Consider the following 458,367-nt stretch of genomic DNA (forward strand, 5'->3'; position numbering starts at 1 on the left):
GCCCGAAGGGCTAGCGGGGGCGTCCATGCGCCCTGTGGGCCGACCGGGCCCCCGCAGGCCTCCAGTACCCTTCCTAGGCCCCGACGGCCGCCTTCAGCGCCGCCGCCAGCGCCTGCGGCTCCCGCGTCGACAGATAGACGTACGGAGTCGGGTCCTGCGGGTCCGTGATCTCCACCCGCACGGCCGTCGGGATATAGCTGCGCAGCAGCATGAAGGCCCGGGTGTCCGCCTTGTACGAGCGCCAGGCGCGCGCCTCCTCGGCGTCCAGCACCTCGGCCTCGCCGAGCGCCGAGACCGGGATCCGCGCGTCACCCGCCACCAGGGCGTCGCCCACCACCCGGATCCGGGCGGAGCCGTACGAGCTCACCACCACCGCCGCCGCGGCCGTGCCGCCCACCAGGCCGGCGAGCAGCGGCAGGGTGCCCAGCGGCAGCAGCATCAGCGCGCACGCGATGCCGAGGAGGAACGAGATCAGCCACCACGAACGGGGTGCGGTGAGGCGTTCGTCGAATGGCGGGGTGGAAGGCTGCATGAGCCCAAGCTTGGCACGGCGCGACCTGCGGGTACCCGCGCGGGTAAGGTCTGCGGCTGTGAGTGGAACATCTGCGGCTCTGAAGCCCCCGGCCGACGCGGTGAAACCGGTCCGGCATCCCGACGCGCCGGCCCCCGGTGAGCTCCTCGGCGCGCATTACGAACACTGTTTCGGCTGCGGTGGGGGACAGCCGCACGGGCTGCACCTCCAGGCGCGGGCCGGCGAGGGTGTCGGGGTCACCGCCGAGTTCACCGTGCAGGCCGCCCACCAGGGCGCCCCGGGGCTGGCGCACGGCGGGGTACTGGCCACCGCACTCGACGAGACGCTCGGCTCGCTGAACTGGCTGCTGCGGGTGATCGCGGTGACCGGACGGCTGGAGACCGACTTCGTCCGCCCCGTGCCGGTCGACACGGTGCTGTTCCTCGACGCCGAGATCACCGCCGTGCACGGCCGGAAGATCTACTCCAGGGCCACCGGCCGGATCGGCGGCCCGGACGGGCCGGTGGCGGTCCGGGCCGAGGCCCTCTTCATCGAGGTCAAGGTCGACCACTTCATCGAGAACGGCCGCCCGGCCGAGATCCGGGCGGCGATGGCCGACCCGGACCAGGCCAAGCGCGTCCGTGCCTTCGAGGTGAACCCCTGATGCGCCATCCCGTGGACGTGCTGATCCGCAGGACCGACCCGGACGTGCCGATTCCGGCGTACGGGCACCCGGGGGACGCCGGAGCCGATCTGGTGACTACCGAGGCTGTCGAGCTGGCACCGGGCGAGCGGGCCGTGCTGCCCACGGGGGTTTCGATCGCCCTGCCCGACGGGTACGCCGCGTTCGTGCACCCCCGATCCGGCATCGCCGCGCGCTGCGGAGTCGCGCTGGTGAATGCCCCGGGGACGGTTGATGCCGGGTACCGTGGAGAGATCAAGGTGATCGTCATCAATCTCGATCCGCGCGAGTCCGTGCGGTTCGAGCGGTTCGACCGTATTGCTCAACTGGTCGTGCAGCAGGTCGAGAAGGTGCGCTTCCACGAAGTGTCGGAGCTTCCCGGTTCGGCGCGGGCCGAAGGGGGCTTCGGGTCCACCGGCGGTCATGCCGCCGTTGATGTTGATGGCGTCCGGGGCGGGGTTCCCCGGGACGGGAACAGCTACGCTTCGGTCGAATCCGACCGGGAAGGACAGTGACGTGTTCGGACGTCGCAAGAACAGTGGTTCCGCCGATGACACGGCGGACGAAGCGCGCGAGGCCGAGCAGGTCGCCGACGGGCTCGATGACGCCGATGCCGCCGAGGGCGGATCGCGTCGGATGAACCTTCCGCCGGCACCGCGGCCGGACGGGCCGTGGGACATCGACGAGGTCTCCCAGCCCGGCGAGGGCCGGGTCGACCTGGGCGGCATCTTCGTGCCCGGTGTCGAGGGCATGGAGCTGCGTGTCGAGGTCGCCGGTGACGCGATCGTCGCCGCCACCGTCGTGCTGCGCGACAGCGCGATCCAGCTGCAGGCCTTCGCCGCCCCCAAGAAGGAGGGCATCTGGGGCGAGGTCCGCGACGAGATCGCCTCCGGCATCACCCAGCAGGGCGGGATCATCGACGAGCTCGAGGGCCCGCTGGGCTGGGAGCTGCGCGCGCAGGTCCCCGTACAGCTTCCCGACGGGGCGAACGGCGTGCAGCTGGTCCGCTTCGTCGGCATCGACGGCCCGCGCTGGTTCCTGCGCGGTGTGATCTCCGGCCAGGGCGCCGTGCAGCCGGAGGCCGCCGGTCTGCTGGAGACGGTCTTCCGGGACACCGTGGTGGTCCGCGGCGACGGCCCGATGGCCCCGCGCGACCCGATCGTCCTCAAGCTCCCCAACGACGCCCAGATGGTGCCCGAGGGTGTTCAGCAGGAGGAGCAGGAGGGCTCGAAGTTCTCCGGCGGCATGGGCCAGCTCCAGCGCGGCCCCGAGATCACCGAGGTGCGCTGACCCCGCATCCGTAAGCAACGGCCGGTGGGCCGTATCCCCTCACGGGGGTACGGCCCACCGGCTTCTGCGTTTCTGCGGCTACGGCCCCGACCGCCACCGAGGGCGGGCGGGGCCGTAGCCGTATGGAGCGCGTATCGGGCACGTACAGGCGCCGTCAAGGGCCGGCCCTTCCTCGTATGGAAGCCATCAACGCTGGTCAAAGCGGTGGCAGCGGCGGGTTTGCTCATGGAGTCCGAGAAATCCGCACCTCATCCAGGAGCACTCGATGGCCGACATGGCCTTCGTCGTCACCACGATCGCGGTCTTCGCGCTGGTGGCACTCATCGCCAAGGGGGTGACGAAGCTGTGACCGCCGAAAATGTGGTCGGCCTCGTCGTGGCCGTCGCCCTGCTGGGCTATCTCGTCCTCGCCCTTCTGTACCCGGAGAGGTTCTGAGCCCGATATGAGCCCCGTCCTCGCAGGTGTGTTCCAGGTACTCGCGCTCGTCGTGGCGCTGGGCCTGGCGTACCGCCCGCTCGGTGACCACATGGCCCGTGTGTACACCTCGCCCCGGCATCTGCGGGCCGAGAAGTGGATATACAAGGCCATCGGCGCCGATCCGAACACGCAGATGCGCTGGCCCGCCTATCTCCGTGGTGTCCTGGCCTTCTCCGCCGTGAGCGTCCTGTTCCTGTATCTGCTGCAGCGGCTCCAGGGCTCGCTGCCCGGCTCCCTCGGCTTCGCCTCGATCGACCCCGACCAGGCGTTCAACACCGCGGCGTCGTTCGTCGCCAACACCAACTGGCAGTCGTACTCCGGCGAACAGGCCATGGGCCATGTCGTGCAGACCGGCGGCCTCGCGGTGCAGAACTTCGTCTCGGCCGCCGTCGGCATCGCCGTCGCGGTGGCGCTGGTACGGGGCCTCGCCGCCACCCGCACCGGTGAACTCGGCAACTTCTGGTCCGACCTGGTGCGCGGCACCGTACGGATCCTCCTTCCGATCTCGGTGATCGGCGCGCTCGTGCTGGTCGCCTGCGGGGCGATACAGAACTTCTCCGGCATCCACTCCGTGGGCCAGTTCCTGGGCGGCTCGCAGCAGTGGAACGGCGGCGCGGTCGCCTCCCAGGAAGTGATCAAGGTGCTGGGCACCAATGGCGGCGGATACTTCAACGCCAACTCGGCCCACCCCTTCGAGAACCCCAACGGACTCTCCAACCTCTTCGAGATCTTCCTGATCCTCGTCATCCCGTTCGCGCTGACCCGCACCTTCGGCCGGATGGTCGGCTCGCTCAAGCAGGGCTACGCGATCCTCGCCGCCATGGGCGTCATCTGGCTCGGCTTCACCGCGCTGATGATGTGGACCGAATTCGCCCACCACGGGCCCGCGTTCGACATCGCGGGCGGGGCCATGGAGGGCAAGGAGAATCGTTTCGGGGTCGGCGGCTCGTCCATCTTCGCGGTGGCCACCACGCTCACCTCGACCGGCGCGGTGAACTCCTTCCACTCCTCGTTCACCGGCTTCGGCGGCGGCATCACGATGCTCGGCATGCAACTCGGCGAGATCGCGCCCGGCGGCACCGGATCCGGTCTCTACGGGATGCTGATGATGGCGATCATCGCGGTGTTCATCGCCGGCCTGATGGTCGGCCGTACGCCCGAGTACCTCGGCAAGAAGATCGGCACCCGGCAGATCAAGCTCGCGGCCTGCTACATCCTGATCACCCCGGCGCTGGTGCTCTGCTTCACCGGCGTCGCGATGGCCCTGCCCACCCCCGGCGACTCGATGACCAACTCCGGGGCGCACGGCTTCTCCGAGATCCTCTACGCCTACACCTCGGGCGCCAACAACAACGGTTCGGCCTTCGCCGGACTGGCCGCGGACACCCAGTGGTTCAACACCACGATCGGCCTGGCGATGCTGCTGGGCCGGTTCCTGCCCATGGTGTTCGTCCTCGCCCTGGCCGGCTCGTTCGCCGAGCAGCGGCCCGTACCGGCGACCGTCGGCACGCTCGGCACGCACAAACCGCTCTTCAGCGGACTGCTGGTCGCCACCGTCATGATCGTCGCCGGTCTGACCTACTTCCCGGCCCTGGCTCTGGGGCCGCTGGCCGAGGGGCTGGCGTCATGACCATCCGTACGAAGCAAGAGGACGCGATGTCCACAGTCACACCGGTCCGCGCACCGCACCAGGACACCCCGTCCGGGCACGGCCCCGAACGGCGCGTCGGCGCGGGTCTGTTCGACCCCAGGATGCTGGTCGCCTCGCTCCCCGACGCGATACGCAAACTCGACCCCCGGGTGATGATCAAGTCGCCGGTGATGTTCGTCGTGCTGACCGGGTCGGTGCTCACCACCGTGCTGGCGGCGCTGGACCCGGGGGACTGGTTCGGCTGGGCGATCACGGCCTGGCTCTGGCTGACGACGGTCTTCGCCAACCTGGCGGAGGCGGTCGCCGAGGGCCGCGGCAAGGCCCAGGCCGACACCTTGCGCCGGGCCAAGACGGACACCGTCGCCCGTCGGCTGACCGGCCGGAACGAGGAACGGATACCGGGCACCGAACTGCGCATCGGCGACCTGGTGGTCTGCGAGGCCGGCGACATCATCCCGGGCGACGGAGACGTCGTCGAGGGTGTGGCGAGCGTCGACGAATCCGCCATCACCGGCGAATCGGCACCGGTCATCCGGGAGTCCGGCGGCGACCGCAGCGCCGTGACCGGCGGTACGAAGGTGCTCTCCGACCGCATCGTCGTCAAGATCACCACCAAGCCCGGTGAGACCTTCATCGACCGGATGATCGCCCTCGTCGAGGGCGCGGCCCGGCAGAAGACGCCCAACGAGATCGCGCTGAACATCCTGCTCGCCTCGCTGACCATCGTGTTCCTGCTGGCCGTGGTCTCCCTCCAGCCGTTCGCCGTCCACGCGGGCAGCGAGCCGTCCATGATCGTGCTGGCCGCGCTGCTGGTCTGCCTGATCCCGACCACCATCGGCGCACTGCTCTCCGCGATCGGCATCGCCGGCATGGACCGGCTGGTGCAGCGCAACGTGCTCGCCATGTCCGGGCGCGCCGTCGAGGCGGCGGGCGATGTGTCGACCCTGCTGCTCGACAAGACCGGCACGATCACCCTCGGCAACCGGCAGGCCGCGGAGCTGCTCCCGGTCGCGGGTGTGACGGAGGCCGAACTGGCGGACGCCGCCCAGCTCTCCTCGCTGGCCGACGAGACGCCCGAGGGCCGTTCCGTCGTCGTCCTGGCGAAGGAGGCGTACGGGCTCCGCGAGCGGCACCGGGACGAGGCGGCCACCGCGGAGTGGGTGGGCTTCACCGCACAGACCCGGATGTCCGGGGTGGACATCGACGGACGCCGGATCCGCAAGGGGGCCACCGGTTCGGTCGTCGCCTGGGTCCGGGAGCGCGGCGGCACGGTCCACCCCGACGTGGCCACGCTCACCGACCGGATCTCCCGCGAGGGCGGTACGCCGCTGCCGGTCGCGGTCGACGACGGGGACGGCGCCCGCGTCCTCGGTGTCATCCACCTCAAGGACGTCGTCAAGGAGGGCATGCGCGAACGCTTCGACGAGCTGCGCCGGATGGGCATCCGCACGGTCATGATCACCGGCGACAACCCGCTGACGGCGAAGGCCATCGCCGAGGAGGCGGGCGTCGACGACTTCCTCGCCGAGGCCACCCCCGAGGACAAGATGGCCCTCATCAAGCGGGAGCAGGCCGGCGGCAAACTCGTCGCGATGACCGGCGACGGCACGAACGACGCCCCGGCGCTCGCCCAGGCCGATGTCGGCGTGGCCATGAACACCGGCACCTCGGCCGCCAAGGAGGCCGGGAACATGGTGGACCTGGACTCCGACCCCACCAAGCTGATCGAGATCGTCGAGATCGGAAAACAGCTGCTGATCACCCGTGGCGCACTGACGACGTTCTCCATCGCCAACGACGTCGCGAAGTACTTCGCGATCATCCCCGCGATGTTCGCCGTGGTCTATCCGGGGCTGGACCGGCTCAACATCATGGACCTGTCCTCGCCCCGCTCCGCGATCCTGTCCGCCGTGATCTTCAACGCGCTGATCATCGTCGCGCTGGTGCCGCTCGCGCTGAAGGGCGTGCGCTACCGGCCCACGGGTGCCGACTCGATGCTCCGGCGCAACCTCGGGATCTACGGGCTCGGCGGCCTGGTCGCCCCGTTCATCGGCATCAAGATCATCGACCTGATCATCTCCCTCATCCCCGGAATCGGCTGACCTGCCATGAACAACTCCGTAGGAAACACCGCCCGGCTGCTCTGGGCCGGACTGCGCGCCCTGCTCGTCCTCACCGTGGTCTGCGGCGTCATCTACCCGCTCGCCGTCACCGGGGTCGCCCAGGGCCTCATGCCCGGCCGGGCCAACGGCTCCGAGATCACGGCGAACGGCAGGGCCGTCGGCTCCGAACTCATCGGCCAGCGCTACGACCTGCCGCTGAGGAAGGGCCAGGAGACCCCCGACCCCGACCTCAAGTGGTTCCAGCCGCGGCCGTCGAACGGCCTCGGCACCAACAGCGTCAACACCCAGTACTCACTTCTCGTCTCCGGCGCGACCAACCGCTCCGGCGACAACAAGGAGCTGATCGACTGGGTGACCGCCGCCAAGGCCGCCGTGGTCAAGGACAACTCCGTCCCCGGCCACCGCGTCACCCCCTCGCAGGTGCCGGCCGACGCCGTCACCTCCTCCGGCTCCGGTCTCGACCCGGACATCTCACCGGCGTACGCACAGCTCCAGGTCCACCGGGTCGCCGACCGCAACCACCTGGACGCGGGGCAGGTCGCGAAGCTGGTGGAGCAGCACACCGACGGCCGGATCCTCGGATTCGCGGGTGAGCCGCGGGTCAACGTCCTCCGGCTGAACATCGCGCTGCGGCAGCTCGTGAGCGACGCCGCGGGACGCTGACCGCACACCATGCCCGGGACCGGCCGCCGCGGCCGGTCCCGGGCATTGCCCGTCCCCGGACCTCACGCACATACTTGCGACCGACAGGACCAAGGACGTACGGGGAGCGACATGACCGAGAACACGGACGCCACCGGCAGCGGCGGGGGCAGCGGCACGACTGTCGCCGAGAGACCCATGGTCCGGATCGAGGACCTGCACCGCTCCTACGGCTCCGGCGCCGCGGCCGTGCACGCGCTGCGCGGGGTGTCCTTCGAGGTGCCGCGCGGTGAGCTCGTCGCGCTCAAGGGGCGCTCCGGCTCCGGCAAGACCACCTTGCTCAACCTCGTCGGGGGACTCGACAGCCCCGACAGCGGCCGGATCACCGTGGACGGCACCGACCTCTCCGCACTCGGCGAGAAGGGGCTGCTGGAACTGCGCCGCGACCGGATCGGCTTCATCTTCCAGTCGTTCGGCCTGATCCCGATCCTGACCGCGGCGGAGAACGTCGGCGTGCCGATGCGACTGCGCAAGGCCGACCCGCGCGAGCGCGAGGACCGGGTGTCGCTGCTGCTCTCCCTGGTCGGCCTCGCCGACCACGCCGCCCAGCGCCCCGGCGAGCTCTCCGGCGGCCAGCAGCAGCGGGTCGCGATCGCCCGCGCGCTCGCCAACCGGCCCGCGCTGCTGATAGCCGACGAGCCGACCGGGCAGCTCGACGCGGAGACCGGCCTCGCGGTGATGGAACTGATGCGCGCGGTCGTGCACAGCGAGGGCGTCACCGCGATCGTCGCCACCCACGACGCCCAACTGCTCGGCCTCGCCGACCGGGTCCTGGAACTCAGCGACGGGCACATCATCGAGCACGCGTAGGGGAGCCGTCGCGGCGCACGGAGAGCACGAACGGGGCGCGCACGGAGAGCACGAACGGGTGCGTACGAAGAGCGCGAACGGGCGCGCCGGCGCGGCTCCCGGGGTGCGCCGCCGCCCGGCCCGGGAACGGCCGGCCGGGGCAGCAGCCGGGGCATCAGAATTACGTCAATACGGCCCGCTCCAGCACCCCCCGCCCGATATGCCGGAAATTCACGAGGTAGCTTCGACCATGGCTGCCGCATCGGCCGCAGCCGGTTTCAGGAAGACAATGGGGCCATGGCGCGCGGCAAACTTCGGATCTACCTCGGTGCGGCACCCGGCGTCGGCAAGACGTACGCCATGCTCTCCGAGGCCCATCGCCGAGTGGAGCGGGGCACCGACTGCGTCGTCGGCTTCGTCGAGCACCACGACCGGCCGCGCACCGAGGTCATGCTGCACGGTCTCGAACAGACCCGGCGCCGCGAGATCGAGTACCGCTCCGCCGTGTTCACCGAGATGGACGTCGACGCCGTCCTGGAGCGCGCCCCGGCCGTGGCCCTGGTGGACGAACTGGCGCACACCAATGTGCCCGGCTCCCGCAACGCCAAGCGCTGGCAGGACGTCGAGGAACTCCTCCAGGCCGGAATCGACGTGGTCTCCACCGTCAACATCCAGCACCTGGAGTCCCTCGGAGACGTCGTCGAGTCGATAACCGGCGTACGCCAGCGCGAGACCGTCCCCGACGAGGTGGTACGCCGCGCCGACCAGCTCGAACTGGTCGACATGTCGCCCCAGGCGCTGCGCCGGCGGATGGCCCACGGCAACATCTACAAACCCGACCGGATCGACGCCTCGCTCTCCAACTACTTCCGCCCCGGCAACCTCACCGCCCTGCGCGAACTGGCCCTCCTCTGGGTCGCCGACCGGGTCGACGAATACCTCCAGCAGTACCGCGGCGAGCACAACATCCGCACCACCTGGCAGGCCCGCGAACGCATAGTCGTCGGACTCACCGGCGGTCCCGAGGGCCGCACCCTCATCCGGCGCGCCTCCCGGATGGCGGCCAAGGGCTCCGGCAGCGAGATCCTCGCCGTCTACATCGCCCGCAGCGACGGGCTGACCTCGGCCTCGCCCAAGGAGCTCACCGTCCAGCGGACGCTCGTCGAGGACCTCGGCGGCACCTTCCACCACGTCATCGGCGACGACATCCCCTCGGCACTCCTCGAGTTCGCCCGGGGCGTCAACGCCACCCAGATCGTCCTCGGCTCCAGCCGCCGCAAGGCCTGGCAGTACATCTACGGCCCCGGCGTCGGCGTCACCGTCGCCCGTGAGTCCGGCACCGACCTCGACGTCCACATCGTCACCCACGACGAGGTCGCCAAGGGCCGCGGCCTGCCCATCGCCCGCGGCGCCAGGCTCGGCCGGGCCCGCATCATCTGGGGCTGGATCGTCGGGGTGGGCGGCCCGGTCCTGCTCTCGCTGCTCCTCAAGGGCCTGGAGAACGGTCCGGGGCTCGCCAACGACGTCCTGCTGTTCCTCTTCATGACCGTCGCCGCCGCCCTGCTCGGCGGGCTGCGGCCCGCGCTCGCCTCGGCCGCCTCGGGCTCGCTGCTGCTGAACTACTGGTTCACCCCGCCCACCCACACCCTGACCGTCCAGGACCCCGAGAACTTCGTCGCCATCGTGATCTTCTTCGCGGTGGCGGTCGCGGTGGCCTCCGTCGTCGACCTGGCGGCCCGCCGCACCCATCAGGCCGCCAGGCTGCGCGCCGAGTCCGAGATCCTTTCCTTCCTGGCCGGCAGCGTGCTGCGCGGCGAGACCACGCTGGCCGCGCTGCTCGACCGGGTCCGCGAGACCTTCGGCATGGGGTCCGTCGCGCTGCTGGAGCGGGCGAGCGACGTCGACCCGTGGACATGCGCCGGGAGCGTCGGGCCCGCGCCGGTCACCCGGCCCGAGGACGCCGATGTGGACATGCCCGTCGGCGATCACATGGCGCTCGCGCTCTCCGGCCGGGTGCTGCCCGCCGAGGACCGCCGGGTGCTCGGCGCCTTCGCCGCCCAGGCCGCCGTCGTGCTGGACCGCCAGCGCCTCGTCGGCGAGGCCGAGGAGGCCCGCCGGCTCGCCGAGGGCAACCGGATCAGGACCGCGCTGCTGGCCGCCGTCAGCCACGACCTGCGGACCCCGCTCGCCGCCATCAAGGCCGCGGTCAGTTCCCTGCGATCCGACGACGTCGCCTGGTCCGACGATGATGAGGCCGAACTCCTCGAAGGCATCGAGAACGGCGCCGACCGCCTCGACCACCTGGTCGGCAACCTCCTCGACATGTCCCGCCTGCAGACCGGCACCGTCACCCCGCTGATCCGCGAGATCGACCTCGACGAGGTCGTGCCCATGGCCCTGGGCGGCGTGCCGGAGGACAGCGTCGACCTGGACATCCCCGAGACGCTGCCGATGGTCGCCGTCGACCCCGGGCTGCTGGAGCGGGCCGTCGCCAACATCGTCGAGAACGCCGTCAAGTACAGCCCCGACGGCGACCGCGTCACGGTGGCCGCCAGCGCACTGGGCGCCCGGGTCGAGCTACGGGTGGCCGACCGCGGCCGCGGCGTCCCCGACGACGGCAAGGAACGCATCTTCGAACCCTTCCAGCGCTACGGCGACGCCCCGCGCGGTGCCGGGGTCGGCCTGGGCCTCGCCGTGGCCCGCGGCTTCGTGGAGTCCATGGGTGGCACGCTGGACGCCGAGGACACCCCCGGCGGCGGCCTCACCATGGTCCTCACCCTCAAGGCGGCCTCGGGATACGTCCCGGCCGGCCAAGACCTGCCCGCGCGGGTCACCTCATGATCCGCGGAGAGCTCCGCGGACCCGATGTACAGCAGAAAGGCAGGACCGCGATGACCCGGGTGCTTGTGGTCGACGACGAGCCGCAGATCGTACGCGCCCTCGTGATCAATCTGAAGGCGCGCAAGTACGAGGTGGACGCCGCGCCCGACGGGGCGACCGCCCTCCAGCTCGCCGCTGCCCGCCACCCCGACGTCGTCGTCCTGGACCTCGGGCTGCCCGACATGGACGGCGTCGAGGTGATCAGGGGGCTGCGCGGCTGGACCCGGGTGCCGATCCTGGTGCTCTCGGCACGCCACACCTCCGACGAGAAGGTCGAGGCGCTGGACGCCGGGGCCGACGACTACGTCACCAAGCCGTTCGGCATGGACGAGCTGCTGGCCCGGCTGCGCGCCTCGGTGCGCCGCGCCGAGCCCGTCGGCCAGGACGGCGGCGACCAGGCCGTGATCGTCGAGACCACGGGCTTCACCGTCGACCTGGCCGCCAAGAAGGTCCAGCGCGAAGGACGGGACGTACGGCTCACCCCCACCGAGTGGCACCTGCTGGAGGTCCTGGTCCGCAACAGCGGCCGGCTGGTCAGCCAGAAGCAGCTGCTCCAGGAGGTCTGGGGGCCGTCGTACGGCACCGAGACCAACTATCTGCGGGTCTACATGGCCCAGCTGCGGCGCAAGCTGGAGGCCGACCCCTCACACCCCCGGCACTTCGTCACCGAACCGGGGATGGGATACCGCTTCGAGCGGGCCTGAAGGGCGCCGTCCGGCTTCCCCGTACCTCGTTCGAGTGAGACAACGGCCACCCGCCAGGACCCCGGGGGACCGGTACCCTTCGGTTATGAGTGCTGTTCCTCGATTCGAGAAGGCCGGGAAGGCCGAGCGGTCGTCCGGGCGCTTCAGGCGGATGCTCGACCGGCTCTCCAGCTCCCAGCAGGACCTGGAGTGCGAGGAGCTGGCGGAGGACTCGTACGCCTCTGGGTGCACCCGGATCTCCGAGTGCACCGACCGCCAGATCGTGAAGGTCACTGGTACCTTGCGGACGGTCACCCTGCGACCGCGCGCCGGAGTGCCCGCCCTTGAGGCGGAGCTCTTCGACGGCACCGCCCCGCTGGACGTGGTCTGGCTCGGCCGCCGCTCCATCGTGGGCATCGAACCGGGCCGCAAGCTCATCGCCTCGGGCCGGATCTCCATGAGCCACGGCCGCCGGGTGCTGTTCAACCCCAAATACGAACTCCGACCGCTCGGCAAGGAGTAGCCGGTGACGTCTCTTGACAAGCCGACGTCCGACACGGACCCCATCACCCGCACCGACCAGCAGGAGGCCGACGCGAAGGCGGTGACCGAGGCCGCGCTCTTCGAGGCCTTCGGTGGCATCCGGGGCATGGTGGAGACAGTCCTGCCGGGACTGCTCTTCGTCACGATCTTCACCATCGACAAGAACCTCACGAACTCGGCCATCGCGGCCGTGGTCGTGTCGCTGGTGCTCGTGGCCGTCCGGCTGATCCGCAGGGACACCGTCAAGCACGCCTTCAGCGGTGTCTTCGGCGTGGCCTTCGGTGTCGTCTTCGCGAAGATGACGGGCAACGCCAAGGACTTCTACCTGCCGGGCATGATCTACACGCTCGGACTGGCCCTCGCCTACCTGGTGAGCACGGTGGCGGGGGTGCCGCTGATCGGTCTGATACTGGGACCGGTCTTCAAGGAGAACCTCTCCTGGCGCACCAGGAACCCCGGCCGCAAGAAGGCCTACGCCAAGGCCAGTTACGCCTGGGGGCTGATCCTGCTCGCCAAGTGCGCGATCCTCTTCCCGCTGTACTGGTGGGGCGACACCACCCAGTTCGGCTGGGTCCTGGTGGCACTGAAGATCCCGCCGTTCCTGCTGGCGGTGTATCTGACCTGGGTCTTCCTCGCCAAGGCGCCGCCGCCCATCGACGTCTTCGCCGAGATGGAGGCCCAGGAGCAGGCCGAGAAGGCGGAGAAGGCCGAGAGGGCCCGCAGGGAAGCAGCGTCCGATGCGGCCGGCAGCCAGGAGTTCTGAGGCACGCGGCAGACGCCTCCCGAGGCAGGCGGCGAAAGCCCCGCGCCTTCCCGAGGCACACGGCGAAGGCCCTGCGTCTCCCCGAGGCACACGGCGAAGGCCCTGCGTCTCCCCGAGGCACGCGGCAAGGAACACGAAAGGGGGCCGGGACCGCCAGTGGCGGTCCCGGCCCCCCTTTCGCTTCGCTCAGTGCCCCGGATCGCCCCGGCGCACCGACAACAGGTCCTCCAACTGCTCCTCACGCGCCTGGGCCGCCACGAACAGCAGTTCGTCACCGGCCTCCAGCGTCTCCTCCGTGCTCGGCGTCAGAACCCGCTGTCCGCGGATGATCGTGACCAGTGAGGTGTCCTCGGGCCACGCCACCTCGCCGACCTGGGTGCCGGCCAGCGCCGACTCCGGGGGCAGCGTCAGCTCGACCAGGTTCGCGTCGCCGTGGCTGAAGCGCAGCAGCCGGACCAGATCGCCGACACTCACCGCCTCCTCGACCAGGGCCGACATCAGCCGCGGCGTGGAAACCGCCACATCGACGCCCCAGGACTCGTTGAACAGCCACTCGTTCTTCGGGTTGTTCACCCGGGCGACGACCCGCGGCACGCCGTACTCCGTCTTGGCGAGCAGCGAGACGACCAGGTTCACCTTGTCGTCGCCGGTCGCGGCGATCGCGACGTTGCAGCGCTGAAGCGCCGCCTCGTCCAGCGAGGTGATCTCACAGGCGTCCGCCAGCAGCCACTCGGCCATCGGCACCCGCTCCACCGAGATGGCGGTCGGCGCCTTGTCGACGAGCAGTACCTCGTGGCCGTTCTCCAGCAGCTCGGCCGCGATGGAACGGCCCACCGCACCGGCTCCGGCAATCGCGACACGCATCAGTGACCGCCCTCCTCAGGGCCCTCGGCGAAGGCCGCCTCGACCTTCGCGATCTCGTCCGTACGCATCATCACGTGGACCAGGTCGCCCTCCTGCAGCACCGTCTGCGACGACGGCAGTATGGCTTCGCCCAACCGGGTGAGGAAGGCCACGCGGACGCCCGTCTCCTCCTGCAGAGTGCTGATCTTGTGGCCGATCCAGGACGGCGTGGTGTGCACCTCGGCGAGCTGCACACCGCCACTCGGATCCCGCCACAGCGGCTCGGCGCCCGAGGGCAGCAGCCGGCGCAGCATCTGGTCCGCGGTCCAGCGCACGGTGGCGACCGTGGGGATGCCGAGGCGCTGGTAGACCTCGGCACGCCGGGGGTCGTAGATCCTGGCCGCGACGTTCTCGATGCCGAACATCTCGCGCGCCACCCGGGCCGCGATGATGTTCGAGTTGTCGCCGCTGCTCACCGCGGCGAACGCACCGGCCTCCTCGATCCCCGCCTCACGGAGGGTGTCCTGGTCGAAACCGACGCCGCTGACGCGACGACCGCCGAATCCGGAGCCGAGGCGCCGGAACGCGGTGGGGTCCTGGTCGATCACGGCGACCGTGTGCCCCTGCTGCTCCAGGGTCTGCGCGAGAGCGGCTCCCACTCGCCCGCAGCCCATGATGACGATGTGCACCTTGCGCCTACCTCGCAGTCTTGGTCGTCCGGCTGACCTGCGAAAACACCCTGCTCACACTCTTTTCTCGGCTGGCCGGGCAAACAATGGGGCAACGGTTCGTCCCGTTGCCCCGGGATGAGCTTATGCGTCGCCGGGCGCGTTGCCTCATTCGAGTGTCCCTTCGCCGTGGCCACCATGGCGAAGGGCCGGCTTCCCGAACCGTCCCGGTGCGTTTCAGGGCCCGCGGTGCAAGGATTCCGTTAAGGATTTCGTGGCTTTCCGGTCCGAGTGCAGGACATTCAAGTGCCACGGCTGTGGTGCGTGGGCGGGACCCATACGAAACCCTTACGATCCTCAGCGTGTCCAAACTGACCGACGTGCCCAAACGGATCCTGATCGGACGGGCCCTGCGCAGCGACAAGCTGGGGGAGACGCTCCTCCCCAAGCGCATCGCCCTTCCTGTCTTCGCGTCCGACCCGCTGTCCTCGGTGGCGTACGCACCCGGAGAAGTGCTTCTGGTGCTGTCCATCGCGGGCGCGTCGGCCTACCACTTCAGCCCGTGGATCGCCGTCGCCGTCGTGGTCCTGATGTTCACCGTCGTCGCCTCGTACCGGCAGAACGTGCACGCGTACCCGAGCGGTGGCGGCGACTACGAGGTCGCGACCACCAACCTCGGCCCGAGGGCCGGGCTGACCGTCGCCAGCGCCCTGCTGGTCGACTACGTCCTCACCGTCGCCGTGTCGATCGCCTCAGGGGTGGAGAACCTCGGGTCCGCGATCCCGTTCGTCGTCGAGCACAAGACGGCCAGCGCCGTCGTGGCCATCGTGCTGCTGACGCTGATGAACCTGCGCGGGGTGAAGGAGTCCGGGAAGCTCTTCGCCATTCCCACGTACCTCTTCGTGGCCGGCGTCTTCATCATGATCATTTGGGGTGCCTTCCGCGGACTGGTCCTCGGCGACACCATGCACGCCCCGACCTCGCACTTCACGATCAAGGCCGAGCACGAGGGACTGGCGGGCTTCGCCCTGGTCTTCCTGCTGCTGCGGGCGTTCTCCTCCGGCTGCGCGGCCCTCACCGGTGTCGAGGCGATCAGCAACGGCGTCCCCGCCTTCCGCAAGCCGAAGAGCAAGAACGCCGCGACCACTCTCGCGGCGATGGGCCTGCTGGCCGTCACCATGTTCTGCGGCATCATCGCGCTGGCCATGGCCACCGATGTGAAGATGGCCGAGAACCCGGCGACGGACCTGATCGACAACGGCTCCCCGGTCGGTTCGAGCTTTGTCCAGGACCCGGTGATCTCCCAGGTCGCGGCGGCGGTCTTCGGTGACGGAACGTTCTTCTTCATCATCCTCGCCGGGGCCACCGCGCTCGTCCTGTTCCTGGCCGCGAACACCGCGTACAACGGCTTCCCGCTGCTCGGATCGATCCTGGCCCAGGACAGCTACCTGCCCCGCCAGCTGCACACCCGCGGCGACCGGCTCGCCTTCTCCAACGGCATCGTGCTGCTGGCCGGTGCCGCGATCCTGCTGGTCGTCATCTACGGGGCCGACTCGACCCGGCTGATCCAGCTCTACATCGTCGGCGTGTTCGTCTCCTTCACCCTCAGCCAGACCGGCATGGTCCGGCACTGGAACCGCCATCTGCGGGCCGAGAAGGACCCGCTCAAGCGCCGCCACATGATCCGCTCCCGCGCGATCAACACCTTCGGCGCCTTCTTCACCGGCCTGGTGCTCGTCGTCGTCCTCGCCACCAAGTTCACCCACGGCGCCTGGGTCGCGCTGCTCGGCATGGTGATCTTCTACGGCACGATGACGGCGATCCGTAGGCACTACGACCGGGTCGCCGCGGAGATCGCCGCCGACGAGACCCCGTCCGACGAGAGCGTCCGGCCCTCCCGGGTCCACTCGATCGTCCTGGTCTCCAAACTCCACCGCCCCACCCTGCGCGCGCTCGCGTACGCGAAGCTGATGCGTACGGACCACCTGGAGGCGCTCTCCATCAGCGTCGACCCGGCCGAGACGAAGGCGCTCAGGGAGGACTGGGAGCGGCGCGGCATCAACGTACCGCTGAAGATCCTCGACTCGCCGTACCGCGAGGTGACCCGCCCGGTGATCGAGTACGTCAAGGGCCTGCGCCGGGAGAGCCCGCGCGACGTCGTGAGCGTCTACATCCCCGAGTACGTCGTCGGCCACTGGTACGAGCACCTGCTGCACAACCAGAGCGCCCTGCGGCTCAAGGGCCGGCTGCTCTTCACACCAGGCGTGATGGTCACCTCGGTCCCGTACCAGCTGGAGTCCTCCGAGGCGGCCAAGAAGCGCGCCAGGAAGCACGCGGACTGGACCGCCCCGGGCTCGGTGCGGCGCGGCCCGGTGGAGCGCAAGCCGAAGGAGCCCACGCCCAGGAGCTGAGGGGACTGAGGGAGCTGAGGGGACTGGGGGAGCGGGCGGAGTGGACGCGCAGTAGCTTTCCGGATCCGTTCCGCATTCGTGTTGCTCAGCCGTGCAGCTCAGCGGTGCTGCTCAGCCGTGTTCCGCTCGTGGTAAGCGGCCGGACGACACCCACGTAGACTCGTAGGTTGTTGTCCGGCCGCTTTCTCGCTGCGCTCGTTCCCCCTGTTTCCCTTGATCTCTGGAGCCATCCCCTCATGCAGAACGAATCCACTTCGCCGCAGACCGGGGAAACGCAGGCCGGAGAACCGCAGGCGGAAGAATCACAGGCAGGAACCCCGCAGACCGTGGAATCACAGACGGTGGAGTCACGGCCCGTGGAATCGCTCGTGGGGCACGAGTACGAGGTCGAGGTCGGCCCGGTCGCCCACGGCGGCCACTGCATCGCCCGGACCTCGGAGGGCCGGGTCCTGTTCGTACGCCACACGCTCCCCGGCGAGAAGATCGTCGCCCGGGTCACGGACGGCGCAGCCGACTCCCGCTTCCTGCGCGCCGACGCGGTACAGATCATCGAGGCGTCCAAGGACCGGGTGAAGGCCCCCTGCCCGTTCGCGGGCCCCGGCAAGTGCGGCGGCTGCGACTGGCAGCACGCGAAGCCCGGCGCCCAGCGACGGCTCAAGGGCGAAGTGATCGCCGAACAGCTCCAGCACCTCGCGGGTCTCACCCCCGAGGAGGCCGGCTGGGACGGCACCGTCGTGCCCGCCGAGGGTGACAAGCTCCCGCCGGGCGAGGTGCCCGCCTGGCGCACCCGGGTCCAGTACGCCATCGACGAGGACGGCCGGGTCGGCCTGCGCAAGCACCGCTCGCACGACATCGAGATCATCGACCACTGCCTGATCGCCGCCCCCGGCGTCACCGAACTCGGCATCGAGAAGCAGGACTGGCCCCAGATGGCCACGGTGGAGGCCATCGCCGCCACCGGTTCCAACGACCGCCAGGTCATCCTCACTCCCCGCTCCGGCGGCCGCCTCCCGCTGGTCGAGCTCGACAAGCCCGTCTCGGTCCTGCGCGTCGACGAGCACGACGGCGGAGTGCACCGCGTCCACGGCCGCGGCTTCGTCCGCGAACGCGCCGACGACCGCACCTACCGCGTGGGCTCCGGCGGCTTCTGGCAGGTCCACCCGCAGGCCGCCTACACCCTGGTCAAGGCCGTCATGCAGGGCCTGATGCCGCGCAAGGGCGAAATGGCCCTCGACCTGTACTGCGGCGTCGGCCTGTTCGCCGGCTCCCTCGCCGAACGCCTCGGCGAGAAGGGCGCGGTGCTCGGCATCGAATCCGGCAAGCGTGCCGTCGAGGACGCCCGGCACAACCTCAAGGACCTGGAGCGGGTCCGCATCGAGCACGGCAAGGTCGACCAGGTCCTGCCCCGCAGCGGCATCACCGAAGCCGACCTGATCGTCCTCGACCCGCCCCGCGCCGGAGCCGGCAAGCAGACGGTCAAGCGACTCGCCGCCCTCGGCGCCCGCCGCATCGCGTACGTGGCCTGCGACCCGGCGGCACTGGCCCGGGACCTGGCGTACTTCCGCGAGGGCGGCTACAAGGTGCGGACGCTGCGGGCGTTCGATCTGTTCCCGATGACGCACCACGTGGAGTGCGTGGCGATCCTTGAACCCGTCGCAAAGGGTGCCTGACCTGCAGGTTTAGGCGATGTGCGTTATGTGCACTGTGGGCGTTACGGGCGATATCTTGACGCTGAAATGACGCTCTACGAGGCATCTTGACGCTCATTTGACGCTCGTTCTGATGAGGTGTCAGAAGTCGGTTCTTGCAGGTGACGGTTGGTTGGGCGCCACTTGCGGGAAGTCCCTCTTTGCCGTCTCTTGACGGGAAACGGCTCAGCAGGAGTGAGGACCGTGCAGGCTTCAGCCGTGGAGTTACGGCTCCAGGGCGACGTGTCTGGGCGTGGGCAGGCTGGAGAGTCGTTGCCTGTCTGCGGCGTTTTCTGGTCTACGCGGCGTTTGCGTTCTATAGCTTCGCCGCGTAGGACGACTTTTTGCGTGATTTCCGAGAACTGTTCCTCGAGAAGACGGCTGGGAGTGTTGGCCGATTCGATGGCGCGGTGAGAGGAGATCGAACAGGACATCGCCCGACTGTTGGACGCGAAACCAACTCACCGCGCCTGACCCGCTGACGGTCCCCTGTCCGACGATCCCGAGACCGACCTGATCGCCTGGTGGAAGGCGGCAGATCCCCGGCGGCAGCGCTCTGCGACGCTCTGCTGCTGGCTCCCGATCTGCTGGATCAGGTCCCTTTGATGCGGCCGCCGAGCAAGCGGAACGCGGCCCCGGTGACCAACCGGCTTGAGTGCTTGAGTGGGAGACGGCTGGACCCGCACGTTCACTTGAGTCCTTGTCGACCGGCAGAGGCTCCGTGCTGTCTACCGCTTGAGCTGTGCCAGGAAGTCCTCCACGAACTTCTCCACCTCGGCCCGGCTCTTCACTTCCTCCACGTTCAGCCGGTCGACCACCTTCACGCCGGAGTGCAGGAACAGGCGGGTACGGCTGTGGTCGCGCCCGGCGTGGCCCTTGTGGTGAGGCTGAGGTTCCCCCGTTGCTCGGGAGGTGCTGATCAGCTGGTCAGGGCGGGTTGGCGGGGTTTCAGGTTCGCTCGTTCGGCCGTTGCCTGCTCGGCGTAGTGCTTCTCCTCGAACTCGATCGGGCTGAGGTAGCCGAGCCGCTTCTGGATGCGCCGGCTGTTGTAGAAACCATCGAAGACCCTGTTGCCCAATTGATCTCAGGCCGCGAGTTCGAGGGCTGCCAGCCGGGAGGTCCGGGTGTCTGCGAGAGGGGTCCCGTTCCACCAGGCGTCAAGGCGGATCAGGTTGATGGCGGCCGCGGTCAGGACGTGCGCGAGGTGTGTTTTGGCCAGGCCGATGTAACGGGTCCGTCGTACTCCAGCGGCCGCGACGGCCTGGTGGATGGTGCCTTCCACTCCGGCGCGGGCCGCATAGCGGTCCTTCCACTCGTCCGTGGACTGCTCGGCGCGGACACGTTCGAGGAGCGCGTCCTGTTCTTGTGGGCGTACGGTCAATTGCCGTCCGTACTGGGTGGAGCGGGTGCACTGGTCCCGGACGGGGCATGGTGCGCAGGTGGAGGTCGCGAATCGGATACGGATCGCGTCCCGGCCGTTGTTGTCCACGCCGGCCGTCCAGTACCTGCTCGTGGCGCCGGAAGGGCAAATGGCGTGCTCAGCCTGCCAGTTGATGGTGAAAGCGGTCTTGCCGAAGCCGTTCTTCTGAGCCGCTTGCCGGGTGTTGTTCGACCGGACTGGGCCGATGACGCTGACGCCGCGGGCGATCGGCGCGGTCAGAAGCAACTCGGCCGAGGTATACCCGGCGTCGAGGAGATGTTCCGCGGGCAGGAGGCCCCGGCTGGTGAGACGGTCGTGGACTGTTTCGACGACCATCGCGTCGTTGACTGTGGCGTCGGTCGTCTCAACATGAGTGATCAAGTGTGGGCGGTGGACCTCCCCCGGGTCATCGCAGCTCTCGCTGAGGTGGATCTTGTAACCGACCCAAGCCGATCCGCGCTTCTTCGAGTAACGGGCCTCGGGGTCGTAGGGAGAGGTGATCAGCATTCTGCCTGGCGGGAGATCGTCCTTCCCCCGCCAGGCCACCTCCTCGACTCCGTCGGTGACGGTGCGGGAGAACTGCTGCAGCCAAACCGTGCGCAGGACGGTGACCGCGGGGATCTCCCGTAGCCAAGCTGGCGCCGCCGGTGCGACGACTGCTTCGAGCAGGCGATAGCCGTCAGCCGCGATCTGCCGGGCGAGACCACGTCGCTCCTGCTCGTCCGTAGGCAGTCGATAGGCGTCAACCCGCGTGCCGTAGCGTTCCTGCCACACCGGATCCATCGCCGTGCGCATCCAGTCCGGCGCGGCTACGGCGAGCGCCTCCATCGCCGCGCGCAGGGCCTCGCCGATGAACTCCAGGCGGTTGAGGCTACGGACCGCGGCCAGGACGTGCGTGGCATCTGTACGCTGCCGACCACCAGGGGCGACCAGCCCCTCGCTGGCCAGCCGTCCCAGCAGCAGATCCAGGATCTTCTCCTCCAGGCCATGGGCCAGCAGCCGGTCCCGGAACCCGGTCAACACGGTGTGATCGAAGCCGGGGTCGGTCAACTCCAGGCCGAGGAGGTACTTCACGTCGATCCTGGCTCGCACCGCGTGCGCGGCCTGCCGATCCGTCAGGTTCTCCGTGAACTGCAGGATACTGACCAGGGCCAGCCGACCAGGTGCGACACCGGGACGACCACGGACCCCGAAGGCTTCTGCGAACTCCTCATCCGAGAACAGCGGACCGAGGCTGTCCCGGAGCCTCATCGCCAGACAGCCCTTGGGGAACGCCGCGCGAGCCACCTCCCGTGTTCCGGCAGGAATTCCCTCTCCCGAATCCGCCCGCATGGACACCGCACCACCCCTAACTCGACGGCCGGATAACCGGGTTCGTATCTCCGATGCCTGCGCACCAGACTCACCGCTCCCGGCACCGCGCAGGGCGTGATCGCGATGTGTTCACCCAATTGGGCAACAGGGTCCGGGGGTTAGCCCTTGATCGTGGACACCCTGATCATTGGATCGTGAGGATCCGAAGAACAGGAGTTCCCGTTGGGGACGTCGAAGTACTCGCCTGAGTTCCGGGCTGATGCCGTCGCGCTGTACCACGCCAGCCCGGGTGGGACGTACGCGTCGGTGGCCAAGGACCTGGGCGTCAACCACGAGACGCTCCGCACCTGGGTGCGGGATGCCGAGCAGGCCGCCCGGCCCGGCGCCGGCCAGGCCAGCGCGATGGAGAAGGAGAACCGGCAGCTGCGGGCGCGAGTGAAGGAACTCGAGCTCGAGCGGGAGATCCTGCGGAGGGCCGCGAAGTATTTTGCGGCGGAGACCAGCTGGTGAGCAGCCGCTTCCAGTTCGTTGACGATCATCGTGGCGCCTTCGGCGTCAAGCGGCTGTGCCGGATCCTGGCCGTCTCGCGGTCCGGGTTCTACCGTTGGATCGCCGGCGCGGACGCGCGGGCCGGGCGGGTCAGGGCGGATGCCGACCTCGCCGAGCGGATCACCGCCATCCACGCCGAGTCCGACGGGACTTACGGCGCCCCGCGGGTCACCGCCGAGCTTCGCGACGCCGGAGTACGCGTCAATCACAAACGCGTCGCACGGGTCATGCGTGCGCGAGGCATCGTCGGCTTCCACCTGCGCAAGAAGGTCCGCACCACCATCCCCGAGCCGTCGGCGACACCGGTTCCCGACCTGCTACGGCGCGACTTCACCGCGAAGACGCCGAACACGAAGTACGTGGGTGACGTAACGTATCTCCCCGTCGGGAACGGCCAATTCCTTTATCTGGCAACGGTGTTGGACCTGTGCTCGAAGCGCCTGGCGGGCTGGTCGATCGCCGACCACATGCGCACCGGGCTGGTCACCGACGCGCTCAAGGCTGCGGCGGCGGTCCGGGGCGCCGACGGCCTGCGCGGAGCGATCTTCCACAGCGACAACGGGGCGCAATACGCCTCGAAGGAGTTCGCCCAGGTCTGCACCGACCTCGGCGTAGTTAGATCGCGCGGCGCGGTGGGCACGAGCGCGGACAACGCCGCCGCCGAGTCGTTCAACGCGACCATGAAACGCGAGACGCTTCAGGGAAAGAAACGCTGGTCAGATGCCCGATCGGCCCGCCTCGCGGTCTTCCGATGGGCCACCCGCTACAACACCAGAAGGAGGCACTCCAGCATCGGCCAGATCAGCCCGAACGCCTTCGAACAACGATCAGTTACGCTGACCACCGCCGCATGACAACCGGTGTCCACGATCCCGGGTCAAGCCCCCACCCCTCCGTCGGCTGCGGTTCGGGTTCCGGCAGACCGAGCCCCACCGGGGGTGTATGCCTGGGGTTCAGTCCCCCGATTCGGCATCTGGAGAGTGGACTTGGAAGCCTGATACGGCCATGGTCTGCGGCGGATTTCCCGATTGCCACGGATTTTGCACGCCCGCTGCGCGTACCTCTGCCGGACTTTCCAGGGACAACAGGCACAGTGGGCAGTGCAGGGCGTCCATTAGTAGCCGGAGGCCGAGCTTGATGTCTCGCGACGGCAGCACCTTCAGCATTGCTGTGCCTGAGCAACAGGGGCACCCGACTGTGGCAAGAATGTAGTAATGAGACTCCGTTGGTGCTCTGAAGGGGCTGATGTCGAACGGGTAGGGAGCAGAGGAGGGCTCGGCAAGCGCTCGTTCCCGGGCGCTTTCAGGGAGACCTGCGAAGCGGTCATCGAAGCGATGCCAAGCTTGTCTGATCCGGATCTCGACGTCCCGTTCGACCTGGCTCCGCTGCTGATCCACAGCTATGATTACTGCGCCTGACCAGCGTTCCCAGAAGTCACCTATGTCGATGCCGACCTTCTTGAGCAGGGCCCATGAGTTCTCGACAAGGGCTGGAAGGAGGGCCTTTGCTCTGTCTCCAGTCGAGGTGTGCGCAGTTCCGTTGCGAAGTTCGATGAGCATATCGAGCTGAGGGTCAGGAGGGAGTATGTCTAGCGTGCGGAGCCGTTTGATGGCGTCCTTGGCGCCGACCGTACGGACCTTCTCCTCGCCCAACTCAAGGTGACCGCCGAGGTACAGGAGCATGTCTGGGTTCCCGTTGCGCATCTCCAGCAGATAGACGGGATTCATCGAGACCAAAACCGCCTTGGCGAGCTTCTCGATGGCCACACCGCCTTGAAGGGCGAAGTTGTCGTACTCGCTTCGTCCGTGCTCGTCCATGGCTCTGTGAGCCGCCTTCTTTGCGCCCTCAAGGAAGCTCGCGAAGGAGAGGAAGTCGTCCATGGCAGGACGGTAACCGCTGCTGTAGTGAGGGGCGATCGAATTGGTGAACCCGACTCCTGGGCGAACCGCACTCGGAAGCCTACAGGGGTAGGGATCCGGTTCTGAGGAGTCGGCCCGTTCCTCGTCCGAGGGCATCAACTGGCCTCTCAGCGCGCCGAGCTAAAGGAGAGGGTTCCCGCAGCTGCGTGGACGTCGGTCGAGCATCAGTGTGATCACGTGACGCTCGCCAGACTTGTAGATCTTCAAGGCCGCCGTCTTGGCCAGCGTCTGCCACTTGAAGCTGGCTCAACGCAAAAAGTTGGCCAGTCTGCCGGGTGGTGCGCTCGTCCGCGCCTGCGTACGGCTGAGCGAGCGAGGCAGAGACGTAACCGACGGTGCGGGTGCGAGAGATGCACCCCGAGGCGCACCGCAGACCCCTTCGGCTAGCAACATGCGGATGCCGCAGCCGGGAGTCTGAGACGTCGATGTGACGCTGGCCGCGAGCTCACCCGAAGCCACCGTCCCGGCCGGCACCCGCAACGACTGCCACGCACGGAGTGATGGAGCAGGCGCTTAGAAGGCACCTGCTCTATCCACTGAGCTACGGGGGCTGACCTGCGAAAACGCAGTCTTCCAGGCGCTCGTCCCGCGAAGCTGTGGGACGAATGTGGGATCTTGCGATCCCCGGGAACCGTGGGACACGGGTGCCTCACGGCGGCCCGGACGTAGCTTCTCACACCATCTTCACACCCTCGAAGCCCCTCGCGGAAACAATCCTGCCCCGGCTCGGCGTTGAAGATCTCCGAGCCGAGGAGGAGAAGGTGTCGAGCCTGAAGCTGTTCCGCACGGACACGACGAATAGCGGCGTGGCCGAGGTCATGCCGCGTCTGGCTGAGGTCGAGGCGGATGTGCAGGGCCTTGTCGAGGCGCACATGGAGACGCTGCTGGCGGTCCGCTTCCGTCCGTTATCTTGAGCTTGCTCGATAAGGAAGGCCCGGACCTGGGCCGATGTGATGTGGACAGTGTCCTCGACGCCGCGAAACGAAAGGCTATTCCGGAGACGGAGAATGTCTCATTCCGTCCGTCGTCCGTCGTGTCGATCAGCTGGGTGACGACCCAACGGTCACTGCTACTGAGCGGTGCCGAAGTTGGGCTGCAATGAGCTCCATCTCGACGAGAGTGCCCACCAACCCGGCCGTTCTCAGCTCCTCTGCCATGGCTCGAGCTTGTGCCAGAGACAGCTCGTGTACTTCTCGCAGAACGCGGAGGACGGTCACGCGGCTCGCTTCGGGTTCAGCCAGCCGGAGCCGGGCAGGCCCGTGTTCCGTCAAGAGTGCCTGGCGGATCGCCTCGGGAGTCGCGCCGCCACTGTCCTCCTCGCACCAGGCAATGGGGCAGGTCTGGCAGGCCCCCTCCGTTCCCCACCACAGCCTTCCGCGGACGATGAACTGGCCAGTGTCACGTATCAGCATGCCGCCGCAGGCTTCGCATACTGTCGTGATCTTCACGCCCTGGGTGATCACCGTGCTCCTCGTCATCGGACCTGTCCGGATCGTGCCGTACCGGCTCACCTTCTGCGACTGCATTTCCTCGCCAGTGCCTCGGCTCTGGAAGGAAGTGATGTCACGGCTCCGAATCACCAGGCTCTCAGCACGGGCCGATCGCTCTGGGAACTGGTGGCCCCGTCGCGGCGCGCACGCCTCGGACGTCGGCAGTGCGGCGTTCTCCGAGCGCGAGTGCGAGAGCTTCCCGAAGCTGCCGGTTTTCTGCTTCCAGCTGCCGGTTGCGCGTGGTGGCGACCTCCAGGCGCCGAAGCAGGGAGAGGTCGGAGGCTCGTTGGCGGTCGGCAACTAGCCGGGTCGCGGGGGCGCGGTGCCGGGCTCGCAGACGTTCGATCTCGGCTCTGAGATCCGGCTGGTTGTAGAGCCAGGACCGGGAGACGCCCGCTTCGCGGGCGACGGTCTCGAAAGTGATAGTGGTGCCTGTGTCGTCCATTCGCCGCAGGGCGGTGACCGCGCGTCGTCGGGTTGCCGCGGCACGACGGTGGGCCGCGGCGACGATGAGGTGAGAGTTATCAGCCGGCATTGGTGGTCTCCTCGCGCTCGTGCTGACCGTCCTCCAGCTCACCGATCATGCGGTCGAGGTTGGCGGCGACCTGCTGGTTCATCTCCGCGACGCGGGTGTGACCGCAGTTGGCGACAAGTTCCGCTTCATCGCCGAGGTGATCGAGTTCAACACGGTCCAGTGCCTATTCCGCCTCGCTCCGGTCTCGACGGAGACCCGGTAGCCGAAGTGGGCAGCCTCCCATCATGGAGGGAGCTGCCCGATGGAACGGCCCCCTGCTCCATCCATTCGAGAGTTTTGGACTTTCCCACCAGCTTGCCAGACGGCAGCGCCATCCTTGACCCATGCTCGCATCCAGCCCTGCCCAGCGGCTAGCCGACCACGTTCGACACCTCCTTGGCAGCGGACCGTTTCTCCAGCCCGGCGGATGGACCCACATGGGTGCTGTCATCTGCGACGTCAGCTTCCAGCCACGGTGCAACTACGAGAGGACTCTCCGACCGCGGCTCCTCCATCTGCAATTGAGCTGGGCTGATGCAAGAACAGTCCGCGGCTTCCAGCGCCGGCTCGTCACGGAAGACCTTGCCGTGGCCATGAAGTTCAACCACGCACAGAAGGTCGCGACGGCTCACGCCATCACCGACCTCCTCGCTGCCGACGGGGTCGATACCCGCGAGGACCTTCACACCTGGCTCGATCATCAGTCCAATCGCGCCGCTCTGCGCACGGTGAAGGGAGTGGGGCCGAAGAGCATCGACTACATAGGCAATCTCGTCGGCCGTTCGCACGTCGCCGTTGACGTACATCTGCGCGCCTTCGCCGTGGATGCTGGTGTTCCGGATCTCCCATACGACCAGTTGCGCGCAGTGTATGAGGGAGCCGCCGCGCTTCTCGGGCACGACAAAGGCGGACTGGAGCATGCCGTTTGGCGGCATAGGTCGAAGGCCACGTAGCCACCCAGCGGGCCTGGCCGTTGTAGGTGCGGGTTGCGGCAGGCCGTCTGCTCGTAGATGATGCGCGGCCGGGTTCGGGGACCTTGTCTCCGGTCTTCTCCTCCCACCAGCTAAGCGAAGAGTAATTGTCAAGAGTTGTGGATCAGCAGGGTTGTTCAGGCTGCGGTGACTTCGGGGCGTTCGACGAGGTGACCGTCCTTGAACCGGGCGCCGTTGCGGACAAGGGCGACGAGGTGGGGTGCAGTGATCGCACGCCAGCGGGCCTGGGCGGACTCGACGAGCTTGAACACCATGGCCAGGGCCGCGGCCGGGCTGCCGGCCCCGCGGGTGACCTTGGTCCGGAGCTTCACGGTGCTGAAGGTGCTCTCGATGGGATTTGTCGTGCGTAGGTGCACCCAGTGCTCGGCGGGGAAGTCCTAGAACGCGAGGAGCTCGTCGGTCTCGTCGGTGACCTTCTTGGCGGCTTTCGGTCACTTCGCGCTGTAGGTATGCTCGAAGTCCTTGATCGCCTTCTCGGCGTGGTCGCGGTCCTCGGCGTTGTAGATCTCCTGCAGGGCCTTCTTCGCGCCGGGCTGAGCCGATTTCGGTAGCGCGTTCATGACATTGCGGACCTTGTGAACCCAGCACCTCTGGTGCCTGGCCTGCGGAAACACCTCTGCGAGGGCCCTCCGCAGGCCCATCGCGCCGTCGCCGACGACGAGTTCGGGATCGCGCATGCCGCGCCGGCGGCAGTCGTTCCTACTTCCCGGTCTTAGCGTCAACGGAATACAAGGTACCTTCCGAGCCGAAGATCACCTGATCTCTCCACAGGGTAGGAATCCCGACACTTTCGTTGCCTGCATGCGACCATTTCTCCGTACCGGACTGAAAGTCGATGGATCTCAAGAAGCCGTCATCTCCCCCCACGTACAGAGAGTCTTCCGAGAAAGCCAGCAAAGGCCCGATGCCGCCACCCCCTACCTGGCGCACCCATTTCGGCCTGTGAGTTTCCCTGTTAACAGCCTCCAATCGGCCAGTCTCGGTCTGAAGATAGACAAGATCTCCCATGACTACAGGAGGGGAAATAATCGCGCCCGTGGCGTATGACCATTTAATCTCGCCTTCGAAAGGTTCGAAGGCGTAAAGCTTCCCGCTCCCCTGAGGAGTTTCAGTTCCGATATAGATCTCGCCGTTCGCGATCACCGCTTGCCCTGGAGTGCCACCATCGACTTTCTTCTTCCAAACAACCGAACCGTCCTCTACGTCAAGTCGGTAGATGTCTCCATATCCGCCACCGACATAGACGGAACCGCCATTATCTCCTACCGGTGAAGCGTTATTTCCGCCCCCAATAGGGCGTTTCCATGCGACTTCGCCAGTCGCAGGGTTGAGCGCGTAAGCGTCTGCTGCATCCGAGACGAAGACCTTGTCGTCAGAAAAAGTAGCAGTGGCTGACACGTCATACTTTCCGAGTTCTCGAAACCAGCGCTTACTCCCAGACTTGGCGTTAATTGCCAAGAGGCCGCCACCTGTATCCGAATCATATACTGGGATATAGACTGTTCCGTTCACGATCAGGGGGACAGCATATATGGCGGCTCGCCTGTGGAGGTCGTACCCCCAGAGTTCCTTCCCGGTTTTTGCGCCGAACGCGTATACTTTGTCGCTGCTCAGGTCGATACAGTAGACTTCATTTCCCCTCGTGGCGCACGCGCCGACGCTGGTTCCAGTATTTTGCACCCATGACTTCTCGTTTCTCGGAGAAGCCGACGGGCTTCCATTTCCTTCATCCCCGCCAGGTTGGCCGCCTGAAGGAAAATCTGCGAGAAAAAAGACAGACCCTGAAGTGGCCACGATTGCCGAACAAGCGAGGATCGCTCGACGGGCCACGGAGTTCTTCTTTTTTGCCGGCGTGAAGCTGTGGGGGTTCGGTGATCGAGCCGGGCGCGGAAAATTTGAAATTATCACATCGCCGACAGTTTCAACCTGGGTGAGTGTCGGCATTTGCTTCTTCTTCTTTGTCTTCCTGACCTCCTTTCGGGTCCACGCCCGCGCAAAGTCATACAGGTCCTTGACCGAGACCCTTCCGTCTTGATCCCTGTCCGCCTGCCCCGTGCGAATCCCTTCGATGATACCTTTGGTGAAATGGGAAACGTGAAGACCCGTTTCGCTGTCCCGATATTCGTAAGCTTCTTCAACGCCGGTTCCGGCTGAGAGAACCCAGGTCCCTTCTCCGAAGTGCTCTCTACTTACATCATGCTCGACTGTACCCGATTTCGACAGCATCCCGCGGGCAAATTTCCCAGAACTGCAACAATCCAGAATTACAACTCGGGCTCGCGCGAGACATTGCTCTAGCTGATGGCGTACAAAGGAGGCCGATACGCCAGTCCCATTCATCAACTTCTGCCACGTGTCCCGCGCCGCAAGGTATGCCTGATCGGCTCGTTGTGGAAATTTTCCGTGGCCCGAGAAGTAGAGCAGAACCGTGTCGTCCAGCTCGGCTGATTCCAAAAAGTTCGCTATTTCGAAAGATAGCTCGCGCTGGCTGGGATTCATCAAGACAGAGACAGAATGGAAGGCCCCGAGCTCTGGATCTTCGAGCACTTCGCGAAGCAGGTGAACATCGTTCAGAGGCGCTTTAAGTGGCGAAAAACCGGAATCGTTTTCATAATCGGCGACACCGATTAGTAGAGCTCGCTTCGTCGGCCTTCGATGCACGGCGATTATTCCTCTTCGTCTTCTTCCGGAATCGAGTGCTCTTCGATCCATTTCTCGGCCAAACGCAGCTTGTCCTCGCTCCAAGGCCCTCTAATCTCTAGGCGGTTGCCATTGAGCTCAATAATCACAGCCCGCATCATTCGACGCTTGAGGCAGTAGACAGAAGCGTTGATAACGCTCGACAGGACGCTGGCCCACGGCGAAACATCGAGGAGAAGAGTCAATAGATCATGGGTTCCGGACTTGGAGTCGCTCGGTGCCTCCTGCTCTGGGCGAACGGCCCTCAGTCCCAGTTGCGCCAGCTCCTCGTGCGTCTCGCGTACGGCGCGCTCAGCAATAGCCCTTTCTTCGTCGAGCGGCTCAAAGTGGATCTTCAGCTCGTTTGTATGACGCATCATCAAACTCCCTACTGTCAAGCGATGTTGTGAGGCCGCCGCAACTATAGCTACATCCCTGATGCGCCTCACGCTGGAGAGTGAAGTGCTGGACGCCTCGTGCGACCAGGCGATGTCTCAACGCATGGACTGCTTCCACCACTGCCGGCATACAGTGAACGTGCAGGTGGTCACCGACACCTGACGGCCAGTTGTCCCTCCCACGCGTACCGTCGCGCATGCTCACGATCTCAGCTTCGCACTAACGAGATCGTCCAGGTCTGGTCTGTGGCCGCCAAGGTGTCCCCAACCTGGCCAGGGGCTCGGGAGTTACCGCAGGCATCGACTGAGGCCCCTACAGGTCTTCGCTCAGGGGTTGATCGAGTTCTCCGAGTGCTCTGACGGGCAGGGCTTGATCAAGTTCCTCAGCGTGCGGGGCCTTCGGCTTCCCGGGGCGGGTGCTCACGCGCAGGCCACGTGCGCTTGGCGAGCTTGAGGGCGGCAGGGCTGTCGGGAATGGAGGAGGGGCGGGCGGCGATGTTCGTGAGGCTGTCGTTGATGCGAACGGGCTGCATGCCGTTGACGCAACGAGCGAAGCACCTGCTGCGATATCTACGGCGGCCGGCCGTAGCGGGCCGCGGCGCGGGCAGGACCACCGGCGTCTGGACTCGTCGGCCGGTCGCGAGTCCACGGCTTGGAAGGCGACACGGCGCCTGGTGCGTGATCGTAGGTGGTAGTGATCTCAGACGGTCTGGTGAAGGGCTCCGCGTGGGCGGTGTCAGGGGCGTCGAATGAGGCGTGAACCGTGACGCTCGTTTGACGCTCGGATCTTGAAAGTGGTCGCCTGACGCTCGCGAAAGGGCATCTGACCTGCGCTTTCTCTATCAACGGGAAGTTCCGACGTGTTCCCGATGACGTCGCACGTGGAGTGCGTGGCTACCCTTGAGCCCGCTGTGAAGGGCGTCTGACCTGCTGCTTTGCTGGGGCGCGGGGAGGTCTTGACCTGTTCGGGGTATTCAACAGGTCAAGGCTGGTGCATCCGTCTCACCTGCGGTTCTGTGCTGCAGTGACGGGTGGGACGGGCGGTTTTCGGGACTCTTGACGCTCGTATGACGCTCGTGATCTGTCGATGGGGTCGGGCGCGTCGGCGGGGCCTGACGAAGCTCGCGCGGTCTTGGTTCGAGCCGCTGACCGTGGCTTTACTGTGATTACGCAGAGTGCTGTCGGCTGGCGCCTGCCTCTGTCGGTTCAACTTGAGCTGTCCTGAATCTGTCGAAGTGCACTTGGATAGAATCGCGTGGTCGAACAGGGTGCCTCTGGTTCCGGTGGCCGAGAGTCCTGCCAAGCCTGAGAACGTGGTCGACCGCGATCGTGAGTGGAATCTGCTGCTCACGGAGTTCGTCACGGATCCTCCCGTACCCGCTTCGCCAGCGCGCCGGGGCCGAGTAAGTAGTGCATGCAGCGGGCGGCGGTCCACGGCGACGACGGCGCAGCGCGCGCTGCAGCAGCGGCTCGCGGTGGGGCTGATCGGCGAGCGGATAGGTCCCTGGGTAGTGCGACGGCCCGGCGGGTGTCTCTGGGCATGCTCCCCGGGTGGCGAAGCGGCCGTTGCCCCTCCACCTGCCCCCGGCCGGAGCGCAGCCGATCCGTGGCATAGGGACGGACGCCCGTCGGCGAAGGCACGCTCGGCCGGCGCGTTCAGGGACCGTTTCACGGCGTCGTACCGGATGGGCGGACCGCCGCTCTCCGTCCGGACACCGTGCCGCCCCACCATGTTCGCGACCTGCAGATTCGGCCGCACCCGCACCGACCGCACCGCACCGCGCCGAGCCCGAGGTCGTTCTCCGCCCGCTCCCGGTGCCGGCGGCGGTACTCGCGCTCCGGTTCCGGCCGACGACGCGAGATCAACACCTTCTCCATGCTGGTCGCCCAGCGCACCAGGGAACTCGAGTCTCCCCGCGTCACCAGGACCCCCTGCCTCGCACCGGGCCAGGGGTCCCTTCCCGTACCGGCGACGCGCACGACCGGGCGGGGCCGGGCCTCTCCACCGGGTGAGGCTCCCCCTCTCAGACCGACTTGGCCTCCCCGCCGTCGACGCGGAGGTTCTGCCCAGTCATGTAGGCCGACTCCTCGCCGGCCAGGAAGCGTACGATCCGGGCGGCCTCCGCGGTGCTCTGCGCCCGGCGCAGCGGGATGCCTTTGGTCCACTCGGCCGGGACCGCACCGGGGTCGTCCTTCGTCAGCCCGGTGAGTACGTTGTTCATCCGGATGCCCTGCGGGCCGTATTCGTTGGCGTACAGCTTGGCGAAGGAAGCCAGCGCCGCTCGCATCGTCACCGAGACGGGGAACATCGGGCCCGGCTCGAAGACGCCCGCGGTGGAGATGTTCACGATCGCGCCGCCGCCGGAGTCGATCAGACGGGGCGTCACGAGGCGGGCCATGCGTACCACGTTCAGCAGGTAGAGGTCGACGCCCTCGGACCACTGTTCGTCGGTGATCTCGAGCACCGGGCCGCGTGCCGCGTGACCGCTGCTGTTGACGACCGCGTCGACCCGACCGTACCGCGACACCGCGAGGTCGACACACGCCCGCAGGTCCTCGACGCTGATGTTCGAGCCGTCCAGACCGGCACCGCCGAGCGACTCGGCCAGGGCCCGGGCCCGGCCCGACGGCGACATCGCGACCACCCGGTAGCCGTTCGCGGCGAACTCCCGCACGCACGCGGCGCCGATTCCGGATCCGCCGCCGACGACGATCGCGACCTTCTCGGACGCGGACGGGAGGGTCTCAGACATGCGCGTACTCCTTCAGGCGAGTGGTGACCAGGGACTCGAGCGCGTCGGCGGCCAACTCGGCGTAACGGGCGAAGTCGGTGTCGTCGCCGGCGGCCGCGGCCACGCGGAAGCCGTCGGTGAGCGCGCGCCCCATGACAGCCATGTCGTGCGCCAGCTCTGCCGCGACATCCTCCGGCACCTTCGGGTACGAGGCCCGCAGCCGGGAGGTGACGAACCCGAACATCTCCTCGCGGATGGCGAGGTACCGCTGCCGGGCGAGGTTGTCCTCCAGGCGTCGCTCGAACGCGAAGACGAGGCCGATGCTCCAGAACGCGGCGGCCGGCTCGGCCACGCTCGCGGAGGCCGCCGCCGAAACGTTGATGCTGCGTCGCAGCAGGTCGCGCATGTCGCCGACGGAGGCGTTGGCCTGCTTCCAGAGCTCGAAGCAGTGGTCGAGCAGCTCGACGAAGAGCTGCTCCTTGTTCCGGAAGTGCCAGTACACGGATCCGATCGGCAGGCCGGACACACGTGCGACGTCGGCCATGGTCGTTCCCTCGTACCCGGCCTCGACCGCACGCGAGAGCACGGCCTCGAGAATCGCCCGCTTCGACACCTCGGACGCCTGGTGGGTCTTCCGCCTCGTGGCCATGGGTCCCCCTCCGCTGTTCGGACTGCCGTTCTATCAAATCCACTCCACCCCTTGACACCAGCAAGGGACACTAGCGAAGGTAATGCCGATTCTAGAACGTTTCTTCTAGGAAATCTTCACGGAACGCGAACCTGGTGCGCGGACCACCTCATCCCGGCGGACCACTGCGATGGCACGGGTCCGCTCCATCCCGGAACAGGGAGACCTTCATGAGGATCACCGACCACATCGCTCGAGAGAAAATGAGCGGTCTGCAGATCCGCGCCGTCATCGTCGCGATCGGCCTGGTCGTGCTCGACGGCTACGACGTCTCGCTCACGTCGTTCGCCGCCCCCTACATCGAGAAGGGCTTCGGGGTCTCCAAGGCCCAGCTCGGACTCGTCATGTCCGGCGCCCTGATCGGCATGCTCGTGGGCTCGATCGTCGTCGCGCCGCTCGCCGACCGCATCGGCAGGCGCAAGCTGGGCGTCATCTCCACCGTGACGATCGCCATAGGCATGTTCATCGGCCCGTTCGCGACGCCGGAGACCGGGACCTGGCCCCTCGTCGTGAGCCGCATCGTCACCGGCATCGGCGTCGGCTCCCTGGTGGCCGTGGTCGGCGTCATCCTCGCCGAGTACACGGGCAAGCGCGTGTACGCCCTGGTGATGGCCGTCTACGCCGCCGCGATCAACATCGGCGGGCTGCTCGGCTCCGTGATCGTGGGCCCGATGCTCGGCGCACGCGGCTGGCAGTTCGGCTGGTGGGTCGGCTTCGCCCTGAGCGCCCTCGCCGCGGTCGCCACGTGGGCCTTGCTCCCCGAATCGCTCGCCTGGCTCTCCGAGGGCCGTCGCGCGGACTCCCTGCAGCGGCTCAACGCGCTCCTGACGAAGATGCGCCGCCCCGTGCTCGAAGCGCTCCCGGAGTCCGACTCGACGGGCGTCAAGGCGAAGGGCTCGCTGCGCACCGTGTTCACCGGCCGGACGGGCCTCTACACGCTGCTGATGATCGTCGGGTACGTCGCGTACATGCTCAGCTTCTACTTCATGACGAACTGGGCGCCGATCTCCGTCGCGTCCGCCAACCACAACCCGGCGCTCGCCCCGCAGCTCGTCTCCGCCTTCAGCATCGGCGGCATCCTCGGCAACGTGCTCTTCGGCTTCCTCGGCAACAAGCTCAACGTCCGCCTCCTCGCCCCGGTCTTCCTGATCCTGGCCACCGCTGCCCTGGCGCTGTTCGGCATCGCCGGCCCGGGGATGCCGACCGCCTGGTGGAGCCTGTTCCTCGCCTCGTTCTTCGTCTGCTCGGGCACCGCCGCCTTCTACACGATCGTCCCCGGGCTGTACCCGACGCTGGCCCGCTCGACCGGTTTCGGTGTGGTCATCGGCGTCGGCCGGTTCGGCGGCATCGCGGCGCCGATCGTCGGCGGCGCGGCCTTCGATGCGGGCATGGGGATGGGGACGGCCTTCACCGTCTTCGCGCTGCCCATGCTCGTCGCCGGCCTCTGCATCCTCGCCCTGCACCTGGTCCAGCGCCGCTCCGACGCCCCCAGCCCTCAGCCCGCGCTCGCCGGCGCGTCCGCGTAAGCACCGTCCACCACCTTCGAGACCACTCTGTGAGAAAGGGGAACCACGCCATGCCACTGGCCGTCGCAGCACTCTCCCACGCGCCGTCCTTCGGCAACGTCGACCCGGGCGGGGAGACGTTCGCCGAGATCAATACCGCCATCGACGAGGTCAGGGCGTTCGTCGCCGAGTACGACCCCGACCTGGTCGTGGTGTTCGGGCCCGACCACTTCAACGGCCAGCTCTACTCCCTGATCACCCCGTGGTTGATCGGCGCCGTCGCCGAGGGCGTCGGCGACTACGGCACCACCGCGGGGCCGCTCCCCGTCGACGGCGACGCCGCCCGGGCCTTCCACGCAGCAGTGCTGGGCGAGGGCGTCGACATCGGCCGCAGCGAGCGGATGAAGGTCGACCACGGCGTGGTCCAGCCGCTCGACTTCGTGTTCGGGAAGAACTTCACGCAGCCGATCGTGCCGGTATTCGTGAACGCGATCGGCCTGCCGCTCTCGCCGATGCGGCGGGTGCGCCTGATGGGCGAGGCGTTCGGCCGGGCCGCCCGGGCGATGGACAAGAAGGTGCTGTTCCTCGCCTCGGGCGGCATCTCCCACAGCCCGCCGATCCCGCGCTGGGACGGCGCCCCCGGCACCGTGCACGAGCGCCTGGTCGCGTACGCGCCCTCGCCCGAGGAGCGGCAGGAACGCGAGCAGATGATCGTCAAGGGCATCCAGGCGATCGCCGACGGCAAGGCGCCGAGCGACCCGCTGAACGAGGAGTGGGACACGCTCGTCCTCGACGTGCTCCGCTCCGGCGACCTGAGCCCGGTCGACGGCTGGGAGAACGGCTGGTTCATGGCCGAGGGCGGCTCGGCCGCGCACGAGATGCGCAGCTGGATCGCCGCCTACGCGGCGCTGTCCACCGCCGGCCCGTACCGCCTTGCCGTCGACCACTACTGGGCGGTCGAGAAGTGGGGCGCCGGCTTCGCGATCCAGGCGGCGGTGACCGCATGAGCCGGGTGGGAAGCACGCACTTCGCGACCCTGTGGGAAGAGATCGCGGACCTGGAGCACACACTGCGGTACGTGGACGCGGGCGGCTACCGCACCCGCATGCTCGACTTCACCGGAGCGGGCCCCGAGGCGCAGACGGTGGTGCTCGCCAGCGGCACCAGCGGCCACATCGAGGCGTGGACACAGAACATCCGCGCGTTCGTGGAGGCCGGTTTCCGGGTGGTCGGCTACGACTACCCGGGCCACGGGTACACCTCGCTCGCCGACCATCCGCTGGAGATCAGCGACTACGAGGAGCACCTGCTCGCGCTGCTCGACGCACTGGCACTGGAGCGCGTGCACCTCGCCGGCGAGTCGCTCGGCGGCTGGCTGGCGCTGAAGTTCGCGCCCAAGCACCCCGACCGGCTGCACACGGTGATCCTTTCCGCGCCGGGCGGGCGGATGGTCGCGGAGCCGCAGCTGGACAGGACGCAGTCGGTGAGCGCCCAGGCGGTGAGCGAGCCGACCTTCGAGAACGTGAAGAAGCGCCTGCAGGTCGTCATCCACGATCCGGAGAAGATCACCGACGAGCTTGTACGCGTCCGCCAGGCGATCTACGCCCGCGACGGGTTCAGCATGGCGTACGTGTCCGCCCTGCGGGAGCCGGAGCGGCGATGGCGGAACCGGGTGACGGACGACGACTTCGCGGCGGTCCCGGTCCCGGCCCTGATGGTGTGGACCGACAACGAGCCGACCGGCGACCAGGCCGAGGGCGAGCGCCTGTGCGGGCTGATCCCGGACGGTGAGTACCTGCTGGTCCGCGGCGCCTCGCACTGGCCGCAGTGGGAAGGCGCCGCGGAGTTCAACGCCGCGGCGGTCGCCTTCCTGAAGCAGCACGCCGGACGGGAGGACCACCGGTGAGCGTCCCCCAGGAGACCGTCAACCGGATCGCGCGCGAGCTGTTCGAGGCGAAGCGCGACGTGCACACCGTGCCGTACGTGAGCCCCCAGCTTCCCGAGCGCGATCTCGACGCGGCCTACGCGATCTCCGCCGAGTTCGCCGCCCTGCGCGAGCGCGAGCTGGGCGTGAAGCGGGTGGGCCGCAAGGTCGGCCTGACCAACCCCCTCGTCCAGCAGCGGGTGGGCATCGACGAGCCCGACTACGGCGTCATCCACGACGACATGGTGCACGCCTCAGGAACGCACCTCCCGCTGTCCAGGTACAACCGACTGCTCATCGAGGCCGAGGTCGCGTTCGTGCTGAAGAGCGACATCCTCGAGGCCACCCGCGAGGCCGTCGAGGCCGCGATCGACCACGTGACCCCCGCGTTCGAGGTCGTCGACTTCCGCTACGACGGATCGGTCGGGCAGATCGTCGACACCATCGCCGACAACGCCGGCTGCAGCGGCGTCGTCCTCGGCGAGGAACAGCACCCGTACGGCGAGGTCGACCTCACCAAGGTGGAGATGGTCATCACGGGCGGCGGCACGGAGATCACCCGGGGCGTCGGCAGCAACGTGCTGGAGGACCCGGTCAACGCGGTGATCTGGCTGGCCGGGACCGCCATCCGCACCGGCGAGCCGCTGCGCGCCGGCGAGGTGCTGCTGTCCGGATCCATCGGTTACATCGAGCCGTGGCCCGCCGACGTCGAGTGCGTCGCCACCATCACCGGACTCGGTCGCGTCGTCGCGACCGCGAATTCGAAAGGCTGAGCATGAGCGACTACTGCCCCGTCGACGCCATCACCCGCGTCGAGATCGAGCAGCTCATCGCGGAGATGCTGTACCGCCTCGACCACAACCACGCGGACACCACCTGGGAGCTGTACACCGAGGACGGCGTCTCGGTCGGCCCGATGGGTGACATGGACCGCGAGGCCATGAAGGCCTGGGGCGCCAGGCGCGCCCGGCAGACCGACATCGTCGGCCGTCACTTCATCGGCGGGATCCGCCTCGTGCGGGACGGCGAGGAGGTCGAGGGAACGGTGCAGTACCTGACGTTCCGCGACAGCAACGAGCCGCAGACGCAGCCCGCCTCCGTCGGCGAGTTCCGCGAGCGGTACCGGAAGGTCGACGGGCAGTGGCGGTTCGCCCGCCGCGAGATCGTGCCGGTTTTCGGCGGCAAGGCGGCCGCGGCGCACGCCGCTCGGCTGGCCGGACGAGAGGGATCGGCGCGGTGAAGCAGGCAGCTCTCGGCGGTAGGAACCCCGTCCTGTACCACCAGTCGCTCTCCTCGTTCTCGATGCCGGAGTGGGCGGCGGCCGCCGGCTACGACGGGGTGATCCTGGACCTCCAGCACGGCGAGCTGGGGCTCGAGGCGGCCTGCGGGATCCTGCGCTCGCTCCCGCGCGAGAACGCGTACGCCTACGCCCGCGTGGGCTCGCTGGATCCCGCCCCGATCCTGCGGCTGCTCGACAGCGGGGCCCGCGGCGTCGTCGCGCCCACCGTCGAGTCGCGGTCCCAGACCGAGGCCCTGGTCGCCGCCGTCAAGTACCCGCCGGCCGGGAACCGCAGCCTGGGCCCGTCCAGGCCGGCGCTGTACCCGGGTGACTCGTACACCGAGGCCGGCAACCGCGCGGTGTCCGCCATCGCCCAGATCGAGACGAAGGCCGGCGTCGACCGTGCCGAAGAGATCGTCTCGACCCCGGGCCTGGACTCGGTCTACATCGGGCCGGCCGACCTGGCTGTCTCCTACGGTCTGCCCGGACGCGGCGACTGGGAGGACGGCCCTGTGCGCGAGGCGATCGCGCACCTGCGCGAGGTGACGACCGCGCACGGCGTCACCCTCGGCATCTACTCCGGCCGGCCGCAGTACGCGGTCGGCCTGTTCGCCGACGGCCTCGTCGACTACGTGGGCCTCGGCATCGATCTCGTCCTGCTGAACCGTGCGTTCGGCGACACCATCGCCGCGCTCGACTCGGCACGATCCACTGGGAGCAACTCATGACCACCGCTTGCGAGGTCCTCGTCGTCGGTGCGGGCCCCGTCGGCCTGACCCTGGCGAATCTGCTCGGGCAGCAGGGAATCGACGTCCTGGTCGTCGAGCGGGAGCACGAGCTCATCGACTACCCGCGGGCCGTGGGCATCGATGATGAGGCACTGCGCGCGATGCAGACCGCGGGCCTGGTCGACGAGGTCCTTCCCCACACCATCCCCGACCAGAAGATCTACATGGTCAACGGGGACCGGATGATCCTCTCCGAGGTGAACCCGACGACGCGCGAGTTCGGCTGGCCGCGGCGCAACGGCTTCGTGCAGCCGTTGGTCGACCAGGTGCTGCTCGCCGGCCTGGACCGCTTCCCGAACGCCACCGCACGCTTCGGTGCCGAGGTCGTGGACTTGGCCGAGGTCGGGGACGGCGTGGTCGCCACCCTCGCGAACGGCGAGACGGTGCGCGCGCTGTACGTGGTCGCTGCCGAGGGCGGATCCTCACCCACCCGCAAGAGCCTGGGCATCTCGTTCGAGGGCGAGACACGGCCGACCGACGGCATCGTGATCGACGTCGCCAACGACCCGATCGGTACGCCCCATGCCGTATTCGGCGGGGATCCCGCCCGCAGCTACGCCTCCATCGCACTACCGCACGGCATCCGGCGCTGGGAGTTCACGCTCTTGAAGGGCGAGACCGAGGCCGACGTCGACAACGACGAGTTCGTCTTCGGCCTGCTGGCACCGCACGTGCCGGATCCGTCCAAGCTCGACATCATCCGGCGGCGCGTCTACCGGCACCACGCCCGCGTCGCGGGGCGGTTCCGGCACGGGCGGATCCTCCTCGCCGGCGACGCCGCCCATGTCATGCCGGTCGTCGGCGGCCAGGGCTGGAACTCCGGGATCCGCGACGCCTTCAACCTCGGCTGGAAGCTGGCCGCCGTCGTCAAGGGCCTGGCGACCGACGGTCTGCTGGACACGTACGAGACCGAACGGCTGGGCCACGTCACGCAGATGGTGGCCGTCTCCCTCGGGATGGCGAAGGAGATGACCGACCACGATCCGGTCAAGGCCGCCGAGCGTGACCGGATCGCCGCTAACCGCACCCCCGAGGAGCGGGAGGCGCAGAGGCGGCAGGCGTTCAAGCCGCAGCCGAAGTTCGATCAGGGCGTCGTGGTGCACACGCCGCTGCCGGAGTTCAAGACGCTGCCGGCCCGCGACGTGCCGCGTCTCGCCGGCTCGATCTTCCCGCAGCCGCAGGCCACCGACACGGACGGCGTGGAGATGCTGCTCGACGAGGCCACCGGGCAGGGCTGGCGTGTGATCACCTGGAACAACGACCCTATGGCCTTTCTGTCGGCGGAGCGGCTCGCCGTGCTCGACCGCCTCGGCGCCCGCCTCGTGCAGGTGGTGCCGAAGGCACAGCTGCCGTGGGCGCGCAAACAGGCCGCGCCCGGAGTCACCGTCGTCGGCGACCTCGGCGGGGAGCCAAGCCTGCAGGCCTGGTTCGACGCACGCCCGGTCGGCGCCGTCATCCTCCGCCCCGACCATGTGATCGCCGCCGAGTGCCTCGCCCAGGAACTCGACGACGTACTCGGCAAGGTCTTCGAGGCCGCCTGCATCGCGTGATCCCGGCATTCCCCCGAGAGAACCCCGAACACGATGGAGGGCTGATGACCGACCCGAGCGAGGTCACCCGGATCGACGATGTGTACTGGCGCGACGAGTACCCACCCATCACGGAGGACGACGCCTTCCTGACACGCATCGTCGCGGAGGCCGACCTGCCGTCGCTGCTCACGGCGCTGGCGGCTCTGACCGGAGATCACACGCTGATACCGGCGGAGCTGTACCCCCCTCTTCCTCCCGTCGACACGGCCCCGCCCGCGCACGGCGGCATGAGCGGGGACGCGCAGGCGCGTGCGCGTGAGCTCGCACTGTCCGCGCTCAAGCGCGTCCGCGACGAGGGGCTCACCCGGCCCCGTCTGCTGGAGCCCGAGGAAGCACGCGCCGTCGTCGACTTCATCACGGGTGGGGCGAGTGCCGAGGACGCGGCACTGATGATGCACGAGCTCGACCTGGTCACACAGCGTCCGGGAGCACCGATTTGGCACGCCGACGAGGTGGCGCCCGACCGTGACTTCGACGTCGCGGTCATCGGCACCGGGATGAGCGGCATCGCGGCGATGTACCGGCTCAAGCAGGCGGGCGTACGGTTCGTCGTGTTCGAGAAGTCCCCCGAGGTCGGCGGCACCTGGTGGGCCAACACCTACCCCGGCGTACGTCTCGACACCCCGACCTTCGGCTACAGCTTCTCCTTCGCGCAGCGTGCGGACTGGGCCAGCGCGTACGCCGAAGGCGCGGAGATCGAGGCGTACTCCGTCGAAATCGTCGACCGCGCCAAGCTGCGCGAGCACATCGAGTTCGAGACCGAGGTCGTCTCGATGACCTGGGACGAGGCGTCGGCCATCTGGGAGGTCGTCGTACGACGCGACGGCGTCGAGCAGCACCGGCGGTTCCACGCCGTCGTCGCCGCGACCGGGCAACTGGAGAAGCCGAACATCCCTCAGATCCCCGGACAGGACGACTTCGGCGGCGTGCGGATGCACTCCGCGCGGTGGAACCACGACGTGGACCTGACGGGGAAGCGCGTCGCGGTGGTCGGCACCGGCGCCAGCGCCTACCAGATCGTCCCGAGCATCATCGACCGCGTCGCCCACCTCGACGTCTTCCAGCGGTCCGGACCGTGGACGGTTCCCGCCCCGAACTACCACGACCCGACCCCGCCGGCCCTGGCCTGGCTCAGTGAGCACGTCCCGCACTACGGGCAGTGGTTCCGCTTCCAGGCGTTCTGGGGTGCGCGTACCGGGCGGCTGCACACCGTCGAGGTCGATCCTGAGTGGGACCGCACCGACTCGGTGTCGGCAGCCAACCTGCGGGTGCGCGAGGCCCTCACCGCGATCATGCGCGAGCAGTGGGCGGACCGTCCCGACATGCTCGACGTCGTCATACCCGCGTATCCCCCCGGCGGCAAGCGCATGCTCCGCGACAACGGCGTGTGGGCGCGCGCACTGCACCAGGAGCACGCCGAGCTCGTCACCTCCCCGATCGAGCGGTTCACGTCCGACGGCATCGTCACCGCCGACGGCGAGCAGCACCCGGTCGATGTCGTGATCTACGCGACCGGGTTCAAGGCGTCCGACTACCTCGACCCGATCGTGGTCACCGGGCCGTCCGGGCAGACCCTCAAGGAGCACTGGAACGGTGATGCGACGGCCTGGGCCGGCATCTGCGTGCCCGGCTTCCCGAATCTCTTCCTCATCCAGGGGCCCAACACCAACTACGTGGTGCACGGCCAGTTCCACTTCATGATCGAGTGCGGGGTGGAGTTCACCGTCGAGGCGATCCACCAGCTGCTGCGCCGCGACGCCGGCGCGCTCGAGGTCGGGCAGGAGACCCTGGAGCGCTTCCTCGCCTGGGTCGATCAGGGCAACGCCGCCCGTGCGTGGGGACAGCCGCAGGTCCACACCTGGTACAAGAACGCCCGCGGCCGGGTCTCGCAGGTGTGGCCGTACAGCCATTTGGAGTACTGGCAGCTGACCCGGGGCGCCGACTTCGACGCCGGCTTCACCCTCCGCCCGCGGCCCGGGGTGGCCTCGTGACCGGGCGGCGCGAGGTCATCGTGGTGGGCGCCGGTCCGATCGGGCTGACCGCCGCGCTGCTGCTCGCCGACGCGGGGGTGCGCACCACGCTGGTGGAGAAGGCGACCGAGCCGGGCGACCTGCCCCGCGCGATCAGCTTCCAGGACGAGTCGTTCCGCACCCTCGAGCAGCTCGGTGTGGCCGACGCGCTCAAGGCCGAGTCCTTGCTCGACACCGGCAGCCGCTACTTCGGGCTCGGGGACCGCCTGCTGCTCGAGGCGAGGCCGGTGGCGTCGCGGCTGGGGCACCCCGCCAAGACCCAGTTCGACCAGCCGATCCTGGAACGGCTGCTGTGGGAGCGCGCCGTCGCGCACCAGGGGCTCGAGTTCCTGCGGGGCGCCGAGGTGACAGCGATCACCCAGGACGGCGACGGGGCCGGCGTGACCGTGACGACCGTGGAGCCGGCCGGGGACGGGACACGAACCCTGACGGCCGACTGGCTGATCGGCGCCGACGGCGGACGCAGCTTCGTCCGCCGGGCAGCCGGGATCGACCTGGTCGGCACCACCCAGCCGCAGCGGTGGATCGTCGTCGACCTCCTCAACGAGCCGCGCCCCCGGGAGCCGTTCGCCGAGTTCCACGGAGACGGGAAGCGGCCGTACGTGCTCGTGCCCGGCGTCAAGGGACGCCTGCGGATCGAGTTCATGCTCTTCGATCACGAGGACCCCGACGAGATGACGACCCCGGAGCGGATCCGCGAGCTGGTCGTGCCGCGCTTCCGGGCCGAGCTCGCGCCGGACGACGTGCGCCGCGCGGTCGTGTACGTTGCGCACCAGCGGGTCGCGCGGACGTACCGTGCGGGGCGCGTCTTCCTCGTCGGCGACGCCGCGCACCTGATGCCGCCGTTCGCCGGCCAGGGCCTGAACGCCGGCATCCGTGACGCGGCCAACCTCGCCTGGAAGCTCGTCGAGGCGGTTGACGGCGGCGCGACCGAGCGGCTGCTGGACTCGTACGAGGCGGAGCGCCGCACCCACGGGGCCGCGATGGTGACGGTCTCGCGCCGTATCGGCGCGGTCGTCATGGCGACCCACCCGGTGCTCACGCGGGTACGCGACACCGCCGTCCGCGCGCTCGGCCTGATCCCCCGCGTACGCGACTTCCTCGCCAACATGCGCTTCATCACGCTGCCCGACCACGCCGCCGGAGTCGTCGTCGCCCCCGTCGGTCACGGTGTCGCCCTCGACGCCGTGACCGTGGGCCGCGCCCTCAGCCAGCCGGTCGTCCGCGACGCCACCGGCGCCGCGCGCGGACTCGACGCCCACCTGGGGCGCGGGTGGACGCTCCTGCAGATCGGAGGTCCGCCCGGCCCGGCAGTCGACACGGCGGTCGACGCGTACTGGGAGGCGATCTGCGCGAAACGGTTGTGCGTGCGCGCACCGGGGGGCGAGACGGCCGACGGCACGGTCGTCGAGGCCACCGCGGTGCTCACCCCCGGCGTCGGCGCTCATCCCGTGTTCGTCGCGGTACGCCCCGACCGCTATGTCGCGGCGGTCTTCGACTCGGCCGGCGAGCGACGCGTCGTCGAGGGCCTGCGCGCCTTCGTCGACGACCGCTCCCGGCGCGCCCATCCGCGCCCCCGGACCCGCACTTCAGGATCCCCCACCCCCGCCCACCACTGAACAGGACCACCCGATGAGCAAGTTCGTCAGCTACTACCGCGCCGACCGGAGCATCGCCTGGGGGCGTCTCGACGGCGACACCGTCTACGACGCGACCGCCACGGCGCCCTCGCTCGCCGAGGCCGTCGCGGCCGGCGCCCTCGACTCCCTGGCGCACCACACCGACCACCCGGAGGCGCTCGGCGACGTGCGGCTCGCTCCGGTCATCCCGAACCCCGGCAAGATCATCTGCATCGGCGTCAACTACCGCAGCCACCAGGACGAGATCGGCAAGGCGGGGCCTGCGGCTCCGGTCGTCTTCGCCCGCTATGCCGACAGCCAGATGGGACACGGCGAGAGCGCCCTCAAGCCGGCGAGCTCCGCGCAGTTCGACTACGAGGGCGAGGTGGCCCTGGTCATCTCCCGGCCCGCGCACAAGGTTTCCAAGGAGGAGGCCTACGACCACGTCGCCGGCTACGCCGTGTACAACGACTTCTCGGTGCGCGACTGGCAGCGTGCCGCCAGCCAGTGGCTGCCCGGCAAGACCTGGCCCGGCACAGGCGGTTTCGGCCCCTGCCTGGTGACCCCCGACGAGGTCGGCGACGTCACCGAGCTCGAGCTCACCACCCGGGTCAACGGCGAGGTGCGCCAGCACGGCAAGGTCGCCGACCTGATCAACGACATCCCGTCGATCATCGAGTACGTCACCGCGTTCACACCGCTCTCTCCCGGCGACGTCATCGTCACCGGCACGCCGGGCGGCGTCGGGCTCTTCATGGAGCCGCCGGGATTCATCGTCGACGGTGACGTCGTCGAGGTCGAGGTCAGCAAGCTCGGAACGCTGCGCAACACCGTCCGCGAGCTCTCCTGACCTGCGCGCAGGACCCGACGGAAGGGCGCCCGGCCCGCATTCGCGCGGACCGGGCGCCCTTCTCGCTTCGGCACGACCGCGTACGCATCAGTACCTGTAGATCATCTTGTACGCCACCTCGGGAAGGAACTGCCCGGCCGAGGAACCGGCGCCGACGCCGCGGTTGCCGTCGGACTCGCCTGGCGTCTTCATCCACAGCAGCATCTCGGCGCCCCCGCCCAGCCGGGTTGGCGTCCCGATGTGGCGGCCCGAGGGTTTGCACCACTGGCCGTTGGAGCCGTTGCCGTTGCGGCTGGTGTCCACGACGAACGGCAGCGGCAGCGGCAGTTCCCCCACCCCGTCGACCTCGATGCGCAGCGCGCGGGCCGACATCTCAATACGGGTGCTGAAGTCCCCGCGCCGCTGTGCGTCGCCGAGCAGCTCCGCCAGCTGCTTCCGCGCTCCGTGTCCCATACTGTTTCGTCCCCAGGGGTGCAGCGTGCCGTATGGCCTGTCCCGGAAACCCTAACGCCGCGGGCAGTCCTTGTTCCCGGGCTGTTGGTCATGCGGCGAGGGTGAGTATGTGGCGGTAGCGGATGGTGTGGACGCGTAGGTGTTCGCGTTGCTGGTGGTAGCGCCAGTGAGCGTGTCCCAATTTCATTCTCGCAGGTGAGTGAACCTTGACGGGGTGGGAGTTGATGCTCCGTCCGAGGCTGAAGTCGTGATCGACTTCTCCCGAAGGGGACGATCTTCAGGTCGACTGATGGTGACGGTTCGCTTGCGATGTTCCGTACCACCGGGCACGACGGAAGCCCGCGATGAACGAGTTCGATCATGGATACCGCCGCGGAGGCTTCCGCACCCCTCGTCTATGGCCTGGCGCTCAAGACACCGGCCGGTACTGTCGACCGCATCGTTGGTGCGCTGGTCCGTTACCACCGTCGCATCGGGTCGCGCTGGCAACTACACGGCTTCCCTCTCCAGGCGGTGTTGACCTGCGCGTTCCTGGAAGGCGGCCATACCTACCGGTCACTGGCCGAGGGCAACGGCGTCCCGAAGAGCACCTGCTGCAACCTGATCCAGGAAGGGATCAAGGTGCTGGCGCGACGCGCGCTGCCCCTGACCGAGGTGGTGCGCCTGGCCGTGAAGGCGGGCTGGGACCACCTGATCGTGGACGGGGTGAACATCCCGACCGAGCGAGTCAACGGGCGTATCGGCGGAAAGCAGCCCTGGTACTCGGGCAAGCACAAGCGCCACGGCGGCTCGGGCACCACCATCGCCGCACCCGACGGGTAACTCCTGTGGGTCTCCGGCCTCCTGCCGGGACGCACCGTCGACATCCGCGCCGCCCGACGCTTTCGCATCGCCGACAAGGTTCTCGCCCACCTGGTCAGGCCCAAGCCGCCCTGCGCTGCATCGGCGAACGAGCGAACGCCCAGCTCAAGTGCTGGAAAGCCCTGGCCTGCGACTTCCGCGGCAACCCCCGACAGATCACGGTGGTCGTCAAGGCCGTCCTGACCTTGCAGTACCTGATCCGCGATCCCTTCGGGACAAACAAGAACGAGATCACATCGTGACACTCCGCCCGGCCGGTGACCGTCTCCTTCAGGAGAAGTCGATCACCACCTTCAACCTCGGACGGAGCATCAACTACCACCCTGTCAAGGCCCGCTCACCTGCGAGAACGAAGTTGGGACACGCTCATTCGTGGTCGTGGTGCCCGGCAGCACCGTGACCATCTCGGGGGCTCGTGCTGCTCCATGGCTCGCGGTCCTCGCCGCTTCGTCACCGTGGTGCCGGACTCGTTCCGGCACGCATGCTTGGGGCGCGGCTCTTGCCGTCGGGAGATCTTCTGACGGCGGTCTCCGTAAGCTCCCCGTAGGCGGCCACTTGCCGCGCAATTCATGGCCACGGGTTTCCCCGGGTACGGCCAGTTTTCTCCCCGCTCGCCCCGAGCAGTCCCGCTCGGCGAAGCTGGAGCGGGTGAAGAACAGCAGGGAGATCATGGAAATCCTTGAGGCATTCTCGGCGACGGGTGAATCGTGACCCTCTGACGGCGGATCACAACTGACCCACTCCGTGGTATTTCGACCAACCTGATCTTGATCGAAGGTCAGGAGAAGAGGGTGATTTCCGTGGAGGACTGGGCAGAGATCCGCAGGCTGCACCGGGCCGAGCAGATGCCGATCAGGGCGATCGCCCGGCATCTGGGCATCTCGAAGAACACCGTGAAGCGGGCGCTGGCCACCGACCGGCCGCCGGTGTACTCCCGGCCGGTCAGGGGATCGGCGGTCGACGCGGTCGAGCCACAGATCCGGGAACTGCTGAAGCAGACTCCGAGCATGCCGGCGACTGTAATCGCCGAGCGGATCGGCTGGGAGAAGGGCATGACGGTCCTCAAGGACCGGGCCCGGGAGTTGCGTCCGGCGTATCTGCCCGTCGATCCCGTCTCGCGCACGACGTATCAGCCCGGCGAGCTGGCCCAGTGCGATCTGTGGTTCCCACCGGTCGATATCCCGCTGGGCTACGGGCAGAGCGGACGCAGCGGCCCCCGAGGACCGTGGGGCCCTTGTGGCAGCTCGACCGGCGGGAGAGGGAGCTGGACGCCAATCTGGTGCGGCTGCCGCCGGGGGGCGAGGTGGGGGAGCACCAGGAGAGGATGCGCTCGATGTTTTCCTGGTGGCCCTCGCGGGCGGCGGGCGGCTCGTCCCCGGTGACGGTTCCGAGCCCCTGACGCTGACCCCGAGCACCGTCACCTGACTGCCCCGCACCTCACGCCGTTCGCTCGCCGCGGGTGCGGACGGGCTGGCCTATCTGACCGTGCACCGCCGCCGCCCCGGTTTTACGGTCGGCCGCGCCCCGGCCCCGGTGGCGTACGAGGGCGGCGAGGCGCCGTGTGCGCTGGACCGGGTCCGTCCCGAGCGCGGCCGGATGGCGATCGAGTCGGCTCCGGTGTTCTGCAGCGCCTGCGGCGAACGCTTCCCGGCCCGCTGACCCCGGGAACTGCCCGCGCCGCCCGTCCGTCCTAAAGGGCGAGGCCACAGATCATGCGGGAACGGACGGACGGCACGGTGGACGCGGAGGCGACGACGGGATCGGCCGCGGATTCGGCTGCGCGTCCCGGGCCGGAGGCGGGCGCGGGTGGGGGCGCGGGTCCTGTCTCGGATTCCGCTGTGGCGGGTGGCGCCGGAGCGGGTGGCGGGGCGGCGCGCTCGGGGCGGTGGCGGCGCGGGCGGGTGACGGCCGGGTTCGCCGCCTTGACGGCGGTGCTGCTGGTGTTCCCCCGGGTGGTGCCGAACACCCCGGGCCGGCTGGGCAGTCTGCTGGAAGCGTTCCTTCCGTGGCTGGGGCTGTGCGTCGTTCCGCTGCTGGCGGTGGCGCTGCTGCGGCGTTCGGCCACCGCGCTGGTCGCGTCGGTGCTGGCGGTGGCGTCGTGGGCGTACGCGTTCGGCGGGCTGTTCCTTCCGGCGCCCGCGCCCAGCGCACGCGACCTGGTCGTGGTGCAGCACAACGTCAGCGATGTGAACAAGGACCCGGCGGGGACCGCCCGCGCGCTGGCCGCCGCCCGCCCCGACCTCATCGCGCTGGAGGAACTGGTCCCGGACGCGCTTCCGGCGTACGAGAAGGCGCTCGCGCCGCAGTACCGGTTCCACGAGGTGCGCGGCACCGTCGGCATCTGGTCGAAGCTCCCGCTGTCCGGTACTCGTGTCGTGGACATCAGGCCGAAGGGCGTCGAGGAGGGCTGGAGCCGGGGCCTGCGGACCGTCGTCCACACCGCGCAGGGCGAGGTCGCGGCGTACGTCGCCCATCTGCCGTCCATCCGGTTCGGCGCGGGCGGCTTCGGGTCGGCGCGCAGGGACGAGAGCGCGCATCTGCTGGGCCGCGCGATCGCCGCCGAGACGGTCTCCAAGGTCATCGTGCTCGGCGATCTCAACAGCACGGTGGATGACCGGGGGTTGACTCCGTTGACATCTCAACTCCACGTGCCAGAAAGCGGGTTCGCCTTCAGCTTCCCGGCATCCTTCCCCGTGGCCCGTATCGATCAGGTCCTCGTCCGCTCGGCCGCGGTCGGCGCGATCCAGGCGCTGCCCGCGACGGGGAGCGACCATCTGCCGGTGCTGGCACGGGTGTTGCTGGACTGAGGCTCGGGAAGCCCAGTCCCGTGGCGGGCGGGCAGGGGCCTTGGCGGCGGGGCGGAGCCCTTCTCGTGCTGCACGTAAACGGGGCAACTCTGCAATGTGAGCAGTTACTCCGACAGGCCGATCTGCGCCGTGTTCTTCAACGACACCGGGGCCGCCCACTCGATGCGCCTCAAGCTGTCGACCAACTACACGAGCATTCCGGACGTCGAGGACTCGGGGACGTTCAGCAGCTACGCCGGTCCGCTCTACCAGAACCGCGGGTACTGCGGGCAGACGTACTCGTACATGAAGGCCGGCACGAAGGTCGTCGTCGACAACTACATGACCGTCGGCGCATGCAACTGACGCGATTCCGTCGGCCTGTGCCGCGCTCCATCACCTGGAGCGCTGCACTGCTGGGCGCCGTGCTGGTCACGGGATGCTCAAGCTCTTCTCCGTCCGATACCCCGCCGCAGGCCCCCGCCGTGATTCCCTCGGTCTCCCCTCCTGCCGCGTCGAGCGGTGCGCCGAGCGCTCCGGAGACGGATGCGGATGCGGGCGCGGACTCGGATACGGACGTGGAGGCCAGTGCGGAACCGTCGCCGGTCGTCAGCCATATGGGGAAGACCAAGGTCGTCACGCTCGGGGATGTGGAGGTCCGGGCCACTCGCGGCGCGATCGGCTTCACTGTGGCCTGTAATTACCTCAACAGCAGAAGCCAGACCCTCAATATCAAGGTCACCGTCAGCATTGGCGACGGCAAGGAATGGGTGCGGAGGACCAATTTCGACTTTCCGCACCTGGCGGCTGGCCAGACGGGCAGAGGTTCCACCACCGTTATGGGGGATTTCCCCGAAGGTGAATCCCCGGACGATCCGAAGATCTATATCGACTCGGTCATCGAGTACTGAGATCTCGCTCTATTTCCCGCGCTCCATATCCCATACCCCATACACATACCCCGCACGCCGTGCGGGGTATGTGTAGTTTTCGACAGTGCGAACTGTGCGAGGCGAAGATCGCGCTGTTCAGTCGCTGCCTGGGCGCCGACGCCACACTCATTGCGATGCGGCGGCCCCGCGGGAGTTCGCGGAAGTCCGCTGCCTGGGCGCGTGCCGGCCGAGGGTCGCCGCGCGCGCTCCTGGCAAACGCTGAACGGGGGTCTGTACAACGCACTCAGGTCACCAGGCCCTGGCGGTAGGCGTAGACGACTGCCTGGACGCGGTCGCGGAGCTGGAGTTTGGTGAGGATGCGGGAGACGAAGGTCTTGACGGTCTCCTGGCTGATGACGAGGGCCACGGCGATCTCGCTGTTGGAGAGGCCGTCCGCGATGAGGCGCAGGACCTGTAGTTCGCGGGGGGTCAGCGGGACTTCGTGCGGCGTGCCCTCGGCGGGTCGGATCCGGGCGGCGTACCTGCCGACGAGCTGGCGTGTCACCTCGGGGTCCAGCAGTGCGGCGCCCGAGGCCACGGTCCGGATGCCGTGCAGCAGCCTGTCCGGGGGTGCGTCCTTGAGCAGGAACCCGCTCGCCCCGGCGCGCAGCGCCTCGTAGACGTACTCGTCCAGGTTGAACGTGGTCACCACGAGTACCTTGACGGGGTGCGGCACCCCGCTGCCGGCCAGCAGGCGGGTGGCCTCGATGCCGTCGAGGACCGGCATGCGGATGTCCATCACCACGACGTCCGGGCGCAGTTGACCGGCGAGGTCGACGGCGGTCTGCCCGTCCCCGCACTCGCCCGCGACCTCGAGGTCGGGCTGGGCGTCGATGATCGTGACCAGGCCGGTGCGGATCAGTATCTGATCGTCACAGACCAAAATCCGGACGGGTGCGCTCACGATGGGCTGCCAACGGGTATGCGCGCCCGTACGAGGAAGCCGCCGCCCGTGGTGCTGCCGGCGCTGAAGTCGCCGCCCACGATGACGACCCGCTCGCGCAGACCGGCCAGGCCCCGCCCGCCCCCGCCGACGGCCGCGATCCGCGAGCCGGAGCCGTCCGTGCTGACCTCCACGGTGATCTCCCTGTCGCTGTGCCGTACCTGGACCGAGGTCCGGCTTCCGCGAGCGTACTTGAGGGCGTTGGTCAGCGCTTCCTGCACCACTCGGTAGGCCACCAGGTCGGCGCTGCCGGGCGACGCCGGCGGTGTGCCCTCCTCGGTGAACTCCACCGGCTGCCCGGTCCGGCGTGTCTGTTCCACAAGGCTGAGGACTTTGCCGACGGCCGGCGTCCTGGACTCCCTGGCCTCCGCCGTCCAGGTGCTGGTGCCGTGGTCGGGGTTGAGCAGGTCGAGCAGGTGCCGCAGATCGGTGATGGCCCGTCGGCCGGTGTCGCTGATGGCGGTCAGGGACTCCTCGAGCCGGTCGGGTACGGCGGTCAGATAGCGGGCTGCCTCGGCCTGTACGACCATCGCCGTCACGTGGTGGGTCACCACGTCGTGCAACTCGTTGGCGATACGGGCCCGTTCGGCGGCGCGGGTCTCTGCGGCGACGCGCTTGCGGCGTTCGCCCTCGGCGATCCTCGTGGTGCGCAGCCAGCCGCCGGCGCCCCACGCGAGGGCCAGGGCCAGGAAGAACGTCACAAACTCTTCCGGTGACTCGCCCCTGCCGAGCCGGGAAAGCGCCACCGCCAGCGGCACGTAGGCCACGGAGAGCGCCAGCACGCAAGCCCGCCGGCGCCGGTCCAGATGGGACCCGGCGCTCAGCAGCGCGATGGGCAGTGCAGCCCCCGAGAACGTGTGGTAGCCGCGCAGTTGGTCGACGGCGAAGCCGCACGACACCAGAACGAGAGTGACCAGCGGCCACCGTCGGCGCACCGTGAGTGGGAGACTTGTGAGGAGGACCGCTACGAGTGTCAGTACGTCGTAAGGGCGGATCGGCACGCCGCCGAGCACCGTTCCGTTGCTGCGGAGCACCGGCAGGAACGAACCGACCAGGAACAGCACTCCTAGTGGAAGATCCCGGATGGTGACATCGAGTCGGTGCCACCTCCCGCCCAGTCGGCGCCCCGCCTCCTCCAGACGGCCCCAGTCCTGGCCGGCCCGCTGAAGGATGATCACCGGGCAAGGGTAGCGAGGGTGCTGACGCGCTCGGCACGCTGTCGCGGCACCATGGTGCCGCGCCGGTGGGCCAGCCACAGGAAGGCGATCGTCAGCAGGGTGCCGAACAGCATGGAGTACACGCTGGCTTCCGGGCCGAACTCACCGCCCGTGATCAGCGTCGCGCCCGACGTCGAGGCGTCCAGTAGTCCGTGCGTGGCGCCGTTGCCCGAGACCTGGGTGCCGAAGATGCCGGACTCGGCGAAGTTCCAGCCGAAGTGCAGGCCGATCGGCAGCCAGAGGGTGCGGGTGGCGGCGTACGCGGCGGCCAGCATGCCGCCGGCCTCGATCGCGATGGCGAGGGCACCCAGCAGGGTGGCGTCCTTGTTGAGCAGGTGGGCCGCGCCGAACAGCACACCGGACAGCGTCAACGCGATGTACGTGCCCAGACCTCGCTCCACGAGGCGGAAGAGCAGGCCGCGGAATATCAGCTCCTCGGTCACGGAGGCGCCGGCCATGAAGCCGACCAGCCCGATCATGCCGGTCACCGAGCCGAAGCCGTGGACCTCGTAGTCACCAAGAAAGTAGATGTTCGCGATGACGGCCCCGAACATCGCAACGCCGATGACCAGGCCCCGGAAGAGCGACCCTCGCGCACCCTCCCGGGCCAGCTCCACGACCGGGCGCCGCTCGGTGTGTCCCACGGCCCACCGGTAGACGAACACCGAGAGCGCGACCGTCAGCCCGCCCAAAAGGAGCGAAAGCCATGGGTTGTCCTGCACCGCGGTGACGCTCTGACCACCGACCGCGCCGACCGCTACCACGGCCAGGATCTGCCACACCAGTTTCATGACGACTCCTTCGTCCCCCGCAGCCGAAGCGCCGCGGCTGAACGGAACGCTACGGATCCGGTGATCAATAGTCGTCACCTCACAGAGGACACCTGCACGTAGCTCTCACGGGGGACGAACCCATTCGCAGCCGCTGCGTGAGAACCAGGGTGTTCCCTACTGGAAGACGTCTGCGGACGTGTCTTGCGATCAGACATCTCGCACGGAAGATTTCAAGTGCAGCGGAAGATTTCAAGTCCAGTGAGACGGTCGTGACGCTATGAGGTTTGTGGTGCTGACTCCCTGCGCTTGGCTGGATCGTTGATCCATGCCTTTGGGGGTATCTCGGGTGGTCGGGGGCGGCGGCCGAAGCGTTCGGGGTGGCGGGCGTATGCCTCGGCGAGGGTGACCGCGCGCTGGTCGCGGACCTCCTCGGCGGTTCCGAAGTGGACGGAGGCGGGGGTGTGCCGGCCGATGCCCGAATGCCGGTGCTCGTGGTTGTAGTACGCGGTGAACGCGTCGAACCACTCGCGGGCGTGGGCCAGCGAATCGAACCGCTCGGGGTGGTCCGCCATGTTCTTCGTAGGCGGGCTCGGGCGCCAGCCGTCAGAATACCTATATTGACATAGGTATATGGGTGTACTTATAGTCGCCGTGTGCTCGCCTCCAGCGCCTCCGGCCCGCAGAACGACCACGTGGCCTCCGTGCTCGTGGCGGTTCTGCCTACGTTGAACAGGGTGCTCGAGCGGCGGATGGCCCAGGACTTCCCGCATCCGACGTTGCCGGAGGGGCAGCTCACCCTGCTGCGGCTTGTCGAGGAGCGCGCGGGCATCACGGTCCGTGACGCGGCGGACGCCCTGCTGATGAAGTCGAACAACGTCAGCGCCCTCGTCTCCCAGCTCACCGATCTGGGGCTGCTGGAGCGCAGGCGGGATGCCGTCGACAAGCGGGTCGCTCATCTGCACCCCACGGCTCTGGCCGCGGAGCGGCTCGCCGAAGCGCGGGGGCTGAAGGAAGCCCACATGGCGCGGCTGCTGGAGACCCTCACCGACGGGGAGCAGGACGCCCTCGGTGCGGCCTGTGGCGCGCTGCTGGCGTTGACCCGGCACTTCTACCCCGCCGACTGACCTTCCGGCACCTGTTCTCCGGCGCGAGCGACCGGTCCCGTGCGCTGCCCGCACGTCGACCGCGCCGTCGCCCCGCCGCGCTGTCCCCCCGGTGGCCGCACGCCGCCGTATCTCCGCCTGTGCCGAAGGCCTTGATCCATCTCTCGACTTCTCGACGTTCTCACCACAGACAAGGCACCCGCATGCCCTCCACACCCGTGGACCACGCCACTCTGCACGCTCCGTCGCCACTGGGCACCGAGCGGGGCAGGCGCTCCAACCCGTGGCTGACGCTGATCGCTGTCGCGATCGGCCTCTTCATGGTCAACCTCGATGGATCCGTGGTCTCGATCGCGAACCCGGAGATCGGCCGGGACCTGCACGCGTCCACCGCCGACCTCCAGTGGGTCACCAACTCCTACCTGGTCGCCATGGCCGCCGCCCTGATCCTGGGCGGCAAGCTGGGTGACCGGTTCGGGCGGCGCACGTACTACATGGCCGGAGTCGCGGGCTTCGTCGTGGCCTCCGTCATGATCGGCCTGATCGGCTCCATCGAAGGCGTGGTCGCCTTCCGCGCGCTGCAGGGACTCTGCGCCGCGCTGTTGATCCCCAACACGCTCGGCTTGCTGCGTGCGGTTTTCCCGCCGCAGAAGTTCGGCATGGCGGTGGGCCTGTGGGCCATGGTGGCCTCCTGCTCGACCGCGCTCGGACCGATCGTCGGCGGCCTGCTGATCGAGCACGTCAACTGGGAGTCGGTGTTCTACATCAACGCGCCCATCGGTGTAGCGACCCTGGTCTTCAGCGCGTTCGTCCTGCCGGAGAGCAAGGACTCCACCGGCCGCCACCGCTTCGACATGCCCGGTGTGATCCTGCTGGCGCTCGGCCTGGTGGCGGTGGTCTTCGGCGTGATCAAGGGTGAGACCTGGGGCTGGGCCTCGGGAGGAACGCTGGGCTCCCTCGCCGCCGGACTGGTCCTGCTGGTGCTCTTCGGGTGGTACGAGACCCGTGTCCGGCACCCGCTGCTGCCCATGCGGCTGTTCCGCAGCCCGGCGCTGACCATCGGCACCCTCGTCACCGCGATCAACTTCTTCGTGCTGCTCGGTGTCATCTTCTTCCTGATGCTGTACCTGCAGAACGTCCGGGGCCTGACCCCGGTCGAGGTGGGCGTGCGCACCCTGCCGCTGAGTCTGGCCTCTGTGGTCGCGGCACCGCTGGGCGCGGCGCTGACCGAGCGGTTCGGTGCGCGTCTGTCCATGCCGCTGGGCATGCTGCTGGAGGCGGTGGCGTCCCTGTGGATGCTGACGTGGGACGTGCACTCCTCGTACGCGGCCATGTGGCCGCCGTTCGTGCTGCTCGGTCTGGGTGTGGGCATGGTCATGTCGGCGTCCTCGGATGCGATCGTCGGCAACGCACCCGTCAGGGACGGCGGTGTGGCGAGCGGCCTGCAGTCCACCGCACTGCAGATCGGCGGCGCCCTCGGCACGTCCGTACTGGTCTCGCTGATCAGCAGCCGCGTGGGCTCGACGCTTGTCGGCGAGCTGACCGGCGCCGGAGTGCCGGCCTCCGCGGCGCATGGCTTCGAGGAGGCGAAGGACGCCGTGGCGATGGGCGTGGCGCCCGTCGCGGACGGCATGCCCGCGCAGCTGAGGGCCGCCGTCGTCGAGGGCAGCGGCCACGCCTTCATGAACGGTGTGCACGCCGCTGTTCTCGTCACCGCCGTCCTGTGCGTCGTGGGTGCCCTGCTGGCCGCCGTCGGCCTGCGCCGCGGCGCCAACTCGCCCGCCCTCGACGGCTGAAGGCGGGTCGGGCGGAGAGGTGGGCCCAGGCCGGGCGCACGGCCCGTCTGCCGTGCTTCGGTGTGCGGCAGGCGGGCCGTGCACGTCGACCGTCCCGGTGACGTCCAGAAGTGGCGGAGGTCAGGGATGGAGGACGGTGGGGGCCGATGCCGTACTGCCGTCGCTTTCGGGAGCCGGCGGTACCGGCGCCTCGTCCTCGGCGGAACGGCGGGCGTGGATCCCGATCATGCCGAAGGCGGCCAGGGCCGCGGCGACGGCGGCTGCCACACCGCACACCAGGAACGCGGTGCTGAAACCACTGCCCAGGGCATCCAGGGCCAGGCCGTGCGCCGCGGACCCCGGGGCACCGGGTGGCACGCTGTTCACAGCGATGGGTCCTCCGGCCGCGGCGATCTCGTGTGCCGCGGCGAGCTGGCCGGCCGGCAGGTTCGCGCCGGACAGGTTCTGCGTGAACGCCGACCCCGCGTTGCTGAGGGCGACCGCGCCGACGACGACGGGGCCGAGGGCGAAGCCGAGGTCGCGGAGCATGTTGGTGGTGGCGCTGGCCATGCCCGCCAGGTTCAGGGGCACGCTGTTCAGTGCCACGGCCGTCACCGAGCTGACGGCGAGGGCGAAACCGATGCCGATCAGCAGGGCGGGCGCGACGAACGGGCCGAGTCCGGGGTCGGTCACATCCAGGCGGGCGAACAACAGGCAGCCGATCGCCATCAGGACGAATCCAGAGGTCAGCAGCCAGGACGCAGCGACCCGGTGGAGCAGCCGCGAGACGACCGGGATGAGCACGAAGGCGGGGCCCTGGAGGAACAGGAACAGGATCGCGACGCGGATCGGGTCCTGGTGCTGCACCGGGCCCATCCACATGCTCATCGCGAAGCAGGCGCCGAGGAAGGCGAGCATGCCGATGACGGCGACGACGGACGACACGGTGAAGGCCCGGTTGCGGAACAGCTTCAGGTCGAAGATCGGGGATTCGGCCCCCAGTTCCACCACGACGAAACCGGCGAGGAAGCAGGTGCCGAGGGCGAGGGCGAGCATGACGGGGAGGGTGGTCCAGCCCGACTCGGGCCCCTCGACGGCGCCGTACAGCACCAGGATGAGACCCAGGGCGAAGGTGATCTGACCGGCTACGTCGAACTTGCGGCCCTCGGGCGCCGTCGACTCCGTGACCAGCACCAGGGTGAGCACCATGCTCACGAGGGCGAGTCCGACGAGCACCCAGAAGGAACCGCGCCACGACCCGACCTTGGCGAACATGCCGCCGAGCAGAGGTGAGACGGCGGCGCCGGCAGACAGGAAGCCGCTCCAGAGTGCCACTGCGTGTACCCGTTCCCGCATGCTGCGGGTGACGGCGGTGATCGCGGTGAGCGAGCCGGGGAACATGGCGCCGGCGCCCAGTCCGTTCAGGGCGGCGCCGATCCACAGCACCTGGACGGTGGGCGCGAGCGCGGCCACGGTGCTGCCCGCGGCGACCAGGGCCGTGCCGGCCGCGACGAGTCTTCGCCGTCCGAAGAGGTCACCGAGGACACCGAAGGTGAACTCGAAGCAGACGACAGCGAGCATGAACGCGGCGGTGATCCACGTGAGCTGGGATCCGCGCGTGTGCAGGTCCTCCTGGAAGAGTCCGAGGAGCGAGGCCGGCAGCGCGTTCGCGACCTGGGCCACGAAGACGGCACCGCAGGCGGCAGCCAGTGTTCCCGCGTAGCCCGGCGTCCGGGCGGCCCCCGCGGTTGGGCCCTGGGACACGGCCGTCCCGTTGTTGAGCGTCATTGCTGTTCTCCCTGGCTGGGAAAGAAGGGCATCCCGGAAACGGGAGCCACGAAGAGCGTTGAAGGGCTCGGCTCTGCGTACGCGGTGGGGGGAGAGGGAGCACGACGCGAGTCGGGCGCGATGTCGTGGAGAATGACACTTGCTTTACGTCGCGTCAATGATTTGTTCGCAAACTAAGATGAGTAGTGCTGCCGTAAGGTGAGTGTTCGCTTTGTTGTGCGATCGGGGTTCAGTGCTGCTCGGCCAGGTCCTTCTCCAGCGCGTGCGCCGTGGCGTCCAGGGCGGCGACCAGGGACTGAAGTCGGTGCGGGTCATAGCGCACGCTGGGCATCGACACCGACAGGCCGGCCAGCGCGGTGCCGTCCCGGTCGCGCACCGGTACGCCGACGGCGATCAGACCGCGCTCGGACCGTTCCCTGTTGACGGCGAACCCGTTGCGCCGCAGCCGTTTCAGTTCCGTGCGCAGGCGGGCGAGGTCCGGGCGGTCGGCCGGACGGTCGCGGTAGCGCTCGGGGGCGTACACCTCGTCCAGTTCCTCGTCGGAGAGGTCAGCGAGCAGGAGCAGTCCCGCCGTGGTGCGGTGCACCGGGAACACCATGCCCTCCCGGGAGCCGACCCGCAGGGCCTGCCGGCACTCGACGCTGGCGATGAACCGGGCCGTGTCCCCGGTGCGCACCGTCAGGTTCGCGGTCTCGTCGAGCAGGTCGACGACCCGGTGCAGGTGGGGCAGGGCCGCCGCGCGCAGCCGTGAGACCAGGGACTGGGGGTGCGCGGCGAGTTCCAGCACCGGTCCCGCGCGGTAGAGGCGGTCCTCGTCCTGCACGGCGAAGTCCCGGTAGACCAGCATCGCCAGGATCCGGTGGGCGGTGGACCGGGCGACGCCCAGGCGCTCGGCGATCTGCGAGACGGTCGCGCCGCCCTCCATCTGCAGGATGGTCGCCGCCCGCAGCGCATGGTCCACGCTGGCGATCGGGTAGGGCGGCGGTGTCTTCAGCGGCTTGTCCATGGCGCTCCCTGATTCTGCTCTCCAGAATCTTCATGTTCTCTCACCAGACGCGGCGCAGGCTGATGCCGTGACTGAGACCTTCATAGCCCAAGACGCCGCCACGGGTTCCCCGGTCCGGCTCCAGGCTGCCGCCGCTGAGGGGCAGCCCGAGGTCACCCCGGCGCTCGAAGAGCTTTACCGGGGCTTCGAACAGGAACTGCTCGTCCCGCTGTGGACCGAGATCGGCGACCTGATGCCGACCCACCCGCGCTCACGCGCCGTGCCGCACCTGTGGCGCTGGGAGCGGCTGCGGGAACTGGCGGCCCAGGCCGGCGACCTGGTCCCCGTCGGTCGCGGCGGTGAGCGCCGGGCCATCGCGCTGGCCAACCCCTCCCTCGGCGGCAGGCCCTTCGCCACCCCGACGCTGTGGGCGGCCATCCAGTACCTCATGCCCGGCGAGGACGCCCCCGAGCACCGGCACACCCAGCACGCCTTCCGCTTCGTCGTCGAGGGCTCGGGCGTGTGGACGGTCGTCGGCGGCGATCCGGTGCCCATGAACCGTGGTGACTTCCTCCCGCAGGCCGGCTGGAACTGGCACGCCCACCACAACGCCACCTCCGAACCGATGGCGTGGATCGACGGCCTGGACATCCCCTTCCAGTACGTCACCGAGGCGCAGTTCTTCGAGTTCGGCCGCGACGAGATCAGCGACGCCGACCGCATCACCCCCGAGCGTTCACGCTCCGAGCGTCTGTGGGGCCACCCCGGCCTGCGCCCGCTGTCGGCCGCCCCGGCCACGCCGGGCAGTCCGCTGCTGTCCTACAAGTGGGAATACACCAACGCCGCTCTCCGCGATCAGCTCCTGTTGGAGAAGGAGGGCTTCGGCGGCACCGTCGAGCCCGGCCACGCCGCGGTGCGCTTCTCCAACCCGCACGACGGCTCCGACGTGCTGCCGACCGTCCGCGCCGAGTTCCACCGCATCGCCCGGGGCGCCGAGACCGCGCCGGTGCGCGAGACCGGTTCGTCGGTGTACCAGGTCTTCGACGGCTCCGGTGTGGTGACCGTCGGCGACACGTCCTGGACGGTGACCCGCGGCGACCTGTTCGTCGTCCCGTCATGGGAGCCGTTCGCCGCCCGGTCCGAGGCCGGCACGACCGACTCCGACGAGGGAGCCCTCGACCTCTTCCGCTTCTCCGACGCGCCCGTCTTCGAGGCGCTCCGGCTCAACCGCACCCAGAAGGACGCCTGACCATGAAGCTCGCCACCATCCGCACCGCCGACGGGACCCGGGCGGTCCGCCTCGACGGCGAGACCCTCGTTGACCTCGGGTACACCGACCTGGGCGAGCTGTTCGCCGAGGACGGCTGGCAGGCCAGGGCCGCCGCCGCGTCCGGCACCACCTACCCGGCCGAGTCAGCGGACTTCGCGCCGGTCGTCCCGAACCCCTCCAAGGTCGTCTGCGTCGGCCACAACTACACCAACCACATCAAGGAGATGGGCCGGGACCTGCCGAGTTACCCGACGCTCTTCCCGAAGTTCGCCGACACCCTGCTGGGCGCGCACGACGACATCGTCAAGCCGGCCGAGACCGAGGCGTTCGACTGGGAGGTCGAGCTGGCCGTCGTGATCGGCAAGCAGGTGCGCCGCGCCGACGAGCAGCAGGCCGCGGACTCCATCGCGGGCTTCACCGTCATGAACGACATTTCGGTGCGTGACTGGCAGTTCCGCACCATCGAGTGGACCCAGGGCAAGATCTGGGAAGCCTCCACCCCGGTCGGCCCCTACGTCGTCACCCCCGACGAGGTCGGCGGCGTCCGCCCCTCGCTCGAGGTGAAGACGGTCGTCGACGGGCAGGTCATGCAGCAGGACGACACCGGCACGCTGCTGTTCGACCCGGTGTTCCTGGTGCAGTACATCTCCACCGTCATCACCCTGCGCCCCGGCGACATCATCGCCACCGGCACCCCGGCCGGCGTGGGCAACGCCCGCGCCCCGAAGGTCTTCCTGCTCCCCGGCCAGACCGTGGTCACCGAGATCGCCGGCCTGGGCGCGTGCACCAACAAGGTGGTCGCGCAGTGACCGACGGCCTGCGGACGTTCGCCGAGGCGCGTGAGTGGGCCCGTACCGGCACCGAGCTGGTACTGGCCGCCGTCGCGGACCTCGACGAGGCCGGCTTCGCCGCCGCCAGTGTGCTGCCGGGCTGGACCCGGAAGCACCTCGCCGCGCACGTCGCCGCCAACGCCGACGCCCTGTGCAACCTCGCGCACTGGGCGGCCACCGGCGAGGAGACGCCGATGTACGCCTCCCCCGGGGAGCGCGCCGTCGGTATCGCCAAGGGCCCGGCCCTCTCCCCCGGCGAACTGCGCGCCTGGCTGGCCGACTCGGCCCGCCGGCTCGGCGCGGACCTGGACGAACTGACCGACGAGCAGTGGCAGAACAAGGTCGTCACCGCCCAGGGCCGTACCGTCCCCGCCACCGAGCTGCCGTGGATGCGGTCCCGGGAGACCTGCGTCCACGCGGTCGACTTCGGCACCGGCGTCACCTTCGCCGACCTCCCGGCGGGCTTCCTGTCCGCCCTGGTCGACGAGATCAGCACCAATCGCGGACTGACCGAGCTGCCCGAAGGCCCTCTCCCCGAGGTCGCCGCCTGGCTGGCCGGTCGGCCCCACACGCTCGCCGACGCTCCCGAGCTCGGCCCGTGGCTCTGAGAGTTGAGGAGGTTCCATGACCAACCCTGACGTGATCGTCGTCGGCGGCGGCATCGGGGGGCTGGGCGCGGCGTTCTCGCTGACCCGCCAGGGCCTGAGCGTGCGCCTGCTGGAGAGCGCCCCCGCCTTCGGCGAGGTCGGCGCGGGCATCCAGCTCGCCCCCAACTGCACCCGTATCCTGGACGACTACGGCCTGCTGGAGGAGGCCAAGAGCCTCGGTGTCGTTCCCGACTCCATGGTGATGCGCGACGCGGTGGAGGGCGACGAGCTGACCCGCCTCGACCTGCGGGACCTGGAGAGGCGGTACGGCTACCCGTACATGGTGATCCACCGCAGCGACCTGCACGGCCTGCTGCTGCGCGCCTGCGAGCGGGCCGGCGTCGAGCTGATCACAGACTCCCGCGTGACCTCGTACGAGAACACCGACAGCGGCGCCCGCGTCACCATCGCCTCGGGCGAGGTCCACGAGGCCGGCGTGGTCATCGCCGCCGACGGTCTGCACTCCGTCGCTCGCAAGCTGTTCGTCGACGACCAGCCCGTCTCCTCCGCGTACGTCGCCTACCGCGGCACCGTGCCCGCCGAGTCGCCCCGTGTCCAGGGCACCGACCTCAGCGAGGTCGTGGTCTACGTCGGCCCGCGCTGCCACTTCGTCCACTACGGCCTGCGCGGCGGCGAACTCCTCAACCAGGTCGCCGTCTTCGAGTCCCCCAAGGCCCTCGCCGGCCAGGAGGACTGGGGCACCCCGGACGAGCTCGACGCCGCCTTCGCCGGGACCTGCGACTTCGTGCGGGAGGGCCTGCCGTTCATGTGGCGGGACAAGTGGTGGCGGATGTTCGACCGCGACCCGGTCATGAACTGGGTGCACGGCCGGATCGCACTGCTCGGCGACTCCGCACACCCGCCGCTGCAGTACATCGCACAGGGCGCGATCATGGCCATCGAGGACGGCTGGGTGCTGGGTGAGCACGTCGCCCGCAACCGTGCCGAGGACGGCACCGTCGACTGGGACACCACCCTCGCCGCCTACGAGGCCGTCCGCCCCGAGCACTGCCGCCGCGTCCTGACCACCTCCCGCAAGTGGGGCGAGCTCTGGCACCTCGACGGTGTCGCCCGCGATCAGCGCAACGTCCTGCTCCGCGCCCGCGGCACCTACGACTACTCCTTCGTGGACTGGCTGTACGGTCCGACCGCGCTGACACCGGAGCAGGAGCCGCCCATGTTCTCGCCGGTCCCGCTGTCCTCGGCGGCCGTCGAGGAGCCGCTGGCCGTGACGGGGAGCGGCGCATCGTGAGCGACGCTCACCTCTACGCGGCGACCCGCACCCCGTTCGGCCGGTTCAACGACGCTCTCGCCGGGGTCCGGCCCGACGATCTGGCCGCCACTGCGCTGTCCGGACTGCTGGACCAGGCACCGGGCCTGGGCCGCGCCGCGATCGGCGACGTGGTGTGGGGCAACGCGAACGGCGCCGGCGAGGACAACCGCAACGTCGGCCGGATGGCGTTGCTGCCGGCCGGGCCGCCGGTGAGCGTGCCCGCCACCACCGTGAACCGGCTGTGCGGGTCTATCACCGACGAGGTGAGCGACTGATGGGCGTGACCATCGCCGCGACGGCCGATGAGGCCGTGGCGGGCATCGAGGACGGCTCGACGGTCCTGGTGGGCGGATTCGGTCTGGCGGGCATGCCGTTCGACCTCATCGACGCGCTGATCCGGCAGGGCGCGGGCGACCTGACGGTGGTGTCCAACAACGCGGGGAACGGGGACGTCGGCCTGGCCGCGCTGCTCAAGGCGGGCCGGGTGCGGAAGGTGATCTGCTCCTTCCCCCGGCAGAGCGACTCCTACGTGTTCGACGACCTGTACCGGGCCGGCCGCGTCGACCTTGAGGTCGTGCCGCAGGGCACGCTCGCCGAGCGGATGCGCGCCGCCGGAGCCGGCATCGGCGCCTTCTACAGTCCCGTGGGTGCCGGCACCCCGCTGGCCGAGGGCAAGGAGGCGCGGGAGATCGACGGGCGTACCCACGTGCTGGAGTATCCGATCAAAGGGGACGTGGCCCTGATCTCGGCGCACCGGGGGGACACCATGGGCAACCTCGTATACCGCAAGACGGCCCGGAACTTCGGGCCCGTCATGGCCACCGCCGCCACCACGGTCGTCGCCCAGGTCACCGGCATCGTGCCCGCCGGGGAGATCGATCCGGAGACCGTGGTCACTCCGGGCATCTTCGTCGACCGCCTCGTACGGGCCGAGGCCCGTCGGCTCACCGTGCAAGGAGCCCGCTGATGACGATCACACCCGCCGCGGTCCCGGTGGAGCACACCGACCGGGGCCCGCTCACCACCGAGGAACTCGCGGCCCGCATCGCCCGCGACATCCCGGCCGGTTCCTACGTCAACCTCGGCATCGGGCAGCCGACCCGGATCGCCGAGCACCTGTCACCGGACGCGGGCATCGTGCTGCACACCGAGAATGGCATGCTCGGCATGGGGTCGGCCGCCGTGGGCGACGAGGTGGACCCCGACCTCACCAACGCCGGGAAGGTACCGGTCACCGAGCTGCCGGGCGCGGCTTACTTCCACCATGCCGACTCCTTCGGGATGATGCGCGGCGGCCACCTGGACGTGTGTGTCCTCGGGGCGTTCGAGGTCTCCGTCCACGGGGACCTGGCCAACTGGCACACCGGGGACCCCGAAGCCATCCCCGCCGTGGGCGGCGCGATGGACCTCGCCGTCGGAGCGCGACGGGTCCTGGTGATGATGAGGCTGTTCACCCGGGACGGCGCCGCCAAGCTCGTCCCCGCCTGCACCTACCCGCTCACCGGGGCCGCCTGCGTGAGCATGGTCTACACCGACCACGGTGTCTTCGTTCCCGGCCCGGACGGGGTCCGGGTCCTGGAGACGTACGGCATCACGGTCGCGGAACTGCGGGAACGGCTCTCCGTGGACCTGCTCCCGTGAGCCCGTCGCTTTACGGTCAGTAAAGGTGGCACGTTAGGATCCGGGCATGGCGAACCTTCGTGAGGCGCAGAAGCAGATGACGCGCCGTCTGCTGCTGGAGTCGGGACTCGAGCTGTTCAAGACGAAGGGGTACGCCGCCACCACGGTCGACGACATCGCCACCGCGGCGGGCACCACACGCGTCACGTTCTACGCGTACTTCCCCTCCCGCGGCGACCTGATGAAGGCGCTCATCGACGAGCGGCTCAACGAGGCGCTGCAGCGCGTCCGTTCCTTCGAGCACGGCTCGACGGCCCAGGACCTCGTCGCCACCATCGTCGACGGGACGCCGCAGGCGATCAGGGCGTGGCTGCGGCGGACCGCCGACAACTGGCCGGCCATCCGGCCGATCATCCGCGTGGGCCGTGATGCCGCGGTGATCGAGCCGGACCTCGCCGACCTGGTGGAGCGGTGGCTGGAGGAAGCCATCAGCGACATCGAGGACGGGCTGACGGCGGCGGGGCGCTTCGAGCCCCATCAGCGTCACTTCCGGGGCGTTCTCGCGATGGCCCAGCTCGACTTCGTCGCCCAGAACTGGCACCGCGCCGACTGGAAGCTCACCTACGAGCAGATGCTCGACGACCTCAGCGCGAGCTGGGTGGCACTCCTGACCTGACCGTCGCGGACGGGGCGGCCGGCTTCAGTCCTGTTGGGTCGCGGCGTCGAAGAGCAGCGCCCGGAGCCACTCGATGAAGTACTGGTCGGCCAGCCGCGGGTTCCAGACCATGTCGATCCCGAGCCCGGGAAGCGCGAACGGGAACTCCTCGATCCGCAGGTCGGCGAGTGTCCTCATGGCGGCGGCGACCCGGTGGCGCAGGAGGGCGACCCCGTTCGCGCGCGCAACCAGGAACGGCACCAGCAGAAAGTCGGAGATCCACAGGCCGACGCGGTAGGGGATGCCCTTCTCTTCCAGCACCGGATAGGGAAAGACGCGCCGGTCGGTGTCGACGACGATGTGCGGCTGCGTGGTCAGGAGATCCAGCGCGCTCGCCACCGGCGGCGTGTCCGGTGACGCCACCACCACGCAGCGGTCGTTGTACAGGCGCTCACGCGGGTAGGGCGAGAAGTGCCCCTCGGAGATCAGCGTGACGTCGACGCCCTGGTCGGTGAAGGTGGCCTCGGTCGGGACCGTGATCGTACGCACCCGCAGCGTGATGTGAGGGGCGCGCTCGGCGACGAGCCGCATGAGCCGTGGGCCGACGACGAAGGCCGTGCTGTTCGTCATGGCGACCGTCACGACGCGGTGGTCCTTGGCGGGGTCGAAGACGGGGAAGTTCACGATCTGCGCGGTCTGCTGCAGGGCGCTGCGCAGCGGCGCGAGCAGCTCCAGTGCCCGCGGGGTCAGCGTGACGCCCGAGCCCTGGCGGACGACGAGGTCGTCGCCCAGCAGCCGCCGCATTCTGGTGAGGGCGTGGCTCATCGCCGGCTGGGACAGGCCGATCCGTTCCGCCGCCCTGGTCACCGAACGTTCCTCGAGGAGGGCGAGGAGGGGCACCAGCAGGTTGAGGTTGACCGACGCCAGTCGGTCGAGCCCCGATCCCGTGGTGCCGTTTCCGTCGTCGTCCATGGGGCAACCCTACGGGGCGGCCCGGGTCATGCGGCGCAGCCTGGGGATCGGGATGCGGTAACCGAGGGCCGCGGCCACACCGGTGCCGTCGGCGTGCGACCAGCGCATCAGCGCCGGCCCGCCACCGGGCCCACCGTCCACGTATGCCGGTTCCCCGTCCTGCGGCAGATCGCCCACCACCTTGAGGCTCAGCCCGAACTGCTCGGTCCAGAAGTACGTCTGGAAGCGCAGCGGCGGTACCTCGTCACCGCGTACGAGTGCCCTCGCGGCGACCTTCGCCTGCTCGATCGCGCTGCTCCACAGGGGGACGCGGCGCAGCCCGCGCGGAGTCGGGAAGGCCGCGAGGTCACCCACGGCCGCGATGTCGGGGCGGACCAGCCCTCGTGAGTCGACCGGGACGACGCCCTTGGCCGTGAGTCCCGTGTCCGCGAGCCACTCGGTGTTGGGCACGTCGCCGACGGCGCTCAGGAGGATGTCCGCCTCGAGGACGGCACCGTCGTCGAGCACCACCCGGGCCTCTCCCGCAAGCCGTTCGATCCGTGCCGAACCAGTCTCGACGAGGGTGAGCCCCCGGTCCAGCGCGGCCCTGACGAACACGTCGGCGAGGTACGGCCCGAGCTGGGCGATCAGGGGGACACCTTGGGAAGCCAGGGTGACCCGGCAGCCGGCGGCCAGGCACCCGGAGGCGATCTCCATGCCTAGCGCGCCACCGCCCACCACGACGACCGACGGCCGGTCCGCCAGCCGGTCCCACAGCCGGAGGGCGTCGTCGAGCCCGCGCAGGGTGAACTCCTCGGGCAGCTCGGACAGCCGCCGGGCCCGGGAGCCGGTGGCGAGGACGAGGCGGTCGTACGGCAGGGCCGAGCCGTCGTCGAGGGTGACGAGCCGGCGATCGGGGTCGAGCCCGGTCGCGCGCACGCCCAGCAGCTCCGCCGCCCCATGGCCGGCCGGCGGAAGCTCGTGCGAGGACATGTCGTCGCCGTCCAGCAGGAGCGCCTTCGACAGGGCCGGGCGGCTGTAGGCCGGGTGCGGTTCGTCGCCGACGATGGTCAGCTCGCCCTCGAAACCGGCCTCCCGGAGCGTGTCGGCCGCGGTGAGCCCGGCGATCCCGTTGCCCACGACGACGACGCGGGCCGGTGTGCCGCCGCTCATACGACCCTCAGCGCCGCGACCGGGCACACCCGGGCGGCCGCCTTCGCCAGGGCGGCGTCGGCCTCGCCGACCTCCTCGCGGTCGAGCACCAGCTCGCCCTCGTCGTCGAGATGCATGAGCTGCGGGGCCGCTTCCTCGCACAGGCCGTGGCCCTCGCAGCGGGGGCGGTCGAGAACTATCTTCATGCGGGGGTCACCTCCAGGACGGGGAGCTCCTCGATGCTCCGGGTGATGTTGCTGGGCACACGGACCTCGGGTCCGACGACGAGACGTCCGACGCGCCGGGACAGTGCCTCGATCACGGCGTGGGCCTCCAGGCGGGCGAGTCCCTGGCCGGCGCAGCCGTGGGGGCCGTAGCCGAACGAGAGGTGGTCGACCGGATTGCGCTCGACGAGGAAGGCGTCCGGGTTCTCGTAGTGCCGGGGATCGCGGTTCCCGGCGCCGAACAGGATTGCGATCTGCGAGCCCGCCGGGACGACGGCTCCGTCGATGTCGACGTCCTTGGTGGTCAGACGACCCCAGGCGTGGACGGGAGGCCAGAAGCGCAGCACCTCGTTGAACGCCGCCGGCACCAGCGAGGGGTCCTGGCGGACCAGGTCGAGCTGGTCGGGGTGCGCGGCGAAGAGGGAGACGATGTTGCCGATCGCCGCCACGGTGGTGTCGACGCCGGCGCCGAGGTATTGGTGGATGATGTGGCCGGCCGTGCCCGGCGGGACGGCGCCGCGCGCCTCGGCCTCGAAGATGCCACGGCCGACGGACCCTTCCGCCAGGTCCTCGGCCCGGACCTGGGAGCACCATTCGTAGAGTTCGCCGGCGATCGGGAAGTTGTCGGTCGTGCGCTGGTTCATCGGGCCGAGGACCTGCATGGCGGCCTGTCCCCAGCGCAGCATGTTGTCGCGGACGTGGCCGGTGAAGCCGATCAGGTCCGCGACGACCTCCAGCGGGAAGACGCGGGCCAGGGCGTCGATGGCCTCGAAGGAGCCCTTCTCCACGAGCTCGGCGACGAGGGCGTCGGCCTTCGCCTCGATCCGGCCCTTGAGGCCGCGGAGCGCGCGCGGTGAGAGGTTCTCGGTGAGGGTGGCGCGCAACTGGGTATGCACGGGCGGGTCGGACGCGAGCGAGGTGCCGGTGAGCGCCTCGTTGGCCATCGGGTTGAATGCGATCGAGGTCGAGGAGAACGACTCCCAGTCCGCGAGCGCGTCACGGATGACGTCGTACCGGGTCAGGACGTGGACGTCGTTCCCCGGCAGGTGGACGACGGATCCCAGCTCCCGCAGTTCGGCGTAGACGGGGTAGGGGTCCAGCACGACCTCGTCGGCGAAGAGGTCGACGTCTGAAGTGGGCGGTGTGGTCATGCCCTCAGTGAAGTGTTTCACCCTCCATTCATCAAGTGAATGATTTGCATGCCACGACATGCATGGGATTCATGAGGCGACGGGAAGTGCATCGATTCGCCCGAATCCACCTTACGTAAATTATTTTTTCTAGGTGTCCATTTCATTGACGGCATGTAAAGCGAATGGCTAACGTGACTGCCACCCCCAGGGTGCTGGGCACTCCACCGCGGACACGTGAGGCAGCGCATGAGCGTCAAGAGCAAGACCGTGAACACCGTCCTGGGCCCGGTGCCGGCCGATGAGCTGGGCGTCGTCCTGGTTCACGAGGCGCTGCTGTCCGTGACTCCGGGCGCCGAGCACGCCTTCGACATCACCATCGACCGCGCCGAGATCTTCGAGACCCTCGCCGCGAAGCTGACGGACTTCCGCGCCCACGGCGGCGTCACGATCGTGGACAGCACCGGCATGTTCCACGGCCGGGACGTGCGGCTGTACGAGACCCTCGCCCGCACGACCGGCGTGAACATCGTCGCCTCGACGGGTCAGGGCCCGGAGGAACTGCTCGGCGGCTACTTCCTGACCCCGCAGACCAACCCTCCGACGCCGTGGCCGGCCGAGAAGTTCGCCGACCTGTTCACCAAGGAGATCAACGAAGGCATGGTGGTCCCCCGGGTGGAGCGGCGCGGTGCTGCCGGCCTGGTCGCCACCACCGCGACCGCCGGGGGCATGACCGCGACCGACGAGAGCCTGTTCCGCGGTGCGGCCCGCACCGCGCTGAGCACCGGCGTCCCGGCCTCCGTCCGTTACGGCGCCGACGCCGTCCGGGAACTCGACGTCGTCCTGGACGAGAATCTGCCGGCCGACCGCGTCGTCGTCGGCGGACTCGACCGCAAGGACGCCGTCGCCTCCGGCGCGCCCCTGGAGGTCGCCCGCCGCGGCGCCTACGTCGCCATCGACCACGTCGGTACGGAGGACGCGGCGCACGTCACCGACGCCGAGCGCGCGGTGCTGGTCACCGACCTCGTGCGGGCGGGCTTCGGCGACCGGATCCTGCTCTCGGGCAGCGCGACCGGCGTGGCGAAGGGCCACCCCGGCAACGACCTCCCGTACAGCTACGTCCTGACCACCTTCGTCCCGCTCCTGAAGGCACAGGGTCTCAGCGACGAGGACACACGGCGGATTCTTGTGGAGAACCCGCGCGACCTGCTGTCGGCGCGCTGAGCGCGCCGGCCCGAACGCCCGTCAAGTTTCCTTCCTCAAAGGTGAGTTCTGTGTCGAGAGTGAACACCGTCCTGGGGCCGGTCCCGGCCGAGGAGCTGGGTCTCGTGGCCATCCACGAGCACATCGGATACGGCATGCCCGGCTCCGAGCTGGACACGAAGTGGTGGAAGTCCCCCGAGCAGCGGTACGAGGAGACCGTCCCGAAGCTCCGCAAGTTCCACGAGCACGGCGGCGGCACCTTCGTCGACGCGACCGGCATCTGCAACGGCCGTGACGTCGACTACTACAAGTCGCTGTCGGCGAAGACCGGCGTCCACATCGTCGCCTGCACCGGCTTCGTCGGCGGTGACACCGCCCTGCCGCACTTCGCCCGGGCGACCGTCGAGTACCTGACCCGGCAGTTCGTCCACGAGATCACCGTGGGCGTCGGGAACACCGGCAGCCTCGCCGGGGTCATCAAGGTCGGCGTGAGCCGCGGCGGCCGTATGACGGACCTGGACAAGCGCATCTACCGCGCCGCGGCCCGCGCCTCGCTCAGCACGGGCGTGCCGATCCTGACTCACCTCGCGATCGACGCCGAGAACGCGATCGCGATCTTCGCGGAGGAGAGCCTGCCCCTGCACCGCGTCCTGTTCGGACACGTCGACGACGGCGTGAACGCCGACAAGACGCGCGACGTCTGGATCGCGGAGCAGGGCGGCCGCATCGGCTTCGACACCTTCGGCTACGAGACCGAGCTGCCCGACCCGCCGTTCTGGGCCCGCCCCCGCAAGGAGCGCCTCGACCACTTCCTCCGCTTCATCGGCGACGGCCGGCTGAAGCAGGTCCTCGCCTCCGCCGACGCCAACTGCTCCCCGCTGGGCTGGCCGGGCGTGAAGGGCCACACCGTCAACTACATCTTCGAGGACCTCATCCCGGACCTCCGCGCCGCCGGCCTCGACGAGGCCGCGATCAAGACGATCTTCGTCGACAACCCGGCCGATTTCCTCACCATCCAGAAGTAGAGAGAACCACCATGCAGCTCTCAGACCTGAAGAACCTCCGCATCGCCGTCGTCGGCGCGGGTTACGGCGGCGCGGCAGCGGCCAAGGCCCTGAGCCTGCTCGGAGCCACCGTCGACGTCTACGAGCAGGCGAACCGGATCCGGGAGGTAGGCGCCGGCATCGGTCTGCGTCCCGCCACCATGAACCGCTTCCGCGAGTGGGGCATCTTCGACGCCATCGCGAAGGTGAGTTCGCCGAGCGAGTACTTCGAGATCCTCACGGCCACCGCCGAACCGATCATGCAGGAGGCATGGCCGGTCGCCGGCGATCAGACCCACACCCACCTGATCCACCGCGGGGACTTCATCGACGCCCTCCTGGGTGTGCTCCCCGAGGGCATGGTGCACCTCGGTCACAAGCTGGAGTCCGTCCAGGACAAGGGCGACAGCGCCGTTCTCACCTTCGCGGACGGCAAGACCGTCGAGGCCGACCTGGTCGTCGGCGCCGACGGCATCAAATCGGTGGTGCGCCGGGAGCTGTTCAGCGACAAGGGCCCCGTGTTCTCAGGCGAGCACGCCTACCGCGCCGTCATCTCCGTCGACGACGCCCACGGGATGGCCGCCGACGACAACCTGCGGATGTACATCGGCAAGGGCACCAAGGTCTACCTGCTCCCGCTGCGCCACCGCGGCCAGGTGTCGTTCGACATCACCGCCCTGTGCCCGGACGGCACCTGGGCGCCGCAGGTCACCAAGGAAGACCTCCTGGCGACGGTGGACGGCTTCGACGAGCGCCTGGTGAACATCACCCGCGACCTCGACATGGACACCATGAACATCCGCGCGGTCTACGACATCGACCCGGTCGACACGTGGCACTCGGACTCCGTCGTCCTGGTCGGTGACGCGGCCCACTCGATGCTGCACCACCAGGGCCAGGGCGCCAACTCGGCCATCGAGGACGCCGGAGCGCTCGCCGACGCCCTGCGGCAGGCGGGCTCCCTGAAGGAGGCGCTGGCCCTGTTCCAGGCCACCCGCAAGCCGGTCACCGACGAGCTGCAGCGCATCTCGCGCCAGGGCTGGTCGGAGGACGAGATCGACGACGTCTTCCCCGGCCAGAAGCCCGCGACTCAGCAGCCCGCGACCGCCGCCCCGAAGGAGTGACCCATGCCGCTGCATCCTGAGATCGCCAAGTTTCTCGCCGGTCTGCCGGGCCCGGACGGGGGCCCGCTCGACCCGGTCGCCATGCGCGCCGATGAGGAGGCGCACGTCCCGCCTCTCGAGGAGCGCCTGCCGCTGCACGCGGTCGAGGACGTGACCGCGCGGACGGCGTCGGGCGAGGTGCCGGTGCGGATCTACACGCCGGACGAGGCCGACAGCCACGGCCTGCTGGTGTACTTCCACGGCGGCGCGTTCTTCCTCGGCAGCCTGGAGACGCACGACCACGTCGCGCGCTCGCTGGCGAGGGAGACGGCTCTCAAGGTCGTCTCCGTCGGCTACCGCCTGGCGCCCGAGCACGCCTTCCCGGCCGGTCTCGACGACGCCTACGCGGTCGTGCGCTGGGCCGCCGAGGAGGGGTCGGGCCTGGGCTGGGACGGCGAGATGCTCGCCGTCGCCGGCGACAGCTCCGGTGGCACCTTCGCCGCCGCGGTCGCCGCCAAGGCACACGATGACGGCTTCCACCGGATCACGCACCAGGTCCTCTACTACCCCTCGCTCGACCTGGACTTCGACGTCGACCGCTACGCCTCGCTGCGGGAGAACGCCGTGGGCTACGGCCTGGAGACGGCCGGGCTGAAGCCCTTCAACGCCTTCTACCTCGACAGCGGCGCCGATCCCGCGGACCCGCTCGTGTCGCCGGTCAAGCGGGCGGACCTCACCGGGCTGCCCCCGGCCCTCGTCGTCACCGGGGAGTTCGACCCGATGCGCGACGAGGGCGAGCTGTACGGACAGCGGCTGCGGGAGGCCGGCGTGGCGGCGACGGTGAGCAGGTACGACGGCGCCGGCCACGGCTTCGTCCAGCACTTCTCCTGGATCCCCGAGTACCACCGGGTGTTTACCGAGACGCGCGATTTCCTCGGCCGGCGCTGATCCGGCCCGCCCGCGTACGAGTTCGGAAAGAAGGCCATGACGCACGCAGTCAAAGTCCATCCATTGTTCTCGCCATGGGGCCGGTTCGGTCTCTACAGCTTCTTCATCGACGCACCCGAACCGGCGATCGTGGACACCGGGATCGCCTCCTCGCCCGCCGAGGGGATGGCTCCCGCGCTCGAGAAGATCGGGCGCCGCCTCGAGGACGTGCGCTGGATCCTGCTGACCCACGGTCACATCGACCACGTCGGCGGCGCGCACGCCCTGTGGGAACTCACCGGGCGGCGCGCCCAGGTGGTGATCCACGAGGCCGACGCGCCGATGCTCCGCTCGCGGCGGGCCCATGTGGAGGAGTACCTCGCGGGGCGTGGCCGGTACCTGGGCGACCCCGAGGGCGAGGCGAAGGTGACGGCCGCCGCGAACGCCGTCATCTCCGGCGAGATGGAGCCGACCATGCTCGTCAAGGGCGGCGAGACCCTCTCCCTGGGCGGCGGCGTCACCGTCTCGGTGCACCCGGTCCCGGGCCACACGCCCGGATCGGTCGCCTACGTCGTCGACGGGCAGCGTTCGGTGTTCACCGGTGACGCCGTGCAGGTCCACGGGGCCGCCAACGGCTTCCCCGGCTACACGGACCCGGCCGCCTACCGGGCCGGCCTGGAGTACCTGCGTGACGAGATCCGTCCCCGGCACCTCTACCTGGGGCACCCGTATCGCCGCGCCGACGGCACGCCGTACGGCGTCGAACTCGACGCCGCGCAGGCCCAGGAGGCCATCGACCAGAGCCTCGCCGCCGAGGGCCGCGTCGCCGCGGCCGCCTGCGGCTGCCTGGACGCCGGCCTGCGCAAGACGGACTCGCCGTACTCCCCCTTCGCTCCCGTCGCCGAGGAACTCGGCTACACCCGCGATCCGACACTCGAGCCGTCGCCGTTCTTCACCTCGATGCACGCCTACCGCGCGCAGCACCACCCGACTGTGTAGTACAGGAGCTTCCAGACCATGACCGACCTTCATACGATCCGGGCGGGCGCGCAGACCCTCGCCGTCCGCAAGGACCTGCGGGTGCCGATGCGGGACGGTGTCACGCTGGCCGCCGACACCTACGGCGGCGTGGACGACACGCCGAGGCCCGCGCTGGTGGCCCTGAGCCCGTACGGCAAGGAGCTGCAGGCCCTCGCGCTCACCACGCCGCCGCAGCGCCGGCCCAGTCCGATGTGGGACGGCTGCATCGAGGCGGGCGACATCGCGCGCGTCGTCGAGGAGGGCTACGTCCACGTCATCGGCGACCTGCGCGGCTCCGGCGCCTCCGAGGGCGAGCACATCGGCAACTACAACGCCGGCGGCGTCTCGCTCGGCCAGGACGCGTACGACTTCATCGAGTGGGTCGCCGCGCAGCCGTGGTGCGACGGCAACGTCGGCATGATCGGCATCTCCTACTTCGGCTCGATGCAGGTGCTGGCGGCGGCCGAGCGTCCGCCGAGCCTCAAGGCGATCTTCGTCAGCGGCGGCCACTACGACTTCTACGAGACCACCTACCACGGCGGCGTCATGTGGTTCATGCCGCGCGCCGCCCGTGAGGGGCGCGGCGGCGACTCCGGCTGGGCCTTCACCGACGGCGTCAAATCCCGCATGCTCGAGACCTACTCGCCCGAAGAGATCAAGAAGCGGGTCGCCGAGCGCCTGCAGGACCCGGACGTGGCCGCCTGGCCCAACCTGGTCCACGTGCTGAACTACCCGAAGAACCACGAGGCCTGGTTCGACATCGTGATGAACGAGGTCGACGGCGAGTGGTACGAGGAGCGCAACCCCGTCACCCTGGCGCCGAAGATCGACATCCCGGTCTGGCTCCAGATCGACCAGGGCCGCGGCTGGACGACGGACGGCACCATCGAGGTCTTCAACCGCCTCAAGGGCCCCAAGAAGCTGGACATCGGTCCGTACCCGCCCATGCAGTCGCGCCCCTTCATCGAAGAGCACGACAAGATGTTCCGCTGGTACGACTACTGGATCAAGGGCATCGACAACGGGATCATGGACGAGCCCGCCGTCACCGTGCACGTCGAGGGCTCACGCCAGTACGTCACCGGGGCCCAGTGGCCGCCGAAGGAGGTGGAGCACAAGCCGCTCTACCTCCGCCCGCGCCACAAGCTCTCCTTCGAGCCCGAGCCCATGGGCGCCGAGTACGCCGTCCCCGACGGCTTCTACCAGGCGCCGCTCACGGTCACCGACAAGGTGGAGATGCTCAGCTGGAGCACCGAGCCGTTCACCGAGCCCACCGAGATGATCGGCCAGGGCGCGGCGCACCTCTTCGCGGAGATCGACCAGCCCGACACCAACTTCATCCTGCGCATGTGGGACGAGGCCCCGACCGGTAAGCGCCAGCTCATCACCACCGCCTACCTCAAGGCCTCGCACCGCGAGCTCGACGAGGAGCGCACCACCGAGGGCGACCCCTACCACCCGCACACCCGCGCGGTGCCGATCGAGCCGGGGAAGATCGAGGAGTACGTGCTGCGCGTCTACCCGTTCGCGGCGACGTTCCTGTCGGGCCACAAGCTGGTCGTGGAGCTGTCGAACGACGAGCCCCTGGCCGACGCGCACAACGCGCTGCTGCCGCCGGACGCCTTCCACCTGCCGGTGGGCCGCCCGGTCACCCACAAGATCTACCGCGACGCCGCTCACCCCTCCCGGCTGGTGCTGCCCTTCACGACGGTCACGGCGCCGTGACGCGATCGGGCTCTGCGCGCAACGAAGACGGAGACCGGCGCAGCGGCTCCTGACGAGGCCGACGCCGACCGGGGGACCGCCGTACCCCCGGCGGCCGGTCTCGCCCCGGGCCGCGTGCGCCCCAGGCATCCGATCCCGCACCCACCCGTGTCTTCTGCGCCCACGCGGCCGTGACCGCAGGCGACCCGACCTGCCAGCCGCGTATCGTCGCGGAGCGTCACTGTCCGTGGCGGTCTGCGTGCCGCGGAGACGCCGAGTCACCAGGCTCGTCATCGTGTCCCCCCCTGTGTGTGATGTCGGCTTCCCTGATCCCCGCCGGAATCGCGGTCGCGACGCGCTATCTCGACCTCGCCGGTGTCTTCTCGTGCGCGCTGCTGGGGGGCGCCGTGGCCCGCACGGCCGGCTTGGACCTGTTCGGGTTCCTGGTGGTGGGCATCATCTCCGGTCTGGCGGAGACATGATCAGGGACGTGTTGCTGCTGCACGGCACACCGGTCGCGCTGACCGACTACGCCTACCCGCCGACCGCCATCGCTGGTCCGTGGTGGTCTTTCTCATCAAGATCAGCGAGGCGTCCTGGACCCGGCTTTTCACCGCCCTCGACGTCGCCGTCCTCGGGTTCTGGGCGGTCACCGGGGTCAACAAGACGCTCGCCGTGGGGCTGGGATGGCTTCCGGGGGCCCTCCTGGGCACCGTGACCGCCGTCGGCGGCGGCGCCCTGCGCGATGTCGTCCTCGGCCGGGTGCCGGCTGTCTTCGGGGGCAACGGTCTGTACGCCGCCGCCGTCGCGGTCGCCGGAGTCACGGTGATCTGCGTGTACCTCGGCGTGCCGGCGATCGGCGCCGACCTGGGCATCACCCTGGCCCGGGGCTTCCGGCTCACTGCTGTGCGGCTCGGCTGGAACCTCCCCAACAGCCTGGAATGGCAGCCCCGTTCCAGGAAGGCCGCAAGGCCGCGGCACTGCACCGGCACTGCCGCCCGGGACGGGAAAGAAGAGCAGTCCCACCCGCGCAAGCAGACGTCGTGACCGACCGAAACCGTGCGGTGCTGTCCGGCCTCGCCGGTATCCGCTCCGATCTCGAGGACCGTTACCGGGATCTGCACAGGTATCCCGAACTCGGCCTGCGGGAGCACCGCACGGCGAAGAAGGCGTCCGACGCTCTGCGGGATCTCGGCTACGAGGTCACCGACGGCATCGGCGGCACGGGCGTGATCGGCGTACTGGCCAACGGCGAGGGAGCTGCCCTCGTCTCTGATCGCCGAAGCCTGCCCACCCGGTGCTTCCGCCCCGCCCCGGGGCGGTCAAGCCGGGTGGAGCCCGCCGTGCGGCCTTCCCGACGGGGGGCGATTACCTCTCCACTGGACACGTAAAAATCTGCACTGGCCGCAGTAGACATTGGCCGTTGTTCTGGTTATGGTTTCTCTCGTAGCCAGAGAGACCGAAGGGCCCGGCAGAGACGAACTGCCAGGCAGCAGTACAGGTAGTCGCAGTACGCAGGACGGTGCGGTGGCGGAGTTTCGAAGCCAGAGCGGTTGCAGGACGGCGACGGGACTGGCGACCGGACCGGGTGGCCCGCAGTCATCAGGGGCCACCGACAGCAGTTGGCGCAGTGGCAGTACCCGGCAGTGAAGTGAGCAGCACCTCGGTGAAGGCGTCGGCTGCGGGCGCGCGCACCGGGAGGTTCGGCAGTGGGGTTCCAAGCCAGAGCAGACGCAGGACGGGCGACGGGGCTGGCTGCCGAAGAGTGGCGCTCGTACAGGTCACCGGTAGGTCGCATCACCGGCAGTACAAGCAGTTCGCGGTATCAGCGGTACGCAGTGCCCCGTTTGGTAAGGCAGTTCATTCAGAGGGAAGAACGGAGGAACCAGGCGCCATCAGGATCGCCCGGACGGATTGTCGAGTCTGGGTACCGCAGGACATCGATAGTGAGGTGGTCTCCGGTCAAGCAACCGCGATCCCCGCACCCCCGACAGCATCACGGTCGGGCAGGCGGAAACAGAAGGCCGGCGCAGTACCAGGGCCGGCAGATGGTGTAGCAGTTCCTTCGGGGCCCGGGCGCACGTAAGCGCCCGGGCCCCTCCACGCGTTCCACAGAGAGGTGACATGACAGCAGACGACTCCTTCGGACGTCTCGATGACGACGACTACCCCGCCTACACCATGGGCCGGGCCGCCGAGATGCTCGGCACCACCCAGGGCTTCCTGCGCGCCATCGGCGAAGCCCGCCTCATCACCCCGCTGCGCTCGGCCGGCGGCCACCGCCGCTACTCCCGCTACCAGCTGCGCATCGCCGCCCGCGCCCGCGAGCTCGTCGACCAGGGCACCCCGATCGAGGCCGCCTGCCGCATCGTCATCCTCGAAGACCAGCTCGAAGAAGCCCAGCGCATCAACGCCGAACACCGCAACGCTGCCGGATCCTCGAACCCGACGACCGCCGTCTGAAACGGACGGAGACCCGAAACTCCTTCGGGAACGCACGGTCGCCGCATACATCACGCATGCCGCCACTCTCGTACAGCCAATTCGCGGCAGTACGAGAGCCACTCGGCTCCTGGGGAGGACGCCAAGACCTTCTACTCTTCGTCGCCCTCGTCGAGCCCGGCAGCGTCCGGGGCGCGCGGGGGCCGCAGGGCCCCCGGCCGGGGGGTGGAGGCGATGGGGCCGCGCTTGCCGTGGCAGACGTCGCGGGCGAGCTTGTGGCGGGACTCCTGGACGGTGAGCTGGCGGTTCATCTGCCGGCGGTAGGTGTCGTCGACCGGGTCGACCATCCGCATCAGGTGCTCGGTCTTGGCGATCCGCCCGACGTACTCCGCGGCACTGCTGCCCAAGTGCCCTGCGGTCGATCCGGCCCACCCGCTGGGTTGCCACCGCCGCCGTATCAGCGACCGGACCGTGTTCGACAAGCGGCTCCAGCTCCTGCGGTTCGGCTGCTCCTGCCAGGCGGTCTCCGACACGACCTGCTCGGCGACCACGCTCCGCAACCGCCGCAATGAGTGGATCCGGCTCGGCGTCTTCGCCCGACTCAAAGAGATCGCGCTTGAGTCCTACGACCGGATCGTCGGGCTCGTGCTCGACCAGATCGCCGTCGACGGCTCCATCACCAAGGCCCCCGGCGGCTCAGAAGCGGCCGGGCGCTCGCCGGTCGACCGCGGCAAACAGGGCCTGAAACGCTCCGGCATGACGGGCCCGATGCGGCGAACGCCGTGTCGCGGTCATCGACGCGTTCTTCGACCTCGCAGATACGATCATCACCGTCCGTAGCCTGCTCCGCAGGACGTGGACGACCCACCGCTGGGACAACCGTCCGAACCGCCGCCCATGAGCGAGTGCCGATCTGCGCAGCGTCCGAGTGCGGCAGTTTGGGCATCTTGATGCCGACATGATCGGTACGTATGTCTGCCGAGTACGGCCGCCACCGCCCCGGTGGACGTGTGCAGCACGTCATCACGGCAGTAGAGAATATTTACCCTATATGGGTGATGATCGGTATATGGGTGACGATCGGTGTGGGTGGTGCGGAGCTCCACTGCCGGAGTCGGCAGGCCCGGGTCGGCGGTATTGCCATCAGGCGCATCGGCAGGCGGCCTGGCGAGCCAGGCGTCGCTGGCAGGCGGCGGCGAAGGCGCGGCAGGCGCTGGTGTTCGCGGAAGCGGATCTCCTGACGCAGGTGCAGGCCGCAACCCAGCAGGCGAGCGACTCGCGCCCGCGGCGAGGAGCGGAGGGCTGCCATGTTGCCGCCGTGGCGGAGGTGCCCGGGCTGGCCGGGCAGCTGGTGCGCTGTGCGGTGTTGGCGGACCGGCGAGCCGGGGCGAGCTGGGCGCAGATCGGTGCCGGCCTGGGCATCAGCGCGGAGGCGGCCAGATGCCGCTTCGGTCGCCTGGAGGGATCTCTGCCCGGTGCCGCTCGGGAGGGTGAGAGCATGAGGGACCTTGCCGGCTTCGGCACGAGCACAGGCTCGGGCACGCATCCACTCGACGCCGCTTTGGACCAGTTCATGCGGGAGACAGATGCTTCCGGGGGCATGGTATACCTGCTGCCGCCGGGCGAGCGGGTGCTGCGGCTGGCGGTGCTGAGGGGGGTCCCCCGGCAGATCGCCGCGCACTGGACGCAGGTGCCGCTGGCGGCCCGCACCCCGGCGACCGACGCCGTGCGCGAGCGGCGTCTGGTGTGGATAGGCGGCCAGGAGGAGATGGCGCGGCACTACCCGCAGATGGCATTCGCGCTGCCCTACCCCTTCTCGGCGGCCGCTGCCCCGATCACCACCGGCACCACCGCCTGGGGGGCCCTGGTGGCGCGGTGGCCGAGCTCGCATCCATCGCCACTGACCCGACACGAACGCAACGCGGTCCGTACCTCCTGCCGCCGCCTGGGCCTTCTCCTGCGGCAGGCCGCCGACAGCGGCCACCCGCTGCTGCCCGGGTCCGAGCCGCAGGCCATGGCCCCCCTGCGCGCCCGCGCTCGCGGGCCGACCCAGGAGGCGGCAGCGGCGGACTTCGCCGAGCGCCTGCCCGGAGGATGCTGCACCTTGGACCTTGACGGCCGGATCACCTTCATCACAACCGCCGCCGCCGACCTCCTCGGCGCCAGCGCCGCCGACCTGGTGGGCGTCCTGCCCCGGCAGGTCCTGCCGTGGCTGGACGAGCCAGTCGTCGAAGACCGCTACCGGGCCGCGGTGCTCAGCCAGGAGGCCACCTCCTTCACCGCCCTGCGCCCACCGGACCGGTGGCTTTCCTTCCACCTGTACCCGAACGTCTCCGGCATCAGCGTCCGCATCGCCCCGGCCTCTCCGGCTCCTGCCTCGGAGACGTCAGAGGTTCTGCACCCCGCACCGTCGGCCGCACCGGGTCGGTCGACCGCCCACCACCTCCTGATGCACCTCGCCGCCACGCTGACCGAGGCCGTCGGGGTCATGGACGTGATCGCCCGGATCGATGACCTGGTCCCGACCGCCTTCGAGTCCCAAGCCCTCGCCCTGATGATCGCCGAGGAGGGCCGGCTGCGGATCATCGGTTGCCGCGGCTACCCCGCCGAACTCATGGACCGCTTCGACGGCGCCCCCCTGGCCTCGGACACCCCTGCTGTGCGTGTCCTGACCAGCGGCGTCCCCAGTTTCTACGCCACCTTCGCGGACCTCAAGCGCGCTTATCCCCCCGCCGTCCTGCAGGATGGCAAGGCCGCCTGGGCCTTCCTGCCCCTGATCACCTCCGGCCGCGCCGTCGGCTCGCTGGTCCTCGCGTACGACCGGCCGCACTCCTTCACGCCCGAGGAACGAGCTGTCCTCACCGCGACCGCCGGGCTGATCGCCCAGGCCCTGGACCGCGCCCGCCTCTACGACGCCAGTCAGGCTCTCGCCCACAGCTTGCAAGCCAGCCTGCTGCCCCAAGCACTGCCCCGCGTCCCCGGCCTGGACGTGGCCACCCGCTACCTCCCCACCGCTCACGGCATCGACGTCGGCGGGGACTTCTACGACCTCATTCATCTCGACACCGACATCGCCGCCGCAGCAATCGGCGACGTCCAAGGCCACAACGTGAACGCCGCCGCCCTCATGGGGCAGGTCCGCACCGCCGTCCACGCCACCGCCGGCGCATCGCCCGGCCAAGTCCTCGCCCGCACCAACCGCCTGCTCACCGACCTTGACCCCGGCCTGTTCACCAGTTGCCTCTACGTCCAGCTCGACCTGGCACGCCACCGCGCCTGCCTGGCCACCGCCGGCCACCCGCCCCCACTCCTGCGCCACCCCGACCTACACACTGAGATCCTTCCGCTGACGCCCGGACTCCTGCTCGGCATTGACCCCGCGGCCGACTACCCGGAGACCGACATCCCCCTACCGCCCGGGGCCGTGCTTGCCCTGTACACCGATGGACTCGTCGAATCCCCCGGCATCGACATCGAGGACGCCACCGCCGACCTCGCCGCCCAGCTCGCACAGGCCCAGGGCCAAAACTTGGACGCCCTCGCTGACACCCTCGTCCACCACGCCCAACGGTCCGCCCCCCACAACGACGACATCGCCCTGCTCCTCATCCGGCCTCAACAACACGGCCGCTGACACCAAAGGCCCGCCCGGCTCGGCGGGGCTCCAGTCTCCGCCCCGCCGACGCCGCCGGGCTCGTCACGGCCGCTGCTCGCCGCGGCGGCCCACTGGCTCCGGGACCAGGAGGCGTGGCCTCGGCATGGCCCCGGCCTTCGAGCGGTGGCGGATCGATCTGTCGCCAGGGTGCTTCGGCCGCCCGGAAGCGGGCTCGTTCGCCCTTGATGCGCCGCCGGACGTACAGCGCGGGCTCGCCACCGAGGGTGCAGCTCACGCCTTCGCGGACGAGGGGGCCCGCCGGCATCCCGAGCAGGTCGGCGTCGGCGATGTCGGCACCGATGGCGCTGAACGCCCACCAGTCGTACTCCAGGACGACCCCCGTGCTCGCCGTCAGCGTGCGCACGAGGTTGTCCAGTTGCCCGCGTCGGTCAGTTCTTTCGGCAGCAGTGTGGATTCGAGGCAGTAGGTGCTCACCGCCCACGGCTCGCCCCCCACGACGACGCTCTCCAGGCGCAAGAACTCGGCCGGTTCACGCCCCAGGTGCGCCGCAGCCTCCAGGTCGGCGGGCGTCCTGCTCGCGGGCGTGACGGCGGCGACTCGTTCGCCGTCACCGGCGTTGCCCGCAGCGTTCGCCGTCACCGGCGTTGCCCGCAGCGTCGCCCGCCGGTATCGAAGAGCCGCCTCGCGCGCCGGTGCTACGGCCCGGCACAGGAGGCGGCTCACTTCGGCGGTCCCCGACGAGCTCCAGATGACGCTCGAAACGGAAGCCTCGACCGCCCGAACCTCTCGGGCTGGGGCTGTGAGGGCCGGACCATCGGCACGGCGGTGAATGCTCCGGTGCGGGCGCCCCGCCGCACCCCCCACAGCGGCCGCGTGGGCTGCCGTCCCGGCCGCAGAACGTGGAGCTGTGAGCCGAGGTCTTGAGTGGCTGGTATCACCTCGCCACCTTGATACCAGTCCGGTATCATCCCTGTATGGCGATGACACTCCGACTCCCCGACGACCTTGACGCGAAGCTCACCGAGCGTGCCCGTCGCGAGCACCGCAGCAAACAGGAACTCGCCATCGAGGCCATCCGCGAAGCCCAGAACCGGGCCGAGCTCAAGGTCGATGACGTCCTGGCCGAGCTCATGGACAGTGATGCGGAGATCCTGGACTACCTGAAGTGAGCGAAGTGCGCTATATCCAGATCGACGAGATCCTGGCCATCGCTCGGAAGGTCAACGGCACCGAGCACAGCGTGCGTGACATGGGGCTTTTGGTATCAGCGATCGAGCGACCCCGAACCAACGTGTTCGGAGCCGAGCAGTATCCCACGCTGCACGAGAAGGCGGCGGCACTGCTGCACTCCGTCGCCCGCAATCACGCGCTGATCGACGGCGACAAGCGCACCGCCTGGCTCGCCATGCGCGTCTTCCTGCGGCTCAACGGCGTCAGCGCCGGCATCGCTCCGCCGCCGGTCTCCATTGCCGGCCCGTTCGTCGAGGATGTCGCGCAGGACAACATCGATGTACCGGTCATCGCCAAGCGCCTGTCGGCCTGGTTCCCCGTTTCCTGACGCGCGGACGAGGTGAGGGCCGGGCATGCGCGTGCCTGGCCCTCACACGTCACCATGCCTGCTCGGATCAGGCGGGAGCCGGGTCCTGGACGCAGACCGGGCTCAGATCTTGCTTCGTTCCTTCGGCGGCGCGGCCGTGCTGTTCCGGATCGTGAGCGTCGTGGCGATCTCGACGCCGAGCTGTGCCGGCTTCTCGCCGCGGCCGAGGGCGAGCGCGAGCTCGGTGGCTGCTGCGGCCATTTCCGTAAGGGGTTGGTGGACGGTGGTGAGCGGTGGCTCGACCCAGGCGACGACCGGCAGATCGTCGAAGCCCACGACGCTCAGGTCGTCGGGGATGGTGAGACCCAGTTCTCGTGCCGCCTGGTAGACGCCCAGGGCCTGCACGTCGTTGGCGCTGAAGATCGCCGTGGGACGGTCGGACTTCTTCAGCAGTGTGCGCGCCGCTTCACAGCCGTCTTCCCTGGTGAGCTGTGTGTTGACCACCAGTCCGGCATCAACGGGCAGACCTGCCGCCTCGATGGCAGAGGTGTATCCGGCTTGTCGCGCGCGGATGCAGGAGACGTCCCGTGGGCCGCTGATCATCGCGATGCGGCGGTGCCCGAGCTCGGTCTCGGCCGGTCCTCGCCGCTGCGCCGTGGGCTCCGGTCGGGGCCGGGCGGATGGTCGGCAGGGCCGGGAAGCGCGCCGGACTCGGGGGCGTAAGACTCCATGGCGTGAAGGAAGGACGGCGCCACGGCGGCTGCCGTGGCAGGGCGCCTCCACGCGGCAGAACCGGCCGGCGGTGCTCACCGCGCTGGTCAACGGGCTGACCTCGAACCGGTGTTACGCGGTGGAGTGCTGAACATCCTGCCGACGAATGCGGCCGATCCTATCCGCGGAGCTGAACGGTCGTCGATTCCGCATCTGGTCCCAGTGATCAATGTCATCAAAGGAATGACTCATGTCAGCCGGGCTCTCGACACCGTTGCCCGATCGCCGGGCGGCGACGCAAGATCGGCGACGGCTCGCCCCGACCGCTCCGATCACGGCAGGTGACACGGTTTGAAGCTGGATCCCGAACCCGCTGCAGTTCCGGCCCGTGCCCCAGGCATCACCACCGGAGTCCGACTCTTCACCCGAGGGGGCGTCCATCCCGCGTGGCTGGAGAGCGCCGTCCTTCCGGCCGTCCGGGCGCTCGACGAGGAACTGAACGCGCCGGTTCTCTATCTGCGGCGGGGCTGGCTGCACGGCCCTCATGTGGACCTGGTGGCCCGGCCGGCCGGGGGTGAGAGCGGCGCCGTGCTGCCCTGGGACGACCTCGCGGCGAAGCTGGACGCGGGCCCGCTCGCCCCGGAGGAGCAGCAGAGCGAGGAGGACTACCTCGCCCGCGCCCGGGAGTTCGGCAGACTGGAACGGGTCGGACCGCCCTATCTGCCGATGCGCCCGCACGGCCATCTCGAATGGCTGGACGCCACGCAGACCGCCACCTGGCCCGAGCCGCTGAACGCCCTGTGCGACCTGGCGCTGACCCGGATCAACCGGCCGCTGACGGCGGCGGTCGCGGAGGCCGCCGCAGGCGCGGGCACCCTCCCCACCCGGGTCGCCGAGGCCATGGTCGCGCTGGCCGCGGCCCACCACTCCGGCATCCCGTTCGGAGTGTTCTCGCTGCGCAGTCACGCCGAGGCCTTCTTCTCCTGGGCGGCGCCCCGCAAGGACGTCCGCCCGGCCTTCGCCCGCCGCCTCGCGGGCGACGCACCGCTGCTGCGGGCCCTGGTCCAGCAGACCCTGGAGGACACCGGCGGCCCCTCGGCGGTCCGCTGGCGGCAGGCGTTCCACTACTGCATGGGGGCCTTCGACTCGGCCGTCGCGCAGCAGACGCTGACCCTGCGGACGCTGGAGGAACGGGAGGGCGGCTTCGACAGGCGCACCATGGGACCGCCCGGCCAGGAGGATGTCACCGGCCACCGGGGCAGCGACTTCCACGCTGCCGTGAACGCCTCCGGTGCCACGGCGGGCACCACCGACTGGTTCGCCTCCTACCGCCTGCTGATCAACCTGTTCTACCAGCAGCTCCTGCTGCTGGACGTGGCCCCGTTGCACCGCTACTACCTGTGCTACGCCATCGCGGAGACCGTGGACGAGGTGCTGGGGGAGTCCTGGAGCGACCGTCTGGCCCGGACAGCGGGCCGGACCGCCGGGACCGCCGCGTGAGGCCCGGGGGGATGGTCGGGCAGCGCCCCGCCGTGGCAGGCGAGGGCGCCCCGGCCGCGCACACCGGTGAACCCCTGTGGATGCTGCGCGTCAACCCGCTTCCCCGGGTGCGGCTGGCGGACGCCGTACTCGCCGCGCTGCTGGGCGAGGTGTGCGCTGCGGAGAACGAGGTCGAGGCCGCCGCGGAGCTCTGCTCCGCGGAACTGCACCAGCTGATCGGCGCCACCGACGACCCCGGCGAGCGAGGCCCGCTGATCGCGCTGCGCCGGGACATCCACAACGACCGCGTGCCGCGCGGCGGGGACGATCCGGTGCCCGCGGTGGCCCGCTGGCGGGCTGCCCGCACCCTGCGGGACACCCTGCGGGAGACGCTGAACCGGGAGTACCCGCAGGCCGCGGACCGGGAACGGAACCGGTTGGCGGGACTCCTCGCCGATGACGACCTCAGGTGTTCGCTCGCCCTGGTCGCACCGGAGGTGGCCGCGGCTGCCGACCGCTACCGGGCCGCCCTGGACGATGAGGGGAAGCTGTCTGCCCGGCTGCGGAAGTCCGAACGCGGCCTGGTCCAGTACGTCACCCGCGCCATGATCCGCACCAGTCCGCTCTCCCGGTTCACCGCGGTCGGACTGGTCCCTCCCGGCCCGCGGGGCGTCGCGCTCGGTGAAGTGACCGCCGTAGGCGCGGTCCCGGTCATCGGACTCGACCGGATCATGCTGCACTACGTTCTCGGCGGACTCCGGTACGAGGCCACGCCGGAAGGGCCGGTGCGCTTCGACGACTGGGTGCAGCTCCCGCCGACCTCGGAATTCGGCCCGAACCGCGAAAAGCTGATGTTCCTTCAGCCCGCCGGAGGCCAGATCCGCAGGCTCTCCACCTCGGTCGCCGGCCCGGTGCGTCCGATGCTGAACGCCGTCGCCCTGGGTGCCAGGCAGGTGTCCGCCGTCGCGGCCGAGGTGGTGGGGGAGTTCGGCTGCTCCGCCGAGGACGCACTGACCGCGGTGCGTGGGGCGGTCCGCGCGGGAATACTCTGCCTCAGCGACGGACCGGAGGACGGCGAACTGTCCTTCCGCACGGCGCTCGACCGCCCCGGCCTGCCCAGCGCCCCGCTGCTGGGAGAGGTGAACCGGCTGCTCCCGGAGGTCGCGGCGGCCCCGGCCGGGCAGCGGGCCACCGTGCTCACCCGGCTGCGCGGCACGCTCGCCGACCTCAGCCACCGCGCCGGCCGGCCCGCACAGGTCCTGGTGGAGGAGGACTATGTCCTCCCGTCCATGACGGTGGACACCGCCCCCTGGGGCGCCGCGCTGGACGATCTGGCGGCGGTCGTGGAACTCCTGTCGGTCTTCGACCGGTTGCACGACATCCGCGCGGTGCTCTCCTCGATCTTCGTCGAGTGGTACGGGGCGGGAGCCGAGATACCGCTCGCCGGGCACGCCGAACGGATCGCCGCCGAGGTGTACCGGCGGGGCGGTTCGCTGGACGGCGACATCCCCCAGGACGGCGGGCCGGCCGACGGCTCCCTCGGCCGGCTGCACAGGCTGCGGCTGGACGTCCTGGCCCGGATGCGGAGAACACTCACGGCCGCCGGTCCCGACGCCCGGGACGTGGTGCTGACCGCGCAGGAGGCCCGCAGCCTGGTCGCCGCGCTGCCGGACCGCTTCCGCCAGGACCCGCTGGCCTACGGCGTCCTGGTGCAACCCTGGCAGGACCGGCTGCTCTTCAACGACGCCTACGCCGGACACGGCATGCTCTACGGCCGGTTCCTCGGTGCCGACAGGGAGCTGGGCGGCCGGGCCCTGCCGTATCTGGCGGAGCGGCTGAAGCTGCAGTACGGGTCGGACGGCCGGCGGGTCGCCGAAGACCTCGGGCTGCACCGGCTGAACGTCAACGCGCATGCCCGGGTCCTGCCGGACGGCATCGACGCGGAGGGCTGGGCCACGCTGCGCCTCGCCCACGATCCGGCCACCGACGCGCTGTGCGTCCGCGACGCCGAGGGCCGCGACCTGCGGGTGCTGACCCTGGGCAGCGGCCACCCCGAGTTCCTGCCCGCCCCGGTGCGCATCGCGGCGTGGCTGGTCAGCGGCGGCCGGCTGATGGAGGACTTCGTGGGCGACTGGCATGCCTCGGCGGGCGGTTCGGGCGGCGCCACCCAGGTCTGTCCGCGGGTCTCGGTGGGGCGCGCGGTGCTGGCCCGGCGGCGCTGGTACGGCGGGGCCGAACTGGCCGAGGCGGTCACGGCCGGCCGGGAGGAGACCGACCGGCTCCGGGCACTCGCCCGCTGGCGCGCCCGGCACGGCGCACCCGCCGAAGTGGTCCTCAAGACACCACTGGAGGACACCTACGGAACCGAAGCGCTCCAGGCCGCCGCCGCGCTCGGCTTCGGCGCCGAGGAACACCGGCAGCGGCAGAAGCCCCAGTACGCCGATCTGGAGAGCGCCGTGAGCGTACGCGTGCTGCCCCGGCTGATGGAACGGCGGAGCCCCGGATACCTGGAAGAAGCCCTGCCCGCCGTGGCGGACTCCCGGCACGCGGCGGAATGGGTGGTCGAGATCGCCCGGACCGCCGGTGCTCCCTTCAGCTACGGAGGAAAGACCGCATGACGATGAGATCGCGGCCCTATCTGCACTATGCACCGGTTCCGGGAGGCGTCTACTTCAGCGGGCCGCACACCCAGTTCGTCATTCTCGGACCCAAGGTGCTGCTCACCGTCGCGGATGTCTGTGTCCCGCTGCTGGAGACGGGCACCACGCAGGACGAGCTGGTGGCGGCCCTCGGCTCGGAGCGGGCCCGCCCCGCCGTGCGGCGGCTCACCGACGAGCTGCGTGCCCGCGGCCTGCTGCTCGACCCCGAACGGTTCACCGTCGCCGCACCGGACGCGGAGGCCCGGGAGCGCTTCGGCGAAGCGCTCTCCCATCTGGAGGCGTTCAGCGACGACCCGTACGCCGCCTTCGCCGCGCTGCGCGCCGCCCGGGTCCTGCTGTACGGCCCCTGCGCGGCCGTGCTGCCCGCGGCCCGCGGGCTGGCGCGGGCCGGCGCGGGCAAGCTGCTGCTTGCCCCCACCGACCCGCGGGACGCGGTGGCCACCGCCCGGCGGCTGGGCGCAACACTGCTCACGGACGGCGTGGACGGCCCTGACGCTGTGAACGGCGGAGCCGGTGTGCACGGAGCGGACGGTGTGGACGCGGTGGTCTGGTGCGCCGAGGCCACCGGTGTCGCGGAGGCCGCCACCCGGCTCCTCGGGCTCCCTGACGACGTACCGCTGGTGCCGGTACGGCTCGGCACCACCGTCCTGGTCGGCCCGGTGGTCACCGGCCGGTCCGGCCCGGACACCGCCGATGCGCTGGCGGCCCGTGCCGAGGACTGGGCCGCGGCCCAGGAGACCGGTCCCGCGCCCCGGCCCGGCGCCGACGCGCTGGCAGGGGCCCTGGCCGGACAACTGGTGTTCGAGGCGCTGACCGGGGTCGGTATGGCGGGCGGCGCGCACATCGTCCACGGAGAGGACCTGTCCGCCGACGTGCTGCGCACCGCGGCACCGGAGCCCACCGCCGTACCGGAGCCGGCCACGGCTCCGGCGGCGGGCGGGAACGTCCCGGCCGCGGACCCGGTGCTGCAGAGTGTCGTCGCCCCGCTGTCCACGCCATGGACCGGACTGTTCGACCTGACCGAGGGCGGCGACCTGCCGCAGCTGCCGCTGGCACTGCGCGAGGCCAGGCTGCCCGGTCGGGCGGGGACCGGCGTCATCGGCTGGGCCGGGGACCAGCAGGGCGCCACCGTCGCGGTTGCCCTCGAGGCTCTGCGCCGGCTGTCCGATCCGGACGGCACACCGGCGGTGGGCGCCGCCGGGACCACCGAGGAGCAGTGGCTGCTGGACGGCGCCCTGCGGCTGCTGACGGAGCACGCCGTACCGAGTGAGCGGCCGGCCCCCGACCCTCTGCCGCCCGGAACCCAGGTGGTGCAGCGCGCCCTGGCCGAGGAGCACGGCCTCCCGGTTACCGTGCGGCTGCTGGAGGTACCGGGAGTCAGCTGGCCGCTGGCGCAGGCGGTGCACGCCGACACCGGGGAGCCGTACGGACACGGCTGGGGCCCGACCGTGGACGAGGCGGTGCACGGTTGCCTCGGTACGGTGCTCGCCCGCGGCATCGCCGCCCGGCTGCGGCCCGGCGCCGACGTCACGGCCGTGCACACCGGGGCCCTGCGGACCACCGGCCCGGACGCGTCGGCACGGCTGCGCGCGGAGATCGCCGCCTGCGCCGCGGCGGGCGTCCTTCCCGGTGAACCGGCCGGAACGCCGCTCCGCTCCGACCCGGTGCTCGGCACCCTGCCGGTCTTCTTCGGCCCGGTCTCGCTGAGCCCCGCCCAGGGACCCGTCGCCCCGGGCCCCGTTCACCCGGCTTCCCCCGAAGCCGTGGCGCACGCCGAGGAGCCCGCACATGCCCGGTGAGATCATGTCGGCCCCCGCCCGTCCGCGGCCCGCGCCCGGCCCGGACACGGAGGTGCTGTCCGGTCCGGACCTCGCCGGGCCCGCCGCCCGGCAGTGGACGCAGGCGCTGCGCCCGCTGGCCGCCGCCCGGCCCGGCTCCCTCTCTCTGAACCGCGGCTGGAACCCGGACTGGGAGCAGGAGCGGGTGCACGCCGCATCCGCCGCGGGACGGCCGCATCTGTCGGTCCGGCTGTTCGGCGGCGAGGTCCTGATCGGACCGTACTGGGTCCCCGGCGCGGAAGGCGGCTGCGCGGGCTGCGCGGAGCTGCGCTCCCGGGTGGTGGCCGGCCATCCGCTGGCGGCCGATCCCCTGCGGCCGGTCTCCCGCCCGGCGATGCGCCGCCCGTTCCTCCTGGAGATGCTGACTCCCGTCCTCCGGAACCTGGATGAATTCCCCCTGGAAGCAGGGGAGTTGTACGCGCTCGGCGGACCTTCCTCCCGCCGCCACCTGGTACGGCGCAGCGCGCGCTGCCGGGTCTGCGCCACCGACCCCGCCGAGCTCGACCCGGCCCCGCCCGCCCCGCTGCCGCTCCGCCGGATACCCGCCGCCCCGGACGGGCCGACGCGCGGCGTGGACGGTGCCGCGCTGCTCGAACCCGGACGGCTCCGCACGCGGACGGTGGACCCCCGGTTCGGACCGGTCGACCGGGTCGTGCGGGAGGCGCTGCCGCCGTACGCCATGAGCGTGGCCTCCCTGCCGGACTCCCTGGCCATGGGCTTCGCCCGCGCGGGGACGTTCGCCGACGCCGAGCCCGTCGCCATCCTGGAGGCGTACGAACGGCTGGGGGGTTTCCCCCATGAGGCGGCCGTCGTCGGCGCGGTCGGCTACCGGGAGGTCGCCGACCACGCGGTGGACCCCGACACCCTCGGCCAGTACACCGCGGAACAGCTGGCCCACCCCGGCAGCCGGGTCACGCCGTACACCCCGGAGACCCCGATGGACTGGGTGTGGGCTCGGGACCTGCACGGCGGCCCGTCCTTGCTCGTCCCGGCGGAGATCGGCTTCTACCAGTACGACCACCGGTTCCGGCGCGCCTACGACACGGTGCGCCGCACCGACTCGCGCCAGCGGACCTTCCACTTCCATGACTCCTCCAGCGGCTGCGCCCTGGGATCGACGCCCGAGGAGGCGGTGCTGCACTCGCTGTTCGAACTGGCGGAGCGGGACGCCTTCCTCAACGCCTGGCACCGGGCCACCCCGCTGCCGACGATCGAGCTCTCCTCCGTCAAGGACCCGGCCGCGCGGCGGCTCCTGGACCTGATCGACGCACGCGGCTTCGACGTCCATCTGCTGGTGGCCACCGACGACATCGACCTCCCGGTCATCTGGTCGCTCGCGGTGAACAGGGAACGCCCCTTCCCCGCCAGCTTCTCCGCCGCCGGGTCCGGCCCCGACCCGGTGACCGTGGCCCGCACCTCCCTGTGGGAACTGGCGCAGCTGGTCACCGACCCGGTGACCTGGACCCGCGAGGACATCGAGCCGATGTTCGCCGACCCGTGGCTGGTGGACCAGCTGCACGACCATCTGAAGCTGTACTCGCTGCCCGAGGCGTTGCCCCGCGTCACCTCGGTGCTCGGCGGGCCCCCGGTCGCCCTGCACCACGCCTTCCCCACCTGGCCGCACCGGCTGCGGGACGCGGCGCGCGGCGATGTGCGCCGGGCGCTGGACTTCACCGCGGGACTCTTCGCGGACGCCGGGCTGGAACGTGTTCTGACGGTGGACCAGTCCACCCGCGAACACCGGGATCTGGGGCTCGCGGTGGCCAAGGCGGTAGTACCTGGCATCACCCCGATGTGCTTCGGTCAGCCCCAGCAGCGGCTGACCGGACTGCCCCGACTGGCGGCCGCACTCGCGGGCACCCCCGCGGAGAACCGCACGGCGCCCTACGACCCCCATCCGTTCCCGTGACCGCGGAGGCAGCTGTGAACGCACCGCACGCCCCCGTACCGGACGCCCCCGCGGCGGACCGGGCGGGCCCGGTACCCGAGGACGCGGACACCATGGCCCGCGACCGGATGTGGTACCTGTTCGCCGCCGGGGCCGACCGGCCCGCCGTGCCGCCGATGCCTCCGGGCGCGGAACCGCCGCCCGGCGTGCCGGTCTCCGCGCTGCCGGTGGCCCCCCGGCTGCCCGACACCGCCCGGCACGACGACCTCACCGTGCTGCCCCCGGGAACGGTCGACCTCCTGGAGGACACCCCGTTCCCCGCAGGCCGGATCACCGGGGTACCGGAGGACCAGGCGCTGGCACACGCTCTGGTCGCGGCATTCGGGGTGCAGCGCCGCGAGCCGGAGAACCCGTTCAACGACCACCGCGGCTACGCCTCGGTGCGCAGCAAGTTCCCGGTGCAGATCCTCGTCAACGACCGAGGAAGACGGCGGGTGTTCGACCCCTACCGGCGGGCGCTGGCCGGGTTGGCCGGCGCCTCCTCGGAACCCTCCGCGGCCCGGGAGGTGCTGCTCACCGGGCGATTCACCCGGCTCCCCGCCACCTACCGGTGGTACCGGGGATCACTGGTGCAACTGGAGCTCGGCATCGCGCTGCGCGCGGTGTGCGTCGCCCTTCAGCTGCTGGGAATCCCGGCGCGGGTGCGGCTCCCCGGCCCCGGCGCCCGGGAACGGCTGGCGGAGTTCGGCCTCAGCCCCAGCTGGGAGTGGACCCTGCCCGTGGTGATCGAACTGGCCGGGGAAGTCCCGCCCGTCACGGCCGGACCGGACCACGGCCCGGCCGAGGCGGTACCGGACCCGGTGATGGCCGATGTGGTGGAGATGAACCGCGCTCAGCGGTTCACCACCGCTGCGGCCGCGGTGGGCACGGCCATCCCGCCCGGCGCGCCGGACACCGGGCTGTCCTGGGCGGAGGTGCTGTGGCGCCGCACCTCGGGACGGATGCCGCGCGGCCTGTTCGGGAACAACGCCCGGCCGCGCACCGTACCCGGCGGGGTGCTGGACACCGCGCGCGACTGGCTGCTGACGCCTCCGCCAGGTGCCGAACTGCGGGCGGCGGCCGGGGCGCTGCGCGTCACCGCCGTCACCCAGTCGGTGACGGGCCACCCCGACGGGGTGTACGAGGTGACCTCCGCGGCATACAGTCCGCGCGCCACCGGCCCCGGTGTGCCGGCCCGGCTGGAGGAGATCTACGGCTACCCCCTGGCGCCGGGCAACGGATGCGATGTGCGGCACGCGTCGGTGCTGTGGTTCCTGTCGTTCCGGCCCCGGGAACTGGCCGGGCACCTCGGTACCAGTGCCTGGACGGCGGCGCAGTACACCTGCGGCTGGGCCGTGCACGGACTGACGCTGGCAGCCGCCACGGCGGGCCTCTACGCCCGCCCGGTCCGGGCGTTCCGTGAGGCGCCCGCGCGCCGCATCCTCGGACTGCCGTCCGACGAGATGGTCGTACTCGCGGTGATCAGCGGGACGTCGCGGTTCAGCGGCCCGCTGCTTGACCTCCGGCAGTGACGAGAGAACGGAGACAACAACGGTGCAGTCCACACCCACCGGGAACAAGGCGTCCCGGACAGCGCACTGGCCGACACCCGAGGCGGCGGCCTCCCGGGAACCGGGCCCCACGGTCCAGTGGCGTTCCTGGCACCTCCACATCGGGTCCATGGCGCGGTCCGCGCACGACAGGGTGGTCACCGAGGTGATCGGCCCCGCGGCGGACCTGTTTCCCGACCACCCCTGGTTCTTCATCCGGTACTGGCAGAACGGGCCGCATCTACGGCTGCGGCTCGGCGGGTTGACCACCTCCGAGACGGCGCGCACCGAACGGCTGCTCCAGGACCGGCTCGGCCGCGCCGTCCGTCTCCAGGACGGGGAGGAACCGGTCGACCGGGACACGTATCTGGGGCACGCCCGGCGGCTGTCCGCGCTGGAGGAACCGCACCGCAGCGTCCGGCTGGCCGGCCCCAGGGACCCCGGCGTGTACCAGGACACCTACGTCCCGGAGACGGAACGGTACGGCGGGCCCGCTCTGATGCCCGCCACCGAGCGGCTGTTCCAGCTCTCCAGCGAACTGGTACGGGCCTTCCTGCCCCGGCTGCCCGACTCGCGGTCACGTTCGGCGATGGCACTGCGGGCGGCCATGTCCGCCGGTACCGCGCTGGGCGGCCCGGCCGACCAGGCACTGTTCTACGCGCGCGGGCTGGACGCGTGGCGGCAGATGGTGGGGGCCGGGTTCCGGCTCTCCACCGAGCAGTTGGACCGGCTGTGCGGGACCGGCCGGGCCGCACCGCCCGCCGTGGACCCGGCCCAGCACGGCCTGTTCGGGCCCTGGCACACCCTGCTGTACGACCTGGCCGGCCAGGTCCGTACGGAAGGCACCGCCGAACACCCCGGGGAGGTCTTCTTCTCCCACGTCCACATGTTGCACAACCGGCTCGGACTGACCATGGCCGAGGAACTGCAGACCTACGCCCGGCTGGTCCACCTCTTTCCGCAGCCCGGCACGGCCGACGCCGTTCCGCAGCCGGTACCCAAGGAGCACTGATGGCACGATCCATGCCGACCACGGCGGCCCCTTTGGCAACGCCGTCCGCCGCCGCACCGCCGGTGGCCGTCCGGACCGTGGGGATGTCCCGGTCCTACGGCGACAAAACCGCGCTGCACCCGACCGACCTGGAGATCCGCAGCGGCGAGCTGGTCGGACTGCTGGGCCCCAACGGCGCGGGCAAGTCCACGCTGCTCAGCCTGCTTGTCGGGCTGCGCCGGCCGACCTCGGGCCACTGCGAACTGTTCGGCGGCGACCCGCGGAAGCCGGTGCACCGCAGGCTGGTCGGGGTGACCCCGCAGGAGACCGGGCTGCCACCCACGCTCCGGGTCGGCGAGGTAGCCGACTTCGCCGCCGCCCACTACGAGAACCCGGTCCCGCGGGGCGAACTGCTGGACCGCTTCGGCCTGCTGGACAAGGAGCGCCGCCAGACCGGTGGACTGTCCGGCGGTGAGAAACGCCGCCTGGCGGTGGCCCTGGCCTTTGTCGGGCGACCCCACATGGTGTTCCTCGACGAGCCCACCACCGGACTGGACGTGGAGACCCGCCGCACCTTGTGGGAGGTGATCCGCGCCTTCCACACCGAGGGCGGCACCGTGCTGTTGACCAGTCACTATCTGGAGGAGATCGAGCACCTGGCCGACCGCGTGGTGATACTCGCCCGCGGCCGGGTCGTGGCCGACGACACCGTTGACGCGCTGCGCGGGCTGGTGCGCGCCCAGCGGGTCAGTCTGCTGGCCGACGAAGTGCCCCCGCTGCCCGGCATCCTCACCTCCGAGCGCGTGGGCGGCCGTGTCCATCTGCTGACCCCTGACGCCGACGCGCTGGTGCGCGATCTGGTCAACAGCCGGGCGCCGTTCTCCGGACTCGAAGTCCGCTCGGCGACGCTGGAAGAGGCGTTCCTCACGCTCGCGGACGAGGCCGGGGCGGACGACGCCCCGGCCGGTACACACGCGGCGACGACACAGTTGGGAGACAGCCCATGGCGATAAGCACGCCTGAGACTGCGAGCGGGTCCGAGACGGCGTCCGCCGGCCTTCTCCCCGGCGCGCCGGCATCCGACCGGGGGAGAGGCGCGGCCTTGCGCACCCAGGTCAGGATGACCCTGATGCACGCGCGCTACCAGGTGCTGCGCACCACGCGCGTCCCGATCGCGCTGCTGGGCACGGCGTTCTTCCCGGGCGCGTCGATGCTGTTCTTCGTCGTCCCGGCCACCGGTAGCGACCCCGTGGGCGCGACCTACGCGACCGCGGCCATGGTGGTCTTCTCGACCATGATCAGCAACCTCTTCGGGCACGGCGTCGGAGTGGCGGAGGAGCGCCAGCACCCGTGGGACTTCTACACCCGCACCCTGCCCAGCGGGCCGGGCCCGAAGTTCGTGGGGCGGCTGCTGTCCGGGCTGCTCACGATGCTGCTGTCCCTGCTCCCGCTGCTGGCCATCGCCGTGCTGGCGACCGACGCCACCACCACCCCGCTGGGCTTCCTCACTGCCGTGGGCGTGGTGATCCTGGTCTCGATCCCGTTCACCCTCATGGGGCTGACCATCGGATATCTGCTGCCGATCCGGGCGGCGTTGGCCGTGGTCCAGCTGACGTTCTTTCCGCTCGCCTTCGCCGGAGGACTGTTCTCCGGGGCGGGCCAGGCCCCGGGCTTCATCGAGACGATCGCACCCTTCACCCCCACCCGCGGCGCCGCCGAGATGATGTGGGCGGCCGTGGGTGACTACAGCATGAACCCGGTCGCGGCCATCGCCTTCGCGGGGTGGACGGTGCTCCTGGCCGTGCTGGCGGTGTACGCCTACCGGCGAGACGAGGGCCAGCGTTTCCACTGAGCCGGCCTACGGCCCCCGGCCGCGGAGCAGCGCGGCGGTGGGGGTGACGGTCCGGGGGGACTGTCACCCCCACCGCCGCGCCGTCGCGGGCGCACGCCTCACCCGCGGCGGCCGGGAAGACACCCCCTACGCGGTCGGCTCCAAGGAGGGCGCGTAGCGGTCGGCCAGCTCCCGCAGCAGGGCTTCGGTCTCCGCCGGACGCCGGGCGAGGCCGTAGACACGGCAGTCCGGGCGGATGACGGCCGCCGTCGCGCCGAGCGACCCCAGCCAGGACCGCAGCAGCTCATCGGCGGCGTCGCCGGAGCGCAGTTGACGCAACCGCAGCCGCCAGCGCGCCGCGCGCTCCAGCAGGCCGGAGCCGAGCAACGCGGCGGGATCGTCCACGGTGAGCAGCACCGGGTCAGGGCCGAGGTGCCCGGCGGCGCCGAGCACCGACGGCGGAACCTGCAGCCCCGCGCCGGGGCAGGCCGTGCCGTCGTCCCTCCGGTGGTACAGGCCCCCGTCCGGGGTGCGGATGCCGGGCTGTGCCGGGCGGGCGGCATCCGCGTCCGGCCGTGCCGCCATCGCGGTGTCGCGGTGTGCCGCCGCGACCGGATCGGTCATGCAGATCAACTGACCGAGCGCCACCGACCGGTCGATGCTCTCCTGGGCGTGCGGGCGGCGCTCGGCCTGGTAACTGTCCAGCAGCTCCGCGCGCGCGGCGCGGTCCAGCACCCGGTCCAGCTTCCAGGCCAGGTCGCCGGCGTCGCGGATACCGGAACACATGCCCTGCCCGGCGAACGGCGGCATCTGGTGGGCGGCGTCCCCGGCGAGCAGCACCCGGCCGGACCGCCAGCGGTCCGAGTTACGGGCGGTGAAGGTGTAGACGGCATGCCGTTCCAGAGTGGCGTTGCCCGGGTCGACACCGAACAGCCCCAGCAGCCGCCAGGCGTTCTCGGCGGTGCCGAACGCCTCGGAGGACTCGCCGGGCAGCCGCATGAACTCCCAGCGGCGGTGACCCGGCCCGGCCGAGACCGCCACCCGGGGGCGCGCGGGGTCGGCGATCTGCACATTGCACGGCGGGAAGTCCGCCGCGCGGTGCGGGGTCACATCGCAGGCCATCCAGTCCAGCGCGAAGCCCCGATCGCTCAGCGTGGCCCCCATCGCCTCCCGCACCATGCTGTTGGCGCCGTCGCACCCGACGACCCAGCGGGCGCGCAGCACTCGCTCCGGGCCTCCGCCCGTGCTGCGCACGGTGAGATCCGCACCGGTGTCCCGGGCGGTCAGCCGGACCGCCTCATGACCCCGCAGCAGCCGCAGGTTCGGTATCCGCGCGGCGCGTTCCGCCAACGCCTCTTCCAGGCCCGGCTGGTACATGGAGGTGGACACGGGCCAGCGGTGGGCGGGGTCGTGGCCCAGCCCGATACGAAGCAGGGTGCGGCCCGCGGCGTCGGCGACCACGTAGTCCTCGGAGGGCTCCCCGAAAGTGCTCAGGTAGGGGCCGACGCCTGCGGCGTCGAGGATGCGGGCGGCGTCGGCGTCGAAGGCGACGGCACGCGGCATCGGATACGGCCGGGGCCATCGTTCGACGACCGTCACCTGCCGGCCGCGCTGGGCGAGCAGGATCGACAACACCTGGCCGACCGGTCCGAACCCGACGACGAGAACATCGGCGAGGGCCTCTTCCGAAGCCTGGGGCGGCGCAGCGCTCAACTTTCTCTCCCCTCACGAAGAGCGAGTGAACTCCCCGGGTATGACACCGCGCCGGGAAATCCGGTAGGCGGTCACGCTAGTCCTCGTTTCACGCCGGACAGCCCTGCGGAACCCCCTCCGGGAAAGAACGTGATGAATGTCAGCGCGGCTCGGGCGGCCGTTGTCCCGGCCGACGCCCGACTGCCAGCATCAGCGCGTCAGCAAGCCTTCTGCATAAGGCCATGGAAGGGATTTATCATGACTATTCTCGCCAGCGAGACCCCGGCCGGCGGCGACCTCTTCGCCTCCTTCGACATCGACGAGCTGGAGGTGCTGGAGGTCTCCGACAGCGTGGGCCTGCCGGAGATGGGCGCCAGCTCCTCGAGCCTGAGCGTCGCTTCCGAGGCGGTTGGCGACATCAGCCTCTGCTGCTCGTCCTCCTCCTCCACCTGCTGTTGCTGCTGATCGCAGCTGCCCGCGTACCGGCCCGCGCTCTGGGCCGGTACGCGGTGCCGGCCCCGTGCACGTCCCGGAGAGGAGTCCTGTGAGCAGCGGTCCCCCCGTGCGAATACCCCTGTCCTGGGCGCGGCACGAGCACTACGCCTTCCGGCTGCTGCACATCTGGGCGGAGCAGCCGGACGCGCCCGCGGTGTACTGGTCGGGGCACTGCCTCACCGCGCGGGAAAGCCTGTCGCTGGTCTTCGACACGGCTGCCGCGCTGCGGAACTCCGGTATCACCCCGGGCGATACCGTCGCCCTTCTCACAGCGGCCAACCACCCCACGGCGCTCTTCGCGCGCTACGCCGCGCACCTGCTGGGCGCGGCTGTGGTGTCGGTCCGCGCGGCCAACCCCCGCAGCGAAGCCGAGATGCTTCCGCCCGAGGTCCAGGCCGAGGTGCTGCGGGACACCGGCAGCCGTCTCCTGGTCGCCGACGAGACCACGGCCGGACGGGCGGCCGCGCTGGTCTCGCCCGGTCTGCGCGGCCTGCTGCTGCCCGCCCCGGGTGACGCGGCCACCCAGGCGTACGGCACGGTCGGCGCCCTGGCCCGGGTGCCCGCGGACGCGGGCTTCGGGCCGGACGAGGTGGCGCCCTACGTCCCCGGAGCCCGTGCCCGGATCACCTTCACCAGCGGGACGACCGGGCTGCCCAAGGGGATCGTCCAGAGCTATCGGACCTGGAACGCGACCGTCAGCATCTACCCGGCCGCCCCCGGCCCTCGCGGGCCCTCCCGCATCCTGGCCGTCACCCCGGTCAGCCACACGGTGGGCTCCATGGTGGACGCGGTGCTCGCCGCGGGCGGTGCCGCGGTGCTGCACCCGCGCTTCGACGCGGATGAGGTGCTGGACGCCTTCGTCCGCCTCGGCGTGACGGACACCTATCTGGCGGTGCCGCACCTCTACCGGCTCACCGAACGGCTGTCCGCGGCCGGTCGCCGACCGGATCTGTCGTCGCTGCGCCAGGTGGTGTACAGCGGGACGCCGGCCGCGCCCCACCGGATCGCCGAGGCGCTGCGCTGGTTCGGGGAGTCGCTGTCACAGCTGTACGGCTCCTCCGAGGCGGGCGGCATCTGCGGCCTGGACCGGCTGGACCATCAGGAACCGGAGCTGCTGCCGACCGTGGGCCTGCCGTTCCCCTGGGTCGGGCTGTGCCTGCGCGACCCGGAGACCGGCCACGATGTCCCCCGGGGCACGATCGGCGAGGTGTGTGTGCGGTCCGCGACGGCCATGGACGGCTACCTTGGCCGCGCCCCGGCGGAGGGCCGCACCCCGGACGGCTGGCTGCGTACCGGTGATCTCGGCCGTCTTGATGTGTACGGCAGGCTCCGGCTGACCGGCCGCTTGGGACAGGTCATCAAGAGCGGCGGACAGAAGGTGTATCCGGTCGCCGTGGAACGGGTCCTGGCCGAGTATCCGGCGGTGCGGCAGGCGGCGGTGTTCGGGGTGCGGGACCACGACCGGGTGGAGCGGGTGTACGCGGCGGTGTCCTTGTACCCGGGGAGCGACGGCGACGACGTCCGGCTGCGGGCCCATGTCGGGGCGCGGCTGGACTCGGCCCATGTGCCGGTGCGCATCAGCCGGTGGCCGGAGCTGCCGTTGAACGACAGCGGCAAGCCCGATGTGCGGTACCTCCGTGGCCTCGCGGAGGCGGCGGACAGCGAACCCGGCGTGCGGGAAGCCACCGGGGAGAGGGGAGCGATATGACGTCATATCTGCATTTCGCGCGTGAGATGCGGCTCGGCAGGCTGTTCCGTCATGGGGACGATCGACTCCTGATCACCCCGCTCGACCACTCCGTCACCGATGGTCCGGTGGTGCCCCGCGGCAGCAGTGTCGACCGCCTCACCGGCCAGCTGGCCGCGGGCGGCGTCGACGGCGTGGTCGTCCACAAGGGCGTGCTGCGGCACATCGCGCCGTCCCGCTTCGCGGGGATGTCGCTCATCGTGCATCTGAGCGCGAGCACCCGGCACGCGCCGGACTCGGAGGCCAAGTACCTGGTGACAGCGGTGGAGGACGCGCTGCGGCTCGGGGCGGACGCGGTGAGCGTCCACATCAACATGGGCTCGGCGGACGAGCGGCAGCAGATCGGGGACCTGGGCCGGGTGGCGGACCTGTGCGACCGCTGGAACCTGCCCCTGCTGGCGATGGTCTACCCGCGCGGCCCCGGTATCCGCCATCCGCAGGCCCCGGAGCTGGTGGTGCACGCGGCGACGCTCGCCGCCGACCTCGGCGCGGATCTGGTGAAGGTCCCCTACGTGGGGAACGTGGCCGAGATGCGTGACGTGGTTGCCGCCTGCCCCATCCCGCTGCTGTGCGCGGGCGGCCCGCGCCGTGGTTCGGGCACCGATGTGCTGGCGTTCGTCAGGGACGTCCTGCTCGGCGGCGCCGCCGGTGTCGCGATGGGGCGCAACATCTTCCAGGCCGCCGATCCCCGCCGGATGGCCGCACGGGTGGCCGGCGTGGTGCACGGCGAGCCCCAACCGCACAAGGCCGACGAGACAGAAGGGCAGCGTGATGAACGGACAGAAGCTGTGCTGGCTTGATATCCGCAGGGCCGGTGCGGCCGGACCCGCGATCATCGAGGAGGCCCTGCACCAGCGTATCGACGGCATCGTCGCCGGTGACCTGCAGACCCTGGCCGACCTCCCACCCACCGTCCGCAAGGTGCTGCTGCCCAGCGGCGACAACTGGTGGCGGGACGAGTGCTTCCCCGGCGCGGCCGACATCGTGGTGCTGCCGCCCGGCTTCACCAACCGCGCCGAGCTGGAACAGGCCCACCCCGAGGTGGAGTTCGGACGCCTGGTGGAGATCACCGACGCCACGAGTCTGGAGGAGGCGTGCCACGCGGCGCGGACCGAGCGATGGAGCGTCCTCGACTTCCGCGACCCGACCAAGATCCCGCTGGAAATCGTCATCGCCGCCGCCGCGGGCTCCAAGGGCGCGATCGTGACCACCGCCGCCAACCCCGAAGAGGCGGCGATCACCTTCGGTGTGCTGGAACTCGGCTCGGACGGGGTGATGATCCCCGGCCACTCCGTGGGGGACGCCACCGCGCTCGTCCAGGCGGCCCGGTCCTCGGCCGGTGAACTGACGCTGACCGAACTGACCGTCACCGCGACGACGCACATCGGCATGGGCGAGCGGGCCTGCGTCGACACCTGTAGCCAGCTGCGGGAGAACGAAGGGCTGCTCGTCGGCTCCTACTCCAAGGGGATGGTGCTGTGCGTCAGCGAGACGCACCCACTGCCGTACATGCCGACCCGCCCCTTCCGGGTGAACGCCGGTGCGGTGCACTCCTATGTGGTCGCGCCGCACGGCCGTACCAACTACCTCAGCGAACTGCACGCGGGATCCCCGGCTCTGGCGGTGGACGCCACCGGACGGACCCGCGTGGTATCGGTGGGCCGGATCAAGGTCGAGACCAGACCGCTGATTTCCGTTGACGCGGTGTCACCGGACGGACAGCAGGTCAACCTCATCCTCCAGGACGACTGGCATGTGCGGGTGCTGGGGCCGGGCGGTGTGGTGCTGAACTGCACCGAGCTCACCCCGGGTGACACGCTGCTGGGCTATGTGCCCACCGCCGACCGGCATGTGGGCTACCCCATCGACGAGTTCTGCCGCGAGCAGTGACCATGCTGCACGGAGCACAGCCACCGGCCACCGCCACCTCGGACCATCAGTCCGCCGTGGCGGTGATCGGCGGCGGCATCGCGGGGCTGACCCTGGCGCTCGCCCTCCGGCGGGAAGGGATCGACTGCACCGTCTTCGAGCGGAGCCCGGAACCGGCCGAGGTGGGTGCCGGGCTGCAGCTCGCGCCCAACGCCACCAGGCTGCTGCACCGGCTGGGCGTGGCCGAGGCGCTCCGCGCGGTCGCGGTCCTGCCCCGTGCGCTGCGGATGCGCGGCTGGGACGACGACCGGCCGCTCGCCACCACCGCGCTGGGCGCCGCCTGCCGACGCGGTTACGGCGCGCCCTACTACACGGTCAACCGGGCCCAGTTGCACCGTGTGCTGTGGGAAGCGGTCGGCGGCGGACAGGTTCGGACGGGGCACCGGCTGATGGGCCTGACCGAGGGCCCCGAAGGGGTCGACCTCAACTTCGCCTCCGGCGCCCGGCACCGGGCGGGCGTGGTGATCGGCGCGGACGGGGTGCACTCCGTGGTCCGGGCCTGGCTGGCCGGTGACGCTCCGGTGTTCTCCGGCAGCAGCGTCTACCGGGGGCTGGTCCCGGCCGGGCGGCTGCCGTGGGCGGCCGACGAACCGGAGGTCCGTATCTGGCCCGGGCCCGGGCGGCATCTGGTGTGCTACCCGGTCTCCGCGGGGCGGGAGATCAGCTTTACCGCCACCGTGCCCGCGGACGCGGCGGGGGAGGAGTCCTGGACCGCCGAGGGGGATCCGGCCGAGCTCGCCGCCGCCTACCGCGGCTGGAACCCGGCGGTCACCCGGCTCATCGGCTCCGCCGACGTGGTACGCCGCTGGCCGCTGTACGACCGGGAGAGCCTGGCCGGCTGGGTGACCTCCCGGGTGGCGCTCCTCGGCGACGCCGCCCATCCCATGCTGCCCTTCCTGGCCCAGGGGGCGAACCAGGCGATCGAGGACGCGGTGACCCTGGCCGTATGCCTGGGCCGGGCTGCTGAGGGCGGCGCGCCGGAGGCGTTTCGGCGCTACCAGGAACTGCGTCTGCCGCGCACCACATTGATTCAGCGCGGTGCGCGGCAGAGCACGCGGTTTCTGCACCTGCGGGACCAGCTGAAGCCGGGCGAACCCCGCCGGACCCGCGGCACCGCGGATCCGCACGGTCTGGCGGGGCTGCGGGCCATGGGATGGCTCTACGGACATGACGCGGAGGCCATCGCGGCGGCGGCATGACGGGCACCGCCGGGACCGCGGGATCGACCGACAGTGCCTGCGTGGTCAATGGAGAAGGGAAAGCCATGGGAGAAACGCCCACCGGAGAAGGAAGGAGAGGAAAGAGAGCGATGAAGCCGAGGAATCCTCGGCTGAGCAGACGGCACTGTTGCCTGCCCGGGTTCAAAGCCAGCGCTGTTCAGTGGCGATGCGGGCCGCGTCGAAGCGGTTGCGAGCCTGGAGTTTCCGGATAGCGGTCGACGCCAGGTTCCGTACCGTGCCGACCGCCAGGTACAGATCCCGGGCGATTTCCTTGAGCGAGGCACCCGAGGCGGTCAGCCGGAGCACATCGGTCTCCCGGGCACTCAGCGGACAGTGGTGTGACGCCGGGTGGAAGTTGAAGAGGCCGGGGTCCATGGTCAGACAGCCCACCGCGGCCCCGCGAATCGCCCCGATCAGGTACGGCAGTTCGGCCTGCAGGGACACCACGCTCAGCACCCCGGCCCGGATCGCCTGGTCGGTGAAGGCCGGAGAGGACTGACTCTCGATCAGGGCCACTCCGCACTGCGGCTGCGCCGTACGCAGCTGGGCCAGGACGCCGAGCACGTCATCGTCCATGGTGCCTGTCTCCACAACCACGACGGCCGGTTCCACGAGCGCCACTACCGACAGAAGATCATCGTGCTGTTTTACGGACCCGACCACGGAGAAGTCGGGCACGGTGTCCAGGTACCTCGCCAGTATCTCAACCGGTAATGCATACTTTCCAGCCACAACGATGCGGATGCTCATGCCAGTTCCTCCCTCCATACACGCTGAAGCAACACACTGAATGGGCCACATGTGCCACTTCGGTGGCGCATTGTGACTGCTGGTTGAACGGACTCATGAAGGTAATGGGTGAACACGTGAAGTGTTCGAGGAATTACGGAAAATCTGGGTGTGTAGCAGGGGGAAAACATGCAAGCAGGGCGCGTGTATGACCCAAGCGGTTCGAGTCGACGCGGACAGTGATGGGGCTCGTGCGGAATCAAGGTGTCGATCCGCGTGGTGCGGCTCGTGGTGAGGAGGCCGTTCTTGCAGGTGGCGGGTGGTTGGGTGCCTCCTGCGGGAAGTCCGTCCGTGCCGTGCCCCGATGGGAAAAGGGTCAGCGGGAGTGGGGACCGTGCAGGGTCCGGCCCGGGGGCTCCTGCTCCTGGCCGGCGGGGCCGGGCGTTGGTGGCGCGGGGTGTAATGCGGCCCCGGTGACCGACCGGTTCAAGACGGCCCGGCAAAGGCGTCGGAAGCCGTGTCCCAGGGTCGGATCTCAGCCGATGGCACGTTGGCGACCAACCACGCCGCCGCCTCCTGGTCTACCCTCACCGGTCCGCCCGACCCGCCCGGCACGCGCTACTCGCTGAAGCCTCGGCCCGAGCTCCCCGAGATCCGGCCCGAACTCCCCGACGGGACGGGGAGACCCGTCCAGGTGCAGGGGGAGGCGGCCAGGTTCATGCCGCCGCCGAAGGCGACGAACGGGACCCGGTCGCCCGGAGCGAGGAGGCCCTCGCGGTGAACCGCGTCGAGGGTGACCGGTATGGAGGCGGAGCCCGTGTTGGTATGGAGGCGGCGCCCGTGTTGCCGTACCGTCCGAGGGTTGTCCGCAGGGTGGCGGCGGGCAGACCGAAAGCGGGCGCGAGATCGAGCAGCATGACGCCTGGAGCGGGGCGAAGTGCCTGCCACTGGAGCAGTGCGAGCAGTGGGTGATCTTGTTCGTCTGCTCCGCCGGTCCGCGGTTCGCCCGGTCGCCGATGAAGTTGGTTACCCCGGTCGGGACCGGAGAGGGCTCGGGGCGCGGCCCCTGGCCTCCTGGCCGCTCTCCAGAGAGATCCGCGCCGCGGATCCGGCCGTCTCGGTCAGCCACAGGATGAATAATGGACTCCGTAGTCCATTTCGAGGAGGCTGGCCGTGCCAGGGAAGCTGACGGCGAAGGGGAGGGCGACGCGGAGCCGGATCGTCGAGGGGGCGGCGGCGGTGCTGCGGGAGAGGGGTCTCGCCTCGGCGACGCTGGACGACATCATGGCGCGGACCGGCACCAGCAAGAGCCAGCTGTTCCATTACTTCCCGGCGGGCAAGGACGAACTGCTCGTCGCGGTGGCCCGGTTCGAGGCGGATCAGGTCCTGGAGGACCAGCAGCCCTATCTGGGCCGCCTTGACTCCTGGGAGGCTTGGGAGCAGTGGCGGGATGTGGTGATCAGGCGCTACGAGGCGCAGGGGGACCAGTGTCCGCTGGGGTCGTTGTTCCTTCAGATCGGGCGTTCGACTCCCGGGGCGCGGGCGATCGTGGTCGAGCTGCTGCGTCGCTGGCAGGAGAGCCTCGCGGCGGGCATCCGGGCGCTGCAGGCCGCCGACGCGCTCCCCGCCGAGCTCGATGTCGACGTGAGGGCCGCGGCGTTGCTGGCCGGGATTCAGGGAGGCGTGTCGATCCTGCTGTCGACGGGCCGGTCCACGCACTTGCGCGCCGCCCTCGATCAGGGGATCGCGGACCTGCGCCGCGCAGGCGGCGCCGTGGTGTGACCTGGCCGTGGCCGATTCACGGGTTGGGTCAGGGCGGGGCGGGTCAGGTCGGGTCGGGGCGGCTGCGCCGAAACCACTCGCCCCCGGGCGCTCCCGGGGGCGGTGTCATGCGTCAGCGGGCGATGACGGCGACGCCGGTGCGGCCGCCGTCGACGTCGAGCACGATGCCGTGCACGAACGAGGACTCGTCGCCGGCCAGGTACACGGCGGCGTTCGCGATGGCGTCGGGGGTGCCCATCTGCCCCGCGGGCGTGCCCTTCATCATGATCTCTCCGGGGTGGACCTCTCCGGGGGCGGACGTCTGCACCACGCCCGGCGAAATCGCGTTCACCCGGACACCCTGCGGCCCGAACTCCGCCGCCCAGGACCGGGTCAGGGTCTCCATGGCTCCCTTGGTGGAGCTGTAGAGGGCGCTGGGAATGCCCAATCGCGCGATCCAGGATCCCAGGTTGATGATCGCTCCGCCGCCGGCCTCCACCATGGCGGGTGCGACGGCGGCGGTCAGGAAGAACGGGGCCTTCACATTGACCGCATAGACCTGGTCGAAGGTCTTCTCGTCGGTGGTCGCCGTGGTGTTGGCGGGGTAGATGCCGGCGTTGTTGACCAGGATGTCGATGCGGCCGTCGAGGATCCGCGCCGCTTCCTGGGCCAGCGCCTGCGAGGCTGCGGCGCTTCCGTCCAGGTCGGCCCGCACGAAGTCGGCGCGGCCGCCGCGGGCGTGGATCCCGTCGACGACCTCCTTGCCGCGCTCGGCGCTGCGGCCCGAGACGGCGACGTGCGCCCCCTCGGCGGCGAAGGCCTCGGCGATCGCCCGCCCGATGTTGCTGGTCGCTCCGGTCACCAGGGCGGTCCGGCCCTCGAGTCGCATGGGCATGGTCCACTCCGTCGCTCGGTTCTGCGCCGTGAACCCGAACGGCTGGACCGCATGCGGCGGTCGACCGAACGGGGCGGCCCTGGAAGGCCGGGGCGCAGTGCCACTATGTGACGACAAAAATGGACCCGCAAGTCCAAAACCTGGGTGGTGTCGCCCTGTCGGCCGACGCGGGTTCGATCCACCCATGACCTGTTCATGGCCGGAGCGTGTGCTTGCCGGCGTCGAAGAGGAGACCGGGCGACGGCATGGACCTCACCTGATCGGTCCGGCTCCGACGTCGGACCGTCTCGGCGGAGCCGGGAGAGTCGCGCTGGACGGGCCGACCTGCGGGCGATCAGGTGGTCTTGATCTGGCCGCCGTCGATGACGAACTCCGCGCCGGTGATGTTGGCGGCGAGCGGAGAGGCCAGGAAGGCGCAGAGTTCGGCCACTTCCCGGGGTTCGGTGATTCGTCCGGTGGAGATGCCCATCTGCTGGGGCACCACCTCGTCGAGGGTCTCCGCGGCGCTTTTGCCGGTGCCGTTCGCCGCGGCGTCGGCGAAGCCGCCGGGGGCGGTCCAGAACGGGGTGCGGACCGGCCCGGGGGCGATGGCGTTGGTGCGTACGCCCCGTGGGGCGAACTCCTCCGACAAGGCTTTGGTGAGGCTGCTGAGCGCAGCCTTGGCCGCCGAGTAGTCGACCACCATGGGGAAGGGCAGGCGTGCGTTGACGGAGCTGATGTTGACGATCGCTCCGCCGTCGTCGGCGAGCAGACGGGGGAGTGCGGCGCGGCTGGTGCGGACCGCGCTGAAGAAGGTCAGGTCGAACACGTGCTGCCACTCGGCGTCCTCGATGTCCAGGAAGCCGGTGCGGGGGCGGGCGACCCCGAGGTTGTTGACCAGTACGTCGATCCGGCCGTGACGCTCGGCGGCGGCATTGATCAGCAGGTCGGGGCCGTCGGCTTCACCCAGATCGACGGGAACGAAAGTGGCGCCGTACCTCTCGCACAGTGCGGCGAGTTCAGGGGTTCGGGTACGGCTGCCGGCGACGACGCGGACGCCCTCGCGGCCGAGGGTTTCGGCGATGGCCAGGCCGATGCCCTTGCTGGCACCGGTGACGACAGCGACCTTGTCGGTGAGACCCAGGTTCATTCGGTATGCACTCCTGTATCGCGAGTCGAGACCGGGAAATCCCCCCAAATCAGTCAGATCGCATTCAGTATCACGCGCGGGGGCTCACCCCGGCCCGTCGCCACGGAATGAGCCCCCGTTGCGCGGGCCGGCAGCTGTTGCGCTGCCGGCCCGCGCAACGGGGGCTCGGTCTCCATCGCTCAGGACGGCGGCCGGGCCCGATGCCGATCAGTCAAGCGCGCGGCGGCTTGCCGTCGCCAGGCTCGGGTCCCAGCCGCGACGCGGTACGGAGTCGAGGAGCAGGCGCGTGTACGGATGCTCCGCGTTGTCCAGTACGCGTGAGACCGGGCCCGCTTCGACGACTCGGCCCGACCTCAGCACCATGACGTCGTCGGCGATGTGCCGGACCACGGAGAGGTCGTGTGTGACGAAGAGGTAGCCGATGCCCGACTCACGCCGGATCGTGGCGAGCAGGTCGAGGATCTGTGCCTGGATGGACACGTCCAGCGCCGCGACCGCCTCGTCGAGGATGAGGACGCGGGGTTCGACGGCCAGGGCGCGGGCGATGGCGACGCGCTGGCGCTGTCCGCCGGAGAGCCGCCGGGGCAGCGCTCCGGCCTCTCGCTCGCCGAGGCCCACCTGGTCCAGGAGTCCGGCGACCCGCGAACGTCGGGCGGCCGCGTCAAGCGGGGTGTGAAGGCGCAGTACCTCATCGACGCAGTCCGAGACCGTCACCCGTGGGTCCAGCGAGAGGTACGGATCCTGGAAGACCATCTGGATCTCGCGGGCGCGCGCGAGCCGTTCGGCCCGGCTCCGGGCCCGGGCGGACCGGTCCCGGCCGTCCAGACGGACGGTCCCGCCGTCCGGCCTCGCCAGGCCCACCAGCATCCGTACGGTCGTGGTCTTTCCGCTGCCGGACTCGCCGACGATGGCCAGCGAGGCCCCCGGTGCCAGGGTGAAGGACACGTCGTCGACCGCCAGGTGGTCCCCGTACCGCTTGCACAGCCCCTCGACCACGAGGCCCTTCGTCGTGCTGGTCACAGCGTGATCCCTTCTTCGGCGCGGTGGCACGCGGCGAGTCCGTCGCCGTGCCGCGCCAGTACGGGGGGTTCCTCGGAGCAGCGCGGTTGCGCGTGGGCGCAGCGGGCCGCGAAGGCACATCCCGAGGGTGCCTCCGCGAGCGAGACGGGGCGGCCCGGGATGGGGCGGGGGGCCGGTGCGCCCGGTTCGATGCGGGGGGTGCAGGCGAGGAGCCCCGCCGTGTACGGATGGCGGGGCCGGTCGAACAGTTCGTCGGTGGCCCGGGTCTCGACGATCCGGCCCGCGTACATCACGTACACGCGGTCGCAGATGGCCGAGGCCAGTTCGAGGTCATGGGTGACGAAGAGGAGTCCGGTGCCCTGCTCGGACCGCAGCCGGGTGAGTATCGCGATGATCTCCGCCTGGGTCGTGACGTCGAGGGCGGTGGTCGGCTCGTCGGCAACCAGCAGGGCGGGCTCGGCGGCCAGGGCGGCGGCGATGACCACCCGCTGGAGCATCCCGCCGGAGAACTGGTGCGGATAGCGGCGCAGCGCGCCCCGCGGATCGCGGATACCCACGGCGTCGAGGAGTTCCTCGGCCCGGACGAGGGCCGCGGCGGCGGAGCTGCCTGCCGCGCGCAGCCCTTCGGTGAGGAAGTCGCCGACGCGGCGCAGCGGGTTGAGGGAGGCGCGGGGGTCCTGGAAGATCATGGCGACCTGCCGGGTCCGCAGCGTGGCCAGTTCCGTACGGTTCATGGTCAGCACGTCACGGTCGGCGACGCGTACCTCGCCGCTGATCCGCGCGCCGTCGGGCAGCAGCCCGAGAGCGCTGCGGCAGGCCACCGACTTGCCCGAGCCGGACTCTCCGACCAGGCCGACCGTCTCCCCCGGGAGGACCCGGAGACTGACCTCGTCCAGGATCGGCCGGGCGGCCTGCCCGTCCGGCAGGCGTATGCCGAGGCGGTGTATCTCGAGCACGGGGGAGTCGTCCCCGGTGCCGTGCACCGGGGTGCTCGTTTCGGTCATGGTGCTCACCGTTCCCGCTTCGCGATCCGGTCGGCGAGCCCCTCGCCGACGATGCCGAACGCCACCACGGCGAGCACGATGCACGCGGACGGCGCGAGGGCGGGCAGCATGGCCCCCTGCTGGAGGGCCGACTGCCCCTCGTTGATCATCGAGCCCCAGTCCGCGGTGGGCGGCTGCACACCGAAGCCGAGGAAGGACAGCGCCGCCAGGTCCATCAGTACGTACCCGAAGTTCATCGCGGACTGGGCGAGGACCGTCGGAAGGATGTTGGGCAACAGGTGCCGCAGGCAGATCGTCCAGCCCGACCAGCCCTGCACCCGGTACGACTCGATGTACGGACGGGCCTTCTCCTGGCGCGCGATGCTGCGCACCAGCCTTCCCACGTACGGGGTGTAGGCCACGGCCATGGCGATCACCGGAGCGGTCATGCCGGGGCCGACCACGGACACGAGGAGGATCGCGAGGAGCAGCCCGGGGATGGCGAACGCCATGTCCATCGACCGGGACAGGATCGCGTCCGTCCAACCGCCCCGCCAGGCGGCGACCACGCCGAGCAGGATGCCGAGGACGGTGGAGACCCCGACGACGAGCAGCGGTCCGAGCAGACCGGTCCGCGCGCCGTGGATCAGCCGGGACAGGATGTCCCGCCCGGACTGGTCCGTTCCCAGCAGGTGGTCCCCGGTGGTCCCGACCAGGCTCGACGAGAGGTCGAGGAACTCGGGGTCGTGCGGGGCGAGGACGGGAGCCAGGACGGCGACCAGGACGAGTACGGACAGGACCGCGACGGCCGCCGCGAAGAGCGGTCCCTGGCCGAGGATCCTGAGGCCGCCCAGACCGGGGCGCCGGCGTAGCGCACCGGGCGCGGCGGCCCGGGGAGGTGCGGTGATGGTCATGAGGTGCCTTCCCCGTGGAGGGACAACCGGGGGTCGATGAGCGGGGCGAGCAGGTCGACGGCGAGGTTCACCACGACGAACGCCGCCACGCTGAGCAGTGTGATCGCCTGGACGACGGCGAAGTCCTTGGCCGTGACCGACTGCACGAGCAGGGAACCGATGCCGGACACGTCGAAGGCCGTCTCGACGATCGCGGTGCTGATGAGCAGACCGGCGAGCATGGTGCCGCCGACGGTGACGACGGGGCCCAGCGCGTTGCGCAGCACGTGTCGGCGGATCAGGGTCCCCCGCGCGACACCGCGGGCGCGGGCCACCTCGACGTGGTCCCGGCCGAGTTGGTCGAGCATCGCCGACCGGGTCACCCGGGCGAGCAGCCCCGCGAAGGTCATCGCCAGGGCGAAGGCCGGAAGCGTCAGGTGGTACAGCCGGTCCGTGAAGCCTTCCGGGGTGCCGCCCGGGCCCGGGAACCAGCCGAGCTGGACGGAGAACAGTGAGACGAGGGCCATGGCGCTCACGAAGGAGGGCATCGCCGTGGTCACCCCCGTGCCGAGGAGGACCACGCGGTCCGCCGCGCCGGGGCGCAGTGCGGCCAGGAGCCCGGCGCCCACACCGAGGACGGCGACCAGCAGGGCCGAGTACCCCACCAGCATCGCGGTGCCCGGAAGCCGGGAGCCGATGAGGCCCCCGACATCCTGATGGAACTGGGCGGACCGGCCGAAGTCGCCGTGCAGCACGCCGCCGAGCCACTTCCCGTACTGCACGGGCAGCGGGTCGTTCAGGTGGTACTGGGCGCGCAACGCCTCCAGCGTCTCCGGCGTCGCCGGGCGGCCGTGGAGCAGGAACGTCACCGGGTCGCCGGGGGCCAGGTGGACCGTGCCGAAGACCACGAGCGAGGTCACGAACAGCACGGTCACCAGGCCGAGGAACCGACCGACGAAGTAGCGCGTCATGGCTTCGCGGCCCCGATCGTCGCGGCCCACGGGTAGTAGAGCTGCGCGATGCCGGTGGGGGCACCGGTCACCCTGTTGCCGAGGAAGACCGAGAACGGCGCCTCGTACAGCGGGATGATGGGGAGCTGCTCCACCGCGATCCGCTGGAGCTCGGCGGTCAGGTCCGACCGGACGGCCGGGTCGGGCTCAGCGTTCGCCCGGTCGAACGCGGCGTCGTACTCGGCGTTGGACCAGTTGCCGTAGTTCCCGAAGTCACCGGTGCGCAGGTACTGGTAGAACTCCAGCGGGTCGGGCGTGTTGTCGTACCCATTGGTGATGACGAGGTCGAGGCCCTTGCGGGCGCTCGGGTCGACGAAGATGTTGCTGTACGCCTCCGGAGCGACGGACTTCAGCTGTACGTCGAGGCCGATCTGCCGGCCCGCCGCCTGGACGGCGTTGGCGGCGACACTGATCTCCGGGGCGAGCGAGCTCGTGGCGACGGTGACCTTCTTGCCCTTGGCGCCGGCTTCGGTGACGAGCTTCTCCGCGCCCGCCAGGTCGTACTTCGGCTCGGGGAGTGCGTCGAAGTACGTGTCGGTCTTCTCCGGTACCAGCGACCAGGCGCCGCGCGCCGCGGGGGCCTTGGCGGGGATACCGATGCCGCCGGCGGCCGCCTTGATGATGTTCTTGCGATCGAGCGCCATGGACAGCGCCTTGCGGATCTTGAGGTCGCCGAGGGTGCCCTTGAAGTCGAGGACGGCGAGGTCGGCCGCGGCGTTGTTCGGGCCGAACAGCAGGGAGCCCTTCTTGCTGGAACGCAGTTGGGCGAACGAGGAGGAGGGCACCAGGTACCCGCCGTCGGCCGTGCCCGAGAGGAAGGCGCTCGACCGGGCGGCCGGGTCCTCGATGAAGGTGAACTTCACCTTGTCCGTCTTCGGGGTCAGCGACCGGTCCCAGTACGCGTCGTTCTTCTTCAGCGTGATGGAGTCACCCTGGGCCCACTTGGTGAGGGCGTACGGGCCGGTGCAGTTGACCCCGCCCTTGGGGCCGCCGTAGTCCTTTCCGGCCTTGGCCAGGAACGCGGCGCTCTCGATGGTGCCCGGGGAGGCGGCCAGCAGTTCGTTGAACAGGACGTCGGGCTTGCCGAGCCGGATCGTCACCTCCAGCGGGCCGGACTTCTTGATGGAGTCGACGTTCCTGAACGCCGACGCCCAGGGCGAGCCGACGGCCGGGTCCGTGTGGCGTTTGAGCGAGGTGACCACGTCGTCCGCGGTCATGGTCGTTCCGTCGTGGAACTTCACGCCCGGACGCAGTGTGTACACGAGGGTCTTGGGGTCCGGCTGGGCGTACTTGACCGCGAGGGCGGGCTCGACCTTCATGTCGGGGGTGACCCGGAACAACTGCTCGCAGACGTTCGCGAGCACCGTGTTCGGCGGGTAGTCGTACGCCAGGGAGTAGTCGAGCGTGTAGGGCTCGGCGTAGAGCGACCACGTGAACGAGTCCAGGTCGCCCTTGGCCGGCGGGGAGGTCGGGGTGACCTTGTACGACGGCCCGGTGCCGTTCCCGGAGGACCGGGAGGCGGTGGCGCCCGAACAGGCGGTGGCGGTGGTCGCGACGGCGACCGTGCAGACGAGCAGCGCGATGGCTCTGGGCATGCGCATGGAGGCACCCCTTTACGGGTGGAGTGACGGGCGCTGGGGGATGGGGCGAGTATTGATGCAGGAACGTTCCCGCACAAGACTTTGCGGGAACGGTTTTGCTGAGGTCATGGGGGTGGCAGCATCAGCCCCATGACGAACCCTTCCCCTGGGCGTGGCAGCCCTGCCTCGCCGACCGCCCGGCCGCGCGTCCTGCTCGTGGACGTGGCCCGTGAGGCAGGGCTGTCCAAGACCACCGTCTCGGCAGCCCTCAACGGCACGGGGCGGCTCTCCCCGGCCGTACGGGAGCGGGCCAGGGAGACGGCGCGGAGGATGGGCTACCGCCCCAACCCCACCGCGCGCCAACTGCGCGCCGGGCGGGCCAGGCTGATCGGATTCATGGTGGGTGAGCTCGCCGGTGCCCCCTGGACGTTGCTGGATTCGCCGTACTACGCCCAGCTGACGAGCGCCACGGCGGCGGCCGCGCTCAAGCGCGGCTACGCGCTGGTGCTGCTGCCCGCGGGTTCGTTGCACGGCGAGTGGGCCGAGTTGCCGCTCGACGCGGTGATCGTCGCCGATCCGGTCGGGGACGACCGGATCATCGACGACCTGATCGCCGCCCGGATCCCGGTGATCACCGACCGCTCCGTCGAGGGGCGGCCGGGCGCCTACTGGGTGGACGTCGACGTCGTGGCGGCCATGCGGGAGACGCTGGACCACTTCGAGGCGCAGGGCGCCCGGCGGCCCGCGCTCGTGCTCCCCGACAGTCCGACACAGTTCTACGCGGGAGCGCTCGCCGCCTATGGCGACTGGTGCGCCGAGCACGGACGGCCTGAGCATGTCGTGTTCGCCCCCGAGGCCGGCAACGGCCCCGTCGTGGCAGCGGTCGAGGAGGCCCTGGGCGGGACCCGCCGGCCCGACGCGCTGTGTGTCGTCCCCGAGGCGAGCCCGCCCCTCGTCCTGGAGGCGGCGCGCCGCCACGGCTTCGACGTGCCCGGCGACCTGCTCGTGGTCTGCGTCAGCGAGGATCTGACGGCCACCCACACCCGGCCCGCGCTGACGACACTGAGCCTGGTACCACGGGAGGTCGCGGAGGCCGGGATCGACCTGCTCGTCGCGGCACTGGAGCAGGGGAGTGCCCCGTCGGCCGGCGTGCTGGTTCCGACCCGGCTGGAAGTACGGGCGTCCTCACTGCGTACGGGCCGGCGCTGAAGGCGTGCGGGCGCCGGCCCGGTCGGCAGCCCCTCAGCCGGAGTGCACGAGTGAGCCCCCGACATAGGTCCGCAGGACCCGCGCCTCGGCGATCTCCTCCGGCGGCGCGGTGAAGATGTCGCGGTCCAGGACCACCAGGTCGGCCAGGTTGCCGGGGAGCAGGCTCCCGGCGTCGTCCAGGCCGTTCACATGGGCGCTGCCCGCGGTGTACGCGGCGACGGCCGTCGCCGGGTCCAGGCGCTGCTCGGGGAGGAAGACCGGGCTGTCGGTGGCGCCGGGCTCCCTCCGGTTGACCGCGACGTGGATGCCCTGGATCGGGTCCGCGCTGCTGACCGGCCAGTCGCTGCCCGCGGCGAGGGTGGCGCCCGCGCGCAGCAGCTCCCCGAAGGGGTACTGCCAGGCGGCGCGTTCGGGCCCGAGGAACGGGATGGTCAGCTCGTCCATCTGGGGTTCGTGGGCGGCCCACAGCGGCTGGATGTTGGCGATGGCGCCGAGGCGGGCGAAGCGCCCGATGTCGTCGGGGTGGACGACCTGGAGGTGGGCCAGGTGGTGGCGGTTTCCGCGCCGGCCGTTGGCCTCGACGGCGGCTTCTATCGCGTCGAGCGCCTCACGGACGGCCCGGTCGCCGAGCGCGTGGAAGTGGACCTGGAAGTCGAGGGCGTCGAGCCGGGTGACATGGCCGCGCAGGGCGTCCGGGTCGACGAAGCTCAGACCGCTGTTGGAGGTGGCACAGCCGCAGCCGTCGAGGTACGGGGAGGTCATCGCGGCGGTGAAGTTCTCGGCGATGCCGTCCTGCATGATCTTCACCGAGCCGGCCCGGAACCGTCCGTGGCTCAACGTCTCGCGCATCGCGACAAGTTCGTCGATCTGCTCGGCCCCGCGCTCACGGTCCCACCACAACGCGCCGGCGACCCGGGCGGTGAGTGAGCCGTCGCGGGCGGCGGCCACATAGGCGTGCGACGGGTCGGCGTTGCCGCTGAACGCGCCGAGCAGGGCGTCCTGCCAGCCGGTGATGCCGAGGGAGTGCAGCAGTTCCTGGGAGCGCAGCAGGCCCGCGAGCCGGTCCGCCGGGGTGGTCACCGGCACCAGTCGGGAGACCAGCGCCTGGGCGCCTTCCTGGAGCATCCCGCTGGGCGAGCCTCCCGGCTCGCGCTCGATGCGCCCGTCGGCGGGATCGGGGGTGTCCGCGGTGACTCCGGCCAGTTCGAGTGCCCGGGTGTTGGCCCAGGCGCCGTGGTGGTCGCGGTTCGCCAGCAGGACCGGGCGGTCGGGGACCACGGAGTCGAGCAACTGCCGGGTGGGCAGTCCGCCGTCGAAACTCTCCATCGACCACCCGCCGCCGGTGATCCACGCACGGTCGGGATGGGCGTCCGCGTAGCTCCGGATCAGGGTCAGGTACTCCTCGGTACCGACGGTTCCGCTCAGATCGCACGCGGCCAGCTCCATCCCGGCGGACACCGGGTGGATGTGGGCGTCCTGGAAGCCGGGGAGCAGCAACTTCCCCGTGAGGTCGACGACTTCGGTGCGGGGGCCGATGAGCTCGCGGACCTCGTCGTGCCCGACCGCGGCGATCCGGTCGCCGACAACGGCGAGTGAGGTGGCACGGGTGCGGGCCGGATCGGCGGTGAAGACGGGGCCGCGTGTGAAGACCAGATCGGCCGTGGTCATACGGTGCTCCAGAACGTGAGAGAACGTGGCGGGGTGCCATGGAAGCGGCTCGGGCATTTATGCGTCAATGGTGTTGTCGTAAGGGTCGGTGCGGTCGGCCGCCTGGACTTCGCGAGCGGGTGGCGGGCGCCGCGGAGTGGGCTCGGCGCCCGGAAAAGGGTGCGATGTCGGAGTTCTTACGTCAACCCCATTGACGTTTTGCCCTCCGGGGCGTTCTCATGACGGCACTTCGGAGGCCCGTACCTCCGAGATCCGAAGGAGCCCCACCCCATGAACCACCGCGGGCCGCGGGCACGGAGCCGGGCACTGCGAGCCCGCCGTCGGCACGGAGGGGACGGATGCCGGCGGGCGCGCGGGGGACACATGGGCGGAGCCGCGCTTCGAGGGCGCGCCGCCGGAGGGGACGCTGTGCTGCGGTCCGTGCCGCGCGTCGGTGGGGCGCGTCGGCGGGGCGCTGGTCAGCCGGTGCCGGTGGGTTCGTTGGTGTCGGGGGTGTCGGGGGTGTCGGGGGTGTCGGGGGTGCGGGTACGGATGAAGTAGGGCGACCGGCGGTGCCAGCGGGCCCACGCGGCGGCCAGCAGGCCGGAACCGATCATCAGTACCGGGACGAGCAGCGCGAACCAGCCGTTGTCCGCGGAGACTTCGAAGTGGTCGGCGGAGGTGTAGAAGGTCCAGACGAGGTAGCCGCCCGTGGCGAGCAGGACGAGCGCGCCCAGCGACGGTCCGACGACCGCGCGCAACGCCTCGAGCGGTGACGTGCGCAGCAGGTGGCGGAAGCGCACCGCGGCGGCTGCGGCGGTGAGCGCGTAGTACAGGGCGACGACGACGCCGATCGCGTTGACGGCGGCGAAGATCAAGTCGTTGACGGTGGGGATGACCAGTGCCATCGCGGCGAGGACCAGGGCGATCGCGGTGATCAGCAGGGTGCCGACGGCGGGGGTCCCGTGCTTGGGATGCAGGCGCGTCCAGACGGAGCCGAGGACACCGTCGCGGCCCATCGCGTACATCCCGCGGGCGGTGGGGATGACCGAGGCCTGGAGCGACGCCACCGCGGAGAACATGAGAGCGATCAGCGGCAGTGCGGCCAGCGGCTGCTCGGCGAGCTTCATGCCGAAATAGGCGAGCCCCTGCGCGCCGTTGTCGGCCAGTTCGTCCAGCGGCAGGACCCGCTGGAAAGCGGTGCCGGCCAGCAGGAAGAGGAGCAGCATGACGGCCAGGGCGATGAACCCGCCGCGGGAGGCGTCGCGCGGGTCACTGACTTCTTCACCGACACTGAAGACCGACTCGAAGCCCCAGTAACAGAAGACCGCGAGCATCATGCCCTGGGCGAGGGCCTCGGCCGAGGGGATGTCGAAGGGGTTGTACCACGTGAGCGAGAACGGCTGATCCCCGGCGAACAGGCCGTATGTGCAGAACGCGATGAGCACGCCGTACTCGAAGATCAGCAGGTACTTCTGGAGACGCGCGGCGAGGTCGAGTCCGCGCACGGCGACCAGCGAGGCGGCGACCAGCACGGCCATGCCGAGGAGCGTGGACTGCAGGGTCGAGTCCGGATCGAGGGAGAGGCCGGCGATGTCGTGGACGGTGGCCTGGCCGAGGAGCTGGATGATCGCCGAGCCGGTCACCGTGGTGGTGTAGGCCATGAACACGACGGTGCCGACGACGTTGACCCATCCGGTCAGGAAGCCCAGCCAGGGGCTGAGGATTCCGCCGACCCACTTGTAGCTGCTGCCGGCATTGGGCTCGATGCGGTTGAGCCGCCCGTATCCGCCGGCTATGCCGAGCACGGGCAGGAAGGCCAACAGCATGATCGCCGGCAGGTGCAGTCCGACGATGCCCGCCATCAGACCGAGCCCGATGCCGATACTGCTGGTGGCCGCGGTGCTCGAAGCGGCGAGGACCATGCCGTCGACGACACCTATGGACTTCCGCATCGAGGTCCGGGGCGCCTCGGTGCCTGTGCCGGGTCCGGCGCTTGCGTTCTTCACTGGTACTGCCAACGGATCGTCGCCTTGCTTGGGGGAGGTAGCTGGAGAGTCTGGATGGCAGGTCATAAAACCCTCGCCTCCTTCACAGGTCAATGGCGTTGTCGTAAGCTCCGGTCATGAGCGAGCGTGTGGTTCCGGAGCCGCAACGACAGCGCAGGCGGCCGACGAAGCAGGGCACCGTGCTGTCCGAACAAGTCATCGTGGAGACGGCGCTGCGCCTGGTCGGCCAGCACGGTGCGGACGCGTTGACGGTCCGGCGGCTGGGCGGGGCGCTTGGTGCCGACCCCAGTGCGCTTTACCGGTACTTCCGCAACACCGACGACCTGTTGCTGGCGGTCGCCGACGAGCTCATCGGCCGTGCCCAGCTCGGCTGGAGGCCCACCGGCAAGTGGCGTTTCGACCTGTGCGAGCTGGGTCTGCGCGTCCACGCCTCGTACCAGGCGCACCCGCAGGCCGCTCTGCTCGCCGCGCACCGGACGACCGGTCGGGACAACGAGCTGAGGGCCGTGGAGATGATCCTCGGCGTGCTGCGGTCGGCGGGCTTCGGTGACCGGGAAGCGGTCCGGATCTATCACGCCTTCGTGGACCAGGCGCTGGCCTTCGCGGCCCTGGACGCGGCTGCCCTCGCACTGCCGCATTCCGCCCAGTCGGCCGATCTCCAGGTGTGGCAGGACCGCTACGGACGGCTGGATGCGAGCGCCTACCCACACATCGCCGCCACCGTGCGCCTGCTGGCCCACGAGATGAAGTTCAGCGGCTATCCGTTCGCGCTGGAGCTGCTGCTCGACGCCGTCGAGGCGAGGCTGCCGGTGGCGGGCGGGGAGCCCGGCTGAGTCGGGAGCTGAACGGCTCGCGCATCGGCTTCCCGGCCGTGATCCGCCGGGCCGCCACCCGGACCGTTCGCGTCGTCGCGCACGGTTTCGCCCCGGAGTGCCGGCCGGCAGCCCCGTTCCGCGAGGCTGATGAGATATCCGGCGGCCGCTTCGGTGTGGGGGTGCTCGCGTGCATCGTCCCGCTCGGGTCCACCGTCTTCGCACCCGCCCGTCAGGCCGTCGCCGTTGTCCGACGGGCCTGACGGGCCTGACGGAGAGATCTCGGCTCGGTCGTGATTGAGCGTCAAACTCGTTGTCAGTGGCTCCCCATAGAGTTCAGGTATCACTCGGGGAGCCTCGGAGAAGGAGCAGAATCGTGTCCGCCAATAAGATCCAGCACAAGGTGAACCACGTCGCGCTGGTAGTGGACTGTTCAGGTTCCATGCGCCCGCACCAGGGTCAGCTCATTCGTGTCGTGGACGAGTTCGTGGCGGGCCTGAAGGCCGAGTCGGACAGCCTCGGACATGAGACCCGGATCAGTCTCTATTCCTTCGACCACAGGGTGGAGAACCTGGTCTGGGACATGGACGTGAAGCATCTGCCGTCCATGCGGGGGCTGTACAAGGTCAACAATGGTGCTACGGCGCTCATCGAGGCTTCCTTGAAGTCCCTGGACGACCTGGGCCACATATGGGAGCAGTACGGCGAACACAGCTTTCTCCAGATCGTGGTGACGGACGGCGAGGAGAACGCCTCCGGCGGCGACCGGCGGCACGACGGCGACATGGCCATCCTCGGTCCCTGGCTCGACAAGATCGCGGCGAAGATGGGCGGACTCCCGGGCCACTGGACCTCCGCGATCCTCGTTCCGAACTCCCTGGCGAAGCGCACCGCCCAGAACTACGGCTTCCCGGCCGGGAACATCGCCATCTGGGACGCGGACTCCCAGGAGGGGGTCGAGGAGGCGATCGGCACCGTGCGCGCTGCCGCCACCAGCTTCCTCCGGGGCCGCGAGCAGGGCGTGCGCGGCACAAAGAACCTGTTCGCCGTCGGCCAGGACATATCGGTCGACGAGGTGCGGGCGAACCTCGAACCGATTCCGGCCGACAAGTATCGGCTCCTGAAGGTCGACACAGAGGTCGAGATTCGCCCCTTCGTCAATTCACATCCGGGCGTGACCTACGAACGCGGCGCGTGTTACTACCAATTGGGCGCCCGGGCTCAGGTTCAGCCGAACAAGGAAGTCATCGTGGTCGAGAAGGACACCGATCGCGCTTATACGGGCGACGCGGCACGCAGTCTTCTGTTCGGTACGGGTATCCAGGGGACCGTCTCCGTGAAGGCGGGGAACAATCCCAAGCTGGAGGTGTACGTGCAGAGCCGTTCGGTGAACAGGAAGCTCAAGCCGAAGACGCGTCTGCTCATCATGCTCTGAAATTCAAGGGGTCCCATCAACGAGGTTCCTTCGGCCTGATGGCGGTGTCGTCGGGCCGGATACCTGAATGACGTGGCGAAGCTCCTGGTGGACGGGTTCTCTATCGAGACCACCCGTGTTCGCCAGGGGCTTCTCGTGTTTACCGGTCGCCGGTCGCCGGTCGCCGGTCGCCGGTCGCCGGTCGCCGGTCGCCGGTCGATCGGTCTGTCCAGCAGCACCCCGCGGCGCCCGACCGGGCCGGTACCCGTGGGAAAGCCGTACGAACAGGGCTCTGACCTGCGCTTTCATCGTCTCAGCAATACCCTGGGGGGTATTGCTGTTACAGTGGAAAGAAGATACCCCCCGGGGTAAATGGCGATGGAAGGAGCCGACCGTGTTCTTTGTGGACGTCCTGGAGACCGAGGGACTGGGCAACCGCAGCTATCTCGCAGGCGGAGCCGTGACGGCGGTGGTCGTCGACCCGCCGCGCGACGTGGAGCGGGTCATGGCGGCCGCGGCCGGCCGCGGGGTGTGGATCGGGTACGTGGTGGAGACGCACGTGCACAACGACTACGTCACCGGTGGTCTGGAGCTGGCCCGGCTGACCGGCGCGCAGTATCTGGTGCCCGCGGCGGCCCGGGTCTCCTTCGACCGGGTCCCGGTCGCCGACGGCGACAGCATCGCCGTCGATACCGGCCTGAGCCTGCGGGCGCTGGCCACTCCCGGTCACACCCCGCACCACACGTCATACGTGCTGGTCGAGGACGGGCGGGAGGTGGCCGCGTTCACCGGCGGGTCGCTGCTGATCGGCACGGTGGGGCGTCCCGACCTGGTCGAGCCGCGGCTGACCGCACAGCTGGCCCGCGCCCAGCACGCCTCCGCCCACCGGCTGGCCGATGAACTCCACGACGATGTGCGGGTGCTGCCCACCCATGGGTTCGGGAGCTTCTGCTCCTCCTCCCAGGCCGAAGGCGATGCCACCACGATCGGCAAGGAGCGGACCGGCAACAGCGCCCTGACCCAGGACCTCGACACCTTCGTGGCGCAGATGCTCGCCGGGCTGGAGGATGTGCCCGCCTACTACGCGCACATGGGCCCGATCAACGCCGACGGCCCCGCCCCGGTGGACCTGACCCCGCCCAGGACGGCCGACGGCGAGGAGATCGCCCAGCGACTGGCCGCCGGGGAATGGGTCGTCGACCTGCGCAGCCGCACCGCGTTCTCGCAGGGGCATGTGGCCGGGACGTTCAACTTCGAGGCCGAGGGCAAGCTCGCCACCTATCTGGCCTGGCTCATCCCGTGGGGCAAGCCCGTCACCCTGCTCGCCGCATCCGCTGAACAACTCGCCGAAGCACAAAGGGAATTGGTGCGGGTCGGCATCGAGCGTCCTGCTGCCGCCGCCACCGGAGAGCCGTCCTCCTGGCTGCGGACGGGCGAGGACCTGCGTTCCTTCCCGCGCGCCGACTTCGCCGCCCTGAAGCAGGCGATCGAGCGCGGCGAAGACCTGGTGGTGCTGGATGTGCGCCGCGACTCCGAACGCGCCGACGAGTACGTGCGGGGCTCGGTACACATCCCCGTCCACGAACTGCGCGCGCGCACCGGCGAGGTTCCGGCCGGATTGGTGTGGGTGCACTGTGCCGGCGGAATGCGCGCCGCGATCGCCGCGTCCCTGCTCGATGCCGAAGGCCGTGACGTGGTCGCCGTCGACGACGGCTTCGACGCCGCCCGCAGCGCCGGCCTGACCGTCACCGCCTCCGGCGGCAGGGGCGGTTCGATAGCGTGAGTGCCCTGATCCTGGCCCTGGTAGCCGGGGCAGTGGTCGGTCTGGCGCTCGGGGCGCTCGGGGGAGGCGGCGGCGTTCTGGCCGTCCCGGCGCTGATCTATCTGCTCGGCTTCACTCCGGCCGCGGCCACCACCGCGAGCCTGCTCATCGTCACCGCTACCTCCGTGACTGCTCTGTACGCCCGAGCCCGGGCCGGACACGTCCGCTGGAAAGTCGGAGCCGCCTTCGCCGCCGCCGGCGTCATCCCCGCCGCACTGGCCGGACTGCTGGCTGCCCGACTCCCGCAGCCGGTGCTCACCGCCGCCTTCGCCGCGATCGCGGCCCTCGCGGCCCTGAAGATGCTGCGCCCCACCCCTGCGCGGGCCGACGGGCCCGCGCAGGCCGTGCGGCCGCTCAGGGCCGGGGGAGCCGGGGCGGGTCTGGGCGCGGTGACCGGACTGCTCGGAGTGGGCGGCGGGTTCCTCGCGGTTCCCGCGCTGGTCACTGTCCTGGCCTTCGAGATGCAGGCCGCCGTCGGGACCAGCCTGCTGGTTATCACGGTCAACTCGCTGGCGTCCCTGGTCACCCGCTCCGGCAGTGCGGCGGGACTGGACTGGGCGGTGATAGCACCGTTCACGGGCGCCGCGATCCTGGGCGCCTGGGACGGCAAACGGCTGGCGGAGAAGGTGTCCGGGCGCGGGCTGCAGAGGCTGTTCGCCGTCATGCTCCTCGCGGTCGCCGGATTCATGCTCGCCGACGCGCTGACATGACCGCCGCCGCCGGGCCAGAGAGAGGGCCACCGCTGCCGTGCGCGGCAACGGACCGCCTCCGTCAGGCCAGGGAGAGGAACAACTTCTCCAGACGGGACCGCATCTGGTCCCGGTCCCCGGTCGCCTGTCCGCCATCGGCCATGCAGTGCTGCAGGCCCGTCGCAATGATCGCGAACCCGGCCCGGTCGAGGGCGCGGGAGGCCGCGGCCAGCTGCGTGATCACGTCCTCGCAGTCCCGGCCCTCCTCGATCATCTTGATGATCCCGGCGATCTGCCCCTGAGCACGCTTCAGTCGGTTGAGCACCGACTTCAGCTCATCGGCCGCCATGTCCAGCTCCATGCTTCCTCCTCCATTGATACCCCTAGGGGTATTATACCGTGTATGGGGCCCGCGCCCCGGCCCGCACAGAAATGGAACACAGAACATGACCACCTTCACCTCCAACCCCGGCTCCGTCCTCCCCGCCGAGGCGGCGGCCCGGCTCGACGACTACACCGTCATCGACGTGCGCACCCCCGGCGAATACGCCTCCGGCCACGTTCCCGGCGCCCACAACGTCCCCCTGGACCACCTGTCCACCGCACTGCCCGCACTGAAGGCCGCCGCTGCCCGCGGCGACCTGTTGATCGTCTGCGCCGCAGGCAACCGCTCCGCCACCGCATGCGATCAACTCGCCGACGCCGACGTTCCCGCGGCCACCCTCACCGGCGGCACCACCGCATGGGTGGAACAGGGCCACGCCCTCCGCCGCCCCGCAAGCGCCTCCCGCGTCTGGGGCATGGAACGCCAGGTCCGCTTCGCCGCCGGATCCCTCGTCGTCCTCGGGCTCGCCGCGGGCACTCGCTACCGCCCCGCCCGCTGGCTCTCCGCCGGCGTCGGAAGCGGCCTGGTCTTCTCCGCCCTCACCAACACCTGCGGCATGGGCGCCGCCCTCGCCAAACTGCCTCACAACCGTCCCCGCCCCGCCGACCTCGACGCCACGCTCACCGCGCTGCACCAGCGGTAGCCGCGGAATCACGTTCGGGCTGGGCGACCCCGGCGGCCGGGCCCCAGGCGCGGTGCACGCGCCGGTTCTATGGCTCTCCGGCCGGGAGGCGCCCGGCGTCAATCGTGGATGACGTCGTCGGACCGATTCAGCCTTCGTCCGCGCTGGACAGGGCTTCGGTGACCATGCGGGTGGCGAAGTCCGGGTCGTCGGTGATTCGGTTGATGTGTTCCGCGAGCAGGAAGGCGGTGGCCTCAAGGGGAGTCAACTCCTCCTCGGTCCAGTATCCGTACTGTTTGCGCCACAGGTTGGGGCTCAGATCGGTGGCCGCGGCGATGACGAGTCCGGCCATGGTGGGAATGACCTCCGGGGGCACGCTCTTCGGCATCATGCGCATCGTGGCCACGAGGCTGGGCACCACGTACTCGATGACGTCCTTGTCGTGTTGCTCGTGGGTCATCCGCAGCCACTTCACGAACATGAAGATGAGCGTGCACGCGCCGTCCAGCAGGTCCTCGGCCCCCTTGGGCCCCAGGGACGCGGTGAACTGGTCCACCAGTGCCTGCTGTTCGGGGTCGGACCCGGTCCTGCCGTCGTGGACGCTTCTGAGCCGGGAGTCGATCATCATGATCGCCGCGCCCACGTCGCCGGCGGGAGCGCGCTGGGGGCCGTAGGGCGATGACACAGAGTTCCTCCTCAAGTGCCCACAGTGGGCAGCGCGGCGTGTCCGACAGTAGACCGCCGACGAGACGGGGGTCCGGCGAATACGGGTGAAGGGCCCATTGGTGGCTGTACTCAAGTCGTGCGCAGGTGTGCTCGCTTCCGTTCAGGAGCGCCCGCAGGTGTCATCGGCCGCCGTTGAACCGGCGGCCCGGAACCGGGCGCCGGTTGGCTGGACGGCTGGGCGAAGTCGAGGCAAGGCGAGTTCCGAGGTCCGGTGGTCGCATGCGGCGCCCGGATGGCTGATCCGGCGTTCGTACCGGTCGAGGACGTCGGTGGCGGAGGAGGCATCGGAGCCCAACGCTCCGAAGGAGCGGCTGCGCAGTGGCTGGAAAGGGATCGTGGCCGGCTTGCGACGCGGGCGGGGTATACGGGGGCCATGGCGCATCTCCTCTTGTCGCCGTCACTCCATGGGCGGCCCGGGGCCTGCGGGATCGCGCCGGGGAATCCGGCACTATCCGCATACCGGCGCTAATCGGCCAAGTGTTTTGGTCCCCGTCCGGAAGCGTTGCCGGTACGGCAAAATGGCTGGGGATGACCGTCAGCGCCACCGCTCCGACCCCCGGGCCGGACGGGTTCAGTCCGTTTGCTCACCTCACCGTGCAGAACACCGCCCTCTACCGCCAGGTGATGCGGGCGTTCGTCATGGCCAAGGAGCACTTCGCCGTGCATCTGCGCCCCGAGGACGTGTACGCCGCGCTGCCCGGGGAGGTGCGGCCGGCTGAGCTCGACGGGGTCGTCAAGGCACTGGACAAGCTGGTCGGGTGGGGGAATCTTCGGGCCGACCCCGACACGGGGCGGGTCAGCGCCGTCGAGGATTTCTATCGCAAGCGCTTCATCTATCAGCTGACCCGGGCCGGGGAAGCGGCAGAGGAGGCCCTTGCCGCCTACGACGAGGCGCTCGGGCGGCGTGGCGCCCTCCAGGCCATCGCACTGCACGACATCGTCACGCAACTGCGGGCCCTCCTCGTGCTCACCGCCGACGAGCAGCCGGATCCCGGCAAGACGTACCTCGCGTTCGACGCGCTCGCGAGCCGGTTCGCCGCCCTCGCCGACAACGCCCGCGCGTTCATGGGCTCGTTGCAGCGCACCATTGATCTGCATGAGGTGGAGGAAGCGGTCTTCCTCGCGTACAAGGATCGCCTCATCCAGTATCTGGAGCGCTTCATCCAGGACTTGATCACCTTGGGCGGGCGCATTGCCCAGCTCATTCTGGAGCTGGAGGAGTCGGGCAGGATCGAGGTCCTGCTCAGGGCTGCCGCCGGACGGGAAGCGGCTGACGCCGCGCCCGAGGAGGCGGAGTCCGCCGCGCAGGAGGCGTACGCGCACTGGGCCGGTCGCTGGGACGGACTCGCGGCGTGGTTCCTCACCCGGAACGGACGCGAGTCGCAGGCCAGGCTGCTGCGTGGCCGAGCCCTGGGGGCGATCCCGCAGATGCTGGCCGTCGTCCGGGTGCTGGGGGAGCGCCGGGCCGGGCGGTCTGACCGTTCCGCCGATTTCCGCACGCTCGCCCGCTGGTTCGCCGAGGCCGCCGACGATGCGTCGCGGCACCGGTTGTGGCGGGCGGCTTTCGGGCTCCATCCCGCCCGTCACCTCACGATCGACGCGGACACCCTGGCCGCCCGCGTGACTGCACCGGTGCCCGCATCCACCCCCTGGGCCGCCGCGGCGCCGCTGCGGATCAGCCCCCAGTTGCGCCGCACCGGAAGTTACGAGCGGCGGGGCAAACCCCGCAAGGTCGAGGATCGTCAGGAGCGGCGCCGCCACCTCGCCGAGGTGGCGGCCAAACAGGTGGCCGAGATCGCTGCGGCCCGGGCCCGGCTCGTCACGGACGGCGCGGTCAGGCTGTCCGAACTCGGCGAGTTCGACCCGGTGTCCTTCGGACTCTTCCTCCAACTGCTCGGCGACGCACTGGCCACATGGCGACCCGGAATGCGGCACACCGTGGCCACCAGCAACGACGGCTCCATGGAGATCAGACTCAGCGCGCTGGCCGAAGGGACGACGGCACAGATCCGCACGCCATCGGGGACGTTTCACGGCCCCGATCACCTCATCGAGATCGTCGACCTGACCGACGGCGACGTACTCACGCACGGAGAAGGCGAACGATGACCACGCCACTGGCCGAAGTGCTCGACGGTCAGCACGCCGCTGAGCTCCGCAAGGCCGCCCGCGCCCTGCTGAAGCAGCCTCTTCTCCTCTCCCACGGCAAGCACGCGCAGGAGTTCCGGCTCGTGCGACGGCACGCCTCCGAACTCCGCGAGTGGTTCGACCGCAACACCGGCTGGCCGCTCCATGTGGACGCCGAGACCGCCCGGTTGCGCAAGATCCCCGGGGTGCTCCACGACTCCACACACCCCGCATGTGATGCGACCCGCGCCGCCGCCCCCTTCACCCGCCGCCGCTACGTCCTGCTCTGCCTGGCCCTCGCCGCCCTGGAGCGCGGCGAGGCGCAGATCGCTCTCGGCCGTCTCGCCGACCAGGTCGTCCTCGACGCCACCGATCCCGGGCTCGTCGCGTCGGGCATCCAGTTCACGCTCGACCGCCGGGACGAGCGCCTCGACCTCGCGGCCGTCGTGCGGCTCCTGCTCGGTCTCGGCGTGCTGCGCCGGGTCGCCGGAGACGAGGACGCATATGTGAACGGCGCGGGTGACGTGCTCTACGACGTGGAACGCCGGGCGCTGGCAGGACTGCTCGCGACGCGCCGCGGGCCCTCCACCGTGCAGGCCGAAGCCACCGCTGACCGGCTGGCGCAGCTCGTCGCCGAAACCGCCCTGGACAGCGACGACCTCCGCTTCCGCGCGATGCGGCAGACACTCACCCGCAGGCTGCTCGACGACCCGGTGCTCTACTACGACGAGCTGAGCGACGCCGAACTCAGCTACCTCACCAGGCAGCGGGGGTTCCTCACCGCCCGGGTGGCCGAGCTGACCGGTCTGGTGCCCGAGATCCGGGCCGAAGGCATCGCCATGGTCGATCCCGAGGACGACCTCACCGACGTACGGATGCCCGAGCAGGGCACCCACGGCCACATCACCCTGCTGCTCGCCGAGTACCTGGCCGGAGCGGGCAGACCGGTCACCACCGACCAGCTCGCCCGGCGGGTGCGGGAACTCGCCGCCGTGCACGGCACGTTCTGGGCCAAGGCCGCGCGGGAGCCGGGCACGGAGGCCGAGCTCGTCGAGCAGGCCGTCGCCCGGCTCGCCGCCCTCGGCCTGGTCTCCCGGACCGCCGACGGGGCCGAGCCCCGCCCCGCGCTGGCCCGTTACGCGGTCGGCGAACCGCTCGTACTCGAAGCCGGCAAAGTACGCCTGCCGGCACAGCGAAAGGCCCGCCAGGCGTGACCAACGCACTTCCCGAACCGCTCCGCACCCGCTGGCAGCCTCTGCGGATCGGGCTCGTCGACCTCTTCCACTACGACGTGGAGGAGTTCCACTTCCGTGACGGGCGTCTGCTGCTGCGAGGCAACAACGGCACCGGCAAATCCAAGGTGCTCGCGCTCACGCTGCCCTTCCTCCTCGACGGCGACCTGAGCCCGCGACGGGTGGAACCGGACGGTGATCCGGGGAAGCGGATGGAGTGGAACCTCCTGCTCGGCGGCGAGCACCCGCACACCGAACGCCTCGGCTACACCTGGATCGAGTTCGGCAGACTCGACGCGACCAGTGGGGAGAGCCACTTCCGTACGCTGCTGTGCGGACTGAAGGCGGTGAGCGGACGCGGGATCGCCCGGCACTGGTACGCGGTCACCGGGCAGCGCGTCCAGCACGGACCCGATACACCCGCGGAAGGGTTCCTCAGCCTGGTCGACGCCACCGGCACGGCCCTCTCGAGGGACCGTCTCGTCGAAGCCGTCACCGGCCACGGCATGGTGTACGACCAGGCCAGGACGTACCGCAGAGCCGTCGACGAGGCACTGTTCGGGCTCGGCGAGCAGCGCTACGGCGCCCTGGTCGACCTGCTCGTCCAGCTGCGTCAGCCCCAGCTGTCCAAGCGCCCCAACGAGGCAGCCCTGTCCCGCGCGCTCACCGAGGCCCTGCCACCGGTGGACCAGGCCGTCATCGCCGACGTGGCCGAGGCGTTCCGCTCGCTCGACGAGGAGAAGGCCGAACTGACGGCCGCCTCCGCGGCGGAGCGTGCCGCCGCCGACTTCCTGGAGCACTACCGGCGCTACGCCCGCATCGCCACCCGCCGCCGCGCCCGGCTGCCCCGCGCCGAGCACTCCCGCTACGAGCAACGCCAACGCGACCTCACCGAGGCGCAGGGACAACAGGCCAGGGCCGAGGAGGAGCGGCAGGCGGCAGCGGAGCTCACCGCCGTGCTGGAGGAACAGCACAACCGGCTCCGCGCCCAGGACGCCGCCCTGCGGGAGAGCCCCGAGATGCGCAGCGCCAGGAATCTCGACCAGGCACACCACGAGGTGGATCGCACGGCGCGCGCGGCAGAGCGTGCGCGGAGCGACCGGGAACAGGCGGTACGGCTGCACCACAAGGGCCTGGAGCGGCTCGGGGCAGCCGAGAACCGGCTGCGGGCGGCCGACCAGCACGCCAGGGAAACCTATCGGCAGGCGGGCGACGCGGCCGCCGCCGCCCGGGTCGTCCTGCCGGGCAACGACGGGCTGCACGGCGGACTGCCCAGCGGGCTGCCCAGCTGCCTGAACGACAGCCTGCACGACGGGCGCACCGTGAGTGAACTGCGCAGCTCCGTCGAGCAGTCCGTGGAGCGGGGCCGACGTGCGCTCACCCATGTGGTGGGCCTCGCCCGGATCGCCGCCCAGGCCTCGGAGGAACGGCGCAACCAGGCCGTCCGGCTGGACGAGGCCGATGCTGACCTGGCCGAGGCCGCGGCGGAGCTCGGCCTGGCCGAGCAGGACGTGGCGCACGCCGGACGGGCACTGCTGGACGCAGTTCGCACCCGCGCCCGTGGCTGGACCGAACTCGCCTATCCGGATGAGCCCGGTCTGCTGGACGAACTCCAGGAATGGGTGGACCGCCTCAACGGTCCCTACCCGGCGCGGGCCGAGGCCGCGCGCGCCCATAGCGCGGCCTCCGCGCGCCTGGCCGAGCAGACGGCCGGGGCCGCCCTGCGCCGGACCGAACTCACCGGACGGGCCGGCGGGCTGCGGCAGGAACTGGCCGCGCTGGAGGCCGGCGGGCGGCGTCCGCCGCAGCCGCCGCCCACCCGTACCGCCGGTCTGCGTGAACGGCTGACGGGCGCCCCCCTGTGGCGGCTGGTGGACTTCGAGGACGAGCTCTCCGAGAAGGAACGCGCCGGTCTTGAGGCCGCCTTGGAGGCGTCCGGGATGCTGGATGCCTGGGTGCTCCCCGACGGCGCGGTACTCACCGCCGACAGCCACGAGGTGCTGCTCGCCCCGGCCGCGGGCCCGGTCCGGGGCACGTCGCTCGCGCGGCTGCTGTGCCCGGCCGTGGACCACGGGGACGCCGGGGCCGCGGCGGTGGGCGAGGACACGGTGGCCCGGCTGCTCACCGCGATCGGCACCGGGCCGGAAGCCGATGAGCCGAGAGGTGAACGGAGTGGCGAACGGGGTGCTGAGCCGAGCGGTGAACGGAGTGGTGACCAGCGTGCTGAGCCGGCCGATGAGCTGGGTGGCGAAGCCGGAACCTGGGCGGCGGTCGACGGCCGTTTCCGGGTCGGCGCGCTGACGGGCCGCTGGACCAAGGCCTCCGCCGAGTACATCGGCGAGGGCGCGAGGGAGGCCGCACGGCGATCCCGTGTCGCAGCCATCCGTGCCGAACTCGGCCTGCTTCAGGGAGAACTGGCCACCATCGCGGAACTGGCCGCCACGGTGGCCGCCCGCCGGCGGGTCCTGGAGACCGAGGTGGCGGACGTACCGGACGAAGGTGCCCTTACTCGCGCGCACGCGCGAGTGGCGGTCGCCGCCGAGTCCCTGCACCGGACCGGTGAACGGCGTGAGGAGCGGGCCGCCGCACTGGTGGAGGCGGCTGAGCGGAGCGAGTCGGCCGCGGCCGATCTCACCCGGACCGCCGAGGACCTGCGCATGCCGGCCGACGAGGAAGGGCTGACCGCGGTGCGTGACGCGCTCGGCTCCCTCGCCGCCGTGCTGGCCGCCCTCTGGCCCGCCCTGCGTGAACGCGGCGAGGCCGGCGGACAGGCGGCGGACGAGCGTGCCGAGGCCGGGCAGGCCGCAGAGCGGGCCGCGGAGCTCACAGCACGCACCAAGGAGGCGGAGAGCGAGGCAGCAGCCGCCGACGAGCGCTTCAGCGCTCTGCGCTCCACGGTCGGCGCCGCCGTCGACGAACTCCAGCGCATGCTGGCACAGACCGCGGAAGCGCTGCGCACGTGCGAGAGCGAGCAGCGGGCCGGCCACCGGCGCCACGCCGAGGCGGACAGGGCGGCGGGCAAGGCCGAAGGCCGTATCGAGCAGTTGCACGAAGGGCTGAGAGAGGCGGCAGAGGCGCGTACGGAGGCCGTTGCCGCGCTCCAGCGGTTCACCGATACCGGGTTGATGGCCGTGGCGCTGCCCGGCATCGCGGTGCCCGCCGTGGACGGCGGCACGTGGGCCGCCACCCCTGCCATCACGCTGGCCCGCGCCGTCGACGCGGGACTGTCTGCCACCGACGACTCCGACAGCGCCTGGGAACGGGTACAGCGCCGGCTCAGTGAGGAGTTCAAGACCCTCCAGGACACGCTGTCCCGGCACGGGCACAGCGCTTCTGCCCGGATGGTGGAGGACGGCATGGTCGTCGACATCGTCTATCAGGGCCGCGAACGAGCCGTACCGGAACTGGCCGGGGCGCTGGCCGCCGAGGTCGGCGAACTGGCCCGCATCCTGTCCGCGCGGGAACGGGAGATCCTGGAGACCCATCTGGTCACCGAGGTCGCGGGGACGCTCCAGGAGCTGATCGGTGCGGCCGAGCGGCAGGTGCGGGACATGAACGTCGAGCTGGAGGAGCGGCCGACCTCCACCGGCATGCGGCTGAGGCTGGTGTGGCGGGCATCCCGCAAGGCTCCCGCCGGGCTCGCCCAGGCCAGGGACCGGCTGCGCCGGTCGGCCGACATCTGGACCGCCGAGGACCGCGCGGCCGTGGGCGAGTTCCTTCAGGAGCAGATCGCGCGTCAGCACACCGACGACGCCTCGGGCAGCTGGCTGGATCACCTCACCGCCGCACTCGACTACCGGACCTGGCACGAGTTCGGGGTCGAGCGGCACCAGCACGGCCGCTGGGTACCGGCCACGGGACCGGCGTCGGGCGGCGAGAGGGTGCTGGCCGTCTCGGTGCCGCTGTTCGCCGCCGCGTCCTCCCACTACGCGAGCGCGGGCAGCCCGTACGCACCGCGCCTGGTCACCCTCGACGAGGCGTTCGCCGGAGTGGACGACGACTCGCGCGCCAAGTGCCTCGGACTGCTGCACGCCTTCGACCTCGACGTCGTGATGACCAGCGAACGCGAGTGGGCCTGCTACCCCCAGGTGCCCGGCATCGCCATCGCCCAACTGTCCCGGATCGACGAGGTCGCGGCGGTGCTCGTCACCCGGTGGGAGTGGGATGGCACACGAAGGCGGCGCGGTCCGGACCCGGCGAGGCCCGAGCACTCGATTCCCGTACCCCGGGCCGAAGCGGCCGGTGGCGGACCGGACCCGCTGTGGAACTGACTCCCGAAGCGGCCGGCGGCGGACCGGACCCGCTGGAACCGACGCCCGTCACGGCCGTGACCGTCGATGACGTACGGCTGCGTAGACTCCTCGGCGACCCGGGACTCGGCTGGCTGGTCGACCGTGCGCGCCGACGCCTGGAGCGCGGGCAGCCGCTCACCGGACCGGTCTCGCTGAGTGCGGCCACCGCAGACCAACGAGCAGTCGCGGAAAGACTGTTGGGGCGTGCTCCGGGCGGTGGGCGGTCCTTGTCCGTGCGCCTCGACGCTGTGGACGACCTGTTGCGTCGCTCCGGAATCAGCCCAGCGGGGCTCGCCGCGGCAGTGGTCGCGCTCACCGGGCCGGTCACGCTCCTCGACCAGGCCCGGGCCGAGGAACAGCGGGCCTGGCGGGAGGCGTACGCTCCGCTCGACGCCCTGGCCGACGAGGTCCCCGCCCTCCAGGGCTGGGCCGAGCGGCTCCGGAGCGGCGGGCAGGTGCGGCGCCTCACAGGTGTGCCAACCGAGGCGGCCGATCTGCTCGGCCGCACCGCCACCGTCCTGCGCGCCCTCCCGGTCGAGCCACCGGTTTCGCTTCCCGCGTTCTCCTCCCGACTCCTCGGCAGCGCACACGCGTTGGACGAAGGAACCCCGCTCTGCACCCTCACTCTCTCCGGCGTCCGGGCACTGACGGGCTCTCCGGACGGAAGCGGCGCGCAGTGGCGACGCGAGGTATGGGCATCGGCGGGACTCCTGCGTGACGAGCTGTCCTCGACCGTGCTCGCCCTGAACCTGCGGGGCACACCTGCCCTGGACTGGATGGCCGACGCGGGCGAGCCCGCCGTACTGACCCTGCGGCAGCTGACCCGATGCCCGCCCCTCTCCGCGCCACCGACGGTCCGGATCTGCGAGAACCCGGCCGTACTCGCCGCGGCCGCCGACACGTACGGCGCTCACTGCGCACCCCTGGTCTGTCTCCAGGGGCAGCCGTCCGCCGCCGCCCTCGCCCTCCTGCGCCACCTCCACACGCACGGCGCCCGCTTCCGCTACCACGGGGACTTCGACTGGGGCGGCCTGCGTATCGCCGCCGCACTGCTGCGCCGGGTGCCCTGGAGCCCTTGGCGCTACACCGCGGCCGACTACCGCGCCGCGGTGCGCACGCTGCCCGCCGGCCCACCCCTCGCGGGGGCCCGGTGCGATGCTCCGTGGGACCCGGAACTTCCGGAGGCGCTGGAGCAGTCAGGTGTGCGGCTGGAGGAGGAGGCGGTGCTGAACGACCTGCTGTCCGATCTCGGACGAGGGAGGCCGACTTTGTCCATGTCTACGCCATGACGACGACCGTTGTCCGAGGTACCTGATTTCGTCATCGGTCATCAACGGTCATCCCGGCCGGTCAACCTCGGAGAGGGAGCCTCCATGCAGGCCAAAGAGACGGTCTTCGCCGACCTGATGCAGGGCCGGACCCAGCAGTTCCAGGTACCGCTCTACCAGCGCACGTACTCATGGTTGAGGCTCGAGTACCGCTGCATGATCATCGCTGGTGTCTCGGAGGGCCTGGTTCCCCGCTCGGCCGTGAATACCTGCGAGCGGACCGACCGGCTGCACCACCGGCGCGAACTGCGGTGTGCGCGCTCCTTGCTGTTCGTCGCGGCCACCAGAGCAAGGGACGCTCTCACCACTTCCTGACTTCCTGGCACGGTGAGCCCAGCCGGTCCCTTGATCCTCCGGGAGCATGGGCCCACTGATTCTGCCCCTGTGCGTCCGAATCCTCCAACCTGTCACGAAACGGCCTGCTCTGCCGGGAACCTCCGGCCCTCTCCGCCCCCGACGCCACCGCGCCCCCCACGCACCGCACGAATGCGGTTCGTAAGGGGCGCGGCGGCATGTGGTGGGGGAGGGGCGGCGGCGGGCCGGCCCGTTCCAGGAGGGAGCTTGCCCTCCTGCCCTCTTGCGCGCGTATGCGTACTCGTAGTTGCACGGCTGCCCGTCACGCGGGTGCGTGGCTCACCGGGTGGCGGTCGGGTCCGGGCCTCGTTGCTGGTTGATGTGGGCGGTGAGCAGGTGGGAGTCGAGCAGGGAGACGTCCGCCGTTCGGTCGGCCCGTGCGTAGCCGGCCAGCATGCGCTTGGTGAGGACCAGGGCCTCGGGCGAGCGGCGGACGAGCGGCCGAGTCCAGGCGCCGATGACCTCGTCCAGCCGGTCGAGCGGGGCGGTTTTGTGGAGGAGGCCGAGGCGGTGGGCGGTGTCCGCGTCGAAGACGTCGCAGGTGAGCATGAGTTCGCGGATTCTGGCGGCGCCGGCTTCGGAGACCAGGCGGCCCATCGCTCCTCCCCAGGCGGGTGGGAGCCCGATGCCGACCTCCGGCATCCGGAAGCGGCAGGTGTCCGCCCCCGCCCGCAGGTCGCAGAACGAGGCGAGTGCGAGCCCGGCACCGACGACCCGGCCGTGGAGCCGGGCGATCGTGACCGCCTGGGTGTTCTCCAGCGCCTGGCACAGGCGGTGGGCCTTGTCCGCGATGCGTCGCAGCCCGACGCCGGTCGGATCGGCGGCGAGCGCCTCCTGGTACTCGTTGCGGTCGGCGCCCAGGCAGAAGTCCGTGCCCAGTGACGACAGCGTCAGGATGCGGATGTCCGGGCGTTCGTGGAGGTCGTCGAGCAGGAGGAGGAGATCGTCGAGTACGGCGATGCCCAGTACGTCGTCCTGCTCCCAGGGATTGAGCCGGACATGGAGTACGGGGCCGTCCTGTTCGATGCCTATCGCCTTGCGGGAGGGCCTGGGGAGGGTACCGGTCGTTTCGGTCATGCGAAGGCGACATCCAAGTTCAGTGTGCGCCGGAATGCCACCCGGGGCGCCATCGAGGGGCGGCGCACGAGGGTGAGGCGGGGAAGGCGCCGAATGAGTTGACGGAGAAGGGTCTGGGCCTCCAGTCGCGCCAGCGGCGCGCCGAGGCAGTAGTGGATGCCTCCGCTGAAGGCGAGGTGGGCGGGCTTGCGCAGGGGGTCGAACCGGTCGGGGTCGCTGTGCCTGGCCGGGTCGCGGTGGGCCGCTCCCACCATGAGGTGGACCATCTCGTCCTTGCGGATCTCCAGTCCGCCGAGGACGCTGTCCTCGGCGGCGACCCGGCTGATGACATGGGTCGGAGGGTCGTGGCGCAGGGTCTCCTCGACGAACGCGGGCACCAGGTCCGGGCGGTCGGCGACCAGGGCCCAGCGCTCCGGGCGCTCGACGAGCAGGAGCGTCATGGTCGTCAGGAGCTGCGAGGTGGTCTCCAGGGCGGCCAGCAGGACGAACAGGACCAGGAAGTAGACCCCCTCGTCCGCCTTGTCGCGGTCGGGTTCCATCGCGTCCCACGACTGGATCCAGCCGGACACGGGGTCCTCACCGGGATGGGCGCGCCGGTCGCTCACCAGAGCCATGAAATAGGTGCGGAGTTCGGCCGTGGCCGCGTCGGATGCGGCCAGCTGGCTTGCCGAGGGCAGCAGTTCCTGGGTGAAGACCTGGTCGTGGGTCAGCTGCCGCAGACGAGGCCAGTCGGCGGCCGGCAGGCCGAGCCAGCCGCCGATGGTGGCGACCGGCAACTCCTCGGCGACCAGGGCCGCGAAGTCCGCCTCCCCGTCCTGCAACCGCTCCGACAGGGTGTCCAGGAGCCGGTCCGTCGTCCTGCTGACCGTCCGGCTTATTCGCTCCACGGTGGACCGGTCGAACGTGCCGGCCGCCCGGCGCGCCCGTGTGTGGTCCGGGGCGTTGAGCGCTGCCAGGGTGTTGCTCATCTCCTGCGAGGAGGAGGCGTTCCAGCGCGTGCCCGGACCCTGCCTGTCACGCCAACGTTTGTCGGGTTCCAGCCAGTCACGGCTGCGCAGTACCTGATCACAGACGGCGAAGCTCGATATGACCGAGCCGCCCCAGGGGGCGGGGATGACCTCGCCCCTCGACAGCAGCTCCTCGTATATGGGGAAGGGATCGGCCTGCCCTCCTGCCGTCCGCAGACGGGAGAAAAGGGAGGCAGACGCCCGGCGGTCGTGCGCCGGAGTGGTGGCAACGCTCATGATGGAGGCTCCTTTCTGAGAACCAGCCGCCATGCATACCCACAAGATCGTTGAACCATCCGGTAGCGCAGAGGACTCAGGAGGTTACTTAAATCACTCCCCTTACTCCGCGTATTGAGGTCACTCCCCTCTCGTCCATGCGACGAATCGGCTGAAAAGCCCCCCTTTGTGCTGCGATGCCGTGGCGCTCTTCGGTCCCGAGGTCCGGGCGGCGGACCGCTGTTCGGCGGCTGCCGACTGCTGGGACGTCTGGGCCGACTGCGCGTGTGCGGGCTCGGCGGCCGACGGCACCGTCCTCGGGGTGAAGCGGACCGGGAGGGTCACCAGCGAGCGGCTCCACGGCGTCGGAGCCCAGGCGAGCGTCTTGAACGGCACGCGCAACTCGACATCGGGCAGCCGGTTGAGGAGGCTTTCGACGGCGGTGACCGCGATCATGAACGCCGGGTCCTTGGCGGGGCACGCGTGCGGGCCCGCCCCGAAGGCCAAGTGCGCCTTGGCACTGAGCTGCTGACGGTGTTCGGTCAGCTTGGGGTCGGTGTTGGCCGCGGCGAAGGAGACCAGGACCGGGTCGTTGGCCCTGAGCACCCTGCCGCCCAGGTCGACGTCGTGGGTCGGGTAGTGACCTGCGTAGTTGGCGATCGGCGCGTAGTTCCACAGGGTCTGGGAGACGGCGTCCTCGACCGGCAGTCCGGTCTGCCATTCCTCGCCGAGATACAGCGCACCGCTGGTGGCGATGGCGGCGGTCAGTGGTGCGGTGCCGCCGGAGAGCAGCGTCACGAGCTGGTGCAGCACCTCTTCGTCACTCAGCTGGGCCGAGTGCTCCATCAGGCGCGTCGTCAGGTCGGTGCCCGGCCGGCGTCGCTTGATGGCGATCAGCTCGGCGAGTGCCCCGCCCAGTACCTCGTCGGCGCCGGGGGTGCCCTCGAAGATGCCGCTGATCCCGGCGATCACGCGGTCACCGATCTCGGGCGGGCAGCCGAACAGGTCGCTGAAGACCAGCAGCGGCAGCGGCTGGGCGTACTCGGCCATCAGCTCCGCCTGGCCACGGGGTTCGGCGCTGAAGCGGCTGATCAGGTAGTCGGCGGACTGCTGCGTCTGCCGGACCAGCTGGAGCTCGTTGACCGTGGCGAGGCTGTCGGTGACCGCCTGGCGCAGACGGGCATGCGCGGCGCCGTCGCTGAACAGCGCGTTGGGGCGGTAGCTCATCATCGGCAGCGCCGGGCTGTCCGCCGGGACGCGCCCCTCGTTCAGCGCGTTCCAGCGGCGGGAGTCGCGGACGAAGGTCGCGGGGTTCTGCAGGACGTACAGGGCCGCGTCGTAGCTGGTGACCAGCTCGACCTGGACATCCGGGGCGATGTCCACGGGTGCGCTCAGGCCGAACGTACGCAGATGCGCGTAGTGGCCGTCGGGGTCGGCCCCGAACGAGGGGCCGTACAGCTGGACGTTCCCGTGTGCGGGGCATCCGGGAGGGGGTATCTCCTGTGCGTCAAGAGGCTGTTGCATTTCTGCACTCCTAGCCAAGTAGGGACATGAGGTGTCTGACGAGGGTGATGAGTGCCTGGGCCGATGAGTTCTCGTCACGAACGTCGCAGTTCACGACGGGGGTGTCGGAAGTCAGGTTCAGCGCCTCGCGGACCTCGTCGAGCGGGTAGTCCGTGTTGCCCTCGAAGTGATTGACCCCGATGGCGTACGTCAGGCCGAAGCTCTCGACCAGGTCCAGGACGGGGAAGGACTCGTTCAGCCGCTCGGGGTCGACGAGGACCAGCGCACCCAGTGCGCCCCGGGACAGCTCCTCCCACATCTCCTTGAAACGTTCCTGTCCGGGCGTTCCGAAGAGATAGAGGACCAGCGTGTCACTGAGGGTGAGGCGGCCGAAGTCCATGGCCACGGTGGTGGTCGTCTTGTGAGGTGTGCCCGACAGGTCGTCGAACCCCTCGCTGGCCTCGGTGATCTCCTCCTCGGTCCGCAGCGGCTCGATCTCGGAGAGACTTCCGATGCAGGTGGTCTTCCCGACCCCGAAGTGCCCCACTACTAGGATCTTCACCGCATTGGAGACATCTGGATCCAGGTGCACGCGTTACGCTCCGAATCGATTCTTCAGGCCTTCGAGCACGGCGCTGACCAGTTCTCTGTCGACACGTTCGGCGCGCGGTATCGGTCTCCTCACGAGGATGAGGCTGTCCTCCTCCAGCTGCGCCAGCAGAATGCGCACTATGCCCAGCGGCAAGTGCGTGTGCCCGGCCACTTCGGCCACGGACAGATAGCCGTCGGCGACCAGGTCCATGACCTGACCCGCCTCCGGGGAAAGCGTGCGCGCCGCGGTCGAGGCGTCCTGTGCCGCCATGACCAGGGTGGTGTGTTCGTACTCGTGGTCCGGCGGCAGAGCCCTGCCGTTCGTGATCACGAAGAGGGGGACTAACGGGGACGTCAGCTCCAGATCCAGCTCCTGGTCGTCAGGCATGGCCTGCCCCCTCCCCCCGCGCTGTCGGCTTGGTCAGTCCGGGCACCACCTCGTGCAGGCGCGTGGTGAACTCCTCGATGTCGCAGTCGTGCTCGGCGGCGGCAGCCAGGAAGGCCCCGGCACCGGCCGCCATCAGGAAGATCCAGCCGTGCTGGAACTCGATGACCGTCTGACGCCACTCGGCGCCCTCCAGGACACCCGCGAACTGCGAGGTGACCCGGCTGTAGGCGTGAATGCCCGTCATCGCGGCGGAGATCGTGTCCGCCAGGTCCCTGTTCATTCCGCTGGTCGCCCCGCGGGGCAGACCATCGGCCCCCAGCAGTACGGCGTGACGGGCACCCCGCACATCGGCGATCACCCGGTCGAGGTCGGCGAGCACGAACCCCGAATCGCCGGTGCTCTCGCGACGGGCCGCGCCGGTGTTCCGCGTACCGGCATCGTCCTCCGTGCTCACTCTCGGCGGTGAGGTGAGGTTGTTGCCCAGGCGGGCGACGAGACGGTGCATACGGAAGGAGATCTGCTGCATGTCCACATCGGGCGCCGCGGCGGCGGCCAGATAGGCGCCCTGCCCCGCTCCGATCAGGAAGCTCCACCCATGGGAGAACTCAATGATCGTCTGGTTCCACTGCCGGTCCTCCTCGGGTCCGGCGAAGTGAGCCGTGGCCCGGCTGAGCGACTGCATCCCGGCCATTGCGGCGGAGATGGTACGCACATCCTTCTCGGCCAGGCCCTCCGTGGCCCCACGAGGAAGGCCGTCCGCGGACAGCAGGACGGCATGCCGTGCCCGGGGCACGTTGTGCACGATGTCCTCAAGCATCCACGACAGGTCTGCGCTCATGCGTCTTCGGACCCTTCGGACGACGTGGCATCAAAGTTGCGGCCCGAAAGCGTGCCGCGCTGGAAAGCGCCCAGGCCACGTCCGGAGGGGCGGACGTTCTCCTCAGGAGTACGTACCGCCGACGGCCGGACGACGTCGGGGTCGGGCACGCTCGCGATGGGCGCCTGGCGCGCTCCGCGCTTCGGCAGACCGTGCGTCGTACGCGTCGCCCCGCCCTGCGGCCGCCCCTCGTTGCGCAGGATGCTGCTGACGGGGGCCTCCTGGGCCGGCGGCGTCTCCTCCATGGTCCACAGCTCCTCGGGCAACAGGACGACGGCCCGGACGCCGCCGTACCGGGAGACTCCGGTGACATCCACCTTGAACCCGTACTGACGCGCGATCAGACCGATCACCGGGAAACCGAACTTCGGCTGGTTCCCGAGCTGCGACAGACGGGGGACGACATCGCCGGACAGCAGCTCGGTCGCCCGCTGCCGGTCCTCGTCGTTCATGCTGACACCGGCGTCGTCGATGATGATGCACAGGTTGTTCTGGACCCGCTGGAACGTCACCTCGATCGGTGCGTCCTGCTGGGAGAAGCTGGCAGCGTTGTCAAGCAGCTCGGCCACGGCGAGGGCCACGGGAGCGACCGCGGACGCCTTCAGCGCGAGACCTCCCTGCTGCATGATCGCGACCCGGTGGAAGTTGCGGATCTGCCCCTGGGCGCTGCGCACCACGTCGTAGACGCTGGCGGGCCTGTTGCGGCGGCCGAGCGGTGCACCGCACATCACGGCGATGCCCTGCGCCTTACGAGCCATCTGCGCGTTGGCGTGGTTGACTTCCAGCAGGTCACTGAGTACCGCGTGACCGCCGTACTTCCGCTGCACGCCGTCCAGCAGCGTGGTCTGCTCCGCCGCGAGGCTCTGCAGGAAGCTGGCGGCGCCCTTGAGGACCGCCTTGGTGTTCTCCTCGGCCGCCTCCTTGGCCTCCCGGAGGATGCCGTCCTGCTCGCTCCTGAACCGGTGCAACTCGGCTCGGGAGACGTGGAGGTGGTTGTCGGACGTGTGGAGCTGGCGCCTCAGCTCGGCCTCGTTCTGCTTCTTCTTCGCCCCAAGGGCTCTATTGCGGGCGGCGAGTGCCACGGCCGCGACAACGGCTATCGCCGCCACCGCAACCAAGCACCACACAAGTGCGTCTTGAATCATGGAAACCTTTCCCGGCGCATGGCATGCGGACGGCGACGGACACACCTCGCGAGGACCCGCGACGCAGCCGCTCGGCACGGCCCGGCCGCTGTTGCGTGGAGAGACGGGCCACCGATCGCAGATCAGCATCTGAACCTATTGGATCAAGATCACAGATGCCGGGATGCTATCACCGGATCCTCTTCTCGACGGACGTCCGTCATAGCGCCAAGAATTCATCAACACGCCTTTTGCGCAGGTACGTTGAAGCACCCGCGCGCCATCTTTAGCGGCCGGATGTTGTATCTCTCACCATCGGCCCCCATTGGTCGAGGGGTCTTCACAAAAGGACTGACAATCTCTCACATATGGTTGCGGCGTGAGCAGCCGGTGTCCCGGTCGTCGGCTGAGCGGGCGTCAGGCGCCGTGCGTTCGGAGCCCGGCCTCCGCCCACGTGGCCCGCGTGGACAGCCCGCCGAGCGCCTTCGCCGACTCCTCGCGGATGGTGCGCAGCGGGAGCCCGGCGTGCGCCGTCGTCGCACGCGCGAGTTCCGCGTCACCCGACCCACCGCGGCGGGCGTCAGCTCCAGCAGTGGCCGGTCCGGCCGGACCGGGGCGGGTGCGCAGGGGTTCCGGAACGCGGCCGGTCATCCGCCCGAACCCTGACGGGCTCCGGGCGGAACCTCCGGCGCAGGTGGCTGCTGTGCGGTGACAGGCCGCGCCCCCGGCCCGGCCATGCGGCTCAGGACCGGGTGGCGGTCCCGCACTCCGCTTCGCCGGTCTCCCGTATCCGCGCGTCCAGCGAGGTGCTCCGGTCGTACAGGTCGACCTCGGGGCCGCCCCCCGAGCCCTTGACCGCGCGTTCGGCGCTGAACTCCGGCGCGAAGTAGCCGGTGAGGTTGTCGCAGCCGCCGTTGGTGGTGTCTGACTTGTGAGAGTTGAGCGAGAACGTCCCCTGCTCGGTGATCACCTTGACGGGATCGTCCCAGCTCATCACGGTCTCGCGGCGCACGATGGTGCGCGCGACCTCGTCGCTTCCCGCCGCGGTGCGCACGACCGGATAGACGTACGTGACATCGGCGGTCACCCCCGGACCCTCCCCAGGGCCGGTCGGCATCCGCGTATCATCACACGGCCCACCCGCACGGTCCGGACGCCGCGGCTGCGCGACGAAGGCGTGGCCCGGTTACGGCTTGCGGCCTACCGCGACGTATCCCGCGCTGATGATGTCCTCCTGGCCGGGGACCGGTTCGCCGAGCTCGGGGTGCCACGCCTCGGCGGCCACGATGCCGGGCTCGACGATCTCCAGTCCGTCGAAGAACGCGGCGAACTGGTCGCGGTTGCGCGGCGCCAGGGTGAGGGTGTTGGCCTTGTACATCTCGTCGACCTTCTGGGCCTTCTCCGGGTGGAAGTCGGCGGTGAGGTGCGAGATCACCACATGACTGCCCGGCGCCAGCATGTCGGTCAGCTTGCTCACCAGCTCGTAGGCGCCGTCCTCGTCGCTCAAGAAGTGCAGCAGCGCGATCATCGAGAGCGCGACCGGCTGCTTGAAGTCCAGTGTCTTGCCTGCCTGTTCGAGGATGGCGTCCACGTCCCGTGCGTCGGCCTGCACGTAGTCGATCGCCCCTTCCTGGGTGCCCTTCAGCAGGGCTTCGGCATGGGCCAGCACGATCGGGTCGTTGTCGCAGTAGACGACTCGCGTGGTGGGTGAGGCCAGTTGGGCGACCTGGTGGAGGTTGGGCGCGGTGGGTATCCCGGTGCCGATGTCGAGGAACTGCCGAATGCCCTGGTCGGACAGCCAGCGGGTGGCGCGGTGCATGAACGCCCGGTTCACCTTCGTCATCACCGGAATGCTTGGTTCGAGCGCGAGCATCTGCCGGCCCATCGCCTCGTCCACCGGGTAGTTGTCCTTGCCGCCGAGGAACCAGTCGTACATCCGCGCGGGATGCGGCTTGCTGGTGTCGATGTGCAGGGACATGGCGTCGTTCGCCGGTCGGGACATGGTGAACTCCAAGGTGCGTGAGGCAGTTGACGATCAGCTCGCCCCAAGAATAGAGAACTTGCTCGCCCAGGAAGCCGAGTTCGCGTGCGTAACCGGTCGATACCTCCAGGCGGCCGAGTTCCGTGTACCACCGGTCCGTGCCTCCGGACTCCCGCCTTCACCGGCCGGCGGTCCCCGTAGCCGCCGCCGACGTCCTGTCTCCTGCTGCCTCCGGTGAACTGTTTCCTGCGAACTTCTTCTGCGCACCCTCTTCTGCGAAAGCGCGTTGTTCCGTCGCGCGCCCTCGATGGCGCTTCAGTCGGAATCTCGCTCCGCGGCCTCGGCGACGCGCTTGATGTTCGCCAGCCGCCGGTCCCAGTCGGCAGCCAGTCCGGCCATCCACCGGGCCGTCGCGTTCAGCGCGTCGGGCCGCACCGAATACCGCACCTCGCGACCGACCCGGCCCCCGGAGACCAGCCCGGCCGCGTCCAGCACGATGAGGTGTTTGACCACCGCCTGCCGTGAGACGGGGAGCTGTCCGGCGAGCGACGTCGCGGTGGCCTCGCCCTGGGCGGCGAGCAGATCGAGCAGCGTGCGCCGCGTCGGGTCGGCCAGCGCGCCGAGGACGCTGTCGACGGCCTCCGCGGCGCCGGGGAGTTCTTCCGTCACGCCGAAGGCTGTTCGGCGCGCTTCTTGAGCGCGTCGAGCTCCATGGGCCAACCCTCGGTGTGGTCCTTGAGGTTCTGGCTGCGCAGTTCCTCGGACCCGGCCAGTGCCGAGAACCCGCTCTCGACGACGCGCAGACGTGTCCGCTCGCCCTCCGGGATCAGCGTGAACTCCACCAGGGTGCTGTTGTTCTCGCGCAGCTCCTCCCCGGGGAACGCGCTGGTCCAGCGGTATGCCAGGTACGTCGGCGGCTCGACCTTCTCCACCCGTACGGGGAAGTCGCCGTGCTCGGAGTTCTTCGCCACCAGCGACTCACCTTCCTTGGCCACGGTGCAGGGCAGGCTCGCCTTGTCGGCCACCCAGAACCCGGGTTGCGCCACCAGTGACCAGACTCGGTCGAGGGGCGCCTCGATCAGGGTTTCGCGTTCGATCCGGTCCTCGCTCATGAGATGACTCCTTGAGTGCGGCCAATGAATGCTGTCATTGGGTGCGGTGATGGGGTACTGCGATTGGGTGCAACTCCAGGGTTGCACGTCGCTGACTCGGGAGCAACCCGAGGGTTGCGCTTCGGATCGGTGACGTCATCGCCGAACAGGTCATGCCCGCCCGGAACCGCCACCGTCCGGAACCGCTCCTGCCCGCCACCGCTCCTGCCCGTCCCGCCCTGAACGTAAGGAATCGCGCTATGCCAGTGCCGGCCGACCCGACCGTGCTCCACCCGATGCCCGGCCAGCCGCGGGTGGTGCAGCTCAGACCACTGGTGAAGTCCCCGCTGATCGACGTGGGGGAGTACTCCTACTACGATGACCCGGACGACCCCACCGCGTTCGAGACGCGCAATGTGCTGTACCACTACGGCCCGGAGAAGCTGGTCATCGGCAGGTTCTGCGCGCTGGGCACAGGGGTTCGGTTCATCATGAACGGCGCCAACCACCGCATGGACGGCCCCTCCACCTTCCCGTTCCCGACCATGGGCGGCTCGTGGGCGGACCACTTCGACCTGCTCACCGGACTGCCGGGCCGGGGGGACACGGTCGTCGGCCACGACGTCTGGTTCGGCCACAGCGCCACCGTGCTGCCCGGGGTGCGGATCGGACACGGCGCGATCATCGGCAGCGGCTCCGTGGTCACCAAGGACGTGCCCGACTACGGGATCGTCGGGGGCAACCCCGCGCGTCTTCTGCGTACCCGCTACAGCGGCCCGGACATCGCGCGGCTGCTCGCGGTGGCCTGGTGGGACTGGCCGGCGGAGCACATCACCGAACGCGTGCGGACCCTCATGTCGGGCAGCATCGACGAACTCGAAGCCGCGGCCCCGTCCGTGTGACACCGCCGCCGGGCGGCGTCCGGTGCCCCGCCGGAATTCCACGTGCGCCGGGCCCGGACGGGGGATAGCGTCTTCGGCATGAACCTCCACCAGCTCTACGGCTGACACGGACGGGGCAGCAGCCTCGGCCCGTATCCGGCAATGTCCGTGTGCGCGCCCACGACCCGGCACCTCCGCCGGGGTGGCCGACGCACCGGTCCGTCGTGTCCTTTCCGCCGTAGACCTGAAATGAGTGATCTTCCATGTCCCGTCGCCGTGCGCACATCGCGATGGTCGGCATCCCCGCCGTCAGCCATGTCCTGCCGAGCCTTGAGGTCATCCGTGAACTGGTGGCCCGCGGTCACCGGGTGACCTACGCCAACGATCCGGTGGTGGCCGAGCGGATCGAGGCCACCGGTGCCGAGTTCGTCCCCTGCGGCTCCGTGCTGCCGGTCGCCGACAACAACTGGCCCGACGACCCCATCGAGGCGATGGGCCTCTTCCTCGGCGAGGCCGTCCAGGCTCTCCCGCAGCTGCGGGCCGTCTACGACGACGACCCCGCGGACCTCTACCTGTACGACATCGGCGCGTACGCCGCGCGTGCGCTGGCCGAGTCGCAGCAGCGCCCCCTCATGCAGTTGTCCCCGACCTTCGTCGCCTGGAAGGGCTACGAACAGGACGTGGCGGCGCACCTGTGGGATCGGCCGGGCGCCGACGCGTACCGGGCGAGGTTCACCCAGTGGCTCGCCGGGTGCGGGGCGTCCACCACCGCGATGGACTCCTTCTGCGGCCGCCCCGCGAACACCCTGGCCCTGATCCCCAGGGCGATGCAGCCGCACGGCGAGGACGTCGACACGGACACGGTGACGTACGTCGGCCCCTGCGTCGACGGTCCCGGCATCGGCGGCCCCGGCTTCGGCGGGCGTGCGGGCGAGCGGACCTGGACCCGCCCCGCGGACGCGGAGCGCGTCCTGCTGGTCTCGCTGGGGTCGGCGTACACCAACCGCCCCGAGTTCTACCGTCAGTGCCTGGCCGCGTACGGCGATCTGCCCGGCTGGCACGTGGTGCTCCAGATCGGCAGGCACACCGACCGGACGGAGCTCGGTGTCATCCCGTCCAACGTCGAAGTGCACTCCTGGGTGCCGCAGTTGGCGATCCTTGAGCAGGCCGATGCCTTCGTGACCCATGCGGGCATGGGCGGCAGCTCCGAAGGGCTTCTCGCGGGGGTCCCGATGATCGCCGTCCCGCAGGGCGCGGATCAGTTCATGAACGCCGACCGGCTCGTGGAACTCGGCGTGGCCCGCCGCATCGACACCGAGGACGCCACGGCCGAGACACTGCGGACCGCCCTCGCCGAACTCGTCGCCGACCCGGCGGTCGCGCGCCGCTCGGCGCGACTCCGCACGGAAGCAAGGGCGGAGGGCGGCACCTTGCGCGCCGCCGATCTCGTCGAGGAGCTGCTGGGCTGACCCAGGCATGACGGGGCGCGGCGCGACGGGGGAAGCGCTGCGGGGCCGCGCGGTGGGTTCACCGTGCGGCCCCGGACTGCGGGTCGTGCCTGTGTGCCGTGTGCTGTCCGGCGGGTCAGTTCTTGCGGGCGGTGACCTCGTCGGTGAGCTGGGGGACGACGTTGAAGAGGTCACCGACGACGCCGTAGTCGACGAGGTCGAAGATCGGGGCCTCGGCGTCCTTGTTGATCGCGACGATCGTCTTGGACGTCTGCATACCGGCCCGGTGCTGGATCGCCCCCGAAATACCGGAAGCGATGTACAACTGCGGCGAGACCGACTTCCCGGTCTGCCCGACCTGGTTGGTGTGCGGGTACCAGCCCGCGTCCACCGCCGCACGCGAGGCACCCACCGCAGCACCCAGCGAGTCCGCGAGCGCCTCGATGACACGGAAGTTCTCCGCACCATTGACACCCCGGCCACCCGACACCACGATCGCCGCCTCCGTCAGCTCCGGACGCCCCGTCGACTCACGCGGCGTCCGCGACAGCACCTTCGTCCCCCGCGCCAGCGCCGAGAACACCACCACCAACTCCTCCACCACACCCGCCGCCGGAGCAGCCTCGACCGGAGCCGAGTTCGGCTTCACCGTGACAACCGCAGCACCCCGCGACACCCGGGACTTCGTGGTGAACGAAGCGGCGAACGCCGACTGCGTCGCAACCACACCCTCCTCACCGGCCTCCAGATCCGTCGCGTCCGTGATGATCCCCGAACCGATCCGGACCGCGAGCCTCGCCGCGATCTCCTTGTTCTCCGCCGACGACGGCAGCAACACCGCCACCGGCGACACCACCTCGACCGCGGCCTGCAGCGCATCCACCTTCGGCACCACAAGGAACTCCGCGAACTCCGGCGCATCCGCGGCCAGAACCCTCACCGCACCATGCTCCGCCAGCACACCGGCAGCCACCCCCGCACCACCACCCAGCACCACCGCGACCGGATCACCGATCCGACGCGCCAGCGTCAAAAGCTCCAGCGTGGGCTTGCGGACCGCACCATCCACATGATCGACAAAGACGAGAACCTCAGCCATGAAACTTCAATCTCCCGCAGATCGAGACGAAACAACCAGGACAGACAACGACAACGGACAACGAGAAACGGACAACCGGCTCAGATGAACTTCTGACCCGCCAGGAACTCGGCCAGCCGCTTGCCGCCCTCACCCTCGTCCTTCACGATCGTGCCCGCCGTCCGCGCCGGACGCTGCACCGCCGAATCCACCACCGTCCACGCACCACCCAGACCCACCTCACCCGCATCCAGACCCAGATCACCCAGATCCAGCGACACCACCGGCTTCTTCTTCGCCGCCATGATCCCCTTGAACGACGGATACCGGGCCTCACCCGACTGATCCGTCACCGACACCACCGCCGGCAACGACGCCTCAACCCGCTCGGACGCGGTATCACCATCACGACGCCCGGTCACCACACCACCCTCAACCGCCACCTCCGACAACAACGTCACCTGCGCCACCCCCAACCGCTCCGCGAGCAGCGCCGGAACCACACCCATCGCGCCGTCCGTCGACGCCATCCCCGAGATCACCAGGTCATAACCCGTCTTCTCGACCGCCCTCGCCAGCACCAACGACGTACCCACCGCATCCGTACCGTGAAGATCGTCGTCCTCGACGTGAACAGCCTTGTCCGCACCCATCGACAACGCCTTGCGCAACGCGTCCTTGGCATCCTCCGGACCCACCGTCAACACAGTGACCTCCGCATCATCAGCCTCGTCCGCGATCTGCAACGCCTGCTCGACCGCGTACTCATCCAGCTCCGACAACAGACCGTCGACATCCTCACGATCCAACGTCAGGTCATCGGCGAAATGCCGGTCACCGGTCGCGTCGGGCACGTACTTCACACAGACAACGATCCTCAAGCTCACGCCGGCTCTCCTCACTGATGCGGTTCGTGGTTCGACCCTATGGCACTCAGTACCCTGAGTAAAGGTACCAAGTGCCGGATATCTGCTTCTGGTGCTACGTTTCCGCCATGACTGAGGACCGCGGACCAGCCAAGAAGCCGCCGATGCGTGACGTGCTTGCCGAGGCGGCCTTCGGGCTCTTCATGGAGCGCGGGTTCGAGCGGACCACGGTGGACGACATCGTCGCCAGGGCGGGGGTGGGGCGGCGTTCGTTCTTCCGCTACTTCCCGTCGAAGGAGGACGCGGTCTTCCCCGACCACGAGCGGTGCCTCGCGGACATGACCGCGTTCCTGGAGGCCGCCGGAGACGACGACCCCGTGGAAACGGTGTGCGACGCGGCCCGGCTGGTGCTGCGGATGTACGCCGTGAATCCGGAGTTCTCCGTACAGCGCTACCGGCTCACCCGTGAGGTGCCCGGCCTGCGCACCTATGAACTCTCCGTCGTGCGCCGCTACGAGCGGACCCTCGCCGGGTATCTGGAACGGCGCGCCGCCGATGCCCCCGACGCCGCGCTGCGCGCCGAGGTGATCGCCGCCTCGGTGGTCGCGGCGCACAACAACGGCCTGCGGTCCTGGCTCCGTTCGGGCGGCGAGGGTGATGCCGGGGCCGAGGTGGACCGGGCGCTGGAACTCGTCCGCACGGTGTGGGGCAGGGCTGCCGAGCGGCCCGCCGCGGCCGCCTCCGAGGACGAGGTGATCGTGATGGTCGCGCCGAAGGGTGCCCCGATGTGGCGCGTGGTGCAGCGCATCGAATCGGCTTTCGGCGGGGAGTGAACGGCCGGCGAGAGGCGCGTCGCCAACTTTCGGCACTCAGTACCTTTACTTCATGGAACTAAGTGCCATACGGTGCCGGATGTGCCGTCGCCGCAGGTGCGGCGCACCGAGTCGAGCGCGGGAGGCCGAGACGTGTTCAGTACCGGAACCGACGTGACCGGAATCGACGTGGGGCCGACGGCTCGCGACGCCGCGGAGCCGCACGGCACGGAAGGTCTGGTCTACCAGGTGTGCCGATGGTGCGGCACCGCGTCCTTCCGAAAACTCCTGTGCCCCGTCTGCGCATCGAGCGATCTGGAATCGGAACACAGCGACGGACACGGCGTCGTCGTGCGGTCCAACGTCGTGAACCGGTATTCGAGAGTGATGCGCAACGAGTCCCTGGTCCGCTTCCCCGAAGGCTTCGTGTACCGGTGCCGGATCGTGGGCGCCGCCCCGCACCTCGTGACCGCCGGCGACCGGGTCCGGCCCGTCGGCGGCATGACCTCCGAGGCGGGCGAAGTGGTACTCGAACTGTGTGACCCGCCGCGTATCTCTGACTGGTATTAGGCGGCGTACGAAGGCGGTTGTGCGTCAACCGCGAGAAACGGCGTCCGGGATGAGCGAGTTCACTCGGGTCGGCGTGGTCGGCTGCGGCCTCATGGGATCAGGGATGGCCGGGGTCTGGCGCTCGCGCCGGGCTCAACGTTCTCGTGTGCACTTCTTCAACCCGGTCCCGGTCCAGCGGTTGGTCGAGGCCATCTCGACCCAGCTCGCCTCGGAGAGCGTGACGCGGCAGATGACGTCCTTCGTCGAGGGCGTGCTCGGCAAGACCGTCGTCCGCGCCAGGGACCGGGCGGGCTTCGTCGTCAACGCACTCCTCGTCCCGTACCCGGTCTCCGCCGTCAGGACGCTGGAATCGGGCGTGGCGTCCGCGGAGGGCATCGACAGCACAGCGGCAGCGGTATGGTGCGCGGCTGCGCCCACCCGATGCGGCCCCTGCGCCTCCTCGACCTGATCGGGCTCGACACCACGCAGGCGATCGCGGAGTCGATGTGCGAGGGGTCTCTCCAACTCGCTTACCTTGCACCTGTGTTGGGTGACGGTCCTTCGAATCCGTCTCCCCGGCAGCCCTGTTGTGGGCGAATTGCCTGACGCTGCCGCAATGGTCACTCCTGAGTCGCTCAAGTCATCCGATGAACGCTGCGCTCCACCTTCTCCCGGCGGGTTCGCGCCGCTACCATCAGGACGCGAATGGGAGCGCTCCCACATCCGTACCCGCCCCGTACCGCCGTGTTGGCGGTCTTGCTCGGAGAGGACGTTTCCGTGCACTCAAGCGCCAGACCCCTTGCCGCCCTGTTGGCGGCACTCACGCTCACCGCCGGCCTGTTCGCCGCCGGTGCGCCGGCATCAGCGACAGCCAACGACGCCGCCCCCACCACCAAAGCATCGGATGTGTCCCTAGCCGCGGACACCTACGACTGGAAGAACGTACGCATCGACGGCGGCGGCTTCGTCCCCGGCATCGTTTTCAACCGGTCGGAGAAGAACCTCGCCTACGCGCGCACCGACATCGGCGGCGCCTACCGCTGGGACCAGTCGGGCAAGCGGTGGACCCCGCTGCTCGACTGGGTGGACTGGGACCACTGGGGCTGGTCCGGAGTCGTGAGCCTCGCCTCGGACTCGGCCCGCCCGGACAACGTGTACGCGGCCGTGGGTACGTACACCAACAGCTGGGACCCGACCAACGGCGCGGTCCTGCGTTCCTCGGACCGGGGCGCCAGTTGGAAGGCGAGCACGCTTCCGTTCAAGCTCGGCGGCAATATGCCGGGGCGCGGCATGGGCGAGCGCCTCGCGGTCGACCCGAACAAGAACTCCGTGCTGTATCTGGGCGCGCCCAGCGGCAAGGGCCTGTGGCGGTCCACCGACTCGGGGGTGAACTGGTCGAAGGTGACGGCCTTCCCGAACCCCGGCAACTACTCCCAGGACCCGTCCGACACCAGCGGATACGGCAACGACAACCAGGGCATCGTCTGGGTGACGTTCGACGAGCGCACCGGCAGCGCCGGCAGCGCGACCCGGGTCATCTACGTCGGGGTCGCCGACAAGGCGAACACCGTCTACCGATCGACGGACGGCGGAGCCACCTGGTCGCGGATCGCCGGACAGCCGACCGGATACCTGGCCCACAAGGGCGTGCTCGACTCGTCGAGCGGCTATCTGTATCTGACGCTGAGCGACACCGGTGGTCCCTACGACGGCGGCAAGGGCCGGATCTGGCGGTACGCCACGGCGACCGGTGAGTGGAAGGACGTCAGCCCGGTCGCCGAGGCCGACACCTACTACGGATTCAGCGGGCTGTCCGTGGACCGGCAGCAGCCCGGCACCCTGATGGCCACCGCGTACAGCTCCTGGTGGCCGGACACCCAGATCTTCCGCTCCACGAACAGCGGGGCGACCTGGACGCAGGCCTGGGACTACAGCAGTTACCCGAACCGCACCAACCGCTTCACCCAGGACGTCTCCTCCGTGCCCTGGCTGACCTGGGGTGCCAATCCGTCGCCGCCGGAGACCACGCCCAAGTTGGGCTGGATGACGGAGGCGCTGGAGATCGACCCGTTCGACTCCAACCGGATGATGTATGGGACGGGCGCGACGGTCTACGGCACCGAGAACCTCAAGAACTGGGACTCCGGCAGCCAGTTCAAGATCACCCCGATGGTGAAGGGGCTGGAGGAGACGGCCGTCAACGACCTGGCGAGCCCGCCCTCGGGCGCTCCGTTGCTCAGCGCGCTCGGTGATATCGGGGGCTTCCGGCACACCGCTCTCGACACGGTGCCCGGCATGATGTTCACCTCGCCGAACCTCACCTCGGCCACGAGCCTGGACTTCGCGGAGGCGAGCCCCAACACCGTCGTACGGGTCGGCGACGCGGACGCCGCCCCGCACATCGGCTTCTCCACGGACAACGGGGCCAACTGGTTCCAGGGCTCGGAGCCCTCCGGGGTGACCGGTGGCGGCACGGTCGCGGCGGCGGCCGACGGCAGCGGCTTCGTGTGGAGCCCGGTGGGTGCGGGGGTGCAGCACACCACCGGGTACGGGAGTTCATGGTCGGCGTCCACCGGCATACCGGCGGGTGCGACGGTCGAGTCCGACCGGAAGAACCCGAAGAAGTTCTACGGGTACCGGGGCGGCATCTTCTACGTCTCGACGGATGGCGGCGCCACGTTCACCACGAAGGCGTCCAGCGGGCTGCCCGCCGAGGGCAACGTCCGATTCAAGGCGGTGCCGGGCACCGAGGGCGATGTGTGGCTCGCGGGAGGCAGCGCGACCGGGGTCTACGGGCTGTGGCACTCCACCGACTCGGGGGCGACGTTCACCAAGCTGCCCGGGGTCGAGCAGGCGGACTCGGTCGGCTTCGGCAAGGCGGCCGCGGGCGCCTCGTACCAGACGCTCTTCGTCACGGCGAAGATCGGCGGGGTACGCGGCATCTTCCGGTCCACGAACGCGGGCGCCAGCTGGACCCGGATCAACGACGACGCGCACCAGTGGGGTTGGATCGGGGCGGCCATCACCGGGGATCCGCGGGTCTACGGGCGGGTGTACGTCTCGACCAACGGGCGCGGAATCATGTACGGGGACTCCTCGGGCAGCGGCGGCACGGACCCCGGCACCGACCCGGGGAATCCGCCGGCGGGCGCGGCCTGCTCGGTGACGTACGTGGTGACCAATCAGTGGAACGACGGCTTCCAGGCCGATGTGACCGTCACCAACACCGGGACCAAGGCCCTGGACGGCTGGCAGCTCGGCTGGACCTTCCCGGACGGTCAGCGGATCACCCAGATGTGGAACGCGGTCTCCGGGCAGGTCGGGGCGAAGGCGACGGCCGCCAACGTCTCGTGGAACGGCAAGGTGGCGGTCGGTGCGTCGGCGGGCTTCGGCTTCACCGGCACACTGTCGGGCAGCAACGGCCGACCGGCCGCCTTCACACTGGGGGGCGCGGCCTGCACAGTCGGCTGACGGCTGACGGCTGACGGCCGATGGCTGACGAATGGTGGACGGGGCGGGGCGGACCGTTTCAGCGGGTCCGCCCCGCCCCCCTGTCCATCCGCTCCGGCGGGCACGAGCGGGAGCGGGTGAACACGGGCTCACTGGCCCCGTACAGGTTCGTCGGCCATACTGCCCGCCGTGGAGCAGCGCATAGATCCGAACACTCAGCCCGCGTACGCCGCAGGGACAGACCCGGCGTACATCCCTGGTCTCACGGCCCCCCGAGCCACCGGAAAGGCGGACGAGGAGCCGGAGCGGACCGAGGAGCCCGCACCCGAGGACGTCGCGTCCGGCGATGCCGCAGCGGAGGTCATGTCCGAGGACACGGAGCCCGACGGCGAGGCCGTCCCCGAGGCGGCGGACGAGGAGGACGAGAAGGAGAACAAGGGCGAGGACGGTCCCGCGTTCGAGGTGAGCGACCGCCGCGGCTCGATCGCCGCGGACCGTGAGGGCATCCGTTTCACGCTGGACGACCAGGAGGCGGACTTCCGCTGGGACGAGATCGGCGCGGTGGAGTTGAAGCCGGCCCGGTTCGGCCGCCGGTTCACGATCACGGTCCACATGTCGACCAGCCGTTGGTTCAACGCCGAGGTGGAGGCCGCGGCCAGGAGCAGCCTGAAGGAGTGGACGGAAGGCTTCGACGCGGTCCTGGACGCCTACTTCGAGGAGTCCTGACCGGCGGCCGGCGTGGCCGCACCCGCGCCGAGCAGTGCGTTGAGCGCGTGCGGCCGGGCGGCCGCTCCGAGTGCCGCGTCGGCCCCGGGTGAACCACCGTGCCGAATGGCGCCGGACACGGGCGCGGGGCCCTCGCCGGGCAGCCGCGGCCGGTGTCCCGCGTCGGCGCGGGTGACCAGCCGGACGGGGAGGCCGGCCGCCCTTCGACGGGCGGCCGGCTCCTCGGCGTACCGCGGCGAGGGCCACATCAGATCGTCCCGGCCCGCCACCAGCACGAGTTCGGCGGCGGACCTCTCCACCGCGATGGCCGCGGCCGGCACCCGGTCGGCGAAGGCCCGCAGGCTCTGTTCGTACCAGCCGAGGATCGAGACCGGGGTGCCCTCGGGCTCGGACGCAGTCCAGGCGGAGTCGTAGGGGACGAACGGCAACGGCTGCCCCTGCCACGTCCGGGAGGACCGGTGAGGCACCGTCAGCCCGTCCCGGCCGGGGCCGACGTTCGCCCAGGTCACCGAGGTGGGCGAGAGCGCCACCACGGCGTCGATGCCGGGGTGGCGGACGGACAGGTGCAGCGCTTCCTCGGCACCCCTGGAGACCCCCAGCACACCGATGCGGCGGGCCCCCTCGGCGCGGAGCCGGTCGAGCGCGGACACGAAGGTCTCCAGCGGGACTTCGCAGATGCCCGGTGGCTGCTCAGGGGCGCCGAACCAGCGGATCGAGAGGGCGGTCATGCCCTCCCGGGCCGGCAGCCGGCACCGCTCCTCCTCGAATCCGCCCGCTGGACCCGGAGAGCACGAGCACCCCGACGCCGCTGCCGCCCGCGGGCGCGGCGCGGAAGCCTGTCCACGGATCGGCGCCGTCGTCCGGTCGTCCGGAGTGCACGCTGCTCTCAACGATGTCCGGCACGTGCTCAGGCGTCGGCCAGCACCACCGAACGGGTCAGGTGGCGCGGGCTGTCCGGGTCCAGGCCACCGGCGACGGCGCGGGCGACGGCCAGGCGCTGGACGCGGACCAGCTCGGCCAGCGGGTCCAGGCCGCTCTCCACCCAGCGGGCGCCGGTCGCCAGGACCTGCTCGCGCAGGCCCTCGGGGGCAGTGCCGAACATCCAGGTCGCGGTGCCCGCGGTGGCGATGCTGATGGGGCCGTGGCGGTACTCCATCGCGGCGTACGCCTCCGTCCAGGACAGCGAGGCCTCCTTCATCTTCAGCGCGGCCTCGTTGGCGAGACCCGCCGTCCAGCCGCGGCCCAGGAAGGTGAACTGGGTGCAGTCCAGGAGCCCTTCGGGCAGCGGCTCGGCCAGCGCGGTCTCCGCGTCGCGGACCACGGCGTCGGTGTGCAGACCGAGGTGGGCACGCAGCAGCGTCAGCAGAGTGGTGGCGAACCGGGTCTGCACGACGGACTGCTCGTCGGCGAAGTCGAGGACCACGACCGCGTCCGCGGACGTCATCACCTGGGTCTGCGGGTCGGCGGTGATCGCCACCGTCGGGACGACGCCACGCAGCCGGTCGAGGAGTTCGAGCACCTCGGTCGTGGTGCCGGAGCGGGTGAGGGCGACGACCCGGTCGTAGCTGCGGCCGAACGGGAACTCCGAGGCGGCGAAGGCATCGGACTCGCCCTGCCCGGAGCCCTCACGGAGCGAGGCGTATGCCTGAGCCATGTAGAACGAGGTGCCGCAGCCGACCACGGCGATGCGCTCGCCGGTCGCGGGCAGGACGGCCGCCTGGCTCTGTGCCAGATCCGCGGCACGGCGCCAGCAGTCCGGCTGACTGGCTGTCTCGATCTCGACAAATGACACTTTTGCGCTCCGTACTCGTGGCGGGATGCTCTTTAACGCACGTTATACGGGATGTGCAAGCATTATCAAGCATTCTTCTTGCAGTGGACTTGACTCGCCGAGGCCTTGTGCGACGCTTGCGCGAGTCCGGGATCGCACCCAAGGGGATGGGTGCCCGCAGGCCGGATCTGTGAGGAGAGTTCACTTGTCCAGGGATTCCCGGTGGAGCGCACTGCTGGAACTCGTCGGTAAGCACGGCCGGGTGGACGTCGAGGACGCCGCCAGGACGCTTGCTGTCTCGGCCGCGACCATCCGCCGCGATCTGGACCAGCTCGCCGAGCAGCAACTGCTCACCCGCACGCGGGGCGGCGCGGTGGCGCACGGTGTCAGTTACGAGCTGGCGCTGCGTTACAAGACGGGGCGCAACGCCCCGGAGAAGCAAGCCATCGGCCGCGCCGTCGCCGAACTGGTCGCGGCCGGCGAAGTGGTGGGGCTGACCGGCGGAACCACCATCACCGAGGTGGCCCGCTCGCTCGCCCTGCGCCCGGACCTGGTGGGGGACGGCGCGGCCGGGGCGGCCGGCCAGCCGACGCTGACGGTGGTCACCAATGCCCTCAACATCGCCAACGAACTGGTGATCCGGCCGCAGATCAAGATCGTGGTGACCGGCGGGGTGGCCAGGCCGCAGTCATACGAGCTGACGGGCCCGCTGGCCAGCGGCGTGCTGGGCGAGATCACGCTGGATGTCGCCGTGCTGGGTGTCAATGCCATCGACACCGAAGGCGGTGCGTACGTCCACCACGAGGGCGAGGCCAGCATCAACCGGCTGCTCGCCCAGCAGGCTCAGCGGGTGGTGGTGGCGGCCGACTCCTCGAAGATCGGCAAGCGGGCGTTCGCCCGGGTCTGCGACCTCGACCTGGTCGACTTCCTGGTCACCGACGAGGGGATCACGCCGGAGGCGACCGCCCGCTTCACCGAGGCCGGTATCACGGTCATCGCTGTCTGAACGGTTTGAACCGTCCAGGCCGCCTGAACCGTTCGAGCCGTCCGCGATGGTCCTAACGGCGGGCCGTCCCACCCGAAGGGTGTGGCGGCCCGCCGTTCTGTGTGCCCCCGACCGTGTTCCGGCATGCTGGAACGTGCGCCGATATGTGCATGATCAAACGGGACCGGGCATCCGGTGGCCGGGTGCGCGATCGTGCGGGCGCGGCGGTGGGGCGTGCCCGCGACCTGCTGGGACGCCGTGGACACCGCCCGTCACGGGCGGTGCGCCTGAGCCTTCGGTAGGTCGCTCTCAGTGGTTCCTCCTAGGACCTTTCCGCGTCTGTTTTCAGCCATGCTCGGTGGGTAATCGGCCTGTTCTGGTTTGACGGTCGCCCACTGTGCAACGGCGACGTGGCAGCGGTCGTCCGGGTGATATCCGCCGGATCATCCGGATGGTTCCGCGAGGGAGGCGGCCGCGGAGTTCTCGTACGGTCACCGGCCGACGGCCCCGAGCGCGATGGAGCGGCGATTTCAAGCCAATGAGAGGCTGTTGTGGCCGGGTTCGAACGCACGACCGGAATGCGATCGGCATAATCGCGTCCATGTCGATCACGGGTGGGGATGTCGTTGACCTGGGCAGGGGCCTGTACGCGTGGCTCCCGCCGAAGCGTGGCTGGGGTCTGGCCAACTGCGGGCTTCTCGTCTCACCCCGCAGCGCGCTCTGGATCGACACCCCGTACGACGCGGTGCTGGCGGGCCAGTTCCTGGCCGAGAGCACGAAGCGGCTGCCCGACGGCGTATCCATCGACCGGGTGATCGTCACGCACGCCAACGGCGACCACTTCTGGGGCGCGGGCGTGCTCCCGGACGTGGAGATCATCGTGACCCGCGAGGCCCGGGAGCACATTCACTACGAGCCCACTCCGAAGCAGCAGCACGCACTGGTCAACGGCAGTGATCCGGCCGGCCCGCTCGGCGCCTACCTCGGGCGTCACTTCGGCCCGTTCGACTGGTCGCAGACCGAACCGGTCCAGCCGACCACCTACTTCACCGGGGAGCTGGAACTGACCCTGGGGGAGTACCCCGTCCAGCTCACGGCCCTGCCGTCCGCGCACACCACGGGTGACCTGATGGTCCACCTGCCCGCCCAGAGCACCGTGTTCAGCGGCGACATCATCTTCTCCTCGACACCCCGGCAGCCGGGGGACCACCCGATCCACTGGGCGGGCCCGCTGAGCAATGTGATCGCGGCCTGCGAACAGGTTCTGGCCACCGGAGCCGAGACCGTCGTGCCGGGTCACGGGCCGGTCCTGGACCGGGCCGGGGTACGCGACCACATCGTCTATCTGGAGTACGTACGGGAGCGCGCCCACGCCTTCCACGCCGCCGGGGTACCCGCCCCGGAGGCGGCCCGCCGGGTGATCGGCGAGGGCCGGCACCCCGAACTCGGGCTCCCCGAGCGGCTGGTGGTGACGATCGGCAGCGAGTACCGGCAGCTCGACGGCTCCGAACTGCCCGGGGTGCTCCAGGTGATGACCGAGGTGGCCGTGCTGGCGCAAGAAGTGGAGCAGGCCGGTGAGCCGGCAGGCGCGGCGGAGTGACCGCCCGGCCCGCCGCCGCGCAGGACCCGACATCCGCCTGATCCTCCACCGCCGCCTCGGCCGGGGGACCGACCCGACGACAGAAATGCGGTAACGGCATGGGATGGATCGTGGCGGTGATCGCCGTCATAGCCGCCGTGGTGGCGCAGGCACGCTCGTACGGGTCAGCCCGCTCGGAACAGGTCGCCGTGGCCCACTACGAGGTGGCCGAACGGCAGATGAGGGCCGCCGAGGCCCGTACCGCCGCCCTCGTCGACGAGATCCGGCAACTGGCCCACAAGCGGATTCCGGCCGTCGCGGTCGCCCTCTCCCACCCCAGTGCCCAGGTTCCCGGACTGCGGGAGGCGGCCGAGGTGGACGGCGACTCCGCCCGGCTGCTCACCGAAGCCGTACAGGCCGCCCGGGACGCCGTCCTCGAGGAACGGCAGCGCGTCGACGCGGCCGCCCGCGCGGCGATGCGCGGCACCTCGGCCAAGATCCAGTCGCTGCTCAACCAGTCCCAGCAGCTGCTGCACGAGCTCCAGCACGAGTACGACGACCCACGCATCCTGCAACTGGACTTCCGCAACGAACTGGCCCTGCGCCGAACCCAGTCCACCGCCGTGCTGTGCGACGCCTGGCCCGGCCTCGCCCGGCAGAACTCACCGCTCGTCGAGATCGTGCTCGGTGCCCAGTCCCGCGTCGCGGGCTACGAGCGGATCAAGGTGGCCAACCATCTGCGCGAGGAGCGGATCGCGCTCGCCGCCAGGGCCGCCGAACCTCTCGCGATCGCGCTCGCCGAGCTGCTGGCCAACGCCACCGCGTACTCGCACCCCGACACCGATGTGACGGTGACGCTCCAGCAGAGCGGCGGCCGGGGCGCGTTCGTGGTCGTCGACGACGCGGGCATCGGCATGGACGAGGACGCGCTCGACCGGGCCCGCGCACTCCTGGCGGGCCCCGCCGAGGTGCTGCTGACCGAGCTGGGTGACCCGCCGCAGACCGGCTTCGCGGTCGTCGGCCGCCTCGTGGTGCAGTACGGCTTCCACTGCCACATCGAGGCGTCGCCGTTCGGCGGCATGCGGACGATCCTGCGCGTCCCCGCCCATCTGCTCACCGTGCTGAAGGAAGACCGGACCCTGTCCGCCCTGGCACCGACGCCCGTATCCGCACACCCCACCGCGGCGGACCAGGCCGCGCCCACGGCCCCCGCAGCATCGGCGGCTCCCAAAACCCCAGCGGCCACGGCAGACTTCGCGGCCCCGGCGGCTCCCGCGCAGGACCCGCCGGAGAGCGACGCCGCGGAGCCGACGGGCCTGCCCAGCAGGCGCCGGCGCACGCCCCGCCCGGCGGCGGTCGCCTCCAGGGCAGCCGCCGCCGTACCAGCCACCGGACAGGTGCCCCGTACACCGGAGCAGGCCGAGTCTTCCTGGGCAGCCCTCCAACAGGGCACTCTCAACGGCAGGAGCGTCGCCGGGCGGGCCCCCGCACCGGATTCGGACGGCCACGACCACCTGGGTGACCAGGACGACCAAGGAGACGACGAGACGTGAGCGCCCCCAGCCCCACCACCGGCGACCTCGCATGGGTGCTGACCCCGCTGCTGGAACTGCCCGGAGTCCAGCATGCCGTGGTCGCCACCGGTGACGGCCTCATCGAGGGCGCCTCACCCGGCCTCGACCGGGCGTCCGGCGAACGGGTCGCCGCCATGACGGCCACGCTGCACGCCGCGGCACGCGCCTTCACCACGGCGTTCACCGACGTCGAGAACCCGCAACTGGCCCAGACGGTCGTCGAGTCCGACCTGGGCTTCGCCGTCGTCGTACCGGCGGGGAACAACACCACACTCGCCCTGTTCGCCGAACCCGGCGCCAAACTCGGCGACATCGCGTACCAGATGCAGGTTCAGGTCACCGCGCTGACCCGGGCGATGCACGCGCCCGCACGTCAACCGGACACCGCCGCCCGACCATGAGCGCCGGACCGGGACGCCGTCTGATCCCCGCCTATCTGGTCACCGGCGGCCGGTCCCGGCCCGCCGGCCCCGCGCTCGACCGCCTCGCCGTACTCGTACGCACCGACACGGCCCTGCCCCCGGACACCGGCTCGGAACAGCGCCGGCTGTGCGAACTGCTGGAACCGGGCGCGCTCACCGTCGTCGAGTGCGCGGCCCACCTGGACCTGCCGGTCAGCGCCACCGTATTCCTGGCCACGGACCTCGCGGCCGCCGCACTTCTGCTCACCCGACCGCCGATACCCAGTGCCGGGGAGATCGACCGGTCGCTCGTCGAGAGGCTGCTCGTTGGACTCCGCTCCCTCCACTGACCGGACCGGCATCGGATATCTGCCCGCTGCCGCCCGGACCCTGATGAAGCTCGTCGTCACGGGTCCCTTCGGCGTGGGCAAGACGACCCTGATCCGTACGCTCTCGGAAATACCCACGCTCCACACCGAGGAGGCGATGACCCAGTCCAGCACCCTGCTCGACAACACCGCCGGACTCCCCGACAAGACCACCACCACGGTCGCCATCGACTTCGGACGTCTCACCGTCCCGGACGACCTGGTGCTCTACATGTTCGGTACGCCCGGCCAGGAGCGGTTCCTGCCGCTGTGGGAGGACATCGCGCGCGGGGCGCTGGGCGCGCTCGTCCTGGTGGACACCCGGCGGCTCGGCGACTCCTTCGCGGTCATGGACATGGTGGAGGAACAGGGACTGCCGTACGCCGTCGCGGTCAACTGCTTCCCCGACGCGCCGGGCCACAGCGACGAGGTCCTGCGCAAACACCTCGACCTTGCCCCCGGGACTCCGCTGATCCAGTGCGATGCCCGGGAACGCCGCGGCAGCATCGACGCCCTGATCGCACTGGCCGAGCACGCGCTGACCCGACTGCCGCAACCCGAGGACCCGTCATGACATCGTTCGTACAGCCACCGCAGCCCCTTGCGCTGTACGGCCCCGACTTCGCGGCCGACCCGCACGTCCACTACCGCAGGCTGCGCGAACACGGCCCCCTGGCGCCGGTCCGGATCGCCCCCGGCGTCGATGCGATGCTGGTCATCGACTACCAGGCGGCCGTCGACCTGCTGCGCGACACCCACACCTTCAGCAAGGACCCCCGCGCCTGGCAGGCCACGATCCCGCCGGACTCGCCGGTGCTGCCCATGCTCGGCCACCGCCCCACCGCGCTGTTCAGCGACGGCGACGAGCACGCCCGCTACCGCGACGCCATCAACGACACCCTCGCGCTGATCGAACCGCACATCCTGCGCGCGGATGTGGCCAGGGTCGCCAAGCAGCTCATCGGCGAGTTCGCCGCCACCGGCACCGGTGACCTCATCGCCCAGTACGCCCGGCAGCTCCCGCTGCACGTCTTCGTCAAGTGGTTCGGCGTCGCCCCCGACGACGGCGAACGGATCGTCGACGGCATCGGCGGCATGATGGACTCGGCGCAGGGCGCCGCCACCGCGTACGCCGACCTCGTCGATGTCGTCACCCGCCTCGTCGCCGACCGGCGCGCCCGGCCGCGCCGCGATCTGACCTCGTACCTCCTGGCTCACCCGGCCCGTCTCGACAACGACGAGACCGTCCGCCAGATCACCCTGGTGATGAGTGCCGGCCACGCCCCCACGACCAACCTGATCGGCATCGCCACCCTGCACATGCTCACCGACGAGCGGTACGCGGGCTCGCTGCACGGGGGAGCGATGACCGCGCACGAGGCGATCAACGAGGTCCTGTGGCAGGACCCGCCGATTGCCAACCTGGCCGCGCACTACCCGCGCCACGACACCGAGTTCCACGGCGTCCGGCTGCACGCCGGACAGCTGGTCCTGGTCTCCTTCGGGGCCGCCAACACCCAGTCCGAACAGGCCATCCCGGACGCGGGGGTCCGCTCCGGAGCCAGCGCCCACCTCGCCTGGTCCGCGGGCCCGCACCGGTGCCCCGCGAAGCAGCCCGCGCTGCTCATCGCGACGACCGCGATCGAGCAGCTCACCAGCCAGCTGTGCGATGCGGAACTGGTCGTTCCGGTGAGTGATCTGTTGTGGCGACCCGGCCCGTTCCACCGTGCCCTGGTGCATCTCCCGGTACGTTTCACACCGCTCGACACAACGGTGACCACTGACCCGGACGAGCGCCCCGCGGCCGCGTCCGGCAGCACTTCGGCGGTGTCGATCAGCACCTGAGCCGTGTCGCTGGTACGCCGAACGGGTGAGGGGCGAGAGAATTGCCCGATGAACAGTGAGCGCAGCCGGCGCAACGCCAACCGATGCACAGACGGGGTGGTCCGGTGAGCAGGTACGACAGGTATGACGTCACCGACGAGCAGTGGGAGGGACTGGCCCAGGTCGTGCCGCTGCGCAGTCGCAACGAGTGGCCCTCCCGGGTGGACCACCGCACGGTCCCGGACGAACAGGAGAGCGCCGAGCAGCGGCGCATGGTGGTGCTGCGGGTCCAGATCTTCGCGGACGCACGCGAGGTCGCCGAGTACCTGGTCGCACAGATTCCGGTGCTGCTCGATCTGACCAGCGCCGAATCCGATGTGGCCAAGCGGATCCTGGACTTCACGAGCGGCGTCGTCTTCGGGCTGGGCAGCGGAATGCACCGGGTGGACCGGAACGTCTTCCTGCTGTCGCCCATCGGCATGGAGGTCGAGGGCGTGACGGCGGCGGGCGTGCCAGGGGTATAGCGGGCGGCGCGAGCGGCGTTACGTGGCCGCAGCGGGCCGTTGTGGGCTTGGTGCGGGCTACGGGTGGGCTTGGGGCGGGAGCGGTTGCGGCATCTGGCTACCCCGATCGACAGCGCGGTATGCGGGCGGGTGGCGGCTTACTCCGATCGAAGGACGGCCGATCCGGCGGAACGGTTCGCCGGGGGGTCCCGTGCGTACGGTCCGGGGCATGAACGCACCCCGCGCAGGCGCCTTTGCGCCCGATCCCGTTCGAGCTGGGCCGTCGGACCGGGCCGAATCCGACACCGGCGCTGGTTCCGACTTCGGTTCCGCCACCGACCTCGGCTCCAGCTCCCACTTCGGTTCCGACACCGGCCGTTGGTCCGGGCGTTCGGCCGGTCCGTTCGTGACCGAGCTTCGGCTCTCCGCCTTCGCCGCGCACCGGGGCACGGTCGTGCCGCTGGGCCCGCTCACCCTGCTCGCCGGCCCGTCCGGCAGCGGCGGATCGAGTGTGCTGCGGGCTTACGAGGCGCTGTCCCGGCTGGCAGCAGGGGCGTCGCTCAGCGAGGTGTTCCCCGACCCGGCGGGGTGCGTACCCGAACGGGCCGCGGCCGACCGGCAGGGCCGGCGCGGGTTCCGGATCGGGTGCACGGCCGACGGCCCGGGCGGACCGGTCCGGCTCGAACTCGCGATCCAGGCCGAGCCCGCCCTCCGGATCGTCGGCGAGCGGCTGACCCTGGCCGGGGAGACCCTCCTCAGCACCGCGCTCCGCGATCCGGGACGGCCGATGCTCCAGGCGGCCTGGCACACCGGGGGCGAGCTCCCGGTGACGCGGGAACAGCTGCCGGACGACCGGCTGGGCACGGCACTGCTGCCGCTGCGGGTCGCGGGCCGGACACCGGGCCAGCTACAAGTGCTGGCCGCCGCCGAACAACTGGTGGTGGCGCTGCGCCCGGCCTTCGTCTGCGAACCGAGGCCGCATCGGATGCGGGCACCGGTGCCCGCCGGCGAGGGCCGGCTGCGCCGCGACTGCGGCAACCTCGCGGCGGTACTGCATTTCGCGCACAACCGGTACGGGCGACGGCATGCCCGGCTGGTCGCGCTCGCCAACGCCGGATGCGCGCGACCGGTGACCGGGATCGGCGTCGAGCGGCTCGCGGACGGGCTGGTCCACGCGGTCGTGGACCGGTGTGACGGAGGCACCACCCCGCTGGCGAGGCTCGGCGACGGCGAACTGCGGTACCTGGCACTCGCCGTGGCCCTGCTCATGGGCCCGGGCGTGGGCCCGGCGGATACCGAGTCCGAGGTGCCGTCGGCCTTGCAGACCCTCACGGTGCTGGCCGACGGGTTCGACCGGGACCTGGACGGACGGCAGTCGCGGGAGCTGCTGACGGCGGCGGCCTCGGTGGCGGCCGGCGGTCGGGTCCGGCTGCTCGGCACGGTGACGGAATCGGGCGCGGCACAGGCCCGCAGGACGGCCGGAGCGGCAGTGGTAGACCTGGGGCCGTGACAGAACTGGACGTACCCGCCCTGCAACGACGGCTCTCCGCATTCGCGGCCGCACGCGACTGGGAGCAGTACCACACCCCGAAGAATCTGGCGTCGGCGCTGAGCGTCGAGGCGTCCGAACTCATGGAGATTTTCCAGTGGCTGACGCCGGAACAGTCGGCCCGGGTGATGGACGATCCCCGGTCCGCGCACCGGGTGTCGGACGAGGTCGCCGACGTCCTCGCGTATCTGCTGCAGTTCTGCGAAGTGCTGGGCATCGATGTGCTGGCGGCACTGGCGGCCAAGATCGAGCGGAACGAGGTGCGCTTCCCGGCCAAGAAGGGTACTGATTACGGAAATCGTCACTCTTCGGAGTGATCAACTTATTCACAGTCGACAGGCTGTCCACAGATTTCCGAAATCCCCTGGCCTTTCGGTACCGCCGCCCTCACTGTGGGTAATGGAAGAGGTGAGCGGGTTTCGCACCGAACGGGGGCAACACATGGAAGCGGAGCGGCTGGTAGCAGTCATCAGGCGGGCTCTGGCCCAGAGCAGGGGCACACCGGACATCATCGCCGAGGCCTGGCAGGCGCAGGCCCTGGCACAGGCGGTCGGAAGCCGCCTGGCGGCGAGCGGCCCCAAGGAATTAAGGGGCGAGGCAGGAGGCCTCAGCGAGATCGGCGGAAGAAGCAACGGGGCACTCGACCACCCGGCGGCACGGGCCGGGGTGGCCAGGGCGACGCAGCTCTCCGAGGTCGCTGATCCGCGCGCTGCGCTGACCGGTCTGGGCGCGCTGCTCGGGGAGGTGGGGATAGCACTGGTCGGGGTGGCGTGCGAGACCGATGAGCAGAGCCTGTACTGGCAGTGCATGGAGGCGATCGACGCCGCCGACGAGTCGACGGACCGGGTGCACGGAATGCTCCGGCTGCTCGACGAGCGGGATCGCGAGCGTCAGCAGGATCTGGAGCGCAGCCTGGAGCGGGACGGCCCCCACGGTGTGCTCCACGGACCGGCGGGCCCGGCTTCCGGCCGGCGCTGACAGTTCGGCGTCCCGGCTGCCGGGGATGCCCCGGACACTGCGGGGGTGAAAGGGGGCAGGAGAGGGGTGAGCGGTGTCCGGGGGTGCAGGATGGATGCATGGATCTTCGAATCTTCACCGAGCCCCAGCAAGGGGCGAGCTACGACACTCTGCTCACCGTCGCCAAAGCGACCGAGGACCTCGGCTTCGATGCCTTCTATCGTTCCGATCACTACCTGCACATGGGAGGAGGAGACGGTCTCCCCGGCCCCACGGACGCGTGGATCACGCTGGCCGGGCTGGCGCGCGAGACCAAGCGGATCCGCCTCGGCACGCTGATGACGGCGGGGACGTTCCGACTCCCCGGTGTGCTCGCCATCCAGGTGGCACAGGTCGACCAGATGTCCGGAGGCCGCGTCGAACTGGGCCTGGGAGCTGGCTGGTTCGAGGACGAGCACAAGGCGTACGGCATCCCGTTCCCGCAGGAGAAGTTCGGCCGGCTGGAGGAACAGCTGGAGATCATCACCGGGCTGTGGTCGACCGAGGTCGGTAAGACGTTCAGCTACGACGGCACGTACTACCAGCTCACCGACTCGCCTGCGCTGCCCAAGCCCGCACAGGCCAAGGTGCCGGTGCTGATCGGCGGGCACGGCGCGAAGCGCACACCGCGGCTGGCGGCCAAGTACGCCGACGAGTTCAACATCCCGTTCGCCTCGCTGGAGGACAGTGAGCGGCAGTTCGGCCGGGTCAGGGAAGCGGCCGAGGCGGCGGGCCGGGGACCGGACGAGCTGGTGTACTCCAACGCCCTGGTCGTCTGCGTCGGCAAGGACGACGCCGAGGTGGCGCGTCGTGCCGCCGTCATCGGGCGGGACGTTGCGGAGCTCAAGGCGAACGGCCTGGCGGGCTCGCCCGCCGAAGTGGTCGACAAGATCGGTCGGTTCGAGGCCATCGGGGCTTCGCGGATCTACCTCCAGGTACTGGATCTCGATGACCTGGCGCACCTGGAGCTGATCTCGTCGCAGGTCCAGTCCCAGCTCAGCTGACAGGGAGGGGAACGGCAGTGCAGCCCGCCCGCGATTCCGGCCGCGATCCGGGCCGCGAATTTGACCGTGGTTCGGCTCGCGATTCGGCCGGCGATTCGGCCCATGGCTCCGCTCGCGATTACGGGCGGCCCTTCGCCGGGACGCCGTCCCGGCCGCTTGCCGCCGCCCTGGCGGCGGGTACGGTCCTGCTCGACGGTGGCCTCTCCAACCAACTGGAGGCGCAGGGCTGTGATCTGTCCGACGCGTTGTGGTCCGCCCGGCTGCTCGCCGACGGGCCCGGCCAGATCGAGGCGGCGCACACGGCGTATGTGGGTGCGGGTGCGCAGGTGCTCATCACCGCCAGTTATCAGGCGAGTTTCGAAGGGTTCGGGCGGCGCGGTACCGGGCGGGCGGAGGCGGCCGCGCTGTTCGCCCGCAGTGTGGAGCTGGCCCGGCGGGCGGCCGGTTCGGTACAGCGGGATGTGTGGGTGGCCGCCTCGGTCGGCCCGTACGGGGCGGTGACGGCGGACGGTGCGGAGTACCGGGGCCGCTACGGGCTCTCGGTCCGGGAACTGGAACGCTTCCACCGGCCCCGGATCGAGGCGCTGGCCGCCGCCGGCCCCGATGTGCTGGCCCTGGAGACGGTGCCGGACACCGATGAGGCGGAGGCGCTGCTGCGGGTCGCGGGGGAGTGCGGGCTGCCGGTCTGGCTCTCCTTCACCGTGGCGGACGGGGAGACCCGGGCGGGACAGCCGCTGGAGGAGGCGTTCCGTCTTGCCGTCGGGCTCGACGGGGTGGTGGCGGTCGGGGTGAACTGCTGCGATCCGGCCGACGCGGACGGGGCGGTCCGGACCGCGGCGGAGGTGACCGGCAAGCCGGTCGTCGTCTATCCGAACAGCGGCGAGCGCTGGGATGCCGGGACACGGGGGTGGACCGGAGGCGCCACGTTCGATCCCGGCCGGGTCCGGGCCTGGCAGACCGCCGGTGCGAGGCTGGTCGGAGGCTGCTGCCGGGTCGGTCCGGACACCATCGCGGAACTGGCCGCACTGCTCGGAGTAACGGCGGCGAACCACACGGAAGGAGAGGCGGAAGATCCGGAGGCGGACTGAAAATGCCTGGTGAGAGGGAGCGAGCCGGACCATAATCGGATGTGTGTTCCTGACGATCAGCACAACCGGCACCCCGGAGCGTCCCGCCACCGATCTCGGATTCCTGCTGCACAAGCATCCGGAGAAGGCGCAGACGTTTCCCACTTCCCACGGCACCGCGCACGTCTTCTATCCCGAGGCGTCCACGGAGCGCTGTACGGCAGCGTTGCTGCTGGAGGTGGATCCCGTGGCGCTGGTGCGACGGGGAAAGGGCAAGGGCCGGGGCGGTGCCCCCGACGCGGCACTCGCCCAGTACGTCAACGACCGCCCGTACGCTGCCTCTTCGCTGCTGTCCGTCGCGATGAGCACTGTCTTCAAGTCCGCGCTGGGCGGAACCTGCCGGGCGATGCCCGAACGGGCGGAGGAGACGCTGCCGTTGCGGATCGAGGTGCCCGTCCTGCCGGCCCGTGGTGGTGCCGAACTGGTACGCAAGCTCTTCGGTCCGCTCGGCTGGTCGCGGGTGGACGCGGTGGCCGTACCGCTGGACGAGCAGTTCCCCGAGTGGGGGGACTCGCGGTACGTACGGCTCGTGCTGGAAGGCGAGTTGCGGCTGGCGGACGCGCTGCGGCAGCTGTATGTCCTGCTGCCGGTGCTCGACGACGCCAAGCACTACTGGGTGTCGCCGGACGAGGTGGACAAGCTGCTGCGCGCCGGTGAGGGCTGGCTGGCCGATCACCCCGAGCAGAAGCTGATCACCAGCCGGTACCTGGCCCGCCGCTGGGGGCTGACCAGGCAGGCGATGGAGCGGCTGGAACTGGTGCGGCTCGCCGAGTCGGACGACCTCGACGTCGAGAGCATCGACAACGCGGTCGACGAGTCGACCGACACCGAGGAGCGGCCGGTGCCGCTGGCAGAGCAGAGGCGGACCGCGATCCTGGCCGCGCTGAGCGGCGCCGGGGCGAGCCGGGTGCTCGACCTGGGCTGCGGACAGGGCCAGTTGGTGCAGGCACTGCTGAAGGAGGAGCGTTTCACGGAGATCGTCGGCGTGGATGTCTCGATGCGCGCCCTCACCATCGCCTCGCGCCGGCTGAAGCTGGACCGCATGGGGGAGCGGCAGGCCGCCCGCGTGACGCTTCAGCAGGGCGCGCTCACGTACACCGACAAGCGGCTCAAAGGGTACGACGCGGCGGTGCTGAGCGAGGTCATCGAGCATGTCGACCTGCCGCGGCTGCCCGCGCTGGAGTACGCGGTGTTCGGGTCGGCCCGGCCCCGCACCGTGCTGGTGACCACGCCGAACGTCGAGTACAACGTCCGCTGGGAGACGCTCCCGGCCGGGCACGTCCGGCACGGAGACCACCGATTCGAATGGACCCGGGCCGAGTTCCGGAACTGGGCGGGCAAAGTGGCAGGCCGGCACGGGTACGCCGTGGAGTTCGTGCCCGTGGGCCCCGACGACCCCGAGGTCGGGCCGCCCACCCAGATGGCCGTGTTCACCATGACTACGACCGACGAGACCGAGAAGGAGGCGAAAGCCGCATGAGCGGTACCAGCGAAAACCCCGGTGGAAGTACCGGCGACAGCATCAGTGACAGCACCAGCGGAGGCACCAGAACCCGCACCACGCGCATCCTGCCGGTGACCGACCTCTCCCTCGTGGTCCTCATCGGGGCGAGCGGCTCGGGCAAGTCCACCTTCGCCCACCGGCACTTCAAGCCGACCGAGATCATCTCCTCGGACTTCTGCCGGGGCCTCGTCGCCGACGACGAGAACGACCAGAGCGTCAGCCGGGACGCCTTCGACGTCCTGCACTACATCGCGGGCAAGCGCCTGGCCGCCGGACGGCTGACCGTCGTCGACGCCACCAGCGTCCAGCCCGAGAGCCGCCGACAGCTGGTGCGACTGGCTCGGGAGCACGATGTGCTGCCCATCGCGATCGTGCTCGACCTGCCCGAAGCGGTCTGCCTCGCACGCAACGCGGGCCGACCGGACCGCGCCGGCATGCCCCGCCATGTCGTCCAGCGCCACCGCCGCGAGCTGCACCGCTCACTGCGCGGCCTGGAGCGCGAGGGCTTCCGCAAGGTCCACGTCCTGCACACCGAGGAGGAGACCGAGCACGCCGAAGTGGTGCGCGAGCGCCGCTACAACGACCTCCGTCATCTCACCGGCCCCTTCGACATCATCGGCGACATCCACGGCTGCAGTTCCGAACTGGAGACCCTGCTCGGCAAACTCGGCTACGTGGACGGGGCCCACCCCGAAGGGCGCACGGCCGTCTTCGTCGGCGACCTCGTCGACCGCGGCCCCGACAGCCCCGGTGTGCTGCGCCGCGTGATGTCGATGGTGTCGGCCGGCAACGCCCTGTGCGTGCCCGGCAACCACGAGAACAAGCTCGGCCGCTACCTCAAGGGCCGCAAGGTCCAGCAGACCCATGGACTCGCGGAGACCATCGAGCAGCTGGAGCGGGAGGACGCCAAGGGCCCGGAATTCCGGGAGCAGGTCAAGGAGTTCATCGACGGGCTCGTCAGCCACTACGTCCTGGACGACGGCAGACTGGTCGTCTGCCATGCCGGTCTGCCCGAGAAGTACCACGGGCGCAACTCCGGGCGGGTCCGCTCGCACGCGTTGTACGGCGACACCACCGGCGAGACCGACGAGTTCGGCCTGCCGGTGCGTTACCCGTGGGCACAGGACTACCGGGGCCGTGCCGCCGTCGTCTACGGCCACACCCCCGTACCCACCACCTCCTGGGTCAACAACACCATCTGCCTGGACACCGGAGCCGTCTTCGGCGGGAAGATGACCGCGCTGCGCTGGCCGGAGCGCGAGCTCGTCGACGTACCGGCCGAGCAGGTCTGGTACGAGCCGGCGAAGCCGCTGACCACCGAGGCGCCGGGTGGCCGGGAGGGCCGACCGCTGGACCTCGCCGATGTACAGGGCCGCCGGGTCGTGGAGACCCGGCACATGGGCCGCATCGCGGTGCGCGAGGAGAACGCGGCGGCCGCGCTGGAGGTCATGAGCCGGTTCGCCGTCGACCCGCGGCTGCTCGGCTACCTCCCGCCGACCATGGCACCGACGGCCACCTCGAAGGAGGACGGCTACCTGGAGCATCCGGCCGAGGCGTTCGCGCAGTACAGGGCGGACGGCGTGACCAAGGTGGTGTGCGAGGAGAAGCACATGGGCTCGCGGGCGGTGGTCCTGGTCTGCCGGGACGCGGACGTGGCACGGGAACGCTTCGGGACAGGGGACACCGCCCCGGCTTCCGGCAGCGGGGGCGGCCCGACGGGCGCCCTGTACACCCGCACCGGACGCCCGTTCCTGGATGACGCCGCGCTGACCGAGGTCGTCCTCGGCCGGCTGCGCGCGGCGGTCACCGCCGCCGGACTGTGGGAGGAGTGGGACACCGACTGGGTGCTGCTCGACGCCGAGCTGATGCCCTGGTCCCTCAAGGCGGCCGGACTGCTCCGCTCGCAGTACGCGGCGGTCGGCGCCGCCTCGGGCGCCGTCTTCCCCGCGGCCGAAGCGGCCCTCGCGGCAGCGGCGGAGCGCGGCATCGACGTCGGCGCGCTCGCCGACCGGCAGCGGGGCCGGGCCGAGGACGCGGCCGCGTTCACCGAGGCCTACCGCCGCTACTGCTGGAGCACCGAGGGTCTGGACGGGGTGCGGCTGGCGCCGTTCCAGATCCTCGCCGTGCAGGGCCGCTCGCTCGCCGCCGTACCCCATGACGAGCAGCTGGTCTGGCTGGACCGGCTGGTGGAGCACGACCCCACGGGGCTGCTCCAGGTCACCCGGCGGCTCGTCGTCGACACCGCCGACGAGGCATCGGTCCGCTCCGGCATCGACTGGTGGCGGGAGATGACCGGCCGCGGCGGCGAGGGCATGGTGGTCAAGCCGCTCGGGGCGTTCGCCAGGGACGGCAAGGGCCGGCTGGTCCAGCCGGGCATCAAGGTGCGCGGCCGGGAGTACCTGCGGATCATCTACGGACCCGAGTACACCCGCCCGGAGAACCTGGACCGGCTGCGCGGCCGGTTCCTCGGTCACAAGCGGTCGCTTGCCCTGCGTGAGTACGCCCTGGGTCTCGAAGCCCTGGACCGGCTGGCCGAGGGCGAGCCGCTGTGGCGGGTGCACGAAGCGGTCTTCGCGGTGCTGGCGCTGGAGTCGGAGCCGGTGGACCCCCGGCTGTAGGGCCCGTCCGGCGGATCATGAACGGGGCCACGCCCCCGGGTCCGCCGGACGGTGCCGGTGCGACAACCGGGGAAACCGGCTGGTGATTCGCCGGGTGAACGGCGCTCCGCGCGGTGAGGATGTGGGCATGGGATTCCATGTCGACTCCGAGGCCGGGCGGCTGCGCCGCGTCATCCTGCACCGCCCCGATCTGGAACTGAAACGGCTCACTCCGAGCAACAAGGACGCGCTGCTCTTCGACGACGTCCTCTGGGTGCGCCGGGCCCGCCAGGAGCACGACGGCTTCGCGGACGTACTGCGCGACCGCGGCGTCGAGGTGCACCTCTTCGGGGATCTGCTCCGTGAGTCGCTGGAGATCCCGGTGGCCCGGCGGCTCGTGCTGGACCGGGTCTTCGAGGAGAAGGAGTACGGGCCGCTCGCCACCGAGCATCTGCGGGCCGCCTTCGAGGAGCTGTCCGCCGCCGAACTCTGCGAGGCACTGGTCGGAGGGATGACCAAACGAGAGTTCCTGGAGCGGCACCGCGAGCCGACCTCCGTCCGTTTCCACGTCATGGACCTGGACGACTTCCTGCTCGGGCCGCTGCCGAACCACCTCTTCACCCGCGACACCTCCGCCTGGATATACGACGGGGTCTCCATCAACGCCATGCGGTGGCCGGCCCGGCAGCGCGAGACCGTCCACTTCGAGGCGATCTACCGCCACCATCCGCTTTTCACCGGCCCCGAAGCGGGCGCCTTCCACCACTGGTCGGAGGGCCAGGACGACTACCCGTCCACCATCGAGGGCGGCGATGTCCTGGTCATCGGCAGGGGCGCCGTCCTCATCGGGATGAGTGAGCGCACCACCCCGCAGGCGGTGGAGATGCTGGCCCGCGGACTCTTCGACGCCGGGTCCGCCCGGACGATCGTGGCGCTCGACATGCCCAAGAGCCGGGCGTTCATGCACCTCGACACGGTGATGACGATGGTCGACGGGGACACCTTCACCAAGTACGCGGGCCTGGGCATGCTGCGCTCGTACACCATCGAACCGGGGGACGGCCCGCGTGATCTCAAGGTCACCGACCATCCGCCCGAGCACATGCACCGCGCCATCGCCGAGGCACTGGGGCTGGATTCGATCCGGGTCCTCACCGCCACCCAGGACGTGCACGCCGCCGAGCGCGAGCAGTGGGACGACGGCTGCAACGTGCTGGCGGTCGAACCGGGCGTCGTCGTCGCCTACGAACGCAATGCCACCACCAACACCCACCTGCGCAAGGAAGGCATCGAGGTCATCGAGATCCGCGGCAGCGAACTGGGCCGGGGCCGGGGCGGACCCCGCTGCATGAGCTGTCCGGTGGTCCGCGATCCGGTGTAGCCGGGGTGCGGGTGGCGGGGCATGGAGAGTGTTCTGTATAGCGATGCAATGCATCGTATAGACTTCCAGCGATACCGTATGCGTCCCCCCGCCCGACCCAGGAGCAGTCACCATGGCCATAGACCTCGTAGGCCGCCACTTCATCAAGGAGCTGGACTTCACGGCCGAGGAGTTCCGCGGCCTGATCGAGCTGGCCGCTGAGCTGAAGGCCGCGAAGAAGACGGGGGCCGAGGTGCAGCGGCTGCGCGGCCGGAACATCGCGCTGATCTTCGAGAAGACCTCGACCCGTACCCGGTGCGCGTTCGAGGTGGCCGCCGCCGACCAGGGCGCGTCCACCACGTACCTCGACCCGTCCGGCTCCCAGATGGGTCACAAGGAGTCGGTGAAGGACACCGCGCGTGTTCTTGGCCGGATGTTCGACGGGATCGAGTACCGGGGTGACAGCCAGGCGGCCATCGAGGAGCTGGCGGCGTACGGGGGTGTGCCCGTGTTCAACGGACTCTCCGACGAATGGCACCCCACCCAGATGCTCGCCGACGTGCTCACCATGACCGAGCACAGCGCGAAGCCGCTGGAGCGGATCGCCTTCGCCTACCTCGGTGACGCCCGGTTCAACATGGGCAACTCCTACCTGGTCACCGGCGCCCTGCTGGGCATGGACGTGCGGATCGTCGCGCCGAAGGCCTACTGGCCCGCCGACGGGATCGTCGCGGAGGCCCGCAGGCTCGCCGAGGGCAGCGGAGCGACCGTCACGCTCACCGAGGACATCGCCGAGGGCGTGGCCGGCGCCGACTTCGTCGCCACCGACGTCTGGGTCTCGATGGGAGAGCCCAAGGAGGTCTGGGACGAGCGCATCGCCGCCCTCGCGCCGTATGCCGTCACGATGGACGTCCTGCGGGCCAGCGGGAACGCCGATGTGAAGTTCCTGCACTGCCTCCCGGCCTACCACGACCTCGGCACCAAGGTGGGGCGGGAGATCCATGCCCGGCACGGCCTGACCGAGCTGGAGGTCAGCGACGAGGTCTTCGAGTCGGCCCACTCGGTCGTCTTCGACGAGGCGGAGAACCGGATGCACACGATCAAGGCAGTGCTGGTGGCGACGCTGGCCGGGCACTGACCCGGACAAACCGCATGCTCATGCGTTCAATAGGGTGAACATGCGCACGGGTGCCTATTATGGTCCCCGTTGGTGGGGTTCGAGCTCGCACGCTCGAACCCCATTTTTCGTGTCCCCCACCGCCCCACCGACTCGCCGCCCCACCGGCCCCCACGCCTCCGGACGCACCGCCCCCACGTGTCGTCGGAGACGCACCCCCCCACGTGCCATCAGAGATGAGAACAACCCGTGAGCCCCCTGCGCCTGCCCGGACCGCCGCACCGCGTCAAGGACCCCCACCAGCTGATCGCCGAGTCGGGAGCCGACCTTGAGGGGCACGGCCTCAAGCGGACCATGGGTCTCTTCCAGCTGGTGTGCTTCGGGGTCGGCGCCGTTGTCGGCACGGGCATCTTCGTCGGCCTCTCCGACAGCGTCGCCAAGGCCGGCCCCGCCGTCGTGCTGTCCTTCGTGCTCGCCGCGATCACCTGCATCTTCACCGCGCTCTCCTTCGCCGAGCTGGGCAGCGCGATCCCGGTCTCCGGCAGCTCGTACTCCTTCGCCTACGCCACCCTCGGCGAACGTGTCGCCTTCCTCGTCGGCTGGTGCCTGCTCCTGGAGTACGGCGTGTCCGTCTCCGCCGTGGCGGTGGGCTGGAGCCAGTACGTGAACGAGCTGCTCAGCAGCCTCTTCGGGTGGCAGCTGCCCGCCGCGCTCTCCGCGGGACCCGGCGACGGCGGCGTGATCAACCTGCCCGCCGTCATCGTGGTCATGATGGCCGCCACCCTGCTGGTGCGGGGCATCCGCGAGAGCGCCGGGGCCACGGCCGCGATGGCAGTCCTCAAGATCACCGTCCTGGTCATGTTCTGCGCCATCGCCTTCACCGCCTTCGAGCACGGCAACCTCACGCCGTTCGCGGCCCATGGCGCGGGCGGCATCACCGCGGGGGCGTCGCTGGCGTTCTTCTCGTACATCGGGTTCGACGCCATCACCACCGCCGGCGAGGAGGTCAAGAACCCCCGGCGGAACATCCCGGTGGCGATCATGATCTGCATCGGCCTGGTCACGGTCCTCTACTGCGCGGTCGCCCTCGCGGCCATCGGCGCCATCGGCCCGGAGGCCGTCTCCGACAAGCCGGCCGCGCTCTCGCTGATCGTCAACCAGGTCACCGACTCGACGGTCGGCGGCGGGATCATCGCCTTCGGGGCGATCGTCGCCATCGCCTCCGTCGTCCTCGCGGTGATGTACGGGCAGACCCGCATCCTCATGTCGATGTCGCGCGACGGCCTGATTCCGCAGGTCTTCGAACGGGTCTCGCCGCGCACCTCGACACCGGTCGCCAACACCTGGATCGTGGCCACCGTCTTCGCCGTACCGGCGGCGTTCTCGTCCCTCGACGTGGTGGTGCACCTGACGACCATCGGGACGCTCGCCACCATGGTCGCGGTCAATATCGCGGTGATCGTGCTGCGCCGCCGCAACCCCGAGGTGACGGGCTTCTTCCGGATCCCGCTCCACCCCGTCGGCCCGGTCCTCGGCGTCGGTTTCTGCGTCTACCTCATGTACGGGACCGGCTGGAGGACCTGGACGCAGTTCGCGGTGTTCCTCGCGGTCGGTGCGGTGGTGTACGCCGGCTACGGCCGGAGCCGTTCGCGGCTGGCCGGCCGGAGCGCGGACTGACGACCCGCCGCCCCGCCGGGCGCCCGCCCGTCAGTCCACGGGCAGGGAGGGTGCCGGCACGGCGGCGGACGGCAGGGTGAACCACACCGCCTTGCCCTGTTCCGTCGTGCGGTGACCACAGGAGGAGCTGAGGGTACGGATCAGCAGCAGCCCCCGGCCGTGCTCCTGCCAGGGGTCCGGCTCGCTGCCCGGACCGGGACGGGAGAGATCGCCCGGCGGGGCGGGATCGCGGTCGTGCACCTCCACCTGGCAGCCGGTCGGCAGCAGCTCCACCACCAGCTCGATGGGCTCGTTGCCGAGGGTGTGCTCCACCGCGTTGGCGACCAGTTCGGCGGTGAGGAGTTCGGCGGTGTCGCGGTCGGCCGGGGCATCGATGTCCGCCAGCGACGTACGGATCAGGGCGCGCGCGATCGGCACGGCCGCGGCTGAGTGCGGCAGCGCGACCCGCCAGGAGGCGGGAGCGGGGACATCGGACGGCACAGCGGTGTTTCCGTTCGGAGATCGAGACGCTCACGGCATCGGACCGCCCGGCAAATGGGGGCGGCCCTACTTCTGGGTTCAACCATACGAAGCCCTGCGGCCGGGACAAGAGGCTGTCGACCGGTACGAAGGGGACGTTCGTCACTACGGTCTCATGCACCGCCTATAGCGTCCTCGTGACGGAAGTCACGTACGGGTGATAAATTCGGTGCAGGTAGCAGCCCGACGGCTGAAGGGGATCACCCTCCATGAGTCCGTTTCCCAGCTCCGCACCGCACACGGAGAACTGGCGCCATCTCCGGGTCACGACGCGCGACGGTGTCGCCACCGTCACCCTCGCCCGCCCCGAGAAACTCAATGCGCTGACCTTCGGCGCCTACGCCGATCTGCGCGATCTGCTGGCCGAACTGTCCAGGGAGCGCTCCGTGCGGGCCCTGGTGCTGGCCGGTGAGGGGCGCGGCTTCTGCTCCGGCGGCGACGTGGACGAGATCATCGGCGCCACCCTCGCGATGGACACCGCTCAACTGCTGGACTTCAACCGGATGACCGGTCAGGTCGTACGGGCCCTGCGCGAATGCCCGTTCCCCGTCGTCGCGGCCGTGCACGGGGTCGCCGCGGGAGCGGGAGCCGTCCTCGCACTGGCCGCCGACTTCCGGGTCGCCGACCCCACGGCCCGGTTCGCCTTCCTTTTCACCCGGGTCGGGCTCTCCGGCGGCGACATGGGCGCCGCCTATCTGCTGCCCCGGGTGGTCGGCCTCGGCCATGCCACCAGGCTGCTGATGCTCGGCGAACCCGTCCGCGCACCCGAGGCCGAACGCATCGGACTGATCAGCGTGCCGGCCGAGGAGGGCCGCGCCGACGAACGGGCCGCGGAGCTGGCCCGCCGTCTCGCGGACGGCCCCGCGCTCGCCCTCGCCCAGACCAAGGCGCTGCTCACCGCCGAACTCGACATGCCGCTGGCCGCGGCCGTGGAGATGGACGCCGCGACCCAGGCCCTCCTGATGCACGGCGAGGACTACGCCGAGTTCCACGCCGCTTTCACCGAGAAGCGGCCGCCGAAGTGGCAAGGCCGGTAGCGCGATGGCAGCGCCCGCGGCCCCGCGCCCCGACCTCCCGTCCACCGGCCCGCACCGCATCGCCGTCATCGGCGGCGGCCCCGGCGGGCTCTACGCCGCGGCCCTGCTCAAGAGGCTGGGCCCGGAACGCGAGATCACCCTCTGGGAGCGCAACGCCCCCGACGACACCTTCGGCTTCGGCGTCGTCCTTTCCGACGAGACCCTCGGCGGCATCGAGCACGCCGACCCCACCGTCCACCGCGCGCTCCAGAAGGAGTTCGTCCGGTGGGACGACATAGACATCGTCCACCGGGGCCACACCCAGACCTCCGGCGGTCACGGCTTCGCCGCGCTGGGCCGCCGCCGCCTCCTGGAGATCCTCCACGAGCGCTGCGCGTCACTCGGGGTCCGGCTCCGCTTCCGCACCGAGGCCCCGCCCGCCGCAGAACTCGCCGCCTCGTACGACCTGGTGATCGCCGCGGACGGTGTGCACAGCCTCACCCGCACCGCCCACGCCGACAGCTTCGGCCCCCGCCTCACCACCCACCGCTGCCGCTACATCTGGCTCGCCGCCGACTTCGCCCTGGACGCCTTCCGCTTCGAGACCGCCGAGACCCCGTACGGCGTGATGCAGCTGCACGGCTATCCGTTCTCCCGCCCGTCACCCGGCCACCACCCCTCGACGGGGCAGGCCGGACCGCCGAACGAACTCGGCGCCTCGACCGTCATCGTGGAGATGCGCGAAGAGGTCTGGCATGCGGCCGGATTCGACACCTGCGACCCGGCGGAGTCGACCCGGCACTGCGCCAGGATCTTCGCCGCCGCACTCGGCGGCCGGCCGCTGCGCTCCAACAACTCCTCCTGGCTCACCTTCAGCACCGTCGTCAACGCCCACTGGTCGCACGGCAACACGGTCCTCATCGGCGACGCCGCCCACACCGCGCACTTCTCCATCGGCTCCGGCACCAAACTCGCCGTCGAGGACGCCCTCGCGCTCGCCGCCTGCATCGAGGAGCAGCCCTCCCTGCCCGAGGCCCTCGCCGCGTACGAGAGCGAGCGCCGCCCCGTCGTCGAATCGACCCAGCGCGCCGCGGCGGCCAGCCTGCGCTGGTTCGAGGAGCTGGGCACGTACGTCGACCAGCCGCCCCGCCAGTTCGCGTTCAACCTCCTCACCCGCAGCCGCCGCGTCACCCACGACAATCTGCGGCTGCGCGACGCCGGGTTCGCCGCGGCCGTCGAGGAGGAGTTCGGCTGCCCGCCCGGCACCCCGCCGATGTTCACCCCGCTGCGGCTGCGCGGCCTGGAGCTGCGCAACCGTGTCGTCGTGTCGCCCATGGACATGTACTCGGCCACCGACGGTGTCCCCGGCGACTTCCACCTCGTCCACCTGGGGGCCAGGGCGCTCGGCGGCGCCGGGCTCGTCATGACGGAAATGGTCTGCGTGAGTCCCGAGGGCCGCATCACCCCCGGCTGCACCGGCCTCTACACCTCCGCACAGGCCACCGCCTGGACCCGGATCACCGACTTCGTGCACACCGGATCGCCCGGCACCGCCATCGGCGTCCAGCTCGGCCACTCCGGCCGCAAGGGCTCCACCAAGCTCATGTGGGACGGCATCGACCAGCCGCTCGACGAGGGCAACTGGCCACTCGTCGCAGCCTCCCCGATCCCATATGCGCAAGGCGTCAACCAGGTCCCGCATACCCTGGACCGGGCCGGGCTCGACGCCGTGCGCGAGCAGTTCGCGGATGCCGCCCACCGCGCCGACACCTGTGGATTCGACCTTCTCGAACTTCACTGCGCCCACGGTTATCTGCTCTCCGGCTTCCTCTCCCCGCTCACCAACCACCGCACCGACAGGTACGGCGGATCGCTGGAGAACCGGCTCCGCTTCCCCCTCGAAGTCTTCGACGCGGTCCGCGAACGGTGGCCCGACGACCGGCCGATGACCGTCCGGATCTCCGCCACCGACTGGGCGCGGGGCGGCACGACGGCCGAGGAAGCCGTCGAGATCGCCCGCGCGTTCGTCGCGCACGGCGCCGACGCCATCGATGTCTCCACCGGGCAGGTCGTCCCCGTTGAGCGGCCCGAGTACGGGCGCTCCTACCAGACCCCGTACGCGGACAGGATCCGCAACACCCTGTGCGTGCCCGTCATCGCGGTGGGCGCCATCTCCTCCTGGGACGACGTCAACTCCCTGCTGCTGGCAGGCCGCGCCGACCTCTGCGCACTGGCCCGCCCGCACCTGTACGACCCGCACTGGACGCTGCACGCGGCGGCCGAGCAGGGCTACCCGGGTCAGGGCGCGCCCTGGCCGCTCCCGTACCGCGCGGGCAGCCGCACCCCGCCGGCCGGCCGCACCGACGCACCGAAACCACGGCTCACCCTGGGCTGAGCGGTCGCGGGCGTGCCGCCCCCTCCGCGCTGATCAGCAGTCTGTCGGAGACCGCCCGATAGCCGATGCGCACGTACACGCCGTTACTGGTCGGGTTCGCCAGGTCGGCGAAGAGCAGCACCTCGTCCGCCCCCGCCTCCCGGGCCGCGCGGCTCAGCTCCGCGGTCACCGCCGCCGCGTACCCCCGGCCGCGGTGTTCCGGTGGCGTGTAGACCGGTGCGACCCGCACCGTGCCGGCGATCCGTGGTGAGACGCCCGCCATCGACACGGGGACGCCGCCGTCCTCCCAGAGCGTCAACCGGCCCTCGGCCGTCCGCTCCTCCACCGCCCGCTCGGGGTGCCCGGCCGGCTGACCGATGTCGGCCGCGAACGCGTGGAACCAGCGCAGCAGCAGCTCCCGGCCCCGCATACTCTCGGGCGCGGCACCCAGGACGCACGGGCTTTACGTTCGCGCACGGCGCGCAGGCTCTCCGCATGCACGGCGCGCAGACCCTACGCGCGCACGGCGCACGGGTTTTACGCGCGCACGAACTCCGCCCCCGCGTCCCGCAGCCGCTCGTGCAGCTGACCGAACACCTCCGCCGACCTGCCGCCGGGCCATTGGGCGGGCAGCAGCTCGTGCGGCAGCCCCGGGTCCGCGTACGGTACCTGGCGCCAGGAGTCCAGTGCCGTCAGGTAGTCCCGGTAGGCGCGTTCCGGATCGGCTGCCGCGTCCCCCCGCGATTCCCAGGCCCGCAGCACCGGTTCGTGGCGCTCCAGGAAATCGTGGTGCAGCCGGGCGACGGCGTCCAGGTCCCACCAGCGCGCCACCGACTCCTCGGTGGCGGCGAAACCCAGATGGTCACCGCGGAACAGGTCCACGTACGGTGCGAGTTCGAGGCGCTCCAGGGTGTGCCGGGTCTCGTCGTACAGTCCGGCGGGCGCGATCCAGACGCCGGGGGCGGCCGTGCCGAAGCCCAGCCGGGCCAGCCGCGAGCGCAGCAGGTGCCGCTTGTGGCGCTCGGCCTCCGGTACGGAGAACACCGCGAGCACCCAGCCGTCGTCGAGCCGGGGCGCCGGATGCCGGTAGATTCGCCGGTCGCCGTCGTCGAGCAGCTGGCGGGCGTCGGCGGAGAGCGCGTACCCGGCGGCCCCGCCCGCCGTTCGGGCCGCGACGAGCAGCCCGCGCCGCTTCAGCCGGGAGACGGAGGACCGTACGGCCGGGGCCTCCACGCCGACGGCACCGAGCAGCCGGACGAGTTCGGCGACCGGGAGCGGGGCGTTGCCGGGGGTCCGGCCGTAGGCACCGTAGAGGGTGACGATCAGCGAGCGGGGCGCGTGCGTTTCGGCCATGTGATCATTCTCGGGCCGGCGGGCCCTGGTCGGCACCAGGTGTGTCTCCACGAAGCCGGAAGCGTTGCAGTTTGCCCGTCGCGGTACGGGGGAGTGCGGGCAGGAACGTGATGAGGCGCGGGCACTTGTGCGGGGCCAGTTCCCTCTTCATGAAGGCGCGCAGCGCGTCGGCCGGGAGCGTGGAGCCCTCCCGCAGGACCACGTACGCCGCGACGATCCGGCCGCGCAGCTCGTCCTCGCGGCCCACCACCGCGGCCTCCGCCACCTCCGGGTGGCGCAACAGGGCCTCCTCGACCTCCGGGCCCGCGATGTTGTACCCGGAGGAGATGATCATGTCGTCGGCACGGGCCACATAGCGGAAGTAGCCGTCCGCGTCGCGCACGTACGTGTCGCCGGTGAGGTTCCAGCCGTGCCGTACGTACTGCCGCTGCCGTTCGTCGGCCAGGTAGCGGCAGCCGACCGGTCCGCGTACGGCCAGCAGCCCCGGCTCTCCGTCCGGCACCGCCGTACCGTCCCGGTCCACCACCCGGGCCTGCCAGCCGGGCACCGGGACGCCGGTGGTGCCGGGGCGGATCGCGTCGTCGGCCGCGGAGACGAAGATGTGCAGCAGTTCGGTGGCGCCGATGCCGTTGATGATGCGCAGACCGGTCCGCTCGTACCAGGACCGCCAGGTGGCGGCGGGCAGGTTCTCACCCGCCGATACGCAGCGGCGCAGCGTGGAGAGGTCGTACGTGTCGAGCTGGTCGAGCATCACCCGGTAGGCCGTGGGCGCAGTGAACAGCACCGAGACGTGGTGGGCGGCGAGGGCCGGCAGCAGCTGTCGGGGGCCGGCCTGTTCCAGCAGCAGCGCCGAGGCGCCGGCCCGCAGCGGGAAGATCACCAGTCCGCCGAGCCCGAAAGTGAAGCCGAGCGGCGGGCTGCCGGCGAACACGTCGTCGGGGACCGGCCGCAGGACGTGCCGCGAGAAGGTGTCGGCTATGGCCAGGACATCGCGGTGCAGGTGCATGCAGCCCTTGGGGCGGCCGGTGGTCCCCGAGGTGAACGCGATCAGCGCGACATCGTCCGACGCGGTGTCCACGGCCGGGTAGGGGCCCGGTCTGGCGGCGGCCAGCCGGAGCAGGTCGTCCGGGGCGTCGCCACCGTACGCGGTGATCCGCAGCCCCGGCACCTGAGCCTTCGCCAGGTCGTCGACCGAGCGGACGTCGCACAACGCGTGGCTGACCCGGGCGATCGAGCAGATCGTGGCGAGTTCGGCGGCCCGCTGCTGCGCCAGTACGGTGACGGCGATCGCACCGGCCTTCAGCACCGCCAGCCAGCAGGCGGCGAGATGGGGCGTGGTGGGGCCGCGCAGCAGCACGCGGTTGCCGGGAACGACCCCCAGGTCCGAGGTGAGGACATGCGCGATCCGGTCGACCCGGTCCCGCAGCTCCCCGTAGCCGATCACCTTGCCGTCCGGTGTGCGGAAGGCGGGGCGGTCGGGCCCCAAGCGGTCCGCCGTACGGTCCAGGAGCTCGACGGCGCAGTTCAGCCGGTCCGGATAGTGCAGCTCCGGCAGGTCGAAGACCAGTTCCGGCCACTGGTCGGCGGGTGGCAGATGCTCCCGGGCAAAGCTGTCGATGTGCGCTGAGGTCTTCGGGTCCATGACGGATCGCCCCCTTGTCGCCTCTGGAGCGTATCGTTTGGGTGACGGTAGTCAACGGTCCGCGATAAAACGGAATGCCGAGGCAAGGCGCGACAGTCCGAGGCAAGGCGCGACAGAGGGCATGCACAGAGCTCTCGCCAGAAGGCCTGCACAGGGCTCGTGACAGAACGGCATGCGTAGTGCTTCCGACGGGACCCCGACAAGAGAGGCGCCGGTATGACGGCATTCGCGCTCGATCCGTCCCAGACCGCCTGGTGCGAGGAGCTGCGCACCCTGGCCGAGCAGCGCCTGCGCCCGCTCGCGGAGAAGGGTGAGCCCGGTCACGTCAACCGGCCGCTGGTCGCCGCCCTCGGTGAACTCGGCCTGCTGGAACGGCTGCTGGACTCCGGCGCCCTCGATCTCTGCCTGCTGCGCGAATCCCTCGCCCGGGGCTGCACGGAGGCCGAGACCGCCCTGGCGCTCCAGGGGCTCGGTACTTACCCCGTGATCCAGGCGGGTACTCCCGCCCACCGCGAGCGCTGGCTTCCCGAGGTCCGCGCGGGCCGTGCCGTCGCCGCCTTCGCGCTCAGCGAGCCGGGGGCGGGGTCGGACGCGGCGGCCCTCGCGCTCGACGCCGCGCACACCCCGGACGGCTGGCGGCTGACCGGCGAGAAGTGCTGGATCTCGAACGCCCCAGAGGCCGACTTCTACACCGTCTTCGCCCGCACGACGCACGGCGCCGGGGCCCGCGGCGTCACCGCGTTCCTGGTCCCCGCCGACCGGCCCGGGCTGACCGGCAGCTCCCTCGACATGCTCTCGCCGCACCCCATCGGCGCCCTCGCCTTCGACGGTGTGCCGGTCACCCACGACGACGTGCTCGGCGAACCGGACCGGGGCTTCCGGGTCGCCATGAACACCCTCAACCTGTTCCGGCCCAGCGTCGGCGCCTTCGCCGTCGGCATGGCCCGCGCCGCGCTCGACGCCACCGTCGTACACACCGAGGAGCGCACCGCGTTCGGCGGCCCGCTCAGGGAACTGCAGGCCGTCGCCCATCAGGTCGCCGAGATGGCCACCCGCACCGAGGCCGCCCGGCTGCTGGTGTACGCGGCCGCCGCCGCGTACGACGCGGGAGAGCCGGGCGTGCCGCGCCGGGCCGCCATGGCGAAACTGTTCGCGACCGAGACCGCGCAGTACGTCGTGGACACGGCCGTCCAACTGCACGGGGCCCGCGCCCTGCGCCGCGGCCATCTGCTCGAACACCTCTACCGGGAGGTCCGCGCCCCGCGGATCTACGAGGGCGCCAGCGAGGTGCAGCGCACCATCATCGCCAAGGAGCTGTACGCGAACCGGGAGCCGTCCGCATGAGCCCGATCCACCGGATCAACCCCGCCGAACTCTCGCCGCCCGCGGGTTTCTCGCACGCGGTCACCGCCACCGGGAGCCAACTGGTCTTCCTGGCCGGGCAGACCGCCCTCGACCAGCGGGGCGACATCATCGGGAGCACCCTGCCCGAGCAGTTCGCCACCGCCCTCACCAACCTGCTCACCGCCCTGCGCGCGGCGGGCGGCGCCCCGGCGGACCTGGCCCGGGTCACGGTCTACGCCACCGATGTGGCCGACTACCGGGCGAACGCCGCCGAACTGGGCCGGATCTGGCGGCGGTTGGCGGGCCGCGACTACCCCGCGATGGCAGTGATCGGCGCCGCGCGGCTCTGGGACGAGCAGGCACTCGTCGAGATCGACGGGGTGGCGGTGCTGCCCTGAACGAGCCGGACACCACGAACGCCCCGCGCGGACCGGACACCACGAACGCCCCGCGCGGACCGGACACCACGAACGCCCCGCGCGGACCGGACACCACGAACGCCTCGGACCGACCCGGGAATCAGGGCCCGTCCGAGGCGTTCAGGACATTCTGGGTGTTCGTCGTGTCGGATCAATGCGGTGCGGCCGCAACTGTGTTGGAGGTGGGACCGGCGGCCGCCCGTCGGGTCAGTACGGCTGCACCAGCACGTGCGCCGCGCCCGGAATGCCGACCTTGAGCAGCTCGTCCTCCTCGGGCGTGGTCTCCCCACCCGTCTCCTGCTTGAGCACGGCACGCGACATGGCCTGCACCCACATGGCGCGAGGACGGCGGCGGTTCTCCCAGACGTCGAGCGCGGTCGCGACGTCCGGCTCGGCGTCCAGCGACTCGGCGAGCACCAGCGCGTCCTCCACGGCCATCGCCGCACCTTGAGCGATGTGCGGGGTGCTCGCGTGCGCGGCGTCACCGGCCAGGACGACCCGGCCGACGTGCCACGGCTCCTCGACGGTCACCTGGGAGATCCGCGAATACACGATGTCCTCGGGTCCGGTGACCGTGGCGAGTGCCTCGGCGACCGGACCGGAGAACATCGGCAGCCGCTCCTTGAGCTGCTCATGGGCCTTCTCCGGATCGGGCCGGAAGTCTTCGGCCTCGGCGAACACCGAGCCCAGGTACATCAGTTCGTCGGTGATCGGGGTGAGCAGCGCCTTGGCGTCCTGGCCCGCGGTGCTCATCACGACACCCCGCACCTGCTCCTGACGGGGCATGCTGACGCGCCAGTTGGCGAAGCCGGTGTACTGGGGGGCGTAGCGATCGCCGTACAGCCGGGTGCGCAGCGGGGAGCCGATGCCGTCGAAACCGACGACCAGGTCCCAGCGGCCGGCGGAGCCGTCGGACAGGGTGACGTCCACGCCCTCGCCGTCGTCCGCGAGTTCGGCGATGGTGGCGCCGAAGCGGATCGTGGCCCCGGCCGCCGTGGCGGCGGCGCCGAGCACCTGGGCCAGTGCAGGGCGGGGTATGCCGTTGTTGGAGGGCGCGTCGCCCATCCGGGGCTGCGGAATCGCTGCCAGGGTGTTCCCTGCCGGGTCCGCGATGGTCAGGACCTCCCACTCGAAGCCCGCCTTGAGGCAGTCGTCGAGCACCCCGATCTCCCGCATGACGTGGAGAGCGTTGGACGGCTGGATGATGCCGACGCCGAGGGCGTCGAGCTCGTCACGGAGCTCGGCGACCTCGACGGTGTGGCCGCGCCGGGCCAGGGCGGTGGCGAGCGTCAGCCCGCCGATGCCGCCGCCGTGGATCAGGACGCGCAGGGGTGTTGCCATATCGGATCTCTCCAGAGAGGGAACAGCGGGAAGGCTTAAGGGAATTCGTACGGGGAGGATGCGTCAGCCGGCCGCGACGGGCAGGCTCATCAGGTGCTCCACCAGGGCCAGCAGCACGTCCCGGCCGAACGGCCGGTCGCGCACATCACCGACCAGCAGGGGGACATGGGGGTCGAGGTCGAGCGCCGCCCTGACCTCGTCCGCCGTACGGGTGTTGTGGCCGTGGAAGCAGTTGATCGCCACCACGAACGGGATGTCCCGGCTCTCGAAGAAGTCGATCGAGGCGAAACTGGTCTCCAGCCGCCGGGTGTCGGCGATCACGACGCCACCGAGTGCGCCGTTGACCAGGTCGTTCCACATGAACCAGAAACGCTCCTGGCCCGGTGTGCCGAAGAGGTAGACGACCAGCTCGGGACTGACCGTGATCCGGCCGAAGTCCAGCGCCACGGTGGTCGTGTCCTTGTGGCCGACACCGGCCAGGTCGTCGACGCCGATGCTGGCCTTGGTCAGGAACTCCTCGGTGCGCAGGGGCGCGACCTCGCTGACGGCGCCCACCAGGGTGGTCTTGCCGACGCCGAAGCCACCGGCGATAAGGATCTTGACGGCGGCGGGGGCCGCCTGACTGCTTGTCATTTTTACTCAGAGTCTCCGGAGTCCGTCGCGAACAGCGGCCAGCACGCCCATGTCCGCACCGCCGGCCACCCGTGCCACCGAGAGCGGTGCGCGGGCGAGCAGCAGGCCATGGGACACCAGGTCCGCCAGCAGGATCTTGGTCACCGAGACCGGGAGGTTGAGGTCCGCGGAGACCTCGGCGACCGCCGCGGGACGCAGGCAGCGCTCCAGGATCATCCGGTGCTCCGGCTGGAGCCGGCCGGGCCGGGCCGCTGCGCCGTGTTCGTCACGCGGGTCGTGTGCGGTCGTCAGCACGGTGATGAGGGTGAAGTCGTCCCGCTCGGGGGCGGTCCGGCCACGGGTGATGGTGTACGGGCGCACCATGGTGCCCGCACCGTCCTCCTCCGTCTCCTCGTCCTCCCAGTGTGGGGTCACGCGTGCGGCCCGTCCCCGCCGCCGAAGGCGTTGAAGTCACTGCGCACCGGGGTGCTGAGCTTCTGGCCGACCTGCTGGACGAGGTTGTGCATGGCCAGCGACATGATCTCGGCGTCCACCTCCTGGGAGGCGACGACGGCCAGGTGCGTGCCCTGGGCGGCCGAGATGATGAAGAGCCACAGGTCCGACAGCTCGACGATCACCTGGTGCACGGCGCCGCCGTTGAAGAGCTGGCCGACACCACGGGCCAGGCTCTGCTGGCCGGTGCAGATGGCGGCCAGCCGCTCCGCGTCGGCGCGTTCCACGGTGCGTGAATGGCTCACGACCAGGCCGTCGTCGGAGAGCAGCACGGCGTTCAGGGTCTCGGCCACCGAGTCCACCAGGCCGTCGAGCAGCCAGTCGAGATCCTGGTGGGTGGCGGTTGTGCGTGTCATGGCCGTTCTTCTCTCGTGGGGAGGTGGGTGGGCGGGTCCGGCTCCGTCGGCGACTCATCGGTCGCACGGGCGGCGCGGGACCGGCGCTGGAAGGCTCCGATCGCGGCTCCGGCCCTGCGGGGGGCCGGACGGAGCAGAGGGTTCTCGTCCCAGCTCGGTGGCTTCGGTGCGGCGGGCCTGGCCGCGGGGTCGAGCCGGAGCTCGTCCGCGAGGCTGGCCTGTCGTACCCGGCGCGGCAGCGGTGGTTCCGCGGCCGGTGAGGCGGGCAGCGCCGGCCGGCCCGACCCTCCGCCGGGAAGGATGGCCTCCGGCGCGGGCGGAGCCGCATGGTCGGGCTCGGCCACCGGCAGTTGCGCGGGGTGCCCGGCGGCCGGTTGCGGCTGCCGGGCACCGGGGACCGGGAATCCGTTCGGGTCCGTGGCGACGCCCGCCGGATACGGTCCCGTGTGAGGCGGTTGCGGAGTCATGTACGGCTTCTCCGGCGTCGGATACGGCTGGTGCGGAACGGGGTACTGGCCCTCGGCCTTCATGTACGGCTGTTCGGCCGGGGTGTACGGATCCTCGTGGGAGCTGCCGTACGGGGACACCGGCCCTGTCGAGGTGTAGGGAGACACCGGACCGGTGGAACCGTACGGAGACGTTCCGGGGGCGGTGTCGGCGGAAGCGTACGGGGACGTTCCGGGTGTGGTGCCGGTGTACGGCGTGTACGGGTGCTCGTGGTCGCCGAAGGGGTTGTCGGCGGGCGCGGGCTGCGGCTGCTGCCCCTCCCGGTCGGGGAAGGGTTCGGCCGCCACGGTGTAGGGGGCCGCGGTGGCGTCGAAGGGTGCGCCGGACGCGTGCAGTGCGGTGACCCCGGCCAGCGCCTGGCCGCGGCCGCGGCTGGGCAGCGCCTCGCCGTCGCCGGTCGTGGCCGGCATCGGGGGCGCGACGGGCGCGGGGGCCTCGACGGCCTCGGGGGACGGCACACCCACCGGACCGGTGGGCGGCTCGGGGACCGTGAGCGCGTCGGGGACGAGCACGACGACCCGGGTGCCGCCGAAGGCCGAGGAGCGGAACTCCACCCGCAGGCCGTGCTGGTCGGCGAGGCGTGCGATCACGTACAGGCCCAGACGGATGTCGTCGGAGTGGGCCAGCACGTCCATCCTGGGCGGACGGCTCATCAGCTCGTTGGCCTCGGCCAGCTGTTGCTCGTCCATGCCGAGCCCGCGGTCCTCGACCTCGATGGCCAGACCCCGGCTCACCCGGGCCGCCCTGACCTCGACGGGGCTCGGCGGCTTGGAGAAGCTGAGGGCGTTCTCGATCAGCTCGGCGAGCACATGGGAGACCGGCCCGACGGCCCGCTCCGTGAGCCACGGGGCGCCGTCCAGATCCAGCACCACGCGCCGGTAGTCCTGCACCTCGCCCTGGGCGGAACGCATGACGTCCAGCAGCGGAACGGGCTTGCGCCAGCGCCGGTGCGGGGAGCCGCCGGCGAGGATCACCAGGTTCTCCTCGTAGCGCCGGAGCCGGGCGGTGAGGTGGTCGAGGTCGAAGAGGCCGTCCAGCACCTCGGGGTCCTCGTGCTTGCGCTCCAGCTCGTCCAGTTTCTTCAGCTGCTGGCCGATCAACTGCTGGGTGCGGCGTGCGATGCGCTGCAGCAGCCGCTCGAAGCCGCGGTGCTGGTCGGCCTGTTTGACGGCCGCCTGCACGGCACTGGTGCGGGCCAGGTTGAGGGCGTTGCCGAGCTGCGTCAGCTCGTCGGACTTGCTGTCCTTGCCGTCGGGCGCGATGGCACGGGCCTCGGCCTCGACATCGATGCGTTCGCCCTTGGCGAGCCGGTCGACCACATCGGGCAGCGTCTTCTCCAGCTCCTCGGCCCGCTCCTGCAGCCTGCCGATCCGGCGGCGCAGATTACGGGTGAGGCGCCAGGTGATCCAGATGACCGCGATGACCGCGACGAGGCCGACCACCGTGGTCAGGACGACCCTGGTCAGCAGGGAGATGACGCTGTCCTTGCCGTTCTCGACCACCATGGCGGTGCGATGCTCCATCAGCTCCACCAGCTGGGGGGTGAGCTGGTCCATCGCGCCGCGCCAGGTCTTCTCCTGGGCGCCGAGGCTGATGAATCCGGCACTGTCCGGATCGGTGGGCCGCAGTACCTGGGTCTCGACCTCGGTCTTGGTCTTCCAGGCGGGACTGCTGGAGATCTCGTCCCACATCGCCTTCTCGTCCGGCGGAAGGTAGGGGGCGACCATGGTGGAGTACTGGAACGACTGGCCGGCGACAGCCTGCCGGACCTGCTGGAGGTCTTCCGTTCTCAACTTGCCCTTCGGCCAGCCACGTGCGAGCAAGGCGTCCGAGCGGGAGATCATCTCCTTCGCCCAGAACAGGTCGACCAGCGGCTGCGAGAGCGTGGTGATCTTGCCGTTGTCCACATGGCTGAGTGCGGTGAACAGCTTCAGGTCGACCGCGATCAGGTCCGTGTAGTAGCCGTACACGGCCTTCTGCTGATCATTGTCACCCTCGTCCACGAGGGACCGCTGCGACGGCAGTTGGTTGATCGCCTGGCGGGCCTGGGCGACCGCGTCGAGGACCTCGCCCGGGGCGTCGTCGGCGGTCACACCCGAGAGTGTCTGGAAGCTGCTGATCGCTTCGTCGGTCAGCTCGCGCTGCTTGCGCAGCGCGTCCGTGGCGCCTCCGTGGCGGGCCAGGGCCTCGGCGCTCAGCCGACGCTCCTCCTGCAGGTTGTAATACACGATATTGGACGGCTGGCCGGCCTTCTGGGCCAACTGCCCCTGGGCCGCCTGGCTCTGGAAGTCGAGCAGAGTCTGACCACTGGTGACGGCCCAGAGGGCGGCCAGTGCGACACCGGGGACGATGGCCAGTACGAGCAGGGCCGTCCGCAGCGACATGGTGGTCGAGTCGCTCCGCCGAGACGCGCGCGTGCGCAGGGCATGCTCCTTGACGATGATGCCAGCCTCACGACTGGTCAAATCCGTTTAGAACTTTGACACATAGATATTAGTCACACTGCAAAAATGAAAAGAAAGCGGGCTCACATGCGCAACACCGATCACCCACAACTTCACCATCTACGCGCGGAGCTTTCGTAGCCGATCTGAGTGGGCCCAGGCGGGCGCGGCGCGCCGTACGGGTGAAGCCGGGTCGGGGATATATCTGTACTTAGTGCTCTTTGTTCGTGCTGCAACACCCCGCGCCGCATTGCGCCGCGCCGCATCTCCCCGCGGCTGCGCCGGATTGTTCCATGCCTGTGCCGGATTGCTCCGCGGCCGTTCCAGTTCACCCCGTGCACGTTCCGATTCGGCTTGCGTGCGTCTTGGGTCGTGCCGTGTTCATTCCGGTTCGCCCTGTGCCACATTGGACCGCGCAGTTTCGGCCAAGTTCCGGATGCCCTCCCGAGGCGGGCGCGGGACGCCCCGCGGAGCCGTATGACCGCGCTCATCGTCTGCCACTTCGTCCTGGCCGCATGCGCCCACCCGCTGGTCCGGCGGCTGGGCACGCGCGCCTTCGTCGTACTCGCCCTGCCCCCGGCCGCCACCACCTGCTGGGCCTTCGCCCAATGGGACACCGCGGCCTCCGGCGCCTCGGTCACCTGGTCGTGGAAGTGGATCCCGGCCTACGACGTCTCCCTCGGTCTGCGCCTCGACGCGCTCGCCGAACTGATGGTGCTGCTCGCGGCCGGCATCGGCACGCTCGTCCTGCTCTACTGCGCCTCGTACTTCACCGACGACACCCAGCAACTGGCCGGATTTGGCGGGAACTTGCTCGCCTTCGCCGGGGCGATGCTCGCCCTCGTGCTCACCGACGACCTGATCTCGCTCTATGTGTTCTGGGAGCTGACCACGGTCTTCTCCTACCTGCTGATCGGATACAACAGCGAGCAACGGCACAGCCGCCGCTCCGCCCTCCAGGCGCTCACCGTCACCACGCTCGGCGGCCTCGCCATGCTGGTCGGCTTCCTGATCATCGGCCAGGCGTCCGGCACGTACAGCATCTCCGCGATCCTCGCCGATCCGCCCCGCACGAGCGTCGCCGTCTCGGTGGCCGTGGTGCTGATCCTGTGCGGGGCGCTGTCCAAGTCGGCGATCTGGCCGTTCAGCGTCTGGCTCCCGAACGCCATGGCCGCGCCCACACCCGTCAGCGCCTATCTGCACGCCGCCGCCATGGTCAAGGCCGGCGTCTACCTGGTCGCCCGCCTCGCACCCGGATTCGCCGACGTTCCGGTATGGCGGCCCGTCGTGATGGTCCTCGGCGCCGCGACCATGCTGCTCGGCGGCTGGCGGGCGCTGCGGCTCAACGACCTCAAGCTCGTACTCGCCTACGGCACCGTCAGCCAGCTCGGCTTCCTCACACTGCTCGCCGGTGTCGGCAACCGTGACGGGGCGCTGGCCGCCGCCGTGATGATTCTCGGCCACGCCCTGTTCAAGGCACCGCTGTTCCTGGTCACCGGCATCGTCGACCACGCGGCCGGCACCCGGGACCTGCGCGGACTCTCCGGCGTCGGACGGGCGTTGCCGCATGTCTGCGCCGTCGCCGTGACCGCCGCCGCGTCCATGGCCGCGCTGCCCCCGCTGCTGGGCTTCGCCGCGAAGGAGGCCGCCTTCGACGCGCTGCTGCACGGCGACACCGCGGACCGCTGGGCGCTGGGCATCACGGTCGCGGGGTCGATGCTGACCGTCGCGTACACCGTCCGGTTCGTCTGGGGTGCCTTCCTGCGCAAGCCCGGCGTCGCCGACACCCCGGTCCACCGGGTCGGCTGGGCCTTCCTGACCCCGCCCGCACTGCTCGCCGGCTGCGGGCTGGTCCTCGGTCCCGGCGTCGGGTGGACCGACCGGCTGCTGAGCGCGTACGCGGACGCCTTCCCCGCGCCCGCGCATCCGTACCATCTCGCTCTCTGGCACGGATTCGGCACCGCGCTGCTGCTCTCGGCCGTCGCTTTGGCGGGCGGCGCCGCGCTCTTCGTATGGCGCGGCGAGATCACCCGGTTCTCCCGGCGGATCGCCTGGCCGACCGCCGACAATGTCTTCGGCCATCTGCTGCTCGGCCTCGAACGGCTCTCCCTCCAGGTCACCGGCTTCGTCCAGCGCGGCTCGCTCTCCGTCTACCTCGCCACCACGCTGCTCGTGATGCTCGGCGGGCAACTGGCCGTACTCGGCATGGACCGCCCCTGGGAGGGCGCCGTCGCGCCCCGGCTCTGGGACGTACCGCTGCAGGGCGCCTTCGCCGTGCTGACCTGTGCGGCGGCGCTGTGCTGCCTCACCGTCAGACGGCGCATGAAGGCCGTGGTGCTGGCCGGACTCACCGGATACGGGACCGCGTTGCTCTTCGTCGTCCAGGGCGGTCCGGACCTGGCGCTCACGCAGTTCTGCGTGGAGACCGTGTCGATGGTCGTGTTCGTGCTGGTGCTGCGACGGATGCCGGTGCACTTCCAGGAGTCGGTCAGCAGTTGGCGCCGTGCCGTGCGCATCCCGGTGGCGCTGGCCGCGGCGGCCACGCTGAGCGTGGTGGTGTGGGTCGCGGCGGCCGCGCGCACGGCAAAACCGGCTGGCGCCGCGATGGTCGAGGAGACCGCGCACCACGGGCTCAAGGACGTGGTGGCCACCATCCTGGTCGACCTGCGGGCCTGGGACACGATGGGGGAGTCCGCCGTGCTGGCCGCCGCGGCGATCGGTGTGACGAGCCTGATCTATCTGCACCGCCGCACCGAGGAGGCCGCATCGCCCCCGGAGAGACGGCGGCAGACCGCCTGGTCGGTGAGCACGACCCGGCTGGCGGGGCTGCCGCAGGGCGACGAAGGGGCGCCCGAGCGCAGTTGGCTGGCGGCCGGTGACACACTCGCGCCCGAGCACCGCTCGGTCGTCTTCGAGGTGGTGGCGCGGCTGCTGTTCCACCCGATCCTGGTGCTCTCGGTGTACCTGCTGTTCTGCGCCGAGAACATGCCGGGGGGCGGCTTCGTCGGTGGGCTGGTCGCCGGAGTCGCCCTGATCACCCGCTACCTGGCGGGCGGCCGCTTCGAACTCGCCCAGGCCGCACCCCTGCAACCCGGGCTCTTCGCCGGTGTCGGTCTCTTCCTCTCCACCGGGGTCGCGCTGCTGGGCCTCACCGACGGCACGGTCCTGCACGCCTGGACCCACGACGGACGGCTGCCGCTGATCGGTGAGTACCACTTCGGTACGCCGGTGGTCTTCGACTTCGGTGTCTATCTGCTGGTGCTGGGCGTGGTGCTGGACATCGTGCGGGCCCTCGGCGCCAAGATCGACCGGCAGATCGAGCGGGCCGCCGCCGAACAGGCGGCCGGAGCCCGCCCCGGTCCGGCCCCCGGTCCGCCCCCCGGACCCGCTTCCGGTCCGGCACCCGGACCTGCTTCCGGACCGGCCCCCGGCACGGGAGGCGCCGGATGACCGTCAGCGCCTCGCTCCTCGCCACCGCAGCGGTGCTGTGCGCGGTCGGCGGCATCCTCATGCTCACCCGGCCCCTCACCCGGATCCTGCTGGGCGCGGTGATCGCGGGCAACGGCATCAACCTGCTCGTCCTGGCAGCCACCGGAACGGCCGGCCGCGAACCCCTGCTCTACGGCGTCGCGCTGGGCGAGGTCACCGATCCGCTGCCCCAGGCCATCGCCCTCACCGCCATCGTCATCACGCTCGCCACCACCGCGTTCCTCCTGGCCATGGCCTACCGCAGCCACCAGCTGACCGGCACGGACGAGGTCCACGACGACCTGGAGGACCGGCGCATCGTGCTGCGCGCCGAGGTGTTGGGCGAGCGCGACGAACTGCGCGAGTGGTACCGGGCCGAGTCCGACCGTACGGACGCGGAACGCCGCCGGTACCGGCAGGAGCGCCGCCGGCTGAGAGCCAGACTGCGTGCCGACCGTGCGCTCCAGGCCCGTGGCCGGGACGCGTCCGGGGACCTGTGGCACGACGTCCTGGGCGCGGACCCGGAGCACTACGCGGCGGCGGGGGACGACGAGAGCCCCGGCCCGGCACCCGGCTCCGGCCCCACCCCGGCCCCAGGCCCCGGCACGGGCCCCGACACCGCCCCAGACGACGCGAACCGAGGAGACACCGGGTGAACGCACTCGTCCCGCTGCCGGTGCTGCTGCCACTCTGCGCCACCGGCCTGAGCCTCGCCTTCGGCACCCGGCTCAAACAGTTCCAGCGCTTCATCAGCGTCGCCGTGCTCACCGCCGTACTGGGGCTCTCGGTCACCCTGATGATCGCCGCCGACATGGACGGCCCGCTCACCGTGCACCTCGGCGACTTCGCCCCACCGCTCGGCATCACCCTGGTCGCCGACCGGCTCTCCGGGCTGATGCTGACGGTCTCCTCGGCCGTCACCCTCTGCGTCCTCGTCTACTCCCTCGGCCAGGGCATGGCCGACCGGGACGAGGAGACACCCGTGGCGGTCTTCCACCCCGCCTACCTGGTCCTGGTCGCCGGCGTCTCCTGCACCTTCCTCGCCGGTGACCTGGTCAACCTCTACGTCGGCTTCGAGATCATGCTGGTCGCCAGCTTCGTCCTGCTCACCCTCGGCGGCACCGGCCCCCGGGTCCGCGCGGGCTCCACCTACGTGATCATCTCCCTGTTCTCCTCGATGCTCTTCCTCACCGCCATCGCGATGACGTACGCGGCCACCGGCACCGCCAACTTCGCCCAGCTGGCCGTGCGCCTGGCCGCACTTCCGCTGGGCGTCCAGACCCTGATCCAGGCGATGCTGCTGACCGTCTTCGCCATCAAGGCCGCCGTCTTCCCGCTCGCCGCATGGCTCCCCGACTCCTACCCGACCGCGCCCGCCCCGGTCACCGCGGTCTTCGCCGGACTGCTCACCAAGGTCGGCGTCTACTGCATGCTGCGCACCGAGACCCTGCTCTTCCCCGGCAACCGGCTCGGCGATCTGCTGATGGCGGCCGCCCTTGCCTCCATGGTCGTCGGCATCCTGGGAGCCGTCGCCCAGACCGACCTGAAGCGGCTGCTCTCCTTCACCCTCATCAGCCACATCGGCTACATGGTCTTCGGGATCGGGCTCGCCACCCGGGAGGCGTACGGCGGTGCGATCGTCTACGTCGTCCACCACATCACCGTGCAGACGACGCTCTTCCTGGTGGCCGGGCTGATCGAACGGCGCGGCGGCACCACCGAACTCACCAGGCTCGGCGGAATCGCCAAGTCCGCCCCGCTCCTGGCCGTCCTCTTCTTCGTACCCGCGATGAACCTGGCCGGGATCCCGCCGCTGTCCGGATTCATCGGCAAGCTCGGACTCATGCGCGCCGGTGTCGCCGACGGCAGTGTCTGGGCATGGATCCTCGTCATCGGATCGACGGCGACCAGCCTCCTCACGCTGTATGTGATGGCCAAGGTGTGGAACCTGGCGTTCTGGCGGGCCGCACCCCCCGGGCAGGCGCTGGACGGCACGGTCCTGGAGTCCGACGAGGAGGACGACAGCGACTCCGACGAAGGCCCGGACCGGATGCCCGGCACCGGCGACGAAGGGATCCGCCCCCGCCACCAGCCGGCCGGACGCGCGGTCGCGGCCACCCTGCACGGCCACGCCGTCACCACCACGACGAAGCTGCCGCGGCCGATGACCTGGGCCACCGCCGCGACGGTCGCGCTCGGACTCGCCTTCACCGTGTTCGCCGGGCCGCTGACGTCGTACACCGACCGCTCGGCCGCCGAACTCCTCGCACGCTCCCCCTATATCGAGGCGGTGCTCGGACGGTGAGACGACGACTGATCACGCTCTCCTACCGGAACAAGAAGCTGCCACCCTTCAGCTGCGAGTTCGGCGGCCGCCGCCGGCGCGTGCTCGACCTCCCGCTGATCGCCTGGCTCACCGTCATCTGGGTGCTGCTCTGGTCCAGCCTGAACTGGGCCAACGCGCTCACCGGCGCGGTGGTCGCGGTCGCCGTCTGCCTGGCGTTCCCACTGCCAGGGGTCGACCTCGGCCTTCGCCTGCACCCCGGGGGCATCCTCCGGCTGGCCTGCTTTCTGCTCTACGACATGTACACCTCCGGCGTGCGGGTCACCCGGCAGATCTTCGGAGACCATCCGCACCGGGCCGCCGTGGTCGCCGTACCACTGCGCTGCCGCTCGGACCTGATGCTCACGGCGACCGCCGTCGCGGTGTCCAACGTGCCCGGCGGATCGGTCGTCGAGGTGCGCCGCGCCACGGCCACCCTCTTCCTGCACGTCCTCGACGCGGACCGGCCCGCCGAACTGGACGCGGCCCGGCGTTCCGCATGGCGCCTGGAGGAGCTGACGGTCCGGGCCTTCGGCACCCCCGACGAGATCGCCCGCGTCGCCGTACCACCACAGACGGCACCACACACCGGCGAGCGGCCGGGAGAACAGGGGGAGGACGCATGAGTGCCACGGAGACCGTCGACCGGGTGCTGCTCATCGCAGCCGTCGTCTTGATCATCATCGCCGGGGCGGGCCTGCTGACCCGCATCTGGCTGGGCCCCTCCATGCTGGACCGGGCGATCTCGCTGGACGTCTGCGCGGCCCTGATCATCGCCGGGCTCGGCGCCAAGTCGGCCTTCGCGCGCGACCCGTTCTACTTCCCGATCATGCTGGTGCTGGCCTTCCTCGGCTTCACCGGTTCGGTCGGCATCGCACGTTTCATCGCCGTACGCGACCGGCCGCCGGCCCGCCCGCGCGCCGACAGCGCCAAGAGGACGGGCAGGGACGCACCATGAGTGTCTGGCTCCGGATCACCGACACGGCAGGCGCGGTCCTGGTCCTGCTCGGCGCGGCCATCTGCCTGCTGGGAGTGATCGGCATGCTGAAGCTGCCGGACGTGCTGTCCCGCAGCCACGCGGCCACCAAGCCGCAGTCCCTCGGCATCCTGATCGTGCTGGCCGGGGTCGCGCTGCGGCTGCGCAGCGGCATGGACATGGCGACCCTGGCCCTGATCGGCTTCTTCCAGCTGATGACCGGTCCGGTCGCCGCGCACCTGGTCGCGCGTTCCGCGTACCGGACCGGGCAGATCGACCACAGCGAACTCCTCTTCGACGAGTTGGACGAGCAACTGACCGAGGAGAACTGACTGCGGAGAACTGACCGTCCGACCCGCCCCCCCGGGCCGCCGGGCCGGTCCCGTATCCTCTGCGCGCATGGCTGACGACGGCATGAGGGATGAAGCGGTGACCGAGAACCGTATGAGGGCACGCGAGCTGGGCATACCGCTGACCGGCGAGCCGGGTCCGTGGAACGCGATCACGGACGTTCCCGGTGTCGAGGTCGGTTATGTGACCCTGTGCGAGGGCGACGACGTACGCACCGGAGTGACCGCGCTCCTGCCCCGCGGCCGGGACCGTGTGGGTCTGCCCTGCGCGGCCGGCTGGCACTCGTTCAACGGCAACGGCGAGATGACCGGCACCGCCTGGATCGAGGAGAGCGGCTCACTCGCGGTGCCGGTGCTCATCACCAACACGTACGCGGTCGGCCCGGTGCACCGCGGGGTGGTCGACTGGGTGCGCGCCAACTGCCGTGACATGGCACCGGAGTGGCTGCTGCCGGTGGTCACCGAGACCTGGGACGGCCACCTCAACGACATCCACGGCACGGCCGTGGAGTCACGCCACGCCGCGGCCGCCATCGAGGCGGCGTCGACCGGCCCGGTCGAGGAAGGCTGCGTCGGCGGCGGTACGGGGATGCGCTGCTACGGCTTCAAGGGCGGCTCGGGGACCGCGTCGCGGGTGGTGGAGTACGGCGATGACCGCTACACCGTGGGCGCGTTCGTCCAGGCCAACTTCGGTGCGCGGCGCGAACTGGTGGTGGCCGGTGTGCCGGTGGGCCCCGAACTGCCCGACCGCCCCGGGCCGGTACCGGACGGTGAGCGCCAGGTGCCGCCCGGTGCGGGCTCGGTGATCGTGGTGGTGGCGACGGACGCACCGCTGCTCCCGGGACAGTGCAAGGCGCTGGCCCGCCGCGTCACCCTGGGCCTCGCCCGCACCGGCACCACCGGCAGCCATTTCTCCGGGGACATCTTCCTGGCCTTCTCCACGGCCAACGAGTCCGCGCTGACCAGTACGTTCCCCGCCGATGACGGCAGCGCCCCGTACGAGTCGATGCGCTTCGTGCCGTGGGGCCGGATGGACCCCTTCTACGGTGCGGTCGTCGAGTCGGTGGAGGAGGCGGTGCTCAACGTGCTGACCGGGGCCCACTCGATGACCGGCCGCGACGGCCACCACGTCCGGGCACTGCCGCTGGACAGGCTGTCCGAACTGCTGGCGGCACGCGGGGCGGTGGCCGAATAGTCCCGGCAGGAGCAGGGCGCGGTGGCGCCCTGTCCTCACCGGCCGACCGGTCCCGCGGTCAGGACTTCCGCGGCCGGCCCGGTGCGGCCGAATCGGTCCGCCGGCCGGACGCGAGAGCAACGGCGCCCAGGACGGAGAGCAGCATCCACCCGGCGGCGTAGAGGAAGCCGGCGGTCGGGGAGACGGCGGTGTACAGGATCCCGACCACAACGGTGGCCGCGACATCACCGCAAGCCTGTACGGCGCCGAGGATGCCGAATCCGCTGCCGCGCAGCCGGTCCGGCAGGAGTTGGGCGACGAGGGCGGATTCCGCGGTCTCCGCGCATCCGATACCGGCCCCGGCCAGGCTGAAGAAGAGCAGCAGCACCCACCAGGACTGCGACCCGACCGCGAACCCCGCGTAGGCCAGGACGTAGAGAGCCGATCCGGCGGCGAACACGACACGCGGTCCCGCCCGGTCGATCCAGTGGCCGCCGGCATAGGCGACGACCGCGCCGACGGCGTTGTGCGCGGCGTAGATCAAAATGGCCAGGGACGCTGCGGCGGTGGCCGAGTGGCCATTGGCCTGCAGGAGTTGGGTGGCCCGCAGGATCAGCAGCGTGACGGCGACGTTGCCGAACTCGAAGAGCAGGATCGGCAGCATGGGTCTCAGTAGCCCCGCGTCCCACAGCCCGGCGAACCGCAGCCGGATCGGGACCCGGTTGCCGTCCGCGTGGCGGCGACGTGCCTCACGGGCCGCGACGGTGATCGTGACCGCGGCCAGGACGCCGGGGACGAATGACAGCCAGATCGCCGGCCGGATACCCAGCCAGGCCACCAGACCGGCGGCGGCCAGAGGTCCGACCACCGCCCCGAGGTTGTCACCGGCGCGCTCCAGACCGTACGCACGGCCGAAGGCGTGGCGCGGTACCAGGGACGCGAGGAGCGTGTCCTTGGCCGGCGAGCGCAAGCCCCGGGACGACCAGGCGAGTGCGCGCAGGACACCGACCTGCCACACCGCCGTGGCCAGACCGATGGCAGCGGTCGCGATCGCGGTACCGAGATAGCCGCCGGTGACCATGCGGCGCCGTCGGCGCGGGTCGTTGGCCAACGGGCCGCCGACCAGCTTCATGACCCCGGTGAGCGCATCACTGACACCCTCGATCAGCCCCAGCGAAGCGGCGGAACCGTGCAGAACGCTCGTCACGAAGCTGGGAAGTACCGCCGTCGCGATCTCATGGCCGGAATCGGAGAGGAAACTCGTCACCGAGACGCTGCCCACCCCGGTGGTCAGCCATTTCCCGCCCTCCTCCGGGCCGGGGCGTCGGCCCGGGCCCGGAGTGGCGGTGACATCGGATGGGTCATGATCTTCAGACACTCGTGCGTCCCCTTTTCGAGCCAGCGTTTCACCTGGTCAGGTGGGGGCGGTTGGCGTCGATCAGATGCCGCGGAAGAGACCAGTCACTCGGCTGATCTGCAGGAACGATTGACCGCCAGCCGCTGACCTGCGGAAATGTCCTTTCGGCTGTTTCACGCTCGTGCCCCTTGACGCAGCTGAAAGTCCCAGAAAAGTCCCAGAGGACTCCCAAGGAGACCAGGCGTTCCTTTCAGGTCATGCGGGCTGTGCAGGCGTGCTGGAGCTCAGCGGTTAGGGGCCTCTCGCGGATGACGGGGGCAGGGACAGGTCCAGGAGACTGTCGATGGTGTAGTTGTCGAGATGCAGTGAGCGCCGGATGAGGCGGTCCCCTGCGGACGCGGGGACGTGGCGGAAGCGGTTGTGGAGAGAGCGACCTGGGTGGAGCAATCCTCGCGGGTGCGGGGACGACCTGCAGATCGCGCGGTTTGCCAGAAGGCTGGCGGGTGTCGGCTGGGTGCTGCGCGACCACACAGCGTTCCGTCGTGCTGGAGGCACTGTCCGGATCGCCGTTGGCCGTCAAGGTCGGAGAGTCGCCTACTGTAACGCCAGAATCCCGACGTCTGCATAGATTGAGTTCGACGCCATCGTGCGCGTCGTCGCAAAAGACGCCTGGAGAGTCAGGAGCGTCGTGACGAACGGCTTCTGCGTGGAAGCACAGATTGAAGCCAACGGGAGAGGAACGTGGAGTGCGTCCTTCGCATTTGATCCCGAGACCGGCGACTACCACTACTCCGCCCCTTACCCGGGCGCGAAGGCTCCTGCGTTCTTCGGTGACGAGGTCCGTACCGGATGAGGGAAGCAACGGCTGGCTGACCAGCGGGCCCCAACCGACACCCCGCCGCACGTGATCCCTCCTTGCCGTTTGCGGCTGGTGGCGATCCTGCTGGCTTATTCCGTACCCAGCAGGATCGTCACCAGCCGCAAACGGCGGCACGACGGGCCCGGCGGTACGTGTTCCCTCCGTTCAACGGACACGGACGGTTACCATGGAGATGTCGGTGTGCCGTCCGGGTCCAGACCACACGGCCACAGCCTGTTGAAAGGGCGCCGGTGTTGCCGTGGTCGGCGGCGCGTTGGGGGAAAGGTGGCTCATGGGCATCATCAGACGGGGATCCATGGGTTCCGTCATTGCATTGACTGTGCTTGCCGGAATCGCGACGGCGCCCGCGTACGCGCAGCCGACGAGGGCTGTTTCAGCCGATGACCCGGAGCCCGTGAACACGGCTCCACCGGCGGAGCCGGAAGAGACCGAATTGGTCGACGCCACGGACCCTGCGCCCGAGCCGGAAGAGACCGTCCGGCCGAGCAAACCGGGAGACACCACGAACGGCGAGTACTGCGGCCCGACGCAGCACATCTACACGCCCACAACCAAGGGATCCAAATACCACAAGGGCGTAGGGCCGACCAACTCCAACTACAACGGAACATCGCGCACCGCACGGTCGACTTTCACCTCCGAGGTCACCGGTGAGGTCGGAGTGAGCGTCTCCGGAGAGCTGTCGACCAGCGTGGACGTGATGGTCGCGAAGATCGAGGCCAAGTACGCCGTCAACCTCAGTGTCAAGCTGACAGCCAAGGTGGGTAACTCGATCGCGGTGGACACGCCGCCGAAGAAGACAACGAACGCGAAGTACGGCGTCTACCGGCTCAAGAACACCGGTAGCAGCTACACGATCTACAGCAACTGCAAGACAACGACGAAGAAGACCGTCACCAGCTACACGCCCATGAAGGTTGGCTGGTACCTGTGGGAGAGCTGATCGCCCCGGCTGCTGCTCGTCCTTCCTTCAGCCTCGCCGCGATTGCCATGGCCGCTGCCTTGGTACTGACTGGATGCAGCGGCGAGGAGAAGCCCGGATCAGCCAAAACATCCGCCTCTCCATCCGGGCGTGTCAGCCCGCCGCAGACCAGCGACCGGGCTGAGTACGTGAAGGGCGAGACGGTTTCCCAGGCCCCCAAGGCGGTTAATGACGGACAGGTGCTGCTGTCCGTCGCGTCCAGGAAAGGAAATGCCGAGCTTCCTTTGACCAAGGAGATCGGCATCGGGAGTCTGGCCATCCAGGTCAACTGCCAGGGCAAGGGAACGCTCCACGTAACCATCAAACCGGTGGAGCTCTCGTTCCCGCTCGAATGCGTCAAAAAGGAAGTCAGCAGCACCTACAACGAGATCCAACTGAAGAGAGCGCGCAGAGAGGGAAGTGTGCAGGTAACGGCCCCCTCAACTGTTCGCTGGGCCCTTACTGTCGAACAGTGAGCCTTTTCCAACCTCACGTTGATGCGTGATGAAGGACGAGGACGGCCTTCACGATGTCGGTGATCCGGGTGGTGTTGCAGCGGAGCTTCCGCAGGAGGCGCCAGCCCTTGAGAGTGGCCATGGCCTGCTCGCCGAGGCAGCGGATCCTGGCGTGGCTGCTGTTGTGGCGGCGCTTCCGTCTCTTCAGGCGGCGGCCCCGGAACGGGACCCGGACGGGTCCGCCCGCGCCTTGGTACGCCTTGTCCGCCCAGCACTTGAGCCGTGCACCGGTGAGTGCCTCGACGATGCCGTGAGCACGGGCGGCGGTCAGGTCGTGCGTGGAACCTGGAAGGGCCGGCGAAGCCCACCGCAGCCGTCCGGACGGGTCGGTCAGGACCTGAATGTTCATTCCATGGCGTTTATGTTTGCCGGAGCAGTCCGGGGTGTCGGCGGCCATCCGGTCGATCGGCAGGAGCGTTCCGTCGAGGATCACGAAGGCCGGCCGGCTCGCGGTCCGCATGACCTCGGAGAGGCTCGGCGCGAGCGCGGCCAGGACCTCTATCGCCTCACGGATGCAGCGGAAGACTGTAGCGATCCCGATGCCGAACCCGGCGGCGAGCTGGGCGTAGGTGTCGCCACAGCGCGGGTGGGCCAGGGCCAACAGGGCCTGGCGGCCCGGCGTCAGCCGCCGCCACGGGTGCGGGTCTGTACAGCGAACGGCTCTGGCCCGTAATCGGTGGTGACGACGTGTGGCTGCCTTCGTTGGCATGGCATGCGTGACGCCAACGAGGTTGTGGGTGCGCTGTTTTCGGGGCTTTCGGCCCTCGTCGTCGAGGGCGTGACGGACGAGGGCGGAGGTCATCCGGGTGTCTGCGCGGACCCGGGACGATCCGGTGCTGTGCCCGGCGTGCGGGCAGCTGACGAGGCGGGTGCACGGGTTTTATGGGCGGGTGGTCGCTGACGTGACGGTGGACGGACGGCGGGTTGTCGTGTCGGTGCGGGTCCGGCGCCTGGCCCGTCCGGTTCTCGGCTGCCCGCGACAGACGTTTCGCCGGAGCTGCCTTCGATCTGGCAGCCGCCCTCGTTCCCGACACCACGGGGACGAGCGGGCTGCGGCTGATCACCGCCGCCGACGGCTCCGAACACCTCGACATCCGTCTCGACCCCGCGGCCGGACACCTCACCGTCGACCGCAGCCACGCGTCGCTCGACACACGAGCCCGGGGAGGCTCGTACACCCTGCCCTTCCCAGCCAAGCAGCGCCCCGGCAGTCCCGTCGAACTGCGCGTGATCGTGGACCGCTCGATAGCCGAGATCTACCTTGGCGACGAACAGGTCCTCACCCTGCGGTTCTATCCACTGGGTGAAGGGCCGTGGCGGCTCCAAGCCCGTACGACGGGCACCCTGCGCAGTGAATTCGCGGTCGAAGCCTGGGACCTGACCCAGGCAGACGCCCTGAGAGAGCCGACCCTTACAGGCCGGGGATGGGCGCCGACCGACTGATTCCCTGCCTGACCGGGCACGCCTGACCGGACCTGTTCACCGCGGTGCCCGCCGTTCCTGAGTGCTACGACGCTACGACCGTCACGACGAGGAGCGTCGACGAACGAGGTATCCGGGCAGACAGGCGTGCCGTCCCGCACCGTCTCCGTCCTCCTGCGCCTACGAAGCAGTGAGTTCTCCCGATCCTCGGACGATCAGCCGGGTGGGGACGGTGATGGTGCGGGCGCGGGAACGGTCGCCGTCCAGGCGTGCCAGGGCGGTCTCCGCTGCCTTCCGGCCGATCTCTTCGGGGTCCTGGGCCACGACGGTCAGGGCGGGTTCGAGGGCTTCGGCGAGTGGCACGTCATCGAAGGCGACCACGGCGACGTCCTTCCGCTTGATGCGGGCCAGTTCGGCGACCACTCCCAGCGCGACGATGTTGTTGCCGGCGAACAGAGCGGTGGGGGGACTCGCCAACTCCAGCAGGCTGGAGGTACAGGCCGAGGCGCTTTGCTGGTCGTGGGCGTTGATGACCAGGGAGCGATCGTGGGGGAGGCCGGCCTCGGCCAGGGCCGAGCGGTATCCGGCCAGGCGTTCACGGCGGGTGTAGAGGTTGGTGGGGAGGTCGCCGACAAAGCCGATGCGGCGGTGGCCGTGGGCGATCAGGTGGGCGACACCCTCGTGTGCCCCCGCGAGGTTGGAACTGACGACGCTGTCCGTGGTCAGCCCCGCTCCCGGCCGGTCGACGAAGACGACGGGCAGCCCCGTGCTCCGATGGCTCCGCAGGTGGGAGTGGTCGGAGCCGACGGATGGGATGACCATCAGGATGCTGATGCGACGGGCGAGGAACTTGTCGGTCAGTTCCCGTTCGCGTGCGGGTTCGTCCGCGGAGGACCCCATGAGCAGGGTGAGGCCGCGGTCCCGCACGATGTCCTCGATGCCGCCGGCCACCGCTCCGAAGAAGGGGTTTCCGAGGTCGGGCACGACGAGCCCGATGGTCGTGTCGGGTCCGCCGACACGGATGTTGCGGGCCATGAGGTTCGGCTGGAAGCCGAGTTTGGCCACGGCGGCGAGAACCTGTTCCCTGGTCCGGGCCGAGGCGGGTCCGTCCTCGTTGAGCACCCGGGAAACCGTCTTGGCGCTGACGCCCACTTCTCGGGCGACGTCGGCCAGGGTGGGGCGGCGGTTCGCTGCCATGGAGCGGGGGTCTCCCTGTGCTCGTCGGTTCCGGCCGCGGCCTCGGCCGGAACCTGTGAGTGTTTCGTCGGGTGTCAGGTGGCCTGGACTCCCGCTGCCTTGGCGGCCTCGGAATCCGCTACGACAGTACCTCCGGCCTCATCGAGGGTCAGCGCGCCGGTCATGATGGCGACGACTTCGGCCATGCTGTGGTCGGAGGGCCTGATCACGGCGGCGCGACGGCCCAGCCGGTGGACGTGGATCCGGTCGGCGATCTCGAAGACATGTGGCATGTTGTGGCTGATCAGGACCACGGGCATGCCCTTGTCGCGGACCCGGCGGATCAGGTCGAGGACCTGCCCCGATTCCTTGACGCCGAGGGCGGCGGTGGGTTCGTCCATGACGACGACGCTGCGCGCCCAGGCGACGGAACGTGCGACGGCCACGGCTTGCCGCTGCCCGCCGGAGAGGGTTTCGACCGCCTGCGTGAGGGACCGCAGCCCGATCTTGAGGTCGGCCATGTGCTCCGCGGCCTCCTGGCGCATGCGCTTCTTGTCCAGCATGCGGAAGGCGCTGCCGAGGACGCCGGGCCGGCGCAGTTCACGCCCCAGGAACATGTTCGAGGCGATGTCCATCGAGGCGGCCACCGCCAGGTCCTGATAGACGGTCTCGATGCCGTGGGCGCGCGCGCTCTGCGGCCCTGTGAACTGGATGAGTTCGCCGTTGAGGCGGATTTCGCCCGCGTCCGGTGCCACCGCGCCGGTGAGGGCCTTGATCAGGCTGGTCTTGCCGGCTCCGTTGTCGCCGATGACCGCGAGGACCTCGCCGGGCATCAGGTCGAAGTCGGCGCCGTCGATGGCGGTGACCTGCCCGTAGCGCTTGACCAGACCGCGGGCCTGGAGAACAGGGGTGGGAGTGGTGGTCATCGGGCCTTCCTCCGGGACATCTGGTCGACGGTCACCGCGAGGATCACGAGGATCCCGGTGATCAGGGTCTGGTAGATGGAGGCCACACCCATCAGTTGGAGGCCGTTGCGGAAGACACCGACGATGAGGACACCGATGAAGGTGCCCAGGACCGAACCGCGTCCGCCGAAGAGGCTGGTGCCGCCGAGGACCACGGCGGTGATGCTGTCGAGGTTCTCGGTCTGTCCTGCCTGCGGGTCGCCCACCCCGGTGCGGGAGATGAGCAGCAGGGCGGCGAGGCCGTACAGCACGCCGGCCACGGTGTAGATGCCGATGGTCAGGCGGGAGGTGCGGATGCCGTTGAGGCGTGCGGCTTCCTGGCTGTTGCCCAGGGCGTAGACATGCCGGCCCCACCCGGTGCTGCTGAGGGCGTAGGCCAGGAGCAGGAAGAGGCCGATGGTGACCAGCGAGCCGTAGGTGATGTCCGTGCGGCCGAGCGGGAAGGTCTCTCCGAGGGCGGTCAGCGGGCCCGGCAGGCTGGTGACGGTCTGCTCTTCGGAGTAGATGTGCGTCAGGGCGAACGCCACGTTGAGCATGCCGAGCGTCACGATGAACGGCGGCAGCGGGATCTTCTGGACCAGAAGCCCGTTGAGAAGTCCGAAGCCGCCGCAGACGACCAGGCCCAGGGTGATGGCGAGGAGCGGGGGCAGGGTGCCCTCGGCCGCCATCTTGGCGATCACGATGCTGCCGAACGCCATCACGGCACCGCACGACAGGTCGATGCCGGCCGTGAGGATGATCAGGGTCTGGCCGATGGCGAGGGTGCCGACGACCATGACCTGCTGCACGATCAGCGAGAAGTTCCCGCCCGTGAGGAACTGGTCCGTCGACAGGGAGAAGAACACACAGGCGAGGAGGAGAGCGGCCAGAGGGCCGGTGGTCGGCGCGGTGAGGAGTCTGCGGGCCGTGGTCGGCGTCTTTAGCTCGGCGTACGGCGCGGTGGTGGCTGTCATGCGAAGTCCTTGTCGGAAAAGCAGAGGTCCTTGGGGGAGGACAATTGGGGGCGGCCGTCCCCGATCGGGGCAGGGCCGGCCACCCCGCCAACGGGTTTCGGACGGCGGCTGCTCGGGCGGAGGGCGACTCAGCCCCAGCAGTTGTCCAGGCCGTAGGCGGTGTCCTTCGACGCGACCCCTGCCTGTGCCTTGTCGGTGATCAGGCTGACGCCGGTGTCGGTGTAACCGGTCGCTTGCTTGTCGTCCTTGGCGTACTTCACGACGGCCCCGACGCCTTCGGCGGCCATCTTCAGCGGGTACTGCTGGGAGGTGGCGGCGATCTTGCCGTCCTTGACCGCCTGCGTCCCGGTGCAGCCGCCGTCGACGGAGACGATCAGGACGTCCCTCTCCCTGCCCTTGGCCTTCAGTGCGGTGTACGCGCCGAGCGCGGCCGGCTCGTTGATGGTGTAGACGACGTTGATGTCGGGTGCCTTCTGCAGGCAGTTCTCCATGGCGGTCTGGCCCTTTGCCTGGTCGCCGCCGGTGTCCTGGGAGCAGACGATCGCCGGGTCCTTCTCGCCGATGCCGAAGCCCTTGAGGAAGCCGTTGTGCCGCTGGACCCCGACGGCGACGCCCGGCGCCAGGTCGAGGGTGGCGATCTTGGCCGTCTTGCCCTTCATCGAGGCTTTGGCGTAGGCGCCGATCATCTCCCCGGCCCGGAGGTTGTCGGTGGCGAAGAGGGCGTCGACCGCGCTCTCGGGGTCGGTCGGGGAGTCCAGGGCGATGACCAGGATCCCCTTGGCGCGGGCCTTCTCAAGGGCGGGCACGATCGCCTTGGAGTCGCTGGGGGTGATCAGGATTCCCTTCACACCTGCGGCGATCATGTTCTCGATCGCGGTGACCTGCCCGGCGTTGTCCCCGTCGAACTTGCCGGCTGAGGTGATCAGTTGTGCACCGCTGTCCTTGGCGGCCTTCTCCGCACCCTCCTTCATCTTCACGAAGAACGGGTTGGTGTCGGTCTTGGTGATCAGACCGACCTTGACGCTGCCCGAGCCGTCGCCCGCGGAATCCGATCCGGAGCCGGATCCGCAGGCCGTCAGTGTGAGAGCCGCGATCCCCAGGCATGCGGCGGCTCTGATCAGGGAGGGGGTCGGACGAATGGTGCGAGGCATGAACGGCTCCTGCGGGATCGCGTGCGGCTCGGCCGGCATCGAAGCATGCCGTCCCAGGGGTGTCATCGTTGACTTATGTCATCGTTGACACTGCTTGCCGAGGATGATGGACTCCGTCTCCCGGGCACGTCAATGCCTTGCCGTTGTTACAAATCGGCAACGTCCCCGGCCGTCGCTCACCCGCAGCCGCAACGCCCGTGTCGCGACGTACTCGGTTTGCCCGTCCGTTCGTCAGAGAAGAGCAGTCCATGAGTCCGCGTCAGATCACCGTCCTGGGCGAATGCGTCGCAGACGCGTTCGCCCGGCCCGCAAGCGCTCCGAATGAGCTCGACCTGCATGTACTGCCGGGCGGTGGGCCGGCGAACACGGCCGTGGCCCTGGCTCGCCTGGGCACTCCGTCCCGCTTCCTCGCACGGCTGTCCGGGGATGTGTTCGGCCGGCTGTTCCGGGACCATCTGGAGGCTTCAGGAGTGGACCTGTCGCACGCCGTCGCGGCATCGGAGCCGAGCACGTTGGCGGTGGCGGAGCTGGACGCCCATGGCCAGGCCGCGTATGCGTTCCACGCACAGGGCACGGCCGACTGGCAGTGGTCGAGCGCCGAACTGGCCGGTGTGGACCTGTCGTCCACCGCTTGCCTGCACACGGGTTCGCTCGCCCTGGTCCGGGAGCCGGGGGCGGCAGCGGTGGAGGAGTTCCTGGCAACGGCCTCGTCAAGGGCCACCATCAGTATCGATCCCAACGTCCGGCCGCTGCTGGTGCATCCCGAGACCTACCGCGCGAAACTGCGGCGCTGGTGCGACCTCGCGGACATACTGCGGCTGAGCGAGGAAGACCTCAGGCTCCTTCTGCCGGCAACGTCTCTGGAGCAGGCATGTGACGTCTGGCACGCTGCCGGCGCACGGCTCGTCGTGGTCACGCGGGGCGCCGATGGTGCTCTCGTCTCGCTGGACGGCGAGCGGATGCACGTGCCGGCCGTGACGACGCGGGTCGTTGACACGGTCGGGGCGGGCGACTCCTTCACCGCGGGTCTGCTGCACCACCTGGGTGCGCGTGGACTCCTCGGGGGGCGGCTCACCGCTCTCCGCCTGGGCGAGGTGGCGGAATCCTGTCTGTTCGCCGCCCATGTCGCGGCCCTGACCTGCTCGGTCGCCGGTCCGAACCCTCCGTGGCAGAGCCAACTGCCGCAGTACGCCTCACAGATTATCGCGTGACGGGCGGCCCGGCCGAGCCGGGGGAAACGTGTCCCAGTCGTTGACGCGTCGGCCGGAATGCGTCCATCATCGGCCCCACCCGGTGTCATCGCTGACATAAGTCAACGATGACACTCATGGCCGACGCGGTGCCGCAGCGTCGGCAGGGCCTCCCCTTTTCGCTCAGTCCGCGCGCCGGGAAGCACCCGGCTGCGGAAACGGCCGCAGCCCAGGAGACACCATGACCTCAAGACGCTTATCCCGGCATGCCCGCACGCGGATGATCGCCGCGACGGCGACCGTATGCGCCCTGTCCGCCGTCCTGTTGACGCCTCAGGCAGTCGCCTCCGGGACCCGGCCGTACGCCGAGACCTACCGGCCCCAGTTCGCGGGAGGAGACCGGGTAGCGGACCCAGGACGCGGCGGTCGAAAGGCTGACGGAGTTGTACGCCGGCCGGAAGAAGACGGCTCCCTCGGTGGCGGAGGCGCGACGCGAACTGGGGCAGCAGGCGATGGAGGAGTACGCCCGGACGTGGTTGCCCCGGCAGCGCAAGACAACCGAGTACTCGACCGCGAAAACCCTGGCGAGCCACTTCAGGGCCGCCATCAACCTCATAGCCCGCCGCCTCACCCATGAGGCAACCCCCAACTGGCGGGACAACCAAACCGAACGAAACGAATACCGAAGAACCAAACGCTCATTTTGAACTGTGGACGCACTGTTCGATGACCGAGGCGACTTGCTGTGTGGCCGGTGAGTTGCGCTCCGCCCTGCGGGCCAGGACGAGGTCGATGGTTTCCGTCTCGGTGAGCGGTAGGTAGGTCACGCCGTCGAGGCGCAGGCTCTGCACCGACTGCGGCACGAGTGCCACGCCGTGTCCGGCGGCCACGAGGACGACGAGGGTGGCGGTCTCGCCGACCTCGATGAGGGACGCCGGCTGGAAGCCTGCCCGGTTGCAGGCGGACAGGACGCGGTCGTACATGGCGGACCTGGGCTGTGAGGGATGGATGACGAAGGGCTCGTCGGCCAGCGATCCCAGCGGGATCTGCTCGCAGGCGGCCAGGGGATGGTGGGCCGGCAGTACGGCGATGAGGGGTTCGGTGCGCAGTGGCGTGAGGCTCACTCCCTCGGTGCCGGCGGTGCCGGAGCGGAGGACCGCCAGGTCGTAGGTGCCGGCGAGCAGGCCGTCCGCGAGCTGGGGGGTGAGCAGCTCGCCGTGCAGCTCCAGGGTGATGTGGGGCAGCTGGGCCCGTACGGTGCGGGCGACGCGGGGCAGGACGTCGTAGGTGGCGGTGCCGATGAAGCCGACGGAGACCCGGCCCGCGCGGCCGGTGGCCAGCTCCGTCATGTGGACGCGTGCGCGTTCGGCCTCGGCGAGCAGCGTGCGGGCGTACCCGGTCAGGTGCCGGCCCGCCTCGGTGAGTTCGACGTGCCGGGTGGAGCGGTGGAACAGGGCGATGCCCAGCTCGCGCTCCAGCTGCTTGATCTGCTGGGACAGAGCGGGCTGGGCGACGTGCAGGCGGGCCGCCGCACGCCCGAAGTGGCACTCCTCGGCGAGCGCGAGGAAGTAGCGGACCTGGCGGAGCTCCATGAATCCGATCCTATAAGAGTTCCTTATTAATAGGGCAAAATTAGGTATTGGACGTGATGAAGCAGGCGGTCATACGGTGAAGACGTGACCGACAGTTACCTCTACGCAGCGGCAAGAACACCCTTCGGACGGTTCTCCGGCGCCCTCGCCGGCATACGGCCCGACGACCTCGCGGCACTCGCCATCAGCGGGGTCCTGGCCAAGGTGCCGGCGCTCGATGCGGGCGAGATCGGCGACGTCGTCTGGGGAAACGCCAACGGCGCCGGCGAGGACAACCGCAACGTCGGCCGGATGGCCGTCCTGCTGGCCGGACTGCCCACCTCCGTTCCCGCCACCACCGTCAACCGGCTGTGCGGGTCCTCCCTGGACGCGGCGATCATCGCCTCCCGCGCGATCGAGACCGGCGATGCCGACATCGTGCTCACCGGCGGGGTGGAATCCATGTCCCGGGCTCCGTGGGGGCTGCCCAAGCCTGAGCGGGCCTATCCCGCCGGGGATGTGGCCGCGGTCTCCACCACGCTGGGGTGGCGGCTGGTCAACGAGCGGATGCCGAAGGAGTGGACGGTTTCCCTGGGCGAGGCCAACGAGCAGCTGGCCGACCGGTTCGCCATCCCGCGCGAGCGGCAGGACGAGTTCGCCGCCCGGTCCCACCACCTGGCCGACGCCGCCTGGACGGCCGGCTTCTACGACGACCTGGTGGTGCCGGTCGCGGTGGACGGCAGGGGCGACACCCTCACCTGGGACGAGGGCATCCGGCCCGCATCCACGGCCGACAGGCTCGCCGGGCTCAAGCCGGCGTTCCGCCCCGACGGCGTGATCACGGCGGGCAACGCCTCACCGCTGAGCGACGGCGCCTCGGCCGTGCTGCTCGGCTCGCGGGCCGCCGCGGCGCGCATCGGCGCCGATCCGCTGGCCCGCATCGCCGGGCGCGGGGTGTTCGCGCTGGATCCGCAGATGTTCATCTTCGCGCCGGTGGAGGCGGCGAACCGGGCCCTGAAGGCCGCCGGCATCTCCTGGTCCGACGTCGGTGCGGTCGAACTCAACGAGGCGTTCGCCGTGCAGGCACTGGCCTGCGTGGACGCCTGGAAGATCGACCCCGGCATCGTCAACGCCAGGGGCGGCGCCATCGCGCTCGGCCACCCGCTGGGCGCCTCCGGCGGCAGACTCCTGGGCACGCTGGCCCACCGGCTCAAGGAGTCCAGCGAGCGGTGGGGCGTGGCGGCCATCTGCATCGGAGTGGGCCAGGCGCTCGCCGTGGTCCTGGAGAACGTCACGGAGAAGAACCGATGACCACTCGGCTGTGTGCCCACGCCGACGAGGCGGTCGCCGGAATCGAGGACGGCTCGACCGTGCTCGTCGGCGGCTTCGGGATGGCCGGCATGCCGGTCGACCTGATCGACGCCCTCATCCGCCAGGGCGCCACGGACCTGACCGTGGTGTCCAACAACGCCGGCAACGGCGACACCGGGCTCGCCGCGCTGCTGGCCAAGGGACGGGTCCGCAAAGTGATCTGCTCCTTCCCCCGCCAGGCCGACTCGTGGGTCTTCGACAGCCTGTACCGGGCCGGCAGGATCGAACTGGAGGTGGTGCCGCAGGGCAACCTTGCCGAGCGGATCCGGGCGGCCGGGGCCGGTATCGGCGCCTTCTTCTGCCCCACCGCAGTCGGCACCCCGCTGGCCGAGGGCAAGGAGACCCGCGTCATCGACGGACGCACCTACGTGCTGGAGTACCCGATCAAGGGCGATGTGGCGCTGATCGGTGCCCACCGGGCCGACCGGATGGGCAACCTCGTCTACCGCAAGACCGCCCGCAACTTCGGACCTGTCATGGCAACCGCCGCGACCACCGTGATCGCACAGGTCCGCGAGATCGTCGAGACCGGCATGATCGATCCCGAAACCGTGGTCACACCGAGTATCTATGTCGACCGCGTGGTGCAGGAGGCGACCGCATGAACCCCACCCGACCCTCCGCGGACGGCGAACGCGGTCCGCTGGGCAAGCACGACATCGCCGCCCTCGTGGCCCGTGACATCCCCCACGGCGCCTTCGTCAACCTCGGCATCGGCCAACCGACACTCGTCGCCGACCACCTGCCGGCCGACTCCGGCGTGGTCCTCCACACCGAGAACGGCATGCTCAACATGGGCCCCGCCGCCCAGGGCGACGAGATCGACCCCGACCTCACCAACGCCGGCAAGATCCCCGTGACCGAGCTCCCCGGGGCCGCCTACTTCCACCACGCCGACTCCTTCGCCATGATGCGCGGCGGCCACCTGGACATCTGCGTCATGGGAGCCTTCCAGGTCTCCGCAGCCGGCGACCTCGCCAACTGGCACACCGGCGCACCCGACGCCATCCCCGCCGTCGGCGGAGCCATGGATCTGGCGATCGGAGCCAAGAAGGTCTTCGTCATGATGACGCTGTTCACCAAGACCGGCGCACCCAAGCTGGTACCTGAGTGCAGCTACCCGCTCACGGGGCTGGGCTGCGTCGACCGCGTCTACACCGACCTCGCCGTGTTCGACATCACCCCGCAGGGCGTCACGGTGCGGGAGACCTTCGGCACCACCGTCGACGACCTCGCGGGCCGCCTGGACCTGCCGCTCCTGCCCGCCCGGGCCTGACACCCCGCGCACAGGGCCGCGACTGGACTGTGTATTGGTTACTCGGCCCGGAGGCTTCTGCCGCATCCACCGGCACGGCTGCACCAGGGTTGGTCGGGGACCATTTACTGATGCGATGCAATGAGCGGGGCCTCCCGCTCCTGCCGGGTTCGCAGGATGCTCGGCTCAGGCAAGTCCGAACTCGGTGTGGCCCTTGAAGAGTCCACCGTACGACGGTGTGCAGTGGGTGGGAATGGATCTGCACCAGCGCCGTGACCTCGGAGGCGACTGCTTCATCCAGCGAACCGGCCGGGCCGGCAGATCCGCTACCTGGTCAGCCAGCTCAACATGCTTGGCCATCAAGTGTCCCTCCCATCAGCGGAAGTGGTCTGACCTGCATGGACGGTTGATTTTCGAATCAGACTCCTTCGTGAACGTTCCTAGCGGTGCTGATCGGGGCGGGCAGTGCCCCCTGCCCGGGGCAGCACGTTGGCCGGCCTGCCTCACGGCCGACCGGCCAACGTGCCCCTCGGTAGCCCGGCTAGGGGGTCCCCGGAAACGGACTCAGGCCGACAGGTACTTGTCGCTCGCGTAGACGGACTTGTACTCCAGGTAGGCATTGAGGCCTTCGGGCCCGAGCTCGCGGCCGATGCCGGAGTCCTTCATGCCCCCGAACGGCGAACCGAGGTCGAGGGTGTAGTAGTTCAGGCCGATCGTCCCGGTGCGCACCCGGCGGGCGACGGCCAGGGCCCGGTCCTCGTCGGCGCTCCAGAGGGAGCCGCCGAGCCCGTAGTTGCTGTCGTTGGCGATTCTGATGGCGTCCTCGTCGTCGTTGAACGGGATCACGGCCATGACCGGACCGAAGACCTCCTCGCGTGCAAGGCGGTCGTTGTTGTCGACGTCGGCGAAGACGGTGGGCTGCACGAACCAGCCCTGCTCCAGCCCCTCGGGCCGGCCACCGCCGGAGACGAGACGCGCATCGGAGTTCCGTGCCATGTCGATGTAGCCCAGCACACGGTCCAGTTGGTTGCGACTGGCCATTGGCCCGCAGGTCACGGACGGGTCGAGAGGATTGCCCAGGACCATGTCCGAGGTGTACTGCGCGAGGGCGTCGACGACTTCGTCGTAACGGGAACGTGCGACGAGGATACGGGCCTGAGTGGTGCACGTCTGGCTGTTGTTGAGGAAGCACGCGCCGTCCAGCCCGGCCAGGAACGTGTCCAGAACCCCGTCGTCGAGGAACACCGCAGCGGACTTCCCGCCCAGCTCGAGGGTGCTGCGGCGGATCAGGCGCCCGCACTCGGCGCCGATCGCGCGGCCGGCCTCGGTGGATCCGGTAAAGGCGATCTTGTCGACCAGCGGATGCGACACCAGCGCCGCTCCCGCGTCGCGGTCGCCGAGCACGATGTTGAGCACGCCGTCCGGCAGCCCCGCCTCCAGCGCGGCATCGGCGAACACGTACGAGTCCAGCGCCGTCTCCGGCGAGGGCTTCAGCACCACCGTGCAACCGGCCGCCAGCGCAGGGGCGATCTTGAATATGGCCAGGGCCTGCGGGAAGTTCCACGGAGTGATCGCGCCGACCACTCCGACCGGCTCCCGGCGCACGATGGTCGACCCTGCCTGGCTCGGCCGTACCTCTTCCAGTTCGAGGTTCTCCACCAGGTCCGCGTACATGCGGAGCAGGCCGGCCGGAGCACCACCGTTGAGCATGTGGGACAGCCCGATGGGCATGCCGTTCTCCCGGCTGACCAGCACGGCGGTCGACTCGGCCCGCTTCTCCAGGGCGTCGGCCATGCGCCGCATGACCGCGGCGCGCTCGGGGGCGGTGGTGCGTCCCCAGACGCCGTGGTCCAGGGCGTTGCGGGCGGCGAGCACGGCCGCGTCGACGTCCTGTTCGTCCGCCAGGGCGGCGCGGGCGAGAACATCACCCGTGGCGGCCTCCAGGGCCTGGTGAGAGCGGGCACCGTGTGGGGTGGCCCACCGCCCGTCGATGAAGAACCGCATACGGTCCTCGGGTGCTTCGAGTGAGGCGACAGAAGGCACAAGTCCTCCAACACGGACGATGATGGGAAGAGTGAAGCGGGGGAAGGCGGCGGAGGCCGGCAGTGGCCCCCCGCGTTCGCCAGCATGCGGAGGGTCTCCGCCCGAGGTAAAGACTCAAAAACTTGCACCCGGCCATGCGTGAGGTGGATGACGATCCAGCCAGCGGGAACTCCCGTACGTCCGGCAGCTGTTCATGACCGCGGGCAGGGGGCGGCAGCCGTGCCCGGGGACGGGCCGCACGCCGGTTCCTTCAGTTTGTGAGGGCACCATCCCCCACCGGGTGCTCCCGACAGGGCGCGGACGGCCACGCCGCGGACGTGGTGGCGTGACCCGCTGAGAAGCACGTAAGCACCGGGGCCGCCGCACAGGGGGTCGCTGCCGGCCGGGTCCGCCGACCGGCCGTGGCCGCACCGTCGACACCGCGTCCGGGACCGGGCGCGAGGGGGGCTGTCCCGGGGCCCATGCGGCAGGCGCATGAGCAGCCCCAACATCGTGTGTGTATACAGTCCATGGCTCCCCGGCCACCATGAGCCCACAACACACCAGCCGACCGCACGAGGACGTGGCCGTACTCCGGGCAGCCTCGCGCGGAGGCTGCGGAAGAGTTCGTGGCTGCGAGCGCCCTTGCGACCCAAGGGGCTCGAACCGTGTCCGGCCACCGGCCACGCCCCCCGGGCAGCAAGCCGTGACACGGGACGCGTCGCCGCCCCGGACGCCGTCCGTCCGACCGTCCGCCTTCCACGGGCGCCCCTGGACGCCTCCGGCCCAGGTCGGCACCCGTCACCGCGCCTGCGTAAGCCGGCCGTGGCTTCCGCCGCCCGTCGGCACGAGTCCGCCGCCCGGCCGCCGACCTGCCCGATGACGCCACCACCGGCCGGACCGCCCGGCAGCCAGGGGTGGCCCGTCGGACGGAAGCACCGTCACCCCAACCACTCCGCGACAGGGATACCCCTATGTCTGTTTCCCCGACTGCAACCGCCCACGACCGTGAGAGATCCGGTGAGGGCCCACGTACCCGGAGTTTCCTCGGCACACTGATCGCCGGCTGTCTGGCGGTCTTCGTGGCCCAGCTCGCCACGACGATACCCGCCACCCTCAACGGCCTGTTCCAGGCCGACCTGCAGCCTCTGGGATCCCAGCTCACGTGGATCACCGCGGCGTTCCTGCTGCCGATCGTCGTCCTGGAACTCACCTTCGGCGTGCTCGGTGACCTCTTCGGACGCCGCAGACTGCTGGTCGGCGGCGCCCTGCTGATGGTCGCCGGTGAGGTCGTCGCCGCGTCCGCACCCGACGTCATCCTCCTGTGCGTCGGCCAGGTCCTGTCCGGCATCGGCGCCGCGGCAGTCATCCCGACCTCGCTGACGGTGATCGCGGTCCGCACCGACGACGGCCCCCGGCGGGCACGTGTCATCGCCATCTGGGTCACCAGCCTGGCGGTCGGCAACACCCTCGCGCCCCTGCTCGGCGGCATCACCGCCAACTTCGGCAGCTGGCGCTGGTCGTTCGTCGTCCTTGCCGCCCTCGCCGCGCTCAGTGCTCTCGTCAGCGCCCTGTTCGCCGAGGAGTCCAGCGCCCCGGAGGGCCGGAAGCTGGACGTCCGGGGCCAGATCACGATCGCCGTCGCGCTGATCGCCCTGCTCTACGCCGTGGTCCAGGGACCTGCCGACGGCTGGGGCTCGCCGCTCATCGTCGTCGCGTTCGTCGTCGCGGCCGTGTTCCTGGCGCTGTTCGTCCGGATCGAGAACTCGGCCAAGGCGCCGCTGCTGCCGCTCGACATCTTCCGCAACCGCTCCTTCAGCATCGCCGCGGTCGTCGCCGTCGTCGGCATGTTCGCGTTCCTCGGCGCCGGTTATGCGACCAGCATGCGCATGGGCCCCCTCCAGCACCAGAGCCCGATGCGCATCGCGGTCGCATTCCTCGTGTCGAACTGCTGGGTCGCCGTTCTGACTCCGGTGACCGGACGCATGCTGACGCGACTGGCACCGCGCTGGGTCCTCGGTTTCGGCCTGGCCCTCATCTCGGCCGGCGGATTCTGGGCGGCCACCCTGCCCATCACCGACACCTCACTCCTGTCGATCACGCTGCCGCTCGGGCTGATCGGTATCGGGTTCGGCTTCACGGTCTCCTCCATCACCGCCACGGCCGTGAACACGGTGCCCGCGCACCTGGCGGGCATGGCCAGCGCCACCACCAGCCTGCTGCGCGACCTCGGCTTCGCCCTCGGTCCCGCCGTCGTCGGCGCCATCGCGCTCAGCCGCGCCGACTCCCTCTTCAGCACCGGCCTCGCGCAGGCCACGGACCTGAGCCCCGCCGCGCAGGCCGCCGCCGGACAGCTCGCCGAGGCGGCGGGCCCGCTGGCCGTCAACTCCGCTCCGGCCGGCTCGCCGCCTGCCGAGGCGGCGGGCCTGGCGCTCGAGTCGCTCAGCAACGGCTTCTCCACAGGCTACCTGGTGTGCGGTATCGCCGCTCTCCTGTGCTGCGTGCTCGTCGTCGGTGCCCTGCGCGACAAGACCGGGGGCGACGGAGCGGCAAGCACCCCGGACAGCGGGGAGACCAGTACTCCGGACAGTGGGGCGGCAGACGCTCCGGCCGAAGGGGCCGCCGTCTGACCGGCGGTTCCAGCGCGCCCGAACCGCTGCGGGGGTCTTGAAACGGACCCTGGGTCCTTCCGTTTCTCAGCTCCCCTATATCGATCCGACAAGGAGGAACCAGCATGCCGAAAAGCGATGTCCGCCAGACGCGACGCGTCGCCCTCTCCAGCTTCCTGGGCAGCACCGTGGAGTTCTACGACTTCCTGCTGTATGGGGCCGCTGCCTCACTGGTGTTCAACCAACTGTTCTTCACCCGCCTGACCCCCTTGGCAGGGACTCTGGCCTCCTTCGCCACGCTGGCGGTCGGATATCTCGCCCGGCCGCTGGGCGGCATCGTCTTCGGTCACTTCGGGGACCGGCTGGGCCGGAAATCGATGTTGGTGATCACGATGTCGCTGATGGGTGTGGCCAGCTTCTGCATCGGCCTGCTGCCCACCTACGACACCATCGGCGTCTGGGCACCCACACTGCTCGTCGTGCTGCGGCTGATACAGGGTGTGGCGGTCGGCGGGGAGTGGGGTGGCGCCGCGCTGATGGCGTTCGAGCACGCTCCCGCGCGCTGGCGCGGGCTCGCGGCGAGCTTTGCGAACATGGGCGGGCCGGCGGGTGCCGTGCTCGCTACCACGATGCTCGCGGCGTTCTCCGCGCTGCCGGAAGACGCGTTCCTCTCGTGGGGCTGGCGGGTGCCGTTCCTGTTCAGTGTGGTGCTGCTGGCGATCGGCCTGTTCGTACGGCTCCGCGTGGACGAGAGCCCAGCCTTCCAGGAGGCCGCACGCAGGGCCACCACGGCTCCCGAGAAGGAAGAGGTACCACTGCTGGCGGTGCTGCGGAGACACCCGAAGAACATCGTGCTGGCGGCCCTGGGCGGTTCCGCTCCGATTCTGATGCAGTCGCTGCTGGCGACGTTCATGCTGACCTACGCCATGGGCGTCGGATACGACCTCTCCACGGTGCTCGCCGCGCAGACCGCGTCGGCCGCCCTCCACATCCTGACCATCCCGGCCTACGCGGCCCTGTCCGACCGGGTCGGCCGCAAGACCGTGATGATCGGTGGCGCCGTCGGCTCGGCGATCGCCGCGTACCCGTTGTTCGCACTCGTCGACAGCGGCTCGGTAACCGCGCTCTATGTCGCGTACGTGATCGGGAATCCGCTGCTCCAGGCAGCCATGTACGGGCCGATGGCCGCGTTCGTGAGCGAGATGTTCGGTACCCGTGCCCGATACACGGGCGCGTCCCTGGGGTACCAGCTCGCCACCACTCTGGGTGGCGGCCTGGCGCCCCTGGCGGCGACCGCGCTCCTGGCAGGCGCGGGTAACGGCACGGACCCCACTCCCGTCGTCCTCTTCCTCGTGGGTGTATGCCTCCTCAGCGCCGTCGCTATCGCGCTGACCCGGGAGACGAACCGGTCCGACCTTGAGGACGCCGCGTTCCCGGACCCAGTCGCGATTGCCGAAGCCCCGTGAAGGGAATCGACGAGCACCTGCTTCCGGCTACTGGCCGGAAGCAGGTGTCGATCCCGCCTGCCACCCGCGAAACGGGCCTCGGGAGGTAACTCCGCTTCCGAAAGTTGATCACTGGTCGACCACTGTCGGCGGTCTCCGAAAAGATTTCGAAGACCGCCGACACGAGGAGGCCGGTGCGCTCCTGGTGGTTGACGCGTCGACCGTGTGCAGCTGCGCTGTGATGTAGCGGGTCGGCTAGGCGAGGACCGTGGCTCCTGCAGGTGCTGGCGTTGCCGTAGCTGCGGGCGCCGTGGAGGTCTCGCGTTTGAGGGTGTCCTTGTAGAGAACCTCATCCGCCCAGGTGGGAGGCGGTGGACCGTTTCCGTGGGGCCTCGCGGGCGGCGCTCACGCCAAGACGCTCGTGCTGACGCCGATCAGCACGGCAACGTGATCACTCGTGCTGGTGCGACTGAGCCACCGGGACAAAGGCATCAGATCACGGTGCTGGAGAAGCAACTGAGTAAGTACAGGCCGCGGTCGATGCGGTCGACCGAGCGTTCCCGGCGGCGCTGCTGCACCAGCTCCCGATGGACATACTGCGTCGGGTGTCGCTGCTGGTACGTCGGAGACGGTGATGCGCTGGCACCGAGCACCAACATGCCGCTTTACCAGGACGGACGAGGTTTCTGGCAAGACAGGCCTGCGCTGAGCGCTGGCCCTCGGCTGGCGATTCCGGAGGTGGCGGGCGAGGCATTTGGTGTGGGCGAGACCTCCGTTTTTCTCCTTGTCGTCCGGCAGGGAGAGACACGTGTCCTTCAGGACAGGCGGCCGAGTGTTCCCAGATTCCGACGATCGGGTCCGTCGCCGTCAGCATGCGTATGCGGCTTAGTGGGAGTAAAGGCCCAGGAACTTCGCACCGACGATGCACCATTTGCATAACGAGCCGCCGGGTCCGTGGAAAATGGACAGGATCCGCGGCCCTGGACTTGGGTTTTGCGGGAATTTCCGACCAAGTGCGATACGCCTATTGAGCAAACTATGCACTGGAAGTATGGTTTCGGCCAGTGAGCCGCAAGACTTGGAGAGCCATGGAGCTGCGCGAACTGGAGTGGTTCAATACCCTCGCCGAAACCGAGAACATGACGGCTGCCTCCGCGCGGTTGAACATCAGCCAGCCGACCCTGTCACGGGCCCTGGGCCGACTCGAGCGCAAACTCGGCGTGAAACTCTTCGACCGGCGCCAGAACAGGCTGCGGCTCAATCGATACGGTGCGGTCTTCCAGGCGCACGCCATGCGGGCCATGAACGAACTCGCCAAGGGAGAAGAACGGATCGCCACGATGGTCGATCCGGACCAGGGCCAGGTGTCCCTCGGCTTTCTGAACTCCTTCGGGGAGTGGCTGGTCCCGGACCTGGTGAACCGCTACCGGGAACTGACCCCGCGTGCGGTTTTCGAGCTGCGCGGCGGCGCGTCCGACGCGGTGGCGGACGACGTACGGCAGGGCCGCATCGACATCGGCTTCGTGGCTCCGGAGCCGGCCGCGGAGGACCTGGACTGGATTCCACTCGGCAGCCAGAGACTGTGCGTAGGGGTTCCCGAGGGCCACCGGTTCGCCGAACGCGAGTCCGTCACGCTCGCCGACCTGGAGGACGAGCCGATGGTCTCGCTCAAGGTCGGTTACGGCCTGCGGCACATCACCGAACGCCTTTGCCGACAGGCTGGGTTCACCCCGCGGTTCGTCATCGAGGTCACGGAGCTGTACACCCTGCCCCCGTTCGTCGCGGCCGGATGGGGCGTCGCCGTCGTTCCCGAACCGCAGCCGGGACAGCAGACACTGACTCCTGTCATCCTCATCGACGACCCTTCCGCGGTCCGGCCCTACGGAATGCTGACGCGCCAGGGCGGGCCTGCCGGGCAGGCCGCGCGTCGCTTCCTGGCATTCGCGGCGGCGCAGTCGAAACGCACGGGACTCGCTCAGGAGGCCGTCCCGCAGGCCGCCGGTGCCGCGGAGCGGCCCGGCTGACGAGCGGGCAACGGGAACGAAGTGGTGAAGGCACACAGCCGGGGACGGCTGTGTGCCTTTGCCGTGTCAGGGGCCGCATGGCCCGGATGGTCCGCATCTACCCTCCGTCCGGAAAGGCCGGCCACGACGGTGAGTCCGGCGGCACCACCGGGAGGCGGGAACCCCGCGAGGGACTGCCGCCCGATCGGGCGGCAGTCCCTCGCGGGGCGGAACATGTTTCAGGAGGCGCTGCGGTCGGCCATGTCCACGAATCCGCCCTGCAGGAAGATCAGCGGGGGGTTGGGAGCGCGCAGCTCCATCGCCTCGACACGGCCGACGACCTGATAGTGATCACCAATCAGATCGATCTTGGCCCGGGTGCATTCCAGGGTCACGATGGCATCCGACAGCAGCGGGACGCCGAGGCCGGACATGTGCCAGTCCACCCCTTCGAAACGGTCCTGGGAGCGGCGGGAGAAGGCCCGGCACAGCTCGCTCTGGGCATGCCCCAGGATGCTCACGCCGAAGTGGTCGGCCGCGTACAGGTGGGGCCAGGTCGACGATGCCTGATCGACGAAGAAGGCGATCAGCGGTGGGTCGAGGGAGACCGAGGTGAACGATCCGACGGTCATGCCCACCGGTCGTCCCGAGCGGCCGGTGGCGGTCACCACGGCCACGCTGGTGGGGACGTGCCCGAGGACACGCCGGTAGGCTGCCGCGTCGTCGATCGCCACGCGGCCGCTCGCGATGGGGGAAGTCTCAGTCATGGCAGGCATGTCACAGCTCGATCAGGTGGTCGTTGTTGCCCAGGAGTATGCGGCCGTAAGCCTCGCGGCCGATGCCCGAGGTGACGTGCGCGTGCCGGTTCGCGATCTCCGAGTCGCGCCAGATCCGGCTGATGACGTTGCTCTCCGCGAACGAGCCGGAGCCGTTGGCCGTCAGCAGGAAGCCGATGGCTTCCTTGCACAGGTCTGCGATGACGCCCGTGTCGTTGCGGATCCGGGCGCGGGTCTCCACGTCCGGACGCCGGCCCTCGGCGCTCGCCGTGTCGATGTCGTGTGCGACACGCTGCATGGCCAGTTCGGCGAGGTGGAGCTTGGTCGCGGCGCCGGCCACGTTGAGCTGGTGGGTGGGGGACAGGCGGGCCTGGCGGTAGGCCGTGTTCGTCACCGGCTTGTCACCCAGCTTGGCGCGGGTGATCTCGAGCGCGTGGCGGGCCATCCCGAGCTGAGGGGCGGCGAGGATGATCGACGCCACCGAGCCGAAGGGCCAGGTGGCAACCCTGTCCTCACGGTGTGAGGACAGCAGTTCGCCGTTGAACATGTTGTGCATGGGCTGGATCCGGTGGTCCGGGACGAACTGGTTGTCCACGACCACGGTGTCGCTGCCCGTGCCCTTGAGGCCGGTCACGAACCAGGAGGGCTCGATCCGGCAGGCGTCACGGGCGAAGAGCGCCATGGAGACCGGGTTCTCGTCGGGATTTTCACGCGGGATCAGGAGTCCCAGGGTGACCCAGTCCGCGGCGAAGGAACCTGAGGAGTACGGCCAGCGGCCGCTCACCACGTAGCCGCCCTCCACACGCTCGACCTGCGCGGTGGGGGCGAACGTGCCCGAGACGCGGGCGCGCGGGTTCGCACCGAAGACGTCCTGCTGGGCCTGGTCGGGGAAGGTGGACGCATAGCCGGCGGCCGACGAGAGCAGCGTGGTCACCCAGCCGGTGGAGCCGTCTCCGCGCGAGACCTCGGCCAGTGTCTCGAAGATCGTCGCTGCCGAAGCCTCCAGGCCGCCCAGGCGGGCGGGCACGAACAGTCGGAAGAGGTCGGCCCTGTCCAGCTCTTTGATCACCTCGGGCGCGATTCTTCTGCCCTCGGCGCCCTGATCGGCGTATTCGCGGATCACTGGCACCAGAGCCGTGGCGCGGGAGACGATCTCCGGATCCGGCCCAATGGTCGTGCGTGATCCGAGAATTGATTGTGTCACGGCTTCCTCCACAATGTGCGACGAGGCTGATGTCCGGGTAACGCCGGTCACCCAGCAGCATGCGGACTGATGGCGGCCCAGGGAAAGACCAGGAAGTTGGTGATGGCCATGTAATAGGCACATGGCATGGTGCGCCGCCCGTAAATCCAGGGGCACGGGCGTTATACGGGAAACGCATTACCGGGCGAATCTTTGCGTCATTGATGTGTGCGTTTCCCTGGGACACGCTGTGCGCAGCAGGTCACACCGACCTGTGCGGCTGCCGATGGTTCAGCCGGCGGAACGTCCTGGAGGAGTCCGGTGCTTTCAACGCAAGGGACGGAGACGAAGGTCGCCGTGGTGACCGGCGGAGCCGAAGGGCTCGGCGCCGAGATCGCGCACCGTCTCGCAAGCGAGGGGTTCGAGATCGCGCTGTTCGACCTCAACGGCGAGGGCCTCGAGTCCACAGCCGCCGCTATCCGCTCCGCGTTCCCCGGGCTTCGGGTACTGACCGTCGAGGCGGACCTCACGGACGCCGCACTCGTCTCGGACGCCTTCGCCGAGGTGGAACGTCACTTCGGCCGGGTCGATGTGCTGGTCAACTCGGCCGGAGGTAGCGGCACCAAGTCCGTCCACGACATCGAAGACCTCACGCCGGACATGTGGTCGAGGGTCCTGGACGCCAATGTGACCAGCGCGTTCCTGTGCAGCAGGATGGCGGTGCCGCTGATGCGCCGAAACGGCTTCGGACGCATCGTCAACTTCTCCTCGGCGGTGGCCGACGGCCTTGCCGGGCCTTCGGGCACGGTCGGAGCGCGCCTGCCGTACGCGGCGTCGAAGGCTGCGATCAACGGGTTCACGAAGCAGCTCGCGAAGGATCTGGGCAGCAGCGGCATCACGGTCAACGCGGTCTCGCCGGGACTGATTTTGCCGGAGTACGGCCGCGTGCGGCGCGTGTTCGAGGCGCTGCCGGAGGAGGCCCGGGCGGCCACCCGCACGGCGATCCCGGCGGGACGTACCGGCACCGGTGCAGAGATCGCCGGCACCGTCGCCTACCTCGTTTCCGCAGAGGCGGGGTTCACCTCCGGCTGCATTCTCAATGTCGACGGCGCTGCGTGAGCCGGGAGGAATGAAGATGCAGAACTACCCGCTGGTGCTGGTCCCCGCGCTCGGCGCGGACGAGCGCCTCTGGCAACCCGTCGTCGAGCGACTGTCCGGACACGTCGAATGCCAGGTGATCCGGGGCGAAGGCGCCTCGATCAAGGCGATGGCCGACAGTGTGCTGGAGAAGGCTCCGGAGGAGTTCCACCTCGCCGGTATTTCGATGGGCGGATACGTCTCGCTCGATGTCGTACTGCGCAACACCGGCCGGGTCCAGGGCCTCGCGCTGCTCAATTCCTCCGCAATCGCCGCGGAGCCGAAGCGCCGGGAGAACTCGCTGAAGGCCATCGCACTGGCGGAGTCCGGCGAGTTCGAGAAGGCGGCCGACCTGATCGCGGGCGCTGTGGCGCCCAACCGGCCCGACATCACCGCATTGGCAGGTCGGATGGTCCGCTCCCTGGGCGTGGAGGTCTTCAAGGACCAACAGCTGGCGGTCGCCGAGCGACTCGACCGGCGTCAGGAGCTGTCCACGATCGCTGTGCCGACGATGGTCCTGGTGGGAGACAGCGACGCGATCACCCCGCCGCACCTGGGTCAGGAGGTCGCCTCCGGGATTCCCGGCGCGCAACTGGTGACGCTCGAGGGCGTGGGGCACTTCTCCGCCCTCGAGGATCCCGACGGGGTCGTCTCCGCACTGCTCGGGTGGCTGCCGCGGAACGAAGGAGAGTGAGTCGCAGATGAAGTTCATCCATGAGACGCTCCCGCAGCGCGTCGTCTTCGCCCCCGGCGAAGCCCCGTCGGCCGTGGCGGCCGAGGTCGGGGCGCTCGGTGGCACGAAGGTGATGCTGATCGCCTCGGAGCAGGAGGCGGTCCTGGCCGCCCCGATCGCCGCGGCGGTTCCGGTCGCGTTGCGCCACGAAGACGTCGTGATGCATGTGCCGGTCGAGGTGGCCGCCCGCGCCCGTCAGGCCGCTGCCTCCTGCGGGGCGGATGTGATCGTCACGGTGGGGGGCGGCTCGACCACCGGACTGGGCAAGGCGGTGGCACTGACCACGGGACTGCCCGTCGTCGCGGTGCCGACGACGTACGCCGGCAGCGAGGCGACCGACGTGTGGGGTCTGACCGAGGGCGAGACCAAGCGCACCGGGGCCGACCCGAAGGTACTGCCGCGCTCCATCGTCTACGACGCCCACCTCCTCACGACCCTGCCCGGCGAGCTGACCGTGTCCAGCGGTCTGAACGCGCTGGCCCACTGCGTGGACTCGATGTGGGGGCCCCGCGCGGACCCCATCGACCGGGTGCTGGCACAGGAGGGCATCCACGGCCTCGCCGCGGGGTTGCCGCAGGTGGCGGGCGACTCGGCGTCGATCGAAGGGATCGAGAAGACGCTGTACGGCGCCTACCTGGCAGCGGTCGCGTTCGCCTCCGCCGGCTCGGGCCTGCACCACAAGATCTGCCATGTGCTCGGCGGCATGTTCAACCTGCCGCACGCACAGACCCACGCGGTCGTACTTCCGTACGTGCTGGCCTTCAACGCTCCTTACGCGCCTGAGGCCGAATCCCGGATAGCCCACGCGTTCGGCTCGGCGACGGCACGGGAGGGGCTGGCTGCACTGCGCGACGCCCTGGGCGCGCCACGGGCGTTGAGGGACTACGGCATGCCCGCCGACGGCATCGCCAAGGCCGTCGGCCCCATTCTGAAGGCCGTCCCGGCCAACAACCCCGCGCCGGTGACTCCGGCGGACATCACCGCCCTGCTGCAGGCAGCATGGTCCGGAGAGGAGCCGGCATGACCGGCACCGGCGAGTCCTCGGCCACCGAGGGCGTCGGCGTGGAGCAGAGCCGGCGCGAGGAAGAGCTGATCGAGCGCGTGGTGCGCTCCTTCGACACCTGTGCCGATCCGCGGCTCAAGGAGCTCATGACCGCGCTCGTCCAGCACGTCCACGCCTTCATCCGGGAAACGCGCCTGACCGGGGCCGAATGGAACAAGGCGATCGAGTTCCTCACGGCCACCGGCCACATCACCGATGACAAACGGCAGGAGTTCATCCTGCTCTCCGACGTGCTCGGCGCTTCGATGCAGACCATCGCGGTCAACAACGAGATCTACCGGAATGCCACCGAGGCGACCGTGTGGGGCCCGTTCTTCGTCGAGGGCTCCCCGGAGATCCCGCTGGGCGGCGACATGTCGTTCGGCGCGGTCGGGCAGCCGTGCTGGGTCGAGGGCACCGTCACCGACACCGACGGCACCCCGGTTCCCGGCGCGCTGGTGGAGGTGTGGGAGGCCGACGAGGACGGCCTGTACGACGTGCAGTACACGGACGACCGCACTGCCGCACGCGCCCACTTCTACACCGACGATCAGGGCAGCTACCGCTTCTGGGGCATCACGCCGACCCCGTACCCGATTCCGCACGACGGCCCGGTCGGACGGCTGCTGCAGGCCGTCGGCCGGTCCCCGATGCGCACTTCCCACCTGCATTTCCTCGTTCGCGTACCCGGCTACCGGGAGCTGGTCACGCACATCTTCGTGCGCGGTGACGAACTCCTCGACAAGGACAGCGTTTTCGGCGTGAAGGAGTCGCTGGTCAAGGACTTCGAGGAACAGCCGGCCGGAACACCCACGCCGGACGGCAGGGTCGTCGACGGCACCTGGTCGAAGGTCCGCTTCGACATCGTGCTCGCGCCGGCCGAGGCCTGAGCAAGCGATCCGCCCGGGGCCGGCACCCCGGGCACGAACGAAATGACAAAGGAGTCTCTCGCCATGATCAAAGTGACAGTCGATTTCGACCGGTGCGATGCCAACGGCACGTGTGCCGCACTGATGCCGGACGTGTTCCGCATCGGTGACGAAGGCCTGCTCGAGCAGCTGACGACCGAGGTGGACCCCGGGCGTGAGGCCGAGCTCGAAGAGGTCATCATGTGCTGCCCCGTCGGTGCGATCGCCCGCGGATGACTGCCGTGACTCCCATGAACGCGACAGCGACTTTTGATCCGTTCTCGCCCGACGCCGGCACGCACCAGGGCGGTGCGCTCGACGGCCATGCCCTCGTACAGGGCGACTACGGCACCGCCGTCCTTGGCTACGACCTGGCCTCCAAGGTGTTGCGCGACAAGCGGTTCCAGAACTCCGCGCTGCGGCTGATGGAGGAGTTCGGCATCACCGCCGGCCCCGTCCACGACTTCCGGGCCCGCAGCATCATCATGCTGGAGGGCGACCCGCACCTTCGCCTGCGTGTGCCGCTCGCCCGCTTCATGAGCCCGGTGACGGTCAGGAACACACGCGACGTGCTTCGCTGGATCGTGGAGTCGATCAACGCCGATCTCGACGACTCGGCGCCCGTCGACTTCTACCGGGGCGTCGCCCAGCGCATCCCGTCGCTGGTCTACTGTCACCTCGCGGGCGCGCCCGCGAGCGACGCGCCCCAGGTGCAGAGCCTGTCCGAGCGCACGCTGTCACTGCTCACCAGAGACCGCAGCCTGACCCCGGTGATCGTGGAGGCCTACGACGAGCTCTTCGCCTACCTCGCCGGCCTCATCGCCAGGAAGCGAGCCGAGGGGCTGGGCGACGACATGCTGTCGTACCTCATCTCCCTCGGCGACGAAGGCAAGCTGACCGAGCAGGAGGTTCTGACCGAGGCGACCTCGATGCTCGAGGCGAGCTCCGTCAACACCGCGCACCAGGTCGGCCTGGTCGTCTGGACCCTGCTGCGTGACCGCGAGGCCTGGCAGCGGATCGTCGCCGATCCGGAGCTGATACCCGCAGCGGTCGTCGAGAGCCTGCGGCTCTTCCCGCGCACCGGCGTGGTGAGCAAGATTGCCGTCGAGGACGTCGAACTGGAAGGCACCGTCATCCCCGAGGGTAGCGACGTGCACGTGGCGGTCTGGTCCGCCAACCGTGACCCGGAGAGGTTCGAGCGCCCCGAGGAGTTCGACCTCGACCGGGAGCGCAACCAGCCGCTCACCTTCAGCACCGGTTCCCATAACTGCCTGGGGCAGGGGCTGGCCAAGGCCGAGATGGAAGAGGTGGTGCGCCACCTGGCCGAGCACTACCCGGACGCCCGGGTCGTCGAGGACGCCACACGTATCGGCCAGGCGGGCGGCCGGTGGCTCGTCGACAGACTCACCATCCACCTGAAGCCGTGAGGGGCCGGACAAATGACCAGGAGCACATCCTCGTTGACGGAGACGTTCGCCGCTCACTGGGCGGACATCGCCTTCCAGGACCTGCCCGACGACGTGGTCGTGGGAGTCAAGGACCACATCCTCGACACGCTCGCCGTCGCGATGCTCGGTGCGACCACCGCCGAGGCGACCAGTGTGATCGACGCGCTGGCGGGGATCCAGGACACCGCGTCGGGCTCTCTCGTGTGGGGCACCGGCATCAGGCTCACGCCTGCCCAGGCAGCCCTCGCCAACGGCACGTCGGCGCACGCTCGCGACTTCGACGACGGAGGCGGGCCCGGACACGCCGGCTCGACCGTGCTGCCGGCCGCGATCGCCACGGCCGAGGCGGCGGGTGCCTCCGGACGTGACCTCATCACGGCCACCGTCGCCGGGTACGACATCGGCTACCGCGCCCTGGGGGCCCTGGGCGGTTTCGCCGCGCACACCGACCGCGGCTGGCATTCCAGCGGCACGATGGGCAGTATCGCCGCGGCTGCCGCGGCTGCGAAGTCCCTCGGGCTGGACGCGCAGCAGTTCGCCGATGCGCTCGGCATCGCCGGCTCCTTCACGGGCGGCGTGTGGGCCTTCAAGGACGACGGGGCGATGACCAAGCGACTCCACCCCGGGAAGGCCGGCGAGACGGGCGTGGACGCGGCCGTCCTCGCTCGTGGGGGAATCACCGGTCCCCGTCGGCTCTTCGAGGCGAAGTGGGGCGGACTGTTCGCCGCCTACAACGGCGGGGAGGGGTTCCCCGATGCGGCGCTGAAGGACCTGGGCACCGACTTCAATGTCGCGAGTTCCTACCTCAAGCCGTACGCGTGCTGCCGAGGTTGCCACTCGGCCATCGACACGGTGATGGACCTGCTGGCCTCGCGGCCGATCCAGGCGGAGGACGTGCGGAGCGTGCGCATCACCGCGGGCGAGACGGCGATCAACATGCTGTCGGTCGACCCGGTGGAGACCGTGTTCGACGCCCAGTTCAGCCTTCCGTACTCGGTCGCCCTGGCGCTGTGCGGTGGCCGGCTCGGCCTGGACGAGTACGAGCCGCCCCGGGTCGACGAGCCGCGCATCAAGGAGACGATGGACAAGATCTCCCTGCACGTCGACGCGCGTATCCAACTCGAGGACGGCCCTCGCTTCGACATCGAGTTTATGGACGGTGAAGTGCTCACCCGCGAGGCGGGCAACCCGACCACGGCCAAGGGTTCGGCGCAGAACCCGATGTCCCACGAGGAAGTCGTCGCCAAGGCAAGGGCCCTGATCGAGCCGCTCGGCGCCGGTACGGCCGCGCAACTCATCGACGCGGTGGAGCACCTCGAGGACGCGCCCGATCTCTCGGAACTCCTGCACGCCCTGCGTGCACGGGCATGAACGGACACGCATGGGCATGAACGGAACGGATGGCATGACGAATCAGGAAACGGTCGAGCGCACCGAGGTGATCGCCGCCGAGCCGGCCGAGGCGCTGGCAGCGATGCTCGATCTCGACATCCCCCACAAGGCCGGGGACCGCGTGCTGCCCTTGTGGCACTGGATCTACCTGCTCGAGCGCAGCCGGGAGAGCGAACTGGGTGAGGACGGGCACCCGGTCGTGGGCATCCCGGCGCCCCCGGGCCCGGGTTGTCGGCGCATGTTCGGCGGCGGGCGGGTCACGGCCCACGGGCTCCTCGAGATCGGCAAGCCGGCGACCAAGGTGACCTCCGTCGCCCGGTCCGTCGACAAGCAGGGACGTACCGGTCTGCTGACCTTCACGACGGTCGCTCAGGAGATCTTCCAAAACGGGCAGTTGGTGATCCGCGAGGAGCAGGACATCGCCTACCGTGCCCCGGGCTCGAACGCCCTGCCGACGCCCCCGGCGCCGCCCGAGCCCCCGGCCGGCCCGCAACTGCGGCTCTCCGTCGACGAGCGGATGCTGTTCCGGTTCTCGGCGCTGACGTACAACGCCCACCGGATCCACTACGACCTGGACTGGTGCCGTCAGGAAGGCTACGACGGGCTGGTGATCCACGGCCCGCTCCTCGCCTTTATGATGGGCGAGCACATGCGCCGCGAGGGCATCGACCTGGTCGGCCGGACCTTCGGCTACCGCCTGGTCTCGCCGATGACCAAGGCGCAGACCTTCTCGGTCGTGCCGGGCCCGGACGGCCTCGTCCAGGGCGCCGAGGCACGCAGCGCCGCCGGGACGGTGTGCGCCGTGAGCACCGTGACGGAGGCGTGAGGCCATGACCGTGCGCGTATCCGACATCGTGGTCGTCGGCGGCTCCGTCGCCGCTCTCCGCGCCGCGGAGACCGTCGCCCGCCAGGCACCGCACCTCAGCCTCACGGTGGTCAGCGACGAGGCCCATGTGCCGCACGAGCGTCCACCGCTGTCCAAGGTGGGGCTCGAGGAACCCTTCGACCGCGAGGCGCTGACCTACCCGGCGGTGGCACGCCTGCGTGAGCAGGGCGTCACCTTCGTGCTCAACACCCGGGCCGAGGGCCTTGACGTGGCGAACCGCCAACTGCTGACCACGGCCGGCTCCCTGGAATACGGTGCCCTGGTGGCGGCCACCGGATGCGAGCCATTCGTGCCGCCGGTGTTCGCCGGTCAGCCCGACGTGTTCACGCTGCGCCGCTATGAGGACGCGGTCGGGCTGCGCGCGGCGGTGTTGCGGCCGGGCGTACACGTCGCCGTCGTCGGCGCGGGATTCATCGGCGGGGAGTTCGCGGCCACCCTGGCCAAGGCCGGCCGCCGGGTCACCGTGATCGACCTGGCGAAGCAGCCGCTGGGCCGGTTCGGCGAGGCTGTCGCGCAGGAGTACCAGGCCCTGCACCGGGCCGCCGGCGTCCAACTGCGGTTCGGCGCGGCCGTGACCGGTCTCGGCGAGGACGGGGGCCGGCGGTTCCTACTGCTCGACGACGATTCGCGGGTGCCGGCGGACGTCATCCTGGTCGGGGTCGGCGTACGGCCGTCGACGGCCTGGCTGGAGGAGTCCGGGGTCCTGCTCGACAACGGCATCATCTGCGATGCGACGCTCAAGGCGGCCGAGCGGGTCTTCGCCGCCGGTGACGCCGTGCGCTGGCCCAATCCGCGTTGGGGCGCCACGATGCGGATCGAGCACTGGACCAACGCCGCCGAGCAGGGGCGCGTGGCCGGCATCAACGCCGTCAACACCATCTCGGGCGAGGGCTTGGTCGCCTGCGGCAGCGTGCCCTACTTCTGGTCCGACCAGCACGGTGTCCGCATCCAGTTCGCCGGCTACCGCACCGGAACAGAGGAGATCGTCGAAGACCGGAACACCGACGGGCTTCTCGTCGTCTACCGCACGGGCGATCTCGTCACGGGTGTGCTGGCCTTCGAACGCCGGGCCCAGTTCGTGAAGCTCCGCGCCATGCTCCGCAACGAACTGCCTTGGCAGCAGGCCCGGGCGGTCCTCACTCCCGGACCGGCTCCGGTCGGCTGAGGAGACCTCAGCCGGACGCCTCCGCCCCATGATCCTGGCCGTCAGGTGCAGGCAGGGGCGTCCTCGGCGTAGGCCTCGAACGTCCGGCGGGCTTCACGGTCTCGGCAATCCTCCGGCATTCGCAACGGCGCGGAAAAGCCGACAATCCCGATTCCATGCGCGAAGTGAATCGCCCGGGCACATAGGTGGCATTGGCGTTCGGTCCCATTCTCGTTCATCGTGAAGCGCGGGATTCCGAAGCCGAAATCCCCGAAAAAAATAAGGAATTGTGGAGGCTGACGGTGAGCGAAGAGCAACAGGTCGTGGTGGTCGGCGCGGGACCGACAGGGCTCCTGACCGCACTCGGCCTCGCCCAGCAGGGAGGCGAGGTCACTGTCGTCGAACGTGCCCCCGGTCTTCAGGACGCGCCCCGGGCGATCGTCTACCACTGGTCGACCCTGGACGGCCTCGACCGGCTCGGCCTCTTCGAGGCGGCCCGGACGGCAGGCTTCCTCAAGCAGGATTACGCCTACCGAGTGCGCAGGACCGGCGAGATCGTCGAGTACGGACTCCAGCCCCTCGCGGGCCGGGTCAAGCACCCGTACAACCTTCACCTCGGCCAAGGGGCACTCGCCCGCATCATTCTCGACGAGGTGGAGAAGTTCCCCAACGTCCGTGTCCTGTGGGGCCATGAGCTGGTAGGCGTCTCCCAGGACGAGTCGGGCGCCGACCTGCGCCTGAGCTCGGACGCCGGCGAGACCACGCTCCGCGCTCCCTGGGTGGTCGGCGCGGACGGCGCACGCTCGGCGGTCCGCGGCGCGCTGGAACTCGGGTTCGACGGTATGACCTGGCCGGAGCGGTTCGTGGCCGCCAACATCCGCTTCCCCGACGACCGGGAGGGCTGGGCCCAGTCGACGTTCTGCGTCGACGAGAAGTATGGCGCCATCATCGCCAAGATCGACGAATCCGGTGAGCACGGCCTGTGGCGCTACACCTACATGGAGGACGCCGCGCTCCCCGCCGAGACGGTGACCGAGCGCCTGCCGGGGTTCCTGGCGAAGGTCTTCGGCGAGGACGTCGCGGAAAACGTCGAGCTGGACGCCATCTCGCCCTACCGGATGCACCAGCGCAGCGCGTCGACCTACCGCGCCGGCCGGGTGCTGCTGGCCGGTGACGCGGCGCACGCCACGAACCCGTGCGGCGGACTGGGCCTGACCATGGGCCTCTTCGACGCGTACGCGCTGATCGAGACGCTCGGCGCGGTCGTCGTGAAGGGCGTCGACGACACCGTCCTTACCAGTTACGCCGATGCCCGCCGCGCGGCCTTCGTCGACAAGGCGAGCCCGCGCGCCACCGCCAACAAGCAACTCATCTTCCACTCCGGCGACCCCGCGAAGCTCGACCAGGACCTGGAGGTCTTCCGCCGGATGACTCGCGAGCCCGAACTCGCCGCCGATGTCATGTACTTCACCAAGACGCTGGAAAGCCCCTCCCTCCTCGCCCGCTGAGCCCCCGGCCCCTTCTCCAGGAGCACGCACATGCATCCCCTCCAAGACCTGACCGTCGTCGCGCTCGAACAGGCGGTGGCCGCCCCGTTCGCCACCCGGCAGCTCGCCGATCTGGGCGCCCGGGTCATCAAGATCGAGCGGCCGGGAGTCGGTGACTTCGCCCGCGGCTACGACGAGACCGTGCGCGGTCTCGCCAGCCACTTCGTCTGGCTCAACCGCTCCAAGGAATCGGTCTGCCTCGACCTCAAGAGCGAGGACGGCCAGGCGGCCGTCCGCGAACTGATCCGGCACGCCGACGTCTTCGTCCAGAACCTCGCGCCCGGCGCAGCCGAGCGGCTGGGCCTGGGCGCGGACGAACTGCGAGCCGTGAACCCGGGACTCATCCACGTGTCGATCTCCGGATACGGCGCAGGGGGCCCGTACTCCGGCAAGAAGGCCTACGACCTCCTCGTGCAGTGCGAGGCGGGACTGGTCTCGATCACGGGCACCGAGGAGGAACCTTCCAAGGTCGGCATCTCCATCGCCGACATCGCGTCAGGCATGTACGCCTACACGGGGATCCTGACCGCGGTCATCCGACGCCAGCAGAGCGGGGAGGGCGCGACCATCGAGATCTCCATGCTCGAGGCGCTCGCCGAGTGGATGGGCTACCCGCTCAACTACGCCGCCTACGGCGGCACCGCGCCCGCCCGTACCGGCGCCCGCCACGCCGCCATCTACCCGTACGGCCCGTTCCGCTGCGGAGACGGCAGTCTGATCTTCCTCGGCCTCCAGAACGAACGCGAATGGCGCGTGTTCTGCGAGGAGATCCTCGGCAAGCCGGAGCTGGCCGAGGACCCGCGGTACCTGCGCAACTCCTTGCGTGTGGAGAACGCGGGCGACCTGCGCGATGAGATCGAGCGGGCCTTCCTCGGCAGCACGGCGCCCGATGTCGCGGCGAAGCTGGAGCAGGCGGGCATAGCCAACGCCCTCCTGCGGGACATGCACGGGCTCGCCGCCCACCCGCAGCTGAAGGCGCGAGGCCGGTGGAAGACGTACGAGTCGCCCAAGGGAACACTGCGGGCGCTGGTGCCGCCCGTCACGATGGACGGTCTCGACCCGGTCATGGGGCCCGTTCCCGACGTCGGTGAGCACACCACCGCCGTGCTCGCCGAATTCGGCATCGTGGCCGCAGCCGAGCAGGCCCGGGCGTGAGGAGCAGCGACATGGCCGGACTGACGGCGCCGGAAGCGAGCGATGTGCTGCGATCGGCCGTCTCCTTCCTCTTCGTGCCGGGTGATCGCCCCGAGCGGTTCGCCAAGGCGGCCGCGACCGGGGCGGACGTCGTCGTCATCGACCTGGAGGACGCCGTAGCCGAGGAACGCAGGGACAGCGCCCGCGAAGCCGTCGCGGCGTACCTTGCGTCCGGCGGCCGCGCCTGCGTCCGGGTCAACGCGGTCACCAGCCCGCACCACCATCGCGACCTGGCTGCGCTCGCGGACCTGCCGGGCCTGCTCGCGGTGATGCTCGCCAAGGCCGACACCCGCTCCTCGGCGGCGTCGGTCGCGAGCCTCATGGACGTCCCCGTGATCCCGCTCATCGAGTCGGCGGAGGGAGTGGCGCATGCGTACGAGCTGGCGGCCACCCCCGGCGTCGTCCGGCTGGCCTTCGGGCACCTCGACTATGCGCTCGACATCGGAGCGGAGCCGACCTGGCCGGCGATGCTCCACGCCCGGTCGAGGCTGGTGCATGCCTCACGGCTGGCGGGTCTCCCGGGGCCGGTCGACGGCGTGACCACCGCCTTGGACGACGAGCAGGCCCTGGCCGACGACCTGAAGCGAGCGCAGGAAGTGGGCCTCGCGGGCAAGCTCCTGATCCACCCCCGGCAGGTGGCGCAGACCCAAGCCGCGTTCCGGCCGAGCACGGAGGCCGTCGGCTGGGCCCGGAGTGTGCTGGCGGCCGCCGGCGGGGGCGAGGCGGTCCGCGTCGACGGGCACATGGTCGACGCGCCGGTCCTCGCCCGGGCCGAGGCGATCCTGCGCAGGGCCGAAGACGTCAGCGGGCCATGAGCAGGATCTGCTCGCGGTCGTACGTCAAATGAGGGTGGACCGCGCGCAGGTGGGCCTGGACCGCGGCCACCAGGGTGTCGTCGTCCGTCCCCTCGAGCAGTTCGCCGCAGGGGCATTCAAGGTATTTCTTCCGCTGCTTTTCCATGGCATTCAACATTAGCGGTGGAAGGACGTGCGCGGATGGTTCCGGCCACTTCTTTTCATGCGAGTTCTGCATCGGTGCACGCAACTTCCCGGCATTGTGCGGGCCGCCGCCGGACAGCACCCTGGAGGCAGTGGTGCGGTTTTCTGCAGCTCCCGCATTCAGGAATATCCCTGTCGTCGCCACCAGGTCTCGGGGAAAAGGATACCCGCCTCGCGGGCAGCGCCGCCAAGCCCCGGCGGAGTACCTCACGGCCTGACCCGGCGACCGTTGATCCGAGTACGGAGACAAGACCATGACCCATGCATCAGCCGTCGTCGACGCCTATTTCGCCGCCGTCGTTGCGGGCGACCCGGAGGCCGTCGTGGACCTGTTCGCTCCTGACGCGGTCCTCCAGAACGCCGCCGGCACCCTCAACGGGAGGGAGGCCATCGCGGCGATGTACCGCGCCGGCGTCGCTCCGGGGGCGATGAAGCCGAGCCCCCGTCCGTACGTCGTCAACGGAGACACCATGGCAGTGGAGATCGACCTCTCCGCCAACGGCAAGGCCGTCGCCCTGGCCGACTTCTTCACCGTCCGCGAGGGCAAGATCCAGCGCTTGGCCATCTACAGCCTCACACCGGCCGACGCGCGCTTCTTCGACGACAAGACCGGCGAGCAGTCCTGACCGACATCACCCGCGACCACCCACTCAACGACAAGGCGCAGACATGAAGGTTGCAGTTTTCGGATCGGCCCACCGGGTCGGTGTAGTGCAAGACGACCGCGTGATCGACATCAGTGCCGCGTACGCCAAGTACCTGGCCGAGGCCTCCGACGCACCCCGGCCGCAGGCCAGGGCCGCGGCCGAGGTGCCGTCCGAGCTGGGTGCGTTCATCGAGGAAGGCGACGGGGCCCTCGCGGGAGCCCGGGCCGCGCTCGACCACCTCCGTGACAACACCGCGGACCAGCGTGGCGTGGACGGCGAGCAGATCGTCTTCCCCCTGGAGGACGTGCAGCTGCATGCCCCCGTCACCGACCGCGCGCGTATCTTCTGCGCGCTGGCGAACTTCGCCGCCCACATGCAGAGCGCGGCCGAGAACACCCAGGACCCCGAACGCGAAGCCACGATCCAGCGCCTCGTTGCCGGCGGGCCGAAGTACTTCCTCAAGGACTCGCGCGCCGTCTCCGCGCACGGCGAGCAGGTGCGCTACCCGGCTCGCACCGAACGCCTCGACTACGAGGCCGAGATCGCCGCCGTCGTCGGCAGGCGCGGCCGTGACATCGACGCCGACGATTTCGAGCCGTACATCTGGGGCTACACCCTCTTCAACGACTGGTCGGTGCGCGACAACGTCTCCTTCGGGCCGGACTTCGCCTACTCCAAGAACTTCGACACCTCCGCGACCGTCGGTCCGTGGATCGTCGTGGACGAGGGCCTGGAACCGCAGGACATCCCGGTGGAGTGCCGCGTCAACGGAGAGGTGCGCCAGAGCGGCAACACCGGCTCGATGATCCACACCTTCGCGGCCCTCGGGGAGTACCTCTCCCGCGACACCACCCTGTGGCCCGGTGACCTGATCGCCAGCGGCACGCCCAAGGGCACCGCGGTCGACTCCACGAAGGAGCAGGCCGACGGCTCGCACCCCGACGCGCTGTTCATCAAGCCGGGTGACGTCGTCGAGGTCTCATCCAGCGCGATCGGTGTGATCCGCAACGAAGTCGTCAAGCCGGACAACTGAGCATAACGGGGCCATGACCATGAAGAAATTCAATGTCGGCGGCATCCTCTACGACCGCCCGTTCAAGATCCGGCGGCTCAACCACTTCGGCATCAGCGTCCAGGACACCGGCGCCGCCCTGACCTTCTACCGTGATCTGCTCGGCTTCAAGGTTTCGGACGTCGTCGACCTCCAGGAGGCCGATCCCGGACCGTGGCTCGACGGTCTTCCCGACACACGGCTGTATTTCCTGCGGCACAACAGCGACCACCACACCTTCGTCCTGATGCCCAGACCCTGGGTCGACAAGAACGACGACCCGGACCGTGACGACATCACGATCAATCAGATCACCTGGCAGGTCGGCACGTTGCGCGAGGTCGTCGAGGCGCGTCTGTGGCTCGAGGAGCAGGGCACGAAGATCGACCGCTACGGCCGCGACCCGGGATCGAACTGGCACACCTACTTCCCGGACCCGACCGGCCACACCAACGAGCTGGAGTACGGGATCGAGCAGGTCGGCTGGGACGGCCTGAGCAAGCCGGCCGCGCTGTGGCCCTGGGTCCAGGAGCACCCGGAGCTCCCGACCAAGGCGGAGGCCGACGAGCTTGCCGAGGCGGTCGCACAGGGCATCGACCTGAACTCCGGCCATCGCTGGATCGACGACGCGGAGAAGACGTACGACCTGGGCGGCGTGCGCATGGCCCGGCCGTTCGCGCCGGTGCGCCTGGGCCCCGTCAGCCTCTTCGTCGAGGACGTGGCGATCGCGGAGGCCTTCTACACCGGGACGCTCGGCCTGGTGAAGAGCGAGGAGACCGTGGTCGCGGGACATCGGGCGGTGTTCCTGCGGGCCAACACCGAACACCACAGCATCGGCCTCTTCCCGCTGGAGCTGCGCGAGACGCTCGGTCTCGGCGACCACAGCACGCTCCTCTCCTTCGGCATCCAGCTGGGCTCCTACGAACAGCTGCGCGCGGCGAAGACCTACCTGGAGGGGCGCGGCGTCACGCTCATCGACCTGCCCCAGGAGATCCACCCGGGCATCGACTACGTCGTGCATGCAGTGGACCCCGAGGGCCATGTGATGCAGCTGTACTACTACATGGAACAGGTCGGCTGGGACGGCTCCGTCCGGCCCGCAGCCGAGCGGCGCCGCGTCGAGCCGGGCGTGTGGCCCGAGCCGCTCGAGCCGCTCCCCGACACCTACCACGGAGAGACGTTCTGGGGGCCGATCGGCTGACCGGAGCGAAGCCGCGACCGAAGCCGGGGCCCATCGACGCAGAACCGCCGATGGGCCCGGGCTTCTTCCTGTTCGGGCGCGCCGCCCACAGCGGGACGCCGTCCGGTGCGACTCCTACGGGGACGCTTCTCACCTGACGTGGTGTCAGGAAGGTCGGCAATGGGTCAGCGTGGGCCTGTCGATGAATTAGTGGGTTTCTTACGGTAGTTGGGCTCGTTGATGCGGTATGGGTCGCTTCGATGAGTTGATCGGTTCGTTGGAGGAGAAGTTCGGGGCGGTGACGCCGTACCTGGACGAGCGGCAGCGCCGAGTGCTGTACGCGGCTGAGGCTCGGCAGCTCGGGCACGGCGGGATCGCTGCGGTGGCGCGGGCCGCGGGCGTCTCGAAGGGCTGCGTCAGCCGCGGCCTGGCCGAACTCGATGCGGGCCGGGTGCCGGACGGGCGGGTGCGGCGGCCGGGGGCCGGCCGCCCGGCACTGTCGGAGAAGGACCCGGGCCTGGTTCCGGCCCTGCTGGCGCTGGTCGAGGACACCACGCAGGGCGACCCGATAGGACCGCTGACGTGGACGACGAAGTCGCTGCGCCGGCTGGCGGACGAACTCGCCGCCCAGGGCCGGAAGGTGGGCCGCGACACCGTCGCCGCGTTACTGAAGGCGGCCGGGTTCAGCCTGCGCGGCAACGCCCGGGTGCTGGCCGGCAGCCACCACCCGGACCGGGACGCCCAGTTCCGGCACATCAACGACACGGTGAAAACGTTCCTGGACGGAGGCGACCCGGTGATCAGCGTGGACACGAAGAAGGAGCAGATCGGCCTGTTCGGCCAGGCGGGACGGGAGTGGAGGCCGCCCGGGGCGCCGGTGAAGGTCCTCGACCACGACTTCCCCACCCATGCGACCGGCACCGCGATCCCCTACGGGATCTACGACGTCGCCCGTAACACCGGCTACGTCGTCATCGGCACCGATCACGACACCGCCTCATTCGCCGTGGCCTGCCTTCGCCGCTGGTGGAGGGAAGAGGGCCGCAGCGCCTACCCCTCTGCCACCCGCCTGCTGATCACCGCGGACGGCGGCGGCTCCAACAGCTCCCGCGCCAAGACGTGGAAGGCCAACCTCGCCCTCCTGGCCTCCGAGACCGGCCTTGAGATCACGGTGTGTCACCTGCCGCCGGGAACATCGAAGTGGAACCGGGTCGAGCACCGCCTGTTCTCCTTCATCTCGATGAACTGGCGCGCCCGCCCGCTGACCAGCTACGACGTCGCCCTCAACCTGATCTCCTCCACCACCACCCGCACCGGACTGACCGTCACCGCCCGCCTGGACACCAGCAGCTACCCCACGGGGATCGAGATCAGCCAGCAGCACGCGGCCGCCCTGACCATCCACCCCGACGCGTTCCACGGCGAGTGGAACTACACCATCCCGCCCCAGCCCGGCATCCCCGACGTCCCGCTCCACCCACCCGGCCCCCGGTCCCATCCCCGCCACGCGCACACCTTCGGCGCGACGCTGGCCACCCACCCCCTCCTGACGGGCCTGGACCGCCACGACCTCGACCGCCTCACCGCCGACATCCGCGACCGACTCGACGCCCTCCCGCCCAAGCATGACAGCCACCATGCGCGCGGCGGTGGCGGAATGACGAGTATCGGGCTGATCGGGGCCGGTGCAGTCGGCCAGGCCGTGGGAACCCTCCTCACCGCCTCACACTGGTGCAGCACGGTCATGGTCGCGTCCGGGACCGGCCGCACGGCGAGCGGGCTCGTCACCGATCTGGATGACATGCGCCAGGTCACCGGATCACTCGTGCGGGTTCGGCACGCCACCCTCACGGAGATGACCGCCTGCGACGCCGTAGTCGTCTGTCCCCGGGCCATGTTCACGAATACCGCCCGCACCGACATACGAATGGCCGGGCTCGCGGCAAACGCGCCCCTGATCACCCGCCTGGCGCGGAAGTTCACCGGATACCGAGGGATGGTGATCATGGTGACGAACCCCGTCGACGTGATGTCCCGCCTCTTCGCCACAGTCTCCGGCTGCGACACCGTGCTGGGCGTCGGCTCGAACACCGACTCCGCCCGATACCGCCTCACCCTGGCCCGCCACCTCGGAACCCCGGCATCGTCGGTCCAGGGCCACGTCATTGGCGAACACGGCGAACACGCCGTGATCTGCGCCTCGTCCACCACCGTGAACGGCCAGAGCGTGCAGGTACCCATCGAGGAGGTCCGGGCCGAACTCTCCCAGCGTCCGGCCCGGATCAGCACCGGCATTGGACGCACCCGCTCCGGCCCCGCCGGGGCCACCATGTCCGCGCTCACCCACGTACTCGGCATCACCGACGGCGTGAGCGAGCTGTCCGCCCCATGGCGCGGGGTGTGGCTCGGAATCCCGTTGCACTTCACCGCCGGTCACCCGACCGTGTCCATGCCCTCCCTGAACCCCTCCGAGGCAGCCCGGCTGCAGGCCGCCGAAACCAAAGTCCGAACCGCGTTCGACCACATCACCCAGGAGACCCGAATCCGATGAGCGACGTGCACGCCACCCGCATCGCAACCGCCGACGGCCAGGCCGTCACCGTGACCAGCCACACCAAGTTCATCACCGACTGGGCGGACCGCTACTTCGGAGCCTGGTGGACTGCCACCCCCGCCACCGTCCCGGCCACCGGCCCGTCCGTCACCGGCGAAGTCGACCGCGCAGCCACCGAGGAACTGTCCGCCTACATCGCCCGCCACAACCCGCAGACCTGCGAGTACGCGGGCGCACCCATGCGCTACACCAGTGACAGCGACGGCACGGTGACCGCAGCCCAGCCCGGCGAGCAGCTGGCCTACCGGTGGGAGCCCGGCCCCCGCCGTCTGCTGATCGTCGGCGCCGACGAAACAGCCGTCGCCACTGCCGTGTCCCGTCTGGCCCGCGAAGTCGTACGCGGGCAGCTACTGGCCGTCGGCTGGGAGATCATGCACGCCTCCGCCGTCACCAACCAGGACGGAGCAACGCTCCTGACCTTCGGCGGCAAGGGAGCGGGTAAGACCAGCAGTGCGTTCCTCCTGGCCCGCGCAGGATGGCACCTCCTGGCCAACGACCGCATCTTCGTGAGGGCCAACCCCGAGACCGGGACCATCCGGATCCTGCCCTGGCCCTCCGCCGCAGCCGCCGGGTTCGGACTCCTCTCCGCACTGGGTCTGTTCGAGCCCGTACGCCAGCGCCTGCTCGCCGGTGAACGCATGCACCCCACCCAGAAACAAGCCGTCACCGACGCCCTGATCAACGGCGACACAACACCCCTGTGGAAGGACGCCGGACACCGCCGGGAACTCAAGCCCCAGTTCTTCCCCGACCAGCTCACCTCCATGCTCGGCATGACCCTTGCGACCGAAGGCCATGCCGCCGGCCTCCTCTTCCCCCAGATCACCCCCGGCGCCCAACCCGCACAGCTCGATGACTCCCGGACCCTGGGCGAGGACGACTTCTTCACCGCGTCCACCGAGGACCGCTACCCCGACGTGTTCGGACTCCTCCCGATCACCGGAGCCGGGTCCCCGGACCTAACGACCCGCTTCGCTGAACTCCCGCACCAGGCCCTCACCCTTGGTCACGACGTCGCGGCCAATACCGCCGCGCTCGAGAAGGCCGCCTCGTTGCTGATCGCCTGACTCCAGCACGTGCAATACGACGTGGAGCCGGCGGCCGAGTCGTACGACCTGCGCCGCCGGCCTCATGCCACAGCACACCTCGACTCAGGCCCCGCCGCTATACCTGGAAGGCGAGCATCCTCCGTGAACAGCCCTGTACCCCGCAACGCGCGCTGCGACGGCGAACTGAGACGGTACAAGCTCCTGTGCTCGCGAATGCCCGTATGGGCGGTGCGCCGCCAGCGAGCCGGCTCATCCCCGGTCGCTCTTCTGTGCGGCCATCACATCCACCAGGGACTGGCCGACCTGGTCCGCGACACCGGCCCCGGCCCATACGTGGTGGCCCCGCTTGACTCGCCGTAGCCCTCGGCCACATCTCCTATGACATGGTCGCCCCTTCCATGGCACAGAATGCGGGGCTGCGAGTTCACAGGGCGACACGTCTGTAGAACCTAGGGGTTGGCAGATCGGGGGTCTGTACAGCGAACGGCTCCGTCCCGTATTCGGTGGTAACGAAGGGTGACGGTCGTCGTTGTTCTGGTGTGCGTGATGTCAACGAGCTTGTGAGTGTGGGGTTTTCGGGGCTGTCAGCCCTCGTCGTCGAGGGTGTACAGGACGAGGGCGAGGTCATCCGGGTGTCTGCGCGGACCCGGGACGATTCGGTGCCGTGCCCGGCATGCGGGGCGCCGACGGCCAAGGTGCACGGCCTGCACGGCCGGACGCTCGTGGACGTGCCGGTGGACGGGCGGCGGGTCGTGGTGTCGGTGCGGGTTCGGCGTCTGGTCTGCCCGGTGCTGGGATGTCCGCGGCAGACCTTCCGCGAACAGGTGCCGGGCCTGGTGGAGCGCTACCAGCGCCGGACGAACCGGCTCGCCGACCAACTCGGCAGCGTAGTCAAGGAGTTAGTGGGCCGGGCGGGTGCCCGCCTGTCCCGTGCCTGGGGTTGCGGCATCTCTCGTTCGACGGCTCTGCGCCTGCTCACGCGCCTGCGGACACCACCGCCACGTGTGCCGCGGGTGATCGGCGTCGACGACTTCGCCCTCACCGGCTGCGCGAACGACTCTGCACCGAACAGGAACTGGTGACCGACGCCGAATCCCGCGGCTGGGACCGCGAGGTTCAGCGCCACCAGCGCATCGCCGAACGCATCACCGGGCTCCTGGATGACCTCGGCGAACCCCACGCCGAGCTGCCTGAATAGTCCCGATCTTGTGGGAGTACGAACGGCTACCCTGTCGCGCATGGCTATACGACAGCGGACGTGGCGGAACGTGGACGGCGAGCGTATTGAGGGCACCTGGCGGCATGCCTTTATCCGCAACGGCGGGAACTACTTCCTCACCGACCTGTTGATCTACGCCGACGGAATGGTCGACTGCTGGGGTCTGGAAACCCTGGAGGGCTTCGCCGGCAAACTCGCCTCTGGATGGGTCGCCACCGACCTGCCCGAGGGCGCCAAGGCATCGGCCCACCACCTCGCCTCGTGGAAGTTCGCCGAGCCCAAGAGCTGGCTGACGCCCGAGATGCTGCTCGGCGAGGTCCGCGACGACATCGACAACCTCAACGGCCGTCCGGACTCCACCCGCCGCTGTCTCGCCGCCGTCGACGCCTTCCGACAGCAGCCGACCGAGGTCAACCGGACCGCGGTTCGAGAAGCCTACGAAGCCATCCCGGGACACCTGCGGAGATACGCCCTGGGCGACATGGACCGCAAGGACTTCCCCCTCCGGGTGATCGTGAACGGCCCGGGGAACCAGATCGAGCTGTGGAACGGAAAGACCGTCGACGTCACTGAGGAGATGCACGCCTCCGCCTTGGAGTACTTCGCGGAGCGCGAGCAACTGCGCAAGCAGCACGAGACGAAATCACCCGCCGACGGCCCGACCGAACCGGTTGAGAGCAGCATCCACCTCAACCAGGTGGTCTTCCCCCGCGGCTGGCCCGAGAACCCGGGCACCCACGTGCTGCGCAATGAGTTTCCCGCACCGATCGTCATGGGCAGCCGGACCTACCCCACAGTTGCGCACGCCCACTGGGCACTCGCGGTCGCCGACGAACATCGGCAGGCCGAGGTCCTCAGTGCAGAAAGGCCATATGACGCGCAGAAGCTCGCCGAGAATTCCACTCTGCGCGACGACTGGCCCCAGGTTCGCGTCGCCGTCATGGCCCGCCTGCTCCGCGCGAAGTTCCAGCAGCACCCCGAGTTCGCCGAGACGCTGATGGCCACAGGCGCCACCCGATTGATCTACACCGAGGTTGGATCGAGCTTCTGGGGGCAACGCGGGCTCGAAGGACGGAACTGGATGGGCCGACTGCTGGAACTGACCCGCTCCGAACTCGTCGCCGCCGAGCTGGACATCCTGCAATGACCGACCGGAGCGGTTCGTCGCCGATCGCCGCGATCGAGTGACACACGACCGTGTGAATCCACGCCCGCAGACCATCAAACTGTCCAGATAAGCGAGGAAGGTCCGCTCGCGGCGGTGATGGGCCCCGATATCGGAGGCGCGAAGCACGAGCCATTTCGCGTTGTACCGGAGGTCGGCCAGGGATCCGAGTACGGCACCAAGTGCCCGCAGAGCAGGCTGACCTGCGGTGTCTCCCAGACACCACGGGCAGAATTCCACGTTGCCAGGGGAACCGGCGGGGGAGGTGAGGAGGCCGCGCACATTTTCGATGACCACCAGGCAGGGGCGGAGGGCCTCGACCGCACGGGCGACGTGCAGCCACAGCCCGGAGCGGGTCTGGGAGTTGAGTCCGGCCCGTCGGCCGGCAACGGAGACGTCTTTGACAGGGGAAGCCGGCCGTCAGGACGCACACCGGCGGGACGTTGGACCAGTCGACGGCCGTGATGTCGCCCAAGTTGGGCACCCCGGGCCAGTGCCGGGCCAGGATCCGCGAGGCGCCCGGATCGACCTCCGCATGCCAGGCCAGGCTGCCGCCGAGCACGGACTGCACCCCGAGGTCCAGCCCTCCGTACCCGGAGCAGAGCGAGCCGATCAACGGCGGGTGCACGCTGCTGGTCCCCATGTCACCGCCCCCGCACGATCCGGCCCGGTGCGGCCGCTGTCGGCGTGGCAGCGGGAGGCGCGGGTCGGGGAGCGGGAGCTGTGGTCGTGGACCGGCTACGGGCGGCTCGGAGCCGTACGGACGGAGGTGAAACCGTCGCCGATGCGGCGTGGAGGGAGTCGGCGGCTTCGCGCAGGGCCGTGTCCGCCGCACCGAGAGCGTCTTCCATCACCCGCACTGCTGCCTCCCGGGCCTTTTGGGCGTCGGGCCGGTTACGGAGATGCTCGGTCTGGTTCAGGAAGGCGAGCTGGTGAGCCGTCTCCCCGAGGGCGGATGCCGCCTCGCCGGCAGGTCGCGCAGCGGCGGCGAAGCCCGCGATGACCCGGGCCGTGTGGACTTCGTGGTCCTGGGCCGCGGCACGGAGGAAGACCTCATGGCCCAGGTCGGTGATCAGCTCGCCGAGTTCGGACATCTGCCTGGCGACGGCGACGATGCCGGGCAAGCGACGGTAGTTACCGGGGACCGGGAGCTTGCCGCGCTGGGCCTCGAAGGCCGAGGCCATGCCACGCAGGGCTGAGATGTCAGAACTGGGGGTGTTGTTCACGGTGAATCCCAAGGGAGAGGACGAACAGAGGACGGGGGCTTTCAGCTGTGGCCGCGCGAGGGAGACCGCACGGCAGCAGAGCCGGACGCAGAGCGGGCTCGGGCCGAGGACGGCGAGATCGGGTGTGGCGTGCTGCGAGCGAGAGCGGCGTGCACCCGCGCAGGAGAAGGCCCGTTCGACGAAGAAGCAGGGGCCGGCGACGGCGGAGAGTGGTCGTTCGCCGTCCGCCAGCGGGTACGCACGTCATCGAGTGGACCGAGCGCGTGCAAGGCGTGATTGATGAGCTGCCCAGGGGACAGCGACTCGTTCTCCGCCAAGCCCCCAATGGTGCGAGCAGAGGTGACGGCAGTGCGGGTGACCGAGGAACGGATCACCTGCTCACCGAGCCACTCGGCGCTGCCAGGACCCACACCGTCACAGATGGCGGCGACCTGCCCGCCGGACAGCGTGCCGTCGGCCAGCAGACCGCGCCGCTGCGCCTCCCAGAAGAGGCCATTTCCGAGTACGAGCCCATCGTGGACTGCAGCGGTAGTGGTGGTGACGATGACCATCAGCTCAGTTGGAAAAAGTTGGCCATCGGCGGGGCCGTAGTAGGCGCTATTCTCATCGCTCCTCATGTCAAGCCCTTCTGGGACAACAAGGTGAAACCTGCTGCGAAGAAGCTGCGGGACAGATTGGTGAAACAGGAGGCCGTCGAACCCACCGAATCCTGACGCTCATTCGTGGTGGGGTGCCGAGGGTGGCGACGACCCATTTCGCACTCTGTGGCCGTGCGCGGGCAGGATGGTGGCCCGAGTGCCGGTTGGTCAACGCGAGTATCGGTATCCAGGCTCAGGAGGTTGCGTGTGATCTGCGCGATCTCGAGCCGGACACGGTTGTTCGCGGTGCGCTTCAGGGGCAGCTTCCGTAGGCCGGTGGAGCGGGCGGGCCGGCTGCGGGCCCGGGTCCGCAGCCGGTCACGGAGGACGGGTTCGGCGATCGGCCGGCCGAAGGGGGCAGGTCAGCCGCATGCCCTTCGGTCAACCGGCCAGGGATGCTACCGGTGAGTCCGGCGCACCGGGCCGTGCGCCGGACTCACCGCAAGCCTGCCCACCAGTGATCCCGACGCTCCTCGCGCGGCTGTGGATCGACCCTTTCCCTCGACATGGCTCCAACTCGACCTTGACACCTCGGCCGTTCGGCTGTCGAGCCTCCCTTGGCTGGAGGAGACGGTGCCTGTCGACGCATGTGTGGCGCGGCGGAGCCGGACGCCGCCCCGTCCGGGAGGGGGCTGACGAATCGCGTGACTCACCATGCGAGGATCGTCTCTGACGATGTGCGGTCGAGTGACCTTCCGGATGATGAAGCTGCGTGACTGCAACCACGTCGAGGTGCGAGGGCGTGTTGCGTGGGTGGCGGGGGACGTCTGTCGAACTTCAGCGTCGATACGTAAAACGGAATTTATTGGACACGAACATCTCCAATCACAACCGTCAGGTGCGGTTGTCGTTTCTTGGGCAGCTCCGAGGCAGTCACGACTGTAGGGGCGATTTCCGGCGGTACCCCGTCCGTCTCGCATCGGTCTCGCCACTGGTTGCGGGGTTGACGCTAGTCCCTGAATCGGCCGAGAGGACCTCAATGACAGGCACTCGGCTCGTGTGACCAGCCCCTATTGGAGGACAGTGTGGAAGCGAAATCGATGACCTTGCGCGATCTGTTCGGGCCGGACCGGCGACTCGTCGTGCCGGTCTTCCAGAGGCCGTACGTCTGGACGGAGGACCGGAACTGGCGCCCGCTGTGGGAGGACGTCACCGCTCTGGTCCACCAAAGAATGGCGGATGAGGAAGTTCATCCGCACTTTCTTGGTGCGGTCGTGCTGGATCAGTTGCTGACACTCACGGGGTCGATGCCCGCCAGACAGGTCATCGACGGACAGCAGAGGCTGACAACACTTCAGGTTCTCCTTGCCGCGGTCCGCGATGTCGCACGGGAGCTCAATGTCCAGGACAGGTACGTACGTGCGCTCGTCAAACTGACCGCCAACGACGACGACATGACCGACGACCCGCATGCTGCCTACAAGGTGTGGCCTACCAACATTGACCGTGACTCGTTCCGCATGGTCATGGACGGTCGGCTCCGGCGGCCCGTCGACGTCGCATTCCCCGTCACTCCGGGCGCCTCGGCGATCGTCCAGGCGTACTGGTTCTTTCGCAACCGCACGGTCGAGTGGGCACAAGAGCTGAACTACGAAAGCAGGCTGGACAAGGGCTTTGATGCCTTGGTGCGCGTGCTTCGTGACAAGTTCGAGTTGGTCGTTATCGATCTCAAGCCCGAGGACAACGCCCAGGTCATCTTCGAGGCTCTGAACGACCGAGGCACCCCGTTGCAGGCCTCCGACCTGGTCAAGAACCTGGTCTTCCAGCAGGCGGAGGAGCAAGGGCTCCCGGTGGAGGAGCTGTACAGGGACCTGTGGGCGCAGCTGGAGACGCCTGACTGGCGCAAGGAGGTGCGGCAGGGAAGGCTGAAGCGGCCTCGCCTGGACGTCTTCCTCATGCAGTACCTGACGGGTGAACTCGCCGAGGAGGTGATGGCTCCCGAGCTCTTCCTGACCTTTCGCAGGTACGTCAAGGCCGCTGATATGGGCCTGGTCAATCTGATGAGGCGCCTGGTGGAGCGGGCAGGTGCCTACCGACGGCTGGCGGCCGAGGAACAGCCGCTGACACCGGAAGGCCGCTTTCTGCGCACTGTTGGTGTTCTGGACGCCAACACCGTGATGCCCGTGCTCCTGTGGCTGGTGAGCCGTTTCGACGAGGACGACCGGGCCGGCGCGGTGGCCACCCTGGACTCCTACCTGGTGCGACGCACCGTCTGCCGCCTGACGACGAAGAACTACAACCGGCTCTTCCTGGAACTGCTCAAGGAGCTGAAGGCGAAGGACGACCCGTCGGTCGTGGCGGACTTTCTGCTCCGACAGGAAACCGACTCCGGGTTCTGGCCCCGCGATCGCGATATCCGAGAAGTCTTTCGGTCCCAGCCGTTGTACAAGCAACTCACGCGGACCCGGATGCGGCTGCTGCTGGCCGAGTTGGAGGACTCGCTGTATTCGGGCAAGACCGAGCGACAGGTTCACAACGGGGAGTTGACGATCGAGCACCTACTGCCCCAGGCCTGGGAGGAACACTGGCCGCTCCCCGAAGGCGGAGGCCGCGGAAGCGTCGAGGCTCATGAGCGCAGGCAGTCCCTCCTCCACACCGTGGGAAACCTGACTCTGCTCACCGGCAGACTGAACACATCGGTTTCCAATGGTCCCTGGGAGCGCAAGAGATCCGACATCCTCGTGCACAGTGCACTTTCGTTGAACCGTTCCCTGCCTGCTCAGTGGGACGAGGAGACCATCCTGGCCCGGGCTGACCATCTGTCCGAGGCGTTCTCCCGGCGCTGGCAACGCCCGGATGGAGGCGCACCCGCCTTCTCATTTGCAGGCTTCCCGGCACCCCGGCTGGGGGCGCGGGAGGCTACTCCCGTCGGTAGGCCGGCGACGGTTCAGATGCCCCGGTCCCGGCGCGATGTCGCCCGCCACATGCGAGAGGCCTTCGCCGGTCTCCCGGTCGGGAGCGTCCTGGCGGTTTCGCAGATAGTGGCGATCCCCACGAGCCAGTACGAGGCCGGTGAGATCAGTCCCGGCGCTGTGGCCGCCAGACTGCGCGCCGACAACGTTCCCGGTATCCGGGCCGTACCTGGTTCCAGCCCACTTTCCGCCCGCAAGACCAGCTGAACCGTCCCGCACCCGTGCGGGAATGCACATCCTCGGGACAGAATCCGTCACGAACCGGTGACGCCTGCTGTCGAGGCAAACTGGCGGAACCACAGGAGAGGGTTCGGATGGGATGGCGAGAGGGCGCCGGGGATCTGGACGCGCGGATGCTCGAGCGTCCGCTTCCTCCGGATGCAGTGGGAAAGCTGGGAGCCTGGCTGGCCGGAGACGGGGCGCCGTACGCGGACGGGACCGGCGAGCACGCCGTTCGCTACAACCCGGCGTCCTGGGCCGGCATCCGGCCGTGGCCCTCGGCGCTGGCTGATCCGGCAGCCGAGTGGGTGCGAAGGAGCCGGAGTTGAAGACTCTGCCGCCCGCCTGAGGACGTGGAGGAGGAGAGTCCGAGCCGGACTCGTAGAATTTGACGGGATCAGCCCTATGGGGTTGGTCCCGTCGGCATGATGCACAACATGGATGGATCGGTGTGGGCGGGGCTCGCGGGCACCTTGGTGGGCACCACGATCGGTGGCGGACTGTCGATCTGGGCCTCGGTGGTGACCCAGAACCGTCAGACGAAGACGACGCGAGACCTCCGGATAGAGGAGAAGGCCGAAGCCTCTGCGAACGAAGCGATCACCCAGTTGTACGTGATCAAGCAGCGGGCACATGACTTCCCGCAGGAGCGCGGAGGGTGGGAGGCATGGCAAAAAGAGCTGGGTCGGCTCGCGGCGGAAATGGAGCCCGCCGTCCTTCGTCTCCGCGATGATGCGCTGCGTGAGCGGATCGAAGAGGTGCTCGGCTACATGGACATGATCTACGAGCTGACCGACTACACGGCGCACGGGGGATCATTGATGTTGCCGTCAGAGGTCTGTCGATACGGCCTTGACTGCCTGGGGGCGGCGGTTCGCAACCGGCCACTGCCAGCGCCCTCCCAGGCCCTACTCAAGGCCCGGGAGATCGATGCCTTCGAACAGGAGCGGATGGCGATAGTGCGGGAGGAGGCCGACCGTTATGCATCGCTCGAACCCGGAGAGTCAAGTCCGTGAAGCGGGCATCCGTGAGCGACAGCCGGCCCGGCTGGATGGCGCCGTGGCGGGGTGCCGCATGACGGCCTACAGTCCCGAGAAGCTGTCGCAAAGGGGGGCACATGGCACAGAGGAAGTACGACAACGCCACACTCGCCGGGCTGATGACCCTGTGCAGGGGCTACTGCTACTGGCCTGGATGTACGAGCCGTGTGATCACGATGGTCAACGGGGTACCCAGACTGAACGCGGAGATCGCGCATATTCGAGCCATCAACCCCGGCGGAAAGCGGTTCGACGCTACATGGTCCGTGCCTGAGCGCAACAGCTTCAAGAACCTGCTGTTGTTGTGCGTCCCCCACCACACCACCATCGACGGCGCCAGCAGCGCCGACTACCCGAAGGAGCTCCTCGAAAAGTGGAAGGCCGACCGCGAAGGCGGAAGCGTCGAAGCGCTGGAGGGCCTGACCGGGCTGACCGAAGCCCGTCTGGGCGAGATGCTCGCCGAGGCCCAAGGGGAGTTCCTCGATCAGGTCCGCCCTGCGCTGGCCGAGTTCTCCAAGACCGCCCCGGAACTGGCCAGCCTCCTCAACGCCCTGCTCGATGAACTTGCCGATCCTCGCATCCACGGCTTCGGCATAAGTTCCGACTCCATCGAGCTGTTCAGCAGCGCAGCGCGGTCATTGGGTAGCTTCGAGGACAGCGTCGGCCTCTTCGCTTCGGCCGCGGACACTCTGGGGAACCTAGAAGACAGGGCCGCACTGCTGATGAGGGCAGCGCAGCGAATGGAGAACGCCGCTAACGCGATCCACAGCGCCATAGCCGACATGCCACGAGGCCGCTGATAGCTCAATCGACGAGGAACAGACGGGCGCGTCACGCCCTCCGCCTGACGGCCGTCATGACGGAAGCCCGGGAACCGTTGGAGGATCGCCTCCTGGCCCCGGGCTCCGTTACATGTGATGGGTCAGATGCAGGACCCCTCGTTCTCCACGCTGTCAGGCCGAATGCAGGACGTGCCAGCGGCGTGCTCGCCACTGCGGTCGTAGACCTGGAAGACCGCCGTCTCGTCGATCTCCCACCAGGCCGCGAGTGCCTCAGCTATGTGGTGGCTCTGCTCCTCCAGGTCCAGCATCTTTTCCAATTCCACCGCGTCGCCACCGTCTATGGCCTCGTAGTCGACGGTGGGGTAGTCGGAGCTGGCCTCCAGGGCCGGGTAGGCCAACTTGCGCTCATAGCCCCGCCACCCCTTGAGGTGCTGGACAGCCTTCTTCTGCTGGGTGGTCCCGTGCTTGGAGACGAACTCTTTGAACTGTTCGAAGGTGCCGGGGGTGTCGGCGATCTCCGCGAGCGACAGGGTGACCTTCTTCGGCTCGGGGGTGACCGTCTCCTCCGGCTCCTGCGTGACGGGCTTCTCCGGCGAAGGGCTGACGGGCTTCGGCGAGCCGGCCGAGGCACTCGCGGTAGCGCTGGGCTTGGTCGTTGACTCGGCGTCCGAGGAGGGGTCGTTGTCGCCGCACCCCGACAGCGTCGCGATGAGTGCACTCACCACGACGACGCCACACGCCAAAGTCGACCCACCCTCCCTCCCACTGATGCCCACGTACACGACCTCCGTTGAGTGCTGGAGGGGTTACCGGCAGGCGTCACCGCACCCCATCACCTAGTGACGCGTGATCGTACATGTGGAAGAGCCGTAAAGGGATCGCACCCCAGGCGTGAAGGAAGGTTCGAAGGACCCTGACGGAATCAGCCCCATCAACTCCCCTGACCCGGCAGGATGATCGTCATGCAACCGGAAGTTCTCTCAGGCCTGATCGGCTTCGGCGGTGCCCTCGTGGGTGGTGCCGCGTCCTTTGGCGGTGTGTGGCTCACGCTGTCCCATCAGAGGAAGCAGGCCCGGGAGGCGCGTCTCCTAGAGATCGGCCAGGTAGCGGCGGACAAGGCTCTGAACGAGCTGATCACGTTGGGCGAGTGCCTGGGGTCCATCAGAGGCGACGCCGTCACGGCCGACACGAACGAGAGACTGCCGTACCTGGATACGGTGCTCGGGCACCTGAAAAACACCGAGCTGGCCGTCACCCGAATCCCGGATCGAGATCTTCGCGGGCCTGGCTGGGGCGTACGGCACCCCGGAGCGTGTGGCGGTCCTCGACCGGCTTGATGCGCTCGTGGAGGGTCGCCGCGTCGCCCACGAGACCGACCGGGGCCGGTCAGCCGGTACCCGTCCATGCTCATCACGCTTCCTGGCCAGCTCGTCAGCAGCGAACGCGACGCCCTCCACCCGTGGCTGAGCCGGCACCGCGAGAGCGCCGAGAAGGCCGCCGACTACGTCTCTCGGCTGGCGCGGCGGGCGGCGGTGTCGAAACCCGCGGCGCAGGGAGTGGCCAGTCCACTGCCCCTCGAAGTCGGCGAGCATGGCAGCGCGGGTGACGATGGCGGCCGCGACGGTAGGGGTGATGCGGCCGGACGGGGCCCCGACGCTCCGGGCGTGATGGGTCATTGGAGGGGTGATGTGGTCGTGGCCATCGATAGGGACGAACAGCGGCCCATTGGTGCGCCCCTTGGCGTTCAGCGCGGCGAGCAGCGGCCCACACAGGGCAGGTGGCGGGGATGGGGCCATAGGGCACGGCCACTTTGTCGTGCCGCTTGAGCGGGCGCCGGTAGAGGGTTACCAGGAGCCCTGCGTTGGTCTCCACGGCGTCGGCCTGGTCGAGCGAGACCAGCTCGGAGACGTGGGCGGTGCAGGCGTAGCCAAGCAGCAGCAGCGCGGCGTCCCGCTTCCCAATGAGCGTGTCCTGATCGAGGGTGGCGAGCATCTCGCGCAAGGCATCCGGGGTGGAGGGCCCGGCCCTACGGGGGCGGGCGGCTCGGGCCTCGGCCCGGCCATTGGCGGCGGCCAGGCGTTTACGGTAGCCGGACAGTACCTTGCGAGCGCCCTCGGTCTCAGGGGCGGGCGCAGCGTCCGCTCTGTGCGCAGCGCGGACGGCGGTCAGGACACGATTGATGGACCCGGGGGCGAGCGGGCGGCCGGTCTGCGGCGACGGGGTTACGGTCAAGTGCGCCACGTACTCAGTGACAGTCTCCGGGGTAGCAGGCAGCGGCCGCCGACCGACGCTCGCGCACCAGGCAGTGAAGGCGGCCATGTCGGCGGAATACATCAGTCGGGTGGAGTCGGTCAGCTGTAGGTTGGTCTCGGCGCTCCCCACGGCTATGTGCTGAGGGCCGGAGCCTGGGGCGCGGAGGCTTGTCACGCTGCTCATCGTAGGGCGGCCCGACACCCCGCTGGCCCTGACGTCACGGCGGGTGCTCCCACGAGGTGGGCGCAGGCTCAGCCCGTGACACGGCGCCCGTCTACGACATAGGACCCGCGCCCGCGTGGTGCGGGTCCTCTTCTGCGTGGCGAGGTGGTCAGCCGGAGGACTCGGATGCGCGGCCGGACCCCAGGCTGCGTCGCGAGGCCGGAGACGTCGGGCAGATGGCGGTTCACCTCGTCGACCAGACGCGGTCGGCGTGACACGACCGACATCGGACGGTGCGAGGCCACCTCGGCGACAACCCTCCGTGAGGGCCGACGGATACTCAGACTTTCCTGACGTACCGTCAACTATTCAAGATCATATTGCACGTGCGTTGCACAAGGTGCTGAAAAACAACAGTGATCAGTGGAGGGCGGTGAAGGTGCGTATCCGCAGGTCAGCTGGCACATTGAGGTGGCGTGCCCCTTGCCTCCAAGGGGCACGCCACCCCGCCGGTCAAATGTCCCGGAAGATCTCGATCTGCGCCCCCACGGAGTTCAGCCGCTCCGCGAGTTCCTCGTAACCGCGGTTGATCACATACACGTTGCGCAGTACTGAGGTGCCCTCGGCCGCCATCATCGCGAGCAGCACCACCACGGCCGGCCGCAGCGCGGGCGGGCACATCATCTCGGCCGCGCGCCACCGGGTCGGGCCCTCGACCAGAACCCGGTGCGGGTCCAGGAGTTGGAGCCGGCCGCCGAGCCGGTTGAGGTCGGTGAGGTAGATGGCGCGGTTGTCGTAGACCCAGTCGTGGATGAGGGTCTGGCCGTGGGCCGAGGCGGCGATGGCCGCGAAGAACGGGACGTTGTCGATGTTCAGGCCGGGGAACGGCATCGGGTGGATCTTGTCGATCGGCGCCTCCAGCTTGGAGGGCCTGACCTTCAGGTCGACCAGCCTGGTGCGTCCGTTGTCGGCCGCGTACTCCGGCGTACGGCCGCAGTCGACGCCCATCTCCTCCAGCACCGCGAGCTCGATCTCCAGGAACTCGATCGGCACCCGGCGGATCGTCAGCTCGGACTCCGTCACGACGGCGGCGGCGAGCAGGCTCATCGCCTCGACCGGGTCCTCGGAGGGGGAGTAGTCGACATCCACGTCGATGTTCGGCACGCCGTGCACGGTCAGCGTTGTCGTGCCCACGCCGTCCACCCGTATGCCCAGCGCTTCCAGGAAGAAGCAGAGGTCCTGGACCATGTAGTTGGAGGACGCGTTGCGGATGACGGTGATTCCGTCGTGCCGGGCGGCGGCCAGCAGCGCGTTCTCGGTCACGGTGTCGCCGCGCTCGGTCAGCACTATCGGGCGTTCGGGGGATATGGAGTGGTCGACCTGGGCGTGGTAGATCCCCTCGGTCGCGGCGATCTCCAGACCGAACCGGCGCAGCGCGATCATGTGCGGCTCGATGGTCCGGGTGCCGAGGTCGCAGCCGCCCGCGTACGGCAGCTTGAACTGGTCCATCCGGTGCAGCAGCGGTCCGAGGAACATGATGATCGACCGGGTCCGGCGGGCGGCGTCCGCGTCGATGGCGTCCATGTCGAGCCGGGCGGGCGGGACGATCTCCAGATCGGTGCCGTCGTTGATCCACCGGGTGCGCACCCCGATGGAGTTCAGCACCTCCAGGAGGCGGTATACCTCCTCGATGCGGGCCACCCGGCGCAGCACTGTGCGGCCCTTGTTGAGCAGCGAGGCGCAGAGCAGCGCCACGCAGGCGTTCTTGCTGGTCTTGACGTCGATGGCACCGGACAGCCGACGGCCGCCGACCACCCGTAGGTGCATGGGGCCGGCGTAGCCGAGCGACACGATCTCGCTGTCGAGGGCTTCGCCGATGCGGGCAATCATCTCAAGGCTGATGTTTTGATTGCCGCGCTCGATGCGGTTCACGGCGCTCTGGCTGGTGGCGAGCGCCTCGGCGAGCTGGCTCTGCGTCCAGCCCCTGTGCTGACGGGCGTCACGGATAAGCTTGCCGATGCGTACGAGGTAGTCGTCTGACATGCTGAAAGGCTATCTCAAATATGAGATGAGCCTGCTGTCGGGGTAGGGCATTCGGGTGACGGGCGGGCGCAGAGCCGTGGCGCAGGGGGCGCGGCTGCCCGTGGGCACGCTGCCCGCCTCCATGCTCCTCCCGCCGTACGTGCTCGGCATGTGGAGCGCGTCCATCGGTGCCGGGCGCCGGCGCCGGACCGCAGGGTGTCGGCGCCGGGCGGCGGGGAAAATGTGTCGCCCGAGCGTGCAGGTGATCGTATGGTCCCCGGCATGAAGCTGCTTTCCGTCAATATCGGTTGCCCCCGTCCCAACCCCTGGAAGGGGCTGAGCTCGACCGGTATCGACAAGCGGCCCGTCGACGGGCCGGTCGCCGTCACCGCCCCCGGCCCCAAGGGCACCGGTGCGGTCGGCCTCGCCGGTGACCGGGTCTACGACGTGAAGCACCACGGCGGTGCGGATCAGGCCGTCTACGCCTACGCCCGCGAGGATCTGGACGACTGGGGGGCCGAGTTGGGCCGGCCGCTCGCGAACGGGGCCTTCGGGGAGAACCTCACGACCCTGGGGCTGGACGTCAACGCCGCCCTGATCGGTGAGCGTTGGCGGATCGGGCCGGATGTCCTGCTGGAGGTGTCCTGCGCGCGGATCCCCTGCGGGACGTTCCAGGGCTGGCTGGGGCGTGACGGCTGGATCAAGCGGTTCACGCGGGCCGCGCTACCCGGGGCGTATCTGCGCGTGATCGAGCCCGGCGACATCCGGGCCGGCGACCCGGTCGAGATCATGCACCGGCCGGATCACGACGTGACCGTCGCGCTCGTCTTCCGGGCCATGACCGTGGAAGGTGACCTGCTGCCGCGACTGCTGGCCGCCGACGCGCTGCCGGAGGAGGGCAAGGAACTGGTCCGGCGCCGGACCTCCGCGTAGGCGTATCTTCAGTGCGCGGCCCTGCTCCTGGCCTGCGCGGGAGCGGGCACCGGGAGCCGGAAGCAGACGCGGAATCAGCCGCACGCACACGACCGTGCCGATCCGCGGCCTCGCTCCGACGCGGATCGTCGTCCGCCTCGCCCTCACGGCAGCGGGCCGGAGACGGCGGGGTTCATGTCATGTTCCCAGCCAGGCGAGTGCGGCTACGGCCAGGGCGCTGACGCCGGTGTCCAGGGTGGGCTGGATGACGGGAGCGAACGTGGGACTGTGGTTGACCGGGATGTTCTGGGCGAGCGTGCCGTTCCTGGAGGCTTCGGCGTACCGGTCGGGGTCGATGCCGCCGATGCCCCAGTAGGTGAACGGCACGCCGAACGCCTTGGGGATCTCGCTCATGTCCTCGCTGGCGGTCTGGAGGTCGATGGTGTGCGCGCTGTCGCCGAAGTGGGCGGCGAACGCCTCGGCGACGCGCCGGGTGGGGACCTCGTCGTTGACGGTGGGCGGAAAGGAGCTGATCCGCTTGATCTCGGGCGCCTTCGGCGAGCGGGACGCCTCACACTCGGCCGTGACGATCCGTTCGATCGCTTTCAGTACCTGGGTGCGCGTCTCGTCGTCGTAGGTGCGCACGTTGAGCTGGATGACGGCGCTGTCGGGGATGATGTTGGGGCCGGAACCGGCGTGGATGCTGCCCACGGTGATCACGGCGGGAGTCGTGGCGGCCACTTCGCGCGAGACGATGGTCTGCAGGCGTACGACGATCATCGCGGCCATCACCACCGGGTCCACCGCAGCCTGGGGCATGGAGCCGTGTGCCCCTCGTCCGTGGACGGTGATGGCCAGGCTGTCCGCGGCCGACAGGAACGACCCGGGGCGGGTGCCGACGTAGCCGGCCGGATAGGGCAGGACGTGCTGGGCGAGTACCACGTCGGGCCTGGGCGAGCGGGACGTCAGACCGTCGTCGATCATGGCGTCGGCGCCGTCGCCGTTCTCCTCCGAGGGCTGGAAGAGCGCCACGAAAGTACCCCGCCAGACGTCCTTCGCCTGAGCCATCAGCCGTGCACAGCCGATCAGGCAGGTCACGTGCACATCGTGTCCGCAGGCGTGCATGACCGGCTGCTCGGTGCCGTCCGGACCGGTCACGGTCGCGGTGGAGGCGTAGGGCAGGCCGGTCTGTTCCCGCACCGGCAAGGCGTCCATGTCGGCACGGGCCATGACGGTCGGACCGTCGCCGTTGGCCAGGACCCCGATCACGCCGGTGCCGCCGATGCCGGCGGTGACTTCGTAGCCGAAGGCCCGCAAGGCGTCCGACGCCTTGTGCGCGGTGCGCTGCTCGCGCAGGCCGAGTTCGGGGTGTCTGTGCAGGTCCTGGTAGAGATCCTCGAGGTCGGAACGGATGGCATCAAGACCGGCCAGTACGATCTGGGCACTTTCGGTCATGTTGGCTCCTTGGGAGGTCGGGACTGTCCTTCGTCCCCGTTTCTGGTGTTGGCGGGGTTGGTGCGGTGCCGCCGCAACGTCGAGGCCACTTTGGACTGGGGCTGCCAGTCCAGCCCGTTGGGCAGGTTCCAGTCGTAGTGCACGGCGGTGAGCCGGAAGGCCAGCGCCACGGCGATGCCGAGGCCGATACCGACCTGGGGGACGCCGAGGTAGGAGCAGGTCACCATGACTCCAGCGACCGCGATGGCGACGGTGGCATAGAGGCCGTTGCGGCCGAAGACGGCAGGCACCCGGCCGAGGATGACGTCGCGCAAGGCGCCGCCGCCGACAGCGGTCACTGTTCCCAAGAGGACGGCCGGGAGCCAGCCCAGTCCGACTGCCAGCGTCTTGTTGGCGCCGGCGACCGCCCAGAATCCGATGACCGCAGCGTCGAGTGCGGTGAACAGCCGGTTCCAGGACTCCTCACTGATCTTGATGAGGAAGACGACCACGGAACCGGCGACGGCGGTCACCAGGTAGGCGTAGTCCGTCAGCGCGACCGGCGTGCCGTGCTGCAGCAGCACGTCCCTGATCACACCGCCGCCCAGACCGGAGATGATGCCGACCGCCAGGAACCCGAACAGGTCCAGGCCCACACTCCGGGCCACGGCACCGCCCAGCAGCGCGCACGAGAAGACGCCGGCAAGATCCAGGTAGCGCGAGGCGACATCAATCCCATGCGGGAGGGAAGGGGTCGACATAACGGACGAAGCGGACATGGGGCGAGCCTACCCCCGACCATCTGAACGGATGCGCGGCGTACCCGAGAGCAGCAGGGGCCGCTCAAACGAGAGCTGACCTACGACGGACCGCGCGCCGCCGAGGCCAAGGGCAGCAGGGGCGGCCGCCGCCCGGCCGTCCCGGCCGCGAAGACCGACACCGTACGCACCGCCTGCCTCGCAGGCCGCTCCATCGCTGCCCTCGCCCGCGACCACGGTGTCAGTCGCGGCGCGATCCGGACTGCCGTCGCCGACCTCATGCCCGACCACACCGCCGTCGAGCAGGGGACGCCCCGGCCCCGGAGCTGCCGGTCACCCTCGCCATGCCCGGCAAGGTCGCCGACTTCCTCCGTACCGCCGAACTGGAGCCCGCCGAGCGGACCGCCCTCGACCGCGGGGCGACCGTACGGCGCGGCCAGGGCTGCACCCCGCGCGTCAGCGCCTTCCCCGCCGCGTACCGCCAACTCCTCGCCCGCTGCCGGCCGCTCGGCGGTGGCCAGGGCGTCCCCGCGGTTCCGGCCCAGCGCAAGGCCCGTCCACTCGCAACGACACCCCGATGTCCCAACCGTGACGCAGATCATCAATCGCGGAAGGGCCCGTAAATCCAGGTGTCCCCTCCCGACCGCCCCGGTAACGTGCGCCGGCATGACATCGGAACTGGAACGTCCCCCGCTCCAAGCGGACGAACGCACCGCGCTCATCGGCTGGCTGGACCTGCAGCGGCAGATCCTGCGCTGGAAATGCGAGGGGTTGAGCGACGAGGACGCACACCGCCCGGTCATCCCGACCTCACCGGTCATGACGATGGCCGGTCTCATCTCCCATATGCGCTGGACCGAGCACATGTGGCTGGAGGTGCTGTTCCTCGGCGGCGACGAGAAGCAGAACCCGTCGTTCGACGAGTCGAGCGAGGACGCCGACTGGCGCACCGACGGCCGCCCCCTCGCCGAGCTCCTCGCGGAGTACGAGGCCCAGTGCGCCCGCAGTAACGAGATCGTCGCTGCGGCCTCCCTGGACGATGTCGGCCGACACCCCGGCTTCCGTTCTGGCAGCGCCAACCTCCGCTGGATGCTGATCCACCTCGTTGAGGAGACGGGGCGGCACGCGGGGCACGCGGACATCGTCCGAGAGTTGCTCGACGGCACGAAGGGCTATTACTAGCGCGGCTCCGCGTATCGGGCCCCTGCCTCAGGAACCAGGCCAACACGCCTCACGACCAATCGCGGGAGAGCCTGTCAGGGCTTGCCGGGAATCAAGTTGTGGCTTCCAACTGTGGGTCTCGTGGTTCTGGTATGGGGAGACCGGAGGGGACCGAGGACGTCCTGGCGGCGAAGTTCCAGGTGTTGTTGCCACATCTCGATGAGCGTCAGCGTCGGCTGGCCATAGGGGCGGAAGCACTGTCGCCGGGGCATGGTGGGATTAGTTTCGTCGTTGCCGCGGCCGGGTTCGGGGTGGGCACGGTCTCGCGCGGAGTGGCCGAACTGGAGTCGGGCAAGTTCTGTTGGGGCGGCTCCGCCGTCCTGTTGGTGGCCGGAAGAGGGCAGCGGACCTTGATCCGGGGCTGCGGCCGGCTCTGCTTGCGTTGGTCGAGCCCGACGAGCGGGGCGATCCGACGATCAGGGACAGCGGGCGAGGGCATCGGCGACCCAGGCCGCCACATGGGCTGGGTGTGCCGGTGCGGTCAGGCCCTGGACGCGGGGTTGTACTGCACCGCCTGCCGGTGTGCCTACCGGCATGACCGCTCGTGCCCGGCTCATAGCCGCTCGTCTCGTCGAACATCAAGACCATGGAGTTCACCGCATCCGTGATCTCGTCACGCCACCGTGACAGCCATGCAGCCGAGTACGAAAGCTGATCCACGGCCCGGATCATGCCACCGTCGCCTTCAACACGGACCTCAGGGCCCCGCATGAGTGACCGACGCAGAGTGACGGAGCCCGGAAACCTATCCCCGAATACGCGACACCTCAACATGCGAGCCCACCAGTCCCGAGGCTGAGGAAGCCGGACGTGGGCGGCTCCGAGGCCCGCAGACGCAGTCGTCACGGAGCAGCAGCGCCGACGCCCGCTCGACACGACGCGTCATCAGGTACGCGTCCGTCGCCGCGCCGTACGCCAGCCGGAACTGGCGGCTGAGGTGCCCGGCGGACATGTTCAGGCTGCGGGCGAGCGCCTCGACGTTCAGTGGCTGCGCGTACTCCCGGTCGATCCGGTCGCGGACCCGGCGCAGCAGCGCCAGTTCGCGCAGGCGCTGCTCCTGGACGCGGGCCCGCGCAGGGTGGCACAAGAGTGAACTCCCCTTTATGTCGTCGACTGCCTGCGGCTGCCGCCGCATACCGATGGCTGTCCACGATTTGCCGACGGCGACCGATGGCTGCCGACCGCTGCTGAAGGCCGGACGGCTCAGCGGAGCTCCTGGATGCGGACCATGTTGCCCGCGGGATCGCGGAAGGCGCAGTCGCGGATTCCGTACGGCTGCTCGGTCGGCTCCTGGACGACCTCGGCGTCGCCCGCCTGCACCTTCTGGAAGGTTCCGTCGAGGTCCCGGGTGGCCAGCAGGATCCAGCCGTAGGTGCCCTTGGCCATCATCTCGGTGATGGTGCGGCGTTCGTCCTCGGTGACCCCGGGGTCGGCGGCCGGGGGCGCCAGGAGGATGGACGTGTCGGGCTGGCCCGCCGGGCCGACCGTGATCCAGCGCATCCTGCCCTGTCCGACGTCACTGCGGACCTCGAAGCCGAGGGCGTCGCGGTAGAAGGCGAGGGACGCGTCCGGGTCGTTGTGCGGGAGGGCGCTCGTGTGAATGGTGATGTCCATGGCGATCAGGTTAGGCGCGGTCCCGTGACCCGCCCTCCTCGAACCCCGACCGATCCGGCCGTCCGTCACGCCGTCCGTCACGCGGTCCGCCGCGCCCTCCTGGGCACACCACACCCCGGCCGAAGCCTCCCGGCCGGTTACGGCCGCCGGCCCCAGGCGGAGATCATCGGGGCCGTCGCCAGATCGAGGTCTCCGGTGGCGACGTTCGCCAGGTGGCGGTCGATGTCCTCGTCGGTCGCGATCCCCGCGGCCACGAGCCGGCCACGGATCTGCCGGACGGTCGCAGCCTCAAGAACGGTGCAGGCCGGCGAGGTGATCGGGAAGTAGGCGTCCGCCCGGACGTCGAGCAGGCCGGCCTCGCGCAGCCGCCGGGGCAGCGTCCGGCCGTACGAGAGATCGGCGCCGCGCGACGCCATGAGTTCCCGGAACCCGGACCGCAGACGGTTGGCGAGCCGCTGCTCGGGGCCCGACTCGTCCGGGCACAGCAGAGGCTGCAGCCCCGGATCGGCGTCCTCCAGGAGCAGCACACCACCGGGGCGCAGCGCCTGGACCATGCGGTGCAGGGCCTCGGCGCGGTCGACGACGTGCACCAGGACCAGCCGGGCGTGCACCAGGTCGAAACCACCCGGCGGCGGAGGATCGGCCGCGACGTCGTGGCGCAGGACTTCGACGACGTCGGAGGCGGCGTCCCGGGCCCAGGACACGTCGATATCGGTGCAGACGACCTGCCCGGTGGCGCCGACCCGTTCGGCGAGACCTGCGGGAACGGAGGGGCCGCCCGCTCCGACCTCCCAGCACCGCATGCCCTCGGTGATGCCGATCCGGTCGATGTGCCGGAACGTCACCGGATCGAACAGCTCGGCCAGCGCGCCGAACCGGATTCCCGCCTCCGACTGCTGGTTGTCCAGCAGATATCCGTGGTCCTTGCCTTGCTCGGTCATGCGCCGCCCACCGTCTCTCTCCGCCTGCGTCTCTCCGCCGCCGGACCTGATCCGTCTGCCGGGCCTGATCCGTTTGCCGGACCTGATCCGTCCGTCGGACCTGATCCGTCCGCCAGGCTCGAAGTCCACCATGCCCGGCGGCATCCGCCCCGACCCGGTCCGGATGCTGCGCCAACGTGCCCGCCTCCGGTGGGGGAGGCGGGCACATCCGCGGGGTGTGACCGGGGCGGCTGCGGCGGCTGCCGGTTCGGGCGCGGGGCCGCCCTCGCTGAGGCCGAACCGCGCGTGGAACGTGCGCAGGAAGCCGGGCGCGTACCAGGCCGACCGGCCGAGCAGACGCATCGCGGCGGGCAGCAGGATGCCGCGTACCGCGACGTCGTCGATGAGGATGGCGAGGCCGCTGCCCAGGCCGAACAGCTGCATGAAGCTGAGCTCGGCCGTCCCGAAGGCGAAGAAGCTCACCGCCAGGAGGAAGGCCGCCGCGCTGACGATGCGTCCCGTGTGCCCGAGGCCCTTGGTCACGGCGGACTCGTTGTCCTCGCCCAGGTCGTGGAGTTCACCGGGTTCACTGGGGCGGAGGGCGAAACGACTGGGTTCGGTGAGCAAACGCCTCGATTGGGCGCGTGCGGTCAGGTGTCCTTTGCCGGCGAAGTCAGTCGTTGAGGTGCCGCGTGACCTTGGCGGATTAAGTTGAGTGTCAAAGACCCCGGCGCAACCTCCGCCGATAAGTGCTGCTGGGCCGGAGGACTACCTATGATTTGGGCATGTCATCTCTCAGGGTCGGTCCGGACCCGCGTTCCGGCGATGTGCTGCCTGATCGCCGGATGCCTTCTGGGGTGGATCGGGTGATCACGGGGTTGTCGTGGTGGTGGGTGGCTGCTTCCCTGATCTGGCTGACTCCTGTCATCGCTCTTGCGATGGGGTTTCCGGCGGTGCGGGAGGAGTTCGGCAGGATATTCGGGTTGGCTGCTCTGGGTAGTGCGGTGGTCGCGCCGGCGGTGGGGTTCGTGGTGGCGCTCATCGGGCGTCGACGGCAGGCTCGCCGGCGCTTCGCCATGATGGGAGCGATGTCCAGCGTGCCGATCCTCTTCTTCTGGGTCTTCGGCGTACTGCTCGCTGCGTGTCCTGACGGCTATCACTGCTAGTCGCCCGGCGCTTGTCGTCCTGCGCGCGGCGTCGGTGGGTCTTCTCACGGCAGCGCTTGGAACGAGGTCGGGACCCAGTGCCCCCAGTGCGTCACCTCGTACGACTGGGTTCGCTGGCAAGGAAGCCGAAACGACTGGGTTGGCTGTCGAACGCCTCGATTGGATGGCGGCGGTCAGGGAGCCCTGGCATGACCCTTCCCCGGCGATGTACTAGAGTTATCTCGACATCGAGATATATGCCGAAGGCGCACAGCGGGCCGCCACGAGGTAAGGGCTACCTAACTAAGCCTTACCTTAGCGGATGGTCGGGTGGCTGAAGGCGGCACCACGCGGCGCCCGCCGTGGTGAGGCGCGGCGCGGAGTTACGCGCACATTGATGAAGGAGACTGTCGTGTCGGCGAACAGCTTCGACGCCCGCAGCACGCTGCGCGTGGGCGACGAGTCGTACGAGATCTTCAAGCTGGACAAGGTCGAGGGCTCCGCGCGCCTCCCTTACAGCCTGAAGGTGCTGCTGGAGAACCTGCTCCGCACGGAGGACGGCGCGAACATCACCGCCGACCACATCCGGGCGCTCGGCGGCTGGGACTCCCAGGCTCAGCCCAGCCAGGAGATCCAGTTCACGCCGGCCCGCGTGATCATGCAGGACTTCACCGGCGTGCCCTGTGTCGTGGACCTCGCCACCATGCGTGAGGCCGTCAAGGAGCTCGGCGGCGACCCGGCGAAGATCAACCCCCTCGCCCCGGCCGAGCTGGTCATCGACCACTCCGTCATCGCCGACAAGTTCGGCACCAACGACGCGTTCGCGCAGAACGTCGAGTTGGAGTACGGCCGCAACAAGGAGCGCTACCAGTTCCTGCGCTGGGGCCAGACCGCCTTCGACGAGTTCAAGGTCGTCCCCCCGGGCACCGGCATCGTCCACCAGGTCAACATCGAGCACCTGGCCCGTACGGTCATGGTCCGGGGTGGCCAGGCGTACCCCGACACCCTCGTCGGCACCGACTCGCACACCACCATGGTCAACGGCCTCGGCGTGCTGGGCTGGGGCGTCGGCGGCATCGAGGCCGAGGCCGCGATGCTCGGCCAGCCGGTCTCCATGCTCATCCCGCGCGTCGTCGGCTTCAAGCTGACCGGTGAGCTCCCGGCCGGCACCACCGCCACCGACCTCGTGCTGACCATCACCGAGATGCTCCGCAAGCACGGTGTCGTCGGCAAGTTCGTCGAGTTCTACGGTGAGGGCGTCGCCGCCACCTCGCTCGCGAACCGCGCCACCATCGGCAACATGTCGCCGGAATTCGGCTCCACCGCCGCGATCTTCCCGATCGACGACGAGACGCTGAAGTACCTGCGCCTGACCGGCCGCGACGCCCAGCAGGTCGCGCTCGTCGAGGCGTACGCCAAGGAGCAGGGCCTCTGGCTCGACCCGGCCGCCGAGCCGGACTTCTCCGAGAAGCTGGAGCTCGACCTCTCCACGGTCGTCCCCTCCATCGCCGGCCCGAAGCGCCCGCAGGACCGCATCGTCCTCGCGAACGCCAAGGCGCAGTTCGCCCAGGACGTGCGCAACTACGTCTCGGACGACGAAGAGGCGGGCAAGGAGTCCTTCCCGGCCTCCGACTCCCCGGCCGCCAGCAACGGCGTCCCGTCGAACCCGGTCACCGTGACCGCCCCCGACGGCACCTCGTACGAGCTCGACCACGGCGCCGTCACCGTCGCCGCGATCACCTCCTGCACCAACACCTCGAACCCGTACGTGATGGTCTCCGCGGCGCTCGTCGCGAAGAAGGCCGTCGAGAAGGGGCTGACCCGCAAGCCGTGGGTCAAGACCACCCTCGCCCCGGGTTCGAAGGTCGTCACCGACTACTTCGACAAGGCGGGCCTGACCCCGTACCTCGACAAGGTCGGTTTCAACCTCGTCGGCTACGGCTGCACCACCTGCATCGGCAACTCCGGCCCGCTGCCGGAAGAGGTCTCCAAGGCGGTCAACGAGCACGACCTGGCCGTGACCTCGGTGCTCTCCGGCAACCGTAACTTCGAGGGCCGGATCAACCCGGACGTCAAGATGAACTACCTGGCGTCCCCGCCGCTGGTCGTCGCGTACGCCATCGCCGGTTCGATGAAGGTCGACATCACCAAGGACGCCCTGGGCACCGACCAGGACGGCAAGCCGGTCTACCTCGCCGACATCTGGCCGACCGAGGCCGAGGTCAACGACGTCGTCGCCAACTCCATCGGCGAGGACATGTTCAACAAGTCCTACCGGGACGTCTTCGCGGGCGACGCCCAGTGGCAGGCGCTCTCGATCCCCACCGGCAACACGTTCGAGTGGGACTCCGAGTCCACCTACGTGCGCAAGCCCCCGTACTTCGAGGGCATGACGATGGAGACGACCCCGGTCGAGGACATCACCGGTGCCCGCGTCCTCGCGAAGCTCGGCGACTCGGTCACCACCGACCACATCTCCCCGGCCGGTGCGATCAAGGCCGACACCCCGGCCGGCAAGTACCTCACGGAGCACGGCATCGACCGCCGTGACTTCAACTCCTACGGCTCGCGCCGTGGCAACCACGAGGTCATGATCCGCGGCACGTTCGCCAACATCCGCCTGCGCAACCAGATCGCGCCGGGCACCGAGGGCGGCTTCACCCGCGACTTCACCCAGGCCGACGCGCCGGTGTCGTTCATCTACGACGCCTCGCAGAACTACCAGGCCGCCGGCACCCCGCTCGTCATCCTGGCGGGCAAGGAGTACGGCTCCGGCTCGTCCCGTGACTGGGCGGCCAAGGGCACCGCCCTCCTGGGCGTCAAGGCCGTCATCGCCGAGTCCTACGAGCGCATCCACCGCTCGAACCTCATCGGCATGGGCGTCCTCCCGCTCCAGTTCCCGGCGGGTGCGACCGCCCAGTCCCTCGGCCTCACCGGCGAGGAGACCTTCTCCTTCACCGGCGTGACCGAGCTGAACAACGGCACCACCCCGCGCACCGTCAAGGTCACCACCGACACCGGTGTGGAGTTCGACGGCGTCGTCCGCATCGACACCCCCGGTGAGGCGGACTACTACCGCAACGGCGGCATCCTGCAGTACGTGCTCCGCAGCCTGATCCGCAAGTAGGGATCAGCGGCAGTACGGCGAGAGGGCCGCATCCCCGGTGACGGGGGTGCGGCCCTCTCTCATGCTCCGGAAGGGATCAGCGCTCGGCTCAGAAGAGGAACTTGTAGCTGTTCCAGCCGCTCGTGCCGATCTTCACCTTGGCCGCGAACGGGGCGGCGGCGACGCCGGTGCCCCTGTACAGCCACAGAGCGCCGGCGCTGTCGCGGGCGAGGAGGTCGGTACGGCCGTCCTCGGTGATGTCACCCGTGGAGACCAGTCGGTTGAACTGGTTCCAGCCGCTGCCGATCTTGGTGCGCTTGGCGAACGGCGCCTTCTGGTTGCCGGTGCCCTTGTACAGCCACAGGACGCCGGACTTGTCGCGGGCGACGATGTCGTTCTTGCCGTCGCCGTCCAGGTCGCCGTTGCCGGCGATCTCGCTGTAGATGTCCCAGCCGTAGCCCACCTTGATACGGCCCGTCACCTTGCCTGTGCCGTAGCCGAGGTAGACGTAGAGGTCGCCCTTGGCGTCGCGGGCGAGGATGTCCCCTGCGGCGGCGCCGCCGATGTTGCCCGGGGAGACCAGCTTGTTGTAGATGTTCCAGCCGTAACCGGCCTTGACCGGCGTCTCGCTGTCGAACTTCAGGAAGCCGAGGTTCCCGTTGGACTCGCGGAACCAGATGCCGTCGCTGTCGCCGTCGGGCTTCTGCGTGTTGGCGACCTGGAGCATGGCGTTGACGCCCGTCCAGCCCGAACCGTTGAGGCTGCGGGCGGTGAGCCCGCCCTTGTGGTTCGACCTGTACGCGTACGCGGTCCCCGAGGAGTTGACTCCGAACAGGGCGAAGTTGGACGCGGCGACAGCGGTCGCCGTCGCCGCCGCCGCGGACGGCTGCTTTGCCGCGCTGAGCGACGGCTGCGGGGTGTCTGCGGCCACGGCGGAGGTGCCGGTGGCGACGAGGGCGGCGGTGAGCGCCGCGGCTGCCGCGCGAACGGCTGTGCGTTTGTGGTTGCGCCCAGAGGTTTTGGCCACGAAGTACTCCATGGATCGTGATCGGGCGTGGCCCGCCGCGAGTTGACGGCGGGCCACCGATTCAGCCGAATCGTGTCACGACTTCGGGTGCGAAACCTGCCTTTTTGATCAGAAGAACAGGCGGTAGGTGTTCCAGCCCGACGTTCCGATGATCGCCTTGGGCTTGTACGGGGCGGCGGCTTTGCCGGTGCCCGCGTACAGGTAGAGCTCACCCTTGGCGTTCCGGGCGACCAGGTCAGTGATGCCGTCCAGGTTGATGTCACCGGGGGCGAAAATGGTGTTGTACTGGTTCCAGCCGCTGCCGATCTTGGTGCGCTTGGCGTACGGCGCCTTCTGGTTGCCGGTGCCCTTGTACAGCCACAGGACGCCGGACTTGTCGCGGGCGACGAGGTCGTTCTTGCCGTCGCCGTTCAGGTCGCCGTTGCCGGCGATCTCGCTGTAGATGTCCCAGCCGTAGCCGACCTTGATGCGCTTGGTGACCGTGCCGTCGCCGTACCCCAGGTAGAGGTAGAGGTCGCCCTTGGTGTCGCGGGCGAGGATGTCCCCTGCGGCGGCGCCGCCGAGGGTGCCGGGGGAGACCAGCTTGTTGTAGATGTTCCAGCCGTAGCCGATCTTCTTCGCCGCGGAGTTGTCGTTGGCGTAGTAGTGGATGTCGCCGTTGGTGCTGAGCTGCCAGCGGCCGTCCGCGACGCTGTCGGCGTTGTTGTCGACCCGGCCGAGGAACTTGACGTTCTTCCAGCCGGTGTCGAGCTGGACACGCTGCTCGAGGCCGCCGTTGCCGGACGGGGTGTAGTAGTAAGAGGTGCCCGCGCTGTCCAGACCGGCGATGCCGAACATGGGCGCGTCACCCGGTTCCGCGGCGAACGCCGCGCTACCGGTACCGACGAGGGCCGCGGATATCGCGGCGGCGGCGAGACGGGTGGCAGCCCGTCCGGGCCGACGGCCAGAAGTCTTGGCCACGTGTGTTCTCCATGGGTGGTGGGACGAGGCGTGACGCGCCGCGGGATACGGGGACACACCACGGAATTGAGGGTGATCCTTTCACGAGTCCCTCACGTGTCCAAGGGTTTGGCGAAGGGAGGCCACCGCGACATCTTCGCCCGGATATGGGGGTGTTACGGGATCCGCTCAGGTCGGGCGGGGTGCGCGGACGAACCGCCTGGCCGACCGGCCGGGACCGACCGGCCCCGGGCGCAGCCGTATCCGGGTGTCTCCGGGCGCGCCGCCGCCCTCGTCACGGCCGGAATGCGATCGTGGAGCAGCGGATTAGCACCCTTGACAGCGCGTGAAGCGGCCCGGTTCCGCCCGGCGGCTTCCGTGAGCGGGAACGGCACAGAGAGCGAAGGATTCCATGGGCGAGTTGATCCTGATCCGGCACGGCGAGACCGAGTGGTCCCGCAACGGACAGCACACGAGCCACACCGACCTGCCCCTGACGCCCCTCGGCGAACGTCAGGCCCGTGCCCTCGCGCCCCTGCTCGCCGACCGCGACATCGCCCTCACCCTGGTCAGCCCTTCGGTACGGGCCCGACGCACGGCCGAACTCGCCGGGCTCGCCGCGCCCAGGATCACCCCCGAACTGCGCGAATGGGACTACGGCGGCTACGAGGGCATCACCACCCACGACATCCACCTCACCCGCCCCGGCTGGAACCTCTGGACCGACGGCGTCACCGCCGGCCCCGAGGCGCACCCAGGCGAGACCCCCGCGGAGGTCGGAGAGCGGGCCGACCGGGTACTGGCCGAGGTCCGGGAAGCGGCCGAACGGGCCGGGAACGAGGACATCGTGCTCGTCGCCCACTCCCACTTCCTGCGTGTACTGACCGCCCGCTACCTCGGCCTGACCCCCGCCGAGGGCACGCTCTTCCAGCTCGCCACGGGGGCGGTGTCCCGGCTCGGCAGGGAGCACGGCCAGCCGGTCATCACGGCGTGGAACGTGACCCTGCCGGAGAGCCTGTTGGCCACGGCCGTCCCGGAGACCACGGAACGGGCCTGAGGAGGAACGGAGTTGCGCGTCAGAGCGAGCCGTCTCTGACAGCCGCGACGAACGGCGCCCAGCGCGCCGCCGAGAAGGCGAGGGCCGGTCCTTCGGGGGCGGCCTTGCTGTCGCGTACGGGGACGATGCCGGGGAGGTTGTCGGCTATCTCGACGCAACTGCCACCGTCCCCATTGCTGTACGACGACTTTCGCCAGGCGGCCGATATCAGGTCAGGTCGGGTATTCATGGCTGGAATAGTCCTTCGCCGCCGATTCGACCAGGGCCAGGGACGCCTCCGGCGACAGAGCGACGGCCCTGGCCAGATCGTATGCCGATCGGTAACTGCCCACCAGCCTCGGTTCGTCGATGAGCTGTCCGGTGTAGGCGCTCTCCGTGTAGGCCACAGGAGGTCCGTCGGCGAAGTCCATCAACGAGGCCATGGTGTTCAGGAACGGGTGCACGCCGGCGGAGAACGGCAGGACCTGAAGGATGATGTGCGGTCGCGTACGTACAGTCTCCGTGAGGTGATTGAGCTGATCGCCCATGACTTCCGGACCGCCGACCGGGACGCGCAGGGCGGACTCGTGCAGGATCGCCCAGAACGCCGGTGGTGTGTCGCATCGCAGCAACTCGGCTCGCTCCATTCGTGTGCTGACCTGTTCTTCCACGGCTTCGGCGGAGATGAATCGACTGGACACCCGGGTCAACGCTGCGGCGTAGCCTCGTGTTTGCAGCAGGCCAGGCATCAACACCGGTGCGTACTCACTGATGCTTGTGGCCTGCTTCTCCAGCTCGGCCGCGTCCGCGAAGTACCCCGCCACCTTCGATGTCCGTGCCAGCCGGCACAGTCGCTGAAGATGCTCGCCGCTCCCCAGTACCTCGTCCAGCGCGCGCGACACCTCCAACTGTGGCCGTCTCTCCGCCATTTCGAACTGTCCGATGTAGGTACCGGAGCAGAAGACCCGGGTGCCCAACTCGCCCTGAGACAGTCCGGCGGCCTCGCGCAGGCGTCGCAACTCGGCGCCGTAGAAGGCGCGAGGATCGGTGTACGGGTCCAGGTCCTTGGGAAGCGGCATGTAGCGGCAGTGGTCCGCCTCGTACCCCAGAACGGCACACCGTCACCCGCAAGCGTGGCCACCGGAAAACGGGGTCCGAGGCGTTTACAGCCAAGCATCGGAGCGCTAGCCTCCCCGAACAGTGGGAGCGCTCCCAAGCATGCGAGAGCGGCCCAGCACCGCACCGCACGACCCGAACGTTGTTCCGCCAATCCCCCCGGACGACAGCAGCGAAGGGACGTACCTCGTGATCCACCGATCGAGCCGCCGATTACTGATCGGGGGCCGGCTCCTGGCCGGTACCCGCAGCAGAGCCCTGCTCCTCACCCTGCTCGCCCTCCTCACGGCCGTTCCCGCCCTCGGGCTGGTCGTCACCTCCGGCAGCCGGGCCGAGGCCCACGGCACGCCGATGAAGCCGGCCAGCCGCACCTTCCTGTGCTGGCAGGACGCGCTCACCACCACAGGGGAGATCAAGCCGGTCAACCCCGCCTGCCGGGCCGCCGCGCAGAAGAGCGGGACCACGCCGTTCTACAACTGGTTCTCCGTGCTCCGCTCCGACGGTGCGGGCCGCACGCGCGGCTTCGTGCCGGACGGCGAGCTGTGCAGTGGCGGGAACCCCAACTTCACCGGCTTCAACACGCCCAGCGCCGACTGGCCGCTGACGCATCTGACCTCGGGCGCGACCGTCGACTTCACGTACAACGCCTGGGCCGCGCACCCCGGTTCGTTCTACGTGTACATCACCAAGAACGGCTACGATCCGAAGCGACCGCTGACCTGGAACGACATGGAGGACAAGCCCTTCCTCACCGTCGACCACCCTCCGCTGAACGGGAGTCCGGGGACGGTGGAGGCCAACTACGCCTGGTCCGGGGCGCTTCCGGCCGGCAAGAGCGGCCGCAACATCATCTACATGGTGTGGCAGCGCTCCGACAGCCAGGAGACCTTCTACTCCTGCTCCGACGTGGTCTTCGACGGCGGGAACGGTGAGGTGACCGGGGTCAAGGACGGATCCACCACCACCCCGACCGATCCTCCGCCCGGTGCCTGCACCGCCACCCGGAGCACCACCGGCAGCTGGAGCGGCGGTTACCAGTCGGAGGTGACCGTCACCAACTCCGGCACCGTACCCATGCTCGGCTGGATGGTGGACTGGACACAGCCCGCCGGCCAGCGCGTCGCCAGTCTCTGGAACGGGGCGATGACGGCACAGGGGCAGGCGGTGATGGTCCACAACGCGGACTGGAACGGTTCACTGGCCCCCGGTCAATCGACCTCCTTCGGGTACGTCACCGAGGGCGGCGCTCCGCCCCCCGGCCTCGGACTCGGCTGCAGGGTGGGCTGAGCCCGCGCGCACGCCGAGCAGCACAGCGGCCGTGGGCCGCCCGGGATCACCGGGCGGCCCCCGGTCTCGGGGCGGGCGGATCTCAGCCGAGGCTGTCGGTCATCGCGTTGAGCAGCGTGCCCGAGGCGTCGTCGTTCTCCAGCGAGAAGGCGAACATCCCGGCCAGTCCCTTGCTCTTGGCGTAAGCGGCGCGCGCCTTGATGGCCTGGGGCGTGTCACCGGTCCAGAAGTTGGTCCCGTCGTGGATCCAGGAGCTCTCGGTGACCGGGTCCCAGTGGGTCTGGGCCGCGGTGGGGTTGAGTTCCTCCGGGCCGCGAGACCGGATTCCTGGCTCAGCTGCTTCGCGGCGGTGGGGCCGGTGGCGCTCTGGTAGAGCCCGTAGTTCGAACCGGCCGGCACACCGGTCCAGCCGCGCCAGCAGAAGGGGACGCCGAGCACCAGCTTGGAGGCGGGGAAGCCGCCGGTGCTGCCGTACGCCGGGAGCCCGTCGGTGTAGGTGGTGACGGCCGTGTCGAGGTTGTACTTGGAGTTGCCCGGTTCGATCGGCGTGGTCGGGTCGCCGGGGCTGTCGTGCAGCGGGTCCTGGTGGTTGGTGGGCCCGGTGGCGTCCCAGGCGCCGTGCATGTCGTAGGTCATGACATCGGCGTAGTCCAGATAGTTGCCGATCTTGTCCGTCTCCAGGTACTTGATCTTGTCCTGGCCGCTGGGGAGGGCCGCGGTCGTAGACGTCGGCCTTGCCGTCCACGCTGTCACCGGCCGAGACGTCGGCCTGATAGTCGGCGTAGGCGTCGCCGGCGCCGGCGCCGTCGCCGGCGTTGGGGTTGTCCTCGTTGCCCGCGTCGGACGCCTGGATCGCCTCGAAGCACTTGTGCGTCGTGGGGTGGACGTTCTCGGACGCGTAGGTGACCACGTCGAGTCCGGCCGCGGCGCCGCTGGTGCCGATCTGCTTCGGGTAGTACCCGTTCTCGTAGATCCCCCACTGGTCGAAGTAGGCGGAGGAGTACGACTTCGTCGCGGGTGCCGCCCCGGTGGTCACGGTGACCGGCTGGGACCGGGTCGATGCGTGGCCGCCGCCGTACCCCTGCACGGTGAAGGTGTAGGTGTGGCGCGGCAGCAGCGAACTCACGGCGACAGTGGTCCCCATGGAGGTGGCCACGAGCTCGCCCTGCGACCACACCGCATACGCACGCGGTTCGGGCCGGTCCGGCGTCGTGCGATGTCAGTGCCCCGGCGGCCCGTCGCGGACCCGGACCGCCGTGCCGGTGAGCCGGAACGCGGCCGGGCGGGACCACATGGCCCCGCCCGGATACCTCTGCGCTGTCCTCGTCCGCCCCACAGCCTCCTCCGCGTGGTGCGCGACGGCACCGTCCAGGACGTCGTCGGGGCCCCGCACCACGCCGTCGGGGGCGGACCGCCCGCGCGTGCGGGTGGCCCGCCCCCGACGGGACCGGACGTACGGCTCAACCGGTCAGGAGATCAGCTCCACCTCCGCGAGCGTCGCCTCGCTGTCGAGCACCAGCCGGTAGTGCGCGTAGGAACCGGGAGCGCTTACCGTGAAGGCCCTCGTCTGCTTGTCCCAGGCGAACGACTGCCCGGACCGCTTGTCGAGGTCCTTCCACTTCGCGCCGTCCGACGAGCCCTGCACCACCCAGCCGCTCGGGGCCTTGGCCGCCGCGCCCGACGTCAGCGTGTACTGGACCGCGTTCGTCGCCGAGGGGACCGGCAGCTCCACCGTGGACACGGTCGCCGAGGTCGCCGAGGTGTTGTCGAACAGGGCGCCCGCGCCCTTCAGGACGTCCTTCTTCGGCGACGGCACCTTGTCGTCCTTGGTGAGGGAGACCGGGGCGGCGTCCTTGCCGGTGCCCCAGGCGGACGGCTTGGGGCCCATGTCGAAGTCCAGCACTCCGCCCTTGGCCAGCAGGTCGTGCGGCAGCGAAGTGGACGTCCACTTCTTGCCGTTGACCTTCAGGCCCTGGACGTAGATGTTCTTCGTGCTGTTCTTCGGCGCCTTGACGACCAGCGTGCGGCCGTTCTCCAGGTGCACCGTGGTCCTGGTGAACAGCGGGGAGCCGATCGCGTACTCGCCGCTGCCCATGACCAGCGGGTAGAAGCCGAGCGAGGAGAAGAGGTACCAGGCCGACTGCTCGCCGTTGTCCTCGTCGCCGTGGTAGCCCTGGCCGATCTCGCTGCCCGTGTACAGCCGGCTCAGGACCTCGCGCACCTTCTCCTGCGCCTTGTACGGCTGCGACGCCGCGTCGTACATGTACGTGACGTGGTGCGCGACCTGGTTGCTGTGGCCGTACTGGCCCATCCGCACGTCCCGGGCCTCCGTCATCTCGTGGATGACGCCGCCGTACGAGCCGACGAACTCCGGGCCCGCCGTCTCGGGGGTGGAGAAGTACGTGTCCAGCTTCTTGGCCAGACCGTCCCGGCCGCCGTACAGGTTGGCCAGGCCCTGGCTGTCCTGCGGGGCGGTGAACGCGTAGCCCCAGCCGTTGGTCTCCGTGTAGTCGTAGCCCCAGACCCGCGGGTCGTACCGGTCGGACGGCAGCCGCCAGTCGCCCTTGGCGTCCTTGCCCTGGAAGAAGCCCGCCTTGCTGTCGAACAGCTCGACGTAGTTACGGGCCCGGTTCATGAAGTACTCGGACTCGTCCTTGTAGTGCTGCTTCTTCGTCTTCTTGTAGAGCGCCTGGCCCATCTGCGCGATGCCGTAGTCGTTGAGGTAGCCCTCCAGCGACCAGGAGAGGCCCTCGTGCGTCGAGGTGTTGGCGTACCCGGCGAAGGGCGAGGTCGCCATGCCCTTGCGGCCCACGCCCGAGGTCGGCGGGACGACCGTGGCGTTCTTCAGGGCCGCGTCGTACGCCGCCTCCGCGTCGAACTTCACGCCCTTGACGTAGGCGTCCGCGAACGCGACGTCCGACGAGGTGCCGGTCATCAGGTCCGAGTAGCCGGGGGAGGACCAGCGGGAGATCCAGCCGCCGTCCTTGTACTGCTGGACGAAGCCGTCCACCATCTCGCCGGCCTTCTTCGGCGTGAGGAAGGAGTACGCCGGCCACGTCGTCCGGTAGGTGTCCCAGAAGCCGTTGTTGACGTACACCTTGCCGTCGACGATCTTGGCGCCGGTGTGGGTCGGGGTGTCCGAGCCGACCTGCGGTGAGAACGGGGAGGCGTACTTGTCCTTGCCACCGACCTTCTCGAAGCCCGAGTTCGGGTAGAGGTAGAGCCGGTACATGCTGGAGTACAGCGTGGTCAGCTGGTCGGCGGACGCGCCCTCGACCTCCACCTTGCCCAGCAGGTCGTCCCAGGCGCCCTGGGCCTTGTCCTCGACCCGGCCGAAGGAGCGCGAGGCGGGGATCTCGGCGGCCAGGTTCTGCTTGGCCTGGTCGACGCTGATCAGCGAGGTGGCCAGCCGCAGGTTGACGGTACGGTCCTTGCCCGCGTCGAAGCGGAGGTACCCCGTGACGTCGTCGCCACCGCCGCCGGAGAGCTTCCCGCTGCCGGTGACGGGGGCGTCGAAGACGCCGTACACGAAGAGCCTGGTGGCCCCCGTCGAGCCGCCGCTCTTCACGTCGGAGAACCCGGTGAAGGAGCTGGTCCCCGGGTCGAGGGTGAGCCCGCCGTCGTTGGAGACGTTGTCGAAGACGACGCTCGCGTCCTTGCCCGGATACGTGAACCGCATCCGCGCCGCGTGATCGGTCGGCGTCATCTCGGCCTTGAGGCCGTTCTCGAACGTCACCCCGTAGTAGTGGGGCCTCGCCGTCTCGTTCTCGTGCTTGAACGGCAGCGCGCGTGCCGTGCGCGACGCGTCCGGGGTACCGGAAGCGGCCGACGGCATCAGCTGGAAGGTCTGCCGGTCGCCCATCCAGGGGCTTGGCTCATGGCTCGCGCTGAAGGCCTGCAGGGTGGGCAGGTTGTCGTCGTTGTTGCCGCGAGCGTAGTCGTACAGCCAACTGGTGGAGCCGGCGTTGGTCACCGGGGTCCAGAAGTTGAAACCGTTGGGGACCGCGGTGGCGGGGAAGTTGTTGCCGCGGGAGAAACCGCCGCTGGAGTTGGTGCCGCGGACGGTCGAGGCGTAGTCCGAGAGGTGCGCCTTGCGCTTCGGGGGCGCCTTCGGGGCGATCTTGATGTCGTCGATCCAGCCCTGGAACTTCGACGGGCCCTTGGGGGAGTCGTACGCGACGAGGATCCGGTCGATCGTCTTGCCCGCCGCGACGGTGCCGATCCCCGAGTCGACCTTGTTCCACTGGTTGACGTACAGCCGCTTGGCGTCGGCCTGGCCCTGCGGGGTCAGCAGACCGCCGTTGGAGTCGGTGGCGCGCAGCTCGCTCAGGTACGTGCCGTCCGTGAACGCCAGGTCCACCGCGACGTGCGTGGCCGGGTAGGAAAGATCCGTCTCACCCATCTGGGGGTAGACCAGGTAGGAGAGTTCGGTGTCCCGGGTGACGGCCGTGTTGACGTCGAAGACCTTGTTGTACGAGTAGGCCCGGCCGTCCGCCTTGTGCGTGCCGGCGTACCGCAGCGCCCTCTTCCCGGTGAAGCCCGCGCCGGACTTGGCGGTGGGGGAGCCGGACGGGCCGCGGTCGACCTGGCTGCGCATGTCGTCGGGGGCCGGGACCGAGGTGTCCCCGTCGGAGAACTGGACGTCGGCGAGCTGGGTCGCGTCATCGGCGCCGTTGTTCTTCGTGATGTTCAGGCGGAAGTGCTGGTAGGCCTTGTCCGCCGCGAAGTCGTACGACTTGGTCTGGAAGCGCTCGGAGAAGGTCTGGCCGGTCCGGGAGTCCAGGTCCGTCCAGCTCTTGCCGTCCTCGGAGCCCTGCAGGGTCCAGTCCTTCGGGTCCCGTTCGTCGTGGTCGTTGGCCGAAGTCAGGGCGTACGTAACGACCTTGACCGGCTCGGTGAGGTCGAACTCCACCCAGGCGGTGGGCTTGAAGGACAACCACTTCGTACCGGATTCACCGTCGATGAGGTTTTCCTTCACCTCACCGCCGCCGGTGTTCTCCTCACTCGCGCGGACATCTGTGACCTTGTCGGTGATATTGCCCGGTATTCCGGCGGAGAAGCCCCCATCGATACCCGATGTCCGCTTCTTTCCATCAGGGGTTTCTTCGACGGTATTGCGCCAGTCCGGCTGCTTCTCGTCTGCCTCGAAGGATGAACTGAATATCCGGTCACCCAAAGGCTTTTGACCCTTTTCTCCAGACCCGGCCGACTGAGCGGCGGCCGCGGTGGGGGCCGTCACGACCAGGACCAGTGAGGCCGCGATCAGCGCGGCCGTACCGTTTTGTCTCTTGCGAGAACCGTGTCGGGGCTGCATGCCGAGCCATTCCTCCCGAGGAAGTGCGCTTGGACAACGTTGTCAGAAGCGTGCGCAGGAACCAGTAGGGAGGGAAGGGGCCAGTGGTGTCAAGGGTGTTGGGCCGGAACCCGTAGTCGAATCGACCGTATTGCGGAAATCGTTACATCCGGAGGAGGGCGTGCGGTGCCGAGGTATCCGCGAGGTCTCAACTCGGGAAAGACTGCCGCTCAAACCTGCATTCGATCTTGCTCAGTTGGCCGCAAGTGGACTATACCTGTCGGCGTCTGCACAACTTTTTTTCAACTGTGCGACAGGGGAGACAACGGGGGCAGGGTAACTCGACGCGCCACAGGTGCGTCGGCTGACCGGTCCCCCGACGCCCCCCACGGCAATGGTTAGCCTGAAATCTGCACCACCCAAGAGCAACTGACCGCGGTGGCGGGGCCCTTCGCCTGAGGCGAATATCGATGGGCGACCGGTACAACACCGCCTGAGTCCTGGAGAAGGCGAGGACTTGAGCATGGGATCCACCTCCGCCCACAAGAATGAGGGCCTTGGCCGTCGCGATCTGATCAAGAGGTCTGCGGCCCTCGGTTTGATCACCGTTCCGACAATGAGCTTCCTGTCGGCGTGTGCGAGCAGCGACACCAGCAGCGATGAAACGGTCAAGAAGGGCAAGACCAGCGCGAAGAACCCGCTGGGCGTCAATGCGACGGCCCCTCTCGACGTGGTCATCTTCAACGGCGGCTTCGGCGAGCAGTACGCGATCGACGCGGAGAAGCAGTACACCGCGGCGTACCCGAAGGCCAAGGTCAAGCACACTGCGACGCAGAAGATCCAGTCGCAGCTGCAGCCGCGGTTCAACGGCGGCACGCCGCCGGACCTGATCGACAACTCGGGCGCCGAGCAGATGGACATGGGTGTCCTCGTCGGCAAGAAGCAGTTGCTCGACCTGACGCCGCTGATGGACGCCCCGTCCATCGACGACCCGAGCAAGAAGGTCCGCGACACGCTGCGCCCGGGTGTTCTGGAGATGGGTCAGTTCGACGGCGACCCGGTCTGGATCATGAACTACGCGTACACCGTGTACGGCGTGTGGTACTCGCAGACCGCGCTCGACAACCTGGACGCCCAGTACCCCGAGAACTGGGACGACATGCTCGCCCTGTGCGCGAAGGCGAAGAAGAAGGGCATCGCCGGCTGGACCTACGCCGGTAAGTACCCCTACTACCTGCCGTTCTCGCTCTACCCGTTCATCGGCAAGATCGGTGGGCGCGAGGTTCTCGACAAGATCGACAACCTGGAGCCGAACGCCTGGAAGGACCCCGCGGTCAAGTCGGCCTTCGAGGCCTACTACGAGCTGTACCAGAAGGGGTACATCCTCAAGGGCACCCCGGGTCTGACCCACATCCAGTCGCAGACCGAGTGGACCAAGGGCAAGGCGCTCTTCATCCCGAACGGCTCGTGGGTGGAGAACGAGGCGGCGCCGACCACGCCCAAGGACTTCAAGATGATGGTCTCGGCCCCGTCCAGCCTGGACTCGTCCGACAAGCTGCCCTTCGGCACCATCTGGGCGGCCGGCGGCGAGCCCTTCGTCGTCCCGGCGAAGGCGAAGAACCCCGAGGGTGGCATGGAGCAGCTGCGCATCATGCTCTCCGAGGAGTCCTCGAAGAACTTCACCAAGCAGGTCAAGTCCCTCAGCGCCTTCAACGGTGGCACCGACGGCCTGACCCTCTCCACCGCTCTGCAGGCCGGTGTCGACGCCCTCACGAAGGCCGGCGACAACGTGGTGAACCCGCGCCTGCAGGACTGGTACGGCAAGCTCCAGAAGGAGCAGATCGGTACCGCCGGCATCGGCGAGATGATGGCGGGCCGGCTGACACCGACCGAGGCCATCAAGAAGATCCAGGGCTACGCGGACGCCGCTGCCAAGGACCAGTCCATCAAGCACTACAAGCACCAGTGAGTAACCGTCACCAGCGGCGGCACCCGCGGAAAGATCGGGGTCGGTAAACGATGCAGCACGGCAAGTACCGCTTCATTGTGGGATTCTTGGTAGTCCCGCTGGTGTTGTACGCGGTCTTCGTCATCTGGCCGTTCATCCAGGCCATCTACTATTCGTTCACGGACTGGACCGGTCTGAGCCCCGACTTCAAGATGGTCGGCTTCGACAACTACACCAGGATGCTGAAGGACGACATCTTCTGGAAGTCGTTGCAGCACAGCGTGCTGCTCGTGCTGCTGCTGCCGCTGGTGACGTTGGGCCTCGCGCTCTTCTTCGCCTTCATGCTCAATGTCGGAGGCCGGCGGCGCAAGAACGCCGCGGTCTCCGGCGTGCGGGGCTCGTCTTTCTACAAGATCGCCTACTTCTTCCCGCAGGTTCTCTCGATCGTCATCGTCGCCCTGCTGTTCCAGTTCGCTTTCAACCCGCGAAGTGGAATGCTGAATTCGGCGCTGGAGGGAATCGGACTCGGTTCCATCCAGCCGGACTGGCTGGGCGATCCCAGCCTGGCGCTCGTCTGTGTGATGTCGGTGCTGATCTGGTCGACGGTCGGGTTCTTCGTCGTCCTCTTCTCCGCCGGAATGGCGTCCATTCCGAAGGACTTCTACGAGGCAGCGCTCCTGGACGGGGCCAGCCGCGTCACGACGTTCTTCAAGATCACCCTGCCGTTGCTCTGGGACACCGTGCAGTCGGGCTGGGTCTACATGGGCATCCTGGCGCTCGGGGTCGAGGCGTTCACGGCCGTACAGGTCATGACCGTGGGCCCCGGTGGCCCCGACTACGCGACCACCGTCCTGCCGCTTTACGTCTACCAGACGGCCTTCCGTGACGGTCAGGCCGGGTACGCGACGACGATCGGTGTCGGACTGCTCATCATCACCATGGCGTTCGCCGCCATCGTGATGCGACTGGGCCGGCGCGAGCGGCTGGAATTCTGATGCCGCGCTCCCCGGGGCGCGGTGCCCGGATCCCCAGCAGGCAAGACAGCCCGGTCCCGACGGCCGGCTCGACAGTAGTACGAGGTGAGCACACGTGAAGGCCACTGATACCCCTCCCGTGGTCACGGTGAAGGAACCGGCCCCCGTGTCCAAGGCGCCCGCACCGGGCGACAAGGAGAAGAGCAGCGAGGGCAAGGTCCTCAACGTCTTCTCGCACGGTGTGCTGATCATCTGGGCGATCCTGGTGGTCATGCCGCTGCTCTGGGCGATCATGGCCTCGTTCAAGACCGATGACTCGATCCTGTCGACGCCGTGGGCGCTGCCGGACAAGCTCCACTTCGAGAACTGGTCGCGTGCCTGGAGCCAGGCGCACATGAGCGACTACTTCTTGAACACCATCCTGGTGGTGGGCGGTTCGCTCATCGGCACGCTGCTGCTCGGCTCGATGGCGGCGTACGTGCTGGCCCGGTTCGACTTCCCGGGCAACCGCTTCGTGTACTACATGTTCATCGGCGGGATGAGCTTCCCGATCATCCTGGCGCTGGTCCCGCTGTTCTTCGTCATGAACAACATGGGCCTGCTGAACACGCGGCACGGACTGATCCTGGTCTACATCGCGTACTCACTGCCGTTCACCGTCTTCTTCCTCACCTCGTTCTTCCGGACGTTGCCGAGTTCGGTGGCGGAGGCGGCGATGCTCGACGGGGCCTCGCACACCCGGACGTTCTTCCAGGTGATGCTGCCGATGGCGAAGCCCGGCCTGATCAGTGTCGGTATCTTCAACTTCCTCGGGCAGTGGAACCAGTACCTGCTGCCCACGGTGCTGAACACCGATCCGAAGTACCGGGTGCTCTCCCAGGGCCTGGTCGAACTGGCCAACGGCCAGGGCTACAAGGGCGACTGGTCCGGTCTCTTCGCCGGTCTGGTGATGGCGATGCTGCCGGTCCTCGCGGCCTACATCATCTTCCAGCGTCAGGTGGTGGCAGGCCTGACGGCGGGAGCGGTGAAGTAACACCTCTCCAGCGTCGCCCAGATCCACCCGCGGTCTCCGCAGACCCTTGAACGAACAGAACCGCCCGCCGGCATCCCTGCCGGCGGGCGGTTCGTCTGTGTACGGGGGAGTACCCAGAGGTCGTCGTGCGAGGGTCCGGTGCTCATCCGAGGCTTCGACTGCTCAAGGTCTTGACGGGGAGTACCCCAAAACGCTCAGCTTAGAGTTCACATGTTGGAGAATATGGCAGGAGTGAGAGAGTCGATGGAGACTCCGGGGTCGCAGACATCTCTGCATCGCGCCAACCTTGAGCGGGTAGTGCGCGCCGTACGTATGGCGGGTTCGCTCACCCAGGCGGAGATCGCCAGGAGCACGGGCCTGTCCGCGGCGACCGTCTCCAATATCGTTCGTGAACTGAAAGAGGGCGGCACGGTCGAGGTGACCCCCACCTCGGCGGGCGGCCGCCGGGCCCGCAGTGTCTCGCTCAGTGGTGACGCCGGCATCGTCATCGGCGTCGATTTCGGGCATACGCACCTGCGCGTGGCGGTCGGCAACCTGGCCCACCAGGTGCTCGCCGAGGAGTCCGAGCCGCTGGACGTGGACGCCTCGTCGGCCGAGGGCTTCGGACGGGCGGAACAGCTGGTCAACCGGCTGATCGAGACGACCGGGATCAGTCCCGGCAAGGTGATCGGGGTGGGCCTCGGCGTTCCCGGTCCGATCGACGTCGAGTCCGGCACACTGGGTTCCACGTCGATCCTTCCGGGCTGGACGGGCATCAACCCCCGGGAGGAGCTGGCCGGACGCCTCGGGGTGCCGGTCTACGTCGACAACGACGCCAACCTCGGGGCGCTGGGCGAGCTGGTCTGGGGGAGCGGCCGCGGAGTCAGGGACCTCGCCTACATCAAGGTCGCGAGCGGTGTCGGCGCCGGTCTGGTGATCGACGGGCACATCTACCGGGGCCCCGGCGGCACGGCCGGCGAGATCGGCCACATCACCCTCGACGAATCGGGCCCGGTCTGCCGTTGTGGCAACCGGGGTTGCATGGAGACGTTCACCGCCGCGCGGTACGTGCTGCCCCTGCTCCAGCCCAGCCACGGGCCCGATCTGACCATGGAGCGGGTGGTCCAACTGGCCCGTGAGGGCGATCCGGGGTGCCGTCGGGTGATCGGCGACGTCGGGCGGCACATCGGCAGCGGAGTGGCCAACCTCTGCAATCTGCTCAACCCCAGCCGGGTGGTCCTCGGCGGTTCGCTCGCGGAGGCGGGCGAACTGGTCCTCGGGCCGATCCGCGACTCGGTCTCGCGCTACTCCATCCCCAGCGCCGCAAGGCAGTTGTCGGTGCTCCCCGGGGCTCTCGGCGGCCGGGCGGAGGTGCTGGGCGCGCTCGCCCTCGTCCTGAGTGAGATGGGGGATTCAACCCTTTTGGAGAGCACGCTCCCCGCAGCCACTCATGCCTTCACTTAGATAACGGATGGCACCGTTGTCATCTCGTTAAGGATTTACTCCTTGACGTCGGCCTCGCAGCCGAGTTGACTTCCAGCCACCTCGGCCGCAACGCTGCGGCCTCGTCAGGGAGGTTCGAAATGAACACGCGTATGCGTCGTGCCGCCGTTGCCGTCGTCGCCACCACGATGGCCGTCTCGCTCGCGGCTTGCGGCAGTGCCAAGGAGTCGGGCGACAAGGCCAAGGACTCGGGCAAGAAGGGCGACGCACTCAAGATCGGTCTGCTCCTTCCCGAGAACCAGACGGCCCGCTACGAGAAGTTCGACAAGCCGATCATCGACAAGAGGGTCAGCGACCTCACCGGCGGCAAGGGCAAGGTGGTCTACGCCAATGCCAAGCAGGACGCCACGCTCCAGTCGCAGCAGATCGACACGATGATCACGAACAAGGTCGACGCGCTGATCATCGACGCCGTCGACGCCAAGGCCATCGAGAACGGTGTCAAGAAGGCAAAGGAAGCGGGCATACCCGTCGTCGCCTTCGACCGCCTCGCCGAGGGCCCGATCGACGCCTACACCTCCTTCGACAACGAAGAGGTCGGCCGCGTGCAGGGCAAGGCCCTGCTGGAGGCCCTGGGCAGTGCGTCCAAGCCCACCATCGTGATGATGAACGGCTCCATCACCGACCCGAACGCCGCGCTCTTCAAGAAGGGCGCCAAGTCGGTGCTCGACGGCAAGGTGACGTACGGCAAGAGCTACGACACCAAGGAGTGGAAGGCCGAGAACGCCAACTCCAACATGGAAGCGGCGATCACGGCTCTCGGCAAGGACAAGATCGCCGGCGTCTACTCGGCCAACGACGGCATGGCGGGCGGCATCATCCAGGCCCTCAAGTCCGCCGGTCTCTCCAAGCTCCCGCCGGTCACCGGTCAGGACGCCGAACTGGCCGGTGTGCAGCGCATCGTCACCGGTGAGCAGTTCATGAGCGTCTACAAGAGCTACCCGCAGGAGGGCCGGATCGCCGCGGAGATGGCGGTGGCCCTGGCCAAGGGGGACAAGCTCGACTCGATCGCCACGTCGAAGATCGACAACGCGAGCGCGAAGGGCGTTCCCACCGTGCTGGTCCCGGTCGTCTCGCTGACGAAGGACAACATCAAGGACACCATCCTCAAGGACGGTATCTGGAAGCTCGAAGAGATCTGCACGGCCAAGTACAAGACTGCCTGCGACGCGGCCGGTCTGAAGTAGTCCCGGCGCGCCGCTCACCGGCGGCCCCGCGGTTCTGCCTCCAGAAGCCTGTCCGGCGCCTCGCCCACCAACTGTCCCGCTACCGGGCGGGGCGCCGGACGGAACACTTCTTCCCAACTCTTCTGCTCGACCACCGCGCCTTCCCCCAGGCGCGGCATCCCCGCCGGTCAGGCGGCGAAGGAGATGGTTCACGTGTCCGCTACGCCCGTGTTGGCGTTGCGAGGGGTCTCCAAGCGGTTCGGTGCCGTCCAGGCGCTCACCGACGTAGAGCTTGAGGTCCACTCCGGCGAGGTGGTCGCCCTGGTGGGTGACAACGGCGCCGGTAAATCAACGCTGGTCAAGACGATCGCCGGAGTGCACCCCATCGATGACGGAGTCATCGAGTGGGAAGGCCGGCCGGTCGCGATCAACAAGCCGAACGACGCCCAGAGTCTGGGCATCGCAACCGTTTACCAGGACCTCGCGCTCTGCGACAACATCGATGTCGTCGGCAACCTCTACCTCGGCCGGGAGATCCGCAAGTTCGGCATCCTCGACGAGGTCGAGATGGAGCGCCGCTCCCTCGAACTGCTCAGCACGCTGTCGATCCGCATACCCAGCGTGCGCATCCCGATCGCCTCGCTCTCCGGCGGGCAGCGCCAGACCGTGGCCATCGCCCGTTCCATGCTGGGCGAGCCCAAGCTCGTCATCCTCGACGAGCCCACCGCCGCACTTGGCGTCGAGCAGACCGCACAGGTCCTCGACCTCGTCGAGCGGCTGCGCGAGCGGGGTCACGCGGTCGTCCTCATCAGCCACAACATGGCCGATGTGAAGGCCGTCGCCGACAAGGTCGCCGTGCTCCGGCTGGGCCGGAACAACGGGGTCTTCGATGTGAAGACCACCTCGCAGGAAGAGATCATCTCCGCCATCACCGGCGCCACGGAAAACGCCGTGACCCGTCGTGCGGCGCGCAACGCGGAGGTCCAGAAGTGAAGACCGACAAGACGCCCGTCGCGGACGGCGCCCCGGTGGTCAACCCCGAGGCGGCCAAGGGCGCGGAGACCGCGATCGACCCCAGGCTCCTCGTGCGCGAGCAGGGTTTCGGCGGCTACCTCACCGAGTTCAAGCGGAAGATGCGCGGGGGTGACCTCGGCTCGATCCCCGTGATCATCGGCCTGATCGTCATCTGTGTGGTCTTCCAGAGCCTGAACTCCGAATTCCTCTCGGCGAAGAACATCAGCGACATCGCCGTCGCGATGGTGGCCACCGGCATGATGGCCATCGGCATCATCTTCGTGCTGCTGCTGGGCGAGATCGATCTCTCGGTCGGCTCGGTCAGCGGTGTCTCGGGCGCCGTCGTCGCGGTGCTCAGCGTCACCCACGGCATGAACGAGTGGCTGGCCGTCCTCATCGCGATCGCCAGCGGCGCGGCCATGGGCACCCTGCACGGCTTCTTCTTCGCGAGGATCGGCGCACCCGCGTTCGCCGTCACCCTGGCGGGCCTGCTGTTCTGGCTCGGCCTCATGCTCCAGCTGCTCGGCGACACGGGCACGATCAACCTGGACAGCGACGGCGTGGTCGGCAAGCTGACCACGTACTACTTCACCGACGTCATCGCGGCCTACGGCCTCGCCGTCGTCGCGGTGGTCGGATTCTTCCTCTCCGCGTTCCTGGACGCCCGCCGCCGGGAGGCCGCGGGCATACCGGCGCGGCCGCTGGTCGACATCGTGGTGCGCACCGTCGTGCTCGCGGTGTTCGCCTTCGCCGCCGCGTTCATGTTCAACCAGTACCGCGGCCTGCCGCTCGCACTGGTGCTCTTCCTCGTCGTCCTGGTGGCCACGGACTTCATCCTGCGCCGCACCTCCTACGGCCGGAAGATCTTCGCGCTCGGCGGCAGCGTCGAGGCGTCACGCCGGGCCGGCATCAACGTCACCGCGATCCGGGTCTCGGTCTTCGCGATCGCCGGTACGTTCGCGGCGGTCGGCGGCCTGTTCTGGGCCTCCAAGATCGCTGCCGCCAACCAGGGCTCCGGCACCGGAGACCTGCTGATGAACGTCATCGCCGCGGCCGTCATCGGCGGCACCAGCCTCTTCGGCGGCCGGGGTCGCACGTGGAACGCGCTGCTCGGCGTCATGGTGATCGTGTCGATCCAGTACGGCCTGTCGCTGGAGGGCATCGCCACGCCGGTCCAGTACATGATCACCGGCAGTGTGCTCCTCGCCACGGTGGTCATCGACTCCGTCACCCGCAAGACCCAGAAGACCGCCGGTCGCGCCTGACCGCACGGGACCGCACTGCGCCCGGCATCCGTCACGGATGCCGGGCGCAGCCATGCTCGACGTCGTGTCTTGTTCGAATCCTTCGGTTGTCGAGTCGGACACTTCCGCTCCGCCCGGGACGGCCTCGGGTGCCCGGTCGGCAGCGGTGACGCGGCTTCCTGGCGGCAGATGTACGACGGCGCGCAGGAAAAGCAAGGGGCGGCCGGTGTTTTCCGTCGAAGGTGTGACACATGAACGCGCCCCCTGGCGGACGTCGTCCCGTGCGGAACATTTAGACTCTGCGGATCGGCAAGAAGTTCGACCGGCTCATACGCAAGGAGGCACGGGTGCCGTTGCTGACCCACATCAGGGGACCGCGCGACCTGGACCGGCTCGGCCCGGAGCAACTTGACCAGCTGGCGGACGAGATCCGGACCTTCCTCGTCGACGCCGTCTCCAAGACCGGCGGACACCTCGGACCCAACCTGGGCGTGGTCGAGCTGACCATCGCCCTGCACCGGGTCTTCGACTCACCGAAGGACAAGGTCCTCTTCGACACCGGCCATCAGAGCTATGTGCACAAGCTCCTCACCGGCCGCCAGGACTTCTCGAAGCTCAAGAGCAAGGGCGGCCTCTCCGGCTACCCCTCACGTGCCGAGTCCGAGCACGACATCATCGAGAACTCGCACGCCTCCACGGTGCTCGGCTGGGCCGACGGCCTCGCCAAGGCCAACGAGGTGCTGGGACGACCCGACCACGTCGTCGCGGTCATCGGTGACGGGGCGCTCACCGGCGGCATGGCCTGGGAGGCGCTGAACAACATCGCCGCCGCCAAGGACCGCCCCCTCGTCATCGTCGTCAACGACAACGAGCGCTCCTACGCGCCGACGATCGGCGGTCTCGCCAACCACCTCGCCACGCTGCGCACCACCGACGGCTACGAACGCTTCCTGGCCCGCGGCAAGGACCTCCTGGAGCGCACCCCCGTCGTCGGGAGGCCGCTGTACGAGACGCTGCACGGCGCCAAGAAGGGCCTGAAGGACTTCATCGCCCCGCAGGGCATGTTCGAGGACCTCGGCCTGAAGTACGTCGGACCGATCGACGGACACGACCTGGAGGCACTGGAGTCCGCACTCCAGCGCGCCAAGCGCTTCGGCGGTCCGGTCATCGTCCACTGCCTCACGGAGAAGGGCCGCGGCTACACCCCGGCGCTGCTCGACGAGGCCGACCGCTTCCACGCCGTCGGCAAGATCCACCCCGACACCGGCCTGCCCGTCGCCACCGCCGGCCTCGACTGGACCTCCGTCTTCGGCGAGGAGATGGTCAAGCTCGGCAAGGAGCGCGAGGACATCGTCGCGATCACCGCGGCCATGCTCCAGCCGGTCGGCCTGACCAAGTTCGAGAAGGCCTTCCCGGACCGGATCTACGACGTCGGCATCGCCGAGCAGCACGGCGCGGTCTCCGCGGCGGGCCTCGCCACCGGCGGGCTGCACCCCGTCTTCGCGGTGTACGCCACCTTCCTCAACCGCGCCTTCGACCAGGTCCTGATGGACGTCGCCCTGCACAAGTGCGGCGTGACCTTCGTACTGGACCGGGCCGGGGTCACCGGTACGGACGGCGCCTCGCACAACGGCATGTGGGACATGTCGATCCTGCAGTGCGTGCCGGGGCTCCGGATCGCCGCCCCGCGCGACGCCGACCAGGTCCGCGCCCAGCTGCGCGAGGCCGTCACGGTCGACGACGCCCCGACGGTCGTCCGCTTCTCCAAGGGCGCGGTCGGCCCGTCGGTCAAGGCCGTCGGCACGGTCGGCGGCATGGACGTGCTGCGCGAGCCCGGCACCTCCCGGCCCGACGTGCTGCTCGTCTCCATCGGCGCGCTCGCCCCGATGTGCCTGGAGATCGCGGATCTGCTCAACGCCCAGGGCATCTCGACCACGGTCGTCGACCCGCGCTGGGTCAAGCCCGTCGACGAGGCCATGGCCCCGCTCGCCGCGCAGCACCGCGTCGTCGTCACCGTCGAGGACAACAGCCGGGCCGGCGGCGTCGGCTCCGCCGTCGCCCAGGCACTGCGCGACGCCGACGTCGACGTACCGCTGCGCGACTTCGGCATCCCGCCGGTCTTCCTCGACCACGCCTCCCGCAAGGAGGTCATGGCCGAGATCGGGCTGACCGCACCGGACATCGCCCGGCAGGTCACCGGCTTGGTCGCCAAGCTCGACGGCCGCTACGGGACGGACGCGGAGAGCCCCTCCGTGGTGGCACCCGTCCGGGACTGATTCGTCGCACCACGCCACGAATGGGCCGGTCGCCCACCCTGTACGGGTGGTCCGACCGGCCCATTCGCGTGAAACCCGCCCTGCGGGGCGTGCCGGGGGCGAACCGGTCCGAATCATGGCGTGCACGACGAGTGCGTGGAGGTACGCCGGTGAGCACGCAGCAGGACCCGCCCCCCAGCCGGGACGGGCTGTTCCGGACCAAGACGGTCGAACAGTCCATCCGGGACACGGAGGAGCCGGAGCACGCCCTCAAGAAGTCCCTCTCCGCCCTGGACCTCACGGTCTTCGGGGTGGGCGTCATCATCGGGACCGGGATCTTCGTACTCACCGGCAAGGTGGCCAAGGAGACCGCGGGACCCGCCACCGCCATCGCCTTCGTGGTCGCGGGCGTCGTCTGCGCCCTGGCCGCGCTCTGCTACGCGGAGTTCGCCTCCACCGTCCCGGTGGCCGGCTCCGCGTACACCTTCTCGTACGCCTCGCTCGGTGAACTCGTCGCCTGGATCATCGGCTGGGACCTGGTGCTGGAGTTCGCGCTGGGCACGGCGGTGGTGGCGGTCGGCTGGTCCGGCTACGTCCGCTCACTGCTGGACAACATCGGCTGGTCCCTGCCGGACGGGCTCTCCGGCACCGACGCGACCGCCGGATTCGGCTTCGACGTCCTCGCCTTCGCCCTGGTCCTGGTGCTGACCGTCATCCTGGTGCTCGGCATGAAGCTCTCCGCCCGGGTCACGACGGTGGTGGTGGCCATCAAGGTGGCCGTGGTGCTGGTCGTGATCATCGCCGGCCTCTTCTTCATCGACACCGCGAACTACTCGCCCTTCATCCCCGAGGCCCAGCCGCAGTCCTCCGGAGCGGGCCTGCAGGCCCCGCTCGTCCAGCTGATCTTCGGGTACGCCCCCACCAACTTCGGCGTGATGGGCATCTTCACCGCCGCCTCCATCGTCTTCTTCGCCTTCATCGGCTTCGACGTGGTGGCCACGGCGGCCGAGGAGACCAAGCTCCCGCAGCGCGACATGCCGCGCGGCATCATGGCCTCGCTCCTCATCTGCACGACCCTCTACGTCGCCGTATCGATCGTGGTCACCGGAATGGAGCACTACAGCGATCTCTCGGTGGACGCCCCGCTCGCCGACGCCTTCAAGGCCGTCGGGCACCCCGTGTACGCCGGGATCATCAGCTTCGGCGCCGCCATCGGCCTCACCGTGGTCTGCATGATCCTGCTCCTCGGCCAGACCCGGGTGTTCTTCGCGATGAGCCGTGACGGCCTGCTCCCACGGTTCTTCTCGAAGACGCACCCGCGGTTCCACACCCCGTACCGCCCGACCATCCTGCTCGGCGTGATCATCGCGATCGTCGCCGGATTCACCAGCATCGACGAGCTCGCGACGCTGGTGAACATCGGCACGCTCTTCGCCTTCGTGGTCGTCGCGCTGGGCGTCATCGTCCTGCGCCGCACCCGCCCCGAGCTGCACCGCGCCTTCCGCACCCCGTGGGTCCCGCTGCTCCCGATCGCCTCGGTGGCCGCGTCGGCCTGGCTGATGCTCAACCTGCCGGCGGAGACATGGCTGCGGTTCGGCATCTGGATGGTCATCGGAGTGGTCATCTACTTCACCTACGGCCGCAAGCACAGCAGGGTGAGCCAGACCATCGGGTGAGACCGGCCGCACGGTCCGGGGATCCGGGCACCGGGTCGATGTCCCGGGCCCGGCCCTTGCGAAACCGACCTCCGTGATGACCCGTCAGCCGCCGGTGGCAGGAGACTTCTTGGCGGTCTCGGGGATGGTGGCGTCCTCACGGAGCGCCTTCCAGAGCGTCCTGGCCTGCGGCTGGGCCGCCACCACGCGGTTGGGGTCGATCTTGTCGTACGCCACCGGAAGCATGATGGTCTCCATCGAGCCCGGGTCCACGCCGTTCATCGAACGGGCGAATTCGGTCAGCGACCTGAGAGAGGCGAGACCCTCGTCGGTGGTGAGGGACTTGGTGGCGGAGTCGGCGAACCGGTAGGCGTTGGTCGGACTGCCCAGCAGGTTCTGCGACTTGACCTCACTGAGCAGGGCGAGCAGGAACTGCTGCTGGAGTCCGATGCGTCCGAGGTCGCTGCCGTCGCCGATGCCATGGCGGGTGCGGACGTAGGAGAGCGACTCGGTGCCGTCGAGCTTGTGGGGCCCGGCGGTGAGGTCGAGCCCGGAGGCCTTGTCGTGGATATCCTGGGGGACATCGACGGTGACGCCGCCGATGGCGTCGACGAGGTCCTTGAACCCGGCGAAGTTGATCTCCAGGTAGTGGTCGATGCGGACCCCGGACATCTTCTCCACGGTCTTGACCACGCAGGCCGGACCGACCTGGGAGTAAACGGAGTTGAACATCACGCGGTTCGCGGAGTCCATGGTGGAGCCGTCGGCCTTGGTGCACTCGGGCCGGGTCACCAGGGTGTCGCGGGGTATGGACACGGCGACGGCCCGGCTGCGGCCCTCGGGGATGTGCACCACCATCGCGGTGTCGGAGCGAGCCCCGCTGACACTGCCCCCGCCACCCAGTGCCTTGTTCTCCGCCCCGGCGCGCGAGTCGGAGCCGAGGACCAGCAGATTCTGTCCGCTGGTGGGCAGTTTCTCGGGGCGGTCGTCGCCGAGCGCCTTGTTGATGTCGACGCCCGTGATGTTCCCGTCGATCCGGCTGTAGAGCCAGTAGGCTGTTCCGCCCGCGGCGATGACGAGCACCAGGACCGACAGCAGGACGGCCCACAGTATTCGCCGGCCACGCGTCCGCACGCGCTTGCGCCCGCGGCGGGGTGTCTCGTCGGAGCTCGGGTGGCCGGTGGGTATGGCGTCTTGGCTCATCCTGAGTGCGTCCTCACAACTTAGGGCCTGGTCAAGGCGCAGATGATGGGATGGGACTCGGGTGGGGGGTGGAACCGGTCCACGTTTTCCTGATGACTGAGCACTATAGGCAGTGGAGCGGGTGTACGTCCGGAGGCTGTGGCGAGACTCTGACGGGGCATCCGCGTCCCGGCGCGACGGAGGCCGCGAATCGTGCTCCGGAGCGTCCGGGAATCCGCTCGGTACCGAGGCTTACGATGTAACAGGTTCGAATTACTGCGCGACTTGTCGGATGTCAGTTCTTGGAAGGTAATCGCAGACTCATGCTCGGACAGGGTGCCCGCGCGACCTCAGATGCCGTCCACGAGGCCCGGAGGCCTTGGGGGATCTGGCTCACCCGCGGCAAGGACGGCAGGCTCACGGCATATGTCCCCGACGGGGGTGGTCTGCGCCGCTGGACGGAGACGCGTCCCGGCGGGCCCGCATGGGGCGAGTCGGATGTCGTCCCGGCGCCCGAACTGACGCATCTGTCCGTCGCGCAGAACGCCGACGCCTATGTGCACTTCGCCGGCCGCCGCGAGCGGCCCGCGGCCGAGGGCGGCGTCACCGTCGACATCGTGCATGCGATCCAGTACCAGACCGGGCGCCCGCTCTCGGCCTGGCAGTCGGTGGGCAACCCGCACAAGGAAGCCGATGTCGGGGCCAGGTTCGGGGCGCCCACGGTGGTGGTGAGTCCGTCGGGCGAGGTCACCATCGCCGTCCGCAACGGCCGCGGCGGCATGATGGTCCGCCGTGAGCGGGCCGACGGCCGGTGGCGCCGCTGGGAGGACCTGCGTTGCAGGCGGATCGAGCAGGTTCCCGCAGTGGTCGCGCTCAGCACCGGATACGTCGAGATCCTCGCGGCGACGGACAAGGAGACCCTGCACTGGGCGCAGGACAAGCCCGGTGGCGGCTGGGGTGACGTCCAGCGCTCGAAGCGTGTGGTCGCTCCCGGATCACTGGCCGTGCTGGAGACGTCCCCCGGGCGCGCCACGTACTACTGGACCGACCCCGCCGCCGGCGTCGTCGCCTACCGCACCGACGGCGAACCCATCGACCTCGGCGGTGCCCCGAGCGACGACACGCATGCCGCGGTCCGCGCGGAACTCGACGGCCTCGACTGCACGGTGCTGGCCCATCGCGGATCCAGCGGTACGGCGTTCGTCGGCGTCGCCGTGACCGAGGACGAGGCCAACGGCGTGTGGTGGTCGGACACCGGAGCGCCCTGCCTGACCGCACCGGCCCTGATCCATGACGCTCACGACCGGGTGGTGATGGCGGTCGTCGGGCAGGACGGTGCACCGAGGGTGGCGCGTCAGACCGACGGCCCGGGGCTGAGCTTCGACGAGTGGCGCGCGCTCTGACCTGACCCGCACGGGCCGGGCACTCGCGCGAACGCCGACGACGGGGCGTGCCGCGACAGTGCCGTGCGACGACGGCGTGTGCCGCGGCAGAGCCGCGCGACGACGGGGCGTGCCGCGACAGAGCCGCTGAACGACCCATGACAGACCGACAGACCGACAGACCGACAGACCGACAGACCGACGGGCCGTACCGGATCACCCGGTACGGCCCGTCGGCCGGTGAGCGACGAAGTGCTATGCCGGAACGCTCGCCACGCCCCGCGCCAGGAACTTCTTCCCGTTGACCCGCTCGGAGACGCCCTCGCGGTCCAGGTACGGCGTGATGCCGCCCAGGTGGAAGGGCCAGCCCGCGCCGGTGATCAGGCAGAGGTCGATGTCCTGGGCCTCGGCGACGACGCCCTCGTCCAGCATCAGGCCGATCTCCTGGGCCACCGCGTCCAGGACGCGGTCGCGGACCTGCTCCTCGGACAGGACCGAGTCACCCTGCTGCAGGAGGGCGGCGACCTCCGGGTCCAGCTCCGGCTTGCCGGAGTCGTAGACGTAGAAGCCGCGCTTGCCTGCCTTGACCACGGCCGCCAGGTTCGCGGACACCGTGAAGCGGTCCGGGAAGGCGCGGTTCAGGGTCTCGGAGACGTGCAGGCCGATCGCCGGGCCGACCAGTTCCAGGAGCACCAGCGGGGACATCGGCAGGCCGAACGGCTCGATGGCCTTCTCCGCGACCTCGACCGGGGTGCCCTCGTCGATGACGTTCTGGATCTCGCCCATGAAGCGGGTGAGGATCCGGTTGACGACGAACGCCGGGGCGTCCTTCACCAGGACCGCGGTCTTCTTCAGCTTGCGGGCGACACCGAACGCCGTGGCCAGCGAGGCGTCGTCGGTCTGCTCGCCGCGGACGATCTCCAGGAGCGGGAGGATCGCGACCGGGTTGAAGAAGTGGAAGCCGACGACCCGCTCGGGGTTCTTCAGCTTCGACGCCATCTCGGTGACCGAGAGGGACGAGGTGTTGGTGGCGAGGATCGCGTGCGCCGGGGCGACCGCCTCGACCTCCGCGAACACCTGCTGCTTGACGCCGATCTCCTCGAAGACGGCCTCGATGATGAAGTCGGCGTCGGAGAAGCCCTCCGCCTTGTCCAGCACACCGGAGACCAGGGCCGTCAGACGGTTGGCCTTGTCCTGGTTGATGCGGCCCTTGCCGAGCAGCTTCTCGATCTCGGCGTGGACGTAGCCCACACCCTTGTCGACGCGTGCCTGGTCGATGTCGGTCAGGACGACCGGTACCTCGAGACGGCGCAGGAAGAGCAGGGCGAGCTGCGAGGCCATCAGGCCCGCGCCCACCACGCCGACCTTGGTGACCGGACGGGCCAGGGCCTTGTCCGGGGCACCGGCCGGGCGCTTGGCGCGCTTTTGGACCAGGTTGAACGAGTAGATGCCCGAGCGCAGTTCGCCGCCCATGATCAGGTCCGCGAGCGCCCGGTCCTCGGCGTCGAAACCGGCGCCCAGGTCGCCGTCCTTGGCCGCGGCGATGATCTCCAGCGCGCGGTACGCGGCCGGGGCGGCGCCGTGCACCTTGGAGTCGGCGATGGCCCGGCCACGCGCGACGGCCCGGTCCCAGGCGTCACCGCGGTCGATCTCGGGGCGCTCCACGGTGACCGTGCCGTTCAGCACGTTCGCGGTCCAGATCAGCGACTGCTCCAGGAAGTCGGCGCCCTCGAACAGCGCGTCGGCGATCCCGAGCTCGAAGACCTGCTTGCCCTTGAGCTGACGGTTCTGGTTGAGCGAGTTCTCGATGATCACCGTGACCGCGCGGTCGGCGCCGATCAGGTTGGGGAGCAGCGCGCAGCCGCCCCAGCCGGGGACCAGGCCGAGGAAGACCTCGGGCAGCGAGAACGCGGGCAGCGCCTTGGAAACGGTGCGGTACGAGCAGTGCAGACCGACCTCGACACCGCCGCCCATGGCCGCGCCGTTGTAGTACGCGAACGTGGGGACCGCGAGAGCGGAGAGCCGGCGGAAGACGTCGTGGCCGCCCTTGCCGATGGCCAGCGCGTCCTTGTGCTCCTTGAGCAGCTCGACGCCCTTGAGGTCGGCGCCGACCGCGAAGATGAACGGCTTGCCGGTGATGCCGATGCCGGTGATCGTGCCCTCGGCCGCCTCCTTCTCGACCTGGTCGACGGCGGCGTTCAGGTTCGCCAGCGACTGGGGGCCGAAGGTGGTCGGCTTGGTGTGGTCCAGGCCGTTGTCCAGGGTGATGAGGGCGAAGTTGCCCGCTCCGCCCGGAAGGTCGAGGTGGCGTACGTGCGCCTGGGTGACGACCTCGCCGGGGAACAGCTCGGCCGCACCCTTCAGAAGCTCGGTGGTGGAGTTCACTTGCTGCCTCCGGCTGCGTCGAAGTGCGGGTTCTCCCAGACGACCGTGGCGCCCATGCCGAAGCCGACGCACATGGTCGTCAGGCCGTAGCGGACCTCCGGCCGCTCCTCGAACTGGCGGGCCAGCTGAGTCATCAGCCGGACGCCGGAGGAGGCCAGCGGGTGGCCGTACGCGATCGCGCCGCCGTACTGGTTGACGCGCGCGTCGTCGTCGGCGATGCCGTAGTGCTCCAGGAAGGCGAGCACCTGCACGGCGAACGCCTCGTTGATCTCGAAGAGACCGATGTCCGAGATGGACAGGCCCGCCTTGGCGAGGGCCTTCTCCGTCGCCGGGATCGGGCCGTAGCCCATGACCTCGGGCTCGACGCCCGTGAAGGCGTACGACACCAGGCGCATCCTGACCGGGAGGCCCAGCTCGCGGGCGACGTCCTCGGCGGCGAGCAGCGAGGCGGTGGCGCCGTCGTTGAGCCCCGCGGCGTTACCGGCCGTCACGCGGCCGTGGGCGCGGAACGGGGTCTTCAGACCGGCCAGGGACTCCATCGTGGTGCCCGGACGCATCGGCTCGTCGGCGGTGACCAGGCCCCAGCCCGTCTCACCGGCCTCCGGGTTGGTGCGGCGCACCGAGACCGGCACCAGGTCCTGCTGGATCTTGCCGTTGGCGTACGCCTTGGCGGCCTTCTCCTGCGAACGCACCGCGTACGCGTCGGCGCGCTGCTTGGTGATCGTGGGGTACCGGTCGTGCAGGTTCTCGGCGGTCATGCCCATGAACAGGGCGGACTCGTCGACCAGCTTCTCCGACACGAAGCGCGGGTTCGGGTCCACACCCTCGCCCATCGGGTGCCGGCCCATGTGCTCGACACCACCGGCGACGACGACGTCGTACGCGCCGAAGGCGATGGAGCCGGCCGTCGAGGTGACGGCGGTCAGGGCGCCCGCGCACATGCGGTCGATGGAGTAACCGGGGACGGACTGCGGCAGACCGGCCAGGATCCCGGCGGTGCGGCCGAGCGTGAGGCCCTGGTCGCCGATCTGGGTGGTCGCGGCGATGGCGACCTCGTCGATCAACGCGGGGTCCAGGTCCGGGTTGCGGCGCAGCAGCTCCCGGATGGCCTTCACGACGAGATCGTCGGCGCGGGTCTCGTGGTAGATGCCCTTCGGGCCCGCTTTGCCGAACGGGGTGCGGACGCCGTCGACGAAGACGACGTCCCGGATGGTACGAGGCACGGTGGCTCTCCTCCAGGGTGCGGGATGGCACTGCTGCGGGGCACGCCCGGGAGCGCGCCGCCACCCCTCATGCTACTTGCGGGTAACCAGACTGCCCAGCCCTTGTGGCGGGAGCGGCGAAGGTCACATACGCGAAATGGCCCGGACGGCCTTGAAATCGGCCCGTCCGAGCCATGGAACACAGGGTGAGCGGCCGCAGCCGCGCAACCTGGCGTGAATACGCCCCTGTCCGACGCCCTCTCAGGCCTCCGAAGCCAGCGCGTGGACCAGGAGCGGGGCCACCTGCTCGATCTGCCAGTGCCGTGCGCCGTATCCGGCGAGCGCGTGTCCGACCGCGTCCGGCGTCGGATCCTTCGGCGGTTCCCAGCACACCCGGCGCACCGTGTCCGGCGTGATCAGGTTCTCCTGGGGCATGTGCAGCCGCTCCGCGAGCTCGGACACCGCGGCGCGCGCGGCCGACAGGCGTGCCGCCGCGACCGGGTCCTTGTCCGCCCAGGCGCGCGGCGGCGGCGGGCCCGTCAGCGGCTGGCCGGGCTGCGGGAGCTCCATGTCGGGCAGTTCCTTCGCCCGGTCGACGGCGGCCTGCCACTGCTCCAGCTGCCGCCGGCCCATGCGGTGGCCGAAGCCGGGCAGCGCGGTCAGCGCCTGGAGACTGGCCGGGAGCGCCAGGGCGGCCTCGATGATCGCTGCGTCGCCGAGCACCTTGCCGGGCGAGATGTCGCGGCGCCGGGCGACCTCGTCGCGGGTGTTCCACAGTTCCCGTACCACCGCCATCTGGCGGCGGCGGCGGACCTTGTGCATCCCGGAGGTGCGGCGCCACGGGTCCTGGCGCGGGGGAGCGGGCGGCGCCGCGGCGATGGCGGCGAACTCCTCCTGGGCCCACTCCAGCTTGCCCTGCTGGTCGAGCTCCTCCTCCAGGGCGTTGCGCAGGTCGATCAGCAGCTCGACGTCGAGCGCCGCGTAGCGCAGCCAGGGGTCGGGCAGCGGGCGGGTGGACCAGTCGACGGCGGAGTGGCCCTTCTCCAGCGAGTAGCCGAGCACGCTCTCGACCATCGCGCCGAGGCCGACCCGCGGGAAGCCTGCCAGCCGTCCGGCCAGCTCGGTGTCGAAGAGCCCGGTCGGCGTCATCCCTATTTCGCGCAGACAGGGCAGGTCCTGGGTCGCGGCGTGCAGGATCCACTCGGCTCCGCGCAGCGCCTCGCCCAGCCCGGACAGGTCGGGGCAGCCGACCGGGTCGATGAGTGCGCTGCCCGCGCCCTCCCGGCGCAGCTGCACGAGATAGGCGCGCTGCCCGTAGCGGTAGCCGGAGGCGCGCTCGGCATCGACGGCCACCGGGCCGGAGCCCGCGGCGAAGTCCGCGATCACCCGGGCGAGGGCGTCGTCGGAGGCCACCACCGGCGGAATGCCCTCGCGAGGTTCGAGCAAGGGGATCGGCGCCGGGGCGACGTCGTCCGGGGGGGCGCCCCCGGTGGTTCGCAGTGAAGTGTCTGCTGCGGTCTCTTGGGCGTCGGTCACGTGTCAAGGGTATCTGTGTATGTGCGGCGCCCGTCGACGGAACGTTCCGTCGACGGGCGCCGATGCACGTAAACCAGCCGGATCCGCATCTCTGCACACCGGCGGGGGTGTGGATTCAGTGGATGATGCCCGTTCGCAGGGCCACGGCGACCATTCCTGCACGGTCTCCGGTGCCGAGCTTGCGGGCGATTCGGGCGAGGTGGCTCTTGACGGTCAGGGCGGAGAGCCCCATGGAGACGCCGATGGCCTTGTTGGACTGTCCTTCGGCGACGAGCCGGAGGACCTCCACCTCGCGGCCGGACAGTTCGCGGTAGCCGCCCGGGTGGCTCGGGGTGCCGGGGGGACGGCGGTGCATACGGGCGGCATTGGCGCCGATGGGAGCGACGCCGGGACGGGTGGGGTGGCCGATGTTGGTACGGGTGCCGGTGACGACATAGCCCTTGACGCCGCCCGCGAGGGCGTTGCGTACAGCGCCGATGTCATCGGCGGCGGAGAGGGCGAGGCCGTTCGGCCAGCCGGCGGCTCGGGTTTCGGACAACAGGGTCAGCCCGGAACCGTCGGGCAGATGGACGTCGGCAACGCAGATGTCGCGCGGGTTGCCGACGCGGGGGCGGGCCTCCGCGATGGACGACGCCTCGATGACGTCACGTACTCCGAGTGCCCACAGATGGCGGGTGACGGTGGAACGGACGCGCGGGTCGGCCACGACGACCATGGCCGTCGGCTTGTTCGGGCGGTAGGCGACCAGGCTTGCGGGCTGCTCGAGGAGAACGGACACCAGGCCTCCTGGGGAGTGGCGGGACGGGCCGACTCGGGGATGAAGCCGGGGCGAACCGTGCTTGAAGGGTCATTGACCTCTTCGGCAGTAAACGCCCGATCCTTTAGAAGAAGATCACGATTTGCTGAGTAACAATTCGGGCAAATAGGACATGCGATCGATTGTACGAAAAGAGAGCTGGTGTCTGTGTGCTTTATTTGACGCGGCGTCACTGAACGTGGTGCGGGGTCCGCGCCGCTGCGGAAACCGGCGGTCCGCGCCGCTAAGGGCCCTGGGGTCCGCGCCGCTGCGGCAGCGTCACCACCGCCGCGTCGGCCGGGCCCGAGGGCGGCAGGCCGGCGATCTGGCACAGCAGGTCGCCCCATGCCATCAGGTGCCCCGCCGTGTCCGGCACCCCGCCGGTTCCCTCGCGCGGCGTCCAGGAGGCCCGGATCTCGATCTGTGTCGCCGGACGGCGTGACCCCAGCGAACCGAAGTAGTGCGAGCCCGCCCGGGTGACCGTGCCGCCCGCCTCCCCGTAACCGAGGCCGCGTGCGTCCAGTGCCCCGGTCAGCCACGACCAGCACACCTCCGGCAGCAGCGGATCGGAGGCCATCTCGGGCTCCAGCTCGGCGCGGACGAGGGTCACCAGCCGGAAAGTGCCCTGCCAGGCCTCGTGCCCGGCCGGGTCGTGGAGCAGGACGAGCCGGCCGTCGGCGAGATCGTCCTCGCCGTCGACGACGGCCGCCTCCAGCGCGTACGCGTGCGGAGCCAGCCGCTTCGGCGGCCGCGTCGACTCCACCTCCAGTTCGGGGCGGAGCCGCGCCGAGCGCAATGCGTCCACCGCCGAACGGAAAGCGGGCGGGACGGAACCACCCTCCGCACTGTCCTTGCTGTCAGTGCCATCGGGTTGATCGGAGAAGTGTCCCTGAGCCGGAGCCATGCGGGGAAGAGTAGGCGGAACCGGGGCCTCGCGCAGGTAGAGACACCCGTGCGGGGCCGGGCTCCTTCCGCGTGCGTGCGAAGATTCCTTACGTGAGTGCCAACGATCGCCCTTCGGGCCAGCAGACGAAGACCTCCGCCGCCCACGAGTCGGCGTTCCTCAAGGCGTGCCGACGCGAGCCCGTACCGCACACGCCGGTCTGGTTCATGCGCCAGGCGGGGCGTTCGCTGCCCGAGTACCTGAAGGTGCGCGAGGGCATCCCGATGCTCGACTCCTGCATGATGCCGGAGCTCGTCGCCGAGATCACGATGCAGCCCGTGCGCCGCCACAAGGTCGACGCCGCGATCTACTTCAGCGACATCGTCGTCCCCCTCAAGGCCATCGGCATCGACCTCGACATCAAGCCCGGCATCGGACCGGTGATCGCCGAGCCGATCCGCACCCGCGCCGATCTTGCCCGGCTGCGCGACCTCACCCCCGAGGACGTCTGGTACGTCACCGAGGCCATGGGCCTGCTCACCGCCGAACTGGGGTCCACCCCGCTGATCGGCTTCGCGGGCGCCCCGTTCACGCTCGCCAGCTACCTCGTGGAGGGCGGCCCGTCCCGCAACCACGAGCACACCAAGGCCCTGATGTACGGCGACCCGGAACTCTGGGCCGATCTGCTCGACCGCCTCGCCGAGATCACCGGCGCCTTCCTCAAGGTCCAGATCGAGGCCGGCGCCTCCGCCGTGCAGCTCTTCGACTCCTGGGTCGGCGCGCTGGCCCCCGCCGACTACCGAAACTCGGTGCTGCCCGCCTCCGCGAAGGTCTTCGACGCCGTCGCGCCGTACGGGGTGCCCCGCATCCACTTCGGCGTCGGCACCGGCGAGCTGCTCGGCCTGATGGGCGAGGCCGGCGCGGACGTCGTCGGCGTCGACTGGCGGGTCCCGATGGACGAGGCCGCGCGCCGCGTCGGCCCCGGCAAGGCGCTCCAGGGCAACCTCGACCCCGCCGTGCTGTTCGCGCCGACGGCCGCGGTGGAGGCCAAGACCCAGGAGGTGCTGGACGCGGCCGCCGGGCTGGAGGGCCACATCTTCAACCTGGGCCACGGCGTGATGCCGTCGATGGCCCCCGACGCCCTGACGCGCCTCGTCGAGTACGTGCACACGAGCACCGCCCGCTGACCGGCCGGGAGCCGGGCACCGCTCAGGCGGTGCCCGCCCTGCGCAGCGCCGTCACCGTCTTGCGGGCCGCCACCAGCACCGGGTCCCACACCGGTGAGAACGGCGGGGCGTACCCCAGGTCCAGGGACGTCATCTGCTCGACCGTCATCCCGGCGGTGAGCGCCACCGCCGCGACGTCCACCCGCTTCGCCGCCCCGTCGCGACCCACGATCTGGACGCCCAGCAGCCGCCCGGTGCGGTACTCCGCGATCATCTTCACCGTCATGGGCCGCGCGCCGGGGTAGTAGCCCGCCCGGCCCGTCGACTCGATCGTCGTCGTGACGAACCGCAGGCCCACCGCACGGGCGTCCTTCTCGCGCAGCCCGGTGCGGGCGATCTCCAGATCGCAGACCTTGCTGACGGCCGTGCCCACCACCCCGGGGAACGTCCCGTAGCCGCCGCCGACGTTCGACCCGATGATCTGGCCGTGCTTGTTGGCGTGCGTGCCCAGCGCGATGTGACGGGTGCGGCCCGCCACCAGATCGAGCACCTCGACGCAGTCGCCGCCCGCCCAGATGTTGTCGTGGCCGACGACCCGCATCGACAGATCGGTGAGCAGCCCGCCGTGCGGACCGACCGGCAGCCCGACGGCGCGGGCCAGCGCGGTCTCCGGCTCGACACCGATGCCGAGCACCACCACATCCGCCGGGTACGACGCCCCGGCCGTCTCCACGGCACCGACCCGGCCGTCCGGCCCGGTACGGATCGAGGTGACCCCGGACCGGTTCACCGTGGTGATGCCGAGGCCGTCCATCGCGTCGTGGACGAGGCGCCCCATGTCGGGGTCGAGCGTCGCCATCGGCTGCTCGCCGCGGTTGAGCACGGTCACCTCGAAGCCGCGCTTCAGCATCGCCTCCGCCATCTCGACACCGATGTAGCCCGCGCCGACGACGACCGCGCGCCGGCCCGTCGCCCGGTCCAGGGAGTCCAGCAGCGCCTGACCGTCGTCCAGGGTCTGCACACCGTGCACCCCGGCCGCGTCCATACCGGGCAGCGCCGGACGCACCGGCCTGGCCCCCGTCGCGATCACCAGCTTGTCGAATCCGGTCCAGGACGTCTCGCCGGAGTCCCGGTCCAGGGTGCGCACCCGCTGCCCCGCGACATCGATCTCCGTCACCTCGGTGCGCATCCGCAGATCGATGTCGCGGGCCCGGTGCTCCTCGGGTCCGCGCGCGATCAGGTCGTCCCGCCGCTCGACGTCTCCACCCACCCAGTACGGGATGCCGCAGGCGGAGTACGAGGTGAAGTGGCCCCGCTCGAAGGCGGTGATGCTCAGCTCGTCCGGACCCTTGAGCCGGCGCGCCTGGGATGCGGCGGACATGCCCGCCGCGTCCCCACCGATGACCACCAGTCGTTCCGTCATGACCTTCCCTTCCACGCCCCGTCCGAGGGCCCACGCTACGGCGCGACGGGGCCCGGGGACGCCACGGCGCCCCCGGGGGACGCGCACAGGGCCTCAGTCGCCCGCCGGTCCCGCCTTCCCGCCCCGGCGCCGCAGCAGCCGCCACAGGGCCAGCAGGACGGCCGCCGCGGCCAGGAACGGGGCCACGGCGCCCACCGCCATCGCGAGCCACCGCACCGTCGTCACGAACGCGTGCCAGCCGCCGCCGAGGGCGTCCAGGAACCCCGGACCGTCCGTGTCGTCCGCGGCCGCGTCCCCCTCCGGCTCCATGAGGTCGAGCGTGACCGTGGCCAGCGTGGTGCGGTCCTTCAACGAGGCCTGCTGGGCCAGCAGCGACTCGAGGGATGCCTGACGGCTGCTCAGTTCGCCCTCCAGCGTCACCACATCGGCGAGCCTGTCGGCCCGGTCCATCAGCTTGCGCACCCGCGCCACACTCGCCCGCTGCGTGGCGATCCGGCTCTCCACGTCGACGACCTCGTCGGTGACGTCCTTGGCGGTCGACGTACGGGAGAGCAGCTTGCCCGCCCCCGAGAGCTCCCGCAGCACACGGTCGTACTCGTCCTGCGGGACGCGCAGCACCAGGTGCGAGGAGTCGTGCGTGTCGTCGACCTGCTCGGTGTTCTCGTTGGCGACCAGCCCGCCGGCGGCCTCCACGGTCGCACGGGCGGCGGCGGACGCCTTCGCCGCGCTCTTCACCTCCACGGAGAGCGAGGCGGTACGGATGACATGAGTGGCGGTCAGCCCATTCGGCTTCTTCGCCGTTCCCGAGCTTCCCGCTCCCGGACTTCCCGCTCCTGCCTTGGCGTCCCCGGCGAAGCCCGCCTTGCCGTGCGGCGCCGGGGCGGCGGCCTGCTTGTCGGAGTTCGCCCCGGAGTCGCTCCCGCCGCCCGCGCCGCAGCCGCTCAACGCCAGGACAGCGGTGAGCAGTCCGGCGGCGAGAGCGGTGTGCGTGCGGCGGGCCACCGGACGACGCGGACTTCTGCCGCCACGAGTGGATGGTGCTGCCTGCATGACTGTCCCCCCAGGACGAGTGATTGATCGTGCCGGTTCGACGTCCGGGGGCCGGTCCGGGTTGCGCGATACCGGTTTCGAAGCGGTCACGGTCAGGACTCGGAAGACGTTTGAGAGAGTGGAGGCATGCAGCGTTCAACAAACCGCGCGGACAGGGCCACCGGACACGTCGTCGTCATCGGCGGCGGCATCGCCGGACTCGCGGCCGCCCACCGGCTTCTCGGCACCGGGCTGCGGGTCACCCTCCTGGAGGCGACCGACCGGCTCGGCGGCAAACTCAGGACCGGCGACGTCGCGGGCGTGCAGGTCGACCTCGGCGCCGAATCGATGCTGGCCCGCCGCCCGGAAGCGGTCGGCCTGGCACGCGCCGTGGGCCTCGGCGACCGCCTCCAGCCGCCCGCCACGGCCACCGCCTCCCTGTGGACCCGCGACGCACTGCGCCCCATGCCCAAGGGCCATGTGATGGGCGTACCGGGCGACCCGGCGGTGCTCGGCGAGGTGCTCTCGCCCGAGGGGCTCGCCCGTATCGCGCAGGAGCGGGACCTCACCCCGACCGCGGTCGGCGACGACGTCGCGGTCGGCGCGTACGTGGCCGACCGGCTGGGCCGCGAGGTCGTCGACCGCCTGGTGGAGCCGCTGCTCGGCGGGGTGTACGCGGGCGACGCCTACCGGATCTCGATGCGCGCCGCCGTACCGCAGCTCTTCGACGTGGCCCGGCAGGGCGGCTCACTGCTCGACGGAGTGACCCGCATCCAGGAACAGGCCGCGGCCCGGCAGCAGGACGGTCCGGTCTTCCAGGGCATCGAAGGCGGCATCGGCACCCTCCCGGACGCGGTCGCCGCCGCCGTACGCGCCGGGGGCGGCGAGATCCTCACCGGGACCCCGGTGCTCGGGCTGACCCGTACCGCCGCCGGCTGGGACGTCCGCACCGACACCCGGGTGATCACCGCCGACGGCGTCGTCCTCGCCGCCCCCGCCTGGTCCGCCTCCACGCTGCTCGCCGCCGAGTCCCCGGCCGCCTCCGCCGAGCTCGCGGGCGTCGAGTACGCGTCGATGGCCCTGATCACCATGGCCTTCCGGCGCTCCGACGTGACCGCCGCAGGAACGCTCGGGGGGCGCTCCGGCTTCCTGGTGCCCCCGGTCGACGGCCACACCATCAAGGCCGCCACCTTCTCCAGCCAGAAGTGGCAGTGGGTCGCCGACGCGGCCCCCGACCTGTTCCTGCTGCGGACCTCGGTCGGCCGGTACGGCGAGGAGGACCACCTGCACCGCGAGGACGCGGAGCTCGTCGACGTGTCGCTGCGCGATCTCGCGGCGGCGACCGGACTGACCGCCGTGCCGGTGGCCACCGAGGTCACCCGGTGGATCGGCGGACTGCCCCAGTACCCCGTCGGCCACCTCGGCCGGGTCGCCCGGATCCGCGAGGAGGTCGCCAAGCTGCGCGCGCTGCGCGTCTGCGGCGCGGTCTACGACGGGGTCGGCATCCCGGCCTGCATGGCGAGCGCCCACCGGGCCGCGGACGAGATCGCCCGCGACATCACCGGGGACATCACCCGCGACAGCGCCGGGAACAGCGCCGGGGACAGCGCCGGGGACAGCGGCGCGGACACCGGAGAGATCATCGCCACCCCCACCCTGGTTCAGGGCACAGGGAGCGAGGCGGGACAATAGCCGTATGAGTGCTCCTGAGACTGTGACATCAAGCAAGGGCCCCAACGCCGGCAAGAAGGCGAAGGACCTCAACGACGTCGTCCGCTACACGCTGTGGTCCGTCTTCAAGCTCCGCGACGTGCTGCCCGCCGACACGGACCGCGCCGCGTACTCCGGCGAGGTCCAGGAACTGTTCGACCAGCTCGCGGCCAAGGACGTCACCGTTCGCGGCAGCTACGACGTCTCCGGGCTGCGCGCGGACGCCGACGTCATGATCTGGTGGCACGCCGAGACGGCGGAGGCCCTGCAGGAGGCGTACAACCTCTTCCGGCGCACCCGGCTGGGCAGGAACCTCGACCCGGTCTGGTCGAACATGGCACTGCACCGCCCCGCCGAGTTCAACAAGTCGCACGTCCCGGCGTTCCTCGCCGACGAGACGCCGCGCGACTTCATCAGCGTGTACCCCTTCGTGCGTTCCTACGACTGGTACCTGCTGCCGGACGAGGACCGTCGCCGCATGCTCGCCGACCACGGCAAGATGGCCCGCGGCTACCCCGACGTGCGCGCCAACACCGTCGCCTCCTTCTCCCTCGGCGACTACGAGTGGGTGCTGGCCTTCGAGGCCGACGAGCTGCACCGCATCGTCGACCTCATGCGTCACCTGCGGGCCTCCGAGGCGCGGATGCACGTCCGCGAGGAGGTGCCCTTCTTCACCGGCCGGCGCAAGTCGGTCGCAGACCTGGTGGCAGGGCTCGCGTAGCGAGCGGGTTCAGACCACCCCAACCCGGAAGATCAGACGGCGGGCACCGCGGCACACTGTGCCGCCCGCCGTTCCAGCGACACCGGGTTCGGCCCCTGGTGCGGCGCGCGTCCTGCGCGCCGCACCGGTGTCGTTCATGGGCCGGTGCGCCTTGCGACGGGGATCGTTGGAACGATGCCGTGGACCTCGGATCCCACGGGTCCTGTCAGTCTGAGGGCGTGGCGACGATCGAGACGGCAGATGTGTGGGGGACCGGATGCCGCCGTGGAGGCGGGAGTCTCCATGCGTACCGGGTGCGTGGGCGTGTCCGCAGCGCGGTGGTTCTGTGGATCGGTGGGCGGGGCGATGAACCTGATCAGGTGCATACGCGGGCAGAGGCCGGTCACCGGCAGGTGCCCGTGTTCGTGACCGTTCGGCAGGCGCGCGCGTACGCGAGCCGCCGGGGGCGGCAGCCGGCCACTTCTGGGGCCAACGTGCTGGAGCTCGTCCGTGTCCAGCACTGGCTTGAGCATCCGGCGCGCCGGAAGGTTCCGCAGGGTGCGGTGCTGGAGGCGTGGAACTTCTTCGAGGATCTGGCTCGCGGCCTCGACGCGGTCCACCGGCTGCCCCAGCAGGGAGCGGCGCACAACAGCACCTACGAGAAGCTGTTCGCAGGCGAGTCCGACGCGTGGACCACCGGCGAACAACGCGCGGTACTGGAGCTGATCACGGCCGGCGTGGCGCTGTGGAACGCGTGCCCCGTGCTCGTGAAGCCTGCTCGGTGAGGAAGCCTGCTCGGTGAGACAGATCGCGAGTGTCTGGAGCATCGCTCGGTAACCGCTCGGTGACCGCTCAAGAGCTGCTGCCGCAGCTCGACCCGCCGCCACCGCAGCTCGACCCGCCGCCACCGCAGCTGGACCCCGAGCTGCAGCTGGACCCCGAGCTGCAGCTGGACCCCGAGCCGCAACTCGATCCGGAGCCACAACTCGAACCCGAGCCGCAACTGGATCCGGAACCGCAGCCGCTCCCGCCGCCTCCGCCGCTGTGCCCCGAGGAGCTGCCGCACCCGCCACCGCCCGGGGTCGTACCGGCGCACCACACCGTCGGCACGAGCAGCGCACTGGAAGAGTCCGAGAAGTGGTGCGACGGTGTGGGCGTCCCGGTCTGCCTCGTCCGGGACGCCACGAACAGATGCGTCCGCAGCTGGGGATCGGGAAGGGCCCGGAGCCCGGCGGTCGCCACCAGATGGGCCGGATCGGTGCGGTGCGCGTTGGCGGTGCGGTACTCCGCGGCGGCCCTGCGGCCCGCTTTGGTGATCCTGGACCGGGCACCGGCCGCGCAGACGAAACCGATGACGGCCCCGGCGAGAAGCGCCGGGAACACCTTCGGGAAGAACGGGAAGGGTGAGTCGCCGGCGGGGTCCGCCGAGATGAACTGATGGATGGTCACGGCGATGGCGGCCGGGACTCCGAGCAGGCAGAGCAGCCCCTGCGCCATGCCCCAGCGGACTCGGGTCCGGTTCGCCCCGGGCGCGGCCAGCAGACCGCGCGCCGCCAGCCCGTCGCCGATCTCCTGCACCGCTGTGTGACGCATCGCCGCGGCCCGCAGGGTGTACAGCGCACCGCTCGGCGCCGCGGCCTGCTCCTGGAGGACGGCCCGCTCCACCGGGTCGTGGGCGACGGGCCGTTGGACCGCGACGATGCCGGGCCCGCCGACGACGAGCCGGCCGTCCGCCTGCATCGCGGCGAGTGCGGTGTCCACCACCCGGCCCGGCCCGCCGTTCAGGAAGGCCACCTCGGAGAGGTCGTGGACGGGGCTGCCCGCCCCGCGCCCCGCACGTCGGATTCCCCTGATCAGCAGCGTCGAGGAGACAACGACGGTGATCGTCAGGACCAGGGCGAGGGTATTCATCCCGCTCACCTTCCCGTTCCCGCGAGGACGGAACGGGCGGCCCGCACCAGCCGGGTGGTGCGGCCGGGCGGGCGTGGAGCGGCCCGGTCCTGCCACCAGTGGGTCAGCCGCCGGCGGGCCGTGCCGTCCTCCGGGCGGCCCGCGATGAGCAGCTGCTCGGCGAAGTCCAGCGCGTCGCGCCGGTAACCGGCGGACATCGGACGGGCCTTGGCGTACGCGAGGAACGCGCCCCGGTAGGAGTGCCCCAGGATGTCCGGGAGTTCGGGCGCCACCTTGGCGACGACATCGGCGCGCTTGGCGGCCAGCGCCCGGCTCTGGATGCCGAGCCGGCGGTGGTCGAAGCCCTCCGGGGCGGGGGTACCGGCGACCAGTGCGGAGAGCAGCGAGGCCTGCGCGACCGCGACCCGGTCGCGTACGGCCTCCAGGTCGCCGGACCCGCATACCGGGGCGGGCGCGCCCGGCGGCCCGGCGGGCGGTGCGGCGTCCGCCGACGGCCGTACGCCGCCCCGGTCCGCGTCGAGCGTGGCGCGGATCGCGTCCAGCTCGCCCGCCAGCTCAGCGGCCGGCGGGAAGTCGTCGTCGCGCTCCAGCAGCACACCGGGCGGGGTGACCCGGGAGCGCAGCTCGGCCAGGATGTCGAGGACCGGCGCGGTGACCGGGTGGGCGTGCGTGTCGTGCCAGACGCCGTCCTTCTCTACGCCGCCCGCCACATGCACGTACGCGATGGCCTCCACCGGCAGCTCGTCGAGGGCCCTGGCCGGGTCCTCGCCCCGGTTGACGTGGTTGGTGTGCAGATTGGCCACGTCGATGAGCAGCCGCACCCCCGTGCGCCCGACCAGCTCGGCCAGGAACTGCCCCTCGGTCAGCTCCTCGTCGGGCCAGGAGATCAGCGCCGCGATGTTCTCCACGGCCAGCGGCACCGGAAGCGAGTCCTGCGCGATCCGCACGTTCTCGCACAGCACGTCCAGCGCGGCCCAGGTGCGCGGCACGGGGAGCAGGTGCCCCGCCTCCAGCACGGGCGACGCGGTGCGCGGCCCCCCCGCCCGTACGAACGCGATGTGCTCGGTCACCAGCGGCGTGCCCAGCAGCGCGGCCCGCGCCGCGAGGTCGGCGAGCCGGCCGGGGTCGGGGCGGTCGGCCCCGCCCAGGCCGAGCGAGACCCCGTGCGGCACCACGGTGACGCCACGCTCCCTCAACCGCGTCAGTGAGGCGGGCAGGTGGTCGGCGCAGAGGTTCTCCGCGACCGCCTCCACCCAGTCGATCCCCGGCAGTGCCTCCACCGCGTCGGCGATCTCCGGCCGCCAGCCGATACCCGTACCCAACTTCATGGTGTCCCCCTCCGCCATTCCGTGCAGGGGTAATGGCCCCGGTACACGGTGGTGAATCCGAAGAGGGGGACGTTCAGAGCTTGATTTGAGGTTCCCGGAGCCCGAACGAAACCCGTGCCCGCCCGCGGCCCGCAGGGTGCCGGGGTCGAGCACGGTCCGGCCGCGATCCCTACGGCTGCCGCAGCGCCGGAAGCGAAGCGACCCGATGGGCGCCCTCGGCCACAACGGTCTTCCCGGGGGCGATCTCGGTGAATCCGGCATCCTCCACCACCGGCAGTCCGCTCACCGTGAGTTCCCGCCAGTGGTCCGCCTCCGCGGTGGCGACCGAGAGGGGGAAGCCCGCCTCGCGCCATGCCGTGCGCTCCGGCTCCGACAGCTCCCACCAGGCGAGCTGGGCCCCGTGCCCGACCTGTGCCATCTCCTTGCCCGCCGACATGTCGAGGGCCGGGTTCAGCCAGAGAACCGGCCCGGCGAGGTCGGGCGCGGCAGGCGGCTCGGGGTCGTCCAGATCCGTCCCCGACACCTGGAGCTTGGCGAGCTCCTTGGGCCAGCCGTCCAGCGGCACCGGCGGGAAGACCCGCACCTCGGCGCTCTCGCCGGTGACCGTGATCCCGGGCAGCGCGCAGGCCTTGCGCCACTCCGCGCCGCGCGCCCGGCGCACCACCTTGCGGATCCGGGCGTCCTGCCAGTCCCGCATCGCCTGCGCCCACTCACCCTCGCCCAACGACCGCTCGTCGGAGAGCATCACCAGCACCGCGCGGGCGGCCGTGCGCAGTGCGTCGGTGCGGGCCGGGGGAGCCGTCTTCTCGATGTGGACCACGAGCGGGAGTACGTACTGCTGTGCTTCGTCCCGGTCCGTCCGCTCGGAACGGAAGGGGCTGTCCGCAGGCAGGCCGGCGGTCTCGGACGGGGATACGGGGGTGTCGTTGCTGCTCACTCGTCCAGTCTGCCAGCCGCCCGGAATCCGGTTCTTGGCGGAATGAATCCCTCCGGGTGAGGATGCCCGCATGAAGAGCGATCTTTTCTCCAGCGAGCACATGGCGCAGCAGTCAACTGTCGCCGGGATGACCCTGCAGAACGCGAAATCGATCAAGTACGCGGTCAGTGGCGAGATGCACGCGCGCCAGGGATCGATGATCGCCTTCCGGGGGGACCTCCAGTTCGAACGCAAGGGCCAGGGCCTCGGCGGAATGCTCAAGCGTGTCGTCACCGGCGAGGGCCTGCCGCTGATGGCGGTGCGCGGCCAGGGTGAGGCGTGGTTCGCGCACGAGGCGGCCAACTGCTTCATCGTGGAGATGGAGCAGGGCGACGTCCTCACCATCAACGGCCGCAACGTCCTCTGCTTCGACGCCACGCTCGCCTACGAGATCAAGACCGTGAAGGGCGCCGGGATGACCGGCGGCGGCCTCTTCAACAGCGTCTTCACCGGGTACGGGAAGCTCGGCCTGATGTGCGAGGGGAACCCCATAGTCATCCCCGTCACGCCCCAGCAGCCGGTGTGTGTCGACACGGACGCGGTCGTCGGCTGGAGTGCCCACCTCACCACCTCGCTGCACCGCTCGCAGAGCGTCGGCTCGATGCTGCGCGGCGGTTCGGGCGAGGCCGTCCAACTGCGTCTGGACGGCGAGGGGTTCGTGATCGTACGTCCCAGCGAGGTCAAGCCGGAGAAGGCGTCGGCCAACTGAGTACGGACATCCTGCGGCTGCGGGGGAGCGGGCCGTCGCGGCGGCGGCCGCGCTCGCCTGCGGGCTGACGCCGGTACGCGGCTGAGTAGGCTCGTACCCATGAGTGAGCGTATGAACGAGCGCGAGAGCGGGCGTGTGGACGAGGCCTACCGCGAGACACCGACCGCCTCCCCGGAGCCGGCCGCGGGGCCGCCGTACGCGGAGTGCGTGCTGTGCCGGAAGCCGACCGAGTACGCCGAGTCGGTCAAGGGGATCACGCTCTGCCCGGTCTGCGAATGGCAGGAGGCCCAGCGCACGGCCTGCTCAGGCTGAGGTAGGGCAGCCCGGGAGACGGCACGCGGGCCGGGCTGGGGCACGTCGGCCGGGCGTCAACCGGCCATCAGCTCCGACACCTTGACGAATCGGTATCCCCGCTTGCGCAGCTCCGGCACCACCCGGCCGACCGCCTGGTCGGTGACCGGCGCCGCGCTGCGGGTGCAGTGCATGACGACCAGCGAACCGGGCTTCACCCCGGCGAGCACCTGCTCCGCCACCGCGTCCGCATCCGTCGCGAAGGCGTCACCGCTGACCACGTCCCACTGGACGGCGGTCACCTTCTCCGGCGCCAGCGCGCGCAGCGACGCGTTGTCGTAGCAGCCGCCGGGGAAGCGGAAGTACGGCACCACGTTGCGCGCGCCGGTCTTCCGGATCGCACCGAAGGTCCGCTCCACCTCGCCGCGGATCTCGTCGGTCCCCATGGTCGGCAGGCCGTAGCAGGGCGAGGTGAAGGCGTAGTGGCTGTAGGAGTGGTTGCCGATCTCGAAGAGGGGATCGGTGCCGATGGAGCGGGCCTGGGACGGGTACTCCTCAGCCCACCGGCCGGTCATGAAGACCGTCGCCGGCACCTTCAGCCGACGCAGCAGGGCGATCAGTTCCGGATTGTCGAAGTGCTCGCCGGCCGCCGCGCGCGGTCCCTCGTCGGCCGTCATGTCGGCGTCGAAGGTGAACGCCACGACCTTCTCCGCGTGCTGCGGCCCGCGCTTGAACACGGAGGTCAGCCCGTCGGGGCCGGGCGCGAGGGTGGGCGGCCTCTTCGTGGCCGGGGGAGCCGAGGACGGGGTGCGCACCGGGGCGTGGGCGGCTGCCGAGGCGCTGTCAGCGGCTGCGGGCCGGGCACTGCGGGGGACCTCCGCGTTCCCGCAGCCGACGAGCCCACCTCCGAGCACCGCCCCCAGCACGGTGGCGGTCGTCATTTTCCGTACGAATGTGGTCACTCTGGAAAACTATCCGATCCATGGACGGGGCTCGCCTGCGCCGCGCCATCGCCCGTGGCAGCTCACGGCATCGGGACTTGTAGTCCCGCGTGTTGAGGTGCCATGTGCTTGCCGCTGAGGCCCACGAGGAGGTGCCACCTCCGGCTGCCTGCGTCGCCCAAAGTGGTCCGCGACTACTCGCCTGCTCGATCGCCACACGGGGCCACCTGCACGGTCTCTGCGGACAGACTGCTCCGGACACCACCATGTTGTCGGCCTACTCGCGTAAGTGCAAAGTCAGGCACCCATGAACATGCAGAATTCGGCGTCCAGAAGCGCGGGACCGGGAGAGTCTCAAGACGCGGCAGGGTGCGACAATCCGGCTGTGCTCAATGAGCTGTCGCGGTGGTACCGGGGTCGCCTGGTCGGAGGTCCGTTCAGGCCGTTCGACGTCGCCGAGCTAAACGCGCTCGAACGGGTGACCGGGGCGCCTCTGCCGTCTTCGTACCGTTCGTGTTGTCGAGGAGGAAGGAGACAGCGTAGATGTCGCCGACGTCGGCCGCCGGGATGGATGCGAGGGCCCTCTCGACGAAATGCTGGAGGTGAGCGTTGAACGTCATGGTCGGCGGGGTCCTGTCGGTCGGGGTCATGCGTCCCACTGGTCGCAGTACTCGATGTGGATCTCGCGCGCATCACCGAGAATGCCGTCGTTGGCGTGGAGTTCGGTGCAGAAGCGCGGGTAGCCCGGATGGACGGGGATGTATCCGGGGCCGTTTCGGGCGACGTCGAAGAAGTGCCGGGCGGTGTCCTTGAACACTTTTGCGCTGCCGGTCATGAACAGGGTCTCGGCGTGGAGATGCTGGTGAAACAGATCCCGGTTCTCCTGGTAGTGCCGCGGCCGACCCTGACGATCGGCTGCACAACACCGAAACTCAGGCCCAACGCAGTATCCAGGACGCCTCTGACCAGGCAGAAGCCCGCTGGAACTACGCTTTCTGGATCCAGAACGAGCTGACTGTGGTCGGCGACCTGACCAGCGACCCCGCCGGAGCCACAGCTCGCCAGGAGTGGATGAGCGACCTCGGACTTTGGTACGACGAGCCGACCGACCCCGCCGACTGGGATTCAGTCATCGGGCCACTCGCCGCGCAGATCGAGGCCCGCTTCAACCAGACCTGCTGCCAGCTCGCTCGAACCCTCCATGCGACCGGCGTCATCGAAGGAACGGTCGGCCGAACCGGGCCGGTGATCGTCCACAAGCTGGAGTACTACGAGGCGATCGCCCGGCAGACCGAGGCCGCCAACCCGCCAGGGCTCGCCAACGAGTTCACCTCTGGTGCGGGCCTGCCGAATGAGTGTGAATGCGTCATCCATGTGCTGCAATCTCCCGGGAGAACAACACGGGGTGCTGCGGACCGACCGGCAACGAAGGACTCAACGGGGCGAACAGTGCCTGAGAGTGCGGGCACGTGTGCTGGCATTGCCCAAGAGAGGGCAGCAGGGCAGCATGCGTTGTTGGTCGTGCCCGCCCTTGCTCATTTCGGCCGGCCGTCGTGGGTGTTCAGCCCGGTCAGTTCCGTGACGAAGTAGCGGTCCTGGACCTCGCCTACGGCTCCGGGCTGTCGGAGTTGTGCAGTGACTGCACGGTCCAGATGCACTTGCCGGCCGCGGTGTAGCGGGTGCCCCACCTCTGGGAGAGTGCGGCGACGAGTTGCAGCCCGCGGCCGCCCTCGTCGGTCTCCGAGGAGTGGCGGATACGGGGCATGGTCAGACTGCCGTCGGAGACTTCGCAGACCAGGTCGGCACCGCGGAGCAGCCGCAGCCGAACCGGGCCCCTCCCGTGGCGTACCACGTTGCCGACCAACTCGCTGGCCAGCAGTTCCGTGGTCATCGCGAGGTCGTCCAGCCGCCACGCGGACAGCTGGTCCCGGACGTGCCTGCGAGCTTGTCCCGCTGCCTGGGGGTCCTCCGGGAGCGACCAGGAAGCCATCCGGCCGGAGTCGAGCGCGTGGACGCGGGCGACGAGGAGGGCGACGTCGTCACGGGTGGTGTGCCCGGCCGGAAACAGTCCGGCGACGAGGGCGTCGCAGAGCTGCTCCAGATCCTCACCGTCCGTCGTGCGCAGCAGCTGCGCGAGCCGTGCCATTCCCCGGTCGATCTGGCGCTCGGACGATTCGACCAGGCCGTCGGTGTACAGAACGAAGAGGCTTTCCTGTGGCACCGACAGCTCGAAGGTCTCGAACGGCGGTTCCGCCGCGCCCAGGGGCGGGTTCGGCGCCTGGTCCGGGAAGTGCACGGTGCCGTCGGGGTGAACCAGTGCCGGTGGAGGATGCCCGGCACTGGTGATGGAGCAGATGCCGGTGGTGGAGTCGTAGATGGTGTAGAGGCAAGTGGCGTACAAGTCGAGACCGTTGACGATGTCGTTGAGATGACTCATGATCTCGCCGGGGGGCAGCTCCAGCCCGGCCAGGGTGTGAACGGCGGTGCGCAACCGCCCCATTGTGACCGCCTCGGCAAGCCCGTGACCCACCACATCGCCGACGACGAGCGCCACCCTGCCGGAGGAGAGCGGGATGACGTCGTACCAGTCGCCGCCGATGTCCACGCCCTGACCGGCCGACAGGTAGCGAGCGGCGGCGGTGCACTCCGCCACATCGGGCAGCCGCCGCGGCAGCAATGCTTGCTGCAGCTTCCGGGAGCGGGTGCGCTCGGCGTCGTACAGCCTTGCGCGTTCCAGTGCGTGGGCGACCAGGGCGCTGATCGCTGTGAGCAGGGTTCGTTCCTCGCCGGTGAAATGGCGAGGCCGGTCGAAGGCGATCACGCAAACGGCGAAGGTGCGCCCGGAGGCGGTCAGCGGCAGGAACGCCCAGGACTGCTTGCCGTTCATCCGTGGGTGGTCGGCTGTGCCGGGGTATCTCGTCACGTACTCCTCGGCCGAGGAGACGAACAGCGGTTCCTTGGTCGAGATCGCCTCCCAGCCCGGGTCCCCCACTCTCTGCGAACGGCCGTCGACATGGTCCAGGAAGGCCAACGGGTAGCCGACGGCTCCGACGTTCCACACACGGTCGCCCTCAACGGCTTGGACCAGCAACCCGGCGGCGCGAAACGGGGGCAGCACCCGCTGGGCGACCGCTTCGACCACGTCTCGTGACGTCGTTGCCGTGGCGAGTGCCGCGGTCAGCTCCGCGATACGAGCGGCGCGCTCGGCCGCGGAGCTCTCGGCGGCAGCCTTCTCGGCCTCGTGCCTGCGCTGGTCGGTGACATCGGTGAAGTACAGGGTGACACCGTCGGGCACCGGGACCTGCCGCAGGTGGTAGCAGCGCCCGGTGGCCGCGATCTGCACGTCGAAGTCCACGGGCGTAGCCTCCGCGGCGGCTTTGCGACAGCCTTCCTCCATACCGGCGATCTGTCGTACCGACGGCAGCGTCCACAGCACGCGGCCGAACAGCTCTTCGTCGGATGAGCCGAGCAGGCTCTCCGCCTCCAGGTTGACGAAGGTGATCCGCCAATGGTCGTCGGCGGAGAGAAAGCCGTCACTCATGTGGCGCAGAGCGCGGCTGAGCGTGTCACGAACGGAACGGGGTTCGGTGCTGTCCCATGCCGTTCCAATCATCCGGATGGGCTCGCCCTCGCCGTCGAGCATGACCGTGGCGCGGGCCTGGGTCCAGCCGTAGCTGCCGTCGCGGCGTCTCACCCGGTATTCGGCTTCGAACACACTGCGGCTGTGAAGGGCCTTCTCGACAGCAGCGAGCGTCCAGGGCAGGTCGTCGGGGTGGATAATCTTCATCCAGCTCTCGACCCGGGGCACGAAGTCGGCCGGATCGGTGCCGTAAACGGCCATCGCCACCTCGTCCCAGGCCAGCTCGCCGGTGCGGATGTTCCAGTCCCATGTGCCCACCTGGACGGCCTGCAGCGCTCGTCGCGTCCCGCTGCCGCCGGCCTCCTCCTGGGTGGGGCGGGCAGGTGGCGGGGCCTGGACCATTCGTTCGTTCGCCCAGGTGGCCACTGCCGTCAGAAAGCGCCACTGCTTCTCCGTGGGTTCTCCTGTGGCGCCGGTCACGACGGTGAGTGCGCCTACCGGACGCTCCGCGCCCGACAGCGGCTCGGCAGCCAGACCCGTACCGGGCCATGCGCCCGGCGCTCGCACGCGGGCGGTGCCGGCATCGTTGTGGACTTGGGGCACCCATACGCCTGAGCCCCGACGCACGGCCAGGGCCGGAGCCTGCGGGCCCTCCTGGTCAAGGATCTCCCACGGACGGACGAGGCCGGTGGGCAGCCCGGCCGCTGACACCAGTCGCAGCGCGGACATCGGCCCACGCACATGCACCATCCCGCCCAGGCCATCCAGCTCGGCCACCGCGTGCACGAGTGCCAGCCGAAGCACCTCGCTCTCCGTGGCACCTCTTTCCACGGAGTCAAGTAGCACCAAACGTGAATCCACGGGGCAATTCTATGCTTTTTCGGCAGAATGGGGTGTGCGGAGTAGGTCTTGAAGATCACTTCCACATGGGGATCGCAGGCCGCACCTGACCGCCCCGCCCTTCGTGGTGCGGTCCCTTCGGCGCCATACGGATGTGCTTGCCGCGCGAGTGGTCCGGCACGGGGGCCGGACCACTCCGAAGGCACCGCCGCGGCGGGCCGTTCCGTGTGCGGCGGGTGGTTCGGGTCAGGGCTGCCGTCCTGCTGAAGACCGGAGACCGGAGACCGGAGGCCGGGCACCGGAGACTGCAGGCTGAAGCCCCAGGCGCCTTAGGGAAGTTGGGCGACGGCGTCGTCGTCGGCTTCGGCGATCGTCCGGGTGGTGAAGCGGACCCGCCGCCTCCGCGCTCAGCCGGTCAGCGCCACGGCCCGGTGACCGCGAACGTCGTCCCAGGGGTGTAGCAGTTCATGAACATCGTCGCGTAGTCCGGTGCGAACGTGACGCCGGCGAACTCGCCCCACTCCGGCTCCTCGGGCGTTCCGATGTTCTGCCTGCCGCGCGCCATCGGGTACACCTCACCGCGCCTGGTCAGGCCGAACACGTGCTGGGCGCCGCCGCCGTCCTCGCACACCATCAGGCCGCCGTCGGAGGCCAGACAGATGTTGTCCGGGGACTCGCCCGGCAGGTGGATGTCCGTACCCGGTCCGAAGACGATGACCAGCGTCAGCCGGCGCCGCTGCGGCTCGTACCGCCAGACCTGGCCGAAGTGGTCGGCCGCCGATCCCTCGGAGCTGTGCGCGAAGCTGGAGACGAAGTAGACGCACGAACCACCCCAGTAGCAGCCCTCCAGCTTCTGGGCATGGGTGATGCCCTTCGGCCCGAAGTCCTGGAACCGGACGGGGGTCTCGGCAGCCTGCGGATCCGGCACGGGGACCCACTCGATGCCCTCGAAGCTCGTCCCCGTCTCCTGGACGGCGGAGAGGTCGGGGACGCCCGGCACCCGCATGGCCTCCAGTCGGCCGCCGGCCCTGAGGGAACCGGTGCCGCCGAGCGGTTTCCTGGGCAGGAAGCGGTAGAAGAGCCCGAACGGTTTCTCGAACGCGTCCTCGGTCTCGTACACGACGCCGTTGTGCGGATCGATCGCGATCGCCTCGTGCTGGAAGCGGCCCATCGCGGTCAGCGGTACGGCTCCGGTGCGGCGCGGGTCGGCGCCGTCCACCTCGAAGATGTAGCCGTGGTCCTTGGTGTAGCCGTTGGTGCCGGCCTTGTCCTCGGTCTCCTCGCAGGTCAGCCAGGTGTCCCAAGGGGTGCGCCCGCCCGCGCAGTTCACCGCCGTACCGGCGATCGCGACGCGTTCGCCGAGTACGCGGTTGTCGCCGTCGAGCTCCAGGGCCGTGCAGCCGCCCTTGCCCATCGGGTCGTAGGTGAGGCCCTCGACGGTCGGGACGGCGATGTTCGCGGTGACCCGGTTCTCGTGGTTGCGCACCAGCCGGACGCGGCCGCGCGGGCCGGCGAACGCGGCCATGCCGTCGCAGTTGCTGGGGACCGGCCCCTCGCCGGAGCGGAGCGGGTCGCCCTCGCGGGACAGTACCCGGTAGCGGAAACCCTTCGGCAGATCGAGCAGTCCGTCGGGGTCGGGCACCAGCGGGCCGTAGCCGGCGTGCCCGCGGGCGGCGGCGGTACCCGCGAAGAGTTCGGTGAACACTCCGGCGAAGGCGACCGTGGCGACTGCCGCGCCGGTGCCTGCCAGGACCTGACGTCGGGTCGCGGGCTGTTGTGCTGCTGCGGATGACATGAGGCAACTTCCTGTGGGGGACAGGAACAGTGACCCGCATGTGTGTACCACGCGTCTCACCGCGCGGGAACCATGCGGGCCACCGGCCTCATACGTGTCTCATGCGTCTTCCACACGCGTCCCGGGCCGCGTACGGCCCGGTGCGGGACTCAGGCGAGCGACGCGGTGAGCGTGATCGTCGTGCCCGTCAGAGCCTGGCTGACCGGGCAGTTCGCCTTCGCGTCCTCGGCCGCCTTGACGAAGCCCGCCTCGTCGAGACCGGGCACCTCGCCCTCGACGGTGAGGTGGATCCCGGTGATGCCGGTGCCCGGCTGGAAAGTGACCTCGGCCTGGGTGTTCAGGCGGGTGGGCGGGTTGCCGGCCGTGGTCAGACCGTTGGACAGCGCCATCGAGAAGCAGCTGGAGTGGGCCGCGGCGATGAGCTCCTCCGGGCTGGTCTTGCCGTTCGCCTTCTCCGCGCGGGACGGCCAGGAGACGGGGTACTCCCCGATCCCCGAGGAATCGAGGGTGACGACGCCCTTGCCCTCGATCAGGTTGCCTTCCCAGACCGTGTGCGCCTGACGCGTGGTAGCCATGCTGGATCCCTTCGAACGGAATGCGCGGTTGTACGGGAGTGGCGGGGCACTCCGTTGTGCCCGCCGGTGTCACACCCCCCGAACCTACTGCGCCACCAGTCCCTTTGCGTCGCGCGCCAGCGCCGTCAGCCGGGAGATTGCCCTGAAGTACTTCTTCCGGTACCCGCCGTTCAGCATTTCCTCGCTGAACAGCCGGTCGAACGGCAGCCCGGAGGCGAGTACCGGCACCTCCCGGTCGTACAGCCGGTCCGCGAGCACCACGAGCCGCAGAGCGGTCGACTGGTCGGCCACCGGCTGCACCTCGGTGAGGCACACGGCCCGCAGACCGTCCGTCAGCGCGCCGTACCGGCTCGGATGGACGCGGGCCAGATGGTCGAGCAGCGCGGGGAAGTCGTCCAGGCTGGCGCCCTCGGTCTCGTACGCGGCCCTGGTGACCTGCTCCTCGGAGTACGGCGGCGGGGCCTCGGGCAGACCGCGGTGCCGGTAGTCCTCGCCGTCGATGCGCAGCGAGCGGAAGTGCGCGGACAGCCCCTGGATCTCCCGCAGGAAGTCGGCCGACGCGAACCGGCCCTCGCCGAGCTTGCCCGGCAGCGTGTTGGACGTCGCGGCGAGCGCCACCCCCGCCTCGACCAGCCGGCTCAGCAGCGAGGAGACCAGCACCGTGTCGCCCGGGTCGTCGAGTTCGAACTCGTCGATGCACAGCAGCCGGTGCCCGCTCAGCGTCCGCACGGTCTGCTGGAAGCCGAGCGCGCCCACCAGGTTGGTCAGCTCGACGAAGGTGCCGAAGGCCTTCAGGGAGGGCGCGGCGGGCGTGGCGTGCCAGAGCGAGGCGAGCAGATGGGTCTTGCCGACGCCGTAGCCGCCGTCGAGGTAGACCCCGCGCGGCGCGCTGGGGGCCTGGGCCTTCTTCCCGAACCACTTGCGCTTCCCGGACCCGCTGGCGTGCGCCCCGCCGAGCCCGGCGGCGAAGTCGCCGAGGACCTTGACCGCCTCGATCTGGCTCGGCTGGTTCGGGTCGGGGACGTACGTATCGAAGCGCACCGAGTCGAAGCGCGGCGGCGGCACCATCTCGGCGACCAGCCGGTCGGCGGGGACGCGCGGTTCGAGGGCGCACAGGGACAGCGGGGCCGTTTCGGCTATGGGGCTGGGCCCCGGCACGGCGGTGGAGGACGACACAGGGGTCAAGTTTACGGCCGCGGGAGAGGTCGTCGCGGCCGTGCCAGACTGCGGAACATGCGACGCCTGTTCCCTGTGACCGATCTGACAGCGGCCGACGACCGAGGCGAGTGGAGCCTGGACGCTCTCGCCGACGCCTACGCCTACCCCGATACGGACGGCTCCTGGCTGCGCGCCAACATGGTGTCGACGCTCGACGGGGCGGCCCAGCACGACGGCCGCTCGCAGCCGATCTCGTGCGCGAGCGACATGCGGATCTTCGGCACCCTGCGCGGTCTGGCCGACGTGGTCGTGGCGGGTGCGGAGACGGTACGGCTGGAGGGGTACCGGCCCGCCCGCGCCCGGGAGGCCTTCGCGGCCCGGCGGGCGGCGGCCGGTCAGGGGCCCGCCCCGGCGGTTGCGGTGGTGAGCGGCAGCCTGGATCTGGACTTCTCGCTCCCGCTCTTCGTCTCCCCGTTGGTCCCGACACTCCTGCTGACCGGCGCGGGCGCGCCCCCCGACCGGATCGCGGCGGCCCGCAGGGCGGGCGCGGAGGTCGTGATCGCGGGGGAGGGGTCCCGGGTGGACCCCGCCAGGGCCGTACGGGAGCTGGCCGACCGCGGTCACCGGCGGCTGCTGACGGAGGGCGGGCCCCGGCTGCTCGGCCAGTTCGTGGCGGCGGGCGTGCTGGACGAGATGTGTCTGACCCTGGCACCGATGCTGACCGCCGGAGACGCCCAGCGGATCGCGGGCGGTCCGTCGGTCGCCGTGCCGGAACGATTCGCCCTGGCGTCGGTGCTGGAAGAGGCCGGGTTCCTCTTCTCTCGATACCGTCGAATCTGACAATCAGCGGAATATTCCGTTCCGGTTTGCGTTCGGTGGGCAGAATGGATCGCGGACCCCGTGCGAGCACGGGGAAGGATGGTTTCAGCAGTGGCCGGCGGCGGTCACTGAAGCAGAAGGGCGTCTGTGGTGTTCACCAGCGTTTTGATGATCGAGAAGCCCCTCACCTCCGAGGACGTCGAGTTCGTCACCACCCTGCACGGGGAGGAGCAGATCTCCTTCGTCGTGCTGATGCAGCCGCGTGGCGACCAGGCGGATGTGCTGTTGCGGGCCATCGACGACCTGGCGATGGGCGAACTGAAGGAAGCGGCCCGCGAGAGCCAGGAACCGGAGGGCAAGAACGCCAGGGAATCCGCCGAACTCGCGCTCGAAGTGTCCCTGGAGGCCTTGCGGCAGGCGGGCTCCGAAGCCGTCGGACAGGTGATCGAGGCCCACCCTTTGGACAAGCTCACGTCCGTGGTCGAGGAGGCGGAGGCCGACGAGGTCATCGTGCTGACCGCGCCGCACTACGTCGAGGAGTTCTTCCACCGGGACTGGGCGTCCCGCGCCCGGCACAAGGTCGGCGTACCGGTGCTCAAGCTCTTCGCGCACAGCGAATAGGCTGGGAGGCCTCACCCGCACCCACCCTGGGAGACACACGCATGGCACCCGGTATTCCTTCCGCCATGGAACGGCCGCACTTCATCGGCATCGGCGGCGCCGGAATGTCGGGCATCGCGAAGATCCTCACCAGGCGCGGTGCGAAGGTCGCGGGCAGCGACTCCAAGGAGTCCGCCACGGCCGATGCCCTGCGCGCGCTCGGGGCGACCGTCCACATCGGGCACACCGCCGGACATCTGGCGGACGACGCCACCTGCGTGGTCGTCTCCAGTGCCATTCGCGCCGACAACCCGGAGCTGGTGCGCGCCGGCGATCTCGCGATCCCCGTCGTGCACCGCTCCGACGCGCTCGCCTCGCTGATGGAGGGCCTGCGGCCCATCGCCGTCGCGGGCACCCACGGCAAGACGACCACCACGTCGATGCTGGCCGTCGCCCTGACCGAGCTGGGCCTGGACCCCTCGTACGCGATCGGCGGCGACCTGGCGGGACCCGGCACCAACGCCACGCACGGCGAGGGCGCGATCTTCGTCGCCGAGGCGGACGAGAGCGACCGGAGCTTCCACAAGTACGACCCCGAGGTCGCGATCGTCCTCAACGTGGAGCTGGACCACCACGCGAACTACGCCTCGATGGACGAGATCTACGACTCCTTCGAGACCTTCGTCGGCAAGGTCGTCCCCGACGGCACCCTGGTCGTCTCCGCCGACCAGGCCGGCGCCGTCGAGCTGACCCGACGGGTGCGCGACCTGTCCGCACTCAAGGTCGTCACCTACGGCGAGTCCGCGTCCGCCGACGTACGCGTCCACAAGATCACCCAGCGCGGTCTGACCAGCGAGGTCACGGTCGTGCTGAACGGGAAGTACCTCACCTTCACCGTCTCCGTGCCCGGCCGCCACTACGCGCTCAACGCGGTGGCCGCCCTCGCCGCCGGTGTCGCCCTCGGCATCCCGGCGCACAACCTCGCCTCGGCCCTCGGTAAGTACACCGGGGTCAAGCGCCGCCTCCAGCTCAAGGGCGAGGCGGCCGGCGTCCAGGTCATCGACAGCTACGCGCACCACCCCACCGAGATGACCGCCGACCTCGAAGCGATGCGCGGCGCCGCCTCCGACGCCCGCCTCCTGGTCGTCTTCCAGCCCCACCTCTTCTCCCGCACCCAGGAGCTCGGCACCGAGATGGGCCAGGCCCTCGCGCTGGCCGACGCCTCCGTGGTGCTGGACATCTACCCGGCCCGCGAGGACCCGATCCCCGGCATCACCAGCACCCTGATCATCGACGCGGCGCAGGCGGCCGGCGCCGATGTCACCGCCGTCCACGACAAGGCGACGGTCCCCGAGGTCATCGCGGGAATGGCGAAGCCCGGCGATCTCGTTCTCACCATGGGGGCGGGCGACGTCACGGACCTCGGCCCGCAGATCCTGGACCACCTGTCGAGCTGAGGGAGCCATCGTGCCGTACGACATCGACAAGCCGGACGAGGAGTGGCGGGCGGAGCTGTCGCCCGCCGAGTACGCGGTGCTGCGCAAGGCCGGCACCGAGCCCGCCTTCGTCGGCGAGTACACCGACACCAAGACGACGGGCGTCTACTCCTGCCGCGCCTGTGACGCGGAGCTGTTCCGCTCCGACACCAAATTCGAGTCGCACTGCGGCTGGCCGTCCTTCTACGACCCGAAGGACTCCGACGCGGTCGAACTGATCCAGGACCGCACCCACGGCATGGTCCGTACCGAGGTCCGCTGCGCCCGCTGCGGCTCGCACCTGGGCCATGTCTTCGAGGGCGAGGGCTACCCGACCCCGACGGACCAGCGGTACTGCATCAACTCGATCTCACTGCGGCTGACCCCCGACGCCTGACGCCGGGGCCCGGCCCGAGGAGGACTGACGCGCCTGCGTCAGTCCTCCTCCGGCGTCTCGGGCTTCAGCAGCGGGTGCACCACACCGGGGAAGACCCGGGCCCGCACGACCTCCTCGGCCGAACCGCCCTGGATCACCGTCTCCGCCACACCCCAGGGCCGCCCCGGCAGCTCGACGAGCAGCGTGTACGAGGCCGGGCAGCCGGTGCACTCGTAGCGGTCGACCCAGGTCTCCACCTCGGTGGCACTTCCCGGATACCGCGCCACGTGCCGGTGCTGGGCGTGGCACTGCTCGCACATGTCGCCGGGCTCGCACGTGCCGCCGCACGGGCACGGCAGGTCGAGGGAGTCGACCGGGCGCCAGCGCTGGGTGACGACGGCCTCACGGGTGGCGCCCATGTCCTTCATCGCCTTGAGATTGCGGGCGGCCACGTTGTACGACTCACCGGTCGCGGCCATCCGGTCCCGGATCACGTCCTTGCGCCCACGGTTCGTCGTCATCTTGTTCCTCCTGGGGTTCACGCAGCCTGCTGGGGCCCGTCGTCACACGGCCGTCGTCGCCCGGAGGGCGGCCGTGCGGCATCTGGTGCGTGCGATCGCAAGGCACCGGAATGGTCTCGTAGCGGAGCTACCAGGGCATTTCGGCAACGCCGCGAGCGTGCGTGCCGGACGCCGCGCGGCAGACGGCAGTGTGACGACGGGCCCCAGGAGGCCCACGAGATCGGTAGACCCCAGGTTACCGGGCGCGGTGAGGCGCCCGTGACACACGGGATCCCGGCGTCCGGCGGACGTCAGCCGCGCCGGACGCGGCCCGCGAGCCGCCTGCCCAGCCGGCCGAGGGTGCCCTGGCCCCGGCGGTTCCAGTCGCGGAAGGCCTCGGCCCGGCCGCTGCTGCCCGAGCGCCCGACGGCCTCCTCCACGGCCGCCACCCCGTCGGCGGACAGCGCACGCACCGCGGGGCGCAGCACCTCCTCCAGCAGGGCGGCGGTGGTCCGGCTCCACTCGGCTCCCGCGTGCGGGTGGGCCGTCCACACGGCGAAGCAGCCGGCCGCGTAGCCGGGGTCGGCCTCCAGCCTCGCCCGGACGTCGGGGCCGTGCGCGGCCCGGTCGTACGCGGCGATGAGGTCCGCGTCGCCGCTGTGCGCGAGGGCGTACAGCTCCGCCTCCGGGCCGTCCGGGGCGAGCAGCCGCCCGGCCAGGGCGCCGAACGCGTGGCCGAGCACCTCCGGCTCCACCGGCTCGGCGCCCGGCCGCAGCGCGCGGACCCGTTCCGCCCAGTCCGGCGCCGCCGACCCCGACCGCAGCTCGCGGGCGAACTCCAGGAGCAGCAGGGCCCCGCGCGCCCGCCCCCCGATCTCCTGCGGGAAGCCGCGCAGCAGGTCATGGGCGAGCTCGGACGCGGCCTCGTCGTCGGCGGGGGCGTTCAGCGCCGCGGCGACCAGGTGCGACCAGGTGCCGGCCGTCCGGTGCGCGTCCGAGGTCGCGGCGTCCAGCAGCAGCCGGGCCTCGCCCACCGTCGGGGGACCGGCCTCCCACACCAGGCCCACCGCCGTCCGCAGCACCAGCGGCTCGGCGAACGGCGACATTCCGGCGGCCCGCAGCACCCGCTGCACCGCGCCCACCCGGTCGGCGCCGCAGCCCGCCTTGGCCTCGGGCGCCTCCGCGCACATCCGCAGGTGCGGCAGCGACTGCGTGCCGGTGAACGGCAGCGCCACCCGGCCCAACAGCCGCTCCGCCCCGGAGGGGTCATCCGGCGCGATCCGGTCCAGTGCGCCGAGCAGCGCCGTACGGACGTCGAACTGCTCGTCCATCAGCTCCAGCAGCGCGGGCGCCCAGCCGGGTGCGTCCTGCGCGTCCGTGTCCCGCGCGTCCGTGTCCCGCGCGTCCGTGAGGAGGGCGGGCGCCAGCCGCCGTACGAGGCCGGGCAGCAGCTCCGCGCAGTCCACGCCGAGCAGCCGGGCCACCCGCAGCAACTGCACGGTCCGGGCCACGTCCAGCCCGACGCCCGCGCCGCTCAGCTCGGTCAGGATCTCCGGGCCGAGCACGGCGGCGACGGCCGCGCCCTCCGGACCGCTGAAGGCCGTGCGGCCGGGCAGCTCCACGGAGCCGTTCCCGCCGCGTACCGCTTCGGTGACCAGCATCGCGGCCAGTGGGGTCGTGGTGGTCGCGGGGGAGCGGCCGTCCAGCGCGGCGAACAGCCGACCCGCGGCGTCGAACTCGGCCCCGGTGCGGTCGTCGACCCCTGCCGCGGTCAGCGCGTCGACCAGTTGCCGGGTGCGCTTGGCGTCCAGCGCGTAGGGCCGCTCGGCGGCCCAGCCCGCGGCGGCGGCCCTCTCGTTCGGCCCCAGCGCGATGCCCGCGCACAGGGCCGTCACGGCCACCGGCCCGGCGGCGAACGGCTCCCCGGGCAGCTCGGCCGCCTCCCGGAACAGTTCCGGTACCCGGTTTCGCCAGATCCGGGCGACGGTCTCGGCCCAGGGGTCGTCCACCGCCCCCTCCGGGCGGGGACCGGTGCAGGTGTGCACGCGGAGCCCGGGACCGGACAGCTCGTGCGCGTCCTGCGGCAGCACGCCGATGATCTGCTGCGGGGCGCGCTGCGGGTGCCGGGCGTACGTGGTGAAGGTCAGCCGCTCGGTGCTCTCCTGGGGCAGGACGGCCGCGGCCAGCGCGAGCCATCGGGCCACGTCCACGCTCTGCCGCTCGACGATCACGACCTTCGACGGCTCGGCCGTCTCGCTCAGCCGGCGCAGGTCGGACAGGACGCCCGCGAGCCAGGGGCCGCGGGAGACGGCGAAGTCGTTGAGCCCCTCACGTTCACCGGTGCGGCCCGTGGCGGCGGGGAGCGCGGTGACCGGATCCACCGCCGGTATCCGGGCCGGTGTCGCGGCGGCCCAGCGGGCCGACCGGCAGGCGGTGATCGGGAGTATCCCGCTCGGCAGCCGGGTGCCGGCGGGGAGATGGACCGCGTGGGCGTGGAAGCGCAGCGAGGACAGCTGCGGGGTGCGTACCGGTACGGTCCGGGCCAGCAGATGGCTGCCGTCGGACAGCACACTGAAGCTGAACGATTCGGGGAGTGCGCGCAGCGCGTTGTCCGTGACCTGTCGAGGGGTGCCGGTCGGCGGCTCGTACGCCAGGAGCGGACCGGCCTCGGTCAGCGCCGACGCGGGTATCGCCGCGTCAACTGCGCTGAAACGGGCGGGTATCGCCGCGTCCTCGCTGCTTTCCGGACCGTCCCCGTACGTTGCGGAGGTGTAGTGCAACTGCGCGAGGCTCATGCGTTGGCTCTCTTCGTCCCTGCCATGAATGTCCCCTGCCACCCACACCCGCCGTCCCGTGGTGGCAGCGCCGCCCCGGAAGAGCGACGACCCCGGCGGGGAGAGTTCCGCAGTCGCTGGGGCGACGCTATCAAGGACCCGCGTGCCCTTGCGGCGCGAAGCCCGAGCGGGGACATCACCCTCGGGGCCGGTGGTCCCGAAGGGCCCGTGCGATCAGGTCGTGGATCAGGAACTCCCCGGGGCCGCGGTTCTCCCTGATGCGGTCGAGGCCGTCAAGGGTGAACCAGCCGTAGGCGGAGTGCTTGGACCACTCCAGGGCGGGCCGGCCCAAGTCGCCTTCGACCTCGACGAGATAGTCCGCCTCGTGGCGCAGGCCCCGCCGTCGTCGCCGGTCCAGGTGCTGGTGCCGAGGAAGCGCCGCACATGGCGCAGCCGCCAGCCGGTCTCCTCCTCGACCTCCCGGGCCAGCGCGTTCAGAAGCGGTTCACCGGCCTCGACATGGCCGCCCACGATGTCCCACGTGTCGGGAAAGAGACGGCGGTCGGGGCTTCGCTTCTGCGCGAATGCCGCGCCGTCCTCGTTGAGGATGACCGCACCGACGGTCCACAGCGTGCCGGGGAGGGGGACGGGCACCTCGACGCCGCCGCTGACGGTGAACGAGCCTTTGTCTGTTGGCATAACCGCCAGCCTGGGAAGTCGTGCCCCGGGCGACCAGTATTCGCCCTTGTGGCCGACGACGCGCCCTCGCCAGAGTGTGGGAATGATCCTTCCCTTCACCCACGACGGTGAGCCTGGCAGCGTGACCGTGGACCTCGAACAGGTCGATGATCCGCTGACGATCGGCAAGCACCCCGCCACGCGGGGCTTCCCGTGCTGCACTTCTGCCGTGACCTATCCCGGCAGGGGATATCGGGCCATGTTCGGCTGGGTCCAGTTCGTCCGGTCGACGGACAACAGCAGTGGCGGTGCCGACTTCGACATGGACCCGTTCATCCTGTTCGAGGACGCGCCCTCCCCGTACGCCTTCTTCGGCTACCGACCCACCCTGTTCGACGCCCCGTCACGGGCCGAACGCCGGCCCATGGCCTGGCTCGCGCACAGCTTCCTGGCCCACACGCCACTGGACCGCGAACAGCGGTACGTGATGCCGCTGACCGGCTTCTCCTGGGGCTTCGACGTCGATGCAGCGGGAGACATCACCGTCCGGCCGGCGGCGGCCCTGACCGCCGCCGACTGGCACGAGCACCTGCCGTACCTGGACACCACCCACCCGGCCTGGGAGTTCGACAAATGGCGGGCGGGCGCTCAGCCCTGAACCGCGTACGTGACGAAGTGGGTCCAGGTGGTGGGGGAGAGGGCGAGTTGGGGGCCCTCTTCGACCTTGGAGTCCCGGATGTGGACGGTGGTGGGGCAGGTGGCGACCTCTACACAGTCGTCCCCGGAGCCGCTGCTGTAGCTCGACTTGTGCCAGGACAGGGCGACTTCGACGCAGGAGTCGCCGTCGCCGCCGCTGTAGCTGCTCTTGAACCAGGACAGTTCTGTGGTGCTCATATCGCTCCTCGCATCCGCCGCAACAGGCTCAAGGAGTCCTCCAAGGAGAGAGCCTGCGAACGCATCCTGGCATATCGCATTTGGAGCATGCTCACGACTTTGGGATCGGAGATGAACTGACCGCTCTCCTGCCCCTCGCAGTAGCCGAACCAGCGGTTCTCGGGGGTCTCCAGAAGCCTCATGGGGCCGCCCAACCCAGCATGGTGCTCCCGCATCACTGGCATGATCTGAATCTCGATGTTCCGGAGCGAGACGAGCTCCAAAAGGTGTTCGACCATTCCGACGGTGACGTCCACGCCACCGGTCCTGCGCAGCAACAGATGTTCTTCGAGGATGAAGCTGTACGCGGTGTTGGGCCGCTGCCGCAACAACTCCTGGCGTTCCAGTCGCGCCGCCAACTGGGTCTCGATCTGCTCGTCGCCCAGCGGCGGCAACTGCTCGGCGAACAGCGCCCGAGCGTACGCCTCCGTCTGCAACAGGCCAGGGATCAAACGGCATTCGTACGTCTGGAGGGTGATCGCGTCCTGCTCCAGCTGCGCCCACTGGCGGAACCAGCTCGCCAGCCCGCGCCGCCGCGACAGATGCTTGGCCGCCGCGCGCACGACCCCCATGCCGTCGAGGGCCACCTCCGACCGTTCCACGAAGGCGGGCGGCGGGAAGCGGCGGCCCTGCTCGATCGAGGCGACCATCGTCACCGAGTACTGCACCAAGGGCGCAAACTCCTCCTGGGTGAGTCCGGCCCGTTTGCGTAAGACCTTGACCACCTCGCCGAAGGCCTTGAGGCTGTCCGAGGGCTCGGGCTCGTCGGCCATGTGCGGTCACCTTTCGCGCGCTGTTCCCCGTCCACAACGAGCCCATGGTCACGCATAGTTATCGACACTGTCCACTCTCTGTGCTCGTACGCTGACCCAGCGTACGAGTGGCGTGGCTGGTCGCAGGGGCCGAGCCCGGCAAGGCTGACCCGCATGGAAGCATCCATCACCCCCCACCGGCCGCGCACCGAGAGGCTGTTCGTGCAGCGGTTCAGCTCCACCCCCCGAGGCGCCAGGCTCGCCCGCAGGCTCGCCGTTCATCAGCTGAACGTCTGGGGCATCCCGTACCGCTCGGACATGTCCGACACTGCCGCGCTGCTGGTGGCCGAACTGGCGGCCAACGCGGCGACGCACGGCCGGGTACCGGGGAGGGACTTCGAGCTGCTGCTGGGCATGGACGCCGCAGGTCCCGAGCGGCTCGGCAGGCTCCGGATCGAGGTCACCGACACCCGGGGCGAGTGCCGTCCGCCCGGCCCCGGGGAGGTCGTGAAACCGCCGCCCGGGTCCGGCAGCGGGCACGGTCTGGTGCTCGTCGAGGCGCTGGCGGACCGTTGGGCGGTGCTGGAGCGTGTACCGGGGAAGACGGTCGGCGTGGAACTGGACCTGTTGTACTGAATCCGGCCCCGCCCCGACCGGTTACTCGAAGCGGGACGTGTCGCCGGCGCCCCGGCGTACGATCTCCAGCTCGCCGCTGGAGAAGTCGATGACGGTGGTCGGCTCCGTCCCGCAGTCGCCGGAGTCGACCACGACGTCCACTTCGTGGTCGAGGCGCTCCTTGATCTCCCAGCCCTGGGTCATCGGCTCCTCCTCGTCGGGCAGGAGCAGGGTGCTGGAGAGCAGCGGCTCGCCGAGTTCGGCCAGTAGGGCCTGGACGACGGCGTGGTCGGGGATGCGGACGCCGACGGTCTTCTTCTTCGGGTGCAGCAGCTGGCGCGGCACCTCCTTCGTCGCCGGAAGGATGAAGGTGTACTGGCCGGGCGTCGCCGCCTTGATCGCGCGGAACACGTCGTTGTCGATCTGCACGAACTGCCCGAGCTGGGAGAAGTTCTGGCACATGAGCGTGAAGTGATGGCGGTCGTCGAGGTTGCGGATCGCGCGGATGCGGGAGATGCCGTCACGGCTGCCGAGCTGACATCCCAGCGCGTAACAGGAGTCCGTCGGATACGCGACGAGTGCGCCGGAGCGGATGCTGTCGGCCACGGTGCTGATGGTGCGCCGCTGGGGGTTTTCGGGATGTACATCGAAATACTTCGCCATTCGGCGAGTCTACGGCCGCGGAGGCGGGCGGTCCGGCCCGCAAGCAGGTTGCCCCGCCCCGGGAGGGACAGGACAACCTGTTCGGGTGGCGAGGGCCGGCCGGGGCTCGTCAGGCCTTGGCCTCGGACGTCTCGGGCACTTCACGTGTTGCGGGCCGGGCGATCACGGGCTCCGGCTTCGCGGCGGCCCGTACGGGGATGAGGGCGGCGATCACCGCTGCTGCCAGCCCCACGCCGCGGCCGATCAGCATGGCGGCGCGGAATCCGCCTGCCGACGGCAGGACGTGGCCGCCGAAGCCCGTGGTCATCTGGGCCATCACGACACCGATGACGGCGGCGGACAGGGAGCTGCCGATCGAGCGCATCAGCGTGTTGAAGCTGTTGGCCGAGGCGGTCTCGGACTGCGGCACGGCCGACATGATGAGCGCCGGCAGGTGTCGAGCAGCCTTGGGAGTTCCGCGATCAGCGGCACCACCAGGGTCTGCGTGATCGCGGCCACGATGCCCGCGAAGGCGAGGATGCCGACAACGCCGCCTGCGCGGGCTGTGGGCTGGATTCTGTCCACGGGTACTCCTGTAGCTGTGCCGTGCCATGACGGGATGCGTCATGAAGTAGATGTGCACCGTACATTAAATGTGGATCATACACACGAAGTGCATCATGCATACAGTCCGTGGTATATCTGTACGGAGAGTTGGCCTTCCCGGCGGGGAGGCAAGCCCCGCACCCGCAGTTGAAAGAAGCCTCGCGTGGACAAGCCCGTGGACCGCATCGAGTTCGAGACCATGCTTCTCGGCCGCCATATGAATCTGCTCGCCTCCAGGGGAGACGGCCGGCTGGACCGGAGCGCCTACATTCTCCTCAGCCGCATTCAGGTCGAGGGCCCGATGTCCATCGGTGACCTCCGGGACGCCTTCGGTCTGGACGCCTCCACGCTGAACCGGCAGACCGCCGCCATGCTGCGGGCCGGTGTCGTCGAGCGCATTCCCGACCCGGACGGCGGCATCGCCCGGAAGTTCGTCATCACGGAGGAGGGCACGCGGCGCCTGGACCGCGACCGGTCGGAGAATCTGGACGGCCTCGGCGCGCTGCTGGCCGACTGGACCCCCGAGGAGGCGGCCCAGCTCGCGGACAGCCTCGCCCGGCTCAACCGCGACATCGAACGCCTCGACGGGCGGCCCTGGCCGCGGGACTGATCACCGGGGCCGGGGTCGGCCCCTTCCGCTACGCGCAAGCTGCCCGAACTCGATCGACACATCGCGCAGACTCAGGCCCTGCGGCAGGCAGTCGCGGACTGCCCGGAGTGCGGCTGCATGAAATTCGATCAGTGCGTACTGCTCGATACAACGGACGCGGCACCCTGACCGCACAGCCGACGGCCGTGCAACTGCCGGGCTCTGTCGCCGGGAGGCGGCAACGCGCGCCCACATTTCGAAACGGTCGGTACGGCGGCGACGCGCGCCCACATTTCGAAACGGTCGGTACGGCGGCGACGCGCGCCCACATTTTGAAACGGTCGGTACGGCGGCGACGCGACGTGGCTGTCCTGAGCGAGTGTCCTTCCTGCGCCTCGGGACTGGCCGGCGGGTCAATTGTAAGGTCAGACGCTGACTTCGCCTGACAGGATCGGGCCATGCCGATAGACCCTTTGCTACTCAGAGCTCGTGCTCTGTGGGAAGACCTTGCCCGAGTACCGGTGTCGTTCCCGCCGCCGGGTGGTGTGCACGTGGTGGTCTCCCAGGAGTCAGGGCTGTGCCCGGCCGGCTGGCTGGGGGTGGTGGCTCTCGGTGAGTCGGCGATCGTGACCGTGCCGACTGAGAGCGCCGCAGTGATCGTGCGCGGCGCACTGGCGGGACTGTCGGTGGAAGGTGTCGTGGACGGCACTTCAATCCGGACTGTCCTGCCTGTTGCGAGGGCGTTGGGACCGGCGGTGTTGTCGTATGTGTCTCCGGAGGGTTTCCGCCCGGTCGCATCTGGTGCACTGTCGGCGGAGCAACTGCCGACCGGCCACCCGGATCTGCGGCGCCTGGAGAGAGCAGTCGGCGAGGGAGACGCTGGGGAGGCCGCGCTGAACGAGATCACGTCTCCCGCGTTCGTGGTCCGCGAACATGGTCAGGTAGTTGCTGCTGCCGGATATCGGGCCTGGCCGAGTCGCACCGCGCACATCGGCGTGCTGACCGCGCCGGCAGCGCGGGGGCGGGGGCTGGCACGGGTGACGGGTTCAGCGACGGTCGCACATGCCCTCGCTGCCGGGCTGCTACCGCAATGGCGTGCACGGCCTCCCGCCTCCCGGCGCGTTGCAGCCGCGTTGGGCTTCGAAGAACTGGGCTTCCAGCTGAGCGTCGAGATCGTCTGATCGGTGAAGTGCGGCATGCGGAGGTCGACCAGTTGGGGCCGACCGTCAGCCGGGGCCCGACTGAGCCCTGAACCGCGGCGACCCGCATCGCCGATCATCCGGCCGCCGGCTCGCCCGCACCGCTGCCGAACCCGGACTCCAGATATCGGCGCAGAGCCTCCCGCCCTCCCGGAACGAAGAGCCACTCATCAGCGACTTCACGCAGTTCGTCCACTGTCATCCAGTCCTGCCAGTCGATCTCAACCGGGTCCGGCACCAGAGCCTCCGACACGACGGCCTCATGCACCCCGAACCAGATGGGACTAATCCCTGCCCTGCAAAGGAACTTGAACAGGAACCGCACCGGCACACGAACGCCCAGCTCTTCAGTCAGCTCGCGGACTGCCGCCTGCTCATACGACTCGCCCACGTCCACGGCGCCGCCGACCATCACGTCGTAGTAGCCCGGGAACCGGGACAACGTCTCGGCCCGCCGCAGCACCAAGATCCGCCCCTCGCGATCACGACAGATCGTCGTTGCAATGCGATGCGGCCAGTTCTCACGCACCGCCTCATCTCGGTCGACGACTCCCAGCACGCGGTCATGCTCATCGACGTGCTCAACCAGTTCACTCATGGAGGCACGATCTCAGCCCCCAATGACAACGCTGCCCGACGAGCACCACGGGTAAGTGATCCGCACCACAGGAGATCTGACGGAATGCAACGCGTCACGAGGCTGTCTACCCGGCCGAGACGATCGAGGCGCACAGGGCGTTCATCGTCCGCCGCCGGGCCACCCGGCCCAACGCGCCCGCCTCGAGGAGATCCACGACAACCTCAACGCCCGAATCGCCGAAGCCGAACACGAAGGCCGGCTCGGCGAGATCGAAGGTGTGCGAACCAGCCCCGCCGGAGCGGAGGACAAGCTTGCGCGGATCGACCAGCGGAGCTCGCGGGCGATCGACCTGGGCATGCCGGGTCGGGCCGCCGGTCCTGTCCGCAGCGCCACGCCCGCTGAGCGCCGCACATGACCGGTGGGCCACCCAGGAGCCGCCACGACGCTGACGCTGCGACGCGGTTGGTTCAAGCCATGAGCAGGCGGAGGCCGAGATCTGCCGTGTCGAGGTCGGCGAGGTCGCTGTTGCGCTCGGCCCACCGGCCGGAGTCGAGGTCGTCGCCGAGGCTTCGTACCGCCCGCTGCTCGGCCTCCGGCCCGACCCTCGTCCACACCGACATCGCACGGCGCACATGATCCTCCAGATACGCCCCCGGTCGGCGCCAGTACGCCTCGAACAGGCCGTCAGCGCAATCCCACGGAATTGGGACCGGCTCAGCGCGTGCGCCGATCGCGTCGGCCATCCCGGCGAGCGAGGGAAACTCTGCGAGGACGTCGGCGAACTCGGGCAGGTAGTCGCGGGTTAGCCAGAACCGGTCCTGCCATCCGGGCTCGTCGGTGTCGAACGTGAGCACCACCACGCGGCGGGCCACGCGCCGCATCTCGCGCAGCCCCGCTATGGGGTTCCCCCAGTGGTGAACGGTGGAGACGGCCATCGCGACGTCGAAGGAGTGGTCCTCGAACGGCAGGTTCTCCGCGGCGGCGGCCACACACGGCGCCGCGCCGGCAGGCCGCTGCCCCCGCATGACCGCCGATGGCTCCACCGCGGTCACGTCGCGATCAGCCGGCTCGTAGGAGCCGGTGCCGGCCCCGACGTTCAGCACCGTCCGCGCGTCCCCGAGCGCGCCCCAGATCTGCGCGGCGATCCGCGGCTCGGTATGCCGTGTCGCGGTGTAAGCGCCGCCGATCGCGTCGTACAGTCGCGCACCGAGCATCTCCAGTTGCTCCTCCGGTGTCACCTTCAGTCCCTTCGCCCGTGCCGTGAGTTCCCTGTCGATGGCCGCCACCATGGCGTCAGCGCGATCACGCCGCTCCAGCAGCAGGCCGCGCAGTCGGCGCAGGTGTGCGACCGCGTCGGTGGACGGGTCACCGACCAGTTCCGCAACCTCCCGCAGCCCGAAGCCCAACCGCCGATAGGCCAGCACCTCACGCAGCCGCTCCACGTCGCCCGCCGAATAGGCCCGGTACCCGGCCGCGGTTCGCGCCGAAGGCCGAACGAGCCCAATCTCGTCATAGTGATGCAGCGTGCGGACGCTCACGCCGGCCAGCTCGGCCACATGTCCCACGGTCCAGTGATCCTCCACGGCACCGACTGTGCAGCCTGACGCCACGTGAGGGTCAAGAGCCTCACTCACGGCAGCAAGAGCCGAACGCGAAGGGGCGGTCCGAGGCGACTCCTGCGAGCCAGAGCGATGGTCCGGTTCGGAGAAGACTGAATCCGATGCCCGATGCGGCAGATCAACCCCAAGATGCCGCTGTGGCCGGTCGAGATCGAGAGGGACCTGGTTCTCCGTCGCAAGCGAGCCGAGGAGGAGCAGTGGCGGGGCGAGATTGAGGACATCGACATGACGTTGATCTTCGTCCGCACCAAACAAGCCGAACAAGCCGACGCGGCCCGGACCGCCGTCAGAACCACAGTCCTGTTTGGCCTGCCCGGTACTCGTCACGTGAGCGGGTGAACGTCGCCGGATCCCAGGCATGGCGACCGGCGAGGCCGGAGGGATGTCCGAGTGTCGTGCTCTACTGGTTGGGGTGCGGTCATTTCTGCATCAATACGCATACAACGGAGGTGAGTTCGTGTCGTCCGTGCTGGAGGCCCTGTCTATTGTTTCCACGACGGGCAGCGTTGCCGCCGCAGTCGCATCCAGGTATGTCGCGCACCGAATCGGGCGCCGAGAGACTGCCCGGAGCCGGCAGCGAGGGATCGTCGCCGAGCTGGCACGCAGTCTGCGAGCTGGGGAGGTCCCACGAGACCTGGGCCGACTCGGGGGGTCGGGCCGATGAACCGAGGCCAGAGGGATCAAGATCTTCGGGACGTCTATCAGCTCGTTCTGCAGCGGACGGACTTGGACGGACCGGGCAAGGCCGCGTTGCTCGAGGCATGGAACGCTCGCGAGCAGCGCGAGCACGAACGGGCGCAGCGGGCAGATGAGCGGAAGCAACAGCGCTTCGAAACGGTGATGGGCTTCCTCGCGCTGATCGCGTTGCTCCTGGCCACCGTTTGGCTGGCCCGGAGCGGGCACGCCTGGGTCGCAGTCGCACTCATCCCACCGATGGTGGTGGTGGTTGCCAAGTTTCTCGGTCGGCCTGTCACCGCTTCGGAGGCAAGCCTGATCGGCTCGGGGGTCAGCGGCGCCTTCCGTGGCCTTCGGGAGGCCATGAATGGTGCGGCATCCCAGCCTGCGCCTGCCGCCGGCCCAGTGCCGACCAACGGTCCGGCCGGTCCGCCAGTTCCATAAGGGCAGCGCGACGGCCGGGACGGAGCCTCCGTCCCGGCCGTCGCCGCGTCATCGGCGTTCTCCGCTGCTTCCGGCGCACCAAGACCTCGAAGGTTCTCCTTGACCTGGCGCAGAGAACGGCGTTCCTGCTGGAGGCGCGAACCGCTGAAGGAGTGAAGGGGCGACGGGGTTCAGGGCCGTGCGTGCGCCGAATGGAGCAAGCCGTCCCCTGGGGAGGAAGCCGGGAAAGAAGCCGGACTCCGGCAGCCCGGCGAGCGGCCGGGCCCCCGCCCGCGCGGCGGGGCGTGAAGCGGAGCTGCGGCCGCGCTTAAGAAAACCTCGATGGACCTGGGGCGCGCGGTACGGCAGATTTCTCCGTGACGGCGGAGGATGGTGCGCGGCAGCCGGTCGAAGCGCGCTGCCACGCCGTCCCCTCATTCTTCCCCGGGCCGCAGGCTTCCTCAGGCATGCCCCCGGCCCGGGGAGATCAACGCCGTACCAGGTACAGGGAGCCGCAGCCGTGAAGGCACTCGTGAAGCAGAAGGCCGAGCCGGGACTCTGGCTGATGGACGTTCCCGAGCCGGAGACCGGTCCCTCGGACGTGCTCATCAAGGTGCTCCGTACCGGCATCTGCGGTACCGACCTGCACATCCGTAACTACGACGGCTGGGCGCAGCAGGCGGTCAGGACCCCGCTCGTCCTGGGCCACGAGTTCGTCGGCGAGGTCGCCGCGATCGGGTCCGATGTCGTGGACATCGCCGTCGGCGACCTGGTCAGCGGCGAGGGCCACCTGGTGTGCGGCAAGTGCCGCAACTGTCTGGCCGGCCGCCGCCACCTCTGCCGCTCCACCGTGGGGCTCGGTGTCGGCCGCGACGGGGCGTTCGCCGAGTACGTCGCGCTGCCCGCGTCCAACGTGTGGGTGCACCGGGTCCCCGTCGACCTGGACGTCGCCGCGATCTTCGACCCGTTCGGCAACGCCGTGCACACCGCGCTGACGTTCCCGCTGGTCGGCGAGGACGTACTGATCACCGGCGCCGGCCCGATCGGCATCATGGCCGCGGCCGTCGCCAAGCACGCCGGGGCCCGTAACGTCATGATCACCGACGTCAGCGAGGCCCGGCTGGAGCTGGCCCGCAAGATCGGCGTCAGCCTCGCCCTCAACGTCGGCGAGCAGTCCATCGTCGACGGTCAGCGGGAGCTCGGACTGCGCGAGGGCTTCGACATCGGCCTGGAGATGTCCGGCCGCCCCGAAGCGATGCGCGACATGATCGCGAACATGACGCACGGCGGCCGGATCGCGATGCTCGGACTGCCCTCCGAGGACTTCGCCGTCGACTGGTCCCGCATCGTCACCTCCATGATCACGGTCAAGGGCATCTACGGCCGCGAGATGTACGAGACCTGGTACGCCATGTCCGTCCTGCTGGAGGGCGGCCTCGACCTCGCCCCCGTGATCACCGGCCGCTACGGCCACCGCGACTTCGAGGCGGCCTTCGACGACGCGGCGAGCGGACTCGGCGGCAAGGTCATCCTCGACTGGACCGTCTGACCTCCTACCGCCCCGTCCGGCCGCTTCCGTACCCAGCTGGGAGACCCCTTCATGTTCGACTCCGTACGCGACGACATGCGCACCACCCTCGAAGAGATCGAGGCCGCCGGGTTGCACAAGCCCGAGCGCGTGATCGGCACCCCGCAGTCCGCGACCGTCGCCGTCACCGCGGGGGGCCGCCCCGGTGAGGTGCTCAACTTCTGCGCCAACAACTACCTGGGCCTCGCCGACCACCCCGACGTGATCGCCGCCGCGCACCAGGCGCTGGACCGCTGGGGCTACGGCATGGCCTCGGTCCGCTTCATCTGCGGCACCCAGGAGGTCCACAAGGAGCTGGAGCAGCGGCTCTCCTCCTTCCTGGGCCAGGAGGACACGATCCTCTACTCCTCCTGCTTCGACGCCAACGGCGGAGTCTTCGAGACCGTCCTGGGCCCGGAGGACGCGGTCATCTCCGACGCCCTCAACCACGCCTCGATCATCGACGGCATCCGGCTGTGCAAGGCCAAGCGCTTCCGCTACGCCAACCGCGACATGGCCGACCTGGAGCAGCAGCTCAAGGAGGCGTCCGGGGCCCGGCGCCGCCTCGTCGTCACCGACGGCGTCTTCTCCATGGACGGGTACGTCGCACCCCTGCGCGAGATCTGCGACCTCGCCGAGCGCTACGACGCCATGGTCATGGTCGACGACTCGCACGCCGTCGGCTTCGTCGGCCCCGGCGGGCGCGGCACCCCCGAACTGCACGACGTGATGGACCGCGTCGACATCATCACGGGCACGCTCGGCAAGGCGCTCGGCGGCGCCTCCGGCGGTTACGTCGCCGCCCGCGCCGAGATCGTCGCGCTGCTGCGCCAGCGCTCGCGCCCGTACCTCTTCTCCAACTCGCTCGCCCCGGTCATCGCGGCGGCCTCGCTGAAGGTCATCGACCTGCTGGAGTCCGCCGGAGACCTGCGCGAGCAGCTCAATGCCAACACCGCGCTCTTCCGCACCCGGATGACCGAGGAAGGCTTCGACGTCCTGCCCGGCGACCACGCCATCGCCCCCGTGATGATCGGGGACGCGGCGAAGGCAGGCCGGATGGCGGAGCTGCTCCTGGAGCGCGGTGTGTACGTGATCGGGTTCTCGTACCCGGTCGTCCCGCAGGGCGCGGCCCGTATCCGCGTCCAGCTGTCCGCCGCGCACTCCACGGCGGACGTCAACCGCGCGGTCGACGCGTTCGTGGACGCACGGACAGCCCTGGGCGCCTAGCACCCCGTCGCGGAGGGCGTACCGGACGCTCTCCGCGACCTGGGACAATAGGCACATGATCGATGCACGGCGGCTGCGCATCCTGCGTGCGGTCGCGGACCACCGCACAGTGACCGCGGCGGCCGCCGCGCTGTATCTGACCCCCTCCGCCGTCTCCCAGCAGCTGGCCGCGCTGGAGCAGGAGACCGGGCACCGGCTGGTCGAGCGCAACGCGCGAGGAACCAGGCTCACGGTTGCCGGCGAGATCCTGCTGACCCACACCAACGTGGTGCTGGCCCAGCTGGAGCGGGCGGAGGCGGAGCTCGCCGCCTACGGCGCGGGTGACGCCGGGACGGTCACGGTCGCCGCGTTCGCCACCGGCATCGGCCTGGTCCTCGCCCCCGCGATCGCCGCCCTCGGCAGGTCCGCCCCCGGCATCCGGGTCCGGGTCCAGGACGCGGAGGGCGACGCGAGCGTCCCGATGGTGCTGGACCGCCAGGTCGATGTGGCGGTGGCCGTCGAGTACCGGGGCGCACCGGGGGAGGACGACCGCCGGCTGACCCGGGTGCCGCTGTACTCGGAGCCGTTCGACGCGGTGCTCCCGGTGCGGCACCGGCTGGCGGACCAGGAGCAGGTGGCGATCGCCGATCTGGCGAAGGACACCTGGATCGGCCCCTACCCGGGCAACCCGTGCCATGACGTGGTGGTCCTGGCCTGCGAGTACGCGGGCTTCGCGCCCAGCCTCGAACACTCCTCGGACGACTTCCACGCGGTCGTCGCACTGGCCGGCGCGGATGCCGGAGTGGCCCTGGTCCCGAGATCCGCGCTGCGCGGGATGGACCTGACGGACGTGGTGGTCCGCCCGGTGCAGGGCGCCGCCCCGACGCGCCGGGTGTTCGCGGCGGTACGCCGTGGAGCGGAGGCGCATCCGCTGATCGCACCGGTGCTGGACGCGCTGGCGGGGGCGGCGGGAGGCGTGGGGCTCGGCCGCGGGACGGGCTGAGGCACCGGGCGCGGGCTTCCGGTGGCGGGTTTCGGGCCTCGAAGCGGATCTCCGGAATCGCCCGCCGCGGCCCGGCCGATCGGCCAGACTTGCTGCTCCTTCCCGGTGACGAAAGGGCAGTCGACATGGCGAACAGCGCGCTCCTCGTGATGGACGTCCAGCAGGACATCGTGGACATCGTCGACGACGGCTCCGGATATCTGCCGCGCCTGAGCAAAGCGATCGACGGTGCCCGCGCGGCCGGCATCCCCGTGATCTACGTGACGATCGGGTTACCGCCGGGCGATCCGGAAGTCAGCCCTCGCAACAGGGTGATCACGAACGCGGTGCGGGACGGCCTGTTCGCCGAGGGCGACGCCGGTACCGAGATCCATCCCGATGTCGCTCCCCGGCAGGGCGACGGCGTGGTCACCAAGAGGCGGGGGAGCGCATTCTCGGGCAGCGACTTCGACCTGGTGCTCAGGCGGCGCGGCATCGACAGCCTCGTCGTCACCGGCCTCGCCACCAGCGGTGTGGTGCTGTCCACCCTGTGCCAAGCCGTCGACCTGGACTTCGGCATCACCGTCCTGGTGGATGCCTGCCTCGACACCGACCCCGAACTGCACCGGGTCCTCACCGAGAGGCTGTTCCCGCGTTGGGGGGACGTCGTCACCGTCGAGGACTGGCTCCAAGTCATCGCACCGCGGTAGCGGGCGCAGAGCCGGCGCATCGGCGCGGTCCTCACCGGGCCCGGCCTCGGACCGGTTGGCGGCACGAGCCACCGCCGGGATCCTCCGGGTGCCGGGGTGTCCGGAGGACAACGGGATCCGCTGAGCGTCCCCGGCCGGGTCACGCGGGCTGGAGCAGGTCCCAGCGGTTGCCGTACAGGTCCTCGAAGACCGCGACCGAACCGTAGACCTCGTGCCGGGGCTCCTCCAGGAACCGCACCCCCGCCGCCAGCATCCGCGCGTGGTCCGCCGCGAAGTCCTCCGTGTGCAGGAAGAAGCCGACCCGGCCCCCGGTCTGCGCCCCGACGCTCGCCCCCTGCTCCTCGTCCTTGGCCCGGGCCAGCAGCAGACCCGAACCACGCGTCCCACGCGGCCGGACCACCACCCAGCGGGAGCCGTCGCCCCGGTCGGTGTCCTCGACCAGTTCGAAGCCGAGGGCGTCGGTGTAGAAGGCAAGTGCCTCGTCGTAGTCGCGGACGACCAGGGTGACCAGAGCGATGTGCGGCATGGGGGGTCCTCGTTGATCAGGGCGGGCAGGGGGAGTGCGCGGCGCAGGGCCCGTCGGCCGGATCGGGCCGGGCTCGCGGGGCCTGGGGGCGCCGGGCCCGCAGCGGGACAATATCGGGCATGGACACCAGTGACCTCATCGGGCTGACCGCCCGCGCCCGTCGGCTCGCCCTGGCCGGGGAGCGCCGCGTCCTCGGTATCGCCGGGCCACCCGGTGCCGGGAAGTCCACCCTGGCCCGGCAGTTGGTCGACGCCCTCGGGCCGCTCGCCGTCCTCGTGCCCATGGACGGCTTCCACCTCGCCCAGGCCGAACTGGAACGGCTCGGCCGTGCCGCGCGCAAGGGCGCGCCCGACACCTTCGACGCCGCCGGATACGCCGCCCTGCTCCGGCGACTGCGCACACCGCAGCCGGAGACCGTCGTGTACGCCCCCGCGTTCGACCGGGCCCTGGAGCAGCCGGTCGCCGGGTCCCTCCCGGTCGCCCCGGACGTTCCGCTGGTCGTCACCGAGGGCAACTACCTGCTCCACGGGGACGGCGGCTGGGCGCCGGTGCGCGGGCTGCTCGACGAGGCGTGGTACCTGGAGCTGGACCAGGACGTACGGATCCGCAGGCTCGTCGAGCGGCATGTGCGGTTCGGGAAGCCGCGGCCGTACGCGGAGCGCTGGGTCGCCGGTTCCGACGAGACGAACGCACGGCTCGTCGCCCGCGGCCGCGACCGGGCCGACCTCGTCGTACGGCTCGGGCCCGTCCGACCCTGATCCGCCGGACTCTGATCTGCCGGACCTTGATCCGCCGGGCCCTGATCCGCCGGGCCCGGACCCGGACCCTGATCCGCCGGACCGGCCCTCGGTCCCCGAGCCCGGGAGGAACCGCACGGCACCCGCCCCGACCGCTCGCGCACGGCCGTTCGTACGGGCAGGATGCAGGGAGCCGTTCCGCGCCGCCAGGAGGTCCCGCATGCCCAGCCCGAACCAGCCCGTGCCGTTCACCGCCGACGACTACCGGGCCCGGATGACGCGTGCCGCCGAGAGCGCCGCCGCCGCCGGACTCGCGGGATTGCTGGTGGCGCCCGGACCCGATCTGGTCTACCTGACGGGGTACCGGCCCACCGCGATCACCGAGCGCCTCACCGTCCTCGTCCTCGCCGCCGGACAGGACCCCGTCCTGGTCGTACCGACGCTGGAGGCAGCGGACGCGGAGCACGCCGTCGGCGCACCCGCCCTGACCCTGCGGGACTGGACGGACGCCAAGGACCCGTACGCCGTCACGGCACCGCTGCTCGACGCGAAGGGCCGGTTCGGGATCAGCGACAACACCTGGGCGATGCACCTGCTCGGCCTCCAGCAGTACCTGCCCGGGACCTCGTACGCCTCCCTCACCGAGGCGCTGCCGATGCTGCGCGCCGTGAAGGACGCCGCCGAGCTGGAGCGGATCACCGCGGCGGGGGCCGCCGCCGACGCCACGTACGAGGAGATCCTGAAGGTCCGGTTCGCCGGCCGCAAGGAGACCGACGTCGCCGCCGACCTGGCCCGGCTGCTCACCGAGTACGGGCACTCCCAGGTCGACTTCACCGTGGTCGGCTCCGGGCCGAACGGCGCCAACCCGCACCACGAGGCGGGCAGCCGCACCATCGAGCGGGGCGACATGGTCGTGCTCGACTTCGGCGGCCTCAAGCACGGCTACGGCTCCGACACCTCCCGTACGGTCCACGTCGGCGAACCCACCGCCGAGGAGCAGCGGGTCCACGACGTCGTGCGGGAGGCGCAGGAGGCCGGCTGCAACGCGGTCCGGCCCGGTGCCGCCTGCCAGGACATCGACCGGGCCGCCCGCGCCGTCATCACCGAGTTCGGCTACGGCGACCGGTTCATCCACCGCACCGGCCACGGGATCGGCGTCACCACCCACGAGCCCCCGTACATGATCGAGGGCGAGGAGCAGCCGCTCGTCCCCGGCATGTGCTTCTCCGTGGAGCCCGGCGTCTATCTGCCGGGCCGGTTCGGTGTGCGGATCGAGGACATCGTGACCGTCACCGAGGACGGCGGCCGGCGCCTCAACTCCACCGCGCGCGAGCTGGCGATCGTCGAGTAGCGCCGCCCCGGTCAACGGCGGCGGAGGATCAGTCGTCCGCCAGCACCACGCACGACTCCGGCGGAAGGTGCAGCACCCCGTCCGCGCCGGGCGCCTCGACCGGCTGCCAGGCGGCCAGCACCCGGCCACCGCCGCTCCGGTGCCGGCCGCCCCCGAGCGGGATCGTGGCGGGCTTCTCGTCCAGGTTGACCGCGATCCGCAGATCGCCCCGCCGGAACGCCAGCCAGCGGGCCTCGTCGTCGTACGCCGTCTTCACCGTCGCCAGATCGGGGTCGCTGAGGTCGGGCAGGGTGCGGCGCAACGCGATCAGCTCGCGGTACCAGGCGTGCAGCCGGGCGTGCGGCTCCCGCCCCGGCTCGCTCCAGTCCAGGCAGGAGCGGTCCCGGGTGGCCGGGTCCTGCGGGTCCGGGATGTCCTCCTCGGCCCAGCCGTGCGCGCCGAACTCCCGCCGCCTGCCGTTGCGTACCGCCTCGGCCAGCTCCGGGTCGGTGTGGTCGGTGAAGAACTGCCAGGGCGTACGGGCACCCCACTCCTCGCCCATGAACAGCATCGGCGTGAACGGTCCGGTGAGCACGAGCGCCGCCGCGCAGGCCAGCAGACCGGGGGAGAGGGAGGCGGCGAGCCGGTCGCCGAGCGCCCGGTTGCCGATCTGGTCGTGGGTCTGCGCATAGCCGACGAAGCGGTGGGCGGCGCTGCGGGTGACGTCGACGGGGCGGCCGTGCGTCCGGCCGCGGAAGCCGGAGTACGTACCGTTGTGGAAGAAGGCACTGGTCACGGTCTTGGCGAGCGCGGCCAGCGGGGCGACGGCGAAGTCCGCGTAGTAGCCCTGCGCCTCACCGGTGAGGGCGGTGTGCAGACAGTGGTGGAAGTCGTCGTTCCACTGCGCGTGCAGACCGGTGCCGCCCGACTCGCGGGGCGTCGTCGTACGCGGGTCGCAGCGGTCGGACTCCGCGATCAGCGAGAGCGGGCGGCCCAGTTCGGCGGAGAGCGCGTCGGCCGCCGCGGACAGTTCCTCCAGGAACGTCAGCGCCCGGGTGTCGGCCAGGGCGTGGACCGCGTCGAGCCGCAGGCCGTCCAGGTGGTAGTCGCGCAGCCAGGCGAGCGCGCTGCCCAGCAGGAACGCCCGCACCTCGTCGGAGCCGGGGGCGTCCAGATTGACCGCCGCTCCCCACGGTGTGTGGTGCGTGTCGGTGAAGTACGGACCGAAGGACGGGAGGTGGTTGCCGGAGGGGCCCAGATGGTTGTGGACCACGTCCAGGACGACGGCGAGACCGAGCCCGTGCGCCGTGTCGACAAAGCGCTTCAGTCCCTCCGGGCCGCCGTACGGCTCGTGCACGGCCCACAGCGACACCCCCTCGTACCCCCAGCCGTGGACACCGGGGAACGGGCAGACCGGCATCAGCGACACATGGGTGATGCCCAGCTCGGCCAGATGCCCGAGCCGCGCGGCCGCCGCGTCGAAGGTCCCCTCGGCGGTGTACGTACCGATGTGCAGCTCGTACAGGACGGCGCCCGGCAGCCCGCGCCCGGCCCAGTCGGAGCGCCATGCGAACCCGGAGTGGTCGACGACCGCGCTCTCGCCGTCCGGCCCCTCCGGCTGGCGCCGCGAGCGGGGGTCGGGGAGCACCGGCCCGCCGTCGAGGACGAAGCCGTAGCGGTCGCCGTCCGCGGCCTGCGCGTCGGCCGTCCACCAGCCGGCCCGTCCGGGATCGCGTTCCATGGGCCGCAGTTCACCCGCCAGCCGCAGAGCGGCCGACTCCGCATCCGGTGCCCATACGTCGAACTGCATGCAGCGCTCCTCGTCTCGTCGTCCGGCCCATGGTCGACAGAAGTCGCAATCACCGACCCACGACACTGGATCGAGCCCGTTACTGGCGGTTAAAGTCTGGTTCTGATCACTGCCCTGCCGACTTCCGCCATACGCACTTCCTCTTGGACCGTCCCCGATTGCCGGTCGGTCTCACTACGGCTGTGGAGGCCGAGATGACTGTGCCGATGTTCCCGCCCGGTTTCCTCTGGGGAGCCTCCGCCTCCGCCTTCCAGACCGAGGGGGCCGCCGACACCGACGGCAAGGGCCCATCGGGCTGGGACGCCTTCGCCGCGCAGCCCGGACGGATCAAGGACGGCGCCGACACCGGCCGCGGCACGGGCTTCCACCGGCACTACCGCGAGGACGTCGCCCTGCTGGCCGGCCTCGGCGCCGACGCGTTCCGGTTCTCGGTGAGCTGGCCGCGCGTCGTCCCCGGCGGCAGCGGCCCGGTCAACCCGCAGGGGCTCGACTTCTACGACCGCCTCGTCGACGAACTCTGCGCCCGCGGGATCACCCCCGCCCCCACCCTCTACCACTGGGACACCCCGCTCCCGCTGGACGAGGCCGGCGGCTGGCTCAACCGGGACACGGCCTACCGCTTCGCCGAGTACGCGGGCATCGTCGCCGAACGCCTCGCCGACCGCGTACCCATGTGGATCACCATCAACGAACCCGCCGAAGTGACCATGCTCGGCTACGCACTCGGCGAGCACGCACCCGGCCGCACCCTCCTCTTCGACGCACTGCCCGCCGCCCACCACCAGCTCCTCGCCCACGGCCTGGCCGTACGCGCACTGCGTGCCGCGGGGGCCGACAACATCGGCATCGCCGTCTCGCACTCCCCGGTCTGGACCGCGGGGGAGTCCGACGAGGACCGCTTCGCCGCAGAGCTGTACGACACGCTGACCAACCGGCTGTTCGCCGACCCGCTCCTCATCGGCAGCTACCCCGACGAGAAATTCGCCGCACTGATGCCGGGCCCGGTCGAGGACGACCTGCGGACCATCTCCACCCCGCTCGACTGGTACGGGGTCAACTACTACAACCCCACACTCGTCGGCGCGCCCAGGTCCGACGCCCTCGACACCTTCGCCGGCTTCGGCATGCCCGCCGAACTGCCCTTCGGCATAAGGGAGATCGAGGGATACGAGAAGACCGACTTCGGCTGGCCCGTCGTCCCCGACGGGCTGCGCGAAACCCTCGTCGAGCTGAGCAGCCGCTACGGCGACCGGCTCCCGCCGCTCTACATCACCGAGAACGGCTGCGCCCTCGACGAACCCGCCAAGGACACCCGCCGGATCGCCTTCCTCGACGCCCATCTGAACTCCCTGCGGTCGGCCATGGACGCGGGGGTGGACGTACGCGGCTACTTCACCTGGTCGCTCACCGACAACATCGAGTGGATCGAGGGAGCCGGCAAGCGTTTCGGCCTGGTCCACATCGACTACGAGACGCTGCGCCGCACGCCCAAGGACTCGTACGCCTGGTACCGCGAAATGATCAGGGAACAGAAGCGGCAGAGCGCCGGTCCGGGCAGCCTGACCGGCGCGGACTCGGCGCGCTAGGCAGGGGCGGAGGCGAGGACCCGGTCCAGGATCCGGCGGCCGGCCCGGCCCCGGGCCGGCCGGGAACTCCTCGCGCAGGAGCTCGGGGGCACGCTCGGTCAACGCCAGCCGCACGACCAGTCCGTCGCCGAGCCGCCGGAGCTGGTTGTCCCAGCCCGAGGCGGCCGGCCGGATCCCCAGGCCGGCCAGGTGCGGGTGCCGGTCACGGGCGAGGGTGCGGACGAAGCCCTCGTCGACGCTGCCTCGTTCCACGCGTCCCTCCCAGCGGTCACGCCCAGCGTGGGACGGCCCGGTGGAGGTGGTCCGGCTGCGCGCCCCGGCCCGCCTGCCGCGGCGGCTCCGTCAGTCCCACACCATGTCGAAGGCGCGCTCGAAGTTGACGTACCCCAGACGCTCGAAAGACCTCGCCATCGGAATATTGCCCAGGTCCGTCGCCGCCCGGATCCGCTCCACCCCGTCCTGCCCCGCGAGCACCCGGGTGCCCTCCGCGAGGAGCTCGTCGATGTGGCCGTGACCACGCCGCGCGGGCAGCACACCGATGTACGCGATGATCGGGTTGTAGTTGTTGCGGGCCGGGATCACGAAGCCGACCGGTTCGCCGTCGGGGAGCTCGGCGATGCGCCACCACTCCCGCGGAGTGGTGTAGTTGGCCAGTTCCTCGTCGTAGTGCTTCTCCGCGGCCCGGCGCGCCGACAGCCCGGAGGCCAGGTCCTGTTGGCCGTGGGCGTCGAGGGTGCCCTCCATCACCGGAGTCATCAGCGCGAGGAGGTCCTCGCGCCCGGCGACCGGGCGGAAGCGCAGCCGGCCGCTGTCCGCGGGCACCGGGGTCCCCGCGCGCCACTCCAGGCGCAGCCGCTCCACCAGCATCCGGGCACCGGCGCGTTCCATCACCCGGACCCGGGCCTCGACGACATCACGGGCCACCGGGTCCTCACGCCAGTCGGACGGCACGAATCGCCCGTACTCGGGACGCGGGCCGCCTGCGGGCACGACCGCCGCGCTCGCCGTCTCCAGCAGCCGCAGGCCCACCTCGCCTCGCTCGGGCTCGGGTAGCGTGTCGTCGAGGTCGAAGAAGTCGAGGAGGAGCGGCACCTTGCCGTCCGGGCTCCACCACGCGATCCGCGCCACCACCCGCTCGCCCCGCAGGGCCACCCACATCCACTCCGGGCGGCGGCGGCCGGAGCCGAGGTCGTCCGCCAGCTCGTGGTCGAGGACGTACGACAGCCGGCAGAAAAGAGCGAGCTCCTCCGGCCCGGCGAGCGGACGGAAGGTCAGTTCGTGTGGTGCGTCGGGCACAAAGTCTCCTGGGAGGACAGGGGAGCGCCCCGGCGGTCGCCGGGGCGGCACGGCGGCAGACGGTAGCAACGCATCGCTCCGGGCGCCCCTGGATATCCGGGTGAGGGATGTGGCCGGGGCCCGTTCAGGAGCGAGGAAGCAGCGGTCGTTCTGGACACCTTGGGGCGGTCGGACCGACAATTGGCCCCGTGACGTCCTCCTTCGAGTTCCACACGTATCCCGCGCGGCTGTCCGACGCCCAGCGCGACCGTGTTCTCGGTGTGCTCAGAGAAGGCGCGGCGCAGGGAAAGCTCTCCCACGACACCTTCATGCGGCGCATGGAGCTGGCCCTGACCGCGAACCGCTCCGAGGAGCTGGAGGCGCTCACCGCCGACCTGGACAGCGGGGGCCGCTGGTCGCGGCAGCTGATGCGGTTCGTCGGCGGGGTCTCCGGCTTTCCCGGGCGGGTACGCAGGGCCTGGTGGGCCGAGCGGCTGCCCAAACTGCTGCTGCCGGCGCCGAGCCCGTACCCCCTGCTCATCGGCCGGGATCCGGGCAACGGGCTGCGCCTCAGCCACGAGACCGTGTCCCGGACGCACGCCGAACTCACCGTGCACGGCGGCCGGTGGCTGCTGCGCGACCTGGGCTCGACCAACGGCACCTGTGTCAACGGACAGCGCGTCACCGGGACGGTCTCGGTGCGGGAGGGGGACCAGGTGAGCTTCGGCACGATGGCCTTCCGGCTCTCCGCACCCGCGCTCAGGCCGCCTGTGTAGCGCATCCGCGGACCGCTCGCCCGTCCGGCCCGACTGTCCGGCCCGCGCTCACGCCTGTGAGCGCCTCCGTCACCCGGACGGCCCCGCGCCGACTGCGGTGGGCCCGTTCAGGTGATCCCCTGAGGGGGACCGCGCCGCACACCGGCGCACCGACCGCCCGGGGGTACGGATGCAGACCGACGCGCCCGGCGACATACCCGCCCCGACGCCCTCGCCCGACCACCGCGCCGCCAGGCCGGCACGGTCCCGCCGGACGACCCGCCCCGGCGGCGGTCCGAGCCTCCTCGCCCCCGGCGCGGCCCGCGACCCGTACCGGCTCTACCGGGTACTGCGCGAGGAGCACCCACTCAGCTACGACGCCCCGCTGGGTGCCTGGCTGATCAGCCGGTACGACGATGTCGTCACCGCGCTCACCGGCCCGGAGTTCACCGGCTTCCCGCACGACGGGGCACCCCGCGGCGGCCCCGCCCCGCTCGGCCTCTGCCACGGCAGCACCGGCTGCCTGCCCCGCGACCGGTACACGGTGGTGACCGGGTTCGTGCCCCGCCGCCTGGCCGAACGCGTAGAGCGGACCGCCTATGTGCTGGCCCGGCGCATCGCCGGGCGTCGGCAGGCCGATCTCGTCGAGGAGTTCTGCCACTGGCTGCCCGCCGGTACCGGGCCGTTCCGGTCCCCGTTGCGCACCGGTGACGCAGCACCCGTCGACGAGGGACCCTGCACCCGGCACACCGGGCTGCGCGAGACGGCACTCGCCTCGTTCCTCGCCAACCTGCTGGACGACCCCGACCTGCTGGCCGCGCTGCGCGTCGAACCCACACTCGCCGGCCGGGCCTGGACGGAGTCGATGCGCCGCGACCCGCCCGTCCAGGTCGTATTGCGGCGCACCCTCACCGAGGTCACCCTCAGCGGTGGCACCCTTCCTGCGCGGGCCCCCGTCGCCTGCCTGATCGGCTCGGCGGTACGTGACCCGGAACGGTTCGCCGCACCCGATGTGTTCGACCCCTTCCGCCGCGACCAGGCCGACGCCACCACCGGCCCGGCGGGCTGCCCGGCCGTGGTGCTCGGACGGCTGGAGGCCGAACAGGGCCTGCGCGCCCTGCTGGACGCGATGCCCCGGCTCCGCTGGGCGGACGGCTTCAGACCGGCCGCCACCGGCCTGCTCACCCGAGGCCCGCGGTCCCTCCTGGTACGACCCGGCTGAGCAGCGCCACCGGCCGTTCGGCGAACAGCTCGGCCACCGCGGCCGTGCCGCCGGAGAACTCCCGGCCCGGCGTCAGCAGATCCCGCCACACCCCGTCGTCCGGCAGCGCCAGCTCCGTCCCGCGCCAGCCGCCCGCCTCCGTCAGCCGAAGCGACAGCCGGGTCACCGCCGTGACGACTTCGCCCGAGCGGCAGAACGCCAGACAGTGCCCGGCCGCCGGACCGCAGGCCGCCAGCGGGGCGTACGTCCCCGACTCACCGAACACCCCGGGCCGCTCGCGCCGAAGCCGCAGCGCCGCCACCGTCAGAGCCTCCTTCTCGTCGAAGGGCGCGTCGGACGAGGGAACGCGGAACGGCCGCCGGTTGTCCGGGTCGACCAGCGCCAGATACTCGCGCTCGGTTCCCTGGTAGAGATCCGGCACCCCCGGCATCGTCAGATGCACCAGCGCCGCACCGAGCGCGTTGGCCCGTACATGCGGGGCGAGCGTGCCCGCGAACCGCTCCAGCAGCGCCCGCACCGGACCGGTGTCGGCGGCCGGACCGGCGGCGACGAAGTCGGACAGCGCCCGCTCGTACCCCGGATCGGGTTCGGTCCAGCTGGTGAAGAGCCCCGACTCGCGCACCGCCTTCAGCAGCGCGGGCTCCAGCCGCGCCGCCTGCTCACCCGCCGGGAACCCCACGCAGCCGAACGCGGTCTGCCACGCCTGCCAGGCCAGCTGCGGATCGGGGGCGGCCGCCGGAGTCGTCCGGGCCAGCTCCGCCACCAGCCGCGACCACGGCCCCGGACACTCCGACAGCACCGCGACGGCGGCCCGGACGTCGGCGCTGCGCTTGGTGTCGTGCGTGGTCAGCGCCGTGCCGGTGGCGGGCCAGTCCCGGGCGAGCCGGGTACAGAAGGCGTGGAAGTCCTCCGGTGCCACCGCCGGCTGCCCCGGATCACCGCCCACCTCGTTGGCGGAGATCAGCGGCACGTAGCGGTAGTACGCGGTGTCCTCGACCGACTTGGCCCGCAGCGCGGACGCCGTCTGCGCGAACCGGGCACAGAACGCCGCCCGGTCGCCGCCCGCGCCGAGCCGCCCCAGCGCCAGCTCCCGCACCACATCGACGGCCGACGCCTCCTCCCGCACCGCGAACACCGCCTTGGCATCGCTCACCGCCGTCGCGTCGAGCGCCGCCGCGGCCGACTCCGTGCAGGGGCCGCCCGCCGTCACGTACGGGCGGTAGACCGGCATCCGGACGAGCAGCTCGCGCACCGCGGTGCGCAGCGCCCACGGGGCGTGGTCGCGCAGCGCGGGGTCCTCGGCGCAGATGCGCGACGCCAGCCGGGTCAGCAGTCCGGTCTCGGCGGCCAGCTCATGGGTGACGACGCGGTACGCGGCCCGGCGCACGGTCGCCGTCCAGTAGCCGCCCCGGTCGCCGGCCGGGGAGGCGGACTCCCGGTAGTGGCCGAGCAGTTCCGCCGCGCCCGCCGGATCGACGAAGAGGCCGTCGATCCGGTGCAGCGCGTCGTACCCGGTCGTCCCGGCCACCGCCCAGCCGGCCGGCAGCGGTTCGGGACCGGTGAGGATCTTCTCCACCACGGTCCACGTACCGCCGCTCGCCTCGGAGAGCCGCTCCAGATAGGCGGCCGGGTCGGCGAGCCCGTCCGGGTGGTCGATCCGCAGGCCATCGACGATTTTGTCCCGGACCAGTTCGAGGATCTTGGCGTGGGTGGCGGCGAAGACCTCCGGGTCCTCCACCCGCACCCCGATCAGCTCCGAGATGGTGAAGAACCGCCGGTAGTTCAGCTCGGTCCGGGCCAGCCGCCACCAGCCGAGCCGGTAGTGCTGGGCGTCCAGCAGCTCGGGCAGGTCGAGACCGGCGGTGCCGGCCCGGAGCGGGAACGCCTGCTCGCCGTAGCGCAGCACATCCCCGTCGACCCGGAGCCCGCCGATCTCCTCGCCGAGCCGCCCGGCGAGCACGGGCAGCAGGATCCGCCCGTCGCCCGCCGCCCAGTCGATGTCGAACCAGCGGGCGTATGGGGAGCCGGGCCCCTCACGAAGGACCTCCCACAGCGCGTGATTGCGCCGGGGGTCGGCCGCCATGTGGTTGGGCACGATGTCCAGGACCAGCCCGAGCCCGTGCTCCCGAGCGGTGCCGGCGAGCTGCCGCAGCCCTTCCTCGCCGCCCAGCTCGGCGCGCACCCGGCCGTGGTCGACGACGTCGTAGCCGTGCCGGGAGCCGGGCACGGCTTCGAGGACCGGGGACAGATGAAGATGGGAGACGCCGAGCGTGGCGAGGTACGGCACGGCGTCCTCGGCGGCCGAGAACGGGAAGTCCGGCTGGAGCTGAAGCCGGTACGTGGCGGAAGGCGTCATGAAGGCGTTCGTACCCAGATCCGGGCCTTCTGTGTCACCCGGTCACACCCAAGTGCTCGACCGGCGGTGCCGTGACCGCTCCCGCCACCACTTCCGTCAGCCTCCCGTCGGCTTCACCGTCACCGCTCCCGTCACCGCTCCCGTCATCGTTCCCCGGGTCGGCCCGGGTCGGCCCGGGCCGACCCGGGTCCGAGGGGCAGGCCCTACGCCGGCCGCTGGAGCACCGCCATGCTCCGTCCCACCAGCGTCACCCGATCGCCCGCCGCCACCTTCGGCCCCGCGCCGGTCAGCACTCCGGCGGGGCGCGCCGTGTCGACGACCACATGCCACTGCCGCCCATGGTTCACCGGGACGGCGAAATCCAGCGTCTCGGCGCTCGCGTTGAACATCAGCAGGAACGAGTCGTCGGAGATCCGCTCGCCGCGCGGGCCCGGCTCCGAGATGGCGTGCCCGTTCAGAAAGACCGTCAGGGCCTTGGCGTGCGCCGCCTGCCAGTCCCGCTGGGTCATCTCCGCGCCCTCCGGCGTGAACCAGGCGATGTCCGAGAGCTCGTCGTGCGTGCCCTCCACCGGCCGCCCGTGGAAGAACCGGCGGCGCCGGAAGACCGGATGGTCCCGGCGCAGCCACACCATGGCCCGGGTGAACTCCAGCAGGCTGCTGCCGAGCCCGTCGCCGTCCCGCGGTTCCGTCTCCTCCTCGTCGTCCGCCGCCGCCTCGGCCGGGCCGGGCCAGTGCACCCAGGACAGCTCGCTGTCCTGGCAGTACCCGTTGTTGTTGCCCAGCTGGGTGCGGCCGAACTCGTCGCCGTGACTCAGCATCGGCACGCCCTGCGACAGCATCAGCGTGGCGATGAAGTTCCGCATCTGCCGTTCGCGCAGCTCCAGCACCTCGGGCCGGTCCGTCTCCCCCTCCACACCGCAGTTCCAGGACCGGTTGTGGCTCTCGCCGTCCCGGTTGCCCTCGCCGTTGGCCTCGTTGTGCTTGTCGTTGTACGAGACCAGGTCGTGCAGGGTGAATCCGTCGTGGCAGGTGGTGAAGTTGATCGAGGCGAGCGGCCGCCGGCCGTCGTCCTGGTACAGATCCGATGAGCCGGTCAGCCTCCCGGCGAACTCGGCCAGCGTCCGGGGCTCACCGCGCCACAGGTCCCGTACCGTGTCCCGGTACTTCCCGTTCCACTCGGTCCACAGCGGCGGGAAGTTCCCCACCTGGTATCCGCCCTCACCCACGTCCCACGGCTCCGCGATCAGCTTCACCTGGCTGACCACCGGGTCCTGCTGCACGAGGTCGAAGAACGACGACAGCCGGTCCACCTCGTGGAACTGACGGGCCAGCGTGGCCGCCAGATCGAAGCGGAACCCGTCCACATGCATCTCGGTCACCCAGTACCGCAGCGAGTCCATGATCAGCTGGAGCACGTGCGGGGAGCGCATCAGCAGCGAGTTCCCGGTGCCCGTGGTGTCCGTGTAGTAGCGCTGGTCGTCGGCGAGCCGGTAGTACGAGGCGTTGTCCAGGCCCCGGAAGGAGAGCGTCGGACCCAGGTGGTTGCCCTCCGCCGTGTGGTTGTAGACCACGTCGAGGATCACCTCGATGCCCGCCTGGTGCAGCGCCCGTACGGCCTGCTTGAACTCGAGCACCTGCTCGCCCCGGTCGCCCCAGGAGGCATAGGCGTTGTGCGGGGCGAAGAAGCCGATGGTGTTGTAGCCCCAGTAGTTGGCGAGCCCCGCGTCCGCCAGCCGGTGGTCCTGGACGAACTGGTGCACCGGCATCAGTTCGATCGCCGTGACCCCGAGCTCCGTCAGATGCGCGATGACCTCCGGATGGGCCAGCCCCGCGTAGGTGCCGCGCAGCTCCTTCGGCAGCCCCGGGTGAAGCATCGTCAGGCCCTTCACATGGGCCTCGTAGATCACCGTGCGGTGGTAGTCCGTACGGGGGCGCCGGTCGTCGCCCCAGTCGAAGTACGGATTGACCACGACGGACGTCATGGTGTGCGGCGCCGAGTCGAGGTCGTTGCGGGCGTCCGGCCGGCCGAACGGATAGCCGTACACCGCCTCGCCCCACTGGATCTGTCCGGCGACCGCCCGCGCGTACGGGTCGAGGAGCAGCTTCGCGGAGTTGCAGCGGGCGCCGCGCTGCGGCTCGTACGGCCCGTGGACCCTGAATCCGTACCGCTGACCGGGCATCACCCCGGGCAGATAGGCGTGCCGGACGAAGGCGTCGGTCTCCCGCAGCTCCACCGCCATCTCGGAGCCGTCGTCGTGCAGCAGGCACAACTCGATTCGGTGGGCGGCCTCCGAGAAGACCGCGAAGTTGGTCCCGGCGCCGTCGTACGTGGCACCGAGGGGGTACGCCTGTCCCGGCCAGACCTGCATAGATTCGACTCTTCCACTCTGACGCGGTTGCCTGGGGAATGCGGGCTCCCTGGGTCAGATCTTCCCCGAAAGGGCGGCCCTTACCTAAGACCGACCGGCAATCGGGGTCGGCGTCGTCCGGTCCGGTCAACATGGGGCCCCTCCGTGTCGCCCGGAACCGGAATCCGGCGGCCCCGCCCGGCCGGCTGTCCGGTATGCGGCGTGAGGTGGGGTGTTTAATCACTATGAATCCGCTCACTACGGCAGATCTCGACGCACGGAACGAGACTGTCTCATAGGGGTGTTGAGAAAGGAGCCTGTTCATCCGGCTGCACCGGCTCCCGCTCCCGGAGTACCCTTCCTTGATCGTTGGTGGGGGAGTGGAAGGCGGTGTGCGGGTGAGCTCGGGAGGGTTCGAGCTGCCTCCGGGTGACAGTGGTCACGAGGGGGGCTCCACCGCTGTGCCCCCCGGGGCGGTATCGCTCGCCAGGCCTCTGGAGATCGGTGCGGAACTGGACTGGGGCGCGGACGCATGGAGCGAGGTGCGCACCAGGGCGCAGCGCGCCGGGCGCGCCTACATCTGGCTGAACCTCGTGGAGCAGCGGCTGCGCGCCGTGGTCGCCGCCGTGCTGCGGCCCATCTACGAACCGGTCCACGGCGAGGACTGGGTGGTGGCCGCCGCGGGACCCGCCGGGCAGGAGTGGGTGCAGCGCGCCGTCGCCGTGCGCGAGGTCTCCCGCCGCAAGGGCTATCTGCTCGACCCGGCCGACGACAACGTCCTGAGCTTCCTCACGCTGCCTCAGCTGCGTGAGCTGATGGTCCAGCACTGGCCCTGCTTCGAGGCCTACTTCGACGACCGTCGCGAGGTGGAGCTGGCCCTCGACGAGCTGGAGGTCGCCCGCAACGTGGTCTCCCGCAACCGCGCGCTCAACGAGGCGGTGCTCGCCCAGGCCGAGCGGGCCTCCGCGCGGCTGCTGGAGATCCTCGGCAGCGGCGCCGCGGTCCCGTCCGCCGACCGGCTGCCCGTCGACGCGGTCGAGGAACTGGTCGGCGACCGGTACGCGGATGTGGTCTCCGTCCACTCCGACCGGGTGCGGCTCCAGCGCCAACTGCCGGCCGAGGACCTCTTCGGCGGTGCGCGCCGGCTGGACGCGATCGGCATAGGGCTCAATCTGCTGGTGCAGAACTTCTCCGGCCGCCGGCTGATCCGGCTCGCCGAGTCGGGCTGCCGGGTCCGGCTGCTCTTCATCAACCCCGCCAGCAGTGCGGTCAAACGCCGGGAGAGGGAACTGGGGCTCAAGAAGGGTGAGCTGAGCCGGACGGTGGAGATGAACATCCTCCACATGCGCCGGGTCCGCTCCAAGCTCCGTGACCCGGGCGCCTTCGAGATCCACGTCTTCGACGAGACACCGCGCTTCACCGCCTATCTGGTGGACGGCGACGGGGCCGACGCGGTCGGGGTCGTCCAGACCTATCTGCGCCGGGCCCGCGGCATGGAGGCACCCGTGCTGGTGCTCCGGGGCGGCGGACGGGCGGTGGTCCGGGCCGGGCAGGACAGCGAACACGGGCTGTTCGAGACGTACCGCGAGGAGTTCGAGTCCGTGTGGACGGACTCCCGGCCGGTCTCCTGAGGGGCCGTCCACCGGCGTTGTCAGTGGCCCGTGCGAGGGTGGTCATCACCTGGGGGAAGCACCACGAAGGAGGTACGGGATGAGCTGGCACCGGCACGCGCTGGTCGGCTTCGACCTGGAGACGACGGGAACGGAACCACTGGAGGCCCGGATCGTGACGGCCGCGGTCGTCCGCGTCGACGGCAGCGACGGCGAACCGGACGACACGCACACCTGGCTGGCCGATCCCGGGATACGGATCCCCGCACAGGCCTCGGCGATCCACGGCATCAGCAGCGAGCGGGCGGCGGCGGAGGGTCGGCCGGCGCGCGAGGTGGCCGACGAGATCGCCGACACCCTGACCGGGTACTGGCGCCGGGGCGTGCCGGTGGTCGCGTACAACGCGGCCTTCGACCTGACCTTGCTGACGGCGGAGTTGCACCGCCACGGGCTGCCGTCACTGAGCGAGCGGCTGGGTGGCGCGGGGATCGGCCCGGTCGTCGACCCGTACACGATCGACCGGGCCGTCGACCGCTACCGCAAGGGCAAGCGGAACCTGGAGGCGGTCTGTGTCGAGTACGGCGTGGTCCACGGCGGAGCGCACGACGCGGGGGCGGACGCACTGGCCGCGGTGCGGGTGGCGTACGCGATAGCCGCGCGGCACGGCTCGGTGGCCGCGCTGACGGCGGCGGAACTCCACGAGCGCCAGATCACCTGGTACGCGGAGTGGGCCGCCGACTTCCAGCAGTTCCTGCGCCGCAAGGGCGAGACGGACGCGGTGATCGACGGCCGCTGGCCGGTCCGGGAGCCGGTGCGAGTGACGGGCTGAGGGGACCCGTACCACCGGCGCGGAGCCTCCCGGAACGGGAACCACGGCAGCAGCGTCGGCTCGGAACGGCTACCACCGCACCCGCGTCGCCTCAGAACGGGTACCAGCGCACCGGCGTCGGCTCGGAACGGCTACCACGCACCCGCGTCGCCTCAGAACGGGTACCAGCGCACCCCCGCGTCACCGTCGCGCAGTGAGGCCACGCGCCTGCGGAACTCCGCGAGCGCCTTCGGGTTGGCCGGTGCGTGCTGGGCGACCCACGCACAGCTCGCCGTCTCCCGGGCCCCGCGCAACACCGCGCAGCCGTCCCACTCACGGACGTCCCACCCGTACGCCGAGGTGAACGCGTCATAGGCGTCGGCCGCCAGCGCGTACCGGTCCCGGGACAGGGCGAGCACCACCAGATCGTGCTCGCGCAGATCCGTCGAGAAGGTCTCCAGGTCCACCAGGACCGGCCCGTCCGGACCGACGTGGACATTGCGCGGGAGCGCGTCGCCGTGGATCGGGCCCGGGGCCAGATGCGGCACCAGCGCGGCGGCGGCCGTGGCGAAGCCGTCCCGGCGCTCGCGCAGATACGCGGCGTCGGCCGGGTCGATCGAGTCGCCCGCCAGGCGCAGCCAGCGCTCGACCCCGCCCAGCAGCTCCCGGCGGGGGAGGGTGAGGCCCTCCGGGACCGGCAGCGCGTGCACCGCGGTGAGCAGCGGCGCCAGATCCCGCGGCTCGGCGGGCCGTACCGCGTCGGGCAGTCGGTGCCACAGCGTCACCGGGTGGTCCTCGACCAGTCGTGCCGAGGGCTCGGCGGCCCGCACCGCGGGGACGCCGGAGGCGGCGAGCCACTGTGCGACGGCCACCTCGCGCTCGGCCCGCACCCGTAGCTCCGGGCTCCGCACGGCATCCCGGCCGATCTTGACCACCAGGTCGCCCACGGCGAACACCGCGTTCTCACCCAGCGCGAGCAGTTCCGCGTCGCCGGGGAGTCCGGCAGCGGTCAGTACGTCGCGCGCTCGCATCTCGTTCATGGATCCGATTTTCGCATCTGTGCAGGTGGCCTTGACGAACCGACGGCCCGTCAGCACGATGACGGAGGCCACCTGAGCGGCCAGAACGGTATCAAGCCGGTCGAATGACGCAAGGGTGCCATATTCATGACATTGGCTAATGGAGCCGTGCAGACCGGACGGGGCGCTCCGCCGGGCGGCCCGCGCGGCGAGCGGCCCGCGCGGATCAACCGGAACGCCGGTACCTGGTTCCTGGGGCTGCCCGCCCTCATCCCGATCCTGGCCCTCAGCGTCGGCCCGCTGCTCTACGGCATCGCACTGGCCTTCACCGACGCCCAGTCGGGCCGTACGAGATCCACCCGGTGGACCGGGGTGCTGAACTTCCCGGACCTGCTCCACGACGGACGGTTCTGGGACTCGTTCCGGATCGGTCTGGTGTGGGCGGTCGGTGTCACCGTCCCGCAGTTCGTGCTGGCCCTCGGACTGGCGCTGCTGCTCAACCAGAATCTGCGGATGCGGTGGCCGGCCCGGGCGCTGGCGATCATCCCGTGGGCGATGCCCGAGGTGGTCGTCGGCATCATGTGGCGGCTCGTCTACAACCCGGACGCCGGAATCCTCAACGAGACCATCCGCGACCTGGGGCTCGGCGACGGCCGTGACTGGCTGACCGGTCTCGCCACCGCGCTGCCGGCGGTGATCCTCGTCGGGGTCTGAGCCGGTATGCCGCAGACCACGGTCGCCCTGCTGGCCGGTCTGCAGAACACCCCGCACGAACTGCACGAGGCGGCCGCCTTGGACGGCGCGGGCGCCTGGCGCCGATTCCGTACCGTCACCTGGCCCGCGCTCAGACCGGTCGCCCTCTCCATCACCGCGCTCAATTTCATATGGAATTTCAACTCATTTGCCCCGGTTTATGTGCTGACCAACGGCGGCCCCGGTCTGCTTCACCGTCTCGACGCTCGTCGCCAACGCGCTCCGGCTCGGATCGCCGTTCGACGACGCGACCTCGAACCGGCCCGAGCGCTGGGACGGCCTCGACCCGGACGATCAGCCCGGCTATCTGCCCTTCGGTCATGCGTCCGAGCGCTGCTGGGGGCGGCACATGGTGATGCCGCTCGCCGAGATGCTGCTCGACATGGTGCGCGGCGGGGGTTTGACGGTGGACTCCGCGCAGGCGGCCTCCGATGTCCCCCTCGCCGGGCTGATGGGCGTGACCGGAGTACGTGTCGTCCGACGCTGAACCCGCCCCGCCCCGCCCCGTTCGTGATGAAACGTCACCGACGGGGCGGACTGCTGTGCCGGGAAGGGCGGCTGCTGGTGTGTCCGCCGGTAACGGGCAGTGCCTGTGTCGGACTTGGGTGTGGCTGGTCGACTTCTTGTGACGAAACCTTGCTCAGGCGGTCGCAGACGCAATGAGGGTCTTGATCTGGGCGCGTCAATCGGTCAGGGTTTCGAGCCAGCCCCCGGAGATCTTCTGGCCGAGGGTCAATCCCCCCACAAAGAATGACGAGGAGATCCCTCTTTATGGCAATTCACAAGCGCACACGTCGGATCAAGCTCACTGCCGCGATCACCGCCGTGGCCGCCGCAGCCGGAATCACCCTGCTGGGCAGCCCCTTCGCCGGAGCGGCGCCCGCCCCCGCGATGGGCAAGATCTACGGCGCCGACGCGGCAACGGCCGTATCCGGCAGCTACATAGTGATGCTGGACCACAAGGCCGACAAGGCGAAGCTCGCCAAGGAGTACGGCGGCAAGCTCAAGCGCAACTACAGCTCCGCCATCAACGGCTTCTCCGCCAGCGGCCTTTCGCGGACCGAGGCCAAGCGGCTCGCCGCCGACCCGGCGGTCTCCAAGGTCGTCCAGAACAAGAAGTTCCACATCAGCGCCACCCAGGACAACCCGCCCTCCTGGGGTCTGGACCGCATCGACCAGACCGGGACCGCCGGCGACAACGCGTACACCTACCCGGACAGCGCGGGCGAGGGCGTGACGGCGTACGTCATCGACACCGGCGTCCGCACCACGCACAAGGAGTTCGGGGGCCGGGCCAGTTCGGGCTTCGACGCCGTGGACAACGACGACAGCGCCGACGACGGCAACGGCCACGGAACCCACGTGGCCGGCACCATCGCCGGTGCGACGTACGGCGTCGCCAAGAAGGCCGAGATCGTCGCCGTCCGGGTCCTCGACGACTCGGGCTCGGGCACCACCGAGCAGGTCGTCGCCGGCATCGACTGGGTCACCGCGAACCACCAGGGCCCCTCCGTCGCCAACATGAGCCTCGGCGGCGGCGCGGACGAGGCGCTCGACGCGGCGGTCCAGAAGGCCATCGCCTCCGGTGTCACCTTCGCGGTCGCAGCCGGGAACGAGTCGGGCGACGCGGGCCAGGGCTCCCCGGCCCGCGTCCCGGAGGCCATCACGGTCGCCTCGTCCACGGTGGACGACAAGCAGTCCTCGTTCTCCAACTACGGTCCGCTCGTGGACATCTACGCCCCGGGCTCAGACATCACCTCGTCCTGGAACGACAGCGACACCGGCACCAACACCATCTCCGGCACGTCCATGGCGACCCCGCACGTCGTCGGCGCCGCCGCCGTCTATCTGGCGGGACACCCGGACGCCACCCCTGCGGAGGTCTCCACCGCACTGACCGACGGAGCCACCCCGGACGCCATCGGCAACGCCACCGCAGGCACGGCGAACAAGCTGCTGAAGGTCGTTGAGTAACCGCACCGACCCCTGACCGGCGGCCGCCGCGCTCTCCCCCACGGGGCGCGGCGGCCGCACGGCTCGCTGCGATCGTCCTATGGTGTGCCCATGATGATGTACGCGGCGCTGCTGCGCGGGATCAACGTGAGCGGACACAAGAAGATCCCGATGGCCGAACTCCGCACCCTGCTCACCGAACTGGGCCACGGCGACGTCCGCACCCACCTGCAGAGCGGCAACGCCGTCTTCAGCAGCGAATCCGACGACCAGAACGCCCTCGCGGCAGAGCTGGAGCATGCCATCGCCCAGCGGTTCGGCTTCGACGTCCCCTGCCTGGTCCGGGACGGCGGCTACCTCGCGGCCGTGGTCGATGCCTGCCCCTTCCCCGCCGCTGAGCTCCAGGCCAGGGAACTCCACGTCACCTACTTCGACCAGCCGGTCGACGCGGCCCGCTTCGCCCCGCTGAACGCTGCGGCCTTCCTCCCCGAGGAGTTCCGGCTCGGCGAGCGCGTCCTCTATCTCCACGCCCCAGGCGGACTGGGCGGCTCCAAGCTCGCCGCCGCGCTCTCCCGTCCCACCCTCATCAAGGGCCTCGTCGCAACCTCACGCAACTGGAACACCGTCACCAGACTCGCCGAGATGACCGGAGGCACCACGTGAGTGAGCCGTCGCCCGGTGTGGCCGCGGCGGTCGAGGGCGAACTCCGCCTCCTCGACCCGCTGGTCCGGGCCTCCACCGAACTCCTCGTCCAGGTCCTGCACCCCGACTTCCGCGAGGTCGACACCACCGGCCGCCGCTGGGACCGCGACATGGTCATCACCTCGCTGATCACGGGCACCGCCCAATGCCCCGGCCAGCTCACCGCCTCACGGATGCACGGCATCCAGCTCGCCGACGAACTCGTCCACGTCACCTTCGACACCGAGGCCAAGGGCATCCGCGCCCACCGCAGTTCACTGTGGCGGCGCACCGGGACGGGGTGGCTGCTCTACTACCACCAGGCCACCCCCTTCATCACCGGACCGGCAACCGACGCGTGAGCGCCGGGGTCAGCGACGGGCCGCCCGCTGCGCCCGCGCCGTCCACCGGCCGTCCGTGCGGGAGATCCGTACCGGATGACCGAAGCAGTCGCTGACCCGGTCCGTGGTCAGCACCTCGTCCGCGAAACCCGAGGCCACACACCGCCCGCCGCGCAGCAGCATCGCATGCGTGGTGGAGGCCGGCAGCTCCTCCAGATGGTGCGTGACCAGCACCGTCGCCAGCTCCGGGTGCTCCTCGCGCAGGGCGTCCAGGCTGTCCAGCAGCTGCTCCCGGGCGGCCAGGTCCAGTCCGGTGGCCGGCTCGTCGAGCAGCAGCAGCCGGGGCTGCGGCATCAGCGCGCGGGCGATGAGCGTACGGCCCCGCTCGCCCTGCGACAGCGCGGGCCAGCGGGACTTCTCCTTGCCGCCCATGCCCAGCATCCTCAGCAGCCGATCCGCCCGCTCCCGCTGCTCCGGGCTCGCCGACCAGCGCGGCACCGGCTCGATCGAGTTGGTCAGACCCGTCAGCGCCACCTCGTCCACCGTCAGTGGCGAACGCAGCGGATGGCGCGGATCGACGTGCCCCAGCAGCGTCCGCAGCTCCCGCAGATCGACCCGCCCGATGGTGCGGCCCAGCACCTCCACCACGCCCCGGGTGGGATGCCTGATCGCGCCGAGCAGCCCGAGCAGGGTGCTCTTGCCCGCACCGTTGGCGCCGAGCAGCGCCCAGTGCTCCCCGCCGCGCACGGTCAGCGAGACCGAATCGAGCAGAACCTTCCCGTCCCGTACGAGGGTGACGTCATCGGCCCTGATCACCGGAACCGGGGCAGTGGGGGACGACGGGAGGAGAGTGGCGGTCGTGGTCACGCGCGGGTACTCCTTCATGCGGGTGCGAGGGCCTCCAGGAGGCTCATGTCCTCGGTCGACAGCAGGATCTCCCGGGCCCGGAGGTTCTCCGCCAGATGGACGGGCGAACCGGTGCCCGGAGTCGGGCACAGCGCGGGGGAGCGGTGCAGCAGCCAGGCGAGGGCGATCTGCCCGCGGGTGGCACCGTGGCGTTCCGCGACTCCGTCGAGGGCCGCGGCGTCGTCGCCGGTCAGAGCGCCGTTCGCCAGCGGGAACCAGGGGAGGAAGGCGAGGCCATGGGCCTCGCACACCTTCAGGACGGCGTCCGACGCACGGTCGAGGAGATTGAAGCGGTTCTGCACCGAGGCGATCCCGGTCAGGGAGAGCGCCTGCTCCAGCTGGTCGGCGGTAAGGGTGTCCAGACCGATGTGCCGGATCTTACCCTCCTGCCGCAGCGCATCCAGAGTGCCCAGCTGCTCGGCCATCGGCACCTGCGGGTCCAGCCGGTGCAGTTGGTAGAGGTCGATCCGGTCGGTCCGCAGCCGTTGCAGACTGGCCTCGCACATCGCCCGAAGCTGCTCGGGCCGCCCCGCGATGTGCCAGGCGCTGTCACCGGTCCGTACGACACCGCCCTTGGTCGCGATCACCAGATCGTCCCGGTACGGGTGCAGTGCCTCGGCGACCAGTTCCTCGGCCACCCCGGGGCCGTAGTTGTCGGCGGTGTCGATCAGGGTCACGCCTTGGTCGACCGCCGCCCTGAGCACGGCCAGCGACGCCCGCCGCTCCCCGCGGGGACCCCAGTAGCCCGGGCCGGTGAGTTGGGCGGTGCCGTAGCCGAGGCGGCGCACGGGCAGCTCGCCGCCGAGGAGGAAGGAGTCGTCGGGCGATCGGAACACGGAGGACATAAGGGGAACTTTAGTCCGGGCGCCGGTTGTCACTTCCGGCCCGGGGCCGGACCTCGCCGCCCCAGATGTCCGTCGCCGAGCCGGCCGCACCGACCGAGCCGGACGCACCGGCCAGCCGGCCGAGCCGGCCGCACCGGCCGCCTCGACCTCGGCCGGGCAGGGCCTATGCGCTGAGTGACGCCATCCGGTCAGCCGGCAGCCGGGCCTCGTCGTACCGGTCCAGCAGCAGCCGGGCCAGCTCCGGCGACGGGCCCAGCACCCCGGCCAGTACATCGGCACCGGCCTCGGCCGCCCCCGCCGCGATGCGGTCCGGGAGGCGGCCCGGGGCGATGACGTAGGGGGCCACCGCCACCCGGCGCACCCCGTCGGCCCGCAGGGCCCGTACCGCGTCCTCGGTACGGGGAAGGGGTGCGGAGGCGAACGCAGGCCGCACGGAACACCAACCGGTGTGCCGCAGCTCCCGCGCGATTTCAGCGATCACTGCGATCGCCTCCGGATCTGTGGAGCCCGCCGAGGCCAGGACGAGCCCGGTCGAGCCTTTGTCGCCGGGGCGTACCCCGGCCTCTCGCAGCCGCCGTTCCAGGGCGGAGTTCAGCAGCGGCGACGGGCCGAGCACCTCGGCCTGCCTCACGCGCAGCCTCGGGAGCCTGCTGCGGGCCTCCCGCAGTACCGCCGGGATGTCGGACTTGGCGTGGAAGGCGCGGGTGAGCAGCAGCGGAAGCGCCACCACCGCACCCGCTTCCTCCGCGTCCAGCCGCTCCAGGACCCGTGGTACCGAGGGCGCGTTGAAGTCCAGGAACCCGGTCTCCACCCGAAGCCCCGGCCGCAGCGCCCGTACCCGCGCGGTGAGCGCGCGCACGGTCGCGGCGTGCCGAGGATCGCGGCTGCCGTGGGCGATGACGAGGAGGACCGGTGCAGTCATGTCCGGGCTCAGTTCTTGACGAGGAGACCGCGGCTGCGCAGCACCCATCGCTCCAGCGGACTGAAGATGAGCAGATCGATCGCGATGCCGACGATCAGGATCAGGAAGATGGCGAGGAAGACCATCGACATGCTGCTGGTCTCACGGCCCTGCTCCAGCAACTGCCCCAGCCCCACGCCCAGATCGGGCGACGAGGCGATGATCTCGGCGGCCATCAGCGAGCGCCAGGAGAACGCCCAGCCCTGCTTCAGCCCCGCCAGGTATCCGGGCAGGGACGCCGGGAGCACGATGTGCCAGGTGCCGCGCAGCCCGGTGGCGCCCAGTGTCTTGCCGGCCCGCAGATGCAGCGGCGGAATCTGGTCGACACCGGCGACGAGACCGTTCGCGATCGACGGGACGGCGCCCAGCAGGATCACCGCGTACATCATCCTGTCGTCCAGCCCCAGCCAGATGACCGCGGGCGGCACCCACGCCACCGACGGCAGCGACTGGAGACCCGAGAGCACCGGGCCGATCGCCGCGCGCACCAACTTCACCCGTGAGACCAGCAGTCCGAGCGGGGTGCCGATGACCAGCGCGAGGAGGAAGCCGAGCAGACCGCGCGAGACGCTGGTCCAGATGTAGCCGAGCAGGGTGCCCTGCGCCCAGGCGTCGGACACCTCGCCCCAGACCTGGCCCGGGGACGGCAGCTTGTAGTCGTCGGTGACCTTCGCCCAGATCAGGATCTGCCAGATGATGAGCACCAGTGCGACGGCAACCACCGGCGGCAGCACCTTCTGCACCAGCACCTGGCGTACCGGGGTCCGGCTCACCCGTACCGCGTCGAGGGCGTCGAGCCCCGCTTCGAGGCCGGCCAGGTCCTGGGCGGCGTCCTTCGGGGCGCCGTCCCCGCCGGCGCTGCCCTTGGCGGTGGTCTCAGTGCTGGCCATGTCGGCGGATCTCCCCACGCAGCTGTTCGGTGATCTCGACGGAGAGCTCCGCCACGGCGGTGTCCTCGATGCGGCGCGGCTGGTCGATGTCGACCGTCCACTCCCGGGCGATCCGGCCCGGCCGCGAGGAGAGCAGGACGACGCGCTCCGCGAGCCGGACCGCCTCCCGCACGTTGTGTGTGACGAAGAGGACCGAGACGTTCGTCTCGCGCCAGATCCGGGTCAGCTCGTCGTGCAGCACATCCCGGGTGATGGCGTCGAGCGCGGCGAACGGCTCGTCCATCAGCAGCAGTTGACTGTCCTGGGCGAGGGCGCGGGCCATCGCCACCCGCTGACGCATACCGCCCGAGAGCTCGTGCACCCGCTTGCGGTACGCCCCGCCCAGCCGGACCAGTTCGAGCAGCCGCTCCGCCTCGGCGCGACGCTCCGGCTTCGGTACGCCGCGCAGCCGCAGCGCCAGTTCGATGTTCTTGCCCGCGGTCAGCCACGGGAAGAGGGCGTGCTCCTGGAACATCAGGGCCGGCCGCCCGCCGGGGGCCTCGATGGACCCCGCGGTCGGACGGTCGAGCCCGGCCACCAGATTGAGCAGCGTCGACTTGCCGCACCCGGAAGCTCCCAGAAGGGTGACGAACTCGCCAGGGGCGACATCGAGTGTGATGTCGTCCAGGACGAGCTGCTGCCCCTCCGGTCCGCCGAAGGACTTCGAGACGTGGTCGATACGGACGGCGTGCCCGACCGCCGTACGGTCCTCGGCCTTGGTGAGAGTGGTCGTGGCCATGGTCGTCACCTCCTGGGAGATCCTGGAACGGTCGGGTGCTTACTTGACGCCGAGACCGGCGTCGGCGACCGCGGGCTTGCCCGCGGCCTTGAGGATCTTGTTCAGCGGCTTCAGGTCGTAGATGCCCGTCAGGTCCGTCTCGTCCAGGAGGCCCGCCTTCACCGCGTGCTTCGCCTCCGTGTCGAGGGTGGAGGCCAGCGGGTCATCGGTGAACTGGATCGACTTCCACGCCGGGTCGATGACGTCCGCCGGCAGCTCCTTGCCGGACAGCGTCTTCAGCGCGCTGTTGGCGGACGCCTTCGCCTTGTCCGGGTTGGCGTTGATCCACGCGTTGGTGTTGACCGAACCGCGCAGCACCGCCTCGACGACGTCGGGGTGCTCGGTGAGGAACTTCTGGGACACGATGATGTTCGTGATCACGAACTTGTTGTCCGGCCACAGCGTCGACTCGTCGAGCAGTACCTTCGCGCCCTGCGCGACCAGCTTGGAGGCGGTCGGCTCGGGGGCCCAGGCGCCGTCGATGGAACCGGACCTGTAGGCGTCCGGGGTCACCTTGTTGTCCGTGCGGACCACGGAGACGTCGCCCTTGCCGCTCCGGGCGTCGGTCTTCCAGCCCTTCTCGGAGATCCAGTTGAGGAAGGCCACGTCCTGGGTGTTGCCGAGCTGCGGGGTGGCGATCTTCTTGCCCTTGAGGTCGTCCACGGTCTTGATCTTCTTCGGGTTGACGACCAGCTTCACACCGCCGGATGCCGAACCGCCGATGATGCGCAGGCTCTTGCCCTTGGACTTCGTGAAGCCGTTGATGGAGGGCGAGGGGCCGATGAAGCCGATGTCGATCGAACCGGCGTTGAGCGCCTCGATCTCGGAGGGGCCCGCGTTGAACGTGGAGGGCTTGACCTCGGTGGCGCCGAGCTCCTTGGCGATGATGCCTTCCTGGATGCCGACCAGGGCGGTGGCGTGCGTGAGGTTCGGGAAGTAGCCGATCTTCACGGTGTCCGCGGAGAGCTTCTTGCCCCCGGCGGAGACGTTCGCCTTCTTGGCGTCGTCCTTCGCGGTGGAACCGTAGCCGCAGGCGGTGAGCGCCACGGCGAGCAGCGGCAGGGCGGTGGCAGCGGCGATGCTGCGGCGCAACGTGGTGCGGGGGACAGACACGGGAGGGTTTCCTCTCGGAGGCCCGGCGCTCACGTCCCTCAAAAGTACGGGGAGGTGGCCGGGAAGTCGGCAGGTCTTCGTCTGAACTGGCGTTGCAGGCAGTGCTGTTGGTGCTGCCGGGCGCGCAGGCAGTGCGCGTACGTCATCGCGCACATCGCGCAACCCCGCCCTGGCCGCTGCCGAGGGCGCCGCTGCCGACGCGGCCGCCCTCCTTCGCGAAGGTGGAGAAGAAGTCGATGCTCATCAGAAGTCCCACTCGGCGTCGTCGTCCGCCGGAGCCGGAGCCGGTGCCGGAGTCACGGCGAACGAGGCGCCCGCCATGCCGGCCGACAGGGTGGTGCCGTCCGCCGGGTCGATCAGCAGGAAGGAACCGGTGCGGCGGGAGTCGGCGTACGTGTCGAGCGCGAGCGGCTCGGCGGTACGCACCACGACCCGGCCGATGTCGTTGGCGACGAGCTTCCCGGGTGCCGGGTGTTGCGAGAGGTCGTCCAGGGTGAGGCGCGACGGGATGTCCTTGATGATCGCCTTGACCGTGCGGGTGGTGTGCTTGATCAGCACCCGCTGGCCCACGGCCAGCGGCCGGTCCGCGACATGGCAGACGGTCGCCTCGACGTCCTGGGTGACGGAAGGGGCGTCGTCGAGCGGTGCGATCAGGTCGCCGCGTGAGACGTCGATGTCGTCGGTGAGCCGGACGGTCACCGACTGGGGGGCCCAGGCGATGTCCACGCTGCTGCCGAGCAGGTCGATGCCGGCGATCGTCGAGGTGCGGCCCGAGGGCAGTACGGTGACGGGCTCGCCGACCCGGAACACACCGGCGGCGATCTGGCCCGCGTAGCCCCGGTAGTCGGGGTGCTCGGCGGTCTGCGGCCGGATCACGTACTGGACCGGGAAGCGGGCGTGGCAGGCGGTGAGGTCGTGGCTGACCGGCACCGTCTCCAGGTGTTCCAGGACGGTCGGTCCGCCGTACCAGTCCATGTTGGCGGACGGTTCCACGACGTTGTCGCCGGCCAGCGCGGAGATCGGGATCGCGGTGATCTCCGGGACACCGAGGGAGGCCGCGTAGGCGGTGAACTCCTTGGCTATCGCGGCGAACACCGGCTCCGCGTAGTCGACCAGGTCCATCTTGTTCACGGCCAGCACCACGTGCGGGACGCGGAGCAGGGCGGCGACGGCGGCGTGCCGGCGGGTCTGTTCGACGACCCCGTTGCGGGCGTCGACCAGGACCACGGCCAGCTCGGCCGTGGAGGCGCCCGTCACCATGTTGCGGGTGTACTGCACATGGCCCGGGGTGTCGGCGAGGATGAACCGGCGCCGGGTGGTGGCGAAGTAGCGGTAGGCGACATCGATGGTGATGCCCTGCTCGCGCTCGGCCCGCAGCCCGTCGGTCAGCAGCGCCAGGTCGGGAGCATCCTGACCGCGCTTGCGGGACGCGTCCTGGACCGCCTCCAACTGGTCGGTGAGGACCGACTTGGAGTCGTGCAGAAGCCGTCCCACGAGGGTGGACTTGCCGTCGTCGACGGACCCCGCGGTGGCGAACCGCAGCAGGGTGGTGGTCGACAGCTGCTCGGCCAGCTGGGTGGGTGTGGTCATTTTAGAAGTACCCCTCGCGCTTACGGTCTTCCATCGCGGCCTCGGACATCTTGTCGTCGGCACGGGTCGCGCCCCGCTCGGTGAGCCGGGAGGCGGCGATCTCGGTGATCACGGCGTCCAGCGTGGTGGCGTCGGAGTCGACGGCGCCGGTGCAGGACATGTCACCGACCGTGCGGTAGCGGACCTGGCGGGTCTCGGTCCTCTCGTGCTCCTTGGGACCGCCCCAGTCGCCCGCGGTCAGCCACATGCCGGAGCGGCTGAAGACCTCGCGCTCGTGGGCGAAGTAGATCTCCGGGAGCTCGATGCCCTCGCGCTCGATGTACTGCCACACGTCGAGCTCGGTCCAGTTGGAGATCGGGAAGACCCGGACGTGCTCACCGGCGGCGTGCCGGCCGTTGTACAGCTGCCACAGCTCGGGGCGCTGGCGGCGCGGGTCCCACTGGGAGAACTCGTCGCGCAGCGAGAAGACCCGCTCCTTGGCGCGGGCCTTCTCCTCGTCGCGGCGGCCGCCGCCGAACACGGCGTCGAAGCGGTGCTGCTGGATCGCCTCGGTCAACGGCACGGTCTGCAGCGGGTTGCGGGTGCCGTCGGGGCGCTCGCGGAGCTTCCCGGCGTCGATGTACTCCTGCACGGAGGCGACATGGAGACGCAGCCCGTGCTGGGCGACCGTACGGTCGCGGTACTCCAGGACCTCGGGGAAGTTGTGCCCGGTGTCCACGTGCAGCAGCGCGAACGGCACCGGCGCGGGCGCGAACGCCTTGAGCGCCAGATGCAGCATCAGGATGGAGTCCTTGCCGCCGGAGAAAAGGATCACCGGCCGCTCGAACTCCCCCGCCACCTCACGGAAGATGTGCACCGCCTCGGACTCCAGGGAGTCCAGGTGGCTCAGTGCGTACGGATTACCGGTGCCTTCCGACACAGTCGCGACGGTGGTCACGCCGCACCCCTCTCGCTCAGCAGCGCATACAGCTCCGCCGCGGACTCCTGCACGGTCTGCCGGTGCGACTCGATCCGCAAGTCCGGTGACTCGGGGGCCTCGTAGGGATCGTCCACTCCGGTCAGGCCGCTGATCTCACCCGCGGCCTGCTTCGCGTACAGACCCTTCACATCGCGGACAGAGCATACGTCGACCGGGGTGGCGACATGCACCTCCAAATACGCGGTGCCTTCGGCCTGGTGGCGCTTGCGCACCGCGTCCCTGCTGTCCGCGTACGGGGCGATGACCGGGACCAGCACCTTCACGCCGTTGGCCGCCAGGAGTTCGGCGACGAAGCCGATCCGCTGGACGTTGGTGTGCCGGTCCTCGCGGGAGAAACCGAGGCCCGCGGAGAGGAACTCCCTTATCTCGTCGCCGTCGAGCACCTCCACGCGGTGTCCCTCGCCGCGCAGCCGCCCGGCGAGTTCGTACGCGATGGTGGTCTTGCCCGCGCTCGGCAGACCGGTCAGCCAGACGGTGGCTCCCGTCCCCGTCACGCTCATCGAAGTCTCCTGATCAGTCGTCATCAGCCGTGCAGCCCGCACTCTGTCTTGCCCCGGCCCGCCCACCGGCCGGCCCGCGCGTCCTCGCCCTCCAGCACCCGGCGGGTGCAGGGCGCGCAGCCCACGGAGGCGTAACCGTCCATCAGCAGCGGGTTGCTGAGCACACCGTGCTCGGCAACGTAGGAGTCGACGTCGTCCTGGGTCCAGCGGGCGATCGGCGAGACCTTGACCTTCTGCCGCTTCTGGTCCCAGCCGACCACCGGAGTGTTCGCCCGGGTGGGGGACTCGTCACGGCGCAGTCCGGTCGCCCAGGCGGTGTACGAAGTCAGGCCCTCCTCGAGCGGCTTGACCTTGCGCAGCCTGCAGCAGAGGTCGGGGTCGCGGTCGTGCAGCCTCGGCCCGTACTCCGCGTCCTGCTCCGCCACCGTCTGCCGCGGGGTCAGGGTGATGAGGTTGACGTCCATCACCGCCTCCACCGCGTCGCGGGTGCCGATCGTCTCGGGGAAGTGGTATCCGGTGTCGAGGAAGACCACGTCCACACCGGGCAGGGCCCGGGAGGCGAGATGGGCGACGACCGCGTCCTCCATCGAGGAGGTGACGCAGAAACGCGGGCCGAACGTCCGGGTGGCCCACCGCAGGATCTCCGGCGCGGAGGCCTCCTCCAGCTCGCGACCGGCCCGCTCGGCCAGGTCCCTGAGGTCTTGCGACGTGAGCTCTTCGATCTTCAGGGTATCCGTCATGTCCCGCCCCCTTCAACGTCGTTGCGCGCCAGCCCCCGGGTCAGCAGGCCCAGGAACTTCAGCTGGAACGCTCGGTTGCAGGAGGCGCATTCCCAGGCTCCGTGCCCTTCCTCGTGCGGGCGCAGGTCCTCGTCACCGCAGTAGGGGCAGTGGAACGGTGCGGCACGCTCGCTCATGACAGGGACTCCGCACCGGCCCGCGCCGCCCAGGTCGCGAAGCGCTCGTCTTCCTCGCGCTCCTTCTGGAAGTTCCCCAGGACCCGCTCGACGTAGTCGGGCAGTTCGTCCGACGTGACCTTCAGGCCGCGGACCTTGCGGCCGAATCCGGCCTCCAGGCCGAGCGCTCCGCCGAGGTGCACCTGGTAGCCCTCCACCTGGTTGCCCTCGTCGTCCAGCATGAGCTGGCCCTTGAGCCCGATGTCCGCGGTCTGGATGCGGGCGCAGGCGTTGGGGCAGCCGTTGATGTTGATGGTGAGCGGTTCCTCGAACTCCGGCAGGCGGCGCTCCAGTTCGTCGATGAGCGAGGCGCCGCGCGCCTTGGTCTCGACGATCGCCAGCTTGCAGAACTCGATGCCGGTGCAGGCCATCGTGCCGCGGCGGAACGGGGACGGCTTCACCTGGAAGCCGAGCTCCTCGAGACCGGCGGACAGCGAATCGATCCGGTCCGGCTCCACGTCCAGGATCAGCATCTTCTGCTCGACGGTGGTGCGCAGCCGGTCCGATCCGTGCGCGGCGGCCAGATCGGCGATCTTGGACAGGGTGGGCCCGTCCACCCGGCCGACGCGAGGGGCGAACCCGACGTAGAAGCGGCCGTCCTGCTGCTGGTGGACGCCCACGTGGTCGCGCCAGCGGCTGCTCGGCTGCTCGGGGGCGGGGCCGTCGAGCAGCGGCCGCTTCAGGTACTCGTCCTCCAGCACCTGGCGGAACTTGACGGGGCCCCAGTCGGCCATCAGGAACTTCAGCCGGGCCCGGGTGCGCAGTCGCCGGTAGCCGTAGTCCCGGAAGATCCCGACCACTCCGGCCCAGACATCGGCGACCTCGTCCAACGGCACCCAGGCGCCCAGCCGTTCGGCGAGCCGCGGGTTGGTCGAGAGGCCGCCGCCGACCCAGAGGTCGAAGCCGGGACCGTGCTCGGGGTGAACGACGCCGACGAAGGCGATGTCGTTGATCTCGTGGACCACGTCCTGCACGGGCGAGCCGGAGATGGCGGTCTTGAACTTGCGCGGCAGGTTGGAGAATTCCTTGCTGCCGATGTAGCGGTCGTGGATCTCGTCGACCGCCGGGGTCCCGTCGATGATCTCGTCGGCGGCGATCCCCGCCACGGGGGAGCCGATGATCACGCGGGGGCAGTCGCCGCAGGCCTCCGTCGTGGACAGGCCGACGGCCTCCAGCTTCTGCCAGATGGCCGGGACGTCCTCGATGCGGATCCAGTGCAGCTGGATGTTCTGCCGGTCGGTGACATCGGCGGTGCCCCGCGCGTACTTCTGCGAGACCTCACCGATCGCCCGCAGCTGCGCCGTCGTCAGCCGGCCGCCGTCGATGCGGACCCGGAGCATGAAGTAGCGGTCGTCCAGCTCCTCCGGCTCCAGCACCGCGGTCTTGCCCCCGTCGATCCCGGGCTTGCGCTGCGTGTACAGCCCCCACCAACGCATGCGTCCGCGAAGGTCGTTGGGGTCGATCGAGTCGAATCCCCGCTTGGAGTAGATCGTCTCAATGCGCGTCCGCACATTGAGACTGTCGTCGTCCTTCTTGAACTGCTCATTGCCGTTGAGGGGGGTGTGGTGCCCCAGGGCCCACTGGCCTTCGCCACGGTGGCGTCCTGCCTTGCGGCGGGGGGTGGCGGGCGCAGGCTGTTCCGGGGTAGCGGCCATGACAGTACGTCCTTCGGGACTGCAGGAGGGCGGCTCTGAACTGCACACGCGCGTCTGGGCGCGGCGGTGCGCAGGGTTTGCAGAGAAACGGGATCGCGGCGGTGCTGGAGACTCTCAGCTCGCCGGACAGATGGCGCTGGACATGCGGCCGAGGTCGACGTGGCGTCGACTCACCAAGGCAATTCCAGTTCCAGGCATGACGGAAGCGTGTCACGCGCATCTCGGAGCAGTCCACCACTATCCATGATGTGGACGAGACTGTCCCGACAGGTGAGATGCTGTGGCGCCCGTCACTGAAGTGACGGGCGCCGGGCTACTCAGAAAGCCGGACAACTGCGTGTATTTCCCACGGGTGCCGGGCCGGCACCGGGTTACGGGAGCAGCTGCCGGCCGGAACCCGGCCACGGGCCCGGTGTGACGACATCCGGCTCCAGCTCGGTCCTGGTGTCGAAGAGCCGGAAGCCGCGGCGCAGATAGTTGTCCATGGCATGCGGCCCGTCCTTGGAGCAGGTGTGCAGCCACACCCGCTTCGTCGCCGGCCGCTGCGGCCACCGCTCCGCCAGGTCCCAGGCACGGGCCACCCCGTACGAGAGCAGATGACCGCCGATCCGACGCCCCCGGAACGCCGGGATCAGACCGAAGTACATGATCTCGACCACGCCGTCGTCCTGCGGGTCCAGCTCGATGTATCCGGCCGGCGTCCCGTCCGCGTACGCCACCCAGGTCTCCGCGCCGGGCCGGTCCAGCGCCTCCTGCCACTGCGCGTACGTCATCGTCAGCCGGTCCGTCCACCGGATGTCCCCGCCGACCGCCGTGTAGAGGAAGCGGCTGAACTCGGGCAGCGGTATCCCGGACCGGACGATCCGGATGTCCCCCTCCGGTACGGCCGAGGGCCGCAGATCGTCGGGGGAGGTCTGCTCCAGGGACCAGATGGTCACCTCGGAGGCCGGGGCGGCGGGGTGCGCGGGGTTGCTCATGACTGCCAGAGAACCACGTCCCGCCGCCCCGGCCCAAGCCGGCCTCGTCGGACGGACGACCGCGACCTGCGAGAACACCGTTCAGCCGGTGCTGCGCGCCGCCGCCACCACCGGAGCCTTCGAGCCGGGCAGCAGATCGTCCGGGTGCTCCGGGTGGATCACCTCGACCTCGACCCCCTCGCCGAAACGGTACGGGCGGTGCGCCAGCACCTCCGCGAGATGACGCCGCAGCCGGGAGATCTCGGCCCGCACCGTCACCGTCCTGGTCGGATCGCCGAAGATGTCCTCGGCCAGCTCCGACGCGGTACGCCCCTCGCGGTGCAGCGCCAGCGCGAACAGCAGCTCGGCGTGGCGAGGCGAGAGCCGCTGCGTCCAGGTGCCCACCGGGCTCACCACATTCACCGCGAGACCGCGCGGACGGCTCAGATCGAGCACGAGCCTGCGCGGCGGGCTGTCCGTCGCGCCGTCCGCCACCTGCACCAGCCAGCCGCCCGGCAACGGCTCCACCCGGCACATCCCGAGCGAGGGCAGCCACACCCGCCCCGGCCGCAGGGACTTCGGCAGCGGCAGCCGGTCCACCGGCGGCATCCCGGTGACCGCTGCCAGCCAGCCGTGGGCGTCCACGGCCAGCGCCCGGCCGCCCAGCCGGCACAGCATCGGCGCCGCGACCGAGCGCAGCCGGTCGATCGACTCCAGATGCCAGGTCCTGATCTCGCTCTCGGCCAGCCGGGCCACCGAACCGACCAGGGCGAGCGTCGTCGGATGGAAGGTGGACGCGGGACCGCTGACGTCCACGATCCCCATCAGCCGGCCGTCCCGCGGATCGCGCACCGGGGCCGCCGCGCACGTCCACCCGTGCAGACTGCGCACGAAGTGTTCCGTGGAGTGGACCTGGACCGGGGCGCGCGAGGCGAGCGCCGTGCCGATCGCGTTGGTGCCGTTGCTCTGCTCCGACCAGGCGGCGCCCTCGGACAGGCAGATGCCGTCGGCCCGGCGCAGCACTCCCGTGTTGCCCTGGCGCCACAGCACCCGGCCCTCCACATCGGTGACCACCATGATCTGCTGTGAGGCGTCCGCGATGGCCGCCAGGGCGTTGCCGAGGAGCGGCATCACCTCACCCAGCGCGGAACTCCGGCGCCGCCGCTCGACCTCGTCCGGCTCCAGCACGGCACTGTGGGTGGACTTCTCCGGATCGACCCCGCTGCGCAGCGCCCGGTTCCAGGAGGCAGCGATGTCGGCCCGCGGCGCGAGCGGCATACGGTCGCCGGCCGGCCGCGCTTCGCGGGCACGGTGGACCAGGCGTGCGGCCCGGTCCGACTCCTGGGCAGCCAGTCGCATCGCGTCGACAGGACTTGTCTCCACGCCGGATCCCCCTAGATGCCGTGTAAGGGCCGCGGGGCCCCGCCCTGCAGTCACCGGGGCCCTGATGCCGCAACTCCACACAATGGTTGCAACCCTCTGCAACTCTGGCGACGGTTCCCGGTCCGTACAAGAGTGGCGGTACACCGGAAGTCGCGGCCTCGGCTGCGAAGACCGGTGTGTACAGCATGGGGGGTGGTGCCGTGTCGGCGCAGCACCACCCCCCGTTGCTGCTCCGACGGCCCGGCCGGCTGACCGGCCCCGTCCGGTCAACGCTCCACGGGCCGCGCCCGTTCCACGACCGACGCCAGATCGAGGGTGTGCGGAAGCGTTCCGAACGCCGATCCCCAGTCCCTGCCCAGCCGTGACGCGCAGAACGCGTCGGCGACCTCCGGCGGCGCCCAGCGCACCAGCAGCGAACCCTGCAGCACCAGGGCCATCCGCTCCACGAGCCGACGCGCCCGCGCCTCGATGCCCTGGAGATCGGCGAGCTCGGTCAGCAGATCCCTGATCGCCCGGTCGAGCCGGTGATCGGCGCCCCGCGCCCGCCCGACCTCCGAGAGGAACGCGTTCAGCGCCGCCGGCTCGCGCTGGAGCGCCCGCAGCACGTCCAGCGCCTGTACGTTCCCCGAGCCCTCCCAGATCGAGTTGAGCGGCGCCTCGCGCAACAGCCGGGGCATCCCCGACTCCTCCACATAGCCGTTGCCGCCCAGGCACTCGAGCGCCTCGCCCACCATCGGGGTGCACCGCTTCGTCACCCAGTACTTGGCCGCCGGCACCGCGATCCGCAGAAAGGCGAGCTCGCTCTCGGTCCCGGCGTCGTACGCGGCCGCCAGCCGCATCGCCAGCACCGTCGCCGCCTCCGACTCCAGCGCCAGATCGGCCAGCACATTGCGCATCAGCGGCTTGTCGACCAGCACCCCGCCGAACGCGCTGCGGTACGTGGTGTGGTGGACCGCCTGCGCCACCGCCTGCCGCATCAGCGCGGCCGAACCGATCACACAGTCCAGCCGGGTCGCCGCCACCATCTCGATGATCGTGGGCACCCCGCGCCCCTCCTCACCGATCCGGCGCGCCCACGTACCGTCGAACTCGACCTCGGCCGAGGCGTTGGACCGGTTGCCCAGCTTGTCCTTGAGCCGCTGGATCGCGAAGCCGTTGCGACTGCCGTCCGGCAGCACCCGGGGCAGCAGAAAGCAGGTCAGACCGCCCGGCGCCTGGGCCAGCACCAGGAACCCGTCGGACATCGGCGCCGAACAGAACCACTTGTGCCCGGTGAGCAGATACTCACCCTCGCCGGACAGGGGTTCGGCGCGCGTCGTGTTCGACCGCACGTCCGTGCCGCCCTGCTTCTCCGTCATGCCCATCCCGAGGAGCGCCCCGCCCTTGCTCCCGGCCGGCCGCAGCCCCTCCTCGTACACGTGCGAGGTCAGCAGCGGCTCCCACTCGGCGGCCGTCGCGGGATCGGTGCGCAGCGCGGGCACGGCCGCGTGCGTCATCGACAGCGGGCAGCCGTGCCCCGCCTCGGCCTGCGTCCAGACCAGGAAGCCGGCCGCCCGGCGCACATGTCCGCCCGGCCGGTCCCAGGCGTCGGTCAGACCCGCGGAGACGGCATGGCCGAGCAGCCGGTGCCAGGCCGGATGGAACTCCACCTCGTCGACGCGGTGCCCGTAACGGTCATGGGTGTGCAGCCGGGGCGGGTTCTCGTTCGCCTGCGCACCCCACCGCTGCGCCTGGGCGGAGCCGGCCGACCGGCCGAGCCTGACGAGTTCTTCCCGCGCATCGTCGAGCAGTTGCGGCGGGAGATGCCGGTCCACGGCTTCGGTGAGCGCCCGGTCCGCGGTGAAGACGTCGTAGCCGCGCAGGGGAGGGGACTGGTTGGACACGGTGTGGGTGGTGGCTGCCATGCCGATACGGTAAGGACGTGCAGGCAGCAAATGAAACACCCGAGCGGCCACCGGGCCGGCTCCACCGGGCCCGAGTCCTCTACCGCAACGTCTCCAAGCGGCAGATGGCCTGGCAATTGCTCAAGGACACCGTCAATTCGTGCATGGAGTACCGCATTCTGGGACTCGCGGCCGAGGCGGCGTTCTTCACTCTGCTGTCCCTGCCGCCGCTGCTGCTCGGACTGATCGGCCTGCTCGGTTACGTCGACGCGTGGACCAGCACCACCACGGTCGCCTCCATCGAGGACAACATCCTCGGTGCGGCGCAGACCGTGCTCTCCCAGCGGGGCGTCAACGACTTCGCCAAGCCGCTCCTGGAGGACGTCACCACCGGGGCCCGGCCCGACGTCATCTCGATCGGTTTCGCGATCGCGCTCTGGTCCGGCTCCCGCGCGGTCAACGTCTTCATCGACACCATCACCGTGATGTACGGACTCGACGGCCAGCGCGGCATCGTCAAGACCCGGATGCTCGCCTTCCTGCTGTACGTGGTGGCGCTGTTGCTGGGCGCGGTCGTACTGCCGCTCCTGGTGGCCGGACCCGACCGGGTCGTGGAGTTCATCCCCTGGGGCACCGAGCTCATAAGCGTCCTGTACTGGCCGCTGGTGATACTTCTGTCCATCGCCTTCCTGACGACGCTCTACCACGTGTCCGTCCCCGTCCGCTCGCCCTGGATCGAGGACACCCCGGGCGCGCTGATGGCACTCGCGATCTGGGTGCTGGGCAGTTTCCTGCTGCGGATCTACCTCACCAGTACGGTCGAGGGGCCGACCATCTACGGCTCGCTGGCCGCGCCGATCGCCGTGCTGCTGTGGATCGGCATCTCCGCGTTCGCGGTGCTGGTGGGCGCCGCGGTCAACGCGGCCATCGACCGGGTGTGGCCCTCGGTGGCGACGGCCGCGGCACGTGCGGCCAACGACCGGGTACGCGTGGTCCAGGCGGCTGAGTTCGTGGCCCGCACCCAGGCGGAGAGCTGGGACGAGAACGCGGACGACGACGAGGACGAGGGGGACAGCCCCTACATGCCCTCCGAGTTCCCGGAGCGGTGGTCCCGGTTCCTGCCGCCCGACGACGTGAAGTCCAGGCTGCAGCCGAGCCGCGAGAAGGAGCCGGACAAGCCGTACCCGCCCGGTGAGTGACAGCGGCCGTCAGATGGCGGCGGGGGCGGGCGGTACGGGCGGGGTCGTTACGGGCTGAGGGGCCGGTGGGGTCCCGGGCGTCGAACCGGGCGACCACGACAGTTTCACCGTCAGATGGCCCTCCATCGCGCTCTTCGCGATCACGGCCCCGGCCTCGGTGGTGATCTTCACACCGAACTCGATCTCCACCCCGTCCGGCTTCAGCGAGCCGTCCCGGAACACCGAGAGCGCCGATTCGGCGGCCGCCCGGATTCCCTGGAGCGCGCTGTCGAAGGTGCGCCCCGACCGTGCGAGGGAGTTGCCGTCGCGCGCGACCAGCTGCGCGCCCGGAGCGTGACGGTCGACCTCCACCGTCACCGTCGCACCGCTGTCGGTGGTGAACTCCATCAGTGCCGCCATGACCGCTCCCGGGATGCCGGTTCCGCACGATTTCCGTCCGTCGACGAGACTAGTGCCATGGGCGACAGGTACGAAGAGCGCGCGTCGCGGATGGACGGTGCGACGGTGTGGACGCTGACCGTGCCGCGGGGTTCGGTCCATCCGGTGCTGCCCGACGGCTGCATGGACCTGCTCTGGACCGGCGGCCGGCTCCTCGTCGCGGGCCCGGACACCCGTGCGGCGCCCACGTCCGGGAGCGACGGCGGCAGCCACGCCGGAATCCGCTTCGCCCCCGGCACGGCCCCCGCCCTGCTCGGCGTGCCCGACCCGTCCTAACCGGCGGCGGGGGCGAACAGCGACACCGCACAGCCGTCCGGATCCAGCACCACCGCGTACCGCTGCTCCCACACGGCGTCCCACGGCTTCAGGTGCCCCCGGTGGCCGGCGCCGGTCAGCTCCGCGTAGACCGCGTCGACCTCCGCCGGGCTGTCGCAGAGGAACGCGAGCCCGAGACGCTCACCGCCCTTCGGCCCCGACCACGCGGGGTCGAAGGAGCGGACGACGTCCTCGGTGTCCCACAGCAGGCGCTGCCCGCCCGGGAGCGTCACCTCGACATGGGGTACGGATTCCGCGCCGTCGGGGATGTCGAGGCCGAGCAGGCGGTAGAAGGCGAGCGATGCGGGCAGATCCGCGGTGGTGATGCCGATCGCGTCGAGTCGTGGAGTCATGATCCGACCGTAGACCGGGCGCCCGCCGCCGGTCTTGTACGAATCGGTCATGCCTCCTGCCCACCTCGGGCGATGCCAGAGCCGCACGGGGACGGTCTGTCGCACAGGTGTCCCTGGCGGGGGCCTGCGGGCTGATGGCCGGGCAGGTGTGGCCGCTGTTCCATGCCGGCTCCGCCGAGAGCTCACCCGTGACGTGGAGCCGCGGCGCATCGAGCTGCGGGACCGACGACCTCGCGGGCGGGGCACCGTTCCTGGGCACCGCGGCCGTCGCGGTGCCGGCGCCGATGTCCCGGCGCTAGCCGCGCCGGGCCGCGCCGGGTGCCGTTCTCGCGCTCGCCGCGCCCGCTCCGTCCGCTGCGTCCGCGACGCACTGCGCCGGGGATGTGCCCGGGTCCGTCAGGGCCAGGCCGAGCGCGGCGCGTTCGGTGACCCAGCGGGTCGGGCGGTGGCGCGGATCGCCGGTCGTCGCGTGCAGGGCCCGGTGCAGCTCCAGCATCCGGGCCGCGCCGATCCGGTCGCCCCAGGCCAGTGGGCCGACGGGATAGCCGAGACCGGTCGTGACGGCCAGATCGATATCGGCCGGCGTCGCCAGGGCGCGTTCCGCGATGGACGCCGAGACCGACACGATCGAGGCGAGCAGCCGCTGGGCGACCGAGCCCGCCGTGTCCCGTACCACCGACACCGCGAACGGCTCGCCGCCGTCCGCCGCCCGCGCCAGTACCGCGCGGGCGTCCCGCGCGGCCGCCGGCTCCGCGGCCGGTGTCACGGCCAGCACCCGGCGGTGCCCGGCCGCCGGCAGCGGGTCCACCCCGAAGGTGCGCCCGGCGGGCAGCCCGTGCGGGGCCACCGCCGAGGCGACCGTGGTGCCCCAGACCGGGACCAGCACCAGGGCCTCGGCGGAGGGCTCCCGGCCGGACTCGACCGTGGCGCCCGCAGCGGTCAGGGCCTGACGCAGCGCGGCGGCGTCCCGCTCGCCCGCCCGGTCGGCGAAGACGTGCACCGGACGGTCCGCATCGCCCGTGACCGGCGCTTCCGGGACCGGGGCGGGTGCCTCGGGGCCGTACGTGAACCAGCCGCGCCCGGTCTTGCGGCCGTGCAGCCCGGCCGCCACCCGGTTCGGCGTCAGGTAGGAGGGGCGCAGCCGGTCCTCGTGACGGAAGCCCTCCCAGATCGAGTCGATCACGGCGGCGGTCACGTCGAGTCCGGTGAGGTCCATCAGCTCGAACGGGCCCATCCGCAGGCCCAGTACGTCCCGCGCGATCCGGTCGATGTCCGCCGGGTCGCCGACCGTCTCCTCCAGCAGCGCGAGCGCCTCCGTCACCAGTCCGCGCCCGGCGTGGTTGATGAGGAAGCCGGGGGTGTCGGCGACCGTGACCGCGCGGTGCCCGCAGCTCTCCACGAGCGCCGTCAGCAGCGGCGGGATGCCGGGACGGGTGGCCGCACCCGGCACGACCTCGACGATCCGCATCAGCGGGACCGGGTTGAAGAAGTGCAGTCCGGCCAGCCGCGTCGGGTCCTTCAGCGCGGCGGCGATCCGGGTCACGGACAGCGAGGAGGTGTTGGTCGCGAACACGGCCGAGGCGGGCAGTGCCCGCTCCAGCCGGCCGAAGACCTCCGTCTTGGTGGCGAGATCCTCCCGCACGGCCTCGATGACCAGCTCGACCTCCGGGCCCGCGGCCCACGGGTCCTCCAGCGGGATCAGCCGGTCCACGGCGGCTGCCATGTCCTCGGCGGACATCCGGCCCTTCCGCACGGCCCGATCCAGCATGGAGCGTACGAAGCCGGCCGCCTCGGTCACCGCCTCCGTCCGTACGTCACACAGTTCGACGGTGTGTCCGGCGGCGGCGGCCCACTGGGCGATGCCGCGGCCCATGGCTCCGGCGCCGACGATCCTGATACGCATGGCAGTTACGGTCCTCTCGGGGGTGACGGACGGGCGGATCGTACGGTTCACGGCCTCTCCCACGCTGGGCAGCGGCGTCGCGGCGGATCGCGGGTGAGGTCCTCAGCGGAGATACACGCGGTCCGGGTCGACATCCTCGCGCAGCAGCCGCAGTTCCTCCTCCGTCGGGGGCGGGACCTCCTCGACCGTGTCGGCGACCCGGAGGTCCCAGCCGGTCGCCGCCCGGACCCGCTCGACGGTGACGCCCGGGTGGACGGCGACCAGCCGCAGCTCGTCGCCCACCCCCTCACGGGCCAGGATGCCCAGTTCGGTGATGACACGGGTGACTCCGGCGCCCAGTGACCGGATGCCCTCGGCCAGGGCGCGATCGGGGCCGGGTGTGGTGCAGAAGTCGAGCTCCGCGGTGAAGGAGCGCGGATCGTGGCGGCGCATCACCACGAAGACCTCGCGGGAGTTGGCCATCACCTCGACGCCGCCGCCCGAGCCCGGCAGACGGACCGACGGGCTGTCCCAGTCGCCGATCACCGAGGTGTTGAGACTGCCCCAGCGGTCGATCTGCGCCGCGCCGAGGAACCCGATGTCGATATGGCCGCCCTGGAGCACACAGCCGAAGAGCATGGGCATCGAGATCACCGCCTCCGCCCCCGTGATCAGGACGGCGTCGGCGATGGTCTCCGGAAGCTGCGAGGGGTGGGCGCCGCAGACCCCGGACTCGTACACCACCTCGATGTCCGGGGCGACCGTCAGACGGGCCAGTTCGGTGGCGAGGGTGGGCAGGCCGATTCCGGCGAACACCGTTCGACGCGCGGCCAGTTCGCGGGAGGCGACGACGGAGAGCAGTTCGGACGGGGTGAGGGCGCCCGGTGCGGTGGTGGTCATGACCCGTTCCCTCTCGTGTTCCGCGGCGTCGTGGTCCATGGGGCCCGTTCCGGTGGAGCTGTGTGCTGTCGGGCCGGGTGTCCCGGAGATGCTCACAGCCGCCGCCCGTAGTTCACCGGCTCGCTGAGCGCCTCGCCGACCGCGAGCCCCGCCCAGAACTCCTCGCCGAGCTTCTCGACGTACTCCGCATGGTCCGCAGTCCCGCGCACCCACTCGTCCAGCCAGTCCCGGAGCCGCTGAGGATCCTTGCTGATGTGCGACCAGGCCCGGTAGAAGGCGTTGTCCCGGTCGTAGTACCCCTGCGCGAAGGACGGATGCGCACCGCGCGGGCAGCGGACGACCGCGTCGACCGCGTGGGCGGGAACCAGCGTGCGGTTCGGGTCCGAGCGGATCACCTCGTCGTCCACGATCTCCTCCACGACGACGACCGCCTTGTCCGCCGCGTACACCGCCTCGGCCTGAATGCCGGTCAGCCCCCACATCTGGGTGTTGCCGCTGCGGTCGGCGCGCTGCGCGTGGATGATCGTCACGTCCGGGTTGACGGGCGGCACGACGTAGATCTGCTCGGATTCGCCGTCCGGGCCCGGGTAGGGCGAGGTGACCTTGCGCAGATCGCTGTTGACGGACGGCAGATCGCTGCCCCCGTAGGAGCGCAGGGGGTAGAACGGCAGCCGCTGGGAACCGGCGAGATAGCGGCAGACCATCCCGTAGTGGCTGTACTCCTCGAAGGCGAGCGGTGCCGGGTCCGCGCTCTCGACACGGCGGCGGAGCTCACCGAGCGAACCGGCCGAGGAATTGCCCACGAACGACGAGACCAGGCGCGTCACGCAGCCCGCGGCGAGCATCTGGTCCACCACGATGTCCGCGGTCATCCGGACGACCGTCAGGTCCCGGCGGCCCTGGCGGATGATCTCGTGACCCGCGGCGGTCGGGATGAGATGGGTGAAGCCTTCGAGGCAGACGGTGTCACCGTCGTGGACGAAGCCGGCGATCGCCGCCCTCATCGACATCGTCTTGTCCTTCCGGCCCGTCGTGGCCACGGTGCCCCTCCGCTTCGTGTGCGTCACCGACCCCTGGGCGCGTGCGCGTCGCCCTACCGTGTCAGCGGTCATTGATCGCTGTCCAATACCAAATTAAGGTCGAATCAAGACGTCTGATGTATCAATGACCGCTGAGGCGAGGGGTGGGAATGGAACTGCGCCATCTGTCCGCGTTTGTCGCCGTGGCCGAGGAGCTGCACTTCGGCCGGGCCGCCAAGCGGCTCCAGATGGCCCAGCCGCCGCTGAGCCAGCAGATCCGGCAACTGGAGAAGGAACTCGGCGTCCAGCTCTTCGAGCGCAACACCCGCTCGGTGCGGCTCACCAGCGCGGGGGAGTCGTTCCTCCAGCCGGTACGGACCGTGCTCGACGACCTCGACCTCGCGGTACGGGCAGCGAAGGCCGCGGGCCGCGGCGAGTACGGGCGGGTCAGCATCGGCTTCGCCGGCGCCTCCAGCCACGAGACGCTGCCCCTGCTGACCCGGGCGGTGCGCGCCGCCCACCCCGGTATCGAGCTGGTCATGACGGGCCAGACCTACGCCGACGTGGCCCTCGCGCGCGTTGCGGACGGCTCGCTCGACCTGGGGTTCGTACGGCTGCCGGTGAGCCGGCCCGGCGTGACCCACCGGGTGATCGACGAGGAGGAGCTGGTGTGCGCGCTCCCCTCCGACCATCCGCTCGCCGCCCGGGACAGCGTTCCCATCGAGGTCCTGGCCGAGGAGCCGTTCGTCTCGTTCCCCGCCAACACCGGATCCACGGTGCGCGACGCGATGGTCGGGGCCTGCGAGGACGCCGGGTTCAACCCGCGGGTGGTGCAGGAGGCCCCCGACTCGTACACGATCCTGGCACTGGTCGCGGCGGGCGTCGGGGTGACCCTCACCGTCACCTCCGTCCAGCACATCCAGCAGAACGGCCTCGTCTACCGCCCGCTCGCCGGCCCGCCGATCCGGCTCCGGGCGGCGCTGGCCTGGCGGGCGGACAATCCGTCCGCCGCCCTGCGTGCGGTGCTTGCCGTCGCGGAGAGTGCCCTGCCCACGCCGTCCTCGTGACCGCTCGTCCACATTGAGACGCGCTGCGTCTCGAATCAGGGTGAACTGGATATTGGACCTGCTCAGTCGCCGGGTGCGAGGGTCACCTCACACCCGGTCGGCCTTCGCTCCTTGCCAGTCCCTGTCCTGCCGACCTGCCCCCTGTCCCGTCCTCGTCCCGTTCCCTGAAAGGTCCCGCCGTGCCCGACCAGAACGATGTCGTGATCTGCGAACCGCTGCGCACCCCCATCGGCCGCTTCGGCGGAGCGTTCGCAGGGCAGACCCCGGCCTCCCTCGCCGCGCGGGTCATCGCCGAGGTCGTCGCCCGCACCGGAATCGACCCCGACCGGGTCGACGAGGTGATCCTCGGGAGTGCCTACCCGTCTGCCGACGCCCCCGCCATCGGCCGGGTCGCCGCGCTCGACGCCGGGCTCCCGCAGTCCGTCACCGGCACCCAGATCGACCGTCGTTGCGGCTCCGGACTGCAGGCCGTCCTCGACGCCGCGATGCAGATCAGGGCCGGTTTCAGCGAGGTGGTGATCGCGGGTGGCGTCGACGTGATGAGCGCCGCCCCCTACTACACGCACGACGGCCGCTGGGGCATCAAGGGCCCCGGTCTCCAGCTGCACGACTCGCTCGCCCGGGGCAGGGTCACCGCGGGCGGCATCAACCACCCCGTGCCCGGCGGCATGATCGAGACCGCCGAGAACCTGCGCCGCGAGTACGGAATCAGCCGTGCCGACCAGGACGCGCTCGCCCTGCGCTCGCAGCAGCGCGCCGGCCGGGCCGCGGCCGAGGGGCGGTACGAGGCGGAGACCGTCCCCGTCACCGTACGGGCCCGCAAGGGCGAAACGGTGGTCACCGCCGACGAGCACCCGCGCCCCGACACGACCGCCGAGCAGCTCGCAGCGCTCCGCCCGATCATGGGCAGGACCGACCCGGAGGCCACCGTCACCGCGGGCAACGCCAGCGGCCAGAACGACGCGGCCGCCGCCTGCCTGGTGACCGGCGCCGCCACCGCGGAACGGCTCGGCCTCACCCCGCTCGTCCGGCTGGTCTCCTTCGCCCGCGCCGGGGTGCCCGCCGCCACCATGGGCATCGGCCCCGTCCCCGCCACCCGCACCGCGCTCGCCCGCGCCGGGCTCACCCTCGCCGACCTCGACCTGATCGAGCTCAACGAGGCCTTCGCCGCCCAGGTGCTGGCCTGCACCCGTGAGCTGGGACTCGGCGAGAAGGACCACGAGGAGCGGATCAACGTCAACGGCTCCGGAGTCTCCCTCGGCCATCCGGTCGGAGCCACCGGCGCCCGCATCCTCGCCACGCTGACCAGGGAACTGCACCGCCGCGAGGCCCGCTACGGCCTGGAGACCATGTGCATCGGCGGCGGCCAGGGCCTCGCCGCGGTGTTCGAGCGCATCGCGGTCTGAGACCGGTCACCGGTCCGCGCGCACGGGTTTCTCCGTGGTCACCACCGCGAGATGGTCCGGTGTGGAGTCCGGGTCCGTAAGCCGGTTCAGCCGCGCCGGTACGTCGAAGCCGACCAGCACCACCACGATCACCGTGCCCGCGAACGTCAGCACCGCCAGCGCCTGCCCCAGGTCCATGCCGGAGGCGAGATGCGCGCCGAGGACCGGGGCGACGGCCCCGCCGAGGGCGCCCACGTTGTACGTGAAGCCGAGCGCGGCGCCCCGGCTCGCCGTCGGGAAGTGCCCGCCGATGTAGCGCGGCAGCAGCCCGGAGATGCCGAAGCTCGTCGCCTGGAGGAGGAAGAGCAGGATGCCGAGCAGCAGCAGATTGTTCTGCACGGCGAACACCGGATAGACGAAGGCGAGCGACGCCAGCAGCGTCAGCGCGTACGCCTTCTTCGCCCCGATCCGGTCGCCGAGGAAGCCCGCCGCCCAGCAGCCGGCCATGGTGCCGAAACCGGCGAAGTACAGGACATCGGTGACCTGGTCCGTGGAGTAGCCCAGTTCGGTCTTCAGATACGTCGGCAGCAGGGCCTGGATCGGCCACGAGTACAGGAACGCGAAGAACAACGTCACGATCATCGACAGATACAGCGCCCAGCCGCGCTTCCCGCCCAGCTGCACGGCGAACGCGGCGAGCGAGAGGCCGGCGAGCACCGAGAGCACCGGCACCATCCCGGCGCCGCCGGGCGTGAAGACGAGGAACAGCGAGACCGTGGCGACGACGACCAGGACCGTGTTGACGGTGGCCCGGCCGCGGGTGACGAACAGCGGCCGGAACGGATTGGGCTTGGCGCCCTTGTCCGCGACGGACTCCGTCCACTCCTCCGCCTCCGGCAGCGCCCGCCGCATCCACAGCGCGATGGCGATCGGGATGAGGCCCAGATAGAACATCCAGCGCCAGCCGAGCGAGGGCACCACCCAGTTGTAGACCTGGGCGGCGAGCACCGAACCGACCGAGAAACCCGAGATCAGGAAGCCGCTGGCCCGGCTGCGCAGTGCGGCGGGCCAGCTCTCCATGACGTACGTGGCACTGGCGCTGTACTCACCGGCCATGCCCATGCCGATGGCCAGCCGGGCGGCGAACAGACTGTGGTAGTTCCAGGCGAACCCGCAGGCGAAGGTACCCACCGAGTACAGCAGGATGCTCAGCACCATGGAGAGCTTGCGGCCGTACCGGTCGCCGAGCGCGCCGAGCACCGCTCCGCCGAGCCAGCGGGTGATGAACGCACCGGAGATCAGGCTGGCCGCCTGCACCGTGCTCAGGCCGAACTCGTCACTGATCTCGGTCAGCACGAGGGTGATCAGCACGAAGTCGAAGCCGTCGAGGACATAGCCGATCCAGGCGGCGAGGAACGACTTCCACTGGGTGCGGCTGACCTGGCGGTACCAGGGGGGCGTGGGGGGTGGGGTGGTCTGCACGGTGACTCCAGGATGCGGGGCGGCGCTCGCCGTTGAACAGCCGCCCCGCGAGGTGGGGGGAAGGTCAGGGCCGGGCGATGCCCGCGACGAAGCGTGCGGTCAGGGCCGTGGGGGCGGTGATGGCGGTGCCGACGACGACGCTGTGCGCGCCGCGTCGCAGGGCCTCGGCCGCATCCTCGGGGGTGTTGATACGGCCTTCGGCGACGACCGGGATGTCGATCGAGGCACGGAGCGCGGCGACCAGGGCGAGATCGGGGCCGGTCTGCTTCGGTGTGCCGGGAACGTAGCCGGACAGCGTTGTGGAGACGAAGTCCGCCCCCAGCCGGGCCGCCTCGACACCCTCCTCCAGGGTGGAGACATCGGCCATGACCAGGGCGCCGGCCGCGTGGACCGCCTCGACGAGCTCGGCGAACGTCGAGCCGTCGGGGCGCGGGCGGTCGGTGGCGTCGGCGGCGACAACGGCCGCACCCGCCTCGGCCACCGCCAGGGCGTGCCGGACGGTCGGCGTGATGTACACCCCGATGTCCCCGTCCTTCCACAGACCGATGACCGGCAGGTCGACGGCCTCGACGATCGCGGCGACGACCGCCGGCTCATTGGCCCGGATCGCGGCGCCGCCACCGGCGACCGCCGACTGCGCGAGGCGCACCAGGGTGGTGGTCTCCCGCATCGGGTCGCCGGGCGGCGCCTGGCAGGACACGATCAGCTTGCCCTGAAGGGCGGCGGCCAGTTTCTGCGCGGTCATCGGAGAGCTCCCGGGTGGTGGAGGGGAAGGGTGGTGGTCAGGGCGGCCGCTCCGAGAACGGCCGCGTCGTGGCCGAGGAGCGGGGCTCGGGGTACGAGCCCGCGCAGCGGCCCCATCAGCTCCGAGGCGAAGGCGGCCCGCAGGGCATCCTCGTACAGGGGGCCGATGCGCGGCACCCCGCCGCCGACGACGACCCGGTCGGGGCCGAACGCGTTGGCGAGCCCGCCGAGCACCTGGCCGGCGGCGGCCGCGCCGGTGGTGATGGCGGACACGGCGTCGGCGTCGCCCTGCGCGGCCCGCACGGCAACGGTCTCCAGCCGGTCCACCGGGGCGCCGGTCAGCCGCTCGTAGTGGGCGGCGATACCGGGCCCGGAGGCGATGACCTCCAGGTGGCCGGTGGCCCCGCAGGTGCAGGGCAGTCCGGCCGCCTCGGGGCTGGGCAGATGGCCGAGGTGCCCGGCGATGCCGGACGCGCCGTGCAGCATCCTGCCGTCGACGGCGATCGCGCCGCCGACCCCCGTGCCGATGGCGGCGAAGAGCAGCGAGCCGCTGCCCGCCGGGTGCGGCCGGGCCCGGAGCGCCGCGAGTTCCGGCCCGGCCGTGGCGCGCACGTCGTTGTCGCAGGCCACCGGGTACCCGGTACGGTCCGCGAGGCCGGCGCCCAGAGCGGTGCCCGCCCATCCGCGGATGGAGTCCGTGGCGCTGGTGACCATGCCGGTACGGGGATCGATCACCCCGGCCGCCGCGATGCCGAGTGCCGCGGCGGTCCGGCCGGGATCGACCTCGGCCGCGGCGGCGGCGAGTGCGTCGAGCACCGCCGTCGCACCGTCGCGGGCCGGGGTGGGGCGGCTGTGCCGGACCAGGACCGTGCCGTCGGCGTCGAGGAGCGCGGCGGCGATCTTCGTACCGCCGAGGTCGAGGCCGACGACCGGCCGCCCCTCCGTCGCTGTCCGAGCTGCCGAGGTCATCGGACCGGCGGCAGACCGGCGGCGCGCAGCAGTCCGGAGACCAGCGCGACGGACTCGGCGGACAGCTGGATCTGCGGGAACGCGGTGTCGCCGCACTCGATGATGCCCAGCAGCCGGAGCGCCGACTTGAACGAGCCGAGCGCCGAGGAGCTGCGGCCCATGTCCGCCTCGGGGCCGACGTCGACCATGGCGAACAGCTCGATGAGCCGTTCCTGCTCCTTCGCGGCCAGCGCCCAGTTCCCGGCCCGCGCGGCCTCGTAGAGCCGGACGTAGCCGGACGGGTCCACGTTGCCGATACCGGGGACGACGCCGTCGGCGCCGGCCAGCAGGGCCGCGTCCACGGTCAGTTCGGAGCCGGTGAGGATGCTGAAATCCGGCACCGGACCGTGCGCGCGGCCCTCGCGGCCACCCAGCTCGACGATGAGCCGGCGCAACCCGCCCTCGTCGCCGCTGCTGTCCTTCAGCCCCGCCAGGGTGCCGTCCTCGGCGAGTTCGCGGACCAGCGCGGCGGACAGCTTGCTGTGCACGGCGACCGGGATGTCGTACGCGAACAGCGGCAGGTCCACCTCGGCGCGCAGCCGGCGGAAGTGCCCGGCGATCTCCTTGCCGTGGGTGCGGGTGTAGAACGGCGCGGTCGCGACCAGGGCGTCCGCGCCCAGCTGCGCGGCGGACCTGGCGTGCTCGACGACCCGGGCCGTGGTGGTGTCGATGACCCCGGCCAGCACCGGGACCCGGCCGTCGGTCGCGTTGACCACGGTCTCCAGGACGGTGGCCCGCTGCTCGTCGGTGAGGTAGGCGACCTCGCTGGTGGACCCGAGCGCGAAGAGCCCGTGCACGCCACCGCCGATGAGGTGCTCGACGAGCCGGACGAGGGACGTGGTGTCGATCTCCCCGCGGGAGTCGAGCGGGGTGCAGACCGGCGGGACTACGCCGTGCAGCGGTGCGGTCAGAGACATGGTGGGGGCTCCAGCTGATCGGGGTACCGATCCGGGGCCGGTCGGGCTACGCGGATCGAGACGTGAGACGTAAGATGTCCTATGTCTGGCCTTACCTTAAACAGATGCTCCTGTGACCGGTCAAGGGGCAACGGCACCTCAGGAGGACGTTGTGGCGCGGCCCACCATGGCTCAGGACATCGAGCGCAGGATCAAGGAACTGATCCTGGAACGCCGGCTCGCTCCGGGCGACGCACTGCCCACCGAGGCGGAGCTGATGGAGCTCTTCGAGGCCGGGCGGGTGTCGGTGCGCGAGGCGCTCAAGTCGCTCCAGGCGGTCAACGTCGTCGAGATCCGGCGCGGATTCGGCACCTTCGTGGGCTCGCTCTCCCTGTCACCGTTCGCCGAGGGCCTCGCCTTCCGCGCGGCGGTCCGCCACCGCCAGGGCGAGCCGGGCCTCGCCGAGCTGATGAAGGTGCGCGAGGCCCTGGAGGCCGGACTGGTGGGCGCCGTCGCGGCCGGGGTCCCGGACGAGGACCTCGAAGTGCTGCGCGCGCTGGTGGCGAAGATGGAGGAGGAGGCGGGCACCGGCCGGGTCGCGCGCGGCACCGACCGGGCGTTCCACCTCGCGCTGTACGCCTCGCTCGACAACCACCTGCTCAGCGAGGTGCTCGACGCCTTCTGGGCGGCGATGGACCGGGTGCGCGAGGACCTCGACGACGGTCACCAGGACCCGTGGGTCACCTGCGCCCAGCACCGCGAGATCGTCGCGGCGGTGGCGGCGGCCGACGGCGTGCGCGCGGTGAAGGCGATGCGCACCCACTTCGACGGCATCCGCATCCGCCTGGAACCGTCACCGGTTCTGTAGCCGTCACTGGTTTCGTAGCCGTAGTCCCGGTCCGGCGCCTGGTGTGGCCGTTCCTTGCCGTTCCTGGCTGTTTCTCGCCGTCCTCCGCCGTCCTCCGCCGTCCTCCGCCGTCCTCCGCCGTCCTCCGCCGTCCCCCGCCGTCCTGGATCCGCCCCGGTGATCGCGGTGACGGCCATGCGGACCGCGCGGTCGGTCACGGCCACGTGGTCGTCGCCGGCCTCCAGCGCCGTGGTGGCCGCGTTGACGATCCCCTGGAGGAGCAGCGCCGTGCGGCGGGGGTCCTCGCCCAGTTCGGTGAGGGCGCCGATCAGCGGGGTGAGCAGCTCCCGGTGGGCCTGCGCCGCGCTCTCCCGTACCACCGCCGCATCCCGGACCCGGGCCAGTGTCTGGGCGATCCGGTGCTCCCCGCTGCGCACCAGGTCCAGCTGCGACGACACATAGGCGGCGATCTTCTCCTCGGGCGTGCCGGCCGCCGACATGCCGGCCCGGATGGCGTCCGTCCACCGCGGCATCGCGTCCTCGACGACCGCGGCGAGCAGCTCGGGACGTCCGGGGAAGTACTTGTACACGCTGTTGCGGGCGAGACGGCACCCCCGCGTCCGCGAACACCGCGATCCCGAGCCAGTACAGCGCCCTCGCCCTGCGCACCCCGCCGACCGGGATCTCCACGGCCGCCCTCGACGCGCGCCACGCCACCACCGCCCTCACCAAGGAGAAGGCGTACGAGGCGGCCCCCGGCTACACCGGCGAGCGCGTCACCATGAACTCGGTCCAGGTCTTCCTCTACCTGATCGCACCGCTCGTCGTGGGTGCTTTCTTCGCCGTGTGGACCGTGCAGCGGCAGCCCGAACTCGCCCTGCTGCGGGCCCTGGGCGCCTCCCGCCGACGGCTGCTCGGGCACACCGTGTTCCAGGCGGCCCTGGTCGTCGTTCTCGGCACCGCGGCCGGTGCCGTGCTCGCCGGGGCGGTCGGACTGCTCGTCGGTGAACAGGTGCCGTTCAGCCTGCCCGCCGCCACCCTCGCCGGCACTATGTTCACCGTCGCGGCCGTGGGCCTCGCGGGCACCGCCCTGACCCTGCGCCGGGTCACCCAAGCCGACCCGCTGACCATGCTGGGAGCCAACCGATGAGCCTCGAACTGAGCGATGTCACCGTGGCGTTCGGCAGCGCCGACGCCCGCACCACCGTCTTCGACAGCCTGGGCGTCACCTTCGAAGCCGGGCGGATGACGGCACTCGTCGGCCCGTCGGGCTCCGGCAAGTCCACCCTGCTCGCCGTCGCGGGCGCACTGCTGCGGCCCACCGCCGGGCAGGTCCTGCTGGACGGCCAGGACCTTGCCGTGCTCTCCGAGGCCCAGCGAGCCCGGGTGCGGCGGGAACGGATCGGCTACATGTTCCAGAGCGGCAATCTGTTCTCCGGCCTGGCCGCGTCCGACCAGCTGCTCGCCGCGGTCTCCCTGACTGGCCAACGCCCCCGCGCGCACCGTTGCCGTGCCGAGGAGGCCCTGACCCGGGTGGGGCTGGGGCACCGCCTGCGCCACCGCCCCGAGCAGCTCTCCGGCGGTGAACGCCAGCGGGTCGCCCTGGCCCGTGCGCTCTTCCTCTCCCCGAAGCTCCTGCTGATCGACGAGCCGACGGCGGCCGTGGACCGCTCGCAGGCGGGAGATCTGGCCGCGCTCCTCGCCGAACGCACCCATCAGGACGACTGCGTCACGGTGGTGGCCACGCACGACCCGGCCGTGGCGGAGGCGGCGGACCGGGTCGTGGACATGGCCGCCCTGACGGCCGGCGCGGCCCGGCCCGTGGCGCTCTTCTCCTGACCTTCGATCAAGATCAGGATGGTTGGAAGACCACGAGATGGGTCAGTTTTGATCCGCCGTCAGAGGGTCACGATTCGCCCGTCACCGACACAAGCCGCACTTCCGGGTCCCCGGTCCCGAGATGCCCGATGCCACGCAGGTCCCGCGTGAAGCTCTCCTCCAGCGAGACCGTGTCCGGGTCGAGCCTGAGGTGGACAAGGACCGTCTCGGCCTTCTCCGAGCGTGGTCCTCTCTCCGACGTTGCCGGGGGCCGGTGCCGGACCTTTGATCCGAAGGCAGCTCATCTGCTGGATCGACGCGGAACCCGGCATCGGGGAGCAGTCATCTCTGCCGAGTTCCGGCAATGAGTTGGAGCGGCGCGCGTGACAAGCTCTGGGGTATGGAGTCGAGTTTCAAGTTGCACGGGGGCGCCGCGGCCGGGTCGAGTGCCGTACTGCTGTTGTTCGCCGCGCTCACTTGGCTGCCGGGGACCTTGCCGCTCACGGGCTCGAAGTGGCCGATGGTGGCGATCGCGGTGCTTCTCTTCCCGATCTGTATAGCTGCCGTGGTGCGCATGCTCCTGAGCGGGGCGGACCGGCACTCGATCTGGCTCGCCTTTCGATGTCTGCCTGGCAGAGGGCAGGCAGTGCTTGGGGCTCTGGCCGTCTCGGGCGTCGTGCTGTTGTTTTTCAGCACGGCCGGTTCGGGGAACCGGCAGGCGCCAGAGGTCAAGGACGGCCGATACTTCGTTTTCGAGGTGACTCCCGAAGCACGCGGCACGATTGAGGTCTCGTACAGCCAGTACGAGGCCGTCCTCGAGAACGAGCAGCGGTTCATGCTCGCGATCCCAAGCGCGCTCTTTGCCGGGGCCGCATATGTCGTCTTTGCGGCAGGGGAGTTGCGCCGGGCGGATGTTCGGTGCAGATCTTCGTAGCCGGTGCAGGTCTGACGATTCCAGATCGTGGCTGATCGCTTGTCACCCGTGCCGACACCGACGGTCACGCTTGGAGGCCCGCCCCGGCGGCAACGGTGCAATCGACGCGCCTGGTCGCAGCGCTTGTGAGGGTGGCGATCATGCGGTGCTGCCGGTCCTCGGCCGCCGTGCGCGACCTGGACCCCCGCCGTCGCCGGCGGAAAGGATCGGCTGTCGGAGGGCGGTTGGAGATGCGGACCAGAGTGTTTCGGCGGCCGGTGTACGTGTGGCTTCCCGTAGCCGGGGCGATGACGTCCTACGTCTGTGCGGTTTGACCGCAGGTCGGTGGGACGAGGAGCCGAAGGCGGCGTTCGCGGTCGCCCGGATCGCGATCTTCTTCTGGGCGCTCGGATGGGACTGGGCCATCCGAAGCACTGCCACCCACGTGTCCCTCACGAACTTTCTCGCGGCCGCAACGGCTGCCTGGACCGATGCCGACGCGATGGATGCGCACGATGGCCTGACCATCATCTTGAGAGACGGGCGCGAGAGGGGATCGGTCGCGTTCGGCAGTTCACTGCTGGGAGCCTTCACCGGCCACACGGCCCACGCCATCGACGGTCAGGCCCTGGGACGTGAGCGTGCCGGGGTGGGTGCGGCGGCCTGCGCGCTGCCGGTCGCGGTGACCACCAGCATGGCGGGCGCTGAGCAGTGCGACAGGGACTGTTCGCTGCATGGGCGATCTCTCTTCTCTCGGAAGGGAGGTGCTTCTCGAAGGGTGGGAGATGGGGGCGCCGGGATTGCGGGGTGTGCGGGGGCGGACCGGGCGGCACGGAGGTGCCTTCCGGGGAGCGGCCCGGAAGTGCCCGGGTGCACGGTGAAGCACCGGACATCAGACGGATGACGTCAGATGTCCTGTCGCCGTACGAACCCTAGGCACCCCTGCGGCGCCCGTCAAGGGACTGCCGGGCCGGGTCCGTGAGGGGCGGGGGCCCGGCCCCGTCGCCGCGCCGGAGGCGTCGGCGACCGGTTCAGCCCTTGGCGCCGTCGCGGGCCCGGGCCTCGGAGATCCGGCGCCTGACCGGGGCGTAGTGCTCGCCGAGCGCCTGCATGAAACCGGCGATGTCCCCGGCTCGCGCGGCGTCCACGATGTTCTGATGGGCCGCGATCGTCGCCGTCTCGTCGGCGTGGGTGAATCCGTCGAGATGCGGCGCGACGATCGTGTACACGTCCCAGAAGGCCATCGAGAGCTGGCCGATCAGCTCGTTGCCCAGTGGGGCGACGAGCAGTGCGTGGAACGCCCGGTCGGCGTCCACGAATCCGTGCCCCTCGGAGGCCCCGGTCTCCCGCATGGTGGCCACCAGGCCGTCCAGCGCGTCGAGTTGCTCCGGCGTGAGCAGCGTGACGATCCGGTCGGCCATTCCGCGCTCGAAGAGCTCGCGCACGTCGACCAGATCGGCCATCACCTGGAAGTCGTCGTCGGGGGAGAGCAGCCCGCGGAAGGTCAGGCTCTCCACCAGCGCGGACAGGCTCAGCCTGCCGACGTACGTGCCGTGCCCGTGGCGGACCTCGACGATGTCCAGCGCGTTGAGGATCTTGACGGCCTCGCGGACGCTGGAGCGGCTGGCGCCGAGGGCCTCGCACAGGGCGGGCTCGGGGGGCAGCGGGTCCCCGGGGCGGAGCCGTTCTTCGAGGATGTACCGCTTGATGCCGTCGACGACTTCCTGCCGGAGCAGCTGCCGGCCGGGCCTCGTTCCGGACATATGTGAACTCCCCACCTCTTGACCCCTCTCGATTGTCAAGCTACGTTCCCACGCTATCAAGGCATCAGACATCTGACGTCTGATGCTCTAGGTTCCGCGGTCCCCCGTGAACCACCGATCCCACGCCTGCCGTCACCCCGACGCCCCACCTCAAAGTCCCTGGAGGACCCGTGCCCGAGCTGAGATCAGCCGGTGTCGAGCGCCGCACCTTCCTGCGTTACACCACCGCTGTCGGTGCCGCGGCTGCCATCACGGCAAGCCTCGCCGCCTGTGGCGGACCGTCCTCGACCACCGACGGATCGTCGGACAAGGGCAGCGGCAGCGACCTCATCGAGGCCGGACTGTCCTACCCGCTGTCGACCGGCTTCGACCCGATGATCACCTCGGGCGCGACCCCGTACGCCGCCAATATGCACATCTTCGAGGGTCTGGTCGATCTTGATCCGGCAACACTCGTGGCACGCCCCGCGCTCGCCACCGAGATGCCGAAGAAGATCAACGCCACCACCTATCGGGCCACGCTGCGCAAGGGGGCGACCTTCCACGACGGATCGGCCGTCACCGCCGACGACGTGGTGTTCAGCTTCGAACGCATCCTGGACCCGAAGAACGCCTCGCTGATGGCGCAGTTCGTGCCCTTCATCGACACGGTCAAGGCCGTCGACGCCGGTACGGTCGAGTTCAAGCTCAAGTACCCCTTCGCGCTCTTCCCGTCCCGCATCGCCGTGGCCCGGATCGTCCCCAAGAGGATCGTGGAGCCCGACCCCAAGGCCTTCGACGCCAAGCCGGTCGGCTCGGGCCCGTACAAGTTCGTCTCGGCCACCCGCGAGGACAAGATCGTCTTCGAGGCCTACGACAAGTACAACGGCGCCCACCCCGCCAAGGCCAAGAAGATGGTCTGGCGCCTGATGTCCGACCAGTCGGCCCGCGTCAGCGCGATGGAGTCGGGCCGCGTCCAGGCCATCGAGGACGTCCCGTACATCGACGTCAAGCGGCTCTCCGGCAGCGCCAAGACCGAGTCCGTGCAGTCCTTCGGGCTGCTCTTCCTGATGTTCAACACCGCCGACAAGCGGTTCGCCGACAAGCGGGTCCGCCAGGCGCTGCACTACGCCCTGGACACCGAAAAGATCATCTCCACCGCGATGGTCGGCAACGCCGCGGCGGCCACCGGCTATGTGCCGGCCACCCACCCCGATTACCACAAGGCCGCCACGGTCTACACCCACGACGTGGCCAAGGCGAAGCAACTGCTCGCCGACGCGGGCGTGAAGAACCTTTCCTTCACCGTCCTCACCACCGACACCGGCTGGGTCAAGGACATCGCCCCGCTGCTCAAGGAGAGCTGGGAGCAGGCGGGCGTCAAGGTCACCCTCGACATCGCCCAGTCCCCGGCCCAGTACGCCAAGGTCGACAAGGGCGACTTCGATGTCCTCGTCGCCCCCGGCGACCCGTCGGTCTTCGGCAACGACGCGGACCTGCTGCTGCGCTGGTTCTACTACGGCTTCTGGCCGGAGAACCGCTACGGCTGGGGCAAGTCCGACGCGTACAAGAAGGTCAAGCAGACCCTCGACAAGGCGGCCCAGGCGGGCGACGAGGCCAAGCGCAAGGAGCTGTGGGGCCAGATCACCGACCTCGTCGCCGACGAGGCCGCGCTCTACCCGATCCTGCACCGCAAGCTCCCCACGGCCTGGGCCGACCAGGCGCTGCCCGGCTTCAAGCCGCTGCCCACCACGGGCCTCTCGTTCCTGGACGTCGGCCGCGCCTGACCGGCCACCACCGGGCCACCGGTGGCCGCCGCACCGGCAGCCACCGGCCCGGTGAGACGGCCGCCGCCCCGGCCGCCGGCCCCAACCCGGCGCCTCTCACCCGGCGCCAGATCGCCCGGTCCGGGACAACACACCCCCGCTGTCCCGGACCGGCCCGCCCAACCGCAAGGAACCCGACGATGGTTGCTTTTCTCCGGCTCGCGCTGCGCCGCGTCGCGATGATGCCGGTGATGATCCTCGGTATCGCGCTGCTCGTCTTCGTGGTGCTGCAGTTCTCGCCGGCCGACCCGGCCTTCAACGCGCTCGGGGAGAGCGCCACTCCCGAGGCCCGCGCGGCCTTCGCCGAGGCCAACGGCCTGAACGACCCGCTGCCCGTCCGCTACTTCCACTTCCTCGGCCAACTGCTCCACTTCGACCTCGGGATGACCGTCCCGCCGAGCCAGCCCGTCGTCGACCGCATCACCGCAGCCTTCCCGCTCACGCTCCAGCTGACCGTCCTCGGCCTGATCCTCGCGATCGTCCTGGCGGTCGTCTTCGGCGTCGTCGGCGCGATGTACCGCGACCGCTGGCCCGACCAGCTGTTCCGGGTGCTCTCCATGGCCGGGGTCGCCATCCCGTCCTTCTGGCTCGGGGTCCTGCTCATCCAGCAGTTCGCACTCAACACCCGGATCTTCCCGACCGGCGGCTACACCAACCCGGCCGACTCCTTCAGCGGCTGGCTCACCTCCATGGCGCTGCCCGCCTTCTCGCTCGCCGTGCCCGTCGCCGCGTCGCTCGCCCGTCTCGTACGGACCTCGATGGTCGCCGAACTCGACCGCGACTACGTCCGGACCGCACGCGGCAACGGCCTCCCGGTGTTCCTGGTGATCCGCTCGGTGCTGCGCAACGCGCTCGTCACCCCGCTCACCGTGCTCGGCGTCAAGGTCGGTTACCTGCTCAGCGGCGCCGTCGTCATCGAAGCGATCTTCGACCTGCCCGGCATGGGCAAGCTCATCCTCGAAGGTGTCACCGGCGGCGATGTCGCCCTGGTCCAGGGCACCGTACTGACCATCGCCATCGCGTTCCTGGTGGTCAACGTCATCGTCGACCTGCTCTACCTGCTGGTCAACCCGCGCATCAGGACGGTGTGACATGTTCGCCACGGGCCGTCTGGCCAATAAGCTCTCCCGACCGGGCATCGCGTTCCGCGCCCTCCCGGTCACCTCCCGCATCGCGCTCTGCGTGCTGCTCGTCGTCATCCTCGGCGCGGTGTTCGCCCCGCTGCTCACCCAGGACCCGCTCACCACCGGCACCCCGGTCCAGGCCCCGGGCGCCGACCACTGGTTCGGCACCGACCGGGCCGGCCGCGACATCTTCGCCCGCGTCGTGCACGGCTCGCGCTACTCGCTGGTCATCGGACTCGGCTCGACCGCACTGGCCCTGGTCGCCGGCTCCCTGCTCGGCGCACTCGCCGCCACCTCGCGCAAACTCGGCGACGAGTCCGTGATGCGCACCCTCGACGTGGTGATGTCGTTCCCGCCGATCGCCCTGGCCGCCGTTCTCGTCGCGGTCTTCGGCACCAGCGTCCCGGTCATCATCTTCACCATCGCCTTCGTCTACACCCCGTCGCTGGCCCGGGTGGTCCGCGCCAACGTCCTCTCCCAGTACGGCGAGGACTACGTCGCGGCAGAGAAGGTCATCGGTGCCCGGCGCGGCTACATCGTGCTGCGCCACGTCGCCGTCAACTGCATGGCCCCGGTCATGGTGTTCGCCACCGTGATGGTCGCCGAGGCGATCATCTTCGAGGCGAGCCTCTCCTTCATCGGCGCCGGCGTGCAGGACCCCGACCCCAGCTGGGGCAGCGTCCTGGCCTACGGCCGGCAGATCCTCCTCGCGGGCGGCTGGTGGGCCACGTTCTTCCCCGGCCTCGCCCTGCTGATCACCGTGCTCGCGCTGAACATTCTCTCCGAGGGCCTCACCGACGCCTCGGCGGCCCCGAGGAAGGCCCGTACCGGCGCGGAGCCCTCCCACACCACCGCGGCGCCGGACCCGGTGGAGGCCCGCTCCACCGTGGACATCGACGCCGCCCTCGCCAAGCTCGCGGAGCGCATCCACGCCAACGGCCCGGCGATCAACCCGGTTCGCGAGGACGCCGCCGAACTCCTGGTCGTACGGGACCTCGCCATCCGCTTCCCCGACCGGTACGGCACCGTCCCCGTCGTCGACTCGCTCGACTTCACCGTCCACGAGGGCGAAACCCTCGGCCTGGTCGGCGAGTCCGGCTGCGGGAAGTCCATCACCAGCCTCGCCGTCATGGGCCTCCTCGCCCGCAACGCCGAGGTCAGCGGCGAGATCCTCTACCGCGGCCGGGACCTGCTGAAGCTCCCGCCGAAGGAACGCCGCGCCCTTATGGGCCCCGAGATCGCGATGGTCTACCAGGACGCGCTCTCCTCCCTCAACCCGTCCGTACTCGTGGGCACCCAGCTCAAGCAGCTCACCTCGCGCGGCGGCACCAAGACCCCGGCCGAACTCCTCGAACTGGTCGGCCTCGCACCCGAACGCACCCTGCGCAGCTACCCGCACGAGCTCTCGGGCGGCCAGCGCCAGCGCGTCCTGATCGCCATGGCCCTGTCCCGCAGCCCCCGCCTGCTCATCGCGGACGAGCCGACCACCGCCCTCGACGTCACCGTCCAGGCCCAGGTCGTCGAACTCCTCGTCCGGCTGCGCGACGAACTCGGCTTCGCCATGGTGCTCGTCTCGCACGACCTCGCCCTCGTCGGCGACCTGTCGCACCGCGTCGCGGTGATGTACGCGGGCAGGCTGGCCGAGATCGGCGACACCCGGTCGGTACTCACCGCCCCCACCCACCACTACAGCCGCGGCCTGCTCGGCTCGGTCGTCTCCCTGGAGGCGGGCGCCGAACGGCTCCATCAGATCCGCGGCATCGTCCCCGCACCCCAGGGCTTCGGCGAGGGCTGCCGGTTCGCCTCGCGGTGCGGCGCCGCCACCGAACTGTGCCGCACCACCACCCCCGCACTCACCGCACTCGGCGGCGCGCACGACCACGGCTTCGCCTGCCACCACCCGGCGAAGGCCGCCCAGCTGGAAGGGAGCGCCCTGTGATCAGGCTCGACGGCGTCCACGTACGCCACAAGGCACGCAGCGGTGGCGTGTTCCGCCGCGACGCCGTGCACGCACTCACGGACGCGAGCCTGGAGGTCGAGCGCGGCGAGATCGTCGGCCTGGTCGGCGAGTCCGGCTGCGGAAAGTCGACGATGGCCCGGGTGCTGACCGGTCTGCAGAAGCCCACCGAGGGCACGGTCACCTTCCACGGCAAGGACCTGTGGGAGATGTCCGGGACCCAGCGGCGCGACGACTTCGGCTCTGCCGTCGGCGTCGTCTTCCAGGACCCCTCCACCGCCCTCAACCCGCGGCTCACGGTCCGTCAGATCCTGCGCGATCCGCTCGACGTGCACCGCCGCGGCACCCGCGCGGAGCGCGAGGCACGCGTCGAGGAACTCCTCGACCTGGTCGGCCTCCCCGGCCACACCCTGGCCGCACTGCCAGGACAGCTCTCCGGCGGCCAGCGCCAGCGCGTCGCCATCGCCCGCGCCCTGGCGCTCGAACCGGAACTGATCGTCGCCGACGAACCGACGTCCGCGCTCGACGTCTCGGTCCGCGCCCAGGTCCTCAACCTCCTGGTGGACCTGCGCGAACGGCTCGGCCTCGGCATGGTGTTCATCTCGCACGACATCCAGACCGTGCGCTACCTCGCCGACCGCCTCGCCGTCCTCTACCTCGGCCGCATCGTCGAGGAGGGACGCGCGGCGGATGTCGCGGGCGCCCCCTCGCATCCGTACACCGAGGCGCTGCTCTCCGCGACCCCCAGCCTGCTGGAGACCACCGAGCGCATCGTGCTCACCGGCCCGGTCCCCTCGGCGACAAACCCGCCGACCGGCTGCCCGTTCCGTACCCGCTGCTGGAAGGCGGACGACGAGTGCGCCACGGTCTTCCCGGTCCGCACCGACGGCCCCGACGGACACCGCTGGCACTGCGTCCACCCCCAGACCCCCGCGTCCCCCTCCGGGGACCCGACCCCCGTACCGTCCGCAAGGAGCACCGCATGACCGCCCGAACCCCCCGTTACTCGGGAGTGATCCCGCCCGTCGTCACCCCGCTGACCGCGGACGGCGAGCTCGACCGCGCCTCCCTAGAGCGGGTCGTGGGGCATCTCCTCGACGGCGGTGTCAGCGGGCTGTTCGCCCTCGGCAGCTCCGGCGAGACCGCCTATCTGACGCCCGGCCAGCAGGACCAGGTCATCGAGGTCATCACGGCGGCAGCCGCGGGCCAGGTGCCGGTCCTCGTCGGAGCGATCGAGACCACCACCAACCGGGCCATCGAGCGCGCCAACCGCGCCGCCGAGCTCGGTGCGGACGCCGTCGTCGTCACCGCGCCGTTCTACACGCGCACCCACGACATCGAGATCGACCGCCACTTCAGGGACGTCGCCGCCGCCGTCGACCTGCCGCTCCTCGCGTACGACGTGCCGGTCTGCGTGCACAGCAAGCTCGACCCGGAACTGCTGCTGCCGCTGGCCGCCGACGGGGTACTGGCCGGGGTGAAGGACTCCAGCGGCGACGACGGCTCGTTCCGCCGTCTCGTCATCGGCGCCCGGGAGCTGCCCGGGTTCTCCGTGCTCACCGGCCATGAGCTGGTCGTCGACTCGATGATGCTCGGCGGCGCCGACGGCTCGGTCCCCGGGCTCGGCAACGTCGACCCGCACGGGTACGTACGCCTCCACGAGGCGGCGGTACGCGGTGACTGGGCGGCGGCGACCGCCGAGCAGGACCGCCTCGTCGGGCTCTTCGACATCATCCGCGCCGCCCGCCCGGGAACGGCTTCCGCCACCGCCGCCGGACTCGGTGCGTTCAAGACCGCGCTCATGCTGCGCGGGATCATCGCCACCAATGTGATGAGCCCGCCGATGCGCCGGCTGGACGTCGCGGAGACGGCGACGATCGCCGAGTGCCTGGACCGCGCGGGGCTCTCCAGGGCCTGACGGCCCGCCCCGTCACGCGGACGGAAGGACGAAAGTGTCTGGTCGGACAGCTTGGGCTGTCCGACCGGACCCTTTCAGCGCGTGGGGTGGGTCAGCTCTGCGAGTTGCGGCTGCGCCGGATCAGCAGGCTGCCGCCGAGCACCATCGCGGCGCTGGCGCCACCGGCGATGCCCAGGTTGCTGTTCGCACCGGTGTGCGCCATCTGCGGCGGCGTGTGGTGCGCCGGCTTGTGGTGGTGCCAGGTGTGCGTCGGCGGGTTGTGGTGCCAGGTGTGCGTCGGCGGGTTGTGGTGCCAGGTGTGGGTCGGCGGGTTGTGCGTCGGAGGGTTGTGGTGCGGCGGGGTGTGCGTGGGCGGGTTGTGGTGCGGGGGCTTGGGCGTGGGCGGGTTGTGGTGGTGGCCGGGAGGGCAGTCACCGTTGTGGTGATGGTGGTGATGCCCCGTCTTCGGCGGCTGCGGGGGCTGGTGCTGCACCGGCGGCTGGGGGTGCACAGGAGGTTGGTGGTGCACCGGAGGCTGGTGCTGGACCGGAGGCTGCGGGGTGTCGGTCCCTCCCTCGTCGTTCTCGCACCTGTTGCCGAACGCCGAGTTCAGCGCGCCGACGACGTCGACCGTGTTGCCACAGGCGTTGACCGGGATGTCCACCGGAGCCTGGATCAGGTTGCCCGACAGCACGCCGGGGGAGTTGGCCGCGACGCCGTTGGCGCTCGCGCCCTGGGTGTCGCCGGTGCCCGAGCCGCCGTCGACGTTCTCGCACTCGTTGCCGAACGCCGGGTTCAGCAGGCCGATCACGTCGACCGTGTTGCCACAGAGGTTGACGGGAACGTGCACCGGCACCTGCACGGCGTTCCCCGAACCGACCCCGGGTGAACCGATGGCGGCGCCGTCGGCCGAGGCGTCCGCGAAGGCGTAGCCGCCGGAGGCGGTCAGGATGCCTGACGCCGCCGCCATGACGAGCACGCTTTTACTCAAGGCTTTTCGCATTGGTTGCCCTTCCTTAGGACAGTTCGCGCGGGCGTATTGCCCGCAGTTCATTCATCAGCCGATGCAGCAACCATCGGGCATGCCAGGTCTGCTGGGTCAGCCTCCCGTCGGGCGGGCTTGACTCCACCCAATAACGAGACCGGCGCGATTGGGAAACGTGGAAATCGTGAAAATCGTGTGTCCACTCGAACGGGTTACGCATAAGCGTTCGTTTCCGGGATCTGGCGTATTCGACCACACCCGACGCCGCACGGATGAATAGCTGTTGACGCTTGAATCACTTACCGTATCTGCCGTGCTTACCGAATGTGCGGTGGATTGCGCGGCCTATTTCGCACGAATGTCCGTGAGGCCCCGGCATTTGGGTGAATGGAGATAACCAAACGTCCGGCAGCGAGTTGGTCAGTGTGCTCCGGTACGGGGCATCCAGTACGAGAAGGGTTCATCGTGATCAAGAAGGTCCTGGCTACGGGTGCCGTTGCCGCCTCCATCCTCGGTCTCGGCGCCGCGCAGGCGATGGCCATCGGCAACGACGGCGGCACCACGTCGGTCAACGGCAACGGCGCCTCGCAGTCGTTCGGCAACGCCGAGACCCACGGCGACGGCAGCCCGCAGTTCGGCCTGGTCCAGGGCTCGCTGAACAAGCCCTGCATCGGCCTGCCGGCCAAGGCCAACCTCGGTTCGCTGATCGGGTTCATCCCGATCGCGGTCCAGGACGTCAACGTCCTGTCCTCGCCGCAGAACCAGCAGTGCACCGAGAACTCGACCCAGGCCAAGGGTGACGAGCCGCTGTCGCACATCCTGGACGGCATCCCGGTCCTCTCCGGCAACGGTGCCGGCAACAGCTGATCCGGCTGAGCACAGGCCCGGGCCGCCGGCATTCCTCCTCCGAGCGGCCCGGGCCTGCTGCTGCCCTCCAGGGGCTCGCCCGTGCGCAGTCCGACGATCGCGACGGTGACGTCGGGTGATCGGAACTGCGTCATTCGGGCGGACTTCGAGGAATCCTCGTCTCGAAGAGTTTCGCGTACCGTCCTAAATCGTTACGAATTACAGCGGCGGAGTTACGAGTGATTCAGAACCCGCGCTCGTGCGGCACGAAATTCGTCGCCGCTCCGGACTCCGTCAAGGAAAGGGTTGAAAGTGAAGTACACCAAGATTGCCGCCGTCGCCGCCGGAACCCTCATGGCGATGGGTGCCGCCACCCCGGCGTTCGCCGACTCCGGCGCCGAGGGTTTGGCCGTGAGCTCCCCGGGCGTACTGTCCGGCAACGTCGTCCAGGTCCCGGTCCACGTGCCGGTCAACGTGTGCGGCAACACCGTGAACGTCATCGGTCTGCTGAACCCGACGTTCGGCAACACCTGCTTCAACGTCTGATCGTTGTATCGCTGAGCCCGTCTCGGCACCGGTCTGCCCCGGATCGCATCTCCTGCGATCCGGGGCATTCCTCTTTCCTGCGTTCTCCGTCCCGGGAGTTCGCGGCCCTGCCCGGACGCGGTGGAAAGACGTGAGGCATTTCCACCGGCCCGGGGCGCGGTGCGCCGGCGGCTGGGGGCGGACATCCGGGCGGGCGCGCGGGACGGAGTACCGACAGTGCACCACCGATTCGTGTCCGCTGTCCCGCAGTCACACCCGATTCAGTGATTAGTCATGCAATCGATCGAGCGGTCCGGCGAGTGGTGCGGTGAGCAGTCCGGCCAGTTATCCGGCGAGTTGTCCGGCGAGTGGTTCCGAGAAAAGTCGAAAGCTCCAGTTGCCCGACCGCAATCGGGTCGTTAGGCATCAGGAAAGCGGCAGGAGTCTCAGCTAAAGAAGGCTGGTGCGGCGCGAGGACGCGACCGAAACAGCTGCCGCAGCAGAAGGGAACCCGAAAGTGAAGTACGCGAAGACTGCTGCGTTCGTTGTCGGTTCCGTGGTCGCTCTCGGAACGGCTGCTCCCGCCTTCGCCGTCACCACCGCCATGGCTCCGAACTTCAGCCTCGACAGCGGCGTCAACCAGGTGATGGCGGCGGCCCCGCAGGCCGTCTACCCGGTCGTCGACACCGTCGGAGGCGCCGCCCAGGCACTGCAGAAGGACGGCACCGTCACCAAGGTCGCCGGCCAGGCCACCGGTGCGGCCAAGAGTGCGGCCCCGCTCGTGGGCGGCCTCCCGCTCGGTGGCTGACCCGTCCCAGGACGGCAGTTCCCGACTCGAAGCGTTCCGCATCTCTCCGGTGCGGTGCCTCCCGTGAACAGACGGATGGCAGAAGCACCGTTCGAGTGAAGCGCCACAACCATTCCCGCCGCCGTGAGTTGATCAAAGCGCTCAGGACAGGCGGGCAACAGAAAACCCCAGAAGGGCTATTTCATGATCAAGAAGATTATGGCCTCGGCAGCCGTCGCTGCTTCCATCGTCGGCGTCTCCGCCGCGGCGGCCCCCTCGGCCATGGCGATCGGCAACGACCAGGGCACCACCTCGGTCAACGGCAACGGTGCCATGCAGTCGTACGGCAACTCCGCCACCCACGGCGACTGGAGCCCGCAGTTCGCGCTCATCCAGGGCTCGCTCAACAAGCCCTGCATCGCCCTGCCCGCCAAGGTCAACGCCGGTTCGCTGCTCGGTGTCGTTCCGGTTTCGGTCCAGGACCTCAACGTCCTGTCGTCGCCGCAGAACCAGCAGTGCACCGAGAACTCCACTCAGGCCAAGGGTGACGAGGCGCTGTCGCACATCCTGGACAACATCCCGATCCTGTCCGGCAACGGTGCCGCCAACAACTAGTGGTTCCTGTTCCACCCGTGGGGCCGACTCGTCCACGCGGCAGCCGATGTCCGGCCGCCCGGACGCGTCGGCCCCATGCCGTGTGCCCGGGGTGCGGCCCGGAACGTCCCCGAAAGGACGGGCCGCTGGGCCGGTTGCCGTAGTGACACCGGGACGTGCCCGCCGTACCGGGTATGGCCCACTCATGGACAATTACGACAGCAGCCGCCCGCAGGACCGGCACCGTCACGCGGAAGACGTCACACCGATCTACGACCGCCTCCTCGCCGAGTGGCAGGCGACCCGGGGCGATCCGCAGCCCGCGGAGCCCGGCCCGCCCCGCGCGGGCGGCCTCGTACCGGCGGCACGCACCTCGGGCGAGGCCTTCCAGGGTTGACGGCAAGGCGTCGAACTTACGCCGGATGCAACCCATTTGAGTGGAACTGCGCAACCGACGCCTCCGTAAGGGGTTGATCAGTACGTTCCAGAACGGAACGCTTCGAAAGGTGAAGTGTGATGAAGAAGATGATGGCCGGCGCGGCAGTGGCCGTGTCCATGGTCGGCCTGTCCGCCGCGATGGCCCCCTCGGCCATGGCGATCGGTAACGACCAGGGCACGACGTCGGTCAACGGCAACGGCGCCGTGGACTCGTTCGGCAACGCTGTGACCCGGGGCGACGGCAGCCCGCAGGTCGAGCTCGTCCAGGGCTCGCTGAACAAGCTCTGCGTCGGCGCGCCGATCAAGGCCAACGCCGGTGCGCTCGTGGGTCTGCTCGTGCCTGTCGCGGTCCAGGACATCAACGTCCTGCACTCGCCGCAGAACCAGCAGTGCGCCGACAACTCCGTCCAGGCCAAGGGCGACGAGGCCCTTTCGCACCTGGTGGACGACATCCCGGTCCTCTCCGGGAACGGCGTCGCCAACAACTGACGCCTGACACACGTGCCACGGGCGGTCCGGGAAGTTCCGGGCCGCCCGCGGTCCGTCGGCGGGGCACCCGAGCACGTGCGAGGCCCACCGCTCCACGGGGCGGTGGGCCTCGCACGTCGCACCGGGGCCGGTCAGCCCAGGCTGCGTACCGGCAGGACGCAGTGGGCGGAGGTCACGATGACATCCGGGTCACCGGCGAAGGACCGCAGCGTCTCCTCGGTCACCGGCCGCCCCGGCGCACCCTGCGGCCACGGGCGCGTGGCGAACATCGCGTGCACCTCGCCCTGTTCGCGGGCGACCGCCAGCCACTCCGGCGGTGCGGGGTACTGGGCGGTGAAGTGAGGCAGCGTCAGGACCGCCTGTCCTGCCTGGACGAGGAGTTTCACCGGGAGCCCCGGCAGTTCGTCGGCGCGCACCGGGCCGCCGCTGACCGGAAGGCCGCTGCGCTCCAGAGCGATGTGCATGGCCGCCTCGCCGGCCGCCGGGCCGTCCGAACCGTCGCCGAGCGAGTAGACGAGCAGGAAGGCGACGTCCTGTCCGTTGTGGGGGTGCTCACCGCTCCAGCCGATCAGGGTGAGGGTGCCCAACTGGGCCTGGGTGAACGTGCCGGTGGCTGTCTGGGGGGAGGTCATGTCCGGCACCCTAACCGGCCGCGACCGGTCGATCTCCATGCGTATCACCCGATCGAGGGAGAGTTGAGGATATCGGTGGTCAACGCCCCTGGACCGGCCCGTTCCGGGGTACGGACCGGGTGTCCGCGTTAAATCGGTTGACGCCACCGGACCGCCCCGGGCTATCGTTTGCGACGTTACGGGCGGCGGAAGAGACCGCTGTTCCCGGACCGTGCGTGTCGTGCGTGAACCAGGAGGTGAGGACATTGATGACTGTCGTTGCGGTGGGCGCTGCCCACAAGCCGAAGAGCATCGTTCCCACCCCCGTGGCCGCCGGCTGACCTTCTTCGAACTTCTGCGCCGCCGTGCGCAGTGCCGGGGCCACCCTGTGAAGGGTTTCCCTTGTCCTCCCCGATTTCATCCCCTTTCTCCTCCCTCTCCTCTGCTCCTCAGGGCTCCTCGTCGGCGCACCCGCTGGCCGCGTACGGCTGGGACGACGGCTGGGCGGCCGAGTTCGCCCCGTACGCCGCGCAGGGGCTGCTGCCCGGCCGCGTCGTGCGGGTGGACCGCGGGCAGTGCGACATCGTCACCCCGCGGGGCACCCTCCGCGCCGACACCGCGTTCGTCGTGCCCCGCGACCCGATGCGGATCGTCTGCACGGGCGACTGGGCCGCCGTCGACCCCGTCGGCGACCCGCAGTTCGTCCGTACGCTGCTGCCGCGGCGCACGGCGTTCGTCCGCTCCACCTCGTCCAAGCGCTCCGAGGGCCAGGTGCTCGCCACCAACATCGACCACATCGCCATCTGTGTCTCACTGGCGGTGGAACTCGACCTGGGGCGGGTCGAACGGTTCCTGGCCCTCGCCATGTCCAGCGCCGGCGGTGACGCGCTTCTGCGTGACGGGGCATCGGCCGTGGACGGGGCCGCCGAGACGCTCGTCGTCCTGACCAAGGCCGACCTGGTCCCGGACGCCGCCACCCTGTCCCACCTCGTCCAGGACGTCGAGCGCCTCGCGCCGGGGGTGCAGGTGCTGCCCGTCAGCTCCGCGACCGGTGAGGGCGTCGACGTGTTCGCCGCGATCGTCTCCGGCGGTACGAGCGTGCTGCTCGGGGCATCCGGCGCGGGCAAGTCCACCCTCGCCAACACCCTGCTCGGGCACGACGAGATGGAGGTGCGGGCGACCCGCGACATGGACGGCAAGGGCCGGCACACCACCACGACCCGCAATCTGCTGGTGCTGCCCTCCGGCGGAGTCCTGATCGACACCCCGGGACTGCGCGGGGTCGGCCTGTGGGACGCCGAGACCGGCGTCGGCCAGGTCTTCTCCGAGATCGAGGCACTGGCCGGGCAGTGCCGGTTCCACGACTGCGCCCACGAGGCCGAGCCGGGCTGCGCGGTGCAGGCGGCGCTCAAGGACGGATCGCTGCCCGAGCGCCGCATGGACAGCTACCGCAAGCTGCTGCGCGAGAACCAGCGCATCGTCGCCAAGACCGATGCCCGGGTCCGCTCCGAGCTCCGTCGCGACTGGAAGCGCAAGGGGGCCGAGGGCCGGGCCGCCATGGAGGCGAAGCGCGGCCGGGTGCGCTAGCCGGAGGCGCCCTGGGCGGCGTCCGGAAACCGCGACTGAGGCGGTGCGCGACGCCGCCCAGCTGGACGGTGTCATGGACGAAGAGACCAGGTACGAGGCGGTGAGCAGCCGCGACGCGCGTTTCGACGGGGAGTTCTTCGCCGTCGAGACGACCGGTATCCACTGCCGGCCGAGCTGCCCCGCCGTCACTCCCAAGCGGAAGAACGTCCGGTTCCACCCGACCGCGGCCGCCGCTCAGGGCAACGGTTTCCGGGAGTGCCGACGCTGCCGCCCGGACGCCGTCCCCGGCTCCGCGGACCAGTACGTCGCCGGTGGACTGGATGAAGGCGCGGAGCGTGAGGGTGCCGGCCGAGGTGGTGACGGTGCCCTGGAGTTCGGCGGTGCGCAGCCGCATCCGCCAGTCGATGCCCGTGATGGTGCCGGCCGGCTCCAGCGTGAAGTGGCCGATCGGGAGCCGGGCGAGGCCGAAGAGCGAGCCGTACTCGGGGCGGTGGTCCTGGACCTCGGAGTGCTGGACGTCGAACCGGATCGCCGTGGTCTCGGCGCCGGGCTCCGCGTAGATGCCGGAGCCGAGCCGGCCCGTTGCCCAGGTACGGGCCCTCGTACCAGGTCCTCGGCAGCTTCTGCCAGTGCAGATCGGCGTCGTCGAGGACGGTGTTCCAGCTGTCGGCGGGGGAGTGCACCGCGACAGGGGCCGTGGCGGCCGTGTCCGGGGCGGCGGCCTGGGCCGGGACGGCCGCGCCGCCCACCACGAGGGCTCCGCCGAGCGCGGTAGTGGTGGCGAGAACGGTTCTGCGGGAGGGGGCGGACGACAGGGAGTCGGTTCGGGGGAGGGCGGCGGGGTCCGGTGCTGTGGGCAAGGCATCTCCTGGCGACTCGTACGCAGGCGGGCGCAAAAATTCATCCGAGCTATGTCCTCGCGAAAGGTTGACTTGAGCTACTTGGGCGTCAACGAGAGACGAGAGATCGGATGCGTCTCTATCCATGTGATCAGACTTCGTCCATGTGACGTCGTGTCGAGGCCGCACGCCCCACATCGGTGCCGGGGCGCCCCGGCGACGTCGGTGCCGGAGCGTCCCGCCGACGTCAGTGCCAGAAGAGCGCGCCCAGCCATGCCCCTGTCACCAGCAGGCAGGCGAACAGTTCGACCAGCACGGAGTAGCCGGTGGCCCGCATCACCGAGCGGACCGAGGCCCACCCCGCCCCCCGGCTGCCCAGCCGCAGCCGCTCCGCCCCGTAGATCACGCCCACGTACCCGGCGACCGCGCCCACCACCGGGATGACGAAGAAGCCGACGATCGCACCGATCCCGCCGAGCATCAGCGTCTTGCGCGGCGCCCCCGCCTCGTGCGGGTGGCGCGGCGGCAGCAGCGGCTTCAGCGCCTGGTTCACCAGCAGGAGCACGGTGGCGCCGATCAGTACGCCCCAGGAGGCCGGGGTGTTGACCGTGAGCGCCCACCACAGCACGGCGGCCCAGACGATCGCCTGACCGGGCACGCCCGGCACCAGCACGCCGATCAGGCCGAGCAGCATGACCAGGCCCACGGCGACGAGCTGCCACACACTCATCTGACCAGCCTGCCGGAGTCCGGCCGGTCCCGCCCGTCGTCGATACCCGGAGCGGGGCCCGTCGGTGCAGCTCAGAGCGTTTCGTCGGGAGTCGGGTCCCGCGGAGCCCGCGAGCTCAGGCCCGCGGCCTGCGGGACACCCAGCCCCGCTCGTAGGCGTGCCAGCCCAGCTGGAGCCGGGTCGACACCCCGGTGAGCTCCATCAGGCCCTTGACCCGGCGCTGCACGGTCCGCAGTCCCAGTTCCAGCTGTTTCGCCACACTGGCATCGGTCAGCCCGGCCAGCAGCAGTGACAGGATCTCCAGATCCGTCGGATCGGGCCCGGTCGTGTTCTCCCGCAGCAGCCCGCTCTCGCCGAGCCGCAGCGGCATCGCCTCCCGCCACACCGCCTCGAAGAGCCCCATCAGCGACTCCAGCAACCCGGAGGCGTGCACGACCAGGGCCGCCGGCTCCACACCGCGGCCGGTCAGCGGCACCATCGCCAGGGAGGCATCGGCGACGACCAGCTTCGTCGGTACCCGGTCCACGACCCGGCACTGCTCATCACGGCTCAGCGCCGCCGACAGCTCCAGAATCCCGGACGGCAGCCCGAGCACCTCGCGCTCGACCACCACCCGGAACGACACCCCGCGGGTGGCGGCCTGCTCCTCGGACTCGTTGTCGTGGCCGCTGACCGCGATCGGCTTCCCGGTCACCAGGGCGCACACCTCGCTCGTCGCGCCCAGTTGGAGCTGATGGAAACGGTGCGCCACCGCGCTCGCGCCGGTGACCACTTCGACCAGGTCGTGGACGGCGGGCTCGGCGGCGTCCGCCCGGTACTCCTCGGCCAGCAGCGCCGCCGCCAGCTCCGCCTGCTCCAGCTCATGGCGTTGCTGCTTCAGCAGCGCCCCCAGCGCGACCGTGGGCGGCGCCGCCACCCACCGCCGCGTATGGGCCGACGACTGGGCTGCCAGGCCGTGCTGCTCCAGCCGCCGCAGCGCCCGCTCGGTCACCGGTTCGGGAAGCGCCAGCCGGTGCGCGAGATCGGGGAGCTCGGCGGCTCCCAGTGCCACGAGCGCGCGATAGGTCGATTCCTGTCTCTCGTCGAGCCCTATGGCTTCCAGCATCCTCGGACCCCTCCCCGGACGCAGTGCTTCGGTGTCATCTCGTGCTCCTCGGCCGAACGGCCGTGGCGGAAAGCGGCCACGGCGTAAACCCGCCTTGGCGCATCATCGCCGTACCGCCCGCCCCTCTGTCAATGTTGCGCCACCGCAGCACCAACAACCTCCGGAACATGGTGTTTTGCGCGACCCGTTATGATTTCGCTTGGGGAGAGTGATGCGTCCGATACCGCGTACGGCGCTGGGTGCGGCCGGTGAGCGCAACGGCAGGCTGCGCGGTGTCGCCACCGTTTTCGTCGGCGACGGCGAACACGCCGCACACCGCGAAAGCGGCGAAAACGGCGGCGTCCGGGGTGCGTTCGACGGCATCGCCGGCGTGCGACTCCTCTGCGGTGGCAAGGGGATCGGCGACAGCCCCTGCGCCTTCGGTGTCTTCGAGGTATCGCCCGAGGAAGTACCGTACGAAATAGGCCTGTTCGCGACGAACGTCGGCGGTCCGGCGCCGGTCCGGGTGTCCGACGCCCACTCCGTGCGCTGACGCCGGATCACCAGACCGCCCGCCGGGCGTCCTTCCCGTGGGGGGTGGGGCCGCCCGGCGGGCCTTTTCCCGGCGGGCCGCGGTCACATTTTCGGGATGATCCGTTTTCGCGCGGCCCCCGCGGTGGACAATAAGGGCATGAGTCAGCAGGGGGAGAGGCCCGCCGCCCACGAGGACGACTGGTGGCGCAGGCTGTACGACGATTCCGCTCCGGACACCGGGGCGAGCCACGCGGCCGACAGTCTCGACGACCGCTTCGACTCGGCGTCGGACGCCGTGGGGCCCGACGGCTCCGAGGCGCCCGAGGCCGCCGCGGCGGTGCCGGAGCCGCGGGTCGCGCCGTCGGAGGCTGCGCCGGTTCCGTTGCCACCGCCCCTGCCGCCCCCGCCGCCCGTACGCGCGCCCTGGGAGCCCCCGGTCGGCGCATCCGAGCCCCGCACCTTCGCGGCACCGGCCTCGGCCTCGGACGCGGCACTGGCCCCGGAGGTGGCACCGGTCCCGGAGGCTGCGCTGGCACCGGAGGCTGCGCCGGCACCGGTGGAGCCGCAGTCGGTGGGGGAAGCGGCCCCCGCACAGGTGTCGCCCCCGCTGCGGCCCGTCGATCCCCGTGTCGCCCAGGGTCTGCTGCCCGGACGGGGCGCGGAGGAGCCGCCCGCGGCCGAGGCGCCGACCCTCGTGTCCCCGCCGCCCGTCCCGCCGGCCGACACGGTGCCGCCCGTCCCGCCGGCCGACACGGTGCCGCCCGTCCCGCCGGCCGACACGTCGGTTCCGCCGTTGCCCAGGTGGCCGGTCGTCGAGCGGACGGCCGACGAGCGGCCCGAGGCGGAGGCCCCGGCCGCCCCGGCCCCCGTCGTCCCCGCCGCCGAGGCGCGAGCACCCCGACCCGCCGTCGCCCATGTGGGCGCCCGGCCGCCCACGTACGACGCGGAGCCCACCGCGCTGCCCGCCACCGACCCGCACGAGATTCACTCCCTCGTCGCCGACACCGTGCTCGACGGCGCCAGCTACGGGACGTACACCCTGCGTGCCGCCTCCGTGCGCGGTGACTCCGCACGGTTCCGGGGCGAACCCCGGCGCGACGCGCTGCTCACCGTGCGCTTCGGCACCGCCGAGAGCGCCCTGGTCCTGGTCGCCGTCGCGGGAGGCGCCCGCGCCGCCGCGGGCGCGCATCCGGCCGCCGTCGACGCCTGCCGCTGGATCGGCGAAGCCGTCGGACGCAGCCATCTCAGGCTCTCCGAGGACATACGGGCGGGCCGCCGCAGCGACCTCAAGTCCGGACTTCACCGGCTCGCCGACCGCAGCTACGGCAAACTCCGCGCCCGCGCCGCCGAACTCGGGCTGCAACCGCACGAGTACACGGCGGGCCTGCGCTGCCTCCTGCTGTCCGCCGATCCCGACTGCCGCACCCGGGTCTTCTTCGGCGTCGGCGGCGGCGGGCTCTTCCGGCTGCGCGACGGCCGCTGGAGGGACCTCGAACCGACGGTTCCGCATCCCTGCGAACTCACCGGGGAGGGCGTGGTCGGCTTCGGTTCGGCGGTACCCGAGAGCGGGCCCGGGGGCGAGCGGCTGACCATGGACCTGGGGATTACCACCGGCCCGTCCCCGTACATCGAGAGCCCGGTCCCGCCGCCCGCCGAGCCGTTCCGGTTCCGCGCCTCGGTCGCCCGGCCGGGCGACACCCTGCTGCTGTGCAGCACCGGTCTGTCAGATCCGTTGCGCGACGAGCCGGCGCTGGCCGACGAGCTCGCCGAGCGCTGGGCACCCGGCCGGGCGCCGGGCCTCGCTGCGTTCCTCGCGGACACCCAGATCAGGGTGAAGGGGTACGCCGACGACCGGACGGCGGTCGGCGTCTGGGAGGCGTAACCGCGCGTGCCATGGGTTGATGGACTCCGGAGAGCCCGTCCGGCCGAGGCGTCACGCCCCGGACCCGGCCGAGGTTTCACCATCCCGGAGTCCGGACAGCCGAACGTGCACGGAGCACAGGCAGAGGGAGCGCACACCCATGGCCAAGCAGAACGTGTCGGAGCAGTTCGTCGAAATCCTCGCCCGGGCAGGCGTCAAGCGCCTGTACGGGGTCGTCGGCGACAGCCTCAACCCGGTCGTCGACGCCATCCGCCGGCACCGGGGCATGGACTGGATCCAGGTCAGACACGAGGAGACGGCCGCGTTCGCCGCCGGCGCGGAGGCGCAGATCACCGGCACGCTGGCGGCCTGCGCCGGATCGTGCGGCCCCGGCAATCTGCACCTCATCAACGGCCTCTACGACGCACACCGCTCCATGGCGCCCGTGCTCGCGCTCGCCTCGCACATCCCGTCGAGCGAGATCGGCCTCGGCTACTTCCAGGAAACCCACCCGGAGCTGCTCTTCCAGGAGTGCAGCCACTACAACGAGATGATCTCCAACCCGCAGCAGATGCCGCGGCTGCTCCAGACGGCCATCCAGCACGCGATCGGCCGGGGCGGCGTCAGCGTCGTCTCGATGCCGGGCGACATCGCCTCGCAGCCCGCCCCGGAGAAGGCCGTAGAGCACGCCCTGGTCACCTCGCGGCCCACCGTGCGGCCGGGCGACGAGGAGATCGAGAAGCTCTGCCGGATGGTCGACGAGGCCAAACGGGTGACGCTGTTCTGCGGCAGCGGAACGGCGGGTGCGCACGCCGAGGTCATGGAGTTCGCCGAGCGGGTGAAGTCGCCGGTCGGGCACGCGTTGCGCGGCAAGGAGTGGATCCAGTACGACAACCCGTACGACGTCGGGATGAGCGGCCTGCTCGGCTACGGTGCCGCCTACGAGGCCACCCATGAGTGCGACCTGCTGATCCTGCTCGGTACGGACTTCCCGTACAACGCCTTCCTCCCCACGGACGTGAAGATCGTCCAGGTCGATGTGCGGCCCGAGCACCTGGGCCGCCGGTCCAAGCTCGATCTGGCGGTCTGGGGCGATGTCCGCGAGACGCTTCGCTGTCTGACCCCGCGGGTGAAGCCGAAGACCGACCGCAAATTCCTCGACCGGATGCTGAAGAAGCACGCCGACGCGCTGGAGGGCGTGATCAAGGCGTACACCCGAAAGGTCGACAAGCACGTTCCGATCCACCCGGAGTACGTGGCATCGGTGCTGGATGAACTCGCCGACGAGGAAGCGGTGTTCACGGTCGACACCGGCATGTGCAACGTCTGGGCGGCCCGCTATCTGTCACCGAACGGCAAACGCCGGGTGATCGGTTCGTTCACGCACGGTTCGATGGCCAACGCCCTGCCCCAGGCCATCGGCGCACAGTTCACGGACCGGAACCGGCAGGTCGTCTCGATGTCCGGGGACGGCGGATTCGCCATGCTGATGGGGGACTTCCTGACTCTCGTCCAGTACGACCTGCCGGTGAAGGTCGTACTGTTCAACAACTCCGCTCTGGGCATGGTCGAACTGGAGATGCTGGTGGCGGGACTGCCGTCGTTCGGCACGACCAACAAGAACCCGGACTTCGCGGCCGTCGCGCGAGCCTCGGGGGCGTACGGCGTGCGTGTCGAGAAGCCCAAGCAGCTCGAAAGCGCCCTCAAGGACGCCTTCAAACACCGGGGCCCTGCCCTCGTCGACATCGTCACCGACCCCAACGCGCTCTCCATCCCGCCGAAGATCAGCGCGGACATGTTGACCGGCTTCGCGCTCTCGGCAAGCAAGATCGTGCTGGACGGCGGAGTGGGCCGGATGGTCCAGATGGCCCGCTCCAACATCAGGAACGTGCCCCGCCCCTGACCCGCGGTCCCTCACCCTCCTTCCCCGACCCGCTTCAGCCGGCCCCGGAGCGTGGTGCCCAACCGCTGTGGCGATGGGCACCACCTATGTGACAGCACGTCAGATCACAGGTGGTAACGCCCTCTTGGCACCCCGTGAGCAATGTGACATATTACTGGCGTGTTCACGAGACAGCCTTTGGATGTCGTCGTTGTCGGGGCCGGAGTGGTCGGCGCCGCCTGCGCCTACTACGCGGTCCGGTCCGGACTCGCGGTCGCGATGGTGGACCGAGGACCGGTCGTCGCCGGTACCACCGGGGCGGGGGAGGGGAACCTCCTGGTCTCCGACAAGCCGCCGGGTCCGGAGCTCGACCTCGCACTGCTCTCCACTTCCCTCTGGTACGAGCTCTCCCAAGTGCTGCCCACCGTGATCGAGTTCGAGCGGAAGGGAGGTCTGGTGGTCGCGGCGGACGAGTCGTCGTTCGCCACCCTGACCGCGACGGCGGCCAGACAGGCCGAGGCGGGGGTGCGGACCTCCGTGGTGGCCCCGCACGAGCTGCCCGGACTGGAACCGCACCTCGCGCCCGGCCTGGCGGGCGGAGTCCTCTATCCGCAGGACGCCCAGGTACAACCCGCCCTGGCCACAGCCCACTTGGTGCGGGCGGCGCGCGACGCCGGGGCCAGTGTCCACCTGGGGGAGGCGGTCACGGCCGTGCTGACCGGGCCGACGGGCGCGGTGCGCGGCGTACGGACCGGCCGGGGCGACCTGCTCGCTCCCGCGGTGATCAACGCCACGGGCGTCGGGGGCGGCGAACTGGCCGCGCTGGCGGGGGTGGAACTGCCCGTCCTGCCCAGGCGCGGGTTCGTCCTGGTGACCGAGCCGCTGCCGCCCCTGATCAGGCACAAGGTGTACGCGGCGGAGTACGTGGCCGATGTGTCCAGCGCGTCGGCCGCTCTGCAGACCTCGCCCGTCGTGGAGGGGACGCCATCGGGGCCCGTGCTGATCGGCGCCAGCCGTGAACGGGTCGGCTTCGACCGTACGTTGTCCGTGCCGGTGATCAGCCGGCTGGCCGCCGCCGCGGCGGCGCTCTTCCCCGTACTCGGCCATGCCCGAGTGCTGCGGGCCTACCACGGCTTCCGCCCCTACCTGCCCGACCACCTCCCGGCGATCGGACCCGACCGCCGGGTACCGGGCCTCTTCCACGCCTGCGGTCACGAGGGCGCGGGCATCGGGCTGGCGCCCGCCACGGCGGCGCTGGTCATCGCGGCGATCCGCGGGGAGGAACCCGCCATCGACCCCGAGCCGTTCAGGCCCGACCGGTTCGACAGGACGCCCGGATCCAGGCAGTGAACCGTCGGCCACGAGGACGCGCGCCCGAGCGGCGGGGCGGCCCGCGACCGGTCCGGCCCGTCCGACGCACGCCCCGAGCAGCCCGCGAACCGTCCGCAAGCCGCCCGACCGCCCGATCATCGAGACAGGAGCCCTGGTGATACGTATCCGTAGGCGCACCGCCGCCCGGACCCCGGCAGGCGTGGCCGGTGCCGAGCCGGGGCCGGGTTTCGAGATCACCTTCGACGGCAGCCCGGTCCACGCCCTGCCCGGCCAGAGCGTCGCGGCGGTCCTCTGGGCGGCCTCCGTCCTCAGTTGGCGCACCACCAGGGTGAACGGGGAGCCGCGGGGAGCGTTCTGCGGTATCGGCTCCTGTTTCGACTGCCTGGTCACCGTGAACGGACTTCCCGGCCGGCGGGCCTGTCTGCTGCCCGCCCGACCTGGTGACGTGGTCACGACCCAGGAGGGGGACGGACATGCCGGTCTCCTCCACTGAGGCCCACGACTCCGCGGACGCGCCGCCCTTCACCGAACTCGCGGTCGTGGGCGCCGGACCGGCGGGACTGGCCGCTGCGGTCACCGCGGCCGACGGCGGACTCCAGGTCATCCTGCTCGACGCGGCGGACGCGCCGGGCGGCCAGTACTACCGCGCCCCGGCCCCCGGCCTCGGCGCCACCCGGCCCGAGGCGCTGCACCACGGCTGGGCGCGGTTCGCCGGACTGAGGGACCGTCTCGACCGGCATCGCGGCGTGGGGCGGATCCGCCACCTGGCCGGGCACCAGGTGTGGGCCGTCGAGCGGACCGGAGCGGACTGGACCCTGCACGCCGTCACCGGCCCCGACGGCGGAGGTTCGGCCGCTCTGCGCGCACGCCGTCTGCTCATCGCGACCGGCTCCCACGAGCGCCAACTCCCCTTCCCCGGCTGGACCCTGCCGGGCGTCGTGGGCGCGGCAGGAGCACAGGCCATGCTCAAGTCGGGGCTGGTGCTGCCGGGGCGACGCATCGTCGTCGCGGGAAGCGGACCGCTGCTGCAGGCCGTCGCGGTGTCCCTGGCCCGGGCAGGTGCCCAGGTGCCCGTGCTGGTGGAGGCCGGCGGATACGGGGCGTACGGACGTGCTCCCCTCGTCCTGGCCGCCGATCCCGGCCGGCTCCGGGAGGCGGCACGGCACGGCGCGGCGCTGGTGCGCAACCGGGTACGGGTGCTGACGCACCACGCGGTCACCGCCGTGCACGGCACCGACCGGGTGGAGGGCGTCACCGTCAGCCGCCTGGACCGCGAATGGCGTCCGCTGCCCGGGACCGGGCGCCGTATCGACTGTGACACCCTGGCCGTGGGCCACGGCCTGGTACCCCTGCTGGACCTCGCCGTCGGCCTGGGCTGCGCCACCCGGTGCGGCGCGGACGGGGTGGCGGCCCTGGTGCTCGACGAAGACCTGCGCACCACCGTGCCCCGCGTCTGGGCGGCGGGCGAGACGGGCGGCATCGGCGGCGTGCAACTCGCCCTGACCGAGGGAGAACTGGCCGCACTCACGGTGATCGATGAAGCCCGCGGCGGGGCGCGGGGCCGGGGCGCGCGGCGGGTGATCGCGCTGCGGCGGGCCCGGCGCCGGATGCGCGCGTTCGCCGAGCTGATGGGCGCCGCGCACCGGCCCGGACCCGGCTGGATCGAGTGGGCCGCCGAGGACACGGAGGTCTGCCGCTGCGAGGAGGTCACCGCCGGCGCCATCCGCACCGCGGTCGACGAACTCGGCGCCGGGGACAGCCGTACGGTGAAACTCCTCACCCGAGCCGGAATGGGCTGGTGCCAGGGCCGGGTGTGCGGATTCGCGGTGCGGGAGCTGGCGGGGTGCGCCGCGGAAGCCGGAGCCCCCGACCGCCGACCGCTCGCCTGTCCGGTCCCGCTCTCCACGCTCGCCCGTGCGGTCCGCCACGAGGACGGGTGAAGCCCCGCGGCACGCACGTCTCCCGGAACCCGCCCCGGACTCGGTACCGATCCCGGTCCTAGTCCTAGTCCTAGTCCCAGTCCCAGTCCTTCCCCGTCCCCCTTCCCCTTCGCCGGTTCATGCCATGTCACACCTCAAGAGGAGCCCCGATGCCGATGAACTCCCCTGCACACAGCCGCCCCTGGCGAGGCGTCATGGTCGCCACCCCGCTCACCCTGCGCGACGACCGTTCCATCGACTTCGACGCGTACGCGGCCCACGTCCGTGGCCTCGTGGACGCCGGCTGCGACGGGGTGGTGCCCAATGGCTCGCTGGGGGAGTACCAGACCCTCACGGACCAGGAGCGCGACCAAGTGGTGCGCGTCGCGGTCGAGGCCGCCGGGGACGGGGCCAGGGTCATGCCCGGAGTCTCCGCCTATGACAGCGTCCAGTCACGGCGCTGGGCCGACCGGGCCGCGGAGGTGGGCGCCGGCTCCGTACTGCTGCTACCGCCCAACGGCTACCCGTGCGAGGACTCCGCGGTCCGTGCGCACTACGCCGAAGTCGCCGAGGCGGGCCTGCCGGTCGTCGCGTACAACAATCCGTACGACACCAAGGTCGATCTGAACCCCCGACTGCTCGCCCAGCTCCACGCGGACGGATCCATCGTGGCCGTCAAGGAGTTCAGCGGGGACGTCCGCAGGGCCTACGAGATCGCCGAGGAGGCTCCCGGGCTCGACCTGCTGGTCGGCGCCGACGACGTCCTGCTGGAACTCGCCCTGGCCGGCGCGGTCGGCTGGATCGCGGGCTGCCCCAACATGCTGCCCGAAAGCTGTGTCGAGCTCTACCGCGCCGCCGTCTCCAGTGACCCGGCGACGGCACTCCCGCTGTACCGGCGGCTGCACCCGCTGCTGCGGTGGGACTCGAAGCCGGAGTTCGTGCAGGCGATCAAGGCGTCGATGGACATCGTCGGACGGCACGGCGGTCCCACCCGGCCGCCCCGGCTGCCCCTCGGCACCGATGCCATGGCCGCCGTGCGTACCGCCACCGAGAAGGCACTCGCCGAGGGGCTGGACCGCCCCGGTCGCAGCACCTGACCAGCGCACCGAACAACGCGTATCAACCACTTCGCATCGCAGCGGACCGGCAGGACGACCGAGGGGGAGACTTGCGAACGCGTCACCTATTCCATGCCGTCGACTCGCACACCGAGGGCATGCCCACGCGGGTGATCACCGGCGGGATCGGCACGATCCCCGGCGCCACCATGGCCGAACGGCGCAACCACTTCATGGCGCACCGCGACGCGGTGCGCACCCTGCTGATGTACGAGCCGCGCGGCCACGCCGCCATGAGCGGTGCCGTCCTCCAGCCGCCGACCCGCCCCGACGCCGACTTCGGGGTCCTGTTCATGGAGGTCTCGGGCTGCCTGCCGATGTGCGGACACGGCACCATCGGGGTGGCCACCGTGCTGGTGGAGACCGGCATGGTGGAGGTTATTGAACCGGTCACCACGGTGCGGCTGGACACCCCGGCCGGACTGGTGTCCGTCGATGTGCACGTCGAGGACGGAGCAGCCACCTCCGTCACCCTCACCAACGTCCCCGCCTTCTGCGCCGGACTCGGGCTCACGGCGAAGGTGCCCGGCCTCGGCACGGTCACCTACGACCTCGCGTACGGCGGCAACTTCTACGCGATGGTGCAACTGGCCGACCTCGCGATCCCCTTCGACAGATCACGCAAGGACGAACTGCTGGCGGCGGGGCTCGCCCTGATGGACGCGGTCAATGACACCGACCGCCCGGTCCACCCGCTCGACCCCGGCATCCACGGGCTCAAGCACGTCCAGTTGATCGCACCCGGCTCCGACGCCGTCCATTCCCGGCACGCCATGGCCATCCACCCCGGGTGGTTCGACCGGTCACCGTGCGGCACCGGCACCTCCGCACGGATGGCGCAGCTGCACGCGCGGGGCGAGCTCCCCCTGAACGCGGACTTCGTCAACGAGTCATTCATCGGTACGTCGTTCACCGGCCGACTCGTCGGGGAGACCACCGTGGGAACACTGCCCGCGGTCGTCCCCACCATCACGGGCCGGGCCTGGGTCACCGGAACGGCGCAGTACTTCCTGGACCCGGCCGACCCGTTCCCCGAAGGGTTCCTGCTGTGAAACGGTGACCCACCGGCCGCTCCCTGCCCCGGCCTCGCACTTCCCGTACCGCGAGGCCGGGTTCCCGGGCAACGTGACATTGTATTCTGGGGCTCCGTACGGTGCTGGAGGAACAGACATGGCCCGCCTGACGTCGCTCAACGTGATCTCGGCGCAGGAACATCTGCGCGACCAGGTGGCGCACGCGCTGCGGGCGGCTCTGATCTCCGGGGAGTTGAGGCCTGGGACGATCTACTCCGCGCCCGCGCTGGCCTCGGAGTTCGGTGTCTCCGCGACGCCCGTCCGCGAGGCCATGCTCGATCTGGCCCGGGAGGGACTGGTCGAGGCCGTCCGCAACAAGGGCTTCCGGATCACCGAGGTGACCGATCAGGATCTCGACGACTTCACCGAGCTCCGCGCCATGATCGAGGTCCCCACCGTCGGCCGGATCGCGCGGATGGGCCTGACGCGGGAGCTGGAGGCGCTGCGCCCCGTCGCGCTGGAGATCGTCGAGGCCGCGCGCCGGCACGACATCCTGGGCTACCTGGAGGCGGACCGCCGCTTCCACCTCGGCCTGCTCGGGCTGGCCGGGAACCGCCGACTGGTCGAGGAGGTCGGCGAGCTGCGCAAGCGCTCCCGGCTGTACGGGCTGAACAGGCTCGCCGAATCGGGGCAGTTGACGGCTTCGGCCGAGGAGCACGTACAGCTGCTGGATCTGGTGGTCGCCGGTGACGCCCCGGGCGCCGAGGCCTGCATGCTCGCCCACATGTCCCATGTCCGCTCCCTGTGGGCCGACGGCAAGCGGGTGGATGGGAAGCCCGAGGGAGTACCGGCTGCCCAGGCCTGAGGTCTGAGACCAACGCCTGAGGCCTCAGGCCAAGGTCTGAGGTCTGGGGCCGCCGAACCGGCAGGCCGATGCCCCCAGCGCCTCCCTCCCGCCCCTTGAGGGGCGGGAGTTCGGCGTTCCTCAGCTCTCCAACAACTCCGCCATCCACGCCTCGATGCCGTCCGGGGCAGCGCGGATGACATCAGCCGAGCGCCGTCCGCCGTGATCACGAGGTCGTCCTCGATCCTGATGCCGATGCCCCGGAGCTCCCGGGGGAGCGTCTCGTCGTCCGGCCGGAGGTACAGCCCCGGCCCCACGGTGAGCACCTGCCCCGGCTCCTTAGAACTCGCCGTCGGTACGCGGTGACCGGACTCTCAGGTAGAGGACCGCCTCGTGGTGGGCGTCCCCGTCGGGCTCCAGGACCAGCACATGGCCGGCCTGGTCCTCCCCGGTGAGGCCGGTGAGCCAGGCGTACCCGGTGTGCGGTCTGAACCGGTGGTCCGTGTCGTTGGACCGGACGGCGAGGGCGCCCGCCGGGATGACCAGCCGCTCGCCCGGAAACCGTGCCGCCACCCGTGCGCGGCGGGCCGGCGTCAGGGCGTGGCCCGGGACGCGGTCACCCGCGGGAAGAGGGGTGTCGGCCCAGGCGGCGCGCATGAAGGCGTCCAGGGCCGGGGTGACCGGCAGGTCATGGCTGCCGGTGTGGAAGGGGACTTGGAGCTCGGTCACGAATCGGTACTCCTCGGCTGTGCCGGCACCGGCCGCAAACGGCGTGCTGCGGGCGGGAGTTGGCGATCCGGCGAATCTGCGCGCAACGCCTTCCAAAGAACATGTGACATGTGCCATTGTACAGACGGCCGCGATCGAGGTCGTGTCCATGTCATGCGCTCATCCCCGTCAGGCCTCGACCCGCGCACCATCCCCCACGACCGCGCACCGTCGCGCGGCCACCACTCCGCTGGGAGGCGGCACGTGAAGAACCGAACGGTTCGTCAGAGATTCACCGGGCTATCCACCGTGGCCCTGGCGGCCTGTCTGGGAGTCGGCATGCTCGCGGCACCGAGCCGGGCTACCGAGGTCCACCCCGCCATCGCGGCCGCCGCAAGTGCGACGGCCGCCGAGCGGGCGGGCGTTGACCCGACCGCACCGGATCCGGGTGGCCCCGCCGCACAGGCCCTCACCGCACCCGTCCAGGATGCCGGTCACCTGGGTGACAAGGCGCTGAAGCCCGCGGACCGGGCACCGCAGACCGCTTCCAAGGACGCGCTGCGGCGCGACTACGACGACCCCGGGACCTCCGCGCCGAGCCACCCCGCCCCCTCGATGAAGGCCAAGGCCCGCTCCGCCGCGAAGTCGGCCGGAACCGGCGCGGCCACCGCCTGTTCCGTCGCCGATTTCACCAGCCGCACCGGAAGCGCCCTGGTGCAGCAGGTCAAGTCGTCGACGACCGACTGCGTCAACACCCTGTTCGGGGTCAAGGGCAACGACGGGTACCTCGCCTTCCGTGAGGCCCAGATGGTCAGCGTCGCCAACGCCATGCGCGACGGATCGGCCGCCTACCCGGGCGACAGCAGCACCGGCATGCCGCAACTGGTGCTCTTCCTCCGGGCCGGCTACTACGTGCAGTACTACGACCCGGGCACCGTGGGCAGTTACGGTGCCGCGCTGTGTACCGCCATCCGGGGCGGACTTGACGGCTTCTTCGCCTCCGCGCACTCCCGCGATGTCACGGACGCCAACGGCGAGACCCTGGCCGAGGCCGTCACCCTCATCGACAGCGCGGAGCAGAACGCCCGCTACCTGTACGTCGTCAAGCGCCTGCTCGCCGACTACAACGCCTCGTACAACAGCTCCTGGTACATGCTCAACGCGGTCAACAACGTGTACACCGTGACCTTCCGGGGCCATCAGGTGCCGGAGTTCGTCAGCGCGGTCGAGGCGGACCCGAGCCTGCTCGACTCGCTCGCCGGCTTCGCCCGTGACCACCTGAGCCTGCTGGGCACGAACCAGTCGTATCTGACCTCCAACGCGGGACGCGAGCTGGCACGCTTCCTCCAGGAGGCGTCGCTGCGGCCCAAGGCCCGCCCCCTCGTCACCGACCTGCTCGGCCGGAGCTCCCTGACCGGACCCACCGCGCCGCTCTGGGTCGGCCTGGCGGAGATGACCGACTACTACGACGCGGCCAACTGCTCCGCCTACGGCACCTGCGACCTGTCGGCCCGGCTCAAGAGCGCCGTACTCCCGGTCAACTACACGTGCAGTACCAGCATTCGCATCCTGGCCCAGCAGATGTCCTCGTCCGACCTCGCGACCGCCTGCACCAGTCTGCGCAACCAGGACGCCTACTTCCACAACGTGGTGCGGGACAGCGGCCCCGTCGCCAACGACCGCAACAGCTCCATCGAGGTGGTGGTCTTCGACTCGAGCACCGACTACCAGACCTACGCCGGGGCCATCTACGGCATCGACACCAACAACGGCGGAATGTACCTGGAGGGCGACCCCGCCGCGGCCGGCAACCAGCCGCGGTTCATCGCCTACGAGGCCGAGTGGGTCCGGCCCGTCTTCCAGATCTGGAACCTCAACCACGAGTACACGCACTACCTCGACGGCCGGTTCGACATGGCCGGTGACTTCGACGCCGGCATCACGACGCCGACCATCTGGTGGATCGAGGGCTTCGCGGAGTACGTCTCCTACACCTACCGTGACGTCACCTACGACGACGCCGTCACCCAGGCAGCGGCGCACACCTACACCCTGCGCACCCTGTTCGACACCACGTACGAGAACGCCGACCAGGCCCGCATATACAACTGGGGCTATCTGGCGGTCCGTTACATGCTCCAGTCACACCGCGCCGACGTGGACAAGCTGCTCGGTCTCTACCGCGGCGGCGACTGGAACGGCGCCCGCACCCTGCTCACCTCCACGATCGGCAGCCGTTACGACGCCGACTGGAACACCTGGCTGACGTCCTGTGCGGCCGGCAGTTGCGGCACCACCACCAACCCGCCCACCGAGCCGGGCACCGAGTGTGCCGCCGCCGACAACCGTGAACTCGGCCAGAACTGCGCCCGCAGCGGGCAGCAGGCCACCAAGGGCAACTACTCCTACCTCTACGTCTACGTGCCCGCCGGCACCGCCCGGCTGAAGATCACGACGAGCGGGGGCACGGGGGATGCCGACCTCTACTACAGCGCCGGCGGCTGGGCCACCATGAGCTCCTACACCGCCCGGGCGACCGGCAGCGGAAACGCCCACACGCTGACCGTCGACCACCCGGCGGAAGGCGCCCACTACATCAGCCTCTACGCCGTGCAGGACTTCGGCGGAGTGAAGGTCTCCACGCAGTACTGAGCCGGGCGGCATCGCTCGACGGAGGGTCACGGGTGCGGCCGACGCCGCGCCCGTGGCCCTCAGCGCAGTCGCAGGGTGCCCGCAGGTGTCTCGTCCCGGATGATCTCCAGCAGCCGGTCGAAGAGCGTCGGCCCGAGCCCCGCGCCCGCCCGGGCCAGTTCCTCGCGCAGCCGCGGCAGGTTGCTCGGATCGGCGCGGCCCAGCAGGCCGCGCAGGTACCGCGCGGTCTCCTCATGGCCCAGGGCGCGCGCCGAGCGGGCGTGGTCCCGCCACTCGATGACGAAGTCGCCGTCGTCCGGCGTGCCCATCCCGCCGCGCAGGCAGTCCGCGAAGGAGTCGGGATTGCGGCCGAAGTAGCCGCCGGGCCCGTTCACCGCCTCGCCGACCACGTTCCAGAAACGCTCCAGGCCGGTGACCTGGGAGCCGTCGATCACATAGGTCACGGTCATGGAGGGAGCGTACAAGTCCGTCGCTTCGGTGGTCCGCGCCGCAGGTGGGGGACTGCGGCGCGGACCTGACCGGGGAGGGTTCAGCAGCCGAGGTCGACGAGGTCGAACGTCACGTAGTGGTCGGAGGTGTAGTAGTCCTCCTGGCTCTTCTCACCGGTGACTATCCGGCGTGCGCCACGGGTCGGGGCGCCGGGGGTGATCACGGTGTACTCGTGGTAGTAGCCGGTGCTCTGACCGGGCAGGACGCCTTCGCGGTTCTGGAAGACGACGCCGTCCTGGTCGTAGGGGAAGGGGCCACCGGAGTCGATGAGATCGAGGGTGTCGTGTGCCTGGGAGGGGAGGGCGGAGTAGCAGATGCTGCCGACCGACGTGGTGGCGGCCGTCGCGGTCGCCGCGACGTGGCCACCGACGAAGAGAACGGACAGGAGGGCGGCGACGCCGCCGAGCGTGGTGATCCGTGGGGGGATTCGCATACCCATCATGATGACGCGCGTAGATGTGGTCCCGTCAACGCCAACTCATGTGAATTTTTTGGAAGTTAACCTGAACGGCGGTAGTCCCACGTCCTGGAGCGCGGGATCCGCCCCGGATGCTGTGTTTTCGCACTCATTGACTCGTCGGCAAGCGTGACAGCCCGTGGGCGGGGCATGCATTGCGTGAAGCACATTCGACGACAAGGAGGCGATTCACTGTGCGGGCGGGGGAGATGGAGCGTCAGGGAATGGGCCGGCTGCATCGCAGGCTGTGCCGCGCCGATCTGGCCGCGGTTTCCGAAGTGCGGTGTGCTGTACGCGAATTACTGAGGTATCGATGGAGGGAGGAGCCCGCACAGGTGGCCGAGCTGCTGCTCAGTGAGCTGGTGACCAACGCGCTCGTCCACACGGACGACGGCGCGGTCGTCGCCGTCAGCGTGGCGCCGCAGAAACTGCGGGTGGAGGTGAGGGACTTCGTCCCGGGGATGCCCGTGTCGCACGTGTCGAACGCCGACGACGGTACGCACGGCAGGGGTCTGATCCTGGTGGAGAGCCTCGCGGACGCCTGGGGGGTCAGCCCGAAGACGCTGGGCAAGGTGGTCTGGTTCGAACTGGACGGCGAACGGTCCTGACCATCCGTGGGATGGTCAGGACCGTTCAGAGCCAACCGTGTTGAATTGCGTGCCGTCCCAAGAGGGTCAGCCGAACTGCTGCTCCAGGTTCTTCAGTTTCTGCTCCAGCGAGTCGAGCCGGGGCAGGGACAGGGTGTCGTCCTCGGCAGTGAGGTCGACGGCTCTCGGATCAGTTGTGCTCAGGTCCGAGGCGCTGTTGGAGCTGGAGCCGCTGACGGCTTGCAGGGATGGCCGGGGTCGCAGAGGCAGCTGACCCGGCTCGGATATGGCGGGCTCCGCGACGGACTGCGCGGAGCCCGCTGCGGCGATGGCCTGGACGTCCACCTGGGTGCCGGCATTGCCTGCCCGCCCCCAGGCCCGGTTCTGCCGGTTCAGGGCCTTGATCTGTGCCCGGTCGAGCTTCTCCTGGTCCTTTCTGCGGAGACGGTTCTGCTCGTTCTCCCTGCGGTCCTCGCGTACCTCGTCGACCGCCTCGTCGAGCGTGCGTACCCCTTCGAGCAGCATCAGCGACCAGGCGCCGAAGGTCTCCCGGGGTGCCCGCAGCCACCGTACGATCCGGATCTGCGGCAGCGGGCGGGGCACCAGGCCCTGCTCGCGCAGCGCGGCGACGCGGGTCTGCTTCAGTGCCCGGTCGAAGAGCACGGCCGCCGAGAGCGACATCCCCGCGAAGAAGTGCGGGGCGCCCGCGTGGTCCAGGCCGCGCGGTGCGTGCACCCAGTTGAACCAGGCGGCGGCACCGGCGAAGGTCCACACCAGCAGCCGGGAGCCGAGTGCCGCGTCGCCGTGGCTGGCCTCCCGGACGGCGAGCACGGAGCAGAACATCGCGGCCCCGTCGAGGCCGAACGGCACCAGGTACTCCCAGCCCCTGGCGAGGCCGAGGTTTTGCCGGCCGAAGCCGACCAGACCGTGGAAGGAGAGCGCGGCGGCGACCGCCGCGCAGCAGAACAACAGGACGTACGAAGCGGTGGCGTAGAGCGCTTCCTTGCGTCTGCGCCGCTCCTCGCTGCGTTCCCAGGTGTCGTCGGCTGTGGATGTGTCAGAGGCGCGCTTGCCGCGCGCGACCACCGCCACCGCCACAGCCGCCATGACCCCCGCGAGCAGCACGGCGCCCGGAAGCAGCCAGTCAAGCGGTATGTCGGTCAGTCTCATGCGCGGTCCCTTGCGTCGCGTAGGGCGTTTCGGACGCAATTGTGGCGGAGATTCGCTCAAGTCCAGGCGGTTTCAGGGCAAGTGAATGCCAATGGGGTGGTTGAGCGGGTGAATTTTCCGCGATCTGGTCGAATACCCCTCAGTGGTGGGGCAGTTCTGTTCGAATTACGTCACCCTTGCGGGCGGTGTGGATCAGGAGACGGGCGTCAGCTTCCGGAGCCGGTCGGCATCGCAGGTGCGCGGGCAGGTGACACAGGTGTCCTCGGGCCGCAGCGTGTAGAAGAGGCAGCAGCTCGCCCGGTCGCGGGTGGGCAGCGACTCACCGCCGGGACCGATCAGTTCGCGAAAGCCCGCCGTGCCGACGTACGGCTTCGTGGTGCCCGGCAGGAGCGCGTCCAGCTCGGCCATCGCACGCCGCTCCTCGCCCAGGAGATGGGCGATGTACCAGAGGCCCTCGACGATCTCGTCCGTCGCCATGCCCCACAACGCCCGCTTGCCACGCCGCATGCGCGGCCCGAAGCCGTCGAGCACGGGTCCGAGGTGCTCGGCCACCGACGAGAGGACCTCGGCGCGCAGCGCGGCCTCGTCCGCCACCACCCGGGCACCCGGCAGCGCCGCCGCGGGATCGTCGGGCAGGCAGGCGAACTCCCGCACCCGGACGGTCAGATGGCCCAGCGCCCGCTGGAACGCGACGTCCTCGACCGGGATCCGGGGCACCCGCCGGTGCAGGAACCACGGCACCGTCACCAGCAGACAGGTCGGCCAGGCGTAACGGTGCAGCCCGAAGCTGGCGACCACGTCGGGCCGGGCCTGCTGTCCGTAGTCCCGAAGCACCTGCGCGTTGTCCCAGGCGAGGAAGGTGTCCAGGGCGCCACCGCCGGCCGCGAGCTCGTGCGCACCCACCCAGCCGACGCCGCCCGGGGCGGACTCGCCGTCCGCGAGCACCTCGGCGCGCAGTCCCGGGAAGACCTCGGCCAGACGCGCGTAAGCCGCTGCCACGGCCGAGGTCGTCGCAGCGGGGTGCGGTGCGGGAAGCAGGGCGGGGAGGGGCATGCGAGGACCACCGAATCGCGATCGTTTAGAGGTAAGCCTTACCTTACCCGAACGGATCGATGTTTGAACTGCGGCCTCCTCCGCCTATCGTGCACAAGGGGCACAGCACACGCGAGCCGTGCCCGGCCGGCCGAGGAGGTACCCGTGGAGCAGGGCAGAACGCGTGAGGAAGTGCGGCCGCCGTACGCGTCCGCCGCGTCCGTGACCGCCCACCCGTCCGCCCGGGTGCCCGAACAGGCCCGTGGCGAGCACACCCACAGCGAGCCGCCCGCGCCCCGGGTCGTGGTGCGGCGGCACTCCGTGCGCGGCCAGATCCTGGACGCCCTGCGCGCCGCCCTCGCCGACGGCGAACTCGTCCCCGGGCGCGTCTACTCCGCCCCGGCCCTCGGCGCCCGCTTCGGGGTCTCCGCCACGCCGGTGCGCGAGGCGATGCAGCAACTGGCCGTCGAGGGAGCCGTCGAGGTCGTGCCGAACCGCGGCTTCCGGATCTCCGAACGCGGCCCGCGCGAGCTGGCCGAGCTGGCCGAGGTACGGGCACTGATCGAGGTCCCCGTCATGCTGCGGCTCGCCCGCACCGTGCCGCCGACGGGCTGGTGCGCCCTGCGCCCACTGGCCGACGCCACCGTCGCGGCGGCGGCCGGTGGCGACCGGGCGAGTTACGCGGAGGCCGACCGGGCCTTCCACGGAGCGGTGCTCGCCCTCTCCGGCAACGCCCAACTGGTGACCGTGGCCGACGATCTGCACCGCCGCTCCCAGTGGCCCCTGAAGGCCGGCCCCGTCACCCGCCGCGCCGACCTGCCTGCGGACGCCGCCGAACACACCGCACTGCTGGACGCGCTGATCGCCCAGGACGTGGCGGTCGTGCAGTCACTCGTACGGGCACACTTCACGGGCGTCGGCGTCTGACGCCCCGAGGGCGCTGCGGAAACCCCTGCCCCGCCCTCGGACAGGTGTCGGCCTCGGACGGGTGCAGCCCTCGGACGGGTACAGGTCTCGGACGGGCGTCGGCACCCGGCACCCGAAGGCGCGGCGGCAGCCCCCCGGCCCGGCCTCAGTTCGCCCCGGCCGTCTCCGGCCCCGGCGGGTCGATGTGCGGGGCCAGCCAGGTCGGTACGCCGCCGAGCAGCCGGAAGAGCCTGCCCGCCTCGGCGCGCAGCCGGGTCGCCGCCTCGGGCTCCGGTTCGGCGTCCGCCATGGCGATGAGCGCCGGGGCCGTCCCGACCAGGTAGCCCAGCTCCTCCCGTATCCGCAGGGACTCCGCGAACCCGTGCCGGGCCTCCGCCAGCTCCCCCTCGCGCAGCGCGATCAGGGCGAGGTGGCGCCAGGTCGAGGAGAGGAGCAGTTCGTCGCCCTGGGCGGTGGCACCGGCATGCGCCCTGCGGTACGCGGCGCGCGCGGCCTGCGGCGAATCGGCGATGTTCTGGGCGATCAGGCCCCGCCGGAAGTCGAGCAGCGGGCGGGCCGCTGCGGCCGGCGAGAGAAGCGCCGCCGCCCGGCTCAGCGCCACCCGGGCCTCGTCGGCCCGGTCCCGTACCCGCAGCAGGGTCGAGGCGTACGCGAGATGTCCGCGTTCGCAGGCGGCGGCCCCGCGCTCGGCGTCGTCGTGGGCCAGGGCCTCGGCGGTGCGCAGGGCGTCCTCGGCGTCGGTCCAGCCCTGTCCCGTGTACAGACACCGCTCGGTCAGCAGGGCCGTCCGCTGGAGCGCCGCCGCCGGATCGGTGGCGGCGTCCTGTTCGAGCAGCGCCGCGGCGTCCGTCCAGCATGCGCGTGACCGCAACCGCCATACCGCTGTCTGGAGCGGCGGATCGTCATCTGCTGTCGTTCCGGAACCAGACATGGCGGTGTACGCCACATTGCCCTCCCCGAGCGCGCCATTGAGCTGTTGAGTCTGGCCGCATCAGAGCACGGAATGGCACGCCGGGCCAAGGGGTCGAGGCAATGTCAGGTGAAAGTTTTCACAATCGACGTGAGGCCTCCGTGGCCGCCGGAGTCCCGGGAGTCAGCTCATACGCAGGGCGAGGAAGAAATCGAGCTTGTCCTCCAGCCGCGAAAGGTCACGCCCCGTCAACTGCTCGATTCGCCCGACCCGGTAGCGCAACGTGTTGACGTGCAGATGCAGCCGGGCCGCACAGCGGGTCCATGAACCGTCGCAGTCCAGGAACGACTCCAGGGTCGGGATCAGCTCCGCGCGGTGCCGCCGGTCGTAGTCCCGCAGCGGGTCGAGCAGCCGTGCGGTGAACGCGCGGCGCACGTCGTCCGGGACGAACGGCAGCAGCAGCACGTGCGAGGCCAGCTCGTGATGGCCGGCCGCGCAGACCCGCCCCGGACGGGCCGCCGCCACCCGGCGGGCGTGCCGGGCCTCCTCCAGTGCGCCGCGCAGCCCCTCGGGCGAATGCACCGAGGCGCTGACACCGAGTGTCAGGCGGCCGTCGTCGGCCAGCCCCGCGGAGAGCGGGGCGTGGACGGCGGCCAGCAGGACGTCGGCGTGCAGCGCGGGACCCTCCGCGGAGGTTTCCGGCCCGTCCGGGTCCGTGTCGCCTGCCGTGTCCGCGGACGGCGGGACGGCGGCGGGCAGCGGCACCAGCGCGACGGCCTCGTCGCCGGAGTGCGCGACCGCGATCCGGTCCGCCGAGTCGGGGCCGGTCACGGCCGGGTCGACCAGGATCTCCTCCAGCAGCGCCTGGGCGACCGCGCCGCCCGCGATGCCGGACCCGGTGCCCGCGGAGGCGCCCTGCGCGTCCCAGTCGACCCGGGCCACCACCACCTGCCAGTGCGGCGCGGCCCCGAGGCCGGGGAGCAGGACCGGAGCGGCGACCCGCAGCCTGGCGGCGATCTCGGCGGGCGGGGAGCCCGCCTGGACCAGCTCAAGGACCTCCTGGGCGAGCCTGCGGCGTACCGTACGGGCCGCGTCCCGACGGTCCCGCTCGACCGCGATCAGCTGGGTGACGCCCTGGAGCAGGTCGAGCCGGGCGGCCGGCCAGTCGCTCGCGTCGGCCTCGACGGCGAGCAGCCAGTCGGAGAGCACCGATTCACGCACGTCACGGGAGGCCGGAACGGCGCTCCGGCTGTTGTTCCGGATCGGGAAGAGCGAATACGTCACCCCACCGGCCGCGGCCCGGTACGGGGCGCGGCGGCCGGAGCGGACCGCGGCCAGATGGAGACCGGCCAGCTCCGCGCCGACCGGTCCGGGCAGCGGCGTACCGGCGCCCGCGATCTGCCGGCCGGTGGGCGAGAGGACCCAGGCCCGCAGGTCCAGGTCGGTACCGAGTAGATCGAGGACCACCTCGGGACCGCCGCCCGCCGGCCCCGAGGTCATCAGCCGGCGGTGCCGGTCGACCACCGCCGCCAGGTCTCCGGCGCGCTCGCCGGACACCTGGCGGACCACATGCTCGGTGATCGTTGCGAACGCGACGGTCTCGTTGACGGCGAAGAGCGGCAGCCGGTGCCGGTGACACGCCTCGACCAGATCGGCCGGAATGTCGCCGAGCTCCGCCTCGCCCGCCGCGAGCCCGGCGACACCGGCTCCCGCGAGGATCCGTACGAAGGGCTCGGAGTCCTTCGCGTCCCGGTGCCAGGCCAGGCCCGTCAGGACCAGCTCGCCGCCCGTGAGGTAGCGGCTGGGGTCCCGCAGGTCGGTGGTCATCACACCACGGACCGACCGGTCCAGCTCGCCGTCGTCGCCGAGCAGCCGCAGGCCCAGCGCGTCGGTCTCCAGCAGTGCGCGCAGCCGCATCTCGTCGCCGCCGATCTCATTTGTTGTCGCGGGTGAAAACTGGGTATTGCGGTGAGGTCGCAGAGACCCGTCATTCGTTCGAATCTACAAGACAAGAACGGAGAGCAACCAACTCCTTCATGGTTTCGGTGACTGCACCAGGTGGAGCAGGGCTTGTGTACTGGGCCACACACCGCGTGAACAACATATGAACGACCAGTCCAGGGCCGGCCGTCCCCAGCCCGAGCGAACGACCCGAATGAGAAGAAGAGAGCCACTCATGGACTTCCTTCGCCCCGCCAGCTGGGAGGAGGCGCTCGCCGCCAAGGCCGAGCACCCGACGGCTGTGCCCATCGCGGGTGGCACCGACGTGATGGTCGAGATCAACTTCGATCACCGGCGGCCCGAGTACCTCCTGGACCTCAATCGCATCGGTGAGCTGTCCGAGTGGGAGGTGGGCCGGGAGAGCGTACGGCTCGGCGCCTCTGTCCCCTACAGCGCCATCATGGAGCACCTGCGGGCCGAGCTGCCCGGTCTGGCGCTCGCCTCGCACACCGTCGCCTCGCCGCAGATCCGCAACCGCGGCGGCGTCGGCGGCAACCTGGGCACCGCCTCGCCCGCCGGGGACGCACACCCGGCGCTGCTCGCCGCGGGCGCCGAGGTGGAGGCCGAATCCGTCCGCGGAACCCGGCTGATCCCCATCGACGCCTTCTACACCGGCGTCAAGCGCAACGCCCTGGAACCGGACGAGCTGATCCGGGCCGTGCACATCAAGAAGGCCGACGGGCCGCAGCAGTTCTCCAAGGTCGGCACCCGCAACGCGATGGTCATCGCCGTCTGCGCCTTCGGCCTGGCGCTGCACCCCGAGACCCGTACGGTCCGCACCGGCATCGGATCCGCCGCCCCGACCCCCGTACGGGCGAAGGCGGCCGAGGACTTCCTGAACGCCGCACTCGAAGAGGGCGGGTTCTGGGAAAGCCGCACGATCATCACACCGTCCGTCGCCACACAGTTCGCCACGCTCGCCGCGGCCGCCTGCAACCCGATCGACGACGTGCGCGGCACCGCGAGCTATCGCAGGCACGCGGTCGGGATCATGGCCCGCCGGACCCTCGGCTGGACCTGGGAGTCGTACCGCGGCAACGGCCGCAGCACCGAAGGAGCCGCATAGCCATGCGTGTCAATTTCACCGTCAACGGCCGCAGGCACGAGGCCGACGACGTCTGGGAGGGCGAGTCCCTCCTCTACGTGCTGCGTGAGCGGATGGGCCTGCCCGGCTCCAAGAACGCCTGCGAGCAGGGCGAATGCGGTTCCTGCACGGTCCGCCTCGACGGGGTTCCGGTCTGCTCCTGTCTGGTGGCCGCCGGCCAGGTCGAGGGCCGCGAGGTCATCACCGTCGAGGGTCTCGCCGACTTCGCCGCCCACCGCTCCGAGGCCCACCCCGGTACCGGCTGCGCCTCCGGCGCCTGCGGTACCGCGCTCGACGAGGCCCGGCGCTGGGAGGCCGAGCCATCCGGCGAGGACGCCCGGGAAACCGGTGAGCTCTCCCCGATCCAGCAGGCGTTCATCGACGCCGGAGCCGTCCAGTGCGGCTTCTGCACCCCCGGTCTGCTGGTCGCAGCCGACGAACTGCTGGAGCGCACCCCCGAGCCCTCCGACGCGGACATCCGCGAGGCGCTGTCCGGCAACCTCTGCCGTTGCACCGGCTACGAGAAGATCCTCGACGCGGTCCGCCTCGCGGCCGCCCGTGCGGAAGAGGCGGTCTAGACGATGGGCGTCACCGGTTCCCCCACCAGTATCAACCAGGGCACCCGCACCAAGGGCGGCATCGGCGAGTCAACGCTGCGCCCCGACGGCATCCTGAAGGTCACCGGCGAGTTCGCGTACTCCTCGGACATGTGGCACGAGGACATGCTCTGGGGCCACACCCTGCGCTCCACCGTCGCGCACGCCGAGATCGTGTCGATCGACACCTCCGAGGCCCTCGCCACCTCCGGCGTCTACGCCGTCCTCACCTACGACGACCTGCCGACCGCGGTGAAGAACTACGGCCTGGAGATCCAGGACACCCCCGTCCTCGCCCACGGCAAGGTCCGCCACCACGGCGAGCCGGTGGCGCTCGTCGCCGCCGACCACCCGGAGACCGCCCGCCGCGCCGCCGCGAAGATCCGGATCGACTACCGCGAGCTGCCGGTCATCACCGACGAGGCCAGTGCCACCGCCGACGACGCGGTCCTCGTCCACGAGGGCCGCACCGACCACCACATCGGGCACGTGGCGCACCCCAACATCGTCCACCGCCAGCCGATCATCCGCGGCGACGCGGAGGCGGCGAAGGCCCGCGCCGATGTCGTGGTCAGCGGCGAGTACGTCTTCGGCATGCAGGACCAGGCCTTCCTCGGCCCCGAGTCCGGCCTCGCCGTGCCCGCCGAGGACGGCGGCGTCGACCTGTACGTCGCCACCCAGTGGCTGCACTCCGACCTGCGCCAGATCGCCCCCGTTCTCGGCCTGCCCGAGGACAAGGTCCGCATGACGCTCTCCGGCGTCGGCGGCGCCTTCGGCGGCCGCGAGGACCTGTCGATGCAGATCCACGCCTGCCTGCTGGCGCTGCGCACCGGCAAGCCGGTGAAGATCGTCTACAACCGCTTCGAGTCCTTCTTCGGACACGTCCACCGCCACCCCGCCAAGCTCTGGTACGAGCACGGCGCGACCCGTGACGGCAAGCTCACCCACATGAAGTGCCGCATCGTGCTGGACGGCGGCGCCTACGCCTCCGCCTCCCCGGCCGTCGTCGGCAACGCCTCCTCGCTCGCCGTCGGCCCGTACGTCGTCGAGGACGTCGACATCGAGGCGCTCGCCCTCTACACCAACAACCCGCCCTGCGGCGCGATGCGCGGCTTCGGCGCGGTCCAGGCCTGCTTCGCCTACGAGGCGCAGATGGACAAGGTCGCCGCCGAACTCGGCATGGACCCGGTCGAGTTCAGGCAGCTCAACGCCATGGAGCAGGGCACCCTGCTGCCGACCGGGCAGCGGGTCGACTCGCCCGCGCCCGTCGCCGAACTGCTGCGCCGGGTCAAGGCCATGCCACTGCCGCCCGAGCGCCAGTGGGAGAGTGCCGGCGAGCAGGCCGACGTACGGGCGCTGCCCGGCGGACTGTCCAACACCACGCACGGCGAAGGCGTCGTACGCGGTGTCGGCTACGCCGTCGGCCTGAAGAACGTCGGCTTCTCCGAGGGCTTCGACGACTACTCCACCGCCCGGGTGCGCATGGAGGTCATCGGCGGCGAACCCGTCGTGACCGTGCACACCGCCATGGCCGAGGTCGGACAGGGCGGCGTCACCGTGCACGCCCAGATCGCCCGTACCGAACTCGGCGTCGCCCAGGTCACCATCCACCCGGCCGACACCCGGGTCGGCTCGGCCGGCTCGACCTCCGCCTCCCGGCAGACGTACGTCACCGGCGGCGCGGTGAAGAACTCCTGCGAGGCCGTCCGCGAACAGGTCCTGGACATCGGCCGCCGCAAGTTCGGCACGTACCACCCGGCCTGGGCCACCGCCGAACTCCTCCTGGAGGGCGGCAAGGTCGTCACCGACGGCGGCGAGGCACTGGCCGATCTGGCCGACGTGCTGGAGGACGAGGCGGTCGACATCGAGCTGGAGTGGCGCCACCGGCCCACCGAGGCCTTCGACCTGCGCACCGGACAGGGCAACGGCCACGTCCAGTACTCCTTCGCCGCGCACCGCGCGGTCGTCGAGGTCGACACCGAACTCGGACTGGTCAAGGTCATCGAACTGGCCTGCGCCCAGGACGTCGGCAAGGCGCTCAACCCGCTGTCGGTCGTGGGCCAGATCCAGGGCGGCACCATCCAGGGGATGGGCATCGCCGTCATGGAGGAGATCATCGTCGACCCCAGGACCGCGAAGGTGCGCAACCCCTCCTTCACGGACTACCTGCTCCCCACCATCCTCGACACACCGACCATCCCGGTCGATGTGCTCGAACTCGCCGACGACCACGCCCCGTACGGGCTCCGTGGCGTCGGCGAGGCCCCCACCCTGTCGTCCACCCCGGCCGTACTCGCGGCGATCCGGAACGCGACGGGACTGGAGCTCAACAGGACGCCGGTACGACCCGAGTACCTCACCGGCACCTGACCGCGGCTCCTCCACAGCCTCCGGGCGGTGCGCGCCTCCAGGGAACGTCGCACTTCCTCCGCCCGCACCGCCCGGAAAACCCCAAGTTCCGCACCGCTCGCGGCCCTTGACCTGCTCGACCGAAGACGAAGTACCCGTACATCCACCCTGCATGAACAGTTCGCCTCGGGCCGTCCCCCGGGTCGTGCCGCCAGCGCAGTCATCCCAAATCCCGCATCTCGAATCCTCATCGCGGGTGCCCCTGTGAACCTTGGGAGTCAGGCATCATGACCCAGCAGTCAGTGGAGCCCCAGAACACCGCGGAGGAAGCGGGCCCCGGCTCGCGCGTCCCCGCCGGCAGATCTTGGCTCGACCGGTACTTTCACATATCCGAGCGCAGATCGACCGTCGCGCGCGAAGTGCGCGGCGGAGTCACGACCTTCATGGCCATGGCGTACATCCTGCTGCTCAACCCGCTCATCCTCGGCGGCAAGGACGTGGACGGGAACATTCTCAGCCAGCCGGGCCTGATCACCGCCACCGCACTCGCGGCGGCGGCGACCACCCTGCTGATGGGATTCGTCGGCAAGGTCCCCCTCGCGCTCGCCGCGGGACTCAGCGTCTCGGGCGTCCTGGCCTCACAGGTCGCCCCGGAAATGACCTGGCCGCAGGCCATGGGCATGTGCGTGATGTACGGCCTGGTGATCTGCCTGCTGGTGGTCACCGGCCTGCGTGAGCTGATCATGAACGCGATCCCGCTCGCGCTGAAGCACGGCATCACCATGGGCATCGGTCTGTTCATCGCCCTCATCGGCCTCTACAAGGCCGGCTTCGTGGGCAAGGGCGCCGCAACCCCGGTGACGCTCGGCCCGGCCGGCGAACTTGCCGGCTGGCCCGTTCTCGTCTTCGCGGTGACCCTGCTCCTCATCTTCATGCTCCAGGCCCGCAACATCCCCGGCGCGATCCTGATCGGCATCGTCGTCGGTACCGTGGTCGCCGTCGTGATCAACAAGGTCGCCGACGTCGACCCGAAGATCTGGAGCAGCGGCCCGCCCGAGCTCAAGGGTTCCGCGGTCTCCGCGCCGGACTTCTCGCTCTTCGGGGACGTCGAGTTCGGCGGCTGGGGCGATGTCGGGGCGATGACCGTCGGCTTCGTCGTCTTCACCCTCGTACTGGCCGGCTTCTTCGACGCGATGGCCACCATCATCGGTGTCGGTACCGAGGCCGAGCTGGCCGACGACAAGGGGCGGATGCCGGGCCTGTCCAAGGCGCTGTTCATCGACGGTGTCGGCGGTGCGGTCGGCGGCGTCGCCGGTGGTTCCGGACAGACGGTCTTCGTGGAATCCGCGACCGGAGTCGGCGAGGGCGCCCGTACCGGACTCGCCTCCGTCGTCACCGGCCTCTTCTTCGCGGCCTGCCTCTTCTTCACCCCGCTCACGGCGATCGTGCCGGCCGAGGTGGCCTCCGCCGCCCTCGTCGTCATCGGCGCCATGATGATGCAGAACGCCCGACACGTGGACTGGAGCGACCGCGCCGTCGCCATCCCGGTCTTCCTGACCGTGGTCCTGATGCCGTTCACTTACACCATCACCACCGGTGTGGCGGCCGGTGTCATCTCCTGGGTCGCGATCAAGGTCGCCCAGGGCCGGGCCCGCGAGGTCGGGGGCTTCATGTGGGGGCTGACGGTGATCTTCGTCGTCTACTTCGCACTCCACCCGCTCGAGAGCTGGCTGGGCGTCAACTGACGTCCCCGCCTTCACACATCCGCCAAGGAGGCCGAGATGCTGGACATCGCCGAGGAGCTCGACCGGTGGGCCGGGCAGGGACGCGAATTCGCCGTGGCCACGGTCGTGGCCGTCGGTGGCAGCGCGCCCCGGCAGCCCGGCGCCGCACTGGCCGTCGACCGTGACGGCACGGCGATCGGCTCGGTCTCCGGCGGGTGTGTGGAGGGCGCGGTGTACGAACTGTGCCAACAGGCCCTCGATGACGGCATCACCGTGCGGGAGCGGTTCGGCTACAGCGACGAGGACGCCTTCGCGGTCGGTCTGACCTGCGGCGGCGTCATCGACATCCTGGTGACACCGGTCCGGGCGGACGACCCCGCCCGCCCGGTGTACGCCGCCGCACTGGCCGCCGCCGCACGCGGCGAGGCGGCGGCGGTCGCCCGGATCACCGACGGGCCCGCCGAACTCCTGGGCCGGCCCCTGCTCGTCCGGCCGGACAGCGGATACGAGGGCGGGCTGGGGGGACACCCCGAGCTCGACCGCACCGCAGCGGCCGAGGCCCGCGCGATGCTGGACGCGGGCCGCACCGGGTCCGTCACCATCGGCGCCGAGGGCTCGCGCTGCGGGCAGCCCCTCACGCTGCTCGTCGAGTCCAGCGTTCCACCGCCCCGCATGATCGTGTTCGGGGCCATCGACTTCGCCGCCGCGCTGGTGCGGGCCGGGAAGTTCCTCGGCTACCACGTCACGGTGTGCGACGCCCGCCCGGTGTTCGCCACGAAGGCCAGGTTCCCGGACGCCGACGAGCTGGCCGTCGACTGGCCGCACCGCTATCTGGCCCGGACCGGCATTGACACCCGCACCGTTCTGTGCGTTCTCACCCATGACGCCAAGTTCGATGTCCCGCTGCTGGAGGCGGCGTTGAAGCTGCCGGTCGCGTACGTCGGCGCGATGGGCTCGCGCCGCACCCATCTGGAACGCAACGACCGGCTGCGCGAGGCCGGGGTCACCGAACGGGAACTGGCCCGCCTGCACTCGCCGATCGGCCTCGATCTGGGCGCCCGTACGCCCGAGGAGACCGCCCTGTCGATCGCCGCCGAGATAGTCGCCGACCGCCGCGGCGGCAGTGGTGTTCCGCTGACCGGCGCGCACACCCCGATCCATCACAGCAGCGCCCGGCCGCCCGCCGGGCGCATCGCCTCCGTGGCCTGAACAGGCCCCCCGCGCGCACCCGCGCCGACCGGCGGTTAGCCGCCACGGCGCATTCACGCCAGGTGTGAACCTCACCGCAGCCGCCGATTTACCGGTAGATCAGCTGCATGACATTCACCCCCTCCACCGTCTCCGGCAGGGCGAGACCCGCTCGTGCGGGGCGCAGGGCCCTCCTCATAGCGACCTCCGTCGCCCTGGTGAGCGGCGCACTGCTCCCCGTCACGGGCTCGGCCTCCGCCGCCACCGGTCATCTCCCGTCCACCGACCGCCGGGCCGCCCCGGTCAAGCAGTACGACGTCACCCTGCTGACGGGTGATGTCGTCCACTACACCGACGGGGTCGGCAAGCAGGACACCGTCACCGTGGACCGCCCCGACGGCGCGGCCGGCGGAGTGCATGTCCAGCAGGCGGGTGACGACGTCTACGTCCTGCCCGACGAGGCGGCGGGCCTGATCGCCGCCGGCAAGCTGGACCGCCGGCTCTTCAACGTCACCGCGCTCGCGAAGATGGGGTACGACGACAAGAAGTCCGGCGGTATCCCGCTGATCGCCACCTACCCGGCCGGCAAGGCCCGTTCGCTGCCGGCCGCACCCCGCGGCAGCAAGACGGTCCGCCGGCTGGAGAGCATCCACGGCGCGGCACTGAAGGCGGGCAAGGCCACCACCCGTTCCTTCTGGAACGACATCGCCGGTACGCCCAAGGCCCGTTCACTCGACAACGGCATCGACAAGCTGTGGCTCGACGGCCGGGTCGAGGCCGCGCTGAAGGACTCCGTCCCGCAGGTCAACGCCCCGCAGGCCTGGGCCGCCGGCTACGACGGCAAGGGCTCCAAGGTCGCCGTCCTGGACACCGGCATCGACGCCGACCACCCGGACGTCAAGGACCGCGTCCTGGAGTCCAGGAGCTTCGTGCCCGGTGAGGAGGTCGACGACAAGAACGGCCACGGTACGCACGTCGCCTCCACGATCGCGGGCTCCGGCGCCGCCTCCGACGGCCTCAACAAGGGCGTCGCCCCGGCCGCCGACCTGATCGTCGGCAAGGTGCTGAGCAACGAGGGCTCCGGCGCGGACTCCGGCATCATCGAGGCGATGGAGTGGGCCAAGGCGGAAGGCGCCGACGTCGTCTCCATGAGCCTGGGCTCCAGCATCCCGGACGACGGTTCGGACCCGATGTCGCAGGCGGTCAACGCCCTCTCGGCCGACGGCGGTCCGCTCTTCGTGATCGCGGCGGGCAACGCGTACGGCGCGGGCACCATCGGCTCGCCCGGTTCGGCGGACAAGGCGCTCACCGTCGCCGCCGTCGACAAGCAGGACAACCGCGCGGACTTCTCCTCCATGGGCCCGCTCACCCGCTCCTACGGCCTGAAGCCGGACCTCTCCGCACCCGGCGTCGACATCAACGCGGCCGCCTCGCAGTCGGTCCCGGGCATGAGCGGCATGTACCAGTCGATGTCCGGTACGTCGATGGCGACGCCGCACGTCGCGGGCGCCGCGGCCATCATGAAGGAGCGGCACCCCGACTGGTCCGGTCAGCGCATCAAGGACGCGCTGATGACCTCGTCGAAGGAGCTGCCGGACTACACCCCGTACGAGCAGGGCACCGGCCGGCTCGATGTGAAGGCGGCGATCGACACCACGATCGAGGCCACCGGCTCCGTCGCCGTCGCGTCCTACGACTGGCCGCACTCCGCCTCCGATCCGGTCGCCGAGCGGACCATCACCTACCGCAACACCGGTGACAAGGACGTCACGCTGGACCTGGCGACCGACACGGACGCCGACGCCTACACACTCTCGGAGAAGCAGCTGACCGTGCCCGCCGGTTCGACCGCCGAGGCCGTCCTCTCGCTCGACCCGTCGAAGGTCGCGAACAACACCACCTTCTCCGGTCAGGTGATCGCGAAGGACGCCGCCGGCACCACCGTCGCGCACACCGGCTTCGCGCTCAACAAGGAGCAGGAGCTCTACGACCTGAAGATCGAGCTCCGCGACCGCGCGGGCAAGCCGATGGACGGACAGGTCATCTTCGCCGCCCTCGGCGACGAGAACCTGGGCGTCGTCGCGGTGTCGGGCGAGACCACGCTGCGGCTGCCGCCGGGCAACTACATCACCTGGACCGCCGCCGACATCAAGGGCGACACCGCCGACTCGAAGGCCCTCGCCTTCCTGGCGGCCCCCGAGATCGTCCTCGACAAGGCGACCACCGTCTCCCTCGACGCCTCCAAGGCCCACAAGGTCAGCGTCAGGACGCCGAAGGAGACCGAGAACCGCCAACTGCGCTACGACATGGCGCGCACCGCACCGGACGGCACCCTCCAGCGCGACGCGTACCAGATCCCGATGGTGTACGACCAGCTGTGGGCGAGCCCGACCAAGAAGGTCACCAAGGGCAGCTTCTCCTTCCTGACCCGCTGGCGGCAGGGCGAGAAGCTGATCGACCTGACGGCCGACGGCCGTGATGTGCCGGTGGCGGTGCAGGGCGGTTCGCCCGTCGCCGAGGACAGCCGGAAGAAGCTCGCCGGAGTCTTCGCGGGCAACGGCGCCGCCGCCGACTACCGTGGCGTCGACGCCAAGGGCAAGGCCGTCGTGATCCGCAGCAGCGCCGAGGTGGCCCCCGCCGACCGGATCGCGGCTGCCGTCGCGGCCGGGGCCGAGGCGCTCTTCGTCGTCAACCAGGGCGACGGCGTGCTGATGGAGTCCTACGCCGACTACGGCACCACGGCGGCGATCCCGGTCGCCACCGTTCAGCGCCTGGCCGGCGAGGGACTCGTCAAGGCTGCCCAGCGCGGCAAGAAGGTGACCGTCCAGCAGCGGAAGTTCGCGCGCTACGTGTACGACCTGGTCGACCGCCACGACGGCACGATCCCGGACCGTTCGCTGGCCTTCGCCCCGACCGCCCGTCAGCTGGCGAAGGTGGAGAACACCTTCTACGGCAACCGCGACGTGGTCGGCGGCGGCTACCGCTACGACATCCCCGACTACGGCTACGGCATCGGCTTCCCCGAGTACGAGAAGTACCCCGCCACCCGTACCGAATGGGTCACCCCGCTGCCCGGCGCCTCGTTCTGGTACGAGGACCACTCGGTCTTCAACGACGACGAATCGGAGGCCGCGCTGGAGGAGCGCGGCGGCACCATGGACTACACCGCGGGCCGCAGCTACCGGGACTCGTGGTTCGCACCGGTCAGCCACCCGCGTCTGGGCACCGGCTACTGGGGTCCCTTCCGCTCCTCGTACAACGACATCCAGTTCAACATCACGCCGTGGACGGACTCCGGTGCCGGCCACTCCGGCTCCATGCCGGACAACGAGTACGACAGCGGCATCATCGCCTTCTTCCAGGGCGACAAGCAGCTCGCGAAGTCGGCGGGCCGCGCGGGCTACGCCTTCGACCTCTCGCCCGAGAAGCTGCCGTACCGGCTGGCGCTCGACGCCTCGCGCGACGAGGGGATCTGGAAGACCTCGATCCGCACGCACACCGAGTGGAACTTCCTCTCGGGCGCGATCGACCCGGCCGGACCGGAACAGGCCGACATCCCGCTCCTCCAGCTGGACTACGACGTCACGACCGACCTGGCCGGTGATGTGCAGGCCGGGAAGCAGACCGAGATCGGTCTCTCGTCCGCCACGCAGGAGTGGCTGGACGGTTCCGTGAAGGCGACGAAGGCCTCGCTGTCGGTCAGCTACGACGACGGGGAGACCTGGAGCGCGGTGCAGCTGAAGAAGGACTCGGCCGGTTCCTGGACCGCCCGGTTCAAGACCCCGAAGAAGGGCGCCACCGCGGTTTCGCTCAAGGCTCACGCGGAGGCCGGCGACGGCTTCTCCGTGGACCAAGAGATCATCCGGGCCTTCGGCCTGAAGTGACCTGCTGAGGTTCCCTCTTGAGGCGGCCGCGCACCCCTGGACCGGGGTGCGCGGCCGCCTCGCGCATGGTCCCGGCTTGACCAAAATTTGTCTGCTTTGCCCGTATGTAGTGGGTCATGATGCAAGAAAGGGACATTGTGCGGTGTGGTGCGAATTGCCACGGCCGTACCCGGAGGCTTATAAGAGGAAGGTGGTCGAGGCGATTCCGGGAATTCCGAGAACTGCCGCCATGGAGGTATCCCATGTTTCTCACTCCGTCCGACACGGAGAAATTGCTGCTGAGTGTTGCCGGAATGGTTGGCCGCGACCGGCTGGAGCGGGGCGTACGCCTCAACTACCCCGAGTCCGTCGCGCTGCTCGCCTGATGGGCGATGGAACGAGCCCGGGAAGGGGCCCGGGTGGCCGACCTCATGACCGCGGGGCGATCCGTACTCACCCGCGCTGACGTGCTCGAAGGTGTTCCGGAGATGCTGCACGACGTCCGGGTCGAAGCGACCTTCCCCGACGGGCGCAAGCTCGTCACGACCCCCGCGCCGCCTACGCGGCGTTCTACGGCCCCACCACCGGCGACCGCATCCGGCTCGCCGACACCGACCTCTGGATCGAGGTCGAGGAGGACCGCTGCATCGGCGGCGACGAGGCGGTCTTCGGCGGCGGCAAGTCCATCCGCGAATCGATGGGCCAGGCCACCACGTCACGCGCCGACGGCGCCCTCGACCTCGTCATCACCAATGTCGTGGTCCTGGACCACTGGGGCGTCGTCAAGACCGACATCGGCATCCGGGCCGGCCGGATCGTCGCCCTCGGCCGCTCCGGCAACCCCGACATCGGCGACGGCGTCCACCCCGACCTCGTGATCGGCCCCGGCACCGAGGTCGTCTCCGGCGAGGGACGCATCCTGACCGCCGGAGCCGTCGACACCCAGACCTCGCCTTCGCCGAGTCCCGCATCCGCGCCTCCACCATCGCGGCCGAGGACATCCTGCACGACATCGGAGCCCTCTCCATCACCTCATCCGACGCCCAGGCGATGGGCCGCATCGGCGAGGTCATCTGCCGCACCTGGCAGGTCGCCCATGTGATGAAGCAGCGCTTCGGCGACCGCGTCAGCGAGCTGCCCGCCGACAACGAACGGGCCCGCCGCTACGTCGCCAAGTACACGATCTGCCCGGACGTCGCCCACGTCATCGGCTCCGCCGAACCCGGCAAGCTCGCCGACCTGGTGCTCTGGGAGCCCGCGTTCTTCGGCATCCGCCCCGCCGCCGTGATCAAGGGCGGCATGGTGGTCCACGCACCCCTCGGCGACGCCAACGCCGCGATCCCCACCACCCAGCCCGTCCTGCTGCGCCCCGCCGCCGCAGGGGCCGCCCCGCACCTCTCGGTCAGCTTCGTGGCCCCGGCCGCCCTGGCCGACGGCCTCGCCGAACGGCTCGGCCTCGAACGCGAACTCGTCGCCGTACGCCCCACCCGCCACCTCACCAAGGCGGACCTGCCGAACAACACCGCGCTCCCGGACATCGAGGTGGACCCGGAAACCTTCGCCATCCGTATCGACGGGGAGCTCGTCGAGCCGTCACCCGCCACCGAACTGCCGCTGGCCCAGCGGTACTCCATGTTCTGATGGTCGCACTGGCACCCCTGCTGCTCGGCGACGGACGGCTCCCGGTCGGCGCGTACACCTACAGCGCCGGGCTCGAACCGGCCATCGTCGCCGGCCTCACCCGCGACCGGATCCCCGCACTGCTGCGGGCCCGGCTGCACACCACCGCCATCACCGAGGCGGCGGCCGCCGTTCTCGCCCTGCGGGCCGCGGGGCGGGACCCGGTCGACTACGGGCCCGTGCAACACGCCCTCGCGGCCCGGATTCCGGCCGCACCCCAGCGCGAGACGTCCGCGACCCTCGACCGGGGCGTGCACCGGCTGGTCCGGCGGCTGGCCCCGGACCACCCGGCGGTCACCGCACTGGCCGTCCTGCGCCCCCGGCCCCTGCGGCCGGTCACGCTTGGCGCCCTCGGAGCCGTACTGAAGGTCTCCGAGGAGGAGTTGGCGCACGCCGTCGTCTACGACGAGCTTCAGACCGTCGCCTCCGCCGCACTCAAACTCCTGCCCGGCGACCCGCTCGACTCGGTCGCCTGGATCCTCGCCGCCGAACCCGACGCGGCATCGGCGGTGGCCTCCGCCCTCGCCGTACGGACCCCGGACGGGCTGCCGGCCCGTACCGCCGCGCTCACCGAACAGTGGGCGCTCGAACACGCACGACGCGAACGGAGACTGTTCCTTGCCTGAGAACGACATCACCCCCGCGCAGCAGCCCAACCCCCACTTCCACCAGCCGCTGAACCAGCCCCGGGCCTTTCGCCTGGGCGTCGCGGGACCCGTCGGAACCGGAAAGAGCTCGATCCTGGCTACCCTGTGCCGCGAACTCGCCGGCGAGCTCTCCATGGCAGTGGTCACCAACGACATCTACACCGACGAGGACGCCCGCTTCCTCCGCTCGGCGGGCGTCCTGCCCACCGAACGCATCCGCGCGGTCGAGACCGGCGCCTGCCCGCACACCGCGATCCGCGACGACGTCAGCGCCAACCTCGACGCCGTCGAGGACCTGGAGGAGGCCTACGGCCCGCTGGACCTGGTGCTCATCCGGGTCTTCGTCGAGCGGGGCGCGCGGGTCGTGGTCGTCGACCTCCAGCAGGAGGCAGGGGACGCCCTCGTGGCAGATCTCGGAGACGCGGTGGTGTTCATCCGGGGCGACGTCTCCGACCGCGCGGTCGGAGACCTAGCGGTGGACACGGCCGTCGAGCGCTTCGGCGCCCTGGACGCCCTGGTGAACAACGCCAGCGCCTCACGGGTGCGGCCCTTCACCGAGCAGACCGAGGACGACTGGAAGCTCGCCCTGGACACCGGCCTCTTCGCCACCCGCAACTTCATGCTCGCCGCGTACCCCGAGCTCCGCAGGAGCCAGGGCGCGGTGATCAACTTCGCCTCGGGCGCGGGCACCGACGGCCAGCCGAACCAGGCGTCGTACGCCGCGGCCAAGGAGGCCATCCGCGGACTGAGCCGGGTCGTCGCCAACGAGTGGGCCGCCGACCAGATCCGGGTCAACGTCGTCGCGCCGATGGCGAGGACCGCGGGCGTCGCCGCCTGGGCCGAGGCCAACCCCGAGCAGTACGCCCTCTCCGCCGCCAAGGTCCCGCTCGGCCGCTTCGGTGACCCGCGCACGGACGTCGCCCCCGTCATCGCGTTCCTGGCGAGCGACGACGCCCGTTACATCACCGGTCAGACCCTGATGGCAGACGGCGGCGCGATCAAGCTCCGCTGACCCGGCCCCCCGCCTCCGCCTCCGCCCCCGCTCCCGCGAGCCGGGAGCGGGGACGCACCGATGCCGCCGCGCACAGCAGCGCGGGCGCCGCCGCCAGGGCGAAGCACAGCGCGAGCGGCAGCCGCCCGACGAGCAGTCCGACCGCCGCGGTGCCGCCCGAGGACCCGGCGTTGAACGCGGTGTTGACCCAGGCGCCCGCCTGGGTGCGCCGGGCGGCGTCCACGGACTCGTCCGCGATCAGATACGCGGTCGTGAGGACCGGGGCGACGAACAGCCCGGCGACCGCGACGACGGCGACCAGTACGTACAGACGGGGCGAGAGGCCGGCGACCATCAGCGCCGCACCCATCCCCGCGGCCGCCACCACCAGCCGCACCCGGTTCGTCGTCCTCCATCGGACCGCCCCGTACGCGAGACCGCCGACGGCGCTCCCGGCCGAGAGGGCGGCCAGCACCCAGGACACCGCGGCCGCCCGGTGCAGCTGCTCGGTGAACGCCACGACCAGCAGATCGAGCGCCCCGAGGCAGAGCCCCACGGCTGCCGTCACCAGCACCGCATGACGCAGCGCGGGGATGGCGTGCAGCCGCAGCCGGGGCGCGGCGGGGGCGTCGGACGGGGCCGGTTCGGGGCTCGTGTGCCTACGGGGCACCGCCGGTGACGACACCAGCGCCAGCGCCCCCACGAACACCAGCACGGCACCGGCCAGCACTCCGGCCGCCGGTCGCCCGGCGCGCACGATCAGGCCCACCAGCAACGGGCCGGTGACGTACAGCAGTTCCTCGGCGACACCGTCCAGGCTGTACGCGCGCCGCAACAGCTCCCGGTCCGGGACGAGGCCGCTCCACAGCGTCCGCATGACCGGACCCAGCGGCGGAGTGCAGACACCGGCCGCCACGGCGAGCGCCCCCAGGGCGAGGGGCGGGGCGCCCGGCCGCCAGGTGACCAGGGCGAGTGCGCCGAGCACCGCCGCGTACAGCCCGGCCATCGGTGGCAGGACCCGGCGTGGCCCGTACCGGTCGATCAGCGCGGCACGGGCGGGCGAGAGGAAGACACTGGCGGCCCCGAACAGGGCCATGGCGGCGCCGGCGACGGAGTACGAACCGGTGGCGTCCCTGATCGCCAGCAGCAGCGCGAGCGGCACCATCCCGTACGAGAGCCGCCCCAGCAGCGCGGCACCGAAGGTGCGCGCGGCATGGGGGGTACGCAGGACGGTGGCGTACGAAGGCGCGCGCGAGGGAGCGGAAGAAGACGTGGGCACGATGACATTCCTCGTCAGGGCGGCGCGGGGACACGGCGCCGCGGGTATGCGGGGACACCGGAGTGCCGCACCCGGGGAGAACGGGTGCGGTCAGTGCGGGGTCCTACGCACGAGGAAGGGGCATGCGGGAAAATTAGCAGAGCGGGCGGTGCGGCGGCAGAGCGTCTCCGGACTTCCCGGTGACGTCCGGATCGGCCGCCATGATGTCTTCGGCGGCCGTCCACAGCCGGGGCAGGAACCGGGTGACCTCCTCGCGGCGGGCCAGGACGTCCGCGGTGCCGGTGATCCCGGTGAGCTCGGCGACCGCCGCCTCGAACGCGGGCAGCCGTGCGGCGTGCAGCGCGGGATCGTCCACGGCCAGCACCGTGTGGCAGCGGGCGAGTGTCGCGACGACCCAGAAGACCGCCTCGCGGTGCTCGCCCCGGTCCAGGAGCTCCAGGCTGCCGTCGACGGCGATCGGACGGGCCTGCGCGGTGAGGTCGCTGCTGAAGAAGAACGGCGTGCGCGCTACGGGGACCGTGGCGTCGAACGTCCGGGCCAGCTCGCCCACATGGCGCCGCACCCGCCGCTCGGAGACGTCCGCGCAGCCGAGGAGGCCCAGCAGCTCCGGATAGAGCTCCGGCCGCCGGTACGCGGTCAGGACGTCGCGCGCGGCCGGATAGCGCAGCCGGACGGTGGGGTTGCGCAGTGCGGCGACCAGCAGGACGTGCGTGGTGACCCCGGTGGGGAACATCCACGCCGTCACCTGCTCGTGGAAGGGTGCGGAGGCGTCGAACGCGGCGAGGCGGCTCTCGACGCGGTGCCGGGCGTCCAGACACCGTCGGCGCACCCAGCTCCGCTCGGCGAAGTGCGGTGAGACGTCCGCGTACAGGGCGCGCAGCCGTCCGGTGGGATCGTCGATGACCGTGTCCTCGCGGAAGCTGCCCGCCAGATGGTACGAGGAGAGCACCGCCGCCGGGTCGCGCAGTTCGGCCCACGGTACGTAGGAGATCTCCAACAGGGCTTCCTCGTAACGGAGTTTGCCGGGCTTGGCGGGCGGTTCGTCCTGCGCCGTGACGACCACGACATCGACATCGGACGAGGGCGCCAGCTCGGCGTCGTCCGGCCGTCCCACGGTCGACCCGCTGAAGTACGCCCCGCGGTAGCCGGGGGCAGGCCGGGCGTGCTCGGCCACCCAGCGGACCGCGGCGGCGCGTGCCGCTCCGACTCTCACCACGGACTCCTGCGGACCGGCCGACGGCCGGGCGGACCGCGCGGCCCTTCGTGATCCACCCCTTCCCCGAAGATCTACGCGGGGCGCCCGCGGGCCGTCAAGCGGCCGCCGTCCCTTCCCGCCCCGTGGACCGCCGCCGGGTAAGGTCGGATTCGTTCCGCCGCCCCGTCCCTGATTACCCCGGTGAGGTTCGCGATGCGCAAGATCATCTATTTCATGTCGATGTCCCTCGACGGCTATATCGAGAGCCCGGACAAGGACATCGACTGGCATCACGTCGACGACGAGCTGCACCACGCCTTGAACGAGCGGCTCGCCGCGATGGGCGGCTTCCTCCACGGGCGGGTCGTCCACGAGTTGATGGCGGAATTCTGGCCCACCGCCGACCAGGACCCGGCCAACGCCGGGCCGACGGCCGACTTCGCCGTCATCTGGCGGGACATGCCGAAGTACGTCTACTCCCGGACGCTGCAGCGGGCGGACTGGAACACCACCGTCGTCCATGACGTCGTCGCGGAAGAGGTCATGGCGCTGAAGGCGCAGCCCGGCGGCGACCTGGCGCTCGGCGGCGCAGGGCTGGCCGCGTCCTTCGCGGCGCTCGATCTGATCGACGAGTACTGGATCTACGTCCACCCGGTCCTCATCGGCCGGGGAAAACCCATGTTCCCGTCGACGGACACCATGACCGACCTGCGGCTCGCGGGCACGATGGCCTTCGGCAACGGAGTCGTGGAACTGCGGTACGAGCGAGCGGAAGAGCCCCCGGCGCGCTGACCGTTCCGGGGGTACGGCCGTGATCCGCTCCCAGGGCATCGGCCACTGGCCTGCCAGCAGGGCGACGGCCACGACCGCGGCCGACCCCACCGACCAGCGCCAGATGTCCGCACCCACGTCCATGTTGAAGAAGAACAGGGCGAGCGTGAGGATCGAGACCTGCGTGGTGGTCAGCTCCATCTGGGACGTCATCGGTCCCAGACCGGCGCTCAGCGCCGCGTTCGAGTAGGCGTCGAGGAACAGTCCGCCGAACACGAGAAACCAGATGACTTGCGCCCGGCCGGTGATCTTTCCCAGCCCATCGATGAGCGCAACGACGTCGGCGACGCCTTTGACGCTCGGACGTTGTGTCATGAATCCGCCTTCGAGGAAGACCCATCGGCGGCACGGGGAGCACAAAAAAACAGGCATGACGAAACCACCGACAGGTGGTCTATGTCTGTGCCTGTCAAAACACTGCGGAAAGCGCCGCAGCACGTGAAGTACGACTACACGAGGAGGTTAGGAACGATGCGGGAGAAACGTCAAGGGTTTCCGGCGGGTTACCCAAACGTGACGTCCCGGGTGTTCTCGCACGTCACGGGCGGGGCGCACCGCCCCGCCCGTGACCGTGTCCGTCAGCGGCCCGCCTGCAGCGCTGCCCAGGTCTCCGGGCCCACGATGCCGTCGGCCGTCAGGCCCCGGCTCGTCTGATAGCCGCGCACCGCTGTCGTCGTCGCCGGGCCGAAGCTGCCGTCGATGCCCACGGTCGAGCCGAGCGTCGCGGTCAGCGCGCGCTGGAGCCGCTTCACGCCGTCGCCCGTAGCGCCTTCCTGGAGCGTCGTCCTCGTGCCGGCCGACAGGAGCGCCGTCCAGGTTCTGGCTCCCACGATGCCGTCGGCGGTCAGCCCGTGTGCTTCCTGGTAGGCCGTCACCGCGGCCTGTGTGGCCGGGCCGAAGCTGCCGTCGGCGGCGCCCGCCGCCTGGCCCTGCTCGTTGAGCAGCTGCTGGACCGCCTTGACCTGGGCGCCCGTCGAGCCGCTCCGCTGGGTGGCGTACGCGGTGAAGCTCAGCCCGTCGGCGCTGTTGCCGCCCCCGGTGTCGCCGCCCACCAGCTGCATGTAGCGCGTCCAGTCCCAGTTCACGCCGGGGTCGGTGTGGTCGTTGCCCGGTGCCTCGCTGTGGCCGATGATGTGCGCCCGGTCCTTCGGGATCCCGTGCCGGTCGCACAGGTACGCGGTCAGGGCCGCGGACGACCGGTACATCGAGTCCGTGAACCAGGACGGGTCGTCGACGAATCCCTCGTGTTCGATCCCGAGCGCCGAGGAGTTGGCGCTGCGCGCGTGGTACGCGGTGTCGCTGTCGCGCACCATCTGGGTGATCTGGCCGTCGGACGAGCGCACCACGTAGTGCGCGCTCACCTGGGCGGTCGGGTTCTGGAACCAGCTGATCGAGCCCGCGTACGAGCCCTGCGTCACATGGATGATCACCTTGTCGATCGCTGCGGAGCGGCCCGCCGCGAAGTTGTCCGCATGGGCGGGGACCCAGAGCGCGGACGGGTAGTCGGCGCTCCGGGTGCTCGGCTCCGCGGCGGCGAGCGGGCCCTTCTGCGGGGAGACCGGGCGGCCCGTGACCGAGATCCGCTCGCCGTCCGGGGCGACGGCGTCGAGGCCGTCCGCCAGGAAGGTGTAGACCGTGTCGGCGTAGAGGGCGGCGGCCGGACCCCGGGTGCCGCTGTAGCGGGCGACGGCCTGGTACCAGGCGTCGATGTCCTCGCGGTCGTGGGCGTCGAGGCCGAGCTTGTCCGCGTATCCGCGCAGCACCGCCGCGCCGCCCAGGATGTTGGCCCCGGTGTCGTCGCGGAGGTCGGCCAGGGGTTTGCCGGTGAGGGCGGCGGCCTGCTCCAGCGTCCGGTTCGTGGGGTTGCTGACGAGGTGCATCACGCCGTAGCCGTTCGCCTGGCTGGGGAGCCCGGAGTGGCCGTCGAGGCGGGTCTCGCCGTATCCGACGGCGGCGAGCAGATCACGCGGTACGTCGTACCGGTCGGCCGCCCGCTCGAAGGCCTGGTTCATCGGACTGCCGGAGTCCGAGGCGGCGAGGGCCGGGGTGCCGGTGAGGGTCAGGACGGTGGCGGTGAGGGCCGCCAGCACGGATGCGCGGGCCTTGGTGTGGGCTGCGGGGCGGCTGGGCATACCTGCTCCTGCTCTGTGGGGGGAGAAGAACGGCCCCCGGGCCCGAGTGGGATGGGCCGAGGGGCCGCGAAGCCCGCTCAGGGTATCCACCTGTCTGGAGCATGACAATCATCGCGCTGCGTGTCGAACGCGTCTTCACTCCGATGGAGTTGGCGTACGTCCATGGACGCGTTCGCCCGAGGACGCTCGGTGGCGGCCCGGATCCGGGGGATCGCCCGGATCTGGGCCGGCCGCCCTACCAGCGGTCGCGGTGGATGACGTCCGCCACCGGGCGGCGCCGGACCGGGCCGAAGTTGCCCCGCGGCCACCCGACCGGAACGGCGGCGAAGGTGCGCATGTCCTCGGGGATGCCGAGGGCCTGCTTCCACTCCTGCTCCAGCATCAGGTGCCAGATGGTGACGTTCGCCGCGAGACCCAGGGCGCGGGCGGCGAGCAGCAGGTTCTGCACCCCCGGATAGACGCAGGAGCCCTCGGCGAGCGCCTGGAAGCGGGTCTGAGTGTTCGTCATGTGCTCGACGCCCGCCGGGCCGAGCTCCTGCGCGTACGCGATCAGGCCCTCCTCCTCGATCCGGGGCTCCGGGAACCGGTAGCACGGCACGATCAGCGCGGGCGTGTCCGCGAAGTGGTCGCGCTGGTACTCGATCGCGGCGACCATCCGGCCGTACGCCGCGTCGTCCATGCCCTCCGGCGCGTACTTGCCGGTCGTCGCCAGATAGGCGTCCACGCACCGCTTCCACAGCGGTGCCAGACCCGCCATTACTTCACGGTCGGTCACCACGACGTACTCGTAACACTGCATGTTGCCGCCGCTGGGACCCCAGACGGCGGCCTGTATGAGCTGCTCCAGCGTCTCGTCCGGCACGGGTTCCGGCTTGAGGCGGCGCATGGCGCGCATCGTGGACATGGTGGAGAACAGGGCACGGGCGTCGGCGGAGACCTCGGTGGCCTGTGTGGATTCGGTGTTCATGATCGCGGAGTTTACGGGCGGAACTCCATAAGGAGGAGTCCTGTTGACCGTCTTCTGACGGCGCGCGGCCCCGCTCCGCCCCCGGCGATCCGTCCGGGGCCGCGCACCGGCGGATTCGTACACCTGCCCAACCCCCCACCGCACGGGGGAACGCGGACCGGAGCCGCCGCCGACAGGGCGTATAAAGGGTCCCCCCGGACCGGCCGGCGTCCCCCGACGGCAGTGACCTCTCACGCGGCAAGGCGTCACCGCGTACGACAGCGGAGGAGTGCCCATGAGCACGGCAGACGAGATCAGCACCTTGCTGGTGGCGAACTTCGGAACCGATCCCGTGGCGATCCGTCCCGAAGCGTCGCTCCGTCAGCTCAGGCTGGACTCCCTGGCCCTGGAGGAACTGCGGCTCCTCATCGAGGACCGGATGGGCATCGACCTGGAGGACGTCCAGCTGACCTCGCGCGACACCGTCGGTCAACTGGTCGACGCCGTGCACCGCAAGGCCGCGGCATGACCGCCCGGTACCGCCCCGAGCCGTTCGCCGCCGCCGTCACCGGCATCGGCCTCGTCACCGCCGCGGGGGTGGGCGCCGCTGCCACCTGGCACGGGGTGACCGAGGCCGCCACCGCGCCCTCCGTGCCGCACAGGCCCGAACTCCACGACCTGCCCTGCGACTTCATGTACACCATCACGGGCCTCGACACGAGGGCGGTCCTCGGGATGGCGTCCCAGCGGCTCATGGACCGCTTCTCGCAACTCGCCGTCATCGCCGCCCGCGAAGCCGTCGCGGACGCCGGGCTCGACCCAGCGGTCTGGGACAGCTCCCGCGTCGCCGTCGTCATCGGCTCGGCCCACGGCGGACTGCCCTTCTACGACGAACAGCACACCACCCTCACCCAGCGCGGCGCCCGACGGGTCTCACCCAAACTCGCCCCGCTCACCGTCGTCAACGGCGCCGCCAGCAGCGTCGCCACGGACCTCGGCGCGCACGGCCCCAGCCAGGCCGTCTCCACCGCCTGCTCGTCCGGCACCGTCGCCATCGGCACGGCACACCAGATGCTGCGCACCGGGGCCTGCGACATCGCCGTCGCGGGCGGCGCCGAATCGGTCTGCTCCCGGCTGCTGATCGCCAGCGCCTGCCAGTTGAAGGCCGTCTCCACCCGCCGGGACGACCCCGAGACGGCCTGCCGCCCCTTCGACGCGCACCGCGACGGCTTCGTCGTCGGCGAGGGCGCCGGACTCCTCGTACTGGAACGTCCGGAACACGCCCGCGCCCGCGGCGCCACCGTCCGCGCGCACCTCGCCGGATACGGCGCGTCCAGCGACGCGTATTCCGCCGTCGCACCGGACCCCGAGGGCCTCGGCATCGAACGGGCCCTGCGTGCCGCCCTCGCGGACGCCGGAGTCGGCGCCAAGGACATCGGGCACGTCAACGCCCACGGCACCTCGACCGTGTCGAACGACCTGATCGAGGCGACGATGCTGCGCCGGGTGCTCGGCGAGCACCCCCTCGTCACGTCGACGAAGGCCATGACCGGACACACCCTCGGCGCCGCGGGCGGCATCGAGACCGCGCTCACCGTGCTGGCCCTCCAGCACCAACTCGTGCCGCCCACCGTCAACCTGGACGTCCCCGACCCGGAGATCCCGCTCGAAGTGGTGAGCAAGGAGGCCCGGCCCGGAGCGTTCGACGCGGCCGTCAAGACCTCGCTCGGCTTCGGCGGGCACAATGCCGCACTCGTCCTCACCAGGGCCTGACCGTGCGGCGCACGTAAGGACGGTCACCATGCCCGACGAGATCATCCGGAACCTGTCGGTGCACGGGCTGCGCTACAGCTACCGGACCCTGCCGCAGCCCTCGCCCCGCACCGAACCCGTCATCGTCCTGGGCGGCGCGCTCCAGGGGATGTACGGCTGGCCGCAGATGGACGAGCACCTGGGACCGCGGGCACAGGTCGTCACCGCCGACCTGCCCGGCATGGGCGGCGCCGATCCGCTGCCGCCCGGCACCGGTGACGACATCCTCCACGCGGCCGTCACCGGCATCATCGACGACCTGGGCGTACCCCGGGTCAACCTCTTCGGCTTCTCCTACGGCACGTCGATCGCGTTCGGCTGCGCCCGGCAGAACCCTGGGCGCATCGCCCGGCTGGCGCTCGGCGGCGTACCGGTCCACATCAGCGACGCCCAGCGGACCCAGTGGGGCCGGGCGGTCGACCGGCTGGCGACCGGCGACATGGCGGGGCTCGCCACCCTGACCGCCGACGCCCTGATGTGCCTGGACCCGGACCGCACCGTGCACCGAAGGGAGCTCGCCCGGCGCTATGTCCGCAGGTCGTTCCTGCACGCGCTCACCCATTCCCCGCACGCCGCGCAGTCGCTGCGCCGGGCGCTGGGCCACCGGCCGGACTTCTCCGGCGGGCTGAGCGGGGTGCCGGCGCTCGTCTTCGCGGGCGAGCACGACACGGTTTCTTCGCCCGGACGGCAACGCGCCTTCGCGGCGACGATCGAGGGCAGCCGGTTCCTGACCATCGGCGACTCCGACCACTGGGTCGTCCTGGAACGCCCCGACGACGTGGCGGACCTGGTCGCCCGCTTCTTCACCGACCGCCCGCTGGAGACGGCTCCCGCCCTGGGACCCCTCGCCGTGCTCCCGCGCCCGCGGGCGGGCACGGGAGGAGCGGCACTGCCGCGGGCGGGCGGCTGAGCCGCCCGCCCGCTCGGGATCAGTGGTGACCGTGGCCGGAGCCGTCGGCCTTCACCCGTACGATCTGCGGGTCGTGGTCGCTCGCCTGGTCGGCGAACTCCGCGTTGATGTGCACCACGTCGTAGTCGAAGTGCCGGATACCCGGGCTCGTCAGGATGTGGTCGAGGGTCTGCGAGTTGCCCTCGTACACATAGCTGTACCGCTCGTTCGCCGGCAGCGTGTCGATCAGCGGCTTGAGCGCCTTCCCGGCGGTCAGCGCGGACATCGTCGGCGAGAACGCGAAGTCGTTCAGGTCGCCGAGCGTGATGACCTGCGCCTGCTTGTCCGCCGCCAGCAGTGACTTGACGAAGGTGTTGACCTCCGCCGCCTGCCGTACCCGCTTCGTCTCCGAGCTGCGCGTCGGCGCCTGGTAACGGCCGTGCAGGGGCTGGTCGCCGCCCTTGGAGGTGAAGTGGTTGCCGATGACGAACACCGGCTCCCCGCGGAAGGTGAACTCGCCGACCAGGGGCTTGCGGCTGTCGTTCCAGGCGTCGTTCAGCGGGCTGATCCGGGCGGGCGAGGCCGACAGGGTGACGCCCTTCTTCGTCGGTACGGCCTTCACCGCGGTGGTCGCGTCGCCGCCCGCGCGGTCCACGAAGGAGACCCGGGCGGGGTTGAAGAGGAAGACGTTACGGATGTTGCCGCCGGGTTCGCCGCCGTCCTTGCCGTCCTGCGGGGCGACATAGCGCCAGGAGTACCGCGGGCCGCCCGCCGCGACGATCGCGTCGGTGAACCGCTTCAGGGTCGCCTCGGCGCCGACCGTGCCGTCGTTGACCGCACCGTTGTCGTCCTGGATCTCCTCCAGCGACACGATGTCGGGGGAGGCCAGGTTGACCGCGACGCCCTTGGCGAGGGTGTCGAACTTGCCCTGCTCGTCGAGCGCGTCGAGGTTCTCCACGTTGTACGTGGAGACGGCGAGTTCGTCGCGCTTCTGCTTCCTGGTGACCTCACGCTTCAGGTGCCGGTCGGTCAGTGTGCCGAGCTGGGTGGCCTGGAGGCTGTAGCCGCCGAAGGAGTCGTAGTCCAGCACACCGGTGGTGGCGTGGGACAGCACGTCGCCCACGTTCGCCACCGGGACGGGCCGGGTGCTGTCGAGCGACATCACCTTGATCCGGCCGCTGTTCTGGTCGTTGTACGAGGAGTACAGCGTGCCGCCGCTCCGGGTCGGGTTCTGCTTCGGCGCGACGGTCACCCAGACCTCGCCGTGCGAGCTTGTGGCGCCCGTGACCCTGGTGTCGACGGTCTCGACCCGGGTGCCTTCGAGCGACTCGTAGCGGTCGAGCGCGTACTTCTCCGGCTCGAGGGGCAGCGCGTCGATCGAGCCGCCGCCCGCTGAGGGGGCGTAGGTGCCGGGCACCGAGGCCGCGTTGAGCACCACCGGCGCCGGCAGCGCGTTGCCCGACGAGAGGACCGTGGTCCTGGGGGCGGTGATCTCGGTGATGGACTGCGTGGTGCTCGACGGGTAGTACTCGTCCACCGTGCCGCTGACCAGAACCGAGTCGCCCACCGACACCGTCGGGGTGGCGGAGCCGGTGTAGACGAGGACGCCCTCGGAGGTACGGGGGTCCGCGTCGGGCGAGGGGTCCTGGATCCAGAAGCCGCGCGAACCCGTGGTGCGGACCGCTGTGACGATGCCGGGGACCCCGGTCACCGCCTGGCCGTCCAGCGGGGACACCCGGGTGGTGCCCTGGATGTCGTGCACGCGCACGGTGCCGGGCTCGGTGGGGTTGCCCGGGTCACCAGGGCCCTCGCCGCCGCCGGACGTCTCACCGGCCGCGTTCACCGGAGTGGGAGCGCCGGCGGACAGGTCGGCGGCGTTGTCGTCGGTGTCCGCGAGCGAGGCCGCGCGCGCCACGGAGGCGGTGGCGGAGGCGCCCGTCGCCGGGCCGCTGCCTTCGCGGACGACCGCGGAGCCGTAGCCCACGAGGTCGACGACACGGGTGTCGGCGGCGCAGTCGGCCGCCGTCTTGCAGGTCAGCGGCGTGGTGCCGGAGACCAGCGCGACGGTGCCGCTCGCGGCGGCCATCGCGACGGTGCCGGTGGCATCCGGGGTGGGCAGGGCGACGGTGCCGCCGGTGCCCGCGGCCTGGGCGACCAGGTAGTGGCCACCGGGCGCGACGGCACCGGTGAGCGGGGACACCTGCCACTGCGAACCGGCGGACGGCGCGCCGGGCAGGTACTGGACGCTGAACCCGGACAGGTCGTACGCGGCGGAGCCGGCGTTGGCCAGCTCGACGAAGTCGCGGGTGAGTGTCGCCCCCGAGTTCCCGCCGCCCCCGTAGACCTCGGAGATCACGGCGGACGAGGACGGTGCCGCGAGTGCGGCGGGCAGCGCGGTCGCCGAGAGGGTCACGGCGACCGCACCGGCCAGCAGTACGGAACGAGATCTGGATATGCGCACGGAAACTGCCCCTCAGAGTGTGATTAGGGGGCACAAGCTATGCGCGTAGAACCGGTGATGACAAGGCACCAGAGGTTAATTCCAGAAAACGCTCCGCTATCCGGCGCACACCGGCCGCCGACCGCGGCTGCGCCCACGGCATCCACCGCGACCGGGTCCGTGCCCAGGGGCATCGCGCCGGCCCTATCCCTGCGCGGCACCCTCTTCCGGAGCGAGGCACGCCCCTCAGCAGCGGCTCGGCGCGGAAGCGCCTTGCCGACGCGGGCCCGTGCCGAACTCGTCGACCCTGAGGTCCCGTTGCTCGACGCGGGAGCCGTCGTCGAGGCCGGCCCGCCGATCCGGGGCGGGCCGGCCTCACCACGGCGGCCCGGGAGTCAGGCGGCCGGTACCCGGTCCAGGAACCCGCTGACCGAGCTGATCCGCCCGTCGTCGGCGAGGGTGATCACGTCCGAGCCGGCGACGGGCGCCGAGCCGTCCGCCGCGGAGACCAGCTCCCAGCTGAAGCGGACGAGGCCGTGGTGCCCGTCGACGGCCCCGGCCGGACGGAAGGCGAAGCCGGGGAACT

The 458,367-nt window shown here is 70.2% G+C and carries 400 protein-coding genes and 29 pseudogenes (2 of these 429 running past the window's edge); 255 read left to right on the top strand and 174 right to left on the bottom strand.

Annotation, left to right across the window (positions count from 1 at the left end; all coding sequences use genetic code 11):
- Positions 1–14 carry the end of a hypothetical protein gene (locus FHX80_RS23535; protein ID WP_145766023.1) on the top strand. Its footprint begins 985 nt before the window's first position, so the window shows 14 of its 999 coding nt (coding positions 986–999); the start codon falls outside the window, past its left edge; the stop codon is at positions 12–14.
- 59 nt (positions 15–73) lie between these two features.
- Here FHX80_RS23535 and FHX80_RS23540 read toward each other — a convergent pair whose 3' ends face one another.
- Positions 74–532, bottom strand: a complete 459-nt coding sequence (locus tag FHX80_RS23540; protein WP_145766024.1) for a DUF3093 domain-containing protein — start codon at positions 530–532, stop codon at positions 74–76.
- 58 nt (positions 533–590) lie between these two features.
- Here FHX80_RS23540 and FHX80_RS23545 point away from each other — a divergent pair, with 58 nt between their 5' ends.
- The 3 genes from FHX80_RS23545 to FHX80_RS23555 are packed head-to-tail and all read left to right on the top strand — an operon-like array spanning position 591 to position 2,483.
- On the top strand, positions 591–1,175 hold the full coding sequence (locus FHX80_RS23545; RefSeq protein ID WP_145766025.1) for a PaaI family thioesterase: 585 nt from the start codon (positions 591–593) through the stop codon (positions 1,173–1,175).
- Positions 1,175–1,708: a dUTP diphosphatase gene (gene dut, locus FHX80_RS23550; RefSeq protein WP_145766026.1), complete on the top strand. Its 534-nt coding sequence runs from the start codon at positions 1,175–1,177 to the stop codon at positions 1,706–1,708. The genes FHX80_RS23545 and dut overlap by 1 nt, the downstream gene beginning before the upstream one ends.
- Position 1,709: 1 nt before the next feature.
- Entirely contained in the window at positions 1,710–2,483 is a 774-nt protein-coding gene (locus FHX80_RS23555) for a DUF3710 domain-containing protein (protein WP_145766027.1), read from the top strand.
- Positions 2,484–2,669: 186 nt separating this feature from the next.
- On the opposite strand, the gene FHX80_RS34800 is transcribed toward FHX80_RS23555, so the two are convergent.
- The gene (locus FHX80_RS34800; protein ID WP_167523604.1) at positions 2,670–2,807 is read right to left on the bottom strand and encodes a hypothetical protein; all 138 of its coding nucleotides are present in this window, start codon (positions 2,805–2,807) and stop codon (positions 2,670–2,672) included.
- 21 nt (positions 2,808–2,828) lie between these two features.
- Between FHX80_RS34800 and kdpF the strand changes: the two genes are divergently transcribed.
- From kdpF to FHX80_RS23600, 9 genes are all read left to right on the top strand, one after another.
- Entirely contained in the window at positions 2,829–2,918 is a 90-nt protein-coding gene (gene kdpF / locus FHX80_RS23560; protein WP_037777601.1) for a K(+)-transporting ATPase subunit F, read from the top strand.
- Positions 2,919–2,925: 7 nt separating this feature from the next.
- The gene (kdpA, locus tag FHX80_RS23565) at positions 2,926–4,590 is read left to right on the top strand and encodes a potassium-transporting ATPase subunit KdpA (protein WP_145766028.1); all 1,665 of its coding nucleotides are present in this window, start codon (positions 2,926–2,928) and stop codon (positions 4,588–4,590) included.
- A complete protein-coding gene (gene kdpB / locus FHX80_RS23570) occupies positions 4,587–6,713 on the top strand; it encodes a potassium-transporting ATPase subunit KdpB (protein WP_145766029.1) in 2,127 nt (708 codons plus the stop codon). Before kdpA ends, kdpB begins: the two co-directional genes overlap by 4 nt.
- Positions 6,714–6,719: 6 nt before the next feature.
- Positions 6,720–7,397, top strand: a complete 678-nt coding sequence (locus FHX80_RS23575; protein WP_145766030.1) for a potassium-transporting ATPase subunit C — start codon at positions 6,720–6,722, stop codon at positions 7,395–7,397.
- Between the two features lie 111 nt (positions 7,398–7,508).
- Positions 7,509–8,246: an ABC transporter ATP-binding protein gene (locus FHX80_RS23580; protein WP_145766031.1), complete on the top strand. Its 738-nt coding sequence runs from the start codon at positions 7,509–7,511 to the stop codon at positions 8,244–8,246.
- Positions 8,247–8,522: 276 nt separating this feature from the next.
- The gene (locus FHX80_RS23585; RefSeq protein ID WP_145766032.1) at positions 8,523–11,066 is read left to right on the top strand and encodes a sensor histidine kinase; all 2,544 of its coding nucleotides are present in this window, start codon (positions 8,523–8,525) and stop codon (positions 11,064–11,066) included.
- Between the two features lie 50 nt (positions 11,067–11,116).
- Positions 11,117–11,809, top strand: coding sequence for a response regulator (locus FHX80_RS23590; protein ID WP_123527934.1), 693 nt, complete (start codon positions 11,117–11,119; stop codon positions 11,807–11,809).
- Between the two features lie 85 nt (positions 11,810–11,894).
- Complete coding sequence (locus FHX80_RS23595) at positions 11,895–12,311, top strand: OB-fold nucleic acid binding domain-containing protein (protein WP_145766033.1); 417 nt, start codon at positions 11,895–11,897, stop codon at positions 12,309–12,311.
- 3 nt (positions 12,312–12,314) lie between these two features.
- The gene (locus FHX80_RS23600) at positions 12,315–13,094 is read left to right on the top strand and encodes a DUF3159 domain-containing protein (RefSeq protein WP_145766034.1); all 780 of its coding nucleotides are present in this window, start codon (positions 12,315–12,317) and stop codon (positions 13,092–13,094) included.
- Positions 13,095–13,280: 186 nt separating this feature from the next.
- On the opposite strand, the gene FHX80_RS23605 is transcribed toward FHX80_RS23600, so the two are convergent.
- On the bottom strand, positions 13,281–13,958 hold the full coding sequence (locus FHX80_RS23605) for a potassium channel family protein (protein ID WP_145766035.1): 678 nt from the start codon (positions 13,956–13,958) through the stop codon (positions 13,281–13,283).
- On the bottom strand, positions 13,958–14,626 hold the full coding sequence (locus FHX80_RS23610) for a potassium channel family protein (protein ID WP_024490560.1): 669 nt from the start codon (positions 14,624–14,626) through the stop codon (positions 13,958–13,960). Before FHX80_RS23610 ends, FHX80_RS23605 begins: the two co-directional genes overlap by 1 nt.
- A gap of 341 nt (positions 14,627–14,967) precedes the next feature.
- Here FHX80_RS23610 and FHX80_RS23615 point away from each other — a divergent pair, with 341 nt between their 5' ends.
- Together FHX80_RS23615 and FHX80_RS23620 are read left to right on the top strand one after the other, a co-directional pair.
- Positions 14,968–17,016 (top strand): APC family permease, encoded by a 2,049-nt coding sequence (locus FHX80_RS23615; RefSeq protein ID WP_145766036.1) that lies wholly within the window; start codon positions 14,968–14,970, stop codon positions 17,014–17,016.
- Positions 17,017–17,252: 236 nt separating this feature from the next.
- On the top strand, positions 17,253–18,686 hold the full coding sequence (locus FHX80_RS23620; RefSeq protein WP_145766037.1) for a class I SAM-dependent RNA methyltransferase: 1,434 nt from the start codon (positions 17,253–17,255) through the stop codon (positions 18,684–18,686).
- A gap of 937 nt (positions 18,687–19,623) precedes the next feature.
- Here FHX80_RS23620 and FHX80_RS34805 read toward each other — a convergent pair.
- Together FHX80_RS34805 and FHX80_RS23625 are read right to left on the bottom strand one after the other, a co-directional pair.
- Positions 19,624–19,782 (bottom strand): IS3 family transposase, encoded by a 159-nt coding sequence (locus tag FHX80_RS34805; RefSeq protein WP_167523337.1) that lies wholly within the window; start codon positions 19,780–19,782, stop codon positions 19,624–19,626.
- Between the two features lie 6 nt (positions 19,783–19,788).
- Positions 19,789–21,462, bottom strand: a complete 1,674-nt coding sequence (locus tag FHX80_RS23625; RefSeq protein WP_375889880.1) for an IS1182 family transposase — start codon at positions 21,460–21,462, stop codon at positions 19,789–19,791.
- 198 nt (positions 21,463–21,660) lie between these two features.
- Between FHX80_RS23625 and FHX80_RS23630 the strand changes: the two genes are divergently transcribed.
- A protein-coding gene (locus FHX80_RS23630) for an IS3 family transposase (protein WP_145764452.1) occupies positions 21,661–22,841 on the top strand; the annotation gives its coding sequence in 2 pieces (ribosomal slippage) (positions 21,661–21,928 and positions 21,928–22,841; 1,182 coding nt in all).
- A 99-nt stretch (positions 22,842–22,940) separates the two neighbouring features.
- Here the strand turns inward: FHX80_RS23630 and FHX80_RS23635 are convergent.
- On the bottom strand, positions 22,941–23,867 hold the full coding sequence (locus tag FHX80_RS23635) for a hypothetical protein (protein ID WP_145766039.1): 927 nt from the start codon (positions 23,865–23,867) through the stop codon (positions 22,941–22,943).
- Positions 23,868–24,511: 644 nt separating this feature from the next.
- Here FHX80_RS23635 and FHX80_RS35885 point away from each other — a divergent pair.
- Positions 24,512–24,805, top strand: a pseudogene (locus tag FHX80_RS35885) (DUF5655 domain-containing protein); the annotation flags it as partial.
- A gap of 688 nt (positions 24,806–25,493) precedes the next feature.
- Here FHX80_RS35885 and FHX80_RS36825 read toward each other — a convergent pair.
- Entirely contained in the window at positions 25,494–25,931 is a 438-nt protein-coding gene (locus tag FHX80_RS36825) for a DUF6262 family protein (protein WP_145766040.1), read from the bottom strand.
- A gap of 136 nt (positions 25,932–26,067) precedes the next feature.
- Here FHX80_RS36825 and FHX80_RS23660 point away from each other — a divergent pair, with 136 nt between their 5' ends.
- Complete coding sequence (locus FHX80_RS23660; RefSeq protein ID WP_244318626.1) at positions 26,068–26,133, top strand: hypothetical protein; 66 nt, start codon at positions 26,068–26,070, stop codon at positions 26,131–26,133.
- Positions 26,134–26,281: 148 nt separating this feature from the next.
- On the opposite strand, the gene FHX80_RS34810 is transcribed toward FHX80_RS23660, so the two are convergent.
- From FHX80_RS34810 to FHX80_RS23690, 7 genes and pseudogenes are all read right to left on the bottom strand, one after another.
- Entirely contained in the window at positions 26,282–26,830 is a 549-nt protein-coding gene (locus tag FHX80_RS34810) for a hypothetical protein (RefSeq protein WP_167523606.1), read from the bottom strand.
- A 188-nt stretch (positions 26,831–27,018) separates the two neighbouring features.
- Positions 27,019–27,594: pseudogene (locus FHX80_RS23670) on the bottom strand (IS256 family transposase); the annotation flags it as partial.
- Positions 27,595–27,601: 7 nt separating this feature from the next.
- Positions 27,602–29,614 carry a caspase, EACC1-associated type gene (locus FHX80_RS23675; protein ID WP_145766041.1) on the bottom strand — a complete coding sequence of 671 codons (2,013 nt, stop codon included), beginning with the start codon at positions 29,612–29,614 and terminating at the stop codon, positions 27,602–27,604.
- Positions 29,569–29,961 carry a hypothetical protein gene (locus FHX80_RS23680; RefSeq protein ID WP_145766042.1) on the bottom strand — a complete coding sequence of 131 codons (393 nt, stop codon included), beginning with the start codon at positions 29,959–29,961 and terminating at the stop codon, positions 29,569–29,571. Before FHX80_RS23680 ends, FHX80_RS23675 begins: the two co-directional genes overlap by 46 nt.
- A 401-nt stretch (positions 29,962–30,362) precedes the next feature.
- Positions 30,363–30,512: a hypothetical protein gene (locus FHX80_RS34815; RefSeq protein WP_167523608.1), complete on the bottom strand. Its 150-nt coding sequence runs from the start codon at positions 30,510–30,512 to the stop codon at positions 30,363–30,365.
- Between the two features lie 1,491 nt (positions 30,513–32,003).
- Positions 32,004–32,732, bottom strand: coding sequence for an SDR family oxidoreductase (locus FHX80_RS23685; RefSeq protein ID WP_145766043.1), 729 nt, complete (start codon positions 32,730–32,732; stop codon positions 32,004–32,006).
- Positions 32,725–33,360 (bottom strand): TetR family transcriptional regulator, encoded by a 636-nt coding sequence (locus FHX80_RS23690; RefSeq protein ID WP_145766044.1) that lies wholly within the window; start codon positions 33,358–33,360, stop codon positions 32,725–32,727. The genes FHX80_RS23685 and FHX80_RS23690 overlap by 8 nt, the downstream gene beginning before the upstream one ends.
- A 209-nt stretch (positions 33,361–33,569) precedes the next feature.
- On the opposite strand from FHX80_RS23690, the gene FHX80_RS23695 reads away from it, so the two are divergent.
- The 10 genes from FHX80_RS23695 to FHX80_RS23740 are packed head-to-tail and all read left to right on the top strand — an operon-like array spanning position 33,570 to position 44,986.
- Positions 33,570–34,925 (top strand): MFS transporter, encoded by a 1,356-nt coding sequence (locus tag FHX80_RS23695; RefSeq protein ID WP_145766045.1) that lies wholly within the window; start codon positions 33,570–33,572, stop codon positions 34,923–34,925.
- A gap of 50 nt (positions 34,926–34,975) precedes the next feature.
- A complete protein-coding gene (locus tag FHX80_RS23700; RefSeq protein WP_145766046.1) occupies positions 34,976–35,911 on the top strand; it encodes a 3-carboxyethylcatechol 2,3-dioxygenase in 936 nt (311 codons plus the stop codon).
- Complete coding sequence (locus FHX80_RS23705) at positions 35,908–36,810, top strand: alpha/beta fold hydrolase (protein ID WP_145766047.1); 903 nt, start codon at positions 35,908–35,910, stop codon at positions 36,808–36,810. The genes FHX80_RS23700 and FHX80_RS23705 overlap by 4 nt, the downstream gene beginning before the upstream one ends.
- The gene (locus tag FHX80_RS23710; protein ID WP_145766048.1) at positions 36,807–37,601 is read left to right on the top strand and encodes a 2-keto-4-pentenoate hydratase; all 795 of its coding nucleotides are present in this window, start codon (positions 36,807–36,809) and stop codon (positions 37,599–37,601) included. Before FHX80_RS23705 ends, FHX80_RS23710 begins: the two co-directional genes overlap by 4 nt.
- 2 nt (positions 37,602–37,603) lie before the next feature.
- On the top strand, positions 37,604–38,068 hold the full coding sequence (locus tag FHX80_RS23715) for a nuclear transport factor 2 family protein (RefSeq protein WP_145766049.1): 465 nt from the start codon (positions 37,604–37,606) through the stop codon (positions 38,066–38,068).
- Entirely contained in the window at positions 38,065–38,835 is a 771-nt protein-coding gene (locus FHX80_RS23720; protein WP_145766050.1) for an HpcH/HpaI aldolase family protein, read from the top strand. Before FHX80_RS23715 ends, FHX80_RS23720 begins: the two co-directional genes overlap by 4 nt.
- Entirely contained in the window at positions 38,832–40,445 is a 1,614-nt protein-coding gene (gene mhpA, locus FHX80_RS23725; protein ID WP_145766051.1) for a bifunctional 3-(3-hydroxy-phenyl)propionate/3-hydroxycinnamic acid hydroxylase MhpA, read from the top strand. The genes FHX80_RS23720 and mhpA overlap by 4 nt, the downstream gene beginning before the upstream one ends.
- Before the next feature lie 44 nt (positions 40,446–40,489).
- Complete coding sequence (locus FHX80_RS23730) at positions 40,490–42,478, top strand: flavin-containing monooxygenase (protein ID WP_145766052.1); 1,989 nt, start codon at positions 40,490–40,492, stop codon at positions 42,476–42,478.
- Entirely contained in the window at positions 42,475–44,136 is a 1,662-nt protein-coding gene (locus FHX80_RS23735) for an FAD-dependent monooxygenase (RefSeq protein ID WP_167523609.1), read from the top strand. The genes FHX80_RS23730 and FHX80_RS23735 overlap by 4 nt, the downstream gene beginning before the upstream one ends.
- Positions 44,137–44,149: 13 nt before the next feature.
- On the top strand, positions 44,150–44,986 hold the full coding sequence (locus FHX80_RS23740) for a fumarylacetoacetate hydrolase family protein (protein WP_145766054.1): 837 nt from the start codon (positions 44,150–44,152) through the stop codon (positions 44,984–44,986).
- Between the two features lie 87 nt (positions 44,987–45,073).
- Here FHX80_RS23740 and FHX80_RS35230 read toward each other — a convergent pair.
- A pseudogene (locus FHX80_RS35230) lies at positions 45,074–45,298 on the bottom strand (glycoside hydrolase family 6 protein); the annotation flags it as partial.
- A gap of 501 nt (positions 45,299–45,799) precedes the next feature.
- On the opposite strand from FHX80_RS35230, the gene FHX80_RS23750 reads away from it, so the two are divergent.
- From FHX80_RS23750 to FHX80_RS35890, 6 genes and pseudogenes are all read left to right on the top strand, one after another.
- On the top strand, positions 45,800–46,261 hold the full coding sequence (locus tag FHX80_RS23750) for a hypothetical protein (RefSeq protein WP_145766056.1): 462 nt from the start codon (positions 45,800–45,802) through the stop codon (positions 46,259–46,261).
- 830 nt (positions 46,262–47,091) lie between these two features.
- Positions 47,092–47,502, top strand: a pseudogene (locus FHX80_RS23755) (helix-turn-helix domain-containing protein); the annotation flags it as partial.
- Positions 47,477–47,959, top strand: a pseudogene (locus FHX80_RS23760) (hypothetical protein). The pseudogenes FHX80_RS23755 and FHX80_RS23760, both read left to right, overlap by 26 nt.
- 53 nt (positions 47,960–48,012) lie before the next feature.
- Positions 48,013–49,107: an endonuclease/exonuclease/phosphatase family protein gene (locus FHX80_RS23765; protein ID WP_145766057.1), complete on the top strand. Its 1,095-nt coding sequence runs from the start codon at positions 48,013–48,015 to the stop codon at positions 49,105–49,107.
- Between the two features lie 96 nt (positions 49,108–49,203).
- Entirely contained in the window at positions 49,204–49,452 is a 249-nt protein-coding gene (locus FHX80_RS23770) for a hypothetical protein (protein ID WP_244318391.1), read from the top strand.
- Positions 49,443–49,997, top strand: a complete 555-nt coding sequence (locus tag FHX80_RS35890; protein WP_244318392.1) for a hypothetical protein — start codon at positions 49,443–49,445, stop codon at positions 49,995–49,997. The genes FHX80_RS23770 and FHX80_RS35890 overlap by 10 nt, the downstream gene beginning before the upstream one ends.
- Positions 49,998–50,262: 265 nt before the next feature.
- Here FHX80_RS35890 and FHX80_RS23780 read toward each other — a convergent pair whose 3' ends face one another.
- The 4 genes from FHX80_RS23780 to FHX80_RS34820 form a co-directional block, all read right to left on the bottom strand.
- Positions 50,263–50,922, bottom strand: a complete 660-nt coding sequence (locus tag FHX80_RS23780) for a response regulator (RefSeq protein WP_145766058.1) — start codon at positions 50,920–50,922, stop codon at positions 50,263–50,265.
- Positions 50,919–52,079, bottom strand: coding sequence for a sensor histidine kinase (locus FHX80_RS23785; protein WP_145767456.1), 1,161 nt, complete (start codon positions 52,077–52,079; stop codon positions 50,919–50,921). Before FHX80_RS23785 ends, FHX80_RS23780 begins: the two co-directional genes overlap by 4 nt.
- Positions 52,080–52,135: 56 nt before the next feature.
- The gene (locus FHX80_RS23790) at positions 52,136–52,969 is read right to left on the bottom strand and encodes a CPBP family intramembrane glutamic endopeptidase (RefSeq protein ID WP_145766059.1); all 834 of its coding nucleotides are present in this window, start codon (positions 52,967–52,969) and stop codon (positions 52,136–52,138) included.
- A 257-nt stretch (positions 52,970–53,226) separates the two neighbouring features.
- Entirely contained in the window at positions 53,227–53,523 is a 297-nt protein-coding gene (locus FHX80_RS34820) for an integrase core domain-containing protein (RefSeq protein ID WP_167523611.1), read from the bottom strand.
- 81 nt (positions 53,524–53,604) lie between these two features.
- Here FHX80_RS34820 and FHX80_RS23800 point away from each other — a divergent pair, with 81 nt between their 5' ends.
- Positions 53,605–54,075, top strand: a complete 471-nt coding sequence (locus FHX80_RS23800; protein ID WP_145766061.1) for a MarR family winged helix-turn-helix transcriptional regulator — start codon at positions 53,605–53,607, stop codon at positions 54,073–54,075.
- Positions 54,076–54,257: 182 nt separating this feature from the next.
- Positions 54,258–55,850: an MFS transporter gene (locus tag FHX80_RS23805; protein ID WP_145766062.1), complete on the top strand. Its 1,593-nt coding sequence runs from the start codon at positions 54,258–54,260 to the stop codon at positions 55,848–55,850.
- Between the two features lie 120 nt (positions 55,851–55,970).
- Here the strand turns inward: FHX80_RS23805 and FHX80_RS23810 are convergent, their stop codons facing one another.
- Entirely contained in the window at positions 55,971–57,617 is a 1,647-nt protein-coding gene (locus tag FHX80_RS23810) for an MFS transporter (protein ID WP_145766063.1), read from the bottom strand.
- Between the two features lie 229 nt (positions 57,618–57,846).
- Entirely contained in the window at positions 57,847–58,623 is a 777-nt protein-coding gene (locus FHX80_RS23815; protein ID WP_145766064.1) for an IclR family transcriptional regulator, read from the bottom strand.
- A 67-nt stretch (positions 58,624–58,690) separates the two neighbouring features.
- Between FHX80_RS23815 and FHX80_RS23820 the strand changes: the two genes are divergently transcribed.
- Genes FHX80_RS23820 through FHX80_RS23855 form a run of 8 tightly spaced genes read left to right on the top strand, consistent with a single transcriptional unit; the run spans position 58,691 to position 64,918 of the window.
- Complete coding sequence (locus tag FHX80_RS23820) at positions 58,691–59,851, top strand: cupin domain-containing protein (RefSeq protein WP_145766065.1); 1,161 nt, start codon at positions 58,691–58,693, stop codon at positions 59,849–59,851.
- A gap of 2 nt (positions 59,852–59,853) precedes the next feature.
- The gene (locus tag FHX80_RS23825) at positions 59,854–60,681 is read left to right on the top strand and encodes a fumarylacetoacetate hydrolase family protein (RefSeq protein WP_145766066.1); all 828 of its coding nucleotides are present in this window, start codon (positions 59,854–59,856) and stop codon (positions 60,679–60,681) included.
- Entirely contained in the window at positions 60,678–61,310 is a 633-nt protein-coding gene (locus tag FHX80_RS23830) for a maleylpyruvate isomerase family mycothiol-dependent enzyme (RefSeq protein WP_145766067.1), read from the top strand. Before FHX80_RS23825 ends, FHX80_RS23830 begins: the two co-directional genes overlap by 4 nt.
- A gap of 31 nt (positions 61,311–61,341) precedes the next feature.
- The gene (locus FHX80_RS23835; protein ID WP_145767457.1) at positions 61,342–62,601 is read left to right on the top strand and encodes an FAD-dependent oxidoreductase; all 1,260 of its coding nucleotides are present in this window, start codon (positions 61,342–61,344) and stop codon (positions 62,599–62,601) included.
- Positions 62,598–62,897 (top strand): thiolase family protein, encoded by a 300-nt coding sequence (locus FHX80_RS23840; RefSeq protein WP_425281694.1) that lies wholly within the window; start codon positions 62,598–62,600, stop codon positions 62,895–62,897. The genes FHX80_RS23835 and FHX80_RS23840 overlap by 4 nt, the downstream gene beginning before the upstream one ends.
- The gene (locus tag FHX80_RS23845; protein ID WP_145766068.1) at positions 62,897–63,589 is read left to right on the top strand and encodes a 3-oxoacid CoA-transferase subunit A; all 693 of its coding nucleotides are present in this window, start codon (positions 62,897–62,899) and stop codon (positions 63,587–63,589) included. Before FHX80_RS23840 ends, FHX80_RS23845 begins: the two co-directional genes overlap by 1 nt.
- Positions 63,589–64,263 (top strand): 3-oxoacid CoA-transferase subunit B, encoded by a 675-nt coding sequence (locus FHX80_RS23850; protein ID WP_145766069.1) that lies wholly within the window; start codon positions 63,589–63,591, stop codon positions 64,261–64,263. The genes FHX80_RS23845 and FHX80_RS23850 overlap by 1 nt, the downstream gene beginning before the upstream one ends.
- Before the next feature lie 46 nt (positions 64,264–64,309).
- Entirely contained in the window at positions 64,310–64,918 is a 609-nt protein-coding gene (locus tag FHX80_RS23855; RefSeq protein ID WP_145766070.1) for a TetR/AcrR family transcriptional regulator, read from the top strand.
- 24 nt (positions 64,919–64,942) lie between these two features.
- Here the strand turns inward: FHX80_RS23855 and FHX80_RS23860 are convergent, their stop codons facing one another.
- The 4 genes from FHX80_RS23860 to FHX80_RS23875 are packed head-to-tail and all read right to left on the bottom strand — an operon-like array spanning position 64,943 to position 68,375.
- Positions 64,943–65,869 (bottom strand): LysR family transcriptional regulator, encoded by a 927-nt coding sequence (locus FHX80_RS23860; RefSeq protein WP_145766071.1) that lies wholly within the window; start codon positions 65,867–65,869, stop codon positions 64,943–64,945.
- A gap of 9 nt (positions 65,870–65,878) precedes the next feature.
- Complete coding sequence (locus FHX80_RS23865) at positions 65,879–67,021, bottom strand: NAD(P)/FAD-dependent oxidoreductase (protein ID WP_145766072.1); 1,143 nt, start codon at positions 67,019–67,021, stop codon at positions 65,879–65,881.
- Positions 67,018–67,206 (bottom strand): ferredoxin, encoded by a 189-nt coding sequence (locus FHX80_RS23870; RefSeq protein WP_145766073.1) that lies wholly within the window; start codon positions 67,204–67,206, stop codon positions 67,018–67,020. The genes FHX80_RS23865 and FHX80_RS23870 overlap by 4 nt, the downstream gene beginning before the upstream one ends.
- Positions 67,203–68,375, bottom strand: a complete 1,173-nt coding sequence (locus tag FHX80_RS23875; RefSeq protein ID WP_145766074.1) for a cytochrome P450 — start codon at positions 68,373–68,375, stop codon at positions 67,203–67,205. The genes FHX80_RS23870 and FHX80_RS23875 overlap by 4 nt, the downstream gene beginning before the upstream one ends.
- 228 nt (positions 68,376–68,603) lie before the next feature.
- Between FHX80_RS23875 and FHX80_RS23880 the strand changes: the two genes are divergently transcribed.
- The 10 genes from FHX80_RS23880 to FHX80_RS23925 all read left to right on the top strand — a co-directional run bounded on the left by FHX80_RS23880 (position 68,604) and on the right by FHX80_RS23925 (position 77,817).
- A complete protein-coding gene (locus tag FHX80_RS23880) occupies positions 68,604–69,578 on the top strand; it encodes a phosphotriesterase family protein (RefSeq protein ID WP_145766075.1) in 975 nt (324 codons plus the stop codon).
- 50 nt (positions 69,579–69,628) lie between these two features.
- A complete protein-coding gene (locus tag FHX80_RS23885) occupies positions 69,629–70,582 on the top strand; it encodes a phosphotriesterase family protein (RefSeq protein WP_145766076.1) in 954 nt (317 codons plus the stop codon).
- Between the two features lie 11 nt (positions 70,583–70,593).
- On the top strand, positions 70,594–71,724 hold the full coding sequence (locus FHX80_RS23890) for an FAD-dependent oxidoreductase (protein ID WP_145766077.1): 1,131 nt from the start codon (positions 70,594–70,596) through the stop codon (positions 71,722–71,724).
- A 3-nt stretch (positions 71,725–71,727) separates the two neighbouring features.
- The gene (locus FHX80_RS23895) at positions 71,728–72,651 is read left to right on the top strand and encodes an alpha/beta hydrolase (protein WP_145766078.1); all 924 of its coding nucleotides are present in this window, start codon (positions 71,728–71,730) and stop codon (positions 72,649–72,651) included.
- Between the two features lie 36 nt (positions 72,652–72,687).
- Positions 72,688–73,629: an MBL fold metallo-hydrolase gene (locus FHX80_RS23900; RefSeq protein WP_145766079.1), complete on the top strand. Its 942-nt coding sequence runs from the start codon at positions 72,688–72,690 to the stop codon at positions 73,627–73,629.
- Between the two features lie 18 nt (positions 73,630–73,647).
- A complete protein-coding gene (locus FHX80_RS23905) occupies positions 73,648–75,375 on the top strand; it encodes a CocE/NonD family hydrolase (protein ID WP_145766080.1) in 1,728 nt (575 codons plus the stop codon).
- A gap of 293 nt (positions 75,376–75,668) precedes the next feature.
- Positions 75,669–75,836, top strand: coding sequence for a TRIC cation channel family protein (locus tag FHX80_RS35895; protein ID WP_244318393.1), 168 nt, complete (start codon positions 75,669–75,671; stop codon positions 75,834–75,836).
- Positions 75,837–75,915: 79 nt separating this feature from the next.
- Positions 75,916–76,401, top strand: a complete 486-nt coding sequence (locus tag FHX80_RS23910; protein WP_244318394.1) for a trimeric intracellular cation channel family protein — start codon at positions 75,916–75,918, stop codon at positions 76,399–76,401.
- Positions 76,398–76,745 carry a hypothetical protein gene (locus FHX80_RS36640; protein ID WP_341874028.1) on the top strand — a complete coding sequence of 116 codons (348 nt, stop codon included), beginning with the start codon at positions 76,398–76,400 and terminating at the stop codon, positions 76,743–76,745. Before FHX80_RS23910 ends, FHX80_RS36640 begins: the two co-directional genes overlap by 4 nt.
- 733 nt (positions 76,746–77,478) lie before the next feature.
- The gene (locus tag FHX80_RS23925) at positions 77,479–77,817 is read left to right on the top strand and encodes a MerR family transcriptional regulator (RefSeq protein WP_145766081.1); all 339 of its coding nucleotides are present in this window, start codon (positions 77,479–77,481) and stop codon (positions 77,815–77,817) included.
- A 191-nt stretch (positions 77,818–78,008) separates the two neighbouring features.
- Here FHX80_RS23925 and FHX80_RS23930 read toward each other — a convergent pair.
- Positions 78,009–78,203, bottom strand: a pseudogene (locus tag FHX80_RS23930) (Tn3 family transposase); the annotation flags it as partial.
- Between FHX80_RS23930 and FHX80_RS23935 the strand changes: the two are divergent.
- Positions 78,142–78,697 (top strand): annotated as a pseudogene (locus FHX80_RS23935) (transposase family protein). The pseudogenes FHX80_RS23930 and FHX80_RS23935 sit on opposite strands and share 62 nt — an antisense overlap.
- Positions 78,698–79,294: 597 nt before the next feature.
- On the top strand, positions 79,295–81,430 hold the full coding sequence (locus FHX80_RS23940; RefSeq protein ID WP_145766083.1) for a SpoIIE family protein phosphatase: 2,136 nt from the start codon (positions 79,295–79,297) through the stop codon (positions 81,428–81,430).
- Here the strand turns inward: FHX80_RS23940 and FHX80_RS23945 are convergent.
- Positions 81,402–81,815 (bottom strand): hypothetical protein, encoded by a 414-nt coding sequence (locus tag FHX80_RS23945; RefSeq protein WP_145766084.1) that lies wholly within the window; start codon positions 81,813–81,815, stop codon positions 81,402–81,404. The genes FHX80_RS23940 and FHX80_RS23945 overlap by 29 nt on opposite strands.
- Positions 81,803–82,051: a hypothetical protein gene (locus tag FHX80_RS23950; RefSeq protein ID WP_145766085.1), complete on the bottom strand. Its 249-nt coding sequence runs from the start codon at positions 82,049–82,051 to the stop codon at positions 81,803–81,805. Before FHX80_RS23950 ends, FHX80_RS23945 begins: the two co-directional genes overlap by 13 nt.
- A gap of 335 nt (positions 82,052–82,386) precedes the next feature.
- Between FHX80_RS23950 and FHX80_RS23955 the strand changes: the two genes are divergently transcribed.
- Together FHX80_RS23955 and FHX80_RS23960 are read left to right on the top strand one after the other, a co-directional pair.
- Complete coding sequence (locus FHX80_RS23955) at positions 82,387–82,581, top strand: ribbon-helix-helix protein, CopG family (protein ID WP_145766086.1); 195 nt, start codon at positions 82,387–82,389, stop codon at positions 82,579–82,581.
- Positions 82,578–82,970 (top strand): type II toxin-antitoxin system death-on-curing family toxin, encoded by a 393-nt coding sequence (locus FHX80_RS23960; RefSeq protein WP_145766087.1) that lies wholly within the window; start codon positions 82,578–82,580, stop codon positions 82,968–82,970. The genes FHX80_RS23955 and FHX80_RS23960 overlap by 4 nt, the downstream gene beginning before the upstream one ends.
- A gap of 102 nt (positions 82,971–83,072) precedes the next feature.
- Here the strand turns inward: FHX80_RS23960 and FHX80_RS23965 are convergent.
- Positions 83,073–83,579, bottom strand: a pseudogene (locus FHX80_RS23965) (LacI family DNA-binding transcriptional regulator); the annotation flags it as partial.
- A 432-nt stretch (positions 83,580–84,011) separates the two neighbouring features.
- Between FHX80_RS23965 and FHX80_RS23970 the strand changes: the two are divergent.
- The 8 genes from FHX80_RS23970 to FHX80_RS24005 all read left to right on the top strand — a co-directional run bounded on the left by FHX80_RS23970 (position 84,012) and on the right by FHX80_RS24005 (position 95,957).
- Positions 84,012–85,160 (top strand): hypothetical protein, encoded by a 1,149-nt coding sequence (locus FHX80_RS23970; RefSeq protein ID WP_145766089.1) that lies wholly within the window; start codon positions 84,012–84,014, stop codon positions 85,158–85,160.
- Between the two features lie 32 nt (positions 85,161–85,192).
- The gene (locus FHX80_RS23975; protein ID WP_244318396.1) at positions 85,193–87,757 is read left to right on the top strand and encodes a lantibiotic dehydratase family protein; all 2,565 of its coding nucleotides are present in this window, start codon (positions 85,193–85,195) and stop codon (positions 87,755–87,757) included.
- Positions 87,754–89,598 (top strand): hypothetical protein, encoded by a 1,845-nt coding sequence (locus FHX80_RS23980; protein ID WP_145766091.1) that lies wholly within the window; start codon positions 87,754–87,756, stop codon positions 89,596–89,598. Before FHX80_RS23975 ends, FHX80_RS23980 begins: the two co-directional genes overlap by 4 nt.
- Positions 89,588–91,546 carry a TOMM precursor leader peptide-binding protein gene (locus FHX80_RS23985; RefSeq protein WP_145766092.1) on the top strand — a complete coding sequence of 653 codons (1,959 nt, stop codon included), beginning with the start codon at positions 89,588–89,590 and terminating at the stop codon, positions 91,544–91,546. Before FHX80_RS23980 ends, FHX80_RS23985 begins: the two co-directional genes overlap by 11 nt.
- 14 nt (positions 91,547–91,560) lie before the next feature.
- Positions 91,561–93,096: a nitroreductase family protein gene (locus FHX80_RS23990; protein WP_145766093.1), complete on the top strand. Its 1,536-nt coding sequence runs from the start codon at positions 91,561–91,563 to the stop codon at positions 93,094–93,096.
- A 22-nt stretch (positions 93,097–93,118) separates the two neighbouring features.
- Complete coding sequence (locus FHX80_RS23995) at positions 93,119–94,126, top strand: thiopeptide-type bacteriocin biosynthesis protein (protein ID WP_244318398.1); 1,008 nt, start codon at positions 93,119–93,121, stop codon at positions 94,124–94,126.
- Positions 94,126–95,118: an ABC transporter ATP-binding protein gene (locus FHX80_RS24000; RefSeq protein ID WP_145766094.1), complete on the top strand. Its 993-nt coding sequence runs from the start codon at positions 94,126–94,128 to the stop codon at positions 95,116–95,118. Before FHX80_RS23995 ends, FHX80_RS24000 begins: the two co-directional genes overlap by 1 nt.
- Positions 95,119–95,225: 107 nt before the next feature.
- The gene (locus FHX80_RS24005) at positions 95,226–95,957 is read left to right on the top strand and encodes an ABC transporter permease (protein ID WP_244318399.1); all 732 of its coding nucleotides are present in this window, start codon (positions 95,226–95,228) and stop codon (positions 95,955–95,957) included.
- 126 nt (positions 95,958–96,083) lie between these two features.
- On the opposite strand, the gene FHX80_RS24010 is transcribed toward FHX80_RS24005, so the two are convergent.
- Positions 96,084–97,571 (bottom strand): bifunctional 3-(3-hydroxy-phenyl)propionate/3-hydroxycinnamic acid hydroxylase, encoded by a 1,488-nt coding sequence (locus FHX80_RS24010; RefSeq protein ID WP_425281706.1) that lies wholly within the window; start codon positions 97,569–97,571, stop codon positions 96,084–96,086.
- Between the two features lie 315 nt (positions 97,572–97,886).
- On the opposite strand from FHX80_RS24010, the gene FHX80_RS24015 reads away from it, so the two are divergent.
- From FHX80_RS24015 to FHX80_RS24035, 5 genes are all read left to right on the top strand, one after another.
- Positions 97,887–98,093 (top strand): thiazolylpeptide-type bacteriocin, encoded by a 207-nt coding sequence (locus FHX80_RS24015; protein WP_145766096.1) that lies wholly within the window; start codon positions 97,887–97,889, stop codon positions 98,091–98,093.
- A gap of 79 nt (positions 98,094–98,172) precedes the next feature.
- A complete protein-coding gene (locus FHX80_RS24020; protein ID WP_167523616.1) occupies positions 98,173–99,831 on the top strand; it encodes a class I adenylate-forming enzyme family protein in 1,659 nt (552 codons plus the stop codon).
- Complete coding sequence (locus FHX80_RS24025) at positions 99,828–100,670, top strand: 2-amino-3,7-dideoxy-D-threo-hept-6-ulosonate synthase (RefSeq protein WP_145766098.1); 843 nt, start codon at positions 99,828–99,830, stop codon at positions 100,668–100,670. The genes FHX80_RS24020 and FHX80_RS24025 overlap by 4 nt, the downstream gene beginning before the upstream one ends.
- Positions 100,642–101,760 carry a 3-dehydroquinate synthase II gene (locus tag FHX80_RS24030; protein ID WP_145766099.1) on the top strand — a complete coding sequence of 373 codons (1,119 nt, stop codon included), beginning with the start codon at positions 100,642–100,644 and terminating at the stop codon, positions 101,758–101,760. The genes FHX80_RS24025 and FHX80_RS24030 overlap by 29 nt, the downstream gene beginning before the upstream one ends.
- 2 nt (positions 101,761–101,762) lie before the next feature.
- Positions 101,763–102,998, top strand: coding sequence for an FAD-dependent oxidoreductase (locus FHX80_RS24035; RefSeq protein WP_145766100.1), 1,236 nt, complete (start codon positions 101,763–101,765; stop codon positions 102,996–102,998).
- Positions 102,999–103,160: 162 nt separating this feature from the next.
- Here the strand turns inward: FHX80_RS24035 and FHX80_RS24040 are convergent, their stop codons facing one another.
- Together FHX80_RS24040 and FHX80_RS24045 are read right to left on the bottom strand one after the other, a co-directional pair.
- Positions 103,161–103,595, bottom strand: coding sequence for a response regulator transcription factor (locus FHX80_RS24040; protein WP_167523618.1), 435 nt, complete (start codon positions 103,593–103,595; stop codon positions 103,161–103,163).
- A 771-nt stretch (positions 103,596–104,366) separates the two neighbouring features.
- Positions 104,367–104,696: a 3-oxoacyl-[acyl-carrier-protein] synthase III C-terminal domain-containing protein gene (locus FHX80_RS24045; RefSeq protein ID WP_244318401.1), complete on the bottom strand. Its 330-nt coding sequence runs from the start codon at positions 104,694–104,696 to the stop codon at positions 104,367–104,369.
- A 225-nt stretch (positions 104,697–104,921) separates the two neighbouring features.
- On the opposite strand from FHX80_RS24045, the gene FHX80_RS24050 reads away from it, so the two are divergent.
- Positions 104,922–105,530 carry a TetR/AcrR family transcriptional regulator gene (locus tag FHX80_RS24050; RefSeq protein WP_145766102.1) on the top strand — a complete coding sequence of 203 codons (609 nt, stop codon included), beginning with the start codon at positions 104,922–104,924 and terminating at the stop codon, positions 105,528–105,530.
- Positions 105,531–105,642: 112 nt separating this feature from the next.
- On the opposite strand, the gene FHX80_RS24055 is transcribed toward FHX80_RS24050, so the two are convergent.
- The 7 genes from FHX80_RS24055 to FHX80_RS24085 form a co-directional block, all read right to left on the bottom strand.
- Positions 105,643–106,404 carry an SDR family NAD(P)-dependent oxidoreductase gene (locus tag FHX80_RS24055; protein WP_167523619.1) on the bottom strand — a complete coding sequence of 254 codons (762 nt, stop codon included), beginning with the start codon at positions 106,402–106,404 and terminating at the stop codon, positions 105,643–105,645.
- A gap of 334 nt (positions 106,405–106,738) precedes the next feature.
- Positions 106,739–107,533: an SDR family NAD(P)-dependent oxidoreductase gene (locus FHX80_RS24060; RefSeq protein WP_145766103.1), complete on the bottom strand. Its 795-nt coding sequence runs from the start codon at positions 107,531–107,533 to the stop codon at positions 106,739–106,741.
- Positions 107,534–107,740: 207 nt separating this feature from the next.
- Positions 107,741–108,553 carry an ABC transporter ATP-binding protein gene (locus tag FHX80_RS24065; RefSeq protein ID WP_375888164.1) on the bottom strand — a complete coding sequence of 271 codons (813 nt, stop codon included), beginning with the start codon at positions 108,551–108,553 and terminating at the stop codon, positions 107,741–107,743.
- Positions 108,550–109,557: an ABC transporter ATP-binding protein gene (locus FHX80_RS24070; RefSeq protein WP_145766105.1), complete on the bottom strand. Its 1,008-nt coding sequence runs from the start codon at positions 109,555–109,557 to the stop codon at positions 108,550–108,552. The genes FHX80_RS24065 and FHX80_RS24070 overlap by 4 nt, the downstream gene beginning before the upstream one ends.
- Before the next feature lie 5 nt (positions 109,558–109,562).
- Positions 109,563–110,450 carry an ABC transporter permease gene (locus FHX80_RS24075; protein WP_145766106.1) on the bottom strand — a complete coding sequence of 296 codons (888 nt, stop codon included), beginning with the start codon at positions 110,448–110,450 and terminating at the stop codon, positions 109,563–109,565.
- The gene (locus FHX80_RS24080) at positions 110,447–111,400 is read right to left on the bottom strand and encodes an ABC transporter permease (protein WP_145767461.1); all 954 of its coding nucleotides are present in this window, start codon (positions 111,398–111,400) and stop codon (positions 110,447–110,449) included. Before FHX80_RS24080 ends, FHX80_RS24075 begins: the two co-directional genes overlap by 4 nt.
- A complete protein-coding gene (locus FHX80_RS24085) occupies positions 111,397–113,040 on the bottom strand; it encodes an ABC transporter substrate-binding protein (protein ID WP_145766107.1) in 1,644 nt (547 codons plus the stop codon). Before FHX80_RS24085 ends, FHX80_RS24080 begins: the two co-directional genes overlap by 4 nt.
- A gap of 129 nt (positions 113,041–113,169) precedes the next feature.
- Here FHX80_RS24085 and FHX80_RS24090 point away from each other — a divergent pair, with 129 nt between their 5' ends.
- Positions 113,170–114,228, top strand: a complete 1,059-nt coding sequence (locus FHX80_RS24090; protein ID WP_145766108.1) for a LacI family DNA-binding transcriptional regulator — start codon at positions 113,170–113,172, stop codon at positions 114,226–114,228.
- A gap of 33 nt (positions 114,229–114,261) precedes the next feature.
- Here the strand turns inward: FHX80_RS24090 and FHX80_RS24095 are convergent, their stop codons facing one another.
- Both FHX80_RS24095 and FHX80_RS24100 read right to left on the bottom strand, forming a co-directional pair.
- Entirely contained in the window at positions 114,262–115,896 is a 1,635-nt protein-coding gene (locus FHX80_RS24095; protein ID WP_145766109.1) for an amidohydrolase, read from the bottom strand.
- Positions 115,897–116,354: 458 nt separating this feature from the next.
- Positions 116,355–117,830, bottom strand: a complete 1,476-nt coding sequence (locus FHX80_RS24100) for an APC family permease (RefSeq protein WP_208764807.1) — start codon at positions 117,828–117,830, stop codon at positions 116,355–116,357.
- 170 nt (positions 117,831–118,000) lie between these two features.
- Between FHX80_RS24100 and FHX80_RS24105 the strand changes: the two genes are divergently transcribed.
- The 4 genes from FHX80_RS24105 (at position 118,001) to FHX80_RS24120 (ending at position 122,642) form a co-directional block, all read left to right on the top strand.
- Positions 118,001–118,717 carry a TetR/AcrR family transcriptional regulator gene (locus FHX80_RS24105; protein ID WP_145766111.1) on the top strand — a complete coding sequence of 239 codons (717 nt, stop codon included), beginning with the start codon at positions 118,001–118,003 and terminating at the stop codon, positions 118,715–118,717.
- A 355-nt stretch (positions 118,718–119,072) separates the two neighbouring features.
- Positions 119,073–120,131, top strand: a complete 1,059-nt coding sequence (locus FHX80_RS24110; protein WP_145766112.1) for a vWA domain-containing protein — start codon at positions 119,073–119,075, stop codon at positions 120,129–120,131.
- 373 nt (positions 120,132–120,504) lie between these two features.
- Positions 120,505–121,893: an MBL fold metallo-hydrolase gene (locus FHX80_RS24115; RefSeq protein ID WP_145766113.1), complete on the top strand. Its 1,389-nt coding sequence runs from the start codon at positions 120,505–120,507 to the stop codon at positions 121,891–121,893.
- Positions 121,890–122,642 carry a sulfite exporter TauE/SafE family protein gene (locus FHX80_RS24120; protein ID WP_145766114.1) on the top strand — a complete coding sequence of 251 codons (753 nt, stop codon included), beginning with the start codon at positions 121,890–121,892 and terminating at the stop codon, positions 122,640–122,642. The genes FHX80_RS24115 and FHX80_RS24120 overlap by 4 nt, the downstream gene beginning before the upstream one ends.
- 61 nt (positions 122,643–122,703) lie before the next feature.
- Here the strand turns inward: FHX80_RS24120 and FHX80_RS24125 are convergent, their stop codons facing one another.
- Complete coding sequence (locus FHX80_RS24125; RefSeq protein WP_145766115.1) at positions 122,704–122,982, bottom strand: metal-sensitive transcriptional regulator; 279 nt, start codon at positions 122,980–122,982, stop codon at positions 122,704–122,706.
- 85 nt (positions 122,983–123,067) lie between these two features.
- On the opposite strand from FHX80_RS24125, the gene FHX80_RS24130 reads away from it, so the two are divergent.
- On the top strand, positions 123,068–123,649 hold the full coding sequence (locus tag FHX80_RS24130) for a rhodanese-like domain-containing protein (protein ID WP_145766116.1): 582 nt from the start codon (positions 123,068–123,070) through the stop codon (positions 123,647–123,649).
- Positions 123,650–123,776: 127 nt separating this feature from the next.
- Here FHX80_RS24130 and FHX80_RS24135 read toward each other — a convergent pair whose 3' ends face one another.
- Positions 123,777–124,313, bottom strand: coding sequence for a hypothetical protein (locus FHX80_RS24135; protein WP_145766117.1), 537 nt, complete (start codon positions 124,311–124,313; stop codon positions 123,777–123,779).
- Positions 124,314–124,882: 569 nt separating this feature from the next.
- On the opposite strand from FHX80_RS24135, the gene FHX80_RS24145 reads away from it, so the two are divergent.
- The 5 genes and pseudogenes from FHX80_RS24145 to FHX80_RS35235 form a co-directional block, all read left to right on the top strand.
- Positions 124,883–126,463, top strand: a complete 1,581-nt coding sequence (locus FHX80_RS24145) for a TIGR02677 family protein (protein ID WP_145766119.1) — start codon at positions 124,883–124,885, stop codon at positions 126,461–126,463.
- Positions 126,460–127,695, top strand: a complete 1,236-nt coding sequence (locus FHX80_RS24150; protein ID WP_145766120.1) for a TIGR02678 family protein — start codon at positions 126,460–126,462, stop codon at positions 127,693–127,695. The genes FHX80_RS24145 and FHX80_RS24150 overlap by 4 nt, the downstream gene beginning before the upstream one ends.
- Positions 127,692–131,984: a TIGR02680 family protein gene (locus FHX80_RS24155; RefSeq protein WP_145766121.1), complete on the top strand. Its 4,293-nt coding sequence runs from the start codon at positions 127,692–127,694 to the stop codon at positions 131,982–131,984. Before FHX80_RS24150 ends, FHX80_RS24155 begins: the two co-directional genes overlap by 4 nt.
- Positions 131,975–133,294, top strand: a complete 1,320-nt coding sequence (locus FHX80_RS24160; RefSeq protein WP_341874030.1) for a TIGR02679 family protein — start codon at positions 131,975–131,977, stop codon at positions 133,292–133,294. Before FHX80_RS24155 ends, FHX80_RS24160 begins: the two co-directional genes overlap by 10 nt.
- A 165-nt stretch (positions 133,295–133,459) precedes the next feature.
- Positions 133,460–133,707: pseudogene (locus tag FHX80_RS35235) on the top strand (hypothetical protein); the annotation flags it as partial.
- Between the two features lie 259 nt (positions 133,708–133,966).
- On the opposite strand, the gene FHX80_RS24170 reads toward FHX80_RS35235, so the two are convergent.
- The 12 genes and pseudogenes from FHX80_RS24170 to FHX80_RS24225 all read right to left on the bottom strand — a co-directional run bounded on the left by FHX80_RS24170 (position 133,967) and on the right by FHX80_RS24225 (position 143,563).
- Complete coding sequence (locus FHX80_RS24170; protein WP_145766122.1) at positions 133,967–134,764, bottom strand: enoyl-CoA hydratase/isomerase family protein; 798 nt, start codon at positions 134,762–134,764, stop codon at positions 133,967–133,969.
- Positions 134,761–136,008: a cytochrome P450 gene (locus FHX80_RS24175; RefSeq protein ID WP_145766123.1), complete on the bottom strand. Its 1,248-nt coding sequence runs from the start codon at positions 136,006–136,008 to the stop codon at positions 134,761–134,763. The genes FHX80_RS24170 and FHX80_RS24175 overlap by 4 nt, the downstream gene beginning before the upstream one ends.
- 120 nt (positions 136,009–136,128) lie before the next feature.
- Positions 136,129–137,511 carry a cytochrome P450 family protein gene (locus FHX80_RS24180; RefSeq protein WP_145766124.1) on the bottom strand — a complete coding sequence of 461 codons (1,383 nt, stop codon included), beginning with the start codon at positions 137,509–137,511 and terminating at the stop codon, positions 136,129–136,131.
- Positions 137,512–137,521: 10 nt separating this feature from the next.
- Positions 137,522–138,082, bottom strand: coding sequence for a GTP-binding protein (locus FHX80_RS24185; RefSeq protein ID WP_145766125.1), 561 nt, complete (start codon positions 138,080–138,082; stop codon positions 137,522–137,524).
- Between the two features lie 3 nt (positions 138,083–138,085).
- On the bottom strand, positions 138,086–138,469 hold the full coding sequence (locus tag FHX80_RS24190; protein WP_145766126.1) for a DUF742 domain-containing protein: 384 nt from the start codon (positions 138,467–138,469) through the stop codon (positions 138,086–138,088).
- Positions 138,462–139,307 carry a roadblock/LC7 domain-containing protein gene (locus FHX80_RS24195; RefSeq protein WP_244318403.1) on the bottom strand — a complete coding sequence of 282 codons (846 nt, stop codon included), beginning with the start codon at positions 139,305–139,307 and terminating at the stop codon, positions 138,462–138,464. The genes FHX80_RS24190 and FHX80_RS24195 overlap by 8 nt, the downstream gene beginning before the upstream one ends.
- On the bottom strand, positions 139,304–140,491 hold the full coding sequence (locus FHX80_RS24200) for an ATP-binding protein (protein WP_145766127.1): 1,188 nt from the start codon (positions 140,489–140,491) through the stop codon (positions 139,304–139,306). The genes FHX80_RS24195 and FHX80_RS24200 overlap by 4 nt, the downstream gene beginning before the upstream one ends.
- Before the next feature lie 396 nt (positions 140,492–140,887).
- Positions 140,888–141,121, bottom strand: coding sequence for a hypothetical protein (locus FHX80_RS24205; RefSeq protein WP_145766128.1), 234 nt, complete (start codon positions 141,119–141,121; stop codon positions 140,888–140,890).
- Positions 141,122–141,212: 91 nt separating this feature from the next.
- A pseudogene (locus FHX80_RS24210) lies at positions 141,213–141,557 on the bottom strand (hypothetical protein); the annotation flags it as partial.
- Positions 141,558–141,656: 99 nt separating this feature from the next.
- Positions 141,657–142,472: an SAM-dependent methyltransferase gene (locus tag FHX80_RS24215; RefSeq protein ID WP_145766129.1), complete on the bottom strand. Its 816-nt coding sequence runs from the start codon at positions 142,470–142,472 to the stop codon at positions 141,657–141,659.
- A 294-nt stretch (positions 142,473–142,766) separates the two neighbouring features.
- Complete coding sequence (locus FHX80_RS24220) at positions 142,767–143,120, bottom strand: ArsR/SmtB family transcription factor (RefSeq protein ID WP_145766130.1); 354 nt, start codon at positions 143,118–143,120, stop codon at positions 142,767–142,769.
- The gene (locus FHX80_RS24225) at positions 143,117–143,563 is read right to left on the bottom strand and encodes an SRPBCC domain-containing protein (protein ID WP_145766131.1); all 447 of its coding nucleotides are present in this window, start codon (positions 143,561–143,563) and stop codon (positions 143,117–143,119) included. Before FHX80_RS24225 ends, FHX80_RS24220 begins: the two co-directional genes overlap by 4 nt.
- Before the next feature lie 239 nt (positions 143,564–143,802).
- Here FHX80_RS24225 and FHX80_RS24230 point away from each other — a divergent pair, with 239 nt between their 5' ends.
- Both FHX80_RS24230 and FHX80_RS24235 read left to right on the top strand, forming a co-directional pair.
- On the top strand, positions 143,803–144,444 hold the full coding sequence (locus tag FHX80_RS24230) for a CatB-related O-acetyltransferase (protein WP_145766132.1): 642 nt from the start codon (positions 143,803–143,805) through the stop codon (positions 144,442–144,444).
- Between the two features lie 242 nt (positions 144,445–144,686).
- The gene (locus tag FHX80_RS24235; RefSeq protein ID WP_208764716.1) at positions 144,687–145,892 is read left to right on the top strand and encodes a macrolide family glycosyltransferase; all 1,206 of its coding nucleotides are present in this window, start codon (positions 144,687–144,689) and stop codon (positions 145,890–145,892) included.
- 115 nt (positions 145,893–146,007) lie between these two features.
- On the opposite strand, the gene FHX80_RS24240 is transcribed toward FHX80_RS24235, so the two are convergent.
- Together FHX80_RS24240 and FHX80_RS24245 are read right to left on the bottom strand one after the other, a co-directional pair.
- Positions 146,008–146,970, bottom strand: a complete 963-nt coding sequence (locus tag FHX80_RS24240) for an electron transfer flavoprotein subunit alpha/FixB family protein (protein WP_145766133.1) — start codon at positions 146,968–146,970, stop codon at positions 146,008–146,010.
- 80 nt (positions 146,971–147,050) lie between these two features.
- Complete coding sequence (locus FHX80_RS24245) at positions 147,051–147,836, bottom strand: electron transfer flavoprotein subunit beta/FixA family protein (protein ID WP_145766134.1); 786 nt, start codon at positions 147,834–147,836, stop codon at positions 147,051–147,053.
- Between the two features lie 107 nt (positions 147,837–147,943).
- Between FHX80_RS24245 and FHX80_RS24250 the strand changes: the two genes are divergently transcribed.
- The 5 genes from FHX80_RS24250 (at position 147,944) to FHX80_RS24270 (ending at position 153,352) form a co-directional block, all read left to right on the top strand.
- Positions 147,944–148,648, top strand: a complete 705-nt coding sequence (locus FHX80_RS24250; protein WP_145766135.1) for a TetR family transcriptional regulator — start codon at positions 147,944–147,946, stop codon at positions 148,646–148,648.
- A 132-nt stretch (positions 148,649–148,780) separates the two neighbouring features.
- Complete coding sequence (locus tag FHX80_RS24255) at positions 148,781–149,197, top strand: zinc ribbon domain-containing protein (RefSeq protein WP_145766136.1); 417 nt, start codon at positions 148,781–148,783, stop codon at positions 149,195–149,197.
- Positions 149,198–149,246: 49 nt separating this feature from the next.
- Positions 149,247–149,645: a 3-hydroxyacyl-CoA dehydrogenase NAD-binding domain-containing protein gene (locus FHX80_RS35900; protein WP_375883891.1), complete on the top strand. Its 399-nt coding sequence runs from the start codon at positions 149,247–149,249 to the stop codon at positions 149,643–149,645.
- Between the two features lie 308 nt (positions 149,646–149,953).
- A complete protein-coding gene (locus tag FHX80_RS24265; protein ID WP_341874031.1) occupies positions 149,954–152,647 on the top strand; it encodes a cellulose binding domain-containing protein in 2,694 nt (897 codons plus the stop codon).
- 168 nt (positions 152,648–152,815) lie between these two features.
- Positions 152,816–153,352: a hypothetical protein gene (locus FHX80_RS24270; RefSeq protein ID WP_145766137.1), complete on the top strand. Its 537-nt coding sequence runs from the start codon at positions 152,816–152,818 to the stop codon at positions 153,350–153,352.
- Here the strand turns inward: FHX80_RS24270 and FHX80_RS24275 are convergent.
- Both FHX80_RS24275 and FHX80_RS24280 read right to left on the bottom strand, forming a co-directional pair.
- The gene (locus tag FHX80_RS24275) at positions 153,334–154,080 is read right to left on the bottom strand and encodes an acyl-CoA thioester hydrolase/BAAT C-terminal domain-containing protein (protein ID WP_244318405.1); all 747 of its coding nucleotides are present in this window, start codon (positions 154,078–154,080) and stop codon (positions 153,334–153,336) included. The genes FHX80_RS24270 and FHX80_RS24275 overlap by 19 nt on opposite strands.
- A gap of 179 nt (positions 154,081–154,259) precedes the next feature.
- Complete coding sequence (locus FHX80_RS24280) at positions 154,260–155,144, bottom strand: SIS domain-containing protein (protein ID WP_145766138.1); 885 nt, start codon at positions 155,142–155,144, stop codon at positions 154,260–154,262.
- Positions 155,145–155,328: 184 nt separating this feature from the next.
- On the opposite strand from FHX80_RS24280, the gene FHX80_RS24285 reads away from it, so the two are divergent.
- From FHX80_RS24285 to FHX80_RS24370, 18 genes are all read left to right on the top strand, one after another.
- On the top strand, positions 155,329–156,129 hold the full coding sequence (locus tag FHX80_RS24285) for a DeoR/GlpR family DNA-binding transcription regulator (protein ID WP_145766139.1): 801 nt from the start codon (positions 155,329–155,331) through the stop codon (positions 156,127–156,129).
- A 580-nt stretch (positions 156,130–156,709) separates the two neighbouring features.
- Complete coding sequence (locus FHX80_RS24290) at positions 156,710–157,708, top strand: MBL fold metallo-hydrolase (protein WP_145766140.1); 999 nt, start codon at positions 156,710–156,712, stop codon at positions 157,706–157,708.
- Positions 157,709–157,806: 98 nt separating this feature from the next.
- On the top strand, positions 157,807–159,240 hold the full coding sequence (locus FHX80_RS24295; protein ID WP_145766141.1) for an ATP-binding protein: 1,434 nt from the start codon (positions 157,807–157,809) through the stop codon (positions 159,238–159,240).
- Positions 159,237–159,662: a roadblock/LC7 domain-containing protein gene (locus FHX80_RS24300; RefSeq protein WP_145766142.1), complete on the top strand. Its 426-nt coding sequence runs from the start codon at positions 159,237–159,239 to the stop codon at positions 159,660–159,662. The genes FHX80_RS24295 and FHX80_RS24300 overlap by 4 nt, the downstream gene beginning before the upstream one ends.
- Positions 159,659–160,012, top strand: a complete 354-nt coding sequence (locus FHX80_RS24305) for a DUF742 domain-containing protein (protein ID WP_145766143.1) — start codon at positions 159,659–159,661, stop codon at positions 160,010–160,012. Before FHX80_RS24300 ends, FHX80_RS24305 begins: the two co-directional genes overlap by 4 nt.
- Positions 159,990–160,604, top strand: a complete 615-nt coding sequence (locus FHX80_RS24310; protein ID WP_145766144.1) for a GTP-binding protein — start codon at positions 159,990–159,992, stop codon at positions 160,602–160,604. Before FHX80_RS24305 ends, FHX80_RS24310 begins: the two co-directional genes overlap by 23 nt.
- The gene (locus FHX80_RS24315) at positions 160,601–161,875 is read left to right on the top strand and encodes a cytochrome P450 (protein WP_244318407.1); all 1,275 of its coding nucleotides are present in this window, start codon (positions 160,601–160,603) and stop codon (positions 161,873–161,875) included. The genes FHX80_RS24310 and FHX80_RS24315 overlap by 4 nt, the downstream gene beginning before the upstream one ends.
- Positions 161,876–161,979: 104 nt before the next feature.
- On the top strand, positions 161,980–162,378 hold the full coding sequence (locus tag FHX80_RS24320; RefSeq protein ID WP_145766145.1) for a cell division protein SepF: 399 nt from the start codon (positions 161,980–161,982) through the stop codon (positions 162,376–162,378).
- A gap of 208 nt (positions 162,379–162,586) precedes the next feature.
- Positions 162,587–163,867 carry an AAA family ATPase gene (locus FHX80_RS24325; protein ID WP_244318408.1) on the top strand — a complete coding sequence of 427 codons (1,281 nt, stop codon included), beginning with the start codon at positions 162,587–162,589 and terminating at the stop codon, positions 163,865–163,867.
- On the top strand, positions 163,864–164,223 hold the full coding sequence (locus tag FHX80_RS24330; protein ID WP_145766146.1) for a nucleotide pyrophosphohydrolase: 360 nt from the start codon (positions 163,864–163,866) through the stop codon (positions 164,221–164,223). The genes FHX80_RS24325 and FHX80_RS24330 overlap by 4 nt, the downstream gene beginning before the upstream one ends.
- A gap of 124 nt (positions 164,224–164,347) precedes the next feature.
- Complete coding sequence (locus FHX80_RS24335; RefSeq protein ID WP_145766147.1) at positions 164,348–164,884, top strand: DUF6099 family protein; 537 nt, start codon at positions 164,348–164,350, stop codon at positions 164,882–164,884.
- 98 nt (positions 164,885–164,982) lie between these two features.
- On the top strand, positions 164,983–165,906 hold the full coding sequence (locus FHX80_RS24340; RefSeq protein WP_145766148.1) for an LLM class F420-dependent oxidoreductase: 924 nt from the start codon (positions 164,983–164,985) through the stop codon (positions 165,904–165,906).
- A 167-nt stretch (positions 165,907–166,073) separates the two neighbouring features.
- Positions 166,074–166,994, top strand: a complete 921-nt coding sequence (gene mmuM / locus FHX80_RS24345) for a homocysteine S-methyltransferase (RefSeq protein ID WP_145767467.1) — start codon at positions 166,074–166,076, stop codon at positions 166,992–166,994.
- 43 nt (positions 166,995–167,037) lie between these two features.
- Positions 167,038–168,513, top strand: coding sequence for a 3' terminal RNA ribose 2'-O-methyltransferase Hen1 (locus FHX80_RS24350; RefSeq protein ID WP_145766149.1), 1,476 nt, complete (start codon positions 167,038–167,040; stop codon positions 168,511–168,513).
- Positions 168,510–171,155 carry a polynucleotide kinase-phosphatase gene (locus tag FHX80_RS24355; RefSeq protein ID WP_244318410.1) on the top strand — a complete coding sequence of 882 codons (2,646 nt, stop codon included), beginning with the start codon at positions 168,510–168,512 and terminating at the stop codon, positions 171,153–171,155. The genes FHX80_RS24350 and FHX80_RS24355 overlap by 4 nt, the downstream gene beginning before the upstream one ends.
- Positions 171,156–171,282: 127 nt before the next feature.
- Positions 171,283–172,515: an arginine deiminase gene (locus FHX80_RS24360; protein WP_145766150.1), complete on the top strand. Its 1,233-nt coding sequence runs from the start codon at positions 171,283–171,285 to the stop codon at positions 172,513–172,515.
- A 112-nt stretch (positions 172,516–172,627) separates the two neighbouring features.
- Positions 172,628–173,632, top strand: a complete 1,005-nt coding sequence (gene argF, locus FHX80_RS24365; RefSeq protein ID WP_145766151.1) for an ornithine carbamoyltransferase — start codon at positions 172,628–172,630, stop codon at positions 173,630–173,632.
- Positions 173,633–173,860: 228 nt separating this feature from the next.
- The gene (locus FHX80_RS24370) at positions 173,861–175,288 is read left to right on the top strand and encodes an amino acid permease (RefSeq protein ID WP_145766152.1); all 1,428 of its coding nucleotides are present in this window, start codon (positions 173,861–173,863) and stop codon (positions 175,286–175,288) included.
- 30 nt (positions 175,289–175,318) lie between these two features.
- On the opposite strand, the gene FHX80_RS24375 is transcribed toward FHX80_RS24370, so the two are convergent.
- Positions 175,319–175,768: an ATP-binding protein gene (locus tag FHX80_RS24375; protein ID WP_145766153.1), complete on the bottom strand. Its 450-nt coding sequence runs from the start codon at positions 175,766–175,768 to the stop codon at positions 175,319–175,321.
- Between the two features lie 248 nt (positions 175,769–176,016).
- Between FHX80_RS24375 and FHX80_RS24380 the strand changes: the two genes are divergently transcribed.
- Positions 176,017–176,844: an enoyl-CoA hydratase family protein gene (locus FHX80_RS24380; protein WP_145766154.1), complete on the top strand. Its 828-nt coding sequence runs from the start codon at positions 176,017–176,019 to the stop codon at positions 176,842–176,844.
- Between the two features lie 4 nt (positions 176,845–176,848).
- Complete coding sequence (locus tag FHX80_RS24385; RefSeq protein WP_145766155.1) at positions 176,849–179,218, top strand: bifunctional salicylyl-CoA 5-hydroxylase/oxidoreductase; 2,370 nt, start codon at positions 176,849–176,851, stop codon at positions 179,216–179,218.
- Here FHX80_RS24385 and FHX80_RS24390 read toward each other — a convergent pair.
- The 3 genes and pseudogenes from FHX80_RS24390 to FHX80_RS24400 form a co-directional block, all read right to left on the bottom strand.
- Positions 179,205–179,618: pseudogene (locus FHX80_RS24390) on the bottom strand (GNAT family N-acetyltransferase); the annotation flags it as partial. The gene FHX80_RS24385 and the pseudogene FHX80_RS24390 overlap by 14 nt on opposite strands.
- Before the next feature lie 116 nt (positions 179,619–179,734).
- Positions 179,735–180,550, bottom strand: a complete 816-nt coding sequence (locus FHX80_RS24395) for a PaaX family transcriptional regulator (protein ID WP_145766157.1) — start codon at positions 180,548–180,550, stop codon at positions 179,735–179,737.
- Between the two features lie 4 nt (positions 180,551–180,554).
- Positions 180,555–182,192, bottom strand: coding sequence for an AMP-binding protein (locus tag FHX80_RS24400; protein ID WP_145766158.1), 1,638 nt, complete (start codon positions 182,190–182,192; stop codon positions 180,555–180,557).
- 216 nt (positions 182,193–182,408) lie between these two features.
- Between FHX80_RS24400 and FHX80_RS24405 the strand changes: the two genes are divergently transcribed.
- Both FHX80_RS24405 and FHX80_RS24410 read left to right on the top strand, forming a co-directional pair.
- Positions 182,409–183,536: an acyl-CoA dehydrogenase family protein gene (locus FHX80_RS24405; RefSeq protein ID WP_145766159.1), complete on the top strand. Its 1,128-nt coding sequence runs from the start codon at positions 182,409–182,411 to the stop codon at positions 183,534–183,536.
- Positions 183,533–183,934, top strand: coding sequence for a RidA family protein (locus FHX80_RS24410; RefSeq protein WP_145766160.1), 402 nt, complete (start codon positions 183,533–183,535; stop codon positions 183,932–183,934). The genes FHX80_RS24405 and FHX80_RS24410 overlap by 4 nt, the downstream gene beginning before the upstream one ends.
- A 228-nt stretch (positions 183,935–184,162) precedes the next feature.
- Here FHX80_RS24410 and FHX80_RS24420 read toward each other — a convergent pair whose 3' ends face one another.
- From FHX80_RS24420 to FHX80_RS24440, 5 genes are all read right to left on the bottom strand, one after another.
- Positions 184,163–185,296 carry an FAD-dependent monooxygenase gene (locus FHX80_RS24420; RefSeq protein ID WP_145766162.1) on the bottom strand — a complete coding sequence of 378 codons (1,134 nt, stop codon included), beginning with the start codon at positions 185,294–185,296 and terminating at the stop codon, positions 184,163–184,165.
- 63 nt (positions 185,297–185,359) lie between these two features.
- A complete protein-coding gene (locus tag FHX80_RS24425) occupies positions 185,360–185,929 on the bottom strand; it encodes a GTP-binding protein (protein WP_145766163.1) in 570 nt (189 codons plus the stop codon).
- A gap of 6 nt (positions 185,930–185,935) precedes the next feature.
- On the bottom strand, positions 185,936–186,343 hold the full coding sequence (locus FHX80_RS24430; RefSeq protein ID WP_375883863.1) for a DUF742 domain-containing protein: 408 nt from the start codon (positions 186,341–186,343) through the stop codon (positions 185,936–185,938).
- On the bottom strand, positions 186,340–186,777 hold the full coding sequence (locus tag FHX80_RS24435) for a roadblock/LC7 domain-containing protein (protein WP_145766164.1): 438 nt from the start codon (positions 186,775–186,777) through the stop codon (positions 186,340–186,342). Before FHX80_RS24435 ends, FHX80_RS24430 begins: the two co-directional genes overlap by 4 nt.
- Complete coding sequence (locus FHX80_RS24440; protein WP_145766165.1) at positions 186,774–189,668, bottom strand: nitrate- and nitrite sensing domain-containing protein; 2,895 nt, start codon at positions 189,666–189,668, stop codon at positions 186,774–186,776. The genes FHX80_RS24435 and FHX80_RS24440 overlap by 4 nt, the downstream gene beginning before the upstream one ends.
- Positions 189,669–190,205: 537 nt before the next feature.
- On the opposite strand from FHX80_RS24440, the gene FHX80_RS24445 reads away from it, so the two are divergent.
- The 7 genes from FHX80_RS24445 (at position 190,206) to FHX80_RS24475 (ending at position 198,040) form a co-directional block, all read left to right on the top strand.
- The gene (locus FHX80_RS24445) at positions 190,206–193,178 is read left to right on the top strand and encodes a Na+/H+ antiporter subunit A (RefSeq protein WP_145766166.1); all 2,973 of its coding nucleotides are present in this window, start codon (positions 190,206–190,208) and stop codon (positions 193,176–193,178) included.
- Positions 193,175–193,852, top strand: coding sequence for a Na(+)/H(+) antiporter subunit C (locus FHX80_RS24450; RefSeq protein WP_145766167.1), 678 nt, complete (start codon positions 193,175–193,177; stop codon positions 193,850–193,852). Before FHX80_RS24445 ends, FHX80_RS24450 begins: the two co-directional genes overlap by 4 nt.
- Entirely contained in the window at positions 193,849–195,501 is a 1,653-nt protein-coding gene (locus tag FHX80_RS24455) for a Na+/H+ antiporter subunit D (protein WP_145766168.1), read from the top strand. The genes FHX80_RS24450 and FHX80_RS24455 overlap by 4 nt, the downstream gene beginning before the upstream one ends.
- Positions 195,498–196,145, top strand: coding sequence for a Na+/H+ antiporter subunit E (locus tag FHX80_RS24460; RefSeq protein ID WP_145766169.1), 648 nt, complete (start codon positions 195,498–195,500; stop codon positions 196,143–196,145). Before FHX80_RS24455 ends, FHX80_RS24460 begins: the two co-directional genes overlap by 4 nt.
- Positions 196,142–196,477 carry an MrpF/PhaF family protein gene (locus tag FHX80_RS24465; RefSeq protein ID WP_145766170.1) on the top strand — a complete coding sequence of 112 codons (336 nt, stop codon included), beginning with the start codon at positions 196,142–196,144 and terminating at the stop codon, positions 196,475–196,477. Before FHX80_RS24460 ends, FHX80_RS24465 begins: the two co-directional genes overlap by 4 nt.
- On the top strand, positions 196,474–196,827 hold the full coding sequence (gene mnhG, locus FHX80_RS24470) for a monovalent cation/H(+) antiporter subunit G (RefSeq protein WP_145766171.1): 354 nt from the start codon (positions 196,474–196,476) through the stop codon (positions 196,825–196,827). The genes FHX80_RS24465 and mnhG overlap by 4 nt, the downstream gene beginning before the upstream one ends.
- Positions 196,828–196,939: 112 nt before the next feature.
- Positions 196,940–198,040 (top strand): DmpA family aminopeptidase, encoded by a 1,101-nt coding sequence (locus tag FHX80_RS24475; protein WP_145767470.1) that lies wholly within the window; start codon positions 196,940–196,942, stop codon positions 198,038–198,040.
- 58 nt (positions 198,041–198,098) lie between these two features.
- Here FHX80_RS24475 and FHX80_RS24480 read toward each other — a convergent pair whose 3' ends face one another.
- The gene (locus FHX80_RS24480; RefSeq protein WP_145766172.1) at positions 198,099–199,397 is read right to left on the bottom strand and encodes an MFS transporter; all 1,299 of its coding nucleotides are present in this window, start codon (positions 199,395–199,397) and stop codon (positions 198,099–198,101) included.
- Between the two features lie 1,130 nt (positions 199,398–200,527).
- Here FHX80_RS24480 and FHX80_RS24485 point away from each other — a divergent pair.
- Both FHX80_RS24485 and FHX80_RS35905 read left to right on the top strand, forming a co-directional pair.
- Entirely contained in the window at positions 200,528–201,199 is a 672-nt protein-coding gene (locus FHX80_RS24485) for a hypothetical protein (RefSeq protein WP_145766173.1), read from the top strand.
- Complete coding sequence (locus FHX80_RS35905; RefSeq protein ID WP_244318413.1) at positions 201,187–201,693, top strand: hypothetical protein; 507 nt, start codon at positions 201,187–201,189, stop codon at positions 201,691–201,693. Before FHX80_RS24485 ends, FHX80_RS35905 begins: the two co-directional genes overlap by 13 nt.
- Before the next feature lie 13 nt (positions 201,694–201,706).
- Here FHX80_RS35905 and FHX80_RS24495 read toward each other — a convergent pair whose 3' ends face one another.
- Positions 201,707–202,441: a transposase family protein gene (locus FHX80_RS24495; protein WP_425281695.1), complete on the bottom strand. Its 735-nt coding sequence runs from the start codon at positions 202,439–202,441 to the stop codon at positions 201,707–201,709.
- Between the two features lie 3 nt (positions 202,442–202,444).
- On the opposite strand from FHX80_RS24495, the pseudogene FHX80_RS24500 reads away from it, so the two are divergent.
- Together FHX80_RS24500 and FHX80_RS24505 are read left to right on the top strand one after the other, a co-directional pair.
- Positions 202,445–202,724, top strand: a pseudogene (locus FHX80_RS24500) (transposase family protein); the annotation flags it as partial.
- Positions 202,657–203,175: a GH32 C-terminal domain-containing protein gene (locus FHX80_RS24505; protein ID WP_145766174.1), complete on the top strand. Its 519-nt coding sequence runs from the start codon at positions 202,657–202,659 to the stop codon at positions 203,173–203,175. The pseudogene FHX80_RS24500 and the gene FHX80_RS24505, both read left to right, overlap by 68 nt.
- Positions 203,176–203,334: 159 nt before the next feature.
- On the opposite strand, the gene FHX80_RS24510 is transcribed toward FHX80_RS24505, so the two are convergent.
- From FHX80_RS24510 to FHX80_RS24525, 4 genes are all read right to left on the bottom strand, one after another.
- Positions 203,335–204,351 carry a LacI family DNA-binding transcriptional regulator gene (locus FHX80_RS24510; RefSeq protein ID WP_145766175.1) on the bottom strand — a complete coding sequence of 339 codons (1,017 nt, stop codon included), beginning with the start codon at positions 204,349–204,351 and terminating at the stop codon, positions 203,335–203,337.
- 74 nt (positions 204,352–204,425) lie between these two features.
- The gene (locus tag FHX80_RS24515) at positions 204,426–205,256 is read right to left on the bottom strand and encodes an ATP-binding cassette domain-containing protein (protein WP_145766176.1); all 831 of its coding nucleotides are present in this window, start codon (positions 205,254–205,256) and stop codon (positions 204,426–204,428) included.
- A complete protein-coding gene (locus FHX80_RS24520) occupies positions 205,253–206,248 on the bottom strand; it encodes an ABC transporter permease (RefSeq protein ID WP_145766177.1) in 996 nt (331 codons plus the stop codon). The genes FHX80_RS24515 and FHX80_RS24520 overlap by 4 nt, the downstream gene beginning before the upstream one ends.
- Before the next feature lie 128 nt (positions 206,249–206,376).
- On the bottom strand, positions 206,377–207,399 hold the full coding sequence (locus FHX80_RS24525) for a sugar ABC transporter substrate-binding protein (RefSeq protein ID WP_145766178.1): 1,023 nt from the start codon (positions 207,397–207,399) through the stop codon (positions 206,377–206,379).
- Positions 207,400–207,647: 248 nt separating this feature from the next.
- On the opposite strand from FHX80_RS24525, the gene FHX80_RS24530 reads away from it, so the two are divergent.
- On the top strand, positions 207,648–208,610 hold the full coding sequence (locus FHX80_RS24530) for a carbohydrate kinase family protein (RefSeq protein WP_145766179.1): 963 nt from the start codon (positions 207,648–207,650) through the stop codon (positions 208,608–208,610).
- Positions 208,611–209,287: 677 nt separating this feature from the next.
- On the opposite strand, the gene FHX80_RS24540 is transcribed toward FHX80_RS24530, so the two are convergent.
- Positions 209,288–210,181 (bottom strand): LysR substrate-binding domain-containing protein, encoded by an 894-nt coding sequence (locus FHX80_RS24540; RefSeq protein WP_145766180.1) that lies wholly within the window; start codon positions 210,179–210,181, stop codon positions 209,288–209,290.
- Between the two features lie 84 nt (positions 210,182–210,265).
- Here FHX80_RS24540 and FHX80_RS24545 point away from each other — a divergent pair, with 84 nt between their 5' ends.
- From FHX80_RS24545 to FHX80_RS24555, 3 genes are read left to right on the top strand one after another with little or no spacing between them, the layout of a single operon-like run.
- Positions 210,266–211,471 carry a thiolase family protein gene (locus FHX80_RS24545; protein ID WP_145766181.1) on the top strand — a complete coding sequence of 402 codons (1,206 nt, stop codon included), beginning with the start codon at positions 210,266–210,268 and terminating at the stop codon, positions 211,469–211,471.
- Positions 211,468–212,136, top strand: coding sequence for a 3-oxoacid CoA-transferase subunit A (locus FHX80_RS24550; RefSeq protein ID WP_145766182.1), 669 nt, complete (start codon positions 211,468–211,470; stop codon positions 212,134–212,136). The genes FHX80_RS24545 and FHX80_RS24550 overlap by 4 nt, the downstream gene beginning before the upstream one ends.
- The gene (locus tag FHX80_RS24555; protein ID WP_145766183.1) at positions 212,133–212,807 is read left to right on the top strand and encodes a 3-oxoacid CoA-transferase subunit B; all 675 of its coding nucleotides are present in this window, start codon (positions 212,133–212,135) and stop codon (positions 212,805–212,807) included. Before FHX80_RS24550 ends, FHX80_RS24555 begins: the two co-directional genes overlap by 4 nt.
- 543 nt (positions 212,808–213,350) lie before the next feature.
- On the opposite strand, the gene FHX80_RS24565 is transcribed toward FHX80_RS24555, so the two are convergent.
- Positions 213,351–214,790 (bottom strand): aldehyde dehydrogenase, encoded by a 1,440-nt coding sequence (locus FHX80_RS24565; protein ID WP_145767472.1) that lies wholly within the window; start codon positions 214,788–214,790, stop codon positions 213,351–213,353.
- A gap of 992 nt (positions 214,791–215,782) precedes the next feature.
- On the opposite strand from FHX80_RS24565, the gene FHX80_RS24570 reads away from it, so the two are divergent.
- The 3 genes from FHX80_RS24570 (at position 215,783) to FHX80_RS24580 (ending at position 220,886) form a co-directional block, all read left to right on the top strand.
- Positions 215,783–217,438 (top strand): MFS transporter, encoded by a 1,656-nt coding sequence (locus FHX80_RS24570; protein WP_145766184.1) that lies wholly within the window; start codon positions 215,783–215,785, stop codon positions 217,436–217,438.
- 104 nt (positions 217,439–217,542) lie between these two features.
- Positions 217,543–218,883 (top strand): MFS transporter, encoded by a 1,341-nt coding sequence (locus FHX80_RS24575; protein WP_145766185.1) that lies wholly within the window; start codon positions 217,543–217,545, stop codon positions 218,881–218,883.
- Positions 218,884–219,926: 1,043 nt separating this feature from the next.
- Entirely contained in the window at positions 219,927–220,886 is a 960-nt protein-coding gene (locus tag FHX80_RS24580; protein WP_244318415.1) for a LysR family transcriptional regulator, read from the top strand.
- Positions 220,887–221,104: 218 nt separating this feature from the next.
- Here FHX80_RS24580 and FHX80_RS24585 read toward each other — a convergent pair whose 3' ends face one another.
- Together FHX80_RS24585 and FHX80_RS24590 are read right to left on the bottom strand one after the other, a co-directional pair.
- Positions 221,105–221,632, bottom strand: coding sequence for a flavin reductase family protein (locus FHX80_RS24585; protein ID WP_145766186.1), 528 nt, complete (start codon positions 221,630–221,632; stop codon positions 221,105–221,107).
- Between the two features lie 10 nt (positions 221,633–221,642).
- Positions 221,643–222,845, bottom strand: coding sequence for an acyl-CoA dehydrogenase family protein (locus FHX80_RS24590; RefSeq protein ID WP_244318416.1), 1,203 nt, complete (start codon positions 222,843–222,845; stop codon positions 221,643–221,645).
- Between the two features lie 300 nt (positions 222,846–223,145).
- Between FHX80_RS24590 and FHX80_RS24595 the strand changes: the two genes are divergently transcribed.
- The 12 genes from FHX80_RS24595 to FHX80_RS24650 all read left to right on the top strand — a co-directional run bounded on the left by FHX80_RS24595 (position 223,146) and on the right by FHX80_RS24650 (position 235,070).
- The gene (locus tag FHX80_RS24595; RefSeq protein WP_145766187.1) at positions 223,146–223,943 is read left to right on the top strand and encodes an SDR family NAD(P)-dependent oxidoreductase; all 798 of its coding nucleotides are present in this window, start codon (positions 223,146–223,148) and stop codon (positions 223,941–223,943) included.
- A gap of 16 nt (positions 223,944–223,959) precedes the next feature.
- On the top strand, positions 223,960–224,655 hold the full coding sequence (locus tag FHX80_RS24600) for an alpha/beta fold hydrolase (RefSeq protein ID WP_244318418.1): 696 nt from the start codon (positions 223,960–223,962) through the stop codon (positions 224,653–224,655).
- 7 nt (positions 224,656–224,662) lie between these two features.
- On the top strand, positions 224,663–225,718 hold the full coding sequence (locus tag FHX80_RS24605; protein WP_145766188.1) for a maleylacetate reductase: 1,056 nt from the start codon (positions 224,663–224,665) through the stop codon (positions 225,716–225,718).
- On the top strand, positions 225,715–226,626 hold the full coding sequence (locus FHX80_RS24610) for an intradiol ring-cleavage dioxygenase (RefSeq protein ID WP_145766189.1): 912 nt from the start codon (positions 225,715–225,717) through the stop codon (positions 226,624–226,626). Before FHX80_RS24605 ends, FHX80_RS24610 begins: the two co-directional genes overlap by 4 nt.
- 63 nt (positions 226,627–226,689) lie before the next feature.
- A complete protein-coding gene (locus FHX80_RS24615) occupies positions 226,690–226,881 on the top strand; it encodes a ferredoxin (RefSeq protein WP_145766190.1) in 192 nt (63 codons plus the stop codon).
- A 14-nt stretch (positions 226,882–226,895) separates the two neighbouring features.
- Entirely contained in the window at positions 226,896–228,071 is a 1,176-nt protein-coding gene (locus FHX80_RS24620) for a cytochrome P450 (RefSeq protein WP_145766191.1), read from the top strand.
- Positions 228,072–228,083: 12 nt separating this feature from the next.
- On the top strand, positions 228,084–229,463 hold the full coding sequence (locus FHX80_RS24625; RefSeq protein WP_145766192.1) for an MmgE/PrpD family protein: 1,380 nt from the start codon (positions 228,084–228,086) through the stop codon (positions 229,461–229,463).
- Between the two features lie 34 nt (positions 229,464–229,497).
- Positions 229,498–230,310 (top strand): HTD2 family dehydratase, encoded by an 813-nt coding sequence (locus tag FHX80_RS24630; protein WP_145766193.1) that lies wholly within the window; start codon positions 229,498–229,500, stop codon positions 230,308–230,310.
- 4 nt (positions 230,311–230,314) lie between these two features.
- Complete coding sequence (locus FHX80_RS24635; protein ID WP_145766194.1) at positions 230,315–231,535, top strand: NAD(P)/FAD-dependent oxidoreductase; 1,221 nt, start codon at positions 230,315–230,317, stop codon at positions 231,533–231,535.
- Between the two features lie 281 nt (positions 231,536–231,816).
- Complete coding sequence (locus FHX80_RS24640; RefSeq protein WP_145766195.1) at positions 231,817–233,022, top strand: FAD-dependent oxidoreductase; 1,206 nt, start codon at positions 231,817–231,819, stop codon at positions 233,020–233,022.
- Positions 233,023–233,052: 30 nt separating this feature from the next.
- Complete coding sequence (locus FHX80_RS24645; protein WP_145766196.1) at positions 233,053–234,216, top strand: CaiB/BaiF CoA transferase family protein; 1,164 nt, start codon at positions 233,053–233,055, stop codon at positions 234,214–234,216.
- A gap of 11 nt (positions 234,217–234,227) precedes the next feature.
- Entirely contained in the window at positions 234,228–235,070 is an 843-nt protein-coding gene (locus FHX80_RS24650) for an HpcH/HpaI aldolase/citrate lyase family protein (protein WP_145766197.1), read from the top strand.
- Here FHX80_RS24650 and FHX80_RS24655 read toward each other — a convergent pair.
- Positions 235,057–235,215, bottom strand: a complete 159-nt coding sequence (locus tag FHX80_RS24655) for a DUF1059 domain-containing protein (RefSeq protein ID WP_145766198.1) — start codon at positions 235,213–235,215, stop codon at positions 235,057–235,059. The genes FHX80_RS24650 and FHX80_RS24655 overlap by 14 nt on opposite strands.
- Before the next feature lie 292 nt (positions 235,216–235,507).
- On the opposite strand from FHX80_RS24655, the gene FHX80_RS24660 reads away from it, so the two are divergent.
- The 8 genes and pseudogenes from FHX80_RS24660 (at position 235,508) to FHX80_RS24700 (ending at position 244,160) form a co-directional block, all read left to right on the top strand.
- Positions 235,508–235,879, top strand: a complete 372-nt coding sequence (locus FHX80_RS24660; RefSeq protein WP_145766199.1) for a nuclear transport factor 2 family protein — start codon at positions 235,508–235,510, stop codon at positions 235,877–235,879.
- A 100-nt stretch (positions 235,880–235,979) separates the two neighbouring features.
- Positions 235,980–236,933, top strand: a complete 954-nt coding sequence (locus FHX80_RS24665; RefSeq protein ID WP_244318419.1) for a fumarylacetoacetate hydrolase family protein — start codon at positions 235,980–235,982, stop codon at positions 236,931–236,933.
- 13 nt (positions 236,934–236,946) lie between these two features.
- On the top strand, positions 236,947–238,152 hold the full coding sequence (locus FHX80_RS24670) for a VOC family protein (RefSeq protein WP_145766201.1): 1,206 nt from the start codon (positions 236,947–236,949) through the stop codon (positions 238,150–238,152).
- A 226-nt stretch (positions 238,153–238,378) separates the two neighbouring features.
- Positions 238,379–239,590: pseudogene (locus tag FHX80_RS24675) on the top strand (ISAzo13 family transposase); the annotation flags it as partial.
- Positions 239,591–239,788: 198 nt separating this feature from the next.
- Positions 239,789–240,682, top strand: a complete 894-nt coding sequence (locus tag FHX80_RS24685; RefSeq protein WP_145767476.1) for a lactate/malate family dehydrogenase — start codon at positions 239,789–239,791, stop codon at positions 240,680–240,682.
- Entirely contained in the window at positions 240,679–241,812 is a 1,134-nt protein-coding gene (locus FHX80_RS24690; RefSeq protein WP_145766202.1) for a phosphoenolpyruvate carboxykinase (ATP), read from the top strand. Before FHX80_RS24685 ends, FHX80_RS24690 begins: the two co-directional genes overlap by 4 nt.
- Before the next feature lie 521 nt (positions 241,813–242,333).
- A pseudogene (locus FHX80_RS24695) lies at positions 242,334–242,834 on the top strand (transposase family protein); the annotation flags it as partial.
- A 198-nt stretch (positions 242,835–243,032) separates the two neighbouring features.
- The gene (locus tag FHX80_RS24700) at positions 243,033–244,160 is read left to right on the top strand and encodes an NADAR family protein (protein WP_145766204.1); all 1,128 of its coding nucleotides are present in this window, start codon (positions 243,033–243,035) and stop codon (positions 244,158–244,160) included.
- 153 nt (positions 244,161–244,313) lie between these two features.
- Here the strand turns inward: FHX80_RS24700 and FHX80_RS36830 are convergent.
- The 3 genes and pseudogenes from FHX80_RS36830 to FHX80_RS24710 form a co-directional block, all read right to left on the bottom strand.
- Positions 244,314–244,523, bottom strand: a pseudogene (locus tag FHX80_RS36830) (DNA cytosine methyltransferase); the annotation flags it as partial.
- Between the two features lie 115 nt (positions 244,524–244,638).
- Positions 244,639–244,821, bottom strand: a pseudogene (locus tag FHX80_RS35910) (hypothetical protein); the annotation flags it as partial.
- A gap of 1 nt (position 244,822) precedes the next feature.
- Positions 244,823–245,404 (bottom strand): hypothetical protein, encoded by a 582-nt coding sequence (locus FHX80_RS24710; RefSeq protein WP_145766205.1) that lies wholly within the window; start codon positions 245,402–245,404, stop codon positions 244,823–244,825.
- 263 nt (positions 245,405–245,667) lie between these two features.
- On the opposite strand from FHX80_RS24710, the gene FHX80_RS36645 reads away from it, so the two are divergent.
- The 4 genes from FHX80_RS36645 (at position 245,668) to FHX80_RS24730 (ending at position 251,013) form a co-directional block, all read left to right on the top strand.
- Positions 245,668–246,117 carry a hypothetical protein gene (locus FHX80_RS36645; protein WP_167523623.1) on the top strand — a complete coding sequence of 150 codons (450 nt, stop codon included), beginning with the start codon at positions 245,668–245,670 and terminating at the stop codon, positions 246,115–246,117.
- Positions 246,118–247,082: 965 nt separating this feature from the next.
- Positions 247,083–249,161 carry a DUF262 domain-containing protein gene (locus FHX80_RS24720; protein WP_145766206.1) on the top strand — a complete coding sequence of 693 codons (2,079 nt, stop codon included), beginning with the start codon at positions 247,083–247,085 and terminating at the stop codon, positions 249,159–249,161.
- A 437-nt stretch (positions 249,162–249,598) separates the two neighbouring features.
- Positions 249,599–250,189 (top strand): hypothetical protein, encoded by a 591-nt coding sequence (locus FHX80_RS24725; protein WP_167523626.1) that lies wholly within the window; start codon positions 249,599–249,601, stop codon positions 250,187–250,189.
- A 101-nt stretch (positions 250,190–250,290) separates the two neighbouring features.
- On the top strand, positions 250,291–251,013 hold the full coding sequence (locus tag FHX80_RS24730) for a hypothetical protein (protein WP_145766208.1): 723 nt from the start codon (positions 250,291–250,293) through the stop codon (positions 251,011–251,013).
- A 122-nt stretch (positions 251,014–251,135) separates the two neighbouring features.
- Here the strand turns inward: FHX80_RS24730 and FHX80_RS24735 are convergent, their stop codons facing one another.
- Positions 251,136–251,717 (bottom strand): hypothetical protein, encoded by a 582-nt coding sequence (locus FHX80_RS24735; protein WP_145766209.1) that lies wholly within the window; start codon positions 251,715–251,717, stop codon positions 251,136–251,138.
- A 240-nt stretch (positions 251,718–251,957) separates the two neighbouring features.
- Here FHX80_RS24735 and FHX80_RS24740 point away from each other — a divergent pair, with 240 nt between their 5' ends.
- Positions 251,958–252,332, top strand: a complete 375-nt coding sequence (locus FHX80_RS24740) for a hypothetical protein (RefSeq protein WP_244318420.1) — start codon at positions 251,958–251,960, stop codon at positions 252,330–252,332.
- A gap of 1,591 nt (positions 252,333–253,923) precedes the next feature.
- Here FHX80_RS24740 and FHX80_RS24745 read toward each other — a convergent pair.
- Entirely contained in the window at positions 253,924–255,453 is a 1,530-nt protein-coding gene (locus FHX80_RS24745; RefSeq protein ID WP_145766210.1) for a helix-turn-helix domain-containing protein, read from the bottom strand.
- Positions 255,454–255,714: 261 nt separating this feature from the next.
- On the opposite strand from FHX80_RS24745, the gene FHX80_RS24750 reads away from it, so the two are divergent.
- Positions 255,715–256,365, top strand: coding sequence for an MOSC domain-containing protein (locus FHX80_RS24750; protein ID WP_145766211.1), 651 nt, complete (start codon positions 255,715–255,717; stop codon positions 256,363–256,365).
- Between the two features lie 177 nt (positions 256,366–256,542).
- Here the strand turns inward: FHX80_RS24750 and FHX80_RS24755 are convergent, their stop codons facing one another.
- Together FHX80_RS24755 and FHX80_RS24760 are read right to left on the bottom strand one after the other, a co-directional pair.
- Positions 256,543–257,799 carry a M20 family metallopeptidase gene (locus FHX80_RS24755; RefSeq protein ID WP_145766212.1) on the bottom strand — a complete coding sequence of 419 codons (1,257 nt, stop codon included), beginning with the start codon at positions 257,797–257,799 and terminating at the stop codon, positions 256,543–256,545.
- On the bottom strand, positions 257,796–258,557 hold the full coding sequence (locus FHX80_RS24760; protein ID WP_244318421.1) for a trimeric intracellular cation channel family protein: 762 nt from the start codon (positions 258,555–258,557) through the stop codon (positions 257,796–257,798). The genes FHX80_RS24755 and FHX80_RS24760 overlap by 4 nt, the downstream gene beginning before the upstream one ends.
- A 323-nt stretch (positions 258,558–258,880) precedes the next feature.
- Here FHX80_RS24760 and FHX80_RS35925 point away from each other — a divergent pair, with 323 nt between their 5' ends.
- The 3 genes and pseudogenes from FHX80_RS35925 to FHX80_RS24775 all read left to right on the top strand — a co-directional run.
- Positions 258,881–259,159: a hypothetical protein gene (locus FHX80_RS35925; RefSeq protein WP_244318422.1), complete on the top strand. Its 279-nt coding sequence runs from the start codon at positions 258,881–258,883 to the stop codon at positions 259,157–259,159.
- Positions 259,160–259,202: 43 nt separating this feature from the next.
- Positions 259,203–259,718, top strand: a complete 516-nt coding sequence (locus FHX80_RS24770) for a DinB family protein (protein ID WP_145766213.1) — start codon at positions 259,203–259,205, stop codon at positions 259,716–259,718.
- Positions 259,719–259,849: 131 nt separating this feature from the next.
- A pseudogene (locus tag FHX80_RS24775) lies at positions 259,850–260,169 on the top strand (ISAzo13 family transposase); the annotation flags it as partial.
- A 426-nt stretch (positions 260,170–260,595) separates the two neighbouring features.
- On the opposite strand, the pseudogene FHX80_RS24780 reads toward FHX80_RS24775, so the two are convergent.
- The 4 genes and pseudogenes from FHX80_RS24780 to FHX80_RS24795 all read right to left on the bottom strand — a co-directional run.
- A pseudogene (locus tag FHX80_RS24780) lies at positions 260,596–260,892 on the bottom strand (helix-turn-helix transcriptional regulator); the annotation flags it as partial.
- A gap of 68 nt (positions 260,893–260,960) precedes the next feature.
- On the bottom strand, positions 260,961–261,371 hold the full coding sequence (locus FHX80_RS24785; RefSeq protein ID WP_145766214.1) for a VOC family protein: 411 nt from the start codon (positions 261,369–261,371) through the stop codon (positions 260,961–260,963).
- A 137-nt stretch (positions 261,372–261,508) separates the two neighbouring features.
- Complete coding sequence (locus tag FHX80_RS24790) at positions 261,509–262,312, bottom strand: class I SAM-dependent methyltransferase (RefSeq protein WP_145767478.1); 804 nt, start codon at positions 262,310–262,312, stop codon at positions 261,509–261,511.
- Positions 262,313–262,537: 225 nt separating this feature from the next.
- Positions 262,538–262,870: pseudogene (locus FHX80_RS24795) on the bottom strand (MMPL family transporter); the annotation flags it as partial.
- Between the two features lie 206 nt (positions 262,871–263,076).
- Here FHX80_RS24795 and FHX80_RS24800 point away from each other — a divergent pair.
- Together FHX80_RS24800 and acnA are read left to right on the top strand one after the other, a co-directional pair.
- Positions 263,077–263,457, top strand: coding sequence for a hypothetical protein (locus FHX80_RS24800; protein ID WP_244318423.1), 381 nt, complete (start codon positions 263,077–263,079; stop codon positions 263,455–263,457).
- Between the two features lie 391 nt (positions 263,458–263,848).
- Positions 263,849–266,563: an aconitate hydratase AcnA gene (gene acnA, locus FHX80_RS24805; RefSeq protein WP_145766215.1), complete on the top strand. Its 2,715-nt coding sequence runs from the start codon at positions 263,849–263,851 to the stop codon at positions 266,561–266,563.
- A gap of 88 nt (positions 266,564–266,651) precedes the next feature.
- Here acnA and FHX80_RS24810 read toward each other — a convergent pair whose 3' ends face one another.
- Both FHX80_RS24810 and FHX80_RS24815 read right to left on the bottom strand, forming a co-directional pair.
- Positions 266,652–267,569: an FG-GAP repeat domain-containing protein gene (locus FHX80_RS24810; RefSeq protein WP_244318424.1), complete on the bottom strand. Its 918-nt coding sequence runs from the start codon at positions 267,567–267,569 to the stop codon at positions 266,652–266,654.
- 108 nt (positions 267,570–267,677) lie between these two features.
- Positions 267,678–268,529 (bottom strand): FG-GAP repeat domain-containing protein, encoded by an 852-nt coding sequence (locus tag FHX80_RS24815; RefSeq protein ID WP_145766217.1) that lies wholly within the window; start codon positions 268,527–268,529, stop codon positions 267,678–267,680.
- Between the two features lie 391 nt (positions 268,530–268,920).
- Here FHX80_RS24815 and FHX80_RS24820 point away from each other — a divergent pair, with 391 nt between their 5' ends.
- On the top strand, positions 268,921–269,565 hold the full coding sequence (locus tag FHX80_RS24820; RefSeq protein ID WP_145766218.1) for a histidine phosphatase family protein: 645 nt from the start codon (positions 268,921–268,923) through the stop codon (positions 269,563–269,565).
- Positions 269,566–269,584: 19 nt separating this feature from the next.
- Here FHX80_RS24820 and FHX80_RS24825 read toward each other — a convergent pair whose 3' ends face one another.
- Together FHX80_RS24825 and FHX80_RS24830 are read right to left on the bottom strand one after the other, a co-directional pair.
- Complete coding sequence (locus FHX80_RS24825) at positions 269,585–269,794, bottom strand: DUF397 domain-containing protein (protein ID WP_145766219.1); 210 nt, start codon at positions 269,792–269,794, stop codon at positions 269,585–269,587.
- Positions 269,778–270,623 carry a helix-turn-helix domain-containing protein gene (locus FHX80_RS24830; RefSeq protein WP_145766220.1) on the bottom strand — a complete coding sequence of 282 codons (846 nt, stop codon included), beginning with the start codon at positions 270,621–270,623 and terminating at the stop codon, positions 269,778–269,780. Before FHX80_RS24830 ends, FHX80_RS24825 begins: the two co-directional genes overlap by 17 nt.
- A gap of 226 nt (positions 270,624–270,849) precedes the next feature.
- Between FHX80_RS24830 and FHX80_RS24835 the strand changes: the two genes are divergently transcribed.
- A complete protein-coding gene (locus FHX80_RS24835) occupies positions 270,850–271,947 on the top strand; it encodes a lytic polysaccharide monooxygenase auxiliary activity family 9 protein (RefSeq protein WP_375883811.1) in 1,098 nt (365 codons plus the stop codon).
- Positions 271,948–272,029: 82 nt separating this feature from the next.
- Here the strand turns inward: FHX80_RS24835 and FHX80_RS35930 are convergent, their stop codons facing one another.
- The 3 genes and pseudogenes from FHX80_RS35930 to FHX80_RS24845 form a co-directional block, all read right to left on the bottom strand.
- Positions 272,030–272,368 (bottom strand): glycosyl hydrolase family 18 protein, encoded by a 339-nt coding sequence (locus tag FHX80_RS35930; protein WP_244318632.1) that lies wholly within the window; start codon positions 272,366–272,368, stop codon positions 272,030–272,032.
- A pseudogene (locus FHX80_RS35935) lies at positions 272,329–272,700 on the bottom strand (glycosyl hydrolase family 18 protein); the annotation flags it as partial. The gene FHX80_RS35930 and the pseudogene FHX80_RS35935, both read right to left, overlap by 40 nt.
- Positions 272,701–273,415: 715 nt before the next feature.
- The gene (locus FHX80_RS24845) at positions 273,416–277,261 is read right to left on the bottom strand and encodes a GH92 family glycosyl hydrolase (protein ID WP_167523630.1); all 3,846 of its coding nucleotides are present in this window, start codon (positions 277,259–277,261) and stop codon (positions 273,416–273,418) included.
- 502 nt (positions 277,262–277,763) lie between these two features.
- On the opposite strand from FHX80_RS24845, the gene ngcE reads away from it, so the two are divergent.
- The 9 genes from ngcE (at position 277,764) to FHX80_RS24890 (ending at position 290,032) form a co-directional block, all read left to right on the top strand.
- Positions 277,764–279,209, top strand: coding sequence for an N-acetylglucosamine/diacetylchitobiose ABC transporter substrate-binding protein (gene ngcE, locus FHX80_RS24850; protein ID WP_145766222.1), 1,446 nt, complete (start codon positions 277,764–277,766; stop codon positions 279,207–279,209).
- 50 nt (positions 279,210–279,259) lie between these two features.
- Entirely contained in the window at positions 279,260–280,183 is a 924-nt protein-coding gene (locus FHX80_RS24855; RefSeq protein ID WP_145766223.1) for a carbohydrate ABC transporter permease, read from the top strand.
- A gap of 94 nt (positions 280,184–280,277) precedes the next feature.
- The gene (locus FHX80_RS24860) at positions 280,278–281,195 is read left to right on the top strand and encodes a carbohydrate ABC transporter permease (protein ID WP_145766224.1); all 918 of its coding nucleotides are present in this window, start codon (positions 280,278–280,280) and stop codon (positions 281,193–281,195) included.
- 243 nt (positions 281,196–281,438) lie between these two features.
- The gene (locus FHX80_RS24865; protein ID WP_145767481.1) at positions 281,439–282,638 is read left to right on the top strand and encodes an ROK family transcriptional regulator; all 1,200 of its coding nucleotides are present in this window, start codon (positions 281,439–281,441) and stop codon (positions 282,636–282,638) included.
- 119 nt (positions 282,639–282,757) lie between these two features.
- Complete coding sequence (locus FHX80_RS24870; RefSeq protein WP_145766225.1) at positions 282,758–283,864, top strand: sugar ABC transporter substrate-binding protein; 1,107 nt, start codon at positions 282,758–282,760, stop codon at positions 283,862–283,864.
- 183 nt (positions 283,865–284,047) lie between these two features.
- Positions 284,048–284,836 (top strand): ATP-binding cassette domain-containing protein, encoded by a 789-nt coding sequence (locus tag FHX80_RS24875; protein ID WP_145766226.1) that lies wholly within the window; start codon positions 284,048–284,050, stop codon positions 284,834–284,836.
- The gene (locus FHX80_RS24880) at positions 284,833–286,122 is read left to right on the top strand and encodes a sugar ABC transporter permease (RefSeq protein ID WP_145766227.1); all 1,290 of its coding nucleotides are present in this window, start codon (positions 284,833–284,835) and stop codon (positions 286,120–286,122) included. The genes FHX80_RS24875 and FHX80_RS24880 overlap by 4 nt, the downstream gene beginning before the upstream one ends.
- A 326-nt stretch (positions 286,123–286,448) precedes the next feature.
- A complete protein-coding gene (gene dxs, locus FHX80_RS24885; protein WP_145766228.1) occupies positions 286,449–288,377 on the top strand; it encodes a 1-deoxy-D-xylulose-5-phosphate synthase in 1,929 nt (642 codons plus the stop codon).
- Between the two features lie 149 nt (positions 288,378–288,526).
- Complete coding sequence (locus tag FHX80_RS24890; protein ID WP_145766229.1) at positions 288,527–290,032, top strand: amino acid permease; 1,506 nt, start codon at positions 288,527–288,529, stop codon at positions 290,030–290,032.
- 84 nt (positions 290,033–290,116) lie between these two features.
- On the opposite strand, the gene FHX80_RS24895 is transcribed toward FHX80_RS24890, so the two are convergent.
- Positions 290,117–291,214 carry an LCP family protein gene (locus tag FHX80_RS24895; RefSeq protein WP_145766230.1) on the bottom strand — a complete coding sequence of 366 codons (1,098 nt, stop codon included), beginning with the start codon at positions 291,212–291,214 and terminating at the stop codon, positions 290,117–290,119.
- 302 nt (positions 291,215–291,516) lie between these two features.
- Here FHX80_RS24895 and FHX80_RS24900 point away from each other — a divergent pair, with 302 nt between their 5' ends.
- Positions 291,517–292,596, top strand: coding sequence for a PLL family lectin (locus FHX80_RS24900; protein WP_244318426.1), 1,080 nt, complete (start codon positions 291,517–291,519; stop codon positions 292,594–292,596).
- Between the two features lie 234 nt (positions 292,597–292,830).
- On the opposite strand, the gene FHX80_RS24905 is transcribed toward FHX80_RS24900, so the two are convergent.
- The 5 genes from FHX80_RS24905 to FHX80_RS24925 all read right to left on the bottom strand — a co-directional run bounded on the left by FHX80_RS24905 (position 292,831) and on the right by FHX80_RS24925 (position 299,398).
- Positions 292,831–294,960 (bottom strand): 3-hydroxyacyl-CoA dehydrogenase NAD-binding domain-containing protein, encoded by a 2,130-nt coding sequence (locus tag FHX80_RS24905; protein ID WP_145766231.1) that lies wholly within the window; start codon positions 294,958–294,960, stop codon positions 292,831–292,833.
- On the bottom strand, positions 294,957–296,183 hold the full coding sequence (locus FHX80_RS24910) for a thiolase family protein (protein WP_145766232.1): 1,227 nt from the start codon (positions 296,181–296,183) through the stop codon (positions 294,957–294,959). Before FHX80_RS24910 ends, FHX80_RS24905 begins: the two co-directional genes overlap by 4 nt.
- A gap of 240 nt (positions 296,184–296,423) precedes the next feature.
- Complete coding sequence (locus tag FHX80_RS24915) at positions 296,424–297,698, bottom strand: HRDC domain-containing protein (RefSeq protein ID WP_208764721.1); 1,275 nt, start codon at positions 297,696–297,698, stop codon at positions 296,424–296,426.
- 115 nt (positions 297,699–297,813) lie between these two features.
- Entirely contained in the window at positions 297,814–298,476 is a 663-nt protein-coding gene (locus FHX80_RS24920) for a helix-turn-helix transcriptional regulator (RefSeq protein ID WP_024488613.1), read from the bottom strand.
- A 262-nt stretch (positions 298,477–298,738) separates the two neighbouring features.
- The gene (locus FHX80_RS24925) at positions 298,739–299,398 is read right to left on the bottom strand and encodes a DUF3000 domain-containing protein (RefSeq protein ID WP_145766233.1); all 660 of its coding nucleotides are present in this window, start codon (positions 299,396–299,398) and stop codon (positions 298,739–298,741) included.
- Positions 299,399–299,490: 92 nt separating this feature from the next.
- On the opposite strand from FHX80_RS24925, the gene hemE reads away from it, so the two are divergent.
- Positions 299,491–300,564, top strand: a complete 1,074-nt coding sequence (gene hemE / locus FHX80_RS24930; protein WP_145766234.1) for a uroporphyrinogen decarboxylase — start codon at positions 299,491–299,493, stop codon at positions 300,562–300,564.
- A 22-nt stretch (positions 300,565–300,586) separates the two neighbouring features.
- Here the strand turns inward: hemE and FHX80_RS24935 are convergent, their stop codons facing one another.
- Both FHX80_RS24935 and FHX80_RS24940 read right to left on the bottom strand, forming a co-directional pair.
- The gene (locus tag FHX80_RS24935; protein ID WP_145766235.1) at positions 300,587–301,966 is read right to left on the bottom strand and encodes an FAD-dependent oxidoreductase; all 1,380 of its coding nucleotides are present in this window, start codon (positions 301,964–301,966) and stop codon (positions 300,587–300,589) included.
- Between the two features lie 93 nt (positions 301,967–302,059).
- Positions 302,060–303,016: a DUF4349 domain-containing protein gene (locus FHX80_RS24940; protein WP_145766236.1), complete on the bottom strand. Its 957-nt coding sequence runs from the start codon at positions 303,014–303,016 to the stop codon at positions 302,060–302,062.
- Positions 303,017–303,142: 126 nt separating this feature from the next.
- On the opposite strand from FHX80_RS24940, the gene hemG reads away from it, so the two are divergent.
- From hemG to FHX80_RS24955, 3 genes are all read left to right on the top strand, one after another.
- A complete protein-coding gene (hemG, locus tag FHX80_RS24945) occupies positions 303,143–304,687 on the top strand; it encodes a protoporphyrinogen oxidase (protein WP_145766237.1) in 1,545 nt (514 codons plus the stop codon).
- 4 nt (positions 304,688–304,691) lie between these two features.
- The gene (gene hemQ, locus FHX80_RS24950) at positions 304,692–305,426 is read left to right on the top strand and encodes a hydrogen peroxide-dependent heme synthase (RefSeq protein ID WP_145766238.1); all 735 of its coding nucleotides are present in this window, start codon (positions 304,692–304,694) and stop codon (positions 305,424–305,426) included.
- A gap of 404 nt (positions 305,427–305,830) precedes the next feature.
- Positions 305,831–306,190: a hypothetical protein gene (locus FHX80_RS24955; RefSeq protein ID WP_244318430.1), complete on the top strand. Its 360-nt coding sequence runs from the start codon at positions 305,831–305,833 to the stop codon at positions 306,188–306,190.
- Between the two features lie 67 nt (positions 306,191–306,257).
- Here the strand turns inward: FHX80_RS24955 and FHX80_RS24960 are convergent, their stop codons facing one another.
- From FHX80_RS24960 to FHX80_RS24970, 3 genes are all read right to left on the bottom strand, one after another.
- Positions 306,258–307,316, bottom strand: coding sequence for a TIGR04222 domain-containing membrane protein (locus tag FHX80_RS24960; protein WP_208764722.1), 1,059 nt, complete (start codon positions 307,314–307,316; stop codon positions 306,258–306,260).
- A gap of 5 nt (positions 307,317–307,321) precedes the next feature.
- Positions 307,322–308,644 carry an MbnB/TglH/ChrH family RiPP precursor modification enzyme gene (locus FHX80_RS24965; RefSeq protein WP_145766240.1) on the bottom strand — a complete coding sequence of 441 codons (1,323 nt, stop codon included), beginning with the start codon at positions 308,642–308,644 and terminating at the stop codon, positions 307,322–307,324.
- 169 nt (positions 308,645–308,813) lie between these two features.
- A complete protein-coding gene (locus FHX80_RS24970) occupies positions 308,814–309,581 on the bottom strand; it encodes an aminoacyl-tRNA hydrolase (protein WP_145766241.1) in 768 nt (255 codons plus the stop codon).
- Between the two features lie 70 nt (positions 309,582–309,651).
- Between FHX80_RS24970 and FHX80_RS24975 the strand changes: the two genes are divergently transcribed.
- Positions 309,652–310,329: an AIM24 family protein gene (locus FHX80_RS24975; protein ID WP_145766242.1), complete on the top strand. Its 678-nt coding sequence runs from the start codon at positions 309,652–309,654 to the stop codon at positions 310,327–310,329.
- 99 nt (positions 310,330–310,428) lie between these two features.
- Entirely contained in the window at positions 310,429–310,641 is a 213-nt protein-coding gene (locus tag FHX80_RS24980; RefSeq protein ID WP_145766243.1) for a hypothetical protein, read from the top strand.
- Between the two features lie 56 nt (positions 310,642–310,697).
- Here FHX80_RS24980 and FHX80_RS24985 read toward each other — a convergent pair whose 3' ends face one another.
- Positions 310,698–311,561: a polysaccharide deacetylase family protein gene (locus FHX80_RS24985; RefSeq protein ID WP_145766244.1), complete on the bottom strand. Its 864-nt coding sequence runs from the start codon at positions 311,559–311,561 to the stop codon at positions 310,698–310,700.
- Between the two features lie 646 nt (positions 311,562–312,207).
- Complete coding sequence (locus FHX80_RS24995; protein ID WP_244318432.1) at positions 312,208–312,396, bottom strand: hypothetical protein; 189 nt, start codon at positions 312,394–312,396, stop codon at positions 312,208–312,210.
- 236 nt (positions 312,397–312,632) lie between these two features.
- On the opposite strand from FHX80_RS24995, the gene FHX80_RS25000 reads away from it, so the two are divergent.
- Positions 312,633–313,151, top strand: coding sequence for a hypothetical protein (locus FHX80_RS25000; RefSeq protein ID WP_145766246.1), 519 nt, complete (start codon positions 312,633–312,635; stop codon positions 313,149–313,151).
- 16 nt (positions 313,152–313,167) lie between these two features.
- Here FHX80_RS25000 and FHX80_RS25005 read toward each other — a convergent pair whose 3' ends face one another.
- From FHX80_RS25005 to zapE, 4 genes are all read right to left on the bottom strand, one after another.
- Positions 313,168–316,002 (bottom strand): SpoIIE family protein phosphatase, encoded by a 2,835-nt coding sequence (locus FHX80_RS25005; RefSeq protein ID WP_145766247.1) that lies wholly within the window; start codon positions 316,000–316,002, stop codon positions 313,168–313,170.
- 394 nt (positions 316,003–316,396) lie between these two features.
- The gene (locus FHX80_RS25010; RefSeq protein ID WP_145766248.1) at positions 316,397–317,776 is read right to left on the bottom strand and encodes an alkaline phosphatase PhoX; all 1,380 of its coding nucleotides are present in this window, start codon (positions 317,774–317,776) and stop codon (positions 316,397–316,399) included.
- Positions 317,777–317,925: 149 nt separating this feature from the next.
- Positions 317,926–318,351, bottom strand: a complete 426-nt coding sequence (locus FHX80_RS25015; protein ID WP_145766249.1) for an OsmC family protein — start codon at positions 318,349–318,351, stop codon at positions 317,926–317,928.
- An 84-nt stretch (positions 318,352–318,435) separates the two neighbouring features.
- Complete coding sequence (zapE, locus tag FHX80_RS25020) at positions 318,436–319,527, bottom strand: cell division protein ZapE (protein WP_145766250.1); 1,092 nt, start codon at positions 319,525–319,527, stop codon at positions 318,436–318,438.
- A 57-nt stretch (positions 319,528–319,584) separates the two neighbouring features.
- Here zapE and FHX80_RS25025 point away from each other — a divergent pair, with 57 nt between their 5' ends.
- The 4 genes from FHX80_RS25025 (at position 319,585) to msrB (ending at position 322,800) form a co-directional block, all read left to right on the top strand.
- A complete protein-coding gene (locus FHX80_RS25025) occupies positions 319,585–320,349 on the top strand; it encodes a pyrimidine reductase family protein (protein WP_145766251.1) in 765 nt (254 codons plus the stop codon).
- A gap of 147 nt (positions 320,350–320,496) precedes the next feature.
- On the top strand, positions 320,497–320,949 hold the full coding sequence (locus FHX80_RS25030; RefSeq protein ID WP_145766252.1) for an indole-3-glycerol phosphate synthase: 453 nt from the start codon (positions 320,497–320,499) through the stop codon (positions 320,947–320,949).
- Positions 320,950–320,990: 41 nt separating this feature from the next.
- Positions 320,991–322,385 (top strand): UDP-N-acetylmuramate--L-alanine ligase, encoded by a 1,395-nt coding sequence (murC, locus tag FHX80_RS25035; RefSeq protein ID WP_145766253.1) that lies wholly within the window; start codon positions 320,991–320,993, stop codon positions 322,383–322,385.
- A gap of 10 nt (positions 322,386–322,395) precedes the next feature.
- Positions 322,396–322,800, top strand: a complete 405-nt coding sequence (gene msrB / locus FHX80_RS25040; RefSeq protein WP_145766254.1) for a peptide-methionine (R)-S-oxide reductase MsrB — start codon at positions 322,396–322,398, stop codon at positions 322,798–322,800.
- A gap of 38 nt (positions 322,801–322,838) precedes the next feature.
- On the opposite strand, the gene FHX80_RS25045 is transcribed toward msrB, so the two are convergent.
- The 3 genes from FHX80_RS25045 to FHX80_RS25060 form a co-directional block, all read right to left on the bottom strand.
- The gene (locus FHX80_RS25045) at positions 322,839–323,300 is read right to left on the bottom strand and encodes a hypothetical protein (protein ID WP_145766255.1); all 462 of its coding nucleotides are present in this window, start codon (positions 323,298–323,300) and stop codon (positions 322,839–322,841) included.
- 290 nt (positions 323,301–323,590) lie between these two features.
- Positions 323,591–326,074 (bottom strand): GTPase-associated protein 1-related protein, encoded by a 2,484-nt coding sequence (locus FHX80_RS25055; RefSeq protein WP_145766256.1) that lies wholly within the window; start codon positions 326,072–326,074, stop codon positions 323,591–323,593.
- Positions 326,075–326,299: 225 nt separating this feature from the next.
- Positions 326,300–326,752, bottom strand: a complete 453-nt coding sequence (locus FHX80_RS25060; RefSeq protein ID WP_280118761.1) for an NUDIX hydrolase — start codon at positions 326,750–326,752, stop codon at positions 326,300–326,302.
- An 82-nt stretch (positions 326,753–326,834) separates the two neighbouring features.
- On the opposite strand from FHX80_RS25060, the gene FHX80_RS25065 reads away from it, so the two are divergent.
- Entirely contained in the window at positions 326,835–327,389 is a 555-nt protein-coding gene (locus FHX80_RS25065; protein ID WP_145766257.1) for a hypothetical protein, read from the top strand.
- Here FHX80_RS25065 and FHX80_RS25070 read toward each other — a convergent pair.
- Both FHX80_RS25070 and FHX80_RS25075 read right to left on the bottom strand, forming a co-directional pair.
- The gene (locus FHX80_RS25070; protein ID WP_145766258.1) at positions 327,380–327,625 is read right to left on the bottom strand and encodes a DUF397 domain-containing protein; all 246 of its coding nucleotides are present in this window, start codon (positions 327,623–327,625) and stop codon (positions 327,380–327,382) included. The genes FHX80_RS25065 and FHX80_RS25070 overlap by 10 nt on opposite strands.
- Entirely contained in the window at positions 327,622–328,437 is an 816-nt protein-coding gene (locus FHX80_RS25075) for a helix-turn-helix domain-containing protein (protein ID WP_145766259.1), read from the bottom strand. Before FHX80_RS25075 ends, FHX80_RS25070 begins: the two co-directional genes overlap by 4 nt.
- A gap of 153 nt (positions 328,438–328,590) precedes the next feature.
- Here FHX80_RS25075 and FHX80_RS25080 point away from each other — a divergent pair, with 153 nt between their 5' ends.
- Positions 328,591–329,052, top strand: coding sequence for an ATP-binding protein (locus FHX80_RS25080; RefSeq protein ID WP_145766260.1), 462 nt, complete (start codon positions 328,591–328,593; stop codon positions 329,050–329,052).
- 21 nt (positions 329,053–329,073) lie between these two features.
- Here FHX80_RS25080 and FHX80_RS25085 read toward each other — a convergent pair whose 3' ends face one another.
- Positions 329,074–329,694 carry an L-threonylcarbamoyladenylate synthase gene (locus FHX80_RS25085; RefSeq protein ID WP_145766261.1) on the bottom strand — a complete coding sequence of 207 codons (621 nt, stop codon included), beginning with the start codon at positions 329,692–329,694 and terminating at the stop codon, positions 329,074–329,076.
- A 109-nt stretch (positions 329,695–329,803) separates the two neighbouring features.
- Positions 329,804–330,127 (bottom strand): annotated as a pseudogene (locus FHX80_RS25090) (MFS transporter); the annotation flags it as partial.
- 315 nt (positions 330,128–330,442) lie between these two features.
- Here FHX80_RS25090 and FHX80_RS25095 point away from each other — a divergent pair.
- Both FHX80_RS25095 and FHX80_RS25105 read left to right on the top strand, forming a co-directional pair.
- On the top strand, positions 330,443–330,889 hold the full coding sequence (locus FHX80_RS25095) for a MarR family winged helix-turn-helix transcriptional regulator (RefSeq protein WP_145766262.1): 447 nt from the start codon (positions 330,443–330,445) through the stop codon (positions 330,887–330,889).
- 437 nt (positions 330,890–331,326) lie between these two features.
- Complete coding sequence (locus tag FHX80_RS25105) at positions 331,327–332,049, top strand: GNAT family N-acetyltransferase (RefSeq protein WP_145766263.1); 723 nt, start codon at positions 331,327–331,329, stop codon at positions 332,047–332,049.
- Positions 332,050–332,143: 94 nt separating this feature from the next.
- On the opposite strand, the gene FHX80_RS25110 is transcribed toward FHX80_RS25105, so the two are convergent.
- Positions 332,144–332,665 (bottom strand): NUDIX hydrolase, encoded by a 522-nt coding sequence (locus FHX80_RS25110; RefSeq protein WP_145766264.1) that lies wholly within the window; start codon positions 332,663–332,665, stop codon positions 332,144–332,146.
- Between the two features lie 55 nt (positions 332,666–332,720).
- On the opposite strand from FHX80_RS25110, the gene FHX80_RS35940 reads away from it, so the two are divergent.
- Positions 332,721–333,062 (top strand): hypothetical protein, encoded by a 342-nt coding sequence (locus tag FHX80_RS35940; RefSeq protein WP_167523633.1) that lies wholly within the window; start codon positions 332,721–332,723, stop codon positions 333,060–333,062.
- A gap of 52 nt (positions 333,063–333,114) precedes the next feature.
- Here the strand turns inward: FHX80_RS35940 and FHX80_RS25120 are convergent, their stop codons facing one another.
- On the bottom strand, positions 333,115–334,212 hold the full coding sequence (locus tag FHX80_RS25120) for a MerR family transcriptional regulator (RefSeq protein WP_167523743.1): 1,098 nt from the start codon (positions 334,210–334,212) through the stop codon (positions 333,115–333,117).
- 162 nt (positions 334,213–334,374) lie between these two features.
- On the opposite strand from FHX80_RS25120, the gene FHX80_RS25125 reads away from it, so the two are divergent.
- The 6 genes from FHX80_RS25125 (at position 334,375) to FHX80_RS25150 (ending at position 339,829) form a co-directional block, all read left to right on the top strand.
- A complete protein-coding gene (locus FHX80_RS25125; protein WP_244318433.1) occupies positions 334,375–334,605 on the top strand; it encodes a hypothetical protein in 231 nt (76 codons plus the stop codon).
- Between the two features lie 321 nt (positions 334,606–334,926).
- The gene (locus FHX80_RS25130) at positions 334,927–335,385 is read left to right on the top strand and encodes a hypothetical protein (protein ID WP_145766265.1); all 459 of its coding nucleotides are present in this window, start codon (positions 334,927–334,929) and stop codon (positions 335,383–335,385) included.
- 499 nt (positions 335,386–335,884) lie between these two features.
- On the top strand, positions 335,885–336,913 hold the full coding sequence (tdh, locus tag FHX80_RS25135) for an L-threonine 3-dehydrogenase (RefSeq protein WP_145766266.1): 1,029 nt from the start codon (positions 335,885–335,887) through the stop codon (positions 336,911–336,913).
- A 51-nt stretch (positions 336,914–336,964) separates the two neighbouring features.
- Positions 336,965–338,158, top strand: coding sequence for a glycine C-acetyltransferase (locus tag FHX80_RS25140; RefSeq protein ID WP_145766267.1), 1,194 nt, complete (start codon positions 336,965–336,967; stop codon positions 338,156–338,158).
- Positions 338,159–338,213: 55 nt separating this feature from the next.
- Positions 338,214–339,140, top strand: a complete 927-nt coding sequence (locus FHX80_RS25145; RefSeq protein WP_145766268.1) for a LysR family transcriptional regulator — start codon at positions 338,214–338,216, stop codon at positions 339,138–339,140.
- A 125-nt stretch (positions 339,141–339,265) separates the two neighbouring features.
- Positions 339,266–339,829 (top strand): cysteine hydrolase family protein, encoded by a 564-nt coding sequence (locus FHX80_RS25150; protein WP_145766269.1) that lies wholly within the window; start codon positions 339,266–339,268, stop codon positions 339,827–339,829.
- Between the two features lie 139 nt (positions 339,830–339,968).
- Here FHX80_RS25150 and FHX80_RS25155 read toward each other — a convergent pair whose 3' ends face one another.
- A complete protein-coding gene (locus tag FHX80_RS25155; protein WP_145766270.1) occupies positions 339,969–340,355 on the bottom strand; it encodes a VOC family protein in 387 nt (128 codons plus the stop codon).
- A gap of 119 nt (positions 340,356–340,474) precedes the next feature.
- Here FHX80_RS25155 and FHX80_RS25160 point away from each other — a divergent pair, with 119 nt between their 5' ends.
- Positions 340,475–341,113 carry a nucleoside/nucleotide kinase family protein gene (locus FHX80_RS25160; protein ID WP_145766271.1) on the top strand — a complete coding sequence of 213 codons (639 nt, stop codon included), beginning with the start codon at positions 340,475–340,477 and terminating at the stop codon, positions 341,111–341,113.
- Between the two features lie 199 nt (positions 341,114–341,312).
- Positions 341,313–342,443, top strand: a complete 1,131-nt coding sequence (locus FHX80_RS25165; RefSeq protein WP_145766272.1) for an aminopeptidase P family protein — start codon at positions 341,313–341,315, stop codon at positions 342,441–342,443.
- Between the two features lie 28 nt (positions 342,444–342,471).
- On the opposite strand, the gene treZ is transcribed toward FHX80_RS25165, so the two are convergent.
- Entirely contained in the window at positions 342,472–344,232 is a 1,761-nt protein-coding gene (treZ, locus tag FHX80_RS25170; RefSeq protein WP_145766273.1) for a malto-oligosyltrehalose trehalohydrolase, read from the bottom strand.
- Between the two features lie 194 nt (positions 344,233–344,426).
- Here treZ and FHX80_RS25175 point away from each other — a divergent pair, with 194 nt between their 5' ends.
- Positions 344,427–345,818 carry a GH1 family beta-glucosidase gene (locus FHX80_RS25175; RefSeq protein WP_145766274.1) on the top strand — a complete coding sequence of 464 codons (1,392 nt, stop codon included), beginning with the start codon at positions 344,427–344,429 and terminating at the stop codon, positions 345,816–345,818.
- 342 nt (positions 345,819–346,160) lie between these two features.
- Here FHX80_RS25175 and FHX80_RS25180 read toward each other — a convergent pair whose 3' ends face one another.
- Positions 346,161–347,114, bottom strand: coding sequence for a GNAT family N-acetyltransferase (locus tag FHX80_RS25180; RefSeq protein ID WP_145766275.1), 954 nt, complete (start codon positions 347,112–347,114; stop codon positions 346,161–346,163).
- Positions 347,115–347,302: 188 nt separating this feature from the next.
- Here FHX80_RS25180 and FHX80_RS25185 point away from each other — a divergent pair, with 188 nt between their 5' ends.
- Positions 347,303–347,869, top strand: a complete 567-nt coding sequence (locus tag FHX80_RS25185) for a DUF1707 and FHA domain-containing protein (protein WP_145766276.1) — start codon at positions 347,303–347,305, stop codon at positions 347,867–347,869.
- A 169-nt stretch (positions 347,870–348,038) separates the two neighbouring features.
- A complete protein-coding gene (locus tag FHX80_RS25190; protein WP_145766277.1) occupies positions 348,039–349,070 on the top strand; it encodes a cytochrome P450 in 1,032 nt (343 codons plus the stop codon).
- Here FHX80_RS25190 and treY read toward each other — a convergent pair.
- Together treY and glgX are read right to left on the bottom strand one after the other, a co-directional pair.
- Positions 349,030–351,426: a malto-oligosyltrehalose synthase gene (gene treY, locus FHX80_RS25195; protein ID WP_145766278.1), complete on the bottom strand. Its 2,397-nt coding sequence runs from the start codon at positions 351,424–351,426 to the stop codon at positions 349,030–349,032. The two genes, FHX80_RS25190 and treY, sit on opposite strands and share 41 nt — an antisense overlap.
- Positions 351,427–351,629: 203 nt before the next feature.
- Positions 351,630–353,795, bottom strand: a complete 2,166-nt coding sequence (glgX, locus tag FHX80_RS25200) for a glycogen debranching protein GlgX (RefSeq protein WP_145766279.1) — start codon at positions 353,793–353,795, stop codon at positions 351,630–351,632.
- 377 nt (positions 353,796–354,172) lie between these two features.
- On the opposite strand from glgX, the gene FHX80_RS25205 reads away from it, so the two are divergent.
- Entirely contained in the window at positions 354,173–355,405 is a 1,233-nt protein-coding gene (locus tag FHX80_RS25205) for an SAV2148 family HEPN domain-containing protein (protein WP_145766280.1), read from the top strand.
- Between the two features lie 79 nt (positions 355,406–355,484).
- Positions 355,485–356,213 (top strand): 3'-5' exonuclease, encoded by a 729-nt coding sequence (locus FHX80_RS25210; protein WP_145766281.1) that lies wholly within the window; start codon positions 355,485–355,487, stop codon positions 356,211–356,213.
- A 152-nt stretch (positions 356,214–356,365) separates the two neighbouring features.
- Here the strand turns inward: FHX80_RS25210 and FHX80_RS25215 are convergent, their stop codons facing one another.
- The gene (locus tag FHX80_RS25215; protein ID WP_145766282.1) at positions 356,366–357,232 is read right to left on the bottom strand and encodes a phosphotransferase enzyme family protein; all 867 of its coding nucleotides are present in this window, start codon (positions 357,230–357,232) and stop codon (positions 356,366–356,368) included.
- Positions 357,233–357,358: 126 nt separating this feature from the next.
- On the opposite strand from FHX80_RS25215, the pseudogene FHX80_RS25220 reads away from it, so the two are divergent.
- The 5 genes and pseudogenes from FHX80_RS25220 to FHX80_RS25240 all read left to right on the top strand — a co-directional run.
- A pseudogene (locus FHX80_RS25220) lies at positions 357,359–358,165 on the top strand (carbohydrate ABC transporter permease); the annotation flags it as partial.
- Positions 358,140–358,451: pseudogene (locus FHX80_RS25225) on the top strand (cytochrome P450); the annotation flags it as partial. The pseudogenes FHX80_RS25220 and FHX80_RS25225, both read left to right, overlap by 26 nt.
- A gap of 284 nt (positions 358,452–358,735) precedes the next feature.
- Positions 358,736–359,938 carry a S8 family peptidase gene (locus FHX80_RS25230; RefSeq protein ID WP_145766283.1) on the top strand — a complete coding sequence of 401 codons (1,203 nt, stop codon included), beginning with the start codon at positions 358,736–358,738 and terminating at the stop codon, positions 359,936–359,938.
- Between the two features lie 90 nt (positions 359,939–360,028).
- Positions 360,029–360,580, top strand: a complete 552-nt coding sequence (locus FHX80_RS25235; RefSeq protein ID WP_145766284.1) for a DUF1697 domain-containing protein — start codon at positions 360,029–360,031, stop codon at positions 360,578–360,580.
- Positions 360,577–360,960: a nuclear transport factor 2 family protein gene (locus FHX80_RS25240; RefSeq protein WP_145766285.1), complete on the top strand. Its 384-nt coding sequence runs from the start codon at positions 360,577–360,579 to the stop codon at positions 360,958–360,960. Before FHX80_RS25235 ends, FHX80_RS25240 begins: the two co-directional genes overlap by 4 nt.
- Positions 360,961–360,969: 9 nt before the next feature.
- Here the strand turns inward: FHX80_RS25240 and FHX80_RS25245 are convergent, their stop codons facing one another.
- The 16 genes from FHX80_RS25245 to FHX80_RS25315 all read right to left on the bottom strand — a co-directional run bounded on the left by FHX80_RS25245 (position 360,970) and on the right by FHX80_RS25315 (position 376,393).
- Positions 360,970–361,806, bottom strand: a complete 837-nt coding sequence (locus FHX80_RS25245) for an ABC transporter ATP-binding protein (RefSeq protein WP_145766286.1) — start codon at positions 361,804–361,806, stop codon at positions 360,970–360,972.
- Between the two features lie 14 nt (positions 361,807–361,820).
- Positions 361,821–362,690, bottom strand: coding sequence for an aldo/keto reductase (locus tag FHX80_RS25250; RefSeq protein WP_145766287.1), 870 nt, complete (start codon positions 362,688–362,690; stop codon positions 361,821–361,823).
- Positions 362,691–362,853: 163 nt separating this feature from the next.
- On the bottom strand, positions 362,854–363,612 hold the full coding sequence (locus FHX80_RS25255; RefSeq protein ID WP_145766288.1) for a sirohydrochlorin chelatase: 759 nt from the start codon (positions 363,610–363,612) through the stop codon (positions 362,854–362,856).
- Positions 363,613–363,620: 8 nt separating this feature from the next.
- A complete protein-coding gene (locus FHX80_RS25260) occupies positions 363,621–364,541 on the bottom strand; it encodes an ABC transporter permease (RefSeq protein ID WP_145766289.1) in 921 nt (306 codons plus the stop codon).
- Positions 364,528–365,319: an ABC transporter ATP-binding protein gene (locus FHX80_RS25265; RefSeq protein ID WP_145766290.1), complete on the bottom strand. Its 792-nt coding sequence runs from the start codon at positions 365,317–365,319 to the stop codon at positions 364,528–364,530. The genes FHX80_RS25260 and FHX80_RS25265 overlap by 14 nt, the downstream gene beginning before the upstream one ends.
- A gap of 39 nt (positions 365,320–365,358) precedes the next feature.
- Positions 365,359–366,471, bottom strand: a complete 1,113-nt coding sequence (locus tag FHX80_RS25270; RefSeq protein ID WP_145766291.1) for an aliphatic sulfonate ABC transporter substrate-binding protein — start codon at positions 366,469–366,471, stop codon at positions 365,359–365,361.
- A 243-nt stretch (positions 366,472–366,714) separates the two neighbouring features.
- Positions 366,715–368,061: a sulfate adenylyltransferase subunit 1 gene (locus FHX80_RS25275; RefSeq protein ID WP_145766292.1), complete on the bottom strand. Its 1,347-nt coding sequence runs from the start codon at positions 368,059–368,061 to the stop codon at positions 366,715–366,717.
- Position 368,062: 1 nt separating this feature from the next.
- A complete protein-coding gene (gene cysD / locus FHX80_RS25280; RefSeq protein ID WP_145766293.1) occupies positions 368,063–368,998 on the bottom strand; it encodes a sulfate adenylyltransferase subunit CysD in 936 nt (311 codons plus the stop codon).
- The gene (gene cysC, locus FHX80_RS25285; RefSeq protein WP_145766294.1) at positions 368,995–369,564 is read right to left on the bottom strand and encodes an adenylyl-sulfate kinase; all 570 of its coding nucleotides are present in this window, start codon (positions 369,562–369,564) and stop codon (positions 368,995–368,997) included. The genes cysD and cysC overlap by 4 nt, the downstream gene beginning before the upstream one ends.
- Entirely contained in the window at positions 369,564–370,280 is a 717-nt protein-coding gene (locus tag FHX80_RS25290) for a phosphoadenylyl-sulfate reductase (protein WP_145766295.1), read from the bottom strand. Before FHX80_RS25290 ends, cysC begins: the two co-directional genes overlap by 1 nt.
- Entirely contained in the window at positions 370,277–370,456 is a 180-nt protein-coding gene (locus FHX80_RS25295; RefSeq protein ID WP_145766296.1) for a hypothetical protein, read from the bottom strand. The genes FHX80_RS25290 and FHX80_RS25295 overlap by 4 nt, the downstream gene beginning before the upstream one ends.
- Positions 370,453–372,150: a nitrite/sulfite reductase gene (locus FHX80_RS25300; RefSeq protein ID WP_145766297.1), complete on the bottom strand. Its 1,698-nt coding sequence runs from the start codon at positions 372,148–372,150 to the stop codon at positions 370,453–370,455. The genes FHX80_RS25295 and FHX80_RS25300 overlap by 4 nt, the downstream gene beginning before the upstream one ends.
- A 114-nt stretch (positions 372,151–372,264) precedes the next feature.
- Complete coding sequence (locus FHX80_RS36650; protein ID WP_310739661.1) at positions 372,265–372,348, bottom strand: putative leader peptide; 84 nt, start codon at positions 372,346–372,348, stop codon at positions 372,265–372,267.
- Between the two features lie 173 nt (positions 372,349–372,521).
- Positions 372,522–373,127, bottom strand: a complete 606-nt coding sequence (locus FHX80_RS25305; protein ID WP_145766298.1) for a GNAT family N-acetyltransferase — start codon at positions 373,125–373,127, stop codon at positions 372,522–372,524.
- Positions 373,128–373,208: 81 nt separating this feature from the next.
- Positions 373,209–374,465 (bottom strand): helix-turn-helix domain-containing protein, encoded by a 1,257-nt coding sequence (locus tag FHX80_RS25310; RefSeq protein ID WP_145767487.1) that lies wholly within the window; start codon positions 374,463–374,465, stop codon positions 373,209–373,211.
- A 290-nt stretch (positions 374,466–374,755) separates the two neighbouring features.
- Positions 374,756–376,393, bottom strand: a complete 1,638-nt coding sequence (locus tag FHX80_RS25315; protein ID WP_145766299.1) for an acyl-CoA dehydrogenase family protein — start codon at positions 376,391–376,393, stop codon at positions 374,756–374,758.
- A 17-nt stretch (positions 376,394–376,410) separates the two neighbouring features.
- Between FHX80_RS25315 and FHX80_RS25320 the strand changes: the two genes are divergently transcribed.
- Positions 376,411–377,571 carry a YihY/virulence factor BrkB family protein gene (locus FHX80_RS25320; protein WP_208764723.1) on the top strand — a complete coding sequence of 387 codons (1,161 nt, stop codon included), beginning with the start codon at positions 376,411–376,413 and terminating at the stop codon, positions 377,569–377,571.
- 9 nt (positions 377,572–377,580) lie between these two features.
- Here FHX80_RS25320 and FHX80_RS25325 read toward each other — a convergent pair whose 3' ends face one another.
- Positions 377,581–377,970, bottom strand: coding sequence for a CU044_2847 family protein (locus FHX80_RS25325; RefSeq protein WP_145766300.1), 390 nt, complete (start codon positions 377,968–377,970; stop codon positions 377,581–377,583).
- 57 nt (positions 377,971–378,027) lie between these two features.
- Here FHX80_RS25325 and FHX80_RS25330 point away from each other — a divergent pair.
- Positions 378,028–378,273, top strand: a pseudogene (locus FHX80_RS25330) (DUF6597 domain-containing transcriptional factor); the annotation flags it as partial.
- Positions 378,274–378,281: 8 nt separating this feature from the next.
- Here FHX80_RS25330 and FHX80_RS25335 read toward each other — a convergent pair.
- From FHX80_RS25335 to FHX80_RS25350, 4 genes are all read right to left on the bottom strand, one after another.
- Entirely contained in the window at positions 378,282–378,728 is a 447-nt protein-coding gene (locus tag FHX80_RS25335) for a VOC family protein (protein ID WP_145766301.1), read from the bottom strand.
- Between the two features lie 244 nt (positions 378,729–378,972).
- Positions 378,973–380,580, bottom strand: a complete 1,608-nt coding sequence (locus tag FHX80_RS25340; RefSeq protein WP_145766302.1) for a 3-hydroxyacyl-CoA dehydrogenase — start codon at positions 380,578–380,580, stop codon at positions 378,973–378,975.
- 102 nt (positions 380,581–380,682) lie between these two features.
- Positions 380,683–381,459, bottom strand: a complete 777-nt coding sequence (locus FHX80_RS25345; RefSeq protein ID WP_145766303.1) for a CoA-transferase subunit beta — start codon at positions 381,457–381,459, stop codon at positions 380,683–380,685.
- A gap of 92 nt (positions 381,460–381,551) precedes the next feature.
- Positions 381,552–382,469 carry a CoA transferase subunit A gene (locus FHX80_RS25350; protein ID WP_145767489.1) on the bottom strand — a complete coding sequence of 306 codons (918 nt, stop codon included), beginning with the start codon at positions 382,467–382,469 and terminating at the stop codon, positions 381,552–381,554.
- A 179-nt stretch (positions 382,470–382,648) separates the two neighbouring features.
- Here FHX80_RS25350 and FHX80_RS25355 point away from each other — a divergent pair, with 179 nt between their 5' ends.
- Both FHX80_RS25355 and FHX80_RS25360 read left to right on the top strand, forming a co-directional pair.
- On the top strand, positions 382,649–383,545 hold the full coding sequence (locus tag FHX80_RS25355; protein WP_145766304.1) for a LysR family transcriptional regulator: 897 nt from the start codon (positions 382,649–382,651) through the stop codon (positions 383,543–383,545).
- Between the two features lie 179 nt (positions 383,546–383,724).
- Positions 383,725–384,951 carry an acetyl-CoA C-acetyltransferase gene (locus FHX80_RS25360; protein WP_145766305.1) on the top strand — a complete coding sequence of 409 codons (1,227 nt, stop codon included), beginning with the start codon at positions 383,725–383,727 and terminating at the stop codon, positions 384,949–384,951.
- 6 nt (positions 384,952–384,957) lie between these two features.
- Here the strand turns inward: FHX80_RS25360 and FHX80_RS25365 are convergent, their stop codons facing one another.
- The 4 genes from FHX80_RS25365 to FHX80_RS25380 form a co-directional block, all read right to left on the bottom strand.
- On the bottom strand, positions 384,958–386,412 hold the full coding sequence (locus tag FHX80_RS25365) for a sialate:H+ symport family MFS transporter (protein WP_145766306.1): 1,455 nt from the start codon (positions 386,410–386,412) through the stop codon (positions 384,958–384,960).
- 64 nt (positions 386,413–386,476) lie between these two features.
- Entirely contained in the window at positions 386,477–387,157 is a 681-nt protein-coding gene (locus FHX80_RS25370; protein WP_145766307.1) for an N-acetylmannosamine-6-phosphate 2-epimerase, read from the bottom strand.
- The gene (locus tag FHX80_RS25375; RefSeq protein WP_145766308.1) at positions 387,154–388,125 is read right to left on the bottom strand and encodes an ROK family protein; all 972 of its coding nucleotides are present in this window, start codon (positions 388,123–388,125) and stop codon (positions 387,154–387,156) included. Before FHX80_RS25375 ends, FHX80_RS25370 begins: the two co-directional genes overlap by 4 nt.
- Positions 388,122–389,081, bottom strand: coding sequence for a dihydrodipicolinate synthase family protein (locus FHX80_RS25380; protein ID WP_145766309.1), 960 nt, complete (start codon positions 389,079–389,081; stop codon positions 388,122–388,124). The genes FHX80_RS25375 and FHX80_RS25380 overlap by 4 nt, the downstream gene beginning before the upstream one ends.
- Before the next feature lie 151 nt (positions 389,082–389,232).
- Here FHX80_RS25380 and FHX80_RS25385 point away from each other — a divergent pair, with 151 nt between their 5' ends.
- The 4 genes and pseudogenes from FHX80_RS25385 (at position 389,233) to FHX80_RS25405 (ending at position 392,659) form a co-directional block, all read left to right on the top strand.
- Positions 389,233–389,928, top strand: a complete 696-nt coding sequence (locus FHX80_RS25385; protein ID WP_145766310.1) for a FadR/GntR family transcriptional regulator — start codon at positions 389,233–389,235, stop codon at positions 389,926–389,928.
- Between the two features lie 586 nt (positions 389,929–390,514).
- Positions 390,515–391,057, top strand: a pseudogene (locus FHX80_RS25395) (FtsX-like permease family protein); the annotation flags it as partial.
- Positions 391,054–391,746, top strand: coding sequence for an ABC transporter ATP-binding protein (locus FHX80_RS25400; protein ID WP_145766311.1), 693 nt, complete (start codon positions 391,054–391,056; stop codon positions 391,744–391,746). The pseudogene FHX80_RS25395 and the gene FHX80_RS25400, both read left to right, overlap by 4 nt.
- Positions 391,747–392,125: 379 nt before the next feature.
- A complete protein-coding gene (locus FHX80_RS25405; protein WP_145766312.1) occupies positions 392,126–392,659 on the top strand; it encodes a hypothetical protein in 534 nt (177 codons plus the stop codon).
- Between the two features lie 553 nt (positions 392,660–393,212).
- Here the strand turns inward: FHX80_RS25405 and FHX80_RS34835 are convergent.
- Both FHX80_RS34835 and FHX80_RS25410 read right to left on the bottom strand, forming a co-directional pair.
- On the bottom strand, positions 393,213–393,374 hold the full coding sequence (locus tag FHX80_RS34835) for a hypothetical protein (RefSeq protein WP_167523637.1): 162 nt from the start codon (positions 393,372–393,374) through the stop codon (positions 393,213–393,215).
- 295 nt (positions 393,375–393,669) lie between these two features.
- The gene (locus FHX80_RS25410) at positions 393,670–394,401 is read right to left on the bottom strand and encodes a FadR/GntR family transcriptional regulator (RefSeq protein WP_145766313.1); all 732 of its coding nucleotides are present in this window, start codon (positions 394,399–394,401) and stop codon (positions 393,670–393,672) included.
- A gap of 170 nt (positions 394,402–394,571) precedes the next feature.
- Here FHX80_RS25410 and FHX80_RS25415 point away from each other — a divergent pair, with 170 nt between their 5' ends.
- The 5 genes from FHX80_RS25415 to FHX80_RS25435 all read left to right on the top strand — a co-directional run bounded on the left by FHX80_RS25415 (position 394,572) and on the right by FHX80_RS25435 (position 401,205).
- On the top strand, positions 394,572–396,167 hold the full coding sequence (locus FHX80_RS25415) for an ABC transporter substrate-binding protein (protein WP_145766314.1): 1,596 nt from the start codon (positions 394,572–394,574) through the stop codon (positions 396,165–396,167).
- A gap of 179 nt (positions 396,168–396,346) precedes the next feature.
- Positions 396,347–397,297, top strand: coding sequence for an ABC transporter permease (locus FHX80_RS25420; RefSeq protein WP_145766315.1), 951 nt, complete (start codon positions 396,347–396,349; stop codon positions 397,295–397,297).
- 1 nt (position 397,298) lies between these two features.
- Positions 397,299–399,269 carry a dipeptide/oligopeptide/nickel ABC transporter permease/ATP-binding protein gene (locus FHX80_RS25425; RefSeq protein ID WP_145766316.1) on the top strand — a complete coding sequence of 657 codons (1,971 nt, stop codon included), beginning with the start codon at positions 397,299–397,301 and terminating at the stop codon, positions 399,267–399,269.
- Positions 399,266–400,273: an ABC transporter ATP-binding protein gene (locus FHX80_RS25430; protein WP_145766317.1), complete on the top strand. Its 1,008-nt coding sequence runs from the start codon at positions 399,266–399,268 to the stop codon at positions 400,271–400,273. The genes FHX80_RS25425 and FHX80_RS25430 overlap by 4 nt, the downstream gene beginning before the upstream one ends.
- Positions 400,270–401,205 (top strand): dihydrodipicolinate synthase family protein, encoded by a 936-nt coding sequence (locus FHX80_RS25435; RefSeq protein ID WP_145766318.1) that lies wholly within the window; start codon positions 400,270–400,272, stop codon positions 401,203–401,205. Before FHX80_RS25430 ends, FHX80_RS25435 begins: the two co-directional genes overlap by 4 nt.
- 91 nt (positions 401,206–401,296) lie before the next feature.
- On the opposite strand, the gene FHX80_RS25440 is transcribed toward FHX80_RS25435, so the two are convergent.
- Positions 401,297–402,163, bottom strand: a complete 867-nt coding sequence (locus FHX80_RS25440; protein ID WP_145767490.1) for a chaplin — start codon at positions 402,161–402,163, stop codon at positions 401,297–401,299.
- 471 nt (positions 402,164–402,634) lie between these two features.
- Here FHX80_RS25440 and FHX80_RS25445 point away from each other — a divergent pair, with 471 nt between their 5' ends.
- From FHX80_RS25445 to FHX80_RS25470, 6 genes are all read left to right on the top strand, one after another.
- Positions 402,635–403,036, top strand: coding sequence for a rodlin (locus FHX80_RS25445; protein WP_145766319.1), 402 nt, complete (start codon positions 402,635–402,637; stop codon positions 403,034–403,036).
- 291 nt (positions 403,037–403,327) lie between these two features.
- Positions 403,328–403,561 carry a chaplin gene (locus FHX80_RS25450; protein ID WP_145766320.1) on the top strand — a complete coding sequence of 78 codons (234 nt, stop codon included), beginning with the start codon at positions 403,328–403,330 and terminating at the stop codon, positions 403,559–403,561.
- A gap of 496 nt (positions 403,562–404,057) precedes the next feature.
- Positions 404,058–404,348, top strand: a complete 291-nt coding sequence (locus FHX80_RS25455; RefSeq protein ID WP_145766321.1) for a hypothetical protein — start codon at positions 404,058–404,060, stop codon at positions 404,346–404,348.
- Positions 404,349–404,531: 183 nt separating this feature from the next.
- Positions 404,532–404,942: a rodlin gene (locus FHX80_RS25460; protein ID WP_145766322.1), complete on the top strand. Its 411-nt coding sequence runs from the start codon at positions 404,532–404,534 to the stop codon at positions 404,940–404,942.
- A gap of 184 nt (positions 404,943–405,126) precedes the next feature.
- Entirely contained in the window at positions 405,127–405,318 is a 192-nt protein-coding gene (locus FHX80_RS25465) for a hypothetical protein (RefSeq protein WP_145766323.1), read from the top strand.
- A 119-nt stretch (positions 405,319–405,437) separates the two neighbouring features.
- Complete coding sequence (locus tag FHX80_RS25470) at positions 405,438–405,848, top strand: rodlin (RefSeq protein ID WP_145766324.1); 411 nt, start codon at positions 405,438–405,440, stop codon at positions 405,846–405,848.
- Positions 405,849–405,979: 131 nt separating this feature from the next.
- Here the strand turns inward: FHX80_RS25470 and FHX80_RS25475 are convergent, their stop codons facing one another.
- A complete protein-coding gene (locus FHX80_RS25475; protein ID WP_145766325.1) occupies positions 405,980–406,480 on the bottom strand; it encodes a DUF5949 family protein in 501 nt (166 codons plus the stop codon).
- Positions 406,481–406,861: 381 nt separating this feature from the next.
- On the opposite strand from FHX80_RS25475, the gene rsgA reads away from it, so the two are divergent.
- Both rsgA and FHX80_RS36835 read left to right on the top strand, forming a co-directional pair.
- Positions 406,862–408,046, top strand: coding sequence for a ribosome small subunit-dependent GTPase A (gene rsgA / locus FHX80_RS25480; RefSeq protein ID WP_244318436.1), 1,185 nt, complete (start codon positions 406,862–406,864; stop codon positions 408,044–408,046).
- Positions 408,047–408,119: 73 nt separating this feature from the next.
- Positions 408,120–408,497 (top strand): annotated as a pseudogene (locus FHX80_RS36835) (Ada metal-binding domain-containing protein); the annotation flags it as partial.
- 635 nt (positions 408,498–409,132) lie between these two features.
- Here FHX80_RS36835 and FHX80_RS25495 read toward each other — a convergent pair.
- Both FHX80_RS25495 and FHX80_RS25500 read right to left on the bottom strand, forming a co-directional pair.
- The gene (locus FHX80_RS25495) at positions 409,133–409,615 is read right to left on the bottom strand and encodes a DUF456 domain-containing protein (protein WP_167523638.1); all 483 of its coding nucleotides are present in this window, start codon (positions 409,613–409,615) and stop codon (positions 409,133–409,135) included.
- Positions 409,616–409,730: 115 nt separating this feature from the next.
- Positions 409,731–410,720 carry a helix-turn-helix transcriptional regulator gene (locus tag FHX80_RS25500; RefSeq protein WP_145766326.1) on the bottom strand — a complete coding sequence of 330 codons (990 nt, stop codon included), beginning with the start codon at positions 410,718–410,720 and terminating at the stop codon, positions 409,731–409,733.
- A gap of 211 nt (positions 410,721–410,931) precedes the next feature.
- Here FHX80_RS25500 and FHX80_RS25505 point away from each other — a divergent pair, with 211 nt between their 5' ends.
- From FHX80_RS25505 to FHX80_RS25545, 9 genes are all read left to right on the top strand, one after another.
- On the top strand, positions 410,932–411,252 hold the full coding sequence (locus tag FHX80_RS25505; protein WP_145766327.1) for a hypothetical protein: 321 nt from the start codon (positions 410,932–410,934) through the stop codon (positions 411,250–411,252).
- 138 nt (positions 411,253–411,390) lie between these two features.
- Entirely contained in the window at positions 411,391–413,115 is a 1,725-nt protein-coding gene (locus FHX80_RS25510) for a protein phosphatase 2C domain-containing protein (RefSeq protein ID WP_145766328.1), read from the top strand.
- A 139-nt stretch (positions 413,116–413,254) separates the two neighbouring features.
- Positions 413,255–414,997, top strand: coding sequence for a pyruvate dehydrogenase (locus tag FHX80_RS25515; RefSeq protein ID WP_145766329.1), 1,743 nt, complete (start codon positions 413,255–413,257; stop codon positions 414,995–414,997).
- A gap of 159 nt (positions 414,998–415,156) precedes the next feature.
- Positions 415,157–416,326 (top strand): NAD(P)/FAD-dependent oxidoreductase, encoded by a 1,170-nt coding sequence (locus FHX80_RS25520; RefSeq protein ID WP_145766330.1) that lies wholly within the window; start codon positions 415,157–415,159, stop codon positions 416,324–416,326.
- Between the two features lie 136 nt (positions 416,327–416,462).
- Entirely contained in the window at positions 416,463–416,801 is a 339-nt protein-coding gene (locus FHX80_RS25525) for a (2Fe-2S)-binding protein (RefSeq protein ID WP_145766331.1), read from the top strand.
- The gene (locus tag FHX80_RS25530; protein WP_145766332.1) at positions 416,782–418,248 is read left to right on the top strand and encodes an FAD/NAD(P)-dependent oxidoreductase; all 1,467 of its coding nucleotides are present in this window, start codon (positions 416,782–416,784) and stop codon (positions 418,246–418,248) included. The genes FHX80_RS25525 and FHX80_RS25530 overlap by 20 nt, the downstream gene beginning before the upstream one ends.
- A 155-nt stretch (positions 418,249–418,403) precedes the next feature.
- Positions 418,404–419,324, top strand: coding sequence for a dihydrodipicolinate synthase family protein (locus FHX80_RS25535; RefSeq protein ID WP_145766333.1), 921 nt, complete (start codon positions 418,404–418,406; stop codon positions 419,322–419,324).
- Positions 419,325–419,395: 71 nt separating this feature from the next.
- On the top strand, positions 419,396–420,397 hold the full coding sequence (locus FHX80_RS25540; protein ID WP_145766334.1) for a proline racemase family protein: 1,002 nt from the start codon (positions 419,396–419,398) through the stop codon (positions 420,395–420,397).
- A 118-nt stretch (positions 420,398–420,515) separates the two neighbouring features.
- On the top strand, positions 420,516–421,223 hold the full coding sequence (locus FHX80_RS25545; protein WP_145766335.1) for a GntR family transcriptional regulator: 708 nt from the start codon (positions 420,516–420,518) through the stop codon (positions 421,221–421,223).
- Between the two features lie 321 nt (positions 421,224–421,544).
- On the opposite strand, the pseudogene FHX80_RS25550 reads toward FHX80_RS25545, so the two are convergent.
- Positions 421,545–421,931: pseudogene (locus FHX80_RS25550) on the bottom strand (aminopeptidase P N-terminal domain-containing protein); the annotation flags it as partial.
- Between the two features lie 243 nt (positions 421,932–422,174).
- On the opposite strand from FHX80_RS25550, the gene FHX80_RS25555 reads away from it, so the two are divergent.
- Complete coding sequence (locus FHX80_RS25555) at positions 422,175–424,562, top strand: M9 family metallopeptidase (protein WP_145766336.1); 2,388 nt, start codon at positions 422,175–422,177, stop codon at positions 424,560–424,562.
- Positions 424,563–424,621: 59 nt separating this feature from the next.
- On the opposite strand, the gene FHX80_RS25560 is transcribed toward FHX80_RS25555, so the two are convergent.
- Together FHX80_RS25560 and FHX80_RS25565 are read right to left on the bottom strand one after the other, a co-directional pair.
- Positions 424,622–425,011 carry a barstar family protein gene (locus FHX80_RS25560; RefSeq protein WP_145766337.1) on the bottom strand — a complete coding sequence of 130 codons (390 nt, stop codon included), beginning with the start codon at positions 425,009–425,011 and terminating at the stop codon, positions 424,622–424,624.
- Positions 425,012–425,091: 80 nt separating this feature from the next.
- Complete coding sequence (locus FHX80_RS25565) at positions 425,092–425,484, bottom strand: guanyl-specific ribonuclease (RefSeq protein ID WP_145766338.1); 393 nt, start codon at positions 425,482–425,484, stop codon at positions 425,092–425,094.
- Between the two features lie 269 nt (positions 425,485–425,753).
- On the opposite strand from FHX80_RS25565, the gene FHX80_RS25570 reads away from it, so the two are divergent.
- The gene (locus FHX80_RS25570; protein WP_145767494.1) at positions 425,754–426,116 is read left to right on the top strand and encodes an ATP-binding protein; all 363 of its coding nucleotides are present in this window, start codon (positions 425,754–425,756) and stop codon (positions 426,114–426,116) included.
- A 66-nt stretch (positions 426,117–426,182) separates the two neighbouring features.
- Here the strand turns inward: FHX80_RS25570 and FHX80_RS25575 are convergent, their stop codons facing one another.
- Positions 426,183–427,265 (bottom strand): DUF2637 domain-containing protein, encoded by a 1,083-nt coding sequence (locus FHX80_RS25575; RefSeq protein ID WP_145766339.1) that lies wholly within the window; start codon positions 427,263–427,265, stop codon positions 426,183–426,185.
- 192 nt (positions 427,266–427,457) lie between these two features.
- The gene (locus FHX80_RS25580) at positions 427,458–428,318 is read right to left on the bottom strand and encodes a (2Fe-2S)-binding protein (protein ID WP_145766340.1); all 861 of its coding nucleotides are present in this window, start codon (positions 428,316–428,318) and stop codon (positions 427,458–427,460) included.
- 144 nt (positions 428,319–428,462) lie between these two features.
- On the opposite strand from FHX80_RS25580, the gene FHX80_RS25585 reads away from it, so the two are divergent.
- Positions 428,463–429,224 (top strand): GntR family transcriptional regulator, encoded by a 762-nt coding sequence (locus FHX80_RS25585; protein ID WP_145766341.1) that lies wholly within the window; start codon positions 428,463–428,465, stop codon positions 429,222–429,224.
- Between the two features lie 145 nt (positions 429,225–429,369).
- On the opposite strand, the gene FHX80_RS25590 is transcribed toward FHX80_RS25585, so the two are convergent.
- A complete protein-coding gene (locus tag FHX80_RS25590; RefSeq protein ID WP_145767495.1) occupies positions 429,370–430,155 on the bottom strand; it encodes a hypothetical protein in 786 nt (261 codons plus the stop codon).
- A 162-nt stretch (positions 430,156–430,317) separates the two neighbouring features.
- Positions 430,318–432,051 carry a PucR family transcriptional regulator gene (locus FHX80_RS25595; protein WP_145766342.1) on the bottom strand — a complete coding sequence of 578 codons (1,734 nt, stop codon included), beginning with the start codon at positions 432,049–432,051 and terminating at the stop codon, positions 430,318–430,320.
- A gap of 259 nt (positions 432,052–432,310) precedes the next feature.
- On the opposite strand from FHX80_RS25595, the gene FHX80_RS25600 reads away from it, so the two are divergent.
- The 10 genes and pseudogenes from FHX80_RS25600 to FHX80_RS36440 all read left to right on the top strand — a co-directional run bounded on the left by FHX80_RS25600 (position 432,311) and on the right by FHX80_RS36440 (position 446,278).
- Positions 432,311–433,201 (top strand): FAD binding domain-containing protein, encoded by an 891-nt coding sequence (locus tag FHX80_RS25600; protein WP_145766343.1) that lies wholly within the window; start codon positions 432,311–432,313, stop codon positions 433,199–433,201.
- Between the two features lie 2 nt (positions 433,202–433,203).
- Positions 433,204–433,797 carry a (2Fe-2S)-binding protein gene (locus FHX80_RS25605; RefSeq protein WP_145766344.1) on the top strand — a complete coding sequence of 198 codons (594 nt, stop codon included), beginning with the start codon at positions 433,204–433,206 and terminating at the stop codon, positions 433,795–433,797.
- A gap of 3 nt (positions 433,798–433,800) precedes the next feature.
- Positions 433,801–436,185, top strand: coding sequence for a xanthine dehydrogenase family protein molybdopterin-binding subunit (locus FHX80_RS25610; RefSeq protein WP_145766345.1), 2,385 nt, complete (start codon positions 433,801–433,803; stop codon positions 436,183–436,185).
- 266 nt (positions 436,186–436,451) lie between these two features.
- On the top strand, positions 436,452–437,909 hold the full coding sequence (locus tag FHX80_RS25615) for an NCS2 family permease (protein ID WP_145766346.1): 1,458 nt from the start codon (positions 436,452–436,454) through the stop codon (positions 437,907–437,909).
- Positions 437,910–437,945: 36 nt separating this feature from the next.
- Positions 437,946–439,097 (top strand): XdhC family protein, encoded by a 1,152-nt coding sequence (locus tag FHX80_RS25620; RefSeq protein ID WP_145766347.1) that lies wholly within the window; start codon positions 437,946–437,948, stop codon positions 439,095–439,097.
- Positions 439,098–439,204: 107 nt separating this feature from the next.
- Positions 439,205–442,960 carry a S8 family serine peptidase gene (locus FHX80_RS25625; protein WP_145766348.1) on the top strand — a complete coding sequence of 1,252 codons (3,756 nt, stop codon included), beginning with the start codon at positions 439,205–439,207 and terminating at the stop codon, positions 442,958–442,960.
- Positions 442,961–443,202: 242 nt separating this feature from the next.
- Positions 443,203–443,496: pseudogene (locus tag FHX80_RS25630) on the top strand (urease subunit gamma); the annotation flags it as partial.
- Between the two features lie 38 nt (positions 443,497–443,534).
- Positions 443,535–444,580 (top strand): annotated as a pseudogene (locus FHX80_RS25635) (amidohydrolase family protein).
- Complete coding sequence (locus FHX80_RS25640) at positions 444,580–445,245, top strand: urease accessory protein UreF (protein WP_145766349.1); 666 nt, start codon at positions 444,580–444,582, stop codon at positions 445,243–445,245. Before FHX80_RS25635 ends, FHX80_RS25640 begins: the two are co-directional and overlap by 1 nt.
- A gap of 7 nt (positions 445,246–445,252) precedes the next feature.
- Entirely contained in the window at positions 445,253–446,278 is a 1,026-nt protein-coding gene (locus FHX80_RS36440; RefSeq protein ID WP_145767496.1) for an SDR family oxidoreductase, read from the top strand.
- On the opposite strand, the gene FHX80_RS25650 is transcribed toward FHX80_RS36440, so the two are convergent.
- Positions 446,265–447,536, bottom strand: coding sequence for an MFS transporter (locus FHX80_RS25650; RefSeq protein ID WP_145766350.1), 1,272 nt, complete (start codon positions 447,534–447,536; stop codon positions 446,265–446,267). The two genes, FHX80_RS36440 and FHX80_RS25650, sit on opposite strands and share 14 nt — an antisense overlap.
- Positions 447,537–447,669: 133 nt before the next feature.
- A complete protein-coding gene (locus FHX80_RS25655; protein WP_145767497.1) occupies positions 447,670–448,749 on the bottom strand; it encodes a hypothetical protein in 1,080 nt (359 codons plus the stop codon).
- Between the two features lie 195 nt (positions 448,750–448,944).
- Here FHX80_RS25655 and FHX80_RS25660 point away from each other — a divergent pair, with 195 nt between their 5' ends.
- Positions 448,945–449,523, top strand: coding sequence for a dihydrofolate reductase family protein (locus FHX80_RS25660; protein WP_145767498.1), 579 nt, complete (start codon positions 448,945–448,947; stop codon positions 449,521–449,523).
- Between the two features lie 19 nt (positions 449,524–449,542).
- Positions 449,543–449,752 carry a hypothetical protein gene (locus FHX80_RS36840; protein ID WP_208764726.1) on the top strand — a complete coding sequence of 70 codons (210 nt, stop codon included), beginning with the start codon at positions 449,543–449,545 and terminating at the stop codon, positions 449,750–449,752.
- Positions 449,753–450,140: 388 nt separating this feature from the next.
- Here FHX80_RS36840 and FHX80_RS25670 read toward each other — a convergent pair whose 3' ends face one another.
- Both FHX80_RS25670 and FHX80_RS25675 read right to left on the bottom strand, forming a co-directional pair.
- Positions 450,141–451,694 (bottom strand): peptidoglycan-binding protein, encoded by a 1,554-nt coding sequence (locus FHX80_RS25670; RefSeq protein WP_145766351.1) that lies wholly within the window; start codon positions 451,692–451,694, stop codon positions 450,141–450,143.
- A gap of 235 nt (positions 451,695–451,929) precedes the next feature.
- Positions 451,930–452,661 (bottom strand): nitroreductase family protein, encoded by a 732-nt coding sequence (locus FHX80_RS25675; RefSeq protein ID WP_145766352.1) that lies wholly within the window; start codon positions 452,659–452,661, stop codon positions 451,930–451,932.
- Between the two features lie 274 nt (positions 452,662–452,935).
- On the opposite strand from FHX80_RS25675, the gene FHX80_RS25680 reads away from it, so the two are divergent.
- Genes FHX80_RS25680 through FHX80_RS25690 form a run of 3 tightly spaced genes read left to right on the top strand, consistent with a single transcriptional unit; the run spans position 452,936 to position 455,362 of the window.
- A complete protein-coding gene (locus FHX80_RS25680; RefSeq protein WP_145766353.1) occupies positions 452,936–453,169 on the top strand; it encodes an acyl carrier protein in 234 nt (77 codons plus the stop codon).
- Entirely contained in the window at positions 453,166–454,413 is a 1,248-nt protein-coding gene (locus FHX80_RS25685) for a beta-ketoacyl-[acyl-carrier-protein] synthase family protein (protein ID WP_145766354.1), read from the top strand. Before FHX80_RS25680 ends, FHX80_RS25685 begins: the two co-directional genes overlap by 4 nt.
- Before the next feature lie 28 nt (positions 454,414–454,441).
- Positions 454,442–455,362: an alpha/beta fold hydrolase gene (locus tag FHX80_RS25690; protein WP_145766355.1), complete on the top strand. Its 921-nt coding sequence runs from the start codon at positions 454,442–454,444 to the stop codon at positions 455,360–455,362.
- A 19-nt stretch (positions 455,363–455,381) separates the two neighbouring features.
- Here the strand turns inward: FHX80_RS25690 and FHX80_RS25695 are convergent, their stop codons facing one another.
- Both FHX80_RS25695 and FHX80_RS25700 read right to left on the bottom strand, forming a co-directional pair.
- On the bottom strand, positions 455,382–457,802 hold the full coding sequence (locus tag FHX80_RS25695; protein ID WP_145766356.1) for an endonuclease/exonuclease/phosphatase family protein: 2,421 nt from the start codon (positions 457,800–457,802) through the stop codon (positions 455,382–455,384).
- 374 nt (positions 457,803–458,176) lie between these two features.
- Positions 458,177–458,367: the 3' portion of a nuclear transport factor 2 family protein gene (locus FHX80_RS25700; RefSeq protein WP_145766357.1), read on the bottom strand. It continues 178 nt past the right edge of the window; only the last 191 of its 369 coding nucleotides appear in the window; the start codon falls outside the window, past its right edge — the gene reads right to left on this strand; the stop codon is at positions 458,177–458,179.

Origin of the sequence: Streptomyces brevispora, from assembly GCF_007829885.1 — a bacterium.
GTDB classification, from domain to species: Bacteria; Actinomycetota; Actinomycetes; order Streptomycetales; family Streptomycetaceae; genus Streptomyces; species Streptomyces brevispora.

What these genes read in the sequence shown, in the direction of transcription:
- FHX80_RS23540 (WP_145766024.1), bottom strand. Translation starts at nt 532, where the DNA reads ATGCAGCCTTCCACCCCGCCATTCGACGAACGCCTCACCGCACCCCGT.
- dut (WP_145766026.1), top strand. Translation starts at nt 1,175, where the DNA reads ATGCGCCATCCCGTGGACGTGCTGATCCGCAGGACCGACCCGGACGTG.
- FHX80_RS34800 (WP_167523604.1), bottom strand. Translation starts at nt 2,807, where the DNA reads ATGAGTGCCACCAGCGCGAAGACCGCGATCGTGGTGACGACGAAGGCC.
- kdpA (WP_145766028.1), top strand. Translation starts at nt 2,926, where the DNA reads ATGAGCCCCGTCCTCGCAGGTGTGTTCCAGGTACTCGCGCTCGTCGTG.
- kdpB (WP_145766029.1), top strand. Translation starts at nt 4,587, where the DNA reads ATGACCATCCGTACGAAGCAAGAGGACGCGATGTCCACAGTCACACCG.
- FHX80_RS23575 (WP_145766030.1), top strand. Translation starts at nt 6,720, where the DNA reads ATGAACAACTCCGTAGGAAACACCGCCCGGCTGCTCTGGGCCGGACTG.
- FHX80_RS23580 (WP_145766031.1), top strand. Translation starts at nt 7,509, where the DNA reads ATGACCGAGAACACGGACGCCACCGGCAGCGGCGGGGGCAGCGGCACG.
- FHX80_RS23585 (WP_145766032.1), top strand. Translation starts at nt 8,523, where the DNA reads ATGGCGCGCGGCAAACTTCGGATCTACCTCGGTGCGGCACCCGGCGTC.
- FHX80_RS23590 (WP_123527934.1), top strand. Translation starts at nt 11,117, where the DNA reads ATGACCCGGGTGCTTGTGGTCGACGACGAGCCGCAGATCGTACGCGCC.
- FHX80_RS23595 (WP_145766033.1), top strand. Translation starts at nt 11,895, where the DNA reads ATGAGTGCTGTTCCTCGATTCGAGAAGGCCGGGAAGGCCGAGCGGTCG.
- FHX80_RS23605 (WP_145766035.1), bottom strand. Translation starts at nt 13,958, where the DNA reads ATGCGTGTCGCGATTGCCGGAGCCGGTGCGGTGGGCCGTTCCATCGCG.
- FHX80_RS23620 (WP_145766037.1), top strand. Translation starts at nt 17,253, where the DNA reads ATGCAGAACGAATCCACTTCGCCGCAGACCGGGGAAACGCAGGCCGGA.
- FHX80_RS23635 (WP_145766039.1), bottom strand. Translation starts at nt 23,867, where the DNA reads ATGGACGACTTCCTCTCCTTCGCGAGCTTCCTTGAGGGCGCAAAGAAG.
- FHX80_RS36825 (WP_145766040.1), bottom strand. Translation starts at nt 25,931, where the DNA reads ATGCCGGCTGATAACTCTCACCTCATCGTCGCCGCGGCCCACCGTCGT.
- FHX80_RS34810 (WP_167523606.1), bottom strand. Translation starts at nt 26,830, where the DNA reads ATGCTCCAGTCCGCCTTTGTCGTGCCCGAGAAGCGCGGCGGCTCCCTC.
- FHX80_RS23675 (WP_145766041.1), bottom strand. Translation starts at nt 29,614, where the DNA reads ATGGATCGAAGAGCACTCGATTCCGGAAGAAGACGAAGAGGAATAATC.
- FHX80_RS23680 (WP_145766042.1), bottom strand. Translation starts at nt 29,961, where the DNA reads ATGATGCGTCATACAAACGAGCTGAAGATCCACTTTGAGCCGCTCGAC.
- FHX80_RS34815 (WP_167523608.1), bottom strand. Translation starts at nt 30,512, where the DNA reads ATGCAGCCCGTTCGCATCAACGACAGCCTCACGAACATCGCCGCCCGC.
- FHX80_RS23685 (WP_145766043.1), bottom strand. Translation starts at nt 32,732, where the DNA reads ATGTCTGAGACCCTCCCGTCCGCGTCCGAGAAGGTCGCGATCGTCGTC.
- FHX80_RS23690 (WP_145766044.1), bottom strand. Translation starts at nt 33,360, where the DNA reads ATGGCCACGAGGCGGAAGACCCACCAGGCGTCCGAGGTGTCGAAGCGG.
- FHX80_RS23695 (WP_145766045.1), top strand. Translation starts at nt 33,570, where the DNA reads ATGAGGATCACCGACCACATCGCTCGAGAGAAAATGAGCGGTCTGCAG.
- FHX80_RS23700 (WP_145766046.1), top strand. Translation starts at nt 34,976, where the DNA reads ATGCCACTGGCCGTCGCAGCACTCTCCCACGCGCCGTCCTTCGGCAAC.
- FHX80_RS23705 (WP_145766047.1), top strand. Translation starts at nt 35,908, where the DNA reads ATGAGCCGGGTGGGAAGCACGCACTTCGCGACCCTGTGGGAAGAGATC.
- FHX80_RS23715 (WP_145766049.1), top strand. Translation starts at nt 37,604, where the DNA reads ATGAGCGACTACTGCCCCGTCGACGCCATCACCCGCGTCGAGATCGAG.
- mhpA (WP_145766051.1), top strand. Translation starts at nt 38,832, where the DNA reads ATGACCACCGCTTGCGAGGTCCTCGTCGTCGGTGCGGGCCCCGTCGGC.
- FHX80_RS23730 (WP_145766052.1), top strand. Translation starts at nt 40,490, where the DNA reads ATGACCGACCCGAGCGAGGTCACCCGGATCGACGATGTGTACTGGCGC.
- FHX80_RS23740 (WP_145766054.1), top strand. Translation starts at nt 44,150, where the DNA reads ATGAGCAAGTTCGTCAGCTACTACCGCGCCGACCGGAGCATCGCCTGG.
- FHX80_RS23750 (WP_145766056.1), top strand. Translation starts at nt 45,800, where the DNA reads ATGGATACCGCCGCGGAGGCTTCCGCACCCCTCGTCTATGGCCTGGCG.
- FHX80_RS23765 (WP_145766057.1), top strand. Translation starts at nt 48,013, where the DNA reads ATGCGGGAACGGACGGACGGCACGGTGGACGCGGAGGCGACGACGGGA.
- FHX80_RS35890 (WP_244318392.1), top strand. Translation starts at nt 49,443, where the DNA reads ATGCAACTGACGCGATTCCGTCGGCCTGTGCCGCGCTCCATCACCTGG.
- FHX80_RS23790 (WP_145766059.1), bottom strand. Translation starts at nt 52,969, where the DNA reads ATGAAACTGGTGTGGCAGATCCTGGCCGTGGTAGCGGTCGGCGCGGTC.
- FHX80_RS34820 (WP_167523611.1), bottom strand. Translation starts at nt 53,523, where the DNA reads ATGGCGGACCACCCCGAGCGGTTCGATTCGCTGGCCCACGCCCGCGAG.
- FHX80_RS23805 (WP_145766062.1), top strand. Translation starts at nt 54,258, where the DNA reads ATGCCCTCCACACCCGTGGACCACGCCACTCTGCACGCTCCGTCGCCA.
- FHX80_RS23810 (WP_145766063.1), bottom strand. Translation starts at nt 57,617, where the DNA reads ATGACGCTCAACAACGGGACGGCCGTGTCCCAGGGCCCAACCGCGGGG.
- FHX80_RS23815 (WP_145766064.1), bottom strand. Translation starts at nt 58,623, where the DNA reads ATGGACAAGCCGCTGAAGACACCGCCGCCCTACCCGATCGCCAGCGTG.
- FHX80_RS23825 (WP_145766066.1), top strand. Translation starts at nt 59,854, where the DNA reads ATGAAGCTCGCCACCATCCGCACCGCCGACGGGACCCGGGCGGTCCGC.
- FHX80_RS23845 (WP_145766068.1), top strand. Translation starts at nt 62,897, where the DNA reads ATGGGCGTGACCATCGCCGCGACGGCCGATGAGGCCGTGGCGGGCATC.
- FHX80_RS23850 (WP_145766069.1), top strand. Translation starts at nt 63,589, where the DNA reads ATGACGATCACACCCGCCGCGGTCCCGGTGGAGCACACCGACCGGGGC.
- FHX80_RS23855 (WP_145766070.1), top strand. Translation starts at nt 64,310, where the DNA reads ATGGCGAACCTTCGTGAGGCGCAGAAGCAGATGACGCGCCGTCTGCTG.
- FHX80_RS23860 (WP_145766071.1), bottom strand. Translation starts at nt 65,869, where the DNA reads ATGGACGACGACGGAAACGGCACCACGGGATCGGGGCTCGACCGACTG.
- FHX80_RS23865 (WP_145766072.1), bottom strand. Translation starts at nt 67,021, where the DNA reads ATGAGCGGCGGCACACCGGCCCGCGTCGTCGTCGTGGGCAACGGGATC.
- FHX80_RS23870 (WP_145766073.1), bottom strand. Translation starts at nt 67,206, where the DNA reads ATGAAGATAGTTCTCGACCGCCCCCGCTGCGAGGGCCACGGCCTGTGC.
- FHX80_RS23875 (WP_145766074.1), bottom strand. Translation starts at nt 68,375, where the DNA reads ATGACCACACCGCCCACTTCAGACGTCGACCTCTTCGCCGACGAGGTC.
- FHX80_RS23880 (WP_145766075.1), top strand. Translation starts at nt 68,604, where the DNA reads ATGAGCGTCAAGAGCAAGACCGTGAACACCGTCCTGGGCCCGGTGCCG.
- FHX80_RS23890 (WP_145766077.1), top strand. Translation starts at nt 70,594, where the DNA reads ATGCAGCTCTCAGACCTGAAGAACCTCCGCATCGCCGTCGTCGGCGCG.
- FHX80_RS23895 (WP_145766078.1), top strand. Translation starts at nt 71,728, where the DNA reads ATGCCGCTGCATCCTGAGATCGCCAAGTTTCTCGCCGGTCTGCCGGGC.
- FHX80_RS23900 (WP_145766079.1), top strand. Translation starts at nt 72,688, where the DNA reads ATGACGCACGCAGTCAAAGTCCATCCATTGTTCTCGCCATGGGGCCGG.
- FHX80_RS23905 (WP_145766080.1), top strand. Translation starts at nt 73,648, where the DNA reads ATGACCGACCTTCATACGATCCGGGCGGGCGCGCAGACCCTCGCCGTC.
- FHX80_RS35895 (WP_244318393.1), top strand. Translation starts at nt 75,669, where the DNA reads ATGTCGGCTTCCCTGATCCCCGCCGGAATCGCGGTCGCGACGCGCTAT.
- FHX80_RS23925 (WP_145766081.1), top strand. Translation starts at nt 77,479, where the DNA reads ATGACAGCAGACGACTCCTTCGGACGTCTCGATGACGACGACTACCCC.
- FHX80_RS23940 (WP_145766083.1), top strand. Translation starts at nt 79,295, where the DNA reads ATGAGGGACCTTGCCGGCTTCGGCACGAGCACAGGCTCGGGCACGCAT.
- FHX80_RS23955 (WP_145766086.1), top strand. Translation starts at nt 82,387, where the DNA reads ATGGCGATGACACTCCGACTCCCCGACGACCTTGACGCGAAGCTCACC.
- FHX80_RS23980 (WP_145766091.1), top strand. Translation starts at nt 87,754, where the DNA reads ATGACGATGAGATCGCGGCCCTATCTGCACTATGCACCGGTTCCGGGA.
- FHX80_RS23985 (WP_145766092.1), top strand. Translation starts at nt 89,588, where the DNA reads ATGCCCGGTGAGATCATGTCGGCCCCCGCCCGTCCGCGGCCCGCGCCC.
- FHX80_RS24000 (WP_145766094.1), top strand. Translation starts at nt 94,126, where the DNA reads ATGGCACGATCCATGCCGACCACGGCGGCCCCTTTGGCAACGCCGTCC.
- FHX80_RS24005 (WP_244318399.1), top strand. Translation starts at nt 95,226, where the DNA reads ATGACCCTGATGCACGCGCGCTACCAGGTGCTGCGCACCACGCGCGTC.
- FHX80_RS24015 (WP_145766096.1), top strand. Translation starts at nt 97,887, where the DNA reads ATGACTATTCTCGCCAGCGAGACCCCGGCCGGCGGCGACCTCTTCGCC.
- FHX80_RS24025 (WP_145766098.1), top strand. Translation starts at nt 99,828, where the DNA reads ATGACGTCATATCTGCATTTCGCGCGTGAGATGCGGCTCGGCAGGCTG.
- FHX80_RS24030 (WP_145766099.1), top strand. Translation starts at nt 100,642, where the DNA reads ATGAACGGACAGAAGCTGTGCTGGCTTGATATCCGCAGGGCCGGTGCG.
- FHX80_RS24035 (WP_145766100.1), top strand. Translation starts at nt 101,763, where the DNA reads ATGCTGCACGGAGCACAGCCACCGGCCACCGCCACCTCGGACCATCAG.
- FHX80_RS24040 (WP_167523618.1), bottom strand. Translation starts at nt 103,595, where the DNA reads ATGGACGATGACGTGCTCGGCGTCCTGGCCCAGCTGCGTACGGCGCAG.
- FHX80_RS24055 (WP_167523619.1), bottom strand. Translation starts at nt 106,404, where the DNA reads ATGCCCATGCGACTCGAGGGCCGGACCGCCCTGGTGACCGGAGCGACC.
- FHX80_RS24060 (WP_145766103.1), bottom strand. Translation starts at nt 107,533, where the DNA reads ATGAACCTGGGTCTCACCGACAAGGTCGCTGTCGTCACCGGTGCCAGC.
- FHX80_RS24070 (WP_145766105.1), bottom strand. Translation starts at nt 109,557, where the DNA reads ATGACCGAAACGAGCACCCCGGTGCACGGCACCGGGGACGACTCCCCC.
- FHX80_RS24075 (WP_145766106.1), bottom strand. Translation starts at nt 110,450, where the DNA reads ATGACCATCACCGCACCTCCCCGGGCCGCCGCGCCCGGTGCGCTACGC.
- FHX80_RS24080 (WP_145767461.1), bottom strand. Translation starts at nt 111,400, where the DNA reads ATGACGCGCTACTTCGTCGGTCGGTTCCTCGGCCTGGTGACCGTGCTG.
- FHX80_RS24085 (WP_145766107.1), bottom strand. Translation starts at nt 113,040, where the DNA reads ATGCGCATGCCCAGAGCCATCGCGCTGCTCGTCTGCACGGTCGCCGTC.
- FHX80_RS24090 (WP_145766108.1), top strand. Translation starts at nt 113,170, where the DNA reads ATGACGAACCCTTCCCCTGGGCGTGGCAGCCCTGCCTCGCCGACCGCC.
- FHX80_RS24095 (WP_145766109.1), bottom strand. Translation starts at nt 115,896, where the DNA reads ATGACCACGGCCGATCTGGTCTTCACACGCGGCCCCGTCTTCACCGCC.
- FHX80_RS24100 (WP_208764807.1), bottom strand. Translation starts at nt 117,830, where the DNA reads ATGCGGAAGTCCATAGGTGTCGTCGACGGCATGGTCCTCGCCGCTTCG.
- FHX80_RS24105 (WP_145766111.1), top strand. Translation starts at nt 118,001, where the DNA reads ATGAGCGAGCGTGTGGTTCCGGAGCCGCAACGACAGCGCAGGCGGCCG.
- FHX80_RS24125 (WP_145766115.1), bottom strand. Translation starts at nt 122,982, where the DNA reads ATGGAGCTGGACATGGCGGCCGATGAGCTGAAGTCGGTGCTCAACCGA.
- FHX80_RS24130 (WP_145766116.1), top strand. Translation starts at nt 123,068, where the DNA reads ATGACCACCTTCACCTCCAACCCCGGCTCCGTCCTCCCCGCCGAGGCG.
- FHX80_RS24145 (WP_145766119.1), top strand. Translation starts at nt 124,883, where the DNA reads ATGACCGTCAGCGCCACCGCTCCGACCCCCGGGCCGGACGGGTTCAGT.
- FHX80_RS24150 (WP_145766120.1), top strand. Translation starts at nt 126,460, where the DNA reads ATGACCACGCCACTGGCCGAAGTGCTCGACGGTCAGCACGCCGCTGAG.
- FHX80_RS24170 (WP_145766122.1), bottom strand. Translation starts at nt 134,764, where the DNA reads ATGACCGAAACGACCGGTACCCTCCCCAGGCCCTCCCGCAAGGCGATA.
- FHX80_RS24175 (WP_145766123.1), bottom strand. Translation starts at nt 136,008, where the DNA reads ATGAGCGTTGCCACCACTCCGGCGCACGACCGCCGGGCGTCTGCCTCC.
- FHX80_RS24180 (WP_145766124.1), bottom strand. Translation starts at nt 137,511, where the DNA reads ATGCAACAGCCTCTTGACGCACAGGAGATACCCCCTCCCGGATGCCCC.
- FHX80_RS24190 (WP_145766126.1), bottom strand. Translation starts at nt 138,469, where the DNA reads ATGCCTGACGACCAGGAGCTGGATCTGGAGCTGACGTCCCCGTTAGTC.
- FHX80_RS24195 (WP_244318403.1), bottom strand. Translation starts at nt 139,307, where the DNA reads ATGAGCGCAGACCTGTCGTGGATGCTTGAGGACATCGTGCACAACGTG.
- FHX80_RS24200 (WP_145766127.1), bottom strand. Translation starts at nt 140,491, where the DNA reads ATGATTCAAGACGCACTTGTGTGGTGCTTGGTTGCGGTGGCGGCGATA.
- FHX80_RS24205 (WP_145766128.1), bottom strand. Translation starts at nt 141,121, where the DNA reads ATGACCGGCCGCGTTCCGGAACCCCTGCGCACCCGCCCCGGTCCGGCC.
- FHX80_RS24215 (WP_145766129.1), bottom strand. Translation starts at nt 142,472, where the DNA reads ATGTCCCGACCGGCGAACGACGCCATGTCCCTGCACATCGACACCAGC.
- FHX80_RS24225 (WP_145766131.1), bottom strand. Translation starts at nt 143,563, where the DNA reads ATGAGCGAGGACCGGATCGAACGCGAAACCCTGATCGAGGCGCCCCTC.
- FHX80_RS24230 (WP_145766132.1), top strand. Translation starts at nt 143,803, where the DNA reads ATGCCAGTGCCGGCCGACCCGACCGTGCTCCACCCGATGCCCGGCCAG.
- FHX80_RS24235 (WP_208764716.1), top strand. Translation starts at nt 144,687, where the DNA reads ATGTCCCGTCGCCGTGCGCACATCGCGATGGTCGGCATCCCCGCCGTC.
- FHX80_RS24240 (WP_145766133.1), bottom strand. Translation starts at nt 146,970, where the DNA reads ATGGCTGAGGTTCTCGTCTTTGTCGATCATGTGGATGGTGCGGTCCGC.
- FHX80_RS24250 (WP_145766135.1), top strand. Translation starts at nt 147,944, where the DNA reads ATGACTGAGGACCGCGGACCAGCCAAGAAGCCGCCGATGCGTGACGTG.
- FHX80_RS35900 (WP_375883891.1), top strand. Translation starts at nt 149,247, where the DNA reads ATGAGCGAGTTCACTCGGGTCGGCGTGGTCGGCTGCGGCCTCATGGGA.
- FHX80_RS24275 (WP_244318405.1), bottom strand. Translation starts at nt 154,080, where the DNA reads ATGACCGCCCTCTCGATCCGCTGGTTCGGCGCCCCTGAGCAGCCACCG.
- FHX80_RS24290 (WP_145766140.1), top strand. Translation starts at nt 156,710, where the DNA reads ATGTCGATCACGGGTGGGGATGTCGTTGACCTGGGCAGGGGCCTGTAC.
- FHX80_RS24295 (WP_145766141.1), top strand. Translation starts at nt 157,807, where the DNA reads ATGGGATGGATCGTGGCGGTGATCGCCGTCATAGCCGCCGTGGTGGCG.
- FHX80_RS24305 (WP_145766143.1), top strand. Translation starts at nt 159,659, where the DNA reads ATGAGCGCCGGACCGGGACGCCGTCTGATCCCCGCCTATCTGGTCACC.
- FHX80_RS24315 (WP_244318407.1), top strand. Translation starts at nt 160,601, where the DNA reads ATGACATCGTTCGTACAGCCACCGCAGCCCCTTGCGCTGTACGGCCCC.
- FHX80_RS24325 (WP_244318408.1), top strand. Translation starts at nt 162,587, where the DNA reads ATGAACGCACCCCGCGCAGGCGCCTTTGCGCCCGATCCCGTTCGAGCT.
- FHX80_RS24335 (WP_145766147.1), top strand. Translation starts at nt 164,348, where the DNA reads ATGGAAGCGGAGCGGCTGGTAGCAGTCATCAGGCGGGCTCTGGCCCAG.
- FHX80_RS24340 (WP_145766148.1), top strand. Translation starts at nt 164,983, where the DNA reads ATGGATCTTCGAATCTTCACCGAGCCCCAGCAAGGGGCGAGCTACGAC.
- FHX80_RS24355 (WP_244318410.1), top strand. Translation starts at nt 168,510, where the DNA reads ATGAGCGGTACCAGCGAAAACCCCGGTGGAAGTACCGGCGACAGCATC.
- FHX80_RS24360 (WP_145766150.1), top strand. Translation starts at nt 171,283, where the DNA reads ATGGGATTCCATGTCGACTCCGAGGCCGGGCGGCTGCGCCGCGTCATC.
- argF (WP_145766151.1), top strand. Translation starts at nt 172,628, where the DNA reads ATGGCCATAGACCTCGTAGGCCGCCACTTCATCAAGGAGCTGGACTTC.
- FHX80_RS24380 (WP_145766154.1), top strand. Translation starts at nt 176,017, where the DNA reads ATGAGTCCGTTTCCCAGCTCCGCACCGCACACGGAGAACTGGCGCCAT.
- FHX80_RS24385 (WP_145766155.1), top strand. Translation starts at nt 176,849, where the DNA reads ATGGCAGCGCCCGCGGCCCCGCGCCCCGACCTCCCGTCCACCGGCCCG.
- FHX80_RS24395 (WP_145766157.1), bottom strand. Translation starts at nt 180,550, where the DNA reads ATGGCCGAAACGCACGCGCCCCGCTCGCTGATCGTCACCCTCTACGGT.
- FHX80_RS24400 (WP_145766158.1), bottom strand. Translation starts at nt 182,192, where the DNA reads ATGGACCCGAAGACCTCAGCGCACATCGACAGCTTTGCCCGGGAGCAT.
- FHX80_RS24405 (WP_145766159.1), top strand. Translation starts at nt 182,409, where the DNA reads ATGACGGCATTCGCGCTCGATCCGTCCCAGACCGCCTGGTGCGAGGAG.
- FHX80_RS24410 (WP_145766160.1), top strand. Translation starts at nt 183,533, where the DNA reads ATGAGCCCGATCCACCGGATCAACCCCGCCGAACTCTCGCCGCCCGCG.
- FHX80_RS24420 (WP_145766162.1), bottom strand. Translation starts at nt 185,296, where the DNA reads ATGGCAACACCCCTGCGCGTCCTGATCCACGGCGGCGGCATCGGCGGG.
- FHX80_RS24425 (WP_145766163.1), bottom strand. Translation starts at nt 185,929, where the DNA reads ATGACAAGCAGTCAGGCGGCCCCCGCCGCCGTCAAGATCCTTATCGCC.
- FHX80_RS24435 (WP_145766164.1), bottom strand. Translation starts at nt 186,777, where the DNA reads ATGACACGCACAACCGCCACCCACCAGGATCTCGACTGGCTGCTCGAC.
- FHX80_RS24440 (WP_145766165.1), bottom strand. Translation starts at nt 189,668, where the DNA reads ATGTCGCTGCGGACGGCCCTGCTCGTACTGGCCATCGTCCCCGGTGTC.
- FHX80_RS24445 (WP_145766166.1), top strand. Translation starts at nt 190,206, where the DNA reads ATGACCGCGCTCATCGTCTGCCACTTCGTCCTGGCCGCATGCGCCCAC.
- FHX80_RS24450 (WP_145766167.1), top strand. Translation starts at nt 193,175, where the DNA reads ATGACCGTCAGCGCCTCGCTCCTCGCCACCGCAGCGGTGCTGTGCGCG.
- FHX80_RS24465 (WP_145766170.1), top strand. Translation starts at nt 196,142, where the DNA reads ATGAGTGCCACGGAGACCGTCGACCGGGTGCTGCTCATCGCAGCCGTC.
- mnhG (WP_145766171.1), top strand. Translation starts at nt 196,474, where the DNA reads ATGAGTGTCTGGCTCCGGATCACCGACACGGCAGGCGCGGTCCTGGTC.
- FHX80_RS24475 (WP_145767470.1), top strand. Translation starts at nt 196,940, where the DNA reads ATGAGGGCACGCGAGCTGGGCATACCGCTGACCGGCGAGCCGGGTCCG.
- FHX80_RS24485 (WP_145766173.1), top strand. Translation starts at nt 200,528, where the DNA reads ATGGGCATCATCAGACGGGGATCCATGGGTTCCGTCATTGCATTGACT.
- FHX80_RS24495 (WP_425281695.1), bottom strand. Translation starts at nt 202,441, where the DNA reads ATGCCAACGAAGGCAGCCACACGTCGTCACCACCGATTACGGGCCAGA.
- FHX80_RS24510 (WP_145766175.1), bottom strand. Translation starts at nt 204,351, where the DNA reads ATGGCAGCGAACCGCCGCCCCACCCTGGCCGACGTCGCCCGAGAAGTG.
- FHX80_RS24515 (WP_145766176.1), bottom strand. Translation starts at nt 205,256, where the DNA reads ATGACCACCACTCCCACCCCTGTTCTCCAGGCCCGCGGTCTGGTCAAG.
- FHX80_RS24520 (WP_145766177.1), bottom strand. Translation starts at nt 206,248, where the DNA reads ATGACAGCCACCACCGCGCCGTACGCCGAGCTAAAGACGCCGACCACG.
- FHX80_RS24525 (WP_145766178.1), bottom strand. Translation starts at nt 207,399, where the DNA reads ATGCCTCGCACCATTCGTCCGACCCCCTCCCTGATCAGAGCCGCCGCA.
- FHX80_RS24530 (WP_145766179.1), top strand. Translation starts at nt 207,648, where the DNA reads ATGAGTCCGCGTCAGATCACCGTCCTGGGCGAATGCGTCGCAGACGCG.
- FHX80_RS24540 (WP_145766180.1), bottom strand. Translation starts at nt 210,181, where the DNA reads ATGGAGCTCCGCCAGGTCCGCTACTTCCTCGCGCTCGCCGAGGAGTGC.
- FHX80_RS24550 (WP_145766182.1), top strand. Translation starts at nt 211,468, where the DNA reads ATGACCACTCGGCTGTGTGCCCACGCCGACGAGGCGGTCGCCGGAATC.
- FHX80_RS24555 (WP_145766183.1), top strand. Translation starts at nt 212,133, where the DNA reads ATGAACCCCACCCGACCCTCCGCGGACGGCGAACGCGGTCCGCTGGGC.
- FHX80_RS24565 (WP_145767472.1), bottom strand. Translation starts at nt 214,790, where the DNA reads ATGCGGTTCTTCATCGACGGGCGGTGGGCCACCCCACACGGTGCCCGC.
- FHX80_RS24570 (WP_145766184.1), top strand. Translation starts at nt 215,783, where the DNA reads ATGTCTGTTTCCCCGACTGCAACCGCCCACGACCGTGAGAGATCCGGT.
- FHX80_RS24575 (WP_145766185.1), top strand. Translation starts at nt 217,543, where the DNA reads ATGCCGAAAAGCGATGTCCGCCAGACGCGACGCGTCGCCCTCTCCAGC.
- FHX80_RS24585 (WP_145766186.1), bottom strand. Translation starts at nt 221,632, where the DNA reads ATGACTGAGACTTCCCCCATCGCGAGCGGCCGCGTGGCGATCGACGAC.
- FHX80_RS24600 (WP_244318418.1), top strand. Translation starts at nt 223,960, where the DNA reads ATGCAGAACTACCCGCTGGTGCTGGTCCCCGCGCTCGGCGCGGACGAG.
- FHX80_RS24605 (WP_145766188.1), top strand. Translation starts at nt 224,663, where the DNA reads ATGAAGTTCATCCATGAGACGCTCCCGCAGCGCGTCGTCTTCGCCCCC.
- FHX80_RS24610 (WP_145766189.1), top strand. Translation starts at nt 225,715, where the DNA reads ATGACCGGCACCGGCGAGTCCTCGGCCACCGAGGGCGTCGGCGTGGAG.
- FHX80_RS24615 (WP_145766190.1), top strand. Translation starts at nt 226,690, where the DNA reads ATGATCAAAGTGACAGTCGATTTCGACCGGTGCGATGCCAACGGCACG.
- FHX80_RS24620 (WP_145766191.1), top strand. Translation starts at nt 226,896, where the DNA reads ATGAACGCGACAGCGACTTTTGATCCGTTCTCGCCCGACGCCGGCACG.
- FHX80_RS24625 (WP_145766192.1), top strand. Translation starts at nt 228,084, where the DNA reads ATGACCAGGAGCACATCCTCGTTGACGGAGACGTTCGCCGCTCACTGG.
- FHX80_RS24630 (WP_145766193.1), top strand. Translation starts at nt 229,498, where the DNA reads ATGACGAATCAGGAAACGGTCGAGCGCACCGAGGTGATCGCCGCCGAG.
- FHX80_RS24635 (WP_145766194.1), top strand. Translation starts at nt 230,315, where the DNA reads ATGACCGTGCGCGTATCCGACATCGTGGTCGTCGGCGGCTCCGTCGCC.
- FHX80_RS24645 (WP_145766196.1), top strand. Translation starts at nt 233,053, where the DNA reads ATGCATCCCCTCCAAGACCTGACCGTCGTCGCGCTCGAACAGGCGGTG.
- FHX80_RS24650 (WP_145766197.1), top strand. Translation starts at nt 234,228, where the DNA reads ATGGCCGGACTGACGGCGCCGGAAGCGAGCGATGTGCTGCGATCGGCC.
- FHX80_RS24655 (WP_145766198.1), bottom strand. Translation starts at nt 235,215, where the DNA reads ATGGAAAAGCAGCGGAAGAAATACCTTGAATGCCCCTGCGGCGAACTG.
- FHX80_RS24660 (WP_145766199.1), top strand. Translation starts at nt 235,508, where the DNA reads ATGACCCATGCATCAGCCGTCGTCGACGCCTATTTCGCCGCCGTCGTT.
- FHX80_RS24670 (WP_145766201.1), top strand. Translation starts at nt 236,947, where the DNA reads ATGACCATGAAGAAATTCAATGTCGGCGGCATCCTCTACGACCGCCCG.
- FHX80_RS24685 (WP_145767476.1), top strand. Translation starts at nt 239,789, where the DNA reads ATGACGAGTATCGGGCTGATCGGGGCCGGTGCAGTCGGCCAGGCCGTG.
- FHX80_RS24690 (WP_145766202.1), top strand. Translation starts at nt 240,679, where the DNA reads ATGAGCGACGTGCACGCCACCCGCATCGCAACCGCCGACGGCCAGGCC.
- FHX80_RS24700 (WP_145766204.1), top strand. Translation starts at nt 243,033, where the DNA reads ATGGCTATACGACAGCGGACGTGGCGGAACGTGGACGGCGAGCGTATT.
- FHX80_RS24720 (WP_145766206.1), top strand. Translation starts at nt 247,083, where the DNA reads ATGACCTTGCGCGATCTGTTCGGGCCGGACCGGCGACTCGTCGTGCCG.
- FHX80_RS24725 (WP_167523626.1), top strand. Translation starts at nt 249,599, where the DNA reads ATGATGCACAACATGGATGGATCGGTGTGGGCGGGGCTCGCGGGCACC.
- FHX80_RS24730 (WP_145766208.1), top strand. Translation starts at nt 250,291, where the DNA reads ATGGCACAGAGGAAGTACGACAACGCCACACTCGCCGGGCTGATGACC.
- FHX80_RS24740 (WP_244318420.1), top strand. Translation starts at nt 251,958, where the DNA reads ATGCAACCGGAAGTTCTCTCAGGCCTGATCGGCTTCGGCGGTGCCCTC.
- FHX80_RS24745 (WP_145766210.1), bottom strand. Translation starts at nt 255,453, where the DNA reads ATGTCAGACGACTACCTCGTACGCATCGGCAAGCTTATCCGTGACGCC.
- FHX80_RS24750 (WP_145766211.1), top strand. Translation starts at nt 255,715, where the DNA reads ATGAAGCTGCTTTCCGTCAATATCGGTTGCCCCCGTCCCAACCCCTGG.
- FHX80_RS24755 (WP_145766212.1), bottom strand. Translation starts at nt 257,799, where the DNA reads ATGACCGAAAGTGCCCAGATCGTACTGGCCGGTCTTGATGCCATCCGT.
- FHX80_RS24760 (WP_244318421.1), bottom strand. Translation starts at nt 258,557, where the DNA reads ATGTCCGCTTCGTCCGTTATGTCGACCCCTTCCCTCCCGCATGGGATT.
- FHX80_RS35925 (WP_244318422.1), top strand. Translation starts at nt 258,881, where the DNA reads ATGCCCGGCAAGGTCGCCGACTTCCTCCGTACCGCCGAACTGGAGCCC.
- FHX80_RS24770 (WP_145766213.1), top strand. Translation starts at nt 259,203, where the DNA reads ATGACATCGGAACTGGAACGTCCCCCGCTCCAAGCGGACGAACGCACC.
- FHX80_RS24785 (WP_145766214.1), bottom strand. Translation starts at nt 261,371, where the DNA reads ATGGACATCACCATTCACACGAGCGCCCTCCCGCACAACGACCCGGAC.
- FHX80_RS24790 (WP_145767478.1), bottom strand. Translation starts at nt 262,312, where the DNA reads ATGACCGAGCAAGGCAAGGACCACGGATATCTGCTGGACAACCAGCAG.
- FHX80_RS24800 (WP_244318423.1), top strand. Translation starts at nt 263,077, where the DNA reads ATGTCATCTCTCAGGGTCGGTCCGGACCCGCGTTCCGGCGATGTGCTG.
- FHX80_RS24820 (WP_145766218.1), top strand. Translation starts at nt 268,921, where the DNA reads ATGGGCGAGTTGATCCTGATCCGGCACGGCGAGACCGAGTGGTCCCGC.
- FHX80_RS24825 (WP_145766219.1), bottom strand. Translation starts at nt 269,794, where the DNA reads ATGAATACCCGACCTGACCTGATATCGGCCGCCTGGCGAAAGTCGTCG.
- FHX80_RS24830 (WP_145766220.1), bottom strand. Translation starts at nt 270,623, where the DNA reads ATGCCGCTTCCCAAGGACCTGGACCCGTACACCGATCCTCGCGCCTTC.
- FHX80_RS24845 (WP_167523630.1), bottom strand. Translation starts at nt 277,261, where the DNA reads ATGCAGCCCCGACACGGTTCTCGCAAGAGACAAAACGGTACGGCCGCG.
- ngcE (WP_145766222.1), top strand. Translation starts at nt 277,764, where the DNA reads ATGGGATCCACCTCCGCCCACAAGAATGAGGGCCTTGGCCGTCGCGAT.
- FHX80_RS24855 (WP_145766223.1), top strand. Translation starts at nt 279,260, where the DNA reads ATGCAGCACGGCAAGTACCGCTTCATTGTGGGATTCTTGGTAGTCCCG.
- FHX80_RS24865 (WP_145767481.1), top strand. Translation starts at nt 281,439, where the DNA reads ATGGAGACTCCGGGGTCGCAGACATCTCTGCATCGCGCCAACCTTGAG.
- FHX80_RS24870 (WP_145766225.1), top strand. Translation starts at nt 282,758, where the DNA reads ATGAACACGCGTATGCGTCGTGCCGCCGTTGCCGTCGTCGCCACCACG.
- FHX80_RS24875 (WP_145766226.1), top strand. Translation starts at nt 284,048, where the DNA reads ATGGTTCACGTGTCCGCTACGCCCGTGTTGGCGTTGCGAGGGGTCTCC.
- FHX80_RS24895 (WP_145766230.1), bottom strand. Translation starts at nt 291,214, where the DNA reads ATGAGCCAAGACGCCATACCCACCGGCCACCCGAGCTCCGACGAGACA.
- FHX80_RS24900 (WP_244318426.1), top strand. Translation starts at nt 291,517, where the DNA reads ATGCTCGGACAGGGTGCCCGCGCGACCTCAGATGCCGTCCACGAGGCC.
- FHX80_RS24925 (WP_145766233.1), bottom strand. Translation starts at nt 299,398, where the DNA reads ATGGCTCCGGCTCAGGGACACTTCTCCGATCAACCCGATGGCACTGAC.
- FHX80_RS24935 (WP_145766235.1), bottom strand. Translation starts at nt 301,966, where the DNA reads ATGACGGAACGACTGGTGGTCATCGGTGGGGACGCGGCGGGCATGTCC.
- FHX80_RS24940 (WP_145766236.1), bottom strand. Translation starts at nt 303,016, where the DNA reads ATGCAGGCAGCACCATCCACTCGTGGCGGCAGAAGTCCGCGTCGTCCG.
- hemG (WP_145766237.1), top strand. Translation starts at nt 303,143, where the DNA reads ATGCAGCGTTCAACAAACCGCGCGGACAGGGCCACCGGACACGTCGTC.
- hemQ (WP_145766238.1), top strand. Translation starts at nt 304,692, where the DNA reads ATGAGTGCTCCTGAGACTGTGACATCAAGCAAGGGCCCCAACGCCGGC.
- FHX80_RS24960 (WP_208764722.1), bottom strand. Translation starts at nt 307,316, where the DNA reads ATGAATACCCTCGCCCTGGTCCTGACGATCACCGTCGTTGTCTCCTCG.
- FHX80_RS24965 (WP_145766240.1), bottom strand. Translation starts at nt 308,644, where the DNA reads ATGAAGTTGGGTACGGGTATCGGCTGGCGGCCGGAGATCGCCGACGCG.
- FHX80_RS24975 (WP_145766242.1), top strand. Translation starts at nt 309,652, where the DNA reads ATGAAGAGCGATCTTTTCTCCAGCGAGCACATGGCGCAGCAGTCAACT.
- FHX80_RS24980 (WP_145766243.1), top strand. Translation starts at nt 310,429, where the DNA reads ATGAGTGAGCGTATGAACGAGCGCGAGAGCGGGCGTGTGGACGAGGCC.
- FHX80_RS24985 (WP_145766244.1), bottom strand. Translation starts at nt 311,561, where the DNA reads ATGACGACCGCCACCGTGCTGGGGGCGGTGCTCGGAGGTGGGCTCGTC.
- FHX80_RS24995 (WP_244318432.1), bottom strand. Translation starts at nt 312,396, where the DNA reads ATGACCGGCAGCGCAAAAGTGTTCAAGGACACCGCCCGGCACTTCTTC.
- FHX80_RS25000 (WP_145766246.1), top strand. Translation starts at nt 312,633, where the DNA reads ATGAGCGACCTCGGACTTTGGTACGACGAGCCGACCGACCCCGCCGAC.
- FHX80_RS25010 (WP_145766248.1), bottom strand. Translation starts at nt 317,776, where the DNA reads ATGTCATCCGCAGCAGCACAACAGCCCGCGACCCGACGTCAGGTCCTG.
- FHX80_RS25015 (WP_145766249.1), bottom strand. Translation starts at nt 318,351, where the DNA reads ATGGCTACCACGCGTCAGGCGCACACGGTCTGGGAAGGCAACCTGATC.
- FHX80_RS25025 (WP_145766251.1), top strand. Translation starts at nt 319,585, where the DNA reads ATGCGACGCCTGTTCCCTGTGACCGATCTGACAGCGGCCGACGACCGA.
- FHX80_RS25030 (WP_145766252.1), top strand. Translation starts at nt 320,497, where the DNA reads ATGATCGAGAAGCCCCTCACCTCCGAGGACGTCGAGTTCGTCACCACC.
- murC (WP_145766253.1), top strand. Translation starts at nt 320,991, where the DNA reads ATGGCACCCGGTATTCCTTCCGCCATGGAACGGCCGCACTTCATCGGC.
- FHX80_RS25045 (WP_145766255.1), bottom strand. Translation starts at nt 323,300, where the DNA reads ATGACGACGAACCGTGGGCGCAAGGACGTGATCCGGGACCGGATGGCC.
- FHX80_RS25055 (WP_145766256.1), bottom strand. Translation starts at nt 326,074, where the DNA reads ATGAGCCTCGCGCAGTTGCACTACACCTCCGCAACGTACGGGGACGGT.
- FHX80_RS25060 (WP_280118761.1), bottom strand. Translation starts at nt 326,752, where the DNA reads ATGCCAACAGACAAAGGCTCGTTCACCGTCAGCGGCGGCGTCGAGGTG.
- FHX80_RS25065 (WP_145766257.1), top strand. Translation starts at nt 326,835, where the DNA reads ATGATCCTTCCCTTCACCCACGACGGTGAGCCTGGCAGCGTGACCGTG.
- FHX80_RS25070 (WP_145766258.1), bottom strand. Translation starts at nt 327,625, where the DNA reads ATGAGCACCACAGAACTGTCCTGGTTCAAGAGCAGCTACAGCGGCGGC.
- FHX80_RS25075 (WP_145766259.1), bottom strand. Translation starts at nt 328,437, where the DNA reads ATGGCCGACGAGCCCGAGCCCTCGGACAGCCTCAAGGCCTTCGGCGAG.
- FHX80_RS25080 (WP_145766260.1), top strand. Translation starts at nt 328,591, where the DNA reads ATGGAAGCATCCATCACCCCCCACCGGCCGCGCACCGAGAGGCTGTTC.
- FHX80_RS25085 (WP_145766261.1), bottom strand. Translation starts at nt 329,694, where the DNA reads ATGGCGAAGTATTTCGATGTACATCCCGAAAACCCCCAGCGGCGCACC.
- FHX80_RS25105 (WP_145766263.1), top strand. Translation starts at nt 331,327, where the DNA reads ATGCCGATAGACCCTTTGCTACTCAGAGCTCGTGCTCTGTGGGAAGAC.
- FHX80_RS25110 (WP_145766264.1), bottom strand. Translation starts at nt 332,665, where the DNA reads ATGAGTGAACTGGTTGAGCACGTCGATGAGCATGACCGCGTGCTGGGA.
- FHX80_RS25125 (WP_244318433.1), top strand. Translation starts at nt 334,375, where the DNA reads ATGCGGCAGATCAACCCCAAGATGCCGCTGTGGCCGGTCGAGATCGAG.
- FHX80_RS25130 (WP_145766265.1), top strand. Translation starts at nt 334,927, where the DNA reads ATGAACCGAGGCCAGAGGGATCAAGATCTTCGGGACGTCTATCAGCTC.
- FHX80_RS25140 (WP_145766267.1), top strand. Translation starts at nt 336,965, where the DNA reads ATGTTCGACTCCGTACGCGACGACATGCGCACCACCCTCGAAGAGATC.
- FHX80_RS25145 (WP_145766268.1), top strand. Translation starts at nt 338,214, where the DNA reads ATGATCGATGCACGGCGGCTGCGCATCCTGCGTGCGGTCGCGGACCAC.
- FHX80_RS25150 (WP_145766269.1), top strand. Translation starts at nt 339,266, where the DNA reads ATGGCGAACAGCGCGCTCCTCGTGATGGACGTCCAGCAGGACATCGTG.
- FHX80_RS25155 (WP_145766270.1), bottom strand. Translation starts at nt 340,355, where the DNA reads ATGCCGCACATCGCTCTGGTCACCCTGGTCGTCCGCGACTACGACGAG.
- FHX80_RS25160 (WP_145766271.1), top strand. Translation starts at nt 340,475, where the DNA reads ATGGACACCAGTGACCTCATCGGGCTGACCGCCCGCGCCCGTCGGCTC.
- FHX80_RS25165 (WP_145766272.1), top strand. Translation starts at nt 341,313, where the DNA reads ATGCCCAGCCCGAACCAGCCCGTGCCGTTCACCGCCGACGACTACCGG.
- treZ (WP_145766273.1), bottom strand. Translation starts at nt 344,232, where the DNA reads ATGCAGTTCGACGTATGGGCACCGGATGCGGAGTCGGCCGCTCTGCGG.
- FHX80_RS25175 (WP_145766274.1), top strand. Translation starts at nt 344,427, where the DNA reads ATGACTGTGCCGATGTTCCCGCCCGGTTTCCTCTGGGGAGCCTCCGCC.
- FHX80_RS25190 (WP_145766277.1), top strand. Translation starts at nt 348,039, where the DNA reads ATGCAGACCGACGCGCCCGGCGACATACCCGCCCCGACGCCCTCGCCC.
- treY (WP_145766278.1), bottom strand. Translation starts at nt 351,426, where the DNA reads ATGACGCCTTCCGCCACGTACCGGCTTCAGCTCCAGCCGGACTTCCCG.
- glgX (WP_145766279.1), bottom strand. Translation starts at nt 353,795, where the DNA reads ATGCAGGTCTGGCCGGGACAGGCGTACCCCCTCGGTGCCACGTACGAC.
- FHX80_RS25210 (WP_145766281.1), top strand. Translation starts at nt 355,485, where the DNA reads ATGAGCTGGCACCGGCACGCGCTGGTCGGCTTCGACCTGGAGACGACG.
- FHX80_RS25215 (WP_145766282.1), bottom strand. Translation starts at nt 357,232, where the DNA reads ATGAACGAGATGCGAGCGCGCGACGTACTGACCGCTGCCGGACTCCCC.
- FHX80_RS25230 (WP_145766283.1), top strand. Translation starts at nt 358,736, where the DNA reads ATGGCAATTCACAAGCGCACACGTCGGATCAAGCTCACTGCCGCGATC.
- FHX80_RS25235 (WP_145766284.1), top strand. Translation starts at nt 360,029, where the DNA reads ATGATGATGTACGCGGCGCTGCTGCGCGGGATCAACGTGAGCGGACAC.
- FHX80_RS25250 (WP_145766287.1), bottom strand. Translation starts at nt 362,690, where the DNA reads ATGTCCTCCGTGTTCCGATCGCCCGACGACTCCTTCCTCCTCGGCGGC.
- FHX80_RS25255 (WP_145766288.1), bottom strand. Translation starts at nt 363,612, where the DNA reads ATGACTGCACCGGTCCTCCTCGTCATCGCCCACGGCAGCCGCGATCCT.
- FHX80_RS25260 (WP_145766289.1), bottom strand. Translation starts at nt 364,541, where the DNA reads ATGGCCAGCACTGAGACCACCGCCAAGGGCAGCGCCGGCGGGGACGGC.
- FHX80_RS25265 (WP_145766290.1), bottom strand. Translation starts at nt 365,319, where the DNA reads ATGGCCACGACCACTCTCACCAAGGCCGAGGACCGTACGGCGGTCGGG.
- FHX80_RS25275 (WP_145766292.1), bottom strand. Translation starts at nt 368,061, where the DNA reads ATGACCACACCCACCCAGCTGGCCGAGCAGCTGTCGACCACCACCCTG.
- cysC (WP_145766294.1), bottom strand. Translation starts at nt 369,564, where the DNA reads ATGACGACTGATCAGGAGACTTCGATGAGCGTGACGGGGACGGGAGCC.
- FHX80_RS25290 (WP_145766295.1), bottom strand. Translation starts at nt 370,280, where the DNA reads ATGACGGATACCCTGAAGATCGAAGAGCTCACGTCGCAAGACCTCAGG.
- FHX80_RS25295 (WP_145766296.1), bottom strand. Translation starts at nt 370,456, where the DNA reads ATGAGCGAGCGTGCCGCACCGTTCCACTGCCCCTACTGCGGTGACGAG.
- FHX80_RS25300 (WP_145766297.1), bottom strand. Translation starts at nt 372,150, where the DNA reads ATGGCCGCTACCCCGGAACAGCCTGCGCCCGCCACCCCCCGCCGCAAG.
- FHX80_RS36650 (WP_310739661.1), bottom strand. Translation starts at nt 372,348, where the DNA reads ATGCCTGGAACTGGAATTGCCTTGGTGAGTCGACGCCACGTCGACCTC.
- FHX80_RS25305 (WP_145766298.1), bottom strand. Translation starts at nt 373,127, where the DNA reads ATGAGCAACCCCGCGCACCCCGCCGCCCCGGCCTCCGAGGTGACCATC.
- FHX80_RS25310 (WP_145767487.1), bottom strand. Translation starts at nt 374,465, where the DNA reads ATGCGACTGGCTGCCCAGGAGTCGGACCGGGCCGCACGCCTGGTCCAC.
- FHX80_RS25315 (WP_145766299.1), bottom strand. Translation starts at nt 376,393, where the DNA reads ATGGCAGCCACCACCCACACCGTGTCCAACCAGTCCCCTCCCCTGCGC.
- FHX80_RS25325 (WP_145766300.1), bottom strand. Translation starts at nt 377,970, where the DNA reads ATGGCGGCACTGATGGAGTTCACCACCGACAGCGGTGCGACGGTGACG.
- FHX80_RS25335 (WP_145766301.1), bottom strand. Translation starts at nt 378,728, where the DNA reads ATGACCGATTCGTACAAGACCGGCGGCGGGCGCCCGGTCTACGGTCGG.
- FHX80_RS25340 (WP_145766302.1), bottom strand. Translation starts at nt 380,580, where the DNA reads ATGCGTATCAGGATCGTCGGCGCCGGAGCCATGGGCCGCGGCATCGCC.
- FHX80_RS25345 (WP_145766303.1), bottom strand. Translation starts at nt 381,459, where the DNA reads ATGACCACCACCGCACCGGGCGCCCTCACCCCGTCCGAACTGCTCTCC.
- FHX80_RS25350 (WP_145767489.1), bottom strand. Translation starts at nt 382,469, where the DNA reads ATGTCGATGAGGGCGGCGATCGCCGGCTTCGTCCACGACGGTGACACC.
- FHX80_RS25355 (WP_145766304.1), top strand. Translation starts at nt 382,649, where the DNA reads ATGGAACTGCGCCATCTGTCCGCGTTTGTCGCCGTGGCCGAGGAGCTG.
- FHX80_RS25370 (WP_145766307.1), bottom strand. Translation starts at nt 387,157, where the DNA reads ATGACCGCGCAGAAACTGGCCGCCGCCCTTCAGGGCAAGCTGATCGTG.
- FHX80_RS25375 (WP_145766308.1), bottom strand. Translation starts at nt 388,125, where the DNA reads ATGACCTCGGCAGCTCGGACAGCGACGGAGGGGCGGCCGGTCGTCGGC.
- FHX80_RS25380 (WP_145766309.1), bottom strand. Translation starts at nt 389,081, where the DNA reads ATGTCTCTGACCGCACCGCTGCACGGCGTAGTCCCGCCGGTCTGCACC.
- FHX80_RS25400 (WP_145766311.1), top strand. Translation starts at nt 391,054, where the DNA reads ATGAGCCTCGAACTGAGCGATGTCACCGTGGCGTTCGGCAGCGCCGAC.
- FHX80_RS25405 (WP_145766312.1), top strand. Translation starts at nt 392,126, where the DNA reads ATGGAGTCGAGTTTCAAGTTGCACGGGGGCGCCGCGGCCGGGTCGAGT.
- FHX80_RS34835 (WP_167523637.1), bottom strand. Translation starts at nt 393,374, where the DNA reads ATGCAGCGAACAGTCCCTGTCGCACTGCTCAGCGCCCGCCATGCTGGT.
- FHX80_RS25410 (WP_145766313.1), bottom strand. Translation starts at nt 394,401, where the DNA reads ATGTCCGGAACGAGGCCCGGCCGGCAGCTGCTCCGGCAGGAAGTCGTC.
- FHX80_RS25420 (WP_145766315.1), top strand. Translation starts at nt 396,347, where the DNA reads ATGGTTGCTTTTCTCCGGCTCGCGCTGCGCCGCGTCGCGATGATGCCG.
- FHX80_RS25425 (WP_145766316.1), top strand. Translation starts at nt 397,299, where the DNA reads ATGTTCGCCACGGGCCGTCTGGCCAATAAGCTCTCCCGACCGGGCATC.
- FHX80_RS25435 (WP_145766318.1), top strand. Translation starts at nt 400,270, where the DNA reads ATGACCGCCCGAACCCCCCGTTACTCGGGAGTGATCCCGCCCGTCGTC.
- FHX80_RS25460 (WP_145766322.1), top strand. Translation starts at nt 404,532, where the DNA reads ATGATCAAGAAGATTATGGCCTCGGCAGCCGTCGCTGCTTCCATCGTC.
- FHX80_RS25465 (WP_145766323.1), top strand. Translation starts at nt 405,127, where the DNA reads ATGGACAATTACGACAGCAGCCGCCCGCAGGACCGGCACCGTCACGCG.
- FHX80_RS25470 (WP_145766324.1), top strand. Translation starts at nt 405,438, where the DNA reads ATGAAGAAGATGATGGCCGGCGCGGCAGTGGCCGTGTCCATGGTCGGC.
- FHX80_RS25475 (WP_145766325.1), bottom strand. Translation starts at nt 406,480, where the DNA reads ATGACCTCCCCCCAGACAGCCACCGGCACGTTCACCCAGGCCCAGTTG.
- FHX80_RS25495 (WP_167523638.1), bottom strand. Translation starts at nt 409,615, where the DNA reads ATGAGTGTGTGGCAGCTCGTCGCCGTGGGCCTGGTCATGCTGCTCGGC.
- FHX80_RS25500 (WP_145766326.1), bottom strand. Translation starts at nt 410,720, where the DNA reads ATGCTGGAAGCCATAGGGCTCGACGAGAGACAGGAATCGACCTATCGC.
- FHX80_RS25505 (WP_145766327.1), top strand. Translation starts at nt 410,932, where the DNA reads ATGCGTCCGATACCGCGTACGGCGCTGGGTGCGGCCGGTGAGCGCAAC.
- FHX80_RS25510 (WP_145766328.1), top strand. Translation starts at nt 411,391, where the DNA reads ATGAGTCAGCAGGGGGAGAGGCCCGCCGCCCACGAGGACGACTGGTGG.
- FHX80_RS25515 (WP_145766329.1), top strand. Translation starts at nt 413,255, where the DNA reads ATGGCCAAGCAGAACGTGTCGGAGCAGTTCGTCGAAATCCTCGCCCGG.
- FHX80_RS25530 (WP_145766332.1), top strand. Translation starts at nt 416,782, where the DNA reads ATGCCGGTCTCCTCCACTGAGGCCCACGACTCCGCGGACGCGCCGCCC.
- FHX80_RS25535 (WP_145766333.1), top strand. Translation starts at nt 418,404, where the DNA reads ATGAACTCCCCTGCACACAGCCGCCCCTGGCGAGGCGTCATGGTCGCC.
- FHX80_RS25545 (WP_145766335.1), top strand. Translation starts at nt 420,516, where the DNA reads ATGGCCCGCCTGACGTCGCTCAACGTGATCTCGGCGCAGGAACATCTG.
- FHX80_RS25560 (WP_145766337.1), bottom strand. Translation starts at nt 425,011, where the DNA reads ATGACCGTGACCTATGTGATCGACGGCTCCCAGGTCACCGGCCTGGAG.
- FHX80_RS25565 (WP_145766338.1), bottom strand. Translation starts at nt 425,484, where the DNA reads ATGCGAATCCCCCCACGGATCACCACGCTCGGCGGCGTCGCCGCCCTC.
- FHX80_RS25575 (WP_145766339.1), bottom strand. Translation starts at nt 427,265, where the DNA reads ATGAGACTGACCGACATACCGCTTGACTGGCTGCTTCCGGGCGCCGTG.
- FHX80_RS25580 (WP_145766340.1), bottom strand. Translation starts at nt 428,318, where the DNA reads ATGCCCCTCCCCGCCCTGCTTCCCGCACCGCACCCCGCTGCGACGACC.
- FHX80_RS25590 (WP_145767495.1), bottom strand. Translation starts at nt 430,155, where the DNA reads ATGTCTGGTTCCGGAACGACAGCAGATGACGATCCGCCGCTCCAGACA.
- FHX80_RS25595 (WP_145766342.1), bottom strand. Translation starts at nt 432,051, where the DNA reads ATGCGGCTGCGCGCACTGCTGGAGACCGACGCGCTGGGCCTGCGGCTG.
- FHX80_RS25600 (WP_145766343.1), top strand. Translation starts at nt 432,311, where the DNA reads ATGGACTTCCTTCGCCCCGCCAGCTGGGAGGAGGCGCTCGCCGCCAAG.
- FHX80_RS25605 (WP_145766344.1), top strand. Translation starts at nt 433,204, where the DNA reads ATGCGTGTCAATTTCACCGTCAACGGCCGCAGGCACGAGGCCGACGAC.
- FHX80_RS25610 (WP_145766345.1), top strand. Translation starts at nt 433,801, where the DNA reads ATGGGCGTCACCGGTTCCCCCACCAGTATCAACCAGGGCACCCGCACC.
- FHX80_RS25615 (WP_145766346.1), top strand. Translation starts at nt 436,452, where the DNA reads ATGACCCAGCAGTCAGTGGAGCCCCAGAACACCGCGGAGGAAGCGGGC.
- FHX80_RS25620 (WP_145766347.1), top strand. Translation starts at nt 437,946, where the DNA reads ATGCTGGACATCGCCGAGGAGCTCGACCGGTGGGCCGGGCAGGGACGC.
- FHX80_RS25625 (WP_145766348.1), top strand. Translation starts at nt 439,205, where the DNA reads ATGACATTCACCCCCTCCACCGTCTCCGGCAGGGCGAGACCCGCTCGT.
- FHX80_RS25640 (WP_145766349.1), top strand. Translation starts at nt 444,580, where the DNA reads ATGGTCGCACTGGCACCCCTGCTGCTCGGCGACGGACGGCTCCCGGTC.
- FHX80_RS25660 (WP_145767498.1), top strand. Translation starts at nt 448,945, where the DNA reads ATGCGCAAGATCATCTATTTCATGTCGATGTCCCTCGACGGCTATATC.
- FHX80_RS25670 (WP_145766351.1), bottom strand. Translation starts at nt 451,694, where the DNA reads ATGCCCAGCCGCCCCGCAGCCCACACCAAGGCCCGCGCATCCGTGCTG.
- FHX80_RS25675 (WP_145766352.1), bottom strand. Translation starts at nt 452,661, where the DNA reads ATGAACACCGAATCCACACAGGCCACCGAGGTCTCCGCCGACGCCCGT.
- FHX80_RS25680 (WP_145766353.1), top strand. Translation starts at nt 452,936, where the DNA reads ATGAGCACGGCAGACGAGATCAGCACCTTGCTGGTGGCGAACTTCGGA.
- FHX80_RS25685 (WP_145766354.1), top strand. Translation starts at nt 453,166, where the DNA reads ATGACCGCCCGGTACCGCCCCGAGCCGTTCGCCGCCGCCGTCACCGGC.
- FHX80_RS25690 (WP_145766355.1), top strand. Translation starts at nt 454,442, where the DNA reads ATGCCCGACGAGATCATCCGGAACCTGTCGGTGCACGGGCTGCGCTAC.